The organism is Dactylosporangium sp. CA-152071 (assembly GCF_050936335.1).
Taxonomy (GTDB): domain Bacteria; phylum Actinomycetota; class Actinomycetes; order Mycobacteriales; family Micromonosporaceae; genus Dactylosporangium; species Dactylosporangium maewongense.
Genome location: NZ_JBNJMZ010000002.1, coordinates 2,541,109 through 2,999,966, shown reverse-complemented (window position 1 = coordinate 2,999,966; position 458,858 = coordinate 2,541,109). Strand labels below are relative to the sequence as shown.

Below are 458,858 nucleotides of genomic sequence, written 5' to 3'. Positions count from 1 at the left end.
CGAGGCCAGGTCGCTGCGCGTGGTCGACGCGACCTGCCCGCTCGTCACCAAGGTCCACGCCGAGGCCCGCCGGTTCGCTGCCCGAGGCGACACGGTCGTGCTCGTCGGGCACGCCGGCCACGAGGAGGTCGACGGGACCCTCGGCGAGGCCCCCGAGCGGACGGTCCTCGTCGAGTCCGCCGGCGACGTCGCGCGGCTGCGGGTCGAGGATCCGTCGCGGGTGTCGTACCTGACGCAGACCACGCTCGCCGCGGACGAGGTCGGCGAGGTGGTCGACGCGCTGCGCGCACGGTTCCCGGCCCTGCGGGGGCCCGGATCCGACGACATCTGCTACGCCACGACCAACCGGCAGGAGGCGGTGGCGGCGGTCGCCCGCGACGCCGACCTGGTCCTGGTCGTCGGCTCCGCGAACTCGTCCAACTCGCTCCGCCTGGTCGAGCTGGCCCGCCGCCTCGGCACGCCCGCCCACCTCATCGACGACGCGTCGGAGATCGACCCGGCGTGGCTGGCCGGAGCCCGCGTCATCGGCCTGTCCGCGGGCGCCTCGGCCCCGCCGCACCTGGTCGACGAGGTCATCGCCGCCCTGCGCGCCCTCGGCCCGCTGACCGTCGAGGAGCGCCGCGTCGCCGTGGAGCGGCTGCAGTTCTCCCTCCCGTCGACGGTCCGCTCATGAACCGGCGGACGGCGGCCCGCACCGCCGCGGGCGAGGACCCGCGGCGGTGGACGGCGGCCGAGGGTCAGCGGCGGCGGCGGAACAGGCGGGTCATCGCCACCGCGGCGATCATGAACCCGGCGGCGACGGGGATGAACCGCCTGCCGACCGGTGACGACGCCGATGCCGGGACGGCGACGGGCTCGGCGGGGCGCACGTTGGACCGGTGGGCCGGTGTGGAGGGCGGCGGGGGCACGGAGGAGGGCGGGGCGGGGGTTGCCTTGCGCACCTGGGGCCGCGGCGGCGCCATCGTCACCACCGGGGCCGGCACCTCCGCTGCCGCGGGAGAAGGCGAGGGCACCGGCCGGCGCGTCGGTGTGGGCGACGGCACCACCGGATCCGGCTCGCCGGCGACGGCCGGGGGAGGCGGGACCGGGCACGCCGTGGCGTCCGACGACGCGACCGAGCCGAGGTCCGCGAGCTTCACCGCCCGCGACGGGTCCGACAGCGGGATCCGGAACAGGGCGCTGCCACCCGGCGCGTGCCCCGTCCCCGGACCCGCGCCCGGGCCGGACGCCTGGTTGAACAGCGCGGTCACCGTGCCGTCCGGGTGCAGGGCCACGCCGCCGTACGCGGACCGGCCCGGCAGCACCGCCGGCAGCGGCGTGAACGACACCCGCGAGCCCAGCCGCACGAGCTGCGCCCGGCCGCCGCGGGCCGCGACCGTGAGCAGGTCACCGCTGGACGGCTCGACCGCCCAGTCCCCGGCGTACGGCAGCGACGGCAGCGGACGCGACGGCAGCGGACGCGACGGCAGCAGCCGGGGCGCGCCCGGTGAGAGCTGCACGGGCCGCACCGAGGACGCCGTCCCGACCAGCAGCCGGACGACACCGCCGGCGGCGACGACCGTGCCGCCGTACGCGTCGGCGAGCGGGTGTCCGGACGCGCGCCGGGTGCCGGGGACCGCGCCCAGGTCGGTGACGCGGCCGTCGCCGCCGATGCGCACCACGTGCGGACCGGCGCGCAGCTTCCGCCCGGCGCGGGCCGTGGCGAGGGCGAAGAGCGTGCCGTCGCCGGTGCAGCCGATGGCGTTGACCGCGTACCCGAGCGGCGTGCGGGCCACGGTGCCGCCGGCGGTGACCCGGTGCAGCGTCGAACCGGCGTCGCCGGGCCCCCGCGACACCCACACGAGCCCCTCGGGCAGCGCAGTCGCGGGCGCACCGGCCGCCGGAGGTGCCGGCAGTGCGGCCCAGCACGTCAGGAGCGCGGCGCCGGCCGTACACCAGCGGAAACGACGCATCGCAACCTTCTCCCCAAATGCCGTGAAACGCAAAAATCACCCTAGCCGAGGGAGGGGTCGGTGAACGCCGAGATCCTGATCGGCGGCCTGATCGTCACGGTCGTCGCGGTGGCGGTCGCGCTCGCCGCAGGCCTTGCGGTGCAACGGTTCGTGCCGGTGGAGGACCGGCAGGAGAACAACGACGTGGCCGGCATCGCATTCGCGATCATCGGTGTCCTGTACGCCATCCTCATGACGTTCGTGATCGTGAGCGTCTGGGAGGCGGGCGACGGCGCGCAGGACAGCAGCCGCGCCGAGGCCCGCGCCGTCGTCGACCTCAACCACTACGCCGACACGCTGCCCGCCGCCGAAGGCGCCGCGATGCGGGAGCTGACCGGGGAGTACATCCACATCGTCGAGCAGCAGGAGTGGCCGGCGATGGCGGGCGGGCAGCCGGTCGGCAGGGCGGGCAGCGCCGTGATCTCCAAGCTCTGGAAGTGCGTCGACGCGCCGCTGCCCGACGGCGCCGACGCCGCCGCGAACCGGCAGTCCGAGGCCCGCGCCGACCTGCGCGCCCTCACCCTCAACCGGGACGCCCGCCTCGCCGCCGCCGACGCGGGCCTGCCGAAGGTCATGTGGCTCGCCCTGATCGTCGGCGACGTGCTCACCCTCGCCAACGCCCTGATGTTCGGGGTCAAGGGCAGCGGCGAGTACCTCACGATCATCGCCCTGCTCGCCGCCATGTCGGCGCTGATGCTCTTCGCGGTCTACGAGCTGGAGTTCCCGTTCCAGCGCGGCGAGAGCGTCACCGTCGACGTGTTCACCGATGTCGTCGACGACGGCACAGCACGATAGGACAACAGTGAGCCCGTTTACGCTTCCCGACTTCTACCAGCCGTACCCGGCCCGCCTGAACCCGAACCTGGAGGGCGCCCGCACGCACACCAAGGCGTGGGCGCGCGAGATGGGCATGGTGGAGGGCTCCGGCATCTGGGACGAGCGCGACCTGGACGACCACGACTACGCGCTGCTGTGCGCCTACACGCACCCGGAGGCGTCGGCGGCCGCGCTCGACCTGGTCACCGACTGGTACGTGTGGGTGTTCTTCTTCGACGACCACTTCCTCGACGTCTTCAAGCGCACCCAGGACATGCGCGGGGCGGAGGCCTACCTGGAGCGGCTGCGGCTGTTCATGCCGCTGCACGGCGCCGTCGTCGACGAGCCCACGAACCCGGTCGAGAAGGGGCTGAAGGAGCTGTGGGAGCGCACCGTGCCGGCGATGTCCGCCGACTGGCGGGAGCGTTTCGTGCACAGCACCCGCAACCTGCTCGACGAGTCGCTGTGGGAGCTGGCGAACATCAACGCCGGCCGCGTCTCCAACCCCATCGAGTACATCGAGATGCGGCGCAAGGTCGGTGGCGCGCCCTGGTCGGCGAACCTCGTCGAGTTCGCCGCGGGCGCGGAGATCCCGGCGCGCGTCGCGCACAGCCGGCCGCTGCGGGTCCTCAAGGACACCTTCGCCGACGGGGTGCACCTGCGCAACGACCTCTTCTCGTACGAGCGCGAAACGCAGCAGGAGGGTGAGCTGGCCAACTGCGTGCTGGTCCTGGAGCGCTTCCTCGGCTACGCGCCGCAGGAGGCCGCCGACGCCGTCAACAGCATCCTGACGTCGCGCCTGCAGCAGTTCGAGCACACGGTGCTGACCGAGCTGGAGCCGCTCTTCGCCGAGCACGCCCTGGACCCGGTCGAGCGGCTGCGGGTCCTCAAGTACGCCCAGGGGCTGCAGGACTGGCAGGCGGGCGGGCACGAGTGGCACCTGCGCTCCAGCCGGTACATGAACGCCGACGTCCGGCCGACGGGGCAGTTCACGCTGGGCGGGCCGATGGGGATCGGCACGTCCGCGGCGCGGCTGGGCCTGTTCGCGCGGGCCCGTCAGTACGACGTCCGCCCGGCCCGCACTACCGGCCCGCTGCCGGTGCCCGAGCTGTACATGCCGTACGTCTCGCGGCAGAACGGTCACCTGGAGCCGGCCCGTCGCAGCGTCATCGAGTGGTCCCGCGCGATGGGCTTCTTCGATGCGGTGCCGCGGCCGGGTTCCTCGTCGTCGGTGTGGACGGAGCGGAAGCTGGCCGGCTACGACTTCGCGGTCTGCGCCGGCGCGCTCAACCCCGACGGCACCGCGGCGGAGCTGGAGCTGGGCACGCAATGGCTCAGCTGGGGCACGTACGGCGACGACTGGTTCCCGCAGGTCTACGGGCCCACCGGCGACCTGACCGGGGCCCGCGCGATGGTGGCCCGACTGAAGTCCCTCATGCCTCTGGATCTGGTTTCCGCGTCGGTACCGGTGAGCCCGCTCGAACGGGGCCTCGCCGACCTGTGGCCCCGGACCGCCGGCCCCATGGGCGCCGCGCACCGGGAGGAGTTCCGCGCGGCCGTGGACGTCATGCTGGACAGCTGGGTGTGGGAGCTGCAGAACCAGCACGAGCGGCGCATCCCCGACCCCGTCGACTACATCGAGATGCGCCGGCGCACGTTCGGCTCCGACCTGACGATGAGCCTGGCCCGCTTCCGCCAGGGCCGCCAGGTCCCGCCGGACGTCTACGGCACCCGCCCGATCCAGAACCTCGAGGCCGCCGCCAGCGACTACGCCTGCTTCGTCAACGACCTGTTCTCGTACCAGAAGGAGATCGAGTTCGAGGGCGAGCTGCACAACATGGTCCTCGTCGTCGAGAACTTCCTCGACGTCTCCCGCGACCAGGCCGCGCTCGTCGTCCGCGACCTGATGACGGCCCGCATGCAGCAGTTCGAGCGGATTGTCGCGGTCGAGCTGCCCGCCCTCTACGAGCACCTCCACCTCCCCGAGGCCGCCCGCGCCGGCATCGACACCTACGTCGTCCAGCTGCAGAACTGGATGTCAGGCATCATCGCCTGGCACGAGGCCACCGACCGCTACCCCGAGTCCGCCCTCCTGCGCACCGAGGACCCAGCCCCGGCATTGGCGACCACCATCCGCATCCCCACCGCCCCGAAGGGCTTCTCCTTCCAGCGCCCCGTTGCGACCACCGGAGGATCGGCCTAGTACGGCAGCCGTCATTCGTGATCAGGTGACGGGAGCTTGCCACTGGACCTCGACTGGCTAGTCGAGTTGTCGTGCGCTTGCCAGATTGCCGACCTTCTCGACCAGGGTCACGGGTATCAGGAAGGCTATGTCCCACGCCTCGGCGTCGTGTCCGACCAACACCGTCGCGATCTCGGGGTCTGCCCCCTCGCTGGGAGCAGCCCAGAAGACCTTGCCGCCGGCGCTTGTTCCAGCCGCGATCGACTTACGCTGGTTCCACGCGGCGGCTCGAACGCCGCGAAGCTTGGCCAGGTCCTCGAAGGTTGCCCAGACGTTCAGTTCCCAGTCGTCACCGCCTTGGAGCTTCAGCACCACCTCGTGCGGTGGACCCGCGGCGCCCATTGTCACGTCAATGACCGGTTGCATGTAGCGATCTTAAGCCGGGAAGCGGCGCGCCAGATCGGCATCCGCTTCGCGGTGCGAGCGGCCGGACATGTACGGATCCGCCATTCGTGATCATGGCTGGAGTTCGAGGTTGAAGCGGCGGACGTAGTGGCCTCTTCTGGCTCGTGCTTGGTGGCTGCGTCGCCAGTTTGACCAGCGCAGATGGTGGGTGATGGTGCGGGTTGGCCGTTTCAGCAGGACGTTGATCAGGCGGCGGATCTCGTTGACGGTCAGCGCGATCATGTCCGGCTGAGCGTGGTGGTCTGGGGTTCGGGCGTCGGCGGCGCAGATCTCGAGGATGGCGAGGGCGGCCAGGGCGAGGGTGGTGAACCGGTGCCAGGACGTCCAGCGGCGAACCTGGTGCTGGTCAAGCCCGACCTGGCCCTTTCCAGCCTGGAACGACTCTTCCACGATCCAGCGAACGCTGGCGACTCGCACGAGTTGGGCGAGGGTGACCGGCCGGGGTGCCCAGCAGCGGTAGAAGGCCAGCTCACCGGTGGTGTTGTTCCGGCGGATCAGCAGACTGTGCCGGCCGTCGTCACCGGGGTCGCCGTCAGCCCCCACGCCGGCCAGCCAGGCCCAGTCGTAGAACCGTGGCCCTTTCGACCCGTCACCGGCGCTGCGCCGGGTCCACGCGGTGACGGGCAGGCCGGCAGCCAGCCAGTCAGCGCGTGGCCGTCCCCGTTCCCGCGGGATCCGAGGTCAACTCACGAATGGCGGCTGCCGTACTAGGGCGCGTATCGAAGTCGGCTACAGCCATTCTTGCGCCGGTTGGCGTCCTGGTCGGCCTTTGACGGGATCGTTGCTCTGATCCCGCGGCGTCGCAGGTAGCGGCGATTGCCGCGGGACGTGTACGCCGTGTCGCCCAGGACCCGATCCAGGCGGGTCCTGGGCCGGCCGCCGTGCAACCTGGGCACCCGGATACCGTCCAGCACGACAATGAACTGCGGACCGTCGCCGGACTGGAGGCGTGTGGCTGCCTTCTCTCCTTCGCTGGGGCGGTCAGGCGCGGTGGAGGCGGCGGACCGGGTGGATCAGGAGCAGGGCGGCGCAGACGCAGACGGTCACCGCGGTCGACAGGTACAGCAGGTCCAGCGGGGGGACGACGGTGGAGACGGGGCCGACCAGGGCCTGGCCGACCGCCACGCCGGAGACGGAGCCGGCGACCTCGTAGGCGGTGACGCGGTTGAGGACCTCGGGGGCGACGAGGGTCTGCACGCTGGTGGACCACATCACCGACCAGAAGGCCCATGAGACGCCGCCGAGGAGGTGGCCCGCGATCAGGAGCGGCAACGGTGGTTGCAGGGCGACCGACAGCGGGATGCAGGCGAAGCCGATCAGGCCGGCGGCGCCCGCGGCGAGCGGGCGGGCGGGGCGCAGGCGGATGGCGATGAGGCCGCCGAGGACGGTGCCGCAGCCGAGGCCCGCCATCGTCCAGCCGTACGCGGCGTCGCCGAGGCGGTCGCCGATCAGGCGGGAGCTGAGCGGGATGTACGGGCCGAACACGAACACGCCGAAGAACAGCCAGACCACGATGACCGACCACATCCAGCTGCGGGAGCGGAACTCGGTCCAGCCGCGGCGCAGGTCGTGCAGGACCGTCGAGCCGATGGTCCGGCCGGCGGCGCCGGTGGGCGTCCGGCCGATCAGGGCCAGGCACGCGCCGCTGAGCACGAAGGTCGCGGCGTCGACCGCGTAGACCGCGCCGGGGCCGGTCAGCGTCATCAGCAGGCCCGCGAGGACCGGGCCGCCGAGCTGCGTCGCCGCGTCGGCGATCTTGAGGGTACCGTTGGCGCGCTGCGGGTCCGTCGCGACGAGCGGGACCATGCCGTTGACGCCGGGCTGGAACATCGCGGCCGCCAGGCCGGCCAGGGCCGAGGTCGCCAGCAGGAGCCAGAGGGGCGGCGTACCGGCGAAGAACGCGATGGCGACCACACCCTGTGTAGCGGCGCGCACCACGTCGGCGCCCACCATCATCGTCCGTGCGCCGATCCGGTCGGAGAAGACGCCGCCGAACACCACGAAGAGCACGAACGGTGCCGTCCAGACGGCAAGAACGTACCCAACGCCCGACACGCCGTAGATCGCCCCGACGGCGAGCGCGGCGGCGACCGGCATCATCGCGTCGCCCAGCAGCGACACCACCCGCGCGCCGAAGTAGTACGTGAAGTCCCTGTTCCAAAGGGGTTTCGTGAGGACGGGCTCCGCCAGGACGGCGGTCATCGGTAGCACTCCATGATCACCCATTCTTGCCGCGGCGCCACGGGTGCACAGGCGTCCGGCGCGACATCATTGGGTACATTCGTGCCATGCGTCAGCGGGTGGTGGCCCTCCTCGGGCAAGGGCAGGAGCTGTACCCGGTGACCTGCGCGTCGGCCGTCTTCGGCGACCACGGGCCCGACATCCCGCGGCACTACGAGTTCGAGCTGTGCGCCGAGCACCCGGGCCCGGTCCGCACCACGATGGGCGTCGACATCGTCGTCGAGCGGGGGCTCGAGGCGCTGGACGACGCCGGGACGATCCTCATCGCCGGCTGCCCCTCCCCGTCGCTCACCCCCGCCACCTGCGACGCCGTCCTGGCCGCCCACACGCGGGGCGCCCGCATCGTGGCGGTGAGCTCCGGCATCAAGCTGCCGGCCCACCTCGGCCTGCTCGACGGCCGCACCGCCGCGGCGCACTGGGAGATCACCGGCTGGCTCGCCCGCAACTACCCGAAGGTCCGCGCCGACGACACCGTGCTCTACGTCGACCACGGCGACGTCGCGACCGCCGGCGCCACCGCCACCACGCTCGACCTGTGCCTCAACCAGGTCCGCCGCGAGCACGGCGCGGCCCTCGCGATGCGCATCGGCCGCCAGTTCGCCGCCGCCCCGCAGCGCGAGGGTCACCAGCGGCAGTTCCCGGCCCTGCCGACGACCGGCCCCGTCCCCGACTCCCTGGCGCCGCTGCTGGACTGGATCGCCGCCAACCTCGACCGCCCGCTCACCCTGGCCGACATGGCCACGAAGTCTGGGATGTCCGCCCGGACGCTCAACCGGCACTTCCACGAGCAGCTCGGCATCTCACCGGGCCGGTGGCTGCTCGACCGGCGCATCGCGAGCACCCGGGCGCTGCTCGAGGAGACCGACCTGCCCGTGGAGACGATCGCCGAGCGCGTCGGCCTCTCCTCGGCGGTCAACCTCCGCCGCCGCTTCCGCAGCGCCGTGAACACCACCCCGGCCGCGTACCGCCGCGCCTTCCGCTGACCTGCCTTACTCACACATGTGGGAGCTGTCAATGCCCCACCGCTGGTGGTTCGAGATATGAAAACCACTCCGAGACAGTTGGTGGCGGGCGGTGACGGTAGGAGGATGGCCTCGACACCAGCGAAAGTATCGGGGGATATCGCGTGTCTGCCTTTCGGATCATTGTGCCGGCGCTGACGTTGCGCGCCGAGAAGCCGCCGCAGTCGCCGTGGAGCTTCCGCGTCCCGTGATTTCTTGATCGACCTCCTGCCCTCTGTGTCGAGGTTCCGCTCACTGCTGCCCTGATGGCGGGCGGTGACGCGGTGTATTCACGTGCGCGAAAGGGCCTGACTGCATGCCAAGATTCGGCAATAACGCATTGATGTCTATCGATAGTGATGTATTAGATCTCTGCGGTATCGGGCTCGGGCCTTCGAACCTGAGCCTGGCCGCGCTGCTCGCACCGCTGGACGACGTGGAAAAGGTTTTCCTCGAGGCCCGGCCGTCATTCTCCTGGCACCCCGGGATGCTGCTGCCCGGTGCGCAGCTGCAGGTGTCGTTCCTGAAGGATCTGGTGACGACGGTGGACCCCACCAGTCGCTACTCGTTCCTGAACTTCCTCGCCCGGCACCAGCGCATGTACCGCTTCCTCATCGCCCGGCGCGACGCCCCGGTCACCAGGGAGGAGTTCCAGCAGTACTACGCCTGGGTGGCGCGGAGCCTGCCGTTCGTCCGGTTCGGACAGCGGGTCGGCGCGGTCGAGCACGACGGCGACAGCTTCGTCGTGCGGGTCGGCCAGCAGCAACAGGTCCGCGCCCGCAACCTCGTCGTCGGCGTCGGCCACCAGCCGTTCGTGCCCGCGTGCGCCACCGGGCTCGGGCCGCAGGTGATCCACGCCAGCGAGTTCGGCACGGCCGACCCGCCGTCGGCGGGCCGGCGCGTGGTCGTGGTGGGCGGCGGCCAGAGCGGCGCCGAGATCGTCGACCACCTGCTGGGCCGCGGCGACGAGCTGCCCGCACACATCACGTGGGTCGCCCGCCAGCACGGGTTCCTGCCGCTGGACGACTCCGCCTTCGCCAACGAGTGGTTCAACCCCCAGTTCGTCCACCAGTACTTCCAGCTGCCCGACCAGGTGCGCCGGCGGCTGCTGGAGCGGCAGCGCACCGCCAGCAACGGCATCTCCGAAGGACTGCTGGAGCGCATCTACCGCCGCCTCTACGAGGTCGACTACCTCAGCGCGGCACGGGTCGCGTATCGCCTGCGCACCTCGACCGAGCTCGTCGGGCTGACCAGGACGGGCCAGGGCCTGCGGGTCACGCTCGACGACCTGATCTCCCGGCAGCGCGAGACGCTCGACGCCGACCTGGTGGTCCTGGCGACGGGCTACCGGCACGTGGTGCCCGACTTCCTGCGGCCGCTGCTCGGCGCCGACGACCTCGCCGACGTCAAGACCAACCTGGACTACAGCGTGCGCTGGAAGGGCGCCGCGCTCGGCGCGATCTACCTGCAGAACGGGGCTGAGCACACGCACGGCATCGCCGATCCCAACCTCAGCCTGGGGCCGTGGCGCAGCGCCACCATCGTCAACAGCCTGCTGGGCCGCGAGGTCTACCGCACCGGCGCCGCGGAGTCCGCCCTCTGGCCGGCCGCCGGTGCCGCGGGCTCATCCGCAGACGGAAAGGACGCACCGTTGATCGTGTCACTGGCCAAGGAGCTGACGGAGCGCACCGACGAGGGCGACGAGCTGCACCTCATCGACCTGACGTCCGCCACCGACCTGCCCACCGCGCCGTTCCAGGCGTCCTGGTGGACGGTCAGCCCGGGCAGCGCGACCCAGGTGGACCGGCACGACGCCCACGAGATCTGGCTCGTCAGCGCCGGCGTGGGCCGCTTCACCTGCGGCGGCGAGACCGCCGAGGTCCACGGCGGAGACGTGCTGCGGATCCCGCCGGACACCGCACACCGCATCGAGAACCATGGCACCGAGGTGCTCAGCGTGTACTCCGTCTGGTGGGGCTGAGCGGTGCGCGGCCACCGGGACCTGGTGATCGTCGGTGCGGGCATGACGGGAGCGCTGGTGCTCGAGCGGTACCGGCGGATCCACCCTGACGCGTCCGTGCTGGTCCTCGACCGTTCGGCGGCCGCGGCCGGGGCGACCGGCCGGTCGGCGGGTGTGTGCGTGCCGCTCGGCGGGGTGCCGGGCAGGACGCCGCTGGTCGGCCCGGGCCAGGCCTACTTCGCCGGCGCGGCCCGGTGGCGGGAGGCCGGGCTCGTGCGCCCGCTCGAGGTCTGGTTCGTGCTGCGCCGCCACAACGTGCCGGGCTTCCTCGACGCGTGGCAGGGCGGGCCGCTGCGACCGGTCGCCGCGCAGCGGGTCGCCACCGTCCGCGAGCGCGCCGGCGACCTGCGCGTCGACCCCGACGAGGAGGTGCTCGCCTCCTCCGGCGACTGCTACGCCGTGGACGCCGCCCGGCTCACACGTGCACTGCTCGACCTCCATCTGAGCGGGCCGGGTTCGGCGCTGTGGGAAGGGAGCGAGGTGGTCGCCATCTCGCCGGAGCCGGGCGCGGTGCGGGTGGTCCTGGCGTCGGGGCACGCCGTGCGCGCCCGGGCCGTGGCCGTGGCAGCGGGTGGCTGGTGCCCGGAGTGGCCCGGCGCGGCACCGGCTCAGCCCGTGAAGCGCATCGCCGCCCTCACCGTGGACCATCCCGGCGACGGCCTGCCGATGCTCGACTTCATCGACGACGAGCTGTTCATCCTGCCCGGCGAAGCGGGCCTGACGGTGAGCTTCCGGCGGGAGTCGTTCGCCGTCCCCGGCGCCCCGCTCGACCCGACGGTCACCGCCGCCGACCTCGACGAGGGCCGGCGCGCCCTCACCAGGCGCAGCCCGGCACTGGCCGCGGCGGTCGTGGGCGCCCACGTCGGCCACGACGCCTATCCGCACGGCGGCGCACCCGTGGTGACGGTCACCGCGGCGGGCCGGGTGGTCGACGCCCGCGGCATGGGCGGCTCGGGCATCCGCCTCGGCCCAGCGGTCGCCGACCGGGTCGTCGCCGCCCTGACCGCCGCCTTCCCGCCACCTGCCACTGCACCACCGCCGGCCACTACACCGCCGCCGGCCGCTGCACCGCCGCCCGCCGTGCCAGCTGCGTCCGCGCCTGTCCCAGCGGCCATCCTGCCGACCGCCATCACGCCGGGAACGAGCAAGTCGGCCATGCCCACCACGCCGGCCATCACCGCGCAGTCATCCGTCCCCTCGACCGGCGCCGCGGCGGGGTCCGTTCTGCCGGCTCCGGTCGCGCCGGTCGCCGCAGTCGTTCCGGGCAGCGTTGTGGGGGTTCGGGATGTTCGGTGAGCTGCGCCGCCAGTACGCGCGCCGGTCGCGGCACCTGGTGCTGGCCGGGTATCCGACGCCGAACGGGCCGCTGCACCTCGGGCACATCGCGGGGCCGTTCCTGCGTGGTGATGTGCTGCGACGATACCTGCGCTCGCGCGGGCACGACGCGCTCGCGGTCGGCACGTCCGACTCGTGGGAGTCGAACATCCTCTTCACCGCGGCGAAGGAAGGGCGCGACCCGATGGTCGTGGCCGGCGACTACCAGGGTCGCATCACCGCGGCACTGGCCGACTTCGGTGTCGTGCAGGACGACTACCTCGACGTCCACGCGGCGCCGCACCGTGCCGAGCACCGGCGCTACAGCGACGCGCTGGTCCATGCCCTGCACGCCGAGGGACGGCTGCGGTTGCGGGCGGAGCGGCTGTGGTTCGACGCCGCCGCCGGGCGCCCGCTCGTCGGCTGCTGGCTGAGCGGGAAGTGCCCGAAGTGCGCGGCACCGGCCACCGGCAACTCGTGCGAGGAGTGCGGGACCTGGTTCGGCCCGACGGACCTGCGCGAGCCGGCGCCGCGAGCGGTGCCGGGCCTGAGGCCGGGCCAGGGGGCCGGCGCGCCGCCGCGCGGGACGCTCTCGGCCGTCACCGTCACCAGCGCGTTCGCCGCCCCGGCGGCCGGGATGCGGGCCGAGCGGTGCGCCGAGCGGATCGGCCAGGTCGACACGTACCTGCCGATCGTCGAGGAGTACCAGCGGTGGAACCCGGCCGGCATCCGGTTGACGTACCCGATCGGCTGGGGCGTGCCGTGGCCCCTCGCCGGCCCGGATCACGGGTCCGTGCATTACAGCTACGGCACCGGCCTCGTCGCGGCGAGCAAGGTGATCGGTGACTTCGCGGCCAGCCGGCACGGGGTGCCGAATCCGATGTCGGCGGGCTCCGACGTGATCACGGTGGCCGCCGGCGGGCTGGACGCCGTCATGCCGTGGCTGGTGCTGCTCGGCCTGACGACCCGCGGGCTGGACTTCCGGCCGTTCGACTTCTTCCTGTTCAACCAGTTCCTGGACCTGCACGGGGCGAAGTTCTCCACGTCGCGGCGGCACACGATCTGGGTCGGCGACTACGTCGCGGCCGGGCTCGACGTCGACTGTGCCCGGCTGTACCTGGCGAGCCTCAGCCCGCTGACGAAGAGCCAGGATTTCCGCTGCGACACGTTCGCCCGGTTCGCCGCCGGGTGGGCGGAGCGGCTCGACCGGGTCGTGGCGGACCGCTCGGCCGCGCTGGTCGACGGCCCTCCGGCGACCCCCGCGGAGGCGCCGGGTGCCGTCGAGGCGCTCGCCGCCCAGGACCGTTGCCTGCGCCTGCCGGTCACCGACCCGGCCGCGGCGGTGGGCGTGCTCGGCGACTGGGTCGACCGGCTGGCGGCGTCCGGCGGCGACGCCGGTGGGCGACCGCACGACCCGGGCACCGCCTGGTCGCAGCTGTGGACGCTCGCGGTCCTCGCCGCGCCGCTGGCACCGGGCTGGGCGGGACGGCTCTGGGCCGCGCTCGGGCTCGCCGGCGACCCGGACGTCCACACCACGTCCGGCGAGGCGTGCTGGCGGCCGGGGCGGTACACCGGCCTGCGCCCGCCGGCCGAGGCCGCGGTGCGGTTCCTGATGGACAACCCCTCCCTGGGCGGCTACCCGGACGCCCCGACGCCATCCGATGCAAAGGCGGTCCCGCAGTGACATCCAGCGTGATGTTCGTCAATCTCAGGCCGTACCAGCTCGAAGCGAATGCGGTGCTGCTCGCGGCCCGGCGGGCCGGGCTGCGGGTGGCGCTGCTCGCCGACCGGATCCCGAGGGGCACGGTGATGTCGCTGGTCGACGACGTCGAGCTGGTGGACACGTTCGACGTGCCGGCGGCCCGGCGGGCGGCCGCGGCGCTCGTCCAGCGGGCGGCCGTGCGCGGCGTCGTGACCTGGTCGGACCGGGACGTGCGGCTGGTCGCGCGGATCGCGGAGGACCACGGCCTGCCCGGGTTGCGGGACAGCGCGGCCCGCCTGGTGCGGGACAAGCACGCCGGGCGGCAGGCCCTCGCGGGCCGGCCCGATCTCATTCCCGCGTTCCAGCTGGTCGACGGTGAGGCGAGCCTCGCCGGGGCCATCGCGCGCATCGGCTTCCCGGCGGTGCTCAAACCGCTGACCGGATCCGGCAGCAAGGGCATCTTCGAGGTCGCCGACGAGGCCGGCGCCCGCCGGGCGTGGGACGTCCTGCGGCGGTACACCATCGGGTCGGGAGACCCGATGTTCGCCGGGACCGAGCACCGCTGGCTGTACGAGGAGTGCCTCGACGGCACCGAGCACAGCGTCGAAGGCCTCGTCCAGCGCGGGGAGGTCCGCCTCGTCGCGGTCACCGACAAGGTCACGACCGCGCCGCACCACATCGAGGTCGAGCACGTGCAGCCCAGCGCGCTGGGCCCGGCCGCGCTGGCCTCGGTCGGCGAGCTGACCAGGGCGGTCGTGGCCGCGTTCGGGATGGACGACTGCGCGTTCCACCTGGAGTGCAAGGTCGACGGCCGGGGGCGCGCCCGCCTCGTGGAGATCGCCGGGCGGGCGGGCGGCGGCATGATCGCCTCGCACCTGGTGCCGCTCGCCACCGGCGTGGACTACTGCGCCGACATCGTCCGCGTCGCGACGGGGAGCCCGATGGCCCCCGCCGGCCCCCCTTCCGGCGTTCTCGCCGGGGTCCGGTCCGCCTTCGCCCGGACCGCCGGTGAGATCGACGAGGTCACCGGATACGGCGCCGCGCTCGCCGTGCCCGGCGTCGTCCAGGTCGCGGTGCTGCTCGGCGCCGGCGACCGGGTGAAGCTCCCGCCCGAGGACTTCATGAGCCAGCGGGTCGCGACCGTCATCGCCCAGGCCGGCGACCGCGAGGAGCTGCGGGCCAACCTGGTCGCCGCCTGCGACCACCTGCGGGTGCGGCTGCGCGACCCGGAGCGGGACGAGACCCTCGAGGAGGTGGCCGCGGGCTGGGACCGGCTGCAACGCGTGCGGGCCATGGACGAGGCGCGGGCGGCCGTGCTCGGGCCGGGCTTCGTCGGGCAGCACAGCAACGTCACCCCGCACTACGTGCGGGCCCTGGCGGAGCGCCTCGGGCTCGGGCCGGGCTCCCGCGTGCTCGACGCGGGCTGCGGCACCGGCGGGCTCAGCCTCGCACTTGCCGCGGCCACCGGCTGCGAGGTGATCGGCGTCGACCTGAGCCCGGCGGCGGTCGAGGTGGCCACCGAGCGGGCCGCGGGGCACCCCGGCGGCCCACGGACCACGTTCGTCGTCGGGGACCTGGGCGAGCTGAGCGGGTTCGGCGACGAGTTCGACGCGGTGCTGGCGTTCGGCTCCGGGTACTGGTCGGCGCCCGAGACCGCGGTGCCGCGGTGGCGGCGGGTCCTCCGCGACTCCGGCAGCGCCGTGCTGCTGCTCACCCGGATCCTCGCCGACCGGTCCGACCGGGACCGCGAGGTGGACCTGCAGCCGGGCCTGTTCCTGCCGCACGCCGACTGGGAGGGCGTCCTGGAGAAGGCCGGTTTCACCGTCGCGACCGCCGACCGCACCGACATCGACGGCCTGTACTTCCGGGCGTACCTCGGCCGGCTCCGCGAACGGGAGGCGGCGTTGCGCGCGGAGATGGGCGACGAGGACGGCGCCAACTACATCGGGATGTTCGAGCAGTTCCTCGCGTACCACGACGCGGACCTGCTGCGCCGGTGGGAGATCGTCGCGACCCTGCGGGACGCGGCATGACCGCCGCCGAGCTGCTCGTCCTCGACCTCGACGGGGTCCTCGTGGAGAGCCAGGACGCGGAGTCGCGGGCGCTGTGGGAGCTGGCGTGCCGGGCCGGGGCGGCGCTGACGCTCCAGGAGGCGGAGGTCGAGTTCCGGGGCAAGAAGATGGCCGACTGCGTCACCTTCGTCGAAGGCCTGATCGGCGCCCCCGTCGAGGACGGGTTCGTGGCCGCGGTACGGGCGCGCTGCGAGGAGCTGACCCGGGAGAGCATGCGCCCCGTCGACGGGGTCGCCGACGCGCTCGAACGCATCGACCTGCCGATGTGCGTCGCGTCGAGCAGCCCGGCGGCGATCATCGAGCAGCGGCTGCGCGCCACCGGGCTGTGGGCGCGGTTCGCCGGGCGGGCCTTCTCCGCGTACGAGGTGGGCAGCTGGAAACCGGACCCGGGCCTGTTCCTGCACACGGCCGCGGCGTTCGGGGTGGCGCCCGCGGCGTGCGTCGTCGTCGAGGACAGCCTCGTCGGTGTGCGGGCCGGGCTCGCGGCCGGCATGCGCACGCTCGGATACGCGGACGGGCCGTACGCGGACCTGCTCGCCGCCGAAGGCGTGCCGACGTTCGACGACATGCGGCAGCTGCCGCGCCTGGTGTCCACGCCCGCCGGGACAGGACCCACCGGGACAGGGCACGGCGGGACGGGAGGTGCCCGGTGACGGAGCCGATGCCCCGCCTGCTGATCGTCGGCGCCGGCGACCTCGCCGGTCAGGTCCTGTACCAGCTGGCCCGCGACCTCCGGCCGGTCGCCGTCACGCTCGGCGGCCGCCGTGACACCGAGGTCCGCGGCAAGGTCAACCTCGCCCGGCTGGCCGCGCTGCAGGTCGGCCGGCAGCCCGTCGTCGACGGCCGCCGGGTGGACCTCGACGACGTCGACGCCACCGCCGAGACCATCGCCGCGCTGCGCCCCGACGTCGTCTTCAACGCGGCGAGCCTGCAGTCGTGGTGGGTCATCGGCACCCTGCCGCCCGCGGCGTTCCAGCGCCTGTACCGGGCGAACTTCGGCCCCTGGCTGCCGATGCACCTGACGCCGGTGCTGCGGCTGATGACGGCCGTGCGCCGGTCCGGGGTCAGGCCCGTCGTGGTCAACGCCGCGTACCCCGACGCCGTCCACCCGGTCCTGCACACGGCCGGGCTGGCGCCCGACGCCGGCATCGGGAACGTGGCCAACAACGTGCCGGCGCTGCGGCTGATCGCCGCCGAGCGGCTCGGCGTGCCCGTGCGCGACGTCGGCGTGCGGTTCGTGGCGCACCACTACGTGAGCCATCACGTCTCCCGCACCGGCGACGCCGAACCAGACACGTTCCGGCTGCAGGTCACCGTCAAGGGTGCGGACCGCACCGCCGACGTCGACGTCGGCACGCTGTTCCTGCCGCTGACCAGCAGCCACCGCCGGCTCGGTGGGATGGCCGGGCAGCTGATGACGGCCGCGTCGGCGCTCAGCGTGCTGCGGCCGCTGCTGCACGGCGACGCCGCGCAGGCCCACGCGCCGGGGGTCGGCGGGCTGCCGGGCGGATATCCGGTGCGCATCGGCCACGGCGCGGTCGCCCTCGACCTGCCCGCGTCGGTCGGCCTCGGCGACGCCGTCGCGGTGAACGAGGCCGGGCAGCGCCGCGACGGCATCGACCGGATCCGCCTCGACGGCACGGTGGAGTTCACCGAGGAGTCGGCCGGGATCATGCGGGAGGCGCTCGGGCACGACTGCCGCACCATGCGGCTGGCGGACTGCGCCGACCACGCGCTGGAGCTGGGCGCCCGGTACCAGGAGTACGCGGCCCGCAGCGGCCAGGACCGGACGGCCGCCCCGACCGCGGTCGGCTGAAACCCTTCCCAGGCAAGGAGAAGACCATGTCCGCAGACGACCGCCGGCGGGTGCTGCTGATCGACCGGATCGGCTACAGCCACTACCGCCGCCACGACGGCTCGCCGTTCATGCCCGCCGACCGGTTCGCGGTGACGGTCCTGACCGACCGCGCCAAGGTCGGCGAGGTGTCCGGTGCCGAGATCGACGCGGTGATCGGCATCGACCTCGACGACGTGCCGCTCATGCTCAAGGCCGGGGAGATGGTGCACCGCCACCGCCCCCTGGACCTCGTCGTCGCCATCTCCGAGCGGCTGCTGCTGCCCGCCGCCCGGCTCCGCGACCGGCTCGGGATCCCCGGGCAGAGCGAGGAGCGCACCCTGCTGGTGCGCAACAAGCTGCGGATGAAGGAGCACCTGGGCGGGCTCGGCGTCAGGGTGCCGCGGCACGAGCCCTTCAGCCCCGAGGCGGTCGCCACGCTGCTCGAACGGCACGGCCGGGTGGTGCTCAAGCCGACGGAGGGGATGGCGTCGACCGGCGTGTTCGTCCTCGACCGGATCGAGCAGCTGCGGCCGGTGCTGGACGCCAACCCGGGCCTCGATCGGGCGAACTACGAGGTCGAGGAGTTCATCGATGGTAATCTCCACCACGTGGACAGCGTCGTGCGGGACGGCGAGCCCGTCGTCGCCACGGTGTCCAGGACGGTCGACCCGACCACCAGCTATCACGACGCGGCGCCCTGCCGGGACCACAACATCGGACCCGGGCCGGACCGGGAGGCGCTGCTGGCGTTCAACGCCGCGGTGCTGAAGTGTTTCCCGTGGTTCAGCGGGGTCACCCACCACGAGATGTTCCTCGACCGCGCCGGCGAGGTGGTCTTCTGCGAGATCGCGGGCCGACCGGGCGGCGGCGGCATCATCCCCGGCTTCCGGCACCAGACGGGCGTCGACCTCGACGAGGCCGCCGTCATGGCGCAGCTGGGCGACCCCCTGCCGGTCCCGGCGAAAGACCCTGTGACGGACCCGATGCCGCTGATCGGTTACGTGATGGTCTACCAGCCCGGCGGCGTGCTGGAGGCGACCCCCGCGGCGCCGGACGTGCCGTGGCTGGTCGACCTGGCGTACCTGCGGCGCCCGGGCGACGTGCTGCCGGTGCCGACCCGGTGGAGCGACGCCGTCGCCGCCGTCACGGTGGAGGGCGCGACCGAGTCGGAGGTCCTCGACCGTCTCGACCACATGGTGCGGCACGTCCGGGGCACCGGCTGAAAAGCAGCAGAGACGAGCAGCGAAGGAGCTGGCATGGGCAAGGCTCGACCCGGCCGCGCGGACCGGCGGCTCAGCCGCCCCGCGTGGTGGTTCGTCGGCGGGTACGGGCTGTCGGCCGTCGGCACCGGGCTCTGCTACCCCTTCCTGGCGATCTACCTGCACCAGTTCCAGGGGCTGCCGGCGGGCGAGACGGCGGTGCTGCTGCTCGTGCTCGCCGGCGCCGCGGTGCCGATGTCCGTGTACGGCGGTGCGCTCGTCGACCGGCGCTCGCCCAGGGCGGTCGCCGTCGGCGCGCTGCTGGTGCAGACGGCGGGGTGGCTGCTGCTGGCGGCCGGGCGCGGCTACGCCGCCCAGCTGGCGGCGCTGCTCGTGATCGGCGTCGGCACCGGCCTGTTCCTGCCGGCCGTGGTCCCGATCATCGCCAGGCTCAGCGGCAGCGAGGAGGTCAAGGTCCGCACGATGTCGATGCGGTACCTGCTGCTCAACGTCGGCCTGGGCGTCGGCGGCGGGCTCGGCGGCCTGCTGCTGGGCTCCGCGACCGACGCCACCTACCGGTGGCTGTTCGCCGCCGATGGCGTCAGCTGCGCGCTGTACGCCGTGGTGATCGCCGTGTTCGTCCCGCTGCCGGAGGACGCCGACGCGGTCGGGTCCCAGCGCAAGACCCTGGCCCGGTTCCGGCCCGGGCGCAGCTACGTGCTGCTGCTGGTCGCGCAGCTGCTGCTGGTGACGTTCGGGATGGCGCAGCTGGAGAGCGGCGTGCCGCTCGCCGTGCGCACCGACCTGGGCGGCTCCACGACGCTGGTCGGCACGCTGTACGCCGTCGGCACGTTCGTCGTGCTGGCCGGGCAGCTGCCGGTGTCCCGCTGGGTGGAGCGGGTGCACAAGACCCGTGCGCTGATCGCGATGAGCCTCGCGTGGGCCGGCGCGTGGCTGCTCGGCTACGCCGCGGGCGCCGTGAGCGGCGGGGCCAGGACCGCGCTGCTCGTCGTCATGATGGTCACGTTCGCGCTCGGCGAGTGCGCCTACAGCCCGGCGTTCTACACGCTCGTGGAGCGGCTGGCACCCCCCGGCACCCTGGGCCGGGCCACCGGCGCCGCGTGGGCGACGTTCCAGGTCGGCAACACGATCGGGCCGCCGGTCGCGGTGTACCTGCTCAGCACGCCCGTCCCGTTCTGGCTGGTGCTCGCGGTCGCGGCGACGGCCGCCGCAGGGCTGGTGTTCGCCGTGGACCGGCGGATGCACACGCCGGCGGAGCCGGAGCGGGCGCTGAGCACGGTCGCCGGGTAACGCTGGACATCGATCCGTCCGGTAACTAGCGTGAGGGGTATGACTCCTTACGTCGCCGACCCCGGTGCGTGGCAGGAAAGCTGGGACCTGCAGCAGTCCGCGTTCATGCCGGACCGGGAGCACCGCATCGCCGCGATGATCGACGCCGTGGAAGCGGTCACCGAAAATCCGCCCCGGGTGCTGGACCTGGCCGGCGGCACGGGATCGATCGCGCTCCGGGTGCTGCGCCGCCTGCCCGGCGCCCAGGTCACCCTGCTCGACGTCGATCCCGTGCTGCTGTGCATCGCCCGGGCGTCACTGCGCGACCGGGCGCAGATCGTGACCGCCGACCTGCGCGACCCGGCCTGGACCGGCGCGCTGCCGCACGCCGGATACGACGCCGTGCTCGCCGCGACGGCCCTGCACTGGCTGCCGGCCGAGCGGCTGCGCGTGCTGTACGGCGAGATCCGGACCGTCCTGCGCCCGGGCGGCCTGCTCGTCAACGCCGACCACATGCCGGACCCGCAGCTGCCCGGCCTCACCAAGCAGCTGGTCGCCTCCGCCGACGCGCGGCGGGACGCCAGGTACGCCGCCGGCGCCGCGCCGACCTGGTCCGCGTGGTGGGACCTCGCCGCCGCCGACCCGGTGCTCGGCCCGCTGGCGGCGGACCGGGCCGTCGTCCACCCCAAGGGCGCGAGCGCGGAGTTCCTGCCGCCGGTCAGCTGGCACCTCGAGGCCCTGCGCGACGCCGGTTTCACCGAGTCGGGCACGCTGTGGCGCGGCGGACCTGACGCGGCGGTCGCTGCCGTACGGTAGCCGCGTGGTTGATCTCGTGGGCCGGCTGCAGGTCGGCTTCCACTGGCGGCGCGCGCCGTACTCGGATGTGGCCTGGGCGGACGTGACGGAGTGGTGGCGGGACCCGGTGGTGCTGCGGGATCTGCCCGCCGCCGTCGCGGGGCTCGTGCCCGGGTCGCCGACGCTCGTCGCCGGGCCCGTCTCGCGCGGCAGCCTGCTCGGCGCGCTCGTCGCGGCACACCTCGGCGTCGGGCTCGTCGAGGTGCGCAAGAACGACCGGGCGGCGTCCGGCCCCGATCCGGGCTTCGTGCGCCGAGCGCTGCCCGGTTCGTACCATGGCGGCGGCGGTGTCATGAGCTTCCGCCGCGGCCTGGTCCGGCCGGGCGACCGGGTGCTCTGCGTGGACGACTGGGTGGAGAGCGGCACGCAGGCCGAGGCGACCCGGGACATGGTGCTCGAGGTCGGTGCGGATTTCGTCGGTACCGCGTGCGTCGTCGACGACATCGCCGACACCCCGGAGGGCGACGCGTTACGGACGGCGCTCGGCCTGCGCGCCCTGCTCCGCGCTCACGACCTCTGAGGCAGGAACGCGGCCCGGACGCGCAGCAGCCAGTCCTCGGCGACCCGCTCGTCCGGCGACGCCGGCAGCACGCCGGGCGTCGCGTCGAACTTCGCCTCGTAGTCGGCGAGCATCGTGCGCGCGGCGTCCACGTCACCGCCCGCGACCCGCTCCCCGAAGTCGAGGAACCGCTGCGGCTCCTCCAGCCGGATGTGGATCACGCCGGTCGTGTACGCGGTGTACCCCTGCCAGCACAGCCGCAGCAGGTGCCGGGCGTGCTTCGCGGTCCGGTGCCGCGTCTCGGACGAGAACGACCCGTCGCCGCGCGACTCCAGCTTCCGGAACTGCTGCGTCGCGTAGCCGAGGTACGCGTCCCGGATCCGCTTCGACGACAGGAACGACGACCGGATCGCGATGAGCTCGTCCCCGAGCGGCGTGCGCGTCTCGTACAGCTCCTGCGGCAGCCACATGAGCTCCGACACCGTCGGGTTGCCGCCGAGTGCCAGGCTGCAGTACTTGCGGGCCTCGTGCAGCGTCACGTCAGGGTGCGTCGACACCACCGACTCGACCGGCTGGTGCAGCCCGTGAAACGCCACCGTCGGCGCCGCGAACACCCCGAGCCGGTCCACATCGGACCCCGGCCCCGCCAGCCCGTACGCGGTCGAGCCCACGATCCCCGCCAGCAGCACATTCTCCGGTGTCATGCCCCCCAGTGTCCCGGACGTGTCACCCGGGTTTCACAGGTCCCCGCGCCGCGGCCCGCTCGGTCCCAGGCGGCGATCCACGCGACGGCGGCCAGCAGCCAGGCCTGTCCGGGGCCGCCGCTCATGTGCTGGACGGCGGCGTACGCCTCGCTGAGCGCCCGCTGGGCCGGCACGTCGTCACCATCCAGGCGCCTGAGCCACGCGGTGCACGTCAGCGTCAGCGCCCGCAGGAACGGATCCTCGTCGGCCGCGGCGTCGCGCTCAGCCTGCTGCAAGACCGGCTCGATCGGCGCACCGGTGAGCAGCGAGCCGGCCAGCCCCTGGCCGAGCGTCGAGATCCGCTGCACCTCGGGCCGTGGAAACTGCTGACGGAGCAGGTCGAACAGTTGCCGGAGCGCTTCCAGGACCGGCTCGTCGGCGCCGGCCAGGAGCGACCCGGCCAGCAGCACACCGGACAGCACCGCCCGGTCACGGCGTCCGTGCTCCTTGTCGGCGAGCAGGACGGCCTCGGCGAGCAGTTCCTGCGCGTGCGCCCGGTCGCCGGACCGGCCGACGATGCGGTGCCCGAGCCGCAGGGCGGCCTCGTCGAGCGTGACGGCCGCGCCGTCGCCAGGAGCGCGGGCGGCGATGGCTTCCAGCAAGGCCACCACGCCGAGCAGCAACGCCTTGAGCGAGTCATCGGGTCGTCGGCGCGAGCGAGGTCTGCCAGGTCGGTGAAGAGCCTGCCCGCCGACCGGCCGTCGCCCGCCTAGGTGCCGGCCCAGGACGCGACGGCCCTGCAGATGGCCCTGATGCCCTCGTCTTCGACCGCGGAGATGGCCCGTCCGGCGTTCGCCAGCACCGCGAGGGCCTGTGTGTTCCCGCCGGATCTGATGAGCAGCCAGGCCGCTGCGAGCAGGCCCAGCGAACGCTGGGTCCGGCCCGCGATCGCCTCCGTCGCGGCGACGACGGCGGCGTTGGCGCGCGCGACGGCCTCGCCGTCGGTCGGCGCGTGGCCGCGGCGGCAACGAGCAGCGTGCCGAACTTCCCACGAGTCCTGCTGCGCAGGGCCTCGTGGACCATCGGCCACCAGGACGGACCGTGAGGCGGCGCCGGGTCCGGGGACCGGGCATGACCGAGCCACGCGAGGGCAGCCAGCGCGATGGCGCGGTCCCGCGGGTCGGTGCAGACGATCCGGACCGCCCCGGCGAGGTCACCCGGCACCCGGGCGGCTCGCCTGGCGTCGCCGCAGCGGGCGCCGGTCCAGTTCACCAGCGCCGTGACGAGGGCGTGCGACAGCGGGTCGGCGATGTCGCCGGCCCTGTCGAGCAGGGTCCGTGCCAGGGCCGCGCCGCCCGCGTGATGTGTCGCCCACGCCGCGGCGGCGAGCGCGCTCGCCTGGTCCTGCGGATCCTCCGTGAGCGACCCGGCGAGCGACACCGCCGCGGCCGCCGGCAGCCTCGGGTCCAGCGCCACCCAGCCGGTGACCTGGACGGTGGCGTCGCCGGCCGGACCCGTCACGGTCACCGTCGTGTCGACGGGGCCGGGCCGGTCCCCGCTCAGCCGCAGGCGCAGCGTGTCGCCGACGATGCGGGCCCGGACCGCCGGCGGTGCGAGCACCGTCGAGGCGTGGGCGAGCGGGCCGCCCCTGAGCTGCACCTGCGTCTCGGATGCCGCGCCGGCACGGGCGACGCCGAGGTCGACGGTCGACTGCGAGAGCTGGACCGCGGTCGCGGCGAGCGCGTCCTGGGCGGCGAGGGAGACCTTGCGGCTGTCGTCGTGGGCGAGGCGCGCCAGCGTGGCCCGGGCGGCGGCGACCTGCGGGAGGTCGGGTCCCTCGGCGATGTCCCGCAGCTCGAGGACCGCGGCCCGCTGGAAGCTGACGGCGCCGTGGTCCAGCAGGTCGCGGATCTGTTCGGGCAGCGTGCCGGGACGGATCCGGCGCCGGGTGCTGTGCGCGACGTAGATCTTGCCGCGGCTGCCGAAATACCACCGGTTGGGGTGCTGGTCGGGGTACGCGGCGACCACCCGCCGCTCGACGAACTCATAGAGCTCGTCGAGGTCGATGCGACCGTCCTGGTCGAGGTCGGCGTCGCCGGTGAGGATGCCGTCGATCAGCGCCCGGGTGAACAGCGATGACGGCGGGCTGCCCGGTGTGACCAGGTTGCCCAGCTCGTAGGCGAACTCGGTGGCGCTCGCGGCGGTGACCACGACGTGCCCCCGTCCGCCCGAGAGTTCGGGTGCGGCGAAGCTCGACCGGACGTCGACCTCCTGCCCCGAATGCGGGATCACGCCCTTGGCGAACGCGCCGCCGAAGCAGCAGTCCAGGAGCAGCACGACGCTGCCGGCGCGGCTGCGGCGCATCAGGCGGAAGACCCGTCCGGCGTCGACCGAGGTGGACGCCAGCAGCGCCGGCTGGGTGTTCGGCACGGCCAGGTGGAGCTCGCCGTCCTCGCTGCGCAGGCCGTGGCCGGCGAAGTGGACCAGGACCAGATCGGCGGCGGCGTCGTCGGTGAAGAGCTGGTCGAGCCGCTCGTACACGGCCTGCGAGGTCGCGTTGCAGAGCAGGTCGACGTCGAACCCGCCGAGCGTGTCGTCGGCGAGGACCTCGGCCAGCTCGGCGGCCTCGGCGGTCGGCGCGGCCAGGGGCGGCAGGGTGACGTGCTCGTAGCGGTCGTTCGCGACCAGGAGGGCGATCCGCCGGCCGGTCATGTCCCGGTGGTGCCGACGGACCGCAGGAACGCCTCGACGAGACGGTCCTGCTGCTCGGGTGTCGCGCCGTCCAGGACGAGGCGGTGCTCGCCGACCGCGATCTCGACCCGGCCCGTCACCGGCGCCTGGCGGCGCCGCCACCAGCCCGTGACCGCCGCGACGATCCTGCCCCCGGGACCGCTGCCAGGGACCCATCCGCTGACAGTCCGATCGCTCGCCGGCCGTTTCTCCAGCGGCGCTGGTCTCCGGGGACGGCCGGTCAGGCGCCGAGGGCGGGGGCGGGTTGCCAGCGCCAGCGGGGGGCGCAGTCGGGGTCGTTGGCGGCGAGGACGGCGCGGAGGACGCCGTCGGGGTCGCAGCTGTAGAGGCCTGAGCTCCAGACGTTGTTGACCTCGAGGACGGCGAAGTCGCCGGCGTCGGTGCGGCCGACGTCGATGACGGCGGTCGGGGGCACGTCGCCGTCGGGGAGGGCGGCCAGCATCAGGGCGACGAACGTGGCGGCCTCGTCGTGCCAGGAGGCGCGGTGGTGGCGCAGCGTCGGGCTCCACTCCTCGCCCTCCACGACGTACGGCGACCAGGCGACCGGCTCGCGGCCGATGGTGAAGACGCGGTACTCGGAGGCGAGGTCCAGCCAGTGGTCCATGATGATCAGCGTGCTGTCGGCGGGCAGGCGGGCGCTGCGCAGGCGGTTGCGCAGGTCGTCGGCGTCGCGGACCCAGGCGGCGGAGAAGGCGGGGTGCTTCTCGTCGGCGAGCTTCGCCACCGCGGGGCGGGGGCCGACGAGGTCGGGGGCCTCGCCGACGGTGACCAGGCTGACGTCGCGGCCGGTGACGTCGCGGGGGAGGCCCGCGAACCAGCTCGGGTTGGCGCCGTGCAGGCGGATGTCGACGCCGCCGGCGATGAGGGTGGTCAGATAGCCGCCGGCCGCCCGCCAGGCCACGCCGTCGGCGGAGCGCAGCCCGGTCACCTCGGCGGGGTCGCCGGGGAGCTGGGCGACGGGCAGGCCGATCCGGCGCGCGGCATGGGTCATCGCGGCACTCGCCTCAGGCGAGCGCACACGCATGGCCAACGTCCGGAACTGCCGCACCCGTACATCCTGCCAGCGAGGCCCATCAGTGTCGCTGCCGGTCGGCGACCCGGGCCGAGATCGGCATATCCGCAGTACGCGCCGCCATCACAGTGACACGTTGGGGGACATCGGGGCCGATCGAGCCAGACAGACAGTACAAATCGGGCATTGTTCGTCGTATGGCAACGGACCTGCTGTCCCGGCTGCGCCGGCTGGCTCCCACCGCGCCGCAGGATCGTCCCCGTGAGGGTGTCGTGGTGCCGCCGATCGTGCGGCGCGCGCGGGCCCGCCGGCGGCGGCGTCTCGCGGCGACCCTGACCCTCGTGGTCGTGGTGCCGGTGGTGACGGCGGTCAGCACGTACGCGAAGGACGTCGACCGCGGCGTGCACGTCCTCGGCGTCGACCTCGGCGGCCACTCGCGCGGCGAGGCGGTGCGGCTGCTGCGCGACACCCTCCGGCAGCGGGTCGCCGCCCCGGTCGCGGTCCGCGTCGGCACGGCCGGCGCCACCGTCGACCCCGCCGCCGTCGGGCTGGTGCTGGACGTGGAGGCGACCGTCGGCCGCGCCGTCGCCGCGACGCCCGGCCCGTTCGCGTGGCTGCATGGCGGGATCGGCGTCGCCCCCGTCGTCCGCGCCGACGCGACCCGGCTCTACGAGGCGCTGATGGCGCACCTCGGCACCCAGGGTGACGCCCCGGTCCTGCCCGCGGTCCGCTTCGACAAGCAGCAGCCCGTCGCCGTGTACCCGGTCAGCGGCCGCGGCATCGACCGGCACAAGTTCGGCGCGATCATGGAAGCGGGCTGGCTGCGCCGCGGCACCGTCGACTTCCCGATCGTGGACCTCGTGCCGCGCAGCACCAAGGCCGACGTCGACCGGCTGCTCGGCGAGCTGGCGACCCCCGCCGTCGCCGCGCCGCTGGTCGTGGCCACGCCCCGGGGTGAGGTCGCCGTCCCGGCGACGGCGATCGCGGCGGCGCTGAAGCTGGAGTCCGACGCCGACGGGCTCATCCAGCCGTCGCTGGACGTGGCCGCCCTGCGCAAGGCGGTGCCGGCCTTCGGCAAGGTCGAGGTCGCCGCGACCGACGCCACGTTCACCGTCGAGCGGGGCCGGCCGGTCGTGCGGCCGCAGGTCGACGGCCAGCAGGCCGACCTGGTGGCGGCGAGCCCGGCGATCCTGGCGGTCCTGCGGACGTCGGCGACACCGCGACGGGTCGAGGTGGGGCTCACGGCGAAGCCGGCCGCCGTGACCGCGGCGCAGCTGGGCGCGCTCGGCGTCAAGGAGCAGCTGTCGACCTTCACCACGAAGTTCGTCGCCGGGCAGCCCCGCGTCGTCAACATCCGCACCATGGCCGAGGCCCTGCGCGGCGCGGTCGTCCTGCCGGACCAGACGTTCTCCCTCAACGGCCACGTCGGCCAGCGCACCCACGCGAAGGGCTACGTCGACGCCCCCGGCATCGAGGACGGGAAGATCAAGAACTCGCCGGGCGGCGGCGTGTCGCAGGTCGCGACCACCCTGTTCAACGCGGTCTTCTACGCCGGCCTGCAGGACGTGGAGCACCGCCCGCACACGTACTGGTTCGACCGCTACCCGTCGGTGATCGAGGCGACGGTCGTGTACCCGTCGCTGGACCTGCGCTTCCGCAACGACTCCCCGACCGGGGTGCTCATCGACACCGCCACCACCGACACGTCGGTCACGGTCACCCTGTACGGCACGAAGCGCCACGACATCGCCCTCGAGTACGGTCCGCGGACGAAGCTGGTCCAGCCGCCCACGACGTACCTCCGCGAAACCGACTGCAATCCCACCGACGGCCTGCCGGGCTTCACCCAGGAGGCGTGGCGCGTGTTCAAGCAGGGCGGCAAGGAGCTGCGCCGGGAACGCTTCTCCTGGCGCTACGACCCGGAGCCGCACTTCATCTGCGGCACCGCCCCGGTCGCACCCGCGGGCTGACCGGCCGGTCGGTCAGTCGGGCAGGACGGCCGTGACGGCGGCCAGGGCGGCGGCGGACTGGCGGCGGCCGGCCTGGGCGGCGGTGGCGCGCTTCGCGGGGTCCAGGACGTTGCGGCCGATGGCGGCCCTCGCCTCGGCGTCGAGGGTGACCACGGCGGAGCGGACGGCGGGGCCGAGCGCGGCGAGCTCGGTGGCGACCCGGCCGGAGCGGCGCAGCGACGTGGTCGTCGGGGCGAGGACGACCACGCGGTCGTACCCGCGCGCGAGGTGGGCGTTGGCCGCGGAGCGCGAGCCGCCGTCCATGTACCGGCGACCGGCGATGGTGACGGGTGGCCAGACGACCGGCACGGCGCAGCTGGCCGTCACGGCGGAGACGAGGTCGACGCCGCTGTCGCGGTCGAAGACGACCTCCTCGCCGGTCTCGGTGTCGACGGCCGTGATGAGGAGCCGGGGGCTGTCCGGCCAGTCGTGGCTGGGGAGCCGCCCGGCGATCACGTCCCTGCGGCTCTGCTCGGGCACGGTTTCGGCGGTACGGGCGGCGTGCCCCAGCCGTCGCAGGGCCTGCCGGTCGTCGCCGGGGCGCAGGCCGGCCGACGCGTAGCGGAGCATGGTCCCGACGCCGAAGTGGGCGGCGATCTCACCCGTGGCGGGGGCGAGCTGGCGCTCGTACAGCTCCTCGAGCGGCCTGCCGCTGGTGATCTGGGCGCCGGCGACGGAGCCGGCGGAGGTGCCCACGACCAGGTCCGCCTCGGTGAGGTCGACACCGGCGGCGGCCAGCCCGGCGATCATCCCGATCTCCCAGGCGACGCCCGTGACGCCGCCCCCGCCCAGCACGAGCGCAAATTTGGAGTCATCGACCATCCGCCAACTGTAAGGTCCCCCAGATGCGTGAGCTCGTCGTGCTGGGGACCAGCAGCCAGGTGCCGACCAAGGTCAGGAACCACAACGGGTACTTCCTGCGCTGGGACGAGGAAGGCATCCTGTTCGATCCCGGTGACGGGACCCAGCGGCAGATGACGAGCGTGGGGGTGGCGGCGAGCGACATCACCCGCATCTGCGTCACGCACTTCCACGGCGATCACTGCCTCGGCCTGCCGGGGGTGATCCAGCGGATCTCCCTGGACAACGCGGCCCGGCCGGTGGAGGCGTACTTCCCGGCGAGCGGCCAGGTGTACTTCGACCGCCTGCGGCACGCGTCCGTTTTCTACGACGCCGCTACGATAAATCCGGTCAAAGTTGATAAAGGCGGGCAAATCGCCACAGCGAAGAACTGGGTGCTGGAAGCGCGGCAGCTGGACCACGGGATCGAGACCTACGGCTACCGGCTCGTCGAGGCGGACGGCCGGCGCATGCTGCCCGGGCTGCTCAAGCGGCACGGCGTGCAGGGGCCCGCGGTCGGGGCGCTCCAGCGCGACGGCAGCGTGACGGTCGACGGCCGGGCGGTGGCCGTCGAGGACGTCAGCGTGCCGCGACCAGGTCAGCGCTTCGCGTTCGTCATGGACACCCGCCTGTGCGACGGCGTGTACGCGCTGGCCGACGGCGCCGACCTGCTGGTGATCGAGTCGACGTACCTGGACGCCGACGCCGGTCTGGCCGCGGCGCACGGGCACCTGACGGCTGGTCAGGCGGCCCGGGTCGCGGCCGAGTGCGGGGTGCGCACGCTCGTGCTCACCCACTTCTCACAGCGGTACGACGACCCGACACGCTTCGCCGAGGAGGCGGCGAGCGTGTTCGGAGGTGAGGTCGTGGTGGCGGAGGACCTGACCCGGATCCGGGTGCCGGCCCGCCGCCCCTGAACGACCAGGGACCTCACCGGACTCAGTCGCACTCGCGGCAGACCGGAGCGCCGTTCTTCTCGCGGGACAGCTGGCTGCGGTGGTGCACGAGGAAGCAGCTGGAGCAGCGGAACTCGTCCAGCCGCATCGGCACGACCGGCACGGTGAGCTCCTCGTCGGGAAGCTCCGCCCCGGGCAGCTCGAAGCCGGTGTCGCTGTCGTCGACGTCGACGGACGGCGACTGGGCGTTGGCCCGCCGGGCGGTGAGCTCCTCGAGGCTGTCCTCGGCGAGGTCCGTGCCGACGGGGTGGCGTGGCGCGTCGTAGTCGGTGCTGATGGCCATGGCGTTCACCCTCTCTTGGTGACTGTGGTTGTGTAACGAACGCCGCCGGCCTCGGATGTGTTCCCCGACCGACATGAATGAATAATGCCGGGACCAAATCGGTCCACTGTGGACATATCAACAGCGTTGGCGCCCACGAGGCTACCTCGCCCGGCTGGCCGTTCGTGGAGTTTTCGGATTCTGGTTTCCGACTGTCGCGGCGGCAACCGCGCGGCCGGACAGCCAGGCCGCCTCGACCCGCGGTCGGCCGAACCCGTCGCCGGCCAGGAAAACGCCATCCACCTGCGCAAACGCGGACTCCGAGGGCCGGGTGGGGCGGGCCGCCGGCCAGCGCCGAGCGGCCACGGAGACCGCGGCGTCGGGCAGCTCCAGCAACTCCCTCACGGCCGCCTCAACGTCCGCGACGGCCGATTCGATGGCGAATGCGGGTGTGGTGTGCGCCACCAGCACCGGAGCGCCGTCGCCGCGACGGGACCCGTCGTCGCACACCGTGGTGAGGACGGGGTGATCGTTGACGAACGCGCCGGTCAGCGGCTTCCAGCAGCGGCGGCGGTAGCGCAGCGCGACGGCCAGGGACGGCTGCCAGTCCTGGGCCTCGGCGAGCGGCGCGGCGGCCGGCAGGAGCAGGGCCGCCTGCGGCGCCGGCATCGCCAGGACGACCGTGCCGCCGAGAACTGTCAGGTCTTTGACAGCGGCCCCACAGGTGACGTTAAGCCCGGAGGCGAGATCCGCCGCGAGCGAGGCCAGCCCGCCGGGAGCGGCCCACCGCACCGGCGCCGGCCGCGGGGAGGAGGGCGGCGTCCCGTACACCGTGAAATCCCCGGACCAAGGGTGCACCAGACCGGCGCGATGCCACCGCGAGACGACCGCCGCGAACCCGGGGTCGGACACCGTGAAGTAGGCGGCGCCGAGGTCGACCGGCCGCCCGTCGAGGACGTCGCCGCCGAGCCGCCCGCCCGGGGCCGCGGCGCGCTCCAGGACGCGGACCGCGACGCCCGCGTCGTGCAGCGCCCGGGCACACGCCAGCCCGGCCACGCCCGCCCCGATCACGACGACCGCCATCCGCTTAGTCTCTCAGGATGCAGCTTCCACAGCGGGCCCGCGTCGTCGTGATCGGCGGTGGGGTGATCGGCACGTCGGTCGCCTACCACCTGGCGAAGGAGGGCGTCACCGACGTGCTGCTGCTGGAGCGGGACCGGCTGACCGCCGGGACCACCTGGCACGCCGCCGGGCTGATGGTGACCTTCGGGTCGCTGTCGGAGACCTCGACGCGGATGCGGCAGTACACCCGCGACCTGTACGCGTCGCTCGAGGCGGAGACCGGCCTGTCCACCGGGCTGCGGCAGTGCGGGTTCATCGAGCTCGCCGCCGACCCCGGCCGCCTGGAGGAGTACCGGCGGGTGGCCGCGTTCAACCGGCACCTCGGCGTCGACGTGCACGAGATCTCGCCGAAGGAGGTCCTCGACCTGTTCCCGCTGGCGCGGGTCGACGACGTCCTCGCGGGCTTCTACGTCGCCGAGGACGGCCGCGCCAACCCCGTCGACGTCACCATGTCCCTGGCGAAGGGCGCCCGGCAGCGCGGCGTGAAGATTCTCGAAGGCGTCCCGGTGACCGGCGTGCTGCGCAAGCGGGACACCGTCACCGGCGTGCGGACGGCGTACGGCGACATCGAGGCCGAGGTCGTCGTCAACTGCGCCGGGATGTGGGCGCGGCAGCTCGGCGAGGAGGCCGGCGTCAGCATCCCGCTGCAGGCCGCCGAGCACTACTACCTCATCACCGAGCCGATCGACGGCGTCCACGCCGGGCTGCCCGTGCTGGAGGACCCCGGCGCCTACGGGTACTTCCGCGAAGAAGGCAGCGGGCTCATGATCGGCCTGTTCGAGGGCGAGGCGGCGCCGTGGAGCGTCGAGCGGGTGCCGGACGACTTCTCCTTCGGCACGCTGCCGCCGGACTGGGACCGGATGGCGCCCTACCTGGAGGCGGCGATGAACCGCATCCCGGTGACCGCGACCGCCGGCGTCCGCACGTTCTTCTGCGGGCCGGAGAGCTTCACCCCCGACCTGGCGCCGATCTTCGGCGAGTCCCCGGAGCTGCGCGGGTACTTCGTCGCGGCCGGCCTCAACTCGATCGGCATCCTCACCGGCGGCGGGATCGGCCGCGCCCTGGCGCACTGGATCGCCGCCGGCGAGCCGGACGTCGACGTGACCGGCATGCACATCGACCGGCTGCAGCCGTACCAGCGCAACCTGCGGTACCGCTCGGAGCGCACCGTCGAGGCGCTGGGCACGGTGTACAAGACGCACTACCCCGACAAGGCGATGCGGTCGGCCCGGGGCGCCCGCCGCTCCCCGCTGCACGACCGGCTCGCCGGGCTGTCGCCGCACCTGCGCGACGTCTCCGGCTGGGAGATGCCCGACGTGTACGGCGTCACCTCGGAACCCGTGCCGTCCTGGTCCCGCCCGTCATGGTTCCCGCAGTGGGAGGCCGAGCACCGGGCGGTGCGCGAGGGGGTGGCGCTCATGGACATGTCGTTCATGGCGAAGTTCCTCGTCCAGGGCCCCGACGCCGGTGCGGTCCTGGAGCGGCTGTCGGCGAACCGGGTCACCGGCAGCGGCCTCGTCACCTACACCCAGTGGCTCAACGAGCGCGGCACGATCGAGGCCGACCTCACCGTCACCGAGCTGGCCGAGGACCGCTTCTGGGTGGTCGCCTCCGACACCGCCCACCGGCACGTCCTGACCCGCCTGCGGCGTCACGGCGCGGTCGTCACCGACGTCACCTCCGGGTGGGCCCAGCTCAACGTGCAGGGCCCGCGGTCGCGCGACCTGCTGGCGGCGGTCAGCGACACGGACGTGACGATGCCCTTCCGCGGCGCCCGCGAGCTGGAGATCGGCTATGCCCGCGTGCTGTGCCTGCGCATCACGTACGTCGGCGAGCTCGGCTACGAGCTCTACATCCCCACCGAGCAGGCCGTGCACGTCCACGACCGGCTCGTCGAGGCCGGCGCCGAGTTCGGCCTGCGGCACGCGGGCCTCAAGGCCCTCGCGAGCCTCCGGCTGGAGAAGGGCTACCGCGACTACGGCCACGACATCGACAACACCGACGACCCGCTGTCGGCGGGCCTCGGCTTCGCGGTCGCCTTCGACAAGCCGTCGTTCATCGGCCGCGACGCGCTGCTCGCCGTGCGCGACGCGGGGCCGCTGTCGCGCCGCCTGGTGCAGATCCTCGTGACCGACCCGTCCGCGCTGCTCTTCCACGGCGAGGTGGTCCGCCGCGACGGCCGGGACGTCGGCTACGTGCGCGCCGCCTCCTACGGCCACACCCTCGGCGGCGCCGTCGGCCTCGCGTTCCTCGACGCGGGCACCTCGCCGCTCGACCAGGCATGGCTGGACGCCGCCCCGCTGACGGTGGTGGTCGCGGACCGCGAATACCCCCTCAAGGCGTCGCTGCGGCCACTGTACGACCCGGCGAGCGCCCGGGTCCGCGCCTGATCACGGCGTGGCGAAGGCCTCGATCTCGTCCAGGTGGGCCGGGGTGAGGCCGCAGCGGGCGTCCGGCCGGATCAGCAGGGCGCGGCCGGCGGCGGTGAGCTCGTCCAGCAGCGGCCCGGCGGCCGGGACCTCATCGTCGTCGGTCCAGACCAGGTGGTCACCGCCGGCCAGGACCGCGCGGGCGGCGGCCAGCTTCGCGGCGGGCGCCTCGGCCACGGTGGTGAACGCGCACGCCAGTGGCGGCAGGCGGAAGAGGCGCTCCAGCTGGTCCGCCCACGGGCACCAGGTGGAGCACCAGCGGACCTCGACGGCGCCGGAGGTGTGCAGGCGGCGGGCGGTCGTATGAGCGGACTGGTATATATCGATGATGAGCGATGTAATCTAGCCTGATCGGCATGGTCAGACGCAGATTCGCCACCGTGCTGCTCGCCATTGCGGCGCTGGTCGGCGTCCAGTTGGTCGGCGCGGTCCCCGCGCACGCGGCCACCCGTACCCTCTACTACGACGCGAGCCAGGCGCAGGAGTTCGTGGCCGTGGTCAACCAGGCGGCCACCCTCTGGAACGGCAAGGTCAGCAACGTCCGGCTGGTCCCGGTCACCGCCGGCCGGACGCCCAACATCCGGGTCTACGCCGACAACGGCTGGCCCCGCACGTATTCGACGAGCCTTGGAAACGGTCGCTGGTACATGGGGCGTGAGGCGGTCGACGACGGCTACTACCAGCTGCGGATCGCCACGCACGAGTTCGGGCACATCCTGGGCCTGCCGGACCGCAGGACCGGGCTGTGCTCGGACCTCATGTCGGGCAGCAGCGCGCCGGTGTCCTGCACCAATGCCAACCCGAGCGCGGCCGAGGCGGCGCAGGTCCAGCGCAACTTCGCCGCGGGAGTGACCGCCGAAGTCCAGGAAGTCCTCTTCGTGGGCTGAACGATTGAAGATCGAGAGCCTAGGATGTGCCTGGGCTCTCGATCTTTTACCGCGGAGGCGTGCGTGCTGGCGAGGTTCCTGCAGGTCTGGCTCGGCGCGTGGCCTGCACCGGACCAGGGGATCACGGTCGTCGGGCACCCGGCGCGGGACAAGCCCCGCTGGGACGGCGCCGAGCAGCTCATGCTCGGGGTGACCGACGCCGGAGGCCGCGGGGTGCTGTCCGTGCCGCCCGCGCACCGCGACGAGGTCGCCGCGCTGCTGGCGCGGATGCCCCTCGAAGACCTCCTGGCGCGGCTGCCGGGGCTGCTGGGGCGCCCGGAGCAGGTGTGCTTCACCGGGGTGTTCCGCTGGTCGCAGGCGCCGGCCGAGCTGCCCGACGCGGGGGACTGGGAGCCGGCGGACGGCCCGGGCATCCCCGACTGGCTGCGGCCGTTCCCGGGCGAGGTGCTCATCGCCCGCGACGCCGGCGGCGCCTACCTGGCCGGGGTCGGGTTGAAGCCGCACGACGTCTCCGGCGTCGAGATCTCCGTCGGCACCGACGAGCGGGCCCGCGGGCAGGGCCTGGCCCGGCGGCTCGTCGCCAAGGCCACCCGGCGGATCGTCGCGGGCGGCGCGGTCGCGACCTACCTGCACGACCCGGCGAACACGGCCAGCGCCCACGTCGCCGACGCCGCCGGCTTCCCGGACCACGGCTGGAAGATCCACGCCATGGCCGGGGCGGCCTGAAGCGGAACTTTTCCGCGGCAAAGGGGTCAGTGTCGCGCCGCCGGAGTCGATGAGTGCGGTATGTTCCCCCCTTCCGGCGCAGTGCACGTCGGACGTCAGCCGATCTTCGACCGGCACGGCGACGTCCACGGCTACGAGTTGCTCTTCCGCGGCGACGCCGGGGCGGTGGCGGCCGACGAGCGCGGCGCGTACGCCACCAGCCGCGTCCTCATCGCCGCCTTCACCGAGATCGGGATCGAGCCCCTGTGCGGGCGCGGGCTGTGCTTCGTCAACCTCACCCGCGAGTTCCTCGTCGGCGACCTGCCGCTGCCGTTCGACCACGAGCAGGTCGTCCTGGAGATCCTCGAGACCGTCACGATCGACGACGTCGTGGTGGAGGCCGTCGGGAAGCTCGTCGCGCAGGGGTACCGCATCGCCCTGGACGACTACGTATTCGGGCTGGGCCACGAGCCGCTGCTCGAACTGGCCGCGTACGTGAAGATCGACGTGCTGGAGACACCCCCGGCCGAGCTCGTCGCGACCGTGGAGCGCTGCCGCGAGTACCCCGGCCTCACCCTCGTCGCGGAGCGCCTGGAGACACAGGAGCAGCTGGAGCACACCAGGGCGCTCGGGTTCGACCTCTTCCAGGGGTACGTGCTGGGCCGCCCGCAGGTCGTCTCCACCACCGCGCTGTCGCCGTCGCGGCTGGCCCGGGTCGAGCTGCTCAGCCTCCTCGTCGGCCCCGGCATCCCGCTGAACCGGGTGGTCGGCCTCGTCACCAGCGACCCGGCGCTCAGCCTGCGGCTCATGGCGGCCGCGAACGCCGACGCGCTCGGCCTGCCGGTGAAGGTGTCCTCCGTCCACGAGGCGGTGCTGCTGCTCGGCGTCGACCGGCTCCGCGACTGGGCCACGCTGATGCTGGTCAGCGACCTCGACGACCCCGGCGCGTCGCAGCTGAGCGGCGCGATCACCCGGGCCCGCATGTGCCAGAACATCGCCGAGCGGATGGGGGTGCCGCCGGAGCCCGCGTTCACCGTCGGTCTCGTCTCCGCCGTCGCCGAGCTGCTCGGCCAGCGCGCCGCCGAGCTGGCGCTGCGCCTGTCGCTCAGCCACGAGGTGACCGAGGCACTCGTCGACGGGGTCGGGCCGCTCGGGGAGCTGCTGTCGCTCGTCGCCGCATACGAGGCGTCCGACCTGCCGATGCTGCTGGCCGCGCCGGTGCCGGTGGAGGAGACCGCCCTGGCCTACCTGGACGCCGTCGCGTACACCGGCCACATCATCGCGCCCAGGACCCGCCCGGCGACGCCGTAAAACGCGCAACCGGCGGCGCGACCTGCCGATAGGCGGACGTGGACAGCACGCGACCCGTACACATCGGCCGGCAGGCGCTCTACGACAGGCACGGTCACGTCGCCGCCTACGAGCTGCTGTTCCGCGACGGCCCGGAGGCGATGCACGCCTCGGTCCGCGACAGCGCCGCGACGAGCCGGGTGATCGTGGAGGCGTTCACCGCGTTCGGCATCACCGAGCTCGTCGGCGACCGGCGCTGCTTCATCAACCTGACCCGCGAGTTCATCGTGGGGGAGCTGCCGCTGCCGTTCCCGCCGGGGTCGGTCGGGCTGGAGCTGATGGCGGACGTCGCCGTCGACGACGAGGTGCTCGACGGCGTCGGGCGGCTCGTCGAGCAGGGCCACCGCATCGCGGTCGACGACTTCGCCGGTGACGCGTCCCGGGCCGGGCTGCTGCCGTTCGCGCACTACGTGAAGGTCAACATGCTCGCCGGCGACCGGGCCGCGATCGGCGCGATCGCCGGGCAGTGCCGCCGGTTCCCGCGGATCCGGCTCGTCGCCCAGCGGGTCGAGACGCAGGAGCTGCTCGACCTGGCGCGCAAGCTGCAGTTCCAGCTCTTCCAGGGCCACGTGCTCAGCCGGCCGCACCTCATCACCACGCACACGCTGAGCCCGTCGCGGCTGGCTCGCATGCGGCTGCTCGCGGAGCTCGCCGCCGACGAGGTCGACCTGGACCGGGCCGTGGAGACCATCGAACGCGACCCGGCGCTCGCCGTCCGCGTCCTGCGCGGCGTCAACGCCGCCTCCAACGGCCTGCCGCAGCCGGTCTCCTCGATCTTCCAGGCCGTGGTCATGCTGGGCATCCCGCAGGTGCGGCAGTGGGCGACGCTGATGATGGTCGCCGACTTCGCCGACGGCGACGAGGCGCAGCTCACCGACGCCGTCCTGCGGGCCCGCATGTGCCAGACGGTCGCCGAGCGGCGCGGCGCACCCGGCCCGGCGGCGTTCACGGTCGGCCTCCTGTCGGCGCTCGGCGACCTGCTCGGCCGCCCCGCCAGCGAGCTCACCGACCAGCTGCCGCTCACCGAGGACGTCGCGGTGGCCGTCGTGCACGGCCGGGGGCAGCTGGGCGCGGTGCTCACGGAGGTCCGCACGTATCAGCGGGACGCCGCGACCGCCGTGGTCCCCGACCTGGCCGAGGACATGCTGTCGGCGCTGCGCTGGACGAACGCGTCGCTGGCCGAGCCGGAGAGCGAGGACGCCGCCGCGCGCTGAGGCTGACCCGAGGCTGACCCGGGGTGCGTGCGGGCCGGCGCGGCGCGAAGATCATCTGCGATGAGGCGCCTGCATGCGTCGGGCTGGGTCGGGATCGGGCTGTTCGCCGCCGGTGGGGTCGCGGTCGCGGCCGGCCTGCTGCCGGCGACCGAGGCGGAGGCGACGGTGCGGCGGATCGCGCCGCTGCTGGCGTTCCTCGGGGCGGTGATCGTCCTGGCGGAGCTGACGGCGCAGGCCGAGGTGTTCGACGTGCTCGCCGACCGCCTCGCCACGCTCGCCCGCGGGCGGACGTCGCGCTCTTCGGCGTCTGTGTCGGGTTCGCGGCGCTGACCACCGTCACCCTCAACCTCGACACGACCGCTGTGCTGCTCACGCCGGTCCTGCTGGCCCTCGCCCGGCGCCTCGGCCTGCCGCCGCTGCCGCTCGCCGTGACCACCGTGTGGCTGGCCAACACCGCGAGCCTCCTGCTGCCCGTGTCCAACCTGACGAACCTGCTCGCCGCCGGACGGGTCGGGCTGGGGCCGGTCGCGTTCGCGGGACGGATGTGGCTGCCGCAACTGGCGGCCATCGGTGTCACCGCGTTGGCGTTGTGGCTCGCGTACTGGCGGCGCACGTCCCGACGGTTCGCGCCGCCTCCGGCGCACCGTCCCCGGGACCCCGTGCTGTTCCGGGTCGCGCTCGGCGCGTGCCTGGTGTTCGTCGCGGGCGTGCTGATCGAGGTGCCCCTGTGGCTGGCGTCCGGGGCCGCCGCGGTCGTGGTCGCCGGCGCGTTCGCGCTGCGGGACCGCGCGGCGCTGCGGCCGGGCCTGCTCCCGTGGCGGCTGCTGGTCTTCGTGACGGGGATGTTCCTGGTCGTCGAGACGCTCGGCGCGCACGGGCTGGACCGGTTCGCGGCCACCCTCATCGGCGGCCAGGGCGGCGCCGCCGGGGCGTTCCGGTCCGCCGCCACCGGGATGGGCCTCGCCAACGTCGTGAACAACCTTCCCGCGTACATCGCCGGAGAACGCGGCATCGAGGCAGGGCACCGCACGCAGCTGCTGGCGCTGCTCGTCGGCGTCAACGTCGGGCCGCTCGCGGTGCCGTGGGCGTCCCTCGCCACGCTGCTGTGGTGGGAGCGCTGCCGCGCGGCCGGCCTGCGGGTGCCGCCGCTGCGGTTCCTGCTGACCGGGGCGGCCGTCGCGGTCGCGGGCACGGGCCTCGCCACCGCGGCCCTACTGGTGTGATTGTGCGGTTACGCTAAGTGACATGATGCTGCGGTGGTACCTGGTGGCCGCTGGGACCTGCGTCGCCCTGTCGTTCCTGGTGCCCGACGGCAGCTGGTGGCAGGTCGCGGTGCAGGTGCTCACCGGTTACCCGGCGGTCTCGGCGATCATCGCGGGCGCGCTGCGTCACCGGGGGACCGCCCGGGCGGCCTGGCTGGCGTTCGCGGCCGGGGTCGGCGGCAACGCGACCGGCATCCTCGTCGAGGCCTACAGCTTCCACGTCAACGCCGAGTACGAGTCGCCGGGCTGGCCCGACGTCGGCTACCTGGCGCTCTACCCGGGGCTCGCGATCGGCCTGGTCCTGCTGATCCGCCGCCGGTCCGAGGGGCACGACTGGGGCGCGCTCGTCGACGCCACCACCGTCACCACCGGCCTCGGCCTGCTCGCGTGGGTGTTCATGATCCGCCCGGCGATCGACCAGACCGACCTGTCACCGCTGGCCCACCTCACCGGCGTCGCGTACCCGGTCGGCGACGTGCTCGTCCTGGCGATGCTGACCCGCCTGCTGCTCGGCGGCGGCGCCCGGAGCGCCGCGTTCCGCCTGATGATCGCCTCGGCGTTCCTCTTCCTGGCCGGCGACGTCACCTGGGCCGTGCTGAACACGATCGGCGTGGAGCCCGGCCCCGCCGCACACCGCGTCCTCGGGGCGGTGTTCCTCCTCGCGTACGTCCTCGTCGGCCACGCAGCGCTGCACCGCTCCGCCGCCCAGATCGGCGAGACCGCCGGCCCGCCGCCGAAGCTCGGCCCCGGCCTGCTCGTCCTGCTCACCCTCGCGTCGCTGATGGCGCCGCTGCTGCTGCTCGGCCAGATCGCGGCCGGTGAGGTCACCGACGCGCTGCCGATCGCGATCTGCTCCATCGTGCTGTTCCTGCTGGTCGTCATCCGCATGGCCCAGCTGCTGCGGCAGCTGGAGGCGCAGACCGCCCGGGTCCGTGAGCTGTCGCGCACCGACGAGCTCACCGGCCTGCCCAACCGGCGCGCCTGGGGCGCCGAACTGCCCGCGGCCCTCGAACGCGCCCGCCGCGACGGTGCCGGGCTGGCCGTCGTCATGATCGACCTCGACCACTTCAAGCGCTTCAACGACGAGTACGGTCACCCGGCCGGCGACCGGCTGCTGAAGTCCGCCGCCGCGGCCTGGTCGGGGCAGCTGCGCGGCACCGACCACCTGGCCCGCTACGGCGGCGAGGAGTTCATCGCGCTGCTGCCGGGCGCGGACACCGCCGAGTCCGTGGCGGTGCTGCGGCGGCTCATGGCGGCGACGCCGCTGGGCCAGACGTTCTCCGCCGGCCTCGCCCGGTGGAACGGCGTGGAGACCTCCGACGAGCTGGTGGCCCGTGCGGACGCCGCCCTGTACGACGCCAAGCGCGCCGGCCGGAACCGTGTCGAGGTCGCGTCCGCTCAGCCCGACACCGACGCCCGGCTCACCCCGAGGTAGACCGTCCGGCGGCGGTGGTCGATGCGGTGCACGGCGTCGACCGGCAGCGTGACCGGCGCGCCGCCGCGGGTCTTCACGACGAGGCGGCCGGTGTCGTACGTGCCCCGGTCGATCGTGCCCACGGGACCGTCGACGGCCTCGACCGCATAGCCGACCAGGACACCGGCCGGCCGCACTCTGGTGATCATTCCGCCTCCTTCTCGTGGACAGCAACGACTCTCTACCCTGATTGGTGCGTGGCCACGCATTCCGGTCACCTGCCAGGTTTGTATCGCCGCCGGATCGGCTATGTTGCACGCCATGCGTGGATGGCCGCTCGGGCTTGTGGTGTGGCTGCTTCTCCTCGGCGCGGCGGAAGCCTACGGCGCCACCCGGGTCTGGCAGTTCTTCGTCCAGACCGAGCACGGGCAGCTGCTGGACTACTTCGCCATCACCGGCAACAGCATCGGCCGCGCCCGCGTCGAGACGATCGTCGACCGCGTCCTCAACGGCATCTCCGTGCTCTCCCTCACCGTCGCCACCGTGACGGTCGGCTTCATCGCCCTCATCCGCCGCCGGGTCGCCCTCGCCGTCGGCGCCATCCTGCTCATCGGCGGCGCCAACGTCACCACCCAGGTCATCAAGGCCCTCCTCACCCGCCCCGACCTCGGCGTCGACCTGGAGCGCTCCGGCGTCGGCAACAGCCTGCCGAGCGGCCACACCACGATCGCCGCCTCCGTGGCCGTCGCCTTCGTCCTGGTCCTGCCGGCGAAGGCGCGCGCCACCGGCGCCCTGATCGCCGCCGGCTTCGCCGCCCTCGCCGGCGTCGCGACCCTCTCCGCCGGCTGGCACCGCCCCAGCGACGCCGTCGCCGCCCTCCTCGTCGTCGGCGCCTGGGCCGCGTTCGCCAGCGTCTTCATCGTCCTCGTCCAGCGCCGCCACGGCGGCGTCACGTACGGCGCCCCCAGCACCTACGCCACCGTCTTCCTCACCCTCATCTCCCTGGGCCTGCTGCTCGGCGCCGCGGCCGCCCTCTACCTGACCGACCAGGCCCTGGACGTCGCCGTCGACGACCTGAGCCGTCGCCGCCTCTTCGCCGCCTACGCGGGCGGCGCCCTGGGCATCGCCGGCACCGCGGGCCTCATCGTCGCCGCGGTCCTGTCCACCGTCCACCGCGTCGTCCCGCAGCTCGTCCCGCCCCTCGACGACGACGACCTCCCGACCCCCGCGCCCGACCCGATCGGCGAGCAGGCCACCATCCGCCTCACCGCCGAGGAACCGACCACCCAGCGCCTCGGCGGCCACCCGGACGACCCGACCGTCAAGCTCCCCGGCTAGCGGCGTGGGTCTGTCGGGTGATCGGTTGGTCCGCAACCATCCGGAACCCGTTTGGGGTGTGGTGCTGCTCCCGTTGGAGCGTTGAGTTGTGGTTGGCAGCACACACGGGGGAACAGCACTGGGAGGCAGACATGATCGGCACCGTCACGGAGTTCATCGCGGAAGCTGTCTTCGCCTCCGACCTGCAGCCGTCGCGGCCCGTCACCGTCGCGGAGGCGTGGGCCGCGGTGACCGTCGCCGTCACCCGGCACGGTGCGCAGGGTTGCGTCGACGTCCTGGCCCGGGAGTACGGGGAGCGTCCGGAGACGGCCGCGCCGCGGATGCGGTTCGCCCGGGAGCTGGCCGCCACCCTGATGCCCGCGACCGCCCTGGCCGGCTGAGCCGAGCCGAGCCGGGGAACGGCGGCCGGGTCAGGCTGGTGGGAGCGTGACGGCGATCTCGTCGCCGAGGGTGGCGCCGTGCTGGAGGTCGAGGTCGTCGCCGCTCCAGAACTTGCCGGGGTCGTACCAGTTGGCGCGGCGGCCTTTGGGGAGCAGGCCCATCTCCTCGTACGTGACGGCGACCACCTCGGCGCAGTAGGCGGTCTCCAGGGAGGACTCGTTGCGCTTGCGGATGTTCGGGACGCGGCCGGAGAACCAGCGGCCGGCGAGGCGGGCGGTGGACGGGAACGGGGTGCCGTCGAGGCGGGCGATGGTGCGCAGCACCGCTTCCTCCATGGGGGGCGACACGTCGTAGTGCAGCTGGCGGAGCCAGGGGCGTTGGCCGTAGCGGCGGCCCCAGACCAGCACCGCGTCGCGCAGGTCGTGGAGCTGGACGCCGCGCTGGTGGCCGCCGGTCCACATGTCGGGCAGGGACTTGCCCAGCTCGGCGTGCCACATGAGAGGTGGCAGATCGTCCAGGACGACGGCCATGCCCACGTGGTTGACGGGGCTGTTGGTGAGCGTCTGGATCGCCCGGTCGGCCTTGGAACGGCCGCGGAACACCCAGAGGTCGCCCGTCCGGGTCATCCGGACGGCGTCGTCGAGATCGATAGCTCCCTGCACGACCAGTACCCTAGATGCCCATGAAGGCGAAGTGGTGGAAGGTCCTCGGCCTGGCCGGTGTGGTGGGTGTCGCGGCCACGGGAGTGGTGGTGGCGCGGGCGGAGCGCCGGCGGCGGGCCTACACGCCCGAGCAGATCCGGGCCAAGCTGCAGGAGCGGCACGCGGTCGCACAGGGCGGGACGAGTCGCGGGTCACGTACCAGTGGCACCTGAGGTCACTTAGGGTAGGTGGGGTGCAGTCAATGACTTCCCAGAGCGACCCGGTGCGGGTCCTGTTCCTCGAAAACATCCACCCCGTCGCCGTCGAGCGGATGCGGTCCGAGGGATATGTGGTCGAGACCCTCGGGCGCGCGCTCGACGAGGACGAGCTGATCGCCAAGCTCTCCGAAGGGGTTCACCTGCTGGGCATCCGGTCCAAGACGCAGGTGTCGGCCGCGGCCCTGGCCGCCGCGCCGCACCTGCGGGCGATCGGCGCGTTCTGCATCGGCACCGACCAGATCGACCTGCGGTCCGCGGCCGAGTCCGGGATCGCCGTCTTCAACGCGCCGTTCTCCAACACCCGTAGCGTCGTCGAGCTCGCCGTCGCCGAGATCATCGCGCTGACCCGGCGGCTCACCGAGAAGAACGCCGGGATGCACAACGGCGTCTGGGACAAGGACGCCGAGGGGTCGCACGAGGTCCGCGGCCGGTCGATCGGCATCGTGGGCTATGGCAACATCGGCACCCAGCTGTCCGTCCTCGCCGAGAACCTCGGCCTCAAGGTGTACTTCTACGACACCGCCGACAAGCTGGCCCTCGGCAACGCGCAGCGGTGCGCCACGCTCGACGAGCTGCTGGAGCTGTCCGACATCGTCACCCTGCACGTCGACGGCCGCCCGGGCAACAGCGGGTTCTTCGGCGAGGAGCAGTTCGCCAGGATGCGCCCGCGCAGCATCTTCCTCAACCTGAGCCGCGGCTTCGTCATCGACCACGAGGCGCTGCGCAAGCACCTGGAGAACGGGCACCTGGCCGGCGCCGCCGTCGACGTCTTCCCGAAGGAGCCGAAGGCGAAGGGCGACGAGTTCCAGTCCGCGCTGCGCGGCCTGCCCAACGTCATCCTCACCCCGCACATCGGCGGGTCCACCGAGGAGGCGCAGTCGGACATCGGCTCGTTCGTGGCGGAGAAGCTGCACAAGTATGTGCAGGAGGGCTCCACCACGCTCAGCGTCAACCTGCCGTCGCTCAACCTGCAGCAGGCCCCCGGCACCCACCGCATCGCCCTGCTGCACCACAACGTCCCGGGCGTGCTCGCCGACGTCAACAGCATCCTCGCCGGCCACAAGGTCAACGTGGAGGGCCAGATCCTGGCGACCCGCGGCGAGTTCGGCTACCTGCTGTCCGACATCGCGATCGACTACCCGGCGGAGATCCTCGCCCAGCTGTCCAACATGGCCACCACGGTCCAGCTGCGCGTGCTGTCGTAAGCCGGGAACGCCCGCCTCACGTTCGCGTGAGGCGGGCGACGGCGCCGGTCTCCAGGGCGGTCCAGACGGTGCCGTCTGGGGCGACCGTGATGCCGTGCGGTTCGGCGCCCGCGACCGGGAGGTCGTAGGTGGTGACGGCGCCGGCCGCGGTGATGTGGCCGATGCGGTTGCCCGCCCATTCGGTGAACCAGCAGCCCCCGGCCGGGTCGGCGGTGATCGCGTGGGGCCGGCCGGCGCGGTCCGGGAGCGGAAACTCGGTGATCGTGCCGTCGGCGGTGATCCGCCCGATCTGACCGGCGGCGATCTCGGTGAACCAGACCGCACCGTCGCCGCCGGTGGCGATGCCGACCGGCCCCGCGTCCGGCGTGGGCAGCGGATGGATCGTCAGCGCACCGGAAGGTCCGACCTGGGCCAGCGCCCCGGCCTGGTTCAGCGTGCACCAGGTCGAGCCGCCGGCGACCGTCACCATCGATGGCATCGACCCCTCCGGCAGGGACACGGTCGCGACAGATCCGTCATTTCCGATGAATCCGATGTGTGGCGGCTGCATCGTGGTGTACGTGCAACCCCCGTCCGGGCCGGAGGCGACGCCGTACGACCCCTGGACACCCGGCAGCGGCACCAGCGACACCTCGCCGGAGGGGGAGATCCGCCCCACGGCGCCGGTGTGCAGCAACGAGAACCAGAGGTCGGGCGTGATCAGCGCGGGCCCGCCGCCGTCCCGCACATTGAAGCGCGTCGTGGTCCCGTCCAGGGCTATGCGCATTACCGCACCCGCGTGGACCAGTGTGCACCACAGCGCGCCGTCGGGGCCGGTCGTGATGCCGTAGGGGCCGTCACCTGGTGCGGCGATCGTGAACACGTCCATGAAGATCCATTTTACCCGTATGGAACGAAAGAAATCTTCGCGATCGAAGTTCGTCATAGTGGTGCTGACCTCGCAAATTGGGTCACGCGCGCTCGGACCGATCCGTTTCCAAGTTGTTAAAACGTCGTTCGGGATTGAAGTGTGTCGTGACCAACCGCTACGGTGCTGTGCGGACTCGGTCACGGACATTCATTCACGGGGGACGACTGTGCGGCACCAGCGGGAATGGCACGCGGTTGTTGGCTGACCGCATGCGCCGGGAGCCGCTCGCCGACGACTTCTTCCGGCTCTGTCATGACGACCGCAGCGGCACACTGCGGCTGTCCGACGACGCCACCCGGATCGGTCTCGCCTCCGCGCTGATCGGCGAGCTCGGCTGGGCCGGCATCCTGACCGTCGAGGACGGGCTGCTGTTCGTGCGCAGCGGGTCGACGCCCGGCGACTCCGTCGCGCACGCGGTCCTGGACGACATCCGCGGCGAGCGCACGCCCCGCGACGTGCGCACCTGGCTGGCATATCTGTCGATGGAGGCCTATGAACGGGTCGCCCGCAGGATGGTCGCCGGGAATCATGTCATTCCCCAGGAAGGCCGGCGGCTGCTGCGCCGCTTCACGTTCTATCAGCCGACCGACACGAACGAGTTCGTGTGGCCGAGGGTGCGGCTGGGGACGGCATTGGCGCAGCGCAGACCGGTCGACCAGATCGATGTCCACCTGCTGGGTATCGCCGATGCGACGGGGCTGCTCCCGAGCATTCTCGACGGCGGTGGTCAGGCCGCGTACGCATACTTCGACCACCTCATCCAGCAGTCCCACGCGGATGTGCAGACCCTCATCCAGGAAACAAGGGTCGTCATCGGCAACAAGGTGATGAACGGACGCTGAAACACCCCCCACCCCCGCTTCCCCCGGAGGATGTCATGCCTGTCAGCACCGCGCCGCCAACAGGCGGTTACACCAGCAAGGTCGACTCGGCACTCGACCAGAACAAGCTGACGGTCCTGACCGTCATCCTGATGGTGATCGCGGCGGCGGCGCCGTTCACCGTCATCGCCGGCGGCGCGACCGCCGGCTGGGCCGTCACCGGCGTGCTCGGCATCCCCGTCGCGTACATCGCCATGGCCGCCATGCTGGGCATCTTCAGCGTCGGGTACACCGAGATGTCCCGGCACATCGTCAACTCCGGCGCGTTCTACGCCTACGTGGCGCAGGGCCTGGGCCGCGTGACCGGCCTCGGCGCCGCCGGTGTCGCCGTGCTCGCGTACAACTTCATGCAGATCGGCCTGTACGGCGGGTTCGGCCCGGTGCTCAGCGGCTTCCTCGCCGACCAGTGGGGCATCGACCTGAAGTGGTGGGCGTGCGCGTTCATCGCCTGGGCCGTCATCGCCGTCCTCGGCGTGCTGAGCATCGAGTTCAGCGGCATCGTGCTCGGCGTCCTCCTCGGCGCCGAGGTCATCATCGCGCTGATCTTCTCGGTCGTGGAGCTCGCGCACCCCGCCGGCGGCACGGTCACCTTCGACACGGTCAACCCGTCGCAGCTGTTCAGCGCGGGCACGGGTGCGGCGCTCGCCACCGCCGTGGCCGGCTTCGTCGGCTTCGAGTCGACCGCCGTCTACAGCGAGGAGACCCGCAACGCGAAGCGGAACATCCCCCGCGCCACCTACCTGTCGCTGATCATCATCGGCCTGCTGTACGCGTTCTGCTCGTGGGCCATGTCGGTCGCCGCCGGACCGGACAAGATCATCGGCCTGTCGACGGAGAACTCCAGCGAGACGATGTTCGTGCTGGTGAGCCCGCACCTCGCGGAGATCTGGCTGACCCTGGGCCACGCGCTGTTCATCACCAGCCTGTTCGCGGCGCTGCTCGCGTTCCACAACACCGCCGCCCGTTACACGTTCGCGCTCGGCCGGGAGCGGGTGCTGTTCAGCTTCTTCGGCACCACCGGGCGCCGCTTCCGGGCGCCGCTGTGGGGCTCGCTCACGCAGACGATCCTGGCCGCCGTCGTCCTTGCCGTGTTCGCCGCGAGCGACGGCCTGGACCCGTTCGTCCACCTGTTCTTCTGGTGGACCGTGACCGGCGGCTTCGGCGTGCTCATCCTGATGACCGTGACGTCGGTGGCGGTGCTGGCGTTCTTCCTGCGCACCCGCGACGGCGAGGTCGCCCAGGTGTCGCCGTGGCGGCGGTTCATCGCCCCGGCGATCGGCGCGGTGCTGCTGGGTGGGGTACTGATCGTGACGATCCTGGAGTTCGACACGCTGCTGGGCGTCAAGCCGACCGACCTGGCGCGGTACCTGTTCCCGGGCCTGTTCCTGGCCGCCGCCCTGGTCGGCGCCGCGTGGGCGGCGTTCCTGCGGGCCGGCAACCCCGACACGTACCGCGGCATCGGCCAGGGCGTGAGCGCGGCGCTGCTCACGGTCCAGCCCGAGGACACCGCCGCGCACCGGGCCGGTCCGTCCCGATGACGTCGACCTCGACGGCCCCGGCGATCCGCGTCGCCGGGGCCGGCGACACCGGCACGGTCGCGGCGGTGCTCGCCACCGCGCTCGACGACACCGACATCGCGCACTGGCTGGTGCCCGACCGGTCGGAGCGGATCGAGGTGTACCGGCGGTACTTCGACCTCGTGACGCCGTGGTTCGTCGAGCACGGGACGGTGTACGTCACCGCTGACGGCGCGGCGGTCGCGGCGTGGGTGCGCCTCGACGGCAAGTTCGAGCCGGAGATCGCGGACTACGACCGGCGCCTCGCGGCCGCGTGCGGCGAGGCGACCGGCCGGTTCGTCCAGCTCGACGAGGACATGCTCGCCGCGCACCCGGACGGCCTGGCGCACGACTACCTGGCGTTCCTCGGCGTCCGGCCGGAGCGGCAGGGGCAGAGCCTGGGGAGCAGGCTGCTGCGCGAGCACCACCGGATCACCGACGAGGCCGGGCTGCCCGCCTACCTGGAGGCGACCGGGCGGCGCAACGCGGCGCTGTACGGCAGGCACGGGTACGCGGACACCCAGCCGTTCCACATCGGCGACGGGCCGCCCCTCTACGCCATGCTCAGGCCACCCCGAGTGCCGTGACGTCCCACATGCCGTAGTACTGGTTCACGAACACGTTCGTCATTCGCGGGTTGCGGTAGTTGAGCACCTTGTCGTACGTCAGCGGCAACATCGTCGCGGAGTCCATGACCGCGGCGTCGACCTGCGACCACAGCTTCGCCGCTTCGGCCGGGTCCGTGGTGTCACGGGCCCGGTCGATGAGCGCGTTGATCGCCGAGTCGGACAGCTCCGCGTAGTTGTTGTTGCCGCTGGGCAGGATGAGCCGCCCGTCGATCAGCGTCGGGAAGAAGCCGTAGCCCGTCGGGAAGTCCGCCGACCAGGCGCCCATGATCAGCCCGTACCCCTTGGTGTGCACGTTCGAGGGGGAGCCCACGACCGACCGGGCGTAGATCGACGGGTCCGACGCGTCGATTCGGGCCTTGATGCCGACCGCCGCCAGGGCCGCCTGGATCGCCTCGGCGGTCTTCGACGCCTTCGGGCTGTTGGTGGTGGCGATGACGGTCTCGAAGCCGTCCGGCTTGCCGCACGCGGTCAGCTCCGCCTTGGCCTTGTCCGGCTGCGGCTTGCCGCTCCTCGTCTGGAACGGGTCCAGCGACGGGTCGTGTCCCGGGATGCCCGGCGGCAGCATCGCGCCGGCGATGTCGCCGCCCGCGTCCGGCCCGCCGCGGGCGGTCTGCACGGTGGTCTTGTCGACGGCGTACTGCACGGCCCGCCGGCAGTGCACGTCGTCGAACGGCTTCACCGCCGTGCTCATCGCCGCGTACTGCACGAACCCGGTCGTCGGCTCGTCGGCGCGGGCCTTCAGCACCGGGTCGAGCAGGACCTTCGGCTGCGACGCCGACTGCACCCCGCCCTGCCCGGCGTCCGCGTCGAGGTCCCCGTCCAGCAGCTGCCGGTCGATCTCGTCGGGCGCGGTGCCGAAGGTCAGCTCGATGCGGTCCGGCAGCGCCTTGCGCACCGTGTCCGTGGCCCGGTCCCACTGCTCGTTGCGGACCAGCACGGCCTCCTTGCCCGGGTCGATCGTCTCGAACCGGTACGGCCCGCTCGACACCGGCTTGTCGCCGTACTTCGCACCCGTGTCCTTCGCCGCCGGCACCGGCGCGGCGACGCCCATCGCGAGCAGGTACGGGAAGTCGGCGAACGGCTCCGCCAGCTTGAACGTGATCGTCTTGTCGTCCGGCGTCGAGATGCTCTTCAGGCCGTTCTTGTCGGCGAACGGACCGGGGTAGTGCTGGCCCTGGTCGAGCTGGTCGATGAGGTACGTCGGCCCGCCGCTGAGCTCCTCCTGCGCGAACAGCCGCTCGATGCCGTGCCGCACGTCCTTCGCCGTGATAGCCGACCCGTCCTCGAACCTGATCCCGTCGCGCAGCTTGAACGTGTACGTCAGCTTGTCCGCCGAGATCTCCGGCGCCGCCGTGGCGAGGTCCGGGACCAGCTTCAACCCGTCGGCCCCGGGCTTCGCGTCCGGCGTCAGCAGCGTCCGGACGTAGAGCCGCTGCAGGTTGTACACCGCCGTCACGTACGACCGCGTCGGGTCCCACGAGTCCACGTCGTGCGCGCTGGCCAGCTTCAACGTGCCGCCGGTCGCCGTGGACGGGTTCACGACCTCGGTCAGCCCCGCGTTGAACGCCGCCGTGGCCGTCCCTTCGCCACCCGGCTTGTCCTTGTCGGCACATGCCCCGACGGCGAGACTCAGACACAGCACCAGTGCACAGCGAGTGATCTTCACTTAACTCAGCGCAGACCCGCATGTGACGTGCGCGCGGTGGTTCGGCTCAGCCCGCCGGCGCGGGGGCCCAGGGTGGCGCGGCCTGGCGCGGCCTAGTGGGCGAGCACGACGGCGATCAGGGCCAGGGCGCCGGGGAGGGCCTGGACGAGCAGGATGCGGCGGCTGGCGGTCGCGGCGCCGTACAGGCCGGCGACGATCACGCACGCGAGGAAGAAGACGCGCATCGCGAAGCCGACCGGGTCGTCGGCGACGATGCCGTAGACCAGGCCGGCGGCGAGGAAGCCGTTGTACAGGCCCTGGTTCGCGGCCAGGGCCTTGCTGGACTCGGCGAACTCGGCCGTGGTGCCGAACGCCGCCCGCGTGCGCGGGGCCGTCCACAGGAACATCTCCAGCACCAGGAAGTAGGCGTGGAGCGCGGCGACGAGGCCGACGAGGACCAGAGCGGCGATGTTCACGCCGGACACCCTACCGGTCGGTATCCGCCCGTTCGCCGTGCGCCGGGGGCCGGTCCGCGGACCGGCCGCCGGCCACCGGTCAGTTCTTCGTGACCCGCACGACGACGTTGGAGTCGGTGACGCTCTGCACGGCGATGGTGAAGCCCTGGGCCTCGGCGCTGCCGTCGACGGGGACGCTGACCGTGGTGCCGCCGACGTCGACCTTCACGTTGCCGTTGTCCACGCTGATCAGCTTGACCTTGATGCCGAGGACCTTGGACTCGGCGTCCACGCCGCGGTCGAAGGTGACTGTGCACGCGCTGGTCGAGCACGTCACGTTGTCGGAGCTGCACGCCGTCAGCGCGCCCAGCCCGATGGCCAGCGCGGCGGCGACCGTGGCGAGGCGGCGGGTCAAGGTCATCATGACTCGGCAGTGTAGCCAACCCATGCTCGTGACCGATGAGTCTCGCCCGCTCCGTTCGTACACCCTCCGGAAACGCCGAACGAGGAGGATGTCGCATGTCGCAGGAGAGGGCCGCGGTCGTGGCGGAGCGGTCGGAGCTGGCGGAGGTGTTCGGGGCGCTGACCCCGGCGCAATGGGACGCGCCGTCACTGTGCGCCGGATGGCGGGTCCGGGAGGTGGTGGCGCACACCACGATGCCGTTCCGGATGGGGCTGGGCGGGTTCGTGTGGGAGATGGTGCGCTCCGGCGGCCGGTTCAACGCGATGTCGGACCGGGTCGCCCGGCGGGACGCCGCCCGGATGCCGGCCGAGGCGCTGCTGCGGTCGCTGCGGGACAACGTCGAGCACCCGTGGGCGCCGCCGGGCGGGGGCGCGACCGGGGCGCTGTCGCACGAGATCATCCACGGCCTCGACAGCACGGTCGCGCTCGGGCTCGACCGGCGGGTGCCGCTCGACCGGCTCCGGCTGGTCCTGGACGCGATGCGGCCGCGCAACGTCGAATACTTCGGCGTGGACCTGAGCGGCGTCACGCTGGAGGCCACGGATCTCGATTGGCGGTTCGGCGGCGGCGGTACGCCGCTGCGAGGCCTCGCGCAGGACCTGCTCCTCGTCGTCTGCGGGCGGCGGTTGCCTCCGGGTCATCTGTCGGGCGAGCCGGCCGCCCGGTTCACGTCGGCCGGCTGATCGAACAGCGCGAGCTCCTCGGCCGTCGGTGCCTCGAACAGCGGCACGCAGGTGTCGAGGAGCTCGTGGTCCGCGGCCGCGACGGCGTGCGCCAGGTGTTCACCGACAACACCGCGTTCCACCGGGCCGACGGGCTCTTCGACCTGCCGCCCGGCCGGCCGTGGTCAGGCATGTTCGACGCGGTCATCACCGCCAACGGCGCCGAGCACACCCGCCGGCGGAAGCTCCTGATGCCGGCCGTGCACCGCACCGCGATGGCGCACTACCGGGAGGTGTTCGCCGACACGTTCGCGCGGTCCCGGTTCGCCGCGCCGGGCGGGGACCCGTTCGACCTCAAGCAGGAGTGCCTGCGCATCTCCAAGACGAACCTCATGCGCTGCCTGCTGGGCTTCGACGAGGCCGCGTCCCTGGGCCCCTTCGCCGACCGCATCGTCACGCTCGGCACCACCGCCGCCGACCCGCGGGTGCTGCTCTTCCGGCGGGATCTGCCCTGGTCGCCGTACGGGCGGTGGCTGCGCCGGGTCGCCGGCGCCTACGACGAGCTCGCCGCGCTGATCGCCGGTCGCCGCGCCGCCGACCCGCGCCCGGACGCGCTGTCGATCCTCTACCACGCCGTCGACGAGGACGGCGACCGGCTCAGCACCGAGGAGATCGCGGGGAGCTGCACGGGTTCTTCGCGGCGGGCTTCGAGACGACGGCGATGACGCTGAGCCTCGCGCTCGTCACGCTGCTCGGCAGCCCCGACCCCGCCGCCGGCCCGGTCGAGGTGACCACCGAGGACGACCTGGCGGCAGTACTGAAGGAGTCGCAGCGGCTGCTGCCCGCCGTGCCGATCACCCTGCCCCGGCGGGTGACGACGACCGTGGAGATCGCGGGCTCGCCGCCGGTGCCGAAGGGGGCGCTGCTCTTCATGGCACCGCTGCTCGAGCACCGCGATCCGCTCGTGTACCCGTCACCGCAGGCCTTCCGGCCGCAGCGCCGGAGCGCGGGGGAGCCGGCGCCCCGGCAGTAAGAGTTCATCCCGTTCGGCCTCGGCCCGCGCCGCTGCCTGGGCGCCGAGTTCGCCGACCTGCAGGTCCGCACGACGCTGTCGCTGATGCTGGAGCGCGGGCTGCCCGGCCTGGTGCGCCCGCGCGTCGACTACGGCATGGTCAACGGCGTCACCGCAGGCCCGCAACGCCCCGTCCCCGTCCACGTCGACCGTCCCAGGTGGACGGTCCTCACCGGCTCGGTCACGGCGGTGTGGAAGCCCGCCGCCTGAGGCTGTGCCCTGCCGTTGCCGTTGCCGTGCCGTCGTGGCGTCGTGGCGTTGTGGCGTTGCGGCGTTGCGGCGTCATGGCGTTGCGGGGACCGGTGCGCTGTGGCTCGGGCGCTGCTGGGACTTCGCGCGGCGGCGGCGGATCGCCCACTCCGCCACGGCCAGGTTGATGACCCAGCCGGCGCCCATCAGGAACGCCCGCGCGGACGGCCCGGGCTCGCCGACGAACAGGAACCAGGGCGCGTGGGTGATCGCCTGCGTGCCCGCGCCGAGACCGATCGCGTAGCCACGCGTCACCCAGGCGCTGTGCGTGGGGATGTCGCGGCGCCGGGCGGCGGCGAACCCGAGCCCGAGCGCCACCGCCATCACCGTGCCGAACAGCAGGCGCTCCAGCATCACCAGCGTGCCGTCGGCGGGCGGCAGGTCGTACATCACCGACATCCACAGACCGGTGAGCGCCGCGACGATGCCCAGCGGGATCAGCAGCCGCCCCGCCACCCGATGCCAGCCGGCCCGCCTGCGGCGCAGCCCGGGGGAGAACTGGAACGCGCCGAGCAGCAGGAACACGCTGGCACTGATGATGTGCAGCACGACCGGCAGCGGCTGGTCGAAGAAGCGGGCGTTGTCAGGTGTACGCGTCCCGCCGCCGCCCAGTTCGACGAGACGGATGGTGCCGGCGGCCATCGGCACGAAGCTGAGCGCGATCAGCCCGGTCGGGACGAGCCAGGTGGCTTTGGTCATGCGTCGATGGTGAACGCCACCCCCGCCGCCACTCATCGCCACTTGGACCTACGGCGGACCGTGCTTAAGTACTACCCGCCTCGTCTCGTAGGCCCAGATGGCGATCTCGACCCGGTTCCTGACCCCGAGCTTCGCCATCAGACTGGCCACGTGCGTCTTCACCGTGCTGAGCGTGATCCCCAGCTCCGCGGCGATCTCGGCGTTGCTCCGCCCCCCGGCAACCTTCGCGAGCACCTGCTCCTCCCGCTCGGTGAGCGCCTCGACCGGCTGCGGCGGACTGGGCACCGGCCCCGCCCCGGCGAACGCCCGCAACAACCTGGCGGTGATCACCGGCGCGATGAGCGCCTCCCCGTTCGCCGCGGCGTGCACGGCCTGCGCCAGCAGCGCCGGCCCGGCATCCTTGAGCAGGAACCCCCGCGCCCCCGCCCGCAGCGCCGCGTACACGTACTCGTCCAGGTCGAACGTGGTGATGACGACCACCGCGAGCGGATCCTCGACCCCCGGCCCGGCCAACGCCCGCGTCGCCTCGATCCCGTCGACCCCCGGCATGCGAATGTCGAACAGGCAGACGTCAGGCCGCACCTGCCGCGCCAGCTCAACCGCCCGATGCCCGTTCGCTGCAACCCCGACGACCTCAATCCCCGGCTGCGCATTGAGAATCATGCTCAACCCGGTCCGCACGATCTCCTGATCGTCGGCCACCACCACCCGGACGCTCACCCCACCACCCCAGACCGTCGCACCTCAACGCCAGAACGCGACCCCTCGGACCACGCTGTCTCGGAACGGGAGCGCCCCGAGGACTCCTCCGTGTGCGCCGCGTCGGATGCCGGCTCCCGGTCCGATGCCAGGGCCTTCGTAGCGGTGCAGGCGGGCTGATGCGGGCCGGTTCCCTCGGTGCACGGCGACCCGACCTGCGACGGCAACGTGTCCGGAATCTCGGAGACCGGCCGCCGGAAGCCGGACGCCTCGGCGCCCAACTTCTCGAAACGCGGGGGATCGGCGCTCGGCCGCTCGAGGTGCAGGGGCTCGACGCGCGGCGTCTCGGGGCGCGGGGGATCGGAGCGAGGTTCCTCGGAGGACGGGGGAGCCGTGGGCAAGTGCTCGGCCGGCGGTGTCTTGGTCGACGGGGTCGGTCCTGGCGACGGTGCCGGTCCGAGTGGCTGTGGCGCTTCGGGTGAGCGTGTGGTCCCGGGCCCGGGCCGTCCGGGTCGGGACGGGGCAGTCGCCCCTGAGCGTGGCAGGACGGCGGTCACGGTCCAGCCGCGTCCGGTGCCGTCGCGGTGGGTCGGGCCGGCCTCGCAGGTGCCGCCGAGGAGGGTGGCGCGTTCGGTCATGCCGATGAGGCCGTACCCGTGGGCGGTGGCCGGCCGGGCCGAGCCTGAGTCGCCGTCGTCGGTGACCCGCAGCCGCACCGACGTGTCGTCGGCGTGGACCCGCACCTCGATCCTGGTCGCATGCCGGGCGTGCCGCCTGGCGTTGGTGACCGACTCCTGGGCCAGGCGGTAGATGGCCGCACCCACCGGCGCCGGGATGCCGTCGAGGTCGCCGGAGAGCTCGACGTCCACGCGAGGCCCGGTCCGCGCCTTGCCGGTCCGCGCTCCGTCCGCCTGCGGGTCGCCGATCCGAGCCCAAGAGGCCGGAGTGCCATCGGTCCGAGTGTCGCCGCTTCGGGTGCTGACTGTCCGCGTGTCGTGGGTCCGGGGGTCGTACGTCTGCGGGTTACCGCTCCGCGCGCCGTCGACCCGCGTGCTGCCGGTTCGTGGGTCGCCGGTCTGTGGGTCGCCGGTCTGTGGGTCGCCGGTCTGTGGGTCGCCGGTCTGTGGGTCGCCGGTCTGTGGGTCGCTGGTTCGGGGGTCGCTGATCCGAAGGTTGTCGGCTCGTGCGTCGTCGGGCGGTGAGTTGTCGCACCGTGCGCCGTCGGTCTGTGTCTCGCTGGTCTGTGTGCCTTCTGCCCGCGTGCCGTCGAGTGGGGTCTCGCCGGCGTGGGCCTGGTCGGTCTGTGTGCTGTCGGTTCGGGGGTCGCTGGTGTGCGGGTTGCTGGTTTGAGGGGTGCTGACTCGAAGGTCGTTGGCTCGTGCGTCGTCGGGCGGCGAGTGGTCGCTCCGTGCGCCGTCGGTCTGTGTCTCGCTGGTCCGTGTGCCTTCTGCCCACATGCCGTCGGCCCGGGCTTTGTCGTCTCGGGCCTCGTTGGCCGGGGTTTCGTTGGCAGGGGTCTCGTTGGCAGGGGATTCGGCGGCAGGGGTTTTGGTGGGCTGGGTGTTGTCGGTCCGTGTGGTGGCGGGCTGTGTGGTGGCGGGCTGCGCATTGGTGGGCACGGTTGCCGGGTCGGCGAGGTACGCCAGGTCGGCGAAGGACGGGGTCGGGGACAGCTCGGGCGGGTCGGCCGGGCCGGCGTGGCGCAGGAGGCGGACCATGGCGCGCATCTCCGTCAGGGCCTGCGACGCCTCGGCCTCGATGAGGTGCAGGGCGGAGAGCGCGGCGTCAGGGTCCGTGGCAGCGGTGGCGATGCCGGCCTGGGCGCGGATGGCCATTGCCGAGACGTGGTGGGCGACGGTGTCGTGCAGGTCGCGGGCCAGGCGCTCGCGTTCGAGGAGGCGGATGCGGTCGATCTCGCGGCGGCGGGCGCCGGCACGATACCGCAGCGCCAGGCCCAGCGCGAGACAGCTGGACAGCACGGCCAGCCCCGCGACGGTGTCGCTCGGCTTGACCCGCACGAGCTGGTCCAACACGCCGGCCTTCACGGCGATGACCGCCGTGCCGAGCACGATTTCGCGGCCGGAGCCCCAGCGCGTCAGCGCGTACACCAGAAGGAGCACCGCAACGGCGGCGCCATTGTCCATGGCATGGCCCGCCAGCAGCGGCAGCAGGCCGGTCGCGCCGAACGCCACCGCGACCGCCGCCAACGGCTGACGCCGGCGCCAGGGCACCACCGCCACGACTCCGGCCAGGACGACCAGGACGGAGAGCACGCGCATCGGCAGGTCGGGGCGGAGCAGCCCCTCCAGCACGGCAAGCGGGCCGAACACGCCGACGAGCGCCCAGTCGCGCCACACCCGCCGGGGCGCGTCTGGGGCGCGCGGCTCGTCCCAGACCACGCGCATGGCGTCGACCATCCGTCTCACCCTTGGAATCGTATGAGAGCCGGCGCTCCCGCAGAACGGTCCAAAGACTGAGCCCTACACCACCTTCAGTCCTAGGACCACGAAGTCGCGGCCCAGCGGGCCGTCGCGGCGATCGCCGGACGGCTGCCAGCCGCGCCGCAGGTAGAAGGCCTTGGCGCGGTCGTTGCCGTCCCAGACCTCCAGCTGACCCTCGGTGATCCCGGCCTCGCGCCAGGCCGCGACGCCGGCGTCGTGCAGGGCGCTGCCGGCGCCGCGGAGCCAGTGCGCGGGGTCGACGTACAGGCCGACGAGCCGCGCCGGCGGTCCCAATGACACGAAACCGAAAGGCCCGTGGGCGCCGTCGACGCACAGCACGAGGCGATCCGTTGCCTGGATGCTGATGGTGTACGCGTCCCGCAACTCCCTCGTGTCGTCAGGGATCTCCAGGTCGCCGTAGTACGTGCGGCGGGCCACCTGATGGATCGTGACGAGGGCGTCGACGTCCTCGGTGCGCGCTGTGCGGACCTCCATCGTGGCGATGATGCCACAGTCCGGGTTTGGCGGCCGCCCCGGCCGGAAACTGGTTCAGTATGACCAGCAGGCATGACGTCCCGCGCGTCGACGAGACCGTGGACATCGACATCATCCGTGACGAAGCGGAGCGGATCGCGGTGCCCGACTTCGACTACATCGGGCAGCCCATCGACGCGATCGTGGATGGGCTCACCGGGCACGGCCACGACAAGGACCAGGACTCCGAGGACACCACGGCCGACTAGGTCTGCCCGCGGGGAGACCTGATCAGGAGCGTGGCGACCACCTCGTCCGGGCCGACGGTGCCGTACACGTGCGGCACATCGGCGGCCCACGCGATGTGCTCGCCCGGCCCCGCGATCAATGGTGCGCTGGTGGGGCCCGCCCGCAGTACACCCTCCGACACCGTGACGTGCTCGGTCACGCCCGGCGCGTGGGGTGGTGACTGCTGCACGACGCCTGGGCGCACCCGCATGCGCAGCAGCTCGAACGTCACCCCCGGCTCGTCGAACACCTCCAGCAGCGTCGCCGTGACCGCGGACCCCCGGACGGGTTCGCCGTGCTGCTCCCGCACCAGCGCCGTCAGCGGTACGCCCAGCGCACCCGCCACCGCGTAGAGCGTCTCCAGCGTGGGGTTCCTGGTCCCGTGCTCCAGCCCGGACAGCGTGGCCTTGCCGATGCCGGCGGCCCGCGCCAGCTCCGACAGCGACATCCCCCGCGCGGCCCGCAGCTCCCGCAGCCGGTCACCGAGACTTGTCTCCACGCAGCTATGGTGCCATTCTCTTCAAGTCGTTCCGTATACGGAACGCGAAACGGAGGGTGGTCATGCGGCGGTTCGATTCGGCACAGCCGATCCTGGCGGGGCTGGTGAGCGCCGTGGTCGGGTACGCGAGCTCGTTCACCGTCGTGCTCGCCGGCCTGCGCGCCGTCGGCGCCACCCCCGCGCAGGCCGCGTCCGGGCTGCTCGCGCTGTGCGCCGGCATCGCCGCGACCGCCGTCTTCCTCGCGCTGCGGTTCCGCATGCCGATCAGCATCGCCTGGTCCACCCCCGGCGCCGCGCTGCTCGTCGCCACCGGCCACGTGCAGGGCGGCTGGCCCGCGGCTGTCGGCGCGTTCCTCGTCTGCGCCGCGCTCATCGTCGTCGCGGGCCTGTCGCCGTGGCTCGGCCGGGCGATCGCCGCGATCCCGCGTCCGATCGCCGGCGCCATGCTCGCGGGCGTCATCCTCAGCCTCTGTACCGCTCCCGTCCGCGCCGTCGTCGACGTGCCCGCGCTCGCCATCCCGGTGGTGCTCGCCTGGGCGGTGCTGACCCGCTTCGCCCGCCAGTGGGCCGTCCCGGGCGCGCTGCTGGCCGCCGTCGTCGCGATCGCCGTCCGCGGCGTCCACCTCACCGGCGTCTCGATCGCCCCCGCCGCGGTGCTCACGGTGCCGACGTTCAACCTGCCGGCCCTGATCAGCATCGCCGTCCCGCTGTTCCTGGTGACCATGGCCGCCCAGAACGTCCCCGGCATGGCCGTCATGGCCACGTACGGCTACACCCCACCCCTCCGCGGCGTCCTCGTCACCACCGGCTTGGCGAGCGCCTTCGCCGCCCCGTTCGGCGGCCACGCCCTCAACCTGGCGGCGATCACCGCGGCCCTCACCGCCGGCCCCGACACCCACCCCGACCCCCGCCGGCGCTGGGTCGCCACGGCCGCCCTCGGCGCCGGGCAGCTCACCCTCGGCCTCGGCGCGGGTCTGGCGATGGCGCTCGTACTGCTCTCGCCGCCGGTCCTGGTCATCGCCGTCGCCGGCCTGGCCCTGCTGTCCGCCCTCGGCGCCTCTCTGGCCAGCGCGGTCACCGACCCGTCGGGCCGCGAGGCCGCGGTGGTCACCTTTGTCGTGACAGCGTCAGGCACCACGATCCTGAACATCGGCCCCGCCTTCTGGGGCCTCGTGGCGGGCGGTTTGACGGCGCTGCTCCTGTACCGCCGGACCAGGCCCTTCTCGCCTCCGGACCCGACCCCGCCTTCTCCCGCCGCGACAGAACTGCCGTCGCCCACCGCTGCAGGTCCGGCAGCATCCCGGTGACGACGGTCCGCTGCCAGCGGCGACAGGGCCGGTGACTGCGCGACATCCACCTCGTATGGGGCGATTCGGGGCATTGACCAATGTCTGTGGTGGTGAGTGGTTGTGGGCCTCGCCTGCGGGTTGGGCGCCCCGCGGTTGGTGATGGCCCTGGGCAGCAGCTGGGTCGGTGGCTGCTTGGTGGCGGCCCGCTGTTGGTGGTGGCCCGCGGTCGGTGGCGGCGGGCCGGTGGTGGCCCGCTCTCGGTGGTGGCGGGGCCGGCGGCTGCGCGGCATCGGTCTTGGAACGGGGCGTTTCGGGGCATTGATCGACGTCTTCCAGCTCCACGCCTTTTCAGCCGGCAGCCCTGTCCGCGTGGCTGGGTGGAGCCCTGGGTTCGCCTGTGGGCTGGTCGTCCTGTGGCTTGCAATGGCTTGGGCGGTGGTGAGGTCGGGTGGCCGGCGGTGGTGGGGTTGGTGGCTGGGCGACATCCGCCTTGGAACGGGGTGTATCGGGGCATTGATCGACGTCTGCATGGTGCGTGGGCGCGGGATCCGGCTGCGCACAGGGTGCTCGCAGTCCGAAGCGGCTTCGGACTTCGTTGGCGGACCGTCGGTGTTGGGGCTGCCTGGCGGCGTGCTGTCGGTGACGGCGGCATCGTCTGGCTGCTGGGCCAGGCAGCGGCCCCGGTGGAAGCTGATCTCCACGCGCTGCCCCTGGAAGACGGCGGTGTGTGGGCACCTGGCCGTGGTGGCCGCCGACCGGTGGAGCGCCGGCCTTGAGGATGCTGACCAGGCGGGCCGGGAGTGGGAGCCGGGCGGGAAGGTCTCCGGTCATCGGCGCCAGTCGCTGCTCCATGATCCCGTGTGGTAGCCGGAGCTACCAGAACCGCACGGGATCACTCGGGAGCCACCTGGAGCCAGTCGCAGGTGTGGGCCGGGGTGCTGGTGTGCAGATGAAACAGAGGGCACCCAGACGCGGCGGCCACCCAACACGGCGGTCAGCCCCAGACGCGGCGGCCGCCCAAGGCGGGGACCGGCCCGGACGCGGAGGTGTGAGTTGCCGCCCGGCACAGAGCGGCTTGGAGCGCCGGGCCGGAGGGTGCGACCCGCGCTCAGTGGGACCGGCGGGCCGGCGGGTCGGTCGTCGGATCGGGTCAGTCCAGGTACCAGGTGTGCATGGCCGCGCCGAGGGGGGTGTGGTGGGCGGCCAGCACCGCGGCTGCGGCCAGGCCGATCGTGAGCAGCCAGCCTCGCTGCCACCGGCTCAGGGTGCGGGACCACAGGCCGAGGGCGACGGCCGTCGTGCCGAGGAGGGCGGCGCCATAGCCCGGGTCGGCGTCGAAGACGGGCAGGCCGCCGACCGTCACGGCGAGCAGGGCGGCCGCGGCGAGGGACAGGCCGGCGACGGCGAGCCAGAGGCGCCGCAGGCCGACGCCCACGGCGGCACCGGCCAGGCCGATCGAGGCGGCGAGGAGCCAGCCGCCGGCAAGGGCGACATAGGCGCCGAAGGTCAGCGCCAGGATCAGCGGGAGCAGGACGACGAACAGCGCGCCGGAGGGCCAGAGGCTCTTCGGGTCGACGGGGCCGCCGCCGGCGGCGATGCGGCCGGGGATGTCGAACAGGAAGTAGCGCAGCGGCACCATGAGCAGCCAGGACAGCACGGGCCAGCCGAGGCCGGCGAGCAGCGTGCGGGCCAGCGCGTCCGAGGGGAAGGTCGCGGCGGCGGCGACCGGGCCGCGGGAGAGGCCGGCGCGGTGTGCGGCGGCGCGCAGCGCCGGGAGCGTGCGGGCCGCGCCGAACAGGTAGCGCCAGCGGCCGGCCGGCAGGGTCATGAGGTCCGCGGTCCACTCGGCGCGCTGGCGGTCGCGGAACGCGGCGGGCAGCAGCAGTGTGAGCGTCGCGACGGCGAGCCGCACGCCGGTGGTGAGAGCGGCCGGGGCCGCGCCGGTCACCACGCCAGGCGCCCGACGCGCGGGGCGGACCGCTTGGCGAGGGCCGCCCGGGCGGCGGTCACGCCTGCCGCGGTCAGCAGGTAATAGCGCCGGCGGGGGCGGCCGGCGGCGTGCACGTCGATCTCCTCCTCGCGGCTGGACAGTCAGCCCGCGCCCTCGAAGGCGACCAGGATCGGGTAGATCGTGCCCGGCTCGAGCCCCGCCTCCGTGGCCAGGTCGAGCCCGTAGCGCTCGCGCGCCGGGTCGTCGAGCAGTGCCCGCAGCACGAGCAGCCGCGGCGTCGTCATGCGCAAACCGGCCATGTCCGTACTCTATATAGCTACTGCCAGTTCTGCATAGGGTTGAAAAACTGCAAACACCGTTCGCATAATTGAACATGAGAGAAGCGAAGGTCACCTCAGGGGACGGTGCGAAGGTCACCGTGTATTCGACCGGCACCGGGCCGGGGATCGTGATCCTGCACGGCGGGGGCGTCGCCGTCCGGGACTACCAACGGCTGGCCGCCGCGCTCGCGGACAGGTTCACCGTGCACCTGTACAACCGGCGCGGCCGGGTTGACTCGGCGCCGCTGACCGGCACGGAGACGGTGGAGACGGACCTCGCCGACCTCGGTGCGGTCCTCGAGCACACCGGTGCGCGCAGCGTCTTCGGGCACAGCGGCGGCGGGTTCACCGCGCTCCGGGCGGGTCTCACCCTCCCATTGGAGCGGATCGCGGTGTACGACCCCGGCCTGCACTTCGGCGGCCGCCCCTCGGCGGAGTTCCTCGACGAGTTCGAGCGGCTCGTGCGGCAGGGTGACCACGCACGGGCGATGACGGTGATGGCCAGGGCCACCTACCCGGACGACTTCGGCGCCAAGGTGCCGTTCCCGGTCGCCAAGGCCATGACCAGCCTGTTCCTGCGCACGAGCATCGGCAAGCGGTTCGTCGAGCTCATGCCGACGATGCCGCCGGAGATCCGCCGCATCCATGACCACAGCGGCAAGGCGGAGGACTACGCGGGCGTCAGCGCGGAGCTCCTGCTCGCCGCGGGTGCCCGCAGCCCCCGGTACTTCATGGAGAACTGCCAGGCCGTCGCCGACGCCGCCCCGAGGGGGAGGGCGATGCTCATCCCCGGCGCGTCGCACAACTCGGCCAACGTCGCCCGGCCGGCGTTCGTGCGGCCGTTCGCCGAGTTCTTCGCGGCCGGATCTTTCAAACGGGCATGAAAAAGGCCGCCCCGGGCAACCGGGGCGGCCTTCCCGATCAGGACGTCAGTGCACGATCACCGGCGTCGCGGCACCGGCCGCCGCGTCGTCGCCGGCCGCCTTCGGCTCCTTCTTGCGCGGCAGGAAGGCGATCGGGATGAACGTCAACAGGACCAGCGCGAAGCCGACCCAGAACGTCGTGGCGAACGAGTCCGCGACGAAGTCCAGGCCCTTCTCGAACAGCGGCGGCGGCACCTGCGCCTTGATCTGGTCGGAGTGCTGCGCCGCGATGGCCAGCTGGGCCTCGGTGACCGGCGGGGTGGAGCCCGGCACCAGGTCCGACTCGTTGAGCTGCCTGGTCAGGATCACCGACATGACGGCGCCGCCGATGGAGCCGCCGATCTGCTGGAGGATGTTGACCAGCGTGGAGCCGCGGGCGACCTCGGCGTGGCCGAGCGTCTTGAGCGCCGACGTCATGATCGGCATCATCGTGCCGCCCATGCCGAGGCCCATGACGAACAGCGAGCCGCACAGCAGCCAGTACGACGTGTCGGCGGTGACCTGCGTGAACGTGAAGAAGCCGGCGGCGATGAGCGCCATCGCGAACGGCACCGTCCGGCCGACCGGGACCTTGTCGGCGAGCATGCCGGCGATCGGCATGGTGAGCATCGCGCCGATGCCCTGCGGCGCCATCAGCAGACCGGCGTGCAGCGTGGACTCGCCGCCGACCTGCAGGAAGTAGCTCGGGAACAGCAGGCCGGCGCCCATGAACGCGATGATGAACACGAACAGGGTGATCGTCGCGATCGTCAGCTTGCGGTTGCGGAACAGCCGCAGGTCCAGCAGCGGGTGCGCCGGTTTGAAGGAGTAGAAGACGAAGCTGATGACGAGCAGCCCGCCGATGAGCATCGGCAGCCACACCTTCGTCGCGGAGAACGTGCCGGCCTCCGGCCACGACGACACGCCGAACAGGAACAGCGCGAGGCCCGGGGACAGCATCAGCATGCCGAGGAAGTCGAAGGACTCCGACGGGTGCGCCTCGTCCTTCGGCAGCGCGAGCGCGGCGTAGACCAGCGCGATGGCGCCGATCGGCAGGTTGATGAGGAAGATCCAGTGCCAGCTGTAGTCGTCGATGAGCCAGCCGCCGAGGATCGGGCCGGTGATCGGGCCGAGCAGCATCGGGATGCCGAGGATCGCCATGAGACGGCCGATCCGCTCCGGGCCGGCGGCCCGGGTCAGCATCGTCATGCCCAGCGGCATGAGCATGCCGCCACCGAGACCCTGCACGACCCGCCAGCCGATGAGCTGGCCGATGGAGTCGGCGGTGGCGCACAGGCCAGAGCCGATCGTGAAGAGGGCGAGAGCGACCATGTACAGCCGCTTCGTGCCGAACCGGTCCGCCGCCCAGCCGGTGAGGGGGATGACGGTTGCCAGCGCGAGGGTGTAACCGGTCATCGTCCAGGCGACGGTCGCGTACGACGCGTTGAATTCGGTCTGGAAGGTCGGCAGCGCCACGCTGACGACAGTGATGTCGAGAATCGACATGATCGCACCGAGGACCACGACCCCCGCGATCTTCAGCACCGCAGCATCGATCTTGGTCGATGCCGTGGCCGTTGGATTCGTCACAAAACCCCTCCTGATCGAGGTCACCGTCCGTAAAAAGGCCGGTGACCAGCCTACGCGGCTTGATTACTAGTCGAGCACACGTTCGATTCCGGCCTATTACAGGGGTTGTGGCTACGCCAGCCGACGCAGGTCCAGCACGTGCCAGGCGGCCGGATCGGGGCTCCCGGTGGACCACCAGACCAGGCCGGCCTTGGTCGTCACCACGCCGACGTCCCGCGCGAGCACGGTCGTCCGGCCCGTCGTCAGGTCGTATGCGAGCAGCCGCAACGAGTCGCCCTCGACCCCGGTCAGCAGCTCGAAGCGGTCCAGCAGGCCGACGTCGACGCCGACGGCGTTCAGGTCACCCGCGACCCGGCGCCGCCCGCCGCCGTCGGCGCGCATGACGTCGACGAGGTTGCGCCCGCTCGCGGTCTCCTGGATCGCGCGGCACCACTCCGGCGTGCACAGCATCGTCTCCGCCGCGGTCGCCGGCACGGATCGCCGCTGCCCGTCGGCCCTGTTCAGCAGCGTCGCCGCGCCCGGGTCGACGCTGACGAGCCAGGGCCAGGAGCTCCACCTGTACCGGCCGTCGATGACCTCCGTGCTGACGGCGCCACCGGTGACGGCGACCGACCGCACCTCCGTCTTCGGCGCGTCGTCGGGCGTGGCGGCCACCCAGTGCACCCGCTCCTCGGCGACGACCAGGTCGTACTGTGAGTCGAAGAACACAATCCCGCCCGTGTCGGCGGTCAGCGCGACCGGTGCCCCTCCGGCCAGAGGCGCGCGCCACAGCCGCGTCTCGTAGGGCCCCGCGGCGGTCGCGGCCGACTCCGCCCAGTAGAGGACCCCGTCGGCGGCGGTGAGGCCCAGCCACTGCGGGAACAGGTCCTTCGGCACGCTGCGCAGCTCCCGTACCGTGGCAGCCTCCCGAAACACGAGCCGCTCGGCCTTACCGTCGGCGGACGGGGCGGTCCCGACGGAGGCGCCGGTCTCCAGATAGAGCAGCGGCGTGTAGATCACCCCGTCGGCGAGCTTCGCGGGCATCACCCCCGGCTCCAGCGTCGCCGTGACCGTCCCCGCACCCGACGGCGCGACCGAGGGCGGCGTGTCCCGCGACGTGGGGGAGAACAGCAGCCACCCGCCGACGACGAGCGCGGCGGCGAGGGCGATCAGCGGTCGGGCCCGTCTCACGGGGCTCAACCATACGCAAGCGACCCGCGTGGTGAGAGTTTCACACTCCGAAGGGGTTTGACCTGGGGTGGGACACCCGCTTCGTTGACCCGGGACAGTGAGCGCTCACACCATGCGGCCCATGCGAACCAAGCTGAGAGGGCTCATTGCCGGGCTGGCGGGGGCGGTGACGGTCGTCGCCGTCGGCGTCGCCGTGCAGACCGCCACCAGCCCCGCGCAGGCCGCGGCCGCGGACCCGTACGCGCTCAAGAACGTCCAGATCGAGGGCGGCGGCTTCGTGCCGGGCATCATCTTCAACCAGAAGCAGCAGAATCTGGTGTACGCCCGGACGGACATCGGCGGGGCGTACCGCCTCGACCCCGCCACGAACCGCTGGATCCCCCTGCTGGACTGGGTCGGCCAGGACAACTGGGGCTACAACGGCGTCGTCAGCCTCGCCACCGACGAGGTCGACCCGAACAAGGTGTACGTGGCCGCCGGCATGTACACCAACAGCTGGGACCCCAACAACGGCGCGGTCCTGCGCTCCTCCGACAAGGGCGCCACCTGGCAGACCTCGGCCCTGCCGTTCAAGCTCGGCGGCAACATGCCCGGCCGCGGCATGGGGGAGCGGCTGGCGATCGACCCGAACAAGAACTCGATCCTGTACCTCGGCGCCCCCAGCGGCAACGGGCTGTGGCGCAGCACCGACTCCGGCGTCACCTGGGCGAAGGTGACCGCGTTCCCCAACCCGGGCAACTACGCACAGGACCCGAGCGACCCCAACGGGTACCTGACCGACAACCAGGGCATCACCTGGGTGACGTTCGACAAGCGCTCCGGCACTCTTGGTAATGCGACGCAGACCATCTATGTGGGGGTCGCCGACAAGCAGAACACGGTGTACCGCACCACGAACGGTGGCACCACTTGGGAGCGCGTCGCGGGGCAGCCGACCGGGTACCTGTCGCACAAGGGCGTCCTGGACACCGCCGGCGGCTATCTGTACATCGCGACCAGCGACACCGGCGGCCCGTACGACGGCGGCAAGGGTGACGTCTGGAAGTACAACACCGCGACCGGCGCCTGGACGCAGATCAGCCCCGTGCCGAGCAGCAGCAGCGACGACTACTTCGGTTACAGCGGCCTCACCATCGACCGCCAGCACCCCGGCACCATCATGGTCGCCACGCAGATCTCGTGGTGGCCGGACGTCATCTTCTTCCGCAGCACCGACGGCGGCGCGACCTGGACCCGGATCTGGGACTTCACCAGCTACCCCAACCGGAGCTTCCGGTACAAGATGGACGTCAGCCGCTCGCCGTGGCTCTCCCTCGGGGCCAACCCGCAGCCCCCCGAGGTGACGCCGAAGCTCGGCTGGATGACCGAGTCGATGGAGATCGACCCCTTCAACTCCAACCGGTTCATGTACGGCACCGGCGCCACCGTGTACGGCAGCACCGACCTCACCACCTGGGACACCGGCGGCCAGATCACGATCAAGCCCATGGCCGCGGGCCTGGAGGAGACCGCGGTGCTGGACCTCATCAGCCCGCCGACCGGCGCGCCGCTCATCTCCGGCCTCGGCGACATCGGCGGCTTCCGGCACACGAACCTCGACGCCGTGCCCGCGATGATGTTCCAGTCGCCGTACTTCACCAGCACCACCAGCCTCGACTACGCCGAGCTCAACCCGAGCGTCATGGTCCGCGCCGGCAACTTCGCCGACAGTGACCGCCCCAACGACAGCCACGCCGCGTTCTCCACCGACGGCGGCGCGAACTGGTTCCAGGGCAGCGAGCCGGGCGGCATCAACGAGGGCGGCACCATCGCCGCCGCGGCCGACGGGTCCAGGTTCGTCTGGGCGCCGAAGAACTCCGCTCCCGTCTACTCGGTCGGCTTCGGCAACACGTGGACTTCTATCAATGGACTTCCGCAGAATGCCGTTGTCGAGTCCGACCGGGTGCTTCCGGGCACCTTCTACGGTTTCAGCGGCGGTACGTTCTACCGCAGCACCAACGGTGGCGCCACGTTCACGGCGGCCGCCAGTGGCCTGCCCGCCACGGCGTCGTTCAAGGCGGTCCCGGGCGTGGCCGGCGAGATCTGGCTGGCCGGTGGCACCTCCGGGCTCTTCCGGTCGACCGACGGTGGCGTCTCGTTCGCCAAGGTCGCGTCGGTACAGGCGGCGAACGCCGTCGGGTTCGGCAAGGGCGCACCGGGCCGCCCGAACGTGGCCGTGTTCGCCGTGGCGCAGGTCGACGGCAAGAAGGGCGTCTACCGCTCCGACGACTCCGCCGCCTCCTGGCTGCGGATCAACGACGACCAGCACCAGTACGGCAACATCGGCGACACCATCACCGGCGACCCGCGCATCTACGGCCGGGTGTACCTCGGCACGAACGGCCGCGGCATCATCTACGGCGACCGCACCGGCGCCCCGCCGACGTCGTTCTCCGCGTCGCCGTCCGCCTCGCAGTCCCGCTCCGCGTCGCCGTCGGTCTCGGTGTCGCCGTCGCGGTCCGTGTCCCCGTCGGCATCGGCGTCGCAGTCACCGTCCTCGTCGGCCGCCTGCACCGTCGCATACTCCGTCGCCGGCCAGTGGGGCGGCAACTTCCAGGGCGCCGTGAAGATCACCAACCGCTCCGCCACCCCGGTGAACGGCTGGACCCTGAAGTGGACCTACGCCAACGGCCAGGTCATCAACCAGATCTGGGGCGGCGTCTACACCCAGAGCGGCGCGAACGTCACCATCACCCCCGCCGACTACACGAAGACGATCGCCGCCAACGGCGGCAGCGTCGACTTCGGCTTCATCGCCTCCTGGAACAACACCACCAACGCCAAACCGACCGCGTTCACCCTCAACGGCACGACCTGCGCCGTCGGGTAGCGGAGTGACGCTGTAGGCGGCGGCGGGGCTGCCGCCGCCTACAGCAGATCTCGCAGGCTCTGCAGCTCGCGTTCGACCCAGCCCTCGGCCGTCGACTCCGTGCCCCGCAACTCCACCTTGTCCCGCAGGTGCCACGCGATGTTGCGCACCAGCTCCACCACCCGCAGCGCCCGCACGTCGCCGGTCGTCCGCCGTCGCGAGGCGTACCCGGCCTCGAACGCCGGCCAGTGCCCGCTCGCATACGCCCCGGTCAGGTCCGCCCCTCGCGGCCCCACGGCGGCAAGGTCGAAGTCGTGCCACAGCATCCTGCCGTCATCGGTCAGGTGCACGTTGTCCAGGCTGGCGTCCCCGTGCCGCACCCCGACGTCGCCGATGCCGTCCAGCAGCGGCCTGACCCGCTCCGCGATCTCGTGCACCATGGGGTCGCCGATGTACGACAACGCGTCGTCCAGCGTGCGGACCGGATCGTACGTCCTGGCCGGATGCGTGCTGCCGAACCCGTCCGCCGCCTCGTGGAACCGGGCGAGCGCCGCGCCGTACCGGAAGAACAACTCCCCGGACCACGGCGGCCGCGGCTTGCCACCCCGCATCCACACCGTGACGGTGAACTGCCGCACCCCCTCAGGCGCCTCGATCTCCCCGACAAGCGTCCCGTCCTCCATCGGAACGGGCACCGCCTCGGTGACCCCCGCCGCCGCAAGGTGCACCGCGAGATCCTGCTCCCACGCGACATGCGCCTTCCCGGCGGCGTACACCTTGCACGCATAGACCAGGCCGCCCTCGACGTCCACCCGGTACACGTCGTTGACCAGCGACCTGACCAGCTCGCACCCCGTCACCCGCAACCCACAGCGCCCTCCGACCACCAGCGCCACACTCTCCGCCGCCGCCAACGACCGCACCCACCGCACCGCAGCCTCCATACCCCCATTCTCTGCCCCACCCCGAGCGGCGCCTGGCGTGAGCACCGGACGAGCCGCCTCCCCGCCGCCGTGATCCACGGACGAATCCGGCCGCGCAAACGACCAACCCCGTCCATGGATCACGGCGCTGGGTTGACGCCACCGGCGTGGAGGTCCTCGGATCAGACGGGCCGCGGGGAATTACGTGCACATATGGGGTGATTCGGTCCTGCTGGCGGGGAGGGGTTGCCTGCACTGCCCGAACTGGCATTAGCGGTGGAGGGCTCGCTGCACCGTGGGGACCCGCGGCGCCCGCACGCGGGGCGTGGCCAGTCCATCTTGGGGGTATCGCGGCCGGTCCGTTTCGGCGTGTCAGGGCCAGCCGGCCACAGCCCACTACGCCGCTGCTCTGGGCACGCCTGGTCGAGCGTGATCCAGATCGGCGCGACCAGATCGGCGCGACTGAACCGGTCACCGCGCCAGACCGGGCGCGATGCCGGGTTGTGCACGGTGCCTGGCTGTACGGTGCCGGCCGGGTGCGACTGGGTCGGGGCTGTGTGTGAGCGCCGGGCGGGTGTGTGGTCGGAGCGGATGCGTGGTCAGAGCTGGTGAATCGGACGCCGTGCCAGGCCGGGTGCCGCGTCAGGCCGGGCGCGATGTCGGGTTGTGTGCGGTGTCGGCCGGGTGCGACTGAGTCGGGGCTGTGCGTGAGCGCCGGGCGGGTGTGGTCGGAGCGGGTGTGTGGTCAGAGCCGGTGAACCGGGTGCCGTGCCAGGCCGGGTGCCGCGCCAGGCCGGGCACCGTGCCAGGACCGGGTGTCGTGCCAGGACCGGGTGCCGTGCCAGGCCGGGTGCCGTGCCAGGCCGGGCACCGTGCCAGGACCGGGTGCCGTGCCAGGACGGGGCGCGGTGCCGGGTTGTGTGCGGTGGCGGGCTGGGTGCGGTGCCGGCTGGGTGCGACTGAGGCGGGGGCGTGGGTGAGCGCTGGGCGGGTGTGTGGTCGGAGCGGGCGTGTGGTCAGAGCCGGCGCAGCGCCGGGCCGAGGGGGAGAGGCCCTCGGACCGGCGCGCGGCGGGCTCGGGTCAGACGAGGCGGCGGATGTCGCCGTGGGCACGGTAGAAGCCGCCGCGGGAGGCTTCGCGGATCTCGGGGACGACGTAGCGGGCGTGGGCCTCGCGGATGCCCTTGGGGAACTGGACCTGCCAGTCCTGGTGGTAGCCGGGGGAGACGACGCGGATGCGCAGGCGGCCGCCCTCCTCGAAGCACTCGACGATGATGCCGTCGCTGGGGTCGGTGGCGACCTCGACGGTGGTGGAGGGGGCGACGGCCTCCATGCGGGGGGCCTTGACGTCGACATACTCGGGGACGACGCCCTGCTCGGCGGCGCGGACGGCCTCCTCGCTGGCGTCGATGCAGGCCAGGGAGCCGTCGGTGGTGACGATGTAGAGCCGGTCGGCGTGATACTGCATCGAGTAGGCGCTGCCGCAGCCGGTGCCGAGCTTCCACAGGCGGGTGCCGTCGGCCGCGAAGCAATACACCGAGGAGCTGGAGTCGCCGGCGAAGACGTAGCGGCCGTCGGGGGCGGCGGCGCAGGAGTAGATGGTGTTGTCGCAGCGGTACGTGACGGCGGTCTGACCGCTCTTGGTGAAGGACAGGACCGAGTTGGACGACATGCCGGCGTAGAGGGTGTCGCGCTCCTGCCAGCCGAAGAGGACGGCGCCGCGGGTGGGCTGGTTCCACAGCTCCTTGCCGGTGCGCCAGTCATAGCTGGTGACGCCCTTGCTGTGGCCGTGGTGCACGGCGTTGTCGTCGCAGCGGACCATCCAGCCGCTGGAGCCGTTGCCCTGGCGGCGCCAGAGGAAGTCGTCCTCGTGGTCGATGCTGCAGATGCCGCCCTTGGCGTCGGCGACGCCGAGGACGCCGTCGTGGATGTCGAGCCAGTAGATGTCGATGTCGGGGGCGATGGAATAGGCCAGGCGCGGGACCTTGCCGGAGAGGTCATAGACGTTGCCGTCGTCGCAGCCGGCATAGAGCCAGTCGTCGTCGGCGACGATGCACTTCACCCCGTCGGGGAGCTGGAACTGGCGCTCGACCTGGGCGTCGTGGGTGAGGGTGGTGACGACGCCGGCCTCGTTGCCGACCATGCAGACGCGGTCGTCGACGAAGATGCCGAAGGCGGAGGAGCCCGACTTGTAACGCCACAGGAGCGGCGCGGTCTTCGCGGTGGAGCGGGCGCTGACGATGACGCGGCGGGAGACGGAACGCTTGGCGCGCTGGCCGGCGACGGCCGGGGCATAGCCCTTGCGGGTCTTCTCGCCGATCTTCTTCGCGGCCTCGGCGGTTGCCTTCGCGTGGTCGGGGTAGGTGGTGGTCTTCAAGGTGCCGGGGTCGCCGATGCGGCCATAGCGGATCGACATCTCGGCGCCGTCGACGGTCACCTCATAGAACTTGTGGGCGCTGCCGCTGTCCTCGGACAGCTCGAGATAGGTCGTCTGGGGCATCGGTCACGGCCTTTCAAAGTACGAACCAACGAGGGGGCGCCGACAGCGTAGCGACGACCACCGACAAAAATCGCAGGCGTGCTGCATCTGCGGGTCATCTCCCCACCGGACCGGACCGACGACGTCGTCCGGGTCATCGAGGCCGCCCCCGGCGCGACCAACCTGGTCGTGCTGCCCGGCGCGGCCCGCCAGCCCGACGGCGACCTGGTGCTCTGCGACGTCGTCCGGGAGGCCGGCAGCCCGGTGTTGTCGGCGCTGCGCAAGCTGAAGATCCACGAGACCGGTTCGATCGCGATCGACCAGGTCGAGGTGGCGTTGTCGCACGTGGCGGCCGTCGCGGCCGACGCCGCGCCCGGGCTGGCCGGCGACGCGGTCGTCTGGGACGAGATCGAGCAGAAGACGGGCGACGAGACGGAGCTGTCCGGCACGTACCTGCTGATGTTCGCCATCGCGGCGATCATCGCGGGCATCGGTGTGCTGTTCGACCAGCCGATTCTCATCGTCGGTGCGATGGTGGTCGGCCCCGAGTTCGGCCCTCTTGCCGCACTGTGCGTGGGAATTGTTCGAAAAAGGCCGATATTTGTGAAGAAATCCGCGCTCGCCCTGTCGGTCGGCTTCGTGACGGCGATGCTCGCGACGGTCGGCGCGACGTTCCTGCTCGACCTCGCCGGCCTGGTCAACCGGAGCATGCTGTTGCAGGAGCGGCCGATGACGGACTTCATCTGGCGCCCCGACGCCCTGTCCTGGGTGGTCGGCTTCCTCGCCGGCGTCGCCGGCATGCTGTCGCTGACGTCGTCGAAGGCCGGCCCGCTGATCGGCGTCCTCATCTCGGTGACGACCGTGCCGGCGGCCGCCAACGTCGCCGTCGCCATCGCGTACCGGGTGCCCGACGAAGCGCTCGGCTCGGCGGTGCAGCTGCTGCTCAACCTGGCGGCCATCATCACGGCGGGCCTGCTGACCCTGCTCGCCCAACGCTGGTTCTGGACCATGACGGCAAGGAAGGCGGCACGGCAGTGACGGACCTCAGAGAAGCCCTGGACCGGCTGTTGGAGCCAGTCCCGCCGAAGCGGCTCGCCGAGTCGGTGCAGCGCCTCATCGCCGACTACCGCAGCGGCCGCCCCGCCGACGAGCCGCTGATCCGCAACATGGTCGACGCCACCGCGTACGCCGCCTACCGGATGCCGGCCACCCACGCCGCCGTAGGTGCCGTGCTGGAGCAGCTCGGGGACAGCGTCGACCCGCGCAGCATCCTCGACGTCGGCGGCGGCTCGGGCGCCGCGACCTGGGCGGCCATCGAGCGGTTCCCGGGCATCCAGGAGATGACCGTCCTCGACCAGGTGCCGGAGGCGCTGAAGCTCGGCCAGCGCATGCTCCCGCGGGCCACGTGGCAGGAGTGGCACCTCGGCGAGCCGTTGTCCACTGTGGACATGGTGCTGGTGTCGTACGTGCTGGGCGAGCTGACCGAGGACGCCCAGCGCGACCTCGTCGAAGCCGCTGGCGCGGCGGCGGAGCAGGCGGTGGTCATCGTGGAGCCGGGCACCCCGCTGGGGTACCGGCGAATCCTCGAGGCGAGAGACCGCCTCATCGCGGGTGGCTGGACCGTGGCCGCGCCCTGCCCGCACCAGCAGGCGTGCGGGATGACGGGCAAGGACTGGTGCCACTTCACCGCCCGCATCAACCGCTCCGCGCTGCACCGCCGGCTCAAGTCCGCCGAGCTCGGCTACGAGGACGAGAAGTTCTCCTACGTGGCCGTCACGAAAGACGTGGCGGCCACGAACGATCAAGGGCGGGTGGTGCGGCACCCCGCGTTCCGCAAAGGGCTGGTCACGCTGCAGGTCTGCAACCCGGACACCACGGTCGGCCCGACGCTCGTCTCCAAGCGGGAGGGTCCGCGGTACAAGCAGGCCCGGGACGCTCAATGGGGCGACGAATGGCCCCAGCCATCGGAGTGACCGCCGCGGCGGCCGACGACGAGCGGGCCCGGCCGATCGTGGTGATCGGCCGGGCCCGTCGTTCAGGCGGTCAGGGTCAGGTCTGGTCGGCCGCGAAGGAGGCGACCCAGGACAGCGACGAGTTCCAGTTGATGGTCAGCTCGTTCGTCGACCACGACTTGATGTCGTCGATGTAGCACAGCTGCGGCTTGCAGCCCTTCAGCGCCGCCGAGGCGACCTCGTCCTGCAGCGACGAGTTCGGTCCACCGGCGAGCGTGCCGCGCGGCGGGTTGGGCAGCTTCGGGTCGAGCTGGTTGGCGTACCAGCGGCTGTGCTGGTTCTTCGACGCCTTCTCGCCGTAGCCGGTCACGTAGGACTGGTTGAGCGCGTTGCGGCCGAAGATGTAGTCCATGCCGGTCAGGACGCCGTCGCGGTACTTCGCCTCGCCGGTGAGGTCGAACGCGGTGCCGACGACCGCGAGGTTGTTGAGCATCTGGCTGTTGGACGCCCAGTCGTAGCCGCCGTTGGGCGCGTACGCCTGGCCGTACGCCTGCGAGGTGAGCGTGGCGAGGTGCTTGTCGGCGCCGGCGACGACGCTGGCCTTCACCCGCTCCCGGTCGCCCAGCTTGTTGTCGATCGTCGCCAGGTCGAGCCGGCCGAGGGCGCCGACGGCGCGCCAGTCGAACGCGTTGGCGAAGACGTCGGACTTGTGCACCGGCGACGCGGTCACGACGTCGGAGAACTTCTTCTCACCGGTGGTGATGTACAGCTCCGCCGCCGCCCAGTAGAACTCGTCGTCGACGTCGGTGTCACCGTACGCGCCGCCACCCGTGGAGTCGGAGTCCGGCGCGTAGACCTTCGGGTTCGCCTGCGCCGCCGCGAACGCGGCGCGGGCCGAGGTCAGCAGCTTCTCGGCGTAGGCCGGGTCGTAGTCCTTGAACACCCGGGCGCCCTGCGCCGCCGCGGCGGCCAGGTTGAGGGTCGCGGCGGTCGACGGCGGCTTGAGCACCCGCTGCTGCGTGTCGGCGGCCGGGTCGGTCGGCAGCCCGGTCCAGGCGACGTCCTGGACCTTGTGGTGCGCCATGCCGGCGAGCTTCTGCCCGGCCGGGACCTGCATCTTCATGAGGAAGTCGAGCTCCCAGCGGGCCTCGTTGAGCACGTCGGGGGCCTTGCCGCCGGTCTCGGGCTGGCGCAGGGCGCGCGCCTTCGCGGCCTTCGGGGAGCGCTCGTAGGAGCTCATGAGCTGCGCGACGGAGATGCCGCCGTTGACGACGTACTTGCCGTGGTCGCCGGCGTCGTACCAGCCGCCGGTCACGTCGAGGGTGTAGTCGCAGGAGCCGGGCGCGCACGGCACCTTGGTGTCGCCGCCGTTCGGGGTCTCCGCGGTGTGGCCCGCGGCGCGGCCGTAGCCGGGCGCGATCTTGTTGTCGATGGCGACGCCGCTGCGCTGCGGGTAGTAGAACGACATGGCGTCGATCGCGAGCTGGCGGTAGGCCTTCGGGTCGAGGTCGAACGGCAGGCTGGCCTTGCCGTCGACCTCCAGGGTGTACGTGCTGCCGCTGCCCTTGTAGGAGCTGAAGTCGACGGTGTGGGTGTTCTGGCCGGAGCTGGGGTCCATGCCGTGCGGGGTGGTCTCGCCGGAGGCGACGACGGCGCCGGCCTTGTCCTTGAGCTGCCACGGCAATGGGGTGCTCGAGTCGCTGACGACGGTGGCCAGCTTCGGGCCGTTGGGCAGGTAACCCACCTGGTTGACCCGCACCGGGGTGTCGGGGATCTGGTCAGGGGTGGCGGGGAACGCGTACGCGGCGTCGGCTCCACCGGATCCGACGCCGGGCAGGCCGCCGTCCTTGGAGGCGAACGCGATCGGCAGGGCGACGGCGGGGACCGCCACGATCGCCGCGATGGCAGCGAGTTTGGCCTTGTTGGACAGGGTCGGCAGGCGCACCGGCTCTCCTTCTCGGTCGGGTTTGCAGCACCCGCGCCACCGTTCCTCCAGGGGGAGAAATTGGGTGATCAGCGGCGTGTCCGGGCGAACCTACCGAGCGACATGCCGGTTGAATTGGACAAAACGGCCGTGCTGTGACCTAGGCCACTCAGCACGGCGGCGGTTGGCACATCGTCTCCTCCAAACGCATGAGACGTTCTGCGCATCCGCCCAGCTCGGTGGCTCTACAACGCGTGTATACAACGTAGGTATACACATGGTGTACAGTCGCCCTCATGTCCATCGGTCAAGCGTTTCTGGGGCTGCTCGAGTCCCAGCCCCGCCACGGTTACGACCTGAAGCGGGCCTACGACGAGCGGTTCGGCAGCGACCGCCCCCTCGCCTACGGGCAGGTCTACTCGACCCTGTCCCGGCTGCTGAAGCACGGCCTGGTCACCGTCGACAGCGTCGAGCCCGGCGAGGGCCCGGACCGCAAGCGCTACGCGATCACCCAGGCCGGCGTCACGGACGTCGAGCGGTGGCTGGCCTCGCCGGAGAAGCCCGAGCCGTACCTGCAGAACACCCTCTACATGAAGGTGATCCTCGCGCTGCTGACCGGCCGCCCCGCCGCCGAACTGCTGGACACGCAGCGGGCCGAGCACCTGCGCCTCATGCGCGAGCTGACCCGCCGCAAGACCGGCGGTGACCTCGCCGACCAGCTGATCTGCGACCACGCCCTGTTCCACCTGGAGGCCGACCTGCGCTGGCTGGAGCTCACCGCCGCCCGCCTCGACGACCTGGCCCGGAAGGTGCGTGCCTGATGCTCTCCGCCGTGTCCCTGACGAAGTCGTTCGGATCCACACAGGCCTTGTCGGGCGCCTCCATGTCGGTCGCGGCCGGCGAGGTCGTCGCCGTGATGGGGCCGTCCGGCTCCGGCAAGTCGACCCTGCTGCACTGCCTCGCCGGGATCGTCCGCCCCGACGGCGGTCAGGTCCTCTACCGCGACCAGGAGCTGTCGGCGATGTCCGACGCCCGGCGCAGCGCGCTGCGGCGCGGCGAGTTCGGCTTCGTGTTCCAGTTCGGCCAGCTCGTGCCCGAGCTGACCTGCCTGGAGAACGTGGCGCTGCCGCTGCGCCTGTCCGGCCACCGGCGCAAGGACGCCCAGCGGCGCGCCGCCGGGTGGCTGGAGCGCCTGGAGATCACCGACGTGGCCGGCAAGCGGCCCGGCGAGGTGTCCGGCGGCCAGGGGCAGCGCGTCGCCGTCGCCCGGGCGCTCGTCACCGGCGCGCGGGTCGTCTTCGCCGATGAGCCGACCGGCGCCCTGGACTCCCTCAACGGCGAGCGGGTCATGCGCCTGTTCACCGAGGCGGCGCGGGACACCGGCGCCGCCGTCGTGCTCGTGACGCACGAGGCCCGCGTCGCCGCCTACGCCGACCGCGAGATCGTCGTCCGCGACGGCAAGGCCCTCGACCTGGCGAGGCAGTCATGATCGCCGTGTCCGGCGGCGCCGGCCCGGCCGCTCTGATCGGCGGGGCGGGCCGGCACGAGCCGGAAATTGGTCCCGTGCGGGCCGGCCGGCTGCGGCGCTGGGCGACGGAGATCGGCCTCGGGGTCCGGCTCGCGCTCAGCGGCGGCCGGGAGGGGCTGCTGCGCACCGCGCTCACCGCCGTCGGCGTCGGACTCGGCGTCGCGGTACTGCTGCTGTCCGTGTCCATCCCGACGATGCTCGACGCGCGCAGCGACCGCACCGCCGCCCGCGACGACGACCGGTACGGTGGCGACGAGTTGCCGGCCGGGGACACGACCGTGCTGACGCTGAACCTCGCGACCTCCTTCCACGGCAAGAACGTCCGCGGCCGGCTCGTCCGCGCCGACGGCGCCCACCCGGTGCTGCCGCCCGGCGTGCAGGCGATGCCGGCGCCCGGCACGATGCTCGTGTCGCCGGCGCTGCGGGACCTGCTCGCCTCCTCCGACGGCGCGCTGCTGCGCGACCGGATGCCCGGCACCGTGGCGGGCACGATCGGCAAGGCCGGTCTTTCCGGGCCGAACGAGCTGGTGTTCTACGCCCAGCGCGGCGACCTGGCGTTCGGCCAGCCGCAGGTCCAGCGCATCGACTCGTACGGCAGCCGCAGCGTGCACCGTCCGCTGGACCCCTTCCTGCTCATGCTGGTCGTGGTCATCTTCGTGGTGCTGCTCATGCCGGTGGCGATGTTCGTGGCCGCCGCCACCCGCTTCGGCGGCGAGCAGCGCGACCGGCGGCTCGCCGCCGTCCGGCTCGTCGGCGCCGACGGTGCCATGACCCGCCGGATCGCCGGTGGCGAGGCGGTGATCAGCGCGACCCTGGGGCTGCTCGCCGGCGGCGCCTTCTTCCTCGCCGGCCGGCAGTTCGTCGAGGTGTTCGAGATCGCCGACCTCAGCGTGTACGGCTCCGACGTGCGCCCGCCGCTGCCGCTGCTCGCGCTGCTCGTCGTGGCCGTGCCGGTGGCCGCGCTGGCGATGACCCTGGTGGCGATGCGGCGGGTGGTCGTCGAGCCGCTCGGCGTCGTGCGCCGCGCCACCTCCAGCACCCATCGGCGCCTGTGGTGGCGGGTGCTCGTCCCGCTCGCCGGCGTCGGCCTGCTCGCGCCGCTGACCGGCAAGCACGGCGAGTTCAACCCGTGGCAGGCGGTCGGCGGGGTGTCGCTGCTGCTGCTCGGCGTGGCGCTGCTGCTGCCGTGGGTCTTCGACCGGCTGGTCGGCCGCCTCGGCGCCGGCGGGAGCGTGTCGTGGCAGATGGCGGTGCGCCGCCTGCAACTGTCCGGCGGCAGCTCCGTGCGGGCCGTCGGCGCCATCGCGGTCGCGGCGGCCGGCACGATCGCGCTGCAGATGCTGTTCGCCGCGGCCGAGTCCGAGTTCACCATCAACACCGGGCAGGACCCGACCCGTGCGCAGGCGGTCACGCTGCTCACCGTGTCCCCGCTCACGACGGCCAAGGACGCCGCCGGGATCGACGCGAAGCTGCGGGCCTCCGGAGTGACGTCGGTCCGCACGTACAGGAGGGACATCGCCTCCATCAGCGACGACGACTTCGTGGGAGTGCGGGTCGGCGACTGCGACGTGCTGCGCGAGATGGCCGCGCTGGAGAGCTGCGCGGACGGCGACGTGTTCGTGCTGGACCGTCCCGACCTCATCGGCCGGACCGTGCGCATGGGCGACCCGTCCGCCACCCCGCAAGGTCCACAGTGGACCGTGCCGGCGACGGCGCACCGTGCGCATGCCCGCAAGGACCCGTGGGGCCAGGACGTCGACGGCATCCTCGTCACGCCCGCCGCCGCGCCGGCCGCCCGCGCGGAGCCCACCTTCGAGTCCTACGTCCACCTGGACCCGGCCGCCGGCCTGGACGCCGAGGAGCGGCTGCGCAACGCGGCGATGGCCATCAGCCCGGCCATGGACGTGTCGATCCTGCGCTCGAAGGTGCGCGACAGCACGTTCATGAGCATCCGCCGTGGCCTGTTCGCCGGATCGGCCGTCACCCTCCTGCTCGTCGGGCTGAGTCTGCTGGTCGGCACGATCGAGCAGCTGCGCGAGCGGCGGCGGACCCTGGCCGCGCTGGTCGCCTTCGGTGCCCGCCGCTCCACGCTGGGCTGGTCGATCCTCTGGCAGACCCTGCTCCCGGTCGTCCTGGGCCTGGTGCTGGCGACCGGTCTCGGCCTCGGCCTGGGCGCCATGCTCCTGGCCACCGTCGACGTGCCCTTCCACGTCGACGTGACCGGCATCGCGATCGTGTGCGGCATCGCCGGCGGGGTGGTCCTCCTCGTCACCACCGCGAGCCTGCCCGCGCTGTGGCGCCTCATGCGCCCCGATGGGCTGCGCTTCGAGTAGCGGTTTTCTGTCGTACCCCGGGGCTAGCGTGTCGGTCATGGAGCTGCGGGAGTGGTGGGGCCTGATCGAGGAAGCGAGGGCGGCGTGCGGGTCGTCGGCGGGGGATCGTGACTCGGCCGACGACCCGCTGCCGGGCGAGGTGCTGTCGCGGGTCGCGGCCCTGCCACCCTCGTCGATCGTCGCGTTCGGGCGCTGCTTCTCGGCGGTCTTCGACTCGGCATTTCTGGCTCCGCTGTGGGCCGCCGCCTATCTCATCGAGGGCGGCTGCGGCGACGACGGCTTCATGGACTTCCGGGCCGGCTTGATGCTGCAGGGCCGGTCCGCGTTCGACGCCGCCGTCGCCGACCCCGACTCCCTCGCCGACCTGCCGGTGGCCCAGCGCATGGCGACCACCGGCAAGGGCTGGCTCGGCTGCGAGGCGATGCTGTATGTGGCCCGCACGGCCTACACCCGCAGCACCGGCTCCCCGTCCGGCTACGACGAGGCGTTAGCCACCCGGTCGCCGACCCGTCCGTCACCGGCTCGCGGCGAGCGCTGGGACCTCGAGGACGACGAGCAGATGCGGCTGCACCTGCCCCGGTTGGCCGCCCTGTTCCTGTCCTGACCGCCTTTTCCTGACCACGGCGACCGCCGGAGCGTTGACGACGCCGCACACACAGTGGCCGGGCACTGCGTCCAGCTCCGTCGACTTCGCCACGACCGTCGCGTGCGCCGCGCCTTCGAGATCAGTTCAGCGTGTCTCGGCTTCGCGGCCCGGACCGGAATGTCGTGAAGCGCGTTGCCGGCGGCCGCGTTCGGCACCTCCGGCGCTACCTGCTGGCGGCGGTTGCAGGAGTCGCCCGAGCCCGGCGTCTGGCAGCAGCCGCACCAACTGATCCTGGCCGAGCCACGTTCCGCCGGGCGGCTGGACTGCTGGTGGCGCCGCTGCGCTCACCGAGCTCCGCCGCGAGCTGCGACCTGTCCGCGGCGCCGTCGACTCATCGCCGGCGTGCACGCCGATCCGGGCCGCGCCCTTCGCACCTGCGTGCGCTCAACGGGGCAGCACACCAGCCCGATCCCGGCCGACCGGGGCAAGCTGGGCAGCGAGCACCATCTGATCACCGACGCGTCGGCGTCCCGTTCGCCGTGACGCTGACCGACGATCACCACAGCGATGTTGGTCAATTGCTGCCGTTGCTCGACGCGGTCCCACGGATCCGCGGTGTGCGCGGTCGGCCCAGACACCGGCCACGCCCCATCCACGCCGACCACAGTCCCGACCACGACGGCAAGTGGCGTTGCCTGGTTCGAGTCCGCGGCATCGGTCCGCGTTTTGCCCGCCGTGGCGACGGGGGCGGCTTCGGGCTGGGTGGGGGAGGTGTAGGTGGCGCGCTGTGTGGGCGTGGGTGCGTGCGTGGTGTGGTCGCGCGTGCTTGTGCTGGCTGCTCCTGTTCCTTGCCTGATCGTGGCGGGGGTTGGTTGTTGTCGGCGGGGCGCGGGGTGCGTGCGTGGTTTCTTGCATGGGCGTGGTCGTGCATCATCAGCCGATGGCGGAAGGTGAGCTGTTGCTTGAGGTGGGCATCGAGCCCGAGTACAGCCAGATCAGGCTGTCCGTGACCGGTGGGGACTGCAGCGTGCCGGAGTGGGGCGGTGGGCCGCACACGGCGGTGTCCGGGCCGGGCATGATGCTGGTCGCGACCTGGAGTGATGATTGCGGGCCGGTGACCGTCCGCGTGTACGACGGGCGGCCCGTGCTCGATGGCTGGAGCCTGGTGCACACGGGACGTCTCGAGGTCGGGCCGGCCGGTCTCGATGCGGGGATGACGGTCAGCGCCGTCGAGCACTGGGTTCCGGTGCCCGAAGGGTCGGTGGAGGTTGAGGTGTGGGTCCGCGATCCGGCCGGTCCGGGTGAGGTCACGTTCGTCCTGACGCGCTGACGGCGTCTGCGGGGTGCCGGGGGTTGGCATACGGTGTTGGTATGGCCGGGTTTGAGAATGCTGCGCGGGGTGTGCTGGACGAGGGGCGGTATGTGGTGCTGGGCACCGCGGACGCGGGTGGGAAGCCGTGGGTGTCGCCGGTCTTCTACACGATGAACGGGTATCGGGAGCTCGTCTGGATGTCGTCGCCGGAGACGTTGCACTCGCGGAACCTGGCGGTGCGGCCCGAGGTGAGCATGGTGGTGTTCGACTCGCGGGTGGAGGTGGGCGGGGCGTTCGCCGTGTACATGGGTGGGGTGGCGGAGGAGGTCACCGGGGAGGCCGTGGCGGAGGTCGCGGCGGCGTATGGTGCCGCGGCGGTGCCGAAGGGTGGGCGGCTGGTCAGGATCGAAGAGGTCACCGGTCACGGGATCTATCGGATGTACCGGGCGGCGATCCGTGAGCACTGGGTGCTCGACCCCGACAGCCGGCCCGACGGGCGGGCCGCAGTCACGCTGTAAGGCGCGCCGAGGAAGTGTCATTAGGGGGCCGGGACGCGGGCGAGGATCTCGTCGACCGAGGCGGCCGGGTCGGTGATCGGGAACTGCACCTCGCGGATCACGCCCGCGGGGTCGGCGAGCAGGGTGAGCCGCTTGAGGCGGTCGACGCCCGCGGCGCGGAAGGTCGGCAGGAGCAGGCCGGCGGTCAGCATGAGGTCCTGGTCCGACAGCAGCGGGAACGGCAGGCGGGCGTGGGCGGCGAACGCGGCCAGCTGATCGGGGCGCTGGGTGCTCACGCCGTGCACGGCGACGCCCTTCGCCAGGAACGCCGGGTGACGGTCGGCGTAGGTCAGCGACTCCAGGGTGCAGCCGGGTGCGCCGGGGATGTCGCCCCACCCGGGCGGATAACCGTGGGCGTCCGGGGCGAAGGCGCCGGGGAAGCAGTACAGCAGCATCCATGAGACCGGGGTGCCGAGGTCGACCGGGGTGCCGTCGTGTGCGGTGAGCGTGACGGCGGGCAGGCGGCGGCGGCCGGTCAGGGCGTGCACCCTGCGCACCTCGCCGGAGCCGAAGTCGGAGCCGGAAGCGGAGCCGGAGCCGGAAGCGGAGCCGGAGCCGGAAGCGGAGCCGGAGCTGGAAGCGGAGCCGGAGCCGGAGGTAGAGGCGGAGCCGGGGGCAGAGGCGGCGGTCGCGGTCAGGGCGCCTGAGCCCATGACGTGGCGGGTGCCCCAGTCCTGCAGGGCGACCAGCACGGGCAGCAGCCCTTCGCCCTTCGCGGTGAGCAGGTAGTCGTAGCGCGGCGGGTGCGCCGAATACTGCCGCCGGTGCAGCACCCCGTGCTCGACGAGCCGGGCGAGGCGCTCGGTGAGGGCCCGGCGGCTCACACCGAGGGCGCGCTGCAGCGCGTCGAAGCGGGTCGTGCCGCCGGCGATGTCCCGCACGATCAGGAACGTCCAGCCGTCGCCCATCACGCCGAGCGCCTGGCTGATGCCGCAGTCGGCGTCGGCGAGGGCAGCGCGGTCCATGCTTACCGACTATAGTCCGTTCCATTATGGAACTCACCACATCACGCAAAGAGACGCTGTTCTGGACCTGGTGGGCGGCCGGGACCACCAGCAGCGTCGGGTCGGCGGTCGGGGCGGTCGCGCTGCCGCTGACGGCGTTGACGGTGCTCGACGCGGGCCCGTTCGAGATGGGGCTGATCGCGGCGGCGAGCTATCTCGCGTGGCTGGTCATCGGGCTGCCGGCGGGGGTGTTCGTGCAGCGGCTGCCGCTGCGCGGGGTGCAGGTCGGCGCGGACCTCGCCCGGGCCGCCGCCGTCGGGTCGGTGCCGCTCGCCTGGTGGTGGGGGTGGCTGAGCGTGCCGCAGCTGGTCGCGGTGGCACTCGTCGTGAGCTTCGCCAACGTCATCTTCGACGTGGCCAACGCGACCTTCCTGCCGGAGATCGTCGAGCGGGAGCGGCTGCAGGCCCGCAACAGCCTCGTGTCGGCCACGCACGCCGCCACCCAGCTCGGCGGGCCGTCCGTCGGTGGGTTCTGCGTCCAACTGTTCGGTCCCGTCGCCACGGTACTGGTGGACGCCGCCAGCTTCGTCGTCTCCGCCGCGCTGCTACGGACCCTGCCGGTTCGGGGCGGCAGGGTCCGTGCCGGGACGGGGCCGGCCTGGGGACTGATCCGGGAAGGATGGTGGTTCGTGGTCCGCCACCCGGTGATGGGCCCCGGCATGTGGACCGCGACCGCCGTCAACTTCGTCTGCGGCGCGCAGCTGGCCGTGTACCCGCTGTACCTGGTGCGCGAGCTGCACGCCCCCGCCGGGCTGGTCGGCCTGCTGCTCGCCGCGGAGGGCGTCGGGTCCCTCGTCGGCGCGGCGCTGACGGCGCGGATCACGGGCCGGCTCGGATCCGCCAGGGCCCTGGTCTGGGCCGGGTTCGCGGCGGTCGCCGGCGCGGCCCTCGTGCCGGTCGGCGCCGGCTGGCCGGCGTTCGTGGCGTTCGCCGCCGGCAACGTGGTGTTCGCCGGCGGGGTGGTCGTGCTGAGCGTCACGACCCGGACCTACCGCCAGATCGCCAGCCCGCCGGACCTGCTGCCGAGGGTCATGGCCACGGTCCGGTTCGTGTCCTGGGGCGCGATCCCCGTCGGCGGTCTCGTCGCGGGTGCCCTGGCCGGCGCGCTGGGCGGGCGCGCGACGCTGTGGCTGTTCGCCGCGGCGACCCTGGCCGCCCCGCTCGCGCTGGTCCTGTCGCCCGTCCGGCGGCTGCGCGACCTGACCGACTTCCAGAAGGCGCCTCGCGCCGACGACTTCCAGGGCGTGCCCCGCACCGTCGACTTCCAGGACGCGCCGAGCGCCGACGACTTCCAGGACGCGCCGAGCGCCGGCGACTTCCAAGGCGCGCCGCGCGACGGCGGCGAGGTCGTTCACAGCTCGGGCGGTGTCGATGTGGGGCACGTGTAACGGGGTGGCGATGAACGGCGTGACGTGCGTGTAACGCGCTCTCCTTAGGCTGCCCGCAGCGTCACGGTCGACGCGACGGTGTCGGCCGGGCGGAGGGATGTGGTTGTGGTAGCACTCGGCACGCAGGTCAGGACGGTGTGTTCGTACTGTGGCGTCGGCTGCGGGATGGTGCTGGACATCCAGACCGGGCCGGACGGCCGGCGGACCGCGCTGAAGGCAACGGGCGACAAGGAGCACCCGGCCAACCGCGGGCGGTTGTGCACCAAGGGGGCGACGAGCGCCGACATGCTCGCGGCGCCCGGGCGGCTCGGCACGGCGAAGGTCCGCCGGGAGCGCGGCGCCGCGCCACAGGACGCCGACCTCGACGCCACGATCACCGAGACCGCGCGGCGGCTGCGGGCGATCATCGACGAGCACGGGCCGGACGCCGTCGCGCTGTACGTGTCGGGCCAGATGACCCTCGAGGCGCAGTACCTGGCGAACAAGCTGGCGAAGGGCTTCATCGGCACCAACCAGATCGAGTCGAACTCGCGGCTGTGCATGGCGAGCGCCGGCAGCGGCTACAAGCTGTCGCTGGGCTCGGACGGGCCGCCCGGCTCGTACGACGACCTCGACCACGCCGACGTGTTCCTGGTCATCGGCGCGAACATGGCCGACTGCCACCCGATCCTGTTCCTGCGGATGCTCGACCGTATGAAGGCCGGCGCGAAGCTCATCGTGGTCGACCCGCGGCGCACCGCCACCGCCGACAAGGCCGACCTGTTCCTGCAGGTCAACCCCGGCACCGACCTCGCGCTGCTGAACGGGCTGCTGCACCTGCTCGTCGAGGGCGGCCACACCGACGAGGAATTCATCGAGTCGCACACGGAGGGCTGGGACGCCATGCCCGCCTTCCTGGCCGACTACCCACCCTCGGTAGTGTCCGAAATAACCGGCATTTCCGAACAGTCTTTGCACAAAGCGGCGGCGCTCATCGGTACGGCGAAGAACTGGGTCAGCTGCTGGACGATGGGGCTGAACCAGTCGACGCACGGCACCTGGAACACGAACGCCCTGGTCAACCTGCACCTCGCCACAGGGGCGATCTGCCGCACCGGCAGTGGGCCGCTGTCGCTCACCGGCCAGCCCAACGCCATGGGCGGCCGCGAGATGGGGTACATGGGCCCCGGCCTGCCCGGGCAGCGCTCGGTGCTCGTCGAGCGGGACCGCGCGTTCGCCGAGGACCAGTGGGGGCTGCCGCGCGGCACCATCCGCACCGAGGTCGGCACCGGCACCGTCGACATGTTCCAGCGGATGGCCGACGGCGAGATCAAGGCATGCTGGATCATCTGCACCAACCCCGTCGCGTCCGTGGGCAACCGCCGCACCGTCATCGAGGGCCTCGAGGCCGCCGAGCTGGTCATCACGCAGGACGTGTACGGCGACACCGAGACCAACGCGTACGCCGACGTGATCCTCCCCGCGACGATCTGGGGCGAGACCGACGGCATCATGATCAATTCCGAGCGGAACCTGACGCTCGTGCACCGCGCCGTGACCCCGCCCGGCGACGCCCTGCCCGACTGGCAGCTGATCGCCCACATCGCGACGGAGCTGGGACACGGCGCGGCCTTCGACTACGGCAGCGCCGAGGAGATCTTCACCGAGCTGCGGGCGTTCTGGAACCCGGCCACCGGGTACGACCTGCGCGGCGTCAGCTACGACCAGCTCCGCGACGGCCCGGTGCAGTGGCCCGCGCCGCCGGGGGCGGGGGCCCGCAACCCGATCCGCTACCTCAACGACGGCGTCAGCCAGCACCTGCACGAGCGGCCCGACGGCTCGCGGCCGCGACTGGCGTTCGCGACGCCGAGCCGCCGCGCGGTCTTCTTCGCGCGGCCGCACCTGCCGGCGGCGGAGCTGCCCGACGACGACTACCCGTTCCTGCTCAACACGGGCCGCGTGCAGCACCAGTGGCACACGCTGACGAAGACCGGCCGGGTCGGCAAGCTCAACAAGCTCAACCCCGGCCCGTTCGTGGAGCTGAACCCGGCCGACGCCGCGCGCCTCGGGATCGCCGACGGCGACCGGGTCGAGGTCGCGTCCCGCCGCGGCCAGGCGGTGCTGCCCGCCGTCGTGACGGACCGGGTGATGCCGGGCGGCTGCTTCGCGCCGTTCCACTGGAACGACCTGTTCGGCGAGTACCTCAGCGTCAACGCCGTCACGAACGACGCCGTCGACCCGATCTCGTTCCAGCCGGAGCTGAAGGTCTGCGCCGTGTCGCTGGCCAGGGTCGCGGACCTGCCTGCGGACGAGCCGGGCCTGCGCGAGATGCTGGGTCTGCCGCCGGTACAGCCGCAGCTCACCGACGATGAGAAGCGGTATCTGGCCGGATTCCTGGACGCGCTCGTCGCCGCCCCGCCGGATCACACGACCGTGCCCGTGCTCCCGGCGTCGGCGCCGATCCTGCCCGAGCGGGCCCTGTGGGTGAACGGGCTGCTCGCCGGGCGGTACTCGCGGGTGCCGGCGGCGGCGCCGGTCGTGGTGGCCGCGCCCGAGGAGGCGGCCGGCCCGGCGGTCCACGTGCTGTGGGCGTCGCAGACCGGCAACGCCGAGGACTTCGCCGGCGTCGTCGGCCGGCGGCTCGCCGACGCGGGCTGGCGGGCGAGCGTGCGCAGCATGGCCGACGTCGGCGTCGACACCCTGGCCGGGCCGGCGGACCTGCTCATCATCACCAGCACGTTCGGCGACGGGGACGCGCCCGACAACGGCGCCGCGTTCTGGCAGTCGCTCGGCGGGCCGGACACGCCGCGGCTCGACGACCGCCGGTACGCCGTGCTCGCGTTCGGCGACTCCAACTACGACGACTTCTGCGGCCACGGCCGGCGCCTCGACGCGCGGCTCAGCGAGCTCGGCGCGACCAGGCTCACCGCCCGCGTCGACTGCGAGCCGGACTACCAGCCGGCCGCCAGCGCCTGGCTCGACCAGGTCATCGCCGCGCTGCGGGCCACGCCGGCCCGGCGGGCGGCGCCACCGCCGGCGCCGACCCGCAACCGGCCGGTGACGGCCCGGCTCACCGGCAACCGCCTGCTGAGCCTGCCCGGCTCGGCGAAGGAGGTGCGGCAGTTCACGTTCGAGTCCGAGGAAGGCGTCCTGCCGTACGAGGCCGGCGACTCCCTCGGCGTCTGGCCCGTCAACTGCCCGGACCTGGTCGACGAGTGGCTGAAGGTCACCGGCCTGCGCGCCGACGAGCCGGTCGAGGTCGCCCAGCACGGCACGCTGCCGCTCGCCGAGGCGCTGCACCGCCGCCTGGAGATCGCGAAGATCAGCCCGGACCTGCTGCGGTTCGCCGCCGAGCGCAGCACCGACCCGCACCTGAAGACCCTGCTGCGCCCCGACAACCAGGGCGAGCTGGCGAAGTGGACGTGGGGGCGCCAGGCGATCGACGTCATCGCCGAGTGGCCCGTCGACGCGACCGCGCAGGAGTGGGCGGGCGTGCTGAAGCGGCTCCAGCCGCGGCAGTACTCGATCTCCTCGACGCCGCTGCTCGACCCCACCCGGGTCAGCCTCACGGTGTCGGTGGTCCGCTTCGCGAACAGCCGCGGCCAGATCCGCAAGGGCGTCGCGTCGACGTTCCTCGCCGACCTGCCCGCCGACGGCGCGGTGCCGGTCTTCGTCCAGCGCGCCCCGCACTTCCGCCCACCGGCCGACCCGGCCACCCCCATGATCATGGTCGGCCCCGGCACCGGCGTCGCCCCGTTCCTCGGCTTCCTCCAGGAGCGCCAGGCGCGCGGCGCCCGCGGCGCCAACTGGCTGTTCTTCGGCGAGCAGCGCCGCGGCACCGACTTCTACTACGCCGACGAGCTGCTCGCCCTGCGCGACACCGGCGTCCTCACCCGCCTGGATCTCGCGTTCTCCCGCGACCAGCGCAACAAGGTGTACGTGCAGGACCGCATGCGCGAGCACGGCGCCCACCTGTGGTCCTGGCTCCAGGACGGCGCCTGCTTCTACGTCTGCGGCGACGCCAGCCGCATGGCCAAGGACGTCGACCGGACCCTGCGCGAGATCGCCGTCGCCCACGGCCACCTGACCCCGGACGCCGCCGAGGCCTATGTGAAGCAGCTCGCCGCCGACAAGCGCTACGTCCGCGACGTCTACTGACGCATCCGCCGCGTCCGCACGGTGTGCGGATGGTCGGCCCCGAGGACCCTGGTCCTGTCGGCGAGCAGCGCGTCGAGATCCTGAGGCCGCCAATGTACGAGGTTCTCCCGCACCTGCATCGTGTCGGGATGATCCGCGCCGAGCACGCGTACATAGTCGGCGAGGACCGCATCGAGGCCCTCGACGGCCGCGCCCGGGTCGCCGGCGAGCCCCCGCCAGTGCGCGAGGTTCCGGCGGGTGTCGAGCGTGTCAGGATGATCGGGCCCGAGCACGCGCTCGGCGTCGACGAGCAGCCGCGCGCTCTCCTCGGCGGCGGCCCGCGGGTCCCCGGCAAGCCCCCGCCAGTGCGCCAGGTTGTGCCGCGTGCTCAGGACCGTCGATGCTTCGATGTCGGGGGTCCGCACCAGAATGGAGAGGACCTCCGAGGTTTCGCGAGCGGCCCGGCCGGGGTCTCCGGCGTGTCCTCGCCAGTAGGCGAGGTTGCCCATGGTCCGCAGCGTGTCCGGGTGTTCGGCGCCGAGTGACCGGGCCTGGTCGGTCAAGAGCGACTGCTGTGCCGCGATGGCCCCGGCGAAGTCACCGGACTCGCCCTGCCAGTAGGCGGCCTCGTAGCGCGCCGTGAGGGTGGTGGGGTGCAGGTCGCCCAGTGCCGTAGCGGCCAGTGATGCCCGTGCGACGCAACCCTCCCACGCGTACATCGCATACCCGAGGTGGCCGAGCGTGCTGCTGATGCGCAGCGTCAGGGGGTGCAGTGCCAATGCGGCCGCGTCCAGTCCGTCGACCGCCGGGTCGTGTCGCATCAAGGCCGTGCAGTGTTGCGACCGGACGTTGCCGTTGGTGAGGAACGCATCGTCTGATGGACGTGACTTGGCGGCATCCGGCCATGCCTCCAGCAGTGCATCGCCGCAGACCATCAGCAGGTCCAGCAATGCGACCGACGTCAACGATTCTAACGCAGAGCGCTGGGCCAGGGCATGCATCCGCACCGATCGGAGTGGGTCGGTTGCGTTGTGTGAGACCAGGCTGAGGCGGTGCAGGTTGCGGAGGGTCTTGCGGGCGTCGGCCGGGGTGCTGCCGAGGTGGGCGCAGGCCGCGGGGGCGGTCAGCACCGCCTCCGGGATGCCGTTGGGGTCCAGGGTGGCCGCCAGGAGCAGCATCGGGCGGGCCAGGCCCACCGGGGCGAGGGCGTCGGCGCGGTCGGCGGCCAGGGACCAGGTGGCCGCGAGTTCGTGGTCGTAGTCGTCGCCCGTCGCGTTCGGGAACAGGTCCGCCAGGCGGCTGGTCCGGTCGGCGAACAGGGAGCGGTACTCGGCGCAGGTCAGGGCGTCGTCGACGATCAGCGCGGCGGCCTGCGCCAAGGCGAGGGGCAGGTGGCCGAGGTCCGCCGCCAGGGCCGCGGCGTCGGGGTCGTCCCGGTCCAGCTTGGCCGTCAGGTAGGCGGCCGACTCCGCCGGGGTGAAGACGTCGACGTCGATCACGGTGCTGCGGGAGCGCAGGGCCGCGTCGCGGCGGCGGGTGGTCAGCACGAGGCGGCCGGTCGGGCCGGAGGGCCACAGGCCGCGCAGGTCGGCGGGGTCGGCGACGTCGTCCAGGACCACGATCCAGGTCCTGTCGGTGTTCGCGAGCCAGGTCAGGAACGCGGCGGCGGCGCGCTCCACGTCGCCGGTGGCGAGGCGGAGGGCGCCGGCGGCGTCCGCGTAGCCGGTCAGCGTCGCGGTGCGCGAGGATGCCGTGACCCAGACCGCGAGGTCGGTGCCGTCGGCGCGGGCCTGCTCGAACAGCGCGGCGGCGAGCTGGGTCTTCCCCGTGCCGCCGTCGCCCACCAGTACCGGCGACGCGACGGTGACAAGGGCACCTCTGGACTGGAAGGCGTCGGCGCGCAGCGGGCGCGGCCCACGAGCAGCGGCCAGGCGAGCGGCGGCGGGGCGGCCGCGTAATGGTTGATCTGTGTGTTGTGTGAGCCGGCTTGCAGGCCCTTGACGTCCACGATGCCATCGTCGCATCCACCTATAGGGTGTGCCGATGCGCAGACGGGTCGGGGTTGTCGTGATGGCGTGCGCGCTGCTGGCGGGGTGCGGCGGGGAGCCGGTGAAGGTCCCCGCGGCGGCTTCGTCGTCGCAGGCGTCGGTCGCCGAGGAGCTGGCCGTCGTCGCGGGCGGCGGGCTGGCGGTGCCGTCGGCGAAGCAGCTGCCGGCCGGCGCCGCGATCGGCGGGCCCGACTACGCGGTGCGGCTCACCGAGGTCGGCACCGCCGATCACCTGGAGCCGGCGGTCGTCACGCAGTTCGGCAAGATGCAGTCGGCGACCGGCGTGCCGCGTGACGCGAGCGGACCGATCGCCGCCGGGCAGGGCAAGGAGTTCGTGTTCGCGCGGTTGGCGGCGGTGCCGGGCCTGGAGACGCAGCCGTCCGCGGTGGTGAAGGCGCGGCTGCGGGTCGGCGACAAGGCCCGCCCGGTCGAGGGGATCGTGTCGCCGAACAGTGTGCTCGTCGCGCTCGTGCCCGCCGGGGTGCCGGTGACGCTCGTCGTGTCCGACGCCGACAAGGACCAGAGCATCGACCTGCGCACGGGCGCCGTCGGGCCGGGCGCCGTCGCCGCCTATCTGAAGCCGCGGCCCTACGGCGAGACGTCCTACAAGCTCGTCGGGCAGATCAGCGGCGAGCCGCACCAGACCTATGTGGAGATCGAGGTGTCGGCGGCGCTGGAGCCGTACGACCACCGCCAGCAGGGCACGTGGGCGCCGGCCGGGCACACGTGGCTGCGGGTTTGGGTGGAGGCGAAGCTCACCTCGATCGGCGTGCTGGACGGCACCATCGACATGCGGCAGAGCCTGCAGCTGACGGCCAACGGCAAGGCGGTGACCGTCGAGGCGTCCCAGGCCGACGTCGTGGGCGAGACGGTGCCGACCAACGGCTACACGATCCGCGACGAGGTGCGGATGGAGGTCGCGGAGGGCTCGGTGCAGACGCTGACGTTCCGGTTCGAGCCCAAGGGCGCGCTGACCCGCGCCGGCAAACCGGCCACGCTGAAGCTGACGGGCAGCGCCCAGCAGAAGATCACGCTCAAGTAGCGACGCGGGTCGGTGCCGCGTCGGAGCGCGTCGGCGCCGTCGCGGCCGACCCGGGTGAGGTCGTCGGGCGCGGTGCGCGATCCGTCATCCACTCGGTGAGCTGCGCGGCGGGCACGGGGCGGGCGAAGTGGTAGCCCTGGGCCGAGCGGTACCCCAGCGACCGCAGCTGCTCGGCCTGCTCCGGCGTCTCGACACCCTCCGCGACGGCGTGCAGCCGCAGCGCCTGGGCGAGCTGGATGACGGCGGCGGCGACCGGTGGACGACCCTCTCCCGACGGCGACGCGGGCGCCTGGGTGAAGGAGCGGTCGAGCTTGACCTCGTCGACCGGGCAGTCGTGCAGCAGCCGGAGGGTGGAGCTGCCGGTGCCGAAGTCGTCGAGCGAGATCCGCAGGCCCAGCGCGCGGAGCCGCTCGAGGGTCGCGGTCGCCGGCCCGAGGGTCAGGGCCATCGACTCGGTGATCTCCAGGACGATGCGGGCCGGGTCGACGGCGTGCAGCGTCAGGGTCTCGGCGACGAACCCGGCGTAGTCTGCCTCGCGCAGCTCGCGCGGGGACACGTTGATGTTGAGCACCGCCGGGGCGGCGGCGCCGTGCCGGGCGTCCCACGCCGCGAACTGCCGGCACGCGTCGGCGAACACGAACCGGCCGAGCGGCACGATCAGGCCGGTGCGTTCGGCGAGGGGGATGAACGCGTCGGGCGGCAGGACGCCGTGGACCGGGTGGTCCCAGCGGACCAGGGCCTCGGCGCCGACGAGCCGGCCGTCGTCGAGGGACACGATCGGCTGGTACATCAGGAAGCAGCGCCCGCTGTCGATGGCTTGACGCAGCTGGGACGGATGGTCGTCTCCGGCACCGGCCACGCCTTTCTCGCCGCCGAGCTCCGACATCGCGCATTCGTAGTGCAGGTAGGCGGTGCCGGTGAGCCGCTTCGCCGCGTACATGGCGATGTCGGCACGGCGCAGCAGCAGGCTCGGGTCGTCGCCGTCGCGGCCGTCGGCGATGCCGATGCTGGCGGAGATCGGCAGCTCGTGGCCGTTGACGACGGCGGGCGCCCGCAGCGCGTCGGCGAGCCGCTCCACGGCGAGGCTGGCAGCGGCCGGGTCGGCGCCGGGCAGCACCACGACGAACTCGTCGCCGCCGAGCCGGGCGACCGTGTCCGCGGCGCCGGCGCGACCCGCGAGGCGCCGGGCCACCTCGACCAGCAGCAGGTCGCCGACCTCGTGCCCGAGCGTGTCGTTGACCTCCTTGAAGTCGTCGAGGTCGATGAGCGCGACGCTGACCGGGCCGGACTCCCGCAGCGCCTGCTGGAGGCGCTGGCCGAAGAGCGCCCGGTTGGGCAGCTGGGTGAGCGCGTCGTGGGTGGCGGTGTGGTCGAGCCGGGCGAGGAGCCGGCCGTTGTCGACGAACGCGGCCACCTGCCGCACCATGACCAGCGCCGTGAGGGTGACCGCGCCGAGCACCAGCATCTTCTCGTCGCCGTGGTCGCCGAACCAGGTCTCGAGGACGAGCAGGACGTAGACGGCGGCGACGGCCGCGTAGGGCACCAGGCTGAACGGGCGCCGCTTCGCCGTCACCGCCACCGCCGCTTTACGGGGCGCGCCGCGCTCCCGCTCCGCGGCCCACGACGCCAGGCAGCACACCACCGGGATGCCGAACTGCGTCGACATCAAATGCGGGTGGCCCGAGGCGAGCAGCGGCTGCAGCATCGAGCTGGTGGCGCCGTAGAAGATCGAGAAGGCGAGCCACTGCAGCGCCGACTTGTCGATGAACTCGTAGCCCGACAGCATCACCTTCGCCACCGCGAGCACCACGACCAGGGCGAGCACGGCGAGGATCAGCGCGCCGAGGACCTCGTTGCGGTTGTCGGTGCGCAGCGCGACCCTGGCCTGGAAGTGCCAGATGAACACGGCGGCGCCGGCGACGACCGTGCCGCCGTCCAGCGCCACCCGCAGCCGCTCGCCGGCGCTGCGCCGGGACAGTGGGAGACGGTACAGCGCGTACAGGATGAGCAGCACAGCGGCGCTGTCGAAGGCCAGCAGGACGGGCCCGTTGTACGCGCCGCCGACGTCCGGGTGGGTGAGCACGTCGATCGCCTGGGCGGTGTGCGCGACCCCGACGCACAGCGCGGCGATGCTCAGGTGCCCCCAGAACCTGCGGGTCGGCGCGGGCAGCGTCATCGTCCTCGCCGTGCGCCGGAACGCGGCCGTGAGCAGCAGTGCGCCGGCCGGGGTGGGCAGCCACAGCAGGACCGGCGGCCCCACCGGCGTCACCAGGTTGACCAGGAACCAGGTCGTGCAGGCAGCCAGCACCAGACACGAGGCGCGCATCGGCCCGGACATGGCCCGCAGCCGTCGCAGTGCGCCCATCCGGTCTCCTCGTCCCGTGCTGTCGCCAGTGCACCGCCATCATCGACCACCGAATGCTGCCATGAGCCGCTGCCCGATTTCAGCATGTTACGATTGACGTAATATCACGACGGTTGTAATTTGCTGGTCATGCCGCCTTTACAGGAGCCGACGTTTCTGGTGCTGACCGCGCTCACCGGCGAGCCGCTGCACGGCTACGGGATCCTGCAGCAGGTGACGGCCCTCTCCGGCGGCGCGGTGGTCCTCGGCGCCGGCACGCTGTATGGCGCGCTGGACCGGCTGGCGGAGCAGGGGTTGGTCGCTGTGGAGCGCGAGGAGGCCGTCGACGGCCGGCTCCGCCGCTACTACCGGCTCACCGACGAGGGCGCGGCCCGGCTCGCGACCGAGGTGGAGCGCCTGCGCCGCAACGCCAACGCCGCCGCAGCGGGCCTCCGCCGCCGCGGCTTCCAGGTGGGCCTGGAGTAACCGCGCCGGACCGGCGCTGCCTGCTGCTGTGCTGGCCCCTCGGCGGCGCCCCGCCACCAACGCCGTCTTTGTGCCGGGCCGGATATCGGGGAGCGTCTGGGTGGCGGAGGGTGTGGGTGCCGCGAGGGCTTGTGGGGTCAGGGGGTCAGGCGGCGGAGGACTGTCCACTGTGGTTCTGGGGTGAAGCCGAGGGCCTCCTTCGGGCCCTGGGCGCCCTTGCCGCCGACGATGAGGGGGCGTTGCTGCTCGATGCCCCAGCGGATGAGGCGGGCCAGGTGGTCGAACCAGAGGCCGCTGCGCCGGGGGCCGCCGAGTGGGAGGGCGCCCCACGGGCCCAGGATCGGCGCTACGGGGTGGTCGAAGGTGAGGGTCGCCGCGACCAGGCCGTCCGGGCCGGTGTAGCGCAGGGCGAGGACGTCCGGCTGCTGCAGGACGGTCTCGAACAGGGACCGTGGCCAGACCCGCATCGGCGGCCAGCGGTGGGTGTGGTTGCGGCGGGCGGTGTCGGCGCAGAGGCGGTGCAGGGTGGTGGCGTCGAGGCCCGCGTCGGCGGCCGGGCCGAAGGCGACCGTGAGCGACGGGTCGGCGTCGATGTTGCGGACCAGCCGCTGCTGGTCGACGCGCCGCGACTTGCGCAGGGTTCGCAGGTACGAGTCGTAGTCGGGGAACGTGTTGCGCAGCAGCAGGGCCGGGGCGCCGGCTCGCACGACCGAGACGCCGTGCAGGAGGTGGGGCAGCTCGCGGCGGTAGATGTGGCGGTACATGACGGCCTGGAGGCGCGTGCCGTAGCGCTGCCGCAGCGACGCCTCGAGGGTTCTGACCGCGGCCGCGAAGAGGGACGGCGCCGGGCCGCCGCTGGGGTGCAGCGTGCCGGGCAGGCCGCTGGCCAGGGCGATGCCGGAGAACGCCCCGATGATCATGCTCTCGACGTCGGCGACGGCGAGGCCGAGGGCCGGGAGCCTGCGCAGGCGCAGCGTGACGAGCCCCGCGACCTTGTCGCCGTCGCGGAGTGCGCCGACGAGGACCGGGCCGCGCCGGGTCGACGCCAGCGTCCGCATGACCGGCCAGTCCAGCACCGAGTGCAGCTCGGCGTCGCGGACCGCGGGGCCCCACCACGGCGGCGCGGCGGAGCCGGTCGGATCGAGAAGATCCAATACCAGTTCTTCGATGCTGATGATGTTCCGCCAAGATCTGCAGGCGGTCAACAATCCGACCGGAAGGCTTCCCTTCGGCAACCACTTACGTCAATACTTTTGCAGGTTGGCGGGGGGACTGGACGATCTTCGGTCGATGAGATGAGGATCAATGTATGTACTCGGCTTGAGTCAACACCACGACTCGGCTGCGGCACTCCTGCACGACGGGCGGATCGTCGCGTTCTGTGAGGAGGAGCGGTTCAGCAGGATCAAGCACGACGGGGGCTTCCCCGTCGGGGCGATCCAGTGGTGCCTGCGCAGCGCGGGCATCACCCTCGGCGACGTCGACCACGTCGCGTACTTCTTTCAGGGCCGGCGGCTGCTGTGGCACGCCGGCAAGCACTTCCTGCGTTACTTCCCGGCCACCCTGGCCGTGCTGCGCAACGACGCCGGCGACTACGGCAAGGCCCGCGGCTTCCATGAGACGACCACCCGGCGGGAGACGTCCACCAACGCCGACGACCACCACATGGGCGGCACCCTGCTCGTGCTGTGGCGCCGCGCGTCGCAGCTGGAGGCGTTGCTGCGGGCGGCGACCGGCTACGACGGGCCGACGAAGCTCAAGGTGCACCTGGTCGACCACCACCACGCGCACGCGGGCAGCGCCCTGCACATCTCGCCGTGGGACGACGCCGCGATCATCGCCTGGGACGGCATCGGCAGCGACGGCACCAGCACGCTGCTCGCCGTCGGCGAGGGCGACAGGATCCACGACCTGCGGCGGGTGAAGTTCCCGCACTCGCTCGGCGCCATGTACGCCGACGTGACCGGCTGGCTCGGCTTCCACCCGACCCGCGACGAGGGCAAGGTCATGGGCCTCGCCGCGTACGGGCGGCCGACGTTCGTGGAGCAGTTCCGCGACCTGGTCCGCCTCGACAGCGACGGCCGCTACGCGCTGAACCTCAGCTGGTTCCGCCACCACGCGACCGGCAAGCACCAGGTGTCGGACAAGTTCCGGGCCACGTTCGGCCCGCCCCGGCCGAAGACCCGCGACGCCGTGCCGCAGCACTACGCCGACGTCGCGTACGCGCTGCAGAACACCCTGGAGGAGGCGGGCCTGCACGTCGCGAAGTGGGTGCACGAGAAGACCGGCAACCCGCGGCTGCTGACCGCCGGCGGGGTCGCGCTCAACAGCGTCATGAACGGCAAGATCCTGCTGCAGACCGGGTTCGAGGAGTTCTTCGCCCAGCCGGCCGCCGCCGACGACGGCTCCGCGCTCGGCGCCGCGACCGTCGTCTCCGCCGGGCTGGGCCTGCCCCGCCCGCGGGGCGAGTACATCTTCCTCGGGCCCACCTACGCCGAGGCGGACATGGAGAAGGCGCTCGCGGAGGCCGGCCTGCCGTACGAGCGCCGGGACCCGATCACGAAGACCGCCGCCGCCGCGATCGCGGACGGGAAGATCATCGGCTGGTTCCAGGGTCGCGGCGAGGTCGGCCCGCGGGCGCTCGGCAACCGCTCGATCCTCGCCGACCCGCGCGGCGCCGACACGAAGGACCGGCTCAACGAGAAGGTCAAGCACCGCGAGCCGTTCCGCCCGTTCGCGCCGTCGTGCCTGGTCGAGCACGCGGGGGAGTACTTCGCCAGCGGCTACCCGAGCCCGGTCATGCTGCTCGTCTTCGACGTCCTGGAGCACCAGCGGGCCGTCGTCCCGGCGATTACGCACGAGGACGGCACCGCCCGCGTGCAGACCGTCTCGCCCGTCGACAACCCGGTCTACCACGAGCTGATCAGCGAGTTCTACGCGCTGACCGGCGTGCCGATGGTGGTGAACACCTCGTTCAACGACAACGAGGAGCCGATCGTGTGCACGCCGCAGGACGCGGTCCGCTGCTACCTCAAGACCGACATGGACGCGCTGGCGCTCGGGCCGTTCTGGACGCAGAAGTGATCCGTCGCTGGTGGTGGCTGGCGGCCGGGGTCGCCGGCGCGGCGATGACCGTGCTCATCATGGGTGTCCTGCCGCCGGACCGCACGATCGACAACCCGGCGGAGTTCCTGCTGCGGATCAGCCCGGTGCTGTTCGCGGTCGTCGCGATCGGCGGCTTCCCGCAGCGGGCCGCGCCGGGCCTGATCCTGCTGGCCGCCGTCGTCCTCGGGTACATGGGCGTCCTGGACACCCTGTACGTGCTGCGGGTCGTCGCGCTCGCCGACGGCGGCGACTTCGCGCCGTTCTACCAGATGGCGATCTTCGTCAACGCGTTCACCGTCCTGGCGATCCTGTTCGGCTACCGGCTCGGCGGCGCGAGCACGGAGCGGGTGCTGCGGCTCGGGTTCGCGTCGGCGCTGGTGGTCGTGTCGGGCCTCAACGACCTGTCGTTCTACTACCTCAACGACTGGCCGGAAGGGCGCCCGGCGCGGCTGGACTGGGCGTCGCACATCACGGTGTTCGTCGGCGGCACGGCCACCCCGGCGGTCGCGATCGTCTTCTGCGCGGTGCACCTGCTGCTGGCCGCGGCCGTGCTCACCCTGCCGAGGTCCACACTTCGGCGTCGGCGAGAAACCCCGATGCCGTCCCCGGCACCGGCGTCCCCCCGGCCGTGAGGGCGCCGTGCCCGCACCGGGCGAACACCGTGGACAGGTTCCGCCCGGTGCCCTGAAAGTCGTCGACGGTGATCAGGCGGTGCCCGGACGGCCCGCTCAGCTCGACCGTGATCCCGCCGCCGGTGGCCGTGCAGCCGGCGGCGAGGTCGAGCTCCACGGCGACCGGCGCCTCGATGAGCGCCGGCTCGGGCCACGGCAGCCCACCGACCTCGGGGAAGTGTCGGTTGAACGTGTCCGCCAGCCACCGGCCCAGCACCGGCCGGTCCGTGACGAGCGTGGTGCGGCCCTCGTGCCACAGCACGATCGCCCGCCCGGCGCCGTGCGCCGACCAGTCGACCCGCCACACCGACACGAACGCGACCGTCCCGCCGTCGCGCTCCACGGTCAGCCCCGGATTCGCCCCCACCAGCAGCACCGACATCGATCGATCCTAACGGCCCGCGGCGCGGACGCGGTCCACGGCGCGGATGCGGTCCGCCAGGGCGGGCAGGTCGCCGGGGGTGCCGTGGTGCCAGTCCCACAGGGTGCGGCAGCGGACGGTGGTGGCGACGTGGTGGCCGACGCTGAACACGGCCTCGGCGCGAAGGTGGCCGTCGCGGCGCATCCGGATCGTCAGGGCGGTGCCGGCGTCGCCGAGGCGGGCGGTGCCGCCGGGTCGCAGCGCCGCCAGGTCGTCGGCGAAGGCAGCCAGGTCGGACCACGGCACGAACAGGGTGTCCGAGCAGGGTCGGTCCTCGCCCATGTACGGCAGCAGCGTGTCACGGGGGATGTCGAGCGAGCAGTGGGCGTGCCGCGGGTCCCCGTCGGGCTGGTCCTGCCAGCTGCGCCCGCTGCCGGCCGCGATCCGCAGCCCGATGCCATGCTCGGGGTCGAAGAACACCACCCGCGTCGTCATGGGAGGTGCTTCACGAACTTGAGGGCGTCGCGGCCCGGCCCGTCGTAGTTGGTGTGCACGGGCAGGCCGTCGAGCGAGGTGTCGCCCGGCACGAGGGTGAAGCCGAGCCGGGTGTGGAAGGCGAGGGACTGGCGGTTCGCGACGCCGGTGATCGAGTGGACCCTCCGGACGCCGCGCGCCGCGACGTCGGTGAAGAAGCGGCGGTACAGCCTGCCGCCGACCCCGGTGCGCCGCAGCGCCGGCGAGACACCGACGAAGTGGATGTAGCCGACCCCGGGGTCGGACTGCGACACGAACCCGACGAGGAACGCGCCGAGCCGGCCGCCGGACAGGTCGAGCACGTAGCTGGTGTCGGTGAAGTGCTGGAAGTACAGGCGGGGCAGCAGCGTCGCCCGGTACACGCTGCCGGACTCGCCGCCCAGGCCGCCCCACCATTCGTCCATGACCGCCATGACGCGGGCGTGGTCGTCCTCCGTCGGGTGCCGCAGCGCGTCGATCATCGTTCCATTGTCGTACCCCGCGCGGTGAGGGTGCGCTGCTACGGTCGGGCCCATGTTCGAGCTGGAGTACCTCCTGCCGCAACTGCTGTTCTCGCTCCCGGCGGTCGTCACGCTGACCGTCGGCGTGGTGCTGCTGTGGAACCGGCGGGGGCGGCTGCTGCCGCGGGTCCGGGCGCTGGGGTCGGCGGGGCTGGCGGTGCTGCTCGCGGGGGCCGTGACGAACCTGCTCTACCAGCTGCTGCTGCCGGAGATCCTGCGCGGCGGGCGCTTGATGGAGATGCGGGTCGCCATCGCCGGGATCAACCTGCTCTTCGTGGTCCTGCAGGTGCTCGGCCTGGCGCTGGTCATCGCCGCGCTCCTGGCCACGGCGCCGCCCGCCACGCCGTGGAGCCAGCCGGCCCCGGAGACCGGACCGTGGGACCAGCCGGCGCCGCTGCCGGATCAAGCGGCGCCGCCGTGGGACCAGCCGGCGCCGCCGCGGTGACGCGGGCGATGAGGGTCGTGGCGATCGATGTCGGCGGCACCCGTACCAGAGTGGCCGCCGCGGACGGGACGGTCGTGCGCTTTCCGACCGAGCCGGACTACGACCGGCAGCTCGCCCTGCTGCGGGACGCGGTCCAGGGCCGGCCCGAGGCGGTCGGCGTGTCGTTCGGCGGGCGGGTCACCCAGGACGGCGACGTGCGGGTCTCGCTGCACCTGCGGGCGTATGAGGGCCGGCCCCTGGGCCGCGACCTGGCGGCGGCGCTCGGCTGCCCGGTGCGGGTCGCCCACGACGCGACCTGCGGCCTGCTCGGCGAGCACGCGCTCGGCACGCTGCGCGGGGAGGACCGGTGCGGCTACCTCACCCTGTCGACCGGCGTCGGCGCGGCCGTGCGGCTCGGGCGGGGGGAGCACTTCGTGGCGCTGACCACCGAGGCCGGCCACCAGCTCGTCGAGGGCAACGACCGGCGCTGCGGCTGCGGGCAGACCGGCTGCCTGGAGACGCTGCTCGGCGGTGCGCAGCTGCGCCGGCGGCTGGGCCGCGGGTTGGAGGACGTCGACGATCCGCGCTTCTGGCAGGTGTACGCGCAGCGCCTGGCCGCAGGCATCGCCAACTTCGCGCTCACCGCGGGACTGGAGGCGGTCGCGGTCGGCGGGGCGATCGCGGCGCGCCGGGCCGAGCTGTGGCCGCCATTGCGGCAGGCGCTCGCGGACCGGCTCACGTATCAGGCGGTGCGCGTACATCAGGCGGCGACGGAGGACGCCCCGCTGGTGGGTGCGAGAGTGCTCGCCGGCACGCCGCCGACGAGCATCCTGCACTGAACGGCCTGTCGGCGCCCCGGTCAGCCTGTCAGCGGGCCTCGATCTCGACCCAGTCGAGGTCGCCGGCGTAGTAGTCGCAGCCGACGTCGCGCTGGTCGCAGTCGGTCTTGCCGCCGATGGACAGCGGCCAGGCGTTGGAGATCGAGCCGGTCCAGCCGCCGCGGCGGGCCACGGTCCGGCCGTCGATCTCCAGGCTGACGCCGGAGCGGGTCCGCTCGCAGCGCACGACGTGCCACCAGCCGTCGTTGATCCGCCGGGACGCCTGCACGATGATCGTGCCGTTGGAGCCGCGGAACAGGCACTGCACGATGCCGTTCGGGATCTGGAACTTGAAGTTGCCGCCCGACGTGGTGGCCTGGCCCTTCTGGATGATGTTGCCGAACTGGTAGGTCGTGCGCAGCCTGAGCGTGACGGCGTAGTCGCGGCTGCTGGGGTCGAGGGCGGAGCTGTCCGGCACGGTCACCAGGTGCCGCGGGTGCGTGGGCGGCCGGTCGGGCTGCAGGCGGGTGAACCGGTAGCCGGTCGCGCCGCGGACGTCGACGTCGGTGATGACCTCGTTGCCGATCTGGCCGTGCAGTCCGTTGCCGCTGCTGTCGATCATCGTGCGGGCGCCCGGGCCCTCGTTCATCGACCACGTCGCCACCGGGTAGTGGCCGGAGCTGGCGCCGGCCGCGGCAGGCACCCCGACGCCCAGTACCGCGGCCGTTGCCGCCACCGCCAGAACCCGCGTCACAGAGACCATGCAATACCCCCGAACTCAAAGTCCGCAATCCGGACAAACCAGATCGTAAACCTCGAAAGGCCTTACCAGGGGCGGGATCGCCGCAGCGCCGTCACACTCCTGTCGGCGCCTCGGGGTCCAGGGCGGCCTCGACCGCGACGGCCTCCATGCCGCGCAGCAGCGCCTCGCCGTCCGCCGGGGAGATCACGTGCGTGTCCATGAAGATGATCGCCCGCACCGCGTCGTCGGGCAGGTCGTCGATGTGCACGATCAGCGGCTCGAACGGCACGTCCTGCCGGGTCGTCCACTCGAACGCCGCGTCCTTGCGGCCCTGGAACTCGGTGGCCCCCTCACCCGCGGCGCGCCGGTCGTTGAAGTAGGCCGGCAGCTCCAGGTCGCCGCCCCGCTCCTCGACCACCCGGCGGACCAGGTCGTCGAGCTCCACCGGGTGGTAGTACGCGTGCTTGTACGTGGTCATGGCGCCGCGCTTGGCCCGGTCGAGGACCTCCGCGAACGACGCGCCCGCCACGTCGAGCTGGCAGATGCCGTACTGGGCGAGCATGCACACCACCCGGTCCAGCCCGGGGCGGAACCGGTTGTTGACCATCGGGCGCAGCACCACCGGGTTGACCCCGGTGACCCGGGCGAGCGCGACGGCGAACACCCCGAGCAGCGCCGGCGCCGGCGGCACACCGGTCCGCTCGGTCACCACCCGCAGCGCGGGCGCGAGGGCCCACGACGTGAGCTCGCCCCGCCAGTGCCGCGGCTCGGGCTTCCCGGCCGGGTCCGGGAAGCGGCGCGGTGCCATGCCGCGCAGGATGCCGTCCCAGTGCCGCAGCGCGAGGGTGCTCTGCCGCTGGCCGGACGGCGACGCCTGCCACCGGGCCTGCTCCAGCGGCTGCAGCTCCGGGATCGGCGTCTCGACCCTGGTGGCGAGGTCCTCCAGCATCACCCCGGTGCCGAAGCCGTCGGCGACCAGGTGGCACATGACGACGACGAGATGGGTCAGCCGCCCGCCGGACCGCACCGCGGTCATCCTGACCGGCCAGTCCGTGGCGAAGTCGTACTCGGCGTCCTGCAGCCGCAGCCGCTCCGCCTCCGCGACGGCCGCCGGGTCGTCGTCGCCCGCGTCGACGATCTCGAGCGTGATCTCGCCGGACCCGGCCACGACCTGGCTCGGGCGACCCTCCGCGTCGAACCGCAGCTTCGTGCGCGCCGTGGGGAAGCGGCTCATCATGTACCGCAGCTGCTCGGCGACGTCGTCGACGGTGGTGCCCTCGGGCAGCGGGCCCCAGGCGCCGTTCGGCAGCCACGAGCGCTGGCGCACCATCGCCTGCCAGATGTCCTGCTGCCCCCACGACAGGTCGGCTTCCCCGGCGCCGTCCCCGGCGAACGCCACGTTGATGTGCTCGGCAACCGTGGTCATGCCATACCTCCGCCTCGACGGCGCCGATCGTAGCGGATCATGGTGTCGGGCCTGCCATACGGTTTGTAGTAGTGCCTGCCATACCGGTGTTCGGCTGGTGTACGGGCGTGTGCCGGCCGGGTCGTCCACGGTGGAATCGACGGCATGGAGACGGATGTCGTCACGCTCGACAGGGTGCACCGGCGGTTCGGCGCCGGGGACCGGGCGGTCACCGCCCTGCACGAGGTCACGCTCGGGTTCGCGGCCGGGACGTTCACCGCGGTGATGGGCCCGTCAGGGTCCGGCAAGAGCACGCTGCTGCAGTGCGCCGCCGGGCTGGACCGGCCGACCGGCGGCACCGTCACCGTCGCCGGGACCGACCTGTCGACGCTGTCGGAGACCGGGCTGACGCTGCTGCGGCGCGACACGATCGGCTTCGTGTTCCAGGCGTTCAACCTGCTGCCGTCGCTGACCGCGGAGCAGAACGTGGCGCTGCCGCTGCGCCTCGCGGGCCGCCGGCCGGCGCGCGCCGAGGTCCGCGCCGTCCTCGACGCCGTCGGGCTCGGCGGCCGGGGAAGGCACCGGCCGGCGGAGCTGTCCGGCGGGCAGCAGCAGCGGGTCGCGATCGCCCGGGCGCTCGTCACCCGGCCCGCGGTCCTGTTCGCCGACGAGCCGACCGGCGCGCTGGACTCCGCGACCGGGCGCGACGTGCTGCGGCTGCTGCGCGCCATGGTGTCCACGGCGGACGGCGGCGCCCGGCAGACCGTCGTCATGGTCACCCACGACCCACTCGCGGCGTCCTACGCCGACCGGGTCGTGTTCCTCGCCGACGGGCGCGTCGCGGGCACCCTGGACCGGCCGACCGCGCAGGCCGTCGCCGCGCGCATGACGTCCCTGGAGGCGGTGCCGTGCTGAGTGTCGCCACGCAGACGCTGCGGGCGCGGTGGGCGTCGTTCGCCGGGGTGTTCGTGGCGCTGTCGCTGGGCGCGTGCCTGCTCGCCACGACGGGCCTGACGATCGCCTCGACCGTCTCCGACGGCCGTCCGCCGGTGTGGTACGCGCGGCCGGCCGTCGTCGTCACCGGCAGCCAGACCGTCAGCGTCACCGTCGACGAGGGCGACGGGGAGCACTACACCTCCAGCACCCGGACCCGCCGCCCGCAGCAACTGCCGGCCGGCACCGCCGAGCGGCTCGCCGCGCTGCCCGGCGCCACCGTCGTCGTGGACCGTGCCGTCCCGGTCGACGTGGCCGGCGTCGCGCTCGAGGCGCACCCGTGGTCGAGCGCGGGGCTGCACCCGTACACCATGCGCGACGGCCATCCGCCGCACGCCGACGACGAGGTCGCGCTCCCCGAGGCCGTGGGCGCCCGCCCGGGCGACCGGGTCGAGGTGTCGACGCCGCTGGGGCCGCGGGCGCTGCTGGTCGCCGGGATCGTCACCGGCCCGCCCGCCGTCTACCTCACCGACCCGGCCGCGGCGGCGCTCGCCGAGGGGCGGGTCGACGCGATCGCCGTCGACGGGGTCACCGTGGCGCAGGTCCGCGAGGTCGTCGGGCCGGGCCCGGCCGTGCTCACCGGCGACCGCCGGGCCGGTGCCGAGGCCGACCCCGGCGGCGACCTCCTCGCCGCCGCCGCGTCGCTGCTCGGCACCACCGCCGGCGTCGCCCTCTTCGTGTCCGTGTTCGTGGTCGCCGGCACGTTCGCGTTCGCGGTCGTGCAGCGTCGCCAGGAGCTCGCGCTGCTGCGCGCCGCCGGGGCCACGCCGCGCCAGGTGCGGCGGCTCGTCCTCGGCGAGTCCCTCATCGTCGGCGTCGTCGCGGGCCTCGCCGGCTGCCTCGCCGGTCTGCTGGTCGCGCCGCCGTTCGCGGCGTGGCTGGCCCGGTCCGGGTTCGCGCCGCCCGGGTTCACCGCCCGGTTCATCCTGTGGCCGCTGCTCGCCGCCTTCGGGGTGAGCCTGCTCGTCGCGCTCGCCGGCGCCGCCGTCGCCGCCCGGCGGGCCGGGAAGGTCCGCCCGATCGAGGCCCTGCGCGAGGCGGCCGCGGAGCGGCGGGTCATGACCGCCGGCCGATGGGTCTTCGGCGTGCTCTTCCTCGGCGGCGCGGCCGTGCTGCTGGCCGTCGTCCCGTCCCTCGGCGGCGAGGCGATCGCCCTCGTCCTGCTCGACGCGCAGCTGGCCATCACCGGGATCGCGCTGCTGGCACCGGTCTTCGCGCCGCGGCTGGCGTGGCTGGCCGGGCTGCTGGTGCCCGGCGTCGCGGCGGCGCTGGCCCGCGACAACGCCCGCACCGCGGTCCGGCGGACCGCGTCGACGGTCGCGCCGATCCTCGTCACGGTGGGCATCGCGGCGGCGACCTTCGCGGCGACCGCGACGCTGTGGGACGCCTCGGAGCGCGCGTCGGCCGCCCGCGTGACCGCCGGCTCCATCGCCCTGCCGTCGGGGTCCGCCGGCATTCCGGTCGCTTCCGGCGCTGTCGCGGGCGTTCCCACCGCGCAGTCCGTCGTGTACGTGTCGACCGACGACTATCCGGAGGAGTTCGACGCGCTGTACGCCGGACCGGGCGTCGACGGCGTGCTGCGGCTGCCGGTGCGCTCCGGCTCGGTCGCCGACCTCGCGGGCACCGACACCGTCGTGGCCGGCGCCGGGCTGGCCCGCGCCGCGGGCTGGCGGACCGGCGGCACGGCGACGCTGTGGCTGGACGACGCCTCACCCGTCCAGCTGCGGGTCGTGGCGGTGCTGGAGCCGTCGCTCGACCTCGACGAGACGGTCCTGCTGCCGTGGGCGCTCCGGGCGGCGCACGCCCCGCGGACCGGCGCCGACGCGGTCCACCTCACCGGGTCCACCCTGGACGGTGCGCGGGTCGTCACCGCCGCCGAGTACTTCCGGTCGCTGAACGCCGCGCAGCGCCGCCTCAACCACCTGGCGCTGGTCGCCGTGCTCGGCATGGCGCTGGTGTACACGTCGATCGCGATCGCCAACACGCTCGTCATGGCCACCGGGGCCCGGGTGCGGGACCTCGCCGTCCTGCGTCTCGGCGGCGCCACGCCGCGGCAGGTCCTCGCGATGATCGCGGTGGAGGCGCTGCTGGTGGGCGCCACGGGGGTCCTGCTCGCCGGCGCCGTCACCGCGGGGATGCTGGCCGGGCTGCGGGCCGGGCTCGCCGGTCTCGTGGCGGACCCGCGCACCGTGGTGCCGTGGACGCCGATCGGGGTGATCGCCGCCGTGTGCGTGGCGATCACCCTCGTCGCGAGCCTGGTGCCGGCGGCGCTCGCCCTGCGCACGCCGCCGGGGCGCCTCTCGTCCGTCCGGGAGTGACAGGTCTATGGTCGGGTCCATGGCGTTGTTCGGGCTCGGACCGATCGGGCAGATCGCCCGGCACGTGAGCGACATCGGCCGCGCGGTCGACTTCTACGGCGGGGTGCTCGGCCTGCCCCACCTGTACACGTTCGGCGACCTGGCGTTCTTCGACTGCGACGGCACCCGGCTGTTCCTGAGCCGGCCCGAGTCCGGCGCGTTCGACCCCGCCGCCCAGTCGATCGTCTACTTCCGCGTGCCGGACATCCACGCCGCCCACGACTCGCTGACCGGCCGTGGCGTCATCTTCCAGGCGCCGCCCACGATGATCCACCGGCACGAGAACGGGGTGGAGGAGTGGATGGCCTTCTTCGCCGACCCCGACGGCTCGCTGCTGGCCATCATGGGTACCGCTTAGGTCTTTCAGGTTGTCGCCGGGGCGGCCTCTGGTCAGGCGGTCGCTGGGGCGGTCTTGGTCAGGGTGGTCAACGGGGCGGTGTTTGGTCAGGCGATCGCCGGTGGGGCGGCGCGGAGGGCGCGGCCGAGCATCGTCCTGACCACGAACGGGTGGACGTGGCCGACCACGGCCAGGTAGGCGCGGCCGCGGCGGGTACGGGGGCGGGCGAGGGTCGAGCAGACCACCGACTCCGCGTCGACGAACAGCGAGATCCGCAGGTCGAAGTGGCGGGTGTCGGCGCCGAACAGGACCTCGTCGGCGCGGGCGTCCAGCGGCGCGAACACCTTCCTGGCGTCGAGGGGCTCCAGGCCCGGGATGTGGTTGCGCAGCCGCATCAGCGCGCCGACCCAGCGCGGCGGGCGGCCGAACATCGCGGCCCGCCAGGCGGCCGGGTCGGCGCTCGCGCCCGGCGGCCGGGTGCCCTGCCACGCGTCCATCAGGTCGACCCGGTCCAGCGTCCCGGCCGCGAGCCGCGCGCCGCGGGGGAGCGGCACCCGCCGCGGCCCCCTGAAGGCGCGGCGCAGCAGGCGCACCCACGGTGACCAGCGGGCCGGGCGGCGCACCGTGCCGGTGCCGGCGCGCTCGGCGTTGTCGAGCAGGTCCTGCATCAGCGCCTCGTGCAGCCACCGGACGGCGACGGGCCACAGCACCCGCATCGCGCCGGTGAGCCGGCCCCTGATGACGTGCACGACCGCGGTGCCGTCGCCGTCGGGCTCGATCCGCAGCTCGTGCTCGCCGACGACGCCGATCGCCGGGTCGAACCGGCACCGCAGCAGCCGGCCGGGGACGTGCTCGACGACGTCGTACCGGATCATGCCGTGCCCGCCGGACGCGCCGGGGCCGAGCGGCCGGTCGAACCGCATCGGCGGCCAAGCCTTGACCGGCCACAACGCGTTGTCGGGCCCGGCGACCCGGTCCAGCAGCGCGCCCATCAGCTCCGGCGGCGCGTCGATCGTGCGGCGTTGAACGTTCTCCATGGCTACCTGCCCGTCCCTCGTTCCGTACGGTGCCGTATGGAAGAACCGTACGCTACCGTATGGGCATGGCACAACGGCGGCTCAGCGCGGAGGACTGGACGGCGGCGGCACTGGCCGCGATCGCCGACGGAGGGCTGCCCGCGGTCGCGGTCGAGCCCATCGCCGCGCGGCTGGGCGCCACCAAGGGCAGCTTCTACTGGCACTTCACCAACCGCGACGCGCTCATCGAGGCGACCATGCAGCTGTGGGAGCGCGCCTGCACCGACGCGATCATCGACATGGTGGAGGCGGCGGGGGACCCGCCACGGAAGCTGTCGCTGCTGTTCACGACGGTGCTCGGGCACGCCCGGTCGAGCCGCCTGGAGACCAACGTCCTCGCCGTCGCCGACCACCCCCTGGTCGCGCCGGTGGTGCAACGGGTGACCCGGCGCCGGCTGGAGTACGTCGAGCAGCTGTTCACCGAGGCCGGGTTCGCCCCGGGTGAGGCCGCCCGGCGGGCGCTGCTGGCCTATTCGGCGTACGTCGGGCAGTCGCAGCTCGCCGCCCGCCTGCCGGAGCTGCTCCCGGCCGACGCCGGTGGCCAGGGCGCCTACCTCGACACCGTCCTGGGTGCCCTCTTGTCACCGCCGCACTCGGTGACGTAGCGTTTCTGGATACACGGCGTTTCTGAGTTCGGGCGGTGCGAGTTGGTGCGGCTGACCCGCGTACAGCAGCAGCAACGGACGCATGAGCAGCTGCTGGACGCCGGGCTGGCCGTCTTCCTGCGGCGCGGCTACCTGAGCGCGACGGTCGAGGAGATCGCCGCCGAGGCCGGCTTCACGCGCGGCGCCGTCTACAAGCACTTCGGCGGCAAGGAAGGCCTGTGGCAGGCGATCGTCGACGCCCGGGCCGGCGCGCTGCTGGACGGGCTGCGGGCCGCCCTCGACCGCGCGGGCAGCCGCGACGAGCTGCTGGAGGTGCTCAACCCGGCGGCGTCCGTCCGCGACCCGGCGGCGGCCCGCTGGACCCTGGTCTCCGCCGAGCACCTCGCCGCCGTCGCGGGCCGATCCGCGCACCAGGCCGAGACCCAGCGCCGCCTCGACGAGGCCGTCGCCGCCGACCTCGACCGCCACTGCCACCGGCTGGGGATCCGGCCGGCGGTGCCGCTGGCGCAGTTCGTGGTCGCGTGGGGCGCCCTCGGCGGCGGCCTCGCCCTGCTGCACGCCGTCGACCCGTCGACCGACGTGGCGACGGTCGCCGCCGGCGTGCTCGCCGCGCTGCTGCCGGCACCATCGGGCGACAGGGGCACGCATGGAGTCAGTTGAGCGGCGGTCGGCGTTCATGGCGTGGCTGCGCCGGCGGTTCCGGGTCCTCGGCGGGGTGGCCGGGGCGGTCTCGTACGCCGAAACCGGCCCGTATGCGGGCGCCCCGCGCGACCCCGACCTGCGGATCGGCGACGAGAAGTCGTACTCGACCGTGCGGTACACCACCCAGCACGTCGCGTACACGACGATCGGCGCCGGTGAGGGCGACTGCCGCAGGTGCGGCCGCCCGCTCGTCGACCTGCACCGGCTCGAGTACGTCCGCGGCGACACCCGCGTGCCGGTCGGGGCCGTGCGCACCTGCCGCGGCTGCCAGACCGACTCGTGGCTGCTGCGCTCCCGGATGCCGGCGGTGTCACGCGCCCGCGACACCGCCCGCAAGCACGTCGTCTAGATCACGTCGTACGACAGCATGACGACGCCGGTGGAGGTGGGGGTGCAGTCCACAAGGGACAGCCGCCGCGGGACGGCCGCGCCGCGGAACAGGCGCTTGCCGGTGCCGAGCAGCAGCGGGTGCAGGAACAGGCGGTAACCGTCCACCAGGTCCTCGGCGATCAGGTCCTGGACGAGCGCGCCGCTGCCCAGCACCGCGATCGTGCCCTCTCCCTCGGACTTGAGCTTGCGCACCGACGGGCCGAGCGGGCCGTCGAGCACGTGCGCGTTGTTCCACGTCAGCGACCGCAGCGTGCCGGTCGCGACGTACTTCACGGTCGAGTTCAGGTGGGCCGCCATCGGGTTCGAGTCGGGCTGCCCGGGCCAGAACGCGATCATGTGCTCGTAGGTGCGGCGCCCGAACAGGTACGCCGTCGTCGACGCCAGGCCCTCCAGCGCGGCGGCCGCCTGGACGTCGTCGAAGTACGGCGCGCCCCACCCGCCGTGCTCGAACCCGCCGTCGCGGTCGTCGTCCGGCGACGCCAACCCCTGCATGACCCCGTCCAGGGTCAGGAACTCGATCACGTTCAGTGTGCGCATGCGTACCTCCAGGTGTGCGGACTCGCCTTCACCCGCTGTACGAACTCGCCCCGCCCGGATCGACATCCCGCCGCCGCCATCCGAGCGCGGGGCCGAGATTCGTGGCGATGTCGGTGAGGATCTGCAGATAGTCCTCGTGCTCGAACGTGAACGGCAGCGCGAACGCCACCTCCCGCACCTCCTGGTAGCCGGCGTGCGCGTGCAGCCGCTCCGCGATCTGCGCCGACGGTCCGACCAGATCCGGGGCGAACATCAGCCGGGCCGGTCCCTGTGGCGTCGCCGTGCGCGGGGTGCGCTGCTCCGCGTACACCTCGTAACGCCGCCGCTGATCAGGCGTCGCGGAGTCCGTCGGGATGACCACCAGGCCCTGCGAGACGCGGGCCCGGTCGCCGTCGGGGTGCGCGGCGCGGAACGCGCGGATGTGCGAGCGCTGGATCCCGGCGAAGTCCTCCGACTCCTCGGCCTTCACCACGCTGCTGGTCAGGAAGTTCATGGCGTGCTCGCCCGCCCAGCGCGCCGAGGCGAGGCTGCCTCCGCCGTACCACATCCGGCTGCCGAGACCGGGGGAGTGCGGCTGCACGTGGTCGGAGAACACCTCGAAGCCCTCCGTGGCCGCCTCGGCGACCGGAACCCCGCGGACGAGGTCGAGCAGCCGTCCCACCCGGTCGTAGCCGAAGTCCTCGGCGCCGGCGGTGTGCGGGTACAGCGCGCCCTTCACCCGCTCGAAGTGCATCGGCGGCCCGACGCTCACGCCCGGGTTGAGCCGCCCGCCCGACAGCACGTCCACGGTCGCCAGGTCCTCGGCGAGCCGGAGCGGATTCTCCCAGCCGAGCGGGATGACGGCGGTGCCGAGCTCGATCCTGCTGGTCCGCTGCGTGGCCGCGGCGAGCACCGCCACCGGCGACGAGATCCCGAACTGCAGGTGCCGGTGCCGCACCCACGCACTGTCGAACCCGAGGCGCTCCCCGAGCTCGATCACCTCCAGCGTCGACTCGTGACCCTTGCGCGGATCCGCCTCGTCGAACAACCCGATCGTCAGGAAACCCAGCTTCTCCAGTGCCACACCGTCGATTATCCGCCCGTGACCGGCACCGGCGTCCCTTGTCGCACTTCGAGCACGGCCCGGCCACCCAGCTCCGCCGCCAGCTGCACGGTCGCCGTCCTGGTCGCGCCCAGGGCGGTGCACCGGGCGTTCCCGGAGGCCGGATGCTCGTGGACGATGACGACGACCGCGTTCGGCGACTCGACCGCCTCCGCCGTGTAGTCGACCCCGCACGGTCCGGCGCTCGCCGGGTCGACCGCCCCGATGAACTCCGCCGTCAGCGTCGTGCCGGCGACCCGCACCGTCTGGATGCTCAGCCCGCCCGGCGGGTGGCTGGCGTTCCACGGCGGCGGCACCACCGTCACGCCCGCGAACGCGGTCCTGGTCACCAGCACCGCCGACCCCCGCAGCGCGAACTCCCACGCCGGCGCCGTCGCCGCGCCCTGCGCCGTCTGGATCCGTGCCGTGCCGAGCCGCGCTCCGGTCACCTCGATCACCGGGCAGTCGGCGCAGTCCCCGGCACCGTCCTTGACCAGCTCCGCGAGGGCCGCTCCGGCGGCGATGACCGCCACTGTACGACTGGCGCCTCCGTCCCACACCACCACACCGTCGGCCTGCGGGGCGGCGGGCAGCGCCGCGACAGCGGCGACCTTGCCCACGAGCAGCGACACCTTGAACCGCGCCTTGTCGTCCTCCCACTCGCCGACCTGCCCGGTCCGCGCCCCGACGACGACGATCCCCTGGCCGCCGCCCCGCTCGACCGCCTGGTCGTACCGGTCCAACGCGTCCCGCGCCTGCCGCCGCAGCTGATCCCCGTTCTCCGCCGGCGGCGCCGCCTCGTCCTGCGCTCCGCACCCACCGGCCAGCAGCACGACCAGTACCCCAGCGATCCATCGCCCGCGATGCATGCCGGTGTCCTATCACACCCGCGTCAAGGGACGGCGATGCTGATGGCCGCCGGCACGGCGCGGGCCTTGAGCTTGCGGACCTCGGTCCGGGAGCCGCCGTCGAGCTCCAGCAGCACCGGCTCCGCGAACCGCACCTTGACCTTGCGGGCACTCGCCACCTTCACGAACGGCGAGCCGTCGGTCCGCGCGAACGCCATCCTCCCCAGCGTCCGGGCCCACTGCAGGGCGCCGTGCGCGGTGGACACCCCGACCTCCAGCCGCCCGTCGAACGGACTCGCGTCGTCGAACGCCTCGATCCCACCGGCGATGGTGCCGATGTTGCCCAGCAGCACACAGGTCGCCGGCCCGGAGAACCACTCGGCGCCGTCCAGCTCGACGGTCGCCTCGACCGGCTCGTCCTTGACATGCCGGACGGCGGTGCCGAAGTACGCCAGCTTCCCCGCCCGGCTCTTCATCCCCCGATCGGCATCATCGATCATCGCCGCGTCGAACCCGGCACCCGCCATCACCGCGAAGTGCTCCCCGCCGACCTTCCCCAGGTCGAACCGCCGCCGCGTCCCATCCAGCCCGATCCTCACCGCCGCACCGATGTCCTGCGGAATGTCCAGCGACGTGGCGAACAGGTTCGCGGTCCCGGCAGGCACGATCGCCACCGTCACGTCCGACCCGGCCAGCGCGTCGACACACCGCTGCACCATGCCGTCGCCGCCCCACACGAACACCAGGTCGGCACCCTGCTCGACTGCCTTGCGCACCTGCTTCGGCGCCTTCCTGCTCTTCGGCACCTCCCGCCAGTCAGGCGCCTCGACCCCCGCCCGGGCCAACTCCCGCCGCAGCTCGTCAAGCCCCCCACCGATGCTCTTCCCAGCATGCGCAACCACAGCGACATTCACACCCGCCCCGGTACCCACCCGCCCCTCCCACTAAGCACCCCACTCACGCCAGCGGGTCGATCGAAGGCCGAACCCGGTCGCGCGGCTGGCCGTTTCCATCCTTCGATCAACCCGAACGGTGCCGCGGGTGCGCTGCCGGGTTCGGGCAGTCGGTGGTGTTCGCGCTTGGACCGGCGGGTGGCCCGAAGGCGCCGCGCACAACCCCCATCGGACCGCCGCACCACCCGTGATGAACGCCCGCCATCAGGTCCCCGCCGCGATCACGGCTGCGGTGGCCGTCGTGTCGCTGGTTGCCTGCTGCGGGTCGTCGGTCTGCGCTGGACCGGCAGGAGCGGACCCCCTCGTCAGCCTCAGCCCGACGGCTGGGATGTCGCGGGGCGACCATCGTGCGCCACCCCGGGCCGACGCATCACTATCAGGCGGTGGGCCGTCAGCGTGCTGCTGAGATGGTCAGGCGTCGCGGGCCTCCAGGGCGATGACCGCGGCGAGCAACGCCCCCACCGCCCAGGCCGCGGTCACGGCAAGGCCTGCCCACGGCCCGATCGGTAACTTGTCCAGGCCCGTCGTGGCCTGGACGGCGAGGCCGGCGGTCATCGGGCCGACCTGCAGCAGGTGCCGCTCCCACGTCGGGTCGGGCGCGGCGGCGGCGAGGATCGGGAACAGGAACAGCAGGGCAAGCACGACCCCGACCGCCGCGGCGGCGTTGCGGACCACCGTGGCCACGCCGAGGGCGAGCAGTCCGATGAGCATCAGGTACAGCACCGAGCCACCCGTGGCCCGCAGGACCGACGGCCATGACGCGTCCGCCGGCAGGAAATGACGGCCGGTGAGGGCGGAGACCGCTACTGCCACCGCCGCCGCGGGCGCGATGACGGCGGTGACCACGACGGCCTTGGCCGCCAGGACCCCGGTGCGGCGCGGCATGGCGGCGAGGGTGCCGTGGATCATGCCGGTGCTGTACTCCCCACCGACGGCGAGCACGGCGAGGATCGCCACGACGGCCTGCCCGAGCTGGACGCCGGTGAGGCCCGTCTTCGTCGGGTCGCCGCCGCAGAACTCAGTGGTGCACGGAATGTTGAGCACGACGACGATGCCGACACCGACGGTCGCCGCCACGATCCCGAGCACCAGCCACACGGTCTCCGTAGCGGTCCGCAGCTTCGTCCACTCCGCCCGCAGGTACCGCCGCCACTCTGCCGCCAGCCCGCGCCACAGCCCGGCTGTCGTCTCATGTCGCGGTTCGGCCGTCAGCTCCCGTCGTGGCTCGGCCGTCAGCTCATGTCGCGGCTGGGCTGTCGGCTCGCGTCGAGGCTCGCGCTGCGGCTCGTCCCGCGGCCCGGTCGTCAGGTCGTGCTGCGGGTCGGTCGTCGGCGTGCGTCGTGGCGCCGCTGGCAGGCGCCCTGGGTCCGTGCCACGCTGGTGGCGCGCCTCCCAGGAGCCGGCCCGGTCGTCCAGCGGTGGCGGGGTGCGGTCCCGGTGTTCGCCGGGTGGCGGTGGCAGGTCGTGGTTCCCGCGGCGTTCCGGCGGAAGCAGGTCGCGGCTCATACGTCCCTCCTGCGGAAGCGGTACGCGGCAAAGGCCAGCCCCACGGTCGCCCAGGCGAGCAGGACCGCCAGCCCAGACCACGGGGTGAGCGGGAAGAAGCCGTTGGCGGGCGTGTACAGGCCCTCGACCTGGGCGTACTGCGGCGTGCTCTGCTGGATGGCGAACGCGGCGGCCGGCGTCACGCGCAGCAGCCACGCGCCCGCGGCGACGGGCAGGACGGTCATCGACAGCAGATACGGCAGGACCGTCGCCACAAACGCCAGCGTGACCGCCGTGGTGCCGCGGCGCAGCAGGACGCCGAACGCGAGAGCGAGGACCGCGGCGACGGCGAGCAGGGCGCCGGTGCCGGCGATGACCCGCAGCTCGGTGGCCGTGGAGACCGGATGGACGTACACGCCGTTGTCGCGGAGCAGCCCCGGCCCGATGGTGACGACGACCGCTGCCGCGGCGACCCCGACGACGAACGTGACGGCGCCGAGCACGGTCGCCTTCGCGGCGAGCGCGGCACCGCGGCGGGGCGCGGCGGCGAGCGACGTGCGGATCAGGCCGCGTCGGTATTCGCCGGTCATCGTCATCGCGCCGACCACGACGACGAAGACCAGACCGGCGAACGTGCCGACGAGCGTCTGGCTGATCGTCGTGCCGAGCCCGGCGGCGCCGGCCACGGCCGGGGCGATGTCGCCGGAGCCGCTGACCGTGAAGCCGTCGCCGGTCTGCTCGGCGCCCGGCGCCTGCCCTCCGGCAGGTGCTCTGCTTCCACCGGAAGCGTCGCCCGGTGCCGGCCCGGGCGGCGGGCCGCTGCCGATCGGGTGCTCGTCGGCGGTGCCGCCGATGCGTTCGGTCGTCCAGGTCGCGGACTGCCAGCCGCCGGTCGTGGTGAGGTGGTCGAAGCCGGCGGTGGCGAGGCTTGGGGCGCTGGACGCGCCGGCCGCGCCGATCCCTTCCACGAACATCGGCGACGTGACGAACAGCCCGACCTCCGCGGTTGCCGGCAGATCCTTGAGTCGGACGGTGCCCACGCCCGTCCACGAGGTGCCGTCGGCGGACTCCAGGGCGGTGACGACGTCGCCGGCACGGGTCAGCCGCAGCCAACGCGGCGCGGACTCGGTGACGGCGCCCGGCTTCCCGGCACGGTCGTGGACATAGTCGTGCTGCAACCGCACGCCGTGCGCGCCGGTGACCATGACCGCCGCATACGTGGCGCCCTGCTTCGTGCCGCTCCTGACGATCAGGCCCGCCTTCGCCCACGGCACCAGCCCCGGCTGCGGTTCCTTGCCCGGCCCGTCGGGCGGCAGCTCGCCGGTCAGCGACGCGACCCGGACGGTGATGGTGCCGTCGCCGGCGAGGGGCCGGTGCACGAACGTGAACACGTCCGTGACCTCCTCGCCCCCTGGACCGACGGGCAGGCCGCAGCCGGAGCCGCACGTGCCCTCCATGCCTGGGAACAGGCCGAGACCGACGATGGCGGCGGCGGCCGCGGCCATGCCGATCAACCAGCCACGCACCGTCCTGAATTTCGTCCATTCCGCGTGTACGAGCCGTGCGAAGGCGCTCATGCCGCCACCTCCGCTACGCTCCGGCGTCGGCCTGAGCCAACGCTGCAACACTGATTCGCGGCTCCTCCGCTGCGCTCCGGACCGCTCATGCCGCCGCCTCCGACCCGGTCGCGGCGCGGAACTCGACGGCGTCGCGGGTCAGTTCGAGATAGGCCTCCTCGAGGGTCGCCCGGTGCGACGAGATCTCCGCGAACGGCACGCCACGCGTGGTCAGCAGCGTCACGACGGCCTCGGCCGGCAGCCCGGTGACCGTCAGCGTGCCGGCGTCGGTGCGGCTGACGGAGGCGCCTTCTGCTTCCAGTACACCTGCCGCGACATCGATCGAAGAAGCACCTGCGCGCAGGGTGACTCTGCCTGCGGCGGCAGTCTTGAGCAGCGCGGCGATGTTGGTGTCGGCGATGACCCGGCCCCGGCCGACGACCACGACATGGTCAGCGGTGTCCTCGAGCTCGCTCATGAGGTGACTGGAGACGAGGACTGCGCGGCCCTCCGCCGCGAGCCCGCGCAGGTGCTGGCGCATCCACACGATCCCCTCGGGGTCCATGCCGTTGAACGGCTCGTCGAGCATCAGCGCGGGCGGGTCGCCGAGCAGCGCGGCGGCGATGCCGAGACGCTGACGCATGCCGAGGGAGAACCCGCCGGCGGCGCGCCGGGCCACGGTCTGCAGGCCGGCCCGCTCGAGGACCTCGTCGACGCGGCGACTCGGCAGCCCTTGTGAATGCGCGATCCACAGGAGGTGATTGCGCGCGGTGCGGCCGGGCTGCAACGCGCCCGCGTCGAGCAGCGAACCGAGGTGGCACAGCGGGCGGGTGAGGCTGCGATAAGGGCGGCCGGCGACGAGCGCGGTGCCGGCGTCGGGCGCGTCGAGGCCGAGGATCACCCGCATCGTGGTGGACTTGCCGGCGCCGTTGGGCCCGACGAAGCCGGTGACCTGGCCAGGCTCGACGGCGAAGCTCATCCCGTCGAGGGCGGTGTGCGACCCGAATCGTTTGCGGAGTCCGCTGACGACAATCATGCGGTCCGTTGTACGTGGCGGCCGGTGACATCACGGTGACAGCGGCTGACACCTCACTGACACCTTCGACCTGGCATGGTGGTGGGCATGCGGGTGCTGGTGGTTGAAGACTTCGAGGTCCTGGCCAGGACGGTCGGGACGGGGCTGCGCCGTGAGGGCATGGCGGTCGACGTGGTCCTCGACGGCACGGAGGCGCTCGAGCGACTCACCGTCAATCGGTATGACGTCGTCGTCCTCGACCGCGACCTGCCAGGCGTCCACGGTGACGAGGTGTGCCGGCGGATCGTCGCGGCCCGCTCCAGCAGCCGTGTGCTGATGCTCACCGCGGCGAGCACCGTCAAGCAGCGCGTGGACGGCCTCGGCCTCGGCGCCGACGACTATCTGCCCAAGCCGTTCGACTTCGACGAGCTGGTGGCCCGCATTCGGGCGCTCGCGCGGCGCCCCGCTGAGGCATTGCCGCTGGTGTACGAGCTAGGCGATCTGACGCTCGACCCATCCCGGCGGGTCGCGTCGAGGGGCGGGCGCCGCCTGGAGCTCAGCCCCAAGGAGTTCGGCGTCCTGGAGTGCCTGCTCGCCGCCGACGGCCGGCCGGTCTCCGCTGAGGATCTGCTGGAGCGGGTGTGGGACGAGGCGGCCGACCCGTTCACCACGGTGGTGAAGACGACGATCCGCCGGTTGCGCGGCAAGCTCGGCGCACCCGAGCTCATCCACACGGTCCGCGAGGCCGGCTACCGAATCGGGGCACCGTGAGCACCCGACGCCGACGGCGGCGCGGGCTGCAGCTGCGGCTCACGACGCTGTACGCCGTGCCGTTCATCATCGCCGTGACGGCAGGCATCGCGCTGTTCTCCTTCGGGGAGAGCGTGTCCGCTCCCGCCAGCGAGACCGTCGGCGCCGTCCGGATCATCCGCGACCCTCCGACCGACTTCTACGAGGAGCGGATGTTCCGCGTCATCGCCCTCACGGTGCTGATCGCCAGCGTCGTCGCGGTGATCGGCGGTTGGATCACGGCCGGGCGGCTGCTGCGTCCGTTGCGCGCCATCATCGCCACGGCGCAGGACATCTCGGCGACGAGCCTGGACCGGCGGCTCGGCAAGACCGGTGACGACGACGAGTTCACGGATCTCGCCGAGACCCTCGACAGCGTCTTCGAGCGGCTGGAGGCGGCGTTCGCGTCGCAGCGGCGGTTCGTGGCCAACGCGTCCCATGAGCTGCGCACGCCGCTGGCCGCGGAGCGGGCGCTGCTGCAGGTCGCACTCGCCGACCCCGACGCCACCGCCGACACTCTCCGCGAAGCGTGCCGCGAGGTGCTCGCTCTCGGCGCCGCCCAGGAGCGGCTCGTCGACGCCCTGCTGACCCTCGCCAGCGGCGAGCAGGGCGTCGAGCAGGCGGAGCCGGTCGACCTGGCCGAGATCGCGGCCGCCGCGATCCGTCGCCGGTCGAGCGAGGCGAAGGTCCGCGGTGTCCGCGTCGACGCGACGCTGGGCCCAGCCGCCGGCGCCGGCGACCCACGCCTGGCGGAGAGCCTGGTGGCGAACCTGGTCGACAACGCGGTGCGGTACAACATCGACGGCGGCTGGATCGAGGTCGTCACGTCCACGGTGCAGGACGCCACCCCGCCGACGACGCAGAGCACGGGCAGCCAGACGGGTCGTGCCGCGGCTCGGCTTACAGCGCAGGGCGCGGGCGCTCCGGTCCGGGACGCGCCTGGACCAGCGGCAGGGGACGGGGCTCCGGCGGCGCGGGGCGTGGGCCGGCTTCTGCCCTGGGGTGCTGGCGCTCCGGTTCGGGGCGCGGCCGGGGCGACGGCGCGTGGCGCGGGTTCGACCGTGCGGGAGGTGGCTCGGCTGACGGTGCGCAACACGGGGCCGGCGGTCCCGGTGGAGGAGATCGGGCGGCTGCTGCAGCCGTTTCAGCGACTGGAGGGGCAACGGATCGGCCGGGCTGCGAGCGGGCACGGTCTCGGCCTTGCGATCGTGCAGGCCATCGCGACCGCGCACGGCGCCACGTTACGCGTCGTGCCCCGCCCGGAAGGCGGCCTCGACGTGACCGTCGACTTCCCGCTGCCCGTTGACCGCATCGCTTAGCTCGACCGGCGTGGGCTGGGCCGCCAGGTGAGGAGCGTGCGGGCCGGCCCTATGAGGAGGGTCCGGGCCGGGCGTGGCGTCGGGATGGCACGGGTTGACGGGCCCGGTGAGGAGGGTGCGGACTTGGGCGGGCAGTTGAGGAGGGCGCGGGCCGGGCGTGGCATCGGGACGGCGTGGGCTGGGGCGGTCAGGAGGTAGTTCGGCCGGATCGCCTTGGTCGGGACGGTGTGGGTGGGCTGGTGCGGGGAAGTGGGCCCGGCCAGGTACGCCGTGGTCGGGAGGGCACGGTCGTGCGGCGCGGAGACCTGCGGTGCTGTGTCGGGCTGTCTGCCGTGCATGGCGCCGCAATGCCGGATTCTGGCGTTGCGCAGGGTCGCGGTGCGGGGTCGTGCAGGGAGGTGGCTTCGTCAAGGGCTGTGGTCGGCCACCTCTCGTTGGGCTGGTGGGTTGCCAGCCTGTGGGAAAGCCGCGCGGGATGGGGCGGCGACCGAGTGATGTTGCGTTGTGGTGGGCCGCTCGTCAGGGACGTGGGAATTGGGTGACGAGGGCTGGCCGTGGTGTGGAGGTCGGCGGAGGGTTGACGACCGGGAGCCGTCGTCGGCGCCAGCGGGGTTTGGTGACCTGGTTACGGATGATCCAGGCGTGCCAGGTGCCGCGGCACGGGCGGTGGGCGGTCCGTCGCGGCTGGGTGGTCGCCGTGGCGGGTGCGGGGTGAGCGCGTTGCTGCGGCAGAGTGGCGGGGTACTGGACGATCAGGATTTCGAGGCGGTTGCCGGGCTGGTCGCGGCAGGTGAGTACCGGGACCAGATTCCCGGCAGGGAAGTCGTGGACCTCGGTCTGCTCGGGCTGCTTGATGACTCCGAGGCGCCGCCGGCGCGGCGGTGCACGTACGAGCGTGGGTCACGGAGCCACGTCGCGGCCCGGGGCAGGGGCTGGTGGAGAAGCTGCCGCCGTTGAAGCCCGCGTCGGCGGCCGTCGTGGACGAGGTGGCGCACCACGGATCCGGTGAGTGGGGAGCCGCGGCTCGCGACGTACGAGGAGACCGCCGCGATGCTCGGGGAGCGGCAGTGGCTCGGCGGTTGAGCGCTGGTCAGCAGGGGGCGCGGAAGGCGTCGAGGCGGACGTTCTTGCGGATCGAGCTGAAGCGGAGGCCGGCCGTGGTCGGGCACAGGGAGGCCTTGTACTCGACGTGGAAGACGGGCTTGCCGGCGGTGATGAACGGGGTGAGCAGGGCGCACTCCTTCCACTGCAGGCACGATTCGTTGACGGCGAAGTCGAAGGACGGTTGCAGCTTGGTGATCTGGTCGAGGTCGTTCTTCAGGCCGACGGCCAGGCCGAGGGAGTGGGCGAGGTCGGCGACGCGGCGGTTGAACAGGAGCTGGTCGGCGGCGGTGAGGGGGAAGCCGGTGGGGTTGGCGTAGCCGTCCATGTTGTCGGGGTCGACGGCGTCGAAGCCCTTCGCCTTGCAGGTCGCGAAGCGGTCGGCGAGGATCGGGTGCAGCGTGTCCCACTGGCGGATGTCGAGCCATCGCTCGCCTGCCCAGCCGTCGAGGGCCTTGCCGCGCACGGCGGCCGGGAAGCGGGCGGCGTCGGCGCGCCAGTCCTCCCAGGAGCCGGCGTCGACGTAGCAGAGCACCTTCCGGCCTGCCGCGTGCAGCTGGGTGACCTGGGCCTTCGTGGAGTCGGCGCCGTCGATGTCGTACACGTCGGCGGCGACGGACGTGTCGAGCCTCCCGGTGAACTGCATCTGCCAGGTGGCGCCGACCGCCGGTTTCCACCAGGTCGCGGGAGAGGTCGCGGCGGATGCCGGTACCGTGGAGCAAACGACGGCGAAGATGGCTGTGACGGCCAGGAATACAGCGCGGGGGGTGTGTCGCATGCCTCGCCATCGGCCGGGCGTCGGGTGGCCTGATCTGACGGTCCGGCGGAATGCGCCGACCGGCCGGGGGACAGACAGCCCCATCTCCTGGTCGGTATGTGTTCGTGACAGCGGCGGCCAGGTGGTGTACGACCACCGCCCCGACACCGTGCTCTCCACAGCGAGTGTCGGCAAGCTGCTGCTGCTGATCGAGGTCGCCCGCGGGCTCCCGCTGGACCGGCCGTGTGACCGGCGGGACGTCGAGCCGGTGGCGGACTCCGGGTTGTGGCAGCACCTGCGCACCGACGTGCTGCCCGCGCACGACCTGGCGGTGCTGGTCGCGTCGGTGAGCGACAACCTCGCGACCAACGTGCTGCTGCACCACGTCGGGCTGGAGCGGGTCACGGACCTCGGTCACGAGCTGGGGCTGGCGTCGACGGCGCTGCACGACATGGTCCGCGACGTGCGGACGGCCGCGCATCCGCCGCGGCTGTCGTCGGGCACCGCCGCCGAGTTGTCGCTGCTGTTGCACCGGCTGCCGGGGATCGACGGCGGCGAGCGGGTGCTGGACTGGATGCGCACGTCGGCGGATCTGTCGATGGTCGCGTCGGCGTTCGCGCTCGACCCGTTGTCGCACGACGGCCTGGTCCTGCGCAACAAGACCGGCACCGACGACGGCGTCCGGGCGGACGTCGGTGTCGTGAACGGGTGCGCGTACGCGGTGCTGGCCAACTGGCCACCGGACGAGGCGACGGTCGGTGAGGTGCTCGCGACCATGCGTGAGCTGGGCGATGGGATTCGTGCGTTCGTGGGAAACTGAGGCATGCCGTACTCGCCACGGGAGACCGTTCAGAAGACCGGGTTCAGCCTCGACACGCTGCGCTACTACGAGCGGATCGGCCTTCTTGACGGCATCGACCGCACCGCCGGCGGGCAGCGCATGTTCACCGACGACGACCTCGCGTGGCTGGAGGTCCTGCGCTGCCTGCGGGACACAGGCATGCCGATCGCGCGGATGCGTCGGTACGCGGAGCTGGCCCGCGACGGTGACAGCACCTTCGCCGAGCGTGCCGAGCTGCTGGAGGAGCACGACCGGGACATCGAGCGCAAGATCGCCGACCTGCGCGACGAGCAGACGAGGATCAAGGAGAAGATCGGCTGGTACCGCACTGAGCTCGCCCGCTTAGCTCCCGCCGATGCCCAGGCCCCCGCGTGACGGAGAGGTCCACGCCCGCGCCGCCGCAGGCCTGACCACGGCGCCGACGGTGCGCGGACGTGAGCCCTTGGGAGGCGCGACCGCGCGGGCGGGCATCGAGCGAAAGCACCCGCGTGGGCGTCGGCCCGGCGGCGAGCATGGTTGCCACCAGACGGGCGTTGCGCGTTGCGCGGTGCGCGGATGCCGGGCGGCGGGGTGCGTGGCCGCACCGGCTGGCAGTGGAGCCGGTGGCGGTGCGCGGGTGACGGCGGGACTTGATGCGGTGGCGGTGCGTTGTTGGGCGGTAATGAGTTTGGCTGGGCGCGTGGTCGTGCCGGCAGGCGTTGATGCGGTGGCGGTGCGCGGATGTCATGCGGGTGAGCGGCGTGGCTGGGCGGGTGTTGCGGTGGTGGCGGTGCGCGGATGTCGTGCGGATGAGGCGGCAGGCCGTATCGGCGGGTATTACGGCAGTGGTGATGCGCGGGTGTTGGTGAGGTGTGTGGTCGCGCCGGTCGGTATCGGAGCCGTGGTCGTGCGCGGGTGTCGAAGCAGTGGTGCGTTGTCGGGCGGTTGTGGGCGTGGTCGTGTCGGCGGGTGTTGCAGCGGTGGCGGTGCGCGGGAGTTGGGTCGGAGATGAGCGTGGTCGCGTCGGAGCGTTGGCGGTGCGTTTGCTGGGCGGGTTGTGAGCCGGTCGGGAGCGTGGCCGTGCCGGCGGGCATTGGGGGTCCGTGGTGTCGGTCGGTGAGCGGCATGGTTGATGCGGTGCAGGTGTCGGGCTGGTCGGGAGCTTGGCTGCGCTACCTGGCGTGAGGGCGCGTGGTGTTTGGCTCGCGGGAGCGCTTGTGGCGATCCGGCGAAGGGAGTTCGCGTCCGGTGATGGCGGCATGCCCCGGTGGCGACGCCGGTGAGCGGATGGCCACGGCGGACCCGGTCGGCTGGTGGGCCTGCCCCGCTTTTTGGCGGACATCTGAGATCAGGAGCCTGTGGGCTCCGGGACCTGGGGTGTGGCCGGGGATCAGCTGGTGCCGCGAGGTCGCTGCCTCGGTGTGGACCGGCCGGGTGATGCTGGTCGGCCCCGGGGCCTCGAGGAGGGCGGCGACGCGGTTCTGCTCGGTGGGCTGGGGCTGCAAGCGCTGCGGGGTGCCGATGGCCACGGCGCGCGGGTCGGCGTGGATCTGCGGTGTGGCCGGGATCAGCTGGTGCCGTGGGGACGCTGCGTCGGCGGTGAGCACGTTGCCGCCGGCGGACGTTGACGCGATGCACGGGTGCCGGGCCGACGGGGAGTGATGCTGGTCGGCGCTTGGCGTGGTCGTTGTCGGTGTCACGCTGGGGTTGTGAGGGCTGCGGGGGTGCTGAGGTCCATGGCGCAGCGGATCAGGGTGGCCAGGGCGGGTGAGCGGCTGTGTGGGGGCCAGGCGATCACCGTGGTCACCGTGGGGGCGTCCAGGACGGGGACGGCGACCAGGTCGGGGCGTAGCTGGGAGCGGCACGAGGACGGCAGGGTGGCGACGACCATGCCGAGGGCGATCAGCTGGTAGAGCTGCGTGCTGTCGCGGACCAGCGGGCCGGGGCCGGGGCCGGGGGCGGGTGAGGCGGGGGAGCCGGGCCAGGTGGGGAACGGCTCGCCGGCCAGGTCGGCGGTCAGCAGGTGGGTGTGGCCGGCGAGGCGGTGGCCGGCGGGTAGGACCGCGACCTGGCCCTCGGTGTGCAGCTCCTCGACGTCGAGGCCGGTCACGTCGTCGAACGGCAGGTGCAGCAGCGCCACGTCGGCGCGGCCGTCGCGGAGCAGGCGTTCCTGTTCGCCGATGCCGCACAGGAGCACCTCGATGGTGACGGCGGCGGGGGCGGTTGCGGTGTACGCCGAGAGCAGCGCGGGCAGGAGGTCGCCGGCCGCGCCGGACTTCGTGGCGAGCACGAGCTTGGCGGCGGGGTGGCCGGCGCGGCGGGTGCGGCGGTCGGCGGCGGCGACCGCGTCCAGGGCGGCGCGGCCCTCGCGGAGCAGGACCTCGCCGGCCGCGGTGAGCGCGACCGAGCGGCTGGTGCGCTCCAGGAGGGTGACGCCGAGGCGGCGCTCCAGCTGGCGGATCGCCCGCGACAGCGGAGGCTGGGCGATGCCGAGGCGCGCGGCGGCCCGGCCGAAGTGCAGTTCCTCGGCGACCGCGACGAAGTACGCCAGCTCGCGCGTTTCCATACCGCTACGGTATCGGTCCTGACCCAGACGGTGTTGGCGGCCGGGGCGGGGGCGGACCAGCATCGTGGGTATGACCACTGCAGTAACCGTCGCGCTGGTGACCGGCGCGAACAAGGGGATCGGGTACGAGATCGCGGCGCGGCTCGGGGAGCTCGGCTGGCGTGTCGGGGTCGGGGCCCGCGACGCCGGGCGGCGCGAGGAGGCGGTGGCGAAGCTGCGCGCGGGCGGCGCGGACGCGTTCGGGGTCGCGCTCGACGTCACCGACCAGGCGAGCGTCGACGCGGCCGCGGCGCGACTGGACCAGCTGGACGTGCTCGTCAACAACGCCGGGATCATCGGTGGCACGCCGCAGGTGCCGAGCACCGTCGACCTGGCCGTCGTGCAGGCCGCCGTGGACACCAACGTGTACGGGGTGATCCGCGTGACCAACGCGATGCTCCCGCTGCTGCGCCGGTCCCCGCGGCCGCGGATCGTGAACATGTCGAGCTCCGTCGGCTCGTTCGCGGAGCAGACCGACCCGCAGGGGCCGCTGAGCGGGATGCCGGCGTCGGTGGCGTACGCGCCGTCGAAGGCCTTCCTGAACGCCGTCACCGTCCAGTACGCCAAGGAGCTGCGCGACACGGCGATCCTGGTCAACGCGGGCTGCCCCGGCTACTGCGCCACCGACCTGAACCACCACAGCGGCTTCCGGACCCCGGAGCAGGGCGCGGCGATCGCGGTCCACCTCGCGACCCTGCCCGACGACGGCCCATCGGGCGGCTTCTTCGACGACGAGGGCCCGGTCCGCTGGTAGAAGCCTGGTAGAAGCCTGGTAGAAGCCTGGTAGGGACGACGCTACGCGAACGCCGGGTCGCTGCTGGAGATCAGGGCGAGTGAGACCGTGCCTCCCGCGAGCGCGGCCCGGGCGGCGGGGCCGCGGTCCGGCAGCTCGGTGAAGGCGCCGGCGCGCAGGGCGTACACGTCGGCGAGCGACTGCCGGCACGGGTAGCCGGCCGGGCACTCGGAGGGTCCACCGAGGACGGTCGCGGTGCCCGAGCAGGCGCGCGCGAACTCGTCGAGGCTCGTCACGTGGTACTTGTCGGCGAACGCCTTCGACACGGCGAGCACGTCCTGCGCCGCGGCCGGCGACGCGAGGCCGAAGGACAGGCCGAGCTCGCCGCCGCGGTACGCGAGCGACTGGGCAGCGAATTCGGGCGCTGCGAAGCGGTTCGGCTCGCCGCGGGCCCGGTCGTTGAGGAACGCGGCGTAGCTGCCGGTGTACTCGGGCGCCAGGGTGATGCTCCTGGACGTCAGCGCCGTGTGCAGGGCGGCGCGGTCGGCCAGCGTGCTCACCGTGGTCCGGTAGCCGGCGGCCTCGAGCGAGATCCGGTACAGGTGCGCGACGACCTGCTGCTCCGGCAGGCCGGTCGTGCCGATCGTCAGGCCGTACGTGATCCGCAGGTCCACCTTCTTCGTGAGCCCGTTCGCGGCCGCGAACTCCTGCGCGACGTCGGCGGGTGCGGCGTGATCGGCCTCGATGCGCCGGTTGAGGCCGGCCAGCTTGCGGGTGTCGAGGGCGGTGGACACGAGGTCGACCTGCTGCACCACCGCCGTGCTCATCGGCGTCGGCGCCTACCACGAGCCCGAGCTGGCCGATCTCCCCGCGGTCGCGAACAACCTCCGGTCGCTCACCGACATCCTGACCGATCCCCTTCGGTGCGGGCTGCCCAGCGAGTCCATCACCGTGGTCTCCGACCCCCGGACACCGGTCGCGGTGGCGCAGGCGGTGGCCAAGGCCGCTGACGAGGCCACCGACGCACTCCTCGTCTACTACGCCGGTCACGGGATGCGGGCCGGACGCCGCCGTGAGCTGTTCCTGGCCGTTGCCGAGTCCTCGGTGGAGTTCTCCGACGTGGACTGCCTGCCGTACCAGCGACTGCGGGACACGGTGCTCGACAGCCCCGCCGCGGTGAAGATCGTCATTCTGGACTGTTGCTTCAGCGGGGCTGCGCTGGACGGCATGGGAGGCGGACCGGCCGGGCAGGTCGTCATCGACGGTGCGTACGTGTTGACCGCCACGTCCGCCACCAAGCTGGCGATGGCGCCGGTCGGTGCCGAGCACACGGCGTTCACCGGCGAACTGGTCGGACTGCTCACCGAAGGGCTGCCCGGCGGCGGCGAGTATCTCAGCCTCGACACGGTGTATCACCACGTGTCGCAACGACTGCGCAGCAAGGGTCTGCCGAGGGCGGAGGCCGCCGCACGGAACACCTCCGGCACCTTCACCCTCGCACGCAACGTCGCCGCAACGGCCTCGCCGGCTCCGGAATCCGTCAGCCAACCGTCCATCGTGGACGAGTCGCCGGCCACCGGGGTGGCTTCTGCCCAGACCGCCAAGGTGCCTGCTGCCGCGCCTGCTGCCGAGGTCGCGTGGACGGTCGAACGGGTCGGGCCCGTCGTGCGTGGCATCCGGCGGCCGATTCCTCCGTTGGTCGCGACGCACCAACGCAACACCTGGAAGATCGCGCTGGATGTCAAGTCGCGTGAACCGGCGACCTTCGCTCCTCCGGTCGCCGGCGACACCCTGCTCATGGCGGGCACAGACCGTCGGCTGTACGGGCTCGACGCGCTGACCGGCGCGGTCCGATGGGCCTTCGCCGAGCCGGAGCGGAGCCTTGTCAGGCCGGTGCTTGTGGCCGGCTCCCGCGTGCTGGTCTGCGACGACGGAGGCCAGGTGCACTGCCTCGACAGCGGCACGGGCGAGCGGCAGTGGCGGCATCCGATCGCCGGACCCGCGGAGCGGACCGCGCTGGTCGCGGACGGTGCCAACGTATATGTGGCCGTCCGCGACGATCTCGCCACGCCCGACCTCACCGCGGTGGATCTGGCGACCGGCGCCGAGCGTTGGCGACACCGCATAGACGCCCGCCTGCCGGTGCTGGCGCCAGGCGGTCACGTCGTGGTGCGTCGGGAGAATCGCGTGGTCAGCCTTGCCGCGGACTCCGGTGAGGACCGCTGGGCGCGAGAGCTCGTCGGAGGGCCGGTCGCGTCGATCGCCGATACCGACGGCGTCGTCGTCGGCACGGATGCCGGACGGGTGGCCAGCCTCGCGTCCGCCTCGGGCGAGATCCGGTGGCAGGTCGTGCCGAAGCCGCGACCACTTCTGCTGCGGTTCGCCAGCGAGATGCCCCTCGAATGGGTCCTTGCCGCCGCCGACGGTGTGGTCGTGGCGGCTCGGCCGGAGGGCAAACGGGTGTACGGACTGGACCGCGAGACCGGCGAGACAGGCTGGTACATGCATGCCAACGGCTGGGGTGGGCCGTTCTCGGCGATCACGATCGCCGGTGGCGCCGCGTATTTCGCCACCCGCGATCTGCATGCGGTCGAAGCAGCGACGGGGCGCGTCCGTTGGACGCTGCGGACCGGCTACTACCCCGGCGCGGTGACCCTGGCTGGTGACATCGCCTGTTTCGGAGTCGGTGAACACCTCTACGCCGTCGACACCGCCACCGGCACGGTGCGCTGGCGGCATCTGGTCGGCAGGTGGCACGCAACGGCGCCGACCCTGACGAACGGCCTGGTCGCCTTCGTCAACGACGCCGCCGCTGCGACCGCGTTGAGACTGTGAGTCCGCGCATCGCGGATTCGGATCGAGGTTGATGCCGTCTGCGCCCAGGATCAGGCCGGCGCCGGCGGTCCGGAGTGCTGCCGCAACTGCCCGCGGCGTGACCAGGCAGGTGTCACTGTCTCCACCTTCACGAGCAACAGTGAGTCCCGTGCCGTTGCGGCCAGCGGATCCCGATCGGGACCCGAGGTCGGTCAGCGTCGCGGGACTCAGCTGCGAGGGGTCAGGGCAGGAGGGCCTGGTTGGTGGAGAAGACGTTGGTCGGGTCGTAGGAGCGCTTGATGCGCAGCAGGCGGTCGCGGTCCGGGGCGGGCCAGTTGGACTGGAGGGCCTCGGGGCCGGCGCCGCCGGAGAAGTTCATGAAGCCGCCCGGCACGGTGGCGTCCGCGGCCGAGGCCAGGACCGCGGCGGTGACGGCGTCGACGGCCGGCACCAGCTCGGGGACGCCCAGGCCGATGACGAAGAGCGAGAAGGCGGCGTCGCGGCCGGGGATCGCGTTCGGGACGGCCGGCGGGCGGGAGAGGGTGCCGCCGAGGTGGCGGAGCTCGACCATGATGAGCGGGACGTCGACCTGCGGGCCGGCGGTGGCGAGCAGGCCCTCGACGGTGGCCGCGGTCAGGTCGCCGAGGAGGGCGCCGCCCTCGCGGGTGGGCGTGGGGTCGACCGGGTCCTGGTGGATGGAGTCGACGGCCTGGTAGGGCATCTCGCCGACGCCGCCGAGCAGGACCGGGGCGGCGGCGAGCATGGGGGCGAGCAGCTCCGACGCGGTGTCGGTGTCGCCGAGGTACGCCACCCGCAGGTGCACCACGAACGCCCCGCGCAGCGGCTCGGGCAGCTGCGGCAGCGGAGGCAGGCGGAGCATGGCGAGGGACGTGTTCATCCGCTCGGGCAGGGTCGGCGCCCACGCGCGGTAGGCGTGCAGGACCTCGGCGGCGTGGGTGGCCGGGAAGTAGAAGCCGCCGCCGGTCAGCGACGGCACGTCGAAGAGGTCGAACTCGATGGCGGTGACGATGCCGAAGTTGCCCTTGCCGCCGCGGACGGCCCAGAAGAGGTCGCTCTCGTGGTCGGCGTCGACGGTGCGGGCGACGCCGTCGGCGGTGACGATCTCGACGGAGCGGACGTGGTCGGCGGCGAAGCCGAAGGTGCGGCCAAGCGGGCCGAGTCCGCCGCCGAGCGTGTAGCCGACGACGCCGACCTGCGACGAGGAGCCGCTCAGCGGGGCGAGGCCGTGCGGGGCGGCCGCCTCGATGACCTGCGACCAGCGGACCCCGGCCGCGGCGCGGGCGCGCTTGCCGGCGGCGTCGACGGTGAGCGACTGCATGCGGCTGGTGGTGATGAGGACGCAGTCGACGGCGGGGCGGACGGCGCCGTGGCCGGTGGCCTGGACGGCGACGGGCAGGCCGCGGCGGCCGGCCCAGCTGACCGCCACGGCGACGTCGGCCGTGCTGGTGGCGCCGACGGCGACGGCCGGTCGGTGCGGGTTCGCCACGTTCCAGGCGAAGATCTCCTCCGCGAAGCCGTCGTCGGAGGGCAGGAGCACGGGGCCGTCGACGGCGGCGGCGAGGTCGGCGAAGGACAGGTCGGTCGATGCAGTCATCAGAGGTTCCTCAGGGTTCGGGGCGCGTGCAGCGGCGCCACGGACCACGGTGCACGACAGCGCTTGGCTGCCGGTTAAGCACCACTTAAACGCGCGACTTGAGCGATACTTGCGGCCTCAAGATGGGCGGCGCCGAGCCGGCGGTGCGCCTCCAGGGCCAGCGTGGCGTGCGCGACACTCTCGTCCGGGCGGCCGAGGCGCTGCGCGAGCTCGGCGAGGGCGTAGCGCATCGAGCCCCAGGTGGCGCAGCCGGTCCCGACCGTGGACCACTGGTCGGCGAAGGGAAGGATCTCCTCGTACAGCTCGGCGCAGGGCGGCAGGTCGAGCCGCGCCGCCACGAGCGCCCACTGGAACGCCACGAGGTTCCAGCACCACAGCATCTCCCGCCGCGTGCCCCACCGGTCGACGAGCCGCCGGGCGAGGCCCTCGTCGCCGGACTCGCAGGCGGCCAGGACCGCGGTCGGGCGCAGCAGCTCCAGGTGCGGCTCGTCGGCGCGGCGGACCAGCTCGTCGAGCAGCTCGCCGGGCCTGCCCTGGAAGCGCCGGCTGGTGTACAGCATGGCCAGCCGGATCCAGTTGGTGCCCCACAGGCTGGTGTGCGCCTGCAGGGCGAACGCCTCGCCGACGAGCCGCTCGCCGTCGTCCCAGCGGCCGTCGAGCATCGCCCGGCCGGCCCGCGCGTAGCGGACCTGCGCTGCGAGGACCCCGGTGCGCAGCTCCTCGCCGAGGTGGACGGCACGGGCCAGGTCGGTCTCGAAACCGGCGACGTCGCCGGCGGTCACGGCGTTCATCATGCGGTGCAGCCGGCCGGTGAGCTCCACGGTGCGCGGCAGCCCGTCGATGGCGAGCAGCTCGTCGACGGCGGCCCGGCGCAGCCGCTCGGCCTGCGGGACCAGGGCGACGTTCCAGAGGTTGTTGAGGGTGCGGGCGAGGAGCTCCGTGTCGCCGGTGCGCCTGGCGAGCGCCACGGCCTCAGCGGCGTGCGCCTCCCCGGCCGGCCGGTCCTCGCTGTGGTACAGCTCGACCGCCAGGGTGCCGAGGAGGACGGCCCGGCGCCGCGGGTCGGTGTCGCCGAGGCGGGCGAGCTGGTCGCGGAGGATGCCGATCATCCGCTCGTCGACGACCAGGTAGGGCCGCCACGTCCACAGCGTGACCCCGCCGAAGAGCGTGGCCGCGTCCATCGTGAGGTCGTCGTCGCCGAGCTGCCGGGCGAGGGTGAGCGCCTCGTCGAGGACGGCGCGGGTGCCGGCGAGGTCCCCGCCCGCGCGGCGCGCGGCACCCAGCTGGACGAGCAGCCGGCACCGGTCGGCGGCCGCGCCCGGGCGGGTCGGGTCCAGCGCGCCGAGGGCCGCCTCCAGGTAGGCGGCGGCCTCGTCGTACGCCAGCTGCGCCATCGACAGGTCGGCGGCCCGCCGCGCGTAGCCGACGGCCCGCTCCGCGCCGCCGAGCCGCGCCGCCATGGTGAAGTGGTGCACGAGCCGGCCGAGCAGCGCGGGATCGTCGGGCTGGTCGAACGCCTCGAGGGCCTCGCCGACCCGCAGGTGCAGGCGGGAGCGTTGCAGCCGGGTGAGCGCGCCGTAGAGGGTGTCGCGGACGATCGCGTGCGAGAACCGGTAGTCCCAGGTGCCGGGCACCTCGGTGAGCAGCCCCGCGACCACCGCGGGCTCCAGGGCGCTCATCACCTGTTCGTTCTCGGCGTCGGTGCCGGCCTCCAGCAGGACCAGCTCGACGTCGCGCCCGATGACCGCCGCCGTGCGCAGCATCGCCTGGGTCGCCTCCGGCAGCCGTGACACGCGCCGGCCGACGACGTCCCGGACCCCTTCTGGCACGTCGAGGTCGGCGACGGCCTGCGCGGTGCCCCAGCCGCCGGGGTGCTCGCTGGTGAGCAGCCGCAGCAGCTCCTTCAGGTAGAACGGGTTGCCGCCGGTGCGCTCCAGCAGCGCCACGACGACCTCGCCGGGCGCGTCGCCGCCCGCGCTGTCGTGGAGGTACGCGGCGACGTCACCCGCCGTGAACGAGCCGAGCCGGATCCGGTCGGCGCCGCGCTCGTTCGCCAGCAGCGCGAGGGTCTCCCGCAGCGCGGGGTCGCCGTCGGCGACGTCCGGGCGCATCGTGCCCAGCAGCAGGATCGGCCGCCGGTGCAGGGCGGGCGCCAGGTGCGCGAGCAGCTGCAGCGACGACGCGTCGGCGACGTGCAGGTCGTCGACGACGAGCAGCAGCGGCTGCCCGGCGGCGCACTCCGACAGCGTCTCGGCGACCGCCTCGTGCAGGTGGAACAGGGCGGTGCCGGGCTCCTCGGCCCGCCATCCGCTCTCGCCGCGCCCGGCGAGCACGTCGAGCAGGTGCCGCCGGCCGTCGGTGTCGGGCAGCGCCCGCAGGATCTGCGCCCACGGCCAGAACGCGGGGGTCGCGCTCGCCTCGACGCACCGGCTCCACGCGACCCGCAGCCCGTGCCCTTCGGCGAGGGCGGCGGCCCGCTCGGCGAGCAGCGTCTTGCCGAGCCCGGCCTCGCCGACGACGAGGACGACGCCGCCCTGGCCCGCGGCCGCCTGGGCGAGCCGCTCGTCGAGGTGCCGCTCCTCCCGCCCCCTGCCGACGAGCACCGTCCCCGGCGGGCGCTCGGCCACCTGCACGGCGGCGCCGGGCAGCGCCTGCATCAAAGCGCCCGGTGGCGCCTGTAAGGCGGCGCCGGGCGGCCCCGCGAAACCGGGGCTGCCGGCGGAGGGGGTGAGCGCCGGGTCGTGGCGGAGGATGGCCGCCTCCAGGTCGCGCAGGTGCGGGCCGGGCGGCAGGCCGAGCTCCTCGTCGAGGACCGTCCTCGCCCGCCGGAACGCGGCGAGCGCGTCGGCCTGGCGGCCGGCGCGGTACAGGGCGAGCATCAGCTGCCCCCAGGACCGTTCGCGGAACGGGTGCCGGTCCAGCAGCGCCACGGACGCCGCTGCCGCCGCCGCGTGCCGCCCGGTGGCGAGGTGGACGTCGACGAGGTCCTCGACGGCGCCGTCGTGCACCTCGCCGAGCTGCGCGGCGACCGCCGCCGCGAACTCCTCGTCGGCGAAGTCGGCCAGCGCCCCGCCCCGCCACTCCCGCAGGGCCGTGGTGAGCAGGGTCTCGGCCTCGGCGTACGCGCCGGCCGCGAGCTGCGCCCGGCCGTCCTCGGCGCCGCGGGTGAAGCGGGCCGCGTCGACCTGCCCGGCGTCGATCGCGAGGAGGTACCCGGGGTCCCGGGTCACCAGCACCGACGGCGGCGTCCGCGGCGGGCGGTCCGGCTCGAGGACGCGCCGCAGCTGCGAGATGTACACCTGCAGCGTGCTGGTCGCGCTCGACGGCGCCTCGCCGGTCCACAGCCCGTTGATGATCCGGTCGAGCGACACGACCCGGCCGGGGTCGAGCAGCAGCAGCGCGAGGACGGCCCGCTGCTTGCGCGCGCCGAGGTCCAGCGGCGCGCCGCCGGGCGGCTGGACCTCCAGCGGGCCCAGGATCCGGAAGTCGAGCCGCGTCACGGTCGCCACGCTATCCGCCGGCAGGCGCTCCTGGGCCGACCCGTCGGATCTTGGACTCAGCCTCCGGCCAGCAGCTCGGCCAGGCGCCGGGCGACGGGCCACGCGCCGTCGGACGTGTTCGACACGACGGTCCACGTCAGTGCGGTGTCCGGGTCGTGGACGCTGCGGAACGACACACCCGCGTCATGGCCTTCGAGGGTGACCGCCTTGCCGGTCCCGTGCAGCCAGAAGCCGAGCCCGTAGCGCCGGGTCCCCTCCGTCGCGTCGCTGCGCGGCCGGAGCATCTCCCGCACCCGTGCCACGGGCACGATCCGCCCCGCGAAGAGCGCCGTCCAGAACGCGTCGAAGTCCGCGACCGTCGAGTACGCGCCGCCGTCGCCGCTGCCGCGGACCGGCAGGTGGAACACGTTGGTCCGGTCGGAGCCCGACGCGTGCAGGTAGCCCCGCGCCGTGCCGGCGGGCAGCTCGTCGGAGCGCGGGAACCCGGTCCCGGTCATCCCCGCCGGCTCGCACACCCGCCGCGCGACGAGGTCGTGAAACGGCAGCCCGGCGGCGCGGGAGGCGATGAGGGCGAGCACGACGTAGCCGCTGTTGCAGTACGCGAACCGCTCGCCGGCCGGGAACTTCGCCGGATGGCCGCCGAGGACCTTCAGGTAGTCCTCGGTGTCCGCCAGCTCGTGCACCGGCACCGGCAGCACGAAGTCGGTGATGTCGCCGGCGGCGTCCTCGTCGAAGTAGTCGCCGATCCCGGACCGGTGCGCCAGCAGGTGCTCGACGGTGACGTCCGCGCCGATGAGCGGCAGGTCGGCGCCGAGCAGCTCCCGCGCCGGCGTGTCCAGCGCGAGCGTCTTGTCCTCGACGAGGCTCATCACGGCGAGGGCCGTCAGCCCCTTGGTGGCCGACGCGATGCCGAACCTGGTCCCGACCGTGTTGGGCACGTCCGCCGCGCGGTCGGCGAGGCCATACGCCGCGGCGAACTCCGTCACCCCGGCACGGTCGACGCGGACCGCGCCGGAGAAGCCGGCGATGTCGCCGAGCATGGGCAGCTCCCGAGATCTTCGGTGGTGACGGCGCGCTTTTTGGAGAAGTAACCGTCACCGGCGCACCGGAAGTCGCTGCGGCCACCGTACCGGGGACCGTGGCGACCTCGCCGCTCATTTTCAGGCGGGCAGGTGGCATTTTCGGGCGGGGCAGGCGGCATTTTCAGGCGGGGCAGGCGGCCCCGAAGGTCGGGCGCTGCGTCAGCGTGAACCGGCAGCCGAAGTCGTCCGCGGCCACGGCCCGCCGGTCCAGGATCGCGTCGCCGGCCGGCCGGTGCCCGGTCCTGACCCACGAGACCAGGTCGTCGAAGCCCTGCGCGAGCTCCGGCACGGTGAACTCGCAGTGCCCGAGCGCCCGCACCGCGCGGGACACGAACAGCTTCCCGCGGCCCTGCAGGGCGGCGCGGCGCGCGTACTCCTGCTCCATCGACAGCGGCACGAACAGGTCGCCGATCGTGTGCATCGACAGCACCGGCACCCGCGGCCGCCCGTCGACGCGCGGCACCCCCGACAGGTCCCGCGACGGCCGGTCGGTGCGGTCGACCCGCAGGACGTCGCGGTTGACCCGCAGCTCGTCACGGCTGAGCCACGGGCTGTCGTCGCTCTGGTACAGCGTGAACCGGTTCGACGTGAGGTTGCCCTCGGCGATGCCGGCGGTGCCGCCGGACAGCCCCGGGTAGACCCCGAACAGGAACGGCACCGTGGTCAGCGGCGGGATCCCGGGCAGCGCGCTCCAGTAGGCGATCGCGTTGTCGAAGCCCGGCCGCGTGCCGCCGCTGCGCTGCTCGACGAAGTCGCCCCACGTGCGGCCCAGCGCGGTCAGCCCCGCCCCCTGGCCGAGCAGCGGCACCTGCCGGGCGACCTGCTGGCGGTACACCTCCTGGAACGACGGATCGACGGGCGCCTTCGGGAACGTGATGGCGGTGCCGGTCAGTGCCGCCGCGGTCACGTTCGCGTCGAGGAAGTAGTCGAACAGCTCCGCGTCGCCGAGGACGCCGCAGACGGGCATCGCGCCGACGAACGCCTGCGGATGCTCCTCGATGGCCACCGCCGTGACGTGGCCGCCCATCGACGCGCCGGTCATGTAGACGGACCTGGCGCGCAGCCCGGTGCGCTCCTTGAAGCGGTCGATCAGGGTGTACGAGTCGCGCACGCCCTGCCCGACGTCGTAGCCGTTGGTCGCGTAGCTGGACGCGGCCCAGGCGAAGCCGCGCGACAGGTAGTGCGCGCGCAGCGACGGGCTGTCGACGAACACGGTCGTGCCGAGCCCGCGGTACCCGTGCGCGTACAGCACCAGCTCGCCGTTCCAGTCTGCGGGCTTCTCGATGCGGTACGCCGCACCGTCGGTGATCCCGGTCCACACGCTCGACCCGTTGACCGGCACGAACGGCGTGCCGTTCACGTCGCAGTCCGGATCCGCGACCGTGTAGCCGGGCTGCGTGGTGCTCACGACCGGCGGGCCGCAGACCGGCGGGTCCGCGGCGGCGGGCGCCGGGACGGCGAGGATGCCCGCGACAAGACCAACGACGCTACGCTGCGCATCCACACATGAGACGCCCGTCGATGCCTTGCTGTCAACGACTGTGTGCACTCATTGTGCTTGTTGTCGTCGATTTCGGGTTTCGCGGTCTGCCTTCTAGACTCCCGGACCCATGGAGCGCCGTCACCTGCGTTGGATCATCCCTGCCGCGGGCGGCGTGCTCGCCGTCGTCGTGTCGCTCGTGCTCGTCCTGCAGGACACCGGCGAGGCGGCCTGCGCCTCGGTCCCTGCCGCGCCGGCGGCTCCGGCTTTTCCCGCGCTGGCGCCGGTGATCGAGAACGTGCGCTCCGGCAGCGCCTCCTACTACAGCACCAACCGCAACGGCATGTGCAACCTCGGCGCCCCCTCCACCGACGCCTACGCCGCGATCGGCCCCGCCGAATGGGCCGGCGGCGCGGCGTGCGGCTCCTACCTCGCCGTGACCGGCCCCAACGGCCAGACCACCAACGTGCAGGTCGTCGACCAGTGCCCGTCCTGCCCCGCCGGCAAGATCGACCTGAGCAAGGGCGCCTTCTCCCGCATCGGCTCCGTCAGCGCCGGCATCATCCAGATCACCTACGGCACCGTCCGCGACCCCGACCTCGCCGGCCCCCTGAAGGTCCGCGCCAAGGGCGGCACCGGCTACTCGTCCCTCTCGGTCGTCCTGGACAACCACGGCAACCGGCTGTCCACTGTGGAGCTCCAGACGGCCGCCGGCTGGACGCCGCTGAAGCACAACACCGACAACACGTGGACCGGCCCGTCGGGCCTGACCGGCCCGGTCACCCTGCGCGTCACGGACGCCTCCGGCCACCAGGTCACGCTGCCGGGGATCGCCCTGGGCTCGTCGGCGTTCCAGCAGACGCCCACGCTCATGTACAGCCCGGCCCCGCCCCGCCCTCCCCGTCCCCGTCGCCCTCCCCGTCGCCGTCCGAGTCCCCGTCGGCCGCCGCCGCCACCCCGGTCGCCGCCGCGGCCAGCACCGCCCCACCCACCTGCTGAAAGCGATCGCGGCGGTTCCCGGGGTGCGACATCCGACCTGGGAACGCGACTTCGTTCTTCCAGTCGCACAACGAACCCGCCCGCCGGCATCACCTGGCGCCTGGATGCGCGGCGGGGCGCAGGGGTGGGCGGCGGCGGGTGCGGCGGCGCAGGGTGATGGTGAGCCAGGTGAGCATGGCCAGGGCCCACAGGGCGACGAAGACCGTGGTCGCCGCCCAGCGGGCCAGTGGGAGCACCGACGGGGCGGGGGAGGGGCCGCCGAAGGCGCCGGCCGTCACCAGGTCGGTGGCGACGTCGACGTCCCAGATGACGCCCTTGGGCTTGGTGAGCAGGGACTTCGTGGTGCCGCCGGGGGTGAGCGCCAGGAGGTCGGCGTCGGAGACGGCGCGGTAGGCGGCCGGTGGGTCGTAGGAGGGCTCCCCGCCGTCTGTCTCGTCGGTGTAGCGGACCAGGACCGCGGTGCCGTCGCGTTGCCAGCCGGCGAGACGGGCCGTGGCGCCGCCGAAGGTGGGGAACGTCGTGGGGAGCTCGGTGCCGGTCGTGGTGGACAGGACGGTGAGGCGCCAGGACCTGGCGTTGCGGGCGGCGTTGGAGCAGCCGGTGGTGCAGCCGTCGGCGATGGTGAGGACGCCGATGCCGGTGCCGTCCGCGGTGTACGACCACGGGCCGACGAGGTGGGCGCCGGCCGGCAGGGTGGCGAGCGGGCGGCGGGTGCCGGTGGCCGAGTCGAGCAGGGCGAGCTCGCGGCCGAGCTGGACGGCGACGGTGCGGCCGTCGGGGGAGAAGGCGGCGGCGCCGCGGCGGGTGCGGCCCAGGTCCAGCAGGTGCGTCGCGGCGCCGGAGCCGACGTCGAGCAGCCACAGCGCGCCGTTGTCGGACCCGGTGGTGTCGGCGCCGTCGAAGGGCGTGTCGGACCAGGAGGACGCGCCGAACCGGTGCACCAGCAGGCGGCGGCCGTCGTGGCTCCACGCGACCGGGACGGCGGGGCCGGAGCCCTGGTGGCGCCGCTCCTCGCCGGTGGTCAGGTCCACGATGGACACGTCGGTGTCGCCGGTGCCGAGGAGGCGCTCGTAGGTGCCGTTGCCCGCGGCGTAGCGGCCGTCCGGGGACAGCAGCACGTCCTGGCCGGCCTGCAGGTAGGTGGTGCCGAAGGGCAGGACGCGGTAGGAGCCGTCGCGGCCGATCGCGCTGATGCGGCTGCCGTACGTGAAGGGCAGGTCCATCGCCTGGTAGCCCCCGCCGCCGCTGACCAGCAGCGCGGCCGGGCCGCGGGGCGAGCCGGCCACGCTGGCCTGCCAGGGCCAGGGCTCGTGCAACCGCCCCGGCACGGTGCTCGTCCCGCTCGCCGGGACCACAGCGCCGTCGACCCCGCTAAGTGCAATGGAAGCGGCAAATGCCAGTACAATAGCGAAAATGGCAAATGTCGACATTTGCACTCGGTGACGGCGGCGGCCGCGGCGGAACAGGTCGGACGGGACGCGGGCGGCGGGCATGTCGTCGGCGGCCGCGGCCAGGCGGCGGGCTAGCTCCTGCGTCATCCTCGCACCTCCAGTTCGGAAGGGTCGCCGAGCAGCTCCGGGGCGACCGCCCGCAGCCGGGCGAGCGCGTCGCGGGTCTGGCTCTTCACCGTGCCGACGCGGCAGCCGAGGATGTCGGCGGTCTGCGCCTCGGTGAGGTCCTCGAAGTAGCGGAGCACGATCACCGCGCGCTGCCGCGGCGCCAGCCTGGCGAGCGCGGCGCGGACGGCCACGCTGCCGGTGACCGCGTCGGACTCGTCGGGGCCGGGGCGGTCCGGCGGGTGCGCGACGTGGACGGTCCGCCCGCGGTGCCGCCGCCACGCGGACACGTGCTGGTGGTAGAGGGCGCGGCGGACGTACGGGTCGGGGTCCCCGCCGGCCGCGATCCGCCCCCACCGGCCGGCCACCCGCAGCAGCGTCTCCTGCACCAGGTCCTCGGCCAGGTGCCGGTCCCCGGTGAGCAGGAACGCGATCCGCGACAGCGCGGCGACCCGCTCCCGCACGTACGCCAGGAACGACTCCTCTGCGTCCACGTCCACCTCCACACCCTCCGACACGCCGCCGCGCCGGGAAAGGAGGGGTGTGATCCATGACGAGTTTCTGCGTCGATTCTTGCGTCGATTTGGGTCGGGCGGGTATCAAGGGGGCAACGGAAGTTCGATCGTCGAAATATTTGTCTCCGGAAGGTACAGAGCGTGGGCACACGAGTGACGGCGGCCGTCACGAGCCGGTTCGGCGCGGTCCTGATCCTGCTGGTCACGGTGGGGCTGACGGCGCTGGTGTTCCTCACCTCGCCCGCCCAGCCGGAGAAGGAGCCCGCCGACGGGCTGCCGGCGGGCAAGCAGTCGACGAAGGTCATCGAGCTGGCCGACCGGTTCGCCAGCGGCCGCGCCGAGGTGGCCGTCGTCGTGTACGAGCGGCGCGACGCACCCCTCACCGACGCCGACCGCGCGGCGATCGAGCGGACCAGGACCACCGCCGGCGGGCAGTCGCCGGCCGTCGTCGCCGAGGACGGGCGGGCCGCGCTGCTGCCCGTGACGCTCACCGGCGAGGGCGACGAGCTGTACGCCGCCGTCGACAAGTTGCGCGAGACCGTGCACGGCGGCCTGCCGGCCGGGCTGAACGCGCAGGTGACCGGCGGGCCCGCGTTCGGGCGCGACATCTCCGCCGCGTTCGAGGGCGCCGACGTCACGCTGCTCATCGCCACGGCCAGCGTGGTCGCGCTGCTGCTGCTCATCACGTACCGCAGCCCGCTGCTCTGGATCGTCCCGCTCGTCGTCATCGGCGTCGGCGACCAGGTCGTGGCGAAGCTGCTGCCGTGGGTCGCCGTGCTCGTCGGCGAGCGCACCGACGCGTCGGTCAGCGGCATCGTGTCCGTGCTCGTCTTCGGCGCCGGCACCGACTACGCGTTGCTGCTGATCTCCCGGTACCGGGAGGAGCTACGCCGCGCCGACGACCGCCGGGAGGCGATGCGGGTCGCGCTGCGCAACGCCGCGCCGGCCGTCGTCGCCAGCGCCGGCACCGTCGTCCTCGCGCTGCTGACGCTGCTCGCGGCGGTCCTGACCGCGAACCGGACGCTCGGCGTCGCCGCCGCGATCGGGGTCGCCGTGGCGCTGCTGTTCGGGCTCGTGGTGCTGCCCGCCGCGCTGGTGTGCCTGCCGCGCGGGATCTTCTGGCCGTTCGTGCCTCGGGTCGGCAGCGACGACCCGACGACCCGCGGCCTGTGGTCCCGCGTCGCGCACGCCGTCGGTCGGCACCCCGCCAGGGTCCTCGCCGGCGCCGCCGTCCTGCTCGCCGTGTTCGCCGCCGGCCTGCTGAGCACGTCGATCGGGCTGTCGCAGACCGAGCAGTTCCGCACGCAGGTCGAGTCGGTCACCGCGCAGGAGGCCCTCGCCAGGCACTTCCCCGCCGGGTCGGCGCAGCCGGTGACCGTGATCGTCCCCGCGGCCGCCACCGACCGGGTCGTGGCCGCCGTCGAGGGCACGGACGGCGTCGCCGCGGTCGGCCGGCCCGAACGCTCCGACGACGGCACGCTGACGAAGCTGCGCGTCGACCTGAAGGCCGGATCGGGCACGCCGGCCGCCGACGACACCGTCCGGGCGCTGCGGTCGGCCCTCGGCGCGCTCTCGGCCGGCGAGACGCTCGTCGGCGGGGCGCCCGCCGCGGACCTGGACAAGCGCGACGCGTACAGCCGCGACAACACCGTCGTGGTCCCCCTGGTGCTGCTGGTGGTGCTGCTCGTCCTCGTGCTGCTGCTGCGCTCGGTCGTGGCGCCGGTGCTGCTCCTGCTCACCGTCATCGTCAGCTTCGCCGCGAGCGTCGGCGCCGCCGGCCTCGTGCTGCGGCACGTCCTGGACATCCCGGCCCTCGACGCGGGCGTGCCGCTGCTGAGCTTCCTGTTCCTCGTGGCGCTCGGCGTCGACTACAACATTTTCCTCGTCACCAGGGCCCGGCAGGAGGCGGCGGTGCTGGGCGACACCCGCGCGGGCGTGATCCGGGCGCTGGGCGCGACCGGTGGCGTCATCACCTCCGCCGGCATCCTGCTCGCGGCCGTGTTCACCGTGCTCGGGGTGCTGCCGGTGATCGTGCTGACGCAGATCGGGGTGATCGTCGGCATCGGCGTCGTCCTGGACACCCTGGTGGTGCGGACCGTGGTCGTGCCGGCGATCGCCCTGCTGCTCGGCGAGCGCTTCTGGTGGCCCGCCCGCCCTGCCACGGCTTCGTCTTCCGGCGAGTCCGCTCAGAGTCCGGATGCTCCGGCGCACCACCCGGGCCGGCACGTCGCGACCGGGGCGCCGGGGCGGCACGCGGGGTGACGGGTCAGGCGTCGTACAGGTCGGCGTAGAGCTCGTCGAGCGCCTCGGCGTGCGCGCCGATGACGTTGTGGGCGTGGCCCTCACCCTCCGGCAGCATGTGGTGGGTGAAGGCCGCGCCGGCCGCCTCGGCCAGCCGTCGCGGCACGGCCACGGCGCGCGCCGCGTCGATGACCGTGTCGCCCGGCGACGTCACGACCGCGACCCGCCGCAGCGCGCCCACCGCCGGCCGCTTCGGCAGGCTCGCCGCGACCCGTAGGTACTGGGCGACCGCCGTGAACGAGTAACCCCGCGCGTCGACGTGGTCCGGCAGGAGGCGCAGGCCGTACAGGGTGGTCAGTGGCCACGGCACCCGCCGCCGGGGCGCGAACAGCGGCGTGATCAGCAGCAGCCGGGCGACCGTGTCGCCGCGGCTCGCGCCGAGCCACGTGGCGAGGGCCGCGCCGGCCGACACCCCGACGACCCCCACCTCGTCGCCCAGCGTGGCGGTGACGTCGAGCGCGTCGCCGGCGTACCGCAGCAGCTCCCGCGACGTGAAACCCCTGTGCGTGGCGTCCGGCGTGCCGTGCCCGGGCGCCGCCGGCGCGTAGACGTTGCAACCGCGCTCGTAGAACAGCCCGGCGAGCCGCTCGACCTGCCGCGGCCCGTGCGTGTACCCGTGCAGCAGCAGCACGGCCTTCGCCGTCCGCCCCCCGTGGCTGCGCTGCAGCGTCATAGGTCGTTTCCCATCGGTCGCGCGCCTGACAGCGCGCCGACGATGGTCGCATCCTGGGGAACGGGCACGATCTGGGGGGCGGTCAGCGCCTGACGACGTCGTGGGCGAGGCGGAGCAGGTCGGGCACGGCCGGGTGGGTGAAGGGCTCCCGCCACGCGAGGATCACGTCGACCGGGGGTGCGTCGGTGAGTGGCACGTAGCGGATCGCCGGGTTCGGGTGCATCGCGGCGGTGCCCGCGGGTGTCACGCCGACCGCGTCGCCGGCGATGATGACCGACAGCCAGTCGTCGGTGTTCTTCACGGGCACGACCTGTGACGGCGCGGCGTCCGGCGGCCACAGGGCGAGGGTCGTGCTGCCGGTCACCGTGTTCAGCGCCAGGGGCTCCGCGGCGAGGTCGGCGAGCGTCAGCGAGGCGCGGCCCGCCAGGGGGCTGTCGTCGGCGACGGCGGCGAATCGGGGCTCGCGCATCAGGTGGGCCGTCACCACACCGGGGACGTCGGGCGCGCCGCGCAGCACGGCGACGTCGACCGTGCCGGACGCGAGGCCGGCGCTGCGCTCGTCGAGGCGGAGCAGCTCCAGCACGGTCTCCGGGTGCGCCCGCTTCCACCGTCGCTGGAGGCTGGTGGTGTACGCCCCGAGCGCCGACCACGCGTGGCCGAGCCGGACCGGCAGCCCCCGGGACCGGTCGGGGTCGAGGGCGTGCTCGACGGCGGCGATCGCGGCGGCCGCGTTGCGGCGGAACTCGTGGCCGGCCGGGGTCAGCGCCAGGTGGTGCGTGGAGCGGTCGACGAGCCGGGCCCCGAGGTGCGCCTCCAGCTGCTGCAGGGTGCGGGTCAGCGCCGGCTGGGTCAGGTGCAGGCGGGTGGCCGCGCGGGTGAGGTTGCCCTCCTCCGCGATGGCCAGGAACCCCCGGAGGTGCCGCAGCTCGATGGTCGCCATTCCCGCCGCCTTCAAAGGCCCCACGCATGGCCGGCCCCTCCGCGGCGCTGCGGACTGGTCATGCGCGTCAAGCATAACCACCGGCGAAACGGCATTTCCCATGATCCGCGCCACTGCATAGCGTTGCCGTGTGACCGACGTCCTGACCGCGCCCGCACCTACCACCGTCGCCGTCGAGTCCAAGGGCGGCGGGGTGTGGCGGGTCCTCGCGTCGCAGACGTCCGTCCACAGTGGAGCCGCCGTCGCCACCACCCTCTTCCCGCTCGCCGGGGCGGCCGGGGTCGTGTCGCTGCGGCTGCTCATCGGCAGCGCGGTCCTCGTCGCGATCGGACGGCCGAGGCTCAAGGGGTACACCACCCGGCAATGGATCCTCGTCGGCCTCTTCGGCGCCGTCCTCGCCGGCATGAACCTCGCGTTCTACGTCGCCATCGCGCGCATGCCGATCGGCCCCGTCGTCACCCTGGAGGTGCTGGGGCCGCTGACGCTGTCGGTGGTCACCGCGCGGCGGCGGGTGGCGTGGCTGTGGGCGCTGCTCGCGCTCGCCGGGGTGGCGCTGCTCGGCGGCGGTGGGTTCGACCAGCTCGACCCGCTCGGGGTGGGCTGCGCGTTCCTCGCCGGCGCCGCCTGGGCCTGCTACATCATGCTGTCGGCGCGGGCCGGCGCCACGTTCCCGAGGCGCGACGGCCTGACCCTCGCGATGCTCGTCGCCGCGCTGCTGGCCCTGCCCGCGGGGATCCTCGACGCCGGCGCGGCGCTGACCGGCCCGCGCGTGCTCGCCCTGGGCGCCGCGGTGGCGGTGTTGTCGTCGGTACTGCCGTACACGTTCGAGCTGACCGCGCTGCGCCGCCTGCCGACGTCGACGTTCGCGGTGCTGATGAGCCTCGGCCCGGCGATCGCGGCGCTGATGGGGTGGGTGCTCCTCGGCCAGGACCTGCACCCGGCGCAGATCGCCGCGATCGGGTTCGTCGTCGCGGCCAGCGCGGGCGTGGTGCTGTGGAAGGACCGCGGGGCCGCTACAGGCGCGGCAGCCGGATCGTGACGACGGTCCCGCGCGGGTCGTTGGGGGCGGCGGTGACCGTGCCGCCGTGCTGGGCGGCGGTCTGCGCCACGATGGCGAGGCCGAGGCCCGAGCCCGGCATGCCACGGGCGGCCGGCGAGCGGTAGAAGCGGTCGAAGACGTGCGGCAGGTCCTCGGCGTCGATGCCGGGGCCGGTGTCGGCGATCCGCAGCACGCACCAGCCCTGCTCGGCGGTGAGCACGGTGTGCACGGTGGCGCCGGGCGGGCTCCACTTGGCGGCGTTGTCGAGGACGTTGACGACCATGCGCTCCAGCTCGTTGGGCCGGCCGTGGACGGGGGCGGCGTCCGCGTCGAACGTGAAGGTCACCGCCGGGACGCGGATGCGCACCCGGTCGATCGCGGCCGCCACGACGTCGGTCAGCTCGACGTCCTCGGCCGGCTCCCGGGTCGTCTCCTCGCGGGCCAGCTCGACCAGCTCGGTGGTGAGCGCCGCCAGCTCGCCGACCTGGGCGTCGAGGTCCCGCAGCAGCTTCGCCCGCTCCTCCGGCGGCAGCCGGTGCGCCAGCTCGGGCTGCCGCTCCACCGCCAGCAGCAGCTCGATGTTGGTGCGGATGCTGGTCAGCGGGGTCCGCAGCTCGTGGCTGGCGTCCTCGACCAGGGTCCGCTGCGACTGGCGGGCGGCGTCGATCGCGGCGAGCATCGTGTTCACCGACTGGCCGAGGCGGGCGATCTCGTCGACGCCGTGGATCGGGACGGGCCGGTTCAGGTCCATGGTGACGGCGACGTCCTCGACGGCCTTCGTCAGCTGCTGCACGGGGACCAGCCCGGCGCGGGCGACGGTCCGGCCGAGCGCCGCGGCCCCGCCGATGCCCAGCACGCAGCCGGCGGCCATGAGCAGCCCGAACATGGTCAGCGTCCGGTTCGCCGGGGTCTGGTCGGCGGCCACCTGCACCGCCCCGCCGCCCCGGCCCGCGGCGACGGTCAGCATCAGGTAGCTGTGCCCGTCGAGGAGCACCCGCTCCTGGACCTGCTGCTCCTCACCGGCCGCGACCCGCCGCGCGCCGTCGGTGACCGGCAGGTCGTTCGTCGAGTGCGCGGTGACGGTGGCGTCGCGGCCGAGCACCTGCCAGCGCGGCCCGATGTCGCGCCGGAACCGCGGATCCCGCCGCCCGCCCGGCCCCTGCGGCGGCGGGCCGTCCCGCCACAGCTCGGGCTGCGCGACGACGGACCGCGCGTCGGTCTCCAGCTGCGAGCGCAGCTGCTGGCGCTGGATCTGCGCGACCGCCGCGAACGCGATCCCCGCGACCGTCAGCACCGCCGCCGCGACCGCCGCCGTGACCAGCAGCGACAGCCGGTCGTGCAGCGTCCTGCGCCGCCACCACCGCCCCAGCACCGCCCGGGCCCGCTGCACCGGGGCACCTCCCGCGGGCTTCACAGGGGCTCCTCCCGCAGGCTTCACAGGGGCTCCTCCCGTAGGACGAAGCCGACGCCGCGGACGGTGTGCAGCAGGCGCGGGCCGCCGTCGGCCTCCAGCTTGCGGCGCAGGTAGCCGAGGTACACGTGGATGCTGTTGGACGTCTCGCCGAAGTCGTAGCCCCACACGTGCTCGAACAGCGTCCCGCGGGTCAGGACCTGCCGCGGGTGGCGCAGGAACACCTCGAGGATCGTGAACTCGGTGCGGGTCAGCCGCAGCGGGTTGCCGCCCCGCCACACCTCCCGGGTCGCCGGGTCGAGCCGCAGGTCGGCGAAGGTGAGCAGCTCCGATGGCGGCTCCGGCGGCGCGGACAGCAGCGACCGGCGCAGCAGCGCCCGGATCCGGGCCAGCAGCTCCTGCAGCGCGAACGGCTTCACCAGGTAGTCGTCGGCGCCCGCGTCGAGGCCGGCGACCCGGTCGCCGACGCTGTCGCGGGCGGTGAGCATGAGCACCGGCACCAGCACGCCCTCGCCGCGCAGCCGGCGGCACGCCTGCAGGCCGTCCATCCGCGGCATGCTGACGTCGAGGACCATCACGTCGGGCTCGTCGGCGTGCGCGGCGTCGAGGGCCTCCTGCCCGTCCCGGGCGGTGTCGACCTGGTAGCCCTCGAACCGCAGGGTCCGCGCGAGCGAGTCCCGCACGGCGGCGTCGTCGTCCACGACGAGGATCCGCATTCCGTCCCCCTTCCGCTGCCCAGCTTGCCTCACCCCGGCCTCAGCCGGCGGGCCAGCCCTCGGTGACCCGGACGAGGCCCGACGCCGTCACCATGAGCGCCTCGTAGCCGTCGAGCTCCTCCAGCCAGTCCATCGCCCAGGGTCCGCGGGCCGCGGCGGCGGTCGCGTAGACGTCGGCCCACAGCAGGTCCGGGCCGGTCACGGTGACCGCCCGTACTCCGGTCGCGGGACTGCCGGTGTACGGGTCGACGATGTGATCCCCGCGGTGGGTGCGGCCGGAGGTGGCGACGGCGCCCGTACCCCGGGTCACGACGTGCGCCACCCGGTCCTCGGGCGCGTCCGGGTCCTCGACGCCGATTCGCCACGGCGGCTGCCCGTCCGGCGCGTGGACGAGCACGTCGCCGCCGGCGTTGACGCACCAGCCGAGACTGTCCGGCAGGTGCGCCGCTGCCCGCTGCACGGCCCACCCCTTGACCAGCCCCGACGGGTCGTACCGGGGGCGGCCGGTGCGCGGGTCGGGCAGCCCCCGCGGGTCGAACCACCCGCCGGTGCGCTCCCGCGCCTCGTCGCACAATGCGATCACGGCCTCCAGCGCGGGCGTCGGCGGCGCCTCGCCCCGCTCCCAGCGGGACAGGTCACTGTCGTCGAGGTACGGGCTGAACGCCGCGTCGTCGCGGCGCAGGTCCGCGAAGACCCTGGCCACCGCGGCCTCGGCGGGCGGGTCGCCGGCGCCGGGGCCGCGCAGGTGGACCGAGACCGGCAGCCCCATGATCTGCTCGACCCACGCGCGGCGGGGCAGGGTGGCGGTCATGACAGGTGCGCGGCGTCGATCGCGGCCTGCAGCGACTCCTTGTAGCCGTCGCTGGTGACGGTCGCGCCGGAGACGGTGTCGATGTCGGCGCTCTGCGCGGCGACGACCGCCTTGTTGAGGATCGGCAGGGCGCGGGCGTTGATCTGGCGGTCCTTGCCGTTGGCGTCCGGGTACACGGGCACGGTCACACCGGTGATCTTCCCACCGGCGACGGTGATGGTGACCTGGATGTCGCCCCAGCGCGTCGACACCACCGACCCGTTGTAGGCGGTGCCGCCCGTCGCCCCGCTGGTACCCGTACTGCCACTGCCGGTAGCACCCGTACCGTCCGTGCCGCCGCTGCCCGTACCGCTGCTGCTGTCGCTGCCCGTACCGCTGCCGCTGCTGTCGCTCGTGGTGCCGCCTCCGCCGCCGGAGGCGGTTGCTGAGCCGGTCGCCGCGGTCGCGGTGCCGCCGAGGCTGGTGCGGTAGCTGAACAGCAGCACCACGGCGGCGAGCGTCGACAGCAGCCACAAGGTGATCCGTCGCACGGGGCGATCCTCTCCGTTACCAGGCGAACTGTTCGGTGTGCACGCGCGACGCGGGGACCCCGGCGGCGCGGGCGGCGGCGCGGGCCGCCTCGGTCCACGAGTCGGGCCCGCAGACGTAGACGTCGGCCGCCGCGATCGACGGCGCCACCCTGCGCAGCGCCTCCGCGTCGCCGATCCCCGCGGCGTGCCGCGGCAGCCACGACGCGTCACCGGCGCGCGGGCCCAGCAGGTAGACGACCCGGACGCCACGCTGCCGCGCCAGCCAGTCCAGCTCGTCGCGGAACGCGATCTCCGCCTCGCTGCGCGCCCGGTAGAGCAGGGTCGCCCCACCGGCGCGGTAGGGCAGCTCGCCGAGCAGCGCGAGCAGCGGCGTCACCCCGATGCCGCAGGCCATCATGACGACCGGGCCGCCGGTGTACGACTCGCCGGTGAGCCGCCCGTACGGGCCCTCGACCAGGGCGCGGGTGCCCGGCGTGAGCGACGCGACGCGGGAGCTGCCGTCGCCGAGGTCCTTCACTGTGATGCGCAGCACCCCGGTGTGCGGGGTCGCCGACAGCGAGTACGGGTGCGCCCTCGTCCAGCCGGGACCGTCCAGGAACCGCCACTGGAGGAACTGGCCGGCCCGGACCGGCAGCTCGTGCAGGTGCCGGCCGGTCAGGTAGACCGAGGTCAGCCCCGGACCCTCCGGCACGACGTGGCTGACGGTCAGGCGGTGCCGCGCGTTGCGCCACACCGGCAGGCCGACCCGGTAGACGAGGACGGCGCCGACGGACACGGCGTACAGCGTCCACCAGTACGCCGTGGACAGCGGCGACGCGAGGAAGTCCGCGCCGGTCCAGAGCTGGTGCGGCAGGGCGAGCCCCACGCCGAGGTAGGCGTACAGGTGCAGCAGGTGCCACGACTCGTAGCGCAGCCGGCGCCGCGCGGCCCGCATCGACGTGACCACGACCATGACCAGCGCGACCGTGCCGGCGGCGGCGAGCAGCATCCCCGGGTATTCGACGGTCAGCTCCCACAGCTCGGCGAACACGTTCGCGTCGGACGCGACCGCGTAGCCGATGGTGATGAGCACGATGTGCGCGACCATCAGGTTGAACGAGGTGAACCCGGTCCAGCGGTGCCAGCGCGCCAGCCGGTCCTGCCCGAACGCCCGCTCGACCAGCGGCACCCGCGCCATCAGCAGCACCTGGAGCAGCAGCAGGTCGGATGAGACCAGGCCGGTGAGCCGGCCCGCCGCGGACCACGCGTCGCCGCCGCCGGCGAGGAGCTGCTGGACGCCGCCGTTGGCCACCCACAGCGCGGCCACGACGAGCAGGCTCGCCATGGCCGCCACGCCGCCCGCGTCCGCCCACCACCTGGGGGTCGCGGCCGGGCGCGGCGCCGCAACTGTCATCGTCATGCGTTCAACTATTGGGGGACCGGCTGACAGGTGCCTGTGAGCCGGTTAAAGGTTGTCTAAGAACGCCCCACGACGTTCTGCCACGCGTCGGCCGGCAGCAGGTACCCGGCCCGCACGTTGGCGACGTCCGCCAGGATCACCTTCGCCAGGTGATCGCCGCGGTGCGGGTACAGGCGCCGCAGCGTCGCGTCGTCGAACGGCTGGTGCGTGCCGAACAGCCGGCAGAACGTCTCGCCGGTGTTGTCGCCGGTGTTCAGCGCGGTCGGCACCGACACCTGCGACAACCGGATGCCGCCGGTGGCGAGCCCGAGCGCGTCGCGGGTCTTCGTGCCGTCGGCGCCGAAGACCAGCGGGGGAGCGACCGGCGGGGGAGTGCCCCGCCGCACCCAGCGGATCAGGTGGTCGTAGGCGGCGGCGACGACATGGTCGAGCGGCACCCTGCTGAAGGGCGGGCTGCCGCAGGTGTACTGGGGTGCCGCCCCCAGATCCCGCATGGAGATCGGCGCCCGGTACTCCTGGCCGCGCCACCCGGAGTGCGCGGCGCCGGCGACCTCCCAGCGGCGGAACCGGTCGGTGTCGGCGGGCCGGTCGGGGGTCCGCACGTCGGTCTCGGACAGCACCTGGAACACCGGCTCGGCGCCCACCCGGGTCGGCGCGGACCCGACGACGAACGCGTAGCCGTCGAAGACCGGCGTCACCTTCGGCAGGATGCTCTGGTAGTACACCGTCATCCGGGCGGCGGACTGTGAGGCGCCGATCGCGAGCGTGGTCCGCGGCCGGAGCGACCGGGTGACGGCCGCCGCGGCCTTCGCGAAGATGTCGTAGGACAGCTCGTCGGCGGTGAACCGGCCGCCACCGGTGACGTCGAGCGTGCCGTACCGGGCCGGGCTCCAGCCGCGCAGCTGCTCGACGCCGACCCGCTGCGCGGACACGCCGACCCACGCGTGCCCCTGCCGGGTGATGGCGTCGTGGTCCCACAACGCGTCGAGGTCGTAGCCGGCGGTCACGTTCTGCCACTCGACGAGCGCGGTGCCGCTGAAGCGGGCCGGGTGGGCGGGCCGGCGCACCACGACCCTCGTCCGGAACGGCACGCCGGTCGCCACCTGGTTGCCGGCGGTGTCCCAGCCGTCGGCCGCCCCGGCGACGAGGAACTCCTCCTCGACGTAACCGGCGGCGGCGAGGTCGTCGGTGGTGGAGAAGAACGGATACGTGTCGCGGACGTCCGCGGACTTCGGGTCGCCGGGGACGGTCCCCGGCAGCGGCCCGGTGACGGTGACCGGCGGCGCCTCCCGCGCGGCGTGCGCGGGCACGGCCGGCGCGGCGATGAGCGTCAGGGCGGCCAGGAGGGTGGCGGCGAGTCGTGTCGATGCATTGGGTGACATGGATGTCACCCTGGCCGCGACGGCGGGCCGCGGCATCGGCGGAATCGCCGGTGCTCCAGTCCGCGGCCTCGTTCGCCGGCTGTCTGACCGCCGCCTTGCTCAAGGGTGCCGGGCCGTCAGCCGGCGGCGAGGGCCTCCTCCACGGTGGCGTAGCGGGTGAGGATGCGGTCGAGGTTGGTGATGTGCAGCACGTCGTCGACCAGGGGGCGGGTGCCGGTCAGCCGCAGCCAGCCCCCGGTCTCGGCGAGCCTCGACCGCGTCCGCACGAACAGGTTGAGCCCGCTGGAGTCGCACATCGGCACGTCCGACAGCTCCAGCACCAGGTGCAGCTCCGGACGTTGGGTCAGGTCGGACAGGACGTCGGCGAGCGGGGCAAGGGTGTCGTAGAGGACCTTGCCCCGCACCGACACGACGACGGCACCGTCGCGGTCGGTGACGTCGGCGGTGACGTGTTCATCCGCCACCTGGGATTCGTCACGGTCCAGGGAGAACTCCACAACCCCGAGCGTAACGGGAACCTGCGGACAGCCGCAGGGTCCGTTTCCCGCGCGGCGCGGTTGGGAATCCGTACACCGGCCGCGGGTGGCACGAGCGGCCGGTGTGACGGATGGGTCGCACACGCGACTGTGTTTGGTTTGCCGAGGGGTGAGCGAGGCATGGCGGCGACGGTGGAAGCGCGCTGGCTCGAAGCGTTCAGCGCGATTCTCGACGGATCGCACCTGTTCCAGCCGGACGGGCTGGCGACGGCGGTGGACACGGCGCTGGCGCCGCTCGGGATCGACGCGACCATCTACCTGGTCGACGAGGAGCAGCGGGTCCTGTGTCCGGTGCCGCGTCCAGGGCGCCCGCTGCCCCCGCCGCAGCCGGTGGAGACGACGGCGGCGGGGCGCGCGTTCGCGATGGTCACGTCGAAGCCGATGGGCGACCGCGGCTGGTGCGTGCCGATGGTCAACGGCACCGACCGGCTCGGGGTCGTCGAGTTCGAGGTCGGCGAGGCCGAGCCGCAGGTGCGCGACGGATCCCTGCGGGCCCGCTGCGAGACCCTCGCCGGGCTGATCGGCCATCTGGTCACCGTCACCTCCCACAAGGGTGACTTCCTCGCCCAGGTGCGCCGGTCCCGGTCGATGACGCCGGCCGCGGAGCTGCTCCGGCAGCTGCTGCCGCCGCTCACGTCGGCCTGCGAGCGGATGGTGATCAGCGCGATCCTCGAGCCGTGCTACGACGTCGGCGGCGACGGCTTCGACTACGCGATCGACGGCGCGCGGGCCAGGATCGTGATCCTCGACGCCGTCGGGCACGGGCTCGCCGCCAGCCTCGCCTGCGGGGTGGCGATGTCGGCGCTGCGCGCGGTCCGCCGCGCCGACGGTGACCTGCGGGAACAGGCCCGCGCCGCCGACACCGCGCTGACCGAGCAGTTCCCGGACAGCCGGTTCGTGACCGCCGTGCTGGCGGAGCTCGACCTGGAGGCCGGGCGGCTGCGGTACATCAACGCAGGACACCCACGGCCGCTGCTGCTGCGCACCGGGCGGGTCGTGCACGACCTCGCGGCCGGCCGCCGCATGCCGCTCGGGGTGCACGACGACGTCGAGGTGGCCGAGGAGGACCTGGAGGGCGGCGACCGGCTCCTGCTCTACACCGACGGCGTCACGGAGGCCCGCGACGCCGCCGGGGAGGAGTTCGGCGTGCGGCGGCTCATCGACCTCACCGAGCGGCACGCGAGCGCCGGCCTGCCCGCGCCGGAGACCCTGCGCCGGCTCGCGCACGCCGTCGCCGAGCACCAGGGCGGCGCGCCGGCCGACGACGCCACCCTCGTGCTCGCCGAGTGGTCACCGGTCGCGGCGCTGCGCAGCGCTCCGTACCAGCAGCGCCTGACCTGACCGCGCACCGGCCGTGACGTCGGTCTCGTCGTCGAACTCGCCGATGACCTCCTCCAGGAGGTCCTCCAGGGCGACGAGGCCGACCGGCGCGCCGTCCTCGGTGGCGACGGCGAGTTGCGCCCGGGACTCCCGCATCGCCCGGACCGCGGCGAGCACGCTGGTGCGGGCCGGCAGGGTGAACGCGGTGATCATCAGGTCGGCGGCGGTCGCCGCCGTGCCGGCCGTCGTCGCCCGCAGCGCGTCGCGGACGTGCACGACACCGACGACGCCGCCCGTGGCGCCGACGACCGGGAACCTGGACCGGCCGGTGGACCGGTTGGCGAGCTCGACGTCGGTCGCGGTGGCGTCCAGCGGCACCGTCACCATCGCCGCCGCCGGGGTCATCACCTGCGTGACGGTGGTGTCCTGCAGCTGCAGCACCCGGCTGAGCAGCTCCTGCTGGTCCTGGGCGAGCGTGCCGTGCTGCCGGGACGACTCCAGCAGCATCATCAGCTCCTCCGGTCCGTGCGCCGCGGACAGCTCGTCCTGCGGCCGCACCTTGACGAGCCGCAGGCACGCGTTCGCGAGGCCGTTGAGCAGGGCCAGCAGCGGCCGCACGACCTGGGTGAACGCCCGGAACGGCAGCGCCAGCCCCCGCGCGGAGCGCTCCGGGTCGCTGATCGCCCACGACTTCGGCGCCATCTCGCCGACCACCATGTGCAGGAACACCACGACGGCGAGCGCGATCACGAACGCGATCGGGTAGCTGAACCGCTCGGGCAGCCCCACCGCGTGGAACAGCGGGTCGAGCAGGTGTGCGATCGCGGGCTCGGCGAGCGCGCCGAGCCCCAGCGAGCACAGCGTGATGCCCAGCTGCGCGCCGGCGAGCATCAGCGACAGCTCGCGGCTGCCGGCGAGCGCGGCGGCCGCGGCCCGGCTCCCGTCGGCGGCGGCCTGCTCGAGGCGGTGCCGCTTGCTGGCCACGAGGGCGAACTCGGCGGCCACGAAGAACCCGTTCGCCGCCAGCAGCACCGCCGACACCAGCAACGCCCAACCCGTGCTCACGCCGTCACCTCCGCTGCGCTCCGGCGCCGGCCTGAGCTCCAACCTGTCATGCTGGTTCGCAGCCCTCCGCTTCGCTCCGACCCGCTCACGCCGTCACCTCCGCTGCGCTCCGGCGCCGGCCTGAGCTCCAACCTGTCATGCTGGTTCGCAGCCCTCCGCTTCGCTCCGACCCGCTCACGCCGACACCTTCTTGGCGAGGACGGACACGCGGACGGTGTCGGGGACGTGGCGGTGCACGGTCAGGACCTCCAGGCGCACCTCGCGGGGCGGGGCGTCGTCGTCGGGGAGTGCGGGCGGCAGCGTGACCTCCACGGTGTCGCCGGGGCGCGGGATGCGGCCGAGACGCTGCAGCACGAGGCCCGAGACGGTGTCGTAGTCGTCGCTCTCCGGCAGCGTCACGCCGGTCATGCGGGCCACCTCGTCGACCCGCCAGCGGGCCGGGACGAGCCACGAGCCGTCCGGCTGGCGGACGGCGGACGGCTCCGGCGCGTCGTCCTCGTCGCGGATCGACCCGACCAGCTCCTCGGCGACGTCCTCCAGGGTGATGATGCCGGCGAAGCCGCCGTACTCGTCGATGACGCAGGCCAGCTGCCGGTGCTCGGTGCGCAGCCGCTCCAGGACCGCCGGCAGCGCCGCCGTCGACGGCACCAGGACCGGCGGCAGCGCGATCTCCGCCATCGTCATCGTGTGCCGGTCCGCGGCGGGCAGCGCCACGAGGTCGGCGCCGCCGACGACGCCGATCAGGTCGTCGACGCTCTCACCGACGACGGGGAAGCGGGTGTGCCCGGTGTCGAACAGCTCGACGAGGCGGATCGCCGGGTCGGTCGCGGCCACCGTGACCACGTCGACCCGGGCGATCATCGCCTCCTCGGCGGTGCGCGCCCGGAACGCGAGCCCGCGCTGCAGCAGCTGCGAGGTGTCGGCGTCGAGCAGCCCGCCGGTGCGCGACTCGGCGATGATGCGCTCCAGGTCCTCCGGGGTGGCGCCCTCGGGCAGCTCCTCGATCGGCTCGATGCCGACCCGCCGGAGCAACCGGTTCGCCGCCGCGTCGAACATGCGGATCACCGGGCTGGCCGCCGCCAGGTACACCAGCGTCAACCGGGCCAGGGCCCGGGCGAGGGCCTCCGGCCGGGCGATCGCCCAGTTCTTCGGGCCGAGCTCACCGAGGACCATCTGCACCACGGTCGCCGTCAGCAGCGCCAGCACCACCGCCGCCGACGCGCTCGCCGCTTGCGGCACCCCGGCCGTGCCGAGCAGCCGCGCGAGCCCCGTGCCCAGGTAAGGCTCGGCGACAAAACCGACGAGCAGGGCCGTGACGGTGATGCCGAGCTGCGCGCCCGACAGCATGAAGGACAGTCGCCCGGTGACGCGCAGGGCGCGCCGCGACGCCAGGTCACCGTCGTCGGCGGCGCGTTTGAGCTTCGCGCGGTCCACGGCCACGTAGGCGAACTCGGCCGCCACGAAGTAGCCGGTGGCGGCGGTGAGGACCACGATGAGTGCGAGGCCGATGAGGATCAGCATGAGGGACCATTAGCCAGCCGGGCAGTGCCCGGCCCGGTACTCCAACCAACCATGATCCGACGCTAGCAGGCTTCGCTGAACGATCGCTGGGAAGCACCAGGGACCGGCGCAGCGCGACTGAATCGATACAGAGGGCGACCGATCCATCCGTGTCGCGGTGATTACCTCCGATGTCGCCGGGTATGGAGCGGCAATCCCCCGAACACCCTGGAGGTTGTGATGGCTGAGCTCGAACCCGCGGACCGGGGCGGGAACGGCGTGCGCCGCTCCGCCGGCGAGCTCGACCAGATGACCGGCGGGCGCGGCGGCCCGCCCGCGAACAAGGCCGTCACGCGGATGCCGCGGTGCGGCCACCGGGCCGCGGACTACCTCGCCGGGCACGAGCCGGAGGGCGTCCTGGAGTGCGTGCGGGACGCCGCCCGCGGCCGCCCCGACACGTTCCTGCTCGCGGCCGCCGCGGCGGGGTTCGTCGTCGGCCGGCTCGGCGAGGGCGACTTCCGGGACGGACAGCCGGGCGACGGCGACCTGTGGCGCGCGTACAACGGCAGCTCGTACAACGGCCGCGGCTACAACACGAGCGGCCAGGCGCGGACGACCCGCTGAAACCCGGCACGCGACGTGAAAGCACGCGGTGTGAGGGCGGGGGCGCGGACCGGCCGCGCCCCCGCCGTCATGCGCTGGTGACCGGCGGCTCCGCCGACCACGGGAAGTTGATCCAGCGTTCCGTGCGCCGCCACACGTACTCGCACGGCACGACGCTCTGCGGCTTCTCGTACAGCACCGCGATGCGCACCTCCGAGGCGTGCGCGACGCAGAAGTCGCGCACGACCCGCAGGGTGGCGCCGGTGTCGGCGACATCGTCCGCGATGAGCACCCGCGCGCCGGCGAGATCCTCGCCGTCGGGGGTCGGGCGCAGCACCACCGGAGCCTCGGTCCGCTCGTCGACGCCCGTGTAGTACAGGACGTTCATCATCACGATGCTCTTCACGTCGAGCGCGTACCCGAGGGCGCCGGCCAGCAGCAGCCCGCCGCGGGCGATGGACAGCACCACGCCGGGCCGGAACCCGTCGTCGGCGACCGCCTGCGCCAGCTCCCGCGAGGCCGCGCCGAACTCCTGCCAGCTCAGCTCTTCCCGCTCTTCCATCGCCTACCCTTCGAGCGCCTTCCACGGCTTGGGGGTCCACACCCAGTGTCCGTTGACGTGGGCCAGACCGTCGAACGCCATGCCGGAGTCCTTGCCCGGTTCGGTGTACTTCCACCGGTACCAGGTGACCCCGGGCTGCAGGTGCGGCCCGACGTCCTTGTAGCCGCCGGGGAACTCGGCCTCGGCCGCGGCGGTCCACGCCTTCAGGTCGTCGCTGCTGGCCTTGGCCACCTTCAGCTCGGTCTGGCCCGCGCTGCCGGCGACCTCGACCTTCTGCCCGGTCCACACGTTCTTCTTGTAGAACTGCTCGGCCTTGGCCGCGGCGGCGCCCACGAACAGTGCCTTGTAGTCCTCGGCCGTCGGCTGCAGCTTCTGTACGAGCGCGGGGTCCTTCGGCAGCGCCTGCAGCAGCGCCTTCGCGCCGTCGTCGCCCTTCGGGTACTGGTCCCCGCCCTGGGTCGCGGCCGCCCCGGCGGTGGTCGCCGGTGCGGCGGGGGAGTCGGCCTCGTCGGCCTTGCAGCCGGCGGCGGTGAGGCCGATCAACGTCACCAACAAAGTCGAAAGCGCCAGGCGCTTCATGCATGCTCCTTGATCGTCGGTTCGTGTGCGCGGACCAACGTACAAAGGCGATGCAACGGCCTATTTCAGGAACGCGCTGACCGTCGTCGCGAGCCAGGCCGGGTCGTCGAGCCACGGTGAGTGCCCGCCGGCGGGCTGGACGGCCACCTCGGCGTGCGGGAACAGGCCCGCGTAGTCGGCGGCGCGCTTCGGCGGCAGCGCCACGTCATACTCGCCCGCGATCAGCAGGACCCGCGCCCGCAGGCCACCGATCGCCGTCCGGGCCGCCGCCGCGTCGACGCCGTCGTAGTACACCTTCGCCGCCTCCTCGTTGCGCAGCCGGTCCTGCTCGGCGGCTTGCGCGCGGACGGCGTCGTCCCACCGCCCGGACATGAACGGCGTGATCGCCGCCCAGTCGGCGGCGACGGCCTCGCCGGCCCACACCCGCTCGAACGCGGTGAACGCGGTCGGGAACCACGGCTCGGCGTGGCGCAGCCGCGCGACCTCCCGCCGGTCCGCGTCGGCGACCTCCAGGCCCACCACCCGGGGCGACGGGTTCACCAGCACGAGCCGGCCGATCCTGTCGCGGTGGCGGGTGGCGTACAGCACCGCGACGGCCGCACCGGCGGAGTGCGCCAGCAGGTCGATCCGGTCCAGCCCGAGGTGCTCCCGCAGCGCCTCGACGTCGTCGGCGAGCCGGTCGCAGCGGTAGGTCGACGGGTCGCGCGGCTCCTCCGACCCGCCGGTCCCGCGCAGGTCCAGCCGCACCAGGTCGTGATGCGCGGACAGCCCGCCGAGGTCGCCGAGGTACGACGAGGCCACCATCGGCCCGCCCGGGACGCAGATCAGCGGGCTGCCGGCGCCGCCGCGGTGGTACGCGAGCCGGGTGCCGTCGGCACCGTCGAAGAAGTCCACCGGGCGATGATATGCGTGCCGCTCGATCGAGTCCCGCCCGCGTTTCGCGCCGGACCCGGTGGGGCATGGGCATGACGTGGGCGGGCAGGAGCGCAGCGGATGGCTGCGAACCGGGTTTGAGGTGCTTGGCTCAGGCCGGCGCCGGAGCGCAGCGGAGGCGGCGGCATGAGCCGTCTCGTTCGCGTCATGGCCGCGGCGGTCGCCCTCGTGGTCGGCGCCGGCTGCGCCATCGGCACCGGCGGCACCGGCGGCGACCAGGAGCAGCGCGGCGCCCCGCTCGGCGGCGTCCTGGGCCGCGCGCCCGACGCCACCCGCGCCGACCAGACCGCGCGCGACGCCATCGCCGACGTCGAACGGTTCTGGTCCGCCGCCTACCCGCGCCTGTCCGGCGGCGCGCCCTTCCGCCCCGTGACCGGCGGCTACCACCCGTACACCCGGCAGGACCCGCCGCCGCCGTGCGGGCCCGAACGGTGGCGGTACCAGCCGAACGCCTTCTACTGCTCGGCCGGCGACTTCATCGCCTGGGACGCCGAGACCCTCGTCCCGCAGCTCGACGCCGACTTCGGCCGGCTGCTCGTCGCGGTCGTCCTCGCCCACGAGTACGGCCACGCCGTGCAGACCCGCCTCCAGCAGGGCGGCCAGCCGACGATCGTGCTGGAGCAGCAGGCCGACTGCTATGCCGGCAGCTGGATCGCCGACATCGCCGCCGGGCACTCCTCGAAGTTCGCCGCCGCCACCCCCGCGGAGCTCGACAGCACCGTCGCCGGCATGCTCACGCTCCGCGACGAGCCCGGCGTCCCGGCCCAGGCCGAGCAGGCGCACGGCAACGCCTTCGACCGGGTCCGCGCCCTGCAGGAGGGCGTCGAGCAGGGCGCCGGCCGGTGCGCCGCGTACCACGCCCGCAACCTGCCGGTGACCGAGGTCCCCTTCAGTTCCGAGGAGGAGGCCGCGTCCGGCGGCGACCTGCCCTACGAGCAGGCGGTGTCCGAGCTGTCCGCCGACGCCTCCGCGTACTGGAGCCGCGCCTACCCCCGGCTCACCGGCAAGCCGTGGAAGCAGGTCGAGGTGGTCCCGTTCGACCCCGCCGACCCGCCCGACTGCCCCGGCCAGGACCCGTCGCCGGCCTTCGCCTGCACGAGCCGGGACTTCATCGCCTTCGACGACAAGCAGCTCGGCCCGCAGCTGTACGAGCACATCGGCGACAACGCCATCGGCATGCTCCTGGCCGACCTGTTCGCCCGCGTCGCCCAGGAACGCCGTGGCGCACCGGCCACCGGCCGCGAGGGCCAGCTGACGGTCGACTGCCTGGCCGGCTCGTGGACCAACGACCTGCTCAACCGCACCGAGGGCCTCCGCCTCTCCCCGGGCGACCTGGACGAGGCCGTCGCCGCCCTGCTGGTCTTCGGCCGCGCGGGCTCCGGCAACGACGCCACCGCCTTCGACCGCATCGCCGCCTTCCGCGACGGCACCCTGGGCGGCCTGCCCAAGTGCGTCTAGGTTCTGTGCCGCCGGCCCGGCCGCGTCGCTTCCGGTTGGCTCGGGAGGAGTAGGCCTTGTCGGCGGTCACCGGGTCCGGGCGTTGTGCGGGGTCGTCAAGGCCGACCAGGACGTGAACCGCAAGGCCAGAGGGTCATCAGCCAATGGTGGTCCGGATCAGGGTGGCGCAGGTGTCCGGGGCGTCGGAGAACGGGAGGTGGCCGCAGCCCTTGAGGCTGACGTGGCGGGCGTGTGGCAGTACGGCGGCGGCGCGGCGGGACTGGAAGGCGGGGAGGATCGCGTCGCGGGTGCCCCAGGCGACGGTGACCGGGATGGTGTCGAGGGTGCCGGGGTCGGTGAAGCGGTGGCCGGCGAACGCGGACCTGGCGGCGGTGAAGGCGGGGGCGGCCACCAGGGCGTCGACGTCGGCGAGGCACACTGCGGGGTCGAGGCGGGCCGGGTGGCCGAAGAACAGGCCGAACACGGCGATCCGGCCCGCGGCCGTCGACGCGAGGGCGGGCAGCGCGGGGCGGGTGAGGCGGCCGAAGACCCGGGCGCCGGTCACCGAGGCCTGGCACCAGCGACGGGAGAGCGGGCCCCAGAAGCCGATCGGGGCGAACGCGGTCACCGACCTGGCCACGCCGCGGCGGCCCAGCTCGAGCGCGATCCCACCGCCGAGCGAGCTGCCCGCCACATGGAACGACGCCGCACCCGGGAACGCGGCGGCGGCGAAGCTGGTCACCGCGTCGGCGAACGAGGCCACGTCGGCGTCGGCGCCCGTGCGGGAGGCGCCGACGGAGACGCCCGCGGTCGGTGGGGAGGCGCCGAAGCCCGGCAGGTCCAGCGCCAGCACGTCGAAGTGGGGGCGGAGGGCGGGCAGGACCGGCTCCCACAGCTGCCAGCGGCTGCCGATGCCGTGGAGCAGGACCAGGGGCTCGCCGGTGCCGGACCGGTGGTGCGACAGCGAGGTCACGAGGGTCACCGTACGTTGTTGACAGCCAGCCAACAACAGGGCACGGTGGCTGCCATGCGGATGAGCGGGGAGACCGTCGAGCGGGGGCGGAGGCTGGAGCCTGACGTCCGCCGGGAGCAGATCCTCGCCGTCGCGGTGCGGCTGTTCGGGGAGCGGGCCTACGCGGACGTGTCCACCACGGACATCGCCGAGGCGGCCGGGGTCGCCCGCGGGCTGATCAACCACTACTTCGGCACGAAGAAGGGCCTGTTCGTCGAGGCGGTCCGGGTGCTCGTGACGATCCCCGCGGTCGCCGTGGAGCAGCTGCCGGACGGCGACCTGGCGACCCGGGTCGACGCCAGCGTCACCTGGTTCCTCGACGTGGTGTCCCGGCACAGCCGGTCGTGGCTCGCGGCCGTCGACGGCGGTGGGGTCGGGCGGGACCCGGACATCGAGCGGGTGCTCCGCGAGGCCGACGACATCGCCGCCGACAGCATCCTGGTGGCGGTCGGGCTCGACGGCCAGGCCGAGCACCGCGACGAGCTGCGGGCGATGGTCCGGGCCTACTGCGGGCTGGCGAAGGCGACCGCCCGCGAGTGGCTGGAGCGCGGCGTGCTCAGCCGGGACCAGGTGCATGTGCTGCTGTCGACCAGCCTCATCACCCTCGTGGAGCAGGTGTTCAGGAAGCTATGACGCGGATTCTGGTCGTCGGCGCCGGGTTCGGCGGGATCGCGGCCGCGCACCTGTTGCGCCGGGCCGGGTTCCGCGATCTGACCATTGTGGACAAGGCGGATGGCGTCGGCGGGGTCTGGCGCGACAACACGTATCCGGGCTGCGCGTGCGACATCCCGGCGCCGCTGTACTCGTACTCGTTCGCGCCGAACCCCGACTGGTCGCAGCGCTTCCCGCCGCAGCCGGAGATCCTCGGCTATCTCCGGCGGTGCGTCCGTGACTTCGGCCTGGAGCCGCACCTGCGGCTCGGCGCCGAGGTCGTGGCCGCCGCCTGGACCGGCGAGCGGTGGCGGGTGTCCTATCAGGACGGTTCCGGCGACGAGTTCGACGTCCTCATCCCGGCGATGGGGCAGCTGTCGCGGCCGGTGATCCCGGCGCTGCCGGGCGCGGAGGAGTTCACCGGCCCGGCGATGCACACGGCGCGCTGGAATCCGGGCGTCGACGTGACCGGCAGGCGGGTCGGCGTCATCGGCACGGGGGCCAGCGCGATCCAGCTGGTGCCGGCGATCGCGCCGCACGCCGCGCGGGTCACCGTCTTCCAGCGCACGGCGCCGTGGACGCTGCCGAAGCCGAACCGGCGGTACGGGAGCTGGCGGCGGGCCCTCAACCGCAGGGTCCCGGCGGTGATGCGGGTCGCGCGGGCCGGCACGTGGCTGCTCACCGTCGTGACGGGCAAGGCGGTGACCGGCAACCGGCCGGCGCGCCTCGCGGTCTGGACACTTTCCAGCGCGCAGCGCGTGCTGCAGGCGCGCGGCATCCGGCAGCGGGTCACGCCGGACTACGCGATGGGGTGCAAGCGGGTGCTGTTCACCGGCGACTGGTTCCGGACGCTGCGCCGCCCCGACGTCGACCTGGTGACCGCCGACATCGCACGGGTGACCGCCCGGGGTGTCCGCACGGAGGACGGCGCCGAGCACGAGTGCGACGTCCTGGTGTACGGCACCGGCTTCGCGGCCACCGAGTTCCTCGCACCGGTGCGGATCACCGGGCGGGACGGGCGCGACCTGCAGGAGGAGTGGCGCGGCGGCGCCTACGCGCACCTCGGCATCGCGGTGCCGGGCTTCCCGAACATGTTCCTGATGTACGGGCCGAACACCAACACCGGCAACACGTCGGTGGTGTACTTCCACGAGGCGCAGGCCCGCTACATCGTGCAGGCGGTGCGGATGCTGGCGGGCCGGGGTCCGGTGGAGGTGCGGGCGGAGGTCGCGGGCGCGTTCGACGCCGAGATGCAGCGCCGGCTCGGCGACAGCGTCTGGGTGGGCTGCGACAGCTGGTACCGCACCGGCGGCGGGCGCGTCGTCACCAACTGGCCGGGGATGGCGGCCGAATACGCGGCGCGCACGGCTGAGCTGAGCGAAGCGGACTACACAGCGAACTACCCAGAGGACTCCACAGCGGCGCGCTGAGGCGCGCCGAACCGCATCCGGAAGTCGCCGGCGACGAACGACAGCAGCGGCCGGCGGCCGGCGAGGAACCGCAGCGGGCCCTCGGGAGCGAACGTCCACACGACCCGGGCGGGGCCGTAGCGCGCGGTCGAGCGCACCGGCGTCGTCTCGGCGCGCCCCGCGAGGGCCTGCACGACCCGGAACCTGGCCGGCAGCCGCGGCGGCAGCCCGTCCCCGCGCGGCAGCACCGCCGACGCGATCGGACCGTCCACTGTGGACGCGGAGGCCGGGCCGGACACGGACGGGATCGTCAGGTCGGCGAGGTCCTTCGGGATGCCCCAGAGCTCCCGGCCGCCGTCCCGGGACGCGACGCTGTCCACCCAGATGTGCGTGATGGTGACGCGCGGCCGCCAGCCGGCCCGGGTCAGCACGGCCGAGAGCAGCTCCCGGTAGGCCATGTCGCCGCCGGGCCGGTAGTCGACCCACGCGGTGCCGACGAACGCCCGTCTCCCGACGCGCAGCACCCGGACGGCGCCGTCCAGCGCCGGCGGCAGCGCGGGCACGTCCGCGACCGGCACGGCCCACACGGACACGTGCATCCGGCCGCGCAGAGACCACGGCGAAGGTGGATACGGCATCGATGGGCTTCCCTCCACGACGGCACTCTACGCCTCTTGACAGCCTGCCAACAAGCAGAGCTTAATCGATCCTCAGGAAACAGCGTTTCGTCCAGCGATACACGTCAGGAGGTAAGCGCTCGATGTTCTCCAAACGGCTGACCGCCCTGTCCGCCCTGCTCATCGCCGCCACGGTGAGCCTGACCGCACCGGCGCGGGCGGCGACAGCTGCCGGCGCATGGACCCAGGTCAGCAACACCGTCGACGTCTCGTGCGCCGGGCTGACCTACCGGCCGTCGGCGGACTGGTTCCTGCCCGCCGGCACCGCCAAGGGCCTGGTCTACCTGCAACACGGCTTCTCCCGCTCCAACGGCAACCTGGCCGACCTCGCCGAGCACTACGCCGCGGCCGGGTTCGTGGTCTTCGCGCCGACGCTGCCGTCCGCCGACATCTTCGGCTGCACTGTCAGCAACCTCGGCAACAACGCCCCGTTCCTGAACAACGTCGCGACCTGGCTCGGGCAGGCGAACAGCGCAAGCGGCGCGCTCGCCCGCAGCTACGCCGACGCGCTGAGCAAGGCGGGCCGCCCGGCGGGCGCCCTGCCGACGTCGTACGTGATCGCGGGCCACTCGGCCGGCGGTGAGGTCGCCGCGTATGTCGCGAACCGGCTGCGCACCACCTTCCCGTCGCAGTTCGCCCGGGTGCGCCTCGTCCAGCTGCTCGACCCGGTGAAGTCGTTCATCGGCTCCAACACGGCCACCGGCCTGAAGGGCCTCAACCTGACCAGCACGCCGGTCCTCGCGATCTCGTCCCCGCCGTACCTCGCCAACTCCAACGCGAACGGGACGGTCGAGCTCACCAGCGACGTGCACCGGCCGTTCCTCGGCGTCCGTCTCACCACCGGCTCCCACTGCGACGCGGAGGGCGCGAGCACCGACGGGCTGTGCACCGTGCCCAACGGCGCCTCCCAGCCGGGCAACGTCACGGCGCTGCAGACCTTCGCGGTCGCCTGGGCCGGCGACGCCGTCGCGGGCACGACGACCGCCACGTACTACCCCGGCGGCGCGTACTACCAGTCGCTGCTGACGGGCGGCGTGACGCAGACGCTCAGCGGCAGCTGAGCCCGACCCATCGAACAACGGCCCGCCGTCGATGCGAACCAGGCATTGACGGCGGGCCCCACTGTTCCCGTACGCTGACGCGTGTCGTAAAGGAAACTGTGTTTCACTAGAGGAAACAGAGGTCCGAATGGCTCAACGCTTCAGCCGCCGCGGCGTGCTGCTCGCAGCCGGTGGCACCGCCCTTGCGGGTGCTGCCGGCGCCCTGATCGGCCCGTCCCGGGCGGACGCCGCGTATTCGAACGTCGGCACCTACGGCACCACGGTCAACGGCGACCAGGCCGACGTGTACCACCCCGGCACCTCCTCACCGCACCAGCCGTGGCCGGTCGTCCTGCTGCTGCAGGGTGCGAACGTGGGCCGGTCCTCCTACGCCGGGTTCGCGCGGAAGGTCGCCTCCTACGGCTTCGTGGTCGTCGTCCCCGACCACACCCGGGTCATCTTCGGCGTCCCCGGCCTGTACGCCGACGGCGCCGAGGCGACCTGGACCGTCGCCTGGGCCGCCGCCGAGAACGCCCGCACCGGCTCGCCGCTCAAGGGCCAGATCGACGCGGGCACGCTGCTGCTCACGGGCCACTCGTTCGGCGGTGCCGCCGGGCTCGGTCTCACCACGGGCCTGTCCACGCCGCCGTTCACCGACGTGCCGATCCCGGCGCCGGCGCAGCTGCGAGCGGCCGCGTTCTACGGCACCAACAACGCCGCCCCCGGCTCGCCGGTGATCCCGCCGGTCGCCAACACCGTCCCGGTCGCGCTCATCCAGGGCGCCGTGGACGGCATCGGCACCCCAGCCAACGGCCTCGGCACGTATGCGGTCCTGCAGGGCGCGCCGAAGCTGTACGTGAGTGTCGCCGGCGCCAACCACTACGGCATCACCGACGCGCAGAACCCGGCCGGTGCCCGGCCGGACCTGTCGCCGCAGACCCTGAACCAGGCGGCGGGTGTGGAGAACATCGCCCGGTGGGCCGCGCTGTGGCTGCGCGCCCAGCTCGGCGACCCGGTCGGCGCCGCCTGGGTCTACGGCATCGGCGACGCCGTCGACGCCGGCGTGGAGACCCAGTTCGTGCGCTGAACACGCCTGCGGGGGCGCCCCACCGCGCCCCCGCAGCCTCGCGCGCCCCCGCAGCCTCGCGCGCCCCCGCAGCTCGCCGCCCCCGCAGCCTCGCCCGCGCCCCCGCAGCTTCGCTTGCCGGATGGCAACGAACCGCCGCTGAGCAGGGTCGATAGGGTTCACCGATCCGGAGTTGGGACGGTTTCTCGGTGGACATGAGCCTGCACGTGCAAGGCCGCATCGGTGGCGGCGTCGTCATCGTGGCCCGTGGCGATCTCGACTACGGGGCCACGGACCGGTTCCGCCAGTGCGTCGAGCGGTCGTTGCGGCCGCCGCCGGGCACGCTGCACCTCGACCTGCGCCTCGTCACGTTCATCGACTCCAGCGGCATCGGTGCCCTGGTGGCGGCGCACCGGCAGGCCGAGCAGGCCGGCTCGCGGCTGGTGCTGGAGAACCCGTCGGCGGTGCTGCTGCGCACGCTGCGCACCGCCGGGCTGATCAGTCTGTTCGGGCTCCCGCCGCAATAGGGACGTCCGCGACGGCGACCGGGCCCGCGGCCTGGACCGGCACCTTCGCGACGGGGCGCGCACGGCGCGGCGTCCAGTCCTTGAACGCGAGCACGCGCCGCTCGACCAGGTGCCACGACAGCGCGGCGGCGCCGAACGCGGCGGCCAGGGACATCGCGATGTAGGGCAGGTACCCCCACCGGTTCCAGCCGAGGCCGGCGAAGACCTGCTGGCCGATGAACCCGTAGATGTAGACGCCGTACGAGTAGTCGTTGCGCCGGCCGATCCACCGCAGCCCGGCCGGCATCCGAACGGACGCCCAGATCAGCGTGTACACCAGGGCCGGGAACCCGATCACGAAGAAGCCGCCGAACAGCAGCGACCCGGTGAGGGCGGCGAGGGCGGCGAACCCGGCGCCGTCGTGGATGACGACCCGGTCGCGGTACAGCTCCATCACCGCGCCGGCGAGGAACAGGAACCCCAGGTACATGAGCCAGTGGAACGACACCTCGCCCAGCAGCGGCAGGTGCACCTGGCCGTAGTGCGGGGTCGGCGGCCCCGTCAGCGGGCGGCCCTGGATCTGGTCGGTGACGACGACGCCGTACAGCGCGACGGCAAGGCACACGACCAGCCACCGCCTGCGGTGCAGGACCGCGGTGACGGCGAGCGCCCCGGCCAGGCCGTAGCACAGCACCTCGTAGATCAGCGACCACAACGCGCCGTCGAACACGCTGCCGCCGGACTGCCGCCCCCAGGGGGTGGACGCGCCGAGCAGGTCATGGATGCCGTACTGGCGGACGCCGGTGAACCAGTTGGCGGTGACGTACTGCAGCGGCCCCTTCGGACCGGACCAGAACCCTTTGAGCGTCCCCCATTCGTGCAACGCGACGAGCGGCGCGACCACGAACGCCGTCACGAGCAGGCACACCCACAGCGCCGGCAGGATGCGCAGCATCCGGTGCCACACGAACCGGCCGATCGTCGTGCGCGCCGCGCTGCGCGTGATGAGCAGCCCCGACAGCACGAAGAAGCCGAACACCGCGAGGGTGCCGGTGTTGGTCTGCCCGCGGAACAGCGACTCGCCGAGGTCCTCCCAGCCGAAGCCGAGCGACGTGCCGTGCGTGAACACGACGACGACCGCCAGGCCCAGCCGGATCGCGCCGATCCCGTTGTCCCGTCCTGCATACAGTTGCTCGAGCGTCGCGGGCCTGCGCCCGTGCCGCGGCCGGACTCGCGTCAACACATACCTCTCCCTCGCGCAGGCGCGACGGGTCAGGACGCGGGCCGGGCGGGCCAGCGTCAGACCTCGAGACAATCGCGGATTTCACGGGGGGAGTGGACGCGGGCTCCGCGTCCTCGACGAGGCTATCCCAACGATCTCGTGACGCAGTGTGAATGCGGGGCGGCAGCACGGTGAAGTGTCGACGGGTGAATCCCGGCGTCCGTTCACTCACCCGTTAGGCTTGCCGGCGTGCGCCTGGTGTCGTTGCTGCCGTCCGCGACGGAGATCGTCTATGCGCTGGGGCTCGGCGACGACCTGGTCGGCGTGACGTTCGAGTGCGACGAGCCGCCGGCCGCGCGGGCCGGCAAGACCGTGGTCGTCGGCGGGCGCGACACCCGCGGGATGGCGCCGGCGGAGATCGACGCGTATGTGCGGGAGCGGTTCGCCGCGGGCGAGGACCTCTACACGCTGCACGCCGGCGCCCTGGCCGCGCTCGACCCGGAGCTGATCCTGACGCAGGACCTGTGCCGGGTGTGCGCGCTGCCGTCGGGGCACGTGTCCGACGCCCTGGAGCACCTCGGCTGCCGCGCCGACGTGCTGTCGCTGGACCCGCACTCCCTCGCGGAGGTGCTCGGCACGATCGTGGCGGTCGGCGCCCGCGCCGGGGTGCCGGACCGGGCGGACCGGCTGGTCGCGGACCTGCGGGCGCGGCTGGACGCGGTCGCCGCGGCGGTCGCCGGGCGCCCCCGGCCGCGGGTGCTCGTCGTGGAGTGGGTCGACCCGCCGTTCACCGCCGGCCACTGGGTGCCGGACCTGGTCACCGCCGCCGGTGGGGAGCCGGTCGCGGCGCATCCCGGCGCGCGGTCACAGGCGACGACCTGGGACGCGCTGACCGCGGCGGGGCCGGACGTGGTCGTGGTGTCGCCGTGCGGGTTCCACCTCGACGGCGCCGCCGAGCAGGCCCGGCTCGTCGCGCCGCGCTTCCCGGACGCCGCGGTGTGGGCGATCGACGCCGACGGCATCGTGGTGCGGCCCGGCCCGCGGCTCGTCGACGGGGTGGAGGCCCTGGCGGCACTGCTGCACCCGGAAGTGTGCCCGCCGGAATGGCGACGGACCCGTGCGACGCCCATTCAATGAGCGTCGCACGGGCCCGTCTTGCAAGCGGTCACCGGCAGGTGCGCGGCTTCCGCAGCAGGAGCATGAAGATCAGATGCCGCGGACGTTGTCCGCCTGCGGGCCCTTCTGACCCTGCGTGACGTCGTACTCGACCTTCTGGCCCTCGGTCAGCTCGCGGTAGCCGGAGCTCGCGATGGCCGAGTAGTGCACGAAGACGTCCGCGCCGCCGTCGTCCTGCTGGATGAAGCCGAAGCCCTTTTCGGAGTTGAACCACTTCACGGTACCGCTAGCCACACGTTCCTCCTGAAACAGACGAGTCCTACCGGCCATCGTTGCCGGCAGTGAAGACCTCGCCGGGACCCACGGTACTGCTCTTTCCCCCGCAGAGACAGCCGGGCAACCGTGCTGGTCACCCGAATCCCCTGGTGGTATGAGCCACAAAACGGGCTATTCACCGTATTTCTGGGTCACCTGGTAGCCCATTAGGGTGAACTTCTATGAGCGCGATCACCCATTTGGACCTCACAGGCTTCCAGCAAATGGACCAGTACGCCTGGCAGCACGAGCAGGGTCCGGTGATGACGCTGCACTTCTTCGACCTGCGCCCCGACCTGCCGGCCCCACTGCACGACCCAGCCGCGCTGTTCGCCGGCACGGCCCGGCGGACCGCGGCGGCCGGCGGCGGGCTCATCGACGCGGCCGTCGAGCCGGTCGACGGCGTGCCCGCCCTGCGGCAGGTGGTGAAGATCCGCCACCCCCAGGGCCACGGCCTGGTGTTCCTCGGCTCCTACACGATCCCGCGGGCCACCTGCAGCACCGTGCTGAAGGTACAGGCGACGGAGTCCGGCACGACCGGCGTCCGGGAGGCGCTCGTCTTCACGAAGCTCGGCCCCGACGGGATGAACAAGCCGTCGCCGTTCGCCCCGGACGCCACCGGCGGCCTGCCCACCCTCCACGCCGACGACGAGCAGTACGACGCCGAGTTCCCGCACCACCCGCTGACCGCGACCCGGGCGATGCTGCGCCGGCTGCTGCCGAGCATCCGCCTCGACGAACGCTTCAAGGCCCTGCCCCCGTTCTGACGCGTGTTCCGTACGATCCCTCCCATGTCGACCACGGCCTCCGGGTGTCTCTTCGGTCTCGCGTACGGCGACGCCCTCGGCAAACCCACCGAGTTCATGACGATCGACGCGATCGTCGCGCGCTACGGTCCCGGCGGACCCCGCGACCTGGAGGGCGACCCGGCGCTCGTCACCGACGACACGCAGATGACGCTCGCGGTCGGCTGGGCGCTGCTGGACGCTCCCGCCACCACCGCCGCCGCGCTCGAGCCGCCGCTGCGGGCCCGCTTCGTGGAGTGGGCGCACAGCCCCGACAACAACCGCGCGCCCGGCATGACGTGCCTGCGGGCGTGCGGCGGGCTCGCCCGCGGCGTGCCGTGGACCGAGGCGACCGTCGCCGGCTCCAAGGGCTGCGGCGCCAACATGCGCGTCGCGCCCGTCGGGCTCGTCCCCACCTACGACCTGGACACCCTCGCGGGCGTCGCCCAGCTACAGGCCGCCATGACCCACGGCCATCCGACGGCCCTCGCCGCCAGCGAGCTCACCGCGCTCGCCGTCCGCCTGCTCCGCGACGGAGCCGCCGTCGCGGAGCTGCCCGCCGCGCTGCGCGACCGGTGCGAGGCGCAGCGGACCACCTACCGGTCGGACTGGCTCGGCACCCTCTGGCAGCAGCCGTCGGTGAGCTCGCCGGAGCAGTTCATCAGCCGCGGCTGGGACGAGTGCCTCGACGTGCTCGACCGCCTCGACGACGCCCTGGCGGGCCCCGACGACGGCGGCGACCCGTGCGCGGCCACCGGGGCGGGCTGGATCGCCGAAGAGGCCCTGGCCACCGGCCTGCTGTGCGCGATCCGCCATGCGGACGACCCGGTGACCGCCCTCGCCCGCGCCGCCACCACCTCCGGCGACTCGGACTCGATCGCCTGCCTCGCCGGCGCCTTCCTGGGCGCGTCGCTGGGCATGACGGCGTGGCCGCTGCCGTGGCTGTCCCGCATCGAATACGCCACCGGCCTCGCCGCCCTCGGGCAGGTCTGGGACTGACCCGCCCGCACCGGCTACCGGGTGTGTTCCCGCAGCTGTGCGCGGGTGATGGCGGCGACGTCCGGGACGCCGGTGAGGGCCATCGTCAGGTCCAGCTCGGCGACGACGTTCTCCGCGACCTGCCGTACGCCGTCCGCACCGGCGATCGCGAGCCCGTAGATGTGCGGCCGCCCGAGCAGGCACGCGTCGGCGCCGAGGGCGAGCGCGACGAACACGTCCGCGCCGGAGCGGATGCCGCTGTCGAACAGGACGGTCGCGTCGGGGCCGACGGCGTCGCGGACGGTGACCAGCGCGTCGAGGGCGGCGACCGTGTGGTCGACCTGCCGGCCGCCGTGGTTGGACACGATGATGCCGTCGACCCCGGCCGCGACCGCGGTCCTGGCGTCGTCGGGGTGCAGGATGCCCTTGAGCAGGATCGGCAGCTTCGTGCGGCGGCGCAGCGTCTCCACGTGCCGCCAGCTCAGGCCCGGGTTGGAGTAGATGTCGAGGAAGGTCTCGACGGCGGCCCGCGGCTCCCTGGAGCGCAGGTTGGCGACCGTACCGCCGGGGTGGTTGCGCGCCATCGACCACAGCGTCCGCAGCGCGCCGAGCGTGACCTGCGGCTTGCCGGCGGGTGCGGTCATGCGCTCGCGGACGATCTCCATGAAGCGCGGGTCCGAGGTGTACTGGGCGATCCCCAGCCCTCGCGCGAACGGCAGCGAGCCCAGGTTGAGGTCCTGCGGCCGCCAGCCGAGCAGCGTGGTGTCGAGCGTGACGACGAGCGCGCGGGCGCCGCAGTCCTCCGCGCGCCCGATCATCGAGTCGACGAGCCGCTCGTCCGTCGACCAGTACAGCTGATACCAGAACGGGGTGTCGCCCATGCCGGCCGCGGTGCGCTCCATCGGGTCGCAGCCCTGGCTGGAGAAGATGTACGGCACGCCCGCCGCGGCCGCGCCCTCGGCGATGCGGACGTCGCTGCCGGGCGTCACGAGCGCGCCCGCGCCGACCGGGGCGAGCAGCAGCGGCGCGCGCAGCGGCGTGCCGGCCACCGTGGTGGTCAGGTCCCGCGCGGTGGCGCCGTGCAGCATCCGCGGCACGATCCGCCACCGCTCGAACGCGGCCCGGTTGTGCCGCATGGTGGCGCCACCGCCCGCGCCGCCCGCCACGTACGCCCACGCCTTCCGCGACATCGCCCGATGCGCCCGCCGCTCCAGCTCGTCGGCGTCGGTCGGCACGTCCGGCGCCCGCCCGAGCACGCCGGCACGGTAGATGGCGTTCTGCCTGAGCCGGCCCGGGCCGGGGGTGCTGGTCATGGTCGCCAATCTTCCTCACCGCACGGCGGCCGGCAAAGGGGCTACGGTCGGGGCGTGACGAAGCACCGGCCCGCCGCGCGGGTCATCTGCCTGGACGCCGCCGACCGGGTGCTGCTGCTGCGGTGGCGGGACCCTTCGGACGGCAGGTGGCTGTGGGAGCCGCCCGGCGGTGGCATCGACCCCGGCGAGACCCCGTTCGAGGCGGCGCGGCGGGAGCTGGCCGAGGAGACGGGGCTTGACGCGGGGCTCGTTCGGGAGCGCTGGGTGCCGGTGTCCCGCGACTCGTGGTGGAAGGGCACGCGGTACGTCGGGACCGAGCAGTTCTTCCTCGCCCGGTTCGACGCCGAGCGGCCGCCGCTGGTCCGGACGGGTCTGCTGCCCCACGAGCAGGTGACGCTCGACTCGCACGCGTGGGTTCTCTGGTCGGACCTGGCGTCGCTGCCGGACGAGCTCCAGCCGCCGGAGCTGCTGGAGGTCCTGGTGGCCCTGGCCCCGGACGGCCCGTGGTCGGCGCCCCAGCCGTGACGCGGCCCTGACCCGGCCGGCGTCCCGGCCCTGACCACGGCGAGGAAGAAGCCGCCGCCCACGACGGCGGTGACCACGCCGACCTGCAGCTCGCCGGGGCGGGACACGACCCGGCCGACGACGTCGGCGCCGAGCAGCAGAGCGGGGGCGAGGACCGCGCAGAAGGCCAGCAGCCACCGCAGGTCGGGCCCCGTCAGCGGGCGGACCAGGTGCGGCACCATCAGGCCGAGGAACACGATCGGGCCGCACGCCGCGGTCGCCGCGCCGCAGAGCAGGACGACGGCGACGGCGGCCACCGCGCGGACGCGGGCCGGGTCGGTGCCGAGGGCACGCGCGGTGTCGTCGCCGAGCGCCATCACGTTCAGCGTGCGGGCGAGCGCCGCGGTCACCAGTACACCGGCGGCGACGAACGGCAGGATCAGCCTCGCCGTGCCGGGTGACGCCGCGGCGAGGGACCCCGCGGTCCAGAAGCGCATCCGGTCGAGGGAGGCGGTGTCCAGCAGTTGGACCGCCGCGACGTAGGCGTAGAGGACGGCGGTGACGGCTGTGCCGGACAGTGCGAGGCCGGCGGGGGTCGCGGTGGCCCCGCCGGCGACGGCCCAGACGACGACGGTGACGACGGCGGCGCCCGCGAACGCGAACCAGATGTACCCGGACAGGCCGGTGACGCCGAGGAAGCTGATCGCGGAGACGACGGCGGCGGAGGCGCCCGCGTTGACGCCGAGCAGGCCGGGGTCGGCGAGCGGGTTGCGGGTCAGCGCCTGCATCAGCGCGCCGGCGAGGCCGAGGGCGACCCCGACGAGCAGCCCGAGGCCGCTTCGTGGCAGCCGCAGCCGGCGGACGACCGTGGCAGCGGGATCGGACGGGTCGATCAGCCCGTGCCAGACGTCCGGCGGGGCGAGCGAGCGCGCGCCGACCGCGAGGCTCGCGACGACGGCAAGGGCGAGGACGGCCACGAACACCAGCAGCCAGCGCCCTCTGTGGACCTGCACGCACGAACCCCCGGACTTGACACGATCAACTTAGGTGAGGCTAACCTAATCGCCGCTTGACGCTGAAGTCAAAAACCGAAGTCAACGGAAGGTGCACCAATGAACCGACGCCATTTCCTGACCGCGGCCGGCGGCCTCGGCCTCGGCGCCCTGCTCGCCGCCTGCGGAGACGGCACCAGCGGAGCGGAAGCGGCGGCGTGGGAGTTCACCGACGACCGTGGCACCAAGGCGAGCGCCGCCAAACGGCCCACCCGGGTCGTCGCCTACGTCGGCTCGGCCGCCGCGCTGCGCGACTTCGGCGTCGACGCGCAGGTGCTCGGCACGTTCGGCCCGTCGAAGAGCGCCGACGGCGGCAAGGACCCGCTCGCCGGTGACCTCGACGTCGCCCGGCTCACCTCGCTCGGCAACGCGTGGGGCGAGTTCAACATCGAGAAGTACGCCTCGCTCAACCCGGACCTGCTGGTCACGAACATGTACGAGCCGAACGCGCTGTGGTACGTGCCCGACGACAGCAAGGACAAGATCCTCGCGCTCGCCCCGAGTGTCGGCATCACCGTCTCCGGTGGGGTCAGCCTGCCGCAGGTGATCCAGCGGTACTCCGCCCTCGCCGCAGCCCTGGGCGCCGACCAGTCCGCGAAGCCGGTCGTGGACGCCAAGGCCCGCTTCGAGGCGGCCGGCGAGGCCGTGAAGGCGGCGGTCAAGAGCAACGGCGGCCTCAAGGTGCTCGCCGCCTCCGCGAGCCCCGACCTGCTCTACGCGTCGACGCCCAAGGCGTACGCGGACCTCGGCCACTACCGGGAGCTCGGCGTCGACGTGATCACGCCGGAGAACGTGACCGGCGGCTTCTTCGAGAACCTCAGCTGGGAGAACGCCGACCGGTACAAGGCCGACGTGATCCTCCTCGACAGCCGCACCTCGGCGCTGCAGCCCAAGGACCTCGCCGCGAAGCCGACCTGGGCGGCGCTGCCCGCGGTCAAGGCCGGCCAGGTCGTGCCGTGGCTCAGCGAGCCGCGCTTCAGCCACGCCGGCTGCGCCGGCCCCCTGGAGGCCCTCGCGAAGGCCCTGACGAGCGCGAAGAAGGTCACCGGGTGACGTTCGACTTCTTCGACGTGACGGTGCTGCGCAAGGAGCTGCTGTCGCCGTCGGCGGTGCGGCTGGTGTTCGGCGGCGCCGACCTGGCGGCGTTCACCAGCGGCGGCCGGGACCAGCGGTTCAAGCTGTTCCTGCCGCAGCCGCACCAGCGGGCGGCGGTCGTGCCCAGGGGCGAGGACTGGTACCCGCGATGGCGCGCGGCCGACCCCGCGACGCGGGCCGTCATGCGCACCTACACCGTGCGGGAGCAGCGCGGCGACGAGTTCGATGTCGACTTCGCCGTGCACGACACGGTCACCGCCGGCCCCGCGTCGGCCTGGGCCCGGCACGCGCGCCCCGGCGACCGCGCCGTCGTGCTCGCCCCGACCGTCGCCGACAACGGCGGCGTCGACTTCCGCCCGCCGCAGGACACCGACTGGGTGCTGCTCACCGGCGACGAGACGGCCCTGCCGGCGCTCGCCGGCATCCTCGCGTGGGTCGGCACGTCCATGCCGGTCCGGGCGTGGATCGAGGTGCATGACGCCGCCGATGTACGGGACCTGCCCCGCCCCGAAGGCGCCGAGCTGACCTGGCTGGTCGGCGGCGGCGTCCTGGACGCGGTCCGCGCCGCGGACCTGCCGGTGGGCACCCCGTACGCGTGGGTGGCGGGCGAGTCCGGCGTCGTGCGGTCCGTGCGCCGGCACCTGGTCCACGAGCGCGGCATCGACCGCCGCCGGGTCATGTTCACCGGGTACTGGCGCCGCGGCGCCACCGAGGACGACCTCATCGCCGAGGCCGCCTGAGCCCCCGGCGGCCCGTTTGCACGCGAACGGTCCCGGCCAGTCGCAGCCGGGACCGTTCGGATCGTTCGGGGCGGTTACTTCAGCGGGTCGGCGCCCGGCGTGCCCTGGCCGGGGGTGCCGCGCGGGGCCTTGGGCTTCGCGGCGGCGCCGTTCGAGGCGGCCCGGGCCGACGGCGTCGTGGTGGTGGACGACGCGGCGGACGACATCGCGGGTGAAGTGGCGGACGACATCGCGGGCGACGCCGCGGGTGGCGTGATCGAGGCGGTGGGCGGCGGCGACGAGGCGAGCTTCTTCGCCGTCTCCTGCGCCTGCGCGAAGGTCGGGTTGGCACGCAGCTGCCGGGCGCCCTCGACGATCTGCTCGTACTTGCCGCGGCCGGCACGGGTGCCCAGCACGTAACCGGTGGCGAGCCCGGCGGCCAATGTCAGCAGTCTCATCTGGTCTCCCTCAACGGTACGGGTGCTCGACTCCACGGCCTTGTGCCCGCCCCGACACGAGGTCAAACGCCCGGTGACGTTCCCCCGCCGTGGGTGACGCCGGAGAAGGCACGGATTCGTGATCGTGCAGGGAGACGATGTTCGGCTGCGCGAGCGGAGGCCGGTCCATGGGTACACCCGTCCGCGCGGGGGCCGTCGCGCTCTGCCTGCTGCTGGGTGTCGCCAGCGGCTGCACGTCCGACGCCCCGGCGAAGCCGCCGCCCAAGAACGCGGCGCCGGGCGTCGCCGACCCGACCGACTTCGGTCACGGCCCGATCGACCCGTCGGCGCGTGGTGACGCCTCGGTCGCCGTCACCACGATCGCGCGGCACCTCGACGTCCCGTGGGGGCTGACGTTCCTGCCCGACGGCAGCGCCCTCGTCACCGAGCGGCGGACGCTGCGGATCCTGCGGGTCGGCCCGGGCAGGGCGGCCAACGGCGCGCTGACCGTCACGCCGGTGACGAAGATCAGCGAGGCGGTGTCGGACAACGAGGGCGGGCTGCTCGGGATCGCCGCGTCGCCACGGTTCGCCGTCGACCAGACGGTCTACATCTACTACACCACCGCCGTCGACAACCGGGTCGCCAGGCTGAAGTTCGGCGAGCGGCCGAAGCCGATCGTCACCGGCATCCCGCGCGGCGGCATCCACAACGGCGGGCGACTCGAGTTCGGCCCCGACGGGTACCTGTACGCGACCACCGGGGAGGCGTCCAGGACCGAGGCGGCACAGCAGCTCGACGACCTCGGCGGGAAGATCCTGCGGATGACGACCGACGGCAAGCCACCGCCCGGCAACCCGTTCCGCGGCTCGCTCGTCTGGTCCTACGGTCACCGCAACCCGGAGGGCCTGGACTGGGCCGCCGACGGCACGATGTACGAGACCGAGATCGGCGAGGCGGTCTGGGACGAGCTGAACATCATCGTGCCCGGCGGCAACTACGGCTGGCCGCTCGTGGAGGGTATGGGCACCAACCCGAAGTACATCAACCCGGTCGTGACGTGGCACCCGGAGGTCGGGGTCAGCGCCGACGTGGCCGTGGTCGGCGACACCGCCGTCGTCACCTGCCTGCGGGGGCAGCGCGTGTACCTCGTCGGCCTCGACCGCAGCCTGCAGAAGGAGGCCGGCAGCCGGCCGCCCGAGGGCGGCGGGTCGGACGCGTGGGGCATCCGGTGGCGGCCCGGCGGTGGCGTGCCGAACAAGCCCGTGGAGGCACTCGCGACGAAGTACGGCCGGCTGCGCACCGCCGTCAGGGCGCCCGACGGCAGCGTCTGGATGACCACGTCCAACCGTGACGGCCGCAACCCCGGCGGACCGGCCGCCGACGACGACCGCATCCTCCGCCTGACCCTGCACCCGCTCGTCTCGCCGGGCCCACGGTGAACGTCGGTGGCGTGGCGAAACTGCGACACGCGGTGCGGCGCCGGCCGCGACGCGTCGCGGCGGGCTTCCTGCTCTGCGCCGTCCTGCTCAGCGTGCTGCTGGTCGTACAGACGCGGGACAGCGAGACCCATGGACGGCGGTGCGCGGCGGCCGGCGCGGTCTCGATGCCACGACGCACGGTCAACGATGCCGAACTGTCCCAGCGGCAGCTGCGCTGCGCCGACCTGGAGCGGTCCACTGTGGACGGATTCGTCCGCGAGGCGAACCTCAGCGGCAGCAACCTGCACGAGGCGAACCTGCGAACGGTGTCGATGGAGAACGTCGACCTGACCGGCGCGGACCTGACCGGCGCCGACGTCCGCGACGCCACCCTCACCGGCGTCGAGCTCGGCCGCGCCGACCTGCGCCGCACCACCTGGAACGGCAGCACGTTCGCCGACACCGGCCTGCGCGGCGCCGTGCTGCGCGACGCGCACCTGCGGCAGACCGAGTTCCGCCGGTCCGACTTCGGCGGCGCGGACGTCCGGGGCGCGGACCTGTCCGGCGCCCTCCTGGCCGACACGGACCTGCGCGGCGCCCGCCTCGGCGACGCCGACCTCGACGACGTCACGTGGGTGAACGTGGTCTGCCCCGACGGCACGAAGTCCGGCGGCGACCGGCGCGAGTCCTGCGCCGGCCACCTCACCCCGAAGTGACGAGCGGCCGTCAGGCCGCCGGGGCGTGCGCGTCGACCTGCCAGCAGGCGGCGGTGAAGCGGACCTCGTCGCCGACGACGAACGGGGCGAACGCGGCGCGGACGGTCTCGACGATCCTGGTCCGGGCGGGCTCGGCGACGTCGCCCAGGACCAGGCCGAGCGGGCCGAGCCGGGTGAAGTACGGCACGAGCGACGCCTCCGGGAAGGCGCACGGCACGTCGAGGGGGCGGATGTCGACCGAGGTCCAGCCGGCGTCGCGCAGGATGCCCCGCACCTTCGCCGGGTCGGCGAACGCGAACTGCCCCGGCGCGTCCGGCCGGCGGACCGGCAGCGACGGCAGCAGCGGCGCCGCGGCCCGCTCCGCCGTCGTCATGAACGGGTTCTCCTCGACGCCGCGCCAGGTGACGGCGCGCAGGACCGCGCCCGGGGCGGCGGCGCGGCGCAGGTTGGTGAAGGCGCGGACGGCGTCGGCGAAGAACATGACGCCGAACCTGGAGATGACCGTGTCGAACGCCGCCGCCCCGAAGTCGTGCTCCTGCGCGTCCGCCTGGACGAAGTCGGCCGGCACCCCCTCGCGGCCGGCCCGCTCCCGCGCCGCCGCGACCATCGGCCCGGCGATGTCGACGCCGACGCAGCGGCCGCCCGGGTCGACCTTCCGGGCGGCGGCGACGGTCGTGCCGCCGGTGCCGCAGCCGACGTCGAGCACGCTGCCGCCGCGGACCGCCGCGACCAGCAGGTCCTCGAACGGCCGGAACACCTCGTCCAGCATCGCCTGCGCCGAGACCCACGCCTGCCCGGCGCGGCCGTTCCACAGTGCCGTCTGCGCTTCCATGCTCAGCTCCCCCTTGCCATGAACGGTGACCGGATGGGACGGTTTCACTTCAAGCCGACTTGAGGTCAAGCCGATGACGAACCTGGACATCGCCGAGGTGGCGCGCCGCTCGGGGCTGGCCGCCTCGACCCTGCGCTACTACGAGGAGAAGGGCCTGATCGCCTCGGTCGGCCGGGCCGGCCTGCGCCGCCAGTTCGATCCGGGCGTGCTGCAGCGGCTCGCGCTGATCGCGCTCGGGCGCACCGCGGGCTTCTCCCTGGACGAGATCGCGCTCATGTTCGCCCCCGACGGCAGCCCCCGCATCGACCGCGCCGTGCTCGCCGCGAAGGCCGACGAGCTGGACGCGACGATCGGCAGGCTCACCGTCCTGCGCGACTCCCTCCGCCACGCGGCGGCCTGCCCGGCCCCCACGCACATGGAGTGCCCCACCTTCCGCCGCATCATCCGCGCCGCCGAGGCCGGCACCCACCCGCGGCCGGGCGGCGGACCGCGCCGGTGAGGCCCCATGAGGGCTTGCATTGTCACAATGTATAGGTCAGTGTGTGCGGGTGATCCGATTCGTCTGGGCACATCTTCGGGGGCGGGCGGGGCGGGCGGTGGCACTCCTCGTCGGGGTGCTCACCGCCACCACCGGCTTCACCGTGCTGACCGGCGCCACCGCCACCGCGCGCTTGCAGGTCACCGGCACCGTGGACGCCAACGTGCGGGCCGCGTACGACATCCTTGTCAGGCCGAAGGGCAGCCGGCTGCCGCTCGAAGGCGACCGCGCGCTGCTGCGGCCCAACGCGGTGTCCGGCATCTACGGCGGGCTCACCATGGACGACTGGGCGAAGGTCCGCTCGGTGCCCGGCATCGACGTCGCCGCGCCGATCGCGATGGCCGGGTCGCTCAACGCCGCCGTCGTCGCGCCGGTCGACCTCACCGACCTCGTCGACCCCAAGCTGGACCGGCAGGTCATGCGGGTCGACCGCACGCTGCTGGCGGACCGCGGGCTCAGCCGTACACCGGCGACCCCCGCCTGGGTGTACGTCACCACGCACGACGTCTCGTGGCCGCGGCTCGGCCGCAACGACGAGCTGCTGCAGTTCTCGGGTGGCCAGACGATGCCGTGGCAGCAGCTGTGCCACGGCACCCCGGGCCTGCTCGAGGAGGGCCGGCAGGTGTGCCCGTTCGTCGAGCAGGACGAGGTCACCGACGCCACAAACCAGTCCGTCTTCGCGTTCCGGCGGCGCCCCGACGGCCGGTTCGAGACGCTGTACGACACCGAGCCGCAGCAGCGGCTCAGCATCTCCCTGACGTGGCACGAGCCGATGCTCGTCGCGGCCGTCGACCCCGACGCCGAGGACCGGCTCGTCGGGCTGCGCGGCGCCACGCAGGGCACGTTCCTCGCCAACACGCCGGCGCAGGCGACCGCCATTCCCGGCACCTCCGAGCAGCGCATGGTCGTGCCCGTGCTGGCGTCGTCGCGCCGGTACGCCGACACCACCACCGCCGTCAGCATCTCGCACGCACCGCTGCCCGCCCTGCCCGCCGGGACGTCGCAGGCGATGCTGGCCGCGATGACCGCCGCACCCACGACCCACGTGCGCGACGACGTGCTGGACGCCGAGGCCGCATACCAGCACACCGTCGGCACCGGCCGCGACCTCGGCCTCCTCTACAGCCATGAGTGGCTCCTGCAGATCGGCGGCGTCTCCTACGCGCAGGCTCCGGACGGCAGCCTCACCGCCGTCCCCGTGCCCGACAACTCGGCCGCGTACGCCCTGCCGTACTCCTCAGGCTTCCCCGCGCCGTGGCAGCTCGACGACACCTCGTTCCGCACGGTGAAGAACGTGTCGGTGCGCATGAACGGCGAGATGACGACGGCGGACTTCGGCGTCGTCGGCACGTTCGACCCGGCCCGGCTCACCACGTTCAACCCGCTCAGCCGCGTGCCGATGGAGACCTACGAGCCACCCCTGGTCGTCGGCGCCGACCAGGCCACCCGCGACCTGCTCGGCGACCGCCCGCTCGCCCCCGGCGGCAACCCGGGCGGATACCTGTCGTCGCCACCGATGCTGCTGACCAGCATCGCGGCGCTGCCGGACATCCTCACCGACACCACCGGCACCGACAAGGCCGCGCCGCTGAGCGCCATCCGGGTCCGCGTGGCCGGCGTGCACGGCTTCTCCGCCACCTCCCGGGAGCGGGTCCGCGTCGTCGCGGAGGAGATCTCCGCCCGCACCGGCCTGGACGTCGACATCACGTACGGCTCCTCGCCCTCCCCGCAGACCGTCACCCTCGCCGCCGGCAAGTACCAGCGGCCCGAGCTGCGCGTCACCGAGCACTGGGTGAAGAAGGGCGTCGCGGCGAGCATCATCACCGCGATCGACCGCAAGAGCGCCGTCCTGTTCGTCCTCGTCCTGGCGGTCTGCGCGCTCTTCCTCGCCAACGCCGTCGCCGCCGGCGTCCGCGACCGGCGCGCCGAACTCGCCACCCTGGCCGCGCTCGGCTGGCCCGCCCACCGGATCTTCGCCGCGGTCCTCGGGGAGGTCTTCGTCATCGGGACGGTCGCGGGCCTCGGCGCCCTCGCCCTCACCGGCCCGCTCGGCGGGCTGCTGGACGTCCGCACCAGCTGGACGCAGGCCCTGCTGGCGCTGCCGACCGCCGTCGGGCTGTCCCTGCTCGCCGGCCTGCTGCCGGCCCTCGGCGCCGCCCGCGGCCGCCCCGCCGCCGGCCTGCGCCCCGCCGTCACCCGCCCGCGCCGCGCCGGCCGCCCCCGCGGCCCGGTCACCATGGGCCTGCTCAACCTGGTCCGCGTCCCCGGCCGCACCGCCCTCGCCGGCGGCGCCCTCGCCATCGGCATCACCGCCGCCACCGTCCTCGGCGCCATCACCTTCGCCTTCCACGGCGCGATCGTCGGCACCCTCCTCGGCGACGCGGTCTCCCTGCGCGTCAGGACCGTCGACACGATCGCGGTCGCGGCGACGATCCTGCTCGGCGTCCTGGCCGTCGCCGACGTCCTCTACCTGAACATCCGCGACCGCGCCGCCGAGCTCGCCACCCTCCGCGCCACCGGCTGGACCCCGGCCGCCCTCGCCCGCCTCGTCGCCGCCGAGGGCCTCGGCATCGGCCTCCTCGGCGGCCTCGCGGGCGCCGCCGTGGGCGTGACCGCCGCCGCCTGGCTCGTCGGCGACCTGAGGCCCGCCCTGCTCACGACCGCCGGCTCGGCCGTCGCCGCCGGCGCCCTGCTGGCCACCTGCGCCGCCCTGATCCCCGCCGCCCTCCTGCAGCGCCTACCGACCGCCGCCCTTCTCGCCGAGGAGTCCTGACCCCCACCCCCGCCCACCGCGCCGCGCCGCGGGGTGGGCGACGACCCAGGCACCGGCGGACGTGATCCGGTCGCCTGCCTCCACGATGTACGGCGGCCGGCCGCCGGGGCCATGTCGACCTGCAGCGGGTCGTGGTGTGCCGCGGCGCCGAGGTGGCAGACGTTTGTCGAAATCGGCGGCATGGGTGACGATGAGCCGCTCATCCTTGACCTGCGTGAGGTGACTGCGTGACCACGACGGACCTGCCGCCGCCGACCGACCCGGCGACCACTGGGCACGACGGGCTGCCGGATGTGCTCGTCACCCCGCCGTGGTCCCGCCGCCGCGAGCCGGTCGTGGTGCCCGGACTGACCCGCTCCGCGCCGCTGGCGTCCGACGGCACGCCGGGAGCCGACGCGCTGCACGCCGTGCCGGACCTCGTCGCGTTGTCGCGGGAGATGGTCACCGAGACGACGCTGCGGCTGCTGCCGTTCACCGGCCCGGAGCTGGCTGACCTGATGATGGAACTGCGGGTGAAGTCCCGGTCGGCGTGGACCCGCGACCTCGCGCGGCAGTGGCTGTCCCGCCACCCGGCCGCCGCCGCCCGCGATCTCGTGCCGCCGGCCCTGGAGGAGCCCGGCCCGCGCCGCGAACTCGCCGAGCACGCACTGCTGGCGCTCGCCACGGACGGTCACCGGGATCTGGTGCTCACCGCCGCCGACAACTACGGTTCGGCGGCCGGCGCCGCGATCCGGGCGATGCTCGACACGGACCCGCTCGAGCTGCTGCCCTCGACGTTGCCGAAGATCCCGCGCTGGGTCGGCGTGCCGACGCTGCCGACGATCCGTCTGCGGGACGGCGTGCGGACCCTGCCGGTCGAGTCGGCGCGGCACGTGGTCACCATGCTCTCGCTGTCCCAGCCCGCCCTGCCGTATGCGGGTCTGGAGATCGTGAAGGACGTCTGCGACCCCGTCTCGCTGGCCGCCTTCGGCCGGGCCCTCCTGCTGCGCTGGGTCGACGCCAACTGTCCGTCGGTCGGCCGATGGGCGCTCGACATGCAGGGTCTCATCGGCGACGACGAGACGGCCCGCAGGCTCAGTCCGCTGATCCGCTCCTGGCCCGGTCACGGCGACCACACCCGGGCCGCACGCGGCCTCGACGTGCTCACCGCGATCGGCACCGACGTGGCGCTCATGCATATCCAGGGTGTCGCCGACAAAGCCTCCAAGCACAGCACCCGCCGGCTCGCCAAGGAGCGGCTGGAGACCCTGGCCCGGGACACCGGCCTCACCCTGGAGCAGCTCGCGGACCGCCTCGTGCCCGACCTCGGTCTCGACACCGACGGCAGCCTCAGCCTCGACTACGGGCCGCGTCGGTTCGTCGTCGGCTTCGACGAGCACCTCATGCCCTTTGTCACCGACGCCGCCGGTACCCGCCGCGCCGCGCTGCCCAGGCCCGGAGTGAAGGACGACCCGGTCGCCGCGCCCGCCGCGTACCAGCGGTTCCTCGGGTTGAAGAAGGACGTGCGGACCGTGGCGGCCGACCAGATCCGCCGCCTCGAGCGCGCCTTGGCCGACCAGCGCCGGTGGAGCGGCGCGGAGTTCCACCGGTACCTGGTGGGACATCCGCTGCTGTGGCACGTCGCGCGCCGGCTGCTCTGGGTGACGTCCGAGGGCCCCGACGGTGGCGAGGCGTGCTTCCGGGTGGCCGAGGACCGCACGTACGCCGACGTGGAAGACGAGCCGATCGTCGTCACCGCGACCGCAACGGTGTGGCTCGCGCACCCGCTCCGGCTCGGCGACCGGTTGGCGGCGTGGGCGGAGGTGTTCGCCGACTACGAGGTCCTGCAGCCGTTCGCGCAGCTGGGTCGCGACGTCCACGTGCTGACCGACGACGAGCGCACCGCCCACAGCCTCGACCGGCAGGACGGCCGCACCGTCCACGTCGGACGGCTCCTCGGGCTGGTGCGCCGCGGCTGGCGGATGGGCAAGGTCGGCGACGGCGGCATGCTGTGCACGCTGGAGCGTGACCTGCCCGGCGGCCTCGTCGCCTCGATCGACCTCGACCCCGGCATGTTCATCGGCGACGTCACCGCCGAACAGCAGCAGACCCTCGGCAACGTGTGGCTGCCCACCCACGCCGACGGCAAGCTCGTCCCCGGCTTCGGCGCGATCGACCCGGTCGCCGTGTCGGAGCTCATCCATGATCTGCAGGAAGTCACTTCATCGACTTCCTCGACGTGATCGCCTACCGCAAGCGGGGCATCGCCCTGTAGTACGGCGACGGGGACCCGCGGTTGCGGGTCCCCGTCGCGATGGTGAGGTAGGACGGCCCGCACTTCGTCATCCCGTTCGACACGCGGCCCGGTGCCGGGCGCACCGCCCGGTTCGTCAACTCCACAACCTCGCCTCCGCCACCGCGGGCCCGGAAACGGAAGGACCCGCGACCACCACCGGGGCGGTCGCGGGTCCCTGTAGGGCAGGTGTCAGGAGGTCACGAGACGAACCACTCCTGGGCGCGGCCTCCGTTGCAGTCCCAGATCCACAGCTGGGTCCCGTTGGCCGTGTTCTGGTTCGGCAGGTCCAGGCAGCGGCCCGAGACCGGGTTGCGGATGGAGTTGTTGGGGCCGAGCTCCCAGATCTGGTTGGCCGTCATGTTGCAGGTGTAGAGGTGGATCTTCGAGCCGGCGGCGGTGCCGTAGCCGATGATGTCCAGGCACATGCCCCTGATCCGGATGGTGCCGTCTCCCATGACGGCCCAGATCTGCGAGTGCGCGCCACCGTTGCAGTCCCAGGAGCTGATCAGGTTGCCGTTGGCCCCCGTGCCCTGGTAGTTGTCGACGCACTTGCCGGGCACCCCGGAGCGGATCACGCCGATGCCGGTCCACTGCGGCGTCCAGCTCTGGGCGGCGTTGCCGGAGCAGGTCCACACCTGGAGCTTGGTCTCGTTGGCGGTGCTGGCGTTCGGGACGTCCAGGCACAGGCCCGAGTTGGGGTTGCGCAGCGAGTTGAACGGGCCGACCTCCCACTGCTGCGCGGCCAGGCCGTGGCACGTCCACAGGTGCACGTACGTGCCCGGTGTCGTGCCGGCGTTGTTGACGTCGAGGCACTTGCCCGCGATGCGGATGGTGCCGTCGCCGGGCATCGTCCACAGCTGCGAGTCGGAGCCGCCGTTGCAGCCGAACGACTGGATGCGGTTGCCATCGGTGCTGGCGCCGTACGGGTTGTCCATGCACTTGCCGGTGACGCCCGAGCGGAACATCATCAGCGTGTTGTTGGGCACGGCGCCGTTGGTGGAGTGCATGGCGCCGGTGTGCACCCGGACCTCGTCGACGTCGCCGGCGAAGAACTCGGCGGCCGCGCCGGCCTGGAGGGTCCGGCCGACGTTGAACGTGCCGGCGGCGTTCCAGTTCGCCGTGTAGTACGTCTCGCCCTGCAGTTGATCGTTGACGTAGAACCGGATCTTCCCGGCTGGCGCGTCGTAGACGGCCTCCAGGAACGTGAAGGTGTTGAGCACCGGCGCGGCGGTCGAGTTCACCTTGTAGATCGCGGGTGCGTCGGCGTCGCTGCCCGCCGCCACGAACGACCAGCGGTTGACGGTCTTGTCGTACCGGACGGTGAATCCGGCACCGCGGGTGCCCTGCTGGGAGAAGACGGTGCGGGACACGCTGGTGTCGGTGATCCGGGCCCAGCCGGAGACCGTGTACGACTGGTCGGTGCGTACAACGGCGGGTGCGGTGGCGGCGCCGGACAGGCCGTCGAAGCAGAGGCCGGTGCTGGCGTGGCTGTCGCACCAGGTGACGGTGCCGGGAGGCTCGGTGAGGGTCAGCGGGCGCTGGAAGTTGGAGTCGTCGACGACCTGCCGGGGCGCATCCTCGTCGTAGTCCTCCATCGCCCACTCGCCGGTGACGACGGGGGTGACCGCCGGCTTGATGTCGACGAACGGGTCGATCGCCCGGTCCCACACCCGCACGTCGCCGATGTCGCCCTCGAAGCTCGGCTGGCGCACGCCGGCGTACTTGCCGCCGCCGATGTCCAGCACGCCGACGGCGTTCCAGTTGGACGGGCGGCTGAGCTGGCCGGCGACGACGCCGTTGACGTAGAGCTTCATCATCTTCATGCCCACGTCCCACGACACCGCGACATGCGTCCACTGGCCGAAGACCGGTGCGGTGGGTGCGGTGGCGTAGCGGGGGGCCGCGTCGACGAGGTCGGTGGAGTACACGGTCAGCGCCCACCGGTTCGTCGGCGCCGGCAGGTACTGGATGGCGATGCCGCAGGTCATCCCGCCCTCCACGCACAGCACGGTGCGTGCGTTCGAGGTGCCGCCGGTGAGCCGGACCCAGGCGGCCGCGCCGAAGCTCCTCGTCGTGTTGATGATCGGGCCGGGTGCGACGGCGATGTCGTCGACGCCGTCGAAGTGCAGGGCGCTGTCCTTGCCGTTGACGGCGTGGGTGCCGAGGATCCGCCCGTCGGTCCAGGTCGCGCCGCCGGTGACGGTGGCCGTCGGCCCGCCGGCCGGGCTGGTGGCGAGCGTGGTGCCGGTGCCCTCGTCGAGCTTCCAGGTCTTGGGGTCGGAGTGGGAGTTGACGAGGAACCGGTAGTCCTTGGGCGGCGACGCGTTCTGGGCCGCGTCGCGGGAGCGGACGGTCAGCACGTTCTCGCCGACGTGGGTCGGGGTGACCCAGACGGTCGCCGTGCCGTCAGTGGCGGAGGCGGCGACGTAGGTCTTGGCGTCGCCGTCGAGCTGGTACTCGTAGTCGGCGATGTCGGTCTCGCCGTTGGCGCCGAATGTGAACTGGCCGCTGCGGCCGACGGAGCCGCGCATGACGTCGTTGGGTGGCGTCTCCACGTACAGGCCGTCGAATGCCGCCACGGTCGGTTTGACGCCCGGCGGGGTGGTGTCGATGGAGAACTCGCACCACGGCGACCAGTTGGAGTTGCCGCCGAGGCCGTCGCTGACCCGCACCTGCCAGCGGGCCATCGACCCGGTCAGCGTGCCGGCCGGGACGGCCATGTCGGCGAGGGTGCCCGACGGGACCCCGGTGTCGGTCTTGGGCCAGCCGCTGATGGCGGTCCAGGCGGTGCCGTTCCACTGCTCGAGGGCGAACGACGCGGACAGCTGGCCGCTCTGGTCGCCGTCGGGGTCGGAGATGTTGGCCTTGAGCCACGGCGCGGTGGACCGCACGATCGGCCGACCGGTGCCGGTGACGCAGGCCTGCCCCGCGGCGGTGAAGTCGGTGTGTGTGGTCAGAGCCGAGGCGACCGGGGTGTTCGGCAGGCTGTTGTACTCGACCGACATGGCGGTCTGCGCCTGGTCGAACTTCTTCCAGCGGTTGCTGGCCGTCTCGTCGGTGCCGTCGCTGTCGCGGGCGGACAGGCCCAGGGTGTAGCTGCCCCGGCCCTGCCCGAAGTTGATGACGTCGTTCACCAGGGTCTGGTTGGAGAACTCCATGTACATGTTGGGCTGCGGGTCGTTGGCGCAGCCGGCGCCGGTCGAGGGCTTGTGGGCGTTGCCCGACTTCGTCTCGACGAACAGGTTCAGGGCCGGGCCCGACCAGGCCTGCCTACCGGATCCGGTGAGGTCGCCGGTGCGGTACAGGCTGACCGGCGTCGCGGTGCACGCCCACGAGTGCGTCATCATCGTGACGAACTTGGCGTTGCGGATCTGCTTGCCCGGCAGCCAGCTCAGGTCGAACTCGAAGAACGAGCGGAAGGTGCCGGACCCGTCGGTGTTCTGCCCGACGCGGACGATGCCGTCGTCGCGGTTGGCGTTGGTGGAGTCGGTGTAGCCCCAGCGGGCGCGGCCGACGCCGGTCCACGGGTCGATGACCACGGGGTACGCGACGTTGGGGTCGGCGAGCATCGCGGCGTCGGGGACGATAACGAGCGAGCCGTCTTCCACCGTGGTGGGGAGGTCGGCCTTGCGGGAGTCGTCGGGCACGTGCCGCAGCACGGAGTTCTTGCCCGCGGTGCGCGCCGCCGCGAGGGACCGCTGCGCGCTGGGCACGCCGGCGGAGTCCCACATGAGCGCCGGCCCGGCCGACGCGGTGGTCTTGCCGGTGCTGTCGCGGGTCTCGTAGCCGCCGCCCGGCTTGTTGCGCAGCGTCCAGCCGGTGCTGGTGAGGCCGAACTTGAGCTTGGCGAGGGCCGGGTTCGCCGCGGCCTGCCTGGTCTTGACGATCAGCGAGTAGCCGAAGCCCTCCACTGTGGACTGCACCTGGAGGTCGATGTCCGGCAGCACCGACTCGTACACCGCTGTGTCGCCCTCGATGCGAGGCGCCGGCAGCTTCGACGGCCAGGTCAGCTTGAGCGCGCCGCCCGCACCGTTGAGGGTGACGAGGGGTTCGGTGCCGCCGGCGGAGAACCGTACGTCGGCCACCGAGGCGACGGGTGCGAGCGTGGCGCCGTCCTTGCGCAGCGACAGGTCGATCTCCCGCCAGGCGCCGTCCTTCTTGGTCCAGTGCGGCACGGAGTAGCTCTCCCGCACCAGCGTGCCGCGCGGCGTGGCCATCGTGCGGGCCATCTCGGACCGGGAGTTCGCCACCTCGATGGTGCGGCCGCTCTCGACCGCCTGCCTGATCGCGGTGTTCTCGGACGCCTGCTGGTTCGTGGCCGGTTGACCCGTCGGTGCGGGCGCCGGTTCGGCGCCGGCCGGCGCACCGACCGTGAGCGCGACCGCGGTGCCGACCGAGGCGACCGCGAGCGATGCCACCATGGCGAGTTTGGAGGAGCCGTGTCGACGCACGGCAGGATGAGGTCTGATCACTGTTAGCCCCCGCGAAGTGAAAGTGAGCGAAACCTAGGGGGAGGCCAGTGGCCGTGTCAATCGATGCGCGCGATGTCGGCACGCCGTCGGAGGTATGTCCGGATTGGCGGTGAGTGCCGTCATGAACGCCTCATGATGTCTTGACTTCGGTGAATGCGACCCCTAAATTGCAGGCTGCTCGGGTATCGATCCCGGTGCGACTGCATGGGCCTAACGGGGAGGCTTTACATGTTCAGTGGTGGCTGCGCGCTGCGCAGAAGGCAGTGGCCGACATGATTCCGCAGATGGTCGGCGTACCGGCGTAGGCCGGCTGGATCCTTCTTCTTCATCTTCTGTTTCTTGACGATGTTCGGCTGCCGTCGTGTCTCGACGGTGGCCACTTACGCATTGCTGCGGAGGAATTGTGTCCTTGACCGGTGTCTTCGGGCCGCCCGGCCTGCCATTGCTGCCAGGCCGGTCCCGCCGGCTGTTCGGGCGCGTGACGCGTACGGTCGCCGCATCGGCGATCCTGGCGCTCGCCGCCAATTGTCTGGTGGTGCCGCCGGTGCAGGCGGCGCCGAAGGTGACGAAGCCTGAGGCGGCGCAGCGGTTCAAGGATGTGCCGGGTGGCACGGTGGCGGTGAAGCAGCCGCAGCCGGGCACCGCTTCCGCGGCGGCGCGCCGCGCGACGGTCGGCTCGGTGCAGTGGCCGGCGGCCGCGACCGCGGACGTGAACATCGCCGCGGCGCGGTCGCAGCTGCGGGCGTCCGGTAGCGCGTCGCCGGCGGAGACGTCGGTGTCGGTGCCTGGTGCGCCGTTGCGGGTGGTGGCCGGCGCGAAGGGTCCGGAGCAGGTCCGGGTGCAGACGCTGTCGCAGGACGAGGTCCACGCGGCCGGTGTGCAGGGCGTGATGTTCCGGGTCGCGCGGACCGACGCGGCCGCGAGCACCGGCGTCGTGAAGCTGGAGGCCAGCTACGGCGCGTTCGAGTCGGCGTTCGGTGCGGACTGGTCGAGCCGGCTGCGGCTCCTGGTCATCCCGGAGTGCCACCAGACCCGCCCCGAGGACGCGGCGTGCCGAGCGGTGCCGGTGAAGTCCGACAACAACGTGAAGACCAAGACGGTGACCGGTGAGGTGACGCTGCCGGCGCCGGTGACGACCGCGGCGGCGTCGAAGCTGACGTCGGGCAACGTCACGGTCGCTCTCGCCGCGGGGCCGTCCGGCGGAGCTGGTGACTTCGGTGCGACAACCCTTGCCCCGTCGTCGACGTGGTCGCAGGGTGGCTCGGCCGGTGGCTTCTCCTGGTCGTACCCGATGCGGGTGCCCCCGGCGGTGGGTGGTCCCGGGCCGACGGTGGGTCTGAGCTACTCGTCGCAGTCGGTGGACGGCCGGCAGGCGGCGTCGAACAACCAGCCGGGCTGGATCGGTGAGGGCTTCTCCTACGACACGGGCTTCATCGAGCGCCGGTACGTCGGCTGTGCGGATGACAAGGCCGACGACAAGGGCAGCAAGGCGAACAACACCGAGGACACCGGCGACATGTGCTGGGCCACCGACAACGCGGTGATGTCGCTCAACGGCGGTGGCGGTGAGCTGCTGAAGGACGGCAGCGGTCTGTGGCACCCGGTCCAGGACGACGGGTCGCGGATCGAGAAGGTGATCGGCGGGGCCAACACCAACGGTGACGACAACGGTGAGTACTGGAAGGTCACCGCGGCGGACGGGACGAAGTACTTCTTCGGTCGGAACCGGTTGCCGGGTTGGACGGCGAACAAGCCGGAGACGAACTCGGTGCAGGCGGTGCCGGTCGCGGGCAACCACGCGACGGAGCCGTGCAAGGCATCCACGTTCGCGGCGTCGTTCTGCACGCAGGCGTACCGGTGGAACCTCGACTACATCGAGGACATCTACGGCAACACCGCATCGCTGTGGTACGCGCGGGACACGAACTACTACGCGAAGAACAAACAGGAGAATTCGCCGGTCGTCTATCACCGTGACGCGTACCCCGTCCGGATCGACTACGGCACCGACAACCGCACCGTCGTCAACGGTGTGCGGACCGACTCGGCGTACACGGGGACGGCCGCGCCGGCGCAGGTGCACTTCGGTGTGTCGGACCGGTGCGTGACGGCGAACTGTGGGACGAAGGACAAGACGAACTGGCCGGACACACCGTGGGACCAGAACTGCGCGTCGAGCGGGACGTGCTGGCAGTCGGCGCCGACGTTCTGGAGCAGCAAGCGGCTTACGAGCGTCACCACGAAGGTGCGGAAGGGCAGCGGATACCAGGACGTCGACCAGTGGATCCTGCGCCAGTCGTTCCCCGACCCGGGCGACGGGACGCGGGCCGGTCTGTGGCTGGAAGGCATCACCCACAAGGGGCTCAACGGCACCGCCATCACGCTGCCCGAGGTCACGTTCGAGGGCATCCAGCTGCCGAACCGCGTCGACGCGGTGTGGTCGGACTTCGCGCCGGCGATGAACTGGTGGCGCATCACGTCCATCCGCACCGAGGCGGGTGCGGAGATCGCCGTTGACTACAGCGACCCGGACTGCACCAACCCCGGCCGGCTGCCGAATTCGAATGCCCTGGACAGCAACACCCTGCGCTGCTACCCGGTGAAGTGGGTCCCGCAGGGGTACACCCAGCCGCGCACCGACTACTTCCACAAGTACGTGGTCGACTCGGTGCAGCAGATCGACCTCACCGCCGGTGGCAGCGCCACCAAGACGTTCTACGAGTACGAGAACCCCGAGAACCTGCCCCTGTGGCACTGGGACGGCGAGGACGGCCTCGTCCAGGCCAAGTACAAGACGTGGGGTCAATGGCGCGGGTATCCGTACGTCAAGACGAAGTTCGGGGAAGGCCCGAAGCAGCAGGTGCTGCGGGCGCAGTACTTCCGCGGCATGCACGGCGACAAGACCGCCTCCGGCACCAGAACGGTGAACGTCACCGGCCTGGAGGGTGGTCCGTTCCCGGACTACGAGCAGTTCGCGGGCATGGTTCGTGAGCAGCTCGTCTATCTGGACGGGGCGGTCAACGCCGGCACGGTGACGACCCCGTGGCGGTCGACGACCCCCGCCGCGAGCCGGACGATCAACGGCGTCGTCACCGAGTCCCGCTATACGGGCAGCGAGAAGACCGCGACCCGCGCGCTGATCAGCGGCGGGCAGTGGCGCCGCTTCGAGACGGTCACCGAGAACGACCAGCAGGGCGTCCCGCTGAAGATCAAGGATCTCGGCGACCCGGCGGACCCAGACGACGACAAGTGCACGGTGCACGAGTACCTGCCCAACACCGATCCGAACGTATGGGTGCTGCGCTCGGCGAAGCGGGTCCGGACCTGGGCCGGTGACTGCACCGCCGGCGGGCCGTCCGCCGCGGACCAGGTGATCTCGGACCTGCGGTACACGTACGACAACCTGGCCTACGGCGCGACGCCGACGACGGGTCTGGTCACGAAGATCGAGCGGATGAGCGCCTGGAACGGCGGCAACGTCCAGTTCCAGACTGTCGGCACGTACAAGCACGACCCGCACGGCCGCACCACGGAGTCGACCGACATCGCCGGCCGGCTGTCGAAGACCGACTACTCGCCGACGACGGGCGGCCCGCTCGTCGGGATGACCACCACGAACCCCAAGCTGTGGACCACGACGGTCGTCATCGACCCGGCGCACGGCGAGGTGCTCAGCGAGTCCGACGTCAACAGCCGCGTCACCTCGGCGCAGTACGACTCGCTCGGCCGCCGCACCAAGGTGTGGAACGCCGACCGGCTGCAGGCCAGCAACCTGAACACGCCGAGCGTGGAATACCGGTACACGATCAGCAAGACCTCGGTGAACGCGGTCGAGACCCTCAGCCAGGACGCGAACGGCAACTACCAGTCGCTGTTCGAGCTGTACGACGGGCTGCTGCGACCGCGCCAGAAGCAGGCGAAGGCGGTCGGTGGGGGCAGGATCATCGCCGACACCAACTTCTACGACTCGTTCGGCCGGGTGTGGAAGAGCAACGCGGCCTACGACACGACCGGCACGGCCGGGCTCACCCTGCACCAGCCCGCCGACCTGGACGTGCCGGCGCAGAGCCGCATCGACTTCGACACGGCGGGCCGGCCGATCGAGGCCGCGCTGTACTCGGAGAACGTCTACAAGTGGAGCACGGTCACCAAGTACTACGGCGACTACACCACGGTCACCCCGCCGCTCGGCGGGACGGCCGGCGCCACGTTCACCGACAGCCGCGGGCAGACGACCAAGCTGCGGCAGTACCACGGCGGCACCCCGACCGGCAGCTACGACGAGATCTCCTACAGCTACAACAAGACCGGGCAGGTCGAGAAGATCACCGACGCCTCCGGCAACGTGTGGTCGTACGAGTTCGACGAGCTGGGTCGCACGAAGAAGTCCACAGACCCGGACCGGGGCGCCACCGAGTACACGTACAACACCTCGGACCAGCTGGTGCAGGTGAAGGACGCCGAGAACCGGGTTCTGGCGTACACCTACGACGACCTCGACCGGCCCACCTCGATCCGTGACGGCAGCGAGACCGGGCCGCTGCGCGTGCAGACGGTGTACGACCTGCCGGCCAAGGGCCTGACGAAGTCGGTGTCCCGTTTCGTCGGCACCGACGAGTACAAGACCGAGCTGGTCACCGCTGACGCGCTGTACCGGCCGACGCAGACCAGGGTCACCCTTCCGCAGAGCGAGGGCGTCCTCGGCACCTCGTTCGCCGTGCGGAACACGTACAAGGTCAACGGCGACCTGAACACCGTCACGTTCCCGGCCGTCGGCAACCTCGCCGGGGAGACGCTGACGTACGAGTACGACAGCACGTACGGTCTGCCGAAGGCGTTGACCACGAACTACGGCGACGTGACCCACTACGTCACCGACGCCACCTACACCGAGTTCGGCGAGTCGAGCTCGGTGATCCGGTCCACGGCGCTGACCGGTGCACCCTTCGTGCAGAGCAAGACCGAGTACGACGACGTCACGCACCAGGTGAAGCGGCAGGCGGTCATCAAGTCGGTCGGTTCCGCGTACGTCGCGGACGCGGAGTACAAGTACGACCCCGCCGGCAACCTGATCAAGATCGACGACAACCCGCTCAACGGCCAGCGGGACACGCAGTGCTTCGAGTACGACCACGCCCGCCGGTTGAAGCAGGCGTGGACGCCGCAGAGCGGTGACTGCTCGACCTCGCCCGCGTCGACGACGATGGGTGGCCCGGCGCCGTACTGGCAGGAGTGGGACTTCGGCGCCGCCACCGACCCCAAGGGGCGCACCGGTTCCAGGCTGAAGGAGATCGACCACCTCACCCCGACCGGGCTGCAGACCACCGACTACACCTACCCCAACCAGGGCGTCGCCGGGACGCAGCCGCACCTGTTGAAGGGTTCCACGCTCAAGAACTCCACCGGGCAGGTCCTCAAGACCTCGACGTACGAGTACGACAAGACCGGTAACACGACGTCGCGGCCCGGCCCGAACGGGCAGCAGAACCTGCAGTGGGACGCCGAGGGGCGCCTCACTTCGGTGACCGACACGACCGGCACCACGTCCTACGTCTACGACGGCGCCGGCAACCGGCTGCTCGCCAAGGACAGCACCGGCGCCACGCTCTACGTCGGCAACATGGAGATCAAGCTCACCGGCGCCTCGACGCTGACGACGACCCGCTTCTACTCGTTCAACGGTCAGGTCGTGGGGCAGCGGACCGGCAGCGGCATCGCCTGGCTCTGCGGTGACCAGCAGGGCACGGGCAATGTCGCGATCAGCGGCGACGCGGCCCAGACCGTGACCCGCCGCCGCCAGACGCCGTACGGCGAGGCCCGTGGCGCGGCGGTGTCGTGGCCGAACAAGAAGGGCTTCGTCGGCGGCACTGCGGACCCCACCGGCCTGGTCCACCTCGGTGCCCGCGAGTACGACCCGAACACGGGCAGGTTCATCTCCCTCGACCCGCTCGTCGACTTCAACGATCCGCAGCAGATGCACGGCTACGCGTACGCGAGCAACAACCCGACCACGCTCTCGGACCCGAGCGGACTGAAGGGCGTCGGCGACTTCTTCAAGGGCTTCCTGAGCGGCCTCTGGAACAGCCTCAAGTTCTGGGAAGCGTTCTTCGGCATCCTCAAGATGCTCAGGGACCCGAAGGGAGCGTGGAACGGCCTCAAGGGCGAGGCGAAGAAGTGGGAGAAGAAGACCGGCAACTTCGTCATGGGCTGGGCGTGCGCGATCAGCGGCATCTGCGACCAGATCGCCTCGTGCGTCGGCGGCGACGCCACCGCCTACGACTGCGGGGTGACCATCGGCGAGCTCGCCGGCGAGATGCTGATCACCGCCTTGTCCGGCGGCGCGGGGTTGAGCGCCCGCGGCGCCGCCCTCGCCAAGAAGCTCGCCGAGAAGTTCAACGTCAAGATCCCCGGCATCGACACCGGACCGTCACACAACCGCGACGGTAACGGCAACGGCAACAGTTCGGACGGCGACGGGTCGTCGAGCGGCGACTCGGGCAACTCCGGTGACACCACCAAGTCCGGCGACAAGACCGGCGACGGTGGCGACGGGAACAACTCCGGCGGGGACGGCAAGTCCGGCGACCAGAACTCGGGCGGCGACGGCGACAGCTGCAAGCACAGCTTCGATCCGGAGACCAGGGTCCTGATGGCCGACGGCACCGTCAAGGCCATCAAGGACATCCAGGTCGGCGACGAGGTCCTCGCGACCGATCCGGAGACCGGTGAGACGCGCGCCCAGGTCGTCGAGGCGCTGCACCGCAACCTCGACGCGGAGTTCGCCACCCTCGACGTGGTGGACGGCGAGGGCGGCAAGGCCACCCTGCAGACGACCGCCAACCACCCGTTCTGGAACGAATCCCACGAGCGGTGGGAGCACGCGGGGGAGCTGGCGTCCGGCGATCTGCTGGTCGCGCCCGACGGCTCGACGGCCACGGTCAGCGCGTCCGTGGTGTGGACCGGCGCGAAGTACATGCACGACCTCACCGTCGCCCGGATGCACACGTACTACGTGCTCGCCGGTGCGTCCCCGGTGCTCGTGCACAACTGCCCCAAGGACGAGGACAACGACAACTACGCGGCCGACGACCCCTACTCGCCGAAGAACGTCAAGGCCCGGAGTGACCAGTGGAAGGGGCACTTCAAGCAGAACCGGTCGTACTTCCAGGTGCCGCCCGCCATCCATGAGATCGTCCGGCGCATCATGACCGACCCGACGTACCCGCAGCGCCGCAACCCCAACCAGACCCGGGACAACTTCGGCGGGCACAATCTGCCGGCGGGGCACTTCGGGCGTGGTTTCGGCGGTGAACCGATCTACGATCTCGGGGACGGCAGCCAGTTCCGGGTGGTCAGGCGCCGGTCCGACGGGGCGCTCGCCTGGGTCGGCCTCGATCAGCACGGCGTGCACGACTATTCGAAGGTCTATCAGTATCCGTGGGCGACGGCACCTGTGGTGACGTCCGTTCCGTAAGGTGGTTGACCGGCGTGGGGTGCGCGGACCGCACCCCACGCCGGTCCCGCGCAGGACGACGATCGGAGCATGGGGATGCGCGACCTGAGCACGGAGTTCGGTCGTGCCGGCCTGGAGTTCATCACCGTCGCCGACCCCGGGCACCCCTACATCCCGCCCGCGGTCGCCGCCGCGGCGACGAACGCTTCCGAGTTTCCGGGCCGGCGCTGGTTCGAGATTCCGGACGACGCGCCGGACCTGGTCGAGCGGGGCAACGCCGCCTGGCACGAGATGTGCTGCGGCCACGGCCTCTTCACGCCCGAGGACCGGCGGTTCCTCGTCGCCGTCGACCTGAGCGAGGACAGCGCCTACGGCACGCGCTGGTGGGCCGAGGTGGCGCTGACCGACGACTGGGATGTCGTCGGCGAAGGCTCGGCGGGCATCCTCGGCCTCGGCCGCGGCCGGCCGGTCTTCGTCATGCTGTCGCGCGACGGCGACGTGGCCGTGCGCGGCGACCTGTGGCAGAGGTCCATCGGCGGGGTCCTCGTGCCCGACGTACAGCGGATGCAGCGGTCCCGGCAGGCCACGGGCTGGATCCTCGACGACCCGAGGTCCAGCCCGGCCGACCTGCGGGCGGTCCGGCGCTGGCTGGATCACCTCGCCGGCCTCCCGGACCGGTAGCCCAGACAGCACCGTCGTCGCCGCGTGCGGCGATCCCGAAACGGCCGGGACCCGCGACCGTCGTGGCTGTCGCACCAGGTGACGGTGCCGGGAGGCTCGGTGAGGGTCAGCGGGCGCTGGTAGTTGGAGTCGTCGACGACCTGCCGCGGCGCGTCCTCGTCGTAGTCCTCCATGGCCCACTCACCGAGTTCCGGCGCACCACCCCCAACGCCTCCAGATCCACGATCGAGATGTTTGCCTGGGCGATCGATGTTGAATTCGGCCATCACTTCTGGAGGGGGTAGCCGGCCATGGACGACATTGCGGGGTGGAAGGCGGCGGTCCGACGCGAAATCGCTGCGTTGTCCGCCAACTTCGAACAACGCTTCGGTTACCCGTTCGACGAAGACGGCAATTACGTCGCGGAGCCCGACCCGGGCCTCGTCGAGGACGGAATCCATTCCAGCAGCTTCGAGCAGCCACGCCTGGTGGCGCCCGATCTGCAAGGCTTCCTGCGGCGACTTCTCGTCGCCGTGAGGGCGTTCGTAGCGACTGGCGATCCGGTGGACGTCTGACCATCGGTCGTTGTGCGAGTCGGTGCTGCCGGGGGTGTGCCTCCGGCAGCACCGTGCTGTCGGCGCACTGCTGGACCGCGGACATCGACGATGTGATGCCGCATCCTGCGTGAGGACCGCTGCCATCCAGCGCAAGGCCCGGTGGATCCCAGGGCGCCGGGTCGCGGTGCAGTTGCCGGTCGCCTGCGTGTGCCCATGCGGACGCGCTGTTGCGTGGGTGTTGCCGATCCCAAAAAGCGCCGCTCCCCGTGCCGCCGTCCCGCATCGTGGGACGCGAACAGCGGCTGTCCGGACGGTTGACAACGAGGGTTCGGGCTGCGTTTATTTACGTTACCACCGATGAAACATCGTTCCACTCTGCGAAACGGGGACTGAAGGCGGTGGGGCAGTCGCCGGAGCAAACACCAGAGAGGAAGCAGGCGATTCGATGAAGAATCCCTCCAAGGTGGTGGCGGCTGGGGCACTGGGCCTCACCGCTGCCATCGCGCTCGGCGGCGCGCCTGCCGGAGCGTACGGGCCTGCGGCGAACTCGCTCGGCTGTCGGCTGTACTTCAGCGACGCCGGCACGGGCAGCTCGCCGACGACGTGGAACGACACGTTCGGGCTCACCCAGACGCCGGCCACGCCGTCGCCCGGGCAGACCGTCACCGTCACCTTCACGGCGGTCGCCGGGCCGAACAACGGTCCGGTCCCGCTGAACGCGGGTGACGTGCCGGTCGTCATCAAGTTGGCGCTCGGCGGCTCCCAGTCGGGGACCGTCACGCTCAACATGGCCACCTACCCGACCGCCCCGGCGGCCGCGGGTGCGCCGCTCGGCTCCATCACCGCGACCGGCACGTACGTCGCCGGCACGGCCGGGGCCGCCTCGCTCACCGTCACGCAGGCCGTGTTCAACAACGCGACCGCCAAGACGTACTGCTCTGGCCCGGGCGACCGGGACCACAAGGCCGCCCCGGCGGCGAGCACGATCGTCGAGAACTACAGCGTGTTCGGCGGCGGCACCAGCATCACCTCGGTCACCGGGCAGAGCGTCACGAGCGCTGCGCGGGCGGGAAACACCATCAACTTCTCCGTGACCGGGCTGGCTCCAAGCGCGACCCTGAGCGCGTCGCTGAAGAACGCGGGCGGCGGTGGCACCGCTGAAGGCAGCGGCGCCGGCACCACTGACGCCACGGGTGCGGGCACCGGGACGCTCGTCGTCCCCGCCGGCGCCACGACCGGGGCGCGGACGCTGTCGGTGTCCGACGGCACCAACACCGTCACCACGCCGATCACGATCCTCGGCGCACCGGCCATCTCCATCACCCCCGGTGGTGGCGGCGCGGGCACGGCGGTCGCGGTGACCGGCACCAACTGGAACCCGGGCAGCACCGTCTCCATCCGGGGCTACAAGGCCGGGGCGCCCCCGCCGCCGCCCACCGCCGACGCGGCGGTCACGGCGACGGCGAGCGCGACCGGCGCGATCACGGGCTCGTTCACGGTGAACGACCCGACCACCGCCTACATCGGCGCGTCGTCGGGCACCGGGCCGGGCACCCTGTTCGCGGTCGCCACCTGGACGGCCTCGGCCGACTCCTGCGTGGCGAAGGCCGGCCTGGCCGCCACGGGCTCCTGCAACCTCACCTACAACCTGTCCCAGACGGTCACGGCGGGCAACCTCGCGATGTCCCGCACCACCGGCTCGGGCAACGTCACGTTGAGCGGCGTCACGCTCAACGGCACCGTCCAGCACGGCACCGGCGCGCTCGCGCCGATCACCGTGACGGACTACCGGGGCAGCACCTTCGGCTGGAGCCTGGTCGGTGCGGTCACCGACTTCACCGGTACGCCGGGCGGCAGCATCGCGAAGGCGAACCTCACCTGGATCCCGACGTGTGTGGCCGCCGCCGGCAGTACCAACGCGGTGACGGCGACGGCGGGCTCCGCGGGTGCGGTCGACGGCTCGACCCTGTGCTCGGCCCCGGCCGACGCGGCCGGCACGGGTGGCGGCTTCGACGCGGGCGCCGCGCTCGACCTGCAGATCCCGGCCAACCAGCTGGCCGGCAGCTACACCGCGACGCTCACGATCACGCTGAGCTAGCAGCCGAGGTGGGGGTCCTGCCGGGCCCCCACCTCCAAGCGGGAGGACAGACGTTGCGTTCCTTGACAAGCGTGCTCGCGGTCGTGCTCGCGGTCGCCCTCGTCGGCGCGCCCGCGCACGCCGCGGACAACGGCGAGTGGTCGGTGAACCCGACGCCGCCCGCGCAGCCGGGCCCGGCGCCGCGCCTGTACTTCTTCCTCGAGTCGCCGCCCGGCACCTCCGTGCAGGACTCGGTCCGGGTGACGAACCTCGCCGACCAGCCGCGCACGTTTCGCCTGTACGGCGCCGACGCGTACAACACCCCCCGCGACGGCGGGTTCGGCCTGCGTACCCAGGACGCCGCCGGAGTCGACATCGGCGCCTGGACCCAGGTCGGCGCCGCGACCGTGACGGTGCCGGCGAAGTCGCAGGCGGACGTCCCCTTCGTCATCACCGTGCCCACCAACGCGACCCCCGGCGACCACGTCGGCGGGGTCGTCGCCATGGAGGAGCAGCCGGGCGCGACCACGAAGCAGAACGGCGTCGACGTCACCGTCCAGCGCGCCGTGGCCGCCCGCGTGTACCTGCGCGTCAGCGGGCCGACCGTCCCCGGCCTGCGGGTCGACCACGTGACGACAAGGCACGGGACCCCGTGGCTGCCGTCCACCGTCGACGGTTCCTACACGTACGACGTGGTCAACACCGGCAACCTGCACCTGCCGCCGAAGCTGGAGGTGCGGGTCACCGGGCTGTTCGGCCACCGCATCGCCCAGCACGGCAGCGCGCCGCAGATCGACCTGCTGCCCGGCGCGCGGACCCGGCTCGGTGGCACGTTCAGCGGCGTGTGGCCGTTCGACGTCGTCACCACCTCGGTGACCGTGACCGCCGACGGCGGCGTCTCCGCGCGGTCGCAGGACACGACGGTGGTCGTGTCGTGGCCGACCCTCGCCGTCGTCGTCGCCGGTCTGGTGCTGCTCGTCTGGTACCGCCGGCGCCGCGCCGCCGCAGTGACCGCCAAGCCCCGCAGGCGACTGCCCGAACCGGTGACGGTGCGATGAGGCGGACCCTCACCGTCCTCCGTGGACCGCGGCCGGCGGCGCCTCGGGCCGTCGGCGTCCTGTGTGGACCGCCGCGGACGGTGCCGCCGGCGGCGGCGCGGACCGTCGCCGTCCTCTGTGGACTGCTGCTGGCGGTGCTGCCGGCCGCGCCGGCGCGCGCCGACGGCATGACCGCGAGCGCCGCCGCACCGTCGGCGAAACCGGGCGCGACGCTGCGGATCACCGGCGCCGGCTGGCCCGCCGGGCAGCTGCTGCAGCTCGTCACCTGCGGCGAGCTCGCCATGACCGGCTCCGGCGCCTGCGACATGCGCGCGGCGGTCGCGACACCGGCCCGGGCCGACGGCACGTTCGGCGTCGACATCCGCGTCGGCGACCCACCCCGCCCGTGCCCGTGCGTCGTGCACGTCGCGCTCGTCGGCACCGGCGCCAGCGGGCACGTCGACGTGCCCCTCGACATCCCCGGCCACGCGACCGGCCCGGCGCCGACCGCGGCGAGCACCATCGCCCGCCTCGACGTGGTGCGGATCCGGCTCACCGGCCGGCCGTCGTGGACGGAGTGGTTCGGCGCCCGCGCGGAGCGCACCCTCGTCTACGAGGTCCGCAACCCGGGCGCGCAGAGCCTGCGGGAGCTGCCGCTCAACGTCCGCGTCGGCAAGGGCGGCGGCGACCCGGCGGAGGCGCCGCGCTCCGGCGAGATCCGCCCCGGCGAGACCCGCGAATACCGGGTGCCGGTGACGATCCCGTTCGCGGCGTTCGGCCGGTACCAGGTCCGCGCCGACATCGCCGGGCTGGGCGCCGCGTCGGTCGGCTACGACGCGTACCCGTGGGGGCTGCTGGCGCTCAACGTGTTCGGCGTCGCGCTCATCGTCCTCGGCGTCCACCGCCGCCTGAAGGCCCGGCGGCACCGCGACACCCTCGTGCCGCAGAGCGCCGACCCGTTGCTGTTGCCGCCGCTGGTACGGGTGCCCGCGCTCGGCGCGGTGCTCGTGTTCGACGACGCCCCCGGCGCGAACCGGCTCCGCCGCAAGGCCCGGGCCCAGATCAGCGCCGCGACCCTGCGGGAGCTGATCGGCGAGCCGGACGGCGACGGCGGCACCGCGATCGTCGACCTGGCGGCTCTCGACACCGTCCTCGCGGGCGGCCGCCCGGCATCCGACGTGCCGGAGGCCGGCGGGAGCGCGGCCGTCGTCGACCTCGGCGAGCTGGACGCCTACCTCGCCGGCCACGCGGACGCCGACGACTGGCGGGCCGCACTGCAGCGTCCATCCCGGAAGGGCCGGCCCGGCCGGCGGAAGAGGAGCCCTGATGTGGGTGCGTGAGCGGGTGCACGACTGGTCCCTCGCGCTGCGCGCCGGCGCCGCCGCGGTCGCCGCCGTGGTGGCGTTCGCCGGCTGCTCCTCGGTGATGCCGGGGGCACTGGACGGCGGTGGCGCCACCGGCGACCAGCCGGTGACCGGGGCAGGGCCGGGCGTGACCGCGGACAGCGTCAAGGTCGTGTTCGTCGGCGTCGACCTCAAGGCCACCGCGAGCGTCACCGGCTTCAAGACCGCGGACGCCGGCGACCCGGCCCGCCAGGTCAAGGCCCTCGAGACGTGGGTCAACGCCAACGGCGGCGTCGCCGGGCGCAAGATGGTCGCCGTCTACCGCGACTACGAGGCCGCCGACGACTCACCGGCCGCCGAGGAGCGGCTGTGCAACCAGGTCACCCAGGACGACAAGGCGTTCGCGGTCGTGCTCACCGGCCAGTTCCAGAGCAACGCCCGCCCCTGCTACGCGTCTCGCCGCACGCTCGTGCTCGACGCCACCCTCGTCGCCAACGACCAGACCACGTTCACGAAGCTCGCACCGTACCTGTGGTCCGCCAGCTACCCGGACTACGACGAGTTCGTGCGGGCGTTCCTCGGCAGCCTCGAACAGCAGCAGTACTTCGCCGGCAAGACCAAGGCCGGCGTCGTCGCCGCCGACACGCCCACCAACCGCAGCGCGTACGAGCGCCTCGCCGTACCGGAGCTGAAACGGCTGAACGTCACACCGGCGGTCGCGTGGATCGACACCACCGACCTCGGCACCCTGAACGCCGGGCTCAACCAGGCCGCCGTCGACTTCCGCGCCAAGGGGGTCGACCGCGTGTTCTTCCTCGGCGGCGCCCGGATGGCGTCGTTCTTCCTCACGGTCGCCGCCGCGCAGAGCTTCACCGCCCGCTACGCGCTGTCCAGCTTCGACAACCCGAGCTTCCTGGTGAACAACCCGGCGACGATCCCGAAGGAGGGCCTCGAGGGCGCCGTCGGCATCGGCTTCAACCCCAGCCAGGACGTCCCCGACAGCGCGTACCCGTTCCCCGGCACCGACGCCGAACGCGCCTGCCTGAAGGTGTACGAGGCCGACGGGCAGAAGTTCGCGACCCGCGAGAACGCCCGCGTCGCGTTCCCCTACTGCGACGCGGCGCTGCTGCTGCAGGCCGGCGCCCGCGACCTCGGCGCCGACCTCAACGCGGCCGCGTGGTCGAAGGCCGCCCGCGCGCTCGGCACCGGGTTCAGCCCCGCGACCGGGTTCGCCGGGCTGCTCGGCCCCGGCCGGTTCTCGGCCGCGAACGGCTACCGCCCCCTCGCCTACGACGGCGGCTGCGGCTGCTTCGCCTACCAGGGCGAGGAGGTGCCCTTTGCGGCCCGCTGACGCGCTGTCCTGCGCCGCCGTCGACGCCTCCTACGGGCCCGTGCAGGTGCTGTACGGCGTGAACGTCCGCGTCGCCGCCGGCGAGATGGTCGGCGTCTGCGGCCCGAACGGCGTCGGCAAGACCACGCTCGTGCGGGTCCTCGCCGGCCTGCAGCGCCCCGGCGCCGGCGGCCGGGTGCTGCTGGAAGGGCGCGACATCACCGGCGTGCCGGCCGCCCGCCGGGTCCGGCTGGGACTGTCCACGGTGGTCGGTCAGCAGGCGTTCGGGTCGCTGACGGTGGAGGAGAACCTCCGCATGTACGGCTACACGGTCAGCCGCCGCGACGGCCGCCTGCGCAAGGCGGTCGACGGTGCCTTCGCCGTCTTCCCGCGCCTGTACGAGCGGCGCGACCAACCGGCGTCCACATTGTCCGGTGGCGAGCGGCAGATGCTCGTGCTCGCCAAGACGCTCATCCAGCGGCCCCGGGTGCTGCTCATCGACGAGTTCTCCCTCGGCCTTGCCCCGGTCGTCGTCGGCGGCCTCCTGGAGATGGTGCGCCGGCTGAACCGGCTCGGCACCGCGCTGCTCGTGGTGGAGCAGTCCGTCAACGTCGCGCTGTCCCTCGTGGACCGCGCGTACTTCATGGAGAAGGGCACGATCGTCGCCGAACACACCTCCGCCGACCTCGCCGACCGGCCCGACCTCGTGCAGTCCCTCATGCTCGGCGGTCATGCATGAGCCTCTGGGGGTACGACTTCGGGCCTGACCGCATCCTGCTGGGGTTGTTCACCGGCCTCACGTACGCGCTGCTCGCCGTCGGCCTGGTGCTGACCTACCGGTCGAGCAGGTTCGTCAACTTCGCGCACGGCTCCATCGGCGTCTTCGGCGCCGCGGTGCTCGGCCGGCTCGTCGCCGGCGAAGGGATGCCGTACTGGGTCGCGTTCCCGGCCGCGATGGTGGTCGCCGCGGGCGTCGCCGCCGGGGTCGAGGCGGGCGTGGTCCGGCGGCTGCGGCACCGGTCCCGGGTCATCGGCATGATCGCCACCCTCGGGCTCTCGCAGTTCATCCTCGTCGTGTCGCTGCTGGTGAACCGGCAGGGCGTCAGCGGCGCCACCTTCCCCCGGCCGCCGGGCCTGCCGTCGTTCACCGTCGGGCGGACCCCGGTCGGGCCGGCGTTCACCGCCATGCTGATCCTCACCCCGATCCTGCTCGCGGGGCTCGCCCTGTTCCTGAAGCGGTCCCGGCACGGCCTCGCCATCCGCGCCGCCGCCGACCAGCCGTCCGCGGCGCTGCTCGACGGCGTCGCCGCGCCGCGGATGGCCACCGTCGCGTGGGCGATCGCCGGCGGGATCGCGGCGTTCTCCGCCATCCTCGTCACACCCACCCAGGGCGCCCAGTCCATCGACACGCTCGGCCCCGACCTGCTGCTGAAGGGCCTCGCCGGCGCCGTCATCGCCCGGCTGTCGTCGATCCCCGTCGCGTTCGCGGCGTCGCTGGGCATCGGCGTCCTCGAACAGATCCTGCTGTCCGGGTCCGCCGGCACCGGCATCGTCCAGGTGGTGCTCGGCGCGACCGTCCTCATCGCGCTGCTGCGCCAGCCGAGGCTCGGCCGCCGCGACGCCGACGACGGCGGCTGGGCCCGCTCCGGCGCCGCGATCCTGACCGGTCCGTGGCCGGTGCGGCACCTCGGCCGGCTCGTCGCCGCCGCCGGGTTCCTGGTCGCCGCGGCCCTGGCGTACCTCGTGGACAACCAGACCGCGTCGGCGCTGACGACCGTCGCCGGGTTCACGCTCGTGGCGCTGTCGGTCCTCGTCGTCACCGGCGTCGCGGGCGAGCTGTCCCTCGGCCAGTTCGCGTTCGCCGGCATCGGCGGCGCCGTGTCCGTGCGGGTCGGCGCCGACACCGGCAACTTCTTCGTCGGCGTCGTCGCCGGCTGCGCCGCGGCCGCCCTCGCCGCGGCCGCCGTCGGGGTGCCCGCGCTGCGCCTTCGGGGGCTCGCGCTCGCCGTCACCACCCTCGCGTTCGCCCTCGCCACCAGCGCCTACCTGCTGCGCCGCGACTGGCTGCTCGGCTCCGGCGTCAGCACCCCGAAGCCGCGCTGGGCCGGCTACACCCTCGAGGTCGCCAAGGACTACTACCTCTTCGCGCTGCTCATGCTCGGCCTCGGGATCTGGCTGACGGCGAACCTGCGCCGCGGCGCGTTCGGGCGGCTGCTCACCGCGCTGCGCGACAACGAGGAGGCCGCGCGGGCGCTGACCGTCTCCGCGCCGCTGCGCAAGCTCCAGGCCTACGCGGTCGCCGGCGCGCTCGCCGGGCTCGGCGGCGCCGTCATCGGCCACGGCCAGACGCAGCTCACCGTCAACAGCTTCCCGGCGAGCGCGAGCGTGGACGTTGTCGCCGTCACGGTCGTCGGCGGCATCGGCCTGCTGGGCGGGCCGCTGCTCGGGGCGCTGTTCATCGTCGGCATCCCGTCCTTCGTGGACCTCGGCATCCCCGGGCAGGCGGCGCTCACCCTCGCGTGGCTGCTCGTCGTCGTGCTGCTGCCACAGGGTCTCGGAGGTCTGCTGGTACGGGCCCGCGACCGGCTCGCCGCACGGTGGTCCGAGCCCGCGAAACCCGCGGCGAAGCCGGAGCAGGTCGTCGGCCCGGCGCTGCCGGCGCGCACCGTGCCGTTGCGCACGCCGGTGGACGGGGAGCGGCTGCTCGTGGTGCGGGGCGTCACGAAGGCGTTCGGCGGGGTGACGGCGGTCAACGGCGTACACCTGGACGTCGCCGACGGGGAGGTCCTCGGCATCATCGGGCCCAACGGCGCCGGCAAGACCACGCTGTTCGAGATCCTCGCCGGGTTCGTCCGGCCCGACGCCGGCAGCGTGACCTTCGCGGGCGGCGACGTCACCCGCGCCACCCCCGAGCACCGCGCGAAGCTCGGCCTCGTCCGGTCGTTCCAGGACGCCCGGCTCTTCAGCACGATGACCGTCCTGGAGACCGTGATGACGGCGGGGGAGCGGACCGCGCCGAGCCACCTGCTCACCTCCGCTCTCGGCGGTCCGGTCGCCGAGCGGCGCAAGGCCGCGCGGGCCGCCGAGCTGGTCGACCTCATGGGACTGTCCACGGTGGCCGGTTCGCTGGTCGGGAACCTGTCGACCGGCACCCGCCGGATGGTCGAGATCACCTGCCTGCTCGCGCTCGAACCGGCGTTGCTGCTGCTCGACGAGCCGTCCTCGGGCGTCTCCCAGGCCGACGGCGCGGCGCTCGGCGACCTGCTGCTGCGCGTGCACCGCGAGCTCGGCACCACGCTGCTCGTCATCGAGCACGACCTGCCCCTGCTGTCCCGCCTCGCCACCCGGATGGTCGCGATGGAGGGCGGCCGGATCATCGCCGACGGCACCCCGGACGACGTCCGCGCGCACCCCGCCGTCGTGCGCTCCTACCTCGGCACCGACCTCGCGGCCGTCAACCGGTCCGGCGCAACCCACTGAGGAGACCTTCGATGCAACGACGGATCGCATCCCTGGCGGTGCTGGTCACCGCGGCGCTCGCCGCTGTCGTCCCGCTCGGCGCGGCGCCCGCGTGGGCCGCGCCGACGCTCACCGTCAGCAAGACCACCGGCCTGACCGACGGGGTGTCGGTGACCGTCGGCGGCAGCGGCTTCACCGCCAACCTCAAGCAGATCGCCGTCGGGCAGTGCATCGAGGAGGTGAAGGGCCCCACCGACTGCAACCTCGCGGGCGGCTCCCAGTTCGTCAACGCCGACGCGTCCGGCAAGATCCCCACGGTCACGCTGAAGCTGGCGCAGAAGTTCGGCACGTTCGACTGCACCAAGCGCACCTGCGTGATCGCCGCGCAGATCCTGCCGTCCGGCGGCAACGCGGGCGAGATCGCCGCCAACAAGGCCTCGGTGAAGCTGACGTTCGGCGCCGCCGCCCAGCCGACCACCCAGGCCGCCGCCGCGGCCACGACCGAGGCGACGGCGCTGCCGAAGACCGGCCCCGGCGACGAGCCGTTCGTCGTCGTCCTGGCCGGGTCGGCGCTGCTCACGCTCGGCGTCGGGCTCCTCGTCGTGCTCCCGGCCCGCCGGCGTCGCGCGCACACCGCGGAAGGGGTGTGAGCGACATGCGCCGCATCGCGATGGCCGCCGCGGCACTCGCCGTGGCGGGCGCCGGCCTCGCCGTCGTCACCGGGACGGCCGCCGCGGCACCGGTGGACGCGTCGCTGGGGTGCCGGCTGTACTTCAGCGACGCCGGGACCGGCACGTCGCCGACCACGTGGGCGGACACGTTCACGCTCAGCCAGTCCCCGGCGAGCCCGGCGGCCGGCCAGACCGTGACGGTGACCCTCGCCGCGGTCGCCGGCGTGACCAACGGCCCGGTGCCGCTCAACGCCGGCGACGTGCCCGTGCGGGTCACCGTCGCCCTCGGCGGCGCGCAGACCGGGACCGTCACCCTCGACCAGGCCGCGTACCCGGCGGCGGCGAAGGCGGCCGGGGTGCCGCTCGGCCCGATCAGCGCCACCGGCACGTACACGGCGACGGCGGCCGGCACGGTGACGCTGGTGGTGCGGCAGGTCGCGTTCGCCAACACCACCGCGACCACGTACTGCTCGGCGAGCGGCGACCGCGACCACAAGGCGGCGCCGGTCGACACGCCGGTCACCGCGTCCGCCGTCGTCACCCCCGGCCCGTCCGGCTCGGCGTCGCCGTCGGCCTCGGCGTCGGCGTCACCCTCCGCCTCGGCGTCCGCTTCGGCCTCCGCGAGCCCGAGCGCGTCGGCGTCGAGCACGGAGGCGGCCACCCCCGCGGAGACGTTCGGGCCCGCGTCGGTGACGATGAAGTGCAAGACGCTCAGCACGATCCGCGACTGGACCGCCACCCACACGCTCACCATGTCACCGGCGAACCCGGGCTACGGCGCCAACGTCACCGTCACGTACACCTTCGACAACGGCGGCAAGAACGGCCCGGCGCCGATCGCCGCCGGTGACCTCAAACCGACCGCCACCGTGAAGCTCAGCGGCGCCCAGTCCGGCACGGTGAAGCTCACCGGCCCGGCCTACGGCTCGATCGCGGCACAGGCGACCGTGCCCGGCGCCACCCTCACGGGGCAGTTCGTCGCCGGTACGCCCGGCGTCGTCACCCTCACGGTCGCGGACATCCTGTTCGACCACCCGCAGGTCGACACGGAGTGCAACAAGGGCAGCGACCCGGTGACGTCGCCGGCGGACACCACGATCGTCGCGAGGTTCACCGTGAAGTCGACGCCGGCGACCCCGTCGGAGGTCACCGGGGAGGCGCTGCCGAAGACAGGCGACGGCGGGATCCTGCCGGTGATCCTGCTGTGGGGCACGGCGCTGCTGCTCACCGGGGTGGGCGCGCTCGTCGTGCTTCCCAGACGGGCCCGCCGCAGGATCGTCCTCGAATAGGTAGGTGCTCCCGATGTCCGGGGGGCCGCCGGCGGCGAGGCTTGACGCATCGCCCCGGCGCCCCGCCGGAGCACCAGCCAAGGAGCACACAGTGCAACGCTTTCTCATCGAACGCCAGATCGAGGGCGCCGCGTCGGCCTCACCAGCCGCCGCGCCGTCATGGCCAGGCGGAGGCGCTGAAGCTGTCCTGAGGGTCAGCTGGGCCGCGGAGCGGGGCCGAGACCCGCGCTCGCGGGTGGCGGGCAGGCGTCGGCGCACCGCAGGTAGCCGGTCGTCATGTTGCCCTGGTCGCCGACGTAGAAGAAGACCAGGTAGACCTGGCCGTCGCCGGGCCGCAGCGCGCTCAGCTCGACACCGCCGACGCCGAGGTCCGCCCCGGTGCGCTCCTCGATGATCAGCCTGACGGAGGCGTGCGGCCCCGCTGTCGCCGCCGGCTGGTAGGCGAGGACATACCGGCCGGACGCGTCGATCGGCTCGGCGGCCGGGCCGGACGGGGACCTGTGGAACAGGCCCGGCGGCAGGTTCAGCGCGGTGAACGTGCCGTCCGCGCCGAACGTGATGAACCGGTCGGTGCCCGCGTGCCAGGTGCCGGCGATGGTCTCGGCGGTCATGTCGACCGGATCCCCCGGATCCTGCAGCGCCTCGCCGATGCCGCAGGCGGCACCGACCACCAGCGCCATCAGGAGCGCCGCGGAGACCGACCCTCGTCGCAACGCGCCTCCCCGCCGTGGCACTCAGCACTCAGCCGATGCCGGCGAGCGTAGTGCCTCCGGCGACCGTTCGTGGGCCCGGCGGGCGGTGGTCACGGTGGTCCGGCCTCCACGTGGGCGTTCGGGGGCGGGCGCAGCATCGCCCGCCAGGAGACGGCGATGGCGGCCACGGGCGGGGCGAGCAGCACGCCGACGAGCCCGGCGAGCGCGCCGCCGAGGACCGTGACCGCCAGGATCACGACCGGGTGCAGGTCGAGGGCGCGGCCGAAGACGTACGGGCGCAGCACACCCTCCAGGACGTTCTGCGTCACCAGCACGATCACCAGCATCCACGCGGCCGCCTCCACGCCGCCGGCGCCGAGGGCGACGACGACCGCGAACACCGCCGACACCCACGCGCCGAGATAGGGCACGTACGCGGCGACGAACGTGACCAGCGCGATCATCCCGATGAGGGGCAGGCCGAGCGCGACCGCGCCGAGGGTGATGACGGCCGCGTCCATGGCCGCGACGACGGTGGTGCCGAGGACGTACTGGCGCAGCCGCAGCGCGGCGCTGTCCAGCATCTGGCGGGTCAGGCCGGGCCGCAGCGGCAGCGTGCGGTCGAGGTGGTCGACGAGCGCCGGACCGTCCTTGAACGTGTAGTACAGCAGGAACGCGCCCAGCAGCACGCCGACCGCGGCCTGGGCGAGCAGCGCGGCCGTGTTGAGCAGCGCCGAACCCGCGCCGAGCAGCGCTTCGCGCCACTGCTTGGAGCGCAGCAGCGCGTCGAGGGGATCGCTGCCGAGCGCCGAGCGCAGGTGGGCGCCGGCACTGTCGGCGACCTCGGCCCAGCCCTCGCCGGCGTTGGCGATCGTGCGCCACATCAGGGCACCGAAGAGCACGAGCAGCGCCGGCACCAGCAGCGCACCGGTGAGCGCGGCGGCGGTCGCCGGGACCCCGCGGCTGCGGAGCCGGGCGATGAGCGGTTGCAGGGCCGCGGCGATGGTCACGGTGATGAGGACCGGTGCGAGGACCGCGAGGATGACGCCGACGCCGACGATCAGGGCGGCGGCGCCCACGACGGCGCCGGTGACCAGCCAGCCGGACCGTCCCAGCCGTGTCAGCCATATGGGCGGCATGCGGCTCTACTGCCCGGGCGGGCCGGAGAAACGCCATTGCCGGAGGATGACACCACGGGTGTCTCCTCCCCATTGGAACGTATAACACGCACGGGGTCTTGCGGCAAGACCCGGGTGCTGCCGCAGAATTCGTGGCCGCGGCGCCGGACGGCGCGCGGCCACGGGAGAAGGAGAAGACCATGCGTGTGCTGGTGTCGTCGGCAGGGACGCGCGGCGACGTGCAACCGGTGCTGGCCCTGGCCCTCGAGGTCCGCCGGCTCGGGCACGACGCCCGCCTGTGCGTGCCGCCCAACTTCGTGGAGTGGGTCGCGGGTCACGGGTTTGACGCGGTGCCGATGGGCGTGGAGATGCGCAGGCCCGCGCCGGGGCAGCCGCCCGCGCCGGTGCCGGACCTGATCACCGACCAGTTCGACACGCTCGCCGCCGCCGTCAAGGGCTGCGACGCCGTCCTCGGTGCCAACGCGCACCAGTACGCTGCCCGCTCCGTCGCCGAACGCGCCGGCCTGCCGTACGTGACCGCCGTCTACGCGCCGGTGGCACTGCCCTCACCGGAGCTCGCGCCGCCACCCTCGCCGGGTGAGACGTGGGAGCCGGGGCGGCCCGGGGACAACGAGCGCCGGTGGGCCGCCACCACGGCCGCCTGGAACGCCCGGGCCCTGGAACGGGTCAACCACAACCGGGCCCGGCTCGGGCTCGCGGAGATCGGCGACGTCCTGCGGCACAACGTGACCGACCGGCCGTGGCTCGCCGCCGACGCCACCCTCGGCCCGGCGCCCGCCGGTCTGGACGTCGTGCAGACCGGGGCGTGGCAGCTGCGGGACCCGGCGCCGCTGCCGGCGGAGCTCGAGGCGTTCCTCGACGCCGGCGACCCGCCGGTGTACGTGGGCTTCGGCAGCATGCCGCTGCCACCCGACACCAGCCGCGCCGTGGTCGAGGCGGCGCGGGCCAACGGCCGGCGGGTCGTGCTCTCGCGGGGCTGGGCGGACCTCGCCCCCGTCGACGACGGGCCGGACTGCGTCAGCGTCGGCGACGTCAACCAGCAGGCGCTGTTCGCGCGGGTGGCGGTGGCCGTGCACCACGGCGGGGCGGGCACCACCGTCGCCGCCGCCCGCGCGGGGGTGCCGCAGGTGGTGGTGCCGATGTTCAGCGACCAGTTCTACTGGGCCTCCCGGGTGGTCGCGCTCGGCGTCGGGACCTCGGCGTCGCTCGCCGGCCTGCACGCGGGCACCCTGAACGCGGCGCTGCACGAGGCGCTCCTGCCCGGCGTCGAGGCCACGGCGGGCGCGACCGCCTGGGATGTCACCACTGACGGCGCCGCCGCCGCGGCCCGGCTGCTGGTGGCGGCCGTCAGCGGGTGAGTGCCGCCACCAGCAACGGCGCGGCCGTCAGTGGTTGAGGGCGGCCACGAGCAGCTGGGCGCGGCCGTTCGGCGGTTGAGGGCGCGCCGTCAGCGGGTGAGGGCGGCCACGAGCAGCTGGGCGCGGCCGTCGGCGGTTGAGGGCGCGCCGTCAGCGGGTGAGGGCGGCCACGACGGGGGCGGCCTTGCGGCGGCCCATGGTGAGCAGGCCGGCGAACGACGCCCACGAGCCGTCGGTGAACTCGATCGTCAGCCGGGACGGGTTCAGGCGGTGCCAGCCGACCCGGGCGGACCGCACGCCGGCGCGCGGCACGTCCCACACCGGGCGCAGCCGCTCGGTGGCCGGCCTGGTGTGGTACTTCGGCTCGTCGATGAAGTGGGCCTGGTCGAGCGGCTCGTACAGGCGCAGGCGGGCGTCGGTGACCACCAGCAGCAGCGGGCCGCCGGTGCCCAGGGTCGCCGCGTGGCAGGCGGCGGCGGTGGACGTCGCCGCCCCGGCCGCGGACCGGCCGAACACCAGCCACCAGAAGAACCCCTGGCCCGGCTTCGGCGGGGACAGGATCGCGCCGGCGACGGCGCCCGCGGCGGACCCCGCCGTCACCGGGCTGTCGTCGCCGTCCGGTGGCAGCGGCGGGCCGAGCCCCAGCGGCGCCTTCGCCACGACCGCGGCGAGGACCCGCTCCCCGGGCGCCAGCTCGGCGAGCGCCTCGGCGTAGGCCTCGGCGGGCGACGGGTCAGTGTTCATCCTGGTACCGCCGCTGGTCACCCGCGCGGGAGACCGGGTCGAGCAGCGCCTTCACCGCTTCCTTCGACAGCTCGGCGGCGTTGTCCTGGGCGCGCTTGACGGCCTGCAGGACGTCGGCCGCGAGGTCCTGCGAGCCGAAGCGCATCGCCCGCGGGTCGAGCTGGATGTCGGTGACGGCCCCGTCGGTGGTGGCCTTCGCGAGGACCAGGCCGGAGTCGCTGACCCCTTCCGCGGTCTGGCCGGCGAGCGCGCCGAGGCGGTCGCCGAGGTCCCGGCTCATCGCGTCCAGGCCCTGCACGAGGGCCTCCAGCCGGTCGAGGGACGGGTACTCGGTCATATGCCCACCAGATCGATCAGGTCCTGGACCGGCTTCACGTACCGGCCGGTCACGTCCTTGTACGTGCCGTCGTGCACGTAGTTGCGGTCCTTCTTGCCGTCCTGCAGGTCGTTGTACCCGACGACGCCGTCGAGCACCGTGCCGCCGAGCCCCGGGATGTTGATGGGCGACGCCGCGTTGATCGCCAGCTTCCCCGGCAGCGACACGAGGAATTTCTCCACCTGGAAGTTCAGGCCGGCTCTGGAGTACAGCGCCTTCTTCCACGGGGAGAACTGCCGCTTCATGGCGAACAGCTTCTTCATCTTCGCCGCGTACTTCATCAGCAGCTCCGCCACCTTGCCGATGCGGGTGGCGAGGCGGCCGAGGATGACGGCGAAGCGGCCGATCACCTTCCACATGCGGCCGAGGGTCGCGGCGAGCCGGGCGATGGCCCGCACCGCGAACGCGACGGCGCTCGCGCCGAACGACACGGCGGCCGCGACCGCGGCGATGATGAGCTCGGCGAGGTACCACAGGATGAACTCGAAGATGATCTCGCACAGGAGGTTGAACGCCTCGACGCTCGCGTTCGCCGCCTCGACGAGGATCTGCGCCATCTGGTCGAAGCCGTCGGCGAGGTCCTTGACCGCGTCGATGAAGTCGTCCATCGCGGTGCCGAAGGAGTCGCTGGCCGGCCCGCGCCAGTGCGGCTTCAGCAGCGCCACGTTCTGCCGGTGCTGCTCGGCGGCGTCGCGGACCTGGTCGCCGGTCGTCGCCGCCTGCCGGGCCGCCGCCATCAGGTCGTCGGGCTCGCCAGCGACCAGCTCCAGCAGCTGCTCGAACGGCCACAGCACCGCCTGCGTCAGGCCCTTGAACGGCTCGGGGCACCAGGCGACGAGCTGCTCGAAGTAGGTCTTGTTGCGCTCCAGCGCGACGGCGCTCATCAGGCCTCCCGCGGCTTGAAGAGGTCCAGGTTCGCCACCTCGTTGGCCTCGTACGCGTCGCGCTCGTCGGCGACGCCGCCGGCGATCTCCTCGAACGCCTCGTAACCGTCGGACAGGCCGGTCCGGCACGCCTCGGCGACCTGCTGGTAGATGTCCCACAGCTGGAACGACGCCGGCAGCAGCCCGAACGACATCCGGCCGACCTCGGTGCCGGCGCCGCCGGCGCGCATCGTCTCGAACCGGTCCGCGACGCCGTGCGTCCTGCCCACGAACGCGGTCATCTCGGCCGGGTCGACGTAGCTGTCCTGTCCCGCCATCCGGTCCCCCCAGTCCCCGTCGGAATGCGGCCGAGGGTATCAATCCCGCCCGCGGCCGGATCACAGGGTGGTGTTTCCTCGATGCTTCGACCAAGATGGATGCCGTTGCCGGCGCCGCACCGTTCGGGGGTCACGATGACAGCTGTCCAGCACGATCCGTCCGCGGCGCTGCCGCCGCTGCCGTTACCGCCCGCGAGCGGCTGCCCGTTCGACCCGCCCGCGCAGTACGAGAGCCTCCGCGAAGGCACCCCGGTCGTCCGCGTCGCGTGCCCCACGGGCGTGCAGGCGTGGCTGGTGAGCCGCTACGCCGACGTGCGGGAGGTCCTCGGCGACCCGCAGCGCTTCAGCAACCGGTCCGGCGTCGCCGCGCACATCCTGCTGGGCTACGGCGGCGACACCCCGGTCGGCGAGGGCGAGTTCCCGCGCATGGACGGCGCGGAGCACCTGCGCTTCCGCCGGCACATGGCGCCCGAGGTCTCCAACATGAAGCGGATCAACCAGCTGCGCCCGCTGGTCCGGCAGATCGTCGACGAGCGCCTCGACGCGCTGGCCTCGGCACCGTCGCCGGTCGACCTGTACGCGGACTTCGCCCGGCCGGTGACGACCGCCGTGATCGCCGAGCTGCTCAGCGTCCCCAAGGAGGACCGGCACCTGTTCAAGACCGCCGCGGAGGCGCTCTCCGACGGCAAGTCCAGCGCCGGCGACGTCGCCGCGGCCATGCAGCCGCTGTTCGAGTACCTGTACATGACGGTGGTGACCCGCCGGGCGAACCCCGGCGAGGACGTGCTGAGCCGGATGATCGTGCGCAGCGACCAGACCGACCGGCCGTTCACCGACATGGAGCTGGTCATGATGAGCGCGGCGATGCTGATCGCCGGCTACGACACGACGGCCAGCATGATCAGCCACGGCGTCCTCGCGCTGCTGGAGCACCCCGAGGAGCTGGAGCGGCTGCGGCAGGATCCGTCGCTCGCCGGCGCCGCCGCGGAGGAGCTCGTCAGGTATCTCGGCGTCGGCTCGGGGCTCCTGCGCGAGGTCACCGAGGACACGTCGATCGCCGGGCAGCCGGTCAAGGCCGGTGACTACGTCGTCGTCGCCATCCAGTCGGCGAACCGGGACGCGGAGCTGCACCCCGACGGCGACCGGCTCGACATCGGCAGGGCCACCGGCCCGCACCTCGGCTTCGGACACGGCCCGCACCAGTGCGTCGGCCAGCAGCTCGCCCGCCTGGAGCTGACCACGGTCCTGGCGACGCTGCCGCGGCGGATCCCGACGCTGCGGCTCGCGGTGCCGCTCGAGGACATCCGCTTCAAGGTGGAGACGTCGGTGTACGGGCCGGAGACGCTGCCCGTGACGTGGGACAAGGTCGAGCCGGCCGAGGAGGGCCTGTGATGCGGGTGTCGGTGGACGCGGACAAGTGCATCGGGTCGGGGGTGTGCGTCCTGGTGGCCGGCGAGGTGTTCGACCAGCGCGACGACGACGGGGTCGTGGTCCTGCTCGCAGAGCACCCCGCGGAGGAGCACCAGGAGTCGGTGTACGAGGCCGCGAACCGCTGCCCGGCGGCCGTCATCGAGGTCCACGACCGGTCGTAGCCGGCCCGGTTCAGGCGGTCGCGCGCCGTCCTTCCCCGGGTGGGGTGGGCTGCTCGTCCTCAGCCGGGGCGGGCCGCCCGCCAGCGTGGGCGATCTCAGGTCCGGGTGGTGCGTGCTGCCCGTCGGCGTGGGCGATCTCAGGTCCGGGTGGTGCGTGCTGCCCGTCGGCGTGGGCGATCTCAGGTCCGGGTGGTGCGTGCCGCTCGTCGGCGTGGGCGATGCGGGTCAGCTCGCGCCACAGCAGCACCACGAACAGTGCCGAGCCGGCGAAGGCGAACCAGAACGGTGCCGTCACGCCGACGTGGGTCGCCAGGAGGCCGCCGATCACCGAACCGGCGACGAGACCGCCGAAGACGCTGATCGTGTTGACGCTGCCGACGCGGCCCTGCAGGTGCTCCGGCACCGCCCGCTGCCGGACGGTGATCGACGTGGTGCCCCAGATGAACGCGTGCGCGCCGAACACGAACATGATGGCCGACGCGAACCACGCCGACGTCGTCACGGCGAGCGCGAGGTGGGTGAGCGTCTCGATGATGAGCCCGGCGCGCATCACGTTGCCGAGGCTCACGTGGCGGGTCAGCCGGCCGTAGAGGCCCGTGCCGAGCAGTCCGCCGGCGGCGCCGACCGTGGTGAACAGCCCGAACCCGACGGCGTCGAGGCCGAGGCGCTGCTGCGCGTACAGCACCAGGACGGACCAGGCGGCGCCGAACGTGACGTTGAAGATCAGGATCGTCAGCGACAGGGTCCGCACGGCCGGGTGGCGGATCGTCCAGCGCAGCCCCTCCATGACGGCGTGCCGCACGTTGCCGGGCGCCTCCGTGGCCGGCCTGGTGGTGCCGGGCAGAGCGAGCCGGGACACCAGCAGCACCCCGGCGGTGACCAGCACGGCCTCCGCGGCGAACGGCCACACCAGCCCCGCGGCGAAGAGCACCGCGCCGAGCGGCGGCCCGACGAGCTGGTTGAGCGTCAGGTACCCCGCCTGCAGCCGGGCGTTGGCGAGGACCAGGTCGTCCCGTCCGACCAGCATCGGGGAGAGGGTCGAGGCCGCGTTGTCGGCGAACACCTCGGCGATCGTCAGCAGCCCCAGCGCGGCGAGCGCGGCCGCGACCGGCAGCCGGTCGACGGCGAGCAGCGCGATCAGCACGCACAGCACGACGGCCCGCAGCCCGTCGGCGGCCATGACGATCCTGCGCCGGTCGAGCCGGTCGGACAGTACCCCGGCGTAGAGCCCGAACACGAGCGGCGGCGCCCACCGCAGCAGCGCGGCCAGCGACACCAGGAACGCGTTGTCCGTCAGCGACGCGACGAGCAGCGGCCCGGCCGCGACCGCGATGCCGTCGCCGAGGTTGCTGGTCCACGACGACGCCACCAGCCACCGGAACCCTCTGCCAAGCCGCGCCGGCAGGACCTTATCGACGACGGTGCTGATGACAGGGGCCACGAGGAGAGCACCTTACGGCGTCGGGCGCGGCCCCGCACGCGATTTTCAGTGATTGCGGAGGAGCGATCCGGCGTTGTGAATTTTGTCCGGGATGTCGTTGTCGCGCAGCGCCATCCACCAGGTGGCGGCGTTGATGGCGATGACCGGCTTGCCCAGCCAGCGCTCGGCCTCGTCGGCGAGGCGGACCATGGAGAGGTTGGTGCCGCACTGGACGATGGCGTCGACGTCGGGGCCGTCGACCTCCAGGATCGCGGCGCGCAGCTCGTCCTCGGTGACATGGGCGATCGACACCGCCGTCGGGCAGCGCAGGCCCTTGATGCGCACGACGTCGAAGCCGAGCTCGGAGAAGAAGCGGACCACGTTCTCGTCGCCGATCGGCTGGTACGGGGTGACGACCCCGATGCGGCGGGCGCCGTAGAGGTGCAGGGCGCGTTCGCAGGCCTCGGCGCCGGTGGCGACCTTCAGCCCGGTGATGCCGTTGATCTGGGCGACGAACTCGCGGTTGCCCTCGACGCCGCCCCAGAAGGTCTCCGCGGACATGCCCATGACCATGAAGTCGGGCTCGCAGGTGAGGACGCGCTCGCAGGCGTGGCCGATCTCGGCGCGGATCTGGACCAGGAGGTTCTCGAAGCCCTCGTCGCTGGACAGGTCCTGGTTGCGGATGTGGATGCGGGAGAAGTGGGCGGTCACGCCGGGCACGCCCATGGCGTAGAAGTCGGGTTCGACGATCGTGTTGGTGGAGGGGGCGATGACGCCGAACTTGCGGCGCCAGCCCAGGGCGTCGGTCATGCGAGCACCTCGGAGGGGGAGCGTCGGTAGGCGCGGACGGTGAGCCACGCCGCGGTGAGGAAGGCCAGCTGCGCGGCCGTGTTCGTGCCCTGCTCGATCCACTGCAGGCGCAGCGTCTCGTGGTCGGGGTGGTTGCGCAGCGGCACGAGGGCCGTGACGAGGACGATGCCGAGCGTGTACAGGGCGATGGCCGGCCTGGCCCGCCGCCGCCCGGCGTACACCGCGCCGATGACGCTGATCGTGGTCACGCCCGCGGTGGCGAGGATGAACACGGGCTTCATCGTGCCGGCCAGCGCGGCGCCGCCCGCCACGGCGGCGTAGACGGCCGCGAACGGCCACCACGGCGCCGTGGGCAGCAGCGCCCAGATCAGCAGGACGGCGCCGGCGGACATGAGCGGGAAGAGCGAGCCCTCCAGCCACGGCAGGTCCACGCCGAACCCGGCGACCAGCAGCTTCCAGACGGACTTGGCGATGCCGCCCGCGCCGATGAGGACCGCGCCGACCCGGCCGGCGGTGACCTTCCCGGGGACCGCGAGGCCGGCCAGCAACCAGAACCCGTACATGGCGAGCAGCGTCGGCACGAAGTCCTCGACGGCGAGGACGACCGGGTAGTCATTGCCGTTCATGCGAAGAGGTCCCGCTTGCGGAAGGCGGCGGTGGCGAAGCGGCCGAACGCCTTGGGGGTGGTGAGCCAGGCGACCCGGCCGCCGTTGGGGACCCCGGCGAGGACGCGGTCGGCGAGCCACGGGGTGACCGTCTCGACCTTGTCCGCGAGGATGTTGAAGATCTTCTTCGCCTTCGCGAACTCCTCGGGGGTGTAGTCGCGCGACAGTAGGTCGGTGACGACCATGCCGGGGGACAGGTGCGCGACCTTGACCAGGGAATCCTTGCCGAGGTCTTTTGCCAGAGCGTCGGTGAGGTACGTGACGGCCCGTTTCGTGGCGCCGTAGGCGACCAGGCCGGGCGCCTTCTGGTTGCCGGAGCCGAAGCCCTCCATGTTCCAGAGCGTGCCGTGTCCCTGCGCGCGCATCGCGGCCAGGACGACGGCACTGGCATGGGCGAGGCCGCGCAGGTTGACGTCGATCACCGTGTCGAGTTCGTCCGGTGGCAGGTCCCACAACGGTTTCCGCGACGTGGACACACCGGCGTTGTTGATCCAGATGTCGACCTTGCCGAACCTGGCGACGGCCTCGTCCCACAGGTTTTGCACCGCGGCCCGGTCCGTCACGTCCGCGAGCACACCGAGCGACCGTGGGTCGACGTCCTGCGTCGGAATCGACCGTCCACAGTAGACGACGTCGCAGTCGCGCGCCAGAAACGAGCGGACCAGACCAAGGCCGATGCCCCGGGTGCCGCCGGTGACCACGACAACCGTCATGCCGCGCTCCAGGAGAGCTCGCCGTGCAGGATGCCGGTGAGAGTGGCGCCGCTGTACACGCGGTAGGCCACCGCGAGCGAGGTGCCGGCGCCCATCCCGGGAGTGGCGTCGAGCATGAACTCGCGGCCGGTCACCTTCACGACGTCGGTGAAGTGGACGGTGGGGTAGTTGGCGCGGCCGAACGCGACCGCGTTGCCCCACGCCTGCGGCCCCTCGTAGAAGGACCGGAAGCCGTCGCGGCGCCAGTCCACGGTGTACGAGCGGTCCAGCGCGCCGGACCAGGTGACCGTGAGCCGGGTGCGCAGCAGGTCCAGGGGGGCGAGCGCGATCGACACGTCGACCGGGCCGGCGAGCTTCTGGTCGGCGCCCCACAGCTCGCAGCGTCCACTGTAGACGCCCGCCTGCTTGGTGGGGAGGATGAAGGGCACGGGGCCGTTGCGGGTCTCGGCGGCGAGATGCTCCTGCAGCTCGGCCGCGGAGACGCCGCGCTTGTAGACGCCGTTGAAGCAGCCGACGACCGCCGGGCCCTGGTACAGCATCGACGAGTAGACCTGGGTGTCGTCGCCGAGCACCTGGTTCCACGTGTTGAGGTCGACCTGCCAGCCGGGGCCGTAGTAGTGGGCGTCGACGAACGTGCCGTACGGCTGGCCGGCGCCGTAGAAGTCGGGCCCGGTGTAGATCCGGTCGGCGTCGGAGTCGACGACGCCGAACGCGAACGGCGCGCCGAGCCGGAACCGCCCCGCGAGCGGGCCGCCGCCCTCGAGGCCGCCGTCCATGTAGTACGTGGTGACGCCGTCTTCGTAGACCGACGAGCGGCGGATGTCCTCGTAGCCGCGCCAGGTGCCATCGGCGTCGAAGAGGCTGGGCCGCCCGTGCCACTCACCGGCGATGCGCTGCTGCCACTCCGAAGGCTCAGCGGGGGCGGTCATGCGAGCGGCCCGCCCATCAGCACCTCGCGGATCTCGTCGGAGGCGGGCTCGCCGAGCAGGCGGGAGACCTGCGCCCAGACCGGGTCGACGGCGGGGCTGAACAGGTTGGCGCGCACGGCGGCGTCGCGGGCGGCGAGGTCGGTGTCGCCCAGCGACGCGACCACGTCGGCGGGCAGGCCCGCCTCGACCAGGCCGAGCCAGTGCGACACGTACTGGTCGACGATCGCGTCCATGCCCCGGAAGGCGGCCTCGTCGGCGCGGTGCACCAGCATCCACGGCGACATCAGCGCGTGCTGGCGCGGGCCGATGTGCGCCCGGCTGAGCCCTTCGCGCTGCGACGCCTCCTCGTACAGGCCGGTCAGCGGGTGGTACGCGGTGTCCATGTAGGACAGGTGGGAGGACAGCTCGGCCCGGGGGATGAGGTCGAGGTGGTAGGCGTAGTAGGCGCCGCCGTGGACGGAGTCGAGCGTGAAGTGCGGGATCCCGGACTTCGGCGCGGTGAACGCGAAGACCATGTGGCTGTCGAGGTTGATCGGGGGGACGACGAGCCCGACGTACACCACCCGGCTGACCTCGCCGTCACCCTCCCACACCCGCATCGTGCCCACGGGCGCCGGAGACATGGGTGAGCGCAGCTCCCGGTAGGGCGAGCCGACCTCGACGACGGGCAGGTCCCGCAGCGCGTCGACGACCCGGGTGGCGAGCGCGAACGGAAGTGACATCACTGTTCCTCCAGGTGGGCCTGCCCGAGACGCTCCGCCTCGGCGACCGTGGGGTGTTCGCCCTTCGCCTTGTGCACCCAGGCGCGGGCGAGCTCCGGGTTCTCCCGGCGGGCGGGGGAGGCGATGACCGTCGCCTCGCGGCGCGGGACGTCGCCCATGATGCGGTCCTCGTCGCCCAGCAGCCAGCCCTGCTCGGCGAGCTCCTGCCGGCGCCGCCGGTAGTGCACGGCGATCAGGTCGCTCTTCACGTGCAGCTCGGCGCCGAGGTCGAACGGCAGCAGCTCGGGGCGGACCTTGTCGACGACCGGGGCGTCCTGGCCGAAGATCTTCTCGACGCGCTGGACGGCGTTCTTGTCGGCCCAGTTGCCGGTGAAGAAGTCGCGCAGCGCGACCCACTTCACGAGCGTCGTGGTCTCGTCGATGGGGATGTTGGTGTCGTAGATGATGAGGTTGCCCAGCGGGAGCCGGACGTGCAGCTTGATCATGTTGGGCAGCATCCAGCCGGCGGTGGTGGCGACCGGCGGGCGCTCCTTGAGGTTCCTGCCACGCCGCCCGACCATCGCCCAGATGCCCTTCGGCGCGGGCGGGTGCAGCCGCACGGTGGCGAACGCCGACCACTCGTCGGGGATCTCCAGCTCGTACTCCTCGACGTCGGGTCGCTCCGGGTTGCCGAAGGCGCCGGCGTGCACGAACGGCGTGTGCGCGATGTCGCAGCCGTTCTCCAGGATCCGCTCGTAGTTGGACTTCCACAGGTACTCGCCGGTGACCGCCTTGTAGCGCCCGCCGTTGGTGACCAGGTCGTCGAACTCGGGCCAGACCGGGATCGGTGGGCGCTCCTCGGCGGGGAGGTCGCCGAGGAACACCCAGACGAAGCCGTAGCGCTCCTCCACCGGGTACGAGTCGACCCGGGCCTTCTTCGGGATGCCGCGGCCCGGCTGGTTTGCCGGGATCTTCACGCACGCGCCGCTGGGCTCGTACTCCCAGCCGTGGTACGGGCAGACGATCGAGTCGTTCTTCACCCAGCCGCCGGACAGCGCGGCGCCGCGGTGCACGCACAGGTCCGACAGCGCGACCGGGCGGCCCTTCGGCGTGCGGTACAGCACCAGCTCCTGCCCGAGACAGGTGGCGCGCATCGGTTTGGTGGTGACGCGGTCGGCGAACTCGACCGCGTACCAGAAGTTCTTCAACATGCTGGGCTCCTAGCGGCGCCGGACGGACACCAGGTCCTGGGGGAACGTGTCGAGCGCGGCCGGGTCGCCGTCGCGCAGGTGGGTGCGGAGGAACGCCGCGAGCAGCCCGGCGATCGCGCCGCGGGCGGTGGCGCCGCCCACGGTGGACGGACGGTCGAGGAACGACCGGGCCGAGGTGGGGTCGGCCGGCTCGACGACGCTGAAGTGGTTCGCGCCGTGCACGGTCGCGAGGACGTGGGCGCCGTCGCGGTCCTTGAGCGCCTCGTCGAACGTGCGGCTCACCGGGTCGTGCGGCTTGTCCGCGGCGGCGCCGTACCGGTCGGAGGAGGCGGCGATGACGCCGTCCTCGGTGCCGGCGAGCAGCATGACCGGGGATTCGACGAGCGCCTCGGCGATCGTGCCGGCCGGCCAGCCGAGCATCGTGGAGACCATGGTGTGCGCGCCGTACGTTGCGACCGCCCGCACCTGCGGGAAGAAGCGCCCGGACTGCAGCGCGACGGTGCCGCCGGCGGAGTGCCCGAACAGCGCGACCCGGTCCAGGTCGAGGGCGCCGTGCAGCGGCCCCTCGGCGGCGTTGAGCGCGGCCAGCCGCTCCAGCAGCGGCGCGATCGCCTGGCAGGTGGGGCCGTCGCCGTAGGTGCCGGGCCGGGCCAGGGCGAGGTCGACGCCGGGCGTGATGCCGACCTGGCCGGCGAACAGCGGGCCGACCCAGTCGTAGGTGACGGCGGCGAAGCCCTGCGCGGCGAGCTCGGCGGCCAGCCAGCGGTAGGCGTCCTGGCCGACGTTGACGCCGCTGAGCACGAGCACCACCGGGTAGGGCCCGCCGGCCGGGTCGGCCTGGAAGAGGCCGCTGAGCCGTTCGGCGTCCGACCCGGTGACCAGCGCCGGGTAGTACACCTTCAGGTGCGCGGTCGCGAAGGGCTCGGGCGCGCCGGGGATCGTCGCGGCGGACCACAGGGACCGGATCGTCGTCACGGGCGTGGCAGTTCGCGGTCGCCGCCCCACAGGGCGCGCACGAGACGCTGGGTGGTCTCCTCGCCGAAGTACCGCACGCCCATCACGTTGGCAGGGTCGCGGTCGGCGATGTTGCGCCGGGTCGCGAGGTCCCGCTCGCGCAGCGCGGCGCGCTCCTCCTCCGGCACGGGGGGAGCCTCGTCGACCCAGGTGAGCCACTGGTCGACCCGGGCGTGCAGCACGTCGCTGACCACCTGCAGGTTCCGCGCGGTGCGCTCGAAGGAGTACACGTACGCGTTCGGTGACAGCGAGGCGCGGATGAAGCCGGCCCGGCTGGTGAACCAGGCGAACTGGTCGTCCGCCCGGTGCTCCAGCCACGCGTCGTTGGGGCCCGCGTAGTAGCGGTCGAAGTAGTCGCCGTCGACGACGATGTCGGTCCGCGGGATGTAGTCGGTGTAGAACCAGCCGCCGGGCCAGCACAGCAGCGCGATGCCGAGGTGCGGCACCCGGACCTGCGGGCCGAGCCAGCAGGTGAGGTGCAGGTTCACGAAGCTGCGCGACGGGTCACCCAGCCACGAGTGCACCATCCAGTCGACCTCCGGCCCGCTGTAGGCGGCCACCCGGCCGCCCGGACCCTCCGGATATGTCCCGTACTGCTCCAGGATCTCCGTCGACGGGTCGCGCGTCGTGTCGAACCTTGCGTCGATCTTGGCCTTGAGATCCGCCAGGAGCTGCTGGAACTGTGCGAAGGTGTCGTGGACGTCGATCACGGGCGACGCGTCGAGCATCTCCTCGACGTGCTGGACGGTTTCCTCCACGCGCTCACTCTCCAACGTTGGTCCGTAATGGAAACAGTGTTTCGCTACGGGTAACGGATGTCAACGGGTCAGCGCGTCGACGAGCTGCCAGGGCCGCCCGTCGAGGAGGTTGGTGCCGCGCGAGACGAGCTTGTTGCGGCTCTGCGCGGGCGCGAGGACCGCCGTGGCGACCGGCGTGCCGGCCTCCACGAGGGTGACGAGCGGGTGGCTGATCCGCCCCGTGAACGGCCCTTCCCACGCGGTCCACAGCGTGAAGTCGGGGCTGAGCGCGAAGAACGCCGACGGCGAGCCCAGGGGTGCCGCGGCGACGATGTTGAGCCGGTTCTCCGCCGCCCGCTCCGGCAGGCCGAGCGCCAGCTCCCAGTCCTCGGCCGGGGTGAACGGCACCGCGACCACGTCCGCGCCGGCGATCGCGGCCAGGCGGAACACCTCGGGGTAGATGGCGTCGTCGCCGACGACGACGGCGAGGCGCCCCCACGGCAGGTCGAAGGTGGCCACGCCGTCGCCGTGCCGGCTGACCTGCCCGGCCAGCCGCGCGACCGGGTGCAGCTGCGGCTGCCGGCCGATGACCCCCTCGCCGGAGACCACGACGCCGACGTGGGCGCCGTCCTCCACGACGCTGGTCACCGCGACCGCCTCCGTGCCCTGGAGGAGCTCCCGCAGCGCCGGCACGACCGAGGGGTCCTGCAGCTCCGGGAGCACCAGGAGGCGGGCGCCGGCAGCCAGGGCCTCGGGGGTGCCGTCGGCTGCCCGTACCACCGCCGCCTGTAGCGACTCGGCGGCCTGCGGCCTTCCGGGGTCCCGCGGCTCGTGGCCGATCGGTGCGTAGACCGGGCCGCGGCGCGCGGTGAAGCGGTCGGTGCCGTCGGGGCGGCGCTTGTCCCTGGCCAGGGCCGGGTCGATGTCGGCGACCACGACCGCCTCGCCGGTCCGCGGGCCCTTGGCCACGACGGTGCCGTCCGGGGCCACGATCTGGCTCTCGCCGGCGCCGTGCAGCCACTCCGGCGGCACCTTGAGCCCGGCGCTGATGGCGCCCAGCTTGTCGGCGGGCAGCAGCGGGCCGACCTTGTTGGCCGCCACGACCCAGACCCGGTTCTCCGCCGCCCGCACCGGGATGTGCAGGCTCGCCTCGTCGGTGGCGAACGAGTTGAGGCTGTTGAGCAGCACCTCCGCCCCGCGCAGCGCGAGACCGCGGGCCACCTCGGGTGCGACGCCCTCCATGCAGGCATACATCCCGACGGTACCGAAGGCGGTGGCGACGATCGGGCCGTTCTCGCTGCCCCGGTGCAGGTGGTCGTTCTCGCTGCCCATCAGGGTCTGCTTGTCGCTCTGCCCGAGCAGCTCGCCGCCGGGACCGAAGAGCAGGTTCGTGCCCGTGGTCCGCCCGTCGTCGCGGGCGAGCGTAACGTTGATCTTCACGTGGACGCGGTGCTGCGCGGCCCTGTCCGCGACGGCGGTCAGGAACGGGTCGCCGAGGCGGCAGGCCATGCGGCGGGCGTGGTCGCGGTCGTCGTACCACGACAGGTGGTTGCAGAATTCCGGCAGGACCACCAGGTCCGCGCCCTCGGCGACGGCCTGGTCGATCATCCGCAGGCAGTTCGCGAGGTTCGTGGACACGTCCTGACCGACGGCGAACTGGACAGCGGCAACCCTCACGAGGGCCTCCTGGTTCCTCTAGCGGAACAGTGTTTCCCGAACATACACTCGCCGCGCGTCCACTGAAAGAGAGGTCGATTCTGGTGCTGACCCATGTCGTCGTCATGAAGTTCCTGGATCCCGCCGACGCGCCGAGCGCCAAGGAGCTCCTGCAGGGCCTCGTGGGCGTGGTGCCGCAGATCCGCTCGATGGTCGTCGGCCTGGACACCGTGCGCAGCGACGTCTCCGCCGACCTGTGCCTGATCACCACCCACGACGATGTCGAAGGCCTGCGCGGCTACCAGTCGCACGAGGCGCACCAGGAGGTCGGCGCCTGGCTGCGCCCCCGCCTGGCGTCGCGCACCGTGGTGGACTTCTGAGCCTGCCGAGCACCCCCGTGCCGGCCACCCGGCGGCATGAACGGCCGCCGGGCGGGTAGGTCCGGCGCCGATGTGGAGGGGACGGGCGCTCGCGATCGCCCTCGTGGCGGCGTTCATGACGCTGCTCGACGTCAGCATCGTCAACGTCGCCATCCCCTCCATGCAGGCCGGCCTGCACATGAGCGCCAGCGGGCTGCAGTGGGTCCTGTCCGGTTACGCGCTGACGTTCGGGCTGCTGCTGGTGCCCGCCGGGCGGGTCGGCGACGCGCGCGGGATCCGGCCGGTGTTCGTGGCCGGGCTGCTCGGGTTCACGGCGTCCAGCGCCGCGGCCGGGGCGGCGCAGAGCGAGGCGTGGCTGGTCGTCGCCCGGCTCATCCAGGGCGCCTTCGCCGGCGTGGTGAACCCGCAGGTGACCGGCCTCATCCAGCGCCTGTACCCGCCGCCCGAGCGGGCCCGGCCGTTCGGCCTGCTCGGCGCCACGATCGGCATCGCCACCGCGGTGGGGCCGCTGCTCGGCGGGGTGATCATCCAGTTCGCCGGCACGGCCGACGGCTGGCGCTGGGTGTTCTACATCAACGTGCCCGTCGGGCTCGCCGCCGCGGCGCTCGGCTGGCGGATGATTCCGCGGCGCCCCGAGGAGCGCAGGCGACGGGAGAGCCTGGACCCGGTCGGCGTGCTGCTGCTCGGCGGCGCCGTCGTGCAGATCCTGCTGCCCCTGATCGAGCAGCGGCAGTGGTACCTGCTGGGTACGGGTGTGCTCACGCTCGGCGGGTTCGTGTGGTGGGAGCTGCGCCACGCGCGGGTGCCGCTGGCGGACCTGCACCTGTTCCGGCGCCGCTCCTACGCGCTCGGCACGGTCGTCATGCTGCTCTACTTCGCCGGGTTCACCGCGAACTTCTTCATCCTCACCCTGTACCTGCAGCGCGGCCAGCACTTCACGGCGCTGCAGGCGGGGCTGGCGATCACCCCGTTCGCGCTCGGCTCGGCCCTGGCGGCGTTCGCGGGCGGCCGGGTCGTCAACCAGTTCGGCCGGTCGCTGGTCGTGGCCGGGCTGGTCACGGTCCTCACCGGCCTCGTGGGCACGGCCGCGGTGCTGCACCTCGTGGCCTCGCCGTGGGCCCTGACCGTGCCGCTGCTGGTCGCCGGCGTCGGCAGCGGCCTGGTCATCACGCCCAACCAGACCCTCACCCTCGCCGACGTGCCGGTCGACCGCGCCGGCAGCGCCGCCGGGGTCGTGCAGACCGCCCAGCGCGTCAGCGCGGCGTTCGGCATCGCGGCGATCGGTGCGGTGTTCTTCGCCCGCCTCACCGGCACGCACGGCGACTGGACCGCGGCGATCGAGATGGCCCTCGCGGTCGCGATCGGCTTCATCGCCCTGGCCTTCGCCGCCGCGGTGACCGACGTGCTCCTCGCCCGCCGCCCCCGCTGAACCTTCAGGGGGCGGCGGGCGAGCCGGCGCCGGCTTCCTCCTGCATCAGCCGCACCCGCCGGGCCCTGAACAGGGCCCGGCAGGAAGCCGGCGCCGGGGCTTGGGTCAGCTTACGGCGCAGGTCAGGGCCGGCGTCGTCGCCGTGCCCGTCGCGATGAAGCCGAAGGTGGTTGAGGCGCCGGCGGCGAGGGCGCTGTTGTAGGACTCGTTGGTCACGGTGACGGCCGCGCCGCTCGTGGCGAGGCGGCCGCTCCAGATCTGGCCGATGCTCTGGCCGCCGCCGAGCGTCCAGCGCACCGACCAGCCGGTGACCGGCGAGCCGCCGGCGGTCACGGTCACCTCGCCCTGGAAGCCGCCGGACCAGCTGTTGGTGGTCCGGTAGGCCGCCGTGCACCCACCCGCCGGCGGGGTCGTGACCGGTGGGGTCGTGACCGGTGGGGTCGTGACCGGCGGGGTGGTGACCGGTGGGGTCGGGTTCGCCTGGCCGCCCTGGGCGGCGTGCTCCAGGTACTCCTCGACGTTGCGGTAGCCGTCGCCGTCCGCGTCGCCGTTGTGGTCGTCCACCTTCGGGTCGAGGCCGTTGGCGGACTCCCAGGCGTCGGGCATGCCGTCGCGGTCGGTGTCCCAGCCGCTGGGCCGGCTCACCTGGGCGGCGTTCCACAGGGCGTTCCACTCGCCCGCGTTCGGGGCGTTGATCAGGCCGCCGCTGGTCGTGCGGGTCTCGGCGACGATCCTGGTGTCGACGGCGTCGCGGGCCCACCAGAACGCGCCGGCGCGGTCGAGGACCTTTGGCAGCGACGCGGCGGCCGTCTCGTAGGTCATGTTCGGCACGTCGAGGCGGGCCGACCGGTGCGTCGGGACCGAGGCGTACTCGGTCCACGTGGCGTCGCGCCCGTTGGCCAGGTTCGAGTCCCCGTCGTAGTCGACCCGGTTGCCCGACTGGTAGAGGCTGGTGCCGGTGGCCCCGGTGAAGACTGCGGGACTGCTCGAGTTGTGGCGCAGGTACGTGTTGCCCACGAAGTTGGCGCTCGCGTTCTGGTTGTCGCCGCTGTAGCCCTTGCCCTCGAAGACGACGTTGTTGCTCCAGTCGACCGCGTTCACCGCGCCGGTCTCGTTGCCCAGCCGGGGCAGCCGGCTGAGGTTGTGGGCGAACAGGTTGTGGTGGTAGGCGATGTTCGAGCCGGTCACGTCGCTGCCGACGAGCGCGCCGTAGCTGTGCCCGTTGTAGTTCAGCCCCTCGGACACGATCGCGTACTGGACCGACACCTGCCCGGCGCCATCGCTGGCGCTGATGCCCTCGTCGTCGGCCCAGCTGACCGACGCGTGGTCGACGATCACCCGGTCGCCGGTGACCCAGATCCCGTCGTTCGTCGCCGTGCCGGGGTTGGCCTGGTCCTGCCCGGGCCGGAACTTGAGGTGCCGGATGACGACGTTGTCGCCGGTGACCTTGGTGGCCTGCCCCATGATCGTGACGCCGGGTGCGGGCGCGGTCTGCCCGGCGATCGTCAGGTTGCTCTTGCCGATGGAGAGCCAGCCCTGCCGGCCGGCTGGGGACAGCTTGATGGTGCCGGCGACGTCGAACACGATCGTCCGGCCGGTGCCGGGGGCGTTGGCGATGCCGTACCGGAGGGACCCGGGCTGCGGGGCGGTGGCGTTGTCGCTGAGGTTGGTGACGTGATAGACGTCCCCGCCCCGGCCGCCGGTGGCGTACATGGCCGGGCCGGCCGCGCCCGGGAACGCGGGCACCGCGGCCGCGTTCGCCGCGGGACCGGTGGCGACCAGCGCGGCCACGACCAGCCCGCCCGCCGCGGCGAGCAGCAGTGTTGTTCGTGCCGTTGACATGTCGGACCTCTCTGACGGGGGTGTGCGTCCCCTGAGAGATGCATGCCGGACGATCCGGATAACACTTTCTACGACGGGTAGGCGGTGGGGGACAGGCCGGCCCCACCGGCGCGGAACGCGGCCGGCGCGTGGACCACGCATGGCTGCGCGTACTCGGCGAGGCCCTCCTCCGCGTACTCGCGGCCCCAGCCGGAGCGCTTCACCCCGCCGAACGGCGCCCGCAGCGACATGCCGGTGCGGTTGTGGGTGTTGACGAACGCGAACCCCGCCTCCAGGCGCCGGGCGAAGGCGAACGCCCGCTCCTCGTCGGCGCTCCACACCGACGCGCCGAGGCCGAGGTCGTCGTCGTTGGCCATGGCCAGCGCCTGGTCCTCGGAGTCGTACGGGACCAGCGGCACCACCGGCGCGAACTGCTCCTCGTGGATGAGCGCGGAGTCCGGCCCCGGGTCGACGACGAGCGACGGGTGCAGGAAGTAGCCCGCCTGCTCGTCGTAGCCGCCGGCCTCGCGGCCCAGGTCGACGACGTCGCCCATGGCGGTGATGGCCAGGTCGGACGCGCGGGACCTAGCCTCGGCGCTGATCAGCGGCCCCATCGTGACGCCCTCGGTGAGCGGGTCGCCGACGACGAGGACCCGGGCCGCGGCGGCCACGTACGCGTCGACGAACTCGCCGGCGCGGTCCCGGGGCACGTACAGCCGCTTCGCCGCCATGCACACCTGCCCGGCGGTCGCGAAGCTCGCCATCACCAGGCGCTCCATGCTCGCGTCGTCGAACGGCGCGTCGGGCAGGAACACCGCCGGGTCGTTGCCGCCGAGCTCCAGCACCGTCGGGATCAGCCGGTCCGCGGCGGCCGCGGCGATCGCCCGGCCCGCGTCCTCGCCGCCGGTGAACGCGACCTTGCGGACCAGGCGGTGCGTGACGAGCGCCGTGACCAGGGCGGCGTGGCCGTGCAGGACCTGGACGGCGGCGTCGGGCAGGTGCGCCTGGAGCAGCCGGACCAGGCGGTCGACGGTGAGCGGGCCGAGCGGGGAGGGCTTGACGATGACGGTGTTGCCGGCGGCGAGCGCGGCGGCGAGCTTGAGCATGGCGAGGATGACCGGCGCGTTCCACGGGGTGACCGCGACGACGACCCCGTAGGGCTTCCGGACGGTCAGCAGCCGGCCCTGGGCGTCGTCGAGCTCCCGGTCGGCGTACGCGGCCGGCGCGTGCTCGATGACCCACCGCAGGTGCTGGACGGCGAACCCGATCTCGCCGCGGCAGTCGGGCAGGGGCTTGCCGATCTCCCGCGCGAGCAGGACCGCGAGGTCGTCGAGCTCACCGGCGATCGCGTCGGCGGCGCGGCCCAGCGCCGCGAGCCGGTCGTCCAGTGGCGTGCCGGACCAGCCGCGGAACGCGGTGTGCGCGCCGCGGACGGCGTCGTCGACCCGGTCGGGGACGTTGCGGGTGACCGGGTCGACCCGCCCGACGATCTCCACATGCCGCGCCGGGTTCTCCCGCCGGATGCTCACGCGGTCACCTGCCGCAGGGAGGCGATCATCGAGGACCGGAGCAGGTAGGCGCGGGCGGCGGCGGGGTCGGCGGCGAGGGTGCGCAGCTCGGCGGCGTAGGCGGAGGCGCCGCCGGAGCGCAGCTTCTCCCAGTTGCCGTGGGTGGTCTTCTGCACGTAGTCGCGGGCGACGGCGCGCCTGGCGTCCGCGGCGCCGGTGATGACGTCTTCGTCGCCGGTCATCACCGCCTTGGCGAGCAGGACCGCGTCGTGGATGCCGGAGTTCATGCCCATCCCGCCCAGCGGGTTGTTGATGTGCGCGGCGTCCCCGGCCAGCAGCACCCTGCCCACCCGGAAGGACTCCGCGACCCGCTGATGGACCCGGTACAGCGTGGTGTGCGCGACCCGCCACGGCCGCCCGGGGTCGGCGACGCCGAGGAGCCGCTCCGGCAGCCGCGCCTTCTCCAGGTCGTCGGGGGTGTCCGGCGGGGTCGGCAGCAGCACCCGCCAGTGGTCGGGGGTCCGCAGCAGGACCAGCCACTCGACGGGGTCGAACAGGTAGTTGACGTCGGCGATGCCGGGCAGCAGCGCGGCGAGGTCCTCGTCGGTGGAGCCGACCAGGAAACGGTCCGGGTAGGTGATGCCCTCGAACGCGTCGCCGAACAGGGACCGGCGCACCGCCGAGTTGGCCCCGTCGGCGCCGATGAGCCAGTCGCCGCGGAAACCGTCGTTGACCATCACCCCGGTGCGGTCCTGCGCGACGCGCTCGACGCGCTGCCCGAAGTGGACGGTGCCGGGCGGCAGCAGCGGCAGCAGCAGCCGGGTCAGCTTGCTCTGCTCGCACTGCACCCGGAACGGGTAGGGGGTGTCGCCGGCGAGCAGCCCCATGTCGAGCTCGGCGATGATGCCGCCGCCGCGTTCGCGGTACTGGAACCGCGGCGACACCAGGCCCTGCTCCAGGAGCGCGGGCAGGACGCCGAGCCCGGCGAGCATCTCCAGGGACGGCGGGTGGAACGTCGACGCCCGGGACTCCGTGGCGAGGGCGTCGCCCGCCTCCAGGACGGTGACGTCGGCGCCGAGCCGGTGCAGGGTGAGCGCGGCGGTGAGCCCGACCGGCCCGGCGCCGGCGACGATGACCTTCATGCGGGCACCTCCACTGCGTACTGGGCGTCGAGGGCGAGCGCCGAGCCCTGGCCGACGAGGCCGGTGAACGCGTCCCACGGCAGCCGGGCGACGCCGGCGGCAGTGCCGTGCGCGGCGATCGCGGCGTACGCGGCCCGGGCCGCGTGCAGCGCGGCGAGCAGCGGCGCGACCGGGTGCAGCACGAGCCGGACGCCGAGCGCCGCGAGGTCCGCGTCCTTCAGGAAGACGTCGGCGCCGGCCGCCTCGGACCGGTTGACGACGAGGGGGACGCCGGGCAGCGCGGCGTGCACGGCGGCCAGCTCCGCCGCGCCGGTGACCCCCTCGACGAAGACCGCGTCGGCGCCGGCCTCGACGTAGGCCAGGCACCGGCCGATCGCGTCGTCGAGACCGGTGACGGTGTAGGCGTCGGTGCGGGCGACGAGCACCAGACCGGTCGCGGCCTCGGCGACCGCCCGGATCTTCGCGGCGGCCACCCGCACGTCCACGAGCTCCTTGCCGGCGAGGTGCCCGCAGCGCTTCGGGCTGACCTGGTCCTCCAGGTGCAGCCCGGCGACGCCGGCGGCGGCGTACCGGCGGGCCGTCCACACCGCGTGCAGCGCGTTGCCGTAGCCGGTGTCGGCGTCGGCGAGCAGCGGCACCCCGCCGAGCGCGGGCGTGAGCGCGGCGGCCCGGTCGGCGATGTGGGTGCCGTGCACGTAGCCCAGGTCGGGCAGGCCGAGCGCGAGCGACGCGACCGCCGCCCCCGACAGGTGCACGGCCGAGAACCCGGCGCGGGCCGCGAGCGCGGCGGTCAGCGGGTCGTACACGCCGGGCAGGTGGGTCACGCCCGGGGCGTGCAGCAGCGACCTCACAGCGCGAAGCCGTTCTCGACGCCGGTGACCCGCGGGTTGGTGAAGAACCGCAGGGTCTCCGCGGTGCCTTCCTCGCCGAGGCCGGAGACGCCCCACGCGGGGCGCGGCGTGAACAGGTGCAGGCTCATCACCGACGAGCCGTTGACCTTCACCTCGCCGGCCCGGATGCGGCGGGCGGCGGCGAGCGCGGCCTCCTCGTCGGTGCCGAACACGTAGCCTTCCAGGCCGTACGCGGTGTCGTTGGCGAGCGCGACGGCCTCGTCGACGGTGCCGTACCCGTGGACGGTGGCCACAGGCCCGAAGATCTCGTGCCGGGCGGGCTCCTCGGCGGCGCCGGTGACGAGCGCGGGCGCGAAGAAGTTCCCGCCGGCGGGCACGTCGGTGAACGTGTGCGCCTTGCCGCCGAGGTCCAGGAGCCGGGCCGCGACGAGCGCCCGGTGCCCGCTGTGGATGAGCGGGCCGAGCTCGGTGGCGGGGTCGGCGGGGTCGCCGGCGCGCAGCGCGGCCAGGCGCTCACCGATCGCGGCGAGCAGCGACGGGAGCAGGTCGTGCGGGGCGATGAGCCGGCCCAGCGCCCGGCACCACTGGCCGTTGAGGGTGGTGAGCAGGTCGACGGCGGCGCGGGCGGCGGCGTCGACGTCGGCGTCGGGCATGACGAGCAGCGGGTTGTTGCCGCCGAGCTCCAGCTGCGCCGGTTTCAGCCCGGCCGCGCACAGCCCGGCGACGGCGCGGCCGCCGGGGACGCCGCCGGTGAACGACACGGCCCGCACCCGCGGGTCGCCGACGAGCGCCCCGCCGACCTCGGCGCCGCCGTGCAGCAGCTGCAGCACGCCGGGCGGCAGGACGTCCGCGACCGTCTCGACGAGCAGCTGGGTGCCGGCGGGGGCGTACTCGCTGGGCTTCAGGATCGTGGGGCAGCCGGCGGCGAGGGCGTTGGCGGCCTTGTGCGCGGCCATCGGCGCGGGCGCGTTCCACGGCACGAGGCACAGCGCCGGACCCCACGGCAGCAGCTCGACGGTGACGGGCCGGCCGTCGTCGCGGGTGACGGTCCGGGTCAGCCAGCCCTCGCGCAGCTGCGCGGCGGCGAGCCGGAACGAGCCGGTGACGATGAACCCGAGCGGGGTCGCCTGCCGGATCGGCACGCCAGTGCTCGCGCTCTCCACGGCGACGATCCCGGCGACGGCCGCCTCGAGGGCGTCGGCGCAGGCGTCGAGCAGGTCGGCGCGCTCGGCCGGCGGGACGGCCGCCCACGGCGCTGCGGCCCGGTCGGCGGCGGCGAGGGCGGTCTCGACGTCCTCGCGGGAGCTGCCGAGCCGCGGGCCGAGCACCGCGCCGGTCGCCGGGTCCTCCAGGGTGCCGGGCAGCGTCCGGGTGGCGGGCTTCCAGCCACCGTCGACGAGAGAGCGGGCCATCATGTCAGGAATCCTTCCCTGTCGTCGTCGTGGTCGACGCGACGTTGGCGAACAGGGCGTTCTCCGCGCCGGTGGTGACCAGGTTCGCGGCCTCCAGGCGGCCGCGTTCGGCGGGGAACGTCATCACCAGGGACATCGCGGTGTCGCGGACGGCGCGGGCGATGACGCCGGAGTTGGCGGTGCCGGACGTGCCGGTGCACTTGAGCGCGCCGACGGCCACGTCGAAGCACGCCTCGGTGATGGAGCCCTTCGCCATCCGCCACTGGCGGAACACGTCGTCCTTGCCGCGCAGCGGCGGCTCGGAGGTCTCCAGCTCCAGCTGGCGGCGGATCCACAGGTACGCGGTCTCCAGGCGCTCGGTCATGTCGCCGAACAGGACCTGGTGCATGGGGCTGCTGGCGACGGGCCGCCCGGTGTCGGCGAACGCCTTGCCGGTCGTCGCGGCGAGGGCCGCGTCGTACGCCGACTGCGCCGCGCCGAGGTAGACGGCGGAGATGGCGAGCTGGTTGCCGACGAACGAGCCGCGGCTGACCTGGAGCATCCGCACGAACGCGCCGGGCAGGGTCAGTGCCTCGTCGTCGGCGATGAACACGTCCTTGAGGGTGATGCCCTGGTTGGCGGTGGCGCGCATGCCGAGCGCGTCCCAGGTGGGGCGCTCGCCGACGCCGGCGGCGTCGCGCGGGACGAAGAACGTGGCGAGCCCGGCGGCGGTGTCGGTGCCGTCCAGCCGGGCGGTGGTCAGGTAGTAGTCGGCGACGCCGGTGGCGCAGCCGAAGGACTTCTCGCCGTTGAGCAGCCAGCCGCCGTCGACCTTCGTCGCGGTGGTGCTGATGGAGATGTTCGCGCCGGCGCTCTTCACCGACTCGGACGCGAAGTTGGCCAGCCACACGCCGCCGGCCATGCGGGTCAGGACCTTCTCGGCGAACGCCCGCACGACCGGGACCTCGTCGGGCTCGAACAGCCCGGCCCTGATCGCTTCCAGGGGCAGCAGGCCGCGCGACGCGCTGGTGTTGTGGAAGAAGTACGCGAGGGCCGTCGACCCGCACGCGGTGCCCATCGCGAACGTGGCGGCGGCGAGGTCGCGCAGGGTGCCGCCGAGCCCGCCGTACTCCTCCGGCACGACGAGCCCGAGCAGCCCCGCGTCGCGCATCCGGGCGACGTGCTCGACCGGGAAGCGGCCTTCGGCGTCGGCGCCCGCCGCGGCGTCCCGCAGCGCGGGCAGGACGGCCTCGACCCGTGCGGCCCGGCCACGCTCGGCGTCGGACAGGCCGTCCAGCAGACGGTCGGCGGTGAGCTGTGCCATGACGGTCGGGGTCCCTTCAGGAGGTGGAAACGCGGTACGTGCGGCCGGGCAGCGCCCCGCCGAGGTGTCGTTCGAGGTCGGCGGCGGCGGCGACCAGGGCGGCGCGGGGGCTGTCGCAGGCGACGCCGAGCCGGTCGGCGAGGAACTGCACGTCCTCGCAGGCCAGGACCCCGTCGATGCCGCCGAGGGTGGTGTCGAAGTGCCGGACGCCGCTCTTCATCGCGGTCAGCGCGTTGACGAGGCCGAGGCCGTGCCGGTCGCGCAGGCGTACCCGTAAGGACACGGGCATGGGCCTCGTGGCAGCGCGGACGGTCGCGTCCTGCAGCAGCTCCCGGACCTGGCGGGGCGAGGCCGCCTCGGCGCCCTCGTCGAGGCCGATCTCGGCGCAGCCGAGCGCGGCGAGCATGTCGACGGCGTCGAGCACGTCGGCGGCGCGGGCGGGCGCGAACGCGTCCGGCAGCCAGCAGGCCGCCGTCATGTCGTAGCGGCCGGCCTCGTCGAGGATGTGTTTCGTGACGACGGGGTCCCCGGCGGGCAGCTCGATCACCCCGGCGCCGGACAGGGCCGCGTCGGCGACCTCGTCGGCGGTCGCGACGAGCGCGGTCGCGGTGCGCCGGTCGCCGGTCGAGACGAGGCAGCCGTACGGGTCCCGCACGCGCACCCGGACCCCGGCGGCGCGCAGCGCGGTGGCGAGGGCGCCGGCGGCGGTGGCGGGCACGGCGTGGGTGCGCAGCGCGGACAGCAGCCCGGTGTCGGCGACGCTGACCAGGTCGGGCAGCACGTCGGCGAGCTGTCCCCAGGCCCGGGAGTGGAACAGCAGCGGCGCGACGACCCGCTCGGTCGACGCGCCGAGGACCGCACCGACGAAGATGGTGTGGTCGCCGCCGGCGTACGCGTGCACGACCCGGCAGTCGAGCCAGCCGACGGCGTCGGTGAGCACCGGCGCGCCGGTGACCCGGGTCTCCCAGGCGCCGCCGGCGAACCGGTCCGCGACGCCTTCCTGGCCGGCGAAGCGGCGGCCGACCATCGTCTGGTCCTTCGCCAGGACGCTGACGGCGAAGACGCCGCTGGCCTCGATGAGCGCGTGCGTGGTGATCCGCCGGTTGAGGCACACGAGGATCAGCGGCGGGTCCATGCTCACGCTGGAGAACGAGCTCGCGGTCATGCCGTGCCAGCCGTCGCCCGCGACCGTGGTCACGACGCTGACTCCGCTCGGCCACTGTGCGAGCACCGAGCGGAACGTGTCGGGGTCGATCGTCACCCGCGCTCACCTTCTGTCTGCCGAACTGTTCCACTTGGCGAAACGCTGTCACCGTCAAGGTAACGACGGTGGTCAAGCGATGTCAACGATGTGCGACGCCGTTTCCCCTAGGGAAATCTGTGCTTAGACTTCTGGGGTGTCGACCACCACCACGGCGGCTTCCGCCGACAACACCGACGGCTCCGCGAGCCGCTCCATCGCGGCGGTCGAGCGGGCCATGGACGTCCTGCTCCTCTTCGGCCGGGTCGGGCGCCCCGACCTGGGCGTGACCGAGATCGCCGCCGAGCTCGGCCTGACCAAGGCGGCGGTGCACCGCATCCTCACCGCGCTGCGCAACCGCGACCTGGTCACGGTCGACCCGACGACCCGCCGGTATGCGCTCGGCCACGCGGCGGTCGCGCTCGGCCGCGCCTACCTGGCCCGCACCGACCTGCGCGCGATCGCGGCGCCGGAGCTGCGCCGGCTGTCGGAGGAGACCGGCGAGACCGCCACCCTGTCCATCCGGCGCGGCGACATGCGCCTCTACGCCGACCAGGTGGTGCCGGAGCAGGAGCTGCGCCTGGAGGTGCAGCTCGGCACGCCCTACCCGCTGCACGCGGGCGCCTCGTCGAAGGCGTTCCTGGCGTTCCTGGGCGAGGACGAGATCGAGGTGTACCTGGCCAAGCACACCCTCGGCGCGCTGACGGAGAAGACCATCGTCGACGACGCCGCGCTGCGCCTCGAGCTGGCCGCCATCCAGCGCCGCGGCTACGCGACCTCGCTGGGGGAGCGGCAGGTCGGCGCGGCGTCGGTGGCCGCACCGGTCTTCGACCACGACGGGCACGTCATCGCGGTGCTGTCGGCGGCCGGGCCGCTGTCGCGCTTCAAGCCGCGGATGTCCGAGTGCGCCGACCGGCTTCTCGTCGCGGCCGCCCGGGTCTCCGGCCACTTCGGCTACCACGCGCCGTAGCTCGACGAGGGCTTCCGGGCGCCTCAGTGCATCCAGGGCTTCAGGACGCCGAATGCGGCGGCGGCGAGGACGGACAGCCAGATGCCCCACACGTAGGGCAGGCAGCCGTCCACCGCCCGCCGCAGGCCGCGCTCCACCTCCGGCGTCGAGCCGGTGGTCATGAGCGCGCCGTAGGGGGCGGCGAAGCCGCGCAGCGTGAGCCGGATGCCGAGGCCGCACGCGATCGCCGTGGCGTAGAGCGCGACCTTCGCGCCGAGCCACTTCGGGTTCGTCGTCACGCCGAACGGCTCGGCGGCGATGATCGTGTACCCCGCCAGGGCGTACAACACCCCGATCAAACCGATCCGGATGCCCCAGTCCGCCCGTCGCACCACGGGGTGCTTCCCCGGCTCGTGGTGGTCCTTGACCGTCAGGAACAGCCAGCCGAAGGCGAAGAGCCACACCGGCAGCACCGTCCACCACTGGAACGGCTCGAAGCCGCCCAGGCGCGCGCCGTGCGAGTCCAGGGCCATCAGGGTGACGCCGCTGGGCAGGAAGAGCACCAGGCAGATCTTCGGCCCCAGGTCCAGCCCGCCCATGATCTTCAGGGCGGTGTTGCGCGCGACGGGCGGCAGGTCGGGCCGCAGGACGAAGCGGCTGGAGTAGAAGACGCCGAGGTCCCCGCCCAGCCAGAACACGAACAGCACGATGTGCAGCAGGATCCACCAGCCCATCGCACAATGGAAACACTGATCCGCTGTGGGAAACAAGTGCTTGACTCTGGCGTGGCGCGCTGCCTAGCGTCACGAGCATGACGCTGGGCAACTACCTCGAGGACTTCACCGTCGGCGCGGTCTATCAGCACCCGCTGGGGCGCACGATCAGCGAGGCCGACAACACGTGGTTCACGTTGCTCACCATGAACACCAACCAGAACCACTTCAACGCCCACTTCGCCGCCTCCGCACCGTACGGGCGGCTCATCGTCAACTCCGGGCTGAGCGTCGCGGTCGTCCTCGGGCTGTCCGTCTCCGACATGAGCCAGCACGCGATCATGAACCTCGGCTGGGAGGAGATCCGCCTCACCGCGCCGGTGTTCGTCGGCGACACCCTCTACGCCGAGTCGATCGTCCTGGAGACCCGCCCGTCGGCGTCGAGGCCCTACGCCGGCATCGTCACCTGCCGCACCCGCGGACTCAACCAGGACGGTGACGAGGTGATGTCCTGGCGGCGCAGCGTCATGGTGTACCGCCGCGACGCCCCCCACGACAAGTCACACTTCCCGGTGGCCAAGACCGGGCCGCTGACGGTATGACGATTCCGGCGCTGCATTTCCAGCCCTGGGGCGCGACGCTGCGAGAGCAGCTCGACGCGGCACGCCGGGCGGAGGCGGCCGGGGCGGCCGTGGTGTGGGCACCGGAGCTGCACCGCAGCGCGCCCGTCACCGCCGCTGCCCTCGCCGCCCGTACCCACACGGTCGGCGTGGGCACCGGGATCGCCCTGGCCTTCGCGCGCAGCCCCTTCCTCACCGCGCTGTCCGCGCTGGACCTGGACGAGTTGTCGGGCGGGCGGCTGCGTCTGGGGCTGGGCACGGGCGTGCAGCGGCTCAACGAGGACTGGCACGGCGTCGCCTGGTCCCGCCCGGTCCAGCGCCTCCGCGAGACGGTCGCCGCGATCAGGCTGGTCGTCGCAGGCGCGCACACCGGCGAGCCGGTCGACCTCGACGGCGACCTGGTCAGGCTGCGGATCCGGGGCTACCGCCGGCCGTACCCGCCGCTGCGCACCGAGATCCCGGTGTACCTGGCGGGCGTCGGACCCGCGATGGTCGCCCTGGCCGGGGAGATCGGCGACGGGTGGATCTCCCACGAGCTGTGCTCACCGTCCTACCTGTCGTCGCACGTCCTGCCACGTCTGCAACCGCGGCCCGGCTTCGAGGTCGTCGTGTCCGCCTGCTGCGCCGTCGACGACGACCCGGCCGCCGCGCGCGCCGCCGCCGCGGGGGTCGTCGGGTTCTACGCCTCGGTGCGCACCTACGCCGACCTGTTCGCCTTCCACGACCTCGCCGAGGAGCAGCGGCGCGTCATCGAGGCGTTCCGCGGCGGACTGCCCGCCGACGGGCTCGCCGGCGCCGTCGCGTCCGCCATGGTCGACCGGCTCACCCTCAGCGGCACCCCCGACGAGGTCGCGTCGCGCATCGCCGCGTACTCGGGCCTGGCCGCGGCCGTGAAGCTGAGCCCGCCGACCCACGGGCTGCCCGCCGAGCGGATCCGCGCGCTGCAGGACCGGATCCTGCGCCTGATCGAGGAGCTGAGCCGGTGAGACCGCTCGAAGACGTCCGCGTCGTCTCCCTGGAGCAGTACGGCGCGGGACCGTTCGGGTCCGTGCACCTCGCCGACCTCGGCGCCGAGATCATCAAGGTCGAGGACCCGCGGACCGGCGGCGACGTCGGCCGCTACGTGCCGCCGTTCGCCGACGGCGAGGACTCGCTGTTCTTCGAGACGTTCAACCGCAACAAGCGCTCCATCTCCCTCGACGTCACCGCGCCGGCCGGGCGGGCCGTGTTCGAGGACCTGGTGCGGGCCAGCCACGCCGTCTACTCCAACCTGCGCGGCGACGTGCCGGCGAAGCTCGGCATCCGCTACGAGGACCTCGCCGGGATCAACCCCGCGATCGTCTGCTGCTCCCTGACCGGCTTCGGCATGACCGGCCCGCGCGCCGACCAGCCCGGCTACGACTACGTCCTGCAGGGGCTCGCCGGCTGGATGGAGCTGACCGGCGAGCCCGGCGGCCCGCCGACGAAGAGCGGGCTGTCCCTGGTGGACTACAGCGGCGGCCTGGTCGCCGCGATCGCGCTCCTCGCGGGGGTGCACGCGGCCCGCCGCGACGGCGTCGGCATGGACTGCGACCTCAGCCTGTACGACACGGCCGTCGGCATGCTCACGTACCCCGCCGTGTGGCACCTCAACGGCGGCTTCCAGCCCACCCGGACGCACCACTCGGCGCACCCGTCGCTGGTGCCGTTCCAGGTGTTCGAGGCCCAGGACGGCTGGCTGGTCGTCGGCTGCGCGAAGGAGAAGTTCTGGCGGCGGCTCGCCACACTGCTCGACGGGGTCGCCGGCACGGCGCTCGCCGCCGACCCGCGGTTCGCGACGTTCGGCGACCGGCACCGCCACGCGACGATCCTGCTCGCGCTGCTCGAGGACGCCTTCGCGACGCGGACGGTGGCGGCGTGGCTCGCCGACCTCCAGCCCGCCGGCATCCCGTGCGGCCCCGTCAACGACGTCGCCGCAGCGCTCGCCGACCCGCACACCGTCGCCCGCGGCCTGGTCGTGGAGACCGACCACCCGCACTTCGGCACCGTCCGGCAGCCCGCGTCGCCGGTGCGGGTCGGCACCGACCCGGTCCCGCACCGCCGCGCCCCCCGCCGCAACGAGGACGCCGGCTACGTCCTGCACGACGTCCTCGGCTACGACGACACCCGTGTCGCCGCGCTCAAAGCCGCCGGCGCCTTCGGACCCCCCGCATGACGGTCTCCGAGGCCCTCGCCGAGTGGGCGATGTCGGTCACCGCGCCGCCGCCGCGGGTGGTCGACGCGGCGCTGCGCCACCTGCTCGACGGCTGCGGCACCGCCGTCGCCGCGCTCCGCTCGGACGCGGCCGGACCGGCGCTCGCGGTCGCCCGCGGGCTCGGCGGACCGCCCGAGGCGCGCATCCCCGGCACCGGCACGCGCCTCGGGGCGCCCGCCGCCGCGCTCGCCGGTGGGGTCCTCGTGCACGCGCTCGACTTCGACGACACCCACGCCGGAGGCCTCGTCCACGCGACGGCACCGGTGCTGCCCGTGGTGCTCGCGGTGGGGGAGCAGCTGCGGGTCAGCGGGGCCGAAGCCGTCGCGGCCGCGGTCGTCGGGCTCGAAACGATCTGCCGGCTCGGGGGTGCGGCGCCGCACGCGTTCCACGCGCGCGGGGTGCACGCCACCGCGGCCTGCGGGGTGATCGCCGCGGCGCTCGTGGCGGCCCGGCTGGACGGACTCACCCAGGCGCAGACGGTCGACGCGATCGGCATCGCCGCCAGCCAGGCCGGCGGGCTCCTGGAGTTCCTGCACACCGGGTCGTCGACGAAGCAGCTGCACACCGGCTTCGCGGCGCACCACGGGATCCTCGCCGCCCGCCTCGCCGCCGCGGGTGCCAGCGGGCCGGCGAGCGCGATCGAGGGCGCGTCCGGGTTCTACGCCGCCCTCGCCGGCCGGCGGGTCGCGCCGGAAGCGGTCCTCGACGGCCTCGGCGAGCGGTTCGAGCTGACCCGGATCACCGTGAAGCCATACCCGGCGTGCCAGCTGCTGCACGCCCCGCTCGACGCCGCCGCCACCCTGCGCCTGAACCCCGCCGACGTCTCCGCCGTGGTCGTCGACGTCCACCCCGACGCCGAGGCGATCGTCTGCGGGCCGGACCAGGCCGCGCCGCGCACCGCGTACCAGGCGAAGTTCGCCCTGGCGTGGTGTGTCGCCGCGATGCTCGTCGACCGGGCCGTCACCGTGGACACCTTCACCCGCGTCGACCGGCCCGACGTGTCGGCGTTGGCGGCGTCGGTACGGCACCGCGTGGCCGACTTCGCGGGCCCGGCCGCCGAACAGCCCGGCCGGGTCACGGTGACGCTCCGGGACGGCCGGACGCTGACCGCCGAGGTGCCGCGCAGCGGCGGCGGGCCCGGCGCGCCCGGCCTCGAAGCGACGGTGCGCGGCAAGGCCCTCGCGAACCTCGGCCCGGGCGGGCCCGCGGTCCTCGCCGCCGTCGCCGCCCTGCCGACCGCGCCCGACCTCACCGATCTGCTCGACGCGCTGGGAGCGACCGCATGACCACCTACCTGCCGGGGATCGCCGGCCCCGACCCCGCGACCGTCTACGCGTCGGCCGCCCGTCGCCTCGCGGACGCCGGGTTCGGGCCGGGCGACGTCGTCCACGTCGCCGAGTACGTCACCGCCACCGCCCCACCGGATGCGCGCGAGGGGTTCCTCGACGGGCACCGGGCGCCGGTGTCGGTCGTGCCCGTCGCCGGGTTCCCCGATCCGGGGCACCGCTTCGCCGTCGACCTGACGGTGCACCCCGGCGGGGGCGAGGCGGTCGCCGGTGGCCTGCTGCGCATCGCGGGGGACCTCGTGCACCTGCCGAGCGTCCACACCCCCACGGGGGCCTTCCGGGACCAGTACACCTGGTGCCTCGAACGCATCGGCGAGCTGCTGGGCCACGCCGGGCTGGGCCTCGACGCGCTGGTCCGCACGACCGACTTCACCGCCACCGCGACCCGCGCCGAATACCCCCGGTGCGGTCGCCCCCGGCGGGACCTGCTCGGCCCCGTCTTTCCGGGCGCCGCCGGGATCCTCGTCGACACGCCCGTCGAGGCCGGCGCCGCCGTGTCGCTCGACGCGCTCGCCGCCCGCGGGCCGCTGCGGCCGGTGAACCCGGGCTGGTCCCGGTACGACACCCTCACCTACCTCCCGGGCGTCGCCGCGGGCGACACCCTGGTCATGTCGGGCTTCGGCGCGCTCGACCCGGAGTCACAGCTGGCCGTGCACGAGGACGACCTGCCGGCGCAGGCCGCGTTCGTCTACGACAACATCGACCTGGTCGCCGCCGGCGCCACCGTCACCCGCCTCCTCGAGTACGTCACCCCCGCCGCCGTGGCCGACTACCCGAGGCTCGCCGCGGCACGCGCCGAGCGCTACCCGCACGCCGCCGTCACCTCCGTCGTCTGCTCGGCGCTGCTGCGCCCCCAGTTCCTCATCGAGGTCGTGCCGACGGCGGTGCTCGCATGATGACCGACGAGATCCGGGCGCTCATCGGCCGGGAGGCCACCTACACCGCGCCCGAACCCCTCGGCCGCGCGGCGATCCGCTACTTCGCCCTCGCGGTCGGCGACGACAACCCCGTCTACACCGACGACGCGGCCGCCCGGGCCGCCGGCCACGACGGGGTCGTCGCGCCGCCGACGCTGATCTGCGAGACCAACCAGTACGCCGGGCTGCCCCGCGACGCCGACGGCTACGCCGGCCACACGTGGGGGATCGACCTGCCCGGCACCCGCCAGGTCCGCGGCGGCAACGCCTACGAGTTCCACCGGGCGGTGCGCCCCGACGACGTGGTCACCGCCGTGTGGCGGCTCGTGGACGTCACCGAGCGGGCCACGGGTGCCGGGCAGCCGATGCTGGTGTTCACCTCGCGCGCCACCTACACCAACCAGGACGGCGACCTCCTCGCCACCAACGAGGAGACCATCATCTACCTGGCGGTGACGCCGTGAAGCCCGGACTCGAGCTGCCGCCCCTCGAACGGCTGATCGCGCTGCCCGACATGATCGCCTACGCCGGCGCCACGTGGGACTGGCACCGGCTGCACTACGACCCGTCCTACCTGGCGCCGCGCGGCCTGGACCGGCCGGTCGTCGACGGGCAGGTGTTCGGGGCGCTGCTCGCCGAGCAGGTCCAGGACTGGATCGGCACTTTTGGAGTGCTTCGCTCGCTGACGTTCCGCTTCAAGAGCCTCGTTTACGCCGGCGAGACAGTGCGCTGCCTGGGTGTTGTTCAGGCGGTCGACGGCCGGCTCGTCACCATCGAGCACCGAGTCGAAGCCGAGGGCCGGATCGCGGTCGCGCCCGCGTCGTCCACAGTGGAACTGCGATGACGACCGGGGTCTGCGTGGTCGGCGCGGCCGAGTCGGACCTCGGGGTCACCGGCAAGACCGCGCTGCACCTGCAGACGCAGGCGGTCACCCGGGCGCTCGCCGACGCCGGACTGCGCCTCGCCGACGTCGACGGGCTCGCCACCAACGGCGTGTCCCGCTTCTCCGCAACCCAGGTCGCCGAGCACCTCGGGCTGCGTCCACGGTGGACGGACTCGACGTTCGCCGGCGGCGCGGCGTTCGAGCTCTACGTCGGCCACGCCGTCCAGGCGATCCAGGCCGGGCAGGCGTCCGTCGTCGTCATCTCGTACGGGTCCAACCAGCGCTCCGCCCGCAGCCGCACCTTCGACCCCTACGAGGCGCACACGCCGGAGGCGCAGTTCGAGCAGCCGTACGGGCCGCTGTACCCCGTGTCGGCGTACGCGCTCGCCGCGCAGCTCTACCTGCACACGTACGGCGCCGACCGCGGCCGGGCCGGCATGACGTCGGTGGCCGTCGCGGCCCGCGAGTGGGCGCAGCAGAACCCGCGCGCCTACCGGTACGGTGCGGGACCGCTGGACGCCGCGGAGATGGACGCCAGTCCGCTGGTGAGCGACCCGCTGCGGGTCGCCGACTGCTGCCTCGTCACCGACGGCGGCGGCGCCGTCGTGCTGACCACTGTGGACCGCGCCCGTGACCTGCCCGCCGTCCCGGTCGAGGTCCTCGGCTACGGCGAGGCGACGACCGGCACCTCCATCGTCGGCGTCGGCGACCTGCTGCGCACCGGCGCCGTCGACTCCGGCCGGCGCGCGTTCGCCATGGCCGGGCTCACCCCCGCCGACGTCGACAGCGCCCAGATCTACGACTCGTTCACCATCACCGTGCTGCTGACCCTTGAGGCCCTCGGCTTCTGCGGCTTCGGCGAGGCGCCCGACCTCGTCGAAGCCGGGACGCTGCCGATGAACACGTCCGGCGGCGGGCTGTCCTACTGCCACCCGGGGCAGCTCGGCGTGCTGCTGCTCGTCGAGGCCGTCCGACGGCTGCGCGGCACGGCGGACCGGGTCGCGCTCGCCCACGGTACCGGCGGAATCCTCTCCACCCACGGCACCGTCCTGCTTGGACGGATCTCGTGAGCATCCCGGTGGACGAGACGACGGCCGCGTGGTGGGACGCGACGAGGCAGCGGCGGCTCACCGTCCAGCGCTGCGCCGCCTGCGGGCACCACCAGCACTACCCACGCCCGCTGTGCCTGCGCTGCGGGGAGCCCGACCCGCCCCTCGTGGACACCTCGGGCGCCGGCGTGATCGAGACGTACACCGTCGTGCGCCGCGCATCGGAGCCTTACGCGGTCGCCGTCATCACGCTCGCCGAAGGCCCCCGCCTGGTGTCCAACGTGGAGCCATGGCAGGACGCCGCGATCGGCGCCACCGTCGTCGTGCACTGGCGGCCGCTCGACGACGGCCGCAACCTTCCCGTCTTCCGTCTGGGGTGACCCGTGGACTTCGAGCTCACCGACGAGCAGCGCCAGTTCCGCGACGCGCTGCGCGCGTTCGTCGACAGGGAGATCCGGCCCGTCGCCCGCGAATGGGAGGCGACCGACCGATACCCGGCCGAGATCGTCGAGACCATGCGGCGGATGGGGCTGTTCGGGCTGACCGTCCCCGAGGAGTACGGCGGCCTCGGCGCCGACATGGTCTCCTTCGCCCTCGTCTTCGAGGAGATCGCGAAGGGCTGGATGGGCATCGCCGGCATCCTCGGCAGCCACTCCCTGTCGTGCTGGCTGATCGCGCGGCACGGCACCGACGAGCAGCGCCGCGCGTACCTGCCGGACCTCGCGACCGGGGCCCGCCGCACCGGGATCGCGCTCACCGAGCCCGACGCCGGCACCGACCTGCAGGGCATCCGCACCGTCGCCCGCCGCGACGGCCAGGACTACGTCATCACCGGCCGCAAGACCTGGATCACCAACGCCCGGCACGCCGACCCGCTGCCGGTCCTGGTCAAGACCGACCCGTCGGCCGACCCCGCGCACCGCGGCATGTCCGTGCTGCTCGTCGAGGCCGGCACCCCCGGCTTCGAGGTGCTCCGGGACCTGCCGAAGCTCGGCTACAAGGGCACCGAGTCGTGCGAGATCCTCTTCGACGACTGCCGGGTCCCCGCGTCCGCGCTGCTCGGCGGCGTCGAGGGGCGCGGCATGCAGCAGGTCCTGTCGGGCCTGGAGACCGGCCGGATCAACGTCGCCGCCCGCGCCCTCGGCATCGCCCAGGCCGCCTACGACGAGGCCCTGCGCTACGCGGGGCAGCGCAGGGCGTTCGGGTCGCAGATCTCGGAATTCCAGGCGATCCAGCTGCGGCTCGCCGACATGGCGATGCAGGTCCAGGCGGCGCGGCTCATGGTGTACTGGGCGGCGTCCCGCGCCGACGCCGGCCGCCGCGTCGACATGGAGGCCGGGATGGCGAAGGCGTTCGCGTCGGAGGCGGCCGCCGCGTGCGCGTTGTCGGCGATGCAGGTCCACGGCGGCTACGGCTACTCCAAGGAGTTCGACGTCGAACGCCTCTACCGCGACGCGCCGCTGATGATGATCGGCGAAGGCACCAACGACATCCAGCGCATCGTCATCGCCAAGGCGCTCACCAGCGGGAAGGGCAGCATCGGATGAGGTCCTACCTGTACGTGCCGGGCGACGCTCCCGCGAAGCTCGACAAGGCCCTGGACCGGGGGGCCGACGCGCTCATCGTCGACCTGGAGGACGCGGTGCCCCTGGCCGGCAAGGCCCGCGCCCGCGCGATCGTCGCCGCCTGGCTGGCCGACCTGCCGGCCGCCGGTCCCGCGGTCTGGGTGCGGGTGAACCCTGGCCCCGCCGGCTTCGACGACGTCCGTGCGGTCGTCGGCCCCCGGCTGGCCGGCGTGTGCCTCGCCAAGGCGGGCAGCGCCGCGGAGGTCGCCGCGCTCGGGACGGTGCTGGCCGCGGTCGAGGAGGAGCGGGGGCTTCCGGTCGGCGCGGTCCCCGTCGTACCGCTGCTGGAAACGGCGACAGCGGTCCTCGACGCCGCCCAGATCGCCCGGGCACCGCGGGTCGCGCGGCTGCAGATCGGCGAGGCGGACCTGCGTGCCGAGCTCGGCGTCACCCTGGGCCCCGACGAGCGTGAGCTGCTCTTCGTCCGCTCGCAGGTCGTCCTCGCGAGCGCCGCCGCCGGGATCGCCGCGCCGGTCGCGTCCGTCAGCACCGACTACCGCGACCTGCCGGCGCTGCGGGCGTCGACGGTCGCCTTCCGGCGGCTCGGGTTCGTCGGCAGGGCGTGCATCCACCCGGCGCAGATCCCGGTCGTCAACGAGGTCTTCACCCCGTCGGCGGTCGAGATCGCGGTGGCGGCCGACCTGGTGGAGCGCTTCGACGCCGCGGTCTCCTCGGGCGCGGGCGTGCTCGTCGGCGCCGACGGCCGCATGGTCGACGCCGCCGTGGTCCGCGCCGCCCGGCGCGTGCTGGACCTCGCCGGCCAGCTGTTCGATGATCCGGAAGACGTTGTGCAGCTATGACTGCACAAGGTCTTCCGGATCATGGTGGCGCCTCCGGTGCCCGGCCGCCGATCTTCGCTTGCTCCGCGGTGATCGAATTGCAGTTCTGGTCGTCATCACAGCCAGATTCGTCATTCGATCAAGCGGCGGGGAAGGAATGCAGGCCTCACGGCAGCCTCGCCACCGCCTTCGGGCCCAGCGCGAGCAGCTTCGGCTTCGCGGCGTCGACGTCGCCGGCGGCGACCACCACCACGACGAACGCGCCCTTGATCGAGAACAGGAAGACGGTGCTGATGAACGCGGCCTCGCCGATGCCGGGGACCCGTTCGCTGTCCGGGAAGTTGGCCTTGACTGTCTCGAACTCGCCGTCGAACCCGGCGCGGTCCTCGGGGTAGACGCTGACCGTGGTGAGCAGCTTCGTGCCCTGCTGGTCGAAGGAGCAGACCCGCTCGCCGGTACGGTTGCCGCGGATCTCCTCGCCGGGTTCGATCGTGCCGCCCCGCACCTGCTGCACCTCCTCCGGCGTCAGCAGCCCGCACGGGTCCGGGGTCGCCGCCGTCGCGGCCGGATCGAGCAGGTGGTCGTCGGGCTCGTCGCTCGGGCGAGGCATGCAGCCCGCCAGCGTCACGGCGGTGAGCGCGGCGAGCACCGTACGCACGGACTTCGATGCGAGCATGCCGACAGTGTCACGCGCCGTGTCAACGCCGGCCCGGGCGGCGTTGTGAACCTGCTGCGAAGGTGTCGGGCGGGTCCGGTGCACGCCGGCCCGTGCGGCCCGGATCGGCTCTACCGTCCGTCCCGTGGAGACGGTTGACGTACTGGTGGTCGGGGCCGGACTGGCGGGCCTGCACACGGCCCGCCTGCTCGCGGAGCGGGACCTGCGGGTCCTGGTCGTCGACCGGCGCAGGTCCCTCGCGGCCGGGGTCCGCACGACCGGGATCTTCGTGCGGCGCACCCTGGACGACTTCGACCTGCCCGGCCACCTCCTCGGCCCCGGCGTCCGCGACGTGCTGCTCTACCCGCCGTCCCGTCGCGACCCTGTGCACCTGACCAGCGACCGCGACGAGTACCGCGTCGCCGACATGCCGGCCGTCTACGACCACGCCCGGCGGGCCGCGGAGACCGCCGGCGCGCGGGTGCTGCTCGGCGTCCGGTACACCGGCATCACCACCGGCATCGCGCACCTGGACGGCGCCGAGCCGGTCCGGGCCCGGTTCGTCGTCGGCGCCGACGGTGCCCGCTCCGCCGTCGCCCGCGACCTCGGCCTCGACGTCAACCGCCGGTTGCTCGTCGGCGCCGAGATCATCCACCCGAGCGGGTCCGCCACGACCGTCCCCGCGTTCCACTGCGTCCTGGACCCGCGCGTCGCCCCCGGCTACCTCGGGTGGGTCATCGACGACGGTCACCACGTCCACGCGGGCGTCGCCGGTTACCCGTCCGCGATGCGCTCCGGCGTACGCCACCTCCTGTCGGCCTTCACGTCCGACGCCCCCGGCCTGACCGCCCCCGCCGGCCCCACCGGTCCCGCAGAGCGCCGCGGCGGCCCGATCCCCGTCGGCGGGGTCCTGCGCCGCCTGGCGTGCCCGTCCGGCCTCCTCGTCGGCGACGCCGCCGGTGCCGTCTCCCCGCTGACCGCCGGCGGCCTGGACCCGTGCCTGCGCCTGTCCGAGCTTGCCGCCACGGTCACGGCCGACTATCTGCGCACCGGCGACGACCATGTGCTGCGCGCCTACGACGGCAACGCCCTGCGCTCCCGCTTCCGCGGCCGCCTCGCCCTGCGCCGGGCCCTCGCGTCCGTCACCTCCCCGGCCGCCGCCGAGGCCGCGGTCGCCCTTCTCCGCACCCGCCCTGGCCGCTCCGCCGCCGCCAGGATCCTCTTCGGCGACCGCTCCTTCCCCGACGTCCCGTCCCCGTCCTCGTCACCGTCACCCAGCCCGGTCCGGTGACCCGACCGTCAGCGGGCCCAGTCCGGTAGCGGTTCCCTGGCGTCGATCCACGGCCGCGGTACGCCGGCGCCCGTCTCGGTGCGTTCACCGACACCCGTGTACGCGGCCACGATCCCGCCGGCGATCGCCGCGGTGGTGTCGATGTCGCCGCCCGCGACGACGCACGCGGTCACGGCCGCCGGGTAGTCGTCGAGGTGCGTCGCGGCCACCCACACCGCGAACGGCACCGTGTCCTGCGCCGTGACCCTGCTGCCGTTGCCGAGCTCGTACGCGGCCTCCTGCGCGGTCCGCCCGATCAGCCGGCCCGCCTTCGTGAGGCCCCGCTCCACGGCGCCATCGGGTGTGTGCGGCCGCAGCAGGTCCAGGAACGCTTTCGGCTCCGGCCGCACCCCACCGAGCCTCGCCGCCGCCGCGTGCGCCGCCGCGACGGCGACGACCGCCGCCCCGGCGACCCCCTCGGGGTGCGCGTGGGTGATCTCGGCGGCACGGGACGCCTGCTCGGCCGCCCGTGCGGGCCGGTCCGCGTGGTACGCCCCGACCGGCGCCACCCGCATCGCACCCCCGTTTCCGAGCGACCCCTGCTCGCCGAACGCCCGCCGCGCGGCCTCCCGCCACGGCATGCCCTCACGGATCTCGTGCAGGACGGTCGCCGCCCCGGCCCCGTAGCCGCGGTGCGACTCGTACCGCAGCGAGAACCGCGTCGCGAGCCTGTCCTGGTTGATGGCGGGCCCGTCCCGCAGTTCCGTGACGACGGAGCAGGCCATGTGCGTGTCGTCGGTCCACTCCCACGGCCCGTCGGGCACCCGCCCCGCGACCAGGTCACCCACCGACCGCCCGACCATGAAGAACTGCGCCCCGAGCGCATCCCCGACCGACAACCCCGCCAGGCTGTCGTCGACCAGCCCGAGCCGCACCCGCTCCGTGAGCGCAAACCTCACCACCCCCAGATCCTCCCAGCACCCCCACCACCCCCGTGATCCCGCTGAACGGTCGATCCCGGGCCCGTTTCTCATGATCCGGAAGACTTTGCGCTGCTATGGCGACACAAAGTCTTCCGGATCATGGGGAGTGCGCGGCGCGGCTCAGCGGCGGGGAGCTACGGGGGCGCTGAGGCCGAGGGTGAAGAGGCGCTGGTCGACCTCGTTGAGGGCGAGGCGGAGGGCGCCGAGGGCGACGCTGTCGGCGCCCAGGGTTGAGGCGCGGACGTCGGGGAGGCGCAGGCACAGGCGGCCCAGCTCGCGGCGGAGCGGGTCGAGGACGAGGTCGGCGGAGCGGGAGAAGCCGCCGCCGAAGACGACGACCTGGGGGTCCAGGGCGAGGACCAGGGCGGCGGTGCCGATGGCGAGGTCCTTGACGTAGCGGTTGACGGCGGAGCGGGCGTCGCGGTTGCCGTCGCGGGCGGCGTTGAAGACCCAGGCGGCGGCGTCGTCGGGGCTGACGGTGGCCGGCACGCCGGGGCACTGCCCCAGGTGGGAGGGGGCGGTGAGCCAGCGGACGGCCTTCAGGGCGCCGATCTCGCCGGCGGCGCCGCCGTAGCCCCGGCGCAGGACGCCGTCGATGATGAGGCCGGCGCCGATGCGCAGGCCGGCGAGGAGGAAGACGATGTCGTTGGCGTCGCGGGCGGCGCCCTGCCAGCGCTCGGCGAGGGCGGCGAGCTTGCAGTCGTTCTCCACGACGATGGGGCAGGTGAAGCGGTCGCTGAGGTGGGCGGCGAGGTCGACGGTCTGCCAGCCGGGCAGCGGGGTGAAGAGGGTGGTCTTGCCGCTGGCGTCGACGGGGCCGGTGACGCCGATGGTGACGGCCCAGATGTCCTGCTCCGTCTTCCCGGCCTCCGACAGGCAGGTGGCGAGCACGGCGTCGAGCGCGGCGAGCCGCGACGGCGGGTCGGCGTCGGCGGCGACGGTGCAGCGGGCCATGTGCACGACGTTGCCGTCGAGGTCGGCCAGCAACGTCAGTATCTTGTGGGCGCCGACGTCGACGCCGATGACGTGTCCGGCGGTGGCGCGGAACCGGTACCGCCGCGCGGGCCGCCCGACGACGCTGCTGCCGCTCGGCTCGACGACCGTGGCCCAGCCGCCGGTGACGAGGCCCTGCGCGATGACGTCGACGGCGGGGCGGGACAGCCCGGTCAGCTTCGCCAGCTCCGTGACGGTGGCGGGGGGCTGGTCGCGCAGCGCCCGGACGACCGTCAGCGAGTTGAGCTCGCGCAGCCGGGACAGATCGGTGCCGCTGATGACCTGATCTGTCACAGTTTTCCCCTTGACGTATCGTGCCGGCGGCGCGCCAATATTGCTATGGAGTTTACAAAGTACTCGGGGGATCGCAACCCTGTCACGATCGCGGTGGTCGGCGCGGGACTGCGGGGCCGCCAGTACGCACGGCTCGCGGCGGCGCGGCATGCCGAGATCGTCGCGGTCGCCGAGCCGGACCCCGAGCGCCGGGCGGCCTTCGCGAGGACCCACGGCATCCCGGCGGGCGCGGTCTTCGACAGCTGGGAGGCGATGAGCGCGGCGGGACGGCTCGCCGACGCGGCCGTCATCGCCACCCAGGACCGGTTGCACGTCGAGCCGGCCGTGGCGCTGGCGCGGCAGGGGTACCACCTGCTGCTGGAGAAGCCGATGGCGCCGACGGAGCCGGAGGCGCGCCGGATCGCGGCGGCGGTCGAGGCGGCGGGCGTGATCGGCGCGGTCTGCCACGTGCTGCGCTACACGCCGTACACGCGAGCGCTGAAGGCGGCGATGGGCAGCATCGGTGACCTGGTCAGCGTGCAGCACCTGGAGCCGGTCGGCTGGTGGCACCAGGCGCACTCGTTCGTCCGCGGCAACTGGCGGCGCGAGGACGAGTCGGGTCCGATGCTGCTGACCAAGTCCTGCCACGATCTCGACTGGCTGGCGTACGTCGTCGGCGACACCCCCAGCCAGGTGGCGTCGTTCGGCGGCCTGGCCCACTTCCACGCCGGCAACCGGCCGCCGGGATCAGCGAAGCGGTGCGCCGACTGCGCGGTGGAGCCGACGTGTCCGTACTCGGCGGTCAGGCTGTACAAGACAGAAGACGGCAGGCTGAGGTGGCCGGTGGACGCCGTGACCGACGATCCGCGCGATCTGGGAAACGCACTCCGGGAAGGCCCGTACGGCCGCTGCGTGTACGACTGCGACAACGACGTCGTCGACCACCAGGTCGTCGCCATGCAGTACACCGGCGGCGTGACGGCCACGTTCACGATGACGGCGTTCACGCCCATGCAGCGCCGGCAGACCCGGCTCTTCGGCAGCCACGGCAGCATCGAGGGCGACGGCCGCCACCTCAGCGTCACCGACTTCCGCACCGGCACCACCAGCACCGTCGACACCGGCGAGGCCGGCGACGGGCACGACGGCGGCGACGAGGGACTCGTGGAGGCCTTCCTCGCCGCCGTCGCGGCGAACGACGGCAGCCTGCTCAGCTCGGACATGGCGACGAGCCTCGCCTCGCACCGGGTGGTCTGGTCAGCCGAGCGGGCCCGGCTGACCAGCACCGTGGTCGGGCTGTGAACAGGATCAGACGAAGGAGATGCTGTCGATCGTGACGGTGCCGCTGCCGCCGTACCAGAAACCCATCGCGAGCTGCGCGGGGTTGGCGCGGTTGATGCCGTTGGCGACCAGCGGGATCTTGATGTCCTGGAAGGTGCCGGTCAGGGCGGGGTGCCCGCCGCCGTCGAGGGTGTAGTCGGCGAACACCTTCGTGGTGCCGCCGAGGCTGAGGTTGAAGTGCGCCGCCGACGTGCCCTTGATGCGCACGACGAGGTAGGTGCGGCTGGAGACGTCGACGCCGACGTCGCTGCCGAACCAGCCGCAGTTGTTGTACTGCAACGTGAGCGCCCCGTCGGCGACGGCGCCGTTGCCGCCGCCGTTTCCGAAGCAGTTGCCGCCGGTCCACTTCCCGAGGTCGTTCTTGGCCGCCGAGGGGTAGGCGGGCGTGCCGTCGTAGTCGTCGACGACCAGACCGGCCGGCGTCGGCGGGGCGGTGGAGGCGGTCAGCGGCGCCGACGCCGGTGAGAGGTTGCCCGCAGCGTCGCGGGATCTCACGGTGTACGTGTAGCTGCCGGCGCTCAGGCCGCTGTCGGTGTACGTGGTGCCGGTGGGCGTGCCGACCTGCGTACCGTCGCGGAACACCAGATACCCGGTGACGCCGACGTTGTCGGTCGAGGGGTTCCACGCCAGGGAGATCGAGGTCGTGGTGGTGCCCGTGACCGCGAGCCCGGCCGGCGTCGACGGCGGTGCGCAGTCGGTGCAGCCGACGCCGACGGTGACGGCGTTGCTCGGGACCGACACGTTGCCGGCGGCGTCGCGGGCGGTGACGGTGTACGTGTGGGAGCCCGCGGGCACCCCGGTGTCGGTGTACGACGTGCCGGACACCGTGGCCACCTGCGTACCGTCGCGGAGGACGGCATAACCGGTGACGCCGACGTTGTCGGTGGCGCCGGTCCACGACAGCGACGCCGAGGTGGCGGTCGTGCCGGTCGAGGTCAGCGTGGGCGCGGTGGGCGGCACGCAGTCGGCCGTGCATGAGCCGACCTGGATCGCACCCGCGAGCACGTTGTAGCCCTTGGTCGCGTCCCAGGTGCCGGTGTTGGCCAGGCGCACGGAGTACGCGGGGTTGCCGCGCAGCCCGGTGGCCTGGTCGGGCAGCCACAGCGCGAGCTTGTAGGTGCCCGCGGTCATCGACGGCAGGGTCACGGTCTGCGTGGGGACGGTGACCGCGCCGGGGCGCCAGGTGCGCGGGTCGAGGCCCGGCAGCGGCACGTTGTAGCGCTGGGTGCCGTTGTCGAAGACCAGGAAGACGGGGCGGGGCTTGATGATGCCCGCGTAGCCGTCGTTGGTCAGGTGCGCGGCGAACGTGAACGGGCTGCCGGCGACGGCTTGCGTGGTGTAGGTGGCGTCCTGCAGCCGCAGCCGGTAGCCGAGCTTGCGCTCGATGCGGGTGAACAGGGTCTCGGCCGGGTCGTTGCCCGACGCCGCCAGGTGCGCGGCCTTCCAGATGTCGGTGTTGACCGGCGCGTAGTCCTCGTTGATCTCCGTCCAGTGCTGGTGGGACAGCTCGTACTGGGCGTTGACCCCGGCGCTGTCGTTGGCGCCGCTGGCGTTGCAGGTCTCGCCGCCGATCATCTTGTTGCCGCCGGCGCTGGTCGCCATGTCGTACACCCACTGCTTCTTGACCGACACGTCGAACCAGCCGAGCCAGGAGTTCTGGTCGTAGGTGCCCATGTCGGCGGTGTCGGCGAGGAAGCAGTCGTCGTGGAAGCCGAGCCGGTCCTTGTCCTGGGTGGTCATGAGGCAGTTGTCGGGTAGCGGGCAGCCGGGCGGCGGCGTGGTCCGCTGCGCGAACTCGTAGTTGAAGATGGGGTAGCGGATCGCGATCGGCATCGTCGCGGGCGTGCTGCTGAGCAGCTTCTTGACGAGGCGGTAGCGGACCGGCGCCTGGCTCTCCTCCGACGACGCGGTGTATGGGCTGGAGTGCCACTCGCCCCAGGCGCCGAAGAACCCGGCCTCCAGGTGCAGGATGACGTCGGCGTTCGCCGCGAGGACCGGCGCGAGCTGGTCGATGTGGCGCTCCATCTGCGGCTCGGTGACCGCGGAGTAGCCGTCCCAGACGTAGGCGACCCGCAGGACGATCTTCATGCCCTGGGCGCGGATCGCGGCCAGCCCGGTGCCCAGGTTGGTCATCAGGGCGGGTGGCAGGTCGGCGGTCTGGTACTTGTCGAGGTGCAGGTAGCTGTGGATGAGGGTGTTGCCGTTCGCCTTCGCGCGGGCGAAGGTGCGGTCGAGCATGTCGGGGTTGAAGCCGGGGATGGTGTTGCTGGCGTAGTCGTTGACGGCGGGGTCGTCGACGATCTCGTAGCGGTTGTGGAAGCCGCGCTCGGGGTTGGTGAACACGGTGCCGAGGTCGGCGGTGTAGGTGGCGGTGGTGGTCGGCGCCGCCGCGTGGGCGGCGCCGGGCGTCAACAGCAGCGCGACTGCGAGGAGCGCGGCCGCGATTCGGGTCCGGTGCATCATGCTCCTTGGCGGGGCCGGCGCCGTCCACAGTGGACGGCGCCGGCGCGGGGGTCAGTTGCTGAAGGAGAGGCTGTCGATCGAGATGGAGCTGTTGCCGCCGTACCAGAAACCCATGGCGAGCTGCGCCGGGCTGGTGCGGCTGATCCCGTTGGCGACCATCGGGATCTTGATGTCCTGGTAGGACGTCGTGATGACCGGGTGCCCGCCGCCGTCGAGGGTGTAGTCGCCGAACACCTTGCTGGCGCCGCCGAGGCTCAGGTTGAAGTGGCTCTGCTCGCCGCCGGAGGCGCCGCGGACCCGCACGACGAGGTACGTGTACGCGGAGACGTCGGTGGCGACGTCGCTGCCGAACCAGCCGCAGTTGTTGTACTGCAGGGTCAGCGCCCCGCCGGCGACGACGCCGTTGCCGCCGCCGTTTCCGAAGCAGTTGCCGCCGGTCCACTTCGCGAGGTCGTTCTTCGCCGCGGACGGGTAGGCGGGGTTGCCGTCGAAGTCGTCCAGGCCGATGCCGCCGCCCCCGCCCCCGCCGCTCGCGGAGGTCGTGACGGTCAGCGGGCTGGACGCCGCCGACACGTTGCCCGCGGCGTCGTAGGCCTGCACGGTGTACGTGTAGGCGGTCGACGCGGACAGGCCGCTGTCGGTGTAGGACGTGGTCGCGGACGTGCCGACCTGGGTGCCGCCGCGCAGCACGCGGTAGCCGGTGACGCCGACGGCGTCGGTCGACGCGTTCCAGGTCAGTGACACGCTGCTCGACGTCTTCGCCGGCGAGGCGAGCCCGGTCGGCACGGTCGGCGCCGTGGTGTCGCCGCCGCCCCCGCCGCCGACCCCGATCGCGCCGAGGCCCAGCCACCCGTCGGCGTTCTGCGTGGCGTTGCCGAAGCGCAGCTTCTTCGCGTTCGCGCTCACCGCCTCCAGCGGGTTCCTGACCCGCAGCACCAGCTGGTACGAGCCGGTCGCCACCCCGGTGAGGCTGACACCGGCCTGGAAGTACTGGGGGTAGCCGAAGTCGCGGTACGTGGGGTCGGCGCCGACGCCCCAGTCGGGGAACGCCCGGATCTTCAGCGGCTGGACGGTCCGCAGGTCCCAGGGGGTGTCCCAGGTCTTGACCACGGTCCCGGCGGAGTTCTTCAGGCCGAGCGTGACCGTCCACGGGTAGTAGAACGGGGCCACGCCGTTGTTGACGAGCGTGACGCCGACCGTCGCGCTGCTCCCGCTGACGGTGTTCGGGAAGTACGCGTGGGTCGCGGACAGGTCGTAGCCCATGAGCCGCACGGCCGCGGCCACGTTCGGGTCAGACGGCGAGTAGCTCTGGCTGGTCTGGTTGATCTTCCAGGTGGTGTGCTCCAGCTCGATGCAGGCCTTCATGTTGTCGACCTGGCCCGAGCCGCCGGGCCACGAGGTGAACGCGGAGCTCTGGATCTCCGGCCGGACCTCGCCGCCCATCGAGCTGGTGATCCACTTGTTCTCCACGCCCATGTTCACGGCGCGCTGCAGCTGCGAGTAGCTCGCGCCGCCGAGCGACTGCGGCAGGGTCACACCCGCCAGCGGCGAGCCTTCCCGGTAGCAGAACGAGTCGTCGTGGTAGCCGATGTCGCGGGTGTTCGCGGCGCCGCCGGCGGAGTCCGGGTAGCGGATCTCCAGCTTCGTCTTGTTGAACGCGGTGTCGAACGCCTGGATGATCTGCGCCCCGTGCGCGTCGGTCGGCATCAGGTTCGGGTAGCCGTCGGCGGTGTCGGTGTCGAACGGCCACGTGTGCCACTCGCCCCAGAGTCCGACGATGCCCAGGTTGATGAAGCCGATCCGGGGGTCGCCGTCGTAGCGGGCGCCGAACGCGGCGATGAAGTCGGACAGCGCGCTGAGCAGGTAGGGGCTGTCGTAGTCCGGCGACACCGTCCCCCAGAAGGTGTTGTTGCGGTACGTGACGTGCCCGTCGAAGCAGTGCGGAATGGAGTTTCCGGGATGGCTGCCGGTGCCGCCGGGATACTCCATGAAGAACCGGATGGCGGCCTGGTTGCCGTACGACGCGATCTCGTTGAGCGCGCTGTCCACGATCGACCAGTCGTAGCTGCCGCAGTTCGCCGCGTTGGTCATCACCTCGGACAGCCCGAAGTAGCTCCACGCGAGGGACCGCGGGTGGCCGGTGCTCTGGTTGTCGCCCGGGAAGTAGAACCGGGCGAAGCCCTTCAACGGGTTGTCGAGCGGGCTCGGGGCGGCGGTGAGCGGGTGGTCGGTCAGCGACGGGCTCGGCGTGGCGGGCGGAGCCGGTCTGGCCGGTGGGCCGGCCGGTGCCGCGACGGCGGGCTGCGCCTGCACGGTCACGGCGAGCACGGCCGTGGCGGCGGCCGTGCAGAGTGCGGCGGCGAACGCGAGGGCTCGCCGCCGCGGGGCGGTACGCATGGATGGGCCTCCGGGACGTGGGGTGAAGTCCCCGTACCTCGATTTGATACGAGGAGGTGTTGACAAAGTTTCCCTGAGCTTCATCATTATTAGCGGCCGCCCACCCCTCGCCGCAAGACATCAATCTCGAAGACTTTCGATGGACGAATCGAGGCCGGACCGTGACGATGCGTAACTCCCTGGCGGTGACCGCGCCGCCCGCGCCGGACCCGCCCGACGGGCCGTCAGGCGCCGCCGGACTGCGCCGTCACCGCGACGACCGGCGGGTCGCCTGGCTGTTCCTGCTGCCGGTGCTGGTCGGCTTCGCGGTGTTCTACCTGTACCCGACGGTGCGCGGCGTCTGGTACTCGCTGACCGACTACAGCCTGCTCAACACCCCGTCGTACGTGGGTGCCGACAACTACGCCAAGCTCGTGAGCGACGCGCAGTTCTGGAAGTCGCTGCGGATCACCGCGTACTACGTGGTCGTCAACATCGGGTCGCAGACGCTGCTCGCCCTCGGCGTCGCGGCGCTGATGCACCGGCTGACCCGCTCGGTCGTGCTGCGGGCGACGCTGCTGCTGCCGTGGCTGGTGCCCAACGTGACCGTCGGGCTGCTGTGGATGTGGCTGCTGGACGCCAACCTCGGCTTCGTCAACCACCTGCTGACCGCCGCGGGGCTGGACAGCCAGGGCTTCCTCACCTCGCCGGACCTGGCGATGCCGTCCATCGCGCTCATCAACACCTGGGCCTACACCGGCTACACGGCGCTGCTGCTCTACGCCGGGATGCTGCAGATCCCGCCGCACCTCTACGAGAGCGCCTCCCTGGACGGCGCCGGCGAGCTGCGGATGTTCCGCATGATCACGCTGCCGCTGCTGCGCCCGATCCTCGCGCTGGTGCTCGTCGTGTCGCTCATCGGCTCGTTCCAGATCTTCGACACCGTCGCCGTCACCGACAAGATCGTGCCGGTCGGCGCCACCCGGGTCATCTACTACTACATCTACCAGCAGGCATTCACGTACTTCCACATGGGCTACGCGTCGGCGGTCGCCATGGCGCTCGTGCTGATCCTCGGCCTGCTCACCGCCGTGCAGATGTGGCTGCTGCGCGCCTCCCGATCCGACCTCACCTGAGAGGGGCCTCATGTTCCGCCGCCTGACGCCCGGCCGGCTGCTGGCCTGGACCGCGCTGATCGCCTTCCTCGTGGTGACGATCGTGCCCTTCTACTGGATGGTCCGCACCGCGCTCACGCCCGCCGCCGACATCTACCGCGACAGCACCGGCCTCGTGCCGGAGCACCCCACCCTCATCAACTTCGAGCGCGTCCTCGGCCTCGTCGACGACCAGACCGCCCGCGCCGCCGGCGGCTCCGGCGCGAAGATCAACTTTTTCCGGTACACGCTGAACTCCCTGATCTACAGCGGGCTCATCGCGACCGTCCAGACCTTCTGCTGCGCCATGGCCGGATATGCCTTCGCCCGGCTGCGGTTCCCCGGCCGGGACCTGCTCTTCGGGCTGTTCGTCGCGGCCCTGATGGTCCCGCCGATCTTCACGCTGCTGCCCAACTTCGCGCTCATGCGGCAGTTCGACGCCGTCGACACCTTCGCCGGCATGGTCGCGCCGTCGCTGCTGATGACCCCGTTCGCGGTGTTCTTCCTCCGCCAGTTCTTCCTGTCGGTGCCGCGCGAGGTCGAGGAGGCGGCCGTCATCGACGGCGCGAGCCGCTGGGGCATCTTCTGGCGGGTCATCCTGCCGATGAGCCGCGGCCCGCTCATCACCATCGGCCTCACCACGTCCGTGTGGGCGTGGAAGGACTACCTCTGGCCGCTGCTCGTCGGCCGCGGCGAGGACAACCGGGTGCTCACCGTCGCCCTCGGCGTGTTCCTCCAGCAGTCACCGAACACCGCACCCGACTGGACCGGGCTCATGGCCGGCTCCACCCTGTCCGTCCTGCCCGTCCTGCTGCTGCTGATCTTCCTCGGCAAGCGCCTCGTGCAATCGCTGAACTTCACCGGAATCAAGTGACACCCCACCCCCCGCTCCATTCCTCGAAAGGGATCCCCATGTCCAGACTCCGTATGGCGGCCGCCGCGCTGACCGCCGCGGCGATCGTCCTGCCCCTCGCGGCCGCCTGCTCCGACGAGTCCGGCGGCGACACCGGCAACGTCACGCTCAACTACTGGCTCTGGGACGACAAGCAGCTGCCGCCCTACCAGGCGTGCGCCGACGCGTTCACCAAGGCCAACCCGAACATCACCATCAAGTTCACGCAGACCGCGTGGTCGCAGTACTGGCAGAACCTGACCACCCAGCTCGCCGCCGGCAGCGCGCCCGACGTGTGGACCGACCACGCGTCCTACTACCCGCAGTTCGTGTCCAGCAATCAGATCCTCGACATCCAGCCGTTCGTCACGAAGGACAAGGTCGACCTCGGCCAGTACCAGGCCGGCCTCGCGGACCTGTTCGTCAAGGACGGCAAGCGCTACGGCCTGCCGAAGGACTGGGACACGATGGCCCTGGTCTACAACACCAAGCTCGTCACCGACACCGCCGGTCTGGACAAGCTCACCTGGAACCCGAGCGACGGCGGCACCTTCGAGCAGGCGATCGCCAAGGCCACCGTGGACAGCCAGGGCCGCAACGGTCTCGACCCGGCCTTCGACAAGAACAACGTGAAGGTCCACGGCTTCCTGCCGGAGTGGGCGGACGGCTCGCAGGGCCAGAACGGCTGGGGCGACCTCGCCGTCGCCAACGGCTTCACCTACCTCGACAAGAACCCGTGGGGCACCAAGTACAAGTACGACGACCCGAAGCTCGCCGAGACCATCGGCTGGTTCAAGCACCTCATCGACAAGGGCTACGCGCCGAAGTTCGACAAGCAGTCGAACCTCGGCCGGGACGCGGTGATGGACACCGGGACGGCGGCGTACACCATCGTCGGCTCCTGGACCATCGGCACCTACCTCGGCACCGGCGCCAAGCAGCAGTACGCCTTCGCCCCGCTGCCCACCGGCCCGTCCGGGCGCAAGACCGCCATCAACGGCCTCTCCGACGCCATCTACGCCGGCACCAAGCACCCCGACCAGGCGTGGGCGTGGGTGAAGTTCCTCGGCTCGTCCGCCTGCCAGGACATCGTCGGCGAGAAGGCCGTCGTCTTCCCCGCCGTCAAGTCCGGCACCGAGAAGGCCCTCGCCGCCCACAAGGCCGCCGGCCGCAACGTGCAGGCCTTCACCGACCAGGCGACCGCGTCCGGCGGCACCTTCTTCCTGCCGATCACCGACCACGGCAACGAGGTCAGCCAGATCGTGCAGGACGCGATCCAGTCCGTCGTGCTCGGCCAGGCCGCCCCGGCCGACGCGTTGAAGAAGGCCAACGACCAGGTCAACGCCCTGTTCAAGTAGCCACCTGAACCAAGCGGCGGGGCGCTCGGCCCGCGCCCCGCCGCCACACAACCTGATGAGGAGAACCATGGCACAGCTCGTCGAGGTCGGCGGACACCACTTCGCCGTCCAGCACTCCGCCGCACCGGCAGTCGAGATCGGCTCCGCCCCCGGCGGCGTCCTGCTGCCCCCCGGCCGGGTGGCGATCCTGCACGGCCTCGGCGACGCGTCGTTCTACCGGCACGGGCAGAACTCGTGGAGCCCGTGCGGCTGGCGGCGGCTGAGCGAGCCCCCGCTGCGCGTGCCGAACCCGACCCGGCTGGTCACCGCCGACGACCCCACCTTCGACGACCCGGCGCGGCACCACTCCTCGGCCGTCGCCGCGCTGCAGGGCCCCGACGGCGGCACCCTGCTGCTCGGCGCGCTCGGCCTCGACACGCCGCGGCTCACCGCCGACCACGACACCCTCACCGGCTGGTACGCCTCCTCCGGCGCCGACTGGTTCCTCGCCTACGGTCCCGAGGAGGACGTCTTCGCCGCCTACGCCGCGGCGCTCGCGTCGCGGTTCGGCGCCGGCACGCGGAAAGCCGGCAACGTGTGGTGCAGCTGGTACGCCTACTACGAGAACGTCACCGAGGCCCAGCTGACGAAGGACGTCGCGGACCTCGCCGGGCTGCCCTTCGACGTCGTGCAGATCGACGACGGCTGGGAGGAGCTGGTCGGCGACTGGCAGCCGAACGCGAAGTTCCCCAGCGGCATGCGGGCGGTCGCCGACCGTATCGCCGACGCCGGGTTCACGCCGGGGCTGTGGCTCGCCCCGTTCATCGCGCTGCCGCACTCGCGCCTCGCCACGTCACGCCCCGAGCTGCTGCTGCGCGACGGGTCCGGGCAGCCGGTCGTCGCCGGGTACAACTGGGGCGGCCCCTACTACGCCCTCGACCTCGCCCGCGAGGACGCCCTGGCGCACGTCGCCGAGCTGGTCCGGACGGTCGTGCACGACTGGGGGTACCGCTACCTCAAGCTCGACTTCGTCAACGCCGGCGCCGCGCCGCTGCCGGGCCGTGACCGCGACCGGCTCTACCGGGAGGGGCTGCGGGTCATGCGGGAGGCCGCCGGCGACGACGTCTACCTGCTCGGCTCCGGCGCGATCCTGCTGCCGTCGCTCGGCATCCTCGACGGCCTGCGCAGCGGCCCCGACGTCGCGCCCATGTGGGACAACTACGCCTCAATCGACCCCTCCGACGCCACCGCCCGCAACGCCGTCGTCAACAGCGTGCACCGGCTCTGGCAGTCCCCGCTCGTCGAGGTCGACCCCGACGTCATCTACTTCCGCAGCAAGCTCAACCTGCTCACCACCCAGCAGACCCGCTGGCTGCGCGACCTCGCCGACGTCTGCGGCTTCCGGGCGGTCTCCGACCCGCCGAGCTGGCTCACGCCGGCCGAGCTCGAGGACATGCGCGAATACCTCGACGCGAAGCCGGTCATCCGCCGGCTCGGCCGCTACCGCTTCACCCTCGACGGCCGCGAGGTCGACTTCGCCCCGGCCGTCGCCACCGACGGCCAGCTCTACCCCATCTCCTGAGGCGGTGCCGCCCCATGCCCATCCCGGAGCCCACAACGGAGTTCAGCCCGGAACCCCTGCTGCCGGCCGTTCGCCACCAGCGCATCATCGAGCTGCTGGCCCAGACCGAGTACGTGACGATCGCCGACGTCCGCAACGCCACCGGCGCCTCCCTGGCGACCACGCAACGCGACCTGGCCCGGCTGGCCATGACGGGCGCCCTGGCCCGGGTCCGCGGCGGTGCCACCCGTCCCCAGCCACCAGGCGGCGAGGCCCGCCTGCTCGCCGCGTGCCTGACCCGGGTCCGCCACGCCCTCGACCGGCACGACCTCACCACCGCCGAGAACGCCCTGCACCAGGCCCTCGACGCCTGCGCCCGGCTCCGCCGCGGCTGACCCCTGCCACGGCGAACCAGCGGGATCGAGGCCTGTCCGGTGGCGCACCTCCGGACAAGGACCGGACACCGGAGTCGAGGAGCACGCATCGCCGGACTTCTATGCTGGCGGGATGACGGACTCACAGGTGCGGCTGGTCCACAAGGGGGCGCCCCTGGACGACGGGGTGGCGATCGGGAAGGAGCGGCCGGACAGCGGCCGGGCCGAGGTGGTCGTCACCTGCCCGACGTGCGAGGAGCGGGTCGCCGTGGCCGTCCTGAGCCGCTCGGCGGTCCGGCGGGAGAAGGTGCTGGTGAGCGTGGCATGCCTGGTCGCGGCGGGTGCCGGGGTCGGCGGCACGGTCTGGGTGTTCCGCAGCGGCGCGGTCCACGACGGTTTCGGGTTGCTGGCCATGCTCGTCGTCCTGATCGCCGTCGGGGTCTGGTTCGAGCGGACGGTGACGATGGATGACGGGGTGCGGCTGAAGCGGGCGCCGGCGCACGCGCTCGACCGTCCCGGCTGGACCGACTGGTATCAGTACGAGTTCGAGGCCACCCCCTAGCGACGCGGCGCTGCTCGCGGCCGCCGGCGGCGGCCGCGAGCAGCAGCATTGTTCACGGGTTCCGGGTCAGAAGCGGGCGATCGAGGCGTCCCGGATGCGCGGGGCGGCGAGGCTCTCGGCGAGGGTGTGGGGCTTGTCGCCCCAGCCGTCCGACGAGCTGCTGCCGCTGCCGCCGGCGACCCAGGCCGAGTGGACGGTGTGCAGGTTGATGGTGACGCCCTCGCCGCCCTCGTCCTTCGTGATGAACCGCGGAGCCAGGATCTCCACGACGGAGGCGGCGGTGGGGGGCTGGAACAGCGGCGTCGCCTCGCGCTCGTCGACCTTGGTGCCGGACAGGGCGGTCAGGGCGCTGCGCCCGGGCATGCCGCGCCACCAGTCCTTGTCGACGCCCTCGCCGGTGCCGTCGACCGGGTTCGGCGTGGCGATCGGCGTGCCGGGCGGCACGGGCGTCTTGTCGTCGGGCACGGGCTTGTCGCCGCCGCCCTTCGGCTCGTCCTTCTTCCCTCCACCGCCACCGCCACCGCCGGAGCCGCCGCCGGACGGTTTGGGGTCGGGCTTTGGGGTCGGCTCGGGGGACTCGGGCGTCGACGAGCCGCCGCCGGGGTCGCCGTACTCCGGCGCCCGCGGGCCGCCCGAACCGGATCCGGAGCCGGACGGCTCGCGGTCGGGCCGGTCGCCCCACGGGCCCGCCGGCTCCCCGCCGCCGTACCCGCCTCCGCTGTCCGCGCCGCCCGGGCTGCCGTACCCGGTGCCGCCGTAACCCGAGCCGCCGTACCCGCCGCCGCTGTGACCCGGCCCGCCGTAGCCGGAGCCGTCGCCGAGGCCGCCGAAGCCGTCGCCGAACCCGTCGCTGCGCCCCGAGTGGTCGCCCGGCTTGGCGGGTTTCGCCGCGGGCGGGCCCCACCAGCCGAAGCGCTGGCCGATCTTGTCGACCTGGTGCGGCGCGACCAGCACCGCGCCGACCAGCAGCACGATCTCCGAGCCGGGCACGTGGAAGAACTCGCCGATGATGCCGAGCACGATGAGCCCCTCGCCGACGTCGGACATCTTGTCCCAGGCGTCGCGGTAGTCGACCCCCGGACGCCTCGGGTCCGGCTTCGGCGGCTTGAACGGCAGCATCGACGTCGTGGCGTGTCCGCCGCCGCTGCGGGTGTAGTACAGCCCGGCGCCCGGGTCCCAGAGCACGGCGCCGCCGAGCAGCGCGCCGTCCGCCGCGGAGCCGGTCGGGCGGCCGTAGGCGTCGTAGGAGTACCTGCGGGGCGGCGCGCCGGACGCGTCCGCCAGGCCGGCGATCAGGCCGCGGCCGCTCAGCACGTACGTGGAGCGCGTACCGTCCTCAGTGGACACCTGGACCGGCTGGCCGGGGCCGTCGCCGTAGGTGTAGCTGCGCAGCAGGCGCTCGCCGTCCCACTCCTCCAGCAGGTGGTCGCCGCTCCACACCCGGGTCACCCCGTTCCGGCCGACCTGCCGGCCGTGGGCGTCGTAGCCGTACCGGATCGCGCCGCCGTCGACGCCGACGACCTGGCCGTCGTGGTCGTACTCGTACGTCCGGCCGGTGCCGTCCGTCGTCTCCCCGGTGCGGCGGCCGTTGTCGTCGTAGGTGTACGCGGTGCCGCCGGCCGTCACGTACGCGCCGCGGGCGTTCACGGTCGCCGCGCCGACCACCTCGGTGCCGTCGGGCAGCGTCTCGACCCGCCGCTGCCGCAGCCCGAGCGGGCCCAGCTCGTAACGGACGGAGACCCCGGAGTCCCCGTAGGACGCGGACGTGAGCCGGCCCGCGGCGTCGTAGCCGAACCGGTCGCCGGTGACGGCCGCGCCGTTGCCGCGGTCCTCGGCGACCGGCCGCCGGGCGTCGTCGAACAGGTAGGAGAAGGCGTCGGCGACCGCCCCGCCCGGGGACCGGTACGTGAGCGCCGTCAGCCGCCCCGTGCCCGTCGCGTACGACAGCTCGGCGACCAGCGATGTTCCGAAGTGGACGGTGACCGGGCGCCCGTCGGCGTCGTACTCGTACGAGACGATCGTGACGCCGTCCTCGGCGACGCCGGTCAGCCGGCCCCGGCGGTCGTAGGCGCGGCTCACCCGGCGGCCGCTCGGGTAGACGAGCCCGGTCAGGTTCCCCGCCGTGTCGTAGGAGTACCGGATCGTCCGGCCGGCCTGCGTCTCGGTGAGCGGCCGGCCGAGCGAGTCGTACGCGACGGCGGTGCTCGCGTCGGGGGTCCAGGTGGACGTCGTCCGGCCCAGCCCGTCGTAGCGCAGCGCGGTCACCGGGACGGCGACCCCGCCCGGGGCGGTGACGGCCTGCGCGACGAGCCGGCCGGCGGGGTCGCGGTCGCTGGTGACGACCGTGCCGTCGGGCTGGGTGAGCCGGACGACGTCGCCGCCGGCGTCGCGCTCGAACGCGGTGACGGCGCCGTCGGCCTCGATCACCGTGGCCAGGCCGCGCGGCCCGTACGTGGCGCGGGTCAGGTTGCCGGCCGCGTCGGTGCGGGCGGTGACGCGGCCCGCCTCGTCGTAGCTCACCTGGTCGAACAGCACCTGCCCGGGCGCGGCGGTGCGGACCCGGCCGGTCGGGCGGCCCAGCCCGTCGTGCACGTAGCGGGTGGACCCACCGGCGCCGTCCACGTGCCCGACCAGCCGACCGAGTCCATTGTGGACGAACAGGTCGGCGGGGTGGTCGCCGAGCCGGCGGGTGCGCAGCTGGTCGAGCTCGTCGAACGTCTGGGTCACCACGGTGGCGCCCCGCCGCAGGTGCACCGGGTTGGAGTTCTCGTCGTAGCCGACCGCCGCCGTCAGGCCCGACTCGTCGGTGACGGACGTGATGCGGTTCGCGCCGTCGTACGTCATCGTGAGCGCGCCGCCTGCCGGGGTCCACCAGCGGACCGGCTTGCTGTGCACGCCGTACTCGACGAATGCCGAGACCAGGCCGTTGCCGCCCAGCGGCGCCCCGGTCGCCGGGTCGTGCCACGACCGGTCGATGCGGACCAGCCGGTCGAGCTCGTCGTAGGCGTAGAACGCCTCGGCGAGGACCGCCGGGTCGGCGTTCCCGGCGTCGCCGGCCAGCCGGACCCGCACGACCCGGTCCGCCGCGTCGCGCCACTGGTCGAGCGAGGTGCCGTCCGGGCCGTCGTACCCCGCGTACCGGTGCAGCCCGTCGTAGCGGAACCGGGTGGTGTGACCACGGCCGTCCGTCTCGGACTCCAGCTGCCCGTTCGCCGTGTACGTCCAGCGCAGCGCGGTCCCGTCCGCGGCGACCGCCGCCACCGGCAGGTTGCGCTCGTCGTACGTGTAGGTGGTGACCGCGCCGGTCGGGTCCACCTCGCGGACCACGTTCTCCGCGGCGTCCCGCTCGAGCACGGTGACCTGCTCCAGGCCCTCGCCGGCGACGGTGCGCCGGATCGGGTTGTTCAGGTCGTTGTAGGCGAAGCGTTCGACCACGACCGCCGGCTCGTCCGTGGCCTCGGCGCCGTCGAACCCGCCGCGGACGAACGACACGGTGCGCTCGACCAGGTTGCCGTTGAGGTCGTACGTGTACGCCTGCCGGTACGCGTCGCCGGCCCGCGAGCGCAGCTCGGTGACGTCGCCGTGGGCGTCGCGGACCAGCCCGGTCGCGGCGCCCTTGCCGTCCACGACGGACGTCACATGGCCGGCGGCGTCGTAGGTGAACGCGGCCGTCACCGTGTCCCGGACGACCCGCCGCAGGTAGCCGCCGCGCGCCGGCGGTTCGGCCGGGTCGCCGGGCGCCGTCCGGGCGCCGGTCGGGTCGTCGTCGGCGTAGTGCAGGTACTCGGTGGCCGCCCCGCGCGCGTCGGTGTACCGGGTCAGCTGGCCGCCGTCGTTGACCTCGAAGCGTTCGGTCAGCGTGACCGTCGCCGCCTCCTCGCCCGGCAGCGACACCGTCGCCGGCGGCGTGGTCCGTTCGGCCCGGTCTGCGAGCGGTAGGTCCGGGCGATCTGGACCGACGGGCCCCGCCCGGACAGCTGGAGGTCCACCAGCGTGGGGGCGTGTTCGCCGCTGTGACTGAGGACGTGGGCACCGATGACGGTCGCGTTCCGTGTGGGCATGCGCACATGGAAGCAGCGCGGTCACGCTCCGTCATGTGAGCGACGGCTTCACGACTGTCCGAGCAGGGTGTCCACCGTGGGCAGGGTGGCGAGGGCGGTGGTGCGGGCGGCGAGCGCCCCGGCGGCGTCGGGGGTGAGGGCGCGGGCCGCGTTGAGCTGGAACTTGCGGGTCAGGGCGGCGGGGGAGAGGGGTGCTTCGGCGCTGCCGAGCGAGGCGTCGACGCGGTGCTCGTGGACGGTGCCGCCGCCGCCGATCCGCAGGACGGCGGCGAACGCGTGGGGGAAGATCTTCGTGGCGCGGTCGTCGGCGACGCAGCGGACCTTGGCGGCCAGGGCGAGGCGGGCGGGGTCGAGCGGGCCGGTGAAGTCGTCCAGGCCGACGCCGAGCCCGCCGCCGCCGAGCAGGGCCGTGGCGACCGTGTAGGGGCCGGAGAACTTCCCGTGGTAGGTGCTGCGCGGCCGGGCCTTCTCGGCGGCGGGTTCGGCGATGGTGCGCAGCGTCGGCGCCGCCACCCCGAGCTCGATCCAGTCCACGGCCGACGGGTCGAGGCCGGCGGCGCGCAGGGCGAGGGCGCAGTCGATGCCCGGGTGGGTGAAGTGGTTGGACGGATAGGGCTTGAACGCGGTGCGCAGCAGCTCCCAGCGGGTGCCGAGGTCGCCCAGGAGCGCGTCGTCGTCGCGGCGGCCGTCCGTGTACGCGGTGAAGAAGCCGAACCTGCCCTCCAGGACGGTCGGCGGGCCGGTGAGCCCGTCGGCGGCCAGGTAGGCGGCGGACACGCCGGCGTGCGCGGCCCAGCCGCAGTGCACCTTCTTGACGGTGCCGCCGGTGCGGTTCGCCTCGATGAGGCCGGCGCCCATGCTGGCGGCGACGCCCATCGCCGAGGCGACCCCGGGCACGTCGAGGCCGAGCAGCAGCGCGGCGGCGGCCGCGGAGCCGATCGCGCCGCAGATCGAGGTGGCGTGCAGGCCGCGCTCGAAGAAGATGCTGTTGGCGATCGCCGGGTCGTAGGCCGCCATGCCGAGCCGGTTGGTCAGCTCGACGCCGGCGGCGACGGCCGCGAGCACCGCCGCGCCCGGCGCGCCGGTGGCCTGAGCGGTGGCGAGGGCGGCGGGGACGACGGACGCCGACGGGTGCAGCACCGACGGCAGGTGCGTGTCGTCGAAGTCGAGGGAGTGCGCCAGGGTGCCGTTGACGAGCGCGGCGGCCGGGGCGGGCAGCCGGTCGCCGGAGCCGATGACGGTCGCCTCCGCGGTGCCGCCCCAGCGGCGCACCGACCGCAGGACCGCGGGCGCGGCGTCGGCGTCCGGGTCGCCGTGGGCGGCGAGGGCGAGCCCGAGGATGTCGAGGACCCGGGCGGGCACGTCGGCGGTCACCTCGGCCGGCAACGGCTCGTCCCGGCAGGCGACCGCGAACCCGGCGAGGCGCTCCACGAACGTCATGCCGCACCCCCTGGGTTCGCGGCTGTGTTCCCGGCCGGCGGCAGGATGGCGAGCGGGCGGACCGGGGCGCCGGTCGCGCCGACGATCGGCAGCGGGTTGAGCACCAGCAGGCACTCGCGGGCGCCGGTGTCCAGCAGCGGGTGCAGCCGCATCGTCTCCACGATGTGCACGCCGCGCTCGACGAGGAGCATCCGGTGGACCGGCAGCACCGCGTGCCCCTTGCCCGGCGGGATGTGCTCGAAGGCGATCGTCTCGGCCCCGACCACCCTGACGCCGCGCGACGCGAGCCACTCGCCGGCGGCGACGCCCGGGCCGGGCGTGCCGTCGCGCTGTCCGATGAAGGCGTCGCGCTCCTCCCACCGGCGCGACCAGCCGGTGCCGATGAGGACGGCGTCGCCGGGCCGTACATCGGCGGCACACGCGTCGAGGTCGCCGGCGGTGATCTCGTAGCCGGCGGGCAGGACCGGGACGCCGTGCACGCGCGCGACGTCCAGCACGACGGCGCGGCCGACGTACACCTCGAAGGACTCGATGCCGTGCGAGGTGAACCCGAGGTGGCTCTGCACGGAGGACGCGGGGACGCCGCCGTGCAGCAGGCCGTCCTGCGACACGTGCGCGAGGGCGTCGACGTGGGTGCCGACGTGGCCGCCGGTGACGATCAGCTCGTTCGCGGCCGAACCACCGTCGGGGCGGACCAGGTCGCCGTGGCGGCGCTCGAGCGCCATCCGGAACGGCGGGTGGTTGGGCGACTGGGGCATGCCCCGGCGCATCGGCTGCGCGAGGTCCAGGACCGTGGCACCCTCGAGGAATCCGGACATCACAGCACCCCGTCCGCGTGCAGCTTCTCGATGTCCTCGCCGGTGAGGCCGAGCCGGTCGCGGTAGATCTCGTCGTTGTGCGCGCCGAGCCGCGGGCCGGTCCACCGGATGTCGCCGGGGGTGGCGGACAGGCGGTAGAGCACGTTCTGCATGCGGACCGGGCCGAGGACCGGGTCGTCGACGGCGCGCAGCGTGCCGAGCGCCGCGTACTGCGGGTCGGTGAACACGGCGGCGATGTCGTGGATCGGGGCGACCGCCGCCTCCGCCGCCTCGAACGCGGCGATCACGTCGGCGGCGTCGCGGGCCGCGATCCAGTCGCCGACGTAGCCGTCGAGGAGGTCGGCGTGCTGGGCGCGGGTGGCCCCGGCCGCGAACCACGGCTCGGCGATCACCTCGGGATGCCCGACGAGACGGAGCACGCGCTCGGCGACGGCCTGGGCGGAGGTGGAGACGGCGAGCCATTTGCCGTCGCGGCTGCGGTACGTGTTGCGCGGCGCGTTGTTGACGCTGCGGTTGCCGGTGCGCGCCTGGACGACGCCGAGCTGGTCGTACACCATCGGCTGCATCCCCAGCAGGGTCAGGATCGGCTCGATGATGGCCAGGTCGACCACCTGCCCCCGGCCGGTGGTGTGCCGGGCGAGCAGCGCCGTGGTCACCGCCTGCGCGGCCGAGATGGCGGCGATCCCGTCGGCGAGCCCGAACGGCGGCAGGGTCGGCGGCCCGTCGGGCTCGCCGGTGATGGCCGCGAAGCCGCTCATCGCCTCCGCCAGGGTGCCGAAGCCGGGCCGGTTCGCATACGGGCCGAACTGCCCGAACGCGGTCACCCGCGCGATCACCAGGCGCGGGTTGACCTCGGCGAGGACGTCGGGGCCGAGGCCCCACCGCTCCAGGGTGCCGGGCCGGAAGTTCTCGATCAGCACGTCGGCGCCGGCGAGGATGCGCTTGAGCAGCTCGGCGCCGGCGGGCTTGGACAGGTTGAGGGTCGCGCAGCGCTTGTTGCGCCCCAGCAGGGTCCACCACAGCGGCACGCCGTCCTTGGCGGGGCCGTGGCCCCGGGACGGGTCACCCTTCACGGGATGCTCGATCTTGATGACGTCGGCGCCGAAGTCCCCGAGGATGGTGGCGGCGAGGGGGCCGGCGAACAGGGTGGACACGTCCACCACGGTGATGCCTGCCAGGGCGGGCTGCGGTTCCACCACCCGAGCCTAACGGCACTTCCGCCGAAATGGAAACCCCGTTACATTGAGGGAAACGCCGGGAAGGGGCTTCACGTGTCGCGGTACGACCTGATCATCAAGAACGGCACGCTGGTGCTGCCCTACACGGGGGAGATCCGGGCCGATCTGGCCACCCGCGCGGGCCGGATCGCCGCGATCGGCGAGGACCTCACGGACGCCGACGAGGTGCTCGACGCGACCGGCAAGCTGGTCTTCCCCGGCGCCGTGGACGCGCACTACCACCTCGGCATCTACCGGCCCCTGGAGGTGGACGCGGCCGAGGAGACCCGCTCGTCGCTCGTCGGCGGCGCCACCACCGTGCTGTCCTACTTCCGGACCGGGCAGCACTACCTGAACAAGACCGGCGCCTACGAGGACATCCTCCCCGAGGTGCTGGCCGCCGTGTCCGGCCGCTCCTGGACCGACTTCGGCTTCCACCTCGCGCCGATGGACACCCGCCAGGTCGGCGAGGTGCCCGCGCTCGTGGACCGGCACGGGATCAGCTCGTTCAAGTACTACATGTTCTACAAGGGCTTCAACCTGTCCGCCGACTCCCGGGACGCGAAGGCGTTCACGATGAGCGACGAGTACGACCTCGGCCACCTCTACCAGATCATGGAGGCCGTCTCCGCCGCCGCCGTTTCCGCCGCGGCCCGTGACGCCGGCCGCCGCGTCTCGCTGTCGCTGCACTGCGAGCAGGCCGAGCTGATGCGCCTGTTCATCGAGCGGGTCCGCGCCGCCGGCGACCCGCAGACGCTGAGGGCGTACTCCGACGCCCGCCCGCCGCTCACCGAGCGGGTCGCGATCGGCGAGGCCACCACCCTCGCGGCCGCGACCGCCTGCCCGGTGAACCTGCTGCACCTGTCCAGCGGCGAGGCCCTGGCGGCCGCCACCGAGGCCCGGCTCGCCCGCCCGGACCTGGACCTGCGCACCGAGGTCACCCTGCACCACCTCTGCCTCAACTACGACGAGCTGTCCGGCCTCGGCGGCAAGGTCAACCCGCCCATCCGCAGCGCGCAGGACAGCGCCGCGCTCTGGGACGGCGTCCTGTCCGGCAAGGTCGACTGGGTCGCCTCCGACCACGCCTGCTGCCTGGAGGAGCACAAGGGCGACGAGCTGTGGCCGGCGCTGCCCGGCTTCGGCGGCACCGGCCTGCTCTACCCGGTGCTGCTCAGCGAGGGCATGCACAAGCGAGGCCTGGCCCCGCACCGGGTCGCGGAGCTGGTCTCCGGCAACCCGGCCCGCGCGTATGGCCTCTGGCCGCGCAAGGGCTCGCTGCTCGTCGGCCAGGACGCGGACCTCGCCGTCGTCGACCCCGGCCTCGAGCAGGAGGTGACCGGCGAGCTGCTCCTGTCCGGCCAGGACCACTGCCCCTTCGCCGGTCGCAAGGTCCGCGGCTGGCCCGTCGCCACCGTCCTGCGCGGGCAGGTGGCGTACCGCGACGGCGCCGTCGTCGGCGACCCCCGGGGCGCGTTCGTCGCCCGCTGACACCCCTCGGTGTGACGGATCTCCGGCGCGGGTGACCTGCCGGCGGCGCCGGCGGGCCGCAGGGAAGACTCCGGTGCGTGTCGTGGTGGATGTATGCGCTGCTGCCCCTCGCCGGGGTCGGCGCCGGGCTGGTGGGCAGCGTCGCCGGGCTGGCGTCGCTGATCAGCTACCCGGTGCTGCTGGCGATCGGGCTGCCGCCCGTCACGGCGAACGTCACCAACAGCGTCTCGCTCGTCTTCAGCAGCGCCGGGTCCATCGCCGGGTCGCGCCCCGAGCTCGCCGGGCGGGCCGCGCGGCTGCGCCGGCTGGCCGTCGCGGCGGTCGCCGGCGGGGTCACCGGCAGCGCGCTGCTGCTGCTCGCGCCGGCGGAGACGTTCGAGGTGGTGGTGCCGTGGCTGATCGCGGGCGCGTCCCTGGCGATCCTGCTGCCCCGCCGGCCGGCCGACGCCGAGCCGCACCGGCACCACGGGTGGTTCCTGGCGGGCGGGGTCGCCCTGGTCGGCGTCTACGGCGGCTACTTCGGCGCGGCCGCCGGCATCGTGCTGCTCGCGCTGCTGCTGGCGCTGACCCCGGCGACGTTCGCGCAGGGCAGCGCCGAGAAGAACGTCCTGCTGGGCGCGGCCAACGCGGTCGCCGCGCTCGCGTTCGCGCTCTTCGGCCCGGTGCACTGGCTCGCCGTGCTGCCACTCGGCGTGGGCCTGTTCATCGGCGGCCGCCTCGGCCCGGTGGTCATCCGCCGCAGCCCGCCGGCCGCGCTCCGCGGCGTCATCGCCGCCCTGGGCCTCGGCCTCGCCGTCCACCTGGGCTGGCAGGCGTACCGGTGACCGCCGCACCCACCCGCGGTCTGCGGTGACCGGCGCGGCGAGCTACCGGGCGCTGCTGCGGACGCCGGGCGCGGCGGCGTTCTTCGTGCCGACGGCCGGCGGCCGGGTCGGGATCGCCATGACGAGCCTCAGCATCGTGTGGCTGGTCCGGGACGCGACCGGGTCCTACGCGACCGCCGGCCTGGTCACCGGGGCGTTCGCCGTCGCGGACGCCGTGGTGGGGCCGCAGGTGGGGCGGCTGATCGACCGGTTCGGGCAGGCCAGGGTGCTTCTGCCGGGAGCCGTCGTGCACGCCGTGGCGGTCGGTGCGCTCGTGGCGGGCGCCGCCGGGCACGCGCCGGCCTGGCTGCTCGCCGTCGCTGGTGCGCTGGTCGGGGCGAGCCTGCCGCAGCTGAGCGCGGTCGCCCTGGCCCGGTGGTCGGCGCTGCTGGACGGCGGGCGGCGGGCCGCGCTCCCGTCGGCGTACGCGCTGGAGTCGCTCAGCAACAGCGTCGCGTACCTCGTCGGGCCGGCGCTGGTGAGCGCGATCGCCGCGGCGGGCCGGCCCGTCCTCGGCACGCTGACCGCCGCCGCGCTGGTGGTCGCCGGCGGGTCGCTGCTCGCGCTGCAACGGCGGACCGCGCCGCCGGTCGTGGCGACCGACGGCCGCCACCGGTCGCACCACCGCCGGGCGCTGCGACGACCCGGCTTCCTGCTGCTCGTCGGCGTGAACACCGCCATCGGCGGCTTCTTCGGCACGATGTCGATCGCCGTGACCGCGTTCGCCGTCGAGCGCGGCGCGCCGGAGCTGGCGGCCGTGCTCTTCGCCGCGTCGAACGGCACCGGTCTCGTCGCGGTCCTCCTGTACGGCCTGCGCCCCTGGCCCGTCCCCCCACGCACCCAGCTGGCCCTGGCGGGCGCCGCGCTGGGACTCGGTGCCCTGCCGCTGGCGGCCGGCGGCCTGGCGGGGGTCGCGGCGGGAGCGGTGCTGACCGCGGCCGCCGTGCCGGTCGTCATCGTCCTCGGCTCCGTCCTCGCCGACGCCGTCGTCGACCGCGGGGTGCTGACGGAGGCGTTCGCCTGGCTCGGCTCGGCGAGCGCCGCGGGCTCCGCCCTCGCGGCGACCGCGGCGGGCGTGGCGGTCGACGGCTCGGGCGCCCGAGGCGGCCTGCTGGTCGCGCTCGCCGCGGCCGTCGCGACGGCCGTGCTCGCGGTCGCCGGCCTCCGCGCGCTCCACCCGTCGACGACGGCGACCGACCCGCCCTGACCCGAGCCGGGGCGGCTGCAGCGCGTGCCGGGCGCGCGATCGTGGTCTGGTGGTGGGGGCGCGCGGGGCCGGCACCGCGTGGGCCGGTAGCTCCCGGCGTTGCCTCGGGACGGCGGGCGCGGAGGTCAGGGCGATGCGGCGGTGGCGGCCGGCGGCGGGGGCCGAGGCGGTGCGGCGCATCAGGCGGAGGGCGGGCAGCTCGACGCCGTGGTGGAGCAGCACGGCGGCGATGAGGCTGAACCACAGCACCGACACCGTCGCGACGAGGGCCTGGGCCGGGCCGGCCTGGTGCGGGAGCAGACCGGTGCGGTCGAACCCGATGATCACCAGGAAGTGCACGAGGTAGAACGCGAAGGACAGCTCTCCCAGGTACACCATGGCGGGCCGCGACCAGAAGGTCTTGCGGCCGAACAGGTCGGCGCGGGCGGCGGCGGCCACGACGCAGGTGACGGGGACGAGGGTCAGGGCGTGCTCGTTGACGGGGTAGGGCGCGAACAGGCCCGCGACCATCGCCGGGGGCACCAGCGCCAGGGACCAGCGCAGGCCGGGGCCGCGCCACGCGCCGGAGCGGACCAGCAGCGCGACCGTGACGCCGAGCGTGAACTCCGCCATGCGGACCGGGGGCAGGACGTAGCCGACCCAGCCCGCGGTGTCGTGCGAGGCGTGGACGAGGTTCGTGGCCAGGGCGGCTACGCACTCGACCATCATGACCGCGATCGCCCACAGCCCGGCCGGCCCGAGCCGGCGCAGGCCGGCGAGCAGGAGCGGGAAGCACAGGTAGAAGAACACCTCGCAGGACAGCGACCAGCTGACGATGTTGAGCGCGGTGTACACGTCGCGGCGCGGCAGCCAGCTCTGCGTGAGGGTCAGGTGGGTGGCCAGCTGCAGCGGGCCGGCGCCGCCGACGATGAAGACCGCCGCCACCGTGGTGACGATCGCCGGCGGGTACACCTTGGTGAAGCGCCGCCACCAGAAGGTGGTCGCCGGCGTGCCGGGGCGGAACGACCAGGCGAGCACGAAGCCGGACAGCACGAAGAAGAACGAGACGCCGAGGCCGCCGCCGTGCGCGAGCAGGGCCCAGACCGCGGACCGGACGGGCTTCGGCGCGACGAGCTGCGGATTGAAGTACTGCTCGAGCAGGTGCTGGCCGAAGACGATGAACGCGGCAACCCAGCGCAGTCCGGTGAGCGACGGCAGGCGGCTGTTACGATCCACCCCAGTTGTTTAACGAACGATGCGCATCCACAAGGGCGGTCCGGAAGCGCCTCACATCGAACCTCATCCTGCGATGGCGCGCCGCGCCGACTCCAGGGAGACGACGTCCGCATACTTCGCGTCCAGGTCGAACAGGTTCGCGGAGTGCGGGCCGGGGGCGCGGTCGGCGCACGCCTCCCGCACCACCATGGGCCGGAAGCCCGCCTGCAGCGCGTCGACGGCGCTGGCCCGCACGCAGCCCGACGTCGAGTAGCCGCCGATGACGACGGTGTCGGCACGGGCGGCGGTCAGCCACGCGGCGAGCGCGGTCCCGGCGAACGCGCTCGCGTAGTGCTTGCGGAGCACCAGCTCGCCGGGGAGCGGCGCCAGCTCCGGGGGCAGCGCCGCGAGCGGTGAGCCGTCGGCGAACACCCGCAGGCCCGGCACCTTGGCGGCGAAGAGCGGCGCCTCGGAGCAGGTCTCGTCGGCGAACCCGACGGCGGTGAACGCCACCGGCAGCCCGGCGGACCTGGCGGACGCCAGCAGCGACGCCATCGCGGCGAGGGCGTCGGCCGCGGTGGCGCAGTACAGCGGCGAGGACGGCGACAGGTAGGCGACGACCGGGTCGACGAGCAGCAGCGCCGGCCGCACCCCCCACCCCAGCCGGGCGGAGAATCCGGCCCCGACGTAGTCATCGTCCAGCGACATCAGATCACGCCGTCCGCGCGCAGCTTGTCGAGCTCGTCGGCGGACAGGCCGAGCAGCTCGCCGTACACGGCGGCGTTGTGCTCGCCGAGCGCCGGGCCGGCCCAGCGGATCGAGCCCGGGGTGTCCGACAGCCGGGGCGCCGGCGCCTGCATGGGCAGCGCGCCGAAGTCGGGGTGCGGGACGTCCACAATGGACTGGCGGGCCGCGAAGTGCGGGTCTTCGAGCATGTCGGCCGGCCGGTAGATCTTGCCCGCCGGTACACCGGCCGCATGCAGCAACGCGAGGGTCTCGTTCGCCGGCAGGGTGGCGGTCCAGGCCGCGATCAGGTCGTCGAGCTCCTGCTGGTTGGCGCCGCGGGCGCCGTGCGTCGCGTAGCGCGGGTCCAGCGCGAGATCGGGGCGGCCCATCACCTCGCACAGGCGCACGAACACGGTGTCGCGGTTGCCGGCGATGAGGATGTCGACCCCGTCGGCGGTCGGGTAGGCGTTGCTGGGCGCCACGTTGGGCAGGATCGCGCCGGTGCGTTCGCGCTGGTACCCGGCGACGACCCACTCGGGCAGCAGCGACTCCATGTAGGTGAGCACGGCCTCGTAGATGGCGGAGTCGACGACCTGCCCGCGACCGGTCCGGGCCCGCGCGTGGACGGCCATGACCGCGCCGTAGGCGGCCATCGTGCCGGCGAGCGCGTCGCCGAGGGAGACCCCGACCCGGCTGGACGGGCGGTCGGGCTCGCCGGTGACGTGCCGGATGCCGCCCATCGCCTCGCCGATCGAGCCGAAGCCAGCGCGCGGCGCGTAGGGGCCGGTCTGGCCGTAGCCGGTGACGCGGACGAGGACGAGCCGCGGGTTGATGGCCGACAGCTCGGCGTAGCCGAGGCCCCAGCGCTCCAGGGTGCCGGGCCGGAAGTTCTCGACCAGCACGTCCGACGACGCGACCAGCCGCCGGACCAGGTCCTGCCCACCGGCGGTGCGCAGGTTGCAGGTCACGGACTTCTTGTTGCGGGCCACGACCGGCCACCACAGCGACTGCCCGTGCGGCTTCTCCCGGCCCCACTCGCGCATCGGGTCGCCCTTGCCGGGGTCTTCGAGCTTGATGACCTCGGCACCGAAGTCGCCGAGGAGCTGCCCGGCGAACGGACCTGCGAGCAGCGTCCCGGTCTCCAGGACACGGATATCAGACAGCGGACCACCCATGGTTCGGCAGTGTACGGTTGGGAAACGTTGTTTCGCTAGAGGAACCGGGAGTGCGTCGGCAATGGTGGAGATCGTCGAGGTGGGTCCGCGCGACGGCCTGCAGAACGAGAAGGTCCTGCTGCCCACCGAGGTGAAGGTCGACTACATCACGCGCGCCCTCGACGCCGGAATCCGCCGGTTGGAGGCGGTCGCGTTCGTGCACCCCGGCCGCGTGCCGCAGATGGCCGACGCCGAGGCGGTGATGGCGGCGGTGCCGCGGCGGCCCGGCGTCACGTACATCGGCCTCGTGCTCAACCGGCGCGGGTTGGACCGGGCCCTGGCCGCCGGGGTGGACGAGGTCAACATGGTGGTGGTCGCCTCCGACGAGTTCTCCCGCCGCAACCAGGGCACCACCACGGCGGAGGCCCTCGACGTGTGGCACGAGGTCGCCGCCGCGGGGATCCCCGCCTCGCTGACCATCGCGGCCGCGTTCGGCTGCCCCTTCACCGGTGCCGTGCCGGTGGACCGCGTGCTCGGGATCGCGGCCTCGGCGCTCCAGAGCGGCCCGCGCGAGATCGCGATCGCCGACACGATCGGCGTCGGCGTGCCCACCCAGGTGCGGACCCTCGCGGCGGAGCTGGGGGCGCTCGGCGTGCCGTTGCGGGCGCACTTCCACAACACCCGCAACACCGGCTACGCCAACGCCGTCGCCGCCCTGGAGGCCGGCATCACGACGCTGGACGCCAGCATCGGCGGGATCGGCGGCTGCCCGTTCGCGCCGCGGGCGACCGGCAACATCGCCACCGAGGACCTCACGTACCTGCTGCACGGCATGGGCGTCGGGACCGGGCTGGACCTGCCCGCGCTCGCCGCCACCGGGACCTGGATCGGGTCGCGGCTCGGCATCCAGGTGCCGGCCATGCTCGGCCGGACCCTTGATTGAGAATGGAAACGGTGTTTCCATTACGCCGTGACTGGCGCTCAGCTGAACATCGCCAACGGCGTGCGGGAGTTCGCCCGCGCGACCCCGGGCACCGTCGCGGTGATCGACGGCGACCGCACGCTCACCTACGCCGCCCTCGACGACCGCGCGAGCCGCCTCGCCAACGCGCTGCTGGCCGTCGGCCTGCGACCGGGTGACCCCGTCGCGGTGCTGTCCGGCAACCGCCTCGAATACTGCGAGATCGCCGCCGGGCTGGCGAAGGCCGGCCTGCCGATGGTGCCGCTGAACCCGCGGCAGACCGCCGCCGACACCGCCTACATCGCCGGGCACTCCGGCGCGCGGGCGCTGATCCTGGACCCCGCGCTCGAGGACCGCGCGGTGGACGTCGGCTTCACGCTGCCGCTCGGCCCGTACTACGAGGCCGTGCTCGCCGGCGCCGCGGGGACCGACCCGTGGGTCCCGGTGGGCGAACAGGACCCGTTCTGCATCGCGTACACCTCCGGGACCACCGGCGCGCCGAAGGGCGTGCTCATCAGTCACCGCTCGCGCTGCCTGACCTTCTACTGCACCGCCCTCGAATGGGGTCTCGGGCCGGGCCGGCGCACCGTCGCGGTCGCGCCGATGTATCACGGCGCCGGGTTCGCGTTCGCCTACGCGTCGGTCTTCACCGGCGGGACGGTGTCGATGCTGCGCGCGTGGGACCCAGGCGCGCTGCTGGCGATGGTGGAGCGCGACCGGCTGCAGTCGGTGTTCCTGGTGCCGACGCACGCCGTCGGGCTGCGCGAGCTCGGCCTGGCCGGGCACGACCTGCGCAGCCTCGACACGCTGTACTTCAACGCCGCCGCGCTGCCCGTCGCGCTCAAGGAGTGGGTCCTGTCCGCGTTCCCCGGCGTCGGCGTGCACGAGCTCTACGGCTCCACCGAGGCCGGCGTCATCACCAACCTGCGCCCCGCCGACGCGCGGCGCAAGGCCGGCTCCGTCGGGCACCCGTGGTTCATGACCGAGATCCGGGTCGTCGACGACGACGGCGTGCCGGTGCCCCGCGGCACTGCGGGGGAGCTGTTCAGCCGGTCGCCGTTCCTCATGAACGGCTACCTCGACAACCCGGCGGCGACCGCGGAGTGCACCACCGCGGACGGCTTCCTGACCAGCGGGGACGTCGTGGTCGTCGACGACGAGGGGTACGTCACCATCGTCGACCGCAAGAAGGACCTGATCATCACCGGTGGGGTGAACGTCTACCCGCGCGACGTCGAGGAGGCCCTGGCCGCGCACCCGTCGGTCGTGGAGGCCGCCGTCGTCGGCGAGCCCGACGACCGGTGGGGCGAGCGGGTCGTCGCATACGTCGTGGTGCGGCCCGGGACCGAGCTGCGGCCCGACGCGCTGCGCGAGCACCTGCGGGGCCGGCTCGCCGGACACAAGGTGCCGAAGGAGATCCGGCCGATCGCGGCGCTGCCCCGCAACGCGGCTGGCAAAGTGCTGAAACGAGAGCTGAGGAGCGCGGGTTGAGGGCACATGTCGAGCTGATCCACGAGGACGACTACATCTGGCACGCGGCCGAGCTGCCGTTCGGGGAGGGCAAGGCAGTCGAGCGCCGGCTGTCCACCGACGAGGAGGACGGCTCGTCGTCGCTGTCCCTGCAGTTCCCGGCCGACTGGGGACGGGGACCGGGCGTGCCGCACGCCGACACCGAGTTCTACGTCGTGTCGGGTTCGCTGGTGTACGGCGGGACCGAGGTCGGACCGGGCGGCTACCTCCAGGTGCCCAAGGGCGTGCCGATGGACTGGATCAAGATCCGCGAGGGCAGCCACGTGCTGCACTGGCGCGAGTACGGCGACGCCGGCTTCGACCCCGACGGCCCGCGCCGGTCCGACGGCGCGCCGTCGATCATCGACTCCAACGCGATGGACTGGGTGGCGGCGCCGACCGTCGGCCCGCTCACGCCGCTCTACATCAAGCTGCTGCACCGCGACCCGGTGACCGGCTTCTACACCCGGCTGATCCGCGCGCCGAAGGGCTGGAGCGACCACCGCCTCGCCCACCACCCGTGCTACGAGGAGTTCTACACGCTCAGCGGCAAGATGGCCTACAACTTCGGCGACATCGACGAAGGCACCTACTGCTTCCGCCCCGCAGGCGTGAAGCACGGCCACTTCATCGCCGAGACCGAGATCGACTGGATCATCCGCTCCGACGGCGAGCTGATCAACTGGTACACCACGGACGAATGGATCAAGTGGGGCGGCAACGCCGAGAACTACCACACCCACGAGGCCCCGGTCATCTCCACGCTTCCCGTCCGCTCCCGCTCCAGAGGCGCCTGGTCCGGCGACGGCATGTGACCCCCTCCCACCTCGGCGCGGCCGCCGTCCCACCGGGCCGGCGGCCTTGCCGTGTCCTTGGTCGCTCCCGGGCGCGGATGCGCGGGCGCCGGCCCTCGGGGGAGGGCCGGCGCGCCGTCGGTGCGGTTCGGGGGTCAGCGCCAGGCCTGGTGGGTGGTGACGTTGCCGGGGTTGCAGTCGTACTGGACGAGCTTGGCCAGGGCGAGGATGCTGCCGTCCTTGACCGTCAGGCACTTCCAGCTGTTGTGGTTGACGAAGTGGAAGTAGCCGGGCACGGTCAGGATGTCGATCTTGAACCACTGCTGGTTCAGGTCGCCGTGGCAGGTGTACTGCTGGACCGCCGCGTTGTTGGACCTGCTGCGGTCGCGGACGTCGAGGCACTTGCCGCTGTTGTAGTTGCGGATCAGGTAGAAGCCCTCGGTGCCGACCGGCTCCAGGTCGAACAGCTGGGCGGTGGAGCCGTTGCACGGCGACTGCTGCAGCTGCAGCTTGTTGGCTGTCCCCCAGTCGGGCACATCCATGCACTGGCCGCTGTGTGCCACGTCCCAGGAGCTCCAGACCGGAGCGGTGTCGGCGTGGGCGGCGGCGACCGGCGCGGCGGCCAGGCCGGCGCCGAGGACCAGAGCGAGCAGCATGCGGCGGGCAAACGTGAACATGATCGGTTCCTGTCGGTCGTGGCGCCGCCCGGGTTGGCGGCGCGCACCGGGAACCGTGCCGCCCGGCGCTGAAACGGCGCTGAAACCGCCGCGGTCGTTCAGGGGCAAACGACCATCTGTCCCGTCGTAGGACGGCCACGGGATGTTCACGCGGCGGCGGTCGCACCAGACACTGGTGATCGTCGATATTGGCGGCGGCGAAGCCACGCCGCCTTACCGTCTGATCGGAGCTGGAATGACCCGACCGTCCCGTTTGATCGCCGCGCTGCTGGCCGGGGTGCTCGCCGCCCTCGTCCTGGGCGCCCCGTCGCACGCGGCCCCGTCAGGGATCCCGTCCAAGGCGACCGCACAGAGCTGGCTCACCGCGCTGACCGTCGCCACCGAGGGCTCCAGCAGCGGCTACTCCCGCGACCTGTTCCCGCACTGGATCACCATCAGCGGTGCGTGCGACACCCGCGAGACCGTCCTCAAGCGCGACGGCACGTCCGTCGTCACCAGCAGCTCGTGCGCGGCGACCTCGGGCCGCTGGTACTCCCCGTACGACGGCGCGACCTGGACCGCCGCATCCGACGTCGACATCGACCACGTGGTGCCCCTGGCCGAGGCGTGGCGCTCCGGCGCGAGCTCCTGGACGACCGCGAAGCGGCAGAGCTTCGCCAACGACCTCACCCGCCCGCAGCTGATCGCCGTCACCGACAACGTGAACCAGTCCAAGGGCGACAAGGACCCGTCGACGTGGCAGCCGTCGCTGTCGTCGTACCGCTGCACGTACGCGAAGATGTGGATCGCCGTGAAGTACTACTGGGCGCTGAAGCTCCAGTCGTCGGAGAAGTCGGCGCTGCAGACGATGCTCAACACCTGCTCGTCCTGACCCACGGGTGCCGGGGCGTTCGCGCGCCCCGGCACACGGCTCGGACAGTCCGCGGTCAGCCGGCGAGGGGGTGCCCGCCGTCGCCGTCGACCTTCACGTCCATCACGCCGTCCTCGTCGAGGTCGACCATGGTGACGTTGACCTGCCCGTCCCCGTCGCTGTCGAGCTGGAACAGGTCGGCCTTGCCGTTGCCGTCGGTGTCGATGGCGAGCACGTCCGCGACCCCGTCCTGGTTCGTGTCGACGGCGAGCAGCTCGTCGCGCTGGTCGCCCCGGGTCTCGACAGATTCGCTCATGACAGTTCCCTCTCTGCAGGTGTGTCCGGACCACGCCCCCGAAGGACCGCCATGGTAGCCCCGGGTCGTGAACCCCGGGTGCCGCCCCGGCCGGCTACTCGCGCTCGACCCGGCGCAGGCCGTGGGCCGGGGTCCACCACTCGACGACGAGCAGGGTGGCCTTCGGGTCGAGGTGGGTGTGGACGACCTCGGTGATGTCGGCGACGAAGCGGTCGCTGCCCTTCTCGCCCTCGGTGGCGGTGGCGCGGCCGGTGATCTTCGCCTCGCCGGGCCAGTCGGCCTCGGCGCCGTCGACGGGGTCGACGGTGGCGCTGTGCAGGGCGAAGCGCGGGTCGCGGCGGAGGTCGGCGCCCTTGCGCGCGCCGGGCATGGAGCCGAAGACCAGGTCGCCGTCGGCGAACTGCGCCTCGATGCCGGAGATCCTGGGGGAGCCGTCGGCGCGGAGCGTGGCGATCGTCTTGTGTTTGTGCGTGTCGAAGAGGGCCCGCACGCGGCCGGCGAACTCCGGCTCGGCCCGCTCGACGTCCTGCCAGGTGGTCATGGCACCCATGATGCCAGCAGGGCCCATGACAGACTGTGGCATGCACCTCCAGCACGGGCTTCTCGCCATAGCGGCGGTTCTCGCCATCGTCTCGGTCGCGAAAGTGGCGCCACGCGTCGGTGTGGCCGTGCCCATCGCGCTCGTCGTCGTCGGCATCGGGGTCAGTTACATCCCGTTCGTCCCGAACGTCAACGTCGACCCGCACCTGATCCTGACCGTGGTCCTGCCGCCGATCCTCTACTCGGCGGCGGTCACCGTGCACGCCACCGACTTCCGGCGCAACGTGAAGGCGATCGGCGGGCTGTCGGTGCTGCTCGTCGTCATCTCCGCGCTCGCCGTCGGGCTCCTGCTGCACGCGCTCATCCCGGACCTCAGCCTGGCCGCCGCGATCGCGCTCGGCGCGGTCGTGAGCCCGCCCGACGCGGTCGCGGCGATCTCGATCGGCAAGCGGCTGGGCCTGCCGCCGCGGCTCGTCATCGTGCTGGAGGGCGAGGGGCTCATCAACGACGCGACCGCCCTGGTCCTGCTGCGGTCCGCGGTCGCCGCGACGGCCGGCGTCGTGTCGGCGTGGGACGTGCTCGGCGACTTCGCGTTCGCCGTCGCCGGCGGGCTGGTCATCGGGCTCGTCGCGGGCCTGCTCACCGTGTGGATCCGGGCGAAGCTCGCCGAGCCGGTGCTGACCACGGCGATCTCGTTCATCGTGCCGTTCCTCGCGTTCGTGCCCGCGGAGGAGATCCACGCGTCCGGCGTCCTCGCCGTCGTCGTCGCCGGGCTGGTGACCGGGCATCAGAGCGCGCGGCACTTCACCGCGCAGGACCGCATCAGCGAGCGCACCAACTGGCGCACCATCCAGCTGCTGCTCGACAACGGCGTGTTCCTGCTCATGGGGTACCAGATCGTCACCGTCGTCGGTGACGTGCACCACGGCGAGGACGACGTCGCCGTGACCGTCGGCATCGGCCTGGCCGTGACCGCCCTGCTGGTGCTGCTGCGGGTCATGTTCGTCGCGCCGCTGACCGCGATGCTGCGCCACGACCAGCGCCGCGCCCGCGCCCGCAAGGACCGCCTGCAGGGCATCCTGGCGAAGCTGACGGAGCGGCAGCACGAGTCGCCGAAGTCGGCGCGGCGGGCCGGGTGGGTCGCGTCGCTGGTGCGCCGCCGGCAGGCCGACGACGCCTATCTGACCACGGAGGGCCTCGGCTGGCGGGGCGGCGCGGCGCTCGCCTGGGCCGGGATGCGGGGCGTCGTCACGCTCGCCGCGGCCCAGTCGCTGCCGCAGAGCGTCCCGCACCGCTCGCAGCTGATCCTCATCGCGTTCACCGTCGCGATCGTGACACTGCTCGGGCAGGGCGCGACGCTGCCGGTGCTCATCAAGCGGCTGCGCATCGCCGGCACGGACGCCGAGGCCGACCGGCGCGAGCTGGCCCGGCTGATCGGCGAGATCACCGCCGAGGGCGAGGACGTCCTGGACAACCCCGACCTGCGGCAGGCCAGCGGGGCGCTGTTCGACGAGGAGGCGCTCGAGGCGGCCCGCCGGGAGAACGCCGCGATCGGGCAGGCCCTCACCCGGCCGCAGGATCCCGAGGAGAGCGACCTCGCGCACCAGCGCCGTGAGCTGCACCGGCTGCTGCTCGAGTCGGCGCACGCCGCGCTGCTGGACGCGCGCGAGTCCGGCACGTACACCTCCCGCGCCCTCCAGCACGTCCAGCACATGCTCGACACCGAGGTCTCCAACCTGGACCCCGCCGAGGTGCACTGAAACGACGACAGGCCGCCCCGGAAGCGCGGGGCGGCCTGTCGTGGAACGGTCAGTTGGACGCGACGCCCAGGCCGGCACTGCCGGTCTCGGGGTTGCCGCCGCCGCCGCCGATGTGGCCCTCGGTGAGCGAGGTGAACGCGGAGTCGAGCTGCTCGCGCAGGGAGTCCAGCGTGGAGAGCTCGGCCTGGTGCGAGGACTCGCTGCCCTCGGCGGCGAAGACGTGGTCCTGCTCGGCGGAGGTGTGGTCGTACGAGGTGAAGTCCGACTCCTCGTACCGCGCGCCGCTCGGGTCGGTGTAGGACACCTGGTGGCCCTGGTCGAACGAGGTCGACTCGGCGGCCGCGTGGTCCTGCTCGTACACGTTGAACTGGTTGTCGTAGCTGCTCTCGCTGGCGTCGACCTGGTGCAGCTGGTCCAGCGACTGGTGGTCCTGGCCGGTCTGGTACTGGCCGTAGTCGGTGCCGCCGTCGCCGCCGTACGTGTCGGGCTGCTCGTCGCCGGTGTAGCCGGGGTCGAGCTGGGTGCCGTCGTCGTACTCGCTCATTGTCGCCCGCCTCAGGGAAGTCGTGGTGTGCTGCCGGAAAGAACGTTAGGCACGCCGTAGATCGCTCGAATCCCCGGAACGTGCCACCGCGGCCGACCGGACGGATGGCACGTCAGGTGTTCGTCCATTCGGTGTACGTGTAGGGGTTGTCGAGGATCTTCGTCGCCGGGATGTCCGGGTTCATGCCTTTTCGCCAGGCGTCGGGGCCCATGGTGGCGATGAGGTGCTCGACGGTCCGCTCGACGTCGGCGCGGGCCTTGCCGAGGTCGACGCCGACGAGCTTGTGGTCGCGCTTGACGATCCGGCCGTCGACCAGCACGGTGTGCACGTCCCCGCGCTGCGCCTGGAAGGCGACGTGGCCGTACGGGTTGAGGATCGGGAACATCACGGGGGAGTCGTCGTTGCGCAGCAGCACCACGTCCGCGGCCCGGCCGGGCTGGAGGCTGCCGACGACGCCGTCGAGGCCGAGGGCCCTGCTGCCGCCGCGGGTCGCCCAGTCGACGACCTGCTCGGCGCGCAGGTGCACGTGGGTGACGGTCTCGGCGCGGCCGTGCGCCTGCAGGTGCTCCCGGGAGCGGTCGGCGCCGAGGGTGGCGCGCATGGCGGAGAAGAGGTCACCGCTCCACCAGACGCTGGTGTCCATCGACAGCGACACCGGGATGCCGTGGTCGCGCAGCTGCCAGGTGGGCGGGTAGCCCTGCCCGGCGCTCTGCTCGCTCTCGGTCGACACCGACACCGAGCCGCCGGTCGCGGCGATGCGCTGGTAGGAGTCGCCGGACAGCGTCGCGGCGTGCACGTAGATCGTCGACGGGGTCATGAACCCGTGCTCGTGCATGAGCCGGATGCCGTCGTCGTTGGTGGCGCCCCACACGCCGGCGTGCGTGGTGACCGGCACGTCGAGCTCGCGGGCGACCTCGAACGCGGCCCGCTCCGGAAACGCCGGGTCACCGGTCACGTCGAACGCCATCTGGAAGCCGAGCCTGCCGCGCATGCGCCGCTCCACGAAGTCGCGGAAGCCGGGGCTGGTCGCCCACTCCCACGGGCCCTGCTGGATGTTGCCGTAGGCGAGCACGAACCGTCCCGGGACCGACTCGAGGGCGTCGGCGGCGGCGTCGGCGTGCTGCGGGGTCTGCAGGCCGTGCGACCAGTCGACGGTGGTGGTGACGCCGGCGTCGAGCGCCTCCAGCGCGCCCAGGACGTTGCCGGCGTAGATGTCCTCGGGGCGGAAATGGCGGCCTGACTCCAGGTAGTACCAGACGAAGTACTGGGTGAGGGTCCAGTCGGCGCCGTAGCCGCGCATCGCGGTCTGCCACAGGTGCCGGTGGGTGTCGATCATGCCGGGCATGACGATGCCGCCGGTGGCGTCGATCTCGGTGGCGCCCGGCGGTGCGGTGAGGCCGACGCCGACCTCGGCGATGCGTCCGCCGACGGCCAGGACGTCGGCGCCGGGCAGGACCGTGTGTGCGTCGTCCATCGTCAGCACCAGACCGTTGCGGAACAGCACTGCGTCCATCGCTGTCAACTCCCTCCGGACAAGAGTCCGTATAGCGGTCGGCGAAAGTGTGTGCCGCGTCACGGGTGCTGTCAAGGCGTCCGGATTGCCGCAGCGGCAGTCGTACCGACGCCGCAAACGCCGGCAGGAGCCTGGTTGACACCAGAAGAAGCCGGGACGAGACTGATTTGACGGACGATTGTCCGCTTGACGGACGAGAGGGAGCTGATGGCGGCACCGGAACGGAATTGCGGACCACTCGCCGGGCTGCTGGTCGCCGACTTCTCGCGGATCCTCGCCGGGCCCTACGCCACGATGCTTCTCGCCGACCTCGGCGCGGACGTGATCAAGGTGGAGGGGCCGGGCGGCGATGACACCCGCACGTGGATGCCGCCGACCCGCGACGGCGTCGCCACCTACTACCTGGGCATCAACCGCAACAAGCGCTCCATCGCCCTGGACCTGCGCGACGACGACGACCTCGCCACCGCGCGGGCCCTCGCCGCCCGCGCCGACGTCCTGATCGAGAACTTCAAGCCCGGCGGGCTGCGCCGCTTCGGCCTCGACTACACCTCGGTCGCGGCCGTCAACCCCGCCGTCGTCTACGCCTCGATCAGCGGCTTCGGCTCCGGCGCCGGTGCGGCCATGCCGGGGTACGACCTGATGGTGCAGGCCGTCTCCGGGTTGATGAGCCTCACCGGCGACCCGGACGGCCCGCCGTTCCGCGCCGGGATCTCCGTCTTCGACGTGATGGCCGGCATGCACGCGGGCATCGGCATCCTCGCCGCGCTGCACCACCGCACCGCGTCCGGCGCCGGCCAGCACGTCGAGGTCAATCTGCTGTCGTCGGCGTTGTCCGGTCTCGTCAACCACAGCAGCGGCTACGTCGCCGGCGGCACCGTGCCGTTCCGGATGGGCAACGCGCATCCGAGCCTGTTCCCCTACGAGCCGCTGCCCACCGCCGACGGTGACCTCATCGTCATCGCCGGCAACGACGGGCAGTTCCGCAAGCTGTGCGCGGTGCTCGGCTGCGAAGAACTCCTGCACGACCCCCGCTTCCAGCGCAACCAGGACCGCACCGCGCACCGCGAGGCGCTGCGCCCGCTGCTCGTGGAGCGGCTGCGCGCCAAGGGCAAACAGGAGTGGTTCGACGAGCTGATGGCCGCCGGTGTGCCGTGCGCACCGATCAACACCGTCGACGGCGGTGTCGCCCTCGCCGCGTCGCTCGGCCTGGACCCCGTCGTCGAGGCCGGCGCCGTGCCCGGCATCCGCAACCCGATCACGCTGTCGGCGACCCCGCCGCGCTACGAGCTGCCGCCGCCCGGCCTGGACGAACACGGCGAGGAGATCCGGCAATGGCTGAAGAACTGAGCTTCCCGACCGGTATCGGCACCTCTTCCGCCGACCGCATCACGCTGCTCGGCCAGGACCTGGCCGCGGACCTGATGGGCAAGGTCGGCTTCGGGGAGCTCGCGTTCTGGCTCGTCGCCGGGCGCCGGCCCGGACCCGGCGAGACCAGGGTGTTCGAGGCGGTGCTCGTCGCGCTCGCCGACCACGGGTTCACGCCCACCGCCATCGCCGCGCGGGTCACCTACGCCAGCGCACCCGAGGCGCTGCAGGGCGCCCTCGCCGCGGGGCTGCTCGGCGGCGGCTCCCGCTTCCTCGGCGTCACCGAGGACTGCGGCGTGTTCCTCCACGCCGTCCTGTCCGGGCTGGACACGCATCCCGGCGACGACGCCGGCTGGGACGCTGTCGCCGCCGGCGCGATCGCCGCCCAGCGCGCCGCCGGGAAGCTCGTGCCCGGCCTCGGCCATCCCGTGCACAAGGTCCAGGACCCGCGCACGCCGGTGTTGATCCGGATCGCCGCCGAGGAGGGTGTACGGGGTCCGCACCTGCGCCTGTTCGAGGCCATCGGCCGGGCGCACCCGGCGGTCCTCGGCCGCACCCTGCCGCTCAACGGCGCCGGGGTCTGCGGCGCGGCCCTCGCCGACCTCGGCCTGCCGGTGACGCTGCTACGCGGCTTCGCGCTCCTCGCGCGGGCCGCCGGGCTGCTCGGGCACCTCGCCGAGGAGCAGCGCACGGGCCTGGGCCTGTCGATCTACCGCACCGTCGACCGCAACGCCCGCTACGTCACCCCCGAATGAAAGGACCGGCGCAATGGCCCAGGTAGTCGCGGTCATCGCCTCGACCCATCATCCGTTCTACTACAAGGCCAGCACCTCCACCGGCGAGGACCGCCCGCCGTTCGCCGACGAGTGGGTCCGCAAGGTCACCGCGTTCCGCGAGACCCTGACCCGTGCCCGGCCCGACGTCCTCGTCATGGTCGGCTCCGACCACTTCCACCAGCTGTGGCTGGACAACATGCCGCAGTTCCTCGTCGGCAAGGCACCGTTCTACGACGCCAACTGGTACAACGAGGAGCGCGAGTTCGGCCTGCCGCGGATGACGCTGCGCGGCCATGAGGACCTCTCGGCGCACGTGCTGCGCGAGGGCCTCGACGCCGGCTTCGACCTGGCCTTCAGCAACGAGCTGCGGATCGACCACAGCATCACGTGCCCGATCATCACCCTGCGGCCCGAGGCGGACCTGCCCATCGTGCCGATCTACACCAACATCTTCGCCCCGCCGCTGCCGCGCCCCCAGCGGTTCGTGCAGCTCGGCCGGACCATCCGGGAGCTCGTCGAGTCGTGGCCCAGCGACCTGCGGGTCGCCGTCATCGGCACCGGGCACCTCTCCCTCGAGCTCGGCGGGCCCAGGCAGTTCGGCCCACACGGCCCCGACCCCGAGTTCGACCGGCGGGCCGTGGAGTGGATCGCCAACGGCGACCTCGACGGCTGCCTGTCGGAGGTGACCCTCGACAGCCTGCATGCGCCGGGCAATGCCACCCACGGGTTCATGGATTTCATGCTCATGATGGGCGTCGCCGGCGACGGCGCGAAGGCCGACTACGTCGACACCTACGACCTCTTCCACACGATGGAGGCCTACTTCACCTGGTACCCGGAAGGAGCTTTGTCATGACGAAATACCTCCTGAACAAGTTCCTGTACACAGTGGACAGAGATCCTTCCCTGGTCGAGCGCTACCGCGACGATGCACAGGGGACGGTTGCCTGGTGGGAGGCGAACGTCGCCAACGCGCTGCTCAACGGCCACACCGGCGAGGCGAGCACCTGGCAGCGGCTCACCGACGAGGAGCGGGCCGCGCTGACCGGGCACGACTACGTGGCACTGTTCTCCCTCGGCGCCCACCCGTTCCTGACGCTGACGCTGTTCATCGCGATGTTCGAACGTGACCACGACGAGCCGCTCGCCTTCCAGAAGCAGTACGCGGCCCGGCTCGCCCACTTCGACCTGCCCTACCCGGACATCGCCACCTGATGCGCGCCGCCACCATCGTCCGCTGCGGTTCGCCGCCGCTCGTCGTCGAGCGACCGCTTCCGGTGCCTTCGGCCGGCCTCGTGACCGTCACGGTGACCGCGGCGCCCATCACGCCCCTCGACGTGCTGTGCGCCTCCGGCACCTCGTACTTCGGCGCGCCCGCCGTGCCGTACGTGCCGGGGGTGCAGGGCGTCGGCACCCTCGACGACGGCACCGCCGTGTGGTTCCCGACCGACGCGGGCATGCGCCCCGGCGACGGCAGCATGGCCTCGGTCGTCGCGGTGCCGTCGGCCGACGTGGTGCCGCTGCCCGCGGGCGCCGACCACCGGCTCATCGCCGCGCTCGGGCTGTCGGCGGTCGCCGCCTGGCAGGCCCTCACGTGGCGGGGCGCGCTGCACCCCGGCGAGCAGGTCCTCGTCCTGGGCGGCGGCGGGGTCGTCGGGCAGGTCGCGATCCAGCTCGCCCGGCTCGCGGGCGCGCGGCGGGTCATCGCCGCCTGCCGGTCCGCGGCCGCCCGGGACCGCGCGCACCGCCTCGGCGCCGACGCAGTGGTCGCCATCCGCGACGCCGACGACGTGGCGACCCTCGCCCGCCGCCTCCAGGACGTGACCGACGGCCCGGTCGACCTCGTGCTCGACCCGCTGTTCGGGACCCCGGCCGCGGCCGCGCTGCGCACCCTGCGCCGCGGCGGTCGCCTGGTCAACCTCGGCAGCGCCGCGGGCGAGGTGGCGCCGCTGGACTCCGCGACGCTGCGCAGCGGGTCGCTGCGGATCCTCGGCTACACCAACACGGAGCTGAGCGCAGCGGAGAAGGCCGCCACGATGCGGTACCTCGCGGACCACGCGGCCGCCGGCCGGCTCGTCGTCGAGCACGACGCGGTTCCCCTCGCCGAGATCGGCCCCGCGTGGGCCGCCCAGGCGGCCGGGCAGGCGCCCCGGCGCCTGGTGGTCGTCCCGTGACCGGTGCGGGCTCGGGTTAGTCTCGCTCTGCGTATCAATCACAACACCTTGAGGCGGCGATGGCACAGCGCGGAGAAGGACCGGACTTCATCGAGGCCCTGGCCCGCGGGCTGGACGTGATCCGCGCGTTTCACGCCGACCACCCCAGGATGACGCTCGCCGAGGTCGCCGCCGCCACCGGTCTGGCCCGCCCCACCGCCCGCCGCATCCTGCTGACCCTGGAGGAGCTCGGCTACGTGCGGGCCACGGCCGGCGGCCACGAGCTGACCCCGCGGGTCCTGGAGCTCGGCATGGCGTATGTGGGTGCGCTCTCGCTGTGGGACATGGCCCGCCCGCACATGGAGCGGCTCGTGGCCGCCACCGGCGAGTCCTCCTCGATCACCCAGTTGGACGGCTCCGACATCGTCTATCTGGCCCGGGTCGCCGTACCGAAGATCATCGCCCTGCGGGTGCAGATCGGCACCCGCTTCCCCGCGGCCGTCACCTCGCAGGGCAAGGTCCTGCTCGCCGCGCTGCCCCCGGCGCGGCTCGACGAGGTCCTCGCCACGCCCAGCCGGTCGGGCATCGAGCCGTGGGTGCGGCACAGCCGCGCCACCCTCGACACCATGCTGCGCGAGGTCAACGCGCGCGGCTTCGCCGTGGCCGACAACGAGCTCGCCCCCGGCATCCGTTCCGTCGCCGTGCCGATCCGCGACGGCCGCGGCGAGGTCCGCGCGGCGATGAACGTGACGGTCAACTCCGCGGAGACCACCACCAAGACGCTGCTGGACCGGCACCTGCCGCACCTGCAGCGGGCGGCCGGCGCGATCAGCTCCGACTGGGCGCTGTGGCAGTCCCGGCCCCAGCTCGACCTGCCCGCCCGCACCTGAGCCGCGGGCCGGGGCTCAGCGGGCGACGCGGCGGAGGCAGGCGACGAAGCCCTGGTCCATGCTGACGAGCTCCCAGCCACGGGTCTCCAGGTACTCCACGGCGGTCAGGACCTCGTCGAGCAGGGCGTTCTGGCCGGCGCTGGGGTTGACGGCGGCGCCGATCGCGGTCGAGAACGACATGGAGGGGCCGATGACGATGTACCGGAAGGGGTAGCCGTCCAGGACGGCGCGGCCGGTGGCGATGTCGTTGGCCCGGAAGACCCTGGACGGTCGTGGCGGTGGCGGTGGCTGCACCGCCGCATCATCACACGGCCGGCGGTGCGGCGCCCTCCGGCCGTGTGACGGTGCGGGTTCAGTAGGTCCAGACCTGGTTGGCCGCGCCGGTGCAGGTCCAGATCTGCAGGCGGGTGCCGTTGGCGGAGCTGGGACCGGCCGCGTCGAGGCACTTGCCGGAGCCGGCGTTGACCAGGGTCGACCCGGTGCGGGTCCAGCGCTGCGCCGCGGTGCCGTTGCAGTCGTACAGCTGGACCTTGGTGCCGTTGGCGGTGCCGGCGGCGGTCACGTCCATGCACTTGCCGAGGGCGCGCACGGTGCCGTCCGCCAGTCGGGCCCAGCTCTGGGCGGCGGTGCCGTTGCAGTCGTACAACTGGACCGCGGTGCCGTTGGCGCTGCTCGCGCCGGCGACGTCGACGCACTTGCCGCCGTAGCCGTGGATCGGGCCGACGGAGCCAGGCGGCGTGGTGGTGGGCGGCGGGGTGGTGCTCCCGACCCAGGCGGTGGCGGCCGCGGCGCCGGTGGCGTCGATGGCGGTGTTGCTCTCCACGGGGCTCGGCACGCTGCTGGGGAAGACGATGAACGTGACCGGGCCGGCGGTGCCGCCGCTGGCGGGGTTCGGGTCGATGCCGAGCGCGACCGCCAGGGCGTAGGAGCCCTCGCCGATGATGTTGCTGGGGCCCTCGTCGGCGAAGACGGCGTAGGCGACCTTGCCGTTGTAGACGACCGCGGCGACGCTGCCGGCGCGGATGCCGTTGGCGGAGTACGTGAAGCGGCTGCTGGGCAGCGGCACGACGAAGTAGCGGGTCACGTCCGAGGTGAAGTACGCGCCGGTCGACGTGGTGAACGAGGTCTGCGCCTGGTACCAGGGGTCGGTCGAGGCGTTGCAGTGGGCGGTGGAGATGCCGTCGCAGTCGATGTCCATGTCGGCGGTCCAGAAGTACGCCGAGCCGTTCTTGCAGATCGCGACGGTCTCCGCGCCGCCGTCGTCGGTCGCGTAGCGGCCGTTGGAGACCTGGCTGCAGGTGGAGGTCTTGGCGAGCAGCTGGGCGGCGGTGGGTCCGGCGGCGAGCGCCGCGGACTGGGTGGTGAGGGCGTAGGCGGCGGTCGCGACCAGGGACAGCGCGACGGACGCGAGCGCCAGGATCGGTCTGCGCATGGCGGGCTCCAGACGACGTCAGGCGGGCGGGGACAACGGACAGGTAACCTGACTAACAGATTTCTGTCAATACGTTGCCCCCGCCCTCGGTGCCTATTCGTCGATCGCCTGGTAGGTCGTGGTCCAGAAGTCGTGGATGAGGCGGGCCGCGTCCGGCACGGACATGCCGACCTGGGTGAGCAGGATGCCGACGACCTGGTGCCGCGGGTCGGCGTAGGTCGAGGTGCCGCTGCCGCCGTCCCAGCCGAACTGGCCGACGGGCGCGTAGTCGCCGCGGTGGGTGCGCACCGCCATCCCGAAGCCCCAGCCGCCGTGCTGCCCCTGGCCGAACGACAGGTGGACGTTGTCGGTGGCCATGGCGTGCCGGGCGGCCTGCTGCGTGGGGGTGAGCCGGTTCGTGGTCATCAGGTCGACGGCGGGCCGGGACAGGATCCGCTCGCCGCGGTGCATGCCCTGGTCGAGCAGCATCCGGAAGTACGCGTGGTAGTCGTCGACGGTGGAGTTGAGGCCCCCGCCGCCGCCTGGGAACGCCGGGGGCCGGCTGTGGCGCCCGCCGTCGGCCGGGTCCCAGACGTGGAACTCGCCGGTCTGCGGGTCCGGGGCGTACAGCGGAGGCAGCCGGTCGAGATCGCCGGCGGGGACGTGGAAACCGGTGTCCTTCATGCCCAGCGGCTCGAAGACGCGCTCCCGCAGGACGGTCTCGAACGGCTGGCCGGTCACCCTGGCCACGAGCACACCGAGCAGGTCGCTGCTGATGTGGTACTGCCACCGCTCGCCGGGCTGGTGCATCAGCGGCAGCGTGCCGAGGCGGCGCATCCACTCGTCCGGCTCGGGCATCGGCGTCGGCAGGTCGGGCGTGAGCCCCTGCTCGAACACCGCGCCCATGATCGGGGTGCCCAGCGCGGTCAGGTCCATGCCGAGCCCGAACGTCGAGGTCAGCACGTCCCGCACGGTGATCGGCCGGCGCGCCGGCACGGTGTCGTCCAGCGGGCCGTCGAGCCGCTTGAGCACCTGCCGGTCGGCGAGCTCGGGCAGCCACGGCTCCACCGGGTCGTCCAGCCGCAGCCGGCACTCGTCGAGCAGCACCATCGCCGCCGCCACCGAGACCGGCTTCGACGTCGAGGCCATCCGGAAGATCGTGTCCCGGCGCATCGGCGGGCCGCCGTCGTGGCGCATCGTGCCCAGCGCCTCGACGTGCGTCCCGTCGCCCCGCGCCACCAGGGCGACGAGACCGGGGACCTTCCCGGAGTCGACGTGCCGCGCCAGCACGTCGCGCAGCCGGCCCAGCCCCGCCTTGGTGAATCCGCTCGTGCCGTGTTCCATGATCGTGCTCTCCTTGTGCGCTTCCTGCTGTGACGCCAGAACGATGGCCGCCGCCGCTGACAGCGCACCAACAGCGCACTGACACGGCCTGACGGGCCCGCACAGCGTCCGCCGCCGCGCGCTCGTGATCAACGACGGCTTCGGCAACGCACTCCACCTGGCCCGGGCGGGGTCGCCGCGCACCGGGGCCTGACCCGCGGCCGGCCGTGCGAGGGCCGGCCGCGGGTGCGGCGGGCCTACCCGCTGGACACCAGCCGGTCCTGAGGAAGCGGCGGGGGTGCCGCCTCCGGCAGCCTGTCGATCGCCTCGGTGAACGCCACGATGTCTTCCAGGGCGCGGTCGATGCGCTGCTCCTCCGACCAGTCGTCGGAGATCCTGCTGCGCCCGTTGATGGTGGGGAGCCCGCAGATGTCGAAGCCGACGCAGCGCACCCCCCGTGCCTGCGCGGCCCGGATGAAGTCCGCGACCCTGGCCCACACGTCGTTGGGGGTGTACCTGCCGTCGCCGTAGTCGGTGAAGCTGGACGACTCGATGTCGCGGTCCACGGAGATGTACAGGTCGTACCCGGACCACTGCTGCTGCCGGTCGAGCAGCGTGATGACCGCGTCGAGCTGTGTGGCCATGTCACCCGGGCCGAGGGGCGTCTTGGTCAGGGTGCCCCATCGTGCGAAGGCGAAGCTGTCCCCCCACGGCGTCGGCGACCCGGTGTTGTTGCCGATGCCGACGTACATGTCCGCCGCCGCCTGCGGGTACACGTCGCCGATCGGCCGCAGCACGTAGAGACCCCAGTTGTCGCAGCGCAGCGGCCTGGTGACCGGGACGCCGGTCTGGATGTCGGCGTGGGCGTCGAAGTTCACGACGATCCTCGCCCGGTCCGGTGGCGTCGGGCGCAACGCCCACGCCGACAGCGGCACCGACAGGTGATGACACTCGTTGGAGTCGATGACGGCGAAGTAGGGATGCCATTGCGGCAGCGCCGACAGCCACTTGTCGAACGCACAGCAGAACGTCGTCGCCTTCGTCGCCCCGTTGTTGCGGCTGTCGCCGTTGTGCGCGCCGACGGGCGTGCTGAACAGCGGGCGGGGGAGCTCCGGGCACTCCGCCCGGATGTGGGACGGCAGGTTGGCGGGGTCGTCGCTGCTTGCGTTGGTGTACATCACCGGCCGCAGCGGTCCGCGGTCCGGCAGCACGCCGCCGATCATGTCCAGCATCGGCTGCACGTGCTCTTCCGACCACTCGCCGACGGCGGGGTCGTAGCCGAGGCCCCAGCGGCCGGCGTTGAAGAAGACAGGGTCGATCTGCATGAGCGTCCCCCTACCTTGCCGTGCCCGCGGGGGCGAGCCGGGCGGTGTCGTCGGCGGGCATCCACGCCATGATCTGCGCGTACACCTCGGCATTGATCCGGACCGCGAAGTTGGCCTCGTCGCCGTAGCCGGCGACGTGGATGCCGACGACACCGAAGGTGGGCTTCGGCGGGGGGCTCGCCATGCGGATGGCGGCGCCGCTCTGGCCGGGGAAGGTGCTGATCCGGTAGAAGAGCAGGTGCTGGTCGACCTCGGTGGGCAGCTTGCCGGATCCGTTCCACATGGTGCCGGGTATCTTGTCCCCGGGGTATCCGGCGATGTTCACCTCGGCGCCGCGCAGCTGCTCGTTGGCGGCGACCGTGATCTCGGGGTACAGGCCCCTGGCCGGGTTCAGCGGCGCCGACAGGGTGATCAGCCCGAAGTCGTAGATGTACCGGGTGGCGTCGAGCACCTGCCCCGGCGGGTACGGCGCACCGGCGATCCGGTACTCCTCGGGCACCTGCCAGCCGGTGGCGCGCACGGGCGGGCCGAACGGTGTGACGCCGCCGTTGAGCGCGAGGGTCACCTCGACCGACCTGGCCCTTCCGCCGTAGTCGTCGCAGTGCAGGGCGTGCGCGCAGGTCAGGACCTGGTCGGGGGCGACCAGCGTGCCGGTGCTCAGCAGCACCGCTCCGCTGGGGAACGTGCTGCTGATGTAGGCGACCCAGCAGGCCGGGCTGACGTCGGTCGGGTCGTAGCGGACCCGGTTGTCGTCTGGGAACACGGTCTGGACAGACATCGGCGCTGGCTCCTTCGGGGCTGGCGGCCGACGGCCGGCGGAGCGCGGTGATCGGCCGGGGCGTCGACCGGAGGGGCAGGGCGTGCCGCGCCGTCGCGGTGCGGCACGGCACGCCCTCATGGGGTCCGACGGGTCAGGAGGCGAAGGCCTTCTCCCGCTCCGCGTTCTGGGCGACGAGAGCCGGGTCCTGGATGATCAGGAGGCTGGTGAGCATCTCCCGGGAGGCGATCAGCTGTCCCCACGGTTTGCCGGAGTACTCCCACCCGCCGTCGATGTTGTAGGTGACCTCGCGGCTGCCGTTCGGGGCGTTGGTGAAGTCCACGAAGATGCCCTGCGTGACCGCCTGCTGGATGACGGTGCCGTTGCTGTACGGGCGGGTCGCGAAGAAGAACGCGGCCTTGAGGATGGGCTGGAACAGGTCGGTGCTGTTGCCGTAGAGCGTGAACGCGCCGGACGGCTGGTAGTTGCCGGTCGTGTCGAGGGTGCAGATGCCGGCGGTGAACCGCTGCTGGACCCCGTTGTCGATCTCGAGGCTGCCGGACTGGCCGCCCTGATGGACCTCGCCGGTCCCGGACGGACTGTCCACAGTGAGCACCGAGCCGAGATCGGCCGGGTAGTTGTTGGTGGCGGTGATGACCGTGCCCTGCCCGTAGGTGCTAGGTGTCCACGTCGTCCCCCGTCATCGATCCGGGCACGGGTGTGCCACGGATGAAGTGTCATGGATTTCGTGCGGCATGCCTGTCGGCGAACGTGCACCTGGGTCGCGACCAGTGCGGCTGTTGCGGGTCTGTTTCTTCACCACCGCGCGGTTGAACCGTCGCGCGATTGGTGAAACTGCTCCCCACCTCGGCAAACGTGCCTGGGGCAGCCGCCGTTCCACCCACCCCGTGCGGCGGCTTCGACCCGGGTGGGCCGTCGCCCCCGGACCCCGTGCCGGGGCGGCTCCATCGGCCGGTCCCGATCCCGTCCAGGTTGGCTCTTGCCAGCCGCCCGCTTCTCGAATAATGATGTAGTCCTTCTAAAGTTAGTCAACACCTCTGCGTAAAGCCTTCCGCCCGGGCCGACGAGGTGTCACTGAACCATGCCCTCGTCAGCCGACTTCTTCCGAGCCGAGGACCCAGATGAGACGAACCCTCCGCCTCACCGCCGCCCTGCTGACAGCACTCACCCTTGGCGCCGGCACGCCCGCCGCCGCCCATCCCGCCACACCGCAGTGGAAGTCCCTCACCTACGCGGCCGCGCCGGCCGACAACCCGCTCAAGGGGTTCATGCCGTTCGCCGGCGACTACGAGACGTTCCCGCACAGCATGGAGTGGTTCTACCTGCCGTTGCGCGACGTCATGACCGGACCGGAGCAGTTCCGCTGGGGCGCCTTCGAGCGGCAGCTCGACGCCGTCGCCGGCCGGGGCCACCAGGCCGTGTTCCGGTTCTACCTCGACTACCCGGGCAAGCCGACCGGCATCCCGCAGTACCTGCTCGACGCCGGGCTCGTCGCCCGCCCGTACCAGGACTTCGGCAACAACGGCGTCAGCGTCGCGCCCGACTACAGTGACCCGCGGCTCGTCACGGCGCTGGAGAACTTCATCACCGCGCTCGGCCGCCGGTACGACGGCGACCCCCGCATCGGGTACATCACCCTGGGCCTCATCGGTTTCTGGGGCGAGTGGCACACCTGGCCCTACGACGGATGGACCCAGCCCGAGAACTGGATGCCGGGCACCGACGTGCTGACCCGCATCCTCGGCCGGTACGAGGCGGCCTTCGACAAGACGTTCCTGCTGGCCCGCTACCCCAGCCCGGAGAACAGGCCGCTGAACGTCGGCTACCACGACGACTCGTTCGCGTTCGAGACGCTGCCGCCCACGTCGTGGCACTTCGTGCAGCGCCTCATCGACAACGGCGTCACCGACAAGTGGCGCACCCAGCCCGTCGGCGGCGAGCTGCGCCCGGAGATCCAGTCCTGCCTGTGGGACGAGCCCGTCTCCTGCCCGCAGTACGAGAACTACGCCGAGTCCGTCGCGCAGACCCATGCCTCGTGGCTGATCAACCACGCGGCGTTCACCGGCGGCGGGTTCACCGGCGACAAGTACCAGCGGGCCCTCGCCGGCGCGCGGTCCCTCGGCTACGAGCTGACCGTCACCGGGGCGGCGCTGGCCCGCGACCGCGTCACCGTCCGCGTCGAGAACCGCGGTGTCGCACCGTTCTACGCCGACTGGCGGGCCGAGCTGGCCATTGTGGACAGTCGCGGCCGCGTCGAGCGGCGCTGGCACACCGGATGGAGCATGGCCGGCATCCAGCCGGGTCAGGACACGACGACGCTGTCCGCGCGCATCGACACCCGCGGCCTGCGCCCCGGCCGCCACACCGTCGTCATGCGGGTGGACAACCCGCTCCGCAACGGGATCCCGCTGCGGTTCGCCAACACCGCCCAGAACACCAGCACCGGCTGGCTCACGCTCGGCACCCTCTGACCGCTGAAAGGGAGCACCGCCCATGCGATCCCTGCGTATCCTGGCCGCCGCGGCGACCCTGGTCCTGTCCCTGCTGCCCGCCTCCGCCGCGACCGCGGCCCCGGCCGGGCCACCACCCCGGCCCGCCGCCGGGCCCGGGGCCGACACCAGCCTCACCACCCACACGTACACCTACGCCGACGCCCCGCTCGGGCAGCCGTTGAAAGGCTTCGCCCCCTACCTGTTCCCCGGCGACAACCTGTCCACGAAGTACCCCGGCGGCCTCGTCTGGAGCTACTTCGCCCTCAACGAGGTCATGAAGGACCCGGCCAGCTGCGCCGTGTTCGACTGGAGCGTGTTCGAGAAGGCCCTCGACGAGGCCGCCGTCTGGGGCCGCCAGGTCGCGTTCCGCTTCTACGTCGAATACCCCGGCGGCAGCGGCACCCACCCGGGCAACGGCATCCCGCCGTGCCTGAACGGCAAGATGGCCCTGCGCACCAACGGCTTCTGGGGCACCGTCAGCCCCGACTACGACGACCCCGACGTCGTCGCCGCGCTCACCAGCTTCATCAACGCGTTCGCCCAGCGCTACGACCGGGCCGGGCCGGGCGGCACCGCCGACCCGCGCATCGGGTTCATGTCGCTCGGCCTCGTCGGGCTGTGGGGCGAGTGGCACACCTGGCCCTACGACCGGGACGTCGCCGACGGCTACCCGGATCTGATGCCGACCGACGCGACGATCCGCACCATCATCGGCGCGTACGACGCGGCGTTCAGCAACATCCAGCTGGAGGTCCGCTACCCCCTCGCCGGCACGGAGACCGCGAACATCGGCTTCCACGACGACTCGTGGCCGTACAAGGAATGGCGCGGCGGGCAGCTCAAGGGCATGACCCTGCCGATGTCGATGAACGGCTGGGACGACGCGTTCCTGCAGCTGCAGCTCAACACCGGCACCGAGAACCGGTGGACCACCCAGTCGATCGGCGGCGAGGCCCGGCCCGAGATCCAGGGCAGCCTCTACACCGACTGGCCCAACGGGTCGAACCAGGTCGACGACGTCCTCGCCGCGACCGAGCTCACCCACATCACCTGGATGATCAACCAGACCGGCGCCGGCGGGTACAGCACCAGCGACCCGAAGGTCGCCGCGGGCGTCCGCAAGATGGGCTACAACCTGCACATCCCGCAGGCCAACTTCAACGCCACCGCGGCCGGCACGTTCAAGGTCGGCGTCACGATGCAGAACACCGGCGTCGCACCGTTCTACTACCCGTGGACGACCGTCATCGGGCTGCGCGACGCCGCCGGCACCATCGTGAAGACCTGGGACACGAGCTGGGACCTGCGGCAGGTGCAGCCGCTGAAGATCCGGGCGTTCCCGGACTGGAACGCCGGCGCCGGCTACCTCGACTACGGCCGGCCGGTGAACTTCTCCACCACGCTCAGCACCGCCGGGGTACCCGCCGGGTCGTACAGCCTGGTGCTGAAGGTCCGCAACCCACTGGAGACGGTCACGCCTGCCGTGCTGCGGGCCCGCCCCGCGGCCAGCCGCCTCACCGACTGGGTCATCGACCAGTGGCGGCCCGCGCTGCCGCTGTCCTTCGCCAACGCCAACCAGGGCACCGACGGGTGGGTGAACCTCGGCGCCGTCTCCACGTCCGGCACCTGCACCGGTGACTGTGTCGCGCCGTCGGTGCCGGCGGGGCTGGCGGTCACGGGCGTGACCTCGTCGAGCGTGGGACTGTCCTGGTCGCCGTCGACGGACAACGTGGGCGTCACCGGCTACCAGGTGCTCCGCGACGGCACCCAGGTCGGCACCGTGACCGGGACGACGTTCACCGACACCGGCCGCCCGTCCGGGCAGACGTCGCAGTACACGGTGCGCGCCGTCGACGCCGCCGGCAACGTGTCCGGCCCGTCCGCTCCCGTCAGCGCGACGACGACCGGCTGCGCGGGGGACTGCACGGCGCCGACCGCTCCGACGGGCCTGACCGCGTCCGCCGGGGGCACCAGCGTCTCGCTGACGTGGTCCCCGTCGACCGACAACGTCGGCGTCACCGGCTATGAGGTGTTCCGGGGGTCCACCCCGGTCGGGACGCCGACCGGCACCTCGTTCACCGACACCGGCCTGTCTCCGTCCACTGTGTACACCTACACGGTGAAGGCCCGCGACGCGGCCGGCAACCGCTCGCCGGCCTCCGGCGCGGTGACGGTGACGACCCCGGCCGCCCCGGCCGGCCTGCTGCTGGACGACTTCGACGGCAGCCCGGCGTACCCGTCGGCGGCGCAGAACGACCTGGGTAGGTGGACCGGCGGCAACTGCTTCCTCGACGGCGGCGGCTCCGGCGTCGTCACCGGCGGGGCGCTGAGCCTGCGGTACAACAACTGCGGCTGGTTCGGCTCCGACGTCGGCGTCGACCTCAGCAACCGCACCTACCTGGTGATCCGGGTCAAGGGTGCGGCCGGCGGCGAGCAGACCCACTTCAACCTGGGCCTCGGCGGCACCACGAAGGTGTTCGCCGACTACACCCTCGACGGCGGCGCCCACCCCGCCCTCACCACGTCCTACCAGGACATCCGGATCCCGCTGGTGGCCAACGGGATCAGCCGGAACTCGCCGTCGCAGCTGACGATGGGCTTCTGGTACGGCGGCAGCTCCACCGTCACCATCGACAGCATCAGCTTCGTCTGACGCGGTCCGCCCGGCCGGGGCCCTGCGCCCCGGCCGGGCGCTACTTCGTCGTCATCACCCCGTGGACCGCGGTGACGGGGACCGGGCCGGCGCAGCGGGAATCGTTGGACCGGGTCCGGTTGTCACCCATGAGGAACAGGGCGTCCGCGGGCACCTTCACCGGCCCGAACCGGCGCGGCTCGCACGACTGCGGCTCCGGCGGCACGTCGAGCGGCGCGTTCTCGACCACGTACGGCTCGTCCAGCGGCTGCCCGTCGACCGTCACCTTGCCGGCCACGTCGCAGCAGGCGACCGTCTCGCCGCCGACGGCCACGACCCGCTTCAGCAGCGGCGTCGTGGTGTTGACCCAGCCGGCCCGGTCGCCGCGGAACAGCACGACGTCGCCGCGCTTCGGCGTGTACCCCTTCGCGACCTTCCGCACGGTGATGACCTGGCCGGCCTTGACCGCCGGCTCCATGCTGACCCCGCCCTGCGTGAACTGCTCGGTCTCGTCCGAGGGCGCCCCACCGCAACCGGCGAGCGCGAGGACGACCACTACCGGCCACACCCTTCTCATCCGGCCGATCCTGCCAGATCCGTGGACGCCCGTGCGGCCCACTGAACCTGTTGCACGTGAATTGCAAGGAGGGCGCGGTACGGTCCGGCGCATGCCGTTCGAGACCCACCGACGCCCGGTGTTTCCGGTCGACAGCCCGGCCGACGTCACAGCGTTGGTCGAGCTGCTCGGCCAGGCCGCCACCGACCGCGAGCTCAGCGAGACCCTCTACGACCACTTCGACTATGTGGCGGGTGCTCATCCTGAGTGGTTCCGCCCGCATCAGGAGCGGGTCATCCTGGAACTGCTCAGCGGCTTCTCGGTCCCGTTCGGCGCGATGTGCGTGTTGCTCCGCGGCGCCCCGGAACACTGCGTGGAGCACCTGGCCGCCCGTCCCGCACGGTATGTGCTCGAAGTGCTCGCGGCCATCGGTACCGAAGCGGCACTCACCGTGGCGGCCGACCTCGCCCGAGGCCAGCGCGGCGCGAGCGACCTGGAGTACGTCGGTTTCTGGACCCCGCCTACGGGCCCGCTCCAGCAGCGGTTCTCGTCGCACCAGCTGGCCGTGGAGCGCCGGCCGGTGGCCGACCTGGCCGAGCTGCTGGCCGCGGAGCACCCGGTCGGCCTGCCGCTGGACCGGGTCGTCCGGGACCCGGAGACCACCCCGGTCAACTGGCACTACCTGTCCCTGCGCGCCGCCGCCCTCCCCGGCGTGCCGGCGTGGCCGGCCGAGCACCTGCACCTGCTCGATACGAGCCTCAGCTGGGGCGTCACCGGCGCCGTCGGCGAGGACGGCCGCTGGCACGACGAGTCCGTCGAGGCCGGCACGCCGGACGACGAGGACGAACGCGACAACGACGGCCCGGACGGCCGCGCCATGGTTGTGCTCCGCCCGTACGACGACACCCTGACCTACTGCAACGGCCACATCATGTCGACACCGGACGTGTTCGGCACCGTCGGTGGCCCACCCATCGGCGTCTACTCGAACCCGTCGTGCCGCTCCTGCCACCGGCTCATGTTCCATGTCGCCACGGTGACCAACCACCTCCGCGGCGACGGCGACGGCTTCCGCAGCCTGTACATCTGCGAAACCTGCCACCTGACGACGTCCGCCGCCTCGAACTGGAACTGAACCCTCACCCCGTCTCCCGCAGCACCAGGTCGAGCAGCTCCGCGATGCCTTGCTCGTCGATCACGGTCGCCGTCCCCTGCTCGTGTTGCAGGAGCGCCTGGTGTACAGCGGTGAGTGCGGGCCGACGTTCGAGCGCCCACCGCGCCGCCTGCGCCTTGGACCCGTGCACGCGCTCCACCGCGAACTGCCAGATCCGGCACGCGGTGAGCACCATGAACGCGGCGTGCTCGGTGTCGTCCGTGAGCGACCGCCACACGTCCAACCAGTGCCGTCCACGATCGACCACCCACTCGGCCGGCACAGGTGCGAGCACGTCCAGCGGCGCGGCCCCGGCGAGCGCCCGCCCACCGTCCCGCGCCATGGACAGCTCCGCGAGCAGGTCCGGGTACCCGCCGACCGCACGCTCGACCTCGACCTCCCCCTGCCCGTACCGCCCGACGTGCAGCTCCAGCGCAGGCTCCCGCCCCGGCGCCGCGGCCACCGCGGCCGTCACCACGTGCAGGTCGACCCCGCCGGCATCGCCCAGCCCGGCGCCACGAACCACCCGTACGACAGCGTCCGCCCTCGCCTCGGTAAGCCGGCTCTCGACGACCACGAGCAGGTCGATGTCGCTCCGCCCCGGCCGGAACCCACCGGCCGCGAGCGACCCGTGCAGGATCACCGACTTCACGGATTCCCCGACCGCATCACAGACGGCCCGGGCAATCAGCCCAGCCGCGTCCTGCGCATCCCCGATCATCACCTGACGATGGTCAATCAAGGCAGAACTCGTTGCCTTCGATGTCTTGCATGACGAGGCAGGACTCGTTCACGCCGTCGGCGAGCAGGAGGTTGCCGCGGACGGCGCCGAGGGGGAGGAGGCGGGCGCATTCGGCTTCGAGGGCGGCCAGGCGTGCCTCGCCGACGAGGCCGGTGCCGACGCGCACGTCCAGGTGGACGCGGTTCTTGACGACCTTGCCCTCGGGGACGCGCTGGAAGTACAGGCGGGGGCCGACGCCGGTGGGGTCGGAGCACGACGCGGACGCCGGATCCTTCTGGTCGGGCGGCAGGACGTAGCCCAGCACCTCCGACCAGAAGCGGGCGACGCGCTGCGGGTCCGCGCAGTCGAAGGTGACCTGGAACTGTTTGACCGACGCCATCGCACCACCCTATAGGTACTTGAGCTCAAGTGCGGTTGAGCTCATAGTCTCCGCGGCATGACCTACGTGATCGCGTTGCCGTGCGTGGACCTGATGGACAAGGCGTGCCTCGACGAGTGCCCGGTCGAGTGCATCTACGATGGCGACCGGATGCTGTACGTCCAGCCGGACGAGTGCATCGACTGCGGCGCGTGCGAGCCGGTCTGCCCGGTCGAGGCCATCTTCTACGAGGACGACCTGCCCGCCGGGTGGAGCCAGTTCACCGCCGTCAACGCCGGGTTCTTCGCCGGGGTCGGCTCGCCGGGCGGGGCCTCGCGGGTGGACCGCATCCCGGGTGACCATGCGTTCGTGGCGGCCCTGCCGCAGCAGGTCCACGACGAGGCCCTGGCGTAGTCAGGCCGGCTCGTCGAGGCGGACCGGGCCCTGGCCGCGCGTGCCGAGCCGGTCGTCCGGGTTGAGCAGGTCGCACGACCGCATGGAGAGGCAGCCGCAGCCGATGCAGGCGGTGAGCTGGCGTTCGAGGTTGACGATGTACCGGCGGCGGTCCTCGAGCTCGCGCTTCCACACCCGGGACACCCGCACCCAGTCCCGGTGGCTCGGCGCCTCGTCGGCGGGCAGGGTGGTGAAGATCTGCGCGACGTCGGCGAGCGGGATACCGAGCCGCCGGGCCGCGAGGATGAGCGAGATCCGGCGCAGCATGTGCCGCCGGTACAGCCGCTGGTTGCCACGGTTGCGCTCGGCCGTGATGAGGCCCTCGGCCTCGTAGAACCGCAGGGCGGACGCGGCCACCCCCGTCCGGGCGGTGACCTCACCGACGGTCAGCAGGTCCTTCGGTTGCGCGCTCGATGACACCAGTGGACCGTAGGACCTCAACCTAGGTTGAGATCAAGGGGAAGCTCAGGACCATGGTGAGGCCACCCCCTGGGGTGGGCTCCGGGGTCAGGGTGCCGCCCATCGCCGAGGCCAGGCCGCGGGACAGCGCCAGGCCCAGGCCGACGCCGGCGGTGTTGTCGCGGTCGCCGAGGCGCTGGAAGGGCTGGAAGACGCGGTCGTGGTCCTCGGCGGGGATGCCGGGGCCGTGGTCGACGACGCGGATCTCGACGCGCCCGGCGTGGGTGCTGGCGGTGATCGTCGGCGGGCGCGAAGGAGGGCTGTACCGCAGGGCGTTGGACAGCAGGTTGTCGAGGATCCGTTCCAGCAGTGCCGGGTCGGCGAGCACCGGGGGAAGGTCGTCGGGAACGCGGACGGGCACCCCGGTGTCACGGACCGCCGCGGCGACGGACACCGGGCGCATCTGCAGGCCCAGGGCGCCGGCCTGCAGGCGGCTCATGTCCAGGAGGTTCTCGACGAGGCGGTTGAGGCGGTCCAGGGACTCCTCGGCCACGGCCAGCAGCTCCGCGCGGTCGGACCCGGACAGCGGCACGTCGTCGCTGCGCAGGGTGCCGACGGCGGCCTTGGCCGCGGCGAGCGGGGTGCGCAGGTCGTGGCTGACGGCGGCGAGCAGGGCGGTGCGCAGGCGGTCGACCTCGGCGAGGGTCTCCGCGGCCGCGGCCCGGGCGGCGAGGTCCTGCTGGCGCAGGGCGATCGCGGCGTGCACGGCGAACGCCTCGACGAGCCGGCGGTCGGCGGCGGCGAGCGTACGGCCGTGCAGGACCAGGCGGAGATCATCGTCGATCGGCACCTCGATCTCCCCGTCGGCGGGCGTCGTCGCGGGGAGGTCGCCCACGGCGGCGGCGACCTCCCAGCCCGTGGTCTCCGACCGGGCGAGGAGGGTGACGGCGGTGAGGGCGAACGCCTCCCGGACCTGCGCCAGCAGTGCCGGCAGCGGCCGGTCACCGTGCAGGACGGCGGCCGCGAGCGTGGACATGGTCTGTGCCTCCGCCCGGGCGGCGGTGGCTTCTCTGGTACGGCGGGCCGCCAGGTCGACCACCGTGGACACGGCCACGGCGACGACGACGAACCCGAGCAGCGCCAGGAGGTTCTCCGGGTCGGCGACGGCGAACCGGTGCACCGGCGGCGTGAACACGTAGTTGAGCAGCAGGAATCCGCCGACCGCGGCCAGCAGCGCCGGGTACAGCCCGCCGGTGAGCGCGACGCCGACCGTCAGCAGCAGGTACGCCAGGATGTCCAGGGACAGCGACACCTCGCCGCGCGTGGCGGACAGGCCCGCGGTGAGCAGCGGCAGGCCAAGCCCGGCGAGCAGGAACCCGGCGAGCCGGCGGCGCGGGGTGACCCCGCCGGCGACCAGCGGCGGCACGGGGCGCGGGCGGCCCCGGCGGGTCTCCCCGTGCGTGACGAGGTGCGTGACGAGGTGCGTGACGAGGTGCACGTCGATCGGGCCGGCCGCCGCGGCGGTGGTGACGCCGACACCCGGGGACAGCAGCTGCGCGAGCCGGTGCCGGCGGCTGGTGCCGAGGACCAGTTGGGTGGCGTTGACGCCGCGGGCGAAGTCGAGCAGCGCGGTGGGCACGGAGGTGCCGACGACCTGGTGGTACGTGCCGCCGAGCCGCTCCGTGAGCACCTGCTGGCGGGCCAGCCGGGCCGGGTCGGCGCCGGCGAGACCGTCGCCGCGCACGACGTGGACGGCGAGGAGGTCGGCGCCCTTGGTGCGGGCCGCGATCCGGGCCGCCCGGCGCAGCAGCGCCTCGCCCTCGGGTCCGCCGGCGAGGGCGACGACGACGCGTTCCCGGGCCTCCCGGGCCTCCCGGGCCGTCTCGACGCCGTGCCCCGCCCGGTGCCGGTCGAGCTGCTCGTCGACCTTCCCGGCGAGCCACAGCAGGGCCAGCTCCCGCAGCGCGGTGAGGTTGCCGACCCGGAAGTAGTCGCCGAGCGCCGCGTCGACCTGCTCGGCGCCGTACACGTTGCCGTGTGCCATGCGGCGGCGCAGGGCCTCCGGGTCCATGTCGACGAGCTCGATCTGCCCGGCGCGGCGCACGACGGCGTCGGGGACGGTCTCGCGCTGCGGCACGCCCGTGATCTGCTGGACGACGTCGTTGAGCGACTCGAGGTGCTGCACGTTGACGGTGGTGAGCACGGTGATGCCGGCGTCGAGAAGCGCCTGCACGTCCTGCCACCGCTTGGCGTTGCGGGAGCCGGGGACGTTGGTGTGGGCGAGCTCGTCGACGACGACCACCTCGGGCCGGCGGGCCAGGACCGCGTCGAGGTCCAGCTCGGTGAACCCGGCGCCGCGGTGCCGCACCTCCCGGCGTGGCAGCACCTCGAGGCCGTCGAGCAGGCCGGCGGTGCGCGGCCGGCCGTGGGTCTCGGCGACGCCGACGACGACGTCGGTGCCGCGGTCCCGGCGGCGGTGCGCCTCCTCCAGCATCCGGAACGTCTTCCCGACGCCGGGTGCGGCGCCGAGGTACACCCGCAGCAGCCCACGCGTCACGGTCACCGCCTTCACGAAGCGAAGCCCCGGTTCTCCTGTCTACCAGCCTTCCGGTCGCGCCGGACCGATTCCTTCCGGGGGTGCCGGCGCGGCGAGCTGTTCGGCCTGGCCGTCCTCACGGTCACCGAGGCGGGCATCACCGCGATCACGCTCTTCGACGACCCGGCGCCGGCGGACAGGTTCTCGTCGCCGTGACGCCGCGGCGGTCAGAGCTCCAGCCGGTAGCCGAGGCCCGGATGGGTGAGGAGGTGGCGGGGGTTGGCGGGGTCGGGCTCGAGCTTGCGGCGGAGGTTGGCGAAGTGGACCCGCAGGTAGTTCGTCTCCGTCTCGTACCGGGGGCCCCAGACCTCGCGGAGGAGGCGGCGGTGCTCGACGAGGGTGCCGGGCGTGCGGGCGAGGACCTCCAGGAGGTGCCACTCGGTCGGGGTGAGGTGGACGTCGCCGGTGGGGAGGGTGGCGCGCTTGGCGGTCAGGTCGAGGACGAAGGCATCGGTCCGCACGACCGTCGCCGTCGCCGTCGCCGGGGGTGCGCCGCGGCGGAGGGCGGCCCGGATGCGGGCGAGGAACTCGTCGACGCCGAAGGGTTTGGTGACGTAGTCGTCGGCGCCGGCGTCGAGGGCGGCCACCTTGGCGGGCTCGGAGTGGCGGGCCGACAGGACGACGATGGGCACGGCGCTCCAGGCCCGCAGGCCCTTCACCACCTCGATGCCGTCGAGGTCGGGCAGGCCGAGGTCGACGATGACGAGATCGGGGCGGTGGTTGCCGGCCGAGATGAGGCCGGCGGTCGCGGTCCCGGCGGTGTCCACCTGGTAGCCGCGGGCGGTGAGGTTGATCCGCAGCGCGCGCAGCAGCGGCTCGTCGTCGTCGACGATGAGGATCCGGCTCACCGCAGTATTGTCGCTCACCGCGCGTGACGGAGCGTTGCGGGAGCTCCGTCACACCGCGGCGGGCGCCCGGCGGTCGAGCGGAACCGGCAAGATGGACGCGTGGAGCAGCGGGTCACGGAGCAGGCGGAGAAGCTCGGCACGATCGTGTCCATCTGGGCGCACCCCGATGACGAGACGTACGGTGCCGGGGGCATCATGGCGGCCGCCGTCGCCAACGGGCAGCGGGTCGTGTGCGTCAGCGCCACCGCCGGCGAGCTCGGCACCGACGACCCGGTCGCGTGGCCGCCGGAGCGGCTCGGCCGCACCCGCCGCTGGGAGGCCGCCGCCGCGATGGCCGTGCTCGGCGTCACCGACCACCGGTTCCTCGGCTACCCCGACGGCGGGCTGGCGGCCATGGACCCGGCCGAGCCGGTCGAGCGGATCGCGGCGCTGCTGGCCGACGTCGCCCCCGACACGGTGCTGACGTTCGGGCCGGACGGCGGCACGTTCCACCCCGACCATCAGACGATCTCCGCGTGGGTCGGCGCCGCCTGGGAGCTGGCGGCCCGGCCCGGGCGGCTCCTGCACGCCGCCATGACCGAGGAGCACCTGGCCGCCTGGAGCGAGCGGTACGAGCAGTGGCAGGTCTTCATGACCGACGAGCGGCCGGTCGGCGTCGTGGAGGAGGAGCTGGCGCTGCGCGTACACCTGACGGGAGCGGACCTCGACCGCAAGGTCGCGGCGCTGCTCGCCATGCACACCCAGGTGGCGCCGGCCGTCGCGCTGCTGGGCATGGAGGAGTACCGCGCGCTGAACGACGAAGAGGCGTTCGTCGAGGCCCGGTGAAGCTCTCCCTGACCGGGCCGGACAGTCACCGGCTGGAGCGCAGGCCCGGCGTCGGCGTCGTCGTCATCGGTCCCGAGGGCGGCACGCCGCGCCCGGACCTGGTCGTCGCGCCCGGCGACGCGATCGACTGGTCGGTGTTCGACCCGTTCACCGTCCCGGCCGGGTACCCGTGGCCGCGCCGGATCGTCTACGACGGCGACGACACCGGCTTCTTCCGCTGGGCCGGGCGCCGGCCGATCGAGACCGTCGACTGGAGGCCGCGCGCGGCGCACGCCGTCGACGCCGCCGCGGCGGACATCGGCACGCTCGGCGTCATCCTGCGCGACGCGCCGCTGCGCCTGACGCTGCCGGCGGGGCGCGGGCACCTCATGGTCACCGGCGACCCGCACCTGCTGGTCCCTGACCTCGCTCCGGGTGCCGCCTGCCCCGGGCTGTCCTTCGCCCCGGACACCCGGCCCGCGCCGGACGGGCCGCCGCTGCGGCTGCCGGACCTGCCCGCGCTCGCCGGCGCGCACTCGGTCAGGGTCACCGTGCCGCCGCTGCGGCAGCCGTTCGACTGCGCGAGCCTGCTGCAGTTCCCGGAGCTGCGCGCCCTGACGCTCAGCGGGGGACTGGCCAATGTGGACGCGCTCGGCGGGCTGCGCCGGCTGACCGCGCTGCACCTGCACCTGTGCCCCGACCTCACCGGCCTGCCCGCGGTGGACACCTGGCCGGACCTGACCCGCCTGTTCGCGTCCGATGTGGACGCCGTGGTGGGGAAGCGGCTGCGCGGGCACGGCACCGTCACCAGGCTGCGCAGGCCCGAATGGTTCGCCGCCGGGCACGGCCTGCCGTTCGCGGGCTGGCCGTCGCGCACCGCGAAGGCGGCGACGGCGGCGTACCGCGCGGCGGAGGATGCGATCGGGGCGGCCACGACGCGACAGGACGTGGAGGCGGCGGTGCTCGGGTTCGTCGGCGCGGTGAACGCGCTGCCCGGCATCGAGACGACGGAGCGCGAGGACGCCGGCGAGGCCGTCCACCGGTTGACCGCCGCCACCCCGTGCGGGGACCTCACCGAGGCGGCGGCCCGCTGGTTCGACGGGGCCCGCGACTTCTGAACGGGTCGACGACCACCGCCTCGATGTCGCGGGCGCACCGCAGCAGCGCCTCCGGCGGGTACCGGTGGGTGTCGCCCCACAGCGTGAACATGACGGCGTCCACTGCGTCCACTGCGTCCACTGCGTCCGCGGTGTCCTCGACGTGCAGGTAGAGCGAGCCGTCGTAGGTCTCCTCGTGCACGCCCCAGTCCAGCTTCGTGAGCGGCAGCGCGGCCTCGACGTCGCCGTCCGGCGGGTCCGCGGCCGCGTCGTCGGCGCGGGTCTCCATCCGGCGGTCGTTGAGGTAGCACGACAGGTCGGACTCGCGGCCGGCGACGAGCGACTGGTGCGCCGCGGTGTCGTAGTAGCCGTGCTTGTAGGCGCCGATCGCCGCGCTCCACGCCCGCGCGACCACCTCCTCGAACGGGCCGCCGACGTCGATGACGCACAGCCCGAACTGCCGCAGGCTGCCGACCGCGTCGGCGAACCCGGGCCGGAACCGGTTGCTGACGACGACCTGCACGACGGCGGTGGCGGCGCCGGTGAGGCGGGCGGTGGCGACGGCGTACGCGGCGAGGAGGATCGGCCCGGACGCCACCCTGGTCCGCGCGGAGAGCCGCCGGACCGCGAGGGCGAGGGCCGGCGACACGCACACGATCTCCCGGAAGCGCGGGCCGTCCGGGGGCGTGGACGGCACCGGTGCGGGCGGGACCCGCAGGAGTTGGCGCTGCCAGTACCGCAGCGACTTCCCGCTCTGCCGCAGCGCCTCCGGCGCCCGTTGCCGGCGCGCGAGGTCGAGCGGCTGCGTGCCCTCGGCGGGCGCGGCCGCGAGACCGGTCGCCGGGTCGAGGCGGGCGAGGTCGCGGACGATCGCGTTGATGCCGAACCCGTCGACGACCACGTGGTAGTACATGACGACCACGTGCGTGAGCGTCCCGCCGGAGCGCACCACGGCCATCCGCACCGGCCACTCCGCGAACGGGTCGAACGGCGTCGTCTGGTACCGCACCCGCAGCCGCTCGGCGACCAGGTCCGGCTCGTCGTCCACGACGTCCACGACCTCGAGGGCGATCTCGCCGGAGGCGGACACCACCTGCCGCGGCGGGCCACCGTCCACCGGGGACAGCCGGGTGCGGAGGGCCTGGTGCCGCCCGACGAGGAAGCGCAGCACGGCCGCGACCCCCTCGACGGTCTCGCCGTCGCCGGCGCGGACCGCGCCGCCGATGTTCATCGTCCGGCCGGTGCGCCGCATGAGGTCCCACACGTCGCGCTGGCCCCAGGTCAGCTCCTCGGCGCCCGCTCCGTCGCCCTGGAACGCGACGACGTGGCTCGTCACTGTCTCCACGCGCAGAGCGTGTGCACCCCGGTGCGGTGTGTCAATCAGGTGGCGGCGGCGGGGCCGGTGACCCACCACCCGGTGTGGAACTTTCACGGATGTCGGCGAACTGCGGGGCCAGCTTCGCGAACGCGCGCCGCAGCGGGCGCAGGAGGTCCTCGGCGGGCGCGCCGTAGAAGTCGGCGGTGCACACGAGGCCGTCGCGGCGCAGCGCGTGGTAGAGCGTCGCGGCCTGCGCCGCAGGCCGGCCCGCACGCAGCTCGGTGAGGTGCTGGTGCAGCTTGTACGACAGCTGCCGCAGCGCCTCCTCCTGCCGCGCCGGCGGGACGTCGTGGGGCAGCCGCAGCGTCACCGTCAGCGTGGGGGAGTCCACCGGCGGCGGGCAGCGCAGCCCGAGCAGCGCCGCGAACCTGGCCGCCTCGCGGCGCACCGGCAGCGGCCACGGCGCGGCCTCGGCGACGACCCGGTCCAGCCACGCCTGGGCCAGCTCCGGCGCGCCCGCGGTGGCCGCCAGGTACACCTGCCGCAGCCCCGGCGGGTCGGTCCGGTCGCGCAGCCAGTCCAGGACGCCGGCGCCGGTGGCGAGCCGGTCGAAGCGCGGCAGCGCCTCCCGCCGCACCCACTCGCCGGCGGAGGCGCCCAGGGCGCCCAGGGCGCCCAGGGCGCCCAGGGCGCGCAGGTCGGTGGCCGCGTCGAACGTCCACCGGAAGCCGCTGCCGACATGGAGGTGGCACTCGTGCCGCGCCGGCGGCTCGGCCGGCGGCACCAGGGACTCGGCGGCGTCGAGGGCGTCGATGAAGACGCCGAGGTCGATCGCGAACGCGCCACCGTGCCGGTCGTTCCACCGGTGCGGCTCGACGGTGACGAGCTCCTGCCGGCCTTCCCGCGTACGGCGGAAGTTGCGCCCCCGCCCGGCGAACCCGTGCCGCTTGAGCACGGGGACGACGTCGCGGGCGAGCAGCTCGGAGATGACGGCCTTCGCCGTCCGGTCCACGGCGGGGCGGCTCACGACGACGGGGGTGCGGTGCTGGCGCGCACGACGAGCCTGGTGGCGAGCTCCACGCGGGCGGGCTCGACCGGCTCGCCGACCGCCAGTTGCAGCACCATGCGGGCGGCGGTCGCGCCCATCTCCGCGAACGGCTGCCGCACCGTCGTCATCGGCGGCCCGCACCAGCGGGTCACCTCGATGTCGTCGAAGCCGACGACGCTGACGTCGTCGGGGATGCGGATGCCGAGCAGGCGGGCGGCCTCGTAGACGCCGAGGGCCTGCAGGTCGTCGCCGCACAGGATCGCGGTCGGCGGGTGCTTCAGCGACAGCAGCTGCCGGCCGAGCAGGACGCCGTCGTCGAAGTCGAACCGGCCGTGCCGCACCAGGGTCGGGTCGAGCGGGGCGCCGGCGGCGTCGAGGGCGCCGCGGCAGGCCTCGAGGCGGGCCCGGGCGCACAGGTACTCCATCGGGCCGGTGATCACGCCGACCCGCCGGTGGCCGAGGTCGAGCAGGTGCCGGGTCGCGGCGATGCCGCCGCTCCAGTTCGTCGCGCCGACCGACGGGATCGGGTGCATCGGCTCGCCGGTCGGGTCGAGCACCACCATCGGCACGCCACCGGCGGCGAGCTGCTCGTACTGGCGGGCCCGGAACGCCGAGTTGACCGCGATGACGCCGGTGGGGCGGCGGGCGAGGAGCCGGTCGGCGGTGCGGCGCCCGCCGGGCGCGGTGCCCTGCAGGTCGGTGAACCCGACGGCGAGGCCCCGGTCGCGGACGACCTGCTCGACGCCGCGCAGGATCTCCATCGCCAGGTGGCTCTCCAGGCCGTAGAACGCGACCTCGACGCTCGGCGTCGCGGCCGCGCCGCCGTGCTGCTCGCCGCGCCGGTAGCCGTGCTCGCGCAGCAGCGCCTCGACCCGGTCGCGGGTCTCCACGGCGATGCCGGACCGACCGTTCAGAACTTTCGAAACCGTCGGCGGCGACACCCCGGCGAGCCGGGCGATGGTCGCCACGGTGACCTCGCCGCGGCGCCGGCGGCCGCCGGGGGCTGGCGCGCTCGCGGAGTCCACGGCGCCAGTCTATGGCCGCCTTCGTTCGAAGGACATGGAAACATTTCCAGGCGGCGCGGTGCTGGACCGCACGACGAGCGGGGTGGCCAGCTCCAGGCGGGTCGAGTCCAGGGTCTCGCCGGCGGCGAGGGACAGCAGCATCCGGGTCGCCAGGCCGGCCATCTCGGTCAGCGGCTGCCGCACGGTGGTCAGCGGCGGGATCGACCAGCGGGCCTGCTCCAGGTCGTCGAACCCGACGACGCTCAGGTCGTCCGGGACGCGCAGGCCGCGCTCGTGCAGGGCCTCGTAGGCGCCGCGGGCCATCTCGTCGGCGCACGCGAAGATCGCGGTCGGCGGCTCCGGCAGGTCCAGCAGCGCCAGGGTCTCCCGGTGGCCGGTCGGGCTGGTGAAGTCGCCGGTGCGCTCGTATCCGGCGGGGACGTCGAGGCCGGCGGCGTGCATCGCCGCCCGGTAGCCGTCGACGCGGGCGCGGGCGCACAGCACGTCGCCGGGGCCGCCGATGACGGCGATCCGCCGGTGGCCGAGGCCGATCAGGTGCTCGGTGGCGGTGAGCGCGCCGGTCCAGTTGGTGGCGCCGACCGACGGGACGCTCGGGTCGGGCTGCCCCGCCGGGTCGACGACGACGACGGGGATGCCGAGGTCGGCGAGGCGCTCGCGCTGGTCGGCGGCGAGCTCGGACAGCACGAGCAGGACGCCGTCGGAGCGGCGCGCGGCGAGGTGCTCCAGCCAGCGGCGGTCGGGCGCGGTGCGGGTGCGCCCGTGCACGGCGGAGACCACGACGCCGGTGCCGGCGCGGTGCGCGACCTCCTCGACGCCGGCGAGGATCTGCATCGCCCACGGGCTGCCGAGGTCGACGAAGACGACGTCGATGAGGCCGGCGGTGCGGGCCGGCGGCGTGCGGCGGGGCAGGTAGCTGCGGGCGCGCAGCAGCGCCTCGACCCGCTCCCGGGTCGCCGGGGCGACGTCGCGCCGGCCGTTGAGCACCTTCGACACGGTGGGGACGGACACCCCGGCCTCGGCCGCGATCTCCGACATGGTGGCCCTGCTGTGCGGCGGCCTGGGGGTCGGCATAGCCCGCGAGTCTACGCCGAAAGTTTCGAGGGCAGCCAGTCCAGCTGGCGCCGCACGTGGACCGCGTCGCCGCCCTCGTGGCCGTTGTACGGGTAGGCGTGCATCACGCGGTCGGCGCACCCGTACGCGTTGTACGCGGCGAACACGGTGCTCGGCGGGCACACGGTGTCGCGCAGGCCGGCGCCGAAGTGGCCGGGCGCCTTCGCGCGCCGGGCGAAGCTGACACCGTCCACGTAGGACAGCGTGCGCCAGACCCGGTCCTCGATGCCACGGTGCACCGCCAGGTGCTGGGCGATCTCCCCGTAGGGCGAGGCGTCGGTCAGCGCGACCGCCCGCTGGAAGTGGCACAGGAACGGCGCGGTCGCCAGCAGCGCCGCGACGTCGGGCACGAGCCCCGCGACGGCGAGGGCGAGCCCGCCGCCCTGGCTGTTGCCGGCGACCGCGACCCGCGCCGGGTCGACGCCCGGCAGCGCCCGGACCGTGTCGACGGCCCGGACGGCGTCGGTGACCAGCCGCCGGTAGTAGTAGTCGTGCGGCGCCAGGATCCCCTCGGTGACCAGCCGGTACCCGCCGGCGTGCGGGTCGGGGGTGGCGCCGCCGTTGCCGTACAGGTCGCCCTGCCCGCGGTTGTCCATCAGCAGGTGCGCGTAGCCGGCCGTGACCCAGGTGAGGCGCTCGTGCGGCAGGCCGCGGCCGCGCCCGTAGCCGGCGAACTCCACCACGGCGGGCAGCCCTGCCGGCACCCCTGCGGGCCGGCTGAACCAGGCACGGACCGGGTCGCCGCCGAAGCCGGCGAAGGTCACGTCCCAGGTGTCGACGAGCCGCAGCCCGGTGGTCACCCGGTCGGCGGCGAGGACCGGCGGCACGGCCCGTGCGTCGCCGAGCGTCGCGGCCCAGAACGCGTCGAAGTCCGCGGGTTCGGCCACCGCGGGGGCGTACCGCAGCAGCTCGGGCAGTGGGAGGTCGAACTGCGGCATGGGTCTCCTCGACCGAAAGTTTCCAGGATGGTCCACACATTGACCAGGAACAGTGTGCGCAGGTCATGCCGCCTAGATCGAGTCCTTGACAGGGCGTAATGATGAATCTACATTACCCGATGCCTTCCGAATGTTTGCCGAAACTTTCGACCGTGGAGGGAGGGGCATGAGACGTCGCACCTGGCGCTCCGCGCTGCGCCGCGACTGGCAGCTGTACTCCCTCGCCGTGCTGCCGCTGCTGTTCTTCGTCGTCTTCCGGTACCTGCCGATGGCCGGCAACGTCATCGCGTTCCGGCGGTTCCGCCCCGGCGGTGACCTCTTCGGCGACACCTGGGTCGGCCTGCGCTACTTCAGGATGTTCTGGCAGGACCCGACGTTCTGGCACGTCTTCACCAACACGCTGGTCCTCGGCGGCCTGACCCTGCTGTTCGTCTTCCCGCTGCCGATCGTGCTCGCGCTGCTGCTCAACGAGGTGCGCACCCGCTGGCTCAAACGCTTCGTGCAGACGGTCTCCTACCTGCCGCACTTCCTGTCGATCGTCGTCGTGGCCGGCATCGTCTTCCAGCTGCTCGCCCTGGACGGCGTGGTCAACGCGGGCCTGCGGGCCGTCGGCGCCGACGCCGTGCCGTTCCTGCAACGGCCCGGCTGGTTCCGCACCATCTACATCTCCTCCGAGGTGTGGCAGACCATCGGCTGGGGCACGATCCTGTACCTCGCCGCGCTCACCACCATCGACCACGAGCTCTACGAGGCGGCCCGGATCGACGGCGCCAGCCGGTGGCGGCAGACGTGGCACGTGACGCTGCCCGGCATCCGCCCGACGATGGTGACCCTGCTGATCCTCAACGTCGGCACGTTCCTGTCGGTCGGGTTCGAGAAGGTCCTGCTGCTGTACAACCCGCTCACGTTCCCGACCGCCGACGTCATCTCCACCTACCTGTACCGGGTCGGCGTGGTCTCCGGCAGCTTCAGCTACGCCGCCGCGATCGGCCTCTTCGAGTCGGTGATCGGCCTGACCCTCGTCCTTACGGCGAACTTCGTGTCGAAGCGGACGGTCGGAGCGGGGCTGTGGTGAGGCGCGCCGTCATCGGGCTGGTCCTCACCGCCGTCGTGGTGCTGACGCTGTACCCGTTCTGCAACGTCATCGCCCGCTCGTTCAGCGAGGAGCAGGCGATCCAGGCCGGCGAGGTCAACCTGCTGCCGCGCGGCTTCAACACGACCACCTACGAGGTCGTCATGTCCGACCCCGTGTTCTGGACCAACTACCGCAACACCGTCGTCTACACGGTCGTCGCGACCGCCATCTCGATGCTGCTGACCACCTGCTACGCGTACGTGCTGTCGAAACGGCACCTGAAGGGCCGGGCGCTGCTCGTCGGCGTCGCCGTGTTCACCATGTTCTTCAACGGTGGCCTGATCCCCAACTACGTGCTCGTCAGCGGGCTCGGGCTGCGCAACACCATGTGGGCGGTCGTGCTGCCCAACGCCATCAGCGTCTTCAACCTCCTCGTCATGAAGTCGTTCTTCGAAGGGCTGCCGGTCGAGCTGGAGGAGGCCGCCGCCGTCGACGGACTCGGCACCTACGGCATCCTCTGGCGGATCGTGCTGCCGCTGTCGAAGGCCGTCATCGCCACGATGGTCCTCTTCTACGCGGTGGCCTTCTGGAACTCGTGGTTCCCGGCGTTCCTGTACCTCGACGACGCCGACCTGTTCCCCGTCACCATCTACCTGCGCAACCTCATCGCCGGCTCGACCGGCGGGTCCGACATCTCCACGCCGTCGGACACGGCGCTGCAGATCGCCGCCAACATCCAGGCGGTGACGATCGTGCTCACCGCGCTGCCGATCATGCTCGTCTACCCGTTCGTCCAGCGGTACTTCGTCTCCGGGATCACCCTCGGCGCGGTCAAGGGATGACGCGCCGACCTTCATCAGTCGCAGCACCCTTCAAGGAGCTCCCCCATGTCGCACTTGAAACGGCGCACCATGCTCGGCGCGGCCGGCGCCGCCGCGCTCGTCTCGCTCGCCGGCTGCGGTGACGACGACGACCAGGCGAAAGGTCAGGACTACACCGGTCACCGCGACGGCGCCATGGACGGCTACGGCATGGGCCAGCAGTTCACCGCCGCCCAGCCGCTGACGTTCTCCATCATGATGCTCAGCAACGCGGCCTACCCGTACAAGGCCGACTGGCTGTTCTTCAAGGAGCTCGCGAAGCGCACCAACGTGACGCTGCAGGCCACGGTCGTGCCCGGCAGCGACTACAACCAGAAGCGCAGCGTCGTCGTCGCGGCCGGTGACGCACCGATGATCATCCCGAAGACGTACCACCCAGACGAGGAGGCGTACATCGCCAGCGGGGCGATCCTGCCGGTCAGCGACCACCTCGACCTCATGCCGAACTTCCGCGACCAGGTCGCCAAGTGGAACCTGCAGGCCGACCTCGACCAGTTCCGGCAGGAGGACGGCAAGTTCTACCTGCTGCCCGGCCTGCACGAGGACGTCTGGGCCGACTACGCCCTCGCGGTGCGCACCGACGTGCTGCAGCAGCTCGGCCTGCAGATCCCGAAGACCTGGGAGGACCTGCGCACGGTGCTGCGGGCGATGAAGGCCGCGCACCCCGACGTGTACCCGCTGTCGGACCGCTGGAGCAGCCCGCCGAACCCCGGCGGCAACAACCTGCTGTCGATCGCCGGCACCGCGTACGGCACCCTGGCCGGCTGGAGCTACCAGCACGCCAGCTGGGACGACGCGGCGAAGGCCTTCGTCTACACCGGCACTACCCCGCAGTACAAGCAGGTGGTCGAGTACCTCAACTCGCTCGTCGCCGAGAAGCTCGTCGACCCGGAGAGCTTCACCCAGTCCGACGACATCGCCAAGCAGAAGTTCGCCAACGGCAGGTCGTTCGTGATGAGCTGCAACGCCCAGACCCTCGTCAACGAGCTGCGCCCCAGCATCGCGAAGATCCCCGGCGCCACGGTCCTGAAGATCCCCACGCCGACCGGCCCGATGGGCGACACGAAGGCCGGCAGCCGCCTCGAGGGCGGCGTCATGATCTCGGCGAAGGCCCGCGACAGCAAGAACTTCGTCGCGCTCATGCAGTTCATGGACTGGCTGTACTACTCGCCGCAGGGCAAGGTCTTCGCCAAGTGGGGCGTTGAAGGCACGACGTACACCGGCAGCGTCGACGACGGCACGATGAAGCTCGCGCCCGACGTCAACTGGGGCGGGCTCAACCCCGCCGGCACGAAGAACCTCCAGGTCGAGTACGGCTTCCTCAACGGCGTCTTCGTCTACGGCGGCACCACGAAGCTGCTCAACTCCCAGTTCCCCAAGGAGGAGCAGGCGTTCCAGGACGTGATGAACGGCCGCAAGAACCAGCCCCTCGCGCCGCCGCACCCGCTCAACGCCGACGAGCGCGAGCAGGCGACGCTGTGGGAGACGACGCTCAAGGACCACGTCAACCAGCAGACGCTGAAGTTCATCCTCGGGCAGCGCCCGCTCAGCGAGTGGGACGCCTACGTGAGCGAGCTCAAGGGCAAGAACATGACCCGCTACATCGAGGTCGTCAACGCCGCCTACAACCGGTACAAGAGAGCGCACGGATGACAGGGCAGCTCGGCGACGCGTGGCGGCACTGTATCGGGGCCGGGCGGTTCGAGCTCGCGCTGCGCCGCGACTACCAGGACTCCCTGGCGCTGCTGCAGCGGGAGATCGGGTTCCGGCACATCCGCCAGCACGGGCTGTTCAGCGCCGGCGCGGGCGTGCACCGGCCGTACGAGTACGGCGGCGAGCGGCAGGTCCTGCACTCCTTCACCTACGTCGACCAGGTCGTCGACATGTACCTGGAGCTCGGGATCCGGCCGTTCGTCGAGCTGGGCTTCATGCCGCCGGGCCTCGCGTCCGGGGACCAGACGGTGTTCTGGTGGCGGGGCAACGTGACGCCGCCGAGCGACCGGGCCGAGTGGGCGGCGCTGGTCCGCGGCACCGTCGCGCACCTCGTCGACCGGTACGGCCTCGACGAGGTGCGCGGCTGGCCGATCGAGGTGTGGAACGAGCCGGACCTGAAGGACTTCTGGCAGCACGCGGACCAGGACGCCTACCACGACCTGTTCGAGGTCACCGCGCACGCCGTGAAGGACGTCGACGCCGGGCTCCAGGTGGGCGGGCCGGCCCTGTCGCCGGGCGCGGACGACGGGTGGCTGCCGCGGTTCGCCGAGTTCGTGTCCGCGCGCGGCGTCCCGATCGACTTCGTGAGCCGCCACGCGTACACCTCCGGCGCCGCCCAGCACGTGCCCTTCGGCGTGCACCAGACGCTCGCGCCGGCGGCGACGCTCCTGGAGCAGTTCGCCGCGCCGGGCCGGCAGCTCGCCGGCACGGCCCTGGAAGGGTTGCCGGTGCACATCACCGAGTTCAACTCCTCCTACCGCCCCGACAACCCCGTCCACGACACCGCGTTCCACGCCGCATACCTGGCACCGGTCGTCGCGGCGGCGGGGGACCTCGTGGACTCGTTCTCCTACTGGACGTTCTGCGACGTGTTCGAGGAGGCCGGGGTCCCGGCGGCGCTGTTCCACGGCGGGTTCGGGCTGCTCACCCACCGGCAGATCCGCAAGCCCACCTTCCACCTGTACGCGTTCCTCGCCCGGATGGGCGGCGAGGTCCTCGCGCGCGCCGACGACCACCTCGTCACCCGCGACGGCACCGGCCGGGTCACCGTCCTGGCATGGGCCGCCGGGCAGGGATCCGACGGGCACCGCATCCGGCTGTCGGTGCCCGTCGGATCCCCGGCCGTCACCGCGTACGTGGCCCGCTCGTCGGTGTCGGAGGAGGCGGGCAACGCCTGGGCGGCGTGGCGGGAGATGGGCAGCCCGCGATCGCCCGGCGCCCGGCAGCTCGACGCGCTGCGGGAGGCGTCCGAGCCGGCCCGCCGCCACTGGAGCGCACCGGTCGTGGACGGCCGGGCGGAGCTCGACCTGACCCTCGCGGTGCACGAGGTGACCCTGGTCGAGGTGACCGCGGTGCGCGACGAGACGCCGCCCTGGTGGGACGACGCGCGGCTGCTGGGCGGCCCGGCATGAAGCTCGGGCGGCTCGCGGCGCGGGTCTACACGCTGCTGGTGGTGGAGCTGCTGCTGGTCGCCACCGTCGCGCCCGGCCTGGCGCTGCTGGTCCTGCTCGACCGGAGCGTGCTCGTGGCCGTGGGTGTCCTGCCGGTCGGCCCGGCGCTGTCCGCCGCGCTCTACGCGCTGCACCGGCAGCCGGCCGACCTCGCCGACCTGCACCCCGCCGCCGCGTTCTGGCGCGGCTACCGGCTCAACGCCGCCGCCGCGCTGCGGATCTGGGCGCCGCTGGTGGCGGTGCTGACCGTGGTGGCCGTCAGTCTCCTGCACCGGGATGCGGCGGGTGTACCGGTGTGGTGGTCGGGCCTGCTCGTGCTGCTCGCCGCGGCGGCCACGCTCGTCGCCGTCACCGCGCTCGTCATCGCGTCGCTGTTCGTCTTCCGGCCCGCCGACGTCCTGCGGCTCGCCGCCCACTTCCTCGCCGCCCGGCCGGCCGTGACCCTCGGCACCGCGGGCCTGCTGCTGGCGGCGCTCGGCGTCACGGTGCTGCTGTCGGAGGCGGTGCTGCTGCTCCTCGCCGCCGGGTTCGCCGCCGCGCTGCTGGTCGTCTGCCGGCCGGTGATCGCCGGCATCACCGAACGGTTCGTGACATGAACACGGGCATGAGCTCGAGACTGGACGCGCTGCGGGAGCGGCTCGGCGGGATCGCGTTCGGCGGCGACTACAACCCCGAGCAGTGGGACCGCGCCGTGTGGGACGAGGACGTCGCCCTCATGCGCGAGGCCGGCGTCAACCTCGTCACCGTCGGCGTGTTCGCGTGGGCGTCGCTGGAGCCGTCGCCCGGCCGCTTCACCTTCGAGTGGCTCGACGAGGTCATGGACCTGCTGCACGCCAACGGGATCAGCGTCGACCTCGCCACCCCGACCGCGGCGCCGCCGGTGTGGCTGTCCCACGGGCACCCCGAGGTGCTGCCCGTCATGGAGGACGGCGAGGTGTTCGGGTTCGGCAACCGGATGCACTACGACCCGACCTCGCCGCGGTACCGCGAGCACGCCGCCCGGATCACGACCGCACTCGCCGAGCGGTACTCCCACCACCCGGCCCTCGCGATGTGGCACATCGGCAACGAGTACGGCCCGGTCGCGTACACGCCGTCCGCGGCGGCCGCGTTCCGGGCATGGCTGCGCCGCCGGTACGGCGACCTCGACGCGCTCAACGCCGCCTGGTACACGACGTTCTGGAGCCAGCGCTACACCGCCTGGGAGCAGGTGAACCCGCCGGAGGTGCCGCGGTCGTGGTCCAACCCGGCCCGCCGCCTCGACTTCCACCGGTTCGCCTCCGACGCGCTGCTGGAGTGCTTCGTCATGGAGCGCGACATCGTCCGCGCGCACCGCGACGACCTGCCGGTCGTCACCAACTTCATGCGCTTCCACCGCGGCGCCGACCTGTGGCGGTGGGCGCCGCACGTCGACGCCGCGGCCCTCGACATCTACCCGGACCCGGGGCAGCCCGACGCGCACGTCGCCGCCGCGCTCAACTTCGACCTCATGCGGTCGCTGCGCGGCGAGCCGTGGCTGCTCATGGAGCAGGCCGCCGGCGCCGTCTCGCAGTGGCGGGTCAACCACGCGAAGCGCCCCGGGCTGATGCGGCTCGGCTCCTACCAGGCGGTCGCGCACGGCGCCGACAGCGTCCTGTTCTTCCAGTGGCGGGCGGGCCGCGGCGGCCACGAACGCTTCCACTCCGCGATGCTGCCGCACTCCGGCACCCGGGCCCGCACCTGGCGGGAGGTCGCGGCGCTCGGCGCCGAGCTGCCGCGGATCGCGGCCGTCGCCGGCACCGGCCCGCGCGCCGAGGTTGCCGTCCTGTTCGACTGGAACGCCTGGTGGGGGCTGGAGGTCACGCACGGGCTGCCGCGCAACGACTTCGACTACCCGGCGACCGTGACCGCGCACTACCGGCCGCTGCTGGAGGCGCACCACGCGGTCGACCTGGTGTCGTTCGGCTCCGAACTGGGCCGGTACCGGGTGGTGGTCGTGCCGAACGCGTACCTTGTCGACGACCGCTGCGCCGCGGCCCTCGAGGACTTCGCCGCCGCCGGCGGGACCGTGCTGTGCTCGTTCTTCTCCGGTGTCGTCGACGAGGCCAACCAGGTGCGGCAGCCCGCCTATCCGGGTGCGTTCGGACGGCTCATCGGCGCCTGGATCGACGAGTACCTCCCGGCGGAGTCCTCGTTCGGCGTGCGGTTCGCCGGCGGGCGCACCGTCCGGGCCGACTGGTGGCAGGAGCGCATCCACCCCACGACCGCGTCCGTCGTCGCCTCCTACGCGGACGGTGACCTCGCCGGGTGGCCCGCGGTCATCGCCGACGGCAGGGTCACCTACATCGGCACGCGCCTGGAACCCGAGGCGCTGCGGGACGTGATCCTCGGCGCGGTCGCCGCCGCGGGCGTCGAGCCGGTCGTCGCGGGCGCACCGTCCCATGTGGAGGCGACCCGGCGGGGCCGGTTCCTGTTCCTGCTCAACCACTCGCCGGCCGAGGCGGTCACGGTGCCGGCGGACGGCACCGACCTGCTCACCGGCCGGATCCTGGAGGCGCGGTGACCCTGGAGCCGCTCGGCGTGGCCGTCATCGAGGTCCCATGACGGACGTCCACCCGGCCTGGCTGCCGCCGGCGGCGCTGCGGGCGATCGGCTCCCGCCGCGTGTCCGTGCGCGGCGACGGCCTGCTCGTGCGCACCGTGATCGCCGAGGTCGCGCAGGCGTGCGGGCGTTACGGCGGCGCGGTCGTGTCCGACGGCGCCGACCTCGTGCTCGCGGTATCCACAGTGGAATGCGGGCCGGAGGGGTTCGCGGTGTCCCGCGACGGCGGGGTCACCACCGTCGCCGCCGCCGACCCCGCCGGGCTGCTGTATGGGCTGTTCCACCTCGCGCGGCTCGGCGAGGCCGCGTTCGGCGCGCCGCACCCGCCGCGGGTGCACCGGCCCGGGCACGCCCGCCGCATGCTGGACCACTGGGACAACGTCGCCGTGCACCCCGTCATGGGCCAGGTCGAGCGCGGCTACTCAGGCGGCTCGCTGTTCTGGCACGACGGCGCCCTGCGCGAGGACCTCGGCCGGGTCACCGGCTACGCGCGGCTGCTCGCGGCGTGCGGCATCAACGCCGTGACCGTCAACAACGTCAACGTCCACGCGACGGAGGCGCGGCTGCTCACCGACCGGCTCGGCGACGTCGCCACCCTCGCCGGCGTCTTCCGCCCGTACGGCATCCGCGTCCACCTGTCGGTGAACTTCGCCACGCCGCGCGACGACCTCGGCACCGCCGACCCCCTCGACCCGCGGGTGCGGGCCTGGTGGGCCCTCGCCACCGACGCCGTCTACGCGGCGATCCCCGACTTCGGCGGGTACGTCGTGAAGGCCGACTCCGAGGGGCAGCCGGGACCGTTCGCGTACGGACGGACCCACGCCGACGGCGCGAACGTCCTCGCCGCGGCGCTCGCCCCGCACGGCGGCGTCGTGCACTGGCGGGCGTTCGTCTACGACCACCGGCAGGACTGGCGCGACCGGCGCACCGACCGGGCCCGCGCCGCGCACGACCACTTCGTGGCGCTCGACGGCCGGTTCCTGGACAACGTGGTCCTCCAGGTGAAGCACGGCCCGGTCGACTTCCAGCCGCGCGAGCCGGTGTCGCCGCTGATCGCCGCCGTGCCCGCCACCAACGTCGCCGTCGAGTTGCAGGTGACCCAGGAGTACACCGGCCAGCAGCGCCACGTGTGCTACCTCGCTCCGATGTGGAGCGACGTGCTCCGGTGCGCCCGCGGGATGGCGGTCCTGGACGGCCTCGTCGGCGTCTCCAACGCCGGCGACGACCCGTTCTGGACCGGGCACCCGCTCGCTCAGGCCAACCTGTACGCGTTCGGCCGGCTCGCGTGGGCGCCGGACCTCGACCCCGTCGCGATCCTCGACGAGTGGATCGGCCTGACGTTCCCGGCCGCCCCCGACGAGCTGCGGGAGACCCTGCACGCGGTCATGGACGACTCGTGGCGCACCTACGAGGCCTACACCGCGCCGCTCGGCGTCGGGTTCATGGTCCGCCCCGGGCACCATTACGGCCCGGACGTCGACGGCTACGAGTACACCCCCTGGGGGACCTACCACTTCGCCGACCGCGACGGCGTCGGCGTGGACCGCACGTGCGCGACCGGGACCGGCTTCGCCGGGCAGTACCCGCCGGCGCTGGCCCGCGTGTACGAGTCGGTCTACGACTGCCCCGACGAGCTGCTGCTGTTCTTCCACCACGTGCCGTACGGGCACATCCTGCACGACGGCGGCACCGTCATCCAGCACATCTACGACACCCACTTCGCCGGCGCCGACGCGGTCGTGGCGATGCGGGACCGCTGGGCGCGGCTGCCCGTGTCATCGGTCGGCCCGGCGTTCGCCGCGCGGGTGTCGGCGCTGCTCGACGAGCAGGTGCGCAGCGCCGCCGAGTGGCGCGACCAGATCAACGCGTACTTCTTCCGCAAGTCCGGCGTCCGTGACGCCCACGGACGCCGGATCCCCTGACCCGAAGGGAGCACCGATGACCAGACCCCGCCTGATCGCCGTCGCGCTGGCCGTGGCGATGGCGGTCGCTGCCGGCGTCACCATCGCGTCCGCCGACGCGGCCGTCACCGTGTCCGCAGCAGCATCCACAGTGGAGGACGAGGGCGCCGACTGCCCGGTGCCGGCGCTGCCCGACGCCGGCGCGCTGCCCACCAACGCGAAGCTGCCCGACCCGTTCAAGCGCCTCGACGGCACCAGGATCACCGCGAAGTCCGACTGGCGGTGCCGGCGCGAGGAGGTGAAGAAGCTGGCGGAGAAGTTCGTCTACGGCGAGAAGCCCGCGCGGCCGCAGAGCGTCACCGGCACCGTGTCCAGCACCGGCGTCACCGTCAACGTCACCCACAACGGCAGGAGCGCGTCGTTCTCCGCCCGGGTGGAGCTGCCGGGCGGCGCCGGCCCGTTCCCGGCCGTGGTGGTGCTCGGCGGGTTCGGCGCCGACACCGCCGCCATCAAGGCCGCCGGCGCCGCCGTGATCAGCTACGACCCGTACGCCGTCGGCAAGGAGGGCACGCCCCGCACCAACAAGCAGGGCGCGTTCTACAGCGTCTACGGCGCGCAGAGCAGCACCGGGCTGCTGATGGCGTGGGCGTGGGGCGTCAGCCGGATCATCGACGTCGTCGCCCAGTCCGACGGCCGGATCCTCCGGGCCGACGCGATGGGCGTCACCGGATGCTCCCGCTTCGGCAAGGGCGCGTTCGTGGTCGGCGCGTTCGACCAGCGGATCGCGCTGACGATGCCGATCGAGTCCGGCAGCGCCGGCGTGCCCATCTTCCGCGGCATCCCCGGCGAGGGCGCGCAGAGCCTGAGCAGCGCCTACGGCGAGCAGCCGTGGCTCGGCGACGCCTTCGGCACCTTCACGGGCAACCCCGCACGGCTGCCCGTGGACACGCACGAGATGGTCGCGATGGTCGCGCCGCGCGGGCTGTTCATCATGGACAACCCGCACATCGCGAACCTCGGGCCGCGCTCGGCGAGCGTCGCGGCGCTGGGCGGCGCCGAGGTGTACAAGGCGCTCGGCGCGGGCGACGCGATCACGTACTGGTCGGACGTGCAGGACGGCACGCACTGCGCGAACCGGCCCGAGTGGCGGACCCCGCTGCAGCAGCACATCCAGCGGTTCCTGCTGCGCACCGGCAGCAGCGCGGGCACGTTCCGCATCTCCAGCCGGGCGGCGGGGCGGCTGTCCGACTGGTCCGACTGGCAGACCCCGGTGCTGAGCGACGGGCCCCCGCAGTCGCAGTCGCCGTCGCCGTCCGCGTCGGTCTCTGTGTCGCCGTCTGTGTCGCCGTCTGTGTCGCGGTCCCCGTCGCCGTCCTCGCAGTCCGCGGGGCAGGGGTGCACGGCGGTGGTGACGGTGCAGAACGTCTGGGACGGCGGGTTCGTCGCCTCCGGGCGCGTGACCGCCGGTGGCGCGCCGCTCTCGGGGTGGACGGTCCGGCTCGCCCTGCCCGCCGGCAGCGCGATCACCAACGTGTGGAACGGCAGGCTCACCGGTACATCGGTGGCCAACGCGACCTGGAACGGATCGCTCGGCGCGGGGGCGTCGACCGAGTTCGGCTTCCAGGGCACCGGGCCGGTGTCGGGGCTCGCCGCCACCGGCTGCGCCGCCGCCTGAGGTCCTCCGCCGCCGGGCGCTCAGACCTGCTGGAGCGCCCGGCGGATGGCGGCGGCGACGTGCTCGGGGTCGCGCTGGTCATGCACCACGATGACGGCGGTCCCGTTGCCCCTGCTGCCGCCCTTGCTCGTGGCGCCGGCGGCTCCCGCGCCCGTCTCAGGACCCGCTCCAGACACCGCTCCAGACACCGCTCCATGGCCCGCTTCAGTGGTTGCGAACAGCGACACGACCTGCGCCATGGCGGCGTCGAGCTCCGCGGCGGGCTCGGCGGTGTCGCGCCGCAGCCACCGCCGGAGCACGTGGTTGTGGGCGGAGACGACGGCGGCCGCCATCAGCTCGGCCCGCAGCGCCGCGCCGGGGGCGGGACCCCACGACTCGGCGATGAACTCGCGGAAGAGCCGCTGGTACCGCGCGACGCTGGCGATCTCCCGGTCCCGCAGGGTCGAGATCCGGCTGGTGAGCGCATACCGCAGGCGGGCCCGGTCCCCCTCCTCCACGTATCGCAGCAGGACGAGGCGCACCGCTTCGGTGACCGCCACGATCGCCGTGTCCGCCGTCGACGTCGCGAGGCGCTCCTTCACGGTCGCGAGCAGGCGGTCGTGATCGGGGAAGATCACGTCCTCCTTCGACCGGTAGTGGCGGAACAGGGTGGTGCGGCCGACGCCCGCCCGGTCGGCGATGTCGTCGGCGGTGGTCTGCTCGTAGCCGCGTTCGTCGAACAGCGCGAGTGCGGCGTCGACGAGCCGGTCACGTACGGGAATCGCGGTCACAGTTCCCCATCCTCCCGCATCGCTCTGACCTGTTGCTTTCCGGTCCCGGTATCCAGTACCGTCCCAATGGTACGCAGTACCGCATCGATCTGGGGAGGACACATGGTCCTGACGTTCGGTTCCAGCGCCGCTACGGCCCGCGCGCTGGCCTACGACCCGGTATTGCGTTCCACCGACCTGTTCCGCAGCGTCGACCCGGACTCCGCCGCCGCGCTGGCCCAGGAGTTCGAGCGGGTCGACGCGGACCGGGGCACGGTCCTGTTCACCGAGGGTGACCCCGGCGACCGGCTCTACATCCTGCTGTCGGGCAAGGTGAAGCTGAGCCGCCGCTCCCGCGACGGCCGCGAGGGCCTCATGGCGCTGCTCGGCCCGACCGACCATTTCGGCGACTTCGAGCTGCTCGACGGTGGTCCCCGCGTCGCCGCCGCCACCGTCGTCTCCGACGCCCGCCTCGCCGTGCTGCCCAAGACGGTCCTGGACCGGTGGATCGCCCACCACCCGCACGTGGCGGAGCAGCTGCTGCGGGTCATCGCCCGGGGCATCCGCGGCCACCGCGCCGCCGTCGACGACCGCCTCTTCAGCGACGTGCCGGGCCGGGTCGCCGGCCGGCTCATCCAGCTCGCCCAGCGCTTCGGTGTCGCCGAGGACGGCGCCACCCGCGTCGTGCACGACCTCACGCAGACGGAGCTCGCCCAGTTCGTCGGCGCCTCGCGGGAGTCGGTGAACAAGGTCCTCGCCGAGTACGCCGCCCGCGGCTGGGTCCGCCTGGAGCACAAGTGCGTCGTCATCCTCGACAACGCCCCGCTCGTCCGCCGCGCCCAGCGGGGCCGCCGCCGCTGACCGGCGTCTCTTAGGCTGGTCCGCGTGGACCTGGAGTTCAGCGGCGAGGTGTGGCACTGGCGCGGCCCGTCCCCGTTCCACTTCGTGACGGTGCCGGAGGACGAGTGCGCGGCCCTGCGCTTCGCGGCCGCCCTCGTCACCTACGGCTGGGGCATGATCCCGGTCGCCGTGCGTCTCGGCGGGACCACGTGGACGACGTCGCTCTTCCCGAAGGACGGCGGCTACGTGGTCCCGCTGAAGGACCGCGTCCGCAAGGCCGAGGACATCGACCTCGGCGACACCGTCACCCTCCGCCTCACCGTCGCCGCCTAGCGGGCCGGGGGCGTGACCGCGGCGACCATGGCCGAGCGCGGTGAGCGCTTGCCGAGCAGGCTCCGGGCATACACGGCGTAGGTGTACTCCGTCGAGCCCTTCAGGCCCTTGAGCGTCACCTCGGCGCGGTTGGTCGTCACGACCCGTGTCTCGGCCGCGCCGTTGACGGCGACCACCAGGTACGTCGTGCCGCCGATCCTGTCCGGGCGGCGCTGCCAGGTAAGTCGGACGCTGCTCGGGGTCACGTCCGTCACGGTCAACCCCCGCGGGGCGCGGCTCTTGGGGTCGACGCCGGCCGCGGCCACGGTGTTGCGGAACACCGTCGCCTCGCGCGTGTCCGAATCAAGGCCGTTGGGGCCGTTGATGAACCGCCGTCCCCACGCCGTGCGGCTGTTGCCGTCGAAGTTGTTCACCAGGTCCAGGTAGCTGAACTGCTTGTCGTTGCCGCTCCAGGACCAGCCGAGGTAGCCGAGGTGCTGTGCCTGCGCGGTGGCCATGATGGCGTCCTCGTCCGGCTTGCCCCACTGGTGCCGGCTGGAGAACTCGCCGATGAGGATCGGCAGGTGGCGCTCGGTGAACGAGGTGAGGTAGCCGCTGACCTTCGGCGCGGTGTCGAACATGCCGTACATGTGGATGTCGAACGCGGTGTTGCCGGTGGGGTCGGCGGCGAGCACCCGCTCGGCGTTGTCGCGCATGATGAACGACTCGTCCTGGCCCCAGCCGGGGCCGTCGACCAGCAGCGTGTGCTTGAAGCCGGCGGCGCGCAGCCGGCGGATCGCGTCGGAGGTCTGCTGCACCCAGGGCCACGTGGTGCCGTTTGCGAACGGTTCGTCGGCGATGTTGACGAGGACGTTGTCCTCGTGGCCGGCCAGCGTGTCGCGCAGGCTGAGCCAGAACTGCACCGCTTCCGACATCGGTGCCGCCTTCTTGTCCTGGCCGAAGCCGGCGGTGTCGTGGGCGTCGAAGATGCAGATCAACCGGTTCCGCTGGCACAGCTCGACGACGGTTGCCACCTCCCGTGCCGGGGCCCGCCGAAACTGGTGGCCGATGCCGAGGGTGACCCGCACCGCGTTGGCGCCCGCCGCTTTGATGGCCGCGAAGGAGCTGTTGTGGTCCGGGTACCACATGAAGTCGTGGTTGACGCCGCGCAGCACGAGGTCGCTGCCGTTCGCCTCGACGAGCCGGCCGTCGCGAACCTGGATGCCGATGTGCGGCTCGGCGGCGTGCGCCCGGCCCGGCGTCAAGAGCGCGGCCAGGAGCGTGGCGACCGTCAGCACCGTCAGCACCGCCCAGGTCGGGCCGGCAGTACGCGGTCGAGCCAGGCGCTTTGCGCGCGCAGGCAGAACGTCGTCGCGCCTGGCCGGCCCGAGCGACACCTGGGCGTCGGTTGTCACGGCCCCTGCGGATACCCCGGGTCGTCCGCTCCTACCCGCACCGCCGGGTGACCCGGTCCACCCCCGCCACTCGGATGGGCAGCGGCCGGCGCCGCATCGGCTGTCCGCGCTCGGGCTGGGCTGAGACCTCTCGGGCTGGGCTGAGACCTAGAGCGGCCAGTGCCGCATGGCGGTGTCCAGCCAGGGGACGACCAGCAGGACCGTCGGCAGGACGAGGATGGCGGCGGCCAGGGTGTAGACGACGGCGGCGAGGCGGCGGTCGGTGGGGGCGGCGCCCGGGGCCAGGCGGTCGAGGCGCCACCGGCGCTCGCGGTCGGTGTCGTGCGGCTCCAGCTCGAGGTCGCCGGCGGGGCCGCTGAGTGACCGGAGGGCCGCGTGCACCGGCTCGTCGCCGTGGGCGCGGCGGGCGGCGTCGTCCGCCAGGGCCTCCAGGAGCAGGTGGACGGCGTCCAGGGGGGCGCGGCTGCGCAGCGGGGCCGGGACCGCGCGGTAGAAGGCGGTGAACGACTCCATCACCACGTCGTGGCGGGCGCGCAGGTGGGCCCGCTCGTGGGTGAGGACCGCGGCCACCTGTGGCTCGCTGAGCAGGCGCAGGGTGCCCTCGCTGAGCACGATCCTGGGGGAGCGGCCCGGCACGCAGTACGCGAACGGCTGCCCGCCCTCCAGGACCCGCAGCGGCACGTCGCCGTCGATCGCGGCCCGGGACAGCAGGTCGGCGAGCAGGCGGTGGCGGGCACGGCGCACCCGCGACCGGTACGCCACCAGGAACAGCGACACGAGCAGCCGCACGACGATGACGCCGGCGACGGCCAGGGCCGCGACGAGGGCGGCGACGGCGAGCGTGGTGCCGCGCGCCCGGACCAGCTCCTCGGGGCCGGCGAGCACCACGCCCAGCGCGCACAGGACGGCGGCGAGGGTGATCGCCTGCCACAGCGCGACGGCGGCGCCGGGGGCCCGGGCCGTCCAGCGCGCCCTGGCGAGGGGGCCGGGGACGACGAGCGACAGGGTCAGGCCGAGCGCACCCAGCAGGAGCGCGGTCACCGGGCTCTGGCGGCCTTGATCGCCGCGGCGAGCGCGTCCGGGCCGATCCGCCCGACGAAATGCGCGAGGGCCGCGTCGCGGGCGGCGCCGTCCGGTGCGCCGCTGAGGGCGTCGAGCATGAGGGCCGCGGTCATCTCCTCGCGCGTCTGGGTGGCGGCATACCGGTAGGCGCGGTCCGCCTTCTGCTGCGTGACCACGCCCTTCTTGGCCAGCCGGTCCAGCACCGTCATCACGGTCGTATACGCGAGGCCGCGCGACGGGTCGAGCCGCTCGTGCACCTGCCGGACGGTCAGCGGCTCCCCGGCGTCCCACAGCTGCGCCATGACCTCGCGCTCGAGGTCCCCAAGTCCGGCCATGCCGCCAGTGTAACCGGGATTACGGTGCGCGTCGTACTACAACCCGTAGTATCTACTACGAGATGTCGTAGAGGGGGACTCATGGACGTGCTCGACCTGACCCGGCTGCAGTTCGCGGTCGTCACGCTCTACCACTACCTGTTCGTGCCGCTGTCGATCAGCCTGTCCGCGGCGACCGCCGGCCTGCAGATCGCCTGGATGCGCACCGGCGACGACAAGTACCGGCAGCTCACGATGCTCGTCGGCAAGCTGCTCATCGTCACCTTCGCCGTGGGCGTCGTCACCGGCCTGGTGCAGGAGTTCCAGTTCGGGCTCGCCTGGAGCGAGTTCGCCCGCTTCTACGGCGACGTCTTCGGGCCCACCCTCGCCATCGAGGGCATGCTCGCGTTCTTCCTCGAGGCCACGTTCCTCGCGCTGTGGTACTTCGGCTGGGACCGGTTGTCGCGCCGGGTCCACCTGGCGACCATCGTCGTCGTCGCGGTCGGCACCCTGCTGTCGGCGTTCATCATCCTGGCCGCGAACTCGTTCATGCAGCACCCGGTCGCCTACGAGCTCGACCCCGCCACCGGCCGGGCCCGCCTCACCAGCTTCAGCGAGCTGCTGCTCAACAAGGTCAACCTCGCCGCGTTCCCGCACACGATGGCCGGCGCGGTCATGGTCGGCGGCGCGCTCCTGCTCGCCGTCGGCGCCTGGCGCCTGAGGGATACCGCCGACGGCGACGCGTTCGCCACCCTCGCCCGGGTCGGCGCCTGGATGACCGCCGCCGGCGGCGCGCTCACCGCCCTCACCGGCGACCACCTCGGCAAGGTCATCACGCAGGTGCAGCCGATGAAGATGGCCGCCGCGGAGGCGCTCTACGCCACCACGACCGGCGCGCCGTTCTCCATCTTCGCGGTCCCCGGCTTCAGCATCGAGGTGCCCCGGCTGCTGTCGATCCTCGCGTACGGCAGCCCCGACGCGACCGTCGCCGGCATGGACGACCTCCAGACGCAGTACAGCGCCGCGTACGGCCCCGGCAGCTACGTGCCGATGATCCCGGTGGCGTTCTGGACCTTCCGCCTCATGATCGGCGCCGGCATGCTCGCGATGGGGTTCGCGCTGCTGTACCTGTGGCGCACCCGGCGCGGCCGCCGGCCCGCGGCGTGGACGGTCCGGGCGGCGATCCTGCTGCCGCTGCTGCCCGCCGCCGCCAACAGCCTCGGCTGGATCTTCACCGAGACCGCCCGGCAGCCGTGGATCGCGTTCGGCCTGTCGAAGGTCGCCGACGGCATCTCCCCGGGGCTCACCGCCGGCGAGGTCCTCGCGTCGCTGCTCGCGTTCACCGCCGTCTACGGCGTCCTCGCGGTCGTCTGGCTGCGCCTCGTCCGGCACCTCGCCCGAAAGCCGCTGTCAGCGCCTGTACCGGTGGCCGCCGACCCCGAACCCGCCCTGAGCTACTGAGGAGACCCCGATGAGCCTCGTCGTCATCTGGTACGCGCTGATCGTCCTCTGCTGGGTCCTGTTCTTCGTCCTTGAGGGGTTCGACTTCGGCGTCGGGCTGCTCAGCCCGCTGCTCGGCCGCGACGAGCACGAACGCGCCGCCGCCGTGCGCACCATCGGCCCGTTCTGGGACGGCAACGAGGTGTGGCTGGTCGCCGCGATCGGCGTCACGTTCGCCGCGTTCCCGTCCTGGTACGCGGCGCTGCTGTCCGGCCTGTACCTGCCGATGGTCGCGATCCTGCTGCTGCTCGCCGGCCGCGGCGTGGCCCTGGAGTTCCGCGGCAAGCACGACTCGCCGCGCTGGCGCCGCCGGTGCGACCTGGTCCTCGCCGCCTGCTCGGCCGGCGTCGTGCTGCTGTGGGGCGCCGTGCTCACCGTCTTCGTCCGCGGGCTCGCCCTCGACGCCGGCGGCGAGGTCACCGGCGGCGGCCTGGCCCGCACCCTCACGCCGGTCCTCACCCCGGCGGCCGCCCTCGGCGCGCTGCTCGCCCTCACCGCCGCCGTCCTGCTCGGCGCCACCTTCCTGGCCCTGCGCACCACCGGCCCAGTCCGCCGGCGGGCCGGGCTGCTGGCCCGCCGGGTCGCCCTCACCGCCGCCGTCGCGGCGCTCGTCGTCGCCGCCGGTGCCGCGCTGGCAGGGGCCGCCGCCACGGTACTGGTCGCGTCGGCCGCGGCCGTGCCCCTCGCCGGGGTCGCCGTCCTGACCCGCCGGGCCGGGACCCGGTGGGAGGCCGGCTCGTTCGCCCTGGTTGCGGTCGCGGTCGCCGGCGCCGTCGTGGCCACGCTGACCGCCAACGGCGACGTGGTGCTGCCGAGCACCCTGTCGGGCGCGTGGTCGCTGACGATGTCCGAGGCCGCCGCCACCGGCCCCGCGCTGCGCCTGATCAGCGCCGCCGCTATCGTCGTGCTCCCCGGCGTCCTCGTCTACCAGGCGTGGTCGTACCGCGTCTTCCGGCAGCGCGTCGCCAGCGAGCGGGTCGCCTCGTGAGCCGGGAGAGGGGTCGTTTCACGGGCCGGGTGGCGGGTCGCTTCACGGGCCGGGCGGGGCGTCATGGGGGCACGGCGGCGCGGACGGCCCGGGGGCCGGTCGACCCGAGGCTGCTGCGGCACGCGCGCAGCAGCCGGGCGGGGATCGCGCTGCTCGCCGTCATCGGGGCCGCGCAGGCCGCCGCGACCGTCGGGCTCGCCGTGGTGGTCACCGGCATCGTGGTGCGCCTCGCCGCGGCGGAGCCCGTCGGTGCCGGAGCCCTCGCCGCGCTCGCCGGGGTGTACGCCGCCCGGGCCGCCCTGACGTGGGCGGAGCAGGTCGCCGGCCGCCGCACCGCCGCCCGCGTCACCGACGAGCTGCGCCGGTCCGTGCTGGCCGCGGCGCTGCGGCGCGGCCCTGCCTGGGTCGCCGGGCACGGCAGCGGGCGGCTCGTCGCGGTCCTCGGCGGCGGCATCGACGCGCTGCGGCCGTGGTTCAGCGGATACCTGCCGTCGCTCGTCCTCGGCGTGGCCCTGCCGCCGCTCGTCGTCGCCGCGATGCTCTTCGCCGACCCCGCCTCCGCCGTCGTCGTCCTCGTCACCCTCCCGCTCGTGCCGCTGCTCGGCGCGCTCATCGGCTGGGCCACCCAGCGGCGCGCCCAGGAACGCTGGCAGGCGAGCGCCCGGCTCGCCGGACACTTCCTCGACGCCGTCCGCGGCATCGCGACGCTGCGCCTGTACGGCCGCGCCGAACGCCAGACCGCCGCCGTCGCCCGCATGACCGACGCCCACCGCGCCGCGACCGTGCGGGTGCTGCGGGTCGCGTTCCTCTCCTCGACCGCCCTGGACCTGGTCGGCACGCTGTCCGTCGGGCTCGTCGCGGTCGAGGCCGGGCTCCGCGTCGCCGCCGGCCACCTCGACCTCGGCCCCGCGCTCCTGGTGATCCTGCTCGCCCCCGAGGCGTACCGGCCGCTGCGCGAGGTCGCCGCCCGCTTCCACGCCAGCGCCGACGCGGCCGCCGTCATCGCCGACGTCGACCGGATCCTGACGGACGCCGGCGCCGGGCCGCGCTCCACTGCGGTCGGTGAAGGGCCCGGCCTGGTGGCGGCCGGTGTCCGCGTCCGGCACCCCGGCGCCGCCGTCGACGCGCTGCGGCTGCCCACCCTGGCCGTCCACAGCGGAGAGCTCGTGGCGCTGCGCGGGCCGTCCGGCGCCGGGAAGACCACGACGCTGCGGGTGCTGGCCGGGCTGCAACCCGTGTCGGCCGGGTCGGTCGCCGTGGGTGGGGGACAGCCGCTGTACCTGCCGCAGGACCCGACGCTGCCGCACGCCCGCACGGTCGCCGAGGCGGTCGCCCTCGACGGCGAGACCCGCCCGGCCGACGCGGTCGCGCTCGGCGCGCTGCGGACCGTCGGCCTCGACACCGAGATCCTGGCCATGCCCGGCGGCCTCGACACCCCCCTCGGCGAACGTGGCCAGGGCCTCTCCTCCGGGCAGCGGCAGCGGCTCGCCCTGGCCCGGCTGCTGCGCCAGGCCGCCGCCGCCCCCGCCGTCGTGCTGCTGGACGAGCCGACCGCCCACCTGGACGCCGCCGCCGAACGCCGGGCCGTCGCCGAGCTGCACGCCCTCGCCGCCCGTGGCTGCGCCGTGCTCGTCGTCGCGCACCGGCCCGCCGTCCTCGCCGCCGCCGACCGGACCGTGGCCGTCGCCCCACCCACGCGGCACGCGTCCCCGTCAGCCGTGCCGGCCACCGTGCTGTCACCCGCGCCGCCTGCCGCCGCTCTGTCGGCTGTGCCGCCTGCCGCCGTGCTGTCAGCCGTGCCGCTGTCGGCTGTGCCGCCGGCCATCGCGCCGGTGCCGGACGGCGCCGGGGCATCGGCCGCCGATCCACACCCCGCGCGCACCGACGACGCGCCGCGCGGACGCGGATGGCTGCGGAGCCCGGCGGTGGCGGTCGGGCTGGGGGCCGGGTCGTGGGTCGCCGGGCTCACGCTCATCGCGGCGGCGGTGTGGCTGCTCGTGCGGGCCGCGCAGCTGCCGCCGGTGCTCACCCTGTCCGGGGCCGTCGTCCTGGTGCGGGGCAGCGCCGTCGCGCGGCCGCTGCTGCGGTACCTCGAACGCCTGGTCTCGCACGAGGTCGCGTTCGCGCGGCTCGGCGCGTGGCGGGCCGAGGTGTACGCCGCCCTCGTCCCCAGGGTGCCCGGGCCGGCCCTGCACCGCCGCGGCGACCTGCTCACCAGGGTCGTCGACGACGTCGACGCGCGGGTGGACGGGGTGCTGAGGGGTCGCCTGCCCGCGTACGCCGTGGGGGCCGCCCTCGCCGCCGCCGTGCTCGCCGCCGCCACGGTGGACCCGGCCGCCGCGGCCGCCCTCGCCGCCGGGCTCGCGGTCGCGGCGCTGCTCGCGCCGTGGCTCGCCGCCCGGCACGCGGCCCGGGCGGACACCGCCACCGGCAAGGCCCGCGCGGAGCTGCGCGACGCCGTCGTCGAGACCGTCGACGGCGTCGAGGACCTCGCGACCCGCGACCCCGCCGCCGCCCTCGCCGTCCCCGGCCGCCGCAGCCGCGCCCTGTCGCGCCTGGAGGCCCGCGCCGCCTCGACCGCCGGCGCCGCGTCGGCCCTCGCCCAGGTCGGCTGCGGCCTCGCGGTGCTCGGCGTGGCCCTCGCCGCCGCGGCCGGCGGCCACTCCGGCGAGGTCGCCGCGATGCTGCTCCTCGGCGCGGTCGCCCTCGCCGAGCCCGTCCTCACCCTCCCCGACGCCGCCATCGCCCGCCGTGCCGCCGCAGGCGCGACCGGCCGCCTCGCCGCCGTCGCCGCGCTGCCCCGTCCGGCTGCACCGGCCGCCGTGTCGGCCGTCGCACCGTCCACAGGGGACGCCGCAGCGGTGGGAGACGACCCGACCTTGACCGGCGCCGCCATCGCCCGCCGCGCCGCCGCAGGCGCGACCGGCCGCCTCGCCGCCGTCGCCGCGCTGCCCCGCCCCGCCGCACCGGCCGCTTCAACGTCCGTCGCACCGTCCACAGGGGACGCCATGGCGGTGGGGGACGACCTGACCCTGACCGTGGAGCACCTCGCGGCGGGCTGGGATCCGCGGCGGGCGCCCGCGCTGCGCGGGCTGGACCTGCGGCTGCCGCCGGGGCGGCGGGTCGCGGTGCTCGGCGCGTCGGGCAGCGGGAAGTCGACGCTCGCGGCGGTGCTGGTGCGGATGCTCGACCCCCGGGAGGGCCGCGTCACGCTCGGCGGCGTCGACCTGCGGGACCTGCCCGACGCCGTGCTGCGCTCCACCATCGGGCTCGTCGGGGACGCCGCGGACCATGTGTTCGCGACCACGGTGCGGCAGAACCTGCTCCTCGCCCGGCCCGCGGCGACGGACGACGAGCTCCGCGCGGCGCTGGCCGGGGCGCGGCTCGGGCCGTGGCTCGGCAGCCTGCCGGAGGGCCTCGACTCGTGGCTCGGCGAAGGCGGCGCGACCATCTCCGGCGGGCAGCGGCGCCGGCTCGCGATGGCCCGGGCGCTGCTCGCCGGGCCGCGGGTGCTGGTGCTCGACGAGCCGACCGAGGGCCTCGACGAGCAGGAGGCGGCCGCGCTCATGGCCGACCTGCTGGACGCCGCCGTGGGCCGCACGGTGCTGCTGCTGACCCACCGCCACGACGGCCTGGAGCACGTCGACGAGGTGTACGACCTGGTCGGCGGCCGGCTTACGGCACGAGCAGGCGCACCAGCACGTCCGTCAGCACCTCCGCGGCCTGCTCAGGAGGCTGTGACGGCTGCACGATGTGGCTGACGACGAGCCGCACGATCGACTCCGCCGCCACGGCGACGACCTTCGGGTCATGGCCCGGCAGGTGGGTGCCCGCCCACTCGACGACGACGGCGGTGGCCGCAGACAGCAGCAGGTCGAGGCGGGTGGTGAGGTAGGGCAGCAGCCCGTCGGCCCCGGTCAGGATGGCCTTGATGAGCGGGTTGGCGTCCGCCTCGACGAGCGTGTGCCGGATCGCGGCGTGTCCGGCGGCGCGGACGTCGGCGCCGTGGCGCAGCAGCACGGCCCGCACATCGCCGACGAACAGCGGCGGTGCCGGCGCTGCAGCGCTCCCCGTACTACCGGTGGATCACATACCTGTACCTGCCGGCGCAGTACGCGGCGCTGGTCGTGACCTGCCGGGAGTGGGCGGCCGGGGTCGGCCCCGCCGCCGGCGCCGGGCTGGTGCTGACCGCCGGCATCGTCAACGGCATCGCCATCAACACCGCCCACGAGCTGGGCCACAAGCGCGAGCGGGTGGAGCGGTGGCTGTCCCGGATCGCGCTCGCCCCGTCCGGCTACGGGCACTTCTTCGTCGAGCACAACCGCGGCCACCACGTGCGGGTCGCGACCCCGGAGGACCCCGCCAGCGCCCGGCTCGGCGAGTCGTTCTGGCGGTTCTGGCCGCGCACCGTCGCCGGCAGCCTGCGCTCCGCGTGGGGCCTGGAGACCGCGCGGCTGAGGCTGCGCGGCCGCAGCCCGTGGACGTGGCGCAACGACGTGCTGACCGCGTGGGCGATGACCGTGCTGCTGTTCGCGGTGCTGACGGCCCTGCATGGCTGGACGGTGCTGCCGTTCCTCGCGCTGCAGGCGGTGGCCGGCTTCTCGCTGCTGGAGGCCGTCAACTACCTGGAGCACTACGGGCTGCTGCGGCAGCCGACCGGGACCGGCCGGCCGGAGAAGGTCGACCCGCGGCACAGCTGGAACAGCGACCGCCTCGTCACGAACGTCTTCCTGTTCCAGCTGCAGCGGCACAGCGACCACCACGCGAACCCGTTGCGCCGGTACCAGACGCTGCGCACGTTCGACGTGTCGCCGCGGCTGCCGGCCGGCTACGCGACGATGGTGGTCGTCGCGCTGGTCCCGCCGCTGTGGCGCCGGATCATGGACCCGCGCGTGCTCGCCCACTACGGCGGCGACGCGTCCCTGGCCAACCGGGACCGTAACTTTCACGCCCCGCCCGCTGCCCGGACCGCCACCGGTTGACCGTTGTCGATGCGTGCGCCTACCTTCCCCACGCGAAGCCAGTCGAAGCGCTTCGACGCGTGTCGAGCACGCGTGTCAGCGAAGGAAGGGCCGCCATGCGAAGGCGCACCGCTGTACTCCTGTCCACCGCGGCGCTCGGCGCGGCCGCGGCCGGCGTCGTCGTCACGGCGCCGAACGCGTCGGCCGCCACCGGCTGCCGCATCACGTACACCATCGCCAACCAGTGGCCGGGCGGGTTCGGCGCGAACGTCACCGTCACCAACCTCGGCGACCCGGTCAGCGCCTGGACCGTCGTCTGGTCCTACTCGGCCGGGCAGACGGTGACCCAGGCGTGGAGCGCGACCGTGACCCAGAGCGGGTCGCAGGTCACCGCGAAGAACGCCGGCTACAACGGGTCCCTGGCCACGGGGGCGAGCACCTCGTTCGGGTTCAACGGGTCCTGGACCGGCAGCAACCCGGTGCCGGCGAGCTTCACCCTCAACGGCACCGCCTGCACCGGCGGCGTCTCCACGGCGAGCCCGACGCCGTCCCGGACGCCGTCGAGGACGCCCAGCTCGACGCCGTCCAACCCGGGCACCGGCGTGCCGTCCGACGCCGCCTGGGTCGCCACCGGCGCCTGGGACCAGTGGACGAACAACGGGTACACCGTCATCAACGACGTCTGGGGCTCCGGCGCCGGGCCGCAGACCATCTGGGCCCGCAGCGGCACCAACTGGGGCGTCGTCGCCGAGCACCCGCGGACCAGCGGCGTGAAGTCCTACCCGCACACCGGCAAGACGCTCAACCGCACGCTCAGCTCGCTGAGCTCGGTGCGCAGCTCGTTCAACGTCAGCGTGCCCGCCGACGGCGACTACGCCACCGCGTACGACATCTGGGCCAACAACAACGCCTACGAGGTCACGATCTGGGCGAACCAGCACGGCGCGGTCGGCCCGATCGCCGAGTCGTACGACGCGAACGGCGCGGTCCCCAACGCCCGCAACGTCAGCGTCGGCGGCCACACCTGGAACGTCTACCGCGGCTCGAACGGCGCCAACGCCGTCTTCTCCTTCGTGCGGACCAGCACCACGAACGCCGGTACCGTCGACGTCCTGGCGGTCCTGCAGTGGCTGCGGACCCAGAACTGGTGGGGCGACGTGACCATCGGCCAGGCCCAGTTCGGCTTCGAGATCACCGGCACCGCGGGGCGGGCCGCCTTCGTCGACAACAGCTTCTCCCTCGACTACAGCTGAGGCTGGGCCCACGGCTGAGACCTACAGCTGCGGCTGGAGCTGGGGCTCAGGCTGCGGGGCGGTCCGGCGCACGCCACGGACGATCAGGTAGCCGACCATCCACAGCTCGCCGACGGTCGCGGGCAGGACCAGCAGGTCCGCGGCCGCCGGCACTACGTGCTCGCTGAACGCGGCGAGCACGTAGCCGGCGCCGCCGGCGACGAGGATCCAGCCGAGGGCGCGGGGCATCCAGCCGGAGCGCAGCACGCACCAGCCCATCGGGATCAGCCACAGGCCGAAGAAGAGCCCGCCGGCGCTCCAGAGCGCGCCGCTCACCAGGTACAGCAGCTGGACCTGCGCGCCGTCCCGCACCGACAGCGTGGTGCCGAGCAGCGCCGCGCTGACCAGGATGACGACCGCGTTCACGGTGCCGAAGACGGCGATCGCGCCGGCGGCGAAGCTGTCCGCGGTGCGGAACAGCCGGTAGAACCACAGCGCGGCCAGTGCCTGCGTGAGGACGGTCAGCAGTTCCAGGGCGACCCCGGCGCGGGCGAGCGACCCGTGCGCGGTGACGTTGGCCAGGGTGGCGGCCGGGTCGCCGTCGACGAACAGCCGCGAGCGCACGAGCAGGAACCCGAGCCCGCCCGCGACGGCGAGGCCGAGGTAGAGCAGGCCGGTGACGCGGGCGGTGCGGACCAGCGGGTCCATGTCTCCTCCTGAGACGACTGGGACGGGGTTAACCTTACAAGGTAAGGGAACCATACGTTGTAAGGTGACGCAATGCGGAGTGCGCTCAGCCGGGAGAAGGTCCTGGCCGCGGCGGTGGCCCTGGCGGACACGGACGGCATCCGGGCGCTGACGATGCGGCGGCTCGCCGCGGACCTCGGCGTCGAGGCGATGTCGCTCTACCACCACGTGCCCGACAAGGAGACGCTGCTCGACGGCGTCGCCGACACCGTGGTCGCCGAGGTCGTGGCGGGCGCGGGCGGGGAGAGCGGGGGAGAGGACTGGCGGGAGGTGCTGCGCCGGCGGTTCCTCGCCGCCCGCCGGGTGATGCTGCGGCACCCGTGGGCGCCGGCGCTGCTCGGCACCCGCCGGACGATCCCCATGAGCGTCATCGGCTACTACGACGGGATCCTCGGCACGCTGGTCGCGGCCGGGTTCACCTACGGCCTGGCGCACCGGGCGGTGCACGCGTTCGGCAGCATGCCGCTCGGCTTCGCGCAGGAGGTGTTCAGCCCCGCCGCGGCCGGCGGCAGCATGGACGTCGAGGCCACCGAGGCGGAGCTCGCCGCGATGGCCGCCACCGTGCCGCACCTGACCGCCATGGTCGCCGCCGAGGTCCACGCCGCGGCCGACCCCACGCTCGGCTGGTGCGACAGCCAGGTCGAGTTCGAGTTCACCCTGGACCTGCTGCTGGACGGCCTGGAGCGGCTACGGGCGTGACAGGCCGTGCAGGTCGCGCAGCAGCTCCGACATCGCCACCGCGTCCACCGCGCCCAGCTCGACGTCGCCGGTGGCGTTGCGCCAGTACCCCATGCGGGTCCGCGACACGATGAGCGCGTGCAGCGTCTGCTCGGGGTGTTCGCCGGGGCGGCCGATCGAGAAGCCCGGCTCCACCCGGACGTAGGCGCGCGCTCCGTCGGGCAGCGGCCGCTCGATCCATGGCTGGTGCCCGTTGTCCTGGGGCGCGGCGCGGCTCCAGCCGAGCCGTTCGAGGCCCAGCACCCGCCCCGACGGCACCACCCGGCCGTCGAACGTGGTGAGCCCGGTGGCCTTCGCCTCCTCGGGCGTGAGCGCGTAGATCTCCCGGGCCAGCTGCGGGAAGGGCTGCAGCAGCTCGTAGTCGGCGAACACCTCGGCCCAGCGGGCCACGTCACCGAGGCGTAGCGGGTGGGCGACCCAGACGGGCGCGTCGCCGGCGAGCTTGACCGTGTCGTCGTCGACGCCGGCGTACGAGCCGTCCTCCGCCACCCGGAAGTCCACTGTGGACGTCCAGACCAGCCGGCGGGCGATGTGCCGTACCAGCGGATGACCGACGATGAAGGAGGCGAACTCGTCCGCCGTCCAGCGCCGACCGGTCACCATCGCCCGTTCGAACCGGCCGATCTGGTCGCCGGCGAGGGTCCGCACGTCCTTCTTGAGCGCCGTGAACCGCTGGTACGCGGCCGGGCCGAGGGTGGCGTCGTCCCGCGCGCCGGGCTTCGGCAGCGACTTGAGCCGCTTGCCGGCCTCGTCGGCGACGGTCGGGCGCAGCTGGTCGTCGAAGCCGACGACGAACCGGCGCGGCCCGTAGTCGAGCACCAGGCCGCCGCCGGTGTCCAGGCCGAGGTCCGGCACGAGCCGGTCGGCGAGCTGCTCGCCGGTCAGGCCGAGCCGCGAGGCGACGGTGTGCAGCATGCCGCGCGCGCTGGAGCGGAGCCCGGCGAACTTGACCTTCTCCGCGACGTCGTTGAGGTGGATGAGCGCCACGTCGGTGCCGAGCCCGGTCAGCACCGACAGCCCGGCGACGGACCGCTGGTGCCCGCCGGTGCCGGGCCACACCTTGATGAGCGGGGTCAGCCGCCGCACCACGTCGTCGTCGCCGATCCAGGCGAGGCCGTGCATCGCCCACGTAGCGCCAGACGGCATCCCGATCGACTGCCACCGCTGGAAGAGCGCCCAGCCGAACGCGGCGAGGGACGCCCGGTCGCACGCCGCCACGACCTCGGCGAGCCCGGCCGGCGCCGCACCGGCCCGGGACCGGCTCAGCAGCGAGACCAGCCGCCGGGCGGCGTCGACCGGCAGGACGCCGCCGCCGAGCAGCCGGACGCGCGGCAGGATCGCGGCGTCGGCCCACCCGGGCAGCTCGGGCACCGGCCCGCCGTCCAGCGGCGCCGGCGCCTTCCCCTCGTCCAGGGGCTCGCCGGCGTACCCGGCGGCGTATGCCTCGGAGAGCGCCCCGGCCGGGCCGTCGAACCCTTCGAGGAGGCGGATGGCCCGGGCGGGGGAGCGCTGCGCCGCGTCGAACAGCGCGAGCAGCGCGTGCGGCTGGGCGGCGTGCGCGGCGAGCGCCAGGAACGCGGTGTCGTCCGGCAGCGCGGCGAGGGCGGTCGCGATCCGGGCCAGCTCGTCGCCCCGCCACGTGGGCAGCATGCCCATCCGTTCGTCGAGGACGGGGACGATCGCGGCGCCGACCCCGTCCAGGACCGTCGCCAGCGAGGCGTCGGACTCGGTGAGGTGCTCGCGCCAGTAGGCCGGGTTGAACTCGCGCCAGTAGGCCGGGTTGAAGCGGTCCAGTTGCTGCTCGTCGCCGAGCGACCACAGGACGAGCCTGGCCACGTCCCCCTTCCCGGCGGCGTTCGCGGCCTGCACGTCCTCGTCGACCCAGTCCGTGCACTCCGGCAGCAGGAACGCCGCCGCGGCCTGCGACAGCGGCCCCCGAGCGGCGCGCACCGGCGCCAGGGCGGCGCGCACGGGCGACGGGTCCGCCTCGTGGACGAGGTGCGCCCGGACCCGGCCGAGGATCGGCATCCAGTCCAGGTTGCCGGACTCGGCGGGCAGCCGGCGGACGACCGGCTCGTGGCGCTGGTGGAACCTCGCGCCGGGCTCGCCGACCCGCAGCTCGACCAGCTCGGCCGCGGCGACGGCGGCGAACACCGGCCCGCGGGCGGCGATCCAGGCGTCCGCGACCACGGCCGTGTCCACCCGGGAGCCGGCGAGCTTGCGCAGGACCTTCGCGGCGACCGCGGCCGCGCCGAGCGGTGCCACGGCGGCGGTCCCGTCGGCGAGGAACCCCTCCGCCGCCTCCCGCACCTCGGGGTCGGTCTCGGGGCGGGCCAGGGACTCGGCGAGGTCGCCGGCCTTCGTCGCGACGAGGCGCTCGAACTTCTTCACCGCGTCCTTCACCCCGACCGGCGGCGGCACGGCCGTGCCACCCCGCCGCGGGTACATCCCTGCGAGCCACGACGACGGAAGCACGGGCGATTCCTCATTGCGCACCGGCACACCCTAGTGGTCCGTGGGTATGGTGGCGGCGTGGAGTATCGCGCGCTCGGCAGGTCCGGTCTGATGGTCTCCGTCCTCACGATGGGGACGATGACGTTCGGCGGCAAGGGCGGCTTCGCCGCGGTCGGCGCCACCGACGTTCAGGAGGCGCGCCGACAGGTCGACATGTGCCTCGACGCCGGGGTGAACCTCATCGACACCGCCGACGTCTACTCCTCGGGTGAGTCGGAGAGGATCGTCGGCGAGGTCCTGAAGGGCCGCCGCGACGATGTCCTGGTCGCCACGAAGGTGCGCATGCCGATGGGGCCCGGCCCCAACGACGCCGGCCTGTCCCGGCAGCACGTCATCGCCGGCTGCGAGGCGAGCCTGCGCCGGCTCGGCACCGACCACATCGACCTCTACCAGCTGCACGAGTGGGACGGCGTGACGCCGCTGCAGGAGACGTTCGAGGCGCTGGACCTGCTGGTCCGCGCCGGGAAGGTCCGCTCCGTCGGCCTGTCCAACTTCGCCGGCTGGCAGCTGATGAAGGCGGTCGGCACCGCGATCATGCACGGCCTGCCGCGCCCCGTCAGCCAGCAGATCTACTACTCGTTGCAGGCCCGCGACGCGGAGTATGAGCTGATCCCCGCCGCCGTCGACCAGCACCTCGGGGTCCTGGTCTGGAGTCCCCTGGCGGGCGGGCTGCTGTCGGGCAAGTACCGGCGCGGGGTCGAGCCCCCGGCCGGTGCCCGCCACCTCAGCGAGTGGGACGAGCCGCCGGTGTACGACCAGGAGAAGCTCCACGACACGGTGGAGGCCCTCGTGGAGATCGGCGCGGGGCACGGGGTTTCGGCCGCGCAGGTCGCCCTCGCGTACATCCTCGGCCGCCCGGCGGTCACGTCGCTGGTGATCGGTGCCCGCACCGGCGAGCAGCTCGCCGACAACCTCGCCGCCGCCGACCTGGTCCTCACCGCCGAGGAGCGCCGCCGGCTGGACGAGGTGAGCGCGCTGAAGCTGCTCTACCCGTACTGGCACCAGGCGAAGACCGCGCGCGACCGGCTCTCGGCGGCGGACCTCACCCTCCTGGGCCCGCACCTGTAGGCCCACCCGGGCCGCGCCCGCGCCCGGCATGGACCGGTGGATCCCGGGGTACAGCAGCGGATCCTGGGGTACAGCAGCAGTATGGCTGCACGCAGACAGAGTAAGAACGAGCTGGATGCCGGCGACCGGAACGTGATGCCCGACAGCGCCTTCGCGTTCCCCCGGCAGCGCAAGGAACCGCTCAACGACGCGTCGCACGTGCGCAACGCGATCGCGCGGTTCGACCAGGTCCGTGACGCGACCGACGCGGAGCGGGCGGAGGCGTTCAAGCGCATCAAGCGCGCCGCGAAGCGGCACGGCGTCGACATGACCGAGACGCGCTGGCAGGAGCTCGGCAAGCCGTCCGCCACCATGAGGTCCTCCGACAAACCCCGCGCCGGCGCCGCCCGCGGGAACCAGTCGCGCGCCGGCGCTTCCCACGGGAACCAGCCGCGCGCCGGCGCTTCCCACGGGAACCAGTCGCGCGACGAGCTGTACGCGGAGGCGAAGCGCCGCGACATCAAGGGCCGCTCGTCGATGAACAAGAGCCAGCTGGAGACGGCGCTCAACGGCGGTTGATCGACTACCGTTACGGCATGGAACAGCAGCGTCCGAAGCTCGCCGACGTGGCGCGGGTGGCCGGCGTGTCCCGGGCGACCGCGTCCCGGGCCATCAACGGCCTGCCCGGCACCACGGACGCGATGCGCCGCCGGGTCCGTGAGGTCGCCGCGCAGCTCGGCTTCGAGCCGCACGCGGCCGCGCGGGCCCTGGCGACCGGCCGGGCCGGGTCGAGCCGCCCGGAGCACATCGAGGTCCTCATCGTCGACCCCGACCCGGCCGCGCTCAGCGTCAAGCCGTTCTACGGCCGGGTCCTCACCGGCGCGACGCGCGCCCTCGCCGGCCACGACGTCGCGCTGCAGGTCAGGCAGGTCCCAGCACCGCCGTCGCGGGCCGGTGACCCGCCGTTCGGTCAGGTCCTCATCAACATGCCGGCGGCGGCCGCGGCCGCCCTGCGCCGCACCCGCACGGTCGCGCTGGGCGAGACCGCGCCCGGCATCCCGTTCGTCGCCCCCGACAACTACGGCGGCGGCCACCAGGCCGCCACCCACCTCGTCGCGACCGGCCGCCGCCGCGTCGGCGCCGTCTTCGGCCCGGCGACCCCGTGCGCGCAGGAGCGCAAGGCCGGCTTCCTGCGCACGATGGCCGCCGCCGGCCAGACCGTCCTGTCGGTCGACGGCGACTTCACCCGCGCGCGGGCCTACGCGGCGATGCGGGAGCTGCTCACCCTGGAGCCGGACCTCGACGCGGTCTTCGCGGCGTGCGACGTCTCCGCGATGGGCGTCCTGCAGGCGCTGCGCGAGGCGGGCCGGAAGGTGCCCGACGACGTCGCCGTGGTCAGCTTCGACGGCAGCGCCCTCGCCGAGGCCGCGGACCTGTCGTCGGTCTACATGCCGGTGGAGGAGGAGGCCGCCTCGGCGATCAGCCGCCTGCTCGACCCCGCCCTCCCACCGGCCGCCCGCCTGCCGACCACGCTCACCCTCCGCGGCTCCAGCTGAGGCGGGCTGATGTTTACGCCAGCACCTCGCGGAGCTTGGCGGCGAACTCCGCGGGCTTGCCTGCGTAGGGGTGGTCGCCGCCGATGAAGCCGCCGTGGTGGCTGGGGAAGACGGTCGTCTCCTGGCCGAGCAGCGCCGCGGTCCCGTCGGAGGTGCGGGCGGTGTAGGTGCCCACGGACTCCTCGCCGACGGCGACCACGACGCGGGCCGGTGCGCCGGTGAGCGCCGCCGCGTCGGGCCGGTAGTCGGTGATCGGCCACGACCGCTTCGACAGCAGCGGGTCGTCGCGGCTGCCGTCGTCGTCGGCCGGCATGCCGAACATCGCCGGGTCGGGGGTCGGCTGGTCGAAGAACTCGTCGGTGAACTCGCCCTGCCATGACGTCATGAGGATGAACGCGGCCATGCCGGCGCCGGCCCCCTTCGCCTCGTAGGCGTCGTTGAACATGGCCCGCGCCCGTTCGGCGGCGGCCGCGTCGGGCAGCACCGCGTTGATCGGCGGCTCGTGCGCGACCAGCGTGGCGACGTCGCCGGGGTGGGCCGTGACCAGCTCGAGGGCGGTCACGGCGCCGCCGCTGGTGGCGAACATGTCGACCGCGCCGGCGCCGAGCTCGCCGATCAGCGCGTGCAGGTCCGCCGCCTGTTGCTGCGGCGTGTTGTCGTTACGGCCGTCGCTGCGCACGCTCCGCCCGAGGCCCCGGGGGTCGTACGTGATGACGGTGCGGTCGTCGAAGTGGCCGGCGAGCTCGGTGAACCCGTCGGCCGTCATGGGCTGGCCGATCATGAACAGCACCGCCCGCCCGCCGGCGGGCGGGAGCGGCCCGCGGACGTCGTAGACCAGGTCCGCACCGGGCAGCGCGAGGGTGTGTGTCTGCGTCTCCACCATGCGGCGAGCCTAGGGCATCCCGGGCCCGCCGGCTGGCGATCCGCGCGGCGGTGCGCCGTTCGGGAAATGCCCCGCGAGGCCCCGTCAGCAGCTGTGGTGGCCACGCCGTGCATCCGGCCCCGCGAGCCCCATCCGTACGCCTGATATCCGAAATACCCCCTAGGTGAATGTTTTCACTGCTTAAGGTGATTTTTGGTATCAGGTCAACGGGGGAGAGCAGGTTGGAGCAGAAGTTCGGTGCCTGGCGCGATCGCGCGGCGAGCACCCGCAGGCGGCGGCGAACGGCGGGCGTCGCGTTGGCCGTCGCCACGACGAGCGTGATCGTGCCGTTCATCCACGCCGCGCCGGCGCAGGCGGCCGCCGTCACGTGCACGCCGGTCAACGGCACCGACTGCGTCCGGTTCACGTACACCGGGGCCGACCAGACCTTCACCGTGCCGCCCGGGATCACGCTGATCGAAGCCGCCCTGTTCGGTGCCGGCGGCGCGAGCTCGCTGGAGGGCAAGGGCGGCGGCGGGGGATTCACCACCGGTTCGATCGCCGTCACCCCCGGCCAGGTCCTCACGATCACCGTCGGCGAGGGCGGCAAGCCCGACTCCGACGTCACCACGTACGGCGGCGGCGGCCGCGGCGGCCACACCGCCGCCGCGCTGGTGGAGACCTCCCTCCAGAAGGGCGGCAGCGGCGGCGGCATGTCCGCGGTCTGGTCCACCTCGTACGGTGTCGGCCCGCTGCTCATCGCCGGCGGCGGCGGCGCGGCCTCGCTCGACACGGCCAACGACGGCGGCGGAGGCGGCGGCTCGACCGGCGCCGGCGGGTCGGGCGGGGCCACGGCCGGCGCGGGCGGCAACCAGATCGCCGGCGGGACCGGCGGCGACAACAACACCTGCGAGACGGGCGGCGACGGCGGCGCGTTCCAGGGCGGTGCCGGCGGCGACGGCTACAAGCCCGGCGGTGGTGGTGGCGGCGGCTACTACGGCGGAGGCGGCGGCGACTGCAAGTCCAGCCCCGGAAGCATCCAGTTCACCGGGGCCGGCGGTGGCGGCGCCGGGTACAAGCACAACAGCGGCGTCTTCGGCGCCTACACCTACCAGGCGACCGACGACAAGTCCGCGGGCGACACCGCGGCGCTGCACCAGTCGGGGACCGGTGGCGCCGAGGAGAACGGCCAGGTCGTCATCCAGTGGGTCACGCCGCCGACCGCGTCCCCGCTGACGTCGTCCGGCCCGTACGGGACGGCGCAGACGGTGACGGTGCCGGTGCCGCTCACCGGGACGGTCTTCCTGCTCGACGCCTCCAACGTGCAGGTCACCACCCTCACGGTCCCGGGCCAGGGCACGTACACCGTGAACCAGGCCGACATCACGTTCACCCCCGCCGACGGCTTCTCCGGCACCGCGACCCCGGTCGGCTACCGGGTGAAGGTCGGCGAGAACAACGCGAACTCGACCTACACGCCGACGGTCGCCGGCCCGCCGACGCCGACCGCGCCGACGCCCGCCGCGCTGACCAGCACGGGTGCCGGCACAACGCCGCAGAGCGCGACGGCGACCGTGCCGTCGGGCGGCACCGTCACGCTGCTCGGCGCCACCGGCCAGCAGGTCACCAAGGTGACGGTCGCGAAGCAGGGCACGTACGTGCTGACCCCGGCCACCGGCGTCATCACGTTCGCGCCCGTCGCCGGGTTCGTCGGCACCGCCACCCCCGTCAAGTACCGGCTGACCAACACCGCCGGCCTGTCGGGCGACTCCACGTACACGCCGACCGTCACGAAGCCCGCCAGGCCGAACCCGGTGGCGAAGACCACCACGGGCCTCGGCACCGCGACGCAGACGGCCGACGTCGACCTGCCCGAGGGCGGGACGGTCGAGTTCGTGTCCGGCGGCACCGCGGTCGCGTCGCTGACGGTGCCCGGGCAGGGCACGTACGGCTGGAACGGCACCGACAAGACGCTCACCTTCACGCCGTTCGCCGGCTACATCGGGGTCGCGACGGCCGCCACGTACCGGGTGACCGACGCCTACGAGCAGCACGGCGACGCGACCTACACCGCGACGGTGACGATCCCGCCGCCGCCGGCCGCGCCGGACCGCACCACCAGTGGCGTGGGCGTCACACCGCAGACGGCGACGCTGCCGGTGCCGGCGAAGGGCACCATCGCGCTGATCGACGCCGACGGCAACGCGGTCACGTCCCTGTTCTTCCCGGGCAAGGGCACCTACACGCTGGAGCTCGCCGCCGCGGGCGGCGCTTCGATCGCGGCCGCCGGCACCGTGCCGAACCCGTCGCAGCAGGAAGGCTCCGCCACCGTCGTCTTCACGCCGGTGCTGGGCTTCCACGGCCAGCTGCCGCCGGTCGACTACCGGGTCACCGACGCGTACGGGCAGACGGCGAACGCGACATACACGCCGCTGGTGACGATCCCGGCCCCGCCGGCGCCGCCGAGCCAGACCACGCAGGGCCCGCCGGACAAGACGCAGACGGCCACGCTGCCCGTGCCGGCCGGCGGCTCGATCACCCTGCTCGACGCCCGCGGCCGCCCCGCCGTCGTGGTCCGGATCGCCGGCCAGGGGACGTACGTGCTGCAACCGGCGAATGGGCACATCAGCTTCGTCGCGATCGCCGGCTTCGCCGGCCAGGCGAGCAAGGTCCGCTACCGGGTCACCGACGCCTACGGCCAGACCGCCGAGTCGTACTACTCCGCGTACGTCTTCGGCACGGCGCTCGCGGTGACGGGCCTCGGCCTGCTCGACCTGATCCTGGTCGGCTCGACGATGATCCCGACGGGCGCGACGCTCATGGTCCTGGGCGGCCGCCGCCGTCGCCCACGGCTCGCCTGACCACCGGACCGGTGACGGCCACCCAGGCCGTCACCGGTCCCGACACGAAGTCCTGCCCAGCGCTACACCAGCGCTACACCAGGGCTTTGACCTGGGCGGCGGTGAGGGCGCGGTCGTAGGCACGGACGTCGTCGATCGCGCCCGCCCAGTAGTCGACCGGGGCGCCGCCCCACCGGGCCCGGCCGATGACGAGCGGGCCGGTCGCGGCGTCGGCGGTGCACGCGTCGATCTGCCGGGCGAGGACGCCGTCGACGTAGAGGCTCAGGTGCCCGGCGTTGGCGTCCCGCACCCCGGCGAGGTGATACCAGCGGCCCGTGACCGGGGTGAGCGGGGCGAGCGCGCGCCGGTCGGCGAAGCTCATCGCGAAGGTCTTGTCGGCGCCGCTGTACTGGAGGAAGAACGCGCTGCTCGTGGCGCCGTCCTGACTGACGACGGTCCGGAACGCCCCGGCCGCGTCCAGGCGCACCCAGGCGGCGACCGTGTAGTTGCCGGTCGTCGGCAGCACCGCCCGGCCCGTGTCCGCGTACTGGCCGGAGCCGTTGAGCAGCAACGCCTGCCCGGCGTGCCCGGCGGTCCACTGTGGAGCGCCGACGAGGGTCGCGCCGCCGGCGGTGCCGTCGAACGGCCACGTCGACACGGCTGTGCCCTGCGGGCGGCTGACCGGCCCGCAGAACGAGGCGACACCGACCTGGTCCGGCGGCGGCGAGCCCCAGGTCGACGCCGCCGTGCCCATCGTGAGGTTCAGGGTTCCGCCGGTGCGGACGAACGACTCCGGCAGCCAGCTCTTGCCGTACGCGACGCCGTCCAGCGTCGCGGACTGCACGTACTGCGCCGCGTCGGTCGTGGCGGGCGCGTCGATGACGATGCCGACGCCGTTGTCGCGGGCCACGTGCACGGTGGGGAAGAGCGGGCTGCCGACGAGCAGCTCCGCCCGGCCCGGCACCTGCGGGAAGACGCCCCATCGCCGCGAACACGTACCACGCGGACATCGTGCCGAGGTCGTCGTTGCCGGGCAGGCCGCTCGGGCCAGTGGTGTAGACGGTGTCGACGATCTCCCGGGTCGTCGCCTGCGTCTTCCACGGCTGCCCGAGCCCGTTGTACAGCCACGGCGTGTGCAGGCCGGGTTCGTTGGCGGGGTCGTACCGCAGCGCGCTGCCGCCCTTGACGGCCCAGTTGCCGGCGGTGTCGTGGAAGAACCCGTCGAGCCGCCTGGCGGCGACGGCGGTGCCGCCCATCGCCTCGGCGAGCCCGGCGACGTTCTGCGGCACCATCCACGTGTACGTGGCGCTGGACCCCTGCGCGAAGCCCACGTCGGTCGACGGGCTGAACCCGCCGACCCAGGAGCCGTCCTTGTTGCGGGCCTGCTGGTACCCCTCGGCCGGGGTGGCCAGGGCGTTGAACGTGTTGCGCCACCAGTTGGCCCGCTCCAGCATCGCCGCCTGCTCCGTGGACCTGCCGAGCCGCTGCGCCCACATGCCGAGGGAGAAGTCGGCGAGCGAGTTCTCCAGGGTCTCCGCGGCGCCACCCCAGCAGTGGCAGGCGTCCTGCGGCGCGTAGTGCGACGCCAGGTACTGGTTGAGGGCGGGCCGCTGCCCCGTGCACTGCCCCGGGCACCCGCCGTCGTCGAGCGCGTCGGCGTTTCCGCACCGTCGCCTGCCGCAGCAGCGACGCGTAGGCGCCGGCCGTGTCGAAGTGGTCGGCGCCCATCGCCACGAACGTCGCGAGCGTCGGCGCCGCCGGGTCGCCGGTCATCACGTGCGTGGCGCCGTTGTTGTGCAGCCAGCGGTCCCAGATCCCGCGGTTCTGCCGCGCGAACTGGAACATCGACTGCGCGTAGTCGCCCGCCACCGCCGGCTACAGGTTCGCGGGCTTCCCCGCGGGGAACGTGAACTGCCCGACCCCGGCCCGCGCCGTCACCGCCAGGTCGGACCTCACCCCGTTGTCGAGGGTGACGGTGTACCGGGCGGGCTTCGCGCTCTCGTTCGCGTGGCTGAAGTTCGCGGCGTACTTCGCGTCCGTGCTGTCCGCCGACGGCGGCGAATCCACGGCGCCGGCGAACGGCAGGATCGGCACGTCCCCGGCCGCCCCGGGGTTGCACCCGGCCCCGTTGACGTGCGTCAGGCTGAGCCCGCGGATCCTGGTGACGTCGTACTGGTAGCCGTTGGCCGCCCCGGTCGACGTCTGGTCCCCCCGCGTGCTGGTCGGGCTCCGAGATCATCCCGAACGGCCGCACCGCCCCGGGCCACGTGTTCCCGTCCCGCGCCGACCCGATCAGCGGATCCGCATAGGACGCGGGATCCGTGACCAGCTCGGGCCCGGCGGCCCCCGCCGCTCCCGGCACCGCCACAGCGGCAAGCACCACAACCGACACCACGGCGACACGCATGGGCAACCCTTCCCCGGAAAGACTTCGACAGCAGCCCATGTCCTCCCGGTGATCATCCCGGTGAACCAGCGATGGCCGTTGTCCGTCCTCCTCGCCGCCGCGGACCGATCCGGTCGATGGCTGATCGGTCGGCTCCGCATCGGCGGCGTGTCGTAGTCGTCGATGGCGAAGCGGCCAGACGGAGGCGTCCTCACGGTGGAATCGGGCCGCCGTCGGTGGCGATACTGTTGCGCAGCGTGAACGACCCGCGACCAGGGAGTCGGCTGCATGGACGAAGTTCAACCGTCGGACATCCGCGTCGGGGTGCTGCTGGGTGGGTCCGGCGTCCGTGACGATCTCGTCCCCGGCTTCGACCCGGATGATCCGGAAGGCTCCGGCTACGCGGAGGCCTGGGGCACTCGCGGGCGGCACGCCGCACCGCGGGAGCACCGCATCGCCGCGATCGGGCAGGACATCCTGCGCGCCGCCGCGGAGGCCGTCGGGCGCGAGGTCGCACTGGTCGTCGGCGGCGTCGTGACCGGGCTTGAGCAGCGCGACCAGCTGCGGACCGGATCGTTCGCGGTCAGCGACCTGCAGCTGAAGTTCGGGGTCAAGGCGACGCTCGGGGCGGGCAAGGCCGTCGAGGCGTTCCTCACCGCCAGCAACGAGGCGACGGTCGAGGTCACATTGACCCTCCGCCAGCCCGGCGGGACGGCAGGAACGCCCTGACCGCGATGGAGGCAGGGGTGGGCCGGCTGCTGACGTCGCCGGAACGGAGGGAGTGGCCGGGCGGCGCTGTCCGCAGTGCGTTCGCCATCGGCGACGGTTACGTGCTGACGGCGTGGCACTGCGTGCGTGACATCGGCGGCCGATCGGCGGAACTCTGGCTCCGGCTGCGGGCCGGCGCCGGGTCGGACGGGTACGTCGACATTCCAGTGCGGCACAGCGCCACCGATCCCGATCCGCAGCTCGACGTGACGCTGCTGCAGTTCGACGAGGCCCGGGGCGACCAGGAGCTCCGGGACCGGCTCGACGAGGTCGCGCTGCCGCTCGGCGTCGAGGTCGACGCGCACGACGAGGTGCGGGTCGGTGGATTCCCGGCGTGGAACACCGCGCGCCACTGTGTGATTCTCGGCGGCAAGGTCGACTCGGTGCACGCGCCGTTCGGCACGGTCCAGACGATCCGGGTGCACATGCCGCCCATGGCGGCGAACCAGCCCGAGACGCCACACGGCATGTCCGGCGGGCCGCTGCTGCGGACCGGCCCGGACCGTCGGGAGCTCGTCGTCGGTCTGGTCCGGTCGTTCCCCCGCGGGCGGGACGGTGCCGCGCTCGGCGGCGAGGTCCTGTGCTGCCGGATGGCTGACGTGCGGCAGGTCTTCGCGCCGGTCGACGACGCGATCCGCCGCAACGTCGCCGCGGCCCACATGGCGGCCGTCGGGTCGGTCGAGCTCTCCGACGACGTGGTGCAGGCGTACTGGCCGGCGCTGCGGGCCGGCGGCTTCCAGCGACCCGCCCACTGGGACGTCGAACACCTGGACAAGCTGCGGCAGGAGGTCGACGCCGACAGCGGCGGGCCGTCGCGGGCCCGCAACACGGTCGCGGCGCTGCATGCGGCGATCCGGGCGAAGGCGGTGCTGACCGCGATCGGCGGACCCCGGCTGCCGCTCGGTCAACTGGCGACGATCTACCACATGGAGGTCGGCGACTGCGTCGGTTGCCACTCGGCCGACGCGATGCTGGTCCGCGCGGCCGACGCCGACCAGCAACTGCTCAGCGAGAACGCGATGGGCGCGCTCAGCTGCCTCGCCCGGTTCGTCATCGGAGCCGCCGCCGTGCTCGGCGCGAACCCGGCCGAGCATCGGACGCTGCGCTCCTGGCTCGAGTCGCTCGGCCATCAACCCGCCGATGCCGGGCAGCTGTACCTGCACCGGCGTACGAGCGGCGGATGGCTGCTGCTCGACTTCGGCGATGAGGACCCGGCCGAGGTCCCGGGGTGGCCGACGGGCATCACCTGGTCCTATTTCGGAGCCGGTGAGGACCGTCCCCCGGAAACGGTCGACAGCGACGGGACGGAGGACGGGCTGCGCCGGGCGCTGGCCCAGGTCCTGCGAGCCGTGCCGCCCGCGTATCCGCTGGTCGTCGACCTCGCACTGCCCCACGCCAAGCTCCGCGCGGGCATCGAGCACTGGCCGGTACGCGAGGTCGACCGGGAGCTGCGCGCGCTGAGCGACGACTGCCGCCCGCGCCTGCGGTGGTCCAGGCGGCTGTACAGCGAGCAGCACCGAAACCAGCTGGTGAACCGCGCCGCACAGGGTCAGTGGCACAGCGAGCCGCCGACGTTCGTCGACGACATGCTCGCCGACCACCACCGCCTCAGGGACTGGGCGCGCACCGACCAGCACCACGCCTGGCTGCTCGGAGGCTGCGACCCGCCGGACCCGGCACGCACCGATCCGTTGCGGGTGCTGCTCCAGGAGGGGTACGGGTTCGTCGTCTGGTACCCGGACCGGCTTGATCCCGACCGGCGGCGAGAGATCGGCGCCGCGGTGGCCGGCGTCGCCGTGCCGGCCCGGCGCAACCTGATACCGGACCAGCTGCCGCGGTTCACCGGATTCCGTCCTGCCGTGATCTGGGACGACCCGGCGGGCCGCGGCCACTTCAAGCTGCCTGGGCAGCTCATCGGGGAACCAATCCAGGACCGGCGCGGGACCGGCGAGCATCGGAGCGGCGAATGACGAAGAAGCTGACAGAGACGCCGTGGCGGATCTTCACCGGGTCCGGGGTGGCGGGCGCGGACGACGCATGGAAGACGTTGCCGCCACCGCCACCATGGCGCGACCGCGCGAAGGCGATCCACAGCTTCGTCATCGAGGAACCGCTGCTGGACGCGGTGAACGCGGCGCTGCACCTGCGCCGGCCGCTGCTGCTCACCGGACCGCCGGGCTCGGGGAAGTCGACGCTGGCCAGTCTCATCGCCGCGGAGCTCCACCTCGGTGAAGTGCTGAACTGGCACGTGACGTCGCGGAGCACGCTCACCGACGCGCTGTACCACTACGACGCGCTCGGCCGCCTGCACGCCACGCAGACCGCTCCCGAGGGGGAAGCCGTCGGCGTCGACCGGTTCGTGACGCTCGGCCCGCTCGGCACGGCGCTCGCGGCGGCCGACCGTCCCCGCGCGGTGCTCATCGACGAGATCGACAAGAGTGACTTCGATTTGCCCGGCGACCTGCTCAACGTGCTGGACGAGGGCGAGTTCGAGGTCCCCGCGCTGGCCCGCGACTCGCAGCCGGAATCGGCCACGGCGGTCACCCATCGCGTCCGTGGAGCGGACCGTGCCAGGCATGCGGTGACCAACGGCGTCGTCCGGCGGACGCACTGGCCGGTGATCGTGCTGACGAGCAACGGCGAGCGGGCGTTCCCGGCGCCGTTCCTGCGCAGGTGCGTCCGCTTCGAGATGCCGACCGCGAGGGAGTCGTTCATCCAGGCCGTCGTCGCCCGGCACATCGGACACGCCGCCGTCCGAGAACAGGACGAGATCCGTGCGTTCGCCGCACGCCTCGTCAAGGGTGAGAACCTCGCCCTGGACCAGTTGCTGAACTTCCTCTACCTGTTCTCCGGCCCGGGCGGGACGGACCCTGACGTCAGGTCCCGGATGCAGGCGGTGTTGCTGCAGGAGTTGAACGGCAAGTGATCGATCGCATCGTTCTGGCGCTGGCCGAACAGATGCCGGACGCCACCCCGGAGGAGATCGCCGACCTGCTCTGGCTCACCGCCAGGACCGTCCCCACGGCCGCCCCCGCGGCCATCGCCGCCACGGTCCCCGTCGACGGACCGCCGGCGGACGTGGCAGCGGCGGCGGACGCGCAGCCGCCTCCGGTGCTCGATGCCGAGCCTGCACCGCCCCGGGAGGCCGAGACCCCCGCGCCGGCGCACCGGCACGGGCTCGTCGAGCACAGTGCGACCGCGACGACGGCCGCCGCTCCGGCACCCGCCGTCGCGGTCGGCCTGCGGGCACCCGATGCCACGGACCGGCCCGACGCCACCGCCCGGTCGTTCGCCGCCTTCCGCCGGATCCGCCGGCCCGGGCGGCCGGTCGTCGACGTGGACGCCACGGTCGAGGCGACGGCGGACGCCCGCCGGCTGACGCTGGTCACGCGCCCCGTCGACGAGCGCGGGCTGGACGTCGCCGTGGTCGTCGACCGGCTGTCCACCGCGACGGTGTGGGCGGGTCTGCTCACCGAGTTCGAGCTGCTGCTGCGGCGATCGGGCGCCTTCCGGATGGTCCACCGATGGGACCTGGTGCCGGGCGACACACCCGATCATCCGGTGCGGCTGCGCGACGCGGCCAAGGTGCACCACCCCGCCGACCGCATCGTCGACCCGACCGGCCGGCGGCTCATCCTGGCGATCACCGACGGGGTCGCCGACCACTGGTACGCCCCGCCGGTCTGGACGGCACTGCGCCGCTGGGCCGCCCTGGCCCCGACGGCGATCGTCCACCTGCTGCCCGAACGCTACCTTGGGTCGGTCGCCCTCGGCCGTCCCGATGTGGCGGTCCGCGGGCGGCGCCGGGCCGGCACGAACGCGACCGCCGAGGTGCGGGTGCCGTGGTGGGGGGACGCGGCGCCGGCCGGCGCCCTGTCGTTGCCGGTGGTGCCGCTGACTCCGGCGGGGCTGACGAGCTGGGCCGACGCGGTCGCCTCCGGCGATGGCTGGGTCAAGGCGATCTGGTCGGCGCCGCCCCCGGGACCGCCCGGCGCCACGGCGAACAGGCTGCTCACACCCGCGGAGCGGGTCCGCGCCTTCCGGGCACAGGCGACTCCGGACGCGCGGGAGCTCGCGCGATTCCTCGCCGGCGCCCCGACCCTGTCGCTGCCGCTGATCCGGGTCCTGCAGCGCCGGTTGTTGTCGTCCGCCGATCCGTCGCCCATCGCCGAGATCATGATCAGTGGCCTCCTGGAGCGCCTCAGCGGTGATCCCGACGACGAGCACGCCGTGCTGACCTTCCGCCCGGACGTCGCATCGCTGCTCAGGCGCGGTGCCACCGCGAGCGAGGACTGGGACACCTTCGAGATCCTGACCGACTTCCTGGAGCGCCATGCCGGCTCGGGCACGTCCGTCCACGCGCTGCTGGCGGAGCCCGCCGGCAGCGCGGTGGTCGACCCGGCGCTGAAACCGTTCGCGGCGATGGGCCGGGCGACCGCGCTCCGCCTCGGTATCGACCTGTCGACGGCGGCCACCATCGAACAGGTGCCCACCGCGACCCCGGGACCCACAGCGACAGCGATGGCGTACCGAACCAGCACGGTGGCCGTGGTCGGCGATGCGCGGGCCGGCAAGACGGCGCTCGTCCAGGCACTCCTCGGCGGCACCTTCGAGCACCCGCCGGGCACCCGCCGGGCGCTGCGGCGCCTGCACCGGCAGGACGTCGCCACACCGGACGGCACGGAACGGCGGGAGGTGTGGCTGCACGAGCACTCGAGCGGGCTGCCGCTGCGGTTCGCGCGCGAGGGCGAAGCCATCGTCCTCGTCGTTGTCGACCTCCGGAACGCGCACACGGCCGTCAACCAGGCAGTCCGATGGGCGGCGCTGATCGACTCGACCCGGTCCGGCCGACCCGTGACGAAGTTCCTGGTCGCGTCGCGTGCGGACGAGGTGAGTCCGAACGCCTCGGTGATGAGCCGCTTGAACGAGTGCGGCTTCGACGGTGTCTTCCGGACCAGCGCCCAGGACGGTACGGGCATCCCCTCGCTGCTCGACGCGATCGTGGGCGGCCGGTGGTCGGGCGAGGTGCCACCGTTCGCGGCGACAGCGGCGTTCATGGGTGCGAAGGAGACGGTCGAACGCGGAAGGTCCGAGACCCCGATCACCGATCTGGCGATCATGCTCGGCGATCACCGGCGGCGGACCGGTCAGACCCCCGACCGTGCGATGTTCGCCGCCGCGCTGCGACAGTTGCAGGCGTTCGGCCAGGTGAGCGGCACACCGGCGGAGGACGTCTGGATTCTCGATCCGCCGCTGCTGGACGAGTACGTCGCGGCGATCGCGTCCGCCGCCGCCGTCACCGTCCTCGGCGCGGTCGCCGAGGAGCGCGCGCTGGCGGGTGACGTGCCCCGCCGCCCGGCCTGGTCGGCCGGTTGGCGGCACGAGCAGCTGCTGTGGTCCTGCGCCGTCGACGCGGTGCTGCGCGGGGGAGTCGCGACGAGGGTCGGCGGCGACGGCGACACGATGCTCGTCTTTCCGGCGATGTACCGCCCTTCAGACGCCTCCTACCCCGGCGAGCGCAGCCATGCGGCGACGTACACCTTCGGCAGCGAGACACCAGGCGTCTTCGCCGCGGTCGCGGCCCACATCGAGCGCATGGCCCGCTTTCAGCTGCGGCACCTCTATCGTGACGCCGCGGTGTTCAGCGGTCCGGCCGGCGCCGTCTGCGGCATCTCGTCCGTGCTCCCCGGCGATGCCGGCGGCCGGTGGTCGGTGCAGGTGTTCTTCGGCGGGCCCACCGTCGCCGAGGTCCGTGACGACTTCGTCGCCGTCGTCCACGGGCAGTTGCAGCGCTACGCGGCGCCCGGATCGGTTGCCAGGAGCGAACCTCCGGCCGCCGAGGCGCCGCCGGCCTCGGTCGGCTCGCCGCCGGCACCCGCTCCGACCGACGAGATCCGCGTCGTCTTCGTCGGGCCGGCCGGTAGTGGCAAGACGACGTTCCTGCTCGGGATCCTGGGCGGACAGCCGAACCCGGCGGTGTACGGCAGCTGGACCGCGATTCCTCCGGAGCACTCGTCCGTGGCCGATGACCTGTATCGAATGGCGCGACTCCATACGTTTCCGGACCCGACCGTGACGGACCAGAATGAGTCCTGGATCGTCGCCGGCACCAGGCCGGTTCCGCCCAGACGGAGGTTCCTGGGGGCGCGTACCAGGCCGGCGACACGTGAGATGCAGTTCGATCTCCGTCTGGTCGATTCGCCGGGTGCTCGCTCGCTCGAGGCCGACGACGACTTCGTCGATCTCCTGTCGCGCGCCGACGCGATCATCCTGATGGTCGACCCGACGAGGCTCCTGCCCGCCTTCCGCTCCGACATCGGTCAGTTGTCGACCTACGACTACCTGCACAGGCTGCTGCCGAAGCTGCTCCGCAGGCAGCTCGACCTCGGCGGGCCGGCCCGGCTCGGGCAGCACCTCGCCGTGTGCGTCTCCAAGTTCGACGAGCCGAGCGTGTACGAGTTCGGACAATGGCTCGGTGTGGTGGACCGGCAGGCCGTCGGGCAACCGACGGTCGAGTCCGGGGCCAAGGCATCGCGGTTCGTCACGGCGTTGTGCGACGCGAGCGCCGAGCCCAACGACGCCCTCGTGCCGAGCTTGTTGCAGCGGCACTTCCGCCCGGACCGGATCACATATCACGTGACGTCGTCGATCGGCTTCTTCATGTCGCCGGCCGTGGGGTTCAACGAGCGGGACTTCGCCAATGTGGACGACCGTCGCGGGCGCAGGCAGTTCCTGCGGCTCGCGCCCTTGAACGTGTGGGAAGTGCTGATCGAGTTGGCCGACGCCGTCCGGCTCGCGCGGGCCGGAGGCTAGGGCTCGCCGTCGAAACGGCCGGTGCCGGCGGGCGACGTACGCGTCGCGCCGCCGGCACCTGACCAACCAGCGTCGTCAGCACGAACCAGGGTGTCAGCGCAGCGGGACGTCCACATAGGAGCCGCCGGCGACGGTGGCCGTGGAGCCGAGCGTGTTGGCGTCGTAGTACAGCGGGTCGGTCGTGTCGACGACGAGGGTCAGCGAGTGGCCCGCCGGCACGTCGTACGCCGTCGCCGACAGCGAGAAGTCCAGGCTGCGGCTGCCGGTCGCGGTGCCGAGCCAGGTCGCCGGGGCGTGCGTGATGAGCTTCGCGTTGCCGAGGCTGTCCAGGTCGTACAGGTACACGACGACCGTGCCCTGCGCCGCGGTGCCGGTCAGGTTCAGGTGGACGCGGGGGATGCCGCGGATCCGGGCCGCGGTCGACGGGCGGTCCGACGCCCAGACGCCGGCGCGGAGCCGGTCGACGGACGGCAGCCAGATCTGCGGCAGGATCCCGGTGAGCGCGGCGGCGCCGTTGGTGAGCAGGACGACCCCGCCGTCGGCGGTCGTGTTCAGGTCGCCCGGCAGGGTCTTGCTCCAGCCCGGGGACGGGTTGCCCCCGAGCAGTCCGGTGCCGTCCCACCAGCGGATCTGGCCCAGGCCGTACCGGCGAGGACTCCCGCTGAAGGAGGACCAGGCGGAGTAGGACTCGGTGGCGGCGTTGTGCGGCTTCACGAGCACGCCCGGCTCCTGGTCGATGCCGGTGGCGACGCCCGCCAGGTACTGGTCGAACCAGCGGGACGCGCTGGTCCACACGTCGTTGGGCAGGCCGGCGACGCCGGTGAGCTCGGCGATCGCGTGGTCGCCGGGGCGCAGCTCGAGCCGCTTCGGCCCGGCGAGCCGGCCGTAGAAGTCGGCGAGCTGGTTGGGCGGGAAGATCGAGTCGCCCCACGAGTTGGCGATGAGGACCGCCGGGCGGCTGGCGTTGATCGCGTTGAGGTAGGTCGCCGCGGACCGTACGCCGGCCCACTCCATGATCTGGGCGACGTTGCGGTTGGCGTTGAAGTCGTCGAGCTTGCCGGTGAGGTCGGGCCCGGCATTGCCGAGCAGGGCGGCGGCGAGCTGCAGCAGCCCGGCCGACTGCTGGTGGCGGGTCTGGTCGCCGTACAGCGAGTAGACCAGGTCCGTCCATCCGCTCATCGCCACGACCGCGCGGATCCGGCGGTCGAAGGCCGAGCCGAGCAGGCTGATGCCGGCGCCGTACGAGATGCCGCCGGCACCGATCCGGGCCGGGTCGGCGGCGGTGTTGGCGATCGTCCAGTCGATGACGGCCGACAGGTCGGCCATGTCCTTCGGCCCGGCGGTGTCGATCTCGCCGCCGGAGGCCCACCAGCCGCGCGGGGTGTAGGAGACGACGACGTATCCACGGCCCGCGAAGGCCTTCGCCTGGGCGATGTACTCGAGGTCGTTGAGCCCCCAGCTGGCGGGGAACACGATCGCCGGGTAGCGGCCGGCGGCTGACGGGGCGATCACGTTGGCCTTGAGGACCACGCCGCCGGCGCCGGTGATGTCGACGAACCGGAACCCGGTGGTGGCGACGGCCGCGGTCTGTGCGGTGGCGGCGGCCGGTGCGGCGGTCACGGGGGCGGGGGTCGCCGCGGTCAGGACAGCGGCGGCGAGCACGGACAACAGGCAGACGGGCAGGGATGTTCGGCGCTTCGCCATGCGCCCTCCTTCATCGGGCGGGGGACAGGCAGGGGCGGCTGCCTCGGTGGCGGGAGCGTAGAAGCGGGTACCGAGAATTTGAAGTTCATGACATTATCGTTACTAGTCGGTAACATGGGGGGTCGCTGTGCCGGTTTTGAGGGGGTGGGGGCCGTGTTGTACGGCGTACAGACGCCGCGCCGCCGGGACGCGCAGCGCAACCGCTCAGCGATCGTCGAGGCCGCCACCGAGCTGATGCTGGGCCGGCACACGACGGTGCTGATGCCGGAGATCGCCCGGCGGGCCGGCGTCGGCCAGGCGACCCTCTACCGGCACTTCCCCGACCGGCAGGCGCTGACCGCCGCGGTCGTCGCGCACGAGCTGGCCCGCCTCGAGGCGTTCGTGGCGGCAAGAGCCGACCGCCCGGCCGCGTTCCGGGACGTGCTGGCCGAGCTGCTGCGCACGCAGATCGCGATGCGTCCCCTGGTCCTGCACGTGCGGCGGCTCGATCGGCAGACGCGCGACCGGTACCAGCAACGCATGATCACCACGCTCACGGCGCCGCTGCGCAGCGCCCAGCAGGCCGGCCTGGTCCGGTCCGACCTCACCCCGGCGGACCTGGCGCTGCTCTGCACGATGGTCGAGGGGGTCGTGGAGGCCGCCGACCCCGACGCCGCGACGCGCTCCATCGACCTCATGCTCGACGGCGTCTGCGTCACCGCCCCGCAGGCGTAGGTGCGTCGTCCGGCAGCAGCCCCGCCGCCTTGAGCGACCCCCACAGCCGCGGCGGCACCGGATGCGCCAGGAGCCCGGCGCTGCCGGCGATCTCCTCCGGCGTCCTCGCGCCGACGACCACCGCCGCGACCGCCGGATGCCCGAACGCGAACTGGATCGCCGCCGCCAGCGGTGGCACGCCGTGCGCGGCGCACACCTCGCGGACCGCCCTGACCCGGTCGAGCAGCGCCGCGGGGACGTCCGGGTAGCCGTACGCCGCCCCGGTCCTCGGCTCGGCGAACAGCCCGGCCTGGAACACGCCCGCCGCGAGCACCGCCACCCCCTGCCGCGTGCACAACGGCAGCAGGTCGGCCAGACCGGACTGGTCCAGCAGCGTGTACCGCCCGGCGAGCAGCACGCAGTCCGGCCCCGGCGCCGGCGCCTCCCGCAGGAACCGCGCCGCGACGTCCGCGTGGTTGACGCCGAGCGACACCGCCCGGATCACGCCGGCGTCGCGCAGGTCCGCGAGCGCCCGGTACGCCTCGCCGAGCGCCACCGGATAGTCGAGGTCGGGGTCGTGGATGTGCAGCACGTCGACCCGGTCGAGGCCGAGCCGCTCCAGGCTGTCCTCGACGGATCGCCGCACCGCCCGGTAACCGAAGTCCAGCCGCGGCCCGACCCCGGGCGGCGGGTCCGCCCAGATGTCCTGCGTGTCCGGACCGCCGGGCTCGATCAGCCGGCCGACCTTGGTGCACAGCACGAACTCGTCGCGCGGGCGCCCCCGCAGCGCCGCCCCCGACCGTGTCTCCGAGCGGCCGTACCCGTACACCGGCGCCGTGTCGAACAGCCGGATCCCCAGCTCCCAGGCCCGGTCGACGGTCGCCGCCGCCTCCTCGTCGCGCACCGGCGCGAACAGCCCACCGAGCGACGCGAGCCCCAGCCCGAGTCGGCTCACCCGCAACCCGGTCCGGCCCAGCTCCACCACGTCATCGGCCCGCACCCCACGATCATGCCCTGCCCGCGACTGCCCGTGGTCGTGACGCGCGACGCACGGCGGGTGTCGGCGGCGCGACGGTCCGGCGGCCCGCCGGCGCCTACCGTGACGCCCATGACGCTGACGCGCAGGCTCACGGCCACCGCCTGCCTCACCCTCACGCTCACGGCGTGCGGCTTCTCCACCGACCCGTTCGACTACGGCGACGGCAAGCGCATCAGGCTCGCCGTCGAGCAGCTCTTCGGCGAGTTGGAGCGCGCCGACTACACCGCCGCCGCGTCCCACTGGTGCGACGGCGCCGGCGCGGCCCCGCCCACCGCCGACGAGCTCCGCGCCGACTTCACCGACCTCGCCCGCCCTTGGAAGACGAAGCTCGTCTCCTCCCAGCACACCGACGACGGCACCGGCTTCGCCAACCTGACCCTCACCGACGGCGGCGGCGCCGGCCACCCGTACAACGTCGACTTCCACCTGACCGGAGACACCGCCGAGGTCTGCGACGTCGACACCGGCACCATCCAGATCGACGTCGACGTCTGACGCACAATGGCCGGCATGACGATCGCGGACGACCCGGGTGTGCCGTTCCACCGGCTGGCCCACGTGGTCTAGCCCCGTCTTTCGCACATCGTTGTGAGTGGCGGTGTGGGTGTTGGCGGGTTGGGGTGTTTAGGTCGGTGGGTGGGTGTTGGTGGTGGGTCTCGGGGTCGTCGGGTGGTGTCCGGGCGGCGGGCTGAGGTTGTCGCGGTGCCGGTGCTGGAGAAGCGGTTGGGGTCGTTGCCGGTGATCGCGGAGTTCTCCCGTCGTCTGGACATCGCCGGGGTCATCGACCGGGTGTGCCCGATCCGGGATCTGGCCGACGCGACGCATGGTCAGGTGATCGAGGTCCTGATCGCGAACCGGCTGACGAACCCCACGGCGATGGTGGGGATCGCCGGGTGGGCGCAGGCGTGGGCGGTTCAGGAGGTGTATGGGATGCCGGCAGCGGTCCTCGGTGATGACCGTCTCGCCCGGGCTCTGGACGCGATCGCCCCGCACCTGGATCAGATCATCGGGTCGGTCGGCGCGGCAGCGATCACGGCGTTCGGCATCGACGTGGCCCGGCTGCACTGGGACATGACCAGCGTCTCGCTGCACGGCGCCTACGACACTGTCGATGACGGGTTCCCGGCACCCGGATGGGGACACCCGAAGGACCGCCGCACCGATCTGAAACAGATCCAGGCCGGGATCGCGGTCGCTTCCGATGGCGGTGTCCCGATCTTCCACCAGGCCTACGACGGCGGCGCCGGGGAGATCTCCCAGGTCGTCGAAGCGATGCAACGCCTGCAGGCTCTGGCCGGACCCCGCCGGTTCCTGCTGGTCGGGGACTCGAAACTGCTGTCCTACGGCAACATCACCGCCATGGCCGATGCCGGGGTCGGGTTCATCGCACCCCTGGCCGCTGCCCGGGTCCCTGCCGGGCTGTTCGCCGGACTCGACCCGGCCGCAGCCGTGCCGGTGGACTACACCGCCCTACGCGACGCCGCCAAGCCCGCCGACCGGCGCGGCGGCTACCGGGTCATCGAGGACGTCATGGACATCCCCGGCCCCCGCAAACGCGACCCGATCCATCACCTGCGCCGAGTCCTGGTCCACTCCACCGCCAACGCCGCCGCCGCGGTCAAGGCCAGGACGCTGAAACTCGGCAGAGCCGCCACCGAGCTGGACACCCTCACCCGGACCGCCGGCACCCGCTACCACCCCGACACCGCAGCGGTCACCGCCAAAGCTGAGCAGATCAGCCGGCACCGCCGCATCAGCAGCTACCTGCGCACCCGGATCACCGAGCACCCCGACACCGGCAAACCAATCTTCGCCTGGCACTACGACCAGGCCGCGATCGACGCCGAAGCCGCTACCGACGGCTGGTACGCCCTGCTGTCCAACCTGCCACCCGACGAATCCGACGCCGCGGAGATCCTGCGCCGCTACAAGAACCAACCCGCCGTGGAACAGCGCTACGCCACGATCAAAGGCCCCCTCGCGGTCGCTCCCATGTTCCTGCGGCACAACCGGCGCATCGCCGCACTCATCACCGTCATCTGCCTCGCCCTGCTCATCTTCAGCCTCATCGAACGCGAGGTCCGCACCAACCTCGCCCCCGACACCGAAATGATCGGGTTCTACGCCTACGACAACCGCGCGATAAGACCCACCGGCCGGCTCATCCTGCAAGCCCTCCACGACCTACGACTCATCCCCGCACACGACCGCCAGCCACCCAGGATCCCCCAACCCGGATGGCTGCAAGCCCAACTCCTCGCCCTACTCAACACCGACCCAACCCAACCCCGCTGGTGAACCACAAGCCACCGCTCACAACCATGTGCGAAAGACGGGTCTAGCCCGTTGCGGCCTGAGTCAAGGCCCGTGTCGGAGCGGGGGAGCAGGGGCGGCCGGGGCCTGAAGATAGAAGCGGGGCGGACTGCCAGGCGGGCAGGGTGGTTGGGTCGGACGGGGGATGGGCGCACAGGACGTAGTGGCGGGGGGTCATGGCGGCGTGGCGGCCGGGGAGTGCTGACAGGCAGCGGCGGTGGGCGTCCTCCGGGGTGGTGGGGCCGCCGGGGACGACCGCGACATACGCCACCAGCGACTCGCCGTCCGCCGAGGCGAAGACGCGGGACGGGGCGGGAGACAGGGCGGTGTCGAGGAGGGCCTGGATCTCCGCGAGGTCGACCCAGCAGTGGTCGACGAGGAGCCAGCCCGGCGGGCGGTCGAGTGGCTGGAGGGCCAGGGCGGCCACGACGGCGGGGTGCGGCAGGTCGGCGGGGGCGGCGGCGACGATGAGGCGTTCGAGCGCGAGCAGGAGCGCGCGTGCCTCGGTGGGGGTGACGCGGCCGGTGTCGCCGGTCCAGAGGCGGGCGACCATGCTGTCCTCGACGCTGCCGAGGTCGAAGCGCAGCAGGACGTCGGTGGGTGGCAGGTCGACCCACTGGGTCTCGGTGGCGGGGGCCGAGGCGATGTCGGGCAGGGCTCCGGCAGCGGGCGCGGCGTCCATGACGACGCTGTTGAAGACGGGCTCGAAGGCGGGGGCGATGCCGCGTTCGGCGGCCAGGCGGGCGGAGTGCTCGTGCTGGCGGTACACGTCGTAGGTGCCGTGCAGGCCGGCCTGGAGGGTGGCGCCGAAGCAGCGGCTGACCAGGGCGTCGAAGGTCGGGGCGGCCGCGTCGATGCTGAGGAACGTGGCCTGGGCGAGGGTGCCGACGTAGCGGAGCAGGTCGGACTCGAAGCGGTTCGCCGAGAGCGTGACGAAGCGGCAGGTGGTGTCGCCGGTACGCAGGGACAGCAGCGCGCAGAACGCGGCGAGCACGATCGACGGGCGGCTGGCGCCGGTGCGGGCGGCGATGTGCGCGAGGGCGGCGGCCGCGGTGGGGGAGGAGATGCCATACGCGCCGGAGCCGGTCGACGGTGTGCTCCGGGGTCCGGTGTACGGGTGGGCGGGCGCGACCCGTAGCGCCCGCTCCCAGTGCCGCAGCGCCTGCTCCATACGCCGCGCACGGGCGGGCCGCTGCTCCAGCGCGGCCCGGTCGAGCGGCTGCGAGACGGGCGCGCCGAGGACCCGGGCGGCGGGGTCGCGGATCAGTGAGGCGAACTCGGCCGCGAGGATCGCGAGGGCCTGGAAGTCGGCGACGATGTGCGACACGACGACGGCCGCCGCCACAACAGATCCATTGTGGACCGTCACCCCGAAGCGGACCGGCGGCGCCGCCATGAGGTCGAAGGGCGCGGCCCGAAGCCGTCCGGCGAGATCGGGTGCGTCCGAACAGAGGAGCGGCAGCGACCCGGCGGCGAGGACGTGCTGCGAGCCCGGATCGCCCAGGCGGTAGGTGCTGCGCAGGCCCTCGTGCCGGCAGAGCAGGACCTGGAAGCACTCGGCGACGTCGTCCACAGTGGAGCCCGGCGGGACGTCGAAGGACTGCGCGAGGACCGCGGCCGGCGCGTGCGGCGCGTCGAGGAGCCACTTCGCGATGTTGCGCTGCCCGACGGTCAGCGGCCCGGCCGCGCTGCGGTGCCCCTCGAACCGTAACCGCACCATTCCCGGTGTCCTTTCCATCGCACGCATCCGTAAAGCGAATCACGGAACTTCGGCGCCGATCAATGAAAGTTTCAGTCCGAGTTTTTCGAAAGTCGGCAGGTCGGAGCGCGTACGCAGGGCCTGCCCGGTCAGTGCGGGAATTCCGCTCCGAAGAAGCCCGACGGGCAGATGGACTCCGTGATGCTGATCGGGTCACCGCCAGACAATGTTTCGAAACGAAGGGCCTCTGGAATGGACAAGAAACGCAAGCTGGGCGTCGCCGGGGCGGGCGCCCTGGCCGTCGTCGTGACGCTGGGCATCGCGGCGACCGCCGACGCCGCCGCGGCCACGCTCGGTGCCGCCGCCGCCGAGCAGGGCCGCTACTTCGGCACCGCCGTCGCCGCGTACAAGCTCAGCGACTCCGTGTACTCCGGCATCCTGGACCGCGAGTTCAACATGGTCACGCCGGAGAACGAGATGAAGTGGGACGCGACCGAGCCGACGCAGGGCTCGTTCTCCTACGGCTCCGCGGACCAGATCGTGTCGCACGCCCAGGCGCACAACCAGCGCGTCCGCGGGCACGCCCTGGCGTGGCACTCGCAGCAGCCGGGCTGGGCGCAGAACCTGTCCGGGACCGCGCTGCGCAACGCGATGGTCAACCACGTCACGCAGGTCGCCACCCACTACAAGGGCAAGATCTACGCGTGGGACGTGGTGAACGAGGCGTTCGCCGACGGGGGCGGCGGTGGCCGGCGCGACTCGAACCTGCAGCGCACCGGCAACGACTGGATCGAGGTCGCGTTCCGCACGGCGCGGGCCGCCGACCCGGGTGCGAAGCTCTGCTACAACGACTACAACACCGACGGGCAGAACGCGAAGTCCAACGCCGTCTACGCGATGGTGCAGGACTTCAAGTCCCGCGGCGTGCCGATCGACTGCGTCGGCTTCCAGTCGCACTTCAACAGCGCGAGCCCCGTCCCGTCGGACTACCAGGCCAACCTGCAGCGCTTCGCGAACCTCGGCGTCGACGTGCAGATCACCGAGCTGGACATCGAGGGCTCCGGCACGACCCAGGCCAACAACTTCGCCACCGTGACCCGGGCCTGCCTCGCCGTGACCCGCTGCACCGGCATCACCGTGTGGGGCATCCGGGACAGCGACTCGTGGCGGGCGTCGGGCACGCCGCTGCTCTTCGACGGCAACGGCAGCAAGAAGGCCGCCTACACCGCGACGCTCACCGCGCTCGGCGGCGGCAACCCGACGAGCACGCCGCCCAGCACGCCGCCGGTGAGCAGCAGCAGCCAGCCGCCGATCCCGTCCGGTGGCTGCACGGCGACGGTGTCGGTCAACCAGTGGCAGGGCGGGTTCGTCGCGACCGTCCGGGTCACCGCCGGCGCGAACGGCACCAACGCGTGGGCCGTCACGATGCCGCTGCCGAGCGGGGCGACCGTCACCAACTCCTGGAGCACCACCAGGTCCGGCAACACCTGGAGCAACGTGTCCTACAACGGCCGCATCGCCGCCGGGCAGTACACCGAGTTCGGGCTGCAGGCCACCGGCACCGCCGGCACGCTCAGCCCCACCTGCGCCGCGAGCTGAGGAGGCCCGGCAATGCGTCTGATCAGAGCGGCCGCGGCCGCCGTGGTCCTCGCCGTCGCCGGCATCGCGTGGTTCGCGGCGCCGGCGTCGGCCGCCACCCTGACCGAGGTGACGAACTTCGGCACCAACCCCACGAACCTGCGGATGCACCTGTACGTGCCGAACACCGTCGCGGCCCGTCCGGCGGTCCTCGTGGCGGTGCACTACTGCACGGGGTCGGGTCCGGCGTTCTACTCCGGCACCGAGTTCGCGTCGCTGGCCGACCGGTACGGGTTCATCGTCGTGTACCCGTCGGCGACCCGCAGCGGCAACTGCTTCGACGTCTCGTCGCCGCAGGCGCTGCGGCGGGGCGGCGGCAGCGACCCGGTCGCCATCATGTCGATGGTCACGTACGTGCTGCAGCACAACAACGGCGACCCGGACCGGGTCTTCGTCACCGGCGCGTCGTCCGGCGCGATGATGACCAACGTGCTGCTCGGCGACTACCCCGACGTGTTCAAGGCGGGCGCCGCGTTCGCGGGCGTGCCGTTCGGGTGCTTCGCCACCACCGACGGCTCGTCGTGGAACAGCACCTGCTCCAGCGGCCAGCTGAACAAGACCCCGCAGCAGTGGGGTGACCTGGTCCGGGCCGCCTACCCCGGGTACACCGGGCCGCGGCCGCGGATGCAGGTCTTCCACGGCACGAACGACACGACGCTCTCCTACCCGAACTTCGGGGAGGAGATCGAGCAGTGGACCAACGTGCTCGGGGTGAGCCAGACGCCGGTGCTCACCGACCAGCCGCAGTCAGGCTGGACCCGCACCCGCTACGGCAACGCCGGCACCATGGCCCCGGTCGAGGCGATCAGCCTCGCCGGCGTCGGGCACAACGTGCCGCTGGCCGGGCAGGCCGCGATGGTGATCGCGTTCTTCGGGCTCAACGGCACCAACCCGCCGCCGTCGAGCACCCCGCCGTCGAGCCCCTCGCCGTCGAGCCCGTCGTCGCCGTCGGGTCAGCCGTCGAACCCGCCGGCCGGAGGCTGCCGCGTCTCGTACACCGTGAACTCCTGGAACACGGGGCTCACCGCGGCCGTCACCGTCACCAACGGCGGCAGCACCGCCGTCAACGGCTGGACCCTCGGGTTCACGCTGCCCTCCGGGCAGGCCGTCACGTCGGCCTGGAACGCGACCGTCACACCGGCCTCCGGCGCGGTGACGGCGCGGAACGTCAGCTACAACGCGGCGATCCCGCCGGGCGGGTCGGCGTCGTTCGGCTTCCAGGCCAACCACACCGGCAACACCGGCAAGCCGTCTGCGTTCACGTTGAACGGCACCGCCTGCACGTCCGTATAGCCGCATGACGAAGGGCGGGACCCCGGTGCTCCGGGGTCCCGCCCTTCACGTCGGGGTCACACCGTGACGCGCGGGTGCAGGTGCCGGTCGTGGCCCACCACCCGGCGCGGCCCGACGACCGGGATCCGGACCGTGGCGTGCACGTCCTCGCTGGAGCGGGCGACCCGCAGCTCCACGTCGCCCGGCTCGACCAGGCGCCGGCCGTCGCGGCCCGTGTAGGACAGCAGGTCGGCGTGCAGGCCGAAGACGACCGTGCGGCGCTCGCCGGGGGCCAGGTCGACCCGGGCCGTCGCGATCAGCTGCCGCTCCGGACGGGCCACCTCGGCGACCGGGTCGTGCAGGTACACCTGGACGACGGTGCTCGTGCCGCGGTCGCCGTCGTTGGCCACCGGCACCGACAGCTCGACGGTGCCGTCGGTCGGCCAGCCCCCGGCCGGCGCCGAGGTGACCTCGCCCCAGGAGGCCGCCGTGTACGACAGGCCGTGGCCGAACGGGAACAGCGCCGTCGGGTCGACGCTGCTGACGCCGCTGCGCCGGGCGAGCGGCGCGGCGAGGTACGTCGACGGCTGGCTGGCGCCGGCGCCCGGGAAGCTGACCGGCAGCCGCCCCGACGGGTCGATCCGTCCACTGAGGACACCCGCGATCGCGGCGGCGCCCTCCTCGCCGGGGAAGAACCCGCACACCGCGGCGGCGAGCCGGTCGACCTGCCGGGACAGTTCGTAGGGCCGGCCGACCAGCAGCACGAGCACGACCGGGGTGCCGGTGGCGAGGAGCGCCTCGAGCAGCTCCTCCTGCCGGCCGGGCAGCCGCAGGTCGCTCGCGTCGCAGCCCTCGCCGGAGGTGCCGCCGCCGAACAACCCGGACAGGTCGCCGAGGACCGCGACGCAGACGTCGGCGGCCGCGGCGGCCGTGGCCGCGGCGGCGATCTGCTCGTCGTCGCCACCGGTCACCGGGCAGCCGATCGCGTAGGTGACGTCGTGGTCCGCGCGCAGCGCGTCGAGGACCGATGGGATCGGCACCCCGGTGGGCACGTCGGGGTGGTGGACGAGGACATGGCGGGGGAACGAGTAGCAGCCGAGCATCGCGCCGGGCGAGGCGGCGCCGGGCCCGACGACGGCGAGCCGGGTGCCGGGGCGCAGCGGCAGCGCCGGCGTGCCGCCGACGGGCTCGTTGCGCAGCAGGACGATCGAGCGCTCGGCGAGGCGCCTGGCCAGGTCCCGGTCCTCGGGGCCGTCGATGTCCACTGTCGATTCGGACAGCGCCGGTGGCGACGGGTCCCACGAGGGGTCGAGCAGGCCGAGCGCGCACTTCTGCAGCAGGATGCGCGTGACGGCGCGGTCGATGAGGGCCTCGTCGACGTCGCCGGCCTCGACGGCGTCCAGCAGCGGTCCGCCGAAGCAGTTGGCGCCGGGCAGCTCGACGTCGATCCCGGCGCGCAGCGCGAGCGCGGCGGCGTCGGCGCGGGACCCGGCGACGCCGTGCAGCGTCTGCAGGAACGCGACGGAGAAGTAGTCGGACACGACGGTGCCGTCGAAGCGGAGCCGGCCGCGGAGCAGGTCGGTGAGCAGGGTCCCGTCGGCGGCGACGGGGACGCCGTCGACGTCGGTGTAGCTGTTCATGACCGAGCGGGCGCCGGCGCGCAGCGCCATCTCGAACGGTGGCAGCAGCACGTCGGCGAGCTCCCGCGGCCCGACGGACACCGGCGCGAGGTTGCGTCCGGCGCGGGACACGGAGTAGCCGGCGAAGTGCTTGAGGGTCGCGACGACCCCGGCGGACTCCAGGCCGCGCACGTACGCGGCGCCGATCAGCCCGACGAGGTGCGGGTCCTCGCCGATGGTCTCCTCGACCCGGCCCCAGCGCAGGTCGCGCACGACGTCCAGGACGGGGGCGAGGCCCTGCTGGATGCCGAGGCGGTGCATGGTGCGGCCGATCCGGGCGCCCATCGCCTCGACGAGCGCGGGGTCGAAGCTCGCGCCCCACGACAGCGGCGCCGGGTAGATGGTCGCCTGCCAGGCGGCGAGGCCGGTCAGGCACTCCTCGTGCACGATCGCGGGGATGCCGAAGCGGCCGGCCGCGACGATCTCGCGCTGCAGCTTCGCGACCCGCCGGGCGCCGTCGGCGGGCGCGATCGGGGTGGTGCCGTAGGCGCGGGTGATCTGGCCCAGCCCGTTGGGGATGAGCTCGGCCCACTCGATCGGGTCGGGGGTCTGCTCGTGCTGGTGCGGGGCGACCTCCCCGGCGGTGTCGTCGACGTCGAGCCAGGCGCCGTACATCTGCGCCACCTTCTCGCGCAGGGTCATCCGGGTCATCAGGTCGGCCACGCGTGCGGACGCGGGCGCCGTGGTGTCCCGCCAGGTTCCGGCGGAGACGCCGCTGTCGAGTGTCACGCTCGTGACTCCAAAGGTCGTTCGGGACGGGGTGACGCGCAGCGTTGCGCGGCGCTGAAATTTTCAGAGGGCTCGGGTCGACTGCCGCACGACGAGGCGGGTCGGGAGCCGGACGTGGGTCGCGTCGATCTCCTCGCCGTGGATGAGCCCGATCAGCAGCTCGATCGCGCGGTGGCCCATGGCGTGGATCGGCTGCTCGACGGTGGTGAGGGCGGGGCTGGCCAGGGCCGCCTCGGGGACGTTGTCGAAGCCGACCACCGACAGGTCGTCGGGGACCCGCAGCCCCATCGACGCGGCGACCTCCACCGCGGCGATCGCGGAGACGTCGTTGGCGCCGAAGATCGCGGTCGGCCGGTCGGGGCGGCCGAGCAGCAGCCGGGCCGCGGCGGCGGAGGAGTCCGGGTCGTAGTCGCCGACCTCGATCAGGTCCGGGTCCACGGGCACCCCTGCGTCGCGCATCGCCTCGCGGAAGCCCTGCTCGCGCTGCCTGGAGGACTCCAGGTCAGGGCGGCCGGTGATCATCGCGATGCGGCGGTGGCCGAGCTGGAGCAGGTGCTCCGCGCCGAGCCGGGCGCCGGTGAGGTTGTCGGAGTCGACGGTCGGCAGCCCGGTCGGGCCCGCGTGCGGGTCGACGGCCACGACCGCGGTGCCGTAGTCGACGTCGACCACGGTCGGGGTGACCAGGACCGCGCCGTCGATGAGGGTGCCGGACAGCCGTGACAGGTAGCGCTGCTCCCAGCCCGCCTGGTCGCCGGTGCGGCCGCCGGCGGAGTAGACGACCAGCTCGTAGCCGGTGCCCTTGATCGCCTTCGCGGCGCCCTTGAGCAGCTCGGTGCTGAACGGCTCCAGGTCGGCGACGAGGATGCCGATCACGTTGGTCTTGTGGTTGCGCAGGCTCTGCGCGACGAGGCTCGCCTCGTAGCCCAGCTCGCGGATGACGGATTGGACGTGTGCGCTGGTCGCGGCCGACACCCCGTAGCGGGCGTTGAGCACCTTGGACACCGTCGCCACCGAGACGCCGGCCGTGGCGGCGACGTCCCGGATCGTGATTCGAGAACTGGGCTTCACGACGGCAGCGTAGCTTCCGATAACGATATCAACAACGATTGACAAGTCTGGTTTTCAAGGCGGAGACTCTGCGGTCATCGAGGGCCGAGCCCTTTGGCTCGGCTCGCCCCCGTCAGGAGATGATCACTTTGAACGTCCGCCTGAGCACCCCACGGAGGCTGGCCACGATCGCCATCGCACTCGCGGTGGCCGTGCCCTCCCTGACCGCATGCGGCGATGATGAACCCGGATCGAGCAGTGACCCGAATGCTGCCACGACCTTGACCTGGTGGCACAACGGTGCCCAGGACCCCGGCAAGGGCGTGTGGCAGTCGATCGCGGACCAGTACCACGCCGACCACCCGAACGTGTCGTTCAAGGTCGAACCGGCACAGAACGAGGCACTGAAGACCAAGATCTCGGTGGCGTTGCAGTCGCCGAACCCGCCGAGCATCTTCCAGCAGTGGGGCGGCGGCGCCCTGGCCACCCAGGTGCAGTCCGGCAAGATCATGGACATCACCGACGCGACGTCGAGCTGGATCAAGGAGCTCGGCGCCGGCGCGACCGGCTGGGCGGTCGAGGGCAAGCAGTACGGCGTGCCCTTCGGCCTGCACGTCGTCGGCTTCTGGTACCGCACGGACCTCTTCCAGCAGGCCGGCATCACCGCCCCGCCGACCACGATGGACGAGCTCAACGCGGCCGTCACCAAGCTGAAGGCGAAGGGCATCGCCCCGATCGCCCTCGGCGGCAAGGACAAGTGGCCCGACGCGTTCTGGTGGTCCTATTTCGCGATCCGGGAGTGCTCCCTGGACACGGTGAAGAACACCGTGAAGAACCTGAAGATGGACGACCCGTGCTGGGTCAAGGCCGGTGAGGACCTCAAGGCGTTCCTGGACACCAAGCCCTTCCAGGACGCGTTCCTCGGCACCCCCGCCCAGCAGGGCGCCGGCAGCTCGGCCGGCCTGGTCGCCAACGGCAAGGCCGCGATGGAGCTGCAGGGCGACTGGGAGCTGCCCACGATGATCCCGCTGACGGAGGACAAGGAGTACGCCAAGAAGCTCGGCTGGTTCGCCTTCCCGACCATCGCGGGCGGCAAGGGCACCCCGGGCACCGCGCTCGGCGGCGGCGACGGCTACTCGTGCGCCGTCAAGGCCGGACCGGCCTGCGCCGACTTCCTCAAGTACCTCGCCAGCGTGCCCGTCCAGACGAAGCTGGTGCAGTCCAACACCATCAGCCTGCCGGCCAACCCGGGGGCGATCTCCGCCATCCAGGACCCCTCGCTCAAGACGGTGCAGGAGTACCTGAACAAGGCCCCGTACATCCAGACGTACTTCGACCAGGCACTGCCCACCAGCGTCGGGCAGGCCCTCAACGACGCCATCGCCGACTTCTTCGCCGGCAAGGGCAGCCCGCAGGGCATCGTCGACGCCTTCAACAAGGCGGTCGCGAACAAGTGACCGTCTCCGCAGTCACGACACCGCAACGGAAGGCCGGTCGCGCTGACGCGCGGCCGGCCCGCCGGCCGGGGCGTCTCGGGACCCGCCTCGAGCTTGCGCTGCTGCTGACCCCGGCGCTGGTGCTGTTCGTCGGGTTCGTGCTGCTGCCGATCGCGGTCGCCGTCTACTACAGCTTCTACAAATGGACCGGGTTCAGCCCCCGCACCCCGTACGGGCTGGAGAACTACAAGCGGGTCCTGGAGGACGAGGTCTTCCGCACCGCCCTCTGGCACAACCTGATCATCGCCGCGCTGTCGGTGGTCATCCAGCTGCCGCTGTCGATCGGGCTGGCGCTGCTGCTCAACCGCAAGATCCGCGGGCGGACGGTGCTGCGGCTGGTGGTGTTCGCGCCGTACGTGCTGTCCGAGGCCATCACGGCGGTCGTGTGGCTGCTGATGCTGCAGCCCGGCGGCTTCGTCGACCAGCTGCTGAAGTCGGCGGGCCTGGGCGGCCTGGTCCAGGAGTGGCTCGCCGACGGCGACCTGGTGCTCTACACGCTCTTCGTGGTCATTACCTGGAAGTACATCGGCTTCGGCGTCATCCTGCTGCTCGCCGGGTTGCAGAGCATCCCCGCCGAGCTGCGCGAGGCCGCCTCGACCGACGGCGCGTCGGCCTGGGAGACCACCCGCCACATCGTCCTGCCGCTGCTCGGGCCCACCATCCGGATCTGGATCTTCCTGTCCGTCATCGGCTCCCTGCAGCTGTTCGACCTGGTCTGGATCATGACGCTGGGCGGGCCCGCGAGCGCGTCGGCGACCATGGCCACATACCTGCTCGATCACGGCTTCACCCGCTACGAGTTCGGGTTCGGCAGCGCCGTCGCCGTCGTGCTCTTCGTGGTGTGCTTCATCTTCGCGCTGCTGTACCAGCGGTTCGCGCTGCGCCGCGACATCCAGGGCGCTCTGACGCGGGGGGTGCGGTGATGAACAAACGGTCGTCCGTGGGGACACCCCTCACCTACCTGATCGTGGTGCTGGTCGTCGGCGTGACCGTCGTGCCGCTGCTGTTCACCATCATCGGCGGCTTCCGCACCAACGCGCAGATCAACAACAACCCGTCCGGCTGGCCCGACCCCTGGAACTTCAGCAACTACGGCGAGGTGCTGACCTCCGACGTGTTCTGGCAGGCGATGTACAACAGCGCGCTGATCTCCGTGATCACCACGCTGCTCGCGGTGGCGGTCGGGGCGATGGCGGCGTTCGCGCTGTCCCGGTACACGTTCACCGGCCGCGAGTCGCTGTACACGCTGTTCACGCTCGGGCTGCTGTTCCCGCTCACGGCGGCGGCGCTGCCGCTCTACCTGCTGCTGCGGGAGCTGGACCTGCTGGAGAACCCGCTCGGGGTGGCGCTGCCGCAGGCCGCGTTCGCGCTGCCGATCACCATCGTAATCCTGCGCCCGTTCATGGCCGCGATCCCCGGCGAGCTGGAGGACGCGGCGGCGATGGACGGCGCGGGGCGGCTCGGCTTCTTCTGGCGGATCCTGATCCCGCTGAGCCGGCCCGCGCTGACGACGGTGGCGATCCTCGCGTTCGTCACCAGCTGGAACGCCTACCTGCTGCCGCTGCTGGTGCTCAGCGACCCGGGCAACTTCACGCTGCCGCTCGGCGTCGCCGCGTTCCAGTCGCAGTACTCCCAGGACACCGCCCGCATCCTCGCCTACACCGCGGCGTCGATGATCCCCGCGATCGGCTTCTTCGTGTTCGCCGAACGGCACATCGTCGGCGGCCTCACGGGCTCGGTCAAGGGCTAGAGCCGCCGCGCCTTCGCCGGGGACCGATCGGCGCGTCTCCCCGGCGAGGGCGCGGTGTCAGCCACGCGGCTACGGCAGCGTCCGCGTCACGTCGTCGCGGACGGCGCCGGGGTCGGCGCCGAGCGCCCGCACCAGCCGCGCCGCGGTCCCGTCCGCGTCGAGGGCCGCGACCGTCAGGTGCGACGACCCGGTCTCGCCGTGCCCGGCGTCGCGGGCCAGGGCGACGGCCCGGTCGACGGCGTCGACGGCCTCCGCGGTCCAGCCCGGCCCGGGGAACCAGATGACGAGCTGCGCCCGCCCGTGCGGCACGACGGCCAGGTCCGCCACCCGCGCGTCCGGCATCGCCGACACGGCGCGGTCGAGGGTCACGCCGTGGGCGGTGAGGACGTCGAGGGCGGCGTTGAACGGCTGGACGGCCGGCCTGAGGTGCAGGTCCGCGGCCCGGAGCTGTGCGGCCATGCCGGCGGCGCCGAGCAGCAGGTGCGCGGAGGTGACGGGGCCGTCGCCGAGGCGGGCCGCCTGGCGCATCGCCTCCCACAGCAGAATGCTGGCCGCCCCCGTGCCGTAGCGGTCGCGCTGCCGGTGCTCGAGCCGGAACCGGCGGTCCCGCCAGCCCGCGAAGCCGGCGCGGTCGGCCAGCTCACGGTGTCCTTCGAGCATGGCCACGGCCGGCCGGTTCGGGCGGCCGGGCTCGCGCCAGCACGGGTCGGCCCGGATCACGGCGGCGAGCTCGGCGCGGTCGGCCGGGTCCGCGGGCAGGCCGTGCGTCGCCGCGCCGGGGGACCGCAACACGCCCGCCAGCACGTGGACCCGGCCGACGTGCGCGACACCGGCCTCCCGCGCCTCGTCGAGGGCCGCGCGCAGTCCCGACACCGCCGACTCCCGCCATTGCGCCGGCGGCCGTTCGCTCCTTGTCGCGCGCTGTGCGCCGGCGAGGTGGTCCGCCTCCCGCAGCAGCAGCGCCACGGGGTCGGCGGCGTCGAAGTCCCGCACCAACGGGTCGTCCACGGATTCGGGTGGCTTCCCGCCCCAGCCGGGTATCTTCCGTAGCCGCCGCAGCGCCTGATGCGTGGCTGCCGACTCCCCGGTGCCCCCCTCGGCGGCCCACAGGAGCGCGCCCGCGTCGACCGGTCCGCCGGACATGGGCCAGGGACGGCCCGCCGCGATCAGGGACTGCACGACGTCGCTGCCGAACTCAGACATGAGTCCGATTGTCGGTGCAGGGGTCAAGGGCGGGAGGTCCAGTCGCGTCGGCGGAGCTGCTCGAAGCCGTCCAGGAGCAGGTCGAGCGAGAACTCGAACTCGAACTGGTCGTCGCAGCCGCTGCCGACCACCGACGCGTCGTCATGGGCGATCCTGGTCGTGATTTCGCTGATGTACGGGAACCGGGCCGCCAACTGCCGGGCGGTCTCGGGGTCGGGCGGCGCCACCTCGGACGGGGGCGTGGCGAACAGCTCCTGCGAGAAGCCCAGGATGCGGCTGCCCATCGCGTGCATCACGTGGTGGGTGAGGTCCACGGACAGCCCGCCGGTGCGGAACATGCCGATCATCGAGTCCATGTACTGCATGACCACCGGGGTGGGGGCGGTGCGGGACTCCAGCACGCGCGACGCCCACGGGTGGCGCAGCAGGGCCCGGCGGGCGGACAGGATCCGCTGCCGGACGGCGTCGCGCCAGTCCTCGCCGGCCGCGGCCGGCGGGTCGATCTCGCCGACGACCACGTCGAGCATGCCGTCGAGGAGCTCCTCCTTGTTGGCGACGTGCTTGTAGAGCGCCATCGGCACGACGCCGAGCACCTGGGCGAGCTTGCGCATGCTGAGCGCGTCGATGCCGGTCCCGTCGGCGAGGGCGACCGCGGCGCGCAGCACCCGGTCCCTGGTCAGCGGCGCACGAGCCGTCGCTGAGACCTGTCGCGTCAACCCGACCACCCGTCCCTTCCGCAGCCGTCGACGATATCGCCTCTTGACTGGTGTACGCCGTACACCCTACCTTCGATGCAGCAGGTGTACGCCGTACACCTGAACACGGCGACATGGAGGAGCTTGCGATGAAGGCGATCGTCCAGGACCGCTACGGGCCGTCCGACGTGCTGCGGGTCGGCGAGGTCGAGCCGCCGGCGGCCGGCGACGGCGAGGTGCTCGTGCGCGTCCAGGCCGCGTCGGTCAACGCCCGCGACTGGCACGTGATGCGCGGCGACCCGTATGTGGCCCGCATGGCGTTCGGGCTCGGCGCGCCGAAGGTGCGGGTGCGTGGCACCGACTTCGCCGGCCGGGTCGAGGCCGTCGGCGCGGGGGTGACCCGCTTCCGGCCCGGCGACGAGGTCTACGGCGAGGTCGACGCGGCGTTCGCGGAGTACGTGCGGGTCCCGGCCGCCGGCGCGGTGGACCGCAAGCCGGCGAACGTGACGTTCGAGCAGGCCGCCGCGGTGCCCCTCGCCGGCAACACCGCCCTCATGGGGCTGCGCGACGAGGCGGGCGTGCGGCCCGGGCAGCGGGTGCTCGTCAACGGCGCGTCAGGCGGGGTCGGCACGTTCGCGGTGCAGCTGGCCAAGGCCTTCGGCGCGCACGTCACCGGCGTGTGCAGCACCAGGAACGTGGACCTCGTCCGGTCGCTCGGCGCCGACCGTGTCATCGACTACACCGTCGCCGACTTCGTCCGGGAGGGCGGCCCGTACGACGTCGTCTTCGACCTCGTGGGCAACCGTTCCCTGGCGGAGTTCCGGCGGGTCCTCACGCCCACGGGGACGCTGGTGCTGTCCGGCGGCGGGGTGTCCGAGGGCGGCAGCCTGTTCGGGCCGGTCGGCCTGATCACCAGGGGGCGGGTGGTGTCGCGGTTCGTCCGGCACCGGGTGCGCGTGCTCACCGCGGTGCCGGGCCGGGAGAACCTCGCGACGCTGCGCGAGCTGATCGAGTCGGGCGCGGTCACACCGGTCATCGACCGCACCTTCACACTCGGGGAGGCGGCCGAGGCCGTCCGCTACCTGGAGATGGACCACGCCCGGGCGAAGGTCGTCATCACTGTGTGACCAGGGTCCGGCACGCGTCGGTGTCGAGGTCGGCCAGCAGGCCGCGGGCCTGCAGGGCGTACTGCTCGCTGATGTCGATGGTGTACAGGGCGGCGGTGCGGCGCTCGCCGGGGGCGACCCTGCGGGTGGCCGCGAGCTGGTTGCGGGCGGCGCTCAGCTGGGCCAGGTGGGCGTCCAGGAGCGCGAGCATGTCGTAGTGCATGGTTCCTGACCCTCGACGTCGGGGTGGTGGCCGCCGTACCGCTGGGAGACGGCGGCCCGACCGGTCTACTTCTTCTTCTTGTTCTTCTTGTCCTTCTTCGACTTCTTCGACTTCTTCGCCATGTCGCCCACCTCCGATTCCGGCCCCGTGACCAGTGGATTCGTTCATGATCCTATGGTTAGGACGACGCCTGCGGGGTAAATATCGTTCCCTTTGCGTACGCCTTCCGTTCGTCAGCCGTACACCTGCAGGCGGGCCTCAGGGCAGGGTGAACGTGAAGGTCGTGCCGGTGGGGTCGGCCGGGCTGGCGGCGATCGTGCCGTGGTGGGCGTCGATGATCGCCTTGGTGACGGCGAGGCCCAGGCCGGTGCCCTTGATGCCGTGGGCGAGGGCCGTCGAGGCGCGGAAGAAGCGGGTGAAGAGCTGCTGGTACTGCTCGGCGGGGATCCCGATGCCGGTGTCGGTGACGCTGACCGACGCGGGGCCCTCAGCGCCGGCGGCGGTGGCGGCGACCGTGACGGTGCCGCCGCCCGGGGTGTACTTGACGGCGTTGGACAGCAGGTTGTCCAGCACCTGCCGCAGCCGCGCCGGGTCGGCCCGCACGGTGAGGTTCGCGGCGGCGTCCAGGCGCAGCGCGACGCCCTTCGCGTCCGCGGCCGGCCGGTGGTCCTCGACCGCCTCGCGCAGGAAGCGGGTCAGCGACACCGGCCGCGGGTCGACGGCGAGGCTCGCGCTGCCGAGCCGGGCCAGGTCCAGCAGGTCGTCGACGAGTTGCTGCATGTGGCTGCTGTGCCGGCAGATGACCTCGCCGTAGTGGCGCACGTCGTCGCTGACGCCGGGCTCGTCGCCGATGATCTCCGCGTACCCGAGGATCGTGCCGATCGGGTTGCGCAACTCGTGGGACACGAGCGCGACGAGGTCGTCCTTCATCCGGTCGACCTCGCGCAGCCGCCGCACCTGCTGCCGCTGCTCGGCGAGCAGTTCCTCCCGGTGCTCGGCGAGGATCCGGCGCTCGGTGACGTTGGTGCTCATCCCGTCCAGGAACAGCCGCCCGCCCTCCCGCCGCGGGACCGCGCGGGTCCACACCCAGCGGGTGACGCCGTCGAAGCCGGTGACCCGCACCTCCATCTCCGCCGGCTGGTCGGCGGCGAGCGAGGCGTGGAACCCGCCGTACAGGACGTGGTCCTCCGGGTGGACCCGGTCGGCGAGCGCCATCGCGAGGTCGGTGCCGGCGGGCACCGGCGAGCCGAAGACGCCGCCGCCGTCGGGGCTCGCGTAGACGGAGCGGACGGACCGGTCGGGGAGCACCTCGACCGTCCACACGAAGTCGTTCACGTTCGCGACGACCCGGTCGAAGTCGCGGCGCGCGGCGGCGAGGGCGGTGCTGAGGTCGTCGGCGCGCAGCCGCTCGATGTGCCGGGCGATGTGGGCGCAGACGCCGTCGAGCATCGCCAGGACGTCCGGGTCGGGCGGGACGAGCCGTTCGGTGGCGAAGACCAGCACGCCGAGGACGGTGCCGCCGCTGAGGACCGGCAGCCCGATCGCGGCGTGCAGGCCCGCCGCCAGGGCGTCGTCCCGGCGCGGTGACGGGTACGGCAGCTGCGCGATGTCCCCGAGCCACTGCGGCCGGCCCGTGCTCCAGACGCGGCCGATCATGCCGTCGCCGGGGCCGGCGGGCGGCGCGTCGTCGACGAACGCGGGCCGGGCCCGGCCGGGGGAGACCCACACCCCGAGCCGGTCGGCGACGCCGGCGTCCGGGTCGACGTGCCAGTACTCGCCGAGCGCCCAGTCGAGCGCGACGGTGACGGCCTCGACGACGGCGGCCGCCGCCTGCGCCGCCCCGGCCGCGGTCGTCAGCGCCTCCGCGACCGCGAGCTGCGCGCCGCGCAGCCGCTCGGCCCCGTGCGCGTCGGTGATGTCGTGCATCGCGACGACCGCGCCGAGCCGGCCGCCGTCCGGGGCGTCGATCGGCTGGCCGTTGCACAGGAACCGGCGCTGCGGGCCGCCGGGGTCGCCGACGACCATCTCCTCGCCGTGCACGTGCTCGCCGGCGAACGCGCGGGCGAGCGGGACCTGGTCGGGGCGCAGCCGGCGCCGGCCGTCGGCGGCGTAGAGCTGGTAGGTGCCGGCCCAGTTCGGCGCGCTCGTCGGCTCGACCGCCACGCCCGGGTGCGCGTCGCGGAACGCCCGGTTGACGGTGGCGATCCGGCCCTCGCCGTCGCAGGCGACGACGGCGGTGTCGAGGCTGTCCAGCAGTGCCCGTTGGAAGGTGCGCTCGGCGTCCAGCTGCCGCCGCGCGGCCTGCCGCGGGCTCAGATCGTGCACGAACGCGTGGATGACGGGTCGGTCGCGCTCCACGTACGGCTGCCCGATGACCTCGATCGGGAACCTGCGACCGGCCCGATCGACCGCGGTCACCTCGAGGGTGCCGGCCGATCCGCTCCCGGCGGCCCTGGAGGTCTCCGTCAGCCACGCGGCGAACGCGTCCCGCGACGTGCCGGCGACGACCACACCGACCGGCCCGCCCAGGGTCTCCGCCGCCGACCGGCCGAACATGCGCTCCGCGGCGAGGTTCCACGCGAGGACCGTGCCGGCGGCGTCGAGCGACACGAACGCGTCGGCGGCGCTGTCCAGCACCGCCTGCGTCCGCGTCGAGGCGAGCAGCAGCTCGCTGTTGGCCAGCCGCAGCGCCAGCTCGACCTCGGCGGCGCCGGCGAGGTCGGCGACCGTGTCGAGGTCCTCGGCGCTCCACTGCCGCGGCGCGTGGTCGGCCACGCAGAAGCAGCCGAGCACCTGCCCGTCCGGGGTGCGCAGCGGGTACCCCACGAAGGCGGCGACCAGGTCCGGCCGTTCGGCGGCCCGGATCACCAGCGGCGCGCCGTCGTCGACCACGGTCCGGCAGGAGGCCTGGGCGAGCGGGGAGTCCCGCGCGCCGGTGGGGCCGGCGGCGCTCACGAACACCTGGCGGTCGGCGTCGACCAGCGACACCAGCGCGGCCGGCACCCCGACCGCGCGCCGCGCGAGCCGGGTCAGCCGGTCCAGCGACGGCACCCCGCCGGCGTGCAGGAGACCTGTGGCGTGCAGCGTCTCCAGGCGCGCCGGATCGCCGGCGCGGCCCGCGGCTGCCGCGCCCGCCGGTCGTGACCCACGCCCCCGCACGCCACATTATCGGCGGGCCCGGCGTGGACCTGAGCCGCGCGCGCGAGTGGATAGGGTGGGTCGCATGGCTGAGCGACCCTTGACGCTGATGGCAGTGCACGCACACCCCGACGACGAGGCGACCGGCACCGGTGGCGTGCTGGCGAAGTACGCCGCGGAGGGCATCACGACCGTGCTGGTGACCTGCACCGACGGGCGCTGCGGCGACGGGCCCGGCGGGGTGAAGCCGGGGGAGCCCGGGCACGACCCCGACGCGGTGGCCGCGATGCGCGCCGAGGAGCTCGAGGCCGCCTGCGCGGCGTTGAAGGTGTCGCACCTGGAGCTGCTCGGCTACCCCGACTCGGGGATGATGGGCTGGTCGACGAACGACGTGGCCGGCTCGTTCTGGACCACGCCCGTGCCGGAGGCCGCCGAGCGGCTCGCCGGGCTGATCCGGCGGTACGAGCCGGACGTGATCGTCACCTACGACGAGAACGGGTTCTACGGTCACCCCGACCACATCCAGGCGCACCGGATCACGATGGCCGCGGTCGAGCTGACCGGCAGCCCCGCCAAGGTGTACTGGACGACGGTGCCCCGCTCCGGCATGGAGGAGTTCGGCCGGACGCTGCGCGAGCTCGGCGTCGAGTTCGACGTGCCGGACCCGGAGCCCGACCCCGCGTCGGACCCTGGGACGGACCCTGCTCCGCAGGGGCCGCCGATCGGCCTGCCGGACGAGGAGATCACGACGTGGGTCGACACCAGGGCGTACGGGTCGCAGAAGTACGACGCGCTCGCCGCCCACGCCAGCCAGGGCGAGAACATCTTCTTCCTGAAGATGGGCCGGGAGCGCTTCACCGCGCTGATGGGCGTGGAGACGTTCCTGCGGGTGCGTGACACGACCGGCGCGTCGCTGCCGGAGGACGACCTGTTCGCCGGCCTCCGCTGAGTTTTTGCGGCGGCTTAAGCGTTCCTTTGGCGGCGGCCCGGCGGTCCGGGGCCCGGCTACGATGCCGATCGTGCTGGACAACCCCGAACCGCAGCAGCCGTGGTGGACGCGCCGCAGCGCGTGGGTGGTCGCGGCCGCCGGTGCCGTCGTCGCCGGCACCGCGACCGTCGCGCTCGTCGCCCAGGCGTCCGGCGCGGCGTGTGCCGCGCCCGCGGCGTCGTCGGGGCAGGCGACGTTCTACGCGGCCGACGGTGGCGGCAACTGCTCGTTCGACCAGGTGCCGAACCCGCTCGTGGTGGCGCTCGGCAACGCCGAGTACGCGGCCGGCGCGGCGTGCGGCGGCTACCTGGACGTGAAGGGGCCCAAGGGCACGGTCCGGGTCAAGGTCACCGACCGCTGCCCGGAGTGCGCCGCCGGGCACCTGGACCTGAGCCGGCAGGCGTTCGCGAAGATCGGCGACCCGGTCGCGGGGGTCATCAAGGTGACCTACAGCCGGGTGACCAGCCCGCCGGTGCCCGGTCCGATGACCGTCCGGGTCAAGGAGGGTTCGTCGCGGTACTGGCTGGCGCTGCGCCTGGACAACACCGGCAACCCGCTGTCGGCGGTGGAGCTGCAGTCCGGCGGCGGCTGGAAGGCGCTGAGCCACACCGACTACAACTACTGGATCGCGCAGAACGGCGCCGGGAACGGGCCGTTCACGGTCCGCGTGACCGACACCGCCGGCCGGCGCACGACGCTGAGCGGCGTGACGCTGACGGTCGGCACCGTGCAGCGACCGGGCGCCACCGCGGCCGCGCCGGCGCCGTCGAAGACCCCTCCGGTCAGCAGGTCCGCGGCGTCGCCCGCGCCGGTGTCGCCGGAGGCCGTCGCCGCGTCCGCCCCGGAAGAGACCGCCGGTGTGTCGGCGACCCCTGAGGCCACTGAGGCCACTGCGGCGCAGCCGCCGGCGCGGTGCGGCTGAGCGGTCACCGCCGGGCGGTGAGGTATCCGCCCATGGTCGTGAAGTAGTCCTTGGCGGCGAGCTCGGTGCCGTCCTCCGTGCGGATCCGTTCGACGGCAAGGCCGTGGCTGCGGCCTCGGCGGGCCTCGGCGCCGGCAACGACGACGACGGCGTCGCCCTCGCGGATGAAGATGCGGCCCGGGGTGCCGCCGTAGATGCCCTTGGACACCGACGCGGCGACGATCCGGATGCGGTGGCCGCGGTGGTACGTGAAGGCGTTCGGGTACGGGTCGGACTGGGCGCGCACGAGCCGGTCGAGGTCCTCCGCCGGCCAGGTCCAGTCGATGCGGCTGTCCTCCTCGGCGCGCTTGTGGAAGAAGCTGGCCTTGGAGCGGTCCTGCGGGGTCCAGTCGGTGCGCCCGGACGCGATCAGGTCCAGGCCGTCGACGGTGATCGGGCCGAACAGCGCGAGGGTCTTGTGGAACAGGTCGGTCGTGGTGTCGCGGTCGCCGACGGGGACCGCCCGCTGCAGGACGATGTCGCCCGCGTCGAGCTCCGCGTCCATCATGTGCGCGGTGACGCCGACCTCGCGCTCGCCGTTGATGAGGGCCCAGATCAGCGGGGAGAAGCCGGCGTAGGCGGGCAGCAGCGAGTCGTGCACGTTGAGGGTGCCGCGGCGGGGCAGCTCGAAGATCTCCGGCGGGATCCAGGTGCGCCAGTTGGTGGCGACGATCACGTCCGGGTCCGCCTGCTTGAGCCGGTCGAGCAGTTCGGCGTCGTCGGGCCGGTCCCGGATGATCACCTCGACGCCGTGTCCGGTCGCGAGGTCGGCGACGGAGTCGTTCCAGATCCGCTCGTACGGGTGGTCGCTCACCGGATGGGTCACGACCAGCGCGACCTCGTGCTCGGAGGCCAGCAGCGCCTGGAGCGTGCGGTGCCCCCAGGTCTGATATCCGAACATGACGACGCGCATGGGGCCTCCCAGATGAGTGACGGCATTCGATGCCATAGCCTTCGATCGGGAGTTAGGTTAGTCTACCCTTCATTCACGTGGTAGCCGCAGGGCGGTCGTGACAAGCGCGAAAACTAAGGTTAGGCTTCCCTAACTCCTCGCCGGTCGGTGGTGGAGGCGGAGCGGTCGAGCCGGGCTCGACATGGACGATGGGACTGCGATGCCAGAGCCGCGCGGGGATCAAGGACCGGTCTTCGATCTGGTCGGGGTGGGCTTCGGGCCATCGAACCTGGCGCTCGCGATCGCCGTGCAGGAGCGCGCCGCCGCCGGCGGCACGCCCGTGAGCGCCGTGTTCCTGGAGCGGCAGGCCTCGTTCGGCTGGCACCGGGGCATGCTCATCGAGGACGCGACGATGCAGGTCTCGTTCCTCAAGGACCTCGTCACGATGCGCAACCCGACCAGCTCCTTCAGCTTCCTGTGCTACCTGCAGGAGCGCGGCCGGCTCATCGACTTCGTCAACCACAAGAGCCTGTTCCCGCTGCGGGTCGAGTTCCACGACTACCTCGAGTGGGCCGCCGCCCGCGTGGACGACATGGTCCGCTACGGCCAGGACGTCACCGCGGTCCGCCCCGTCTTCGACGACGACACCATCAGCGCGTACGACGTGGAGACCCGCGACCGGACGGGTGCCCGCCGGACCGTCCGCGCCCGCAACGTCGTGCTCGCCAGCGGGCTGCGCCCCGCCCTGCCGCCGGGCATCGAGGCGTCGAAGCGCGTCTGGCACAGCCGCGACCTGCTGACCAATGTGGACGATCTGGCCGGCGCCGACCCGTCCCGGTTCGTGGTCGTCGGCGCCGGGCAGAGCGCCGCCGAGGTCACCGCGTTCCTGCACGAGCGCTTCCCCTCGGCCGAGGTCTGCGGCGTGCTGTCCCGCTACGGCTACAGCCCCGCCGACGACAGCCCCTTCGCCAACCGCATCTTCGACCCCCTGGCCGTCGACGACTACTTCGACGCCTCCGCCCAGGTGAAGTCGATGCTGCTCGGGTACCACGCCAACACCAACTACTCCGTCGTGGACACCGACCTCATCGAGACGCTCTACCGCCGGGTGTACCGGGAGAAGGTCCTCGGCTCGCAGCGGCTGCGCCTGCTCAACGTCTCCCGCCTCACCGCCGCCGAGGAGCTCGGCGACCGGGTCGCGGTCACCGTCGAGTCGATGCTCACCGGCGCCCGCACCGTGCTGGACGCCGACGTCCTCGTCTGCGCCACCGGCTACACGCCCGCCGACCCGTTCCCGCTGCTCGGCGAGCTCGCCGGCCGGTGCCACTACGACGATGAGGGACGCGCGGTCGTCGAGCGCGACTACCGCATCCGCACCGACGCGAGCGTGCTGGCCGGCATCTACCTGCAGGGCGGCACCGAGCACACGCACGGCATCAGCTCGTCGCTGCTGTCCAACACCGCGATCCGCTCCGCGGAGATCCTGGAGTCGGTCTGCGACCGGCGCCGCGCCTCCGTGCCCGCACTGTCCGGGTCGGGCTCCTACGCGTGAGCCGGTCGACCACACCGGAGCCGCCCGGCGCGGCGGTCCTCACCGCAGGGCCGACCTCGGGGCTCAACGCAGGGCCCACCACGGCACGCCCGCAGCCGGCACCCGGGCGTGCCGTGGTGCCGGACCTCCAGCCGGCCGCCGCCGGGAAGAGCCGGCCGGCCGGGCTGGCCGCCACGAACGCCCGCCGGGCGGGGTGGCTCGCCGGGTCCGTCGGCGTGCTCGCCGTGGTCTGCCTGCTGAGCATCGCCGTCGGCACCAAGAACCTGTCCCCGGCGACGATCTGGGACGCGTTCGCGCACTACACCGGCACCGGCGACCAGTCGATCGTGCGGGACCTGCGGGTGCCCCGGACCGTGCTGGCGATCCTCGCCGGCGCCTCGCTCGGCATCTCCGGTGCCGTCATCCAGGCCGTCACCCGCAACCCGCTCGCCGACACGCAGGTCCTCGGGATCAACGCGGGCGCCGGGCTGTTCGTCGTCGTCGCGATCGGGCTGCTCGGCCTGTCGAGCATCACCGCGTACGTCTGGTTCGCGTTCGCGGGCGTCGTCGTCGCGATGCTGCTCGTCTACGCCCTCGCCGCCGTCGGCCGCGGACCGGCCACCCCGGTGCGGCTGCTGCTCGCCGGCGTGGCGCTCGGCGCCGTGCTCGACGGCATCGCCTCGGGCATCCGGCTCGTGCGCCCGCGCGCCTTCTACTACCTGCGGTTCTGGGACGTCGGCGCGCTCACCGGCCGCGGCTGGGACGTCATCGGCGCCGTCGCGCCGTTCGTCGTCGCGGGGCTCGTCCTCGCGCTGCTCGTCGCCCGGTCCCTCAACACCGTCGCGCTCGGCGACGACCTCGCCCGCTCCCTGGGTGCCGGCCTCGGCCGGACCCGCGCCGGCGCCGTGCTGTCGGTGACGCTCCTCGCGGGCGCGGCGACCGCGGCGGTCGGGCCGATCGGCTTCGTCGGCCTCATGGTGCCGCACGTGGCCCGCTGGATCACCGGCCCCGACCAGCGCTGGATCTTCGCGTTCACGCTCGTCGGCGGGCCGGTCCTGCTGCTGTCCGCCGACATCGTCGGCCGGGTCGTGCTGCGCCCCGGTGAGCTGCAGGCGGGCATCGTGACCGCGTTCATCGGCGCGCCCGTGCTCATCTGGCTCGTCCGCCGCCGCTCGGCGAGCGCCCTGTGAAGCCGTTCGTGTCGCCGCCCGTGGCGGCGAAGTCCACAGTGGATCCGGCGGCGCGGCGTCGGACCGTCGACTTCGGACGGACGGTGCTCACGCTGCGGGCCGGGCGGGGCGTCTCGGTGCGCGCCGGGGTGCGGGTCGCCGTCACCTGCGTCGTGCTGCTGCTCGCCGCCGCGGCGTTCGCGGTCCTCGCGCTGGGCACCGGCGAGTTCACCGCGACGCCCGCCGAGGTGCTGCAGGCCCTGTCCGGCGACGGGTCCCGCGCGGTGCGGCTCGTCGTCGTCGAGTGGCGGCTGCCCCGGGTGCTGCTCGCGCTGCTCGTCGGCGCCGCGATGGGCGTCTCCGGCGCCATCTTCCAGGCGCTGACCCGCAACCCGCTCGGCAGCCCCGACATCCTCGGGTTCAGCACCGGCGCGTACACCGGCGTCCTGGTCTGCGTCGTCTTCATCGGCAAGAGCTACCCCGCGACCGCCACCGCCGCGCTGGCCGGCGGCATCGCGACCGCCGCGCTGGTCTACGTGCTGTCGCTGCGGCGCGGGGTCCAGGGCTTCCGGCTCATCATCGTCGGCATCGCGGTAAGCGCTGTGCTGAGCTCCGTCAACCAGTGGTTCATCATCAAGATGGACCTGCAGACCGCCGTCGCCGCCACGATCTGGGGCAAGGGCACGCTCAACGGCCTCGGCTGGGCCCAGGTCACGCCGGCCGCCGCCGCGATCGGCGCGCTGTGCCTGGGGGTGGCGGCGCTCGGCCGGCGGCTGCAGGTGATGGAGCTCGGCGACGACGCGGCCGCCGCGGTCGGCGTCGGGGTCGAGCGGACCCGCCTCGCCTATCTCGCGCTCGGCGTCGCGCTCATCGCCGCCGCGACCGCCGTCGCCGGGCCGATCTCGTTCGTGGCGCTCGCCGCGCCGCAGCTGGCGCACCGGCTCGCCCGCACCGCCGGGATCGCCCTCGTGCCGTCCGCCGCCATGGGCGCGCTGCTGCTCATGGCGAGCGACTTCGCGGCGCAGCGGGTGTTCGCGCCGACCCAGCTGCCGGTCGGCGTGGTCACCGTGTCCATCGGCGGCCTGTATTTCGTGTGGCTGCTGGCCCGCCAGGCGAGGAGATGAGGATGAGCGGACAGCGAAGCGGCACGGGCCGCGAATCAGGTGGCGGCGTGAGCGGCCAGCGGAGCGGCTCGGGTCGCTCACTGAATTGCAGGTCTGGGTCAGGGCGTCGCCGGAGCGCAGCGGAGGTGGCGGCGTGAGCGGCCAGCGGAGCGGCTCGGGTCGCTCACTGAATTGCAGGTCTGGGTCAGGGCGTCGCCGGAGCGCAGCGGAGGTGGCGGCGTGAGCGGCCAGCGGAGCGGCTCGGGTCGCTCACTGAATTGCAGGTCTGGGTCAGGGCGTCGCCGGAGCGCAGCGGAGGTGGCGGCATGACCCGGTTACGCGCCGAGCGCATCACCGTCGGCTACGACCGCAGGACGATCAGCACCGACCTGGACCTCGCCGTCCCCGACGGCCGGTTCACCGTGATCGTCGGCCCCAACGCCTGCGGCAAGTCCACGCTGCTGCGCGCGCTGTCGCGGCTGCTCACCCCGGCCAAGGGGCAGGTCCTGCTGGACGGCAGGGCGATCCACGCCTACCCGGCGAAGGAGGTCGCCCGCCGGCTCGGGCTGCTGCCGCAGTCGTCCGTGGCGCCCGACGGCATCACCGTCGCCGAGCTCGTCGCCCGCGGCCGGTTCCCGCACCAGCGGCTGCTGCGCCAGTGGTCGGTCGACGACGAGGCCGCGGTCGCCGCGGCGATGGCCGCGACCGGCGTCGCCGAACTGTCCGGGGAGCTGGTCGACACGCTGTCGGGCGGCCAGCGGCAGCGGGTGTGGGTCGCGATGGTCCTCGCCCAGCAGACCCCGATCGTGCTGCTCGACGAGCCGACGACGTTCCTGGACATCGCGCACCAGGTCGAGCTGCTCGAGCTGTGCCTGCGCCTCAACCGGGAGCAGGGCACCACGATGGTCGCCGTCCTGCACGACCTCAACCACGCCTGCCGCTACGCCGATCACATCGTGGTGATGAAGGCGGGCGTCGTCGTCGCCGAGGGCGACCCGCGGGAGGTCGTGACCGGCGACCTCGTCGAGGACGTCTTCGGCCTGCCGTGCCGCATCATCCCCGATCCGGAGACCGGCACGCCGCTGGTCATCCCGCGCGCCGGAGCGCTGCACGCGGCCACCGCAACGCTCTGAACCGACCTTGTGAGAAGGGAACCATCAAGCATGTCCAGCAACCCGTTCGACGACGAGAAAGGCACGTTCTTCGTGCTCGTCAACGACGAGGAACAGCACTCGCTGTGGCCGACGTTCGCCGCGGTGCCGGCCGGCTGGCGGATCGTCTTCGGCGAGAGCGGCCAGACCTCCCGCCAGGAATGCGTGGACTACGTCGACCGCCACTGGACCGACCTGCGGCCGAAGAGCCTGCGGGACAGTATGGCGCAGGACGTCGCAGCGGCCGTCTGACGATGCCGCCGATGACCGGACCCCGCATCCTGCGGCGCTCCCTCACCCGCAACCGGGCCCGCCTCACCGCCGGCACCGGCCTCATCAGCCTGCACCAGCTCGCCGAGGCGACCGTGCCGGTCCTCATCGGCGTCGGCATCGACCGTGCCGTCGCACCCGGCGACGGCACGGCGCTGCTGCTGTGGGTGGCGGCGCTCGCCGCGCTCTTCGTCGGCCTGCACCTGTGCTACCGCTTCGGCGCCCGCCAGCTGATGCTCGCCATCGCCAACGAGGCGTACCTGCTGCGCGGCGAGCTGGCCGCTCGGATCGTGCACCCGCGCCGGCTGCGCACCGACCTGCGCGCCGGTGAGCTGCTCACGGTGTCCAGCACCGATGCCGACAACGTCTCCTACCTGCTGGACTACGTGCCGCGCATCGCCGGCGCGATCACCGCGACCGCCGTCAGCGCCGCCGTGCTGCTCGCCGTCGACTGGCGGCTCGGCCTCGTCGTGCTCGTCGGCACGCCGGTCGTGCTCGTCGGCATGCAGTTCGCCGGACCGCTCATCACCCGGCGGGTCACCGAGCAGCAGGAGCTTGCCGGCAAGGCCACCGCGCTCGCCACCGACCTGGTCAGCGGGGTCCGTCCGCTGCGCGGGCTCGGCGCCGAGCGGGCCGCCGCCCGCCGCTACCGCGACGTCAGCCAGGCCTCGCTGCGCGCCGCGCTGCGGGCCGCCGGCACCCAGAGCCGCTACCTGGCGTTCTCCACCGCGGGCAGCGCGCTGCTCGCCTGCGGGGTCGCCGTGCTCGCCGGCTGGTTCGCCCTGGACGGCCGGATCAGCGTCGGCGAGTTCATCATGGTGATCGGCCTGGCCCAGTTCCTCCTGGAGCCGATCGGGCTCCTCGCGATCGTGCCGAGCTGGGTCGCGGAGGCGCGCGCCTCCGCGGACCGGTGCGCCCTGGTCCTGGGTGCCGACCTGCTCCTGCCGGCGGGGGCAGAGCAGAAGACCGTCGCAGAGCCGCATCTTGTACTGGCGGCGGTGCGCCACGGCACCCTCGAAGGCCTCGACCTGACGGTGCGACCCGGCGAGTTCGTCGGCGTGGTGACCCCCCGCTCCGCCGACGGCGAGGCCCTCGTCCGGCTGCTCGCCGGCGGTGTCCCCCCGGACGAGTTCGAAGGGTCGGTCACGCTCGGCGGGGTGTCCCTCCACGACCTGGAGCCGGCCGGCGCACGGGCGCTCATGCTCGTCGAGCCGCACCACACGGACCTGTTCACCGGCACCGTCGCGGCCAACGTCGCCCTGATGGAGGACGGCGGGGCAGCGGACCAGGCAGGGGACCAGGCAGCGCTGGCGGCCGCGCTCGAGGCGTCGGCCGCCGCCGAGGTCGTCGACGGCCACCCCGACGGGATGCAACGGCACGTCGCCGAGCGCGGCGCCACCCTGTCCGGCGGGCAGCGGCAGCGGCTCGCCCTCGCCCGCGCGCTCCTCGCCCGCCCGCCGATCCTCGTGCTGCACGACCCGACCACCGCCGTCGACACCGTCACCGAGCACTCGATCGCGCGGTCCGTCCGCGCGCTCCGGCAGGGCAGCACCACCGTCGTCATCACCAGCAGCCCCGCCATGCTCGCCGTCACCGACCGGGTCGTCGTCGTCGACGACGGCAGGGTGTCGGTCGAGGGCGGCCACGCCGAACTCGGCGCGACCCACGACGACTACCGGAAGGTGGTATTGCGGTGAACCAACTTCCGATCGCCGACCGGCGCGAGACGCTGCGCTGGCTGCGCGGTGAGCTGCGGGCCCGGTGGGGGGAAGCGGCCGGCGCGTTCGCCGTCGGCCTGCTCGCCGCCGCGGCCGGCGTCACCCCCGTCTACGCCCTCGGCGTGCTCGTCGACCGGGTCCGCGCCGGCGCGCCCGCCTCCGACATCGTCGGCATCACGGTCGTCATCGTCGTCGCCGCGATCGTCGCCGGCGTCACCACCGCCCTGTCGAGCTACCTCATCGCGCGGCTCGGCGGCCGGATCCTCGCCGCGCTGCGGGAGGACGTCGTGGCCCGCGCCGTCACGCTGCCCGCGACCCGCCTCGAACGGATCGGCAAGGGCGAGCTCATGTCGCGGGTCGGCCCGGACGTCGCCGCGGTCAACAAGGCCGTCACGGACGTGCTGCCGACGATGACGTCCTCGGTGCTCCTCGCGGCGCTCAGCGTCGCCGCGATGGCCGGCATCGACTGGCGGCTCGGCCTCGCCGGGCTCGTCACCGCGCCCCTGTACGTCCTGGCGCTGCGCTGGTACCTTCCGCGCTCCGGCCCCGGCTACGCCGTCGAACGCGCCGCCGTCGGCGAACGGTCCCAGCTGCTGCTGGAGAGCGTGCAGGGGCTGCGGACCGTGCACGCGTACCGCCTGGAAACCCCGCACCTGCGGGGGATCGACGCCGCCTCCGCCCGCGCCCGCGACGTGTCGGTGAACGTGTTCAGCCTCTTCACCCGCTTCGTCGGCCGGATCAACCGGGCCGAGTTCGCCGGGCTCACCGTCATCGTCGTCACCGGCTTCCTGCTGGTGCGGGACGGCTCGGTCACCGTCGGCGGGACCGCGGCCGCGGCCGTGCTGTTCCACCGGCTGTTCAACCCGGTGTCGATGCTGCTGTACACGTTCGACGAGCTGCAGGCGGGCGGCGCCGGCCTGGCCCGGCTCGTCGGGGTCGTCACCATCCCCGACGAGCGCCCGGCGACCGTCGAGGGACAGTCCCCCTCGGACAGTTCGCTGGAGCTGGCCGGCGTCCGGTTCGGCTACCCCGGCGGCCCCGAGGTCCTGCACGGCGTCAGCCTGCGCATCGAGGCTGGGCAGCGGGTCGCGCTCGTCGGCTCCACCGGCGCCGGCAAGTCGACCCTCGCCGCCGTCGCCGCCGGCATCCTCCAGCCGGCCGCCGGGTCGGCGGGCGTCGGCGGGATGCCGGTCGCGCACATGGGCCCGGAGCTGCTGCGCTCCCAGGTCGTCATCATCACCCAGGAGACGCACGTCTTCGCCGGTGAGCTGGTCGAGGACGTGCGCCTCGCCCGGCCCGGCGCGACCGACGCCGAGGTCGACGCGGCCCTCGCGACGGTCGGCGCCGCCGACTGGGTCCGCGCGCTGCCCGAAGGGGTGCGGACCGTCGTCGGCGAGGGCGGCCACGAGCTGACCGCCGCCCGCGCGCAGCAGATCGCGCTCGCCCGGCTGGTCCTGGCCGACCCGGCCGTCGCGATCCTCGACGAGGCCACCGCGGAGGCCGGCAGCTACGGCGCCCGCGACCTGGAGGACTCCGCGCTCGCCGCGACCGCAGGCCGCACCACGCTCGTGGTCGCGCACCGGCTCACCCAGGCCAGGTCCGCCGACCGGGTCGTCGTCCTCGAGGACGGCCGGGTCGCCGAGGAGGGCGGCCACGACGAGCTGCTCCTGGCCGGCGGCCGGTACGCGCAGCTGTGGGCGGCGTGGGAGTCCCGCACGCCCACCTTCCCGTAACCGTACGAAATCACATAAAGGCAGGAACAACCGTGTCCACAGTGGACGTGCTGCGGCAGCTGGACGACTGGAACGACCCGACGGAGCCCGGCCACCGCAGCACCGTCGCAGCGGCGTTCACCGCCCAGGTCCGGCGGACCCCGGAGGCGCTCGCCCTCGTCGCGGGCGGCACCCGGCTCAGCTACGCCGAGCTCGGCGCCCGGGTCTTCCAGCTGGCCCGGTCGCTGCGCCGGCGGGGGCTCGCCGACGAGGAGGTCGTCGGCATCGCCGTGCCACGCTCCGCGGAGATGGTCGTCGGGGTCCTCGCCGCCATGGTCGCCGGCGGGGCGTTCGTGCCCGTCGACCCGTCCTGGCCGGCGGAGCGGCGCCGGCAGGTGCTCGCCGACGCGGGCGCCCGCATCGTCCTGGACACGGCCGCGTTCGAGGCCGGGTTCGCGGACGAGTCCCCGGAGCCGCTCGACCTGGACCTGGCGCCGGTCCGCCTCGCGTACGTCATCTTCACCTCGGGCTCGACGGGCCGCCCGAAGGGCGCGATGATCCGGCACGAGGCGATCTGCGAGCGGCTGCGCTGGCAGATCGAGGAGATCCTGCTGTTCGGGCCCGGCGACGCGAGCCTGTTCAAGGCGCCGCTCGCCTTCGACATCTCCGTCAACGAGATCCTGCTGCCGCTGGTGTCCGGCGGCACCGTCGTCGTCGCCGAGCCCGGCGGCGAACGCGACCCGCAGTACCTGCTCGACCTCATCGCGGCGGAGAAGGTCACGTTCGTGTACCTCGTCTCGTCCATGCTGGACGTGCTGCTGGAGATGGATCGGGGACACGGCCGCCTGTCGGGCCTCAAGCACGTCTGGTGCGGCGGGGAGGTGCTCACCCCGGAGCTGTTCGACCGGTTCCGCAACCAGCTCGGCACCACGCTGTACCACGGCTACGGCCCCGCCGAGGCGACGATCGGCGTCTCCCACGTCATCTACCGCGACGCCGCCGAACGCATCGCCACCTCCATCGGCCAGCCCAACCCGCACACCCAGCTCTACGTCCTGGACGACACGCTCACGCCGCTGCCGCCCGGCGAGACCGGCGAGCTGTACGCGGCCGGGTTCCTGCTCGGCCGCGGCTACGTCAACGCGCCCGGGCTCACCGCGGCCCGGTTCGTCGCCAACCCGTTCACCCCCGGCCGCCGCCTCTACCGGACCGGCGACCTGGCCCGGTGGACCCCGGACGGCAGCCTGGAGTTCGTCGGCCGCGCCGACAACCAGGTGAAGATCCGCGGCATGCGCCTGGAACTGGAGGAGGTCGAGGCGGTCCTCGCCGCGCACCCGTCGGTCCGGCACGCGGCCGTCGCCGTGCGGCGCAACGCGGCCGGCGCCGCCCACCTCGTCGGCTACGTCATCGCCCCGGCCTCCTCGCCGGCCGCGGACCTGCTCGCCTGGTGCTCCGAGCGGCTGCCCGAGCACGCGGTGCCGAGCGTGATCGTGCCGCTGGACGCGCTGCCGGTCAACGCCAACGGCAAGGTCGACCGGGCCGCGCTGCCCGCGCCGGCCCTGCCGGGCAGCGGCGGCGGGCGGGCGCCGGAGACCGCCATGGAGCGGGCGCTGTGCGACGTCTTCGCCGCCGTGCTCGGCGTGCCCGTCGCCGCCGACGACGACTTCTTCGCCCTCGGCGGGGACAGCATCGTCGCCATCGGCGTGGTCCGCGAGGCCCGCCGCGCCGGGATCGCGCTGCGTCCCCGCGACCTGCTCACCCACCGCACCCCGGCGGGCGTCGCCGCCGTCACGTCGGTCGCCGCCGCCGCGGCGCCGTCCACGGTGGAGCGTGCCGGCGCCGTCCCCGACACCCCGATCGTCGCGTGGCTGCGCGAGCACGGACCCGCTCTCGACGGCTTCTACCAGGCGGTCAGGCTCCACACCCCGCCCGGCCTCACCGTCGAGAACATCCAGCAGATGGTGGCGGCGCTGCTCGCCGCCCACGACGCGCTGCGGGCCCGCGTCGACGCCGCCGTCGGCCTCACCGTCGCGCCGTTCGACCCCGCCGCCGTGCCCGCGGTGGCGCCGGCCGGCACCCTGGAGGAGACCGTCGCCCGGCTCGACCCGCGCCGCGGCGTCATGGCCGCCTTCACCTGGGACGAGCAGGCCGGGCACCTGCTCGTGGCCGTGCACCACATCGTCGTCGACGGCGTCTCCCTGCGGGTCCTCGCCGAGGACCTCGGCGCCATGTGGGACGGCGGCACCTTCGCGCTGGAGCCCGCCGCCACGTCGCTGCGGCAGTGGGCCACCGCCCTGCACGGCGCCGCCCGCGACGGGAGGTTCGCCGCCGACGTCGCGTACTGGCAGCGCGCCGCCGCCGTCGCCGACCCGCCGCTGGGCCGCCGCCCGCTCGACCCGGCCCGCGACCTCGTCGGCACCGAGGAACGGCTGACCGTCGGCCTGTCCACCGCCACCACCGCGCGGCTGCTCGGCGCCGTGCCCGCCGCGATCCACGGCGGCGTCGACGACGCGCTCGTCACCGCCGCCGCCCTCGCCGTGCACCGCCGCCGCGGCGCGGCCGGGCCGGTGCTGCTGGAGCTGGAGGGGCACGGCCGGCAGGAGGACCTGCTTGAGGGCCCAGCCGGTGACCTCGACCTGTCCCGGACCTTCGGCTGGTTCACCACCCTCTACCCGGCCGTGGTCGACCCCGGCGACGGCACCGACCTCGGCGCGGCGGTGAAGGCCGTCAAGGACCAGCTGCGGGCGGTGCCGTCGCAGGGCCTCAGCCACGGCGTGCTGCACCACCTCGCCGGCCGGGCGGATCTCGCCGCGGCGCCGCAGGTGCTCGTGCACTACCTCGGCCGGTTCGGCGCCGGCGACGGCCGCCCCTGGACGCAGGTGTCCACCGTGGACGAGGACCGCGACCCGCGGATGCCGCTGCCCCGCGTCCTGGAGCTCAACGCGGTCACCCTCGACACGGCCGACGGGCCGGTGCTGTCCGCGACGTTCAGCTGGCCCGCCGGGGTCCTCGACCGGGCCGACGTGGAGGCGCTCGCCGGCCACTGGGCCGGGCTGCTCGACGCGATCGCCGCCGACCCCCGCGTCGCCGGGCACACGCCGTCGGACTTCCCCCTGCTCACGCTGGACCAGTCCGATGTGGACCGCTTCGACATCGGCGCGCTGCGGGACGTGCTGCCGCTGTCGCCGCTGCAGGCCGGGCTGTACTTCCACGCCACGTACACCACCGGCGCCGACCCCTACGTGGTGCAGCAGCGGGTCGAGCTCACCGGCCCTCTCGACGCCGACTGGCTGCGTGCCGCCGCGGACCGGCTCCTGGACCGGCACCCGAACCTCGCCGCCGCGTTCCGCCCCACCGCCGCCGGTGACGTCGTCGCCGTGCACGCCGGCGGCACCGCCGCGCCGTGGCGGACCGTCGAGGTCACCGACCCGCGGGACGGCCGTGAACTCGACGGGATCGCGGCCGTGGACCGGTCCCGGCCGTTCGACCTCGCTGAGCCGCCCGCGATGCGGTTCACCCTGGCCCGCCTCGCCGCCGACCGGCACGTGCTCATCCACACGATCCACCACATCGTCGCCGACGGCTGGTCGGTGCCGGTGATGTTCAACGACCTGCTCGCCCTGTACGCCGGCGCGCCGCTCCCACCGCCGGTGCCGTTCCGGGACTTCCTCGCCGCGCTCGGAACCCAGGCGCCCGACCTGACCGTCTGGGACCGCCTGCTGGACGGCGTCGCCGAGCCGACCCGGCTCCTCGGTGCGCTGCCGCCGACGCCTTCCGGTGACGGTCACGACGGGCACGGCCGCGTCACCCGCGAGCTGCCGGCCGCGCTCGCCGCGTCGGTGCGCGGGTTCGCGACCGCGCACGGTCTCACCGTCGGCAACGTGGTCGGCGGCGTCTGGGGCGTGCTGCTCGGCCGGCTCACCGGGCGGGCCGACGTCACGTTCGGCTCGACGGTCGCCGGCCGGAGCCTGGCCGTGCCCGGCATCGAACGCATCGCCGGCCTGCTCATCAACACCGTCCCGGCGCGGGTGCGGTGGGCGCCCGGCGAGCCGCTCGCCGCCGCCGTCGGCCGGTTCGCCGCCGACCAGCGCGAGACCATGGAACACGAGCACGCGCCGCTGACCGAGCTGCAGCGCCGGCTCGGCACCGGGGAGCTCTTCGACACCCTCGTCGTCGTCGAGAACTACCCGGACATCGAGGTGGCGGGCGGGGACCTGCGGGTCACCGGCATCGACGTCGTCGAGGCGCCGCACTACCCGGTCACCCTCATGGTGCGCCCCGGCGACCCGTTCACCGTCACCGTCACCCACGACCGGCGGCACGTCGACACCGCCACGGCACGGCGGCTGCTCGGCATGTACGAGACGCTGCTGGCCGCCCTGGACGGCACCTGCGCCGCGCCGCTCGCGAGCCGCGCCGCCGCTCCCGCGCTGCCCACGGTGCCCGCGGTGCACGACGGGACCGTGCTGGACCTCCTGACCTACCCCGGCGGCACGGCCGTCGTCTGCGGGGACCGGGAGCTGACCTACGCGGAGCTCGACCGGCGCTCCGGCCGGCTCGCGCACGCCCTCGCCGCCGCCGGGGTGCGCCGCGGCGACCTGGTCGCGGTCGCCGCGGCCCGCTCCGTGGACCTGCCCGTCGCGGTGCTGGGCGTCCTGCGGGCCGGCGCGGCCGTGCTGCCCGTGGATCCGGCGTACCCGGCGGCCCGCATCGAGCTGATGCTCCGCGAGGCGGCACCGGTCTGCGTCCTCACCGACGACGCGGCATCCGGCGGGCACGGGCTGCCGGTGCTGCGGATCGGCGCGGCGGTCGACGGGGCCACCGGGCACCTGCAGGTGCGCGGGCTCACCGGCGCCGACGCCGCCACCGTGCTGTTCACGTCGGGCTCGACCGGCGTGCCGAAGGCGGTCGTCGGCACCCACGCGGCGCTGGCCAACCGGCTCGCCTGGGCCCGGGACGCCTGGGGCGAGCGGTCCGGGCGGGTGCGGATCGCGAAGAGCTCGCTGAGCTTCGTCGACGGCACCACCGAGCTGCTCGGCGGGCTCGTCGCCGGCGCGACCGTCGTCCTCGCCGACGACGCCACCGCCGCCGACGGCGCCGCCCTCGGCCGGCTCGTCGAGCGCAGCGGCGCGACGCAGCTGCTGGCCGTGCCGAGCCTCGCCGCGGCCCTCGCCGACAGCGCCCCGTCCCGCGTCCGCGGGCTGCGCCGCTGGATCACCAGCGGCGAGGCGCTCACCCCGTCCGTCGTCCGGGCCCTCACGGCCGCGTCGCCCGGCGCCGAGATCGTCAACTCGTACGGCTCGTCCGAGGTCGCCGGCGACGTCCTCACCGCCGTCGTCACCGCCGCGGACCGGCCCGTCCCGCTCGGCACCGACGTCCCCGGCGTGCGGGTGCACCTGCTCGACGCGGCGCTGACCCTGGTGCCCGACGGCGCCGCCGGCGAGATCTACGTCGGTGGCGTGCAGAACGCCCGCGGCTACCTCGGCCGGCCCGGCATCACCGCCGGCCGGTTCGTCGCCGACCCGTTCGGCGCGCCGGGGGACCGGCTGTACCGCACCGGCGACCTCGGCCGCCGCGACACCGCCGGGCGGATCGAGTTCCTCGGCCGCGCCGACGACCAGGTGAAGATCAACGGGTTCCGGGTGGAGCTCGCCGAGGTCGAGGCGGCCCTCACCCGCCACCCCGGCGTCACCGGCGCGGCGGCCGTGGTCCGCGGCAGCACCCTCGCCGCGTACGTCGCCGGCACCGGCGTCGACCCGGCCGCCGTCCGCGACGCGCTGCGCGCCGAGCTGCCCGCGCACCTGGTCCCCGCGACCGTCACCGTCCTGGACGCGATCCCGCTGCTGCCCAACGGCAAGCGCGACCGCGCCGCGCTGCCGTCGCCGGTGGTGCCGCGCCGGCGGAGCGCCCAGGGCGGCGGCTCGCCGCGGGCGGTGCGGATCAGCGCCTGCTACACCGCCGTGCTCGGCACCGAGGCCGGGCCCGGCGACGACTTCTTCGCCCTCGGCGGCGACAGCATCGCCGCCATCCGCGTCATCAACCGCCTCGCGCAGGACGGGATCGTGCTCACCACCCGCGACATCTTCGACCACAGGACCCCGGGCGCCCTCGACGCGCACCTGTCCGCCGCGACCCCCGGCACCGCGGCGGCGGCGCAGGCGGACCCGGAGGCGGTCGGCCCGCTGCCGTTGCTGCCCGCCGCGGAGCGGCTCACCGACGTCCCCGACGGCGCGCCCGCCCGGGTCGCGCTGTTCGAGGCGCCGCCGGGGCTCACCGGACCCGTGCTCGAGCGCGCCCTGCAGGCCGTCCTCGACCACCACGACGGGCTGCGCCTGCGGATCACCCGGGAGTCCGGCCTGTTCCTCACCCTGGAGCTGACCGCCCCCGGGACCGTCGAGGCCCGCACCGTGCTGCGCCGCGCGCCCCTCGAGGCGGGCGCCGTGGACCGGGCGCTCGCCGCCCTCGACCCGGCGGCCCCGCTCACGGTCGTGTGGCTCGACGCCGGTGCCGGCACTGCCGGCACTGCCGGGCGGGTGCTGCTCGCAGGGCACCCCCTCGCCGCCGACGACGTGACCCTGACCCTGGTCGCGGACGACCTCGCCGCCGCGTGCGCCGCCATCGCCGACGGGCGCACCCCGCAGCCGGCGCCGGTCGGCACGCCGCTGCGCGCCCACGCCCGCGCCGCGCAGGAGGACGCAGGCCGCCCGGCCCGGGTCGCCGAGTTCGCGCACTGGCAGGACGTGCTCCGCCCCGCCGCTGATGTCGCGCCCGGTTTCCACGGCGCCGCGCCGGGAACCACGAGCCGGCACACCCGGGTCTTCGAAGGGACCCTCGCCGCGAAGCTGGCCGCCGCGCCGGAGCTCGCCGCGGTCGCCGCCCTCCGCGTCGCCGTCCAGGACCCCGCCGACCTCGTCGTCGAGGTCGAGCGCGCCGCCCGCCACCTGGTGCGGGTCGGCGCCGGCGAGGACCTCACCCGCACCGCCGGCCTGTGCGCCGCGGTCGTGCCCGTCCGCGTCGCGTCGGCCGCCGACGCCGAGGCCGCGCTGGTGCACGCCGCCGTCGCGCTCGGCGCCGCACCCGACGGCGGCGTCGGCTTCGGCCTGCTGCGCCACGGCAACCCGCGGGTCGGCCGCGCCCTCGAAGGCCTGGAACGCGCCGCCGAGCCGCGGATCCTCAGCCGCAGCTCCGGGTTCGGCGCCCCGGGCGGCTGGCCCAGGCTGCCGGTCGCCGCGTCCGCCGACCCGCTGCTCGGCACCCGGTACGCCATCCAGTGCGACCTCACGCTCACCGGCGACGGCCGGGTCGAGGCGACGCTCCAGCACGTGTCCGAGGTGGACGGTGCGGGCCTGGCCGAGCGGTGGTGGCGCGCACTGGAGGCGATGTCGCAGCAGGCGCAGCCCGCCACCGAGGTGTGGGACCTGTCGCCGCTGCAGCTCGGCGTGTACTACCAGGCGACGTTCGACCAGACCGCCAACACCTACATCGCGCAGAACGTGTTCGAGCTCGACCGGCGCGTCGACGTCGACGCGATGACGGCCGCGTTCGGCGCGCTGCTGCGCCGGCACCCCACGCTGCGGGCCGCGTTCGTCGGCGAGGGCGTCCCCGCCCCCGTCCAGGTCATCGCGCCCGCGGAGACGGTGCCGGCCGTGGTGTCCGTTGTGGACACCCCGGACGCCGCCGCGTTCGCCGCGCTGGCCGACCGGGACCAGATCGAGCCGTTCGACCTCGTGGCCCCGCCGCTGGTGCGCCTCACCGTCGCCCGCCGCCCCGGCGGCCGCGACGCGCTGCTGCTGACCAGCCACTTCCTGCTGTGGGACGGCTGGTCCCGGGAGCTGGTCCTGCGGGACCTGTTCGCCCTCTACGCGGGCCGCACCCCCGCGGCGCCCACGGCGTCGTTCACCGACTACCTGCGCTGGCTCACCACCCGCGACACGGCCGGGTCCGGCGCCGCGTGGCGCAACGCCCTCGCCGGGGTCACCGAGGCGACCCTGGTCGCGCCGGAGGCCGCCGGGCGCGCGCCGATGCTGTCGGAGCGGGTCCACGCCGTGCTGCCCGCCGACGTCACCGCCCGCCTCACCGAGCAGGCCCGGCGCGGCGGCGTCACCCTCAACTCGCTGCTCACCGCCGCGCTCGGCCTCGTCATCGGCTACGAGACCGGCCGCGCCGACGTCGTGCTCGGCACCACCGTCGCCGGCCGCCCGACCGAGCTGCCCGGCATCGACCAGGTCGTCGGCCTGTTCCTCAACACCGTGCCGGCGCGGGTCACCGCGGCCGCCGGCGCGACCGTGCTCGACCTCGCCCGCCGCGCCCAGGCCGACCGGCTCGACCTCGGCCCGCACGAATACCTGGGCCTCGGCGAGATCCAGCGGGCCGCCGGCCACGAGCAGCTCTTCGACTCCCTGTACGTGCTGCAGAACTTCCTCGCCGACGACACGTTCGCCGACCTGGAACGCGAGCAGGGCATCGCCGGCGTCGGGTACACCGACACCACCCACTACCCGCTCACCTGGGTGCTGACCCCGGGCGCGAACCTGCGGCTGAAGCTCGAGTACCGCCCCGACGTGTTCACCGGGGCCCGGGCCGCCGCCCTCGCCGACCGGCTCGTCCGGCTCCTCACGACCCTGGCCGGCGGGCTCGACGTCCGCGTCGGCTCCCTCGACCTGATGTCGCCCGGCGAGGCGGACGGGCTGCGGGCGGCGTGGCGGTCGACCGAGCACCCGATCGTCGACGCCACCATCGCCGACATGCTCGCCGAGCGGGCCGCGGCCTGCCCCGCCGACACCGCGCTCGTCGCCGCCGGCGAGACCCTCACCTACGCGCAGCTCGACGCCCGCGTGAACCAGACCGCGCGGCTGCTGCTCGACCGGGGTGCCGGGCCGGAGCGGATCGTCGCGCTCGCCCTGCCCCGCGGCATCGACATGGTCGTCGCGCTGTTCGCCGTGCTGCGGGCGGGTGCGGCATACCTGCCGCTGGAGCTCGACCACCCCGTCGACCGGCTCGCCGAGATCCTGCTCGACGCCCGCCCGGCGCTGCTCGTCGCGCTGCCCGGCACGCCCGTCGCGGCCCGGCACGACGGCGCCGTCGTCAGCCCTGCCGACGCGGCCGCGTTCCCGGCGGACCCGCCGCCGGCGACCGGCGACCCGCACCGCCTCGACCGGCCCGCCTACGTCATCTACACGTCCGGCTCGACGGGCAAGCCGAAGGGGGTCGTCACCCCGTACCGCGGCCTCACCAACATGCAGCTCAACCACCGCGCCGAGATCTTCGCCCCGGCGGTCGCCCGGGCCCGGGCCGCCGGCCGCGACCGGCTGCGGATCGCCCACACCGTGTCGTTCTCCTTCGACATGTCGTGGGAGGAGCTGCTGTGGCTCGTCGAGGGCCACGAGGTGCATGTCTGCGACGAGGAGCTGCGCCGCGACGCGGTCGCGCTCGTCGCCTACTGCCAGGCGCAGCGGGTCGACGTCATCAACGTGACCCCCACCTACGCCCACCACCTCTTCGACGAGGGGCTGCTCGACCCGGCCGGGCACCCGCCGTGCCTGGTCCTGCTCGGCGGCGAGGCCGTCTCCGACGCCGTCTGGTCGCGCCTGCGCACCACGGACGGCACGACCGGCTACAACCTGTACGGGCCCACCGAGTACACCATCAACACCCTCGGCGCGGGCACCGGGGACAGCGCGACGCCCACGGTCGGCCGCCCCATCTGGAACACCCGCGGCTACGTCCTCGACGCGTTCCTGCGGCCCGTCGTGCCGGGCACCATCGGCGAGCTGTACATCGCCGGCGCCGGCCTCGCCCGCGGCTACCTCAACGCCGGCGGGCTGAGCGCCGCCCGGTTCGTCGCCGACCCGTTCGCCGCCGGTGGCCGCATGTACCGCACCGGCGACCTCGTCCGCGAGCGCCCCGACGGGAACCTCGACTTCCTCGGCCGCAGCGACGACCAGGTGAAGATCCGCGGCTACCGGGTGGAGCTCGGCGAGGTCGAGGCCGCCGTCGCGGCGCTGCCGCGGGTCCGCCAGGCGGCCGTCGTGGCCCGCGCCGACGCGTCGGTGCCGGGCCTCAAGAAGCTCGCCGCCTACCTGGTGCCGGCGGGCGACGACACCGACCTCGCGAGCGCCGTGCGGGCGGCCCTGGCGGAGCGCCTGCCGTCCTACATGGTGCCGACCCTGTACGGCGTCGTGCCGTCCCTGCCGCTGACCGTCAACGGCAAGCTCGACGTCGCCGCCCTGCCCGAGCCGACCGCGCCCGGCGCCGCCACCGGTGCCGTGCGGGGCCCGCGCAACGACCGCGAACGCGTGCTGTGCGCGATCTACGCCGACGTGCTCGGCCTGCCCGCCGTCGGCGTCGACGAGGACTTCTTCGTCGCCGGCGGGGACAGCATCTCCTCGATCGCGGTCGCCGGCCGGGCCCGCCGCGAGGGCCTGCCCGTCACCCCGCGCGACATCTTCCGCCGCCGCACCGTCCAGGCGGTCGTCGCCGGCCTGCCCGCCACCACGGAGGTCGCCGCTGCCGCCGCCGACGACGCGGTCGGTGTCGTCGCGCTGACGCCGATGCTCGCCGAGACCCGCGCGGCGGCGACCCCGCTGACCGGGTTCTATCAGGCGATGACGTTCCGGACCCCGGCCGCGCTGACCCGGCCGGCGCTCGACGCCGTCCTGCGCGCGCTCGCCGACACCCACCACCTGCTGCGCGCCGTGGTCGACCGGGACTGGACGATCACCGTCCCGCCGGCCGGCCCGCCCGTGCCGGTGACCGAGAGCGCCGACCTCGACGCCGAGGCCGCCGCCGCACGCCTCGACCCGCACCGCGGCGTCATGCTGCAGGCCGTCTGGTCACCGGCGGCCCGGGAGCTGCTGCTGGTCGCGCACCACCTCGTCATCGACGGCGTGTCGTGGCGGATCATCGGCGCCGACCTGGCCCGCGCCTGGCAGGACGTGGCCGCCGGCCGGCCCGTGGCCCTCGACCCGGTGCCGGCGTCGTTCCGCGGCTGGTCCCGGCTCACCGCTGCGCGCGGCGACCGGTTCCAGGCCGAGCTCGGCCACTGGCGGGACGTCCTCGCGACCCCCGACCCGCTGCTGGGCTCCCGCCCGCTCGACCCCGCCGCCGACACCGGCGCGACGGTGCGGACGGTCACCGTGACCCTGCCGGCCGCCGACAGCTTCCTGTCCCGGGTGCCGGCCGCCATGCACGGCACGGTCAACGACGCCCTGCTCACCGCGTTCGCCCTCGCCGTCGGCGCCTGGCGGCCGACGCGTGCCGGCTCGGCGGTCCTGGTCAGCCTCGAAGGCCACGGCCGGGAGGGCGACGTCTACGACGCCGACGTCGACCTGTCCCGCACCGTCGGCTGGTTCACCGCCATCCACCCGGTGCGGCTCGACCCCGGCGCCGTCACGTGGGACGAGGTCCTCGCCGCCGGGCCCGCCCTCGCCGGCGCCGCCGGCGCGGTCAAGGAGCAGCTGCGGGCCGTGCCCGGCAAGGGGCTCGGCCACGGCGTCCTGCGCCACCTGCGGCAGGAGCTGACCGGCCCCGTGCCGCAGATCCTGTTCAACTACCTCGGCCGGTTCCCGGCCGGGTCCGCCGGCGACTGGGCGCCGACCGGGCCGCTGCGCGAAGGCGTCGACCCGGCGAACCCGGCGATGACCCTGGAGGTCAACGCGTTCGCCGCCGACGGCCCCGGCGGCACCACGTTCACCGCGGCGCTGTCCTACCCGTCGGGGCTCTTCACCGAGGCCGACGTGGCCGGGCTCGCGGACCGCTGGCTCGCCGCGCTCGCCGCCCTCGGCCGCTGCGAGGCCTTCGGCCACACCCCGTCGGACTTCCCCCTGCTGCGGCTCACGCAGGAGGACGTCGACGACCTCGCCGGCTTCGAGGACGTTCTGCCGCTGCTGCCGCTGCAGGAGGGCATGTACGTGCACCAGGCCATGGCCGAGCCCGGCGCCGACACCTACGTGGTGCAGCAGGTCGCCCGACTGACGGGCCCGGTCGACCCGGCGCGGCTGCGGGCCGCGGTCGAGGCGACCGTCCGCCGGCACGCCGCCCTGCGCGCGGGCTTCCGCGAGCTGCGCGACGGCCGGATCGTCCAGGCGGTCGCGCCGTCGGTCGAGGTGCCGTGGCGGGTCGTCGCCGGCGGCGACCTCGCGCTGGTCTGCGCGGAGGAGCTGGCCCGGCCGTTCGACCTGGCCCGGCCGCCCGCGCTGCGCTACACCCTGGTCTCGCTCGGCGACACCGACCACCGGCTCGTCGAGACGATGCACCACGTCCTCGCCGACGGCTGGTCCTACCCGCTGGTGTTCAGCGACATCGTCGCCGCCTACGAGACCGGCGCGGACCTCCCGGCGCCCGCGACCACGTTCCGCGACCACGTGGAGGCCGTCGCCGCCCGGGACCGGGACGCGGCCCGCGCCGTCTGGGCCCGCGCCCTCGACGGGGTCGCGCCGGCGCTGCTGTACCCGTCAGGCAGCCCCGTCGCCGCGCACGACAGCGTCCACAGCGCACTGTCCACCGAAGACACCGCGGCCCTGAACGCCGCGGTCCGCGCGCACGGCGTCACGCTCAGCACCGCCGTGCACGCCGCGTGGGGGCTGCTCCTCGGCCGGCTCCTCGGCCGGGACCGGGTCGTGTTCGGCTCGACCGTCTCCGGCCGCGGCGGCGAGCTGCCCGGCGTGGAGACGGTCGTCGGGCTGCTCATCAACACGCTGCCGCTGCCGCTGTCGTGGCGGCCCGGCGAGACCCTGGGCGCGGTCCTGACCCAGCTGCAGGACCTGCAGACCGAGGTGCTCGACGCGCAGCACGTCGGCCTCGCCGAGCTGGCCCGGCTCGCCGGCGTCCGGGAGCTGTTCGACTCGATGGTCGTCGTGGAGAACTTCCCGGCGGTCCGGGCGGGCGTGGACTCGCCGCTGCGGGTCGACGGGTTCACCGGCACCGACTCGCCGCACTACCCCCTCGCCCTGGTCGCGTTCCCCGGCGACGAGCTGACCCTGGAGGTCAAGTACGACGTCGCGCTCGTCGGCGCCGCCCGGGCCGCGGAGCTGCTGGCGATGGTCGAGGAGATCCTGCGCGGCGTCGTCACCGGCCTCGACCAGCCGATCGCCGCACCACCCGCGCGGGCAGGCGTGGACGGCACGTCGGCCGTCCCGCGCTCCACCGTGGACGGCACGCTCGCCGGGCCGTGGGCAGGCGTGGACCCGGCGGCGGTGGCGGTCGGCCACGGCGGCGACCACCTCACCTACGCCGAGCTCGACGCCCGCGCCAACCGCCTCGCCCGCGAGCTGATCGCCCGCGGGGTGCGGCCCGAGTCGCGGGTGGCGGTCGTGCTGCCCCGCGGCCTCGACCTGGTCGTCGCGCTGGTGGCCGTCGTCCGCGCCGGCGGCTGCTACGTCCCCGTCGACACGGGCGCGCCGGCGAGCCGCATCGCGTACATCCTCGCCGACGCCGCACCGGTGTGCCTGCTCACCGACGCGGCCACCGCCGCCGAGCTGCGCGGCGACGTCCCGGCGGTCCTCGTCGACGGGCCGCTGCCGGCCCACGACACCGGCCCTGTCACCGGCACGGGCCTCGCGCCGGACAACACGGCGTACATCATCTACACGTCCGGCTCGACCGGGCGGCCGAAGGGCGTCGCGGTCACCCACCGCAACGTGCTCACCCTGTTCGCCGCCGCCGAGGAGCTGTTCACGTTCGGCGCGGGCGACGTGTGGACGATGTTCCACTCCTACGCGTTCGACTTCTCCGTCTGGGAGCTGTGGGGCGCCCTGCTCTACGGCGGCCGGCTCGTCGTCGTCGACGGCGACGTCGCCCGCGACCCGCGCCGCTTCGCCGTGTTGCTGCGCGACGAGCGCGTCACCGTGCTCAACCAGACGCCGTCGGCGTTCTACCCGCTCATCTCGGAGGACACGACCGGCCTGGCGCTGCGCTACGTCGTCTTCGGCGGCGAGGCGCTCGACCCGTCGCGGTTGCGGCCGTGGTACGAGCGGCACGCCGACGACGCCCCGCGGCTGATCAACATGTACGGCATCACCGAGACCACGGTGCACGTGACGTTCCGCGCGCTGAGCCGGGCCGACGCGGCCGCCGGCAGCGTCATCGGGGATCCGCTGCCCAGTCTGCGCGCCCACGTCCTGGACGCCCGGCTGCGGCCCGTCCCGCCCGGCGTGACCGGCGAGCTGTACATCGCCGGCGACCAGCTCGCCCGCGGCTACCTCGACCGGCCCGGCCTGACCGCGTCCCGGTTCGTCGCCAACCCGTTCGGCCCCGGACGGCTGTACCGCAGCGGCGACCTCGCGATCCGGACCGCCTCCGGCGACCTGGTCTACGCCGGGCGCTCCGACCAGCAGGTGAAGGTCCGCGGCCACCGCGTCGAGCTCGGCGAGATCGAGGCGGCGATCCTCGACGTCGACGGCGTCACGAACACCGCCGTCAACCTGCACGACGGACGGCTCGTCGCCTACCTCGTCGGCTCCTCCATCGTGGACACCGAGCTCGTGCGGGCCTCGCTGGCGCAGCGGCTGCCGTCCTACATGGTGCCGGCGGCGTACGTGCGGCTGCCCGCATTGCCGCTCACCGTCAACGGCAAGCTCGACAGGGCCGCGCTGCCCGCGCCGACCGGCGAGCGGGCCGCACCCGTCGAGGTCGCCGCCGGCGAGTCCGACACCCAGCGGCAGCTGCGCGCGCTCGTCGCGGAGGTCGTCGGGCTGACCGAGGTCGGCGCCGACGAGGACTTCTTCACCGTCGGCGGCGACAGCATCATCGCCATCCAGCTGGCGAACCGGGCCCGCCGCGCCGGCCTGTCCATCAGCCCGCGCGACGTGTTCGTCCACCGCACCGCCGCCGCCCTCGCCGCGCAGCTGACGCCGGCCGCCACCACTGAGCAGGCGGCGCCGGTGACGGCGGCCGCCGCGGGCGACGGGGTCGGTGAGGTGCCGCTGCTGCCGATCGTGCAGCGCCTCGCCGAGCTGGGCGGCCGCATCCACCGGCACAACCAGGCCGACCTGCTCGTCACGCCCGCCGGGCTCACCCACGAGGACGTCACCGCGCTCGTCGACGGCCTGGTGCGCCGGCACGACGGGCTGCGCCTCCAGCTGCACCGCCCCTCGCCGATGCTGTGGTCCCTGGAGGCCCGCCCGTCCGCCGCGGTGTCCACGGTGGACGTCCGGCGGGTCGGCGCGGCCGGGCTCGCCGACGCCGCGCTCCGCGAGCTGGTCGGGGTCGAGTCCGACGCGGCCACCGGCCGGCTCGACCCCGACGCCGGCGAGGTCCTGCAGGCCGTCTGGTTCGACCGCGGGCCGGGGGAGCGCGGCCGGCTGCTGCTCGTCGCCCACCACCTCGTCGTCGACGGCGTGTCCTGGCGGATCCTCACCGAGGACCTCCGCGACGGCCTCGCCGCCGGCCCGGTGACGGGCACCTCGCTGCGCGCGTACGCCCGGCTGCTGCAGGAGCAGGCCGGCCAGGCGGCGCGGCTCGGCGAGTTCGAGCACTGGGCCGCGACCCTCGCCCCCGGCGGCGAGCTCGACCCCGCGAAGCACACCATCGGGCTCACGGCCGGCCAGACCCGCGACCACGACCTCGTCCTCCCGCCGGACGTCACCGGGCCGCTGCTCGGCGTGGCCGGCGCCGACGTCACCACCGCGCTGGTCGCGACGCTGGGGGCGGCGGTCGCCCGCTGGCGGTCCGCGCGCGGCGGCGACCCGTCCGCGCCGCTCACCGTCGACCTGGAGCGGCACGGCCGGGAGGAGCTCGACGGCACCGACCTGTCGCGGACCGTCGGCTGGTTCACGGCGATCGCACCCGTGCGCCTGCCGGCCGTGCCGGACGCGCACCAGGCAGTGGCGGAGGCGCGCCGGCTGGTGACGGCCGCGCCGGACAACGGGCTCGGGTTCGGGCTGCTGCGCTACGCCAACGCCCGCACCGCCCCGGCGCTCGCGCGGCTCGGCACGCCGCAGGTGCTGTTCAACTACCTCGGCCGGTTCGCCGCGCCGTCCGACGCGGACTGGGACACCGCCCCGGAGGCGGACGCGCTGCGGACCGCGTCCGACCCGGACCTCGGCACGCCGTATCTGCTGGAGGTCAACGTCGCCGTCCGCACCACGCCGGACGGCCCGGAGCTGCGGGCCGTGCTCACCTACGCCGACGAGGGCCTGGACATCCCCGGCCTCGCCGCGCACTGGGCCGGCGTGCTGCGGGAGCTGGGCGCGCCCACGGAGGAGGTGTGGCCGCTGTCGCCGCTGCAGGAGGGCCTGTACGTGCAGGCGGGCCTCGCCGGCGACGCCGACGTCTACATCGCGCAGAACGCGTTCGACTTCACCGGCCGCCTCGACCGCGACCGCCTCGCCGCCGCCTGGACCCGCGTCCTGGAGCGGCACCCGGCGATCCGGCTCGGCTTCACCGTCTCGGGCACCCGGCCCGTCGGCGTCCTCGGCGCCGCCCTGCGCGGCGAGGTCGGGGTCGTGGAGGCCGCCGGCGACCTCGAGGCCGTCATGGCCGAGGACCGGACCCGGCCGTTCGACCTGACCGCGCCGCCCCTGGCGAGGCTCACGATCGTGCGCCGGCCCGACGGCACCGACCGGCTGCTGTTCACCTACCACCTGCTGCTGTGGGACGGCTGGTCCCGCGAACTCGTGCTGCGGGACCTGTTCGCCCACTACGCCGGGCAGACCCCGGCGCCACCGGCCGGCCGGTTCACCGACTACCTCGACTGGGTCGCCGCCCAGGACGCCGACGCCTCCGCGAAGGCGTGGGCGGACGCGCTGCGGGGCCTCGACGAGCCGACCGTGCTCTACCCGGCCGCCGCCGGCACCCGGCCGGTCCTCGCGACCAGCATCGCCCGGCAGCTCACCGAGGAGCAGACGGCCCGCCTCACCGCGCAGGCCCGCGCGGAGGGCGTCACGCTCAACGCCGTGCTCAGCACCGCGCTCGGCGTCGTCCTCGCCCACGCCGCCGGCCGCAACGAGGCCGTCTTCGGCACCACGGTCGCCGGCCGCCCGACCGAGCTCGACGGCATCGACGAGGTCGTCGGCGTCTTCCTCAACACCGTCCCCGCCCGGGTCACCCTGACCCCCGGCGAGGCGGCCCGCGACGTGCTGCGCCGCGTGCAGGCCGACCGGATCGACCTGATGCCGCACGAGTACCTCGGCCTCGGCGAGATCCAGCGGGCCGCCGGCCGCTCGACGCTCTTCGACAGCCTGTACGTGCTGCAGAACTTCCTCGACGACGACACGTTCACCGACCTGGAGACCGAGCACGGGATCGTCGGCGTCACCGCGGTCGACGCCACCCACTACCCGCTCACCTGGGTCGCCACGCCCGGGAAGCGGCTGCGGATCCGCCTCGAGTTCCGCGCCGACGTCGTCCCGCCCGCGGACGCCGACGCGCTGCTCGACCGGCTCCAGCGGGTCCTGCTGGCGCTCGCCGACGACGTCACCGGGCCGGTCGCCGCGCTGCCCGTCGCGGACCCGGCCGTGCTGGAAGGCGTCCAGGGGGAGATCCTGCCGGAGACGATCGCCGAGCTGATGGCGGCGCAGGCGGCGCGCACCCCGGACGCGCCCGCGCTCACGTCCGGCGCGACCACCGTCACCTACGCCGACCTCGACGCCCGCGTCAACCGGCTCGCCCGGCACCTGCTGCGTCTCGGCGCCGGCCCGGAGCGGGTCGTCGCGCTCGCGCTGCCCCGGTCGATCGACATGGTCGTCGCGCTGTTCGCCGTGCTGCGCACCGGCTCCGCCTACCTGCCGCTGGAGCTCGACCACCCCGACGAGCGGCTGCGGGTGATGCTCGACGACGCCCGCCCGTCGCTGGTCCTGACCGCCGGCCGCCTCGACGGCGTCCGCCTCGACGAGCTGGACCTGTCCGGCGAGTCCGGCGCCCCGCTCACCGGCGCGGAGCTCGGCGCGTTCGCGCCCGGCACCCCCGGCCGCCTGCACCATCCCGCGTACGTCATCTACACGTCCGGCTCGACCGGGCGGCCGAAGGGCGTCGTCACCCCGTACCTGGGGCTGACGAACATGCAGCAGAACCACCGGCAGGCCATCTTCGCCCCGACGATCGCCGCGCACGGCGGCCGCACCCTCACCATCGCCCACACCGTGTCGTTCTCCTTCGACATGTCGTGGGAGGAGCTGCTGTGGCTCGTCGAGGGCCACCACGTGCACGTGTGCGACGAGCACCTGCGCCGCGACGCCGTCGCCCTCGCCGGGTACTGCGCCCGGCACCGCGTCGACGTCGTCAACGTCACCCCGACCTACGCCCAGCACCTGCTCGACGCGGGCCTCCTCGACGGGCCGCACCAGCCGGCGCTGGTCCTGCTCGGCGGCGAGCACGTCCCCGAAGGGCTGTGGGCGACGCTCCGCGACACCGCCGGGGTGCTCGGCTACAACCTGTACGGGCCCACCGAGTACACCATCAACACCCTCGGCGGCGGCACCACCGACAGCGCGACGTCCACCGTGGGCACCCCCATCTGGAACACCCGCGGCTACGTGCTGGACGGCTGGCTGCGGCCAGTGCCGCCCGGCGTCCCCGGCGAGCTGTACATCACCGGCGCCGGTCTCGCCCGCGGCTACCTCAACCGGCCCGCGCTCACCGCCGACCGGTTCGTCGCCGACCCGTTCGTGGCCGGCGGGCGCATGTACCGCACCGGCGACCTCGTCCGGCTCCGCGCCGACGGGCTGCTGGACTTCCTCGGCCGCACCGACGACCAGGTGAAGATCCGCGGCTACCGGATCGAGCTGGGCGAGGTGCAGGCGGCGATCGCCGCGCAGCCCGGCGTGCGGCAGGCCGCCGTCCTCGCGGTCGCCGACGGATCGGGGGGCAAGCGCCTCGTCGCGTACGTCGTGTCCACTCCGGAGGGTCTGGACGTGGCGGCGCTGCACGCGGCGTTGAAGGCGACGATGCCCGCCTACATGGTCCCCGCCGCGTACGCCGTCGTGCCCGCGCTGCCGCTGACCGTCAACGGCAAGCTCGACGCGGCCGCGCTGCCCGAGCCGCGGCCCGTCGCCACCGCCGGGCGCGCCGCCGCCACCGACACCGAACGGCTGCTGTGCACCGTCTTCGGCGAGGTGCTCGGCATCGACGGCTACGGCGTCGAGGACGACTTCTTCGACCGCGGCGGCCACTCGCTCATCGCGATGCGCCTCCTCGGCCGGCTGCGTGCCGAGCTCGCCACGGACCTGCCGCTGCGGGCGCTCTTCGACGCGCCCACCCCCGAACGGCTCGCGCTGCTGCTCACGTCGGCCGGCGCCACCGCCCGTCCGGCGCTGACCCGGCGCCCGCGCCCCGAACGGATCCCGCTGTCGCCGGCCCAGGAGCGGCTCCTCCTGCTGCACCACCTCGACCCCGCCTCGACGGCGTACAACTACCCCCTGGTCATGCGGCTGCGGGGCGGCGTCGACGTCGCGGTGCTGCGGGCCGCCCTCGCGGACGTCACCGCCCGGCACGAGGTGCTGCGGACCCTGGTGACCCTCGACGGGCAGCACGTGCTCGAGGCCGTCGATGTCCCGGTGCACGACCGGCTCGACGCGGCCCTGTCGGCCCCGTTCGACCTGGCGGCCGAGGCGCCGATCCGGGCCGCGGTCGTCGCCGAGCCCGGCGGCGACACGCTCCTCGCCCTGGTCCTGCACCACATCGCGATGGACGAGTGGTCGGACCAGCCGCTGCTGCGGGACCTGACCACCGCCTATACGGCCCGTCTGGCCGGCCGGGCTCCACAGTGGACGCCGCTGCCGGTGCAGTACGCCGACTACGCCGCCTGGCAGGCCGACCTGCTCGGCGACCCCCTGGACCAGGCCAGCGGCCACGCCACGGCCCGTCGGTTCTGGCTGGGGCAGCTGCATGGCCTGCCGGAGGAGATCCCGCTGCCCGGCGCGCTGCCGCGGACCGTCCCCGGCCCCGCCGGGCAGGTCGGCGCGACGCTGCCCGCCGCCCTCGTCGCCCGGCTGCGCGCCGTCGCCGGGGAACAGCAGGCCAGCCTGTTCATGGCCCTGCACGCCGGCCTCGCGGTCCTACTGTCCCGGCTCGGCGCCGGGGAGGACGTGCCGATCGGCACGCCCACGTCCGGCCGTGGCGACCCTGCGCTCGCCGACCTCGTCGGGTTCTTCGTCAACACCGTCGTGCTGCGCACCGACCTGACCGGCGCGCCGACGTTCACGCAGCTGCTGCGGCGGGTCCGCGCCGCCGACCTCGCCGCGTTCGAGCACGCGGAGCTGCCGTTCCAGCAGGTCGTCGAGGCCGTCAACCCGCCGCGGGCGGCCGGCCGCAACCCGCTGTTCCAGGTGATGATCGGCTACCACCACCGGCCCGCCGACTCCGTCGCCGGCGGCACCGTCCTCGGGCTGCCGCTCGGCCCGGAGCCGGAGTTCGCCGCCGACCCGAAGGTCGACGTCAACGTCACCTTCGTCGACGCGGGGGAGACCGTCGCCGTCACCGTCGAATACGACACGGCCCGCTTCACCGCCGCCACCGCGTCGCGGCTGACCTCGCGCCTCGTCGGGCTCCTCACCGACCTGGCCGCGCATCCCGACGCGCCCGTCCGCGACGCGGCGCTCCTCGCGGCGGACGACGAGACCGACCTGGCCGCGTGGCGGGACGGCGGGCCGCTGCCGCCGACGGGCTCGTGGGTCGCGGCGTTCCGCGGCCACGCCGCCCGCGCCCCCCACACCGACGCCCTCGTCAGCGGCGGCCGTACGTGGAGCTACGCCGAGCTCGACGCGGCCTCCGACCGGCTCGCCGCGGCGCTGGCCGCGCGGGGTGCCGGGCCTGAGCGGCTGGTCGGGATCTCGCTGCCGCGCACCGCGGACCTGGTCGTCGCGCTGCTCGCCGTGCACAAGGCCGGCGCGGCGTACCTGCCGCTGGACCCGGCGTTCCCGGCCGAGCGCCTCGCGTACATGGTGCAGGACGCCGGACCCGTCGTGGTGCTGACCCCGGACACCACGCTGCCCCCGGCGGAGCCCGCGGGCCTGCCGCACGCGGAGCCCGGGAACGCGGCGTACGTCATCTACACCTCGGGGTCGACCGGCCGGCCGAAGGGTGTCGTGGTCACCCACCGCGACCTCGACGCGTTCCTCGCCGCGATGGACTCGGCGGTGCCGATGACGGCCGCGGACCGTCTGCTCGCCGTCACCACGCTGTCGTTCGACATCTCCGTCCTGGAGCTGATGCAGCCGCTGCGCACCGGCGGCTGCATCGTGCTGGCGTCGGGCGAGGAGGTCCGCGACCCGGCCCTGCTCGCGCCGCTCGCCGCGGCGGCGACCGTCATGCAGGCGACGCCGTCGCTGTGGGCGGCGCTGCTGGAGGCGTCCGATGTGGACCTCACCGGCGTGCGGGCCCTCGTCGGCGGCGAGGCGCTGCCGCCGTCCCTGGCGGACCAGCTGCGCCGGCGGACCCGTTCGGTGACGAACCTGTACGGGCCGACCGAGGTCACCGTGTGGGCGACCGTGTCCGCCGTCGGGGAGGGCCGGCCCACCATCGGCGGGCCGCTGCCCGGCACGACCGCGCACGTCCTGGACGCCGCCCTTCGGCCGGTGCCGCCGGGCGTCGCCGGCGAGCTGTACCTCGGCGGCGCGCAGGTGACCCGCGGCTACCTCGGTCGCGCGGCGCTGACCGCCTCCCGGTTCGTCGCCGCCGCCGGCGGGGCCCGCCTGTACCGCACCGGCGACCTCGTCCGGTGGCTGCCCGGCGGCGACCTCGAGTTCCTCGGCCGCACCGACTTCCAGGTGAAGGTCCGCGGGCACCGCATCGAGCTCGGCGAGATCGAGGCCGCCCTCGCCGCGCACCCGGCGGTGACCCGCGCGGTCGTCGTCGCCCGTGACGACCGGCTCGTCGGATACGTGACCACCGACGGCACCGACCCCGGCGACCTGGGGCGGCACCTGGCCGAGCGGCTGCCCGCGTACATGGTGCCGGCCGCGTTCGTGGTGCTGGACGCGGTACCGCAGACACCCAACGGCAAGGTCGACCGGGTGGCGCTGCCCGCGCCCGACTTCACCGCCACCACCACGGTGGACCGCCCGCGCAGCAGGACCGAGGCGCGGCTGTGCGCGCTCGTCGGCGAGGTGCTCGGGGTGGCGCGGGTCGGCGTCACCGACGACTTCTTCGCCCTCGGCGCGCACTCGCTGCTGCTCGTCAGGCTCGCCGCGGCCGTCCGCCGCGAGCTCGGTGCCGACGTGCCGGTCGCCGACCTGTTCACGGCGCCGACCGTGGAGGGCCTCGCCCGCCGGCTCGCCGGCGACCTGCCACCCGGTGACGCCCTCGCGCCGGTCGTCACGCTGCACCCCGGCGCCGGGCGGCCGCCGCTGTTCTGCCTGCCGCCGGCGAGCGGTCTCGTCTGGCAGTTCGCGGGGCTGAAGCGGCACTTGCCGGCGGACGTGCCGCTCATCGGGCTGCAGTCGCCGCGCCTGAGCCGGACCACCGGCCTGCCGTCCACACTGGACGAGCTCGCCGCGGAGCTCGCCGGCCGGGTGCTCGAGCACGCGCCGGACGGCCCGGTGCGGCTGCTCGGCTGGTCGTTCGGCGGCGCCGTCGCGCACGCCGTCGCCCGGCTGCTCGTCGCGGCCGGCCGGTCGGTGACGTTCGTCGGCATGCTCGACTCGCGCGTCACGCTGCCGGTCGTCGGGGGGGAGTGGGACGGGCCGGCCGCGATCGCCGCGCTGCTGCAGGAGCTGGGCTACGACGTGCCGGCCACCTCGGTGCCGACGGTGCGGGACGCGGTGTGGTTCGTGCGGGCCGCCGGCGGTGGCGTGGCCGCCCTCACCGACGAGCAGATCGTCCGGGTCGTGGAGAACTACCTCGACAGCGACCGGATGATGGCCGGCGCGCGGCCCGGCGTCCTCGCCGCGGACGTGCTCTTCGTCGACGCGACCGTGCCGGAGCCCGGCTTCACGGGGACGGCGTCGGACGGGTGGCGGTCCCTTGTGGACGGCCGGCTGACGGCGGTCGGGCTCGCCTGCGGGCACTCGGAGCTGCTCGACCCGGCGGTGCTGGAGCAGCTGGGGCCGCTGGTGGCCGAGGCGCTCTGACCGCAGACAAAGAGGGGCGGCGCCACGACGGCGCCGCCCCTCTTGCATGGTCGCGGGTTACGCGGCGGCGAGGTCCGGGACCTTCGTGGCCGGGTCGTTGTCGGCGGCGGCGGCGAGCGCCGGCACCAGGATGTCGAGGGCGAAGAGCAGCGCGTTGGGGCCGCTGTAGGCCAGCGCGCCGGACAGCGGGGTCTCGAACGTCGTGTACAGGGCGCGGTCGGTGGTGACGACCTTCAGCTTGGCGAACACCGGCGAGGCGGTCATCGTGGCCTTGGTGGCGCCGTTGACGAAGAGGATGTCCTTGTCGAGCAGGTCGAGCCGCTCCTCGCTGATCTCGTCCTTCTCGGCCTGCGCGGCGAAGCCGAGCGCGTCGAACAGGGCGCGGCGCGGGTCCTTGGCGGCGATGAGCCAGTGCTGGCCGTTCTCCGGGCCGAAGTCCTCGACGAGCACCTTGCCGGCGAACTCGGGGTGCGCCTTCTTGACCTCGGCGAGCTTCGCGTTCACCTTGTCGACGAGGGCCTTCGCCTCGGCTGACTTGCCGAGCGCCTTGCCGGTGGTCAGCGTCTGTACGTCCCACGGGGTCTGCTCGTCGGCGTAGTCCTTCGACTGCACGACCGTCGGCGCGATCTGCGTGAGCCGGTCGTACGTCTCCTGGTTGACCGTCTCGTAGATGGCGATGATCAGGTCGGGCTTCTCCTTGAGGATGGCCTCGAAGTTGATCTCGGCGGAGAACGTCGGCAGCGTCTTGCCGCCCAGCGCCGACTTGACCCACGGGTAGTTCGGGTACTCGGTGAACCACTCGCGGGTGCTGACCGGCGTGACGCCAAGGGCGAGCACGAAGTCCTGGTCGTTCCAGCCGACCGTGAGGACCCGCTTCGGCTCGGACTCGATCTTCGTGGAGCCGAACTTGTGCTCGATCGTGACGGGGAACGCGGCCGGTGCGGCGGAGCCGCTGGGCGTCGCGGCGGCGGAGTCCTTCGCGTCGTCGCCGCAGGCGGCCAGGCCGGTCACGGCGAGCAGGGCGGCCGCGGCGAGCGCCGTGCGGCGCGACCACGTCCTGGGTCGGGGGGTGCGGGTCATCAATGCTCCTTGGAGAGTTCGGGGTCGCGGCCGCCGCGCCGGAGGGTGGCGCGCCGAGGCAGGAATGTAGGTTAGCATTGCCTAACTTAGGATGGGCTTTCATGTCCGTCCTTTCGGGACATCCATGTCTGCCCCTCGGAGAGGACGACTCAATGCAGCGCACCCTGCTCGGCGGAAAGATCCACCGCGCCACGGTGACCCAGGCCGACCTGCACTACGTGGGATCGATCACCATCGACAGCGCGTTGCTGGAGGCCGCCGGCCTGGTCGAAGGGGAGCAGGTGCAGGTCGTCGACATCGACACCGGCGCCCGCCTCACCACGTATGTGATCGAGGGTGCCCGCGACAGCGGGGTCATCGGCATCAACGGCGCCGCCGCCCGCCTCGTCTCGCCCGGCGACCTGGTGATCATCATGTCGTTCGAGCTGGTCGACGCCGCCGAGGTCGCCTCGCACCGCTCCCGCGTCGTCCACGTCGACAGGGCCAACCGCATCGTCGAGCTCGGCACCGACCCGGCCGCGCCCGTCCCCGGCGACCCCGACCAGCGCTCCGGCCGGGACGCCGGTCTGGACACTGCCGCGCCGGCCCTCGCCGCGAGCCGCTGACGTCATGGCCCCGCCGTGGGGGGACGACGCCTGCACGCTGACGGTGTGCCGCGACTGCTGCTGCGGCAGCACCGACAAGCACCCCGACGTCGACCACGACGCGCAGCTCGCCGCGCTGCGCTCCGGCGCCGGCCGGCACCGCGTCCGCGTCAGTGAGTGCCTCTCGGTCTGCGAACGCTCCAACGTCGTGGTGGTCCAGCCCTCCCGGGCCGCCCGCCGCGGCGGGGCCAGACCCGTCTACCTGGGCGACATCCTCGGCCACGACACCGTCGACGCGGTGGGCGCGTGGCTCACCGCCGGCGGCCCCGGCGTCGCCGAGATGCCGCCGGGGCTGCGGGACCACGAGTTCGACGCCGCGACCTGCGTCGGCTGCTGAAAACCGGCGTCGCGGCGGGCCTTCCCGAGATCGCGTCTCATCACCGATGCTGAGCCGATGGTCATCGCCCTGGCCCGCCGCGACGACGTCACCATCGCCTACGAGCGGCTCGGCCGGCCCGGCGGCGAACCCCTGCTGCTCATCATGGGGCTCGGCATGCAGCTGCTGTCGTGGCCCGACGAACTGTGCGCCGAGCTCACCGGCCGCGGCTACAGCGTCGTCCGCTTCGACAACCGCGACGCGGGCGAGTCGACGCACTGGTCGCAGGCCGGCAGCCCGGGCCTGTTCGACCTGCTGACCCGCCCACGGGCCGTGGCGCCGTACCGCCTGACCGACATGGCCCTCGATGCCGTCGCCGTCCTCGACGCCGTCGGCTGGCCCTCCGCCCACATCGCCGGCGCCTCCCTCGGCGGCATGATCGCGCAGACCCTCGCCATCGGGCACCCGGACCGCGTGCGGACGCTGACCTCCATCATGTCCACGCCGGCACCCCAGATCGGCCGTGCGCGGCTCGGCGCCCTCCGTGCCCTCGGCATCCCGCCGGCCACCACCCGCGACGAGGCCGGCGAGCGCATGCTCCAGGTCTTCACCGCCATCGGGTCGCCCGCCTACCCGCGCGACGAGGCGTGGCTGCGCGACGTCGGCCGCCGCGCGTACGACCGCGGCCACGACCCGGCCGGCGCCCGCCGCCAGCTCGCCGCCATCCGCGCCTCCGGCGACCGCCGCCCGGGCCTGGCCACGGTCCGCGTCCCGACGCTGGTCGTGCACGGCGACGCCGACCCGCTCATCCGCGTGGCCGGCGGGCACGCCACCGCCGCCGCCGTGCCCGGCGCCCGCCTCGTCGTCCACCCCGGCATGGGCCACGACCTGCCGCGCCCGCTGTGGACGCCGATCCTCGACGAGATCGGCGCCCTCACCGCCGCCTGATTCCGGTTGCGGGCCCGCATAGGATCGGGCCTGTGACCGAGCCGACGGATCCGCACGTCACGGCCGCTGTGGACCGGGGCGACGTGGACTGGCTCGCCGCACACGTCGACGGCACCGCCTGCCCGCCCGCGCTGCTGGCCCGGCTCGCCCGCCACGGCGACCCGTCCCTGCGCCTGCTCGCCGTGCAGTGGCTCGGCGCGCGGCTCATCGGCGGAGACGTCGACGAGGACCTCCTGCGGCTGCTCGGGACGGACGAGACGCCGGAGGTCGCGCTCGCCACGGCGACGCTCTTCCAGCGGCACGGCCGGCTGCCGCCGTCCGCCTGGCCCCGCTGGCGTGAGCACGGTCCGGTGGCGGTGGTGCGGGTGGCGTGGCTGCGGGCCGAGCTGCTGCACCTGCCGGGCCACCTTCCCGCCGAGCCGCCCGGCGAGCCGCTGCTCCAGGCGGTGGCCGGCCTGGCCTGCGCCGACGCGTCCGACCCGCCGCGGCTGCTCGACGAGCTCACCGGCCGCGACGACCCGGTCCTGCACGGCGCCGCGCTCCGCCTGTGCCGGGAAGGGCTGCGCGCCGCGGTGCTCGCCCCCGCCGCCGCCCGCCGGATCCTGGGGCGGCTCCTCGACAGCGGCACGCCGGCGGTCGTGGCCGGCGCGCTGACCGAGCTGGCCGAGCCCTGGGCCGCCGTCGACCCTGTCGCCCCGCACCGCCTGCGCGCGCTCCTGGCCCCCGCGCCCACCGGTCCCGCCGTTTCGCCGGCGGGCGTCGCCGGCACGGCGGATGTCGCATCGGCGGCGGTGGCGGCCGCGGCGCGGCACGGCCTCCGGGATCCGCTGCTCGACGCCGCCGCCGACGTCCGGGTGCCGCCCCGGGTCCGGCAGCGCGCGCTCGAAGCGCTCGGCGAGCTGCTCGACCGCGAGCACATTCCCGCCGTCGTCGGTCTCGGCGCCACCGATCCGTTGCTGCTGGGCCCGGCCGCTGTCGCCTGCCTCACCACCATGCACCACCGCGGGCTGATCGTCGCCGCCGCCGACGCCGCGGGGGTCGTGGGCCTCGCGCTCGCCGACCACGCGATTCCCGCCGGCGACGTCGCGGCGCTGCTGTACACGGCCCGGCACGCCACCCGCGCCGCACTCCTCGCCGGTCCCGCTTCCTGTTCCGTTCCCGGTTCGTCTGCCGGGGCTCATGACGGGAGTGGGGCGGACTGGGCGCGGCGGCTCGACCTGCTGGTAGCCCTCGCGCGGCAGGGGGCGCCGGACCTCGACATCGGCGGGGACGTCGCCGCGTTGCTGCCTCGTGCCGCCGAGCCGGAGCCGTTCCTGGCCGCGATCCGGGTGCTGCGCCACGCCCCCGCCGAGGACGCCGTGCTCGCCACCCTGCCCCGCGCGCCGGCCGCGGCGCTGCACGCTCTCGAAGCGGTCGGCGGTGACCGTACCGTCGCCGTGCTCGCCGACGGTCTCGCCCAGGACCTGCCGTTCCTGCGGCCGTGGCGGCACCAGGCGCTCGAGCTGTGCTGGCTGCTCCAGCCCGACCCGACCCGCCGGCACGCGCTGCTGCTGCGGCTCGACCCGGCGGCCCTGCCCGACCGGATCGCCGCCGACCTCGGCCGCCCCGACGAGCGCGAGCTCGCCGTCCTGCGCGCCCGCGCCACCCCCGACCGGCCGCTCCAGGCGCTGATCTGGCTGGCCGGCCACGCCGCCGCCGTGGACGACGTGACCGAACTGCTGGGCCGGATCGTCGCCGAGCTGGCCCTCGCGTACGACACCCGCGGGAACCCGCCGGACGAGCAGCACCGGCTCCCCGCCGACCTCGCCGCCGTCGACGCGGACCGGGACCGGCCGGCGGCCACGAAACGGATGCCGGTCGTGCCGCAGGAGGCGCTCGCCGCGCTGCAGGGGCTGGGCCGCCGCCTGTACCGCGACGGCCGCATCCGCCCCGTCTGCCTCCTCGACGCCGCCGACCACGCCGCCGACCACGCCGCCGACCACGCCACCTACCCGCACGGCGCCGCTGGAGGTCTCTCCGGCCCGCACGATGCGGCCGGACGCTTCGCCGGGCCGCCTGACGCCGCTCAGTTGGACGCCGGCGAGCGGGTAGCCGGTGACGCGTTCGCCGCGAGCGTCGCGCTGGACCTGCTCGACCGGCCGGGGGCGCCGCCGACCGAGCTGGCGGTGCTGCTCGAGCTGCTGGAGCGGGCACCGTACGAGCGGACCCGCGCCCGCACGCACCGGTTCCTGCGCCACCGCGATCCGCACGTGCGCAAACACGCCGTCGCGGTCCTCGCCCGCGACGGGATCGAGGCACTCGCCGCGACGCTGACGCCGCTCACCGCCGCCGGGGACGTGCAGACGGTCCGCCAGGCCCTCATCGCGCTCGGCCGGGCCGGCGCCCGCTGGGCCGGTCACGCCGTCGCCGCCTGCCTCGAACACCCGAACATGAACATCAAGAAGGCCGCGGCGGAGGCGCTGCGCACCACCGGAACCCCAGCCACGGTGCCGCACCTGCTCGGCTGGCTCGGCCGGCACGACAACCCCGGCCTGCGGGCCGCGCTGACCGCCGCGCTGCGGGCGATCCTCGCCGACGCGGCCGACGCGACCGTCATCGCCGCCTTCGAACGCTCCGGCGAACTCCCGCTGCTCGAATCCCTCGACGGCGCCCTGACCGCGCGGTCGGTCGCGGCGCTCACCGACCAGGGCTCGCCGGCCGGCCCGGCGCTGCTGCACCTCATCGCCGGCGGCCGGCTGCGGCTGCGGGACGGCGCCGCCGCCTCGCTCGCCGGCCGGATGGCGGCGCACGGCATCACCCAGTCGGCCGCGGCCGCCGTACGTGAGCCGCATCCGGACCTCGTCGCCCTGACCCGCGACGGGTGGCACGCCGGGACCGCCCGCCGGGTCGCCGCCGCCGAGGGGGAGCCGCCCGAGGCGCTGCTGCCCGGCCTGCGGCGGCTGCTGCCCGACTGGCTCAGGCTCGCGGCCGCCGAGCGGGACCTGCGCCCGTCCGTGCTGCGGCTGGTCGTGCGCTGCTGCCCGGCGCCGTGGACGCCCGAGGAGCGGATCGCGTTCGGCCGCGCGCGGTCCACTGTGGTCACCGGGGTGGGCGAACTGTCGCACGCCCCCCGCGACGCCCTCCTCGCCGTCCTCGAGGACCTGGCCCCGCACCTCACCCCCGCCGCGGCGCTGGACGTGGCGTCCAGGTTGCGGGCCGCGCCGCCCGCGCCCGCCGGCCTCCGCTCGACCCTCGCCACGCTGCGCCGCTGCGGCGCCGTCCTCACCCGCCACGACGTGGAACGCGCCCTCGCCGACGCCGCGCTCGGCGCCGACCCGTGGCAGGCCGAGACGCGTGTCCTGCGCGAGGCGTTCGGCGTCCCGCAGCAGGGCGAGGCGCTGCGCGAGGCGTCCGGGGCCCCGTGTCAGGGCGAGGCGCCGTCGCCGGGCATGGCGTCCGGCGGTCCGCCGTCCACAGTGGAGTCGCGGGAGCGCCTCGCGACCCTGATCGAGGCGTGGCCCGGCGCCGCCGCCGGCGAACGGCCCGCGCTGCTCGACCGGATGGTGGCCCTGCAACCCATTGACGCTCCACTGTGGACTCTCGGTGAGGAGGCCGGCCGCACAGGCCCGGCGCCGCGGACCCCGCACGACGGCGACCTCGACCAGCCCCGCTCGGCCGCCCTGCGCGACCGCCTCCTCACCATGCTCGACCACCCGCAACCCGGCACCACGCAGCGCTTGCGGGCGGCCGAGGCGCTGCGCTCGTGGCCCGAACCGGCCATCCAGCGTCGTCTGCTGCAGGTGCACCTGCATCGCGACGCCGACCTGCCGCCCACCCCGGCACTGGCCCGCGCGCTGACCCCCGAGGACCTGGCCGCCGACGCCCCTGTCCCGCGGCTGCACCAGGCGATGCGGCTCACACACTGGCTCGTGCCTGTGGACCTGCCGCCGTTCGTCCCGGCCCTGCTCCGGCTGCGCGACCATCCGGACCCGTCCGTCGTGGCCGCCGCCGGCACCGCGCTGCACCGGCTGCCGCGCTCCACGGCCGCCACCCTGCTCGGCGATCCGCCCGCGCCGTTGCTGCCGGAGCCGGCCGAGCCCCGGTTGCCGGCTGGGCTGCTGGACCGGCCGTCGGCGACGGTGCGCCCACCGACCCGCGACGAGCTGCTGCACCTCGCCCGCGACGGCGACGCCACGCGGATCCGCGTCGCCCTGGCCGGTCTGGCCGAGACCGGCGACGGGACCGGCCTGGCCGAGCTGCTCGGGGACCTGCTGCGGCACCCCGAGGCGAAGGTCCGCCTGCACGCCCACCGCGTGTCGCGCCAGCTGCTGGACCGGCCCACGTACCTGCGGCACAGCGAGGTCCTGCTCGCCGACCCGCAGCCGGACATCGTGCGCGCCGCGGTCCGCGCGGTCAGCGGCGCCGCCTGGGCACCGGCGATCGGCGCGGTCGTCGGCCTGCTGCTGCACCCCGACCCGACCGTCCGCCGCACCGCCGAGGCCGGCCTGACCCGCTTCGGCCCCGCCGCCGCGCCGGCGCTCACCAAGGCCGCCGCCCGCGCCCGCCCCGACCGCCGCGCCGCGTACACGAAGATCCTGACCGCCGTCACGACGCCCCGATAGCGCTCGCCGGCCGCCCACCCTACGGTGCTGACCCCGACGTCCGCCCTCTGCGCGGGGATCCTACGGCTCAGTAGCCGCTGCCGGTGGACGGGGCGGCCGCCGGCCGCTCCCCGCGCTCGCGGGCGGCGAAGTCGTCGAGGATCGCTTCGGTGACGGTCGCGCCGAAGCGGGTGGCGCCGGCGCGGTGCAGGGTGAGCAGGGTGTCGAGGCTGCGGACCCCGCCGGCCGCCTTGACCTCGACGTGCGGGGAGACGGTGGCGCGCATCAGCTGGATGTCCGCCAGGGTGGCGCCGCCGCCCGCGAACCCGGTGCTGGTCTTCACGAACCCCGCACCGGCCCGCTCCGCGATGCGGCAGCCGGCGACCTTCTGCTCGTCGGTGAGGTACACGTTCTCCAGGATCACCTTGACGACCCGCCCCTGCGCCGCGGCGACCACGGCGGCGATGTCGTCGTGCACGTACGCCTCGTCGCCGCTGCGCAGGCGCCCGATGTGCAGCACCATGTCGATCTCGTCGGCGCCCGCCTCGACCAGCGCCCGCGTCTCCGCGGCCTTGACCGTGGTGAGGGTGTCGCCGTGCGGGAACCCCGCCACGGTCCCGACGAGCACTCCTGTCCCGTCCAGCGCCGCCCTGGCGAGGCCGACGTCGGACGGCCGGACGCACACCGAGGCGACCGCCCGGCGCGCTGCGACCTCACACCCGTGCCGGACGTCGGCGGTGGTCAGCTCGGGCCGCAGCAGCGAGTGGTCGATCATCTTGGCGACGTTCATCGGGACTCTCCTGTTCCGGGTGGCCGCACGTCGAACGTGACGCGCAGGTCGTAGCGGGCGCCGACATACCGGCTGACCGTGTGCTCCAGCGGCGCCGAGTGCTGGTCGACGATCAGCCGGGTCTCGACCAGCAGCGGCTCGTCCGCAGGCACGTGCAGCCGCTCGCCGTCGGTGCCGGCCCGCTGCGCCGTCAGCGTCGACGAGCCGAGCGTCGGGCGCAGGCCCAGCCCGTGCAGCGCGTGGTGCAGCGAACCGGCCTCCAGATCGAGGTCGAGCAGGGCGCTCAGGTGTGCGGGGAAGCAGGCGTACTCGACCGCGAGCGGGACGTCGTCGGCGAGCCGTACCCGGGCGATCGACACCACCCGGGGTGCGGCGGCCGTCAGTCCGAGCGCCGCCGCCTCGGCCGCGGAGGCCGCCCGGACCTCGCCCTCCAGCAGGCGCGAGCGCGGGGTGCGCCCCCAGCCGCGCACCTGGTCTTGGAAGCTCATCAGGGTTCCGGCGGCCCGCGGCTCGGGCCGCTGCCGCACGAACGTGCCCCGCCCCTGGATCCGCTCGATGAGCCCGTCGGACTCCAGGGCGTTGAGCGCGGCCCGCACCGTCATCCGGGCGACCCCGAACTCCGTGGCGAGCACCGACTCGGCCGGCACCGTGTCGCCGGGCCGCGCGCCGGCGAGCCGCGCCCGCAGCTCCCGCTCGATCCGCACGTACAGTGGCGCCTTGCTCACCAGTCCTCCAAGTCCTCTAGACAACCTAGACAGTGCCAGACGCGCAAGGGGAGCGTCAACCCGACCGGGTGATCGACGGTCGATACCGTGGAAGCCCGGGGCGGCCCGTTCCTATGGTGGTCCGATGAGCGCAGCCGGAGCGGCCATGTTGGGTCTGTTCGCCGCGCTCATGCTCGAAGCGCTCGACCTGCTGGCGGCCCGCCGCCGGACCGCGCGGCCGCCGTGGCGCGGGTCGGGCGAGCCGGGGCCGGCGGCGTACGCGGTGTCCGCCGCCGTCCGGTGCCTCGCCGGCGCGGGGCTGGCCGCGTGGCTCGGGGCGTCAGGACAGGCGTCCGGCCCGGCCGGGGCGGTGGCGTCAGGGATCGCGGCACCGCTGCTGCTGACGCAGATCGCCCGGGTTGCCGCGCCGTTCCTGAGTTTCGCCGCCGTCGCCGGTACGACTGCCGCCACCCCTTCCGAGACCGCCACGCCGATGCTGAACGGCACCGGACGGGTGTCACGCCTGCGCGTCAAGCTGCCCGCGGCCCGCAAGAAGACCGGCGACGACCACCATGCGAGTTGAGGCCTTCCTCGCGCGGCTGCTCACCGCGCTGGGGCGTCACGATCGATCGGCGCCGGCCGCTGGGCTGGTGCTGGCCGCGCTGAGCCGGGACACGCCCGCCTTCGGCGGCACGGTCCAGGCCGCCGGCCAGCGGCGATGGCCCGCGCCGCGCCATCGAACCGCCCCACCGGATCAGCCCGCCCCGGTCCGCCGCGGCACGCCACTGTGGCGCGCCCGGACCGCCGACCCGACGCACCCCGATGTCGTCCCATCAGATCAGCTGGCCTCCTCGGACAACGACCGGCCGGCCCGAACCGCTGTGCCTACAGACGAATCGGGCGCATCAGCCGCCTCGGACCGCGCGTCGGCCCGGCGCCGGCGGTCGCCGTGGCGTGGCCGGGCCGACTCGCCCGGTCAGCCCGGCGACTCGGCGGGGCGGGGTCGCGGCGGGTCGGTGACGGATCAGCCGGGTGCTCCGGATGGTGAGCCGGCGCGTCGTGGGCGGTTGCTGCGGCGGGGCCGGGGTGCGTCGTCCGACGTCGCGCCGGCCGGATCGCGGTGGCCGGGGCAGGGTGCGTCGCCGGACGTCGCGTCCGCGGGCTCGCGGTGGTCCGGGCAGGGGGCGGTGCCGGATGTCACGCCCGGTGACGCGGCTTCTACGGGGTCGCGGTGGCCGGCGCGGGGTGGATCGCCCGCGGAGCCGCCCGACGCGGACGTCGCGTCCGCGTTGCCGCCACGGCAGACGAAGCGCGAGGCCGCCTGGCCACCGCCGCTGTTCGCCATGCCCGACGCGAGTCCGGCGCGGCGCTCGCCGTCGACGACGACCCGGCGGCTGTGCGCGGCGGTACACCTCGACTCAGGCCTCGCAGAGCGGGTCGTCGCCGAGCTCACGGACGATCCGCGGCGGGCCGTGGCGCCGTCGGTCGGCCTGGACCTGGAACCGGTGCTGTGCCACGCGCTGCGGGCCAGGCTGCTGGGCACGGTCAGGGACACGTTCCTCACCGTGGCGGTGGTCGGCGCGCTGATCCTCGCGCCGCGCACCACCGTCGCGGTCCTGCTCCTCGGTGCCGTCGTGGGGCTGTGCCGGTCGAAGGCGGTGCGAGGGGCGCCGCCCGCCGGGCGGGCGCTGCTGGCCGCCGCGCTGGTCTTCGGTCTCGTCACGGTCGTCGGCGCGGTGCTGACGGTGGCCGGCTCGACCGCCGCGGCGCCGGGCGGTGAGCTCGACCGGGTCGTCGCCGCCGTCGGCGCGGCGCCCGGGGGACGGGTGTGGGCGGCGCTCGCGGTCCTGGCCGGGTGCGCCGTCGCCGGGCACCTCGCACACCTGTGGTGGACCGCCACGACCCTCACCGCCGGGACCCACCCGGCCCCGGTGCGGGCCTCGACCGCCCGCCGGGTCGCGGTCGTCGCGGCCGCGCAGCGGGGCAACGTCGCGTTCAGCCGGGGCGACCCGTTCGTCGGTGCCGGGCCGCGGGTGCGGGCGTGGTCGGTCGCGGTGGCGCTGCGCGCGATCGACTCCGGCGGCTACCGCCCCCGCAGCCCCGCGACCCTCGACCCCGTCCTGCTGCGCCGGCACGTCGGTCAGGCGCTGCAGGGCCTCGGCGACGGCACCGGGCATCACGGGGTGCCTGGGCTGACGGTGACGTCGTACCTGGCCGCGGACGGGGTCCGTGGCGGCGGCGACCCGCTGCTCGAAGACGGCGTCCCGCTGCCGCTCGCGTCCCGGGAGGCCGTCGACGCGGTCGTCCGGGCCCCGCAGGAGGGCCTGCGCCACTACGACCGGGTCGTGATCGTGCCGCGCGCCAGGGCCGTCACCACCGCCGAGGGCCGGCCGGTCGTGCCGCCGGACGACGGCGACGGGCACGTGTCCGTGTTCGTGCACACGTCCATCGAGGCCTCGGTGGTGTACGTCGAGCTCTCCGCCCACGTCCTGCCACCGGTACGCACCGCGTGCTTCGTGCCGGCGCCGGTCGTACACCTGGAGCTGCTGACACAGCTGACGGCCGCGCCGTGGCGACTGACCCGCACGGCGGCCCACCGGCTGCGAGTGCTGGCGCGCCGGCCCGACCCCGGCGGCTGGCACGACCACAGCGCCCGCCTCGGCATCCGCGACCTCGTCGGCGACCCCACCGCCGCCCTGCCCGCCCTGGAGGCGACGAAGTACGTGAAGATCGTCGAACGCGTCGTGGTCGAAGCCGTGGCCGACTTCCTGGAGCGTTACGACCTGGACGCCACCTCCTTCCGCGCCGAGGTCCCGACGACCCGCTGAGCCGCTCCGCCGGCCGTGCTCACGGGGCGCCCGAGCCGGGGGTGACCAGCCCGGTCTCGTACGCGGCGACGATCGCCTGGGCGCGGTCGCGCAGCTGCAGCTTCGACAGGATCCTGGCGATGTGCGTCTTGACCGTGGCGTCGCTGAGCTGCAGTTGCGCCGCCAGCTCCGCGTTGCTGAGCCCCCTGGCGAGCAGCCGCAGCACCTCCACCTCGCGCGGCGTCAGCCCCGACAGGTCACGATGGAGCGTGGCGGTGCGGGCGTCCCGGGTCGCGTACCGCTCGATGAGCCGCCGCGTGATCGACGGTGCCAGCAGCGCGTCACCGGCCCGGATCAGCCGCACCGCGCCGACGAGGTGCTCGGGGCTGACATCCTTGAGCAGGAACCCGCTGGCCCCCGCCGACAGCGCCGCGTAGACGTACTGGTCGAGGTCGAACGTCGTCAGGATGATGACCCGCGGCGCGGCCCCCGTGACAGGCCCGCCGAGAATCCTGCGGGTCGCCTCGAGACCGTCCATGCGCGGCATCCGCACGTCCATGAGCACCACGTCGGGCCGGGTGCGCCGGACCGCGTCGACCGCCTCGGCGCCGTCGGCCGCGTCCGCGACCACCTCGATCCCACTCGCCGTGAGAATCATCCGGAACCCGGTCCGCACCAACGCCTGATCGTCGGCGACGACCACCCGCAACGGCTCGCTCACGAAACCTCCCTCCACCACACTCCGGACCAGGATGCACCGCGCCCGCCCACCGCCCTGGACGCCCCTCCTCCAGACGATGCCGCCCGGACACTGCACTTCGCGCCGCAGCCAAGATCGAAGGACAGCCCTGGCCGCGGGCGTGGCCGGATCCATCCTTCGATCATGGCGGGGTGCCAGCGTTCAACGATGGGCGAGGCCCGGCAGCAGTCGCCCAGATCGCCGGCGCACCTCGGGGACTGCGACATCGCCAACTCACCACAACCACCACGGACAAGGTCGCACCGACCCCGCCGCCGCGCCCGCCATGTCGGCGAACGGGGTTTGTACCCGCATTGCTGGGGTGGTGGCGGCGGACGGCATGCTGTTGCTGGTCGCGGTCCTGCCGGTGCTGCTGGGGAACGGCGCGGTGTTTGCGTTGCGGGATGGCACGTTCGCAGGGACGGGGCAGGTGCCGCGCTGCTGAGGGCGGCGCTGAGGGGACGGGTGCTCTCTGCCCTGGGGATCGACGCGGTGTCGGCACGGACGGCGCGTCGGTGCGGGACGGTGCACTGTCTGCGTTGCCGGGGAACGGCGCAGGGGATGGCGTGATGTCCGTGTTGCTGGAGACGGCGCTCTGCCCGGGTTGCTGCGGGACGTCGCGCGGATTGCGCTGCTCGGGAATGGCGCGTTTGCAGGGGGCGGTGCAGCGTCCGGGAAGTGGGGGACGGTGTGTTGGCAGGGGAGGGAGCAGGAGTCGGGTTGGAGATGGTGCGTTGTCTGCGTTGTGGAGGTCGGTGCTGCCTGGCCGGTGTGGTGTTGGGACGGCGCGGCGGCTGGGTGGTTGGGAGATGGCGCAGAGGCGGGTTGGGACGGTGGGCTGTCTGCGTTGTGGAGGACGACGCCGTGCTCGTGCTGATGGTGCAGGCGCAGCGTCCGCGCAGGCGGGGGGCGGCGCGGTGCCGGCGCTGGGGCGGCGCGGTGTTGGAGACGGCGTGCAGCCCGGGTGGTTGGGGGACGGTGTATTGGCAGGGGTTGACGCAGCGTCCGGGGTGATTGGGGATGGCGTGCAGCCCGGGTAGTCGGGGACTGCGAGTCGGCAGGGGATGGCACAGCTTCCGGGCGGTTGAGGATGGGGCGGCGTCGGGCGGTCTGCAGGTGCGGGGGACGTGTGGGTGGCGGTCAGTCCAGGTCGGAGAGCCGCTTCGGGTAGCGCAGCATCGCGGTCTCCCGGTGGGTGGCCGGGGAGGAAGGCGTCGCCCGTGACTGCATGGCTGGTCAGTAGCGCCGCGCCGGCGGGGAAGGGCGGCGGGCTCAGGGATGCATGTGCCGGGTGGTGAGGTGGGCGGGTCATGGGGCGGGGATCGGGATGGTGGCGTGGACGCGGAAGCCGCCGGTAGGGGTGGGGCCTGCGGACAGGGTGCCTTCGTGGACGGTCAGGCGGTCGCGGAGGCCGGCCAGGCCGCGGCCGCTGCCAGGGTCGGCGGAGGTGTCGGCGGCGCCGCCGGTGTCGGTGACGTCGACGTGCAGGGTGTCGGTGGTGTGGTCGACGGTGACAGTCACCGAGGCGCCCACGGCGTGCTTGACCGCGTTGGTCAAGGCTTCCTGCACCACCCGGTACGCCGCCAGCTCCACCCCCGCGGGCAGCGGCACCCGCGTGCCGGTCTGGACGACCTCGACGGGGACGCCGGTGCGGCGGACGCGGTCGGCGAGGACGTCGAGCTGGTCGAGGCCCGGCGTCGGGGCGAGGTCGGGGCCGTCGCCGTCCATCGTGAGCAGGCCCATGACGTGGCGCAGCTCGACCATCGCGGCGCGGCCGCTCGACTCGACCGCCAGCAGGGCCTCGCGGGCCAGGTCGGGCTCGGTGTCCAGGACGGTGCGGGCGGCGCCGGCCTGGACGACCATCATGCTGACGCTGTGGCTGACCACGTCGTGCAGCTCGCCGGCGAGCCGGGCGCGCTCCTGCTGGACGGCGAGGCTCGTCGCGGTCGCCTGCTCCCGCTGCAGTGCCAGGGCCCGCTGCTTCCAGACGTGGATCGCGTTGGCGGTGAGGCTGACCGCGCACAGCAGCAGGAACACCGCCAGCCCCGGCCCCGCCTCCGTCTCCGCGTCGCCCCGGCCGCTGGCGAGCAGGGCCACGGTGGCCACGATGACGCTGCCGATCGCGAGGGCCCGGTGGCGGCTGTAGAGCGCGGCACTGTAGGCGGCGATGACGAAGCACACCAGCGCCGGCGTCGGGTCGAACCCGGGCTCCGCGCGCAACAGCAGCGCGGCCACGACGATGACCCACAGCGAGGCGACCGGGAACCTGCGGCGGGTCACCAGCGGCAGCGCCAGGAGCGCGGCCAGGACATACTGCCCGGTGGACGGGTCGTCGGGCACGAAGTGCGGGCCCGGGTCGGGGTCCGGCGGCTCAGGGACCGGTGGCAGGCGAAGGTCGGGCACCCGCATGTGCCGGTCGCCGTCGAAGACGAAGTCCGGCGCGGGCGCGTCGCCGGGCTGCGACGTGCTGCTGACCGTGACCAGCGTGAGCACGAGCGCGAGGACGGCGTCGGCGGCCCACGCCCACCTGCTCAGCTTCGGCATCGGGCCGCTCACGCGCCACAGCTCGGCGCCGATCGCCCGTAGCTGCTGCCGCACGAACCCGATGTCCACGGCCCAAGTCTGCCAAGCGCCCCGCCGCCTGGCATCGGCTTCAAAGACCACACGCCGCCGCGCGGTGTAGTCCAAAAGGATGACGCACCCGCCGGAGACCGTCACCGTGGCCGACGTGCCGGAGGCGGCCCGCTTCCTACGGTCGGAGCATCCACACGAGACGACCGCGGAGGTACACCGTGAGCGCGCCACTCATCCAGATCAGCGACGTGAGCAAACGGTACGACGACGGCCCACCCGCCCTCGCCGGCCTGACGCTGCGGATCGACGCCGGTGAGGCCGTCGCCGTGCTGGGCGCGTCCGGCAGCGGCAAGTCCACGCTGCTCAACCTGATCGCCGGGCTGGACCGGCCCACGTCGGGCAGCGTCACCGTCGACGGCGTGCGGGTCGACGGGCTCGGCGAGGCCGCGTCCGCGAAGTACCGCCGCGCCCGCATCGGCATGGTCTTCCAGTTCTTCAACCTCGTCGACGACCTGACCGTGCACGACAACGTCCTGCTGCCCGCGCAGCTGGCCGGTGTACCGAGGGGCGAGGCCACCGCGAGGGCCGGCGAGCTGCTGGAGAAGCTGGGGGTGCGGCGGCACGCGAAGGCGTTCCCGGGTCGGCTCTCCGGCGGTGAGCGGCAGCGGGTCGCCGTCGCGCGCGCCCTCATGAACCGCCCGTCGCTGCTCCTCGCCGACGAGCCGACCGGCGCCCTGGACACGGCGTCCGGCCGCGAGGTCCGCGACCTGCTGACCGCCCTGCACCGCGACGGGCAGACCGTCGTCCTCGTCACCCACGACGTGACCCTCGCCCACGAGTGCGCCACGAGGACCGTGGAGCTCGTCGACGGCCGCCTCAGCCGCGACGTCAAGCACGGCGTCGGCGCGGGCGGTCCCCGGTGAGCGGCGTCGGCAGTGTCGTGCGTGCCGGCGGGCGGCGGAGGGTCCAGTCGGTCGTGATGGCGTTGACGACCATGCTCGCCGTTTCCGCGTCGGTACTGGCAGCAGGCCTCCTCGACGCTTCCCGCGCGCCCTTCGACCGGGGCTTCGCCAAGCAGCAGGGCGCCCACCTGACGGCCACGTTCGACGCGGGCGCCGTCACCGCGGACACCGTCGCCGCCACCGCGAAGGCGGCCGGTGCGACCGCGTCCGCCGGCCCGTTCAGGACCGTGTCGCTGCGCCCGACGACGGTCAGCGGCAGCCGCATCCCGCCGGGGCTCCAGCTGCCGCCCGCGATCCTCGCCGGCCGCGCCGACCCCGGCGGGCCCGTCGACCGGCTCGACCTGACCGCCGGCCGGTGGGCCACCGCCGCCGGGGAGATCGTGTGGGCGGCCGGCCGGTCGCCGCTGGAGGTCGGCGACCGGCTCACGTTCACCGATTCGCCGGGCAGCCCCACGCTCACCGTCGTGGGCCTCGCCAGGTCGGTCGGGACCAGCGCCGAGGCGTGGACGACCCCCGACCAGCTGACGGCGCTGCTCAGCGGCGACGTCAAGGGCGGTTTCCAGATGTTGTACCGCTTCGCCGACGCCACCACCGGCGCGCAGCTCACCGCGCACCGGGCCGCCGTCGCCGGCGCGGTGCCCGCCGACGCGATGACGGGCGCCGCGTCGTACCTCACGGTGAAACGCGACGCGGAGCGCCGGGCGGCGACGTTCGTGCCGTTCGTGGTCGCGTTCGGGGTGCTCGGGCTGTGCATGTCGGTGCTCATCATCGGCGTCGTCGTGAGCGGTTCGGTCGGCGCCGCGACCCGCCGCATCGGCATCCTGAAGGCCGTCGGCTTCACCCCCGCCCAGGTCACCCGCGCGTACATCGGCCAGGCGCTGATCCCGGCCACCGTCGGCGCCGCGCTCGGCGTGCTGCTGGGCAACCTCGCCGCGGTGCCGGTCCTGGCGGACGAGAGCGACGCGTTCGGCACCGCCTCGATGACGGTCGCGCCGTGGGTGAGCGTGGTCGTGCCGCTCGTCGCGCTCGCCGCGGTCGTGCTGACCGCGTTCGTGCCGGCGCTGCGGGCCGGCCGGCTGCGCACCGTCACCGCCCTGGCCGTCGGACGCACCCCGGCCAGCGGGCGCGGGCGGACGGCACGGCGGCTGCTGGGCCGCCTGCCGCTGCCCCGGCCGGTGAGCCTGGGGCTGGCGAACCCGTTCACCAGCCCGTCCCGCTCCGCGACGATCGTGGCGGCGGTCGCCCTGGGCGCGCTCGGGGTGACGTTCGGGGTCGGCCTCGCCACGTCCCTCGCCGGCATCCAGGAGGGTCTCAACCGCCGCACCGCCGGCGCCGTCGTCGCCCACGCGTTCACGTTCGGCCCCGGCCCCGGCGGCCCCGCCGGCCCGCCGGCACCGGGCCAGCCGGGCGGGCCGGGTGGTCCGGGAGGCCCCAGCGCCCCGGTGAGCGCGGGCCAGCCGGCCGGTCAGGGGCAGAACGGCAAGGGCGGCCCGCCGACGGGCGCCGAGGCCGTCGCCGCCCTCGGGAAGGTGCGGGCCGCGATCGACGCGCAGCCCGGCACCCGCCGGTGGTTCACCACGGGGCATGCCGAGGTCGGGGTCTCCGGCCTCACCACCCCCGCCGACGTCGTCGCCTTCACCGGGGACTCCTCCTGGGGCGCGTACAAGATGATCTCCGGGAAGTGGTTCGACGGGCCGGGCCAGATCGTGGTGCCGACCGCGTTCCTGCGCGCCACCGGGCTCAAGGTCGGCGACACGGCCACGCTGACCGACGCCGGGCGCTCGCTCAAGGTCCGGATCGTGGGGGAGTCGCTCGACCTGAGCGACGACGGCCGGGGCGTGGTCACCGACGCGGCCACTCTCACCGCCCTCGGCACCGTCGTCGAGCCGGAGTCGGTCGAGTTCCACATCGACCTCGACCCGGGCGCCACCGCCAAGTCCTATGTGGACGCGCTGAACAAGGTCCTGGAGCCGCTCGGCGGCGGCGCCGACGTCAACGTCGGGGAGATCAGCGAGACCGTCGTCGCCATGGACACGCTCGCCGCGACGCTCACCCTGATGCTCGTCGTCGTCGCCGGGATGGGCGTGCTCAACACGGTCGTGCTCGACACCCGCGAACGCGTGCACGACCTCGGCGTGTTCAAGGCCCTCGGCATGTCGCCGCGGCAGACGGTCACGATGGTCCTCACCTCGGTCACCGGCACCGGCCTGCTCGCCGGCGCGATCGGGGTCCCGCTCGGCATCGTGCTCCACCACGCGGTCCTGCCGGCGATGGGTCGCGCCGCGAACACCGGCATCCCGTCGTCGTACATCGAGGTGTACGCCCCGCTGCTGGTCCTGCCCCTGGTGTTCGGCGGCCTCGTCATCGCCGCCGCCGGCGCCCTCCTGCCGGCGGGCTGGGCCGCCAAGACCCGGACCGCCACGGCACTACGCACCGAGTAGTCAGATCCCTCTGGGGCCGGGCGAGACTGCCCGGCCCCAGAGGTGCGTATCTCAATGGCTCGCGGCGGTGCGGACAAGGACACAGAGCGGATGTCGCCACACCGACGTATCAGGCGGGCCAGCCGATATGCTGGCCGGTGATGAAACAAGCGGGTGAAACAGAGCAGCGGCAGCGCGTCACCATCCGCGACGTCGCTCAGCAGACCGGCCTGTCCATCGCGACGGTGTCGCGGGTGCTCAACGGCCGTGCCAACGTCGCGCCCGGCACCCGGGACCGGGTCCTCGAGGCGATGGGCGGCCTCGGCCGGCAGGCGCCAAGGCGGCGCGGGTCGGGCGCGGAGAAGGCGGACAACGGCGTCTATGTGCGCTGCCCGTACGTGCTGACGGACTACTTCGGGCTGATCGTGTCCGCCATCGCGGAGGCGCTCGACGTGCACGGCATGCACGCGATCGTCGACGCCGGCGAGTCGTCGTGGAAGCGCACCGAGGTGCTCAAGACGCTGACCGGCTGGCCGCAGGTCGCGGGCGCGCTGCTCATCCTGCCGTCGGAGCCGGAGGAGGACCTGGAGCGGCTGCGCGACCAGGGCTTCCCGTTCGTGGTCGTGGATCCGCGCACGTCGCCGCCGCGCGACATCGCGGCCGTGTCGGCGGCCAACTTCGCCGGCGCCCGGCGGCTCGTGACGCACCTGACGGAGCTCGGGCACCGCCACGTCGGCATCCTCGGCGGCCGCCCGGGCTGGATGGCCAGCAGCGACCGGCTCGCCGGCTGGCTCGCGCCGCTCGTCGGCGCCGGCGTGCTGCCCTCGCCCGACCTGGTGCGCGCCGTGTCCGACCCGACGGTGGAGGAGGGGTACCGCGCCGCCGGTGAGCTGCTCGACCTGCCGGAGCGGCCGACGGCGATCGTCGCGTTCAACGACAAGATGGCCGTCGGGGCGCTGCACGCCGCCGCCGACCGGGGCCTGCGCGTGCCGCACGACCTGTCGGTCGCCGGCTTCGACGACATCGAGCTCGCCCGGGCCACGCACCCGGCGCTCACCACGGTCCGCCAGCCGCTCGGCGAGATGGGGCGGATGGCGGTCAGCCTGCTCGGCCGGATGCTCGCCGGGCACGAGCTCGACGCGCTGCACGTGGAGCTGGCAACCGACCTCGTGGTGCGTGGCTCGACCGGGCCGGTGTCATTCTGACGCGTGTTTCATAGAAACTTCCATCGAATCCTGAAAAAAGGTTGACACGCTGCTGCGGCGGCGTGTTTCCTTCGTGTTACAGGCGTCGATGGATTCCGCGCGCCTCCACCATCCGTAGAAGGAGGCGCCGTGAGGCGATCCATCTCCGTGGCTGCCGTCGCGCTGGTCACCGCCGGCGCCCTGGGTGCCGCAGCCGCCCCGGCGGCGGCGAACGCCCGGCCCGGCGCCCTGGTCACGGGCACCTACTCGACCGGCGCCGCGCACTGGCAGCCGCTGCCGGACGCCCGGGTCGGCGCTGGGGCCAGCATCCAGGCCGACGCGACCGTCGTCGTCGACCCGAGCCGGACGCGCCAGTCGTACACCGGCATCGGCTTCTCGATCGACGAGACCTCCGTGTCGAACCTGTGGAAGCTCACCCCCGCCGAGCGCGAGCGCGCCGTCCGGCTGCTCGTCGACCCGCGCACCGGCGCCGGCCTGGACCGCTTCCGGCTCACCATCGGCAGCCCCGACCTCATCGAGCACCTGCCGTTCTGGTCCTACGACGACCTGCCCGCCGGCGTCACCGAGGACCCCGACCTGCGGTACTTCTCCATCCAGCGTGACATCGACCTGCACATCGTCGACACGATCAAGCTGATCCAGAAGTACAACCCGCAGGCGACGTTCCTCGCCTCCGCGTGGAGCGCCCCGGCGTGGATGAAGACCAACAACAAGTTCCTCGGCGAGGTCGCCCTCAAGCCCGGCAGCACCAGCGAGTACTACCAGGTCGGCAAGCTCCGCGACGACCGCATCGACGTGTTCGCCCGCTACTACGTCAAGTACGTCCAGGCGTACGCCCGGCTCGGCATCCGCGTCGACGCGCTGACGCTGCTCAACGAGCCCGGCATGGACGTCGTCTACCCGGCCATGGACATCAGCGTCGAGCAGCAGCAGAAGCTGTCCGTGGCGATCGACCGCGAGCTGCGCAAGGCCCGCCTCGACGTCGACCTCTACATCCACGACTTCAACTTCTGGGACTGGCGCGACCCGAACAGCACCGCCACGAAGAACTACCACCGGGTGCTCGACGACCCGGCCGCCGCACGGGCCGCCGACGCGATCGCGTTCCACCCGTACTGGGGCGACCCCACCGTCATGCGGGACGCCTACGAGCAGACCGGCAAGCCCGTGCACCTCACCGAGACCAGTGACCTGTCCCCGGCCACGGTCCTCGCCGACTTCCGCCTCGACGCGTCCTCCTACGTCATGTGGGCGCAGGCGACCGACCAGGACGGCGGCACCCTGCACTGGACCCCGGCCCGCGACAACAACGTCGACTGGGACGAGGTCGCCCGCACCACCAAGTGGCCGGACCGGCTCGTCAAGGTGGACACCGCTTCCCGCACGTTCACCGTCCGCGACGAGCTCTACCAGCTCGGGCAGTTCAGCCGGTACCTGACGCCCTCGCACGTCCGGGTCGCCTCCAGCGGCACCGCGGGCGGGATCGGCAACGTCGTCTTCCGTGACCGGCACGACGGCTACGTCGCGGTCGTCGGCAACGCGCTCGACACCGACCGCACCGTGCGGGTCGTGCTCGCCGGGAAGTCGTTCGTCGCCACCGTGCCGGCGCACTCCTACGCCACGTTCCGCTGGGACGCGGACCTGCCCCGCGGCCGCAACCACGCCCCCGTCCTGCGCGACCCGGGCCCGGTCGTGGTCGACCAGTACGCCACCACGACGCTGCGGCTGCAGGCCACCGACGCCGACCGCGACGCCCTGTCCTACTACGCCACGGACCTGCCCGACGGCGTGACCGTCGACGCGGCCACCGGCGCCGTCTCGCTGCACCCGACCGTCGCCGGCGCCTTCGACCTCACGGTCACCGCCACCGACGGCCGCGCCGCCGCCTCGCGCACGGTCCACGTCACCGTCCGGCCGCACGGCGCGCCCGTGGGGGAGAAGGTCGAGGCCGAGGCCTACGTGGCGCAGCACGGCTGGACCGACGGCGGCCCGAACTTCATCGAGTCCAACCCCGCCGCCAGCGGCGGGAAGAACGTCGGGTGGACCGCCGCCGGCAACTGGCTCGCCTACCGCCTCGACGTCGCCGCCGGCACCTACGACGTGGAGCTGCGCGTCGCGACCGGCACCGGCGGCCCGCTGCCCGGCGCGATCTCGCTGCGCGACGCGACCGGCGCGGTCCTGGCCACGGTGTCCGTGCCGGACACCGGCGGGTGGGGCGCCTACCAGTCCGTCCACGTCCCGGTCACCGTCGCCACCGCCGGCGACCAGCAGCTGACGCTGTTCTGCGAGACCGGCGGGTTCAACGTCGACTACCTGCGGCTGACCTGACCGGTCTGTCGCGCCCGGCCCCGCCGGATCCTGGGTCCCCAGGATCCGGCGGGGCGTCGTCATGCGGAGCCGAACGTTACGGGCGCGGCACCAGGCGGTAAATTCTCCGGCCACGTGGGGCGGCTCACACCGGTCACAGAGTGCTCCAATGCCTGTTCCCGGGGGTTCGGGACCTAACGACCCATGGGAATGCATGAGATTCGCCAGGGCGCCACCGAGTAACTTCCGCCTATACACTGCGCAGCGGTCCTGATCACGCACAGCCAACTGAAGAATCGGAGTGCGCGCCGCGATGCGTCCTTCCACTCAGTCCGCGACACCTCGTCGTCTTTTCGGCGGTGGCCGATGACCGGGTACGGGCTCACCCGCCGGCAGATGTCCGGCGGCGGCGTCTGGCTCTTCCAGATCGGCGCCAGCTCCCCGATGGCGGTCCTGGCCGGCGGTATCGTGGCCACCTACGCCTCGACCGGGATGGTCGCCACCCCGCTGACCTTCCCCCTGCTCGGCATCGCGCTCGCCCTGCTCGCCGTCGGGTACGTGTCGATGGCCCGCAACGTGCCGCACGCCGCCCCCGCCTACGCCCTGCTCGCGCACGGCTTCGGGCCGACCGCGGGCATCATCGGCGGCGCCCTCGCGCTGGTCTTCTACTCGTGCATCCAGATGAGCCTGTACGGCCTGGTCGGCGCCACCCTCGCCGAGCTGCTCGGCGGCAACTGGGTCGTGTGGGCCGCGGTGCTCTGGCTCGCCGTCGCCGTCTGCGGGCTGCTGCACGTGTCGCTGTCCGCGTTCGTCGTCGGGTCGGTGCTCTGCGTCGAGCTGGTCGTCATCGCCCTGTTCGACCTGGCCGCGTTCGCCCACCCCGCCGGCGGGTCCATCAGCACCGAGCCGATCAGCTTCCCCGGCCTGTGGGCGCCCGGCATCGGTGGCGCCCTCGCGCTCGGCATCGCGGCGTTCATCGGCTTCGACACGGCCCCCGCCTACAGCGAGGAGGTCCGCACCAGCCGCAGCATCACCCGCGCCACCATCGGTGCCCTCATCTTCATGCCGCTGTTCTACGGGCTGTCGGCCTGGGCGCTCGCCGCGACCGTCGGCGCCGACCGGATCGCCGCCGTCGCCGCCGACCCCGACGCGGGCCTGCCCTTCAACGTCCTCGACGAGTGGTACGGCAGCGGCCTCAGCCTTCTCGCCACGATGCTGCTCATCACCTCGGTCTTCGTGGCGATGCTGTCCTTCCACAACGTCCTCGCCCGCTACGCCTTCGGGATGGCCCGCGAGGGCGTCCTGCCGGCGTGGCTGGCCCGCACCGGCGCCAGCGGGCAGGCCGAGGGCGCCCCGACCGGCGGCTCGGTCCTGCAGAGCGCGAGCGCGCTCGTGGTCGTCGGCGTGTTCGTCGTCCTCGGCGCCGACCCGATCACCGTGCTCTTCACCTGGCTGTCCGCGGCCGGCGCCATCGGGATCATGCTGATGCTGGTGCTCATCTCGGCCGGCAGCATCCGGTACTACCGGCGCGGCGGCGGCTCCCGCGAAGGCCTCCTGGTCAGCACCGTGCTGCCCAGCCTGGGCGTGATCGCGGGCACCGGCATCCTGCTCGTCACGCTCACGAACCTCTCCTCGCTGCTGGGGATCGCCGGCGACTCGATCCTGCAGGCCGTCATCCCCGCCGCCGTGCTCATCACCGTCCTCGTCGGAGCGGTCTGGGCGCTCATGCTGCGGTCGCGCCGGGCGCCGGTGCTCGCCGACGTCGGGCGCGGCAGACCGGACCCGCTGCGGGTCCTGGACCGCCGGCTCAAGGACCTCGATGTTTGAGACCGACCCGGCGGTGGCTCCGCCGGCCGCCTCATACGGCCCCTCCGGCTCCTCGTTCTCGTCCGGCCCTTCGTCCGGGTCCTCGTCCGCGCACGGCTCCTCGTCCGCGCACGGCTCCTCGTCCGCGCACGGCTCCTCGTCCGTGCACGGTTCCCCGTTCACGCCGGGCGGCGACTCGACGTACGACCGGGTCCCGCGGCCGCACCGCCGGTTCGCCCACGACGACGCCGACCCCGACAGCCGTCACCTGCGCGCGGTCCCGCCGGAGGGGCCGCGCGGCAGGGGCGACGGCAACCCCGAGGCCGACGTCACCGCCGCGTTCCGGGGCGAGGTCGTCTCCCGGCTGCGGCGCTTCTCCGTCCTGCACACCCGCCACGTGTGGGAGCGCCGCCGCCGCGACCCGCTCAGCCCTCACGGCGTCGCCCTGTTCTACCTCGAGCGCGGCGTGCCGGTGCTGCAACAGCTGCGGACCGCGACCCGCATCTTCCTCGCCGACGACGAGGCCAACGACCTGCCGATGCTGCTGTACGGCCTGGCCCGGCACGCGCACGAGGGCTACCAGGCCGACCCCGGCTTCGACCCGCGGACGCAGATGGTCAACAAGTGCGACCCGATGTCGGCCACGGCGGTGTTCGCCGGCATCGGCGTGTGCACCCTCGACACCCCGTACGGCACCTGGGCCGACGCCCAGCGGCAGGCCGCCAACGAGTTCGACCTGCCCGGCCGGTGCTTCGCCCGCCTCATCGACGGCACCCGGCTGCTGCTGGACCGCGGCGGCCGCAAGCAGTTCAACGGGCTCACCGTCGAGAGCTCCGTCGACGACACCAACACGCACTACGGCGTGCCGAGCATGCAGTGGCGCTGGAACCCGGCGCTCTCCGAGATCGATCCGCACGATCCCACGTACCACGTGTGGCGCTGGATGAGCGAGCTCGGGCGGATCGTCGACGTCGGGTCGCAGCCGAGGTGAGCGGCCTCCCGGACCCGACCATCGGCGGGCGACTCGACCAGCTGTACGCCGACCTGACCCGGCACTCCGACTACGACCTGGGCTTCCCCGGCGCCACCGACCTGCCCGACATGACCGCCGTGACGCGCTTCGAGCGGGTCCTGCTGAACAACGTCGGGCACCCGTACGCCGCCGGCGGCTCGTACCGGCTGCACACGAAGGTCGTCGAGCACGAGGTCGTCCAGTTCGTCGCCGACCTCGTCGACGCGCCGCTGGACAACCGCCACGGGTACGTGACGACCGGCAGCACCGAGAGCAACCTCTGGGCCCTGTGGCAGGCCCGCCAGCACCTCCCGGGCGCGGCCGTGTTCGCCTCCACCGCCGCGCACTACAGCATCGCCAAGAACGCCGAGCTGCTCGGCATGCGGCTGCACCTCGTCCCCGCCGACGACCGCGGCGAGATGCGTTACGACGACCTGCGCGCCGCCGTCGCCCGGCGCCGCCGCCCCGGTGCCGGCGCCATCGTCGTCGCCACCGTCGGCACCACCATGACCGAGGCCGTCGACGACGCCGCCCTGATCGACAAGACCCTCGCCCTCGCGGGCATCGACCCCGCGCAGCGCTGGATCCACGCCGACGCGGCCCTCGCCGGCATACCCCTGGCGCTCTGCGACCCGCTGACCCGGCCCGGCTTCACCTTCGCCGACGGCGTGCACTCCTTCGCCGTCAGCGGCCACAAGTTCCTCGCCACGCCCTTCCCCTGCGGGATCGTGGTCGCCCTCGCCGACCGCCACACCGGACGGGGCAGCATCACCTACACCGCCGCCCCGGACAGCACCATCACCGGCTCCAGGTCCGGCCACGCGCCGTTGTGGCTCTGGTACCTCCTGCGCCACTGGGGCCTGCCGGGCCTGCGCGGGCGGGCCGCCGCCGCCCGGGACCTCGCCGGCTACACCGAGCGGCAGCTGCGCGGGATCGGCTGGCCGGCGTGGCGCGCCCAGGAGCACGCCTTCACCGTCGTCTTCCCCCGCCCGCCCCAGCCCCTCCTGGACCGCTGGCCGCTCGCCACCGACGACGGCGGCAACGCCCACGTGGTCTGCATGCCGGGCAAGACCCGAGAGCTGGTCGACCGCTTCGTCGCGGATCTCGCCCACGCCCTCAAGGGCGTCGCCGCTCTGCCGAACTCGATGGCCTGCTGACCGGGGTCACGAGCGAGGCGCCGGCCGTGATCAGGAGCAGGCCGAGCGCCGTCAGGGTCATGGTGTCGACGCCGGTCACGGGCAGCGACGCCGAGCCCGTGGTGGTGACGGCGCCGGCCGGGGCGGGGTGGCGGACGGTGAACGAGAGCTCGCGCTCCCCGGTGCGGCCGCAGGTGTCCGTGACCCTGACGGTGACCGTCGTCGTGCCGGCGGTCGTGGCGGTGCCGCTGATCTTTCCGGTGGCGGCGTTCAGGGTCAGCCCGGCCGGCAGCGTCCCCCCGGTCACCGCCCACGTGTAGGGTCCGGTGCCGCCGGTCGCCGTCATCATGGCGGTGTACGGCGCGCCGACGACCCCGACCGGCGGCGGTGCCACGGTCACGGCCAGGTTCGCCGGTGATGGCGGTGGCGTGGGCGGCGCGGCCTGGCCGACCGTGAACGTGTACGCCTTCGACGCGGTCGTGCCGGCCGAGTCGGTCACCTGCAGCGTGAACGACGCGGGCCCCGCCGCCGTCGGCGTGCCGCTGACCTCGCCGGTGCTGGCGTTGAGGCTCAGCCCGGCCGGCAGCGAGCCGGCGCTGACCGCCCACGTGAACGGCCCCGTCCCGCCCGTCACCGCGGGCGTGCCGGAGTACGCCGTGCCGACCGTGGGGGCCGGCAGCGAACCGGTCGTCACCGCGAGCGACTGGTCCTCGATGTAGGCGGCGGTCACGTACAGCGGCTGCGCGCCCACGGGCACCGTCGAGGTCACCGTGGCGGTGCCGGTGTCCACGACGCTGACCGTGCCGCTCATGGCGTTCGTGACGACGAGCGTGCCGCCACCGGGCGTGAACGACAGGCCGACCGGCATGGCCCCGACCGTGATCGGCGCGCCCGCCGTGTTGGTGGTCAGGTTCACCACGCTCACCGACCCGGCTCCGGCGCACGCGACGTACGCGGTCGTGCCGCTGGCCGAGATCGCCACACCGTACGGCGTGGAGCCGACCGGTACCGTGGCCGTCACGGTGTTCGTGCTGGTGGCGATGACGGAGAGCGTCGCGGCGCCCCGGTTGCTCACCAGCACCTTCGACCCGTCCGGGGTGATGGCCACGCCGAGCGGGTTGATGCCCACCGCGCGATGGTGGCGGTGACGGCGTTGGTCGCGGTGTCGATGACGCTGACCGTGTTGTTGCCGCTGTTCGCCACGTACGCGCTGGCGCCGTCCGGCGTGACCGCGACGCCGGTCGGATCGGTGCCGACGGTGATCGTCGTCGACACCGTGAACGTGCCCGTGTCCACCACCGACACGTTGTCGCTGCCGAAGTTGGCCACGTACACCTTCGACTCGTCGGGCGTCAGCGCGATGATGCCCGGCGTGGTGCCGACGTCGGCGTACGTCTTGGCCCGGGTGGCGGCGTTCACCTTGTAGAGCCGGTCGCCGTTGTACGCCGCGACTTACATCGTCTGGCCGTCGCCGGACGCCGCCAGCCAGGCCGGCCCGTCGATCCCGGAGATCGTGCCGGTCACCGTCCCGGCCGTCACGTCCACCAGCGAAGCGTGTCGTCGACGTAGTTGCTCACCATGGCCCGCAGCACCGTCGACTCGACGCGCCCTCGCGGCACGGTTTCAGCCTGCCCCGACGCGACCTCCGCCCGCCCCGACGCCGCTGCTGCGGCCGATGCGGCTGATGCGGCGTCCACGACCACCACCGAGGTGACGCCGAGCACCACGCCGACCACCAGCAACCTGAGCCCCATCACATTCCCGCCGCGCACGAAATCCCCCACAAGTAGGACCAGCCATGCACACGCTAGTAACCCAATCCCCCTTTTTCCGGCAAATCACTTCCATACCGACAGCGCCCTCCTGTCGAGACAGCTGTCCGGAATCCAACAAGTCCGATGAATGAATCCCCATCGGAGCGCTAGGTTCGCCCTAACGGGGGTCTGATGGTCGGCGTGGCGGCAGGTGCATCCCGCAGGGACCACCGCCCTCCGCAGCACGGCAGCTGCCGCGCCGGTCATGAGAACCACCCCACGCCGCCAACCTCCACGAGCCCCGCGCTCCGCCCCCACCGCATCGCCACCGCTGATGATCGAAGGCCAACCCCGGCCGTCCTGGCAGCCAGACCGCTCCGTGGATCATGCCGGTCCATCAGCGTCAAACCTGCGATCCTGGCACCCGCCCCTCGATGCCCGCGACGCTCGCGGACGAAGCCTTCCGGTGGCACCGCAGTCGCAGCCTGCATGGTGGCCACCCAGGCTGGGACCTCGACCGTCTGCCGCTTCCCGACCTGTCCAACGCCGCACCATCGACCGGCCTGGTGATCGAAGGACGGGTCCGGTCGTGCTGGTGGCCAGATCGGTCCTTGGATCATGCCGGTGCGTCAGTGTCGGACCTGCGAGCGTGGAGCCCGGTTCTCGATGCCCGGTGATGCTCGCGGGCGAGGTCGATGGTGGCTTTTGAGTCGCGGCGCGCAGCCCGCATTGTGGCAGCCGAGGCCGGTGCCCCGATGGCCTGACACTTCCCGATCTGTCCAACGCCGCACCGTCGACCAGCCTGGTGATCGAAGGACGGATCTGGTCGTGCTGGTGGCCAGATCGGTCCTTGGATCATGCCGGTGCGTCAGTGTCGGACCTGCGAGCGTGGTGCCCGGCTCTCGATGCCCGGTGAGGCTTGCGGGCGAGGCCGGCGGTGGCTCCGGAGTCGCCGCACGCACCCCGCTTGGTGGCCACCCGTGCCGGTACCCCGGATCACCTGACGTCCCCTCCCGAGCATGGCAACACGGGACGACCACCGCCCTGCCAAGCCCGCCTCGGCTCGTGCCGGCCTCGGGCCACGCCGGCCTTGGGGCAGGCCCGGGTTCTGGTCGTGCCGGGCTCCGCTCGCGTCGGGCCTTGGGTCGCGTTGGGCTCCGGTCATGCCGAGCTGTCAGGGCATCCGGGCCGCGGGCGCGCTGGGATTCGGGCGCCGGGGCCGGGGGACTTGAAGCTCGTACGCCACTGCGGCGAGCGCGGCCCAGCTGCTACCTCCGTGTGTGCGTGCCTTCTCAGGGTGCGACCGGAAAGGATGCGCCCGGTGGACAGGCGTCCGCGGCGAGGGGCACCCCGGAGCGCGCGGTGTCCCCGTGCGCCCGACGGGCCAGATGCGCGCGGCGTCCCGGTGTGCCCGGCGGGCCGAATGCGCGCGACGGACCGCTGCGCTCGGCGGGCCAGGTTGTCTGGCGGGGCGCGGGCGCAGCGGCCGGCGGGCGGTGGGGATGGTGGGGATGGTGGTGGGTCAGGACAGGATGGTGGTGATGGTGGGCTCGTCGCCTGAGGTGAACGCTGTGAGCAGTGCGGCGAACTGGTCCGCTGGCAGGATGCGGATGCCGAGCTGCTCGGCCTTGTCGGCCTTGGAGCCGGCGCCGTCGCCGACGACGACCAGGTCGGTGCGCTTCGAGACGGAGCCGGAGGACTTGCCGCCGAGGCGTTCGACGGCCTCGTTGCCCTCGTCGCGGGTGAGGCCGGGGACGGAGCCCGTGACGACGACGGTCATCGGGGTGCCGTCGGGGCGGCGCAGCGGTAGGGCGATGGTGGCGCCGGCCGCCGGGGAGTCGGCGTCGGAGTCGTCGCCGGTGGTGGCGGCGGGCGGTGCGGGCAGGTCGGGCTCGGTCATGTTGACGCCGTGGGCGACGAGCTTCTCGATGACCGGGGCGAGGTCGGCCAGCTCGGCGGCGACGGTCACGGCGCGCTCCGGGCCGACGCCCTCGACCTGCTTCAGGTCCTCGACGGACGCGTCCAGCAGGGCCTGCATCGTGCCGAAGTGGCGGGCCAGGCGGCGGGACATGGAGCGGCCCGTCATGCGCACGCCGAGGCCCGTCAGCACGCGGGCGAGCGGCTGGCTCTTGGAGGCCTCGATGGCGGCGACGAGCTTCGTCGCGGAGACCTCGCCCATCCGGTCCAGGCCGGCGACGGTCGGGACGTCGAGGTCGTAGAGGTCCGCCGGGTCGGTGACGAGGCCCGCGGCGACGACCATGTCGATGATCTTGCCGCCGAGGCCTTCGATGTCCATGGAGTGGCGGGCGGCGTAGTACGCCAGGGACTCGTGGGCGCCGCAGACCCGGCCGCGGGTGCAGCGCCAGCGCTTCTGGGTGCGGTCGATCTCGCCGTCGCAGCGGGGGCACGTGGCCGGTGGCTCGAACGGCACCGAGTCCGCCGGGCGCTCGTCGAGCTTGGCGCCGGTGATCTCCGGGATGACGTCGCCGGCGCGGCGGACGAACACCATGTCGCCCGGGCGCACGTTGCGCCGGACGAGGTCGTCGAAGTTGTGCAGCGTGGCGAACGTGACGGTCACGCCGTCGACCTGCACCGGCTCCAGCACCGCGACCGGGGTGATCACGCCGGTCCGGCCGATCTGCACCTTGATCTCCAGCAGCCGGGTCATGCGCGTGTCGGCGGGGAACTTGAACGCCACGCCCCACCGCGGCGCCCGGCTGGACGAGCCGGCGGCGTCGCGGTCGGCGGGCAGGTCGGCCTTGATGACCGCGCCGTCGTTCTACCGAGTGTTCGAACCTGTCGCAGATTCTCCTGAATTGAGCTATAACCATCGATCCGCCATGCCTCGGTCCCGTGGGAGATGTCCTAAGCGCCGACGCTCCCTGCCGGAGTCTGCTGGCCACCACCCATGCGTACCAATGTCCCGATGGCTGGCTCGTGGCATGGGCGCCCGGGACGAAGGTTGCTCCGGGCGCCACTCATGCGTGTGGTGTCAGATATCGGCGAGGAGCGCTGCGAACTCGTCGGCGGACATGACACGAACACCGAGGCTTTCGGCCTTCGCTACCTTGCTGCCCGCGCCGTCTCCGGCAATGAGCAGATTGGTCTTCTTGCTCACAGAGCCTGAGGATGAGCCGCCGAGCCGCTCGACCGCTTCGTTCGCCTCGTTGCGCGACAGCCCCGGGACGGTGCCGGACACCACGACGGTCAGGCCGGTGAAGGGAAGCCGGTTGTCGGGCGTCGCGCCGTCTTCGTCGTTGGTGGCGGCGGAGGCGGAGGCGGCGGTCACCGGCTCGACCAAGTTGACCCCGGCCGTCTGCAGCTTCACGATGACCGGGGCAAGTTCGACGAGTTCTTCGGCGATGACCGCGGCGCGGGTGGGGCCGATGCCGTCGACGGCCTCCAGGTCCGCGACGGTGGCCGCGACCAGCGCGTCCATGCGGGTGAAGTGTCTCGCGAGCCTGCGGCTCATCGAGCGGCCGGTCTGCAGCACCCCGAGCGCGCAGAACACGCGGCTCAGCGGTTGGGACTTGGCCCGCTCGATCTGGTCGAGCAGTTTGTCGACGCTGGTGCCGCCCATCCGGTCGAGACCGAGCAACTGCTCACGGGTAAGAGTGAAGATGTCGGCGAGATCGGCGACGAGGCCCCGGTCGACGAGCTGGGTGACGAGGGCGTCGCCCATGCCTTCGATGTCGAGGCAGTCCCGGCTCACGCCATACCGGATCGACTCGCGCAGGCCGCAGGCCCGGCCGCGGCGGCACCGCCACCGGGCCTCGGTCGTGTCCAGGTCTCCACCGCAGCGTGGGCAGACGGCGGGTTCCTGGATGGGCGTCTCCTCGCCCGTGCGTTGGTCGACCAGCGGTGCCTCGATCCGCGGGATGACTTCGCCGGCCCGCCGGATGGTGACTTTGTCGCCGAGCATGAAGCCCTTGCGCGTGAGGTCGCCGACGTTGTGCAGCGTGGCGTACGCGATCTCCACACCGCCGACGGTGACCGGTTCGATGCGTCCGCGTGGTGTGATTACACCGGTGCGGCCGACCTGCCAGAGCACCTCGACGAGGCGGCTGACCGCGACATCGGCGGGGAACTCGGGCCCCTTGTAGGCGATGGCCCACCGTGGGGCGCGTGAACCGCTGCCGACGGTGTCTCGGTCGGCAGCGGCGTTGGCCTTCACCACGGCCCCGTCCACGCCGTAGCCGAGCAGCGCGCGGCCGGTCCCGATTTCCGCGATCCGGGTGAGAACGGCGGTCGTGTCGGTGCACGCGGTGACGTCGGCCGCGGTGATGCCGAGCATCCGCATCCTCGACATGGCTTCCATATGAGTCGGTGCGTCGATGCCCATGACGCTGTAGGCGGCGAAGCTGAGCAGCGCGTCGTGATTGAGCGTCTCGGCGCGCAGGCAGCCCGCTGCGGCGCTGCGTGGCGCGGCGAACGCGGGCTTGCCGGAGGCGACCCGTCCCTCGTTGGCCGACTCGAAGTCGCTCTCGCGAAAGAACACCTCGCCGCGGACTTCGACGGTGACGGGTTCGGCCAGTTGCGCGGGCAGCCCGCCGATGCGCGAGACCGCGTGGGTGACGTCCTCGCCGGTGCTGCCATCGCCGCGGGTGGCGAGCCGGTCGAGGCGTCCGTCGACGTAGCGGGCGGCTACTGCCAGCCCGTCGAGTTTCGGCTCGACCGTGTAGCCAGCCGTGACCGGGTGGCCCAACGCCCGCTCCACCCGCGTCACCCAGGCCACCAGTTCGGCGTGGTCGTACACGTTGTCCAGGCTGAGCATGGGAGGCTCGTGCCGGATCGTCCCGGCCACGCCAACCCCGCCCGCGACTTTGCCCGTCGGCGAGTCCGGCGACAGCCATTCGGGATGCGCCAATTCGGCTGCGGCGGCCTCGGCGGCGAGAGCGTCCCACTCGGCATCGCCCATCAGCAGAGCCTCGGCGTTGTAGTAGGCGCTCGACGCCTCCCGTAGCCGGGCGACGGCTGCCTCGTATGCCTCCCGGCTTGCGATCCCATATGCGGGGTTGACGCTCATCGTGTTCCTCCTCGTACGCGGCGCGGCGCTCGCCGCAGCGACTATCGTGCCTGATGGGTACGACAGAACCTCTGCGATGCTGCGGTGCGCGCAACACGGCAGTGCGGGAAGCCTGCCGGGGCACGCCCGGCGAGACATGAGCGGATTGGCCGTAGGTCAAGCGCGGGTACGGAGGAGGCTGGGCCGACTGCTGGTGCGCCGCAACCCGTTGCTCGTGGTGCCTGCCGACCGTGCGGTTCGAGGAGAGGAGGGGCAGCCACGCGAATTGCCTCGCTCGTACACCTGTTCGCATAGACTGTCGGGGTGGTGCTACCAGACGACTTCGTGGACCGGGTGCGTCGGCTGCCCGATCCTGAACGGTTTGTCCGTGACATGGCCGAGGCGTTGGATGCGGCTGAGCGGGCCGCAGTCCGCGCAGCCGAAGACCAACGATTCCAGGATTTGTTCGAGCGGGTGGTGCCCGCGCAGGACCGGCTGCGGTTCGTCGCGATTGTGAATCCGCGGTTGCATGAGTTGCTTGTGCAGATGCCGCCGCCGGGGCAGCGGGTGACCTCCGGCCCTTTGGCGGAGCGGCTGCGATGGCTGGACTCGGACGACCCTGATGCGGTGGCCCGCCGGGCGCACCTACGCTGCGAACATGACGCCCGCCTGGCCGAGGTCCAGCAGCGGCGGGACGAAGTCGGCCGGCCTACTGATGCCGATCTCGTCGACTGGCTCGCGCGCAACCCGTACATTGCGTTGTCCCGCCGCCTACTGCCGGCAGACGACCCCGCAGCAGACGGCGGCACAAAGGCGTGATCAACGCATACGAAGACAGCGCATATCTGGGGGATGGCGTGCCGGTCCGCTCAGGAGACTGGCGGGGCCTACGTCGGGCTGGGCGTTGCTGATCGGTGCAGCGCCGCGGTGGATGACGGGTGCTCTGCTGGCGGGCTGCCCAGGTCGGTCACGGCGGAGTGGGTGATGACGAGGCGCACCGGGGTGGTGGTGGCGTACCGACGCAGCGCCATCGACAGTTTGGGTTCGCCGCCGGGGTTCACCGGCGTGCGGCGGAGCCAGTCGAGGAACCGGCGGGATAGGCGGGCTCGGCCTTCGAGCAGCCAGAGGTTGGCCGGGCCGTATGCGTCTTCCATTTCAAGGGCGCGCTGCGGGGTCGGCTTCTCCACCAGACTGTTCAGGACGAGTTCACCCTCGACGTGTCGGGCGGTGATCACCCCACGGTGGCCCGCCTGGCCCCGCTGGTATGGCCGGACCAGCACGGCGGTGCGCCCGGCCGGGACGGTGGCGAGGGCCAGGCTCGGGTTGTCGTGCGGGTACAGGTTGTCGGCGAACGCGACGTGCAGGTCGCTGGTGGGGCGGAGGTGTTCGGCGCCGTTGAGGACCGAGGTGATGTCGGCGTAGTGGCCTCGCTGCGGGGTGAAGTGCAGGTCGAGTTGCTCGTGCAGCGGCAGGTCGGTGCGTGGCAGCCGGGCGGCGTGCTGGTAGGCGGCCTGCCCGCCGCGGGTGAGCGTGGTCGCGGCCCAGGCGATGAATGGTGTGTAGAACGGGTGGTGGACCACAACGACGCGGGCTGGGGCGAGCGCGGTCAATTCGTCGAGCAGGTGCAGGATGCCGGGCCGGCCAGCAACCGGCTGGAACTCCTTCGGGACGTGCCGGGCCCACGGGCCGACGCGGGTGCCGAGCCCGCCGGCGCAGACGACGACCTGGGTGATCGGCGTGGTCACGGCCGTGCCGCCGCGTAGTGATCGTCTCGGATTGCTACGGTCTGTGCGTGCCGATGAACGTGCGCGTCACCGCGATCGTGGTCGAGGATGATCAGATCCTGTTGCTGGACCAGGACACCGAGGGCGATCGGTCGTGGTCGCTGCCGGGCGGCAAGGTCGAGCCCGGCGAGACGGTCGAAGAGGCCCTGGAGCGCGAGGTCCGGGAGGAGACGGGTCTGGAGATCCGGGTCGGGGACCTGCTGTATGTGTGCGACGTGACGAAGGCGCACGTCGTTCACCTCACTTTCGAGTGCCGCCGCGTGGGCGGGACGTTGGGGGCGGTCACGCCGGGTTTGGACACCCGTCCGATCCGCGCGGTGGAGTTCGTCAAGTTGGCGGACCTGCCGTCGCTGGGGTTCAGCGAGCGGTTTGTGGAACTGGCCAGGGCCGGTTGGCCGGACGCGGGTTCATACATGGGTCCGAAGAGCAACATCGGCCTGTAGCGCCCGTACGATCCGCACGTCGAGGTCCGCTAAGGCGCGGCTGCGGTCGGTGAGACCGTCGATCCAGGTGCCCAGGAGTGTGGCGACGTCGGCGACGGCCGGTCCGGTGCACGGGGCGGTGGCGTCGCGGACGAGGCGGATCCCGACGCCGCGGGAGGCGCCCAGCAGGTGCCGGGACCGCAGCCGGTTGACCTCGGAGGCGGTAGCTGGGGTGTTCCACGCGGCACCGTGTATCCACCGCTGCACCGGCTGCCCGAACGCTACGGACGGTCCGTCACTGCACCACACCTGCACGTTGCCGACCGGATGGTGGATGCCGTGCAGGGGCGCTGGTTCGGCGACAGGGGCGACATCGCCGATCGTGTAGTCATGGTTGGAAGCGGCGGCGCCGGTGGCCAGCGCGCACAGTTCGCCGTGTGTCGGCAGCCGGGCGGCATTGACCGCGGCGAACACCGCGGCGCCGAGCCAGGTCACCCAGTAGACCGGGTGCTGTTCGTAGCCGGCGCTGATGGTCCAGGTCTCGTGCTCCGGTGACCAGTGGATTCGGCCGCCGCGCTCGTGGGGCATCGGCACCAGCAGCAGGTGGGTGCCGCGCTGGGTGTTCGGCAGGCCGGCGGCGTGCAGGGCGTTGAGCAGGTCGCAGAACTCGGCGTTGCCGGCCAGCAGGTTGCGCCAGGACAGACCGCGCAAGTGCATGTAGCCGACCTCGGGCACCGTCGCGCCGATGGCGGGCGGGCGAAGGGTGCGGCTGCGCCGGTCGCGCGGCGGCACGGGCTGCTCGGCGAGCCGGTAGTGCTCGGCGCCGGCCAGCCACCCGCCCGCCCGAGCCAGCACGCCCGCCGGCACCCGATCGGCGACCGCTGCCAGAGCCGCAGCGGTACATCTGGTGACCTGCTCCGCCTCGGCCGCCGGCAGATGTGCAGCGAGGTCGGTCTTGTGGTTGGTGGTCGCGAACAGGTCGTCCCCCGCCGTCGGACCGGACGCCGGCCGGTGCGGATTACGGCTGTGCGGAACGAGTCCTGTCAAGACCGACCAGGCCGCGGGCCGGTCGAGCACGGCGGTTTCGTATGGGATGTGGGCGTACTCGCGGCCGTCGAGCGCGTCGGCCAGCAGCAGCGTGTTGAGCACGACCAGCCGGGTCAGCGCGGTCAACTCATCCGGCTCGTCGTCCGGCACGAGGACGCCCAGCGCGGCGTGCGGCCCGCCGTCGGTCATGGTGATCATCTGCCGGTACCGATCGGTGTACCCCCACCGCCGGAACAGGTCGGCGCGGGCGAACGAGCTGGCCACGCCGAGCGGGCTGCGGGTGAGGACGACGACCGGAGCGTCGGCGAACAGCTGCAGCAGTGCCCGGACCGTGAAGAACAGGTTCGTCTCCTTGACCAGGTGCCGCACCGGCGCGTACTTGGCCGCCACGAACTCGACCAGGCCGTGCCAGCCCAGCGCGCCCAGCAGCGCCGGTGCTGCTTGCTCGATGTCGACGCTGAACGGGTTGACCGGTGACAGCGGATGCAGAACGTCCAACTGCTGCCGGAACGGCTCGTTGTGCTGCGGCATCACCGGGCGCAGCGTGTCCGACAGCCAGTTGGAGCCGACCCGCTCGCTCGTGCCCAACGCCAGCATTGGCGGCAGCATGGTCACGCCGGCACCGCCGGCCTGCGCCCGTAGATCGACGAGCCGACGGTCGATCTCAAGCAGCACATGGGAAAATGCAGTGTCCATATGGGACGTCACCTCCATGTCCCAGGCTCGTCGCCCGTGGGTGGATATCGGAAGCTCCCGAACCGCCGTCCGGGTTGCGCCGGGGTGGTGCGGTATTGCGCGGGGTTGCGCATCAAACTATTGAGGTCGATGTCGCTGTATGCTTGGCGCGCGTTACTGACCGCGAGGGGAGGTCGGGACCGATGGCGAAGGCAGTCTCGAATCATCGTCTGCACGCCCTCCTTCAGGAGGCTGGGTACGCGCAGGCGCGGGCGGCGTTCGCCCGGCAGGTCAACCTGCGCGGCCGTGCCGACGGGCTGAAGGCGAGCTACGACGCCGCCTCGGTGTACTGGTGGCTACGTGGCCGCCGTCCCGCCGACCCGGTACCCCGGGTCATCGCCGAGGTGCTGGCCCGACGGATCGGCCGGGCGGTCGCCGTCGACGAACTCGGCTTCACCGCAGACGGTCACTTGGCCGACCTCGGCCTGGCGTTCGCTGCCGATCTCGACGTCACCCGCTCGACCGTCGCCGCCCTGTGGCGGCACCAGGTCATCGACCAGAACGCCCTCGCCGCGGTGCCGTTCGTCGCGTCCTGCGCTGCCGAGGCTGGGTGGCGGTGGCACTTCGACGCACGCGACACGGACGCCTCCCATTGCGGCACCCGCCGCGTCACGCTCGCCGACGTCGACGCGCTGCGCGCCTGCCAGCAGCAGTTCCTCGACCTCGACCGGCGCCACGGCGGTGGACAGTTCCGCGTCTTCCTGAGTCAATGGCTGCACCGCGAGGTCGGACCGATGCTGCACGGCAGTTACACCGACCGCGTCGGCCGGCAACTGTTCGCCGCCGTCGCCGAACTGACCGGTCAGGTCGCGTTCATGACCTACGATGTCGGTGAACATGGATATGCTCAGCGGCTGTTCATCCAGTCCCTGCGTCTGGCGAAAGCCGCCGACCACACCGGATTCGGCGCGCACATCCTGGCCAACATGTCCACTCAGGCCGTCTACCTGCAGCGACCCGGCGAAGCGGTCCGGCTGGCCCGAGCCTCCGTCGACGGTGGACGCAGCCGCACCCACGCATCCGTCATGGCCCGCCTGCACACCGCCGAAGCCTGCGCCCACGCCATCGCCGGCGACGCCCTCGGCTGCACCACTGCACTGCGCCGGGCCGAGGCGGCCACCGAGAAGATCACCGGCGCCGACCACCCGGTATGGGTCGGATACTTCACCCCCGCGCATCTGGCCGGCACCGCCATCCGCTGCCTGCGCGACCTCGGCCGGCCCAAGGATGCGCTCGCCTACACCGAGCAGGCCCTCGCACTGGACGAGAGCAGCGTTCGCACCCGCGCCCTGCACACCGCGCTGATCGCCAGCGTCCATGCAGACGGCACCGCAGCGGAACCCGACCACGCCGGCCGGCTCGGCAACGATGCGCTCGACCTCGCCGAACGCGTCCGGTCCCGCCGCGTCGCCGACCGGATCACCGACCTTGCCCGGCGGCTGGCGCCGTACCACGGCAGACCCACCGTCGACCGCTTCCTGCACCGCGCCCGCGCCTACACCCAGCCGGTCGTGGGTACAGTCATCGAATGACGTGGGTCGAGCCGGACCAGTGGTACGCACAGCTGGCGACCTTCCACGCCGCCGCCGCCCTGTTCGTCACCGACCACACCGGGCGGGTACTCCTGGTCAAACCCACCTACCGCGACCACTGGGCCATTCCCGGCGGCTACGTCGAGCAGCACGAAACCCCGCACACCGCCGCCAGACGCGAACTCGGCGAAGAACTCGGCCTCACCATCCCCGTCGGCGACCTGCTCGTTGTCGACTGGGCGTCCCCGGCCGGACCCCGCCCCCGGGCCCTGGTCAACTTCGTCTTCGACGGCGGTCGGCTCAACCCCGACCACAGCATCCACGTCGACCCCGACGAGCTGGAAACGTTCGGGTTCCACAACCCCGAACGCTGTCGGAGACTCCTCCCACCCCGCGTCGCACCACGCATCGACGCCGCGCTCGCCGCACGCGCCAAGGGCACCACCATCTACCTGACCGATGGAGCCCCTCCGACACCGACCTGAACGCACGAAGCAGCCACCGGCTCCGTACCATGCCGCACCGGACCGGCTGCAGGCCGCGGGTCGACTGCCGACCGCCCGGCCGACCGAGATCGCGTCTCTCCGTGCAGCGCTGGAGCGCGAACGCGCCGCGAACCAGCAGCTCCGGGCTGACTATGACCGAGCCAGCGCACTTCTTGAGACGTACGGCCGAGTCATCGCCGAACTCGCCGCTGAACGCACCGCTCTGCGCGAGGAACTCGCCAGCGCGACCAACGTGGTGCCGATGCGTCGAGGCCGTCCCTCGACGTGATGCCAGCCGCCGCCGTCACGCAAAGCCGTTGCCGCAACTACGCGGGAAGGCCACACTGCGTTGTGTGGCCCGACGGTGCGTGTTCTGCGGTAATGCCGGTTTGACCAGGGAACATGTCATCCCGCGGTGGCTGACCGACGTGCTGCCCGAGCAGGCACGATTCCGCGGTCAGGACCAGATGGCCGTGCTCCTGCACCCCGATCACGCAGTCGACGGTCCGCACCACCGGGAGATGCCGGAGACGTTCAACTCCTCGACCGTCAAGACGGTCTGCGGTTCGTGCAACAACGGCTTCATGAACGACATCGAGACGGTGACACGGCCATATTTGTCCACCATGATCCGCGGTCGGCTGGCGATGCCGCTTTCCGTTGAGGCGGTAACTGCTGTCGCGACCTGGGCGGTGAAAACGAGCCTTATGGCGCAGTTGACCGGCTCAGAGCCAGCCAGTATCGACCGGGTCTATCAGGACTTCTACGCGACCCGGCGCCCAACGGACGCATGCCTGGTCTGGGCGGCGGCAATCGACGACGAGGATTGGGCGCTGCGCGCCGAGTGCCGTCTCATGCTGTATGTGCTGGACGGGCCGCCGGCGAACGGCGACGATCCGCCGAACCTGCTCACGGTGGCCATCGGACTGGGCGGGCTCCTGCTGTACACCATCATCGACCCGGTCCTCGGGCCTTCGACTTGGAACCCGACCGCCGTGTTCCGCGGCGCCCTGGTCCCGCTGTGGCCCGACCCGCGCCCGGTAACCTGGCCGCCTTCTCGGGTCCTGCGCCCCGCCGAGGCGTGGGGCGTGTGCGAGTACATGCCGATGCTGTTGGGCTGACCGGCCGGAACCGTCGGCAGAGCGGCCCGCTCAGGCATCACACCCAGCCGACCGTCGGCCGCGCCCATCACTGCATCGGATGGGCGCCCGGTGGCTTAGTCGAACGCGTGCAGGATCGTGTGGATGATCGCCTGCAATCCTGACCAGTCCTGGCCGGCCATCACCGCTGGATCAGTGCTCGCGGCGGCAGCCTTCGCACGGAACCGCTCATGAACTGCGCGCTTCTCGGCGATGGCTCCCTGGTACTGGCGGGGCCCGGCAAGGTAGCTGGTCCATTGCACCGGCACGAGCGCACCGTCCGGCCCGGTGAGCACGTCGCGGCCGAGGTACAGCTCGATGGAGCAGGCCAGGCCGTTGACGTCGGCGGTGGCGAGCCAGCCGCTGGGGTGCGTGAGGGTCGGCGGCCCCAGCGCGGGGTAGTTCGCGGCGAGGTCGAGGCGGGGGTACTGCCGGACGCGGATGTTGTCCGGCAGCGTCGCCTGGTCGAGTTTGCTCAACGCCTCCGTTGCGGCGGAGTCGTTGTCGAACAGGGCGATCACGCGGTTGGCGATCCCGGCCGCCGCGAACCCGCGCACCAGGCTCACCAGCGGACCTGCGCCGCCCGGCGGGCGTTCGCCGAAGTCCATGAAGCGCACCAGATCAACCAGGTGCGGGTACAGCAGTTTCAACGCCGATTGCAGGACGCTCACGTCGCTGGAGCCCTCGGTCAGCACCACGGTCGGTGCATAGGTGGCGCCGGTGGAGCGCAGGCTGGTCAGCGCATCGGCGCAGAGCGCATCCGGCTCGTCGCGCTCCCATTCGTACATTGCCTTCGTGAAGTCCAGCCGGAC

At 73.3% G+C, this 458,858-nt stretch carries 370 protein-coding genes and 12 pseudogenes (2 of these 382 only partly in view); 208 read left to right on the top strand and 174 right to left on the bottom strand.

From position 1 onward, the window contains the following. Positions 1-673, top strand: the 3' portion of a protein-coding gene (locus ACQEVZ_RS53430; protein WP_433383418.1) for a 4-hydroxy-3-methylbut-2-enyl diphosphate reductase. It extends 272 nt beyond the left edge of the window; only the last 673 of its 945 coding nucleotides appear in the window; its start codon lies off the left edge, out of view; the stop codon is at positions 671-673. Positions 674-737: 64 nt separating this feature from the next. Here ACQEVZ_RS53430 and ACQEVZ_RS53425 read toward each other — a convergent pair whose 3' ends face one another. After that, positions 738-1,952: a hypothetical protein gene (locus ACQEVZ_RS53425; RefSeq protein ID WP_433383416.1), complete on the bottom strand. Its 1,215-nt coding sequence runs from the start codon at positions 1,950-1,952 to the stop codon at positions 738-740. A gap of 60 nt (positions 1,953-2,012) precedes the next feature. Here ACQEVZ_RS53425 and ACQEVZ_RS53420 point away from each other — a divergent pair, with 60 nt between their 5' ends. Further along, positions 2,013-2,786 (top strand): hypothetical protein, encoded by a 774-nt coding sequence (locus ACQEVZ_RS53420; protein WP_433383414.1) that lies wholly within the window; start codon positions 2,013-2,015, stop codon positions 2,784-2,786. A gap of 7 nt (positions 2,787-2,793) precedes the next feature. Next, entirely contained in the window at positions 2,794-5,010 is a 2,217-nt protein-coding gene (locus tag ACQEVZ_RS53415; RefSeq protein ID WP_433383412.1) for a terpene synthase family protein, read from the top strand. A 57-nt stretch (positions 5,011-5,067) separates the two neighbouring features. Here the strand turns inward: ACQEVZ_RS53415 and ACQEVZ_RS53410 are convergent, their stop codons facing one another. The 4 genes and pseudogenes from ACQEVZ_RS53410 to ACQEVZ_RS53395 form a co-directional block, all read right to left on the bottom strand. Continuing rightward, complete coding sequence (locus ACQEVZ_RS53410) at positions 5,068-5,415, bottom strand: hypothetical protein (protein ID WP_433383410.1); 348 nt, start codon at positions 5,413-5,415, stop codon at positions 5,068-5,070. Between the two features lie 90 nt (positions 5,416-5,505). Beyond that, positions 5,506-5,997 carry a hypothetical protein gene (locus ACQEVZ_RS53405; protein WP_433383408.1) on the bottom strand — a complete coding sequence of 164 codons (492 nt, stop codon included), beginning with the start codon at positions 5,995-5,997 and terminating at the stop codon, positions 5,506-5,508. A gap of 191 nt (positions 5,998-6,188) precedes the next feature. Beyond that, positions 6,189-6,398, bottom strand: a pseudogene (locus ACQEVZ_RS53400) (IS5 family transposase); the annotation flags it as partial. A 37-nt stretch (positions 6,399-6,435) separates the two neighbouring features. Continuing rightward, positions 6,436-7,656 (bottom strand): MFS transporter, encoded by a 1,221-nt coding sequence (locus tag ACQEVZ_RS53395; RefSeq protein ID WP_433383406.1) that lies wholly within the window; start codon positions 7,654-7,656, stop codon positions 6,436-6,438. Between the two features lie 86 nt (positions 7,657-7,742). On the opposite strand from ACQEVZ_RS53395, the gene ACQEVZ_RS53390 reads away from it, so the two are divergent. The 11 genes from ACQEVZ_RS53390 to ACQEVZ_RS53340 all read left to right on the top strand — a co-directional run bounded on the left by ACQEVZ_RS53390 (position 7,743) and on the right by ACQEVZ_RS53340 (position 21,505). Further along, positions 7,743-8,678, top strand: coding sequence for a GlxA family transcriptional regulator (locus tag ACQEVZ_RS53390; protein WP_344498242.1), 936 nt, complete (start codon positions 7,743-7,745; stop codon positions 8,676-8,678). Positions 8,679-9,039: 361 nt separating this feature from the next. Beyond that, complete coding sequence (locus tag ACQEVZ_RS53385) at positions 9,040-10,677, top strand: SidA/IucD/PvdA family monooxygenase (RefSeq protein ID WP_433383404.1); 1,638 nt, start codon at positions 9,040-9,042, stop codon at positions 10,675-10,677. 3 nt (positions 10,678-10,680) lie between these two features. Beyond that, positions 10,681-12,012, top strand: a complete 1,332-nt coding sequence (locus tag ACQEVZ_RS53380) for an NAD(P)/FAD-dependent oxidoreductase (protein ID WP_433383402.1) — start codon at positions 10,681-10,683, stop codon at positions 12,010-12,012. Continuing rightward, positions 12,002-13,714, top strand: coding sequence for a class I tRNA ligase family protein (locus tag ACQEVZ_RS53375; protein WP_433383400.1), 1,713 nt, complete (start codon positions 12,002-12,004; stop codon positions 13,712-13,714). The genes ACQEVZ_RS53380 and ACQEVZ_RS53375 overlap by 11 nt, the downstream gene beginning before the upstream one ends. Next, a complete protein-coding gene (locus ACQEVZ_RS53370) occupies positions 13,711-15,765 on the top strand; it encodes an ATP-grasp domain-containing protein (protein ID WP_433383398.1) in 2,055 nt (684 codons plus the stop codon). Before ACQEVZ_RS53375 ends, ACQEVZ_RS53370 begins: the two co-directional genes overlap by 4 nt. After that, the gene (locus tag ACQEVZ_RS53365) at positions 15,762-16,457 is read left to right on the top strand and encodes an HAD-IA family hydrolase (protein ID WP_433383396.1); all 696 of its coding nucleotides are present in this window, start codon (positions 15,762-15,764) and stop codon (positions 16,455-16,457) included. The genes ACQEVZ_RS53370 and ACQEVZ_RS53365 overlap by 4 nt, the downstream gene beginning before the upstream one ends. Next, positions 16,454-17,620 carry a hypothetical protein gene (locus ACQEVZ_RS53360; RefSeq protein WP_433383394.1) on the top strand — a complete coding sequence of 389 codons (1,167 nt, stop codon included), beginning with the start codon at positions 16,454-16,456 and terminating at the stop codon, positions 17,618-17,620. The genes ACQEVZ_RS53365 and ACQEVZ_RS53360 overlap by 4 nt, the downstream gene beginning before the upstream one ends. A gap of 26 nt (positions 17,621-17,646) precedes the next feature. Next, positions 17,647-18,864, top strand: coding sequence for an ATP-grasp domain-containing protein (locus ACQEVZ_RS53355; RefSeq protein ID WP_433383392.1), 1,218 nt, complete (start codon positions 17,647-17,649; stop codon positions 18,862-18,864). 33 nt (positions 18,865-18,897) lie between these two features. Then, the gene (locus tag ACQEVZ_RS53350) at positions 18,898-20,151 is read left to right on the top strand and encodes an MFS transporter (protein ID WP_433383390.1); all 1,254 of its coding nucleotides are present in this window, start codon (positions 18,898-18,900) and stop codon (positions 20,149-20,151) included. Positions 20,152-20,190: 39 nt separating this feature from the next. Then, on the top strand, positions 20,191-20,946 hold the full coding sequence (locus ACQEVZ_RS53345) for a class I SAM-dependent methyltransferase (RefSeq protein WP_433383388.1): 756 nt from the start codon (positions 20,191-20,193) through the stop codon (positions 20,944-20,946). A gap of 4 nt (positions 20,947-20,950) precedes the next feature. After that, a complete protein-coding gene (locus tag ACQEVZ_RS53340) occupies positions 20,951-21,505 on the top strand; it encodes a phosphoribosyltransferase family protein (protein WP_344498222.1) in 555 nt (184 codons plus the stop codon). Here ACQEVZ_RS53340 and ACQEVZ_RS53335 read toward each other — a convergent pair. From ACQEVZ_RS53335 to ACQEVZ_RS53315, 5 genes are all read right to left on the bottom strand, one after another. Continuing rightward, entirely contained in the window at positions 21,493-22,188 is a 696-nt protein-coding gene (locus tag ACQEVZ_RS53335; protein WP_433383386.1) for a nucleotidyltransferase domain-containing protein, read from the bottom strand. The two genes, ACQEVZ_RS53340 and ACQEVZ_RS53335, sit on opposite strands and share 13 nt — an antisense overlap. Then, positions 22,185-22,838, bottom strand: coding sequence for a hypothetical protein (locus ACQEVZ_RS53330; RefSeq protein WP_433383384.1), 654 nt, complete (start codon positions 22,836-22,838; stop codon positions 22,185-22,187). Before ACQEVZ_RS53330 ends, ACQEVZ_RS53335 begins: the two co-directional genes overlap by 4 nt. Before the next feature lie 25 nt (positions 22,839-22,863). Then, positions 22,864-24,879 carry a caspase, EACC1-associated type gene (locus ACQEVZ_RS53325; protein ID WP_433383382.1) on the bottom strand — a complete coding sequence of 672 codons (2,016 nt, stop codon included), beginning with the start codon at positions 24,877-24,879 and terminating at the stop codon, positions 22,864-22,866. Next, a complete protein-coding gene (locus tag ACQEVZ_RS53320) occupies positions 24,876-24,998 on the bottom strand; it encodes a hypothetical protein (RefSeq protein ID WP_433383380.1) in 123 nt (40 codons plus the stop codon). Before ACQEVZ_RS53320 ends, ACQEVZ_RS53325 begins: the two co-directional genes overlap by 4 nt. A 140-nt stretch (positions 24,999-25,138) precedes the next feature. Continuing rightward, positions 25,139-25,909, bottom strand: coding sequence for an ATP-grasp domain-containing protein (locus ACQEVZ_RS53315; protein ID WP_344498246.1), 771 nt, complete (start codon positions 25,907-25,909; stop codon positions 25,139-25,141). A 218-nt stretch (positions 25,910-26,127) separates the two neighbouring features. Here ACQEVZ_RS53315 and ACQEVZ_RS53310 point away from each other — a divergent pair, with 218 nt between their 5' ends. Next, a complete protein-coding gene (locus ACQEVZ_RS53310; RefSeq protein ID WP_433383377.1) occupies positions 26,128-27,900 on the top strand; it encodes a VanW family protein in 1,773 nt (590 codons plus the stop codon). Positions 27,901-27,912: 12 nt separating this feature from the next. Here the strand turns inward: ACQEVZ_RS53310 and ACQEVZ_RS53305 are convergent, their stop codons facing one another. Next, positions 27,913-28,761 (bottom strand): patatin-like phospholipase family protein, encoded by an 849-nt coding sequence (locus tag ACQEVZ_RS53305; RefSeq protein ID WP_433383375.1) that lies wholly within the window; start codon positions 28,759-28,761, stop codon positions 27,913-27,915. 23 nt (positions 28,762-28,784) lie between these two features. Here ACQEVZ_RS53305 and ACQEVZ_RS53300 point away from each other — a divergent pair, with 23 nt between their 5' ends. After that, positions 28,785-29,696 carry a ribonuclease Z gene (locus ACQEVZ_RS53300; RefSeq protein ID WP_433383373.1) on the top strand — a complete coding sequence of 304 codons (912 nt, stop codon included), beginning with the start codon at positions 28,785-28,787 and terminating at the stop codon, positions 29,694-29,696. 22 nt (positions 29,697-29,718) lie between these two features. Here the strand turns inward: ACQEVZ_RS53300 and ACQEVZ_RS53295 are convergent, their stop codons facing one another. Next, positions 29,719-30,012, bottom strand: coding sequence for a DUF4193 domain-containing protein (locus ACQEVZ_RS53295; protein ID WP_344500656.1), 294 nt, complete (start codon positions 30,010-30,012; stop codon positions 29,719-29,721). 147 nt (positions 30,013-30,159) lie between these two features. After that, positions 30,160-31,080 (bottom strand): NAD(P)/FAD-dependent oxidoreductase, encoded by a 921-nt coding sequence (locus tag ACQEVZ_RS53290; protein ID WP_433383371.1) that lies wholly within the window; start codon positions 31,078-31,080, stop codon positions 30,160-30,162. A 17-nt stretch (positions 31,081-31,097) separates the two neighbouring features. Here ACQEVZ_RS53290 and ACQEVZ_RS53285 point away from each other — a divergent pair, with 17 nt between their 5' ends. Next, a complete protein-coding gene (locus tag ACQEVZ_RS53285; protein ID WP_433383369.1) occupies positions 31,098-33,509 on the top strand; it encodes a GcvT family protein in 2,412 nt (803 codons plus the stop codon). On the opposite strand, the gene ACQEVZ_RS53280 is transcribed toward ACQEVZ_RS53285, so the two are convergent. Beyond that, entirely contained in the window at positions 33,510-33,725 is a 216-nt protein-coding gene (locus ACQEVZ_RS53280; protein ID WP_433383367.1) for a hypothetical protein, read from the bottom strand. It abuts the gene before it with no gap. A gap of 179 nt (positions 33,726-33,904) precedes the next feature. Between ACQEVZ_RS53280 and ACQEVZ_RS53275 the strand changes: the two genes are divergently transcribed. From ACQEVZ_RS53275 to ACQEVZ_RS53245, 7 genes are all read left to right on the top strand, one after another. Further along, positions 33,905-34,435 carry a snapalysin family zinc-dependent metalloprotease gene (locus ACQEVZ_RS53275; RefSeq protein WP_433383365.1) on the top strand — a complete coding sequence of 177 codons (531 nt, stop codon included), beginning with the start codon at positions 33,905-33,907 and terminating at the stop codon, positions 34,433-34,435. 63 nt (positions 34,436-34,498) lie between these two features. Continuing rightward, positions 34,499-35,161, top strand: coding sequence for a GNAT family N-acetyltransferase (locus ACQEVZ_RS53270; protein ID WP_433383363.1), 663 nt, complete (start codon positions 34,499-34,501; stop codon positions 35,159-35,161). A 60-nt stretch (positions 35,162-35,221) separates the two neighbouring features. Beyond that, the gene (locus ACQEVZ_RS53265) at positions 35,222-36,451 is read left to right on the top strand and encodes an EAL and HDOD domain-containing protein (RefSeq protein WP_433383361.1); all 1,230 of its coding nucleotides are present in this window, start codon (positions 35,222-35,224) and stop codon (positions 36,449-36,451) included. Between the two features lie 38 nt (positions 36,452-36,489). Further along, complete coding sequence (locus ACQEVZ_RS53260) at positions 36,490-37,704, top strand: EAL and HDOD domain-containing protein (protein WP_433383359.1); 1,215 nt, start codon at positions 36,490-36,492, stop codon at positions 37,702-37,704. A gap of 60 nt (positions 37,705-37,764) precedes the next feature. Then, positions 37,765-38,034: a hypothetical protein gene (locus ACQEVZ_RS53255; protein WP_433386244.1), complete on the top strand. Its 270-nt coding sequence runs from the start codon at positions 37,765-37,767 to the stop codon at positions 38,032-38,034. Then, positions 38,031-38,927, top strand: a complete 897-nt coding sequence (locus ACQEVZ_RS53250) for an SLC13 family permease (RefSeq protein WP_433386167.1) — start codon at positions 38,031-38,033, stop codon at positions 38,925-38,927. Before ACQEVZ_RS53255 ends, ACQEVZ_RS53250 begins: the two co-directional genes overlap by 4 nt. Positions 38,928-38,949: 22 nt before the next feature. Continuing rightward, positions 38,950-40,401 (top strand): GGDEF domain-containing protein, encoded by a 1,452-nt coding sequence (locus ACQEVZ_RS53245; protein ID WP_433383357.1) that lies wholly within the window; start codon positions 38,950-38,952, stop codon positions 40,399-40,401. Here the strand turns inward: ACQEVZ_RS53245 and ACQEVZ_RS53240 are convergent. Then, complete coding sequence (locus ACQEVZ_RS53240; protein ID WP_344498272.1) at positions 40,365-40,589, bottom strand: hypothetical protein; 225 nt, start codon at positions 40,587-40,589, stop codon at positions 40,365-40,367. The two genes, ACQEVZ_RS53245 and ACQEVZ_RS53240, sit on opposite strands and share 37 nt — an antisense overlap. Before the next feature lie 100 nt (positions 40,590-40,689). On the opposite strand from ACQEVZ_RS53240, the pseudogene ACQEVZ_RS53235 reads away from it, so the two are divergent. Together ACQEVZ_RS53235 and ACQEVZ_RS53230 are read left to right on the top strand one after the other, a co-directional pair. Beyond that, positions 40,690-41,568, top strand: a pseudogene (locus ACQEVZ_RS53235) (phosphatase PAP2 family protein); the annotation flags it as partial. Between the two features lie 281 nt (positions 41,569-41,849). Beyond that, entirely contained in the window at positions 41,850-42,098 is a 249-nt protein-coding gene (locus ACQEVZ_RS53230; RefSeq protein ID WP_344498276.1) for a hypothetical protein, read from the top strand. A gap of 30 nt (positions 42,099-42,128) precedes the next feature. On the opposite strand, the gene ACQEVZ_RS53225 is transcribed toward ACQEVZ_RS53230, so the two are convergent. Then, positions 42,129-42,761 carry a hypothetical protein gene (locus tag ACQEVZ_RS53225; protein ID WP_425552097.1) on the bottom strand — a complete coding sequence of 211 codons (633 nt, stop codon included), beginning with the start codon at positions 42,759-42,761 and terminating at the stop codon, positions 42,129-42,131. Positions 42,762-42,781: 20 nt separating this feature from the next. On the opposite strand from ACQEVZ_RS53225, the gene ACQEVZ_RS53220 reads away from it, so the two are divergent. Together ACQEVZ_RS53220 and serA are read left to right on the top strand one after the other, a co-directional pair. Continuing rightward, positions 42,782-42,973: a hypothetical protein gene (locus ACQEVZ_RS53220; protein ID WP_344498278.1), complete on the top strand. Its 192-nt coding sequence runs from the start codon at positions 42,782-42,784 to the stop codon at positions 42,971-42,973. Positions 42,974-43,002: 29 nt separating this feature from the next. Continuing rightward, positions 43,003-44,223 (top strand): phosphoglycerate dehydrogenase, encoded by a 1,221-nt coding sequence (gene serA / locus ACQEVZ_RS53215; RefSeq protein ID WP_433383354.1) that lies wholly within the window; start codon positions 43,003-43,005, stop codon positions 44,221-44,223. 16 nt (positions 44,224-44,239) lie between these two features. On the opposite strand, the gene ACQEVZ_RS53210 is transcribed toward serA, so the two are convergent. Beyond that, on the bottom strand, positions 44,240-45,148 hold the full coding sequence (locus ACQEVZ_RS53210; RefSeq protein ID WP_433383352.1) for a Vgb family protein: 909 nt from the start codon (positions 45,146-45,148) through the stop codon (positions 44,240-44,242). 194 nt (positions 45,149-45,342) lie between these two features. Between ACQEVZ_RS53210 and ACQEVZ_RS53205 the strand changes: the two genes are divergently transcribed. Genes ACQEVZ_RS53205 through ACQEVZ_RS53195 form a run of 3 tightly spaced genes read left to right on the top strand, consistent with a single transcriptional unit; the run spans position 45,343 to position 48,157 of the window. Further along, the gene (locus ACQEVZ_RS53205) at positions 45,343-45,975 is read left to right on the top strand and encodes a GOLPH3/VPS74 family protein (protein ID WP_344498284.1); all 633 of its coding nucleotides are present in this window, start codon (positions 45,343-45,345) and stop codon (positions 45,973-45,975) included. A gap of 35 nt (positions 45,976-46,010) precedes the next feature. Then, complete coding sequence (locus ACQEVZ_RS53200; RefSeq protein WP_344498286.1) at positions 46,011-47,552, top strand: APC family permease; 1,542 nt, start codon at positions 46,011-46,013, stop codon at positions 47,550-47,552. Then, positions 47,549-48,157 carry a GNAT family N-acetyltransferase gene (locus tag ACQEVZ_RS53195; protein ID WP_433383349.1) on the top strand — a complete coding sequence of 203 codons (609 nt, stop codon included), beginning with the start codon at positions 47,549-47,551 and terminating at the stop codon, positions 48,155-48,157. The genes ACQEVZ_RS53200 and ACQEVZ_RS53195 overlap by 4 nt, the downstream gene beginning before the upstream one ends. Here ACQEVZ_RS53195 and ACQEVZ_RS53190 read toward each other — a convergent pair. The 3 genes from ACQEVZ_RS53190 to ACQEVZ_RS53180 all read right to left on the bottom strand — a co-directional run bounded on the left by ACQEVZ_RS53190 (position 48,135) and on the right by ACQEVZ_RS53180 (position 50,723). Continuing rightward, a complete protein-coding gene (locus tag ACQEVZ_RS53190) occupies positions 48,135-49,865 on the bottom strand; it encodes an ABC transporter substrate-binding protein (RefSeq protein ID WP_433383347.1) in 1,731 nt (576 codons plus the stop codon). The two genes, ACQEVZ_RS53195 and ACQEVZ_RS53190, sit on opposite strands and share 23 nt — an antisense overlap. A gap of 92 nt (positions 49,866-49,957) precedes the next feature. Beyond that, complete coding sequence (locus ACQEVZ_RS53185) at positions 49,958-50,320, bottom strand: DUF1304 domain-containing protein (protein ID WP_344498292.1); 363 nt, start codon at positions 50,318-50,320, stop codon at positions 49,958-49,960. Positions 50,321-50,399: 79 nt separating this feature from the next. Continuing rightward, positions 50,400-50,723: a hypothetical protein gene (locus tag ACQEVZ_RS53180; RefSeq protein WP_344498294.1), complete on the bottom strand. Its 324-nt coding sequence runs from the start codon at positions 50,721-50,723 to the stop codon at positions 50,400-50,402. Between the two features lie 95 nt (positions 50,724-50,818). On the opposite strand from ACQEVZ_RS53180, the gene ACQEVZ_RS53175 reads away from it, so the two are divergent. The 4 genes and pseudogenes from ACQEVZ_RS53175 to ACQEVZ_RS53160 all read left to right on the top strand — a co-directional run bounded on the left by ACQEVZ_RS53175 (position 50,819) and on the right by ACQEVZ_RS53160 (position 52,706). Beyond that, positions 50,819-51,445, top strand: a complete 627-nt coding sequence (locus ACQEVZ_RS53175) for a maleylpyruvate isomerase family mycothiol-dependent enzyme (protein WP_433383344.1) — start codon at positions 50,819-50,821, stop codon at positions 51,443-51,445. Between the two features lie 65 nt (positions 51,446-51,510). After that, complete coding sequence (locus ACQEVZ_RS53170; protein ID WP_433383342.1) at positions 51,511-52,149, top strand: hypothetical protein; 639 nt, start codon at positions 51,511-51,513, stop codon at positions 52,147-52,149. Further along, positions 52,146-52,541, top strand: a pseudogene (locus tag ACQEVZ_RS53165) (cytochrome P450); the annotation flags it as partial. The gene ACQEVZ_RS53170 and the pseudogene ACQEVZ_RS53165, both read left to right, overlap by 4 nt. After that, a complete protein-coding gene (locus tag ACQEVZ_RS53160; RefSeq protein ID WP_433386242.1) occupies positions 52,542-52,706 on the top strand; it encodes a hypothetical protein in 165 nt (54 codons plus the stop codon). A gap of 72 nt (positions 52,707-52,778) precedes the next feature. On the opposite strand, the gene ACQEVZ_RS53155 is transcribed toward ACQEVZ_RS53160, so the two are convergent. The 4 genes from ACQEVZ_RS53155 to ACQEVZ_RS53140 all read right to left on the bottom strand — a co-directional run bounded on the left by ACQEVZ_RS53155 (position 52,779) and on the right by ACQEVZ_RS53140 (position 57,079). Next, positions 52,779-53,444, bottom strand: coding sequence for a DUF2306 domain-containing protein (locus tag ACQEVZ_RS53155; RefSeq protein ID WP_433383340.1), 666 nt, complete (start codon positions 53,442-53,444; stop codon positions 52,779-52,781). Positions 53,445-53,492: 48 nt separating this feature from the next. After that, entirely contained in the window at positions 53,493-54,164 is a 672-nt protein-coding gene (locus ACQEVZ_RS53150; RefSeq protein ID WP_433383338.1) for a response regulator, read from the bottom strand. Continuing rightward, complete coding sequence (locus ACQEVZ_RS53145; RefSeq protein WP_433386165.1) at positions 54,161-56,560, bottom strand: histidine kinase; 2,400 nt, start codon at positions 56,558-56,560, stop codon at positions 54,161-54,163. The genes ACQEVZ_RS53150 and ACQEVZ_RS53145 overlap by 4 nt, the downstream gene beginning before the upstream one ends. A gap of 63 nt (positions 56,561-56,623) precedes the next feature. Further along, positions 56,624-57,079 carry an N-acetyltransferase family protein gene (locus ACQEVZ_RS53140; RefSeq protein WP_433383336.1) on the bottom strand — a complete coding sequence of 152 codons (456 nt, stop codon included), beginning with the start codon at positions 57,077-57,079 and terminating at the stop codon, positions 56,624-56,626. A gap of 59 nt (positions 57,080-57,138) precedes the next feature. On the opposite strand from ACQEVZ_RS53140, the gene ACQEVZ_RS53135 reads away from it, so the two are divergent. After that, entirely contained in the window at positions 57,139-57,327 is a 189-nt protein-coding gene (locus tag ACQEVZ_RS53135) for a hypothetical protein (protein ID WP_433383334.1), read from the top strand. Here ACQEVZ_RS53135 and ACQEVZ_RS53130 read toward each other — a convergent pair. After that, the gene (locus tag ACQEVZ_RS53130) at positions 57,324-57,845 is read right to left on the bottom strand and encodes an XRE family transcriptional regulator (RefSeq protein ID WP_344498313.1); all 522 of its coding nucleotides are present in this window, start codon (positions 57,843-57,845) and stop codon (positions 57,324-57,326) included. The two genes, ACQEVZ_RS53135 and ACQEVZ_RS53130, sit on opposite strands and share 4 nt — an antisense overlap. A gap of 62 nt (positions 57,846-57,907) precedes the next feature. Here ACQEVZ_RS53130 and ACQEVZ_RS53125 point away from each other — a divergent pair, with 62 nt between their 5' ends. Further along, complete coding sequence (locus tag ACQEVZ_RS53125) at positions 57,908-59,152, top strand: benzoate/H(+) symporter BenE family transporter (RefSeq protein WP_433383332.1); 1,245 nt, start codon at positions 57,908-57,910, stop codon at positions 59,150-59,152. 1,132 nt (positions 59,153-60,284) lie between these two features. Here the strand turns inward: ACQEVZ_RS53125 and ACQEVZ_RS53120 are convergent. Beyond that, entirely contained in the window at positions 60,285-61,085 is an 801-nt protein-coding gene (locus ACQEVZ_RS53120; RefSeq protein WP_433383330.1) for a hypothetical protein, read from the bottom strand. A 140-nt stretch (positions 61,086-61,225) separates the two neighbouring features. Beyond that, the gene (locus tag ACQEVZ_RS53115) at positions 61,226-61,384 is read right to left on the bottom strand and encodes a hypothetical protein (protein ID WP_433383328.1); all 159 of its coding nucleotides are present in this window, start codon (positions 61,382-61,384) and stop codon (positions 61,226-61,228) included. 74 nt (positions 61,385-61,458) lie between these two features. Between ACQEVZ_RS53115 and ACQEVZ_RS53110 the strand changes: the two genes are divergently transcribed. Then, a complete protein-coding gene (locus ACQEVZ_RS53110; RefSeq protein WP_433383326.1) occupies positions 61,459-62,289 on the top strand; it encodes an alpha/beta fold hydrolase in 831 nt (276 codons plus the stop codon). Positions 62,290-62,334: 45 nt separating this feature from the next. On the opposite strand, the gene ACQEVZ_RS53105 is transcribed toward ACQEVZ_RS53110, so the two are convergent. Then, entirely contained in the window at positions 62,335-63,912 is a 1,578-nt protein-coding gene (locus ACQEVZ_RS53105; RefSeq protein WP_433386163.1) for a DHA2 family efflux MFS transporter permease subunit, read from the bottom strand. Positions 63,913-64,008: 96 nt separating this feature from the next. After that, on the bottom strand, positions 64,009-65,067 hold the full coding sequence (locus tag ACQEVZ_RS53100) for a hypothetical protein (protein ID WP_433383324.1): 1,059 nt from the start codon (positions 65,065-65,067) through the stop codon (positions 64,009-64,011). 121 nt (positions 65,068-65,188) lie between these two features. Here ACQEVZ_RS53100 and ACQEVZ_RS53095 point away from each other — a divergent pair, with 121 nt between their 5' ends. Continuing rightward, a complete protein-coding gene (locus tag ACQEVZ_RS53095; RefSeq protein ID WP_433383322.1) occupies positions 65,189-67,936 on the top strand; it encodes a cellulose binding domain-containing protein in 2,748 nt (915 codons plus the stop codon). 38 nt (positions 67,937-67,974) lie between these two features. Here ACQEVZ_RS53095 and ACQEVZ_RS53090 read toward each other — a convergent pair whose 3' ends face one another. After that, complete coding sequence (locus tag ACQEVZ_RS53090) at positions 67,975-68,859, bottom strand: phosphotransferase enzyme family protein (protein ID WP_433383320.1); 885 nt, start codon at positions 68,857-68,859, stop codon at positions 67,975-67,977. Between the two features lie 1,060 nt (positions 68,860-69,919). Beyond that, positions 69,920-71,338, bottom strand: coding sequence for a WGR domain-containing protein (locus ACQEVZ_RS53085; protein ID WP_433383318.1), 1,419 nt, complete (start codon positions 71,336-71,338; stop codon positions 69,920-69,922). 78 nt (positions 71,339-71,416) lie between these two features. Between ACQEVZ_RS53085 and ACQEVZ_RS53080 the strand changes: the two genes are divergently transcribed. Together ACQEVZ_RS53080 and ACQEVZ_RS53075 are read left to right on the top strand one after the other, a co-directional pair. Then, positions 71,417-72,355 carry a DUF389 domain-containing protein gene (locus ACQEVZ_RS53080; protein ID WP_433383316.1) on the top strand — a complete coding sequence of 313 codons (939 nt, stop codon included), beginning with the start codon at positions 71,417-71,419 and terminating at the stop codon, positions 72,353-72,355. After that, a complete protein-coding gene (locus ACQEVZ_RS53075) occupies positions 72,352-73,290 on the top strand; it encodes a small ribosomal subunit Rsm22 family protein (RefSeq protein WP_433383314.1) in 939 nt (312 codons plus the stop codon). Before ACQEVZ_RS53080 ends, ACQEVZ_RS53075 begins: the two co-directional genes overlap by 4 nt. A gap of 76 nt (positions 73,291-73,366) precedes the next feature. On the opposite strand, the gene ACQEVZ_RS53070 is transcribed toward ACQEVZ_RS53075, so the two are convergent. Further along, positions 73,367-75,214 (bottom strand): glycoside hydrolase family 9 protein, encoded by a 1,848-nt coding sequence (locus ACQEVZ_RS53070; protein ID WP_433383312.1) that lies wholly within the window; start codon positions 75,212-75,214, stop codon positions 73,367-73,369. 275 nt (positions 75,215-75,489) lie between these two features. Here ACQEVZ_RS53070 and ACQEVZ_RS53065 point away from each other — a divergent pair, with 275 nt between their 5' ends. From ACQEVZ_RS53065 to ACQEVZ_RS53040, 6 genes are all read left to right on the top strand, one after another. Beyond that, positions 75,490-76,014 carry a PadR family transcriptional regulator gene (locus ACQEVZ_RS53065; RefSeq protein WP_433383310.1) on the top strand — a complete coding sequence of 175 codons (525 nt, stop codon included), beginning with the start codon at positions 75,490-75,492 and terminating at the stop codon, positions 76,012-76,014. Next, positions 76,014-76,682 (top strand): ABC transporter ATP-binding protein, encoded by a 669-nt coding sequence (locus tag ACQEVZ_RS53060; RefSeq protein ID WP_344498341.1) that lies wholly within the window; start codon positions 76,014-76,016, stop codon positions 76,680-76,682. Before ACQEVZ_RS53065 ends, ACQEVZ_RS53060 begins: the two co-directional genes overlap by 1 nt. Next, a complete protein-coding gene (locus ACQEVZ_RS53055) occupies positions 76,679-79,054 on the top strand; it encodes an FtsX-like permease family protein (protein ID WP_433383308.1) in 2,376 nt (791 codons plus the stop codon). Before ACQEVZ_RS53060 ends, ACQEVZ_RS53055 begins: the two co-directional genes overlap by 4 nt. A 37-nt stretch (positions 79,055-79,091) precedes the next feature. Continuing rightward, entirely contained in the window at positions 79,092-79,658 is a 567-nt protein-coding gene (locus ACQEVZ_RS53050; RefSeq protein WP_433383306.1) for a DUF4240 domain-containing protein, read from the top strand. A 922-nt stretch (positions 79,659-80,580) separates the two neighbouring features. Then, positions 80,581-80,970, top strand: coding sequence for a hypothetical protein (locus ACQEVZ_RS53045; RefSeq protein WP_433383304.1), 390 nt, complete (start codon positions 80,581-80,583; stop codon positions 80,968-80,970). Positions 80,971-81,011: 41 nt separating this feature from the next. Continuing rightward, positions 81,012-81,470 (top strand): pyridoxamine 5'-phosphate oxidase family protein, encoded by a 459-nt coding sequence (locus ACQEVZ_RS53040; RefSeq protein ID WP_433383302.1) that lies wholly within the window; start codon positions 81,012-81,014, stop codon positions 81,468-81,470. A 20-nt stretch (positions 81,471-81,490) separates the two neighbouring features. Here the strand turns inward: ACQEVZ_RS53040 and ACQEVZ_RS53035 are convergent, their stop codons facing one another. Beyond that, a complete protein-coding gene (locus tag ACQEVZ_RS53035) occupies positions 81,491-82,474 on the bottom strand; it encodes a winged helix-turn-helix transcriptional regulator (protein WP_433383300.1) in 984 nt (327 codons plus the stop codon). Positions 82,475-82,500: 26 nt separating this feature from the next. Between ACQEVZ_RS53035 and ACQEVZ_RS53030 the strand changes: the two genes are divergently transcribed. Beyond that, entirely contained in the window at positions 82,501-83,901 is a 1,401-nt protein-coding gene (locus ACQEVZ_RS53030; protein ID WP_433383298.1) for an MFS transporter, read from the top strand. A 135-nt stretch (positions 83,902-84,036) separates the two neighbouring features. Then, positions 84,037-88,038 (top strand): molybdopterin-dependent oxidoreductase, encoded by a 4,002-nt coding sequence (locus ACQEVZ_RS53025; protein ID WP_433383296.1) that lies wholly within the window; start codon positions 84,037-84,039, stop codon positions 88,036-88,038. Here ACQEVZ_RS53025 and ACQEVZ_RS53020 read toward each other — a convergent pair. Next, positions 88,032-89,861 carry a tetratricopeptide repeat protein gene (locus ACQEVZ_RS53020; RefSeq protein WP_433383294.1) on the bottom strand — a complete coding sequence of 610 codons (1,830 nt, stop codon included), beginning with the start codon at positions 89,859-89,861 and terminating at the stop codon, positions 88,032-88,034. The genes ACQEVZ_RS53025 and ACQEVZ_RS53020 overlap by 7 nt on opposite strands. Positions 89,862-90,060: 199 nt before the next feature. On the opposite strand from ACQEVZ_RS53020, the gene ACQEVZ_RS53015 reads away from it, so the two are divergent. Continuing rightward, positions 90,061-91,107, top strand: a complete 1,047-nt coding sequence (locus ACQEVZ_RS53015; protein WP_433383292.1) for a hypothetical protein — start codon at positions 90,061-90,063, stop codon at positions 91,105-91,107. On the opposite strand, the gene ACQEVZ_RS53010 is transcribed toward ACQEVZ_RS53015, so the two are convergent. After that, positions 91,100-93,472 (bottom strand): putative bifunctional diguanylate cyclase/phosphodiesterase, encoded by a 2,373-nt coding sequence (locus tag ACQEVZ_RS53010; RefSeq protein ID WP_433383290.1) that lies wholly within the window; start codon positions 93,470-93,472, stop codon positions 91,100-91,102. The genes ACQEVZ_RS53015 and ACQEVZ_RS53010 overlap by 8 nt on opposite strands. A gap of 129 nt (positions 93,473-93,601) precedes the next feature. On the opposite strand from ACQEVZ_RS53010, the gene ACQEVZ_RS53005 reads away from it, so the two are divergent. Further along, entirely contained in the window at positions 93,602-93,937 is a 336-nt protein-coding gene (locus ACQEVZ_RS53005) for a PadR family transcriptional regulator (RefSeq protein ID WP_433383288.1), read from the top strand. A gap of 137 nt (positions 93,938-94,074) precedes the next feature. Here the strand turns inward: ACQEVZ_RS53005 and ACQEVZ_RS53000 are convergent, their stop codons facing one another. Beyond that, positions 94,075-95,091, bottom strand: coding sequence for a hypothetical protein (locus tag ACQEVZ_RS53000; protein ID WP_433383286.1), 1,017 nt, complete (start codon positions 95,089-95,091; stop codon positions 94,075-94,077). Between the two features lie 166 nt (positions 95,092-95,257). Between ACQEVZ_RS53000 and ACQEVZ_RS52995 the strand changes: the two genes are divergently transcribed. Beyond that, the gene (locus ACQEVZ_RS52995; RefSeq protein ID WP_433383284.1) at positions 95,258-97,021 is read left to right on the top strand and encodes a carbamoyltransferase family protein; all 1,764 of its coding nucleotides are present in this window, start codon (positions 95,258-95,260) and stop codon (positions 97,019-97,021) included. Continuing rightward, positions 97,018-97,674 carry a hypothetical protein gene (locus ACQEVZ_RS52990; protein ID WP_433383282.1) on the top strand — a complete coding sequence of 219 codons (657 nt, stop codon included), beginning with the start codon at positions 97,018-97,020 and terminating at the stop codon, positions 97,672-97,674. Before ACQEVZ_RS52995 ends, ACQEVZ_RS52990 begins: the two co-directional genes overlap by 4 nt. Here the strand turns inward: ACQEVZ_RS52990 and ACQEVZ_RS52985 are convergent. Genes ACQEVZ_RS52985 through ACQEVZ_RS52975 form a run of 3 tightly spaced genes read right to left on the bottom strand, consistent with a single transcriptional unit; the run spans position 97,595 to position 99,069 of the window. Next, the gene (locus tag ACQEVZ_RS52985) at positions 97,595-98,095 is read right to left on the bottom strand and encodes a hypothetical protein (protein ID WP_344498373.1); all 501 of its coding nucleotides are present in this window, start codon (positions 98,093-98,095) and stop codon (positions 97,595-97,597) included. The genes ACQEVZ_RS52990 and ACQEVZ_RS52985 overlap by 80 nt on opposite strands. A 9-nt stretch (positions 98,096-98,104) precedes the next feature. Next, entirely contained in the window at positions 98,105-98,569 is a 465-nt protein-coding gene (locus ACQEVZ_RS52980; RefSeq protein ID WP_433383280.1) for a hypothetical protein, read from the bottom strand. Further along, positions 98,566-99,069: a GNAT family N-acetyltransferase gene (locus tag ACQEVZ_RS52975; protein WP_433383278.1), complete on the bottom strand. Its 504-nt coding sequence runs from the start codon at positions 99,067-99,069 to the stop codon at positions 98,566-98,568. Before ACQEVZ_RS52975 ends, ACQEVZ_RS52980 begins: the two co-directional genes overlap by 4 nt. 52 nt (positions 99,070-99,121) lie before the next feature. Between ACQEVZ_RS52975 and ACQEVZ_RS52970 the strand changes: the two genes are divergently transcribed. Beyond that, on the top strand, positions 99,122-99,553 hold the full coding sequence (locus tag ACQEVZ_RS52970) for a hypothetical protein (protein ID WP_433383276.1): 432 nt from the start codon (positions 99,122-99,124) through the stop codon (positions 99,551-99,553). Between the two features lie 17 nt (positions 99,554-99,570). Next, positions 99,571-100,371: an ROK family protein gene (locus tag ACQEVZ_RS52965; protein WP_433383274.1), complete on the top strand. Its 801-nt coding sequence runs from the start codon at positions 99,571-99,573 to the stop codon at positions 100,369-100,371. A 28-nt stretch (positions 100,372-100,399) separates the two neighbouring features. Here ACQEVZ_RS52965 and ACQEVZ_RS52960 read toward each other — a convergent pair whose 3' ends face one another. Together ACQEVZ_RS52960 and ACQEVZ_RS52955 are read right to left on the bottom strand one after the other, a co-directional pair. Next, entirely contained in the window at positions 100,400-101,104 is a 705-nt protein-coding gene (locus tag ACQEVZ_RS52960) for a laminin G domain-containing protein (RefSeq protein ID WP_433383272.1), read from the bottom strand. Positions 101,105-101,204: 100 nt separating this feature from the next. Next, positions 101,205-102,518 carry a condensation domain-containing protein gene (locus ACQEVZ_RS52955; RefSeq protein WP_433383270.1) on the bottom strand — a complete coding sequence of 438 codons (1,314 nt, stop codon included), beginning with the start codon at positions 102,516-102,518 and terminating at the stop codon, positions 101,205-101,207. 144 nt (positions 102,519-102,662) lie between these two features. Between ACQEVZ_RS52955 and ACQEVZ_RS52950 the strand changes: the two genes are divergently transcribed. The 3 genes from ACQEVZ_RS52950 to ACQEVZ_RS52940 are packed head-to-tail and all read left to right on the top strand — an operon-like array spanning position 102,663 to position 106,205. Then, positions 102,663-103,412, top strand: coding sequence for an ABC transporter ATP-binding protein (locus ACQEVZ_RS52950; RefSeq protein WP_344498387.1), 750 nt, complete (start codon positions 102,663-102,665; stop codon positions 103,410-103,412). Further along, positions 103,406-105,808, top strand: coding sequence for an FtsX-like permease family protein (locus ACQEVZ_RS52945; RefSeq protein ID WP_433383268.1), 2,403 nt, complete (start codon positions 103,406-103,408; stop codon positions 105,806-105,808). Before ACQEVZ_RS52950 ends, ACQEVZ_RS52945 begins: the two co-directional genes overlap by 7 nt. Before the next feature lie 19 nt (positions 105,809-105,827). Beyond that, positions 105,828-106,205, top strand: a complete 378-nt coding sequence (locus ACQEVZ_RS52940; RefSeq protein WP_433383266.1) for a VOC family protein — start codon at positions 105,828-105,830, stop codon at positions 106,203-106,205. A gap of 86 nt (positions 106,206-106,291) precedes the next feature. On the opposite strand, the gene ACQEVZ_RS52935 is transcribed toward ACQEVZ_RS52940, so the two are convergent. Further along, positions 106,292-107,221, bottom strand: a complete 930-nt coding sequence (locus ACQEVZ_RS52935; RefSeq protein ID WP_433383264.1) for a DUF2867 domain-containing protein — start codon at positions 107,219-107,221, stop codon at positions 106,292-106,294. Positions 107,222-107,286: 65 nt separating this feature from the next. On the opposite strand from ACQEVZ_RS52935, the gene ACQEVZ_RS52930 reads away from it, so the two are divergent. The 3 genes from ACQEVZ_RS52930 to ACQEVZ_RS52920 are packed head-to-tail and all read left to right on the top strand — an operon-like array spanning position 107,287 to position 108,916. Continuing rightward, the gene (locus tag ACQEVZ_RS52930) at positions 107,287-107,865 is read left to right on the top strand and encodes a TetR/AcrR family transcriptional regulator (RefSeq protein WP_344498395.1); all 579 of its coding nucleotides are present in this window, start codon (positions 107,287-107,289) and stop codon (positions 107,863-107,865) included. A gap of 45 nt (positions 107,866-107,910) precedes the next feature. Further along, a complete protein-coding gene (locus ACQEVZ_RS52925) occupies positions 107,911-108,525 on the top strand; it encodes a TetR/AcrR family transcriptional regulator (RefSeq protein ID WP_433383262.1) in 615 nt (204 codons plus the stop codon). Then, positions 108,512-108,916 carry a hypothetical protein gene (locus tag ACQEVZ_RS52920; RefSeq protein WP_433383260.1) on the top strand — a complete coding sequence of 135 codons (405 nt, stop codon included), beginning with the start codon at positions 108,512-108,514 and terminating at the stop codon, positions 108,914-108,916. The genes ACQEVZ_RS52925 and ACQEVZ_RS52920 overlap by 14 nt, the downstream gene beginning before the upstream one ends. Here the strand turns inward: ACQEVZ_RS52920 and ACQEVZ_RS52915 are convergent. The 7 genes from ACQEVZ_RS52915 to ACQEVZ_RS52885 form a co-directional block, all read right to left on the bottom strand. Beyond that, positions 108,913-109,494: a dihydrofolate reductase family protein gene (locus ACQEVZ_RS52915; RefSeq protein WP_433383258.1), complete on the bottom strand. Its 582-nt coding sequence runs from the start codon at positions 109,492-109,494 to the stop codon at positions 108,913-108,915. The genes ACQEVZ_RS52920 and ACQEVZ_RS52915 overlap by 4 nt on opposite strands. Before the next feature lie 28 nt (positions 109,495-109,522). Next, on the bottom strand, positions 109,523-110,557 hold the full coding sequence (locus ACQEVZ_RS52910) for an LLM class flavin-dependent oxidoreductase (RefSeq protein ID WP_433383256.1): 1,035 nt from the start codon (positions 110,555-110,557) through the stop codon (positions 109,523-109,525). A gap of 8 nt (positions 110,558-110,565) precedes the next feature. Further along, the gene (locus ACQEVZ_RS52905; RefSeq protein WP_433383254.1) at positions 110,566-111,444 is read right to left on the bottom strand and encodes a hypothetical protein; all 879 of its coding nucleotides are present in this window, start codon (positions 111,442-111,444) and stop codon (positions 110,566-110,568) included. A gap of 23 nt (positions 111,445-111,467) precedes the next feature. Further along, the gene (locus tag ACQEVZ_RS52900; RefSeq protein WP_433383252.1) at positions 111,468-112,325 is read right to left on the bottom strand and encodes a diacylglycerol/lipid kinase family protein; all 858 of its coding nucleotides are present in this window, start codon (positions 112,323-112,325) and stop codon (positions 111,468-111,470) included. Positions 112,326-112,787: 462 nt separating this feature from the next. Next, positions 112,788-113,882, bottom strand: a complete 1,095-nt coding sequence (locus ACQEVZ_RS52895; protein ID WP_433383250.1) for a hypothetical protein — start codon at positions 113,880-113,882, stop codon at positions 112,788-112,790. Continuing rightward, the gene (locus ACQEVZ_RS52890) at positions 113,879-115,438 is read right to left on the bottom strand and encodes an ABC transporter permease subunit (RefSeq protein WP_433383248.1); all 1,560 of its coding nucleotides are present in this window, start codon (positions 115,436-115,438) and stop codon (positions 113,879-113,881) included. The genes ACQEVZ_RS52895 and ACQEVZ_RS52890 overlap by 4 nt, the downstream gene beginning before the upstream one ends. Before the next feature lie 85 nt (positions 115,439-115,523). Continuing rightward, positions 115,524-116,453, bottom strand: a complete 930-nt coding sequence (locus ACQEVZ_RS52885) for an ATP-binding cassette domain-containing protein (protein WP_360562336.1) — start codon at positions 116,451-116,453, stop codon at positions 115,524-115,526. A gap of 87 nt (positions 116,454-116,540) precedes the next feature. Between ACQEVZ_RS52885 and ACQEVZ_RS52880 the strand changes: the two genes are divergently transcribed. Both ACQEVZ_RS52880 and ACQEVZ_RS52875 read left to right on the top strand, forming a co-directional pair. After that, on the top strand, positions 116,541-117,203 hold the full coding sequence (locus tag ACQEVZ_RS52880; RefSeq protein WP_433383245.1) for a response regulator transcription factor: 663 nt from the start codon (positions 116,541-116,543) through the stop codon (positions 117,201-117,203). Continuing rightward, the gene (locus ACQEVZ_RS52875; protein ID WP_433383243.1) at positions 117,200-118,540 is read left to right on the top strand and encodes a sensor histidine kinase; all 1,341 of its coding nucleotides are present in this window, start codon (positions 117,200-117,202) and stop codon (positions 118,538-118,540) included. The genes ACQEVZ_RS52880 and ACQEVZ_RS52875 overlap by 4 nt, the downstream gene beginning before the upstream one ends. 1,090 nt (positions 118,541-119,630) lie before the next feature. On the opposite strand, the gene ACQEVZ_RS52870 is transcribed toward ACQEVZ_RS52875, so the two are convergent. After that, positions 119,631-120,419, bottom strand: coding sequence for an endo alpha-1,4 polygalactosaminidase (locus ACQEVZ_RS52870; protein WP_433383241.1), 789 nt, complete (start codon positions 120,417-120,419; stop codon positions 119,631-119,633). Between ACQEVZ_RS52870 and ACQEVZ_RS52865 the strand changes: the two genes are divergently transcribed. Then, on the top strand, positions 120,376-121,218 hold the full coding sequence (locus ACQEVZ_RS52865) for a serine hydrolase (RefSeq protein WP_433383239.1): 843 nt from the start codon (positions 120,376-120,378) through the stop codon (positions 121,216-121,218). The two genes, ACQEVZ_RS52870 and ACQEVZ_RS52865, sit on opposite strands and share 44 nt — an antisense overlap. A 3-nt stretch (positions 121,219-121,221) precedes the next feature. Then, the gene (locus ACQEVZ_RS52860; RefSeq protein WP_344498423.1) at positions 121,222-121,614 is read left to right on the top strand and encodes a MerR family transcriptional regulator; all 393 of its coding nucleotides are present in this window, start codon (positions 121,222-121,224) and stop codon (positions 121,612-121,614) included. Positions 121,615-122,914: 1,300 nt separating this feature from the next. Here ACQEVZ_RS52860 and ACQEVZ_RS52855 read toward each other — a convergent pair. Beyond that, positions 122,915-123,784 carry a LysR family transcriptional regulator gene (locus ACQEVZ_RS52855; protein WP_433383236.1) on the bottom strand — a complete coding sequence of 290 codons (870 nt, stop codon included), beginning with the start codon at positions 123,782-123,784 and terminating at the stop codon, positions 122,915-122,917. A 70-nt stretch (positions 123,785-123,854) separates the two neighbouring features. Between ACQEVZ_RS52855 and ACQEVZ_RS52850 the strand changes: the two genes are divergently transcribed. Continuing rightward, positions 123,855-124,577, top strand: a complete 723-nt coding sequence (locus ACQEVZ_RS52850) for an SDR family oxidoreductase (RefSeq protein ID WP_433383234.1) — start codon at positions 123,855-123,857, stop codon at positions 124,575-124,577. 41 nt (positions 124,578-124,618) lie between these two features. On the opposite strand, the gene ACQEVZ_RS52845 is transcribed toward ACQEVZ_RS52850, so the two are convergent. Next, positions 124,619-125,383, bottom strand: a complete 765-nt coding sequence (locus ACQEVZ_RS52845; protein WP_433383232.1) for a glycine betaine ABC transporter substrate-binding protein — start codon at positions 125,381-125,383, stop codon at positions 124,619-124,621. Between ACQEVZ_RS52845 and ACQEVZ_RS52840 the strand changes: the two genes are divergently transcribed. Beyond that, positions 125,343-127,391 carry a caspase, EACC1-associated type gene (locus ACQEVZ_RS52840; RefSeq protein WP_433383230.1) on the top strand — a complete coding sequence of 683 codons (2,049 nt, stop codon included), beginning with the start codon at positions 125,343-125,345 and terminating at the stop codon, positions 127,389-127,391. The two genes, ACQEVZ_RS52845 and ACQEVZ_RS52840, sit on opposite strands and share 41 nt — an antisense overlap. Before the next feature lie 220 nt (positions 127,392-127,611). On the opposite strand, the gene ACQEVZ_RS52835 is transcribed toward ACQEVZ_RS52840, so the two are convergent. The 4 genes from ACQEVZ_RS52835 to ACQEVZ_RS52820 form a co-directional block, all read right to left on the bottom strand. Next, the gene (locus ACQEVZ_RS52835; protein ID WP_433383228.1) at positions 127,612-128,985 is read right to left on the bottom strand and encodes an FAD-binding oxidoreductase; all 1,374 of its coding nucleotides are present in this window, start codon (positions 128,983-128,985) and stop codon (positions 127,612-127,614) included. A gap of 74 nt (positions 128,986-129,059) precedes the next feature. Further along, positions 129,060-132,485 (bottom strand): BTAD domain-containing putative transcriptional regulator, encoded by a 3,426-nt coding sequence (locus ACQEVZ_RS52830; RefSeq protein WP_433383226.1) that lies wholly within the window; start codon positions 132,483-132,485, stop codon positions 129,060-129,062. Between the two features lie 56 nt (positions 132,486-132,541). After that, complete coding sequence (locus tag ACQEVZ_RS52825) at positions 132,542-133,525, bottom strand: serine hydrolase domain-containing protein (protein ID WP_433383224.1); 984 nt, start codon at positions 133,523-133,525, stop codon at positions 132,542-132,544. A 163-nt stretch (positions 133,526-133,688) separates the two neighbouring features. After that, the gene (locus ACQEVZ_RS52820; protein ID WP_433383222.1) at positions 133,689-135,071 is read right to left on the bottom strand and encodes an alpha/beta hydrolase family protein; all 1,383 of its coding nucleotides are present in this window, start codon (positions 135,069-135,071) and stop codon (positions 133,689-133,691) included. Positions 135,072-135,177: 106 nt separating this feature from the next. Between ACQEVZ_RS52820 and ACQEVZ_RS52815 the strand changes: the two genes are divergently transcribed. After that, positions 135,178-136,203: an expansin EXLX1 family cellulose-binding protein gene (locus tag ACQEVZ_RS52815; protein WP_433383220.1), complete on the top strand. Its 1,026-nt coding sequence runs from the start codon at positions 135,178-135,180 to the stop codon at positions 136,201-136,203. Here ACQEVZ_RS52815 and ACQEVZ_RS52810 read toward each other — a convergent pair. Both ACQEVZ_RS52810 and ACQEVZ_RS52805 read right to left on the bottom strand, forming a co-directional pair. After that, entirely contained in the window at positions 136,136-137,362 is a 1,227-nt protein-coding gene (locus tag ACQEVZ_RS52810) for a hypothetical protein (RefSeq protein WP_433383218.1), read from the bottom strand. The genes ACQEVZ_RS52815 and ACQEVZ_RS52810 overlap by 68 nt on opposite strands. Before the next feature lie 218 nt (positions 137,363-137,580). Continuing rightward, positions 137,581-138,096, bottom strand: a complete 516-nt coding sequence (locus tag ACQEVZ_RS52805; protein WP_433386161.1) for a SigE family RNA polymerase sigma factor — start codon at positions 138,094-138,096, stop codon at positions 137,581-137,583. A 162-nt stretch (positions 138,097-138,258) separates the two neighbouring features. Here ACQEVZ_RS52805 and ACQEVZ_RS52800 point away from each other — a divergent pair, with 162 nt between their 5' ends. After that, the gene (locus ACQEVZ_RS52800; protein WP_433383216.1) at positions 138,259-140,379 is read left to right on the top strand and encodes an MMPL family transporter; all 2,121 of its coding nucleotides are present in this window, start codon (positions 138,259-138,261) and stop codon (positions 140,377-140,379) included. 4 nt (positions 140,380-140,383) lie between these two features. Here the strand turns inward: ACQEVZ_RS52800 and ACQEVZ_RS52795 are convergent, their stop codons facing one another. Both ACQEVZ_RS52795 and ACQEVZ_RS52790 read right to left on the bottom strand, forming a co-directional pair. After that, positions 140,384-141,091, bottom strand: a complete 708-nt coding sequence (locus ACQEVZ_RS52795) for an alpha/beta hydrolase (protein WP_433383214.1) — start codon at positions 141,089-141,091, stop codon at positions 140,384-140,386. 82 nt (positions 141,092-141,173) lie between these two features. Beyond that, positions 141,174-142,031 (bottom strand): LysR family transcriptional regulator, encoded by an 858-nt coding sequence (locus tag ACQEVZ_RS52790; RefSeq protein WP_433383212.1) that lies wholly within the window; start codon positions 142,029-142,031, stop codon positions 141,174-141,176. A gap of 130 nt (positions 142,032-142,161) precedes the next feature. Here ACQEVZ_RS52790 and ACQEVZ_RS52785 point away from each other — a divergent pair, with 130 nt between their 5' ends. Further along, the gene (locus ACQEVZ_RS52785) at positions 142,162-143,070 is read left to right on the top strand and encodes an EamA family transporter (protein WP_433383210.1); all 909 of its coding nucleotides are present in this window, start codon (positions 142,162-142,164) and stop codon (positions 143,068-143,070) included. Here the strand turns inward: ACQEVZ_RS52785 and ACQEVZ_RS52780 are convergent. The 7 genes from ACQEVZ_RS52780 to ACQEVZ_RS52750 form a co-directional block, all read right to left on the bottom strand. Further along, entirely contained in the window at positions 143,045-144,484 is a 1,440-nt protein-coding gene (locus ACQEVZ_RS52780) for a HAMP domain-containing sensor histidine kinase (RefSeq protein ID WP_433383208.1), read from the bottom strand. The two genes, ACQEVZ_RS52785 and ACQEVZ_RS52780, sit on opposite strands and share 26 nt — an antisense overlap. A 20-nt stretch (positions 144,485-144,504) precedes the next feature. Further along, positions 144,505-145,197, bottom strand: a complete 693-nt coding sequence (locus ACQEVZ_RS52775; protein WP_433383206.1) for a response regulator transcription factor — start codon at positions 145,195-145,197, stop codon at positions 144,505-144,507. Between the two features lie 40 nt (positions 145,198-145,237). Then, the gene (locus ACQEVZ_RS52770) at positions 145,238-146,008 is read right to left on the bottom strand and encodes an FAD:protein FMN transferase (protein ID WP_433383204.1); all 771 of its coding nucleotides are present in this window, start codon (positions 146,006-146,008) and stop codon (positions 145,238-145,240) included. Continuing rightward, positions 146,005-146,538: an FMN-binding protein gene (locus ACQEVZ_RS52765; protein WP_433383202.1), complete on the bottom strand. Its 534-nt coding sequence runs from the start codon at positions 146,536-146,538 to the stop codon at positions 146,005-146,007. Before ACQEVZ_RS52765 ends, ACQEVZ_RS52770 begins: the two co-directional genes overlap by 4 nt. A 16-nt stretch (positions 146,539-146,554) precedes the next feature. Beyond that, positions 146,555-147,937 (bottom strand): ferredoxin reductase family protein, encoded by a 1,383-nt coding sequence (locus ACQEVZ_RS52760; protein ID WP_433383200.1) that lies wholly within the window; start codon positions 147,935-147,937, stop codon positions 146,555-146,557. A 56-nt stretch (positions 147,938-147,993) separates the two neighbouring features. Then, entirely contained in the window at positions 147,994-149,319 is a 1,326-nt protein-coding gene (locus tag ACQEVZ_RS52755) for an alpha/beta hydrolase domain-containing protein (protein ID WP_433383198.1), read from the bottom strand. A 116-nt stretch (positions 149,320-149,435) separates the two neighbouring features. Further along, positions 149,436-149,816, bottom strand: a complete 381-nt coding sequence (locus ACQEVZ_RS52750; RefSeq protein ID WP_433383196.1) for an STAS domain-containing protein — start codon at positions 149,814-149,816, stop codon at positions 149,436-149,438. A 159-nt stretch (positions 149,817-149,975) separates the two neighbouring features. On the opposite strand from ACQEVZ_RS52750, the gene ACQEVZ_RS52745 reads away from it, so the two are divergent. After that, complete coding sequence (locus ACQEVZ_RS52745) at positions 149,976-151,196, top strand: PP2C family protein-serine/threonine phosphatase (RefSeq protein WP_433383194.1); 1,221 nt, start codon at positions 149,976-149,978, stop codon at positions 151,194-151,196. Here ACQEVZ_RS52745 and ACQEVZ_RS52740 read toward each other — a convergent pair. Further along, positions 151,146-152,240 carry a hemolysin family protein gene (locus ACQEVZ_RS52740; RefSeq protein WP_433383192.1) on the bottom strand — a complete coding sequence of 365 codons (1,095 nt, stop codon included), beginning with the start codon at positions 152,238-152,240 and terminating at the stop codon, positions 151,146-151,148. The genes ACQEVZ_RS52745 and ACQEVZ_RS52740 overlap by 51 nt on opposite strands. 174 nt (positions 152,241-152,414) lie before the next feature. Then, positions 152,415-153,761: a hemolysin family protein gene (locus ACQEVZ_RS52735; protein WP_433383190.1), complete on the bottom strand. Its 1,347-nt coding sequence runs from the start codon at positions 153,759-153,761 to the stop codon at positions 152,415-152,417. Between the two features lie 219 nt (positions 153,762-153,980). Here ACQEVZ_RS52735 and ACQEVZ_RS52730 point away from each other — a divergent pair, with 219 nt between their 5' ends. After that, positions 153,981-154,364 carry a hypothetical protein gene (locus ACQEVZ_RS52730; protein ID WP_433383188.1) on the top strand — a complete coding sequence of 128 codons (384 nt, stop codon included), beginning with the start codon at positions 153,981-153,983 and terminating at the stop codon, positions 154,362-154,364. Positions 154,365-154,431: 67 nt separating this feature from the next. Here ACQEVZ_RS52730 and ACQEVZ_RS52725 read toward each other — a convergent pair whose 3' ends face one another. The 3 genes from ACQEVZ_RS52725 to ACQEVZ_RS52715 are packed head-to-tail and all read right to left on the bottom strand — an operon-like array spanning position 154,432 to position 156,378. Further along, positions 154,432-154,905 (bottom strand): phosphoribosyltransferase, encoded by a 474-nt coding sequence (locus tag ACQEVZ_RS52725; protein WP_433383186.1) that lies wholly within the window; start codon positions 154,903-154,905, stop codon positions 154,432-154,434. 3 nt (positions 154,906-154,908) lie between these two features. Continuing rightward, positions 154,909-155,484, bottom strand: a complete 576-nt coding sequence (locus tag ACQEVZ_RS52720; RefSeq protein ID WP_433383184.1) for a hypothetical protein — start codon at positions 155,482-155,484, stop codon at positions 154,909-154,911. 60 nt (positions 155,485-155,544) lie between these two features. Beyond that, positions 155,545-156,378 carry an alpha/beta fold hydrolase gene (locus ACQEVZ_RS52715; RefSeq protein ID WP_433383182.1) on the bottom strand — a complete coding sequence of 278 codons (834 nt, stop codon included), beginning with the start codon at positions 156,376-156,378 and terminating at the stop codon, positions 155,545-155,547. Between the two features lie 165 nt (positions 156,379-156,543). Between ACQEVZ_RS52715 and ACQEVZ_RS52710 the strand changes: the two genes are divergently transcribed. Then, positions 156,544-157,875 (top strand): neutral zinc metallopeptidase, encoded by a 1,332-nt coding sequence (locus ACQEVZ_RS52710; RefSeq protein ID WP_433383180.1) that lies wholly within the window; start codon positions 156,544-156,546, stop codon positions 157,873-157,875. A gap of 136 nt (positions 157,876-158,011) precedes the next feature. On the opposite strand, the gene ACQEVZ_RS52705 is transcribed toward ACQEVZ_RS52710, so the two are convergent. Beyond that, the gene (locus ACQEVZ_RS52705) at positions 158,012-158,827 is read right to left on the bottom strand and encodes an alpha/beta fold hydrolase (protein ID WP_433383178.1); all 816 of its coding nucleotides are present in this window, start codon (positions 158,825-158,827) and stop codon (positions 158,012-158,014) included. Positions 158,828-158,881: 54 nt separating this feature from the next. On the opposite strand from ACQEVZ_RS52705, the gene ACQEVZ_RS52700 reads away from it, so the two are divergent. Together ACQEVZ_RS52700 and ACQEVZ_RS52695 are read left to right on the top strand one after the other, a co-directional pair. Next, positions 158,882-159,499 (top strand): TetR/AcrR family transcriptional regulator, encoded by a 618-nt coding sequence (locus ACQEVZ_RS52700; RefSeq protein WP_344498483.1) that lies wholly within the window; start codon positions 158,882-158,884, stop codon positions 159,497-159,499. Beyond that, entirely contained in the window at positions 159,496-160,947 is a 1,452-nt protein-coding gene (locus ACQEVZ_RS52695) for a flavin-containing monooxygenase (protein WP_433383176.1), read from the top strand. The genes ACQEVZ_RS52700 and ACQEVZ_RS52695 overlap by 4 nt, the downstream gene beginning before the upstream one ends. Here ACQEVZ_RS52695 and ACQEVZ_RS52690 read toward each other — a convergent pair. Then, positions 160,917-161,582, bottom strand: coding sequence for an acetoacetate decarboxylase family protein (locus ACQEVZ_RS52690; RefSeq protein ID WP_433383174.1), 666 nt, complete (start codon positions 161,580-161,582; stop codon positions 160,917-160,919). The genes ACQEVZ_RS52695 and ACQEVZ_RS52690 overlap by 31 nt on opposite strands. 104 nt (positions 161,583-161,686) lie before the next feature. Here ACQEVZ_RS52690 and ACQEVZ_RS52685 point away from each other — a divergent pair, with 104 nt between their 5' ends. From ACQEVZ_RS52685 to ACQEVZ_RS52675, 3 genes are all read left to right on the top strand, one after another. Continuing rightward, positions 161,687-162,664, top strand: a complete 978-nt coding sequence (locus tag ACQEVZ_RS52685) for an alpha/beta hydrolase (protein ID WP_433383172.1) — start codon at positions 161,687-161,689, stop codon at positions 162,662-162,664. A 127-nt stretch (positions 162,665-162,791) separates the two neighbouring features. Then, positions 162,792-163,730, top strand: coding sequence for a poly(ethylene terephthalate) hydrolase family protein (locus ACQEVZ_RS52680; protein WP_433383170.1), 939 nt, complete (start codon positions 162,792-162,794; stop codon positions 163,728-163,730). Between the two features lie 194 nt (positions 163,731-163,924). Further along, positions 163,925-164,236, top strand: coding sequence for an STAS domain-containing protein (locus ACQEVZ_RS52675; protein ID WP_344498493.1), 312 nt, complete (start codon positions 163,925-163,927; stop codon positions 164,234-164,236). On the opposite strand, the gene ACQEVZ_RS52670 is transcribed toward ACQEVZ_RS52675, so the two are convergent. Next, a complete protein-coding gene (locus ACQEVZ_RS52670) occupies positions 164,208-165,458 on the bottom strand; it encodes an acyltransferase family protein (RefSeq protein ID WP_433383168.1) in 1,251 nt (416 codons plus the stop codon). The genes ACQEVZ_RS52675 and ACQEVZ_RS52670 overlap by 29 nt on opposite strands. A 228-nt stretch (positions 165,459-165,686) precedes the next feature. On the opposite strand from ACQEVZ_RS52670, the gene ACQEVZ_RS52665 reads away from it, so the two are divergent. After that, on the top strand, positions 165,687-166,574 hold the full coding sequence (locus ACQEVZ_RS52665) for a cobalamin-binding protein (protein ID WP_433383166.1): 888 nt from the start codon (positions 165,687-165,689) through the stop codon (positions 166,572-166,574). 69 nt (positions 166,575-166,643) lie between these two features. On the opposite strand, the gene ACQEVZ_RS52660 is transcribed toward ACQEVZ_RS52665, so the two are convergent. Further along, a complete protein-coding gene (locus tag ACQEVZ_RS52660; RefSeq protein WP_344498499.1) occupies positions 166,644-166,847 on the bottom strand; it encodes a cold-shock protein in 204 nt (67 codons plus the stop codon). A gap of 203 nt (positions 166,848-167,050) precedes the next feature. Here ACQEVZ_RS52660 and ACQEVZ_RS52655 point away from each other — a divergent pair, with 203 nt between their 5' ends. Both ACQEVZ_RS52655 and ACQEVZ_RS52650 read left to right on the top strand, forming a co-directional pair. Further along, positions 167,051-167,635 (top strand): hypothetical protein, encoded by a 585-nt coding sequence (locus ACQEVZ_RS52655; protein WP_433383164.1) that lies wholly within the window; start codon positions 167,051-167,053, stop codon positions 167,633-167,635. A 24-nt stretch (positions 167,636-167,659) separates the two neighbouring features. Beyond that, the gene (locus ACQEVZ_RS52650) at positions 167,660-168,652 is read left to right on the top strand and encodes an ADP-ribosylglycohydrolase family protein (RefSeq protein ID WP_433383162.1); all 993 of its coding nucleotides are present in this window, start codon (positions 167,660-167,662) and stop codon (positions 168,650-168,652) included. Between the two features lie 14 nt (positions 168,653-168,666). Here ACQEVZ_RS52650 and ACQEVZ_RS52645 read toward each other — a convergent pair whose 3' ends face one another. After that, positions 168,667-169,944, bottom strand: coding sequence for an alpha-hydroxy-acid oxidizing protein (locus ACQEVZ_RS52645; RefSeq protein ID WP_433383160.1), 1,278 nt, complete (start codon positions 169,942-169,944; stop codon positions 168,667-168,669). 54 nt (positions 169,945-169,998) lie between these two features. Between ACQEVZ_RS52645 and ACQEVZ_RS52640 the strand changes: the two genes are divergently transcribed. Continuing rightward, positions 169,999-170,469: an NUDIX hydrolase gene (locus tag ACQEVZ_RS52640; RefSeq protein WP_344498507.1), complete on the top strand. Its 471-nt coding sequence runs from the start codon at positions 169,999-170,001 to the stop codon at positions 170,467-170,469. 17 nt (positions 170,470-170,486) lie between these two features. Here the strand turns inward: ACQEVZ_RS52640 and ACQEVZ_RS52635 are convergent. After that, positions 170,487-171,461, bottom strand: a pseudogene (locus tag ACQEVZ_RS52635) (FecCD family ABC transporter permease); the annotation flags it as partial. Between the two features lie 99 nt (positions 171,462-171,560). On the opposite strand from ACQEVZ_RS52635, the gene ACQEVZ_RS52630 reads away from it, so the two are divergent. Together ACQEVZ_RS52630 and ACQEVZ_RS52625 are read left to right on the top strand one after the other, a co-directional pair. After that, complete coding sequence (locus tag ACQEVZ_RS52630) at positions 171,561-172,553, top strand: ABC transporter substrate-binding protein (protein WP_433383158.1); 993 nt, start codon at positions 171,561-171,563, stop codon at positions 172,551-172,553. Then, entirely contained in the window at positions 172,550-173,335 is a 786-nt protein-coding gene (locus ACQEVZ_RS52625; RefSeq protein WP_354892319.1) for a siderophore-interacting protein, read from the top strand. The genes ACQEVZ_RS52630 and ACQEVZ_RS52625 overlap by 4 nt, the downstream gene beginning before the upstream one ends. Positions 173,336-173,409: 74 nt before the next feature. Here the strand turns inward: ACQEVZ_RS52625 and ACQEVZ_RS52620 are convergent, their stop codons facing one another. Beyond that, positions 173,410-173,772 carry a hypothetical protein gene (locus ACQEVZ_RS52620; protein WP_433383156.1) on the bottom strand — a complete coding sequence of 121 codons (363 nt, stop codon included), beginning with the start codon at positions 173,770-173,772 and terminating at the stop codon, positions 173,410-173,412. Positions 173,773-173,939: 167 nt separating this feature from the next. Here ACQEVZ_RS52620 and ACQEVZ_RS52615 point away from each other — a divergent pair, with 167 nt between their 5' ends. Continuing rightward, on the top strand, positions 173,940-175,193 hold the full coding sequence (locus ACQEVZ_RS52615; RefSeq protein ID WP_433383154.1) for a PQQ-dependent sugar dehydrogenase: 1,254 nt from the start codon (positions 173,940-173,942) through the stop codon (positions 175,191-175,193). 11 nt (positions 175,194-175,204) lie between these two features. After that, positions 175,205-175,888, top strand: coding sequence for a pentapeptide repeat-containing protein (locus tag ACQEVZ_RS52610; protein ID WP_433383152.1), 684 nt, complete (start codon positions 175,205-175,207; stop codon positions 175,886-175,888). Between the two features lie 10 nt (positions 175,889-175,898). On the opposite strand, the gene ACQEVZ_RS52605 is transcribed toward ACQEVZ_RS52610, so the two are convergent. Further along, positions 175,899-176,720, bottom strand: a complete 822-nt coding sequence (locus ACQEVZ_RS52605; RefSeq protein ID WP_433383150.1) for a class I SAM-dependent methyltransferase — start codon at positions 176,718-176,720, stop codon at positions 175,899-175,901. A gap of 73 nt (positions 176,721-176,793) precedes the next feature. Here ACQEVZ_RS52605 and ACQEVZ_RS52600 point away from each other — a divergent pair, with 73 nt between their 5' ends. From ACQEVZ_RS52600 to ACQEVZ_RS52590, 3 genes are all read left to right on the top strand, one after another. After that, positions 176,794-177,219, top strand: a complete 426-nt coding sequence (locus tag ACQEVZ_RS52600) for a helix-turn-helix domain-containing protein (RefSeq protein ID WP_433383148.1) — start codon at positions 176,794-176,796, stop codon at positions 177,217-177,219. A 49-nt stretch (positions 177,220-177,268) separates the two neighbouring features. Beyond that, complete coding sequence (locus tag ACQEVZ_RS52595; RefSeq protein WP_433383146.1) at positions 177,269-180,031, top strand: FtsX-like permease family protein; 2,763 nt, start codon at positions 177,269-177,271, stop codon at positions 180,029-180,031. Positions 180,032-180,258: 227 nt separating this feature from the next. Further along, on the top strand, positions 180,259-182,253 hold the full coding sequence (locus ACQEVZ_RS52590; protein WP_433383144.1) for a DUF4132 domain-containing protein: 1,995 nt from the start codon (positions 180,259-180,261) through the stop codon (positions 182,251-182,253). Between the two features lie 250 nt (positions 182,254-182,503). Here the strand turns inward: ACQEVZ_RS52590 and ACQEVZ_RS52585 are convergent, their stop codons facing one another. After that, positions 182,504-186,727, bottom strand: a complete 4,224-nt coding sequence (locus ACQEVZ_RS52585) for a ricin-type beta-trefoil lectin domain protein (protein WP_433383142.1) — start codon at positions 186,725-186,727, stop codon at positions 182,504-182,506. A 529-nt stretch (positions 186,728-187,256) separates the two neighbouring features. Between ACQEVZ_RS52585 and ACQEVZ_RS52580 the strand changes: the two genes are divergently transcribed. From ACQEVZ_RS52580 to ACQEVZ_RS52520, 13 genes and pseudogenes are all read left to right on the top strand, one after another. Further along, on the top strand, positions 187,257-194,252 hold the full coding sequence (locus ACQEVZ_RS52580) for a polymorphic toxin-type HINT domain-containing protein (protein WP_433383140.1): 6,996 nt from the start codon (positions 187,257-187,259) through the stop codon (positions 194,250-194,252). A 69-nt stretch (positions 194,253-194,321) separates the two neighbouring features. Next, entirely contained in the window at positions 194,322-194,912 is a 591-nt protein-coding gene (locus ACQEVZ_RS52575; RefSeq protein ID WP_344498536.1) for a hypothetical protein, read from the top strand. Between the two features lie 290 nt (positions 194,913-195,202). After that, a complete protein-coding gene (locus tag ACQEVZ_RS52570; RefSeq protein WP_433383138.1) occupies positions 195,203-195,466 on the top strand; it encodes a hypothetical protein in 264 nt (87 codons plus the stop codon). A 427-nt stretch (positions 195,467-195,893) separates the two neighbouring features. Then, positions 195,894-197,546, top strand: a complete 1,653-nt coding sequence (locus ACQEVZ_RS52565; protein WP_433383136.1) for a hypothetical protein — start codon at positions 195,894-195,896, stop codon at positions 197,544-197,546. A gap of 71 nt (positions 197,547-197,617) precedes the next feature. Then, positions 197,618-198,583 carry a WxL protein peptidoglycan domain-containing protein gene (locus ACQEVZ_RS52560; RefSeq protein WP_433386158.1) on the top strand — a complete coding sequence of 322 codons (966 nt, stop codon included), beginning with the start codon at positions 197,618-197,620 and terminating at the stop codon, positions 198,581-198,583. Next, on the top strand, positions 198,580-199,902 hold the full coding sequence (locus ACQEVZ_RS52555; RefSeq protein ID WP_433383134.1) for a hypothetical protein: 1,323 nt from the start codon (positions 198,580-198,582) through the stop codon (positions 199,900-199,902). The genes ACQEVZ_RS52560 and ACQEVZ_RS52555 overlap by 4 nt, the downstream gene beginning before the upstream one ends. Beyond that, a complete protein-coding gene (locus tag ACQEVZ_RS52550; RefSeq protein WP_433383132.1) occupies positions 199,889-201,256 on the top strand; it encodes a hypothetical protein in 1,368 nt (455 codons plus the stop codon). Before ACQEVZ_RS52555 ends, ACQEVZ_RS52550 begins: the two co-directional genes overlap by 14 nt. Then, entirely contained in the window at positions 201,243-201,974 is a 732-nt protein-coding gene (locus ACQEVZ_RS52545; RefSeq protein WP_344498546.1) for an ABC transporter ATP-binding protein, read from the top strand. Before ACQEVZ_RS52550 ends, ACQEVZ_RS52545 begins: the two co-directional genes overlap by 14 nt. After that, positions 201,971-203,710 (top strand): annotated as a pseudogene (locus ACQEVZ_RS52540) (ABC transporter permease subunit); the annotation flags it as partial. The gene ACQEVZ_RS52545 and the pseudogene ACQEVZ_RS52540, both read left to right, overlap by 4 nt. 3 nt (positions 203,711-203,713) lie before the next feature. After that, a pseudogene (locus tag ACQEVZ_RS52535) lies at positions 203,714-204,445 on the top strand (ATP-binding cassette domain-containing protein); the annotation flags it as partial. 138 nt (positions 204,446-204,583) lie between these two features. Continuing rightward, complete coding sequence (locus ACQEVZ_RS52530; protein WP_433386156.1) at positions 204,584-204,715, top strand: hypothetical protein; 132 nt, start codon at positions 204,584-204,586, stop codon at positions 204,713-204,715. Between the two features lie 11 nt (positions 204,716-204,726). Continuing rightward, positions 204,727-205,344 carry a neocarzinostatin apoprotein domain-containing protein gene (locus ACQEVZ_RS52525; protein ID WP_344498550.1) on the top strand — a complete coding sequence of 206 codons (618 nt, stop codon included), beginning with the start codon at positions 204,727-204,729 and terminating at the stop codon, positions 205,342-205,344. Between the two features lie 5 nt (positions 205,345-205,349). Further along, the gene (locus ACQEVZ_RS52520) at positions 205,350-206,654 is read left to right on the top strand and encodes a hypothetical protein (protein WP_433383129.1); all 1,305 of its coding nucleotides are present in this window, start codon (positions 205,350-205,352) and stop codon (positions 206,652-206,654) included. 194 nt (positions 206,655-206,848) lie between these two features. Here the strand turns inward: ACQEVZ_RS52520 and ACQEVZ_RS52515 are convergent, their stop codons facing one another. Together ACQEVZ_RS52515 and ACQEVZ_RS52510 are read right to left on the bottom strand one after the other, a co-directional pair. Then, positions 206,849-207,367 carry a hypothetical protein gene (locus ACQEVZ_RS52515; RefSeq protein ID WP_433383127.1) on the bottom strand — a complete coding sequence of 173 codons (519 nt, stop codon included), beginning with the start codon at positions 207,365-207,367 and terminating at the stop codon, positions 206,849-206,851. 89 nt (positions 207,368-207,456) lie between these two features. Beyond that, on the bottom strand, positions 207,457-208,485 hold the full coding sequence (locus ACQEVZ_RS52510; protein ID WP_433383125.1) for an AI-2E family transporter: 1,029 nt from the start codon (positions 208,483-208,485) through the stop codon (positions 207,457-207,459). A gap of 179 nt (positions 208,486-208,664) precedes the next feature. Between ACQEVZ_RS52510 and ACQEVZ_RS52505 the strand changes: the two genes are divergently transcribed. After that, positions 208,665-209,843, top strand: coding sequence for a glycosyltransferase (locus ACQEVZ_RS52505; protein WP_433383123.1), 1,179 nt, complete (start codon positions 208,665-208,667; stop codon positions 209,841-209,843). A 150-nt stretch (positions 209,844-209,993) separates the two neighbouring features. Here ACQEVZ_RS52505 and ACQEVZ_RS52500 read toward each other — a convergent pair whose 3' ends face one another. From ACQEVZ_RS52500 to ACQEVZ_RS52485, 4 genes are read right to left on the bottom strand one after another with little or no spacing between them, the layout of a single operon-like run. Further along, positions 209,994-210,587: a hypothetical protein gene (locus ACQEVZ_RS52500; protein ID WP_354892269.1), complete on the bottom strand. Its 594-nt coding sequence runs from the start codon at positions 210,585-210,587 to the stop codon at positions 209,994-209,996. Continuing rightward, complete coding sequence (locus tag ACQEVZ_RS52495) at positions 210,577-210,924, bottom strand: YbaB/EbfC family nucleoid-associated protein (protein WP_433383121.1); 348 nt, start codon at positions 210,922-210,924, stop codon at positions 210,577-210,579. Before ACQEVZ_RS52495 ends, ACQEVZ_RS52500 begins: the two co-directional genes overlap by 11 nt. Continuing rightward, on the bottom strand, positions 210,921-211,847 hold the full coding sequence (locus ACQEVZ_RS52490) for a WXG100 family type VII secretion target (protein WP_433383119.1): 927 nt from the start codon (positions 211,845-211,847) through the stop codon (positions 210,921-210,923). Before ACQEVZ_RS52490 ends, ACQEVZ_RS52495 begins: the two co-directional genes overlap by 4 nt. Continuing rightward, on the bottom strand, positions 211,847-212,164 hold the full coding sequence (locus ACQEVZ_RS52485) for a hypothetical protein (RefSeq protein WP_354892264.1): 318 nt from the start codon (positions 212,162-212,164) through the stop codon (positions 211,847-211,849). The genes ACQEVZ_RS52490 and ACQEVZ_RS52485 overlap by 1 nt, the downstream gene beginning before the upstream one ends. 135 nt (positions 212,165-212,299) lie before the next feature. Between ACQEVZ_RS52485 and ACQEVZ_RS52480 the strand changes: the two genes are divergently transcribed. After that, the gene (locus ACQEVZ_RS52480; RefSeq protein WP_433383116.1) at positions 212,300-213,556 is read left to right on the top strand and encodes a cytochrome P450; all 1,257 of its coding nucleotides are present in this window, start codon (positions 212,300-212,302) and stop codon (positions 213,554-213,556) included. Beyond that, complete coding sequence (locus ACQEVZ_RS52475) at positions 213,556-213,756, top strand: ferredoxin (RefSeq protein WP_425552102.1); 201 nt, start codon at positions 213,556-213,558, stop codon at positions 213,754-213,756. The genes ACQEVZ_RS52480 and ACQEVZ_RS52475 overlap by 1 nt, the downstream gene beginning before the upstream one ends. Before the next feature lie 181 nt (positions 213,757-213,937). Here the strand turns inward: ACQEVZ_RS52475 and ACQEVZ_RS52470 are convergent. The 10 genes and pseudogenes from ACQEVZ_RS52470 to ACQEVZ_RS52425 form a co-directional block, all read right to left on the bottom strand. Then, positions 213,938-215,185, bottom strand: a pseudogene (locus ACQEVZ_RS52470) (MFS transporter); the annotation flags it as partial. A gap of 57 nt (positions 215,186-215,242) precedes the next feature. Continuing rightward, positions 215,243-215,986 carry a maleate cis-trans isomerase family protein gene (locus ACQEVZ_RS52465; RefSeq protein WP_344498572.1) on the bottom strand — a complete coding sequence of 248 codons (744 nt, stop codon included), beginning with the start codon at positions 215,984-215,986 and terminating at the stop codon, positions 215,243-215,245. Further along, entirely contained in the window at positions 215,983-216,612 is a 630-nt protein-coding gene (locus ACQEVZ_RS52460; RefSeq protein WP_433383114.1) for a hypothetical protein, read from the bottom strand. The genes ACQEVZ_RS52465 and ACQEVZ_RS52460 overlap by 4 nt, the downstream gene beginning before the upstream one ends. Continuing rightward, a complete protein-coding gene (locus tag ACQEVZ_RS52455) occupies positions 216,609-217,364 on the bottom strand; it encodes an SDR family oxidoreductase (protein ID WP_433383112.1) in 756 nt (251 codons plus the stop codon). Before ACQEVZ_RS52455 ends, ACQEVZ_RS52460 begins: the two co-directional genes overlap by 4 nt. Next, positions 217,361-218,293, bottom strand: coding sequence for a hypothetical protein (locus ACQEVZ_RS52450; protein ID WP_433383110.1), 933 nt, complete (start codon positions 218,291-218,293; stop codon positions 217,361-217,363). The genes ACQEVZ_RS52455 and ACQEVZ_RS52450 overlap by 4 nt, the downstream gene beginning before the upstream one ends. Continuing rightward, complete coding sequence (locus tag ACQEVZ_RS52445) at positions 218,290-219,015, bottom strand: hypothetical protein (protein WP_433383108.1); 726 nt, start codon at positions 219,013-219,015, stop codon at positions 218,290-218,292. The genes ACQEVZ_RS52450 and ACQEVZ_RS52445 overlap by 4 nt, the downstream gene beginning before the upstream one ends. Next, entirely contained in the window at positions 219,015-220,205 is a 1,191-nt protein-coding gene (locus ACQEVZ_RS52440; RefSeq protein ID WP_344498582.1) for an aromatic ring-hydroxylating dioxygenase subunit alpha, read from the bottom strand. The genes ACQEVZ_RS52445 and ACQEVZ_RS52440 overlap by 1 nt, the downstream gene beginning before the upstream one ends. 9 nt (positions 220,206-220,214) lie before the next feature. Then, positions 220,215-221,180 carry an alpha/beta hydrolase family protein gene (locus ACQEVZ_RS52435; RefSeq protein WP_433383106.1) on the bottom strand — a complete coding sequence of 322 codons (966 nt, stop codon included), beginning with the start codon at positions 221,178-221,180 and terminating at the stop codon, positions 220,215-220,217. Beyond that, complete coding sequence (locus ACQEVZ_RS52430) at positions 221,177-221,977, bottom strand: oxidoreductase (protein ID WP_433383104.1); 801 nt, start codon at positions 221,975-221,977, stop codon at positions 221,177-221,179. Before ACQEVZ_RS52430 ends, ACQEVZ_RS52435 begins: the two co-directional genes overlap by 4 nt. A 60-nt stretch (positions 221,978-222,037) precedes the next feature. Next, positions 222,038-223,633: a nitrilase-related carbon-nitrogen hydrolase gene (locus ACQEVZ_RS52425; RefSeq protein ID WP_433383102.1), complete on the bottom strand. Its 1,596-nt coding sequence runs from the start codon at positions 223,631-223,633 to the stop codon at positions 222,038-222,040. An 83-nt stretch (positions 223,634-223,716) separates the two neighbouring features. On the opposite strand from ACQEVZ_RS52425, the gene ACQEVZ_RS52420 reads away from it, so the two are divergent. Further along, complete coding sequence (locus ACQEVZ_RS52420) at positions 223,717-223,992, top strand: Dabb family protein (protein WP_344498591.1); 276 nt, start codon at positions 223,717-223,719, stop codon at positions 223,990-223,992. 70 nt (positions 223,993-224,062) lie between these two features. After that, a complete protein-coding gene (locus tag ACQEVZ_RS52415; RefSeq protein WP_433383099.1) occupies positions 224,063-225,421 on the top strand; it encodes an MFS transporter in 1,359 nt (452 codons plus the stop codon). 105 nt (positions 225,422-225,526) lie between these two features. On the opposite strand, the gene ACQEVZ_RS52410 is transcribed toward ACQEVZ_RS52415, so the two are convergent. From ACQEVZ_RS52410 to ACQEVZ_RS52380, 7 genes are all read right to left on the bottom strand, one after another. Next, on the bottom strand, positions 225,527-227,263 hold the full coding sequence (locus ACQEVZ_RS52410; RefSeq protein ID WP_433383097.1) for a cellulose binding domain-containing protein: 1,737 nt from the start codon (positions 227,261-227,263) through the stop codon (positions 225,527-225,529). Positions 227,264-227,331: 68 nt separating this feature from the next. Next, positions 227,332-228,771 (bottom strand): aldehyde dehydrogenase family protein, encoded by a 1,440-nt coding sequence (locus ACQEVZ_RS52405; protein WP_433383095.1) that lies wholly within the window; start codon positions 228,769-228,771, stop codon positions 227,332-227,334. Then, a complete protein-coding gene (locus ACQEVZ_RS52400) occupies positions 228,768-229,892 on the bottom strand; it encodes an FAD-dependent oxidoreductase (RefSeq protein WP_433383093.1) in 1,125 nt (374 codons plus the stop codon). Before ACQEVZ_RS52400 ends, ACQEVZ_RS52405 begins: the two co-directional genes overlap by 4 nt. Beyond that, the gene (locus tag ACQEVZ_RS52395) at positions 229,889-230,743 is read right to left on the bottom strand and encodes an isocitrate lyase/PEP mutase family protein (protein ID WP_433383091.1); all 855 of its coding nucleotides are present in this window, start codon (positions 230,741-230,743) and stop codon (positions 229,889-229,891) included. Before ACQEVZ_RS52395 ends, ACQEVZ_RS52400 begins: the two co-directional genes overlap by 4 nt. Next, positions 230,740-232,158 (bottom strand): aldehyde dehydrogenase family protein, encoded by a 1,419-nt coding sequence (locus tag ACQEVZ_RS52390; RefSeq protein ID WP_433383089.1) that lies wholly within the window; start codon positions 232,156-232,158, stop codon positions 230,740-230,742. The genes ACQEVZ_RS52395 and ACQEVZ_RS52390 overlap by 4 nt, the downstream gene beginning before the upstream one ends. 1 nt (position 232,159) lies before the next feature. Then, positions 232,160-233,458, bottom strand: coding sequence for an acyl-CoA dehydrogenase family protein (locus ACQEVZ_RS52385; RefSeq protein WP_433383087.1), 1,299 nt, complete (start codon positions 233,456-233,458; stop codon positions 232,160-232,162). A gap of 16 nt (positions 233,459-233,474) precedes the next feature. After that, positions 233,475-234,719, bottom strand: coding sequence for a flavin reductase (locus tag ACQEVZ_RS52380; protein WP_344498608.1), 1,245 nt, complete (start codon positions 234,717-234,719; stop codon positions 233,475-233,477). A gap of 136 nt (positions 234,720-234,855) precedes the next feature. Between ACQEVZ_RS52380 and ACQEVZ_RS52375 the strand changes: the two genes are divergently transcribed. Continuing rightward, the gene (locus ACQEVZ_RS52375) at positions 234,856-235,668 is read left to right on the top strand and encodes an IclR family transcriptional regulator (protein WP_344498610.1); all 813 of its coding nucleotides are present in this window, start codon (positions 234,856-234,858) and stop codon (positions 235,666-235,668) included. Positions 235,669-235,691: 23 nt separating this feature from the next. Here ACQEVZ_RS52375 and ACQEVZ_RS52370 read toward each other — a convergent pair whose 3' ends face one another. Next, the gene (locus ACQEVZ_RS52370; protein ID WP_433383084.1) at positions 235,692-236,381 is read right to left on the bottom strand and encodes a hypothetical protein; all 690 of its coding nucleotides are present in this window, start codon (positions 236,379-236,381) and stop codon (positions 235,692-235,694) included. A 77-nt stretch (positions 236,382-236,458) separates the two neighbouring features. On the opposite strand from ACQEVZ_RS52370, the gene ACQEVZ_RS52365 reads away from it, so the two are divergent. From ACQEVZ_RS52365 to ACQEVZ_RS52315, 11 genes are read left to right on the top strand one after another with little or no spacing between them, the layout of a single operon-like run. Beyond that, positions 236,459-236,962, top strand: a complete 504-nt coding sequence (locus ACQEVZ_RS52365; RefSeq protein ID WP_344498614.1) for a MaoC family dehydratase — start codon at positions 236,459-236,461, stop codon at positions 236,960-236,962. Then, the gene (locus ACQEVZ_RS52360; RefSeq protein WP_433383082.1) at positions 236,959-237,966 is read left to right on the top strand and encodes an LLM class flavin-dependent oxidoreductase; all 1,008 of its coding nucleotides are present in this window, start codon (positions 236,959-236,961) and stop codon (positions 237,964-237,966) included. Before ACQEVZ_RS52365 ends, ACQEVZ_RS52360 begins: the two co-directional genes overlap by 4 nt. Further along, entirely contained in the window at positions 237,963-239,174 is a 1,212-nt protein-coding gene (locus tag ACQEVZ_RS52355; RefSeq protein ID WP_433383080.1) for a CaiB/BaiF CoA transferase family protein, read from the top strand. Before ACQEVZ_RS52360 ends, ACQEVZ_RS52355 begins: the two co-directional genes overlap by 4 nt. Next, complete coding sequence (locus tag ACQEVZ_RS52350; RefSeq protein ID WP_433383078.1) at positions 239,171-240,499, top strand: MmgE/PrpD family protein; 1,329 nt, start codon at positions 239,171-239,173, stop codon at positions 240,497-240,499. The genes ACQEVZ_RS52355 and ACQEVZ_RS52350 overlap by 4 nt, the downstream gene beginning before the upstream one ends. Next, positions 240,496-241,455 (top strand): RidA family protein, encoded by a 960-nt coding sequence (locus ACQEVZ_RS52345; protein ID WP_433383076.1) that lies wholly within the window; start codon positions 240,496-240,498, stop codon positions 241,453-241,455. The genes ACQEVZ_RS52350 and ACQEVZ_RS52345 overlap by 4 nt, the downstream gene beginning before the upstream one ends. Further along, positions 241,452-241,940: an FAS1-like dehydratase domain-containing protein gene (locus ACQEVZ_RS52340; protein WP_433383074.1), complete on the top strand. Its 489-nt coding sequence runs from the start codon at positions 241,452-241,454 to the stop codon at positions 241,938-241,940. The genes ACQEVZ_RS52345 and ACQEVZ_RS52340 overlap by 4 nt, the downstream gene beginning before the upstream one ends. Next, the gene (locus ACQEVZ_RS52335; protein ID WP_354904899.1) at positions 241,937-242,320 is read left to right on the top strand and encodes a MaoC/PaaZ C-terminal domain-containing protein; all 384 of its coding nucleotides are present in this window, start codon (positions 241,937-241,939) and stop codon (positions 242,318-242,320) included. The genes ACQEVZ_RS52340 and ACQEVZ_RS52335 overlap by 4 nt, the downstream gene beginning before the upstream one ends. Continuing rightward, positions 242,317-243,429 (top strand): thiolase C-terminal domain-containing protein, encoded by a 1,113-nt coding sequence (locus ACQEVZ_RS52330; protein ID WP_433383072.1) that lies wholly within the window; start codon positions 242,317-242,319, stop codon positions 243,427-243,429. Before ACQEVZ_RS52335 ends, ACQEVZ_RS52330 begins: the two co-directional genes overlap by 4 nt. Further along, the gene (locus ACQEVZ_RS52325; protein ID WP_344498630.1) at positions 243,426-243,788 is read left to right on the top strand and encodes a Zn-ribbon domain-containing OB-fold protein; all 363 of its coding nucleotides are present in this window, start codon (positions 243,426-243,428) and stop codon (positions 243,786-243,788) included. Before ACQEVZ_RS52330 ends, ACQEVZ_RS52325 begins: the two co-directional genes overlap by 4 nt. 3 nt (positions 243,789-243,791) lie before the next feature. Next, a complete protein-coding gene (locus tag ACQEVZ_RS52320) occupies positions 243,792-244,955 on the top strand; it encodes an acyl-CoA dehydrogenase family protein (protein WP_433383069.1) in 1,164 nt (387 codons plus the stop codon). Beyond that, on the top strand, positions 244,952-245,833 hold the full coding sequence (locus ACQEVZ_RS52315) for an HpcH/HpaI aldolase/citrate lyase family protein (RefSeq protein ID WP_433383067.1): 882 nt from the start codon (positions 244,952-244,954) through the stop codon (positions 245,831-245,833). Before ACQEVZ_RS52320 ends, ACQEVZ_RS52315 begins: the two co-directional genes overlap by 4 nt. A 145-nt stretch (positions 245,834-245,978) precedes the next feature. Here the strand turns inward: ACQEVZ_RS52315 and ACQEVZ_RS52310 are convergent, their stop codons facing one another. Beyond that, on the bottom strand, positions 245,979-246,488 hold the full coding sequence (locus ACQEVZ_RS52310; RefSeq protein WP_433383065.1) for a hypothetical protein: 510 nt from the start codon (positions 246,486-246,488) through the stop codon (positions 245,979-245,981). 124 nt (positions 246,489-246,612) lie between these two features. Between ACQEVZ_RS52310 and ACQEVZ_RS52305 the strand changes: the two genes are divergently transcribed. After that, positions 246,613-247,758, top strand: a complete 1,146-nt coding sequence (locus tag ACQEVZ_RS52305; RefSeq protein WP_344498638.1) for an NAD(P)/FAD-dependent oxidoreductase — start codon at positions 246,613-246,615, stop codon at positions 247,756-247,758. A gap of 8 nt (positions 247,759-247,766) precedes the next feature. Here ACQEVZ_RS52305 and ACQEVZ_RS52300 read toward each other — a convergent pair whose 3' ends face one another. Next, positions 247,767-248,696 (bottom strand): ADP-ribosylglycohydrolase family protein, encoded by a 930-nt coding sequence (locus ACQEVZ_RS52300; RefSeq protein WP_433386154.1) that lies wholly within the window; start codon positions 248,694-248,696, stop codon positions 247,767-247,769. A 144-nt stretch (positions 248,697-248,840) separates the two neighbouring features. Further along, the gene (locus ACQEVZ_RS52295; RefSeq protein WP_433383063.1) at positions 248,841-250,007 is read right to left on the bottom strand and encodes an ROK family protein; all 1,167 of its coding nucleotides are present in this window, start codon (positions 250,005-250,007) and stop codon (positions 248,841-248,843) included. 45 nt (positions 250,008-250,052) lie between these two features. Here ACQEVZ_RS52295 and ACQEVZ_RS52290 point away from each other — a divergent pair, with 45 nt between their 5' ends. Then, positions 250,053-251,288, top strand: a complete 1,236-nt coding sequence (locus ACQEVZ_RS52290; RefSeq protein ID WP_433383061.1) for a Gfo/Idh/MocA family protein — start codon at positions 250,053-250,055, stop codon at positions 251,286-251,288. A 6-nt stretch (positions 251,289-251,294) separates the two neighbouring features. Here the strand turns inward: ACQEVZ_RS52290 and ACQEVZ_RS52285 are convergent, their stop codons facing one another. Both ACQEVZ_RS52285 and ACQEVZ_RS52280 read right to left on the bottom strand, forming a co-directional pair. Beyond that, positions 251,295-253,787, bottom strand: a complete 2,493-nt coding sequence (locus ACQEVZ_RS52285; protein WP_433383059.1) for a DUF4832 domain-containing protein — start codon at positions 253,785-253,787, stop codon at positions 251,295-251,297. A gap of 54 nt (positions 253,788-253,841) precedes the next feature. Beyond that, positions 253,842-256,187, bottom strand: coding sequence for a fibronectin type III domain-containing protein (locus tag ACQEVZ_RS52280; protein WP_433383057.1), 2,346 nt, complete (start codon positions 256,185-256,187; stop codon positions 253,842-253,844). Positions 256,188-256,354: 167 nt separating this feature from the next. On the opposite strand from ACQEVZ_RS52280, the gene ACQEVZ_RS52275 reads away from it, so the two are divergent. The 6 genes from ACQEVZ_RS52275 (at position 256,355) to ACQEVZ_RS52250 (ending at position 262,046) form a co-directional block, all read left to right on the top strand. Then, the gene (locus tag ACQEVZ_RS52275; protein ID WP_433386152.1) at positions 256,355-257,302 is read left to right on the top strand and encodes a carbohydrate ABC transporter permease; all 948 of its coding nucleotides are present in this window, start codon (positions 256,355-256,357) and stop codon (positions 257,300-257,302) included. Positions 257,303-257,312: 10 nt separating this feature from the next. After that, positions 257,313-258,194: a carbohydrate ABC transporter permease gene (locus ACQEVZ_RS52270; RefSeq protein WP_354904924.1), complete on the top strand. Its 882-nt coding sequence runs from the start codon at positions 257,313-257,315 to the stop codon at positions 258,192-258,194. Positions 258,195-258,232: 38 nt separating this feature from the next. After that, the gene (locus ACQEVZ_RS52265; RefSeq protein ID WP_433383054.1) at positions 258,233-259,570 is read left to right on the top strand and encodes an ABC transporter substrate-binding protein; all 1,338 of its coding nucleotides are present in this window, start codon (positions 258,233-258,235) and stop codon (positions 259,568-259,570) included. A 67-nt stretch (positions 259,571-259,637) separates the two neighbouring features. Continuing rightward, positions 259,638-261,131, top strand: coding sequence for a glycoside hydrolase family 36 protein (locus tag ACQEVZ_RS52260; RefSeq protein WP_433383052.1), 1,494 nt, complete (start codon positions 259,638-259,640; stop codon positions 261,129-261,131). Positions 261,132-261,145: 14 nt separating this feature from the next. After that, entirely contained in the window at positions 261,146-261,505 is a 360-nt protein-coding gene (locus tag ACQEVZ_RS52255; RefSeq protein ID WP_433383050.1) for a DeoR family transcriptional regulator, read from the top strand. Positions 261,506-261,617: 112 nt separating this feature from the next. Continuing rightward, a complete protein-coding gene (locus ACQEVZ_RS52250; RefSeq protein ID WP_433383048.1) occupies positions 261,618-262,046 on the top strand; it encodes a hypothetical protein in 429 nt (142 codons plus the stop codon). Between the two features lie 66 nt (positions 262,047-262,112). Here ACQEVZ_RS52250 and ACQEVZ_RS52245 read toward each other — a convergent pair whose 3' ends face one another. From ACQEVZ_RS52245 to ACQEVZ_RS52230, 4 genes are all read right to left on the bottom strand, one after another. Then, positions 262,113-265,940 (bottom strand): hypothetical protein, encoded by a 3,828-nt coding sequence (locus ACQEVZ_RS52245; RefSeq protein WP_433383046.1) that lies wholly within the window; start codon positions 265,938-265,940, stop codon positions 262,113-262,115. A gap of 215 nt (positions 265,941-266,155) precedes the next feature. Further along, positions 266,156-267,547 carry an MmgE/PrpD family protein gene (locus ACQEVZ_RS52240; protein ID WP_433383044.1) on the bottom strand — a complete coding sequence of 464 codons (1,392 nt, stop codon included), beginning with the start codon at positions 267,545-267,547 and terminating at the stop codon, positions 266,156-266,158. After that, a complete protein-coding gene (locus ACQEVZ_RS52235; RefSeq protein WP_433383042.1) occupies positions 267,544-268,365 on the bottom strand; it encodes a cyclase family protein in 822 nt (273 codons plus the stop codon). Before ACQEVZ_RS52235 ends, ACQEVZ_RS52240 begins: the two co-directional genes overlap by 4 nt. Beyond that, on the bottom strand, positions 268,365-269,561 hold the full coding sequence (locus tag ACQEVZ_RS52230) for a CaiB/BaiF CoA transferase family protein (RefSeq protein WP_433383040.1): 1,197 nt from the start codon (positions 269,559-269,561) through the stop codon (positions 268,365-268,367). Before ACQEVZ_RS52230 ends, ACQEVZ_RS52235 begins: the two co-directional genes overlap by 1 nt. Before the next feature lie 75 nt (positions 269,562-269,636). On the opposite strand from ACQEVZ_RS52230, the gene ACQEVZ_RS52225 reads away from it, so the two are divergent. The 3 genes from ACQEVZ_RS52225 to ACQEVZ_RS52215 all read left to right on the top strand — a co-directional run bounded on the left by ACQEVZ_RS52225 (position 269,637) and on the right by ACQEVZ_RS52215 (position 273,140). Continuing rightward, complete coding sequence (locus ACQEVZ_RS52225; RefSeq protein ID WP_433383038.1) at positions 269,637-271,070, top strand: dihydroorotase; 1,434 nt, start codon at positions 269,637-269,639, stop codon at positions 271,068-271,070. A 77-nt stretch (positions 271,071-271,147) separates the two neighbouring features. Then, on the top strand, positions 271,148-271,894 hold the full coding sequence (locus ACQEVZ_RS52220) for a sulfite exporter TauE/SafE family protein (protein ID WP_344498668.1): 747 nt from the start codon (positions 271,148-271,150) through the stop codon (positions 271,892-271,894). 25 nt (positions 271,895-271,919) lie between these two features. Beyond that, positions 271,920-273,140, top strand: coding sequence for an MFS transporter (locus tag ACQEVZ_RS52215; protein ID WP_344498670.1), 1,221 nt, complete (start codon positions 271,920-271,922; stop codon positions 273,138-273,140). Between the two features lie 282 nt (positions 273,141-273,422). Here ACQEVZ_RS52215 and ACQEVZ_RS52210 read toward each other — a convergent pair. The 3 genes and pseudogenes from ACQEVZ_RS52210 to ACQEVZ_RS52200 form a co-directional block, all read right to left on the bottom strand. Next, positions 273,423-274,355: pseudogene (locus tag ACQEVZ_RS52210) on the bottom strand (acyltransferase family protein); the annotation flags it as partial. Between the two features lie 63 nt (positions 274,356-274,418). Beyond that, the gene (locus tag ACQEVZ_RS52205; protein ID WP_433383035.1) at positions 274,419-275,042 is read right to left on the bottom strand and encodes an isochorismatase family protein; all 624 of its coding nucleotides are present in this window, start codon (positions 275,040-275,042) and stop codon (positions 274,419-274,421) included. Then, entirely contained in the window at positions 275,042-276,235 is a 1,194-nt protein-coding gene (locus ACQEVZ_RS52200; protein ID WP_344498676.1) for a CaiB/BaiF CoA transferase family protein, read from the bottom strand. The genes ACQEVZ_RS52205 and ACQEVZ_RS52200 overlap by 1 nt, the downstream gene beginning before the upstream one ends. Positions 276,236-276,296: 61 nt before the next feature. On the opposite strand from ACQEVZ_RS52200, the gene ACQEVZ_RS52195 reads away from it, so the two are divergent. The 3 genes from ACQEVZ_RS52195 to ACQEVZ_RS52185 are packed head-to-tail and all read left to right on the top strand — an operon-like array spanning position 276,297 to position 279,499. After that, a complete protein-coding gene (locus tag ACQEVZ_RS52195) occupies positions 276,297-277,157 on the top strand; it encodes a hydroxymethylglutaryl-CoA lyase (protein ID WP_344498678.1) in 861 nt (286 codons plus the stop codon). Positions 277,158-277,184: 27 nt separating this feature from the next. Beyond that, positions 277,185-278,666 (top strand): class I adenylate-forming enzyme family protein, encoded by a 1,482-nt coding sequence (locus tag ACQEVZ_RS52190; RefSeq protein WP_433383032.1) that lies wholly within the window; start codon positions 277,185-277,187, stop codon positions 278,664-278,666. Next, positions 278,663-279,499, top strand: coding sequence for a DUF4437 domain-containing protein (locus ACQEVZ_RS52185; protein WP_433383030.1), 837 nt, complete (start codon positions 278,663-278,665; stop codon positions 279,497-279,499). The genes ACQEVZ_RS52190 and ACQEVZ_RS52185 overlap by 4 nt, the downstream gene beginning before the upstream one ends. Positions 279,500-279,633: 134 nt before the next feature. Here ACQEVZ_RS52185 and ACQEVZ_RS52180 read toward each other — a convergent pair whose 3' ends face one another. Further along, positions 279,634-280,155 (bottom strand): RICIN domain-containing protein, encoded by a 522-nt coding sequence (locus ACQEVZ_RS52180; RefSeq protein WP_344498685.1) that lies wholly within the window; start codon positions 280,153-280,155, stop codon positions 279,634-279,636. A 235-nt stretch (positions 280,156-280,390) separates the two neighbouring features. Here ACQEVZ_RS52180 and ACQEVZ_RS52175 point away from each other — a divergent pair, with 235 nt between their 5' ends. Continuing rightward, positions 280,391-281,026, top strand: a complete 636-nt coding sequence (locus ACQEVZ_RS52175; protein WP_344498687.1) for an HNH endonuclease family protein — start codon at positions 280,391-280,393, stop codon at positions 281,024-281,026. A 55-nt stretch (positions 281,027-281,081) separates the two neighbouring features. On the opposite strand, the gene ACQEVZ_RS52170 is transcribed toward ACQEVZ_RS52175, so the two are convergent. Both ACQEVZ_RS52170 and ACQEVZ_RS52165 read right to left on the bottom strand, forming a co-directional pair. Further along, positions 281,082-281,321, bottom strand: coding sequence for a hypothetical protein (locus ACQEVZ_RS52170; RefSeq protein ID WP_344498689.1), 240 nt, complete (start codon positions 281,319-281,321; stop codon positions 281,082-281,084). A gap of 94 nt (positions 281,322-281,415) precedes the next feature. Next, the gene (locus ACQEVZ_RS52165) at positions 281,416-281,862 is read right to left on the bottom strand and encodes a pyridoxamine 5'-phosphate oxidase family protein (RefSeq protein WP_433383027.1); all 447 of its coding nucleotides are present in this window, start codon (positions 281,860-281,862) and stop codon (positions 281,416-281,418) included. Here ACQEVZ_RS52165 and ACQEVZ_RS52160 point away from each other — a divergent pair. Next, entirely contained in the window at positions 281,861-283,621 is a 1,761-nt protein-coding gene (locus ACQEVZ_RS52160) for a cation:proton antiporter (protein ID WP_433383025.1), read from the top strand. The genes ACQEVZ_RS52165 and ACQEVZ_RS52160 overlap by 2 nt on opposite strands. 49 nt (positions 283,622-283,670) lie before the next feature. On the opposite strand, the gene ACQEVZ_RS52155 is transcribed toward ACQEVZ_RS52160, so the two are convergent. Both ACQEVZ_RS52155 and ACQEVZ_RS52150 read right to left on the bottom strand, forming a co-directional pair. Beyond that, positions 283,671-284,165 (bottom strand): hypothetical protein, encoded by a 495-nt coding sequence (locus tag ACQEVZ_RS52155; protein ID WP_433383023.1) that lies wholly within the window; start codon positions 284,163-284,165, stop codon positions 283,671-283,673. 112 nt (positions 284,166-284,277) lie between these two features. Continuing rightward, positions 284,278-285,678, bottom strand: coding sequence for an amidohydrolase family protein (locus ACQEVZ_RS52150; RefSeq protein ID WP_354904128.1), 1,401 nt, complete (start codon positions 285,676-285,678; stop codon positions 284,278-284,280). 186 nt (positions 285,679-285,864) lie between these two features. Here ACQEVZ_RS52150 and ACQEVZ_RS52145 point away from each other — a divergent pair, with 186 nt between their 5' ends. Genes ACQEVZ_RS52145 through ACQEVZ_RS52120 form a run of 6 tightly spaced genes read left to right on the top strand, consistent with a single transcriptional unit; the run spans position 285,865 to position 290,865 of the window. Then, positions 285,865-287,028 carry a CaiB/BaiF CoA transferase family protein gene (locus ACQEVZ_RS52145; RefSeq protein WP_433383020.1) on the top strand — a complete coding sequence of 388 codons (1,164 nt, stop codon included), beginning with the start codon at positions 285,865-285,867 and terminating at the stop codon, positions 287,026-287,028. Next, positions 287,013-287,801: a citryl-CoA lyase gene (locus tag ACQEVZ_RS52140; protein WP_433383018.1), complete on the top strand. Its 789-nt coding sequence runs from the start codon at positions 287,013-287,015 to the stop codon at positions 287,799-287,801. The genes ACQEVZ_RS52145 and ACQEVZ_RS52140 overlap by 16 nt, the downstream gene beginning before the upstream one ends. Before the next feature lie 13 nt (positions 287,802-287,814). Next, positions 287,815-288,678 (top strand): extradiol ring-cleavage dioxygenase, encoded by an 864-nt coding sequence (locus tag ACQEVZ_RS52135; RefSeq protein ID WP_354904133.1) that lies wholly within the window; start codon positions 287,815-287,817, stop codon positions 288,676-288,678. Then, positions 288,675-289,037, top strand: a complete 363-nt coding sequence (locus tag ACQEVZ_RS52130; RefSeq protein ID WP_344498706.1) for a hypothetical protein — start codon at positions 288,675-288,677, stop codon at positions 289,035-289,037. The genes ACQEVZ_RS52135 and ACQEVZ_RS52130 overlap by 4 nt, the downstream gene beginning before the upstream one ends. Beyond that, positions 289,037-289,996, top strand: a complete 960-nt coding sequence (locus ACQEVZ_RS52125; protein WP_433383015.1) for a quinone oxidoreductase family protein — start codon at positions 289,037-289,039, stop codon at positions 289,994-289,996. Before ACQEVZ_RS52130 ends, ACQEVZ_RS52125 begins: the two co-directional genes overlap by 1 nt. Before the next feature lie 59 nt (positions 289,997-290,055). Beyond that, complete coding sequence (locus tag ACQEVZ_RS52120; protein ID WP_344498710.1) at positions 290,056-290,865, top strand: IclR family transcriptional regulator domain-containing protein; 810 nt, start codon at positions 290,056-290,058, stop codon at positions 290,863-290,865. Positions 290,866-290,880: 15 nt separating this feature from the next. Here ACQEVZ_RS52120 and ACQEVZ_RS52115 read toward each other — a convergent pair whose 3' ends face one another. The 6 genes from ACQEVZ_RS52115 to ACQEVZ_RS52090 form a co-directional block, all read right to left on the bottom strand. Beyond that, the gene (locus ACQEVZ_RS52115) at positions 290,881-291,159 is read right to left on the bottom strand and encodes a hypothetical protein (RefSeq protein WP_344498712.1); all 279 of its coding nucleotides are present in this window, start codon (positions 291,157-291,159) and stop codon (positions 290,881-290,883) included. Between the two features lie 58 nt (positions 291,160-291,217). After that, positions 291,218-292,297, bottom strand: a complete 1,080-nt coding sequence (locus tag ACQEVZ_RS52110; RefSeq protein WP_433383012.1) for a ricin-type beta-trefoil lectin domain protein — start codon at positions 292,295-292,297, stop codon at positions 291,218-291,220. 93 nt (positions 292,298-292,390) lie between these two features. After that, entirely contained in the window at positions 292,391-293,620 is a 1,230-nt protein-coding gene (locus tag ACQEVZ_RS52105; RefSeq protein ID WP_433383010.1) for a serine hydrolase domain-containing protein, read from the bottom strand. Positions 293,621-293,856: 236 nt separating this feature from the next. Next, positions 293,857-294,924, bottom strand: coding sequence for a hypothetical protein (locus tag ACQEVZ_RS52100; RefSeq protein WP_433383008.1), 1,068 nt, complete (start codon positions 294,922-294,924; stop codon positions 293,857-293,859). Positions 294,925-294,934: 10 nt separating this feature from the next. Continuing rightward, positions 294,935-295,702, bottom strand: coding sequence for a trypsin-like serine peptidase (locus ACQEVZ_RS52095; protein ID WP_433383006.1), 768 nt, complete (start codon positions 295,700-295,702; stop codon positions 294,935-294,937). Between the two features lie 133 nt (positions 295,703-295,835). Continuing rightward, complete coding sequence (locus ACQEVZ_RS52090; protein WP_433383004.1) at positions 295,836-296,288, bottom strand: hypothetical protein; 453 nt, start codon at positions 296,286-296,288, stop codon at positions 295,836-295,838. Positions 296,289-296,823: 535 nt separating this feature from the next. Between ACQEVZ_RS52090 and ACQEVZ_RS52085 the strand changes: the two genes are divergently transcribed. After that, positions 296,824-298,173, top strand: a complete 1,350-nt coding sequence (locus ACQEVZ_RS52085) for a DUF4832 domain-containing protein (RefSeq protein ID WP_433383002.1) — start codon at positions 296,824-296,826, stop codon at positions 298,171-298,173. Positions 298,174-298,195: 22 nt separating this feature from the next. After that, a complete protein-coding gene (locus tag ACQEVZ_RS52080; RefSeq protein ID WP_433383000.1) occupies positions 298,196-300,847 on the top strand; it encodes a fibronectin type III domain-containing protein in 2,652 nt (883 codons plus the stop codon). A gap of 40 nt (positions 300,848-300,887) precedes the next feature. Here the strand turns inward: ACQEVZ_RS52080 and lepB are convergent, their stop codons facing one another. Beyond that, a complete protein-coding gene (lepB, locus tag ACQEVZ_RS52075; RefSeq protein ID WP_433382998.1) occupies positions 300,888-301,403 on the bottom strand; it encodes a signal peptidase I in 516 nt (171 codons plus the stop codon). Positions 301,404-301,494: 91 nt separating this feature from the next. On the opposite strand from lepB, the gene ACQEVZ_RS52070 reads away from it, so the two are divergent. Beyond that, complete coding sequence (locus tag ACQEVZ_RS52070; RefSeq protein WP_433382996.1) at positions 301,495-302,517, top strand: hypothetical protein; 1,023 nt, start codon at positions 301,495-301,497, stop codon at positions 302,515-302,517. 4 nt (positions 302,518-302,521) lie between these two features. On the opposite strand, the gene ACQEVZ_RS52065 is transcribed toward ACQEVZ_RS52070, so the two are convergent. Beyond that, the gene (locus tag ACQEVZ_RS52065; RefSeq protein WP_433382994.1) at positions 302,522-303,256 is read right to left on the bottom strand and encodes an aminoglycoside adenylyltransferase domain-containing protein; all 735 of its coding nucleotides are present in this window, start codon (positions 303,254-303,256) and stop codon (positions 302,522-302,524) included. Positions 303,257-303,269: 13 nt separating this feature from the next. Further along, entirely contained in the window at positions 303,270-303,656 is a 387-nt protein-coding gene (locus ACQEVZ_RS52060; RefSeq protein WP_354904148.1) for a VOC family protein, read from the bottom strand. 57 nt (positions 303,657-303,713) lie between these two features. Here ACQEVZ_RS52060 and fdxA point away from each other — a divergent pair, with 57 nt between their 5' ends. Further along, entirely contained in the window at positions 303,714-304,049 is a 336-nt protein-coding gene (gene fdxA / locus ACQEVZ_RS52055) for a ferredoxin (protein WP_433382991.1), read from the top strand. Here fdxA and soxR read toward each other — a convergent pair whose 3' ends face one another. The 3 genes from soxR to ACQEVZ_RS52040 all read right to left on the bottom strand — a co-directional run bounded on the left by soxR (position 304,050) and on the right by ACQEVZ_RS52040 (position 307,931). Further along, positions 304,050-304,508, bottom strand: a complete 459-nt coding sequence (soxR, locus tag ACQEVZ_RS52050; RefSeq protein ID WP_344498745.1) for a redox-sensitive transcriptional activator SoxR — start codon at positions 304,506-304,508, stop codon at positions 304,050-304,052. A 22-nt stretch (positions 304,509-304,530) separates the two neighbouring features. Continuing rightward, the gene (locus ACQEVZ_RS52045) at positions 304,531-307,044 is read right to left on the bottom strand and encodes an ATP-binding protein (protein WP_433386150.1); all 2,514 of its coding nucleotides are present in this window, start codon (positions 307,042-307,044) and stop codon (positions 304,531-304,533) included. Between the two features lie 206 nt (positions 307,045-307,250). Beyond that, entirely contained in the window at positions 307,251-307,931 is a 681-nt protein-coding gene (locus tag ACQEVZ_RS52040) for a response regulator (protein ID WP_433382989.1), read from the bottom strand. A 99-nt stretch (positions 307,932-308,030) separates the two neighbouring features. Here ACQEVZ_RS52040 and ACQEVZ_RS52035 point away from each other — a divergent pair, with 99 nt between their 5' ends. Further along, positions 308,031-308,756, top strand: coding sequence for a PIG-L deacetylase family protein (locus tag ACQEVZ_RS52035; RefSeq protein WP_433382987.1), 726 nt, complete (start codon positions 308,031-308,033; stop codon positions 308,754-308,756). Further along, positions 308,753-309,853 carry a hypothetical protein gene (locus ACQEVZ_RS52030; protein ID WP_433382985.1) on the top strand — a complete coding sequence of 367 codons (1,101 nt, stop codon included), beginning with the start codon at positions 308,753-308,755 and terminating at the stop codon, positions 309,851-309,853. Before ACQEVZ_RS52035 ends, ACQEVZ_RS52030 begins: the two co-directional genes overlap by 4 nt. On the opposite strand, the gene ACQEVZ_RS52025 is transcribed toward ACQEVZ_RS52030, so the two are convergent. The 5 genes from ACQEVZ_RS52025 to ACQEVZ_RS52005 are packed head-to-tail and all read right to left on the bottom strand — an operon-like array spanning position 309,807 to position 315,271. Next, positions 309,807-311,177: a condensation domain-containing protein gene (locus ACQEVZ_RS52025; protein ID WP_433382983.1), complete on the bottom strand. Its 1,371-nt coding sequence runs from the start codon at positions 311,175-311,177 to the stop codon at positions 309,807-309,809. The two genes, ACQEVZ_RS52030 and ACQEVZ_RS52025, sit on opposite strands and share 47 nt — an antisense overlap. 31 nt (positions 311,178-311,208) lie before the next feature. Further along, positions 311,209-312,177 (bottom strand): DUF4304 domain-containing protein, encoded by a 969-nt coding sequence (locus ACQEVZ_RS52020; protein ID WP_433382981.1) that lies wholly within the window; start codon positions 312,175-312,177, stop codon positions 311,209-311,211. Further along, on the bottom strand, positions 312,174-313,223 hold the full coding sequence (locus ACQEVZ_RS52015; protein ID WP_433382979.1) for a LacI family DNA-binding transcriptional regulator: 1,050 nt from the start codon (positions 313,221-313,223) through the stop codon (positions 312,174-312,176). Before ACQEVZ_RS52015 ends, ACQEVZ_RS52020 begins: the two co-directional genes overlap by 4 nt. 9 nt (positions 313,224-313,232) lie before the next feature. Then, complete coding sequence (locus tag ACQEVZ_RS52010; RefSeq protein WP_344498759.1) at positions 313,233-314,294, bottom strand: LacI family DNA-binding transcriptional regulator; 1,062 nt, start codon at positions 314,292-314,294, stop codon at positions 313,233-313,235. 11 nt (positions 314,295-314,305) lie between these two features. Further along, on the bottom strand, positions 314,306-315,271 hold the full coding sequence (locus ACQEVZ_RS52005; RefSeq protein ID WP_433382977.1) for an acetylxylan esterase: 966 nt from the start codon (positions 315,269-315,271) through the stop codon (positions 314,306-314,308). A gap of 166 nt (positions 315,272-315,437) precedes the next feature. On the opposite strand from ACQEVZ_RS52005, the gene ACQEVZ_RS52000 reads away from it, so the two are divergent. From ACQEVZ_RS52000 to ACQEVZ_RS51965, 8 genes are read left to right on the top strand one after another with little or no spacing between them, the layout of a single operon-like run. After that, positions 315,438-316,346 carry an ABC transporter permease gene (locus ACQEVZ_RS52000; protein WP_433382975.1) on the top strand — a complete coding sequence of 303 codons (909 nt, stop codon included), beginning with the start codon at positions 315,438-315,440 and terminating at the stop codon, positions 316,344-316,346. Further along, positions 316,340-317,188 (top strand): carbohydrate ABC transporter permease, encoded by an 849-nt coding sequence (locus ACQEVZ_RS51995; protein ID WP_354904165.1) that lies wholly within the window; start codon positions 316,340-316,342, stop codon positions 317,186-317,188. The genes ACQEVZ_RS52000 and ACQEVZ_RS51995 overlap by 7 nt, the downstream gene beginning before the upstream one ends. 45 nt (positions 317,189-317,233) lie before the next feature. Beyond that, positions 317,234-318,880, top strand: coding sequence for an ABC transporter substrate-binding protein (locus ACQEVZ_RS51990; RefSeq protein ID WP_433382972.1), 1,647 nt, complete (start codon positions 317,234-317,236; stop codon positions 318,878-318,880). After that, positions 318,877-320,352: a GH39 family glycosyl hydrolase gene (locus tag ACQEVZ_RS51985; protein WP_433382970.1), complete on the top strand. Its 1,476-nt coding sequence runs from the start codon at positions 318,877-318,879 to the stop codon at positions 320,350-320,352. Before ACQEVZ_RS51990 ends, ACQEVZ_RS51985 begins: the two co-directional genes overlap by 4 nt. Beyond that, positions 320,349-320,987, top strand: coding sequence for a hypothetical protein (locus tag ACQEVZ_RS51980; protein ID WP_344498771.1), 639 nt, complete (start codon positions 320,349-320,351; stop codon positions 320,985-320,987). The genes ACQEVZ_RS51985 and ACQEVZ_RS51980 overlap by 4 nt, the downstream gene beginning before the upstream one ends. Before the next feature lie 8 nt (positions 320,988-320,995). Next, on the top strand, positions 320,996-322,933 hold the full coding sequence (locus ACQEVZ_RS51975) for a beta-galactosidase (protein ID WP_433382967.1): 1,938 nt from the start codon (positions 320,996-320,998) through the stop codon (positions 322,931-322,933). A gap of 37 nt (positions 322,934-322,970) precedes the next feature. Next, positions 322,971-324,893: an alpha-glucuronidase gene (locus tag ACQEVZ_RS51970; RefSeq protein ID WP_433382965.1), complete on the top strand. Its 1,923-nt coding sequence runs from the start codon at positions 322,971-322,973 to the stop codon at positions 324,891-324,893. A 16-nt stretch (positions 324,894-324,909) separates the two neighbouring features. Then, on the top strand, positions 324,910-326,547 hold the full coding sequence (locus ACQEVZ_RS51965) for a glucuronyl esterase domain-containing protein (RefSeq protein WP_433382963.1): 1,638 nt from the start codon (positions 324,910-324,912) through the stop codon (positions 326,545-326,547). Positions 326,548-326,567: 20 nt separating this feature from the next. Here ACQEVZ_RS51965 and ACQEVZ_RS51960 read toward each other — a convergent pair whose 3' ends face one another. Next, positions 326,568-327,317: a TetR/AcrR family transcriptional regulator gene (locus tag ACQEVZ_RS51960; RefSeq protein ID WP_433382961.1), complete on the bottom strand. Its 750-nt coding sequence runs from the start codon at positions 327,315-327,317 to the stop codon at positions 326,568-326,570. 102 nt (positions 327,318-327,419) lie between these two features. Between ACQEVZ_RS51960 and ACQEVZ_RS51955 the strand changes: the two genes are divergently transcribed. Beyond that, on the top strand, positions 327,420-328,157 hold the full coding sequence (locus ACQEVZ_RS51955) for a Crp/Fnr family transcriptional regulator (protein ID WP_344498781.1): 738 nt from the start codon (positions 327,420-327,422) through the stop codon (positions 328,155-328,157). A 24-nt stretch (positions 328,158-328,181) separates the two neighbouring features. Next, positions 328,182-328,469, top strand: coding sequence for a DUF1905 domain-containing protein (locus ACQEVZ_RS51950; RefSeq protein WP_433382959.1), 288 nt, complete (start codon positions 328,182-328,184; stop codon positions 328,467-328,469). On the opposite strand, the gene ACQEVZ_RS51945 is transcribed toward ACQEVZ_RS51950, so the two are convergent. From ACQEVZ_RS51945 to ACQEVZ_RS51935, 3 genes are all read right to left on the bottom strand, one after another. Beyond that, on the bottom strand, positions 328,466-329,746 hold the full coding sequence (locus ACQEVZ_RS51945; RefSeq protein ID WP_433382957.1) for a cellulase family glycosylhydrolase: 1,281 nt from the start codon (positions 329,744-329,746) through the stop codon (positions 328,466-328,468). The genes ACQEVZ_RS51950 and ACQEVZ_RS51945 overlap by 4 nt on opposite strands. Before the next feature lie 264 nt (positions 329,747-330,010). After that, positions 330,011-330,904, bottom strand: a complete 894-nt coding sequence (locus ACQEVZ_RS51940; RefSeq protein WP_433382955.1) for a M56 family metallopeptidase — start codon at positions 330,902-330,904, stop codon at positions 330,011-330,013. Beyond that, complete coding sequence (locus ACQEVZ_RS51935; RefSeq protein WP_344498789.1) at positions 330,901-331,260, bottom strand: BlaI/MecI/CopY family transcriptional regulator; 360 nt, start codon at positions 331,258-331,260, stop codon at positions 330,901-330,903. The genes ACQEVZ_RS51940 and ACQEVZ_RS51935 overlap by 4 nt, the downstream gene beginning before the upstream one ends. An 81-nt stretch (positions 331,261-331,341) precedes the next feature. On the opposite strand from ACQEVZ_RS51935, the gene ACQEVZ_RS51930 reads away from it, so the two are divergent. From ACQEVZ_RS51930 to cydD, 3 genes are read left to right on the top strand one after another with little or no spacing between them, the layout of a single operon-like run. Then, positions 331,342-332,700, top strand: a complete 1,359-nt coding sequence (locus tag ACQEVZ_RS51930) for a cytochrome ubiquinol oxidase subunit I (RefSeq protein ID WP_433382953.1) — start codon at positions 331,342-331,344, stop codon at positions 332,698-332,700. 10 nt (positions 332,701-332,710) lie between these two features. Beyond that, positions 332,711-333,727 (top strand): cytochrome d ubiquinol oxidase subunit II, encoded by a 1,017-nt coding sequence (gene cydB / locus ACQEVZ_RS51925; protein ID WP_433382951.1) that lies wholly within the window; start codon positions 332,711-332,713, stop codon positions 333,725-333,727. Positions 333,728-333,756: 29 nt separating this feature from the next. Then, on the top strand, positions 333,757-337,488 hold the full coding sequence (gene cydD, locus ACQEVZ_RS51920) for a thiol reductant ABC exporter subunit CydD (RefSeq protein WP_433382949.1): 3,732 nt from the start codon (positions 333,757-333,759) through the stop codon (positions 337,486-337,488). Here the strand turns inward: cydD and ACQEVZ_RS51915 are convergent. Next, positions 337,403-337,756 (bottom strand): hypothetical protein, encoded by a 354-nt coding sequence (locus tag ACQEVZ_RS51915; protein WP_433382947.1) that lies wholly within the window; start codon positions 337,754-337,756, stop codon positions 337,403-337,405. The genes cydD and ACQEVZ_RS51915 overlap by 86 nt on opposite strands. Positions 337,757-337,773: 17 nt before the next feature. On the opposite strand from ACQEVZ_RS51915, the pseudogene ACQEVZ_RS51910 reads away from it, so the two are divergent. Both ACQEVZ_RS51910 and ACQEVZ_RS51905 read left to right on the top strand, forming a co-directional pair. Next, positions 337,774-338,709 (top strand): annotated as a pseudogene (locus tag ACQEVZ_RS51910) (alkane 1-monooxygenase); the annotation flags it as partial. 95 nt (positions 338,710-338,804) lie between these two features. Continuing rightward, positions 338,805-339,941, top strand: a complete 1,137-nt coding sequence (locus tag ACQEVZ_RS51905) for a cellulose binding domain-containing protein (RefSeq protein WP_433382945.1) — start codon at positions 338,805-338,807, stop codon at positions 339,939-339,941. 21 nt (positions 339,942-339,962) lie between these two features. On the opposite strand, the gene ACQEVZ_RS51900 is transcribed toward ACQEVZ_RS51905, so the two are convergent. Next, positions 339,963-340,628, bottom strand: coding sequence for a DUF4386 domain-containing protein (locus ACQEVZ_RS51900; RefSeq protein WP_433382943.1), 666 nt, complete (start codon positions 340,626-340,628; stop codon positions 339,963-339,965). A gap of 72 nt (positions 340,629-340,700) precedes the next feature. Between ACQEVZ_RS51900 and ACQEVZ_RS51895 the strand changes: the two genes are divergently transcribed. Then, positions 340,701-341,366, top strand: coding sequence for a TetR/AcrR family transcriptional regulator (locus ACQEVZ_RS51895; protein WP_433382941.1), 666 nt, complete (start codon positions 340,701-340,703; stop codon positions 341,364-341,366). On the opposite strand, the gene ACQEVZ_RS51890 is transcribed toward ACQEVZ_RS51895, so the two are convergent. Further along, positions 341,355-343,901 carry a DUF4132 domain-containing protein gene (locus tag ACQEVZ_RS51890; RefSeq protein WP_433382939.1) on the bottom strand — a complete coding sequence of 849 codons (2,547 nt, stop codon included), beginning with the start codon at positions 343,899-343,901 and terminating at the stop codon, positions 341,355-341,357. The two genes, ACQEVZ_RS51895 and ACQEVZ_RS51890, sit on opposite strands and share 12 nt — an antisense overlap. 36 nt (positions 343,902-343,937) lie before the next feature. Between ACQEVZ_RS51890 and ACQEVZ_RS51885 the strand changes: the two genes are divergently transcribed. The 3 genes from ACQEVZ_RS51885 to ACQEVZ_RS51875 all read left to right on the top strand — a co-directional run bounded on the left by ACQEVZ_RS51885 (position 343,938) and on the right by ACQEVZ_RS51875 (position 346,522). Beyond that, the gene (locus ACQEVZ_RS51885) at positions 343,938-344,987 is read left to right on the top strand and encodes an aldo/keto reductase (protein ID WP_433382937.1); all 1,050 of its coding nucleotides are present in this window, start codon (positions 343,938-343,940) and stop codon (positions 344,985-344,987) included. 81 nt (positions 344,988-345,068) lie between these two features. Then, the gene (locus ACQEVZ_RS51880) at positions 345,069-345,545 is read left to right on the top strand and encodes a DUF6582 domain-containing protein (protein WP_433382935.1); all 477 of its coding nucleotides are present in this window, start codon (positions 345,069-345,071) and stop codon (positions 345,543-345,545) included. Positions 345,546-345,562: 17 nt separating this feature from the next. Then, positions 345,563-346,522 (top strand): LacI family DNA-binding transcriptional regulator, encoded by a 960-nt coding sequence (locus ACQEVZ_RS51875; RefSeq protein WP_344498813.1) that lies wholly within the window; start codon positions 345,563-345,565, stop codon positions 346,520-346,522. Between the two features lie 13 nt (positions 346,523-346,535). Here the strand turns inward: ACQEVZ_RS51875 and ACQEVZ_RS51870 are convergent, their stop codons facing one another. Beyond that, entirely contained in the window at positions 346,536-347,405 is an 870-nt protein-coding gene (locus ACQEVZ_RS51870) for an alpha/beta fold hydrolase (RefSeq protein ID WP_433382933.1), read from the bottom strand. 221 nt (positions 347,406-347,626) lie between these two features. On the opposite strand from ACQEVZ_RS51870, the gene ACQEVZ_RS51865 reads away from it, so the two are divergent. After that, on the top strand, positions 347,627-350,245 hold the full coding sequence (locus ACQEVZ_RS51865; RefSeq protein WP_433382931.1) for a glycine-rich protein: 2,619 nt from the start codon (positions 347,627-347,629) through the stop codon (positions 350,243-350,245). Positions 350,246-350,318: 73 nt separating this feature from the next. Here the strand turns inward: ACQEVZ_RS51865 and ACQEVZ_RS51860 are convergent, their stop codons facing one another. The 4 genes and pseudogenes from ACQEVZ_RS51860 to ACQEVZ_RS51845 all read right to left on the bottom strand — a co-directional run. After that, positions 350,319-351,275 carry a LamG-like jellyroll fold domain-containing protein gene (locus ACQEVZ_RS51860; RefSeq protein ID WP_433386148.1) on the bottom strand — a complete coding sequence of 319 codons (957 nt, stop codon included), beginning with the start codon at positions 351,273-351,275 and terminating at the stop codon, positions 350,319-350,321. Beyond that, positions 351,265-351,813 (bottom strand): annotated as a pseudogene (locus ACQEVZ_RS51855) (glycoside hydrolase domain-containing protein); the annotation flags it as partial. The gene ACQEVZ_RS51860 and the pseudogene ACQEVZ_RS51855, both read right to left, overlap by 11 nt. A gap of 121 nt (positions 351,814-351,934) precedes the next feature. Next, positions 351,935-352,069, bottom strand: a pseudogene (locus ACQEVZ_RS51850) (hypothetical protein); the annotation flags it as partial. Between the two features lie 30 nt (positions 352,070-352,099). After that, positions 352,100-352,414, bottom strand: a pseudogene (locus ACQEVZ_RS51845) (GH92 family glycosyl hydrolase); the annotation flags it as partial. A gap of 484 nt (positions 352,415-352,898) precedes the next feature. Between ACQEVZ_RS51845 and ACQEVZ_RS51840 the strand changes: the two are divergent. Genes ACQEVZ_RS51840 through ACQEVZ_RS51825 form a run of 4 tightly spaced genes read left to right on the top strand, consistent with a single transcriptional unit; the run spans position 352,899 to position 360,191 of the window. Continuing rightward, positions 352,899-353,339 (top strand): hypothetical protein, encoded by a 441-nt coding sequence (locus ACQEVZ_RS51840; RefSeq protein ID WP_433382929.1) that lies wholly within the window; start codon positions 352,899-352,901, stop codon positions 353,337-353,339. Positions 353,340-353,356: 17 nt separating this feature from the next. Continuing rightward, positions 353,357-355,348, top strand: coding sequence for a trypsin-like peptidase domain-containing protein (locus ACQEVZ_RS51835; protein ID WP_433382927.1), 1,992 nt, complete (start codon positions 353,357-353,359; stop codon positions 355,346-355,348). Further along, a complete protein-coding gene (locus tag ACQEVZ_RS51830; protein WP_433382925.1) occupies positions 355,345-356,304 on the top strand; it encodes an AAA family ATPase in 960 nt (319 codons plus the stop codon). The genes ACQEVZ_RS51835 and ACQEVZ_RS51830 overlap by 4 nt, the downstream gene beginning before the upstream one ends. Next, positions 356,301-360,191, top strand: a complete 3,891-nt coding sequence (locus ACQEVZ_RS51825; RefSeq protein ID WP_433382923.1) for an SAV_2336 N-terminal domain-related protein — start codon at positions 356,301-356,303, stop codon at positions 360,189-360,191. Before ACQEVZ_RS51830 ends, ACQEVZ_RS51825 begins: the two co-directional genes overlap by 4 nt. A 93-nt stretch (positions 360,192-360,284) precedes the next feature. Here the strand turns inward: ACQEVZ_RS51825 and ACQEVZ_RS51820 are convergent, their stop codons facing one another. Beyond that, on the bottom strand, positions 360,285-361,895 hold the full coding sequence (locus ACQEVZ_RS51820; protein ID WP_433382921.1) for a CocE/NonD family hydrolase: 1,611 nt from the start codon (positions 361,893-361,895) through the stop codon (positions 360,285-360,287). A gap of 153 nt (positions 361,896-362,048) precedes the next feature. Here ACQEVZ_RS51820 and ACQEVZ_RS51815 point away from each other — a divergent pair, with 153 nt between their 5' ends. Continuing rightward, positions 362,049-362,609, top strand: a complete 561-nt coding sequence (locus ACQEVZ_RS51815) for a TetR/AcrR family transcriptional regulator (protein ID WP_433382919.1) — start codon at positions 362,049-362,051, stop codon at positions 362,607-362,609. On the opposite strand, the gene ACQEVZ_RS51810 is transcribed toward ACQEVZ_RS51815, so the two are convergent. Beyond that, complete coding sequence (locus ACQEVZ_RS51810; RefSeq protein WP_433382917.1) at positions 362,590-363,588, bottom strand: aldo/keto reductase; 999 nt, start codon at positions 363,586-363,588, stop codon at positions 362,590-362,592. The two genes, ACQEVZ_RS51815 and ACQEVZ_RS51810, sit on opposite strands and share 20 nt — an antisense overlap. A 108-nt stretch (positions 363,589-363,696) precedes the next feature. On the opposite strand from ACQEVZ_RS51810, the gene ACQEVZ_RS51805 reads away from it, so the two are divergent. Both ACQEVZ_RS51805 and ACQEVZ_RS51800 read left to right on the top strand, forming a co-directional pair. After that, positions 363,697-364,122: a hypothetical protein gene (locus ACQEVZ_RS51805; RefSeq protein WP_433382915.1), complete on the top strand. Its 426-nt coding sequence runs from the start codon at positions 363,697-363,699 to the stop codon at positions 364,120-364,122. A gap of 207 nt (positions 364,123-364,329) precedes the next feature. Continuing rightward, positions 364,330-365,925, top strand: coding sequence for an IS1634 family transposase (locus ACQEVZ_RS51800; RefSeq protein WP_433382913.1), 1,596 nt, complete (start codon positions 364,330-364,332; stop codon positions 365,923-365,925). Between the two features lie 40 nt (positions 365,926-365,965). On the opposite strand, the gene ACQEVZ_RS51795 is transcribed toward ACQEVZ_RS51800, so the two are convergent. Next, positions 365,966-367,660: a condensation domain-containing protein gene (locus ACQEVZ_RS51795; protein ID WP_433382911.1), complete on the bottom strand. Its 1,695-nt coding sequence runs from the start codon at positions 367,658-367,660 to the stop codon at positions 365,966-365,968. 231 nt (positions 367,661-367,891) lie between these two features. On the opposite strand from ACQEVZ_RS51795, the gene ACQEVZ_RS51790 reads away from it, so the two are divergent. Together ACQEVZ_RS51790 and ACQEVZ_RS51785 are read left to right on the top strand one after the other, a co-directional pair. Next, complete coding sequence (locus ACQEVZ_RS51790; protein ID WP_433382909.1) at positions 367,892-369,238, top strand: endo-1,4-beta-xylanase; 1,347 nt, start codon at positions 367,892-367,894, stop codon at positions 369,236-369,238. A gap of 12 nt (positions 369,239-369,250) precedes the next feature. After that, positions 369,251-370,570 (top strand): extracellular catalytic domain type 1 short-chain-length polyhydroxyalkanoate depolymerase, encoded by a 1,320-nt coding sequence (locus tag ACQEVZ_RS51785; RefSeq protein WP_344498842.1) that lies wholly within the window; start codon positions 369,251-369,253, stop codon positions 370,568-370,570. A gap of 56 nt (positions 370,571-370,626) precedes the next feature. Here ACQEVZ_RS51785 and ACQEVZ_RS51780 read toward each other — a convergent pair whose 3' ends face one another. Beyond that, on the bottom strand, positions 370,627-372,957 hold the full coding sequence (locus tag ACQEVZ_RS51780; protein WP_433382907.1) for a beta-glucosidase family protein: 2,331 nt from the start codon (positions 372,955-372,957) through the stop codon (positions 370,627-370,629). Positions 372,958-373,020: 63 nt separating this feature from the next. After that, entirely contained in the window at positions 373,021-374,025 is a 1,005-nt protein-coding gene (locus ACQEVZ_RS51775; protein ID WP_344498846.1) for a LacI family DNA-binding transcriptional regulator, read from the bottom strand. 260 nt (positions 374,026-374,285) lie between these two features. Here ACQEVZ_RS51775 and ACQEVZ_RS51770 point away from each other — a divergent pair, with 260 nt between their 5' ends. Genes ACQEVZ_RS51770 through ACQEVZ_RS51760 form a run of 3 tightly spaced genes read left to right on the top strand, consistent with a single transcriptional unit; the run spans position 374,286 to position 377,250 of the window. Continuing rightward, positions 374,286-375,461, top strand: a complete 1,176-nt coding sequence (locus ACQEVZ_RS51770) for an extracellular solute-binding protein (protein ID WP_433382904.1) — start codon at positions 374,286-374,288, stop codon at positions 375,459-375,461. Further along, on the top strand, positions 375,458-376,423 hold the full coding sequence (locus ACQEVZ_RS51765) for a carbohydrate ABC transporter permease (RefSeq protein ID WP_433382902.1): 966 nt from the start codon (positions 375,458-375,460) through the stop codon (positions 376,421-376,423). Before ACQEVZ_RS51770 ends, ACQEVZ_RS51765 begins: the two co-directional genes overlap by 4 nt. Continuing rightward, positions 376,423-377,250 (top strand): carbohydrate ABC transporter permease, encoded by an 828-nt coding sequence (locus ACQEVZ_RS51760; protein ID WP_433382900.1) that lies wholly within the window; start codon positions 376,423-376,425, stop codon positions 377,248-377,250. The genes ACQEVZ_RS51765 and ACQEVZ_RS51760 overlap by 1 nt, the downstream gene beginning before the upstream one ends. A gap of 69 nt (positions 377,251-377,319) precedes the next feature. Here ACQEVZ_RS51760 and ACQEVZ_RS51755 read toward each other — a convergent pair whose 3' ends face one another. Both ACQEVZ_RS51755 and ACQEVZ_RS51750 read right to left on the bottom strand, forming a co-directional pair. Further along, on the bottom strand, positions 377,320-378,453 hold the full coding sequence (locus ACQEVZ_RS51755) for a Clp protease N-terminal domain-containing protein (protein WP_433382898.1): 1,134 nt from the start codon (positions 378,451-378,453) through the stop codon (positions 377,320-377,322). A gap of 23 nt (positions 378,454-378,476) precedes the next feature. Next, positions 378,477-379,169, bottom strand: coding sequence for a TetR/AcrR family transcriptional regulator C-terminal domain-containing protein (locus tag ACQEVZ_RS51750; protein WP_433382896.1), 693 nt, complete (start codon positions 379,167-379,169; stop codon positions 378,477-378,479). A gap of 128 nt (positions 379,170-379,297) precedes the next feature. Between ACQEVZ_RS51750 and ACQEVZ_RS51745 the strand changes: the two genes are divergently transcribed. After that, entirely contained in the window at positions 379,298-380,275 is a 978-nt protein-coding gene (locus tag ACQEVZ_RS51745; RefSeq protein WP_344498858.1) for an NAD(P)-dependent alcohol dehydrogenase, read from the top strand. Here the strand turns inward: ACQEVZ_RS51745 and ACQEVZ_RS51740 are convergent. Both ACQEVZ_RS51740 and ACQEVZ_RS51735 read right to left on the bottom strand, forming a co-directional pair. After that, positions 380,265-380,477, bottom strand: coding sequence for a hypothetical protein (locus tag ACQEVZ_RS51740; protein WP_433382894.1), 213 nt, complete (start codon positions 380,475-380,477; stop codon positions 380,265-380,267). The genes ACQEVZ_RS51745 and ACQEVZ_RS51740 overlap by 11 nt on opposite strands. A 258-nt stretch (positions 380,478-380,735) precedes the next feature. Further along, entirely contained in the window at positions 380,736-383,636 is a 2,901-nt protein-coding gene (locus ACQEVZ_RS51735) for an ATP-binding protein (RefSeq protein ID WP_433382892.1), read from the bottom strand. 64 nt (positions 383,637-383,700) lie between these two features. Between ACQEVZ_RS51735 and ACQEVZ_RS51730 the strand changes: the two genes are divergently transcribed. Beyond that, positions 383,701-384,564 carry a PIG-L family deacetylase gene (locus ACQEVZ_RS51730; RefSeq protein ID WP_433382890.1) on the top strand — a complete coding sequence of 288 codons (864 nt, stop codon included), beginning with the start codon at positions 383,701-383,703 and terminating at the stop codon, positions 384,562-384,564. A gap of 70 nt (positions 384,565-384,634) precedes the next feature. Then, a complete protein-coding gene (locus tag ACQEVZ_RS51725) occupies positions 384,635-385,525 on the top strand; it encodes an expansin EXLX1 family cellulose-binding protein (protein WP_433382888.1) in 891 nt (296 codons plus the stop codon). A gap of 4 nt (positions 385,526-385,529) precedes the next feature. On the opposite strand, the gene ACQEVZ_RS51720 is transcribed toward ACQEVZ_RS51725, so the two are convergent. Next, on the bottom strand, positions 385,530-386,477 hold the full coding sequence (locus ACQEVZ_RS51720) for a methionyl-tRNA formyltransferase (protein ID WP_433382886.1): 948 nt from the start codon (positions 386,475-386,477) through the stop codon (positions 385,530-385,532). 199 nt (positions 386,478-386,676) lie between these two features. On the opposite strand from ACQEVZ_RS51720, the gene ACQEVZ_RS51715 reads away from it, so the two are divergent. From ACQEVZ_RS51715 to ACQEVZ_RS51680, 8 genes are all read left to right on the top strand, one after another. Beyond that, positions 386,677-388,008 carry a lysine N(6)-hydroxylase/L-ornithine N(5)-oxygenase family protein gene (locus ACQEVZ_RS51715; RefSeq protein WP_433382884.1) on the top strand — a complete coding sequence of 444 codons (1,332 nt, stop codon included), beginning with the start codon at positions 386,677-386,679 and terminating at the stop codon, positions 388,006-388,008. Further along, positions 388,005-389,177: a FecCD family ABC transporter permease gene (locus tag ACQEVZ_RS51710; RefSeq protein ID WP_433382882.1), complete on the top strand. Its 1,173-nt coding sequence runs from the start codon at positions 388,005-388,007 to the stop codon at positions 389,175-389,177. The genes ACQEVZ_RS51715 and ACQEVZ_RS51710 overlap by 4 nt, the downstream gene beginning before the upstream one ends. Beyond that, the gene (locus tag ACQEVZ_RS51705; protein WP_433382880.1) at positions 389,174-390,280 is read left to right on the top strand and encodes a FecCD family ABC transporter permease; all 1,107 of its coding nucleotides are present in this window, start codon (positions 389,174-389,176) and stop codon (positions 390,278-390,280) included. Before ACQEVZ_RS51710 ends, ACQEVZ_RS51705 begins: the two co-directional genes overlap by 4 nt. Positions 390,281-390,585: 305 nt before the next feature. Further along, a complete protein-coding gene (locus ACQEVZ_RS51700; protein WP_433382878.1) occupies positions 390,586-391,392 on the top strand; it encodes an ABC transporter ATP-binding protein in 807 nt (268 codons plus the stop codon). 30 nt (positions 391,393-391,422) lie between these two features. After that, positions 391,423-391,662, top strand: coding sequence for an MbtH family protein (locus ACQEVZ_RS51695; protein WP_433382876.1), 240 nt, complete (start codon positions 391,423-391,425; stop codon positions 391,660-391,662). A gap of 11 nt (positions 391,663-391,673) precedes the next feature. Then, on the top strand, positions 391,674-393,377 hold the full coding sequence (locus tag ACQEVZ_RS51690) for an ABC transporter transmembrane domain-containing protein (protein WP_433382874.1): 1,704 nt from the start codon (positions 391,674-391,676) through the stop codon (positions 393,375-393,377). Then, the gene (locus ACQEVZ_RS51685; RefSeq protein ID WP_433382871.1) at positions 393,374-395,131 is read left to right on the top strand and encodes an ABC transporter ATP-binding protein; all 1,758 of its coding nucleotides are present in this window, start codon (positions 393,374-393,376) and stop codon (positions 395,129-395,131) included. The genes ACQEVZ_RS51690 and ACQEVZ_RS51685 overlap by 4 nt, the downstream gene beginning before the upstream one ends. Before the next feature lie 32 nt (positions 395,132-395,163). Beyond that, complete coding sequence (locus tag ACQEVZ_RS51680) at positions 395,164-418,113, top strand: non-ribosomal peptide synthase/polyketide synthase (RefSeq protein WP_433382868.1); 22,950 nt, start codon at positions 395,164-395,166, stop codon at positions 418,111-418,113. 57 nt (positions 418,114-418,170) lie between these two features. On the opposite strand, the gene ACQEVZ_RS51675 is transcribed toward ACQEVZ_RS51680, so the two are convergent. Continuing rightward, a complete protein-coding gene (locus tag ACQEVZ_RS51675; RefSeq protein WP_433382865.1) occupies positions 418,171-419,193 on the bottom strand; it encodes an ABC transporter substrate-binding protein in 1,023 nt (340 codons plus the stop codon). A 152-nt stretch (positions 419,194-419,345) separates the two neighbouring features. On the opposite strand from ACQEVZ_RS51675, the gene panD reads away from it, so the two are divergent. Genes panD through ACQEVZ_RS51655 form a run of 4 tightly spaced genes read left to right on the top strand, consistent with a single transcriptional unit; the run spans position 419,346 to position 425,702 of the window. After that, the gene (gene panD, locus ACQEVZ_RS51670; RefSeq protein WP_433382862.1) at positions 419,346-419,798 is read left to right on the top strand and encodes an aspartate 1-decarboxylase; all 453 of its coding nucleotides are present in this window, start codon (positions 419,346-419,348) and stop codon (positions 419,796-419,798) included. Positions 419,799-419,835: 37 nt separating this feature from the next. Next, entirely contained in the window at positions 419,836-420,174 is a 339-nt protein-coding gene (locus ACQEVZ_RS51665; protein WP_344500676.1) for a hypothetical protein, read from the top strand. 57 nt (positions 420,175-420,231) lie between these two features. Beyond that, positions 420,232-421,101, top strand: a complete 870-nt coding sequence (locus tag ACQEVZ_RS51660; protein ID WP_433382859.1) for an alpha/beta fold hydrolase — start codon at positions 420,232-420,234, stop codon at positions 421,099-421,101. A gap of 32 nt (positions 421,102-421,133) precedes the next feature. Continuing rightward, positions 421,134-425,702: a HEAT repeat domain-containing protein gene (locus ACQEVZ_RS51655; protein ID WP_433382856.1), complete on the top strand. Its 4,569-nt coding sequence runs from the start codon at positions 421,134-421,136 to the stop codon at positions 425,700-425,702. Between the two features lie 67 nt (positions 425,703-425,769). Here ACQEVZ_RS51655 and deoC read toward each other — a convergent pair whose 3' ends face one another. Together deoC and ACQEVZ_RS51645 are read right to left on the bottom strand one after the other, a co-directional pair. Next, the gene (gene deoC, locus ACQEVZ_RS51650; protein ID WP_433382853.1) at positions 425,770-426,471 is read right to left on the bottom strand and encodes a deoxyribose-phosphate aldolase; all 702 of its coding nucleotides are present in this window, start codon (positions 426,469-426,471) and stop codon (positions 425,770-425,772) included. Further along, on the bottom strand, positions 426,468-427,196 hold the full coding sequence (locus ACQEVZ_RS51645; RefSeq protein WP_433382850.1) for a GntR family transcriptional regulator: 729 nt from the start codon (positions 427,194-427,196) through the stop codon (positions 426,468-426,470). The genes deoC and ACQEVZ_RS51645 overlap by 4 nt, the downstream gene beginning before the upstream one ends. A 124-nt stretch (positions 427,197-427,320) precedes the next feature. Here ACQEVZ_RS51645 and ACQEVZ_RS51640 point away from each other — a divergent pair, with 124 nt between their 5' ends. Then, the gene (locus tag ACQEVZ_RS51640; protein ID WP_433382847.1) at positions 427,321-427,758 is read left to right on the top strand and encodes a hypothetical protein; all 438 of its coding nucleotides are present in this window, start codon (positions 427,321-427,323) and stop codon (positions 427,756-427,758) included. 604 nt (positions 427,759-428,362) lie between these two features. After that, positions 428,363-430,003: a hypothetical protein gene (locus ACQEVZ_RS51635; protein WP_433382844.1), complete on the top strand. Its 1,641-nt coding sequence runs from the start codon at positions 428,363-428,365 to the stop codon at positions 430,001-430,003. Between the two features lie 19 nt (positions 430,004-430,022). Here ACQEVZ_RS51635 and ACQEVZ_RS51630 read toward each other — a convergent pair whose 3' ends face one another. Together ACQEVZ_RS51630 and ACQEVZ_RS51625 are read right to left on the bottom strand one after the other, a co-directional pair. Further along, entirely contained in the window at positions 430,023-430,703 is a 681-nt protein-coding gene (locus ACQEVZ_RS51630) for a response regulator (protein ID WP_433382841.1), read from the bottom strand. A gap of 1,326 nt (positions 430,704-432,029) precedes the next feature. Further along, positions 432,030-433,334 carry a sensor histidine kinase gene (locus ACQEVZ_RS51625; RefSeq protein WP_433382838.1) on the bottom strand — a complete coding sequence of 435 codons (1,305 nt, stop codon included), beginning with the start codon at positions 433,332-433,334 and terminating at the stop codon, positions 432,030-432,032. A 179-nt stretch (positions 433,335-433,513) separates the two neighbouring features. Here ACQEVZ_RS51625 and ACQEVZ_RS51620 point away from each other — a divergent pair, with 179 nt between their 5' ends. The 7 genes from ACQEVZ_RS51620 to ACQEVZ_RS51590 all read left to right on the top strand — a co-directional run bounded on the left by ACQEVZ_RS51620 (position 433,514) and on the right by ACQEVZ_RS51590 (position 444,164). Continuing rightward, complete coding sequence (locus ACQEVZ_RS51620; RefSeq protein WP_433382835.1) at positions 433,514-434,218, top strand: ABC transporter ATP-binding protein; 705 nt, start codon at positions 433,514-433,516, stop codon at positions 434,216-434,218. 56 nt (positions 434,219-434,274) lie between these two features. Continuing rightward, on the top strand, positions 434,275-436,698 hold the full coding sequence (locus tag ACQEVZ_RS51615) for an ABC transporter permease (protein ID WP_433382832.1): 2,424 nt from the start codon (positions 434,275-434,277) through the stop codon (positions 436,696-436,698). A 140-nt stretch (positions 436,699-436,838) separates the two neighbouring features. Then, the gene (locus ACQEVZ_RS51610) at positions 436,839-437,882 is read left to right on the top strand and encodes a LacI family DNA-binding transcriptional regulator (protein WP_433382829.1); all 1,044 of its coding nucleotides are present in this window, start codon (positions 436,839-436,841) and stop codon (positions 437,880-437,882) included. A 129-nt stretch (positions 437,883-438,011) separates the two neighbouring features. Beyond that, the gene (locus ACQEVZ_RS51605; protein WP_433382826.1) at positions 438,012-440,210 is read left to right on the top strand and encodes a carbohydrate-binding protein; all 2,199 of its coding nucleotides are present in this window, start codon (positions 438,012-438,014) and stop codon (positions 440,208-440,210) included. A 345-nt stretch (positions 440,211-440,555) separates the two neighbouring features. Next, positions 440,556-442,016, top strand: a complete 1,461-nt coding sequence (locus ACQEVZ_RS51600; protein ID WP_344498912.1) for an APC family permease — start codon at positions 440,556-440,558, stop codon at positions 442,014-442,016. Then, a complete protein-coding gene (locus tag ACQEVZ_RS51595) occupies positions 442,009-442,986 on the top strand; it encodes a hypothetical protein (protein ID WP_433382822.1) in 978 nt (325 codons plus the stop codon). The genes ACQEVZ_RS51600 and ACQEVZ_RS51595 overlap by 8 nt, the downstream gene beginning before the upstream one ends. Continuing rightward, complete coding sequence (locus ACQEVZ_RS51590; RefSeq protein ID WP_433382819.1) at positions 442,983-444,164, top strand: histidine decarboxylase; 1,182 nt, start codon at positions 442,983-442,985, stop codon at positions 444,162-444,164. The genes ACQEVZ_RS51595 and ACQEVZ_RS51590 overlap by 4 nt, the downstream gene beginning before the upstream one ends. Here the strand turns inward: ACQEVZ_RS51590 and ACQEVZ_RS51585 are convergent. The 5 genes from ACQEVZ_RS51585 to ligA (ACQEVZ_RS51565) form a co-directional block, all read right to left on the bottom strand. Continuing rightward, positions 444,124-445,272: a putative Ig domain-containing protein gene (locus tag ACQEVZ_RS51585; protein ID WP_433382816.1), complete on the bottom strand. Its 1,149-nt coding sequence runs from the start codon at positions 445,270-445,272 to the stop codon at positions 444,124-444,126. The genes ACQEVZ_RS51590 and ACQEVZ_RS51585 overlap by 41 nt on opposite strands. Next, the gene (locus ACQEVZ_RS51580) at positions 445,215-445,562 is read right to left on the bottom strand and encodes a YncE family protein (RefSeq protein WP_433382813.1); all 348 of its coding nucleotides are present in this window, start codon (positions 445,560-445,562) and stop codon (positions 445,215-445,217) included. The genes ACQEVZ_RS51585 and ACQEVZ_RS51580 overlap by 58 nt, the downstream gene beginning before the upstream one ends. A 116-nt stretch (positions 445,563-445,678) precedes the next feature. Beyond that, complete coding sequence (locus tag ACQEVZ_RS51575) at positions 445,679-445,897, bottom strand: hypothetical protein (protein ID WP_433382810.1); 219 nt, start codon at positions 445,895-445,897, stop codon at positions 445,679-445,681. A 1,522-nt stretch (positions 445,898-447,419) separates the two neighbouring features. Beyond that, on the bottom strand, positions 447,420-448,661 hold the full coding sequence (ligA, locus tag ACQEVZ_RS51570) for an NAD-dependent DNA ligase LigA (protein WP_433386146.1): 1,242 nt from the start codon (positions 448,659-448,661) through the stop codon (positions 447,420-447,422). 228 nt (positions 448,662-448,889) lie between these two features. Further along, on the bottom strand, positions 448,890-450,923 hold the full coding sequence (ligA, locus tag ACQEVZ_RS51565; RefSeq protein WP_433382807.1) for an NAD-dependent DNA ligase LigA: 2,034 nt from the start codon (positions 450,921-450,923) through the stop codon (positions 448,890-448,892). A gap of 303 nt (positions 450,924-451,226) precedes the next feature. On the opposite strand from ligA (ACQEVZ_RS51565), the gene ACQEVZ_RS51560 reads away from it, so the two are divergent. Next, positions 451,227-451,721, top strand: a complete 495-nt coding sequence (locus ACQEVZ_RS51560; protein ID WP_433382804.1) for a hypothetical protein — start codon at positions 451,227-451,229, stop codon at positions 451,719-451,721. A 68-nt stretch (positions 451,722-451,789) separates the two neighbouring features. On the opposite strand, the gene ACQEVZ_RS51555 is transcribed toward ACQEVZ_RS51560, so the two are convergent. Then, complete coding sequence (locus ACQEVZ_RS51555; protein ID WP_433382801.1) at positions 451,790-452,647, bottom strand: sugar phosphate nucleotidyltransferase; 858 nt, start codon at positions 452,645-452,647, stop codon at positions 451,790-451,792. A 53-nt stretch (positions 452,648-452,700) separates the two neighbouring features. Between ACQEVZ_RS51555 and ACQEVZ_RS51550 the strand changes: the two genes are divergently transcribed. Beyond that, positions 452,701-453,129, top strand: coding sequence for an NUDIX domain-containing protein (locus ACQEVZ_RS51550; RefSeq protein ID WP_433386144.1), 429 nt, complete (start codon positions 452,701-452,703; stop codon positions 453,127-453,129). On the opposite strand, the gene ACQEVZ_RS51545 is transcribed toward ACQEVZ_RS51550, so the two are convergent. Continuing rightward, positions 453,094-454,830, bottom strand: a complete 1,737-nt coding sequence (locus tag ACQEVZ_RS51545; RefSeq protein ID WP_433382798.1) for a hypothetical protein — start codon at positions 454,828-454,830, stop codon at positions 453,094-453,096. The two genes, ACQEVZ_RS51550 and ACQEVZ_RS51545, sit on opposite strands and share 36 nt — an antisense overlap. A 116-nt stretch (positions 454,831-454,946) precedes the next feature. Between ACQEVZ_RS51545 and ACQEVZ_RS51540 the strand changes: the two genes are divergently transcribed. The 3 genes from ACQEVZ_RS51540 (at position 454,947) to ACQEVZ_RS51530 (ending at position 458,028) form a co-directional block, all read left to right on the top strand. Continuing rightward, positions 454,947-456,422 carry a hypothetical protein gene (locus ACQEVZ_RS51540; RefSeq protein WP_433382795.1) on the top strand — a complete coding sequence of 492 codons (1,476 nt, stop codon included), beginning with the start codon at positions 454,947-454,949 and terminating at the stop codon, positions 456,420-456,422. After that, the gene (locus ACQEVZ_RS51535) at positions 456,419-456,907 is read left to right on the top strand and encodes an NUDIX domain-containing protein (protein WP_433382792.1); all 489 of its coding nucleotides are present in this window, start codon (positions 456,419-456,421) and stop codon (positions 456,905-456,907) included. Before ACQEVZ_RS51540 ends, ACQEVZ_RS51535 begins: the two co-directional genes overlap by 4 nt. A 353-nt stretch (positions 456,908-457,260) precedes the next feature. Continuing rightward, the gene (locus ACQEVZ_RS51530) at positions 457,261-458,028 is read left to right on the top strand and encodes a hypothetical protein (RefSeq protein WP_433382789.1); all 768 of its coding nucleotides are present in this window, start codon (positions 457,261-457,263) and stop codon (positions 458,026-458,028) included. A 95-nt stretch (positions 458,029-458,123) separates the two neighbouring features. Here ACQEVZ_RS51530 and ACQEVZ_RS51525 read toward each other — a convergent pair whose 3' ends face one another. Then, a protein-coding gene (locus tag ACQEVZ_RS51525) for a hypothetical protein (RefSeq protein WP_433382786.1) crosses the window boundary here: on the bottom strand, positions 458,124-458,858 show its 3' portion. 486 nt of this gene lie beyond the right edge of the window; only the last 735 of its 1,221 coding nucleotides appear in the window; its start codon lies off the right edge, out of view; its stop codon occupies positions 458,124-458,126.

Excerpts from the sequence above, each read along its gene's own strand:
- ACQEVZ_RS53425 (WP_433383416.1), bottom strand. The coding sequence starts at position 1,952 with ATGCGTCGTTTCCGCTGGTGTACGGCCGGCGCCGCGCTCCTGACGTGC.
- ACQEVZ_RS53410 (WP_433383410.1), bottom strand. The coding sequence starts at position 5,415 with ATGCAACCGGTCATTGACGTGACAATGGGCGCCGCGGGTCCACCGCAC.
- ACQEVZ_RS53395 (WP_433383406.1), bottom strand. The coding sequence starts at position 7,656 with ATGACCGCCGTCCTGGCGGAGCCCGTCCTCACGAAACCCCTTTGGAAC.
- ACQEVZ_RS53390 (WP_344498242.1), top strand. The coding sequence starts at position 7,743 with ATGCGTCAGCGGGTGGTGGCCCTCCTCGGGCAAGGGCAGGAGCTGTAC.
- ACQEVZ_RS53385 (WP_433383404.1), top strand. The coding sequence starts at position 9,040 with ATGTCTATCGATAGTGATGTATTAGATCTCTGCGGTATCGGGCTCGGG.
- ACQEVZ_RS53375 (WP_433383400.1), top strand. The coding sequence starts at position 12,002 with ATGTTCGGTGAGCTGCGCCGCCAGTACGCGCGCCGGTCGCGGCACCTG.
- ACQEVZ_RS53365 (WP_433383396.1), top strand. The coding sequence starts at position 15,762 with ATGACCGCCGCCGAGCTGCTCGTCCTCGACCTCGACGGGGTCCTCGTG.
- ACQEVZ_RS53355 (WP_433383392.1), top strand. The coding sequence starts at position 17,647 with ATGTCCGCAGACGACCGCCGGCGGGTGCTGCTGATCGACCGGATCGGC.
- ACQEVZ_RS53350 (WP_433383390.1), top strand. The coding sequence starts at position 18,898 with ATGGGCAAGGCTCGACCCGGCCGCGCGGACCGGCGGCTCAGCCGCCCC.
- ACQEVZ_RS53345 (WP_433383388.1), top strand. The coding sequence starts at position 20,191 with ATGACTCCTTACGTCGCCGACCCCGGTGCGTGGCAGGAAAGCTGGGAC.
- ACQEVZ_RS53335 (WP_433383386.1), bottom strand. The coding sequence starts at position 22,188 with ATGACACCGGAGAATGTGCTGCTGGCGGGGATCGTGGGCTCGACCGCG.
- ACQEVZ_RS53325 (WP_433383382.1), bottom strand. The coding sequence starts at position 24,879 with ATGACCGGCCGGCGGATCGCCCTCCTGGTCGCGAACGACCGCTACGAG.
- ACQEVZ_RS53315 (WP_344498246.1), bottom strand. The coding sequence starts at position 25,909 with ATGACCCATGCCGCGCGCCGGATCGGCCTGCCCGTCGCCCAGCTCCCC.
- ACQEVZ_RS53310 (WP_433383377.1), top strand. The coding sequence starts at position 26,128 with ATGGCAACGGACCTGCTGTCCCGGCTGCGCCGGCTGGCTCCCACCGCG.
- ACQEVZ_RS53305 (WP_433383375.1), bottom strand. The coding sequence starts at position 28,761 with ATGGTCGATGACTCCAAATTTGCGCTCGTGCTGGGCGGGGGCGGCGTC.
- ACQEVZ_RS53300 (WP_433383373.1), top strand. The coding sequence starts at position 28,785 with ATGCGTGAGCTCGTCGTGCTGGGGACCAGCAGCCAGGTGCCGACCAAG.
- ACQEVZ_RS53290 (WP_433383371.1), bottom strand. The coding sequence starts at position 31,080 with ATGGCGGTCGTCGTGATCGGGGCGGGCGTGGCCGGGCTGGCGTGTGCC.
- ACQEVZ_RS53285 (WP_433383369.1), top strand. The coding sequence starts at position 31,098 with ATGCAGCTTCCACAGCGGGCCCGCGTCGTCGTGATCGGCGGTGGGGTG.
- ACQEVZ_RS53275 (WP_433383365.1), top strand. The coding sequence starts at position 33,905 with ATGGTCAGACGCAGATTCGCCACCGTGCTGCTCGCCATTGCGGCGCTG.
- ACQEVZ_RS53265 (WP_433383361.1), top strand. The coding sequence starts at position 35,222 with ATGTTCCCCCCTTCCGGCGCAGTGCACGTCGGACGTCAGCCGATCTTC.
- ACQEVZ_RS53255 (WP_433386244.1), top strand. The coding sequence starts at position 37,765 with ATGAGGCGCCTGCATGCGTCGGGCTGGGTCGGGATCGGGCTGTTCGCC.
- ACQEVZ_RS53245 (WP_433383357.1), top strand. The coding sequence starts at position 38,950 with ATGATGCTGCGGTGGTACCTGGTGGCCGCTGGGACCTGCGTCGCCCTG.
- ACQEVZ_RS53240 (WP_344498272.1), bottom strand. The coding sequence starts at position 40,589 with ATGATCACCAGAGTGCGGCCGGCCGGTGTCCTGGTCGGCTATGCGGTC.
- ACQEVZ_RS53230 (WP_344498276.1), top strand. The coding sequence starts at position 41,850 with ATGATCGGCACCGTCACGGAGTTCATCGCGGAAGCTGTCTTCGCCTCC.
- ACQEVZ_RS53220 (WP_344498278.1), top strand. The coding sequence starts at position 42,782 with ATGAAGGCGAAGTGGTGGAAGGTCCTCGGCCTGGCCGGTGTGGTGGGT.
- serA (WP_433383354.1), top strand. The coding sequence starts at position 43,003 with ATGACTTCCCAGAGCGACCCGGTGCGGGTCCTGTTCCTCGAAAACATC.
- ACQEVZ_RS53210 (WP_433383352.1), bottom strand. The coding sequence starts at position 45,148 with ATGACGAACTTCGATCGCGAAGATTTCTTTCGTTCCATACGGGTAAAA.
- ACQEVZ_RS53205 (WP_344498284.1), top strand. The coding sequence starts at position 45,343 with ATGCGCCGGGAGCCGCTCGCCGACGACTTCTTCCGGCTCTGTCATGAC.
- ACQEVZ_RS53200 (WP_344498286.1), top strand. The coding sequence starts at position 46,011 with ATGCCTGTCAGCACCGCGCCGCCAACAGGCGGTTACACCAGCAAGGTC.
- ACQEVZ_RS53195 (WP_433383349.1), top strand. The coding sequence starts at position 47,549 with ATGACGTCGACCTCGACGGCCCCGGCGATCCGCGTCGCCGGGGCCGGC.
- ACQEVZ_RS53180 (WP_344498294.1), bottom strand. The coding sequence starts at position 50,723 with ATGATGACCTTGACCCGCCGCCTCGCCACGGTCGCCGCCGCGCTGGCC.
- ACQEVZ_RS53175 (WP_433383344.1), top strand. The coding sequence starts at position 50,819 with ATGTCGCAGGAGAGGGCCGCGGTCGTGGCGGAGCGGTCGGAGCTGGCG.
- ACQEVZ_RS53160 (WP_433386242.1), top strand. The coding sequence starts at position 52,542 with ATGCTGGAGCGCGGGCTGCCCGGCCTGGTGCGCCCGCGCGTCGACTAC.
- ACQEVZ_RS53155 (WP_433383340.1), bottom strand. The coding sequence starts at position 53,444 with ATGACCAAAGCCACCTGGCTCGTCCCGACCGGGCTGATCGCGCTCAGC.
- ACQEVZ_RS53145 (WP_433386165.1), bottom strand. The coding sequence starts at position 56,560 with ATGGTCGACGCCATGCGCGTGGTCTGGGACGAGCCGCGCGCCCCAGAC.
- ACQEVZ_RS53140 (WP_433383336.1), bottom strand. The coding sequence starts at position 57,079 with ATGGAGGTCCGCACAGCGCGCACCGAGGACGTCGACGCCCTCGTCACG.
- ACQEVZ_RS53135 (WP_433383334.1), top strand. The coding sequence starts at position 57,139 with ATGACCAGCAGGCATGACGTCCCGCGCGTCGACGAGACCGTGGACATC.
- ACQEVZ_RS53125 (WP_433383332.1), top strand. The coding sequence starts at position 57,908 with ATGCGGCGGTTCGATTCGGCACAGCCGATCCTGGCGGGGCTGGTGAGC.
- ACQEVZ_RS53115 (WP_433383328.1), bottom strand. The coding sequence starts at position 61,384 with ATGGCCGGTTTGCGCATGACGACGCCGCGGCTGCTCGTGCTGCGGGCA.
- ACQEVZ_RS53110 (WP_433383326.1), top strand. The coding sequence starts at position 61,459 with ATGAGAGAAGCGAAGGTCACCTCAGGGGACGGTGCGAAGGTCACCGTG.
- ACQEVZ_RS53095 (WP_433383322.1), top strand. The coding sequence starts at position 65,189 with ATGCGAACCAAGCTGAGAGGGCTCATTGCCGGGCTGGCGGGGGCGGTG.
- ACQEVZ_RS53090 (WP_433383320.1), bottom strand. The coding sequence starts at position 68,859 with ATGGAGGCTGCGGTGCGGTGGGTGCGGTCGTTGGCGGCGGCGGAGAGT.
- ACQEVZ_RS53085 (WP_433383318.1), bottom strand. The coding sequence starts at position 71,338 with ATGCCCCAGACGACCTATCTCGAGCTGTCCGAGGACAGCGGCAGCGCC.
- ACQEVZ_RS53065 (WP_433383310.1), top strand. The coding sequence starts at position 75,490 with ATGTCCATCGGTCAAGCGTTTCTGGGGCTGCTCGAGTCCCAGCCCCGC.
- ACQEVZ_RS53060 (WP_344498341.1), top strand. The coding sequence starts at position 76,014 with ATGCTCTCCGCCGTGTCCCTGACGAAGTCGTTCGGATCCACACAGGCC.
- ACQEVZ_RS53055 (WP_433383308.1), top strand. The coding sequence starts at position 76,679 with ATGATCGCCGTGTCCGGCGGCGCCGGCCCGGCCGCTCTGATCGGCGGG.
- ACQEVZ_RS53050 (WP_433383306.1), top strand. The coding sequence starts at position 79,092 with ATGGAGCTGCGGGAGTGGTGGGGCCTGATCGAGGAAGCGAGGGCGGCG.
- ACQEVZ_RS53045 (WP_433383304.1), top strand. The coding sequence starts at position 80,581 with ATGGCGGAAGGTGAGCTGTTGCTTGAGGTGGGCATCGAGCCCGAGTAC.
- ACQEVZ_RS53040 (WP_433383302.1), top strand. The coding sequence starts at position 81,012 with ATGGCCGGGTTTGAGAATGCTGCGCGGGGTGTGCTGGACGAGGGGCGG.
- ACQEVZ_RS53035 (WP_433383300.1), bottom strand. The coding sequence starts at position 82,474 with ATGGACCGCGCTGCCCTCGCCGACGCCGACTGCGGCATCAGCCAGGCG.
- ACQEVZ_RS53030 (WP_433383298.1), top strand. The coding sequence starts at position 82,501 with ATGGAACTCACCACATCACGCAAAGAGACGCTGTTCTGGACCTGGTGG.
- ACQEVZ_RS53015 (WP_433383292.1), top strand. The coding sequence starts at position 90,061 with ATGCGCAGACGGGTCGGGGTTGTCGTGATGGCGTGCGCGCTGCTGGCG.
- ACQEVZ_RS53010 (WP_433383290.1), bottom strand. The coding sequence starts at position 93,472 with ATGGGCGCACTGCGACGGCTGCGGGCCATGTCCGGGCCGATGCGCGCC.
- ACQEVZ_RS53005 (WP_433383288.1), top strand. The coding sequence starts at position 93,602 with ATGCCGCCTTTACAGGAGCCGACGTTTCTGGTGCTGACCGCGCTCACC.
- ACQEVZ_RS52985 (WP_344498373.1), bottom strand. The coding sequence starts at position 98,095 with ATGTCGGTGCTGCTGGTGGGGGCGAATCCGGGGCTGACCGTGGAGCGC.
- ACQEVZ_RS52980 (WP_433383280.1), bottom strand. The coding sequence starts at position 98,569 with ATGACGACGCGGGTGGTGTTCTTCGACCCCGAGCATGGCATCGGGCTG.
- ACQEVZ_RS52975 (WP_433383278.1), bottom strand. The coding sequence starts at position 99,069 with ATGATCGACGCGCTGCGGCACCCGACGGAGGACGACCACGCCCGCGTC.
- ACQEVZ_RS52970 (WP_433383276.1), top strand. The coding sequence starts at position 99,122 with ATGTTCGAGCTGGAGTACCTCCTGCCGCAACTGCTGTTCTCGCTCCCG.
- ACQEVZ_RS52955 (WP_433383270.1), bottom strand. The coding sequence starts at position 102,518 with ATGACCACGGTTGCCGAGCACATCAACGTGGCGTTCGCCGGGGACGGC.
- ACQEVZ_RS52950 (WP_344498387.1), top strand. The coding sequence starts at position 102,663 with ATGGAGACGGATGTCGTCACGCTCGACAGGGTGCACCGGCGGTTCGGC.
- ACQEVZ_RS52940 (WP_433383266.1), top strand. The coding sequence starts at position 105,828 with ATGGCGTTGTTCGGGCTCGGACCGATCGGGCAGATCGCCCGGCACGTG.
- ACQEVZ_RS52935 (WP_433383264.1), bottom strand. The coding sequence starts at position 107,221 with ATGGAGAACGTTCAACGCCGCACGATCGACGCGCCGCCGGAGCTGATG.
- ACQEVZ_RS52930 (WP_344498395.1), top strand. The coding sequence starts at position 107,287 with ATGGCACAACGGCGGCTCAGCGCGGAGGACTGGACGGCGGCGGCACTG.
- ACQEVZ_RS52920 (WP_433383260.1), top strand. The coding sequence starts at position 108,512 with ATGGAGTCAGTTGAGCGGCGGTCGGCGTTCATGGCGTGGCTGCGCCGG.
- ACQEVZ_RS52915 (WP_433383258.1), bottom strand. The coding sequence starts at position 109,494 with ATGCGCACACTGAACGTGATCGAGTTCCTGACCCTGGACGGGGTCATG.
- ACQEVZ_RS52905 (WP_433383254.1), bottom strand. The coding sequence starts at position 111,444 with ATGCATCGCGGGCGATGGATCGCTGGGGTACTGGTCGTGCTGCTGGCC.
- ACQEVZ_RS52895 (WP_433383250.1), bottom strand. The coding sequence starts at position 113,882 with ATGAGCCGCGACCTGCTTCCGCCGGAACGCCGCGGGAACCACGACCTG.
- ACQEVZ_RS52890 (WP_433383248.1), bottom strand. The coding sequence starts at position 115,438 with ATGAGCGCCTTCGCACGGCTCGTACACGCGGAATGGACGAAATTCAGG.
- ACQEVZ_RS52885 (WP_360562336.1), bottom strand. The coding sequence starts at position 116,453 with ATGATTGTCGTCAGCGGACTCCGCAAACGATTCGGGTCGCACACCGCC.
- ACQEVZ_RS52880 (WP_433383245.1), top strand. The coding sequence starts at position 116,541 with ATGCGGGTGCTGGTGGTTGAAGACTTCGAGGTCCTGGCCAGGACGGTC.
- ACQEVZ_RS52865 (WP_433383239.1), top strand. The coding sequence starts at position 120,376 with ATGGCTGTGACGGCCAGGAATACAGCGCGGGGGGTGTGTCGCATGCCT.
- ACQEVZ_RS52870 (WP_433383241.1), bottom strand. The coding sequence starts at position 120,419 with ATGCGACACACCCCCCGCGCTGTATTCCTGGCCGTCACAGCCATCTTC.
- ACQEVZ_RS52860 (WP_344498423.1), top strand. The coding sequence starts at position 121,222 with ATGCCGTACTCGCCACGGGAGACCGTTCAGAAGACCGGGTTCAGCCTC.
- ACQEVZ_RS52855 (WP_433383236.1), bottom strand. The coding sequence starts at position 123,784 with ATGGAAACGCGCGAGCTGGCGTACTTCGTCGCGGTCGCCGAGGAACTG.
- ACQEVZ_RS52850 (WP_433383234.1), top strand. The coding sequence starts at position 123,855 with ATGACCACTGCAGTAACCGTCGCGCTGGTGACCGGCGCGAACAAGGGG.
- ACQEVZ_RS52845 (WP_433383232.1), bottom strand. The coding sequence starts at position 125,383 with ATGAGCACGGCGGTGGTGCAGCAGGTCGACCTCGTGTCCACCGCCCTC.
- ACQEVZ_RS52835 (WP_433383228.1), bottom strand. The coding sequence starts at position 128,985 with ATGACTGCATCGACCGACCTGTCCTTCGCCGACCTCGCCGCCGCCGTC.
- ACQEVZ_RS52825 (WP_433383224.1), bottom strand. The coding sequence starts at position 133,525 with ATGCTCGGCGACATCGCCGGCTTCTCCGGCGCGGTCCGCGTCGACCGT.
- ACQEVZ_RS52815 (WP_433383220.1), top strand. The coding sequence starts at position 135,178 with ATGGAGCGCCGTCACCTGCGTTGGATCATCCCTGCCGCGGGCGGCGTG.
- ACQEVZ_RS52795 (WP_433383214.1), bottom strand. The coding sequence starts at position 141,091 with ATGACGCTGCAGCGCAGCCACGGGGGGCGGACGGCGAAGGCCGTGCTG.
- ACQEVZ_RS52790 (WP_433383212.1), bottom strand. The coding sequence starts at position 142,031 with ATGGCGACCATCGAGCTGCGGCACCTCCGGGGGTTCCTGGCCATCGCG.
- ACQEVZ_RS52775 (WP_433383206.1), bottom strand. The coding sequence starts at position 145,197 with ATGCGGATCCTCGTCGTGGACGACGACGCCGCCGTGCGGGACTCGCTC.
- ACQEVZ_RS52770 (WP_433383204.1), bottom strand. The coding sequence starts at position 146,008 with ATGACCGCCACCCTGCCCCGCCGCGCGTGGGTCGAGCAGATCATGGGG.
- ACQEVZ_RS52760 (WP_433383200.1), bottom strand. The coding sequence starts at position 147,937 with ATGACGATGACAGTTGCGGCGCCGCGCCCGGCCGCGACCCCCAGGTGG.
- ACQEVZ_RS52755 (WP_433383198.1), bottom strand. The coding sequence starts at position 149,319 with ATGTCACCCAATGCATCGACACGACTCGCCGCCACCCTCCTGGCCGCC.
- ACQEVZ_RS52745 (WP_433383194.1), top strand. The coding sequence starts at position 149,976 with ATGGCGGCGACGGTGGAAGCGCGCTGGCTCGAAGCGTTCAGCGCGATT.
- ACQEVZ_RS52735 (WP_433383190.1), bottom strand. The coding sequence starts at position 153,761 with ATGCTGATCCTCATCGGCCTCGCACTCATCGTGGTCCTCACCGCCGCC.
- ACQEVZ_RS52730 (WP_433383188.1), top strand. The coding sequence starts at position 153,981 with ATGGCTGAGCTCGAACCCGCGGACCGGGGCGGGAACGGCGTGCGCCGC.
- ACQEVZ_RS52725 (WP_433383186.1), bottom strand. The coding sequence starts at position 154,905 with ATGGAAGAGCGGGAAGAGCTGAGCTGGCAGGAGTTCGGCGCGGCCTCG.
- ACQEVZ_RS52720 (WP_433383184.1), bottom strand. The coding sequence starts at position 155,484 with ATGAAGCGCCTGGCGCTTTCGACTTTGTTGGTGACGTTGATCGGCCTC.
- ACQEVZ_RS52710 (WP_433383180.1), top strand. The coding sequence starts at position 156,544 with ATGAGCCGTCTCGTTCGCGTCATGGCCGCGGCGGTCGCCCTCGTGGTC.
- ACQEVZ_RS52700 (WP_344498483.1), top strand. The coding sequence starts at position 158,882 with ATGCGGATGAGCGGGGAGACCGTCGAGCGGGGGCGGAGGCTGGAGCCT.
- ACQEVZ_RS52695 (WP_433383176.1), top strand. The coding sequence starts at position 159,496 with ATGACGCGGATTCTGGTCGTCGGCGCCGGGTTCGGCGGGATCGCGGCC.
- ACQEVZ_RS52685 (WP_433383172.1), top strand. The coding sequence starts at position 161,687 with ATGTTCTCCAAACGGCTGACCGCCCTGTCCGCCCTGCTCATCGCCGCC.
- ACQEVZ_RS52680 (WP_433383170.1), top strand. The coding sequence starts at position 162,792 with ATGGCTCAACGCTTCAGCCGCCGCGGCGTGCTGCTCGCAGCCGGTGGC.
- ACQEVZ_RS52675 (WP_344498493.1), top strand. The coding sequence starts at position 163,925 with ATGAGCCTGCACGTGCAAGGCCGCATCGGTGGCGGCGTCGTCATCGTG.
- ACQEVZ_RS52655 (WP_433383164.1), top strand. The coding sequence starts at position 167,051 with ATGAGCGCGATCACCCATTTGGACCTCACAGGCTTCCAGCAAATGGAC.
- ACQEVZ_RS52650 (WP_433383162.1), top strand. The coding sequence starts at position 167,660 with ATGTCGACCACGGCCTCCGGGTGTCTCTTCGGTCTCGCGTACGGCGAC.
- ACQEVZ_RS52645 (WP_433383160.1), bottom strand. The coding sequence starts at position 169,944 with ATGACCAGCACCCCCGGCCCGGGCCGGCTCAGGCAGAACGCCATCTAC.
- ACQEVZ_RS52630 (WP_433383158.1), top strand. The coding sequence starts at position 171,561 with ATGAACCGACGCCATTTCCTGACCGCGGCCGGCGGCCTCGGCCTCGGC.
- ACQEVZ_RS52620 (WP_433383156.1), bottom strand. The coding sequence starts at position 173,772 with ATGAGACTGCTGACATTGGCCGCCGGGCTCGCCACCGGTTACGTGCTG.
- ACQEVZ_RS52615 (WP_433383154.1), top strand. The coding sequence starts at position 173,940 with ATGGGTACACCCGTCCGCGCGGGGGCCGTCGCGCTCTGCCTGCTGCTG.
- ACQEVZ_RS52605 (WP_433383150.1), bottom strand. The coding sequence starts at position 176,720 with ATGGAAGCGCAGACGGCACTGTGGAACGGCCGCGCCGGGCAGGCGTGG.
- ACQEVZ_RS52600 (WP_433383148.1), top strand. The coding sequence starts at position 176,794 with ATGACGAACCTGGACATCGCCGAGGTGGCGCGCCGCTCGGGGCTGGCC.
- ACQEVZ_RS52585 (WP_433383142.1), bottom strand. The coding sequence starts at position 186,727 with ATGGTGGCATCGCTCGCGGTCGCCTCGGTCGGCACCGCGGTCGCGCTC.
- ACQEVZ_RS52575 (WP_344498536.1), top strand. The coding sequence starts at position 194,322 with ATGGGGATGCGCGACCTGAGCACGGAGTTCGGTCGTGCCGGCCTGGAG.
- ACQEVZ_RS52570 (WP_433383138.1), top strand. The coding sequence starts at position 195,203 with ATGGACGACATTGCGGGGTGGAAGGCGGCGGTCCGACGCGAAATCGCT.
- ACQEVZ_RS52565 (WP_433383136.1), top strand. The coding sequence starts at position 195,894 with ATGAAGAATCCCTCCAAGGTGGTGGCGGCTGGGGCACTGGGCCTCACC.
- ACQEVZ_RS52555 (WP_433383134.1), top strand. The coding sequence starts at position 198,580 with ATGAGGCGGACCCTCACCGTCCTCCGTGGACCGCGGCCGGCGGCGCCT.
- ACQEVZ_RS52550 (WP_433383132.1), top strand. The coding sequence starts at position 199,889 with ATGTGGGTGCGTGAGCGGGTGCACGACTGGTCCCTCGCGCTGCGCGCC.
- ACQEVZ_RS52530 (WP_433386156.1), top strand. The coding sequence starts at position 204,584 with ATGGTCGCGATGGAGGGCGGCCGGATCATCGCCGACGGCACCCCGGAC.
- ACQEVZ_RS52525 (WP_344498550.1), top strand. The coding sequence starts at position 204,727 with ATGCAACGACGGATCGCATCCCTGGCGGTGCTGGTCACCGCGGCGCTC.
- ACQEVZ_RS52520 (WP_433383129.1), top strand. The coding sequence starts at position 205,350 with ATGCGCCGCATCGCGATGGCCGCCGCGGCACTCGCCGTGGCGGGCGCC.
- ACQEVZ_RS52510 (WP_433383125.1), bottom strand. The coding sequence starts at position 208,485 with ATGCCGCCCATATGGCTGACACGGCTGGGACGGTCCGGCTGGCTGGTC.
- ACQEVZ_RS52505 (WP_433383123.1), top strand. The coding sequence starts at position 208,665 with ATGCGTGTGCTGGTGTCGTCGGCAGGGACGCGCGGCGACGTGCAACCG.
- ACQEVZ_RS52500 (WP_354892269.1), bottom strand. The coding sequence starts at position 210,587 with ATGAACACTGACCCGTCGCCCGCCGAGGCCTACGCCGAGGCGCTCGCC.
- ACQEVZ_RS52495 (WP_433383121.1), bottom strand. The coding sequence starts at position 210,924 with ATGACCGAGTACCCGTCCCTCGACCGGCTGGAGGCCCTCGTGCAGGGC.
- ACQEVZ_RS52490 (WP_433383119.1), bottom strand. The coding sequence starts at position 211,847 with ATGAGCGCCGTCGCGCTGGAGCGCAACAAGACCTACTTCGAGCAGCTC.
- ACQEVZ_RS52485 (WP_354892264.1), bottom strand. The coding sequence starts at position 212,164 with ATGGCGGGACAGGACAGCTACGTCGACCCGGCCGAGATGACCGCGTTC.
- ACQEVZ_RS52480 (WP_433383116.1), top strand. The coding sequence starts at position 212,300 with ATGACAGCTGTCCAGCACGATCCGTCCGCGGCGCTGCCGCCGCTGCCG.
- ACQEVZ_RS52475 (WP_425552102.1), top strand. The coding sequence starts at position 213,556 with ATGCGGGTGTCGGTGGACGCGGACAAGTGCATCGGGTCGGGGGTGTGC.
- ACQEVZ_RS52465 (WP_344498572.1), bottom strand. The coding sequence starts at position 215,986 with ATGACCGACGCCCTGGGCTGGCGCCGCAAGTTCGGCGTCATCGCCCCC.
- ACQEVZ_RS52460 (WP_433383114.1), bottom strand. The coding sequence starts at position 216,612 with ATGAACGGCAATGACTACCCGGTCGTCCTCGCCGTCGAGGACTTCGTG.
- ACQEVZ_RS52455 (WP_433383112.1), bottom strand. The coding sequence starts at position 217,364 with ATGACGGTTGTCGTGGTCACCGGCGGCACCCGGGGCATCGGCCTTGGT.
- ACQEVZ_RS52450 (WP_433383110.1), bottom strand. The coding sequence starts at position 218,293 with ATGACCGCCCCCGCTGAGCCTTCGGAGTGGCAGCAGCGCATCGCCGGT.
- ACQEVZ_RS52445 (WP_433383108.1), bottom strand. The coding sequence starts at position 219,015 with ATGTCACTTCCGTTCGCGCTCGCCACCCGGGTCGTCGACGCGCTGCGG.
- ACQEVZ_RS52440 (WP_344498582.1), bottom strand. The coding sequence starts at position 220,205 with ATGTTGAAGAACTTCTGGTACGCGGTCGAGTTCGCCGACCGCGTCACC.
- ACQEVZ_RS52415 (WP_433383099.1), top strand. The coding sequence starts at position 224,063 with ATGTGGAGGGGACGGGCGCTCGCGATCGCCCTCGTGGCGGCGTTCATG.
- ACQEVZ_RS52410 (WP_433383097.1), bottom strand. The coding sequence starts at position 227,263 with ATGTCAACGGCACGAACAACACTGCTGCTCGCCGCGGCGGGCGGGCTG.
- ACQEVZ_RS52400 (WP_433383093.1), bottom strand. The coding sequence starts at position 229,892 with ATGAAGGTCATCGTCGCCGGCGCCGGGCCGGTCGGGCTCACCGCCGCG.
- ACQEVZ_RS52390 (WP_433383089.1), bottom strand. The coding sequence starts at position 232,158 with ATGATGGCCCGCTCTCTCGTCGACGGTGGCTGGAAGCCCGCCACCCGG.
- ACQEVZ_RS52385 (WP_433383087.1), bottom strand. The coding sequence starts at position 233,458 with ATGGCACAGCTCACCGCCGACCGTCTGCTGGACGGCCTGTCCGACGCC.
- ACQEVZ_RS52370 (WP_433383084.1), bottom strand. The coding sequence starts at position 236,381 with ATGGGCTGGTGGATCCTGCTGCACATCGTGCTGTTCGTGTTCTGGCTG.
- ACQEVZ_RS52365 (WP_344498614.1), top strand. The coding sequence starts at position 236,459 with ATGACGCTGGGCAACTACCTCGAGGACTTCACCGTCGGCGCGGTCTAT.
- ACQEVZ_RS52360 (WP_433383082.1), top strand. The coding sequence starts at position 236,959 with ATGACGATTCCGGCGCTGCATTTCCAGCCCTGGGGCGCGACGCTGCGA.
- ACQEVZ_RS52350 (WP_433383078.1), top strand. The coding sequence starts at position 239,171 with ATGACGGTCTCCGAGGCCCTCGCCGAGTGGGCGATGTCGGTCACCGCG.
- ACQEVZ_RS52345 (WP_433383076.1), top strand. The coding sequence starts at position 240,496 with ATGACCACCTACCTGCCGGGGATCGCCGGCCCCGACCCCGCGACCGTC.
- ACQEVZ_RS52340 (WP_433383074.1), top strand. The coding sequence starts at position 241,452 with ATGATGACCGACGAGATCCGGGCGCTCATCGGCCGGGAGGCCACCTAC.
- ACQEVZ_RS52330 (WP_433383072.1), top strand. The coding sequence starts at position 242,317 with ATGACGACCGGGGTCTGCGTGGTCGGCGCGGCCGAGTCGGACCTCGGG.
- ACQEVZ_RS52315 (WP_433383067.1), top strand. The coding sequence starts at position 244,952 with ATGAGGTCCTACCTGTACGTGCCGGGCGACGCTCCCGCGAAGCTCGAC.
- ACQEVZ_RS52310 (WP_433383065.1), bottom strand. The coding sequence starts at position 246,488 with ATGCTCGCATCGAAGTCCGTGCGTACGGTGCTCGCCGCGCTCACCGCC.
- ACQEVZ_RS52290 (WP_433383061.1), top strand. The coding sequence starts at position 250,053 with ATGGAGTTTACAAAGTACTCGGGGGATCGCAACCCTGTCACGATCGCG.
- ACQEVZ_RS52285 (WP_433383059.1), bottom strand. The coding sequence starts at position 253,787 with ATGCACCGGACCCGAATCGCGGCCGCGCTCCTCGCAGTCGCGCTGCTG.
- ACQEVZ_RS52280 (WP_433383057.1), bottom strand. The coding sequence starts at position 256,187 with ATGCGTACCGCCCCGCGGCGGCGAGCCCTCGCGTTCGCCGCCGCACTC.
- ACQEVZ_RS52275 (WP_433386152.1), top strand. The coding sequence starts at position 256,355 with ATGCGTAACTCCCTGGCGGTGACCGCGCCGCCCGCGCCGGACCCGCCC.
- ACQEVZ_RS52270 (WP_354904924.1), top strand. The coding sequence starts at position 257,313 with ATGTTCCGCCGCCTGACGCCCGGCCGGCTGCTGGCCTGGACCGCGCTG.
- ACQEVZ_RS52265 (WP_433383054.1), top strand. The coding sequence starts at position 258,233 with ATGTCCAGACTCCGTATGGCGGCCGCCGCGCTGACCGCCGCGGCGATC.
- ACQEVZ_RS52260 (WP_433383052.1), top strand. The coding sequence starts at position 259,638 with ATGGCACAGCTCGTCGAGGTCGGCGGACACCACTTCGCCGTCCAGCAC.
- ACQEVZ_RS52255 (WP_433383050.1), top strand. The coding sequence starts at position 261,146 with ATGCCCATCCCGGAGCCCACAACGGAGTTCAGCCCGGAACCCCTGCTG.
- ACQEVZ_RS52250 (WP_433383048.1), top strand. The coding sequence starts at position 261,618 with ATGACGGACTCACAGGTGCGGCTGGTCCACAAGGGGGCGCCCCTGGAC.
- ACQEVZ_RS52240 (WP_433383044.1), bottom strand. The coding sequence starts at position 267,547 with ATGACGTTCGTGGAGCGCCTCGCCGGGTTCGCGGTCGCCTGCCGGGAC.
- ACQEVZ_RS52235 (WP_433383042.1), bottom strand. The coding sequence starts at position 268,365 with ATGTCCGGATTCCTCGAGGGTGCCACGGTCCTGGACCTCGCGCAGCCG.
- ACQEVZ_RS52205 (WP_433383035.1), bottom strand. The coding sequence starts at position 275,042 with ATGTCGCTGGACGATGACTACGTCGGGGCCGGATTCTCCGCCCGGCTG.
- ACQEVZ_RS52200 (WP_344498676.1), bottom strand. The coding sequence starts at position 276,235 with ATGGGTGGTCCGCTGTCTGATATCCGTGTCCTGGAGACCGGGACGCTG.
- ACQEVZ_RS52195 (WP_344498678.1), top strand. The coding sequence starts at position 276,297 with ATGGTGGAGATCGTCGAGGTGGGTCCGCGCGACGGCCTGCAGAACGAG.
- ACQEVZ_RS52180 (WP_344498685.1), bottom strand. The coding sequence starts at position 280,155 with ATGTTCACGTTTGCCCGCCGCATGCTGCTCGCTCTGGTCCTCGGCGCC.
- ACQEVZ_RS52175 (WP_344498687.1), top strand. The coding sequence starts at position 280,391 with ATGACCCGACCGTCCCGTTTGATCGCCGCGCTGCTGGCCGGGGTGCTC.
- ACQEVZ_RS52170 (WP_344498689.1), bottom strand. The coding sequence starts at position 281,321 with ATGAGCGAATCTGTCGAGACCCGGGGCGACCAGCGCGACGAGCTGCTC.
- ACQEVZ_RS52160 (WP_433383025.1), top strand. The coding sequence starts at position 281,861 with ATGGCACCCATGATGCCAGCAGGGCCCATGACAGACTGTGGCATGCAC.
- ACQEVZ_RS52165 (WP_433383027.1), bottom strand. The coding sequence starts at position 281,862 with ATGACCACCTGGCAGGACGTCGAGCGGGCCGAGCCGGAGTTCGCCGGC.
- ACQEVZ_RS52155 (WP_433383023.1), bottom strand. The coding sequence starts at position 284,165 with ATGAGCGAGTACGACGACGGCACCCAGCTCGACCCCGGCTACACCGGC.
- ACQEVZ_RS52150 (WP_354904128.1), bottom strand. The coding sequence starts at position 285,678 with ATGGACGCAGTGCTGTTCCGCAACGGTCTGGTGCTGACGATGGACGAC.
- ACQEVZ_RS52140 (WP_433383018.1), top strand. The coding sequence starts at position 287,013 with ATGGCTGAAGAACTGAGCTTCCCGACCGGTATCGGCACCTCTTCCGCC.
- ACQEVZ_RS52135 (WP_354904133.1), top strand. The coding sequence starts at position 287,815 with ATGGCCCAGGTAGTCGCGGTCATCGCCTCGACCCATCATCCGTTCTAC.
- ACQEVZ_RS52130 (WP_344498706.1), top strand. The coding sequence starts at position 288,675 with ATGACGAAATACCTCCTGAACAAGTTCCTGTACACAGTGGACAGAGAT.
- ACQEVZ_RS52125 (WP_433383015.1), top strand. The coding sequence starts at position 289,037 with ATGCGCGCCGCCACCATCGTCCGCTGCGGTTCGCCGCCGCTCGTCGTC.
- ACQEVZ_RS52120 (WP_344498710.1), top strand. The coding sequence starts at position 290,056 with ATGGCACAGCGCGGAGAAGGACCGGACTTCATCGAGGCCCTGGCCCGC.
- ACQEVZ_RS52110 (WP_433383012.1), bottom strand. The coding sequence starts at position 292,297 with ATGCGCAGACCGATCCTGGCGCTCGCGTCCGTCGCGCTGTCCCTGGTC.
- ACQEVZ_RS52105 (WP_433383010.1), bottom strand. The coding sequence starts at position 293,620 with ATGGAACACGGCACGAGCGGATTCACCAAGGCGGGGCTGGGCCGGCTG.
- ACQEVZ_RS52100 (WP_433383008.1), bottom strand. The coding sequence starts at position 294,924 with ATGCAGATCGACCCTGTCTTCTTCAACGCCGGCCGCTGGGGCCTCGGC.
- ACQEVZ_RS52095 (WP_433383006.1), bottom strand. The coding sequence starts at position 295,702 with ATGTCTGTCCAGACCGTGTTCCCAGACGACAACCGGGTCCGCTACGAC.
- ACQEVZ_RS52085 (WP_433383002.1), top strand. The coding sequence starts at position 296,824 with ATGAGACGAACCCTCCGCCTCACCGCCGCCCTGCTGACAGCACTCACC.
- ACQEVZ_RS52080 (WP_433383000.1), top strand. The coding sequence starts at position 298,196 with ATGCGATCCCTGCGTATCCTGGCCGCCGCGGCGACCCTGGTCCTGTCC.
- lepB (WP_433382998.1), bottom strand. The coding sequence starts at position 301,403 with ATGAGAAGGGTGTGGCCGGTAGTGGTCGTCCTCGCGCTCGCCGGTTGC.
- ACQEVZ_RS52070 (WP_433382996.1), top strand. The coding sequence starts at position 301,495 with ATGCCGTTCGAGACCCACCGACGCCCGGTGTTTCCGGTCGACAGCCCG.
- ACQEVZ_RS52065 (WP_433382994.1), bottom strand. The coding sequence starts at position 303,256 with ATGATCGGGGATGCGCAGGACGCGGCTGGGCTGATTGCCCGGGCCGTC.
- ACQEVZ_RS52060 (WP_354904148.1), bottom strand. The coding sequence starts at position 303,656 with ATGGCGTCGGTCAAACAGTTCCAGGTCACCTTCGACTGCGCGGACCCG.
- fdxA (WP_433382991.1), top strand. The coding sequence starts at position 303,714 with ATGACCTACGTGATCGCGTTGCCGTGCGTGGACCTGATGGACAAGGCG.
- ACQEVZ_RS52010 (WP_344498759.1), bottom strand. The coding sequence starts at position 314,294 with ATGCCGACCCCCAGGCCGCCGCACAGCAGGGCCACCATGTCGGAGATC.
- ACQEVZ_RS52005 (WP_433382977.1), bottom strand. The coding sequence starts at position 315,271 with ATGCCGCAGTTCGACCTCCCACTGCCCGAGCTGCTGCGGTACGCCCCC.
- ACQEVZ_RS52000 (WP_433382975.1), top strand. The coding sequence starts at position 315,438 with ATGAGACGTCGCACCTGGCGCTCCGCGCTGCGCCGCGACTGGCAGCTG.
- ACQEVZ_RS51990 (WP_433382972.1), top strand. The coding sequence starts at position 317,234 with ATGTCGCACTTGAAACGGCGCACCATGCTCGGCGCGGCCGGCGCCGCC.
- ACQEVZ_RS51985 (WP_433382970.1), top strand. The coding sequence starts at position 318,877 with ATGACAGGGCAGCTCGGCGACGCGTGGCGGCACTGTATCGGGGCCGGG.
- ACQEVZ_RS51980 (WP_344498771.1), top strand. The coding sequence starts at position 320,349 with ATGAAGCTCGGGCGGCTCGCGGCGCGGGTCTACACGCTGCTGGTGGTG.
- ACQEVZ_RS51975 (WP_433382967.1), top strand. The coding sequence starts at position 320,996 with ATGAGCTCGAGACTGGACGCGCTGCGGGAGCGGCTCGGCGGGATCGCG.
- ACQEVZ_RS51970 (WP_433382965.1), top strand. The coding sequence starts at position 322,971 with ATGACGGACGTCCACCCGGCCTGGCTGCCGCCGGCGGCGCTGCGGGCG.
- ACQEVZ_RS51965 (WP_433382963.1), top strand. The coding sequence starts at position 324,910 with ATGACCAGACCCCGCCTGATCGCCGTCGCGCTGGCCGTGGCGATGGCG.
- ACQEVZ_RS51955 (WP_344498781.1), top strand. The coding sequence starts at position 327,420 with ATGGTCCTGACGTTCGGTTCCAGCGCCGCTACGGCCCGCGCGCTGGCC.
- ACQEVZ_RS51935 (WP_344498789.1), bottom strand. The coding sequence starts at position 331,260 with ATGGCCGGACTTGGGGACCTCGAGCGCGAGGTCATGGCGCAGCTGTGG.
- ACQEVZ_RS51930 (WP_433382953.1), top strand. The coding sequence starts at position 331,342 with ATGGACGTGCTCGACCTGACCCGGCTGCAGTTCGCGGTCGTCACGCTC.
- cydB (WP_433382951.1), top strand. The coding sequence starts at position 332,711 with ATGAGCCTCGTCGTCATCTGGTACGCGCTGATCGTCCTCTGCTGGGTC.
- ACQEVZ_RS51905 (WP_433382945.1), top strand. The coding sequence starts at position 338,805 with ATGCGAAGGCGCACCGCTGTACTCCTGTCCACCGCGGCGCTCGGCGCG.
- ACQEVZ_RS51900 (WP_433382943.1), bottom strand. The coding sequence starts at position 340,628 with ATGGACCCGCTGGTCCGCACCGCCCGCGTCACCGGCCTGCTCTACCTC.
- ACQEVZ_RS51895 (WP_433382941.1), top strand. The coding sequence starts at position 340,701 with ATGCGGAGTGCGCTCAGCCGGGAGAAGGTCCTGGCCGCGGCGGTGGCC.
- ACQEVZ_RS51880 (WP_433382935.1), top strand. The coding sequence starts at position 345,069 with ATGGCTGCACGCAGACAGAGTAAGAACGAGCTGGATGCCGGCGACCGG.
- ACQEVZ_RS51875 (WP_344498813.1), top strand. The coding sequence starts at position 345,563 with ATGGAACAGCAGCGTCCGAAGCTCGCCGACGTGGCGCGGGTGGCCGGC.
- ACQEVZ_RS51870 (WP_433382933.1), bottom strand. The coding sequence starts at position 347,405 with ATGGTGGAGACGCAGACACACACCCTCGCGCTGCCCGGTGCGGACCTG.
- ACQEVZ_RS51840 (WP_433382929.1), top strand. The coding sequence starts at position 352,899 with ATGGACGAAGTTCAACCGTCGGACATCCGCGTCGGGGTGCTGCTGGGT.
- ACQEVZ_RS51830 (WP_433382925.1), top strand. The coding sequence starts at position 355,345 with ATGACGAAGAAGCTGACAGAGACGCCGTGGCGGATCTTCACCGGGTCC.
- ACQEVZ_RS51820 (WP_433382921.1), bottom strand. The coding sequence starts at position 361,895 with ATGGCGAAGCGCCGAACATCCCTGCCCGTCTGCCTGTTGTCCGTGCTC.
- ACQEVZ_RS51805 (WP_433382915.1), top strand. The coding sequence starts at position 363,697 with ATGACGCTGACGCGCAGGCTCACGGCCACCGCCTGCCTCACCCTCACG.
- ACQEVZ_RS51795 (WP_433382911.1), bottom strand. The coding sequence starts at position 367,660 with ATGGTGCGGTTACGGTTCGAGGGGCACCGCAGCGCGGCCGGGCCGCTG.
- ACQEVZ_RS51790 (WP_433382909.1), top strand. The coding sequence starts at position 367,892 with ATGGACAAGAAACGCAAGCTGGGCGTCGCCGGGGCGGGCGCCCTGGCC.
- ACQEVZ_RS51785 (WP_344498842.1), top strand. The coding sequence starts at position 369,251 with ATGCGTCTGATCAGAGCGGCCGCGGCCGCCGTGGTCCTCGCCGTCGCC.
- ACQEVZ_RS51760 (WP_433382900.1), top strand. The coding sequence starts at position 376,423 with ATGAACAAACGGTCGTCCGTGGGGACACCCCTCACCTACCTGATCGTG.
- ACQEVZ_RS51755 (WP_433382898.1), bottom strand. The coding sequence starts at position 378,453 with ATGTCTGAGTTCGGCAGCGACGTCGTGCAGTCCCTGATCGCGGCGGGC.
- ACQEVZ_RS51745 (WP_344498858.1), top strand. The coding sequence starts at position 379,298 with ATGAAGGCGATCGTCCAGGACCGCTACGGGCCGTCCGACGTGCTGCGG.
- ACQEVZ_RS51740 (WP_433382894.1), bottom strand. The coding sequence starts at position 380,477 with ATGCACTACGACATGCTCGCGCTCCTGGACGCCCACCTGGCCCAGCTG.
- ACQEVZ_RS51730 (WP_433382890.1), top strand. The coding sequence starts at position 383,701 with ATGGCTGAGCGACCCTTGACGCTGATGGCAGTGCACGCACACCCCGAC.
- ACQEVZ_RS51720 (WP_433382886.1), bottom strand. The coding sequence starts at position 386,477 with ATGCGCGTCGTCATGTTCGGATATCAGACCTGGGGGCACCGCACGCTC.
- ACQEVZ_RS51715 (WP_433382884.1), top strand. The coding sequence starts at position 386,677 with ATGCCAGAGCCGCGCGGGGATCAAGGACCGGTCTTCGATCTGGTCGGG.
- ACQEVZ_RS51700 (WP_433382878.1), top strand. The coding sequence starts at position 390,586 with ATGACCCGGTTACGCGCCGAGCGCATCACCGTCGGCTACGACCGCAGG.
- ACQEVZ_RS51695 (WP_433382876.1), top strand. The coding sequence starts at position 391,423 with ATGTCCAGCAACCCGTTCGACGACGAGAAAGGCACGTTCTTCGTGCTC.
- ACQEVZ_RS51690 (WP_433382874.1), top strand. The coding sequence starts at position 391,674 with ATGACCGGACCCCGCATCCTGCGGCGCTCCCTCACCCGCAACCGGGCC.
- ACQEVZ_RS51675 (WP_433382865.1), bottom strand. The coding sequence starts at position 419,193 with ATGACCCGCACCCCCCGACCCAGGACGTGGTCGCGCCGCACGGCGCTC.
- panD (WP_433382862.1), top strand. The coding sequence starts at position 419,346 with ATGCAGCGCACCCTGCTCGGCGGAAAGATCCACCGCGCCACGGTGACC.
- ACQEVZ_RS51660 (WP_433382859.1), top strand. The coding sequence starts at position 420,232 with ATGGTCATCGCCCTGGCCCGCCGCGACGACGTCACCATCGCCTACGAG.
- deoC (WP_433382853.1), bottom strand. The coding sequence starts at position 426,471 with ATGAACGTCGCCAAGATGATCGACCACTCGCTGCTGCGGCCCGAGCTG.
- ACQEVZ_RS51640 (WP_433382847.1), top strand. The coding sequence starts at position 427,321 with ATGAGCGCAGCCGGAGCGGCCATGTTGGGTCTGTTCGCCGCGCTCATG.
- ACQEVZ_RS51615 (WP_433382832.1), top strand. The coding sequence starts at position 434,275 with ATGGCGTTGACGACCATGCTCGCCGTTTCCGCGTCGGTACTGGCAGCA.
- ACQEVZ_RS51610 (WP_433382829.1), top strand. The coding sequence starts at position 436,839 with ATGAAACAAGCGGGTGAAACAGAGCAGCGGCAGCGCGTCACCATCCGC.
- ACQEVZ_RS51600 (WP_344498912.1), top strand. The coding sequence starts at position 440,556 with ATGACCGGGTACGGGCTCACCCGCCGGCAGATGTCCGGCGGCGGCGTC.
- ACQEVZ_RS51595 (WP_433382822.1), top strand. The coding sequence starts at position 442,009 with ATGTTTGAGACCGACCCGGCGGTGGCTCCGCCGGCCGCCTCATACGGC.
- ACQEVZ_RS51575 (WP_433382810.1), bottom strand. The coding sequence starts at position 445,897 with ATGGGGCTCAGGTTGCTGGTGGTCGGCGTGGTGCTCGGCGTCACCTCG.
- ligA (WP_433382807.1), bottom strand. The coding sequence starts at position 450,923 with ATGAGCGTCAACCCCGCATATGGGATCGCAAGCCGGGAGGCATACGAG.
- ACQEVZ_RS51550 (WP_433386144.1), top strand. The coding sequence starts at position 452,701 with ATGAACGTGCGCGTCACCGCGATCGTGGTCGAGGATGATCAGATCCTG.
- ACQEVZ_RS51535 (WP_433382792.1), top strand. The coding sequence starts at position 456,419 with ATGACGTGGGTCGAGCCGGACCAGTGGTACGCACAGCTGGCGACCTTC.